Source organism: Vibrio splendidus, from assembly GCF_024347615.1.
In the GTDB taxonomy this organism is placed as follows: Bacteria; Pseudomonadota; Gammaproteobacteria; order Enterobacterales; family Vibrionaceae; genus Vibrio; species Vibrio splendidus.
Window position 1 is genome coordinate 1383246 of sequence record NZ_AP025508.1, and the last position, 461373, is coordinate 1844618.

At 43.2% G+C, this 461373-nt stretch carries 413 protein-coding genes, 1 tRNA gene and 7 pseudogenes (2 of these 421 running past the window's edge); 241 read left to right on the forward strand and 180 right to left on the reverse strand.

Annotated elements, in window-relative coordinates:
• Both OCU90_RS06175 and OCU90_RS06180 read right to left on the reverse strand, forming a co-directional pair.
• Nucleotides 1-243, reverse strand: the 5' portion of a protein-coding gene (locus OCU90_RS06175; protein ID WP_061022587.1) for a BLUF domain-containing protein. The gene continues 177 nt to the left of window position 1, outside the view; the window shows 243 of its 420 coding nt (coding positions 1-243); the start codon lies at nucleotides 241-243; its stop codon lies off the left edge, out of view.
• A 206-nt stretch (nucleotides 244-449) separates the two neighbouring features.
• Nucleotides 450-641 carry a hypothetical protein gene (locus OCU90_RS06180; protein ID WP_004734640.1) on the reverse strand — a complete coding sequence of 64 codons (192 nt, stop codon included), beginning with the start codon at nucleotides 639-641 and terminating at the stop codon, nucleotides 450-452.
• Between the two features lie 527 nt (nucleotides 642-1168).
• Between OCU90_RS06180 and OCU90_RS06185 the strand changes: the two genes are divergently transcribed.
• The 7 genes from OCU90_RS06185 (at nucleotide 1169) to OCU90_RS06215 (ending at nucleotide 5264) form a co-directional block, all read left to right on the forward strand.
• A complete protein-coding gene (locus OCU90_RS06185; RefSeq protein ID WP_061022583.1) occupies nucleotides 1169-1594 on the forward strand; it encodes a DUF6232 family protein in 426 nt (141 codons plus the stop codon).
• A 236-nt stretch (nucleotides 1595-1830) separates the two neighbouring features.
• On the forward strand, nucleotides 1831-2643 hold the full coding sequence (locus OCU90_RS06190) for a hypothetical protein (protein WP_061022581.1): 813 nt from the start codon (nucleotides 1831-1833) through the stop codon (nucleotides 2641-2643).
• A 146-nt stretch (nucleotides 2644-2789) separates the two neighbouring features.
• On the forward strand, nucleotides 2790-3311 hold the full coding sequence (locus OCU90_RS06195) for a GNAT family N-acetyltransferase (RefSeq protein WP_061022579.1): 522 nt from the start codon (nucleotides 2790-2792) through the stop codon (nucleotides 3309-3311).
• Nucleotides 3312-3435: 124 nt separating this feature from the next.
• Nucleotides 3436-3687 (forward strand): TIGR03643 family protein, encoded by a 252-nt coding sequence (locus OCU90_RS06200; RefSeq protein ID WP_017067224.1) that lies wholly within the window; start codon nucleotides 3436-3438, stop codon nucleotides 3685-3687.
• A 58-nt stretch (nucleotides 3688-3745) separates the two neighbouring features.
• Nucleotides 3746-4141, forward strand: coding sequence for a DUF3465 domain-containing protein (locus tag OCU90_RS06205; protein WP_061022577.1), 396 nt, complete (start codon nucleotides 3746-3748; stop codon nucleotides 4139-4141).
• A 50-nt stretch (nucleotides 4142-4191) separates the two neighbouring features.
• Complete coding sequence (locus OCU90_RS06210; RefSeq protein ID WP_061022575.1) at nucleotides 4192-4728, forward strand: GNAT family N-acetyltransferase; 537 nt, start codon at nucleotides 4192-4194, stop codon at nucleotides 4726-4728.
• A gap of 2 nt (nucleotides 4729-4730) precedes the next feature.
• Nucleotides 4731-5264 carry a GNAT family N-acetyltransferase gene (locus tag OCU90_RS06215; RefSeq protein ID WP_061022573.1) on the forward strand — a complete coding sequence of 178 codons (534 nt, stop codon included), beginning with the start codon at nucleotides 4731-4733 and terminating at the stop codon, nucleotides 5262-5264.
• Nucleotides 5265-5350: 86 nt separating this feature from the next.
• Here OCU90_RS06215 and OCU90_RS06220 read toward each other — a convergent pair whose 3' ends face one another.
• Nucleotides 5351-5872: a type II secretion system protein gene (locus OCU90_RS06220; protein WP_061022571.1), complete on the reverse strand. Its 522-nt coding sequence runs from the start codon at nucleotides 5870-5872 to the stop codon at nucleotides 5351-5353.
• Nucleotides 5873-6076: 204 nt separating this feature from the next.
• On the opposite strand from OCU90_RS06220, the gene OCU90_RS06225 reads away from it, so the two are divergent.
• From OCU90_RS06225 to OCU90_RS06245, 5 genes are all read left to right on the forward strand, one after another.
• Entirely contained in the window at nucleotides 6077-6739 is a 663-nt protein-coding gene (locus OCU90_RS06225; protein ID WP_061022570.1) for a DNA alkylation repair protein, read from the forward strand.
• A gap of 71 nt (nucleotides 6740-6810) precedes the next feature.
• A complete protein-coding gene (locus tag OCU90_RS06230; protein ID WP_061022569.1) occupies nucleotides 6811-7572 on the forward strand; it encodes a nucleotidyltransferase domain-containing protein in 762 nt (253 codons plus the stop codon).
• 61 nt (nucleotides 7573-7633) lie between these two features.
• Nucleotides 7634-8026 carry an NUDIX hydrolase gene (locus OCU90_RS06235; protein ID WP_061022567.1) on the forward strand — a complete coding sequence of 131 codons (393 nt, stop codon included), beginning with the start codon at nucleotides 7634-7636 and terminating at the stop codon, nucleotides 8024-8026.
• Nucleotides 8027-8414: 388 nt separating this feature from the next.
• The gene (locus tag OCU90_RS06240) at nucleotides 8415-8624 is read left to right on the forward strand and encodes a MerR family transcriptional regulator (RefSeq protein WP_010434910.1); all 210 of its coding nucleotides are present in this window, start codon (nucleotides 8415-8417) and stop codon (nucleotides 8622-8624) included.
• A complete protein-coding gene (locus tag OCU90_RS06245) occupies nucleotides 8625-9887 on the forward strand; it encodes a site-specific integrase (RefSeq protein ID WP_061022565.1) in 1263 nt (420 codons plus the stop codon).
• Nucleotides 9888-9983: 96 nt separating this feature from the next.
• Here the strand turns inward: OCU90_RS06245 and OCU90_RS06250 are convergent, their stop codons facing one another.
• Nucleotides 9984-10943 carry a nuclease-related domain-containing protein gene (locus tag OCU90_RS06250; RefSeq protein ID WP_061022564.1) on the reverse strand — a complete coding sequence of 320 codons (960 nt, stop codon included), beginning with the start codon at nucleotides 10941-10943 and terminating at the stop codon, nucleotides 9984-9986.
• Nucleotides 10944-11675: 732 nt separating this feature from the next.
• Between OCU90_RS06250 and OCU90_RS06255 the strand changes: the two genes are divergently transcribed.
• From OCU90_RS06255 to OCU90_RS06265, 3 genes are all read left to right on the forward strand, one after another.
• On the forward strand, nucleotides 11676-12056 hold the full coding sequence (locus tag OCU90_RS06255) for a hypothetical protein (RefSeq protein WP_061022562.1): 381 nt from the start codon (nucleotides 11676-11678) through the stop codon (nucleotides 12054-12056).
• A gap of 161 nt (nucleotides 12057-12217) precedes the next feature.
• Entirely contained in the window at nucleotides 12218-13087 is an 870-nt protein-coding gene (locus tag OCU90_RS06260; protein WP_061022560.1) for a hypothetical protein, read from the forward strand.
• Nucleotides 13088-13237: 150 nt separating this feature from the next.
• Entirely contained in the window at nucleotides 13238-13738 is a 501-nt protein-coding gene (locus OCU90_RS06265; protein ID WP_061022557.1) for a hypothetical protein, read from the forward strand.
• A gap of 97 nt (nucleotides 13739-13835) precedes the next feature.
• On the opposite strand, the gene OCU90_RS06270 is transcribed toward OCU90_RS06265, so the two are convergent.
• Nucleotides 13836-14315: a GIY-YIG nuclease family protein gene (locus OCU90_RS06270; protein WP_061022556.1), complete on the reverse strand. Its 480-nt coding sequence runs from the start codon at nucleotides 14313-14315 to the stop codon at nucleotides 13836-13838.
• Nucleotides 14316-15232: 917 nt separating this feature from the next.
• On the opposite strand from OCU90_RS06270, the gene OCU90_RS06275 reads away from it, so the two are divergent.
• From OCU90_RS06275 to OCU90_RS06285, 3 genes are all read left to right on the forward strand, one after another.
• Complete coding sequence (locus OCU90_RS06275; RefSeq protein WP_061022553.1) at nucleotides 15233-16096, forward strand: phage integrase N-terminal domain-containing protein; 864 nt, start codon at nucleotides 15233-15235, stop codon at nucleotides 16094-16096.
• Nucleotides 16097-16374: 278 nt separating this feature from the next.
• Nucleotides 16375-16791, forward strand: a complete 417-nt coding sequence (locus tag OCU90_RS06280; protein WP_016767833.1) for an SRPBCC family protein — start codon at nucleotides 16375-16377, stop codon at nucleotides 16789-16791.
• Nucleotides 16792-16861: 70 nt separating this feature from the next.
• On the forward strand, nucleotides 16862-17218 hold the full coding sequence (locus OCU90_RS06285) for a MarR family winged helix-turn-helix transcriptional regulator (protein WP_240513389.1): 357 nt from the start codon (nucleotides 16862-16864) through the stop codon (nucleotides 17216-17218).
• A 234-nt stretch (nucleotides 17219-17452) separates the two neighbouring features.
• Here the strand turns inward: OCU90_RS06285 and OCU90_RS06290 are convergent, their stop codons facing one another.
• A complete protein-coding gene (locus OCU90_RS06290; RefSeq protein ID WP_017090292.1) occupies nucleotides 17453-18265 on the reverse strand; it encodes a protein-tyrosine phosphatase family protein in 813 nt (270 codons plus the stop codon).
• 777 nt (nucleotides 18266-19042) lie between these two features.
• Between OCU90_RS06290 and ltrA (OCU90_RS06295) the strand changes: the two genes are divergently transcribed.
• Both ltrA (OCU90_RS06295) and OCU90_RS06300 read left to right on the forward strand, forming a co-directional pair.
• On the forward strand, nucleotides 19043-20515 hold the full coding sequence (gene ltrA / locus OCU90_RS06295) for a group II intron reverse transcriptase/maturase (protein WP_099426181.1): 1473 nt from the start codon (nucleotides 19043-19045) through the stop codon (nucleotides 20513-20515).
• 279 nt (nucleotides 20516-20794) lie between these two features.
• Nucleotides 20795-22312 (forward strand): ISNCY family transposase, encoded by a 1518-nt coding sequence (locus OCU90_RS06300; RefSeq protein WP_081090036.1) that lies wholly within the window; start codon nucleotides 20795-20797, stop codon nucleotides 22310-22312.
• Between the two features lie 187 nt (nucleotides 22313-22499).
• Here OCU90_RS06300 and OCU90_RS06305 read toward each other — a convergent pair whose 3' ends face one another.
• The 5 genes from OCU90_RS06305 to OCU90_RS06325 form a co-directional block, all read right to left on the reverse strand.
• Entirely contained in the window at nucleotides 22500-23777 is a 1278-nt protein-coding gene (locus OCU90_RS06305; RefSeq protein ID WP_061025975.1) for a phospholipase D-like domain-containing protein, read from the reverse strand.
• A 292-nt stretch (nucleotides 23778-24069) separates the two neighbouring features.
• Nucleotides 24070-25701 (reverse strand): SEC-C metal-binding domain-containing protein, encoded by a 1632-nt coding sequence (locus OCU90_RS06310; RefSeq protein WP_061025973.1) that lies wholly within the window; start codon nucleotides 25699-25701, stop codon nucleotides 24070-24072.
• 107 nt (nucleotides 25702-25808) lie between these two features.
• Nucleotides 25809-26513, reverse strand: a complete 705-nt coding sequence (locus OCU90_RS06315; RefSeq protein WP_061025971.1) for an HNH endonuclease — start codon at nucleotides 26511-26513, stop codon at nucleotides 25809-25811.
• 22 nt (nucleotides 26514-26535) lie between these two features.
• Nucleotides 26536-27258 (reverse strand): NYN domain-containing protein, encoded by a 723-nt coding sequence (locus tag OCU90_RS06320; RefSeq protein WP_052879928.1) that lies wholly within the window; start codon nucleotides 27256-27258, stop codon nucleotides 26536-26538.
• 188 nt (nucleotides 27259-27446) lie between these two features.
• Nucleotides 27447-28268 carry a restriction endonuclease gene (locus OCU90_RS06325; RefSeq protein WP_061025970.1) on the reverse strand — a complete coding sequence of 274 codons (822 nt, stop codon included), beginning with the start codon at nucleotides 28266-28268 and terminating at the stop codon, nucleotides 27447-27449.
• A 119-nt stretch (nucleotides 28269-28387) separates the two neighbouring features.
• Between OCU90_RS06325 and OCU90_RS06330 the strand changes: the two are divergent.
• Nucleotides 28388-28630 (forward strand): annotated as a pseudogene (locus OCU90_RS06330) (integrase); the annotation flags it as partial.
• Between the two features lie 319 nt (nucleotides 28631-28949).
• Entirely contained in the window at nucleotides 28950-29996 is a 1047-nt protein-coding gene (locus OCU90_RS06335; RefSeq protein WP_061025966.1) for a hypothetical protein, read from the forward strand.
• Nucleotides 29997-30151: 155 nt separating this feature from the next.
• Here OCU90_RS06335 and OCU90_RS06340 read toward each other — a convergent pair whose 3' ends face one another.
• Both OCU90_RS06340 and OCU90_RS06345 read right to left on the reverse strand, forming a co-directional pair.
• Nucleotides 30152-32314: a hypothetical protein gene (locus OCU90_RS06340; protein WP_061025977.1), complete on the reverse strand. Its 2163-nt coding sequence runs from the start codon at nucleotides 32312-32314 to the stop codon at nucleotides 30152-30154.
• A gap of 616 nt (nucleotides 32315-32930) precedes the next feature.
• Nucleotides 32931-33659: a hypothetical protein gene (locus tag OCU90_RS06345; RefSeq protein ID WP_132715470.1), complete on the reverse strand. Its 729-nt coding sequence runs from the start codon at nucleotides 33657-33659 to the stop codon at nucleotides 32931-32933.
• Between the two features lie 49 nt (nucleotides 33660-33708).
• Between OCU90_RS06345 and OCU90_RS06350 the strand changes: the two genes are divergently transcribed.
• A complete protein-coding gene (locus OCU90_RS06350; RefSeq protein WP_143700574.1) occupies nucleotides 33709-35331 on the forward strand; it encodes a hypothetical protein in 1623 nt (540 codons plus the stop codon).
• A gap of 936 nt (nucleotides 35332-36267) precedes the next feature.
• Here OCU90_RS06350 and OCU90_RS06355 read toward each other — a convergent pair.
• Both OCU90_RS06355 and OCU90_RS06360 read right to left on the reverse strand, forming a co-directional pair.
• A complete protein-coding gene (locus tag OCU90_RS06355) occupies nucleotides 36268-37290 on the reverse strand; it encodes an integrase domain-containing protein (RefSeq protein ID WP_081090033.1) in 1023 nt (340 codons plus the stop codon).
• Nucleotides 37291-37541: 251 nt separating this feature from the next.
• On the reverse strand, nucleotides 37542-37664 hold the full coding sequence (locus OCU90_RS06360) for a hypothetical protein (protein WP_261809213.1): 123 nt from the start codon (nucleotides 37662-37664) through the stop codon (nucleotides 37542-37544).
• A gap of 1383 nt (nucleotides 37665-39047) precedes the next feature.
• Here OCU90_RS06360 and OCU90_RS06365 point away from each other — a divergent pair.
• The 3 genes from OCU90_RS06365 (at nucleotide 39048) to OCU90_RS06375 (ending at nucleotide 42717) form a co-directional block, all read left to right on the forward strand.
• A complete protein-coding gene (locus OCU90_RS06365; protein WP_143700573.1) occupies nucleotides 39048-39692 on the forward strand; it encodes a hypothetical protein in 645 nt (214 codons plus the stop codon).
• Nucleotides 39693-39876: 184 nt separating this feature from the next.
• The gene (locus tag OCU90_RS06370; protein ID WP_061025953.1) at nucleotides 39877-40704 is read left to right on the forward strand and encodes a hypothetical protein; all 828 of its coding nucleotides are present in this window, start codon (nucleotides 39877-39879) and stop codon (nucleotides 40702-40704) included.
• A 384-nt stretch (nucleotides 40705-41088) separates the two neighbouring features.
• Entirely contained in the window at nucleotides 41089-42717 is a 1629-nt protein-coding gene (locus OCU90_RS06375; protein ID WP_143700572.1) for a DUF4435 domain-containing protein, read from the forward strand.
• 336 nt (nucleotides 42718-43053) lie between these two features.
• On the opposite strand, the gene ltrA (OCU90_RS06380) is transcribed toward OCU90_RS06375, so the two are convergent.
• Nucleotides 43054-44526 carry a group II intron reverse transcriptase/maturase gene (ltrA, locus tag OCU90_RS06380; RefSeq protein WP_099426181.1) on the reverse strand — a complete coding sequence of 491 codons (1473 nt, stop codon included), beginning with the start codon at nucleotides 44524-44526 and terminating at the stop codon, nucleotides 43054-43056.
• A 791-nt stretch (nucleotides 44527-45317) separates the two neighbouring features.
• Between ltrA (OCU90_RS06380) and OCU90_RS26100 the strand changes: the two genes are divergently transcribed.
• A complete protein-coding gene (locus OCU90_RS26100) occupies nucleotides 45318-47459 on the forward strand; it encodes a YecA family protein (protein WP_061024590.1) in 2142 nt (713 codons plus the stop codon).
• Between the two features lie 345 nt (nucleotides 47460-47804).
• A complete protein-coding gene (locus tag OCU90_RS06390; protein WP_061024592.1) occupies nucleotides 47805-49496 on the forward strand; it encodes a reverse transcriptase domain-containing protein in 1692 nt (563 codons plus the stop codon).
• Between the two features lie 939 nt (nucleotides 49497-50435).
• Here the strand turns inward: OCU90_RS06390 and OCU90_RS06395 are convergent.
• From OCU90_RS06395 to OCU90_RS06410, 4 genes are all read right to left on the reverse strand, one after another.
• Entirely contained in the window at nucleotides 50436-50846 is a 411-nt protein-coding gene (locus OCU90_RS06395) for a hypothetical protein (RefSeq protein ID WP_206207882.1), read from the reverse strand.
• A 63-nt stretch (nucleotides 50847-50909) separates the two neighbouring features.
• On the reverse strand, nucleotides 50910-51188 hold the full coding sequence (locus OCU90_RS06400; protein ID WP_206207883.1) for a hypothetical protein: 279 nt from the start codon (nucleotides 51186-51188) through the stop codon (nucleotides 50910-50912).
• A complete protein-coding gene (locus OCU90_RS06405; RefSeq protein ID WP_061024594.1) occupies nucleotides 51188-51613 on the reverse strand; it encodes a hypothetical protein in 426 nt (141 codons plus the stop codon). Before OCU90_RS06405 ends, OCU90_RS06400 begins: the two co-directional genes overlap by 1 nt.
• 164 nt (nucleotides 51614-51777) lie before the next feature.
• On the reverse strand, nucleotides 51778-52701 hold the full coding sequence (locus tag OCU90_RS06410; protein WP_206207884.1) for a hypothetical protein: 924 nt from the start codon (nucleotides 52699-52701) through the stop codon (nucleotides 51778-51780).
• A gap of 1106 nt (nucleotides 52702-53807) precedes the next feature.
• Here OCU90_RS06410 and OCU90_RS06415 point away from each other — a divergent pair.
• Both OCU90_RS06415 and OCU90_RS06420 read left to right on the forward strand, forming a co-directional pair.
• On the forward strand, nucleotides 53808-54350 hold the full coding sequence (locus OCU90_RS06415) for a hypothetical protein (RefSeq protein WP_061024596.1): 543 nt from the start codon (nucleotides 53808-53810) through the stop codon (nucleotides 54348-54350).
• Between the two features lie 88 nt (nucleotides 54351-54438).
• Nucleotides 54439-54834, forward strand: coding sequence for a hypothetical protein (locus OCU90_RS06420; protein ID WP_061024598.1), 396 nt, complete (start codon nucleotides 54439-54441; stop codon nucleotides 54832-54834).
• Nucleotides 54835-54914: 80 nt separating this feature from the next.
• Here the strand turns inward: OCU90_RS06420 and OCU90_RS06425 are convergent, their stop codons facing one another.
• Nucleotides 54915-56150 (reverse strand): phage integrase Arm DNA-binding domain-containing protein, encoded by a 1236-nt coding sequence (locus tag OCU90_RS06425; protein WP_240513399.1) that lies wholly within the window; start codon nucleotides 56148-56150, stop codon nucleotides 54915-54917.
• Nucleotides 56151-56880: 730 nt separating this feature from the next.
• Nucleotides 56881-57159 (reverse strand): 50S ribosomal protein L25, encoded by a 279-nt coding sequence (gene rplY / locus OCU90_RS06430; RefSeq protein WP_017083319.1) that lies wholly within the window; start codon nucleotides 57157-57159, stop codon nucleotides 56881-56883.
• 369 nt (nucleotides 57160-57528) lie between these two features.
• On the opposite strand from rplY, the gene OCU90_RS06435 reads away from it, so the two are divergent.
• The 3 genes from OCU90_RS06435 to OCU90_RS06445 all read left to right on the forward strand — a co-directional run bounded on the left by OCU90_RS06435 (nucleotide 57529) and on the right by OCU90_RS06445 (nucleotide 60146).
• The gene (locus tag OCU90_RS06435) at nucleotides 57529-58257 is read left to right on the forward strand and encodes a glycosyltransferase family 2 protein (RefSeq protein WP_054540994.1); all 729 of its coding nucleotides are present in this window, start codon (nucleotides 57529-57531) and stop codon (nucleotides 58255-58257) included.
• A 14-nt stretch (nucleotides 58258-58271) separates the two neighbouring features.
• Nucleotides 58272-59591 carry an LssY C-terminal domain-containing protein gene (locus OCU90_RS06440; RefSeq protein ID WP_061024600.1) on the forward strand — a complete coding sequence of 440 codons (1320 nt, stop codon included), beginning with the start codon at nucleotides 58272-58274 and terminating at the stop codon, nucleotides 59589-59591.
• 174 nt (nucleotides 59592-59765) lie between these two features.
• Entirely contained in the window at nucleotides 59766-60146 is a 381-nt protein-coding gene (locus tag OCU90_RS06445) for a VOC family protein (RefSeq protein WP_061024707.1), read from the forward strand.
• A 124-nt stretch (nucleotides 60147-60270) separates the two neighbouring features.
• Here the strand turns inward: OCU90_RS06445 and OCU90_RS06450 are convergent, their stop codons facing one another.
• The 4 genes from OCU90_RS06450 to OCU90_RS06465 all read right to left on the reverse strand — a co-directional run bounded on the left by OCU90_RS06450 (nucleotide 60271) and on the right by OCU90_RS06465 (nucleotide 64713).
• On the reverse strand, nucleotides 60271-61617 hold the full coding sequence (locus OCU90_RS06450) for an ATP-binding protein (protein WP_061024602.1): 1347 nt from the start codon (nucleotides 61615-61617) through the stop codon (nucleotides 60271-60273).
• A 102-nt stretch (nucleotides 61618-61719) separates the two neighbouring features.
• Nucleotides 61720-62379, reverse strand: coding sequence for a response regulator transcription factor (locus tag OCU90_RS06455; RefSeq protein WP_004734666.1), 660 nt, complete (start codon nucleotides 62377-62379; stop codon nucleotides 61720-61722).
• A gap of 88 nt (nucleotides 62380-62467) precedes the next feature.
• Entirely contained in the window at nucleotides 62468-62866 is a 399-nt protein-coding gene (locus tag OCU90_RS06460) for a PepSY domain-containing protein (protein ID WP_004734667.1), read from the reverse strand.
• 104 nt (nucleotides 62867-62970) lie between these two features.
• Entirely contained in the window at nucleotides 62971-64713 is a 1743-nt protein-coding gene (locus tag OCU90_RS06465; RefSeq protein WP_004734668.1) for a DEAD/DEAH box helicase, read from the reverse strand.
• A 97-nt stretch (nucleotides 64714-64810) separates the two neighbouring features.
• On the opposite strand from OCU90_RS06465, the gene rsuA reads away from it, so the two are divergent.
• The 3 genes from rsuA (at nucleotide 64811) to OCU90_RS06480 (ending at nucleotide 67597) form a co-directional block, all read left to right on the forward strand.
• Nucleotides 64811-65506, forward strand: a complete 696-nt coding sequence (rsuA, locus tag OCU90_RS06470) for a 16S rRNA pseudouridine(516) synthase RsuA (RefSeq protein ID WP_061024605.1) — start codon at nucleotides 64811-64813, stop codon at nucleotides 65504-65506.
• 214 nt (nucleotides 65507-65720) lie between these two features.
• Complete coding sequence (locus tag OCU90_RS06475) at nucleotides 65721-66938, forward strand: Bcr/CflA family multidrug efflux MFS transporter (protein WP_017101184.1); 1218 nt, start codon at nucleotides 65721-65723, stop codon at nucleotides 66936-66938.
• Complete coding sequence (locus tag OCU90_RS06480) at nucleotides 66938-67597, forward strand: DUF2913 family protein (RefSeq protein ID WP_009847083.1); 660 nt, start codon at nucleotides 66938-66940, stop codon at nucleotides 67595-67597. Before OCU90_RS06475 ends, OCU90_RS06480 begins: the two co-directional genes overlap by 1 nt.
• 133 nt (nucleotides 67598-67730) lie before the next feature.
• Here OCU90_RS06480 and OCU90_RS06485 read toward each other — a convergent pair whose 3' ends face one another.
• Nucleotides 67731-69167 carry a DUF2867 domain-containing protein gene (locus tag OCU90_RS06485; protein WP_061024607.1) on the reverse strand — a complete coding sequence of 479 codons (1437 nt, stop codon included), beginning with the start codon at nucleotides 69165-69167 and terminating at the stop codon, nucleotides 67731-67733.
• Between the two features lie 96 nt (nucleotides 69168-69263).
• Here OCU90_RS06485 and OCU90_RS06490 point away from each other — a divergent pair, with 96 nt between their 5' ends.
• The 5 genes from OCU90_RS06490 (at nucleotide 69264) to nhaA (ending at nucleotide 76440) form a co-directional block, all read left to right on the forward strand.
• Nucleotides 69264-70637 carry an MATE family efflux transporter gene (locus OCU90_RS06490; protein WP_017086491.1) on the forward strand — a complete coding sequence of 458 codons (1374 nt, stop codon included), beginning with the start codon at nucleotides 69264-69266 and terminating at the stop codon, nucleotides 70635-70637.
• Between the two features lie 122 nt (nucleotides 70638-70759).
• Entirely contained in the window at nucleotides 70760-71431 is a 672-nt protein-coding gene (locus tag OCU90_RS06495; RefSeq protein ID WP_004734674.1) for an ABC transporter ATP-binding protein, read from the forward strand.
• A complete protein-coding gene (locus OCU90_RS06500) occupies nucleotides 71412-73865 on the forward strand; it encodes an ABC transporter permease (protein ID WP_061024610.1) in 2454 nt (817 codons plus the stop codon). The genes OCU90_RS06495 and OCU90_RS06500 overlap by 20 nt, the downstream gene beginning before the upstream one ends.
• The gene (locus OCU90_RS06505; RefSeq protein ID WP_061024612.1) at nucleotides 73855-75003 is read left to right on the forward strand and encodes a lipocalin-like domain-containing protein; all 1149 of its coding nucleotides are present in this window, start codon (nucleotides 73855-73857) and stop codon (nucleotides 75001-75003) included. Before OCU90_RS06500 ends, OCU90_RS06505 begins: the two co-directional genes overlap by 11 nt.
• 273 nt (nucleotides 75004-75276) lie before the next feature.
• Nucleotides 75277-76440 (forward strand): Na+/H+ antiporter NhaA, encoded by a 1164-nt coding sequence (gene nhaA / locus OCU90_RS06510; protein WP_029222630.1) that lies wholly within the window; start codon nucleotides 75277-75279, stop codon nucleotides 76438-76440.
• A 248-nt stretch (nucleotides 76441-76688) separates the two neighbouring features.
• On the opposite strand, the gene OCU90_RS06515 is transcribed toward nhaA, so the two are convergent.
• Both OCU90_RS06515 and OCU90_RS06520 read right to left on the reverse strand, forming a co-directional pair.
• The gene (locus OCU90_RS06515; protein ID WP_029222148.1) at nucleotides 76689-77300 is read right to left on the reverse strand and encodes an OmpA family protein; all 612 of its coding nucleotides are present in this window, start codon (nucleotides 77298-77300) and stop codon (nucleotides 76689-76691) included.
• Nucleotides 77300-78610 (reverse strand): TolC family outer membrane protein, encoded by a 1311-nt coding sequence (locus OCU90_RS06520; RefSeq protein WP_061024613.1) that lies wholly within the window; start codon nucleotides 78608-78610, stop codon nucleotides 77300-77302. Before OCU90_RS06520 ends, OCU90_RS06515 begins: the two co-directional genes overlap by 1 nt.
• Before the next feature lie 301 nt (nucleotides 78611-78911).
• Between OCU90_RS06520 and OCU90_RS06525 the strand changes: the two genes are divergently transcribed.
• The 4 genes from OCU90_RS06525 to fabV all read left to right on the forward strand — a co-directional run bounded on the left by OCU90_RS06525 (nucleotide 78912) and on the right by fabV (nucleotide 87545).
• Nucleotides 78912-82721 (forward strand): VCBS domain-containing protein, encoded by a 3810-nt coding sequence (locus OCU90_RS06525; RefSeq protein ID WP_061024615.1) that lies wholly within the window; start codon nucleotides 78912-78914, stop codon nucleotides 82719-82721.
• Between the two features lie 443 nt (nucleotides 82722-83164).
• Nucleotides 83165-83794: a TetR/AcrR family transcriptional regulator gene (locus tag OCU90_RS06530; RefSeq protein WP_029222147.1), complete on the forward strand. Its 630-nt coding sequence runs from the start codon at nucleotides 83165-83167 to the stop codon at nucleotides 83792-83794.
• A gap of 55 nt (nucleotides 83795-83849) precedes the next feature.
• A complete protein-coding gene (locus tag OCU90_RS06535) occupies nucleotides 83850-86132 on the forward strand; it encodes an acyl-CoA dehydrogenase (protein WP_004734682.1) in 2283 nt (760 codons plus the stop codon).
• Nucleotides 86133-86342: 210 nt separating this feature from the next.
• Nucleotides 86343-87545, forward strand: a complete 1203-nt coding sequence (fabV, locus tag OCU90_RS06540) for an enoyl-ACP reductase FabV (RefSeq protein WP_004734683.1) — start codon at nucleotides 86343-86345, stop codon at nucleotides 87543-87545.
• A gap of 258 nt (nucleotides 87546-87803) precedes the next feature.
• On the opposite strand, the gene OCU90_RS06545 is transcribed toward fabV, so the two are convergent.
• Nucleotides 87804-89486: an aspartate:alanine antiporter gene (locus OCU90_RS06545; protein WP_017077841.1), complete on the reverse strand. Its 1683-nt coding sequence runs from the start codon at nucleotides 89484-89486 to the stop codon at nucleotides 87804-87806.
• Nucleotides 89487-89736: 250 nt separating this feature from the next.
• Nucleotides 89737-90000, reverse strand: a complete 264-nt coding sequence (locus tag OCU90_RS06550) for a GrxA family glutaredoxin (protein ID WP_009847069.1) — start codon at nucleotides 89998-90000, stop codon at nucleotides 89737-89739.
• A 528-nt stretch (nucleotides 90001-90528) separates the two neighbouring features.
• Here OCU90_RS06550 and OCU90_RS06555 point away from each other — a divergent pair.
• The gene (locus tag OCU90_RS06555; protein WP_061024617.1) at nucleotides 90529-91830 is read left to right on the forward strand and encodes an iron-containing alcohol dehydrogenase; all 1302 of its coding nucleotides are present in this window, start codon (nucleotides 90529-90531) and stop codon (nucleotides 91828-91830) included.
• A 123-nt stretch (nucleotides 91831-91953) separates the two neighbouring features.
• Here OCU90_RS06555 and OCU90_RS06560 read toward each other — a convergent pair whose 3' ends face one another.
• The 5 genes from OCU90_RS06560 to OCU90_RS06580 all read right to left on the reverse strand — a co-directional run bounded on the left by OCU90_RS06560 (nucleotide 91954) and on the right by OCU90_RS06580 (nucleotide 97513).
• The gene (locus tag OCU90_RS06560) at nucleotides 91954-92808 is read right to left on the reverse strand and encodes a MurR/RpiR family transcriptional regulator (RefSeq protein WP_004734686.1); all 855 of its coding nucleotides are present in this window, start codon (nucleotides 92806-92808) and stop codon (nucleotides 91954-91956) included.
• A 359-nt stretch (nucleotides 92809-93167) separates the two neighbouring features.
• Entirely contained in the window at nucleotides 93168-94811 is a 1644-nt protein-coding gene (panP, locus tag OCU90_RS06565) for a pyridoxal-dependent aspartate 1-decarboxylase PanP (RefSeq protein ID WP_017086484.1), read from the reverse strand.
• Nucleotides 94812-94930: 119 nt separating this feature from the next.
• Nucleotides 94931-95458: a hypothetical protein gene (locus tag OCU90_RS06570; RefSeq protein ID WP_004734688.1), complete on the reverse strand. Its 528-nt coding sequence runs from the start codon at nucleotides 95456-95458 to the stop codon at nucleotides 94931-94933.
• A gap of 174 nt (nucleotides 95459-95632) precedes the next feature.
• Nucleotides 95633-96538, reverse strand: a complete 906-nt coding sequence (locus OCU90_RS06575; RefSeq protein ID WP_017077845.1) for a LysO family transporter — start codon at nucleotides 96536-96538, stop codon at nucleotides 95633-95635.
• Between the two features lie 54 nt (nucleotides 96539-96592).
• Complete coding sequence (locus OCU90_RS06580) at nucleotides 96593-97513, reverse strand: HDOD domain-containing protein (protein ID WP_004734690.1); 921 nt, start codon at nucleotides 97511-97513, stop codon at nucleotides 96593-96595.
• Nucleotides 97514-97870: 357 nt separating this feature from the next.
• On the opposite strand from OCU90_RS06580, the gene OCU90_RS06585 reads away from it, so the two are divergent.
• Nucleotides 97871-98452 carry a TfoX/Sxy family DNA transformation protein gene (locus tag OCU90_RS06585; RefSeq protein WP_004734691.1) on the forward strand — a complete coding sequence of 194 codons (582 nt, stop codon included), beginning with the start codon at nucleotides 97871-97873 and terminating at the stop codon, nucleotides 98450-98452.
• A gap of 161 nt (nucleotides 98453-98613) precedes the next feature.
• Here the strand turns inward: OCU90_RS06585 and OCU90_RS06590 are convergent, their stop codons facing one another.
• From OCU90_RS06590 to OCU90_RS06600, 3 genes are all read right to left on the reverse strand, one after another.
• A complete protein-coding gene (locus OCU90_RS06590; RefSeq protein ID WP_004734692.1) occupies nucleotides 98614-99156 on the reverse strand; it encodes a hypothetical protein in 543 nt (180 codons plus the stop codon).
• 249 nt (nucleotides 99157-99405) lie between these two features.
• Nucleotides 99406-99903, reverse strand: a complete 498-nt coding sequence (locus tag OCU90_RS06595) for a response regulator (protein WP_004734693.1) — start codon at nucleotides 99901-99903, stop codon at nucleotides 99406-99408.
• Complete coding sequence (locus OCU90_RS06600; RefSeq protein ID WP_054540983.1) at nucleotides 99896-101839, reverse strand: ATP-binding protein; 1944 nt, start codon at nucleotides 101837-101839, stop codon at nucleotides 99896-99898. The genes OCU90_RS06595 and OCU90_RS06600 overlap by 8 nt, the downstream gene beginning before the upstream one ends.
• Nucleotides 101840-102022: 183 nt before the next feature.
• Here OCU90_RS06600 and OCU90_RS06605 point away from each other — a divergent pair, with 183 nt between their 5' ends.
• Complete coding sequence (locus tag OCU90_RS06605; protein WP_017088744.1) at nucleotides 102023-103285, forward strand: DUF945 family protein; 1263 nt, start codon at nucleotides 102023-102025, stop codon at nucleotides 103283-103285.
• 162 nt (nucleotides 103286-103447) lie between these two features.
• A complete protein-coding gene (serC, locus tag OCU90_RS06610) occupies nucleotides 103448-104542 on the forward strand; it encodes a 3-phosphoserine/phosphohydroxythreonine transaminase (RefSeq protein ID WP_061024619.1) in 1095 nt (364 codons plus the stop codon).
• Nucleotides 104543-104628: 86 nt separating this feature from the next.
• Here the strand turns inward: serC and OCU90_RS06615 are convergent, their stop codons facing one another.
• Complete coding sequence (locus OCU90_RS06615; protein WP_061024621.1) at nucleotides 104629-105441, reverse strand: AraC family transcriptional regulator; 813 nt, start codon at nucleotides 105439-105441, stop codon at nucleotides 104629-104631.
• An 89-nt stretch (nucleotides 105442-105530) separates the two neighbouring features.
• Here OCU90_RS06615 and OCU90_RS06620 point away from each other — a divergent pair, with 89 nt between their 5' ends.
• Together OCU90_RS06620 and OCU90_RS06625 are read left to right on the forward strand one after the other, a co-directional pair.
• Complete coding sequence (locus tag OCU90_RS06620) at nucleotides 105531-105773, forward strand: hypothetical protein (protein WP_004734698.1); 243 nt, start codon at nucleotides 105531-105533, stop codon at nucleotides 105771-105773.
• Between the two features lie 55 nt (nucleotides 105774-105828).
• Nucleotides 105829-106521 (forward strand): MOSC domain-containing protein, encoded by a 693-nt coding sequence (locus OCU90_RS06625; protein WP_061024623.1) that lies wholly within the window; start codon nucleotides 105829-105831, stop codon nucleotides 106519-106521.
• A gap of 177 nt (nucleotides 106522-106698) precedes the next feature.
• On the opposite strand, the gene OCU90_RS06630 is transcribed toward OCU90_RS06625, so the two are convergent.
• Nucleotides 106699-107415, reverse strand: coding sequence for a 3'-5' exonuclease (locus tag OCU90_RS06630; protein WP_061024625.1), 717 nt, complete (start codon nucleotides 107413-107415; stop codon nucleotides 106699-106701).
• A gap of 5 nt (nucleotides 107416-107420) precedes the next feature.
• A complete protein-coding gene (locus tag OCU90_RS06635; protein WP_004734701.1) occupies nucleotides 107421-109310 on the reverse strand; it encodes a DUF294 nucleotidyltransferase-like domain-containing protein in 1890 nt (629 codons plus the stop codon).
• Between the two features lie 150 nt (nucleotides 109311-109460).
• On the opposite strand from OCU90_RS06635, the gene OCU90_RS06640 reads away from it, so the two are divergent.
• The gene (locus OCU90_RS06640; protein WP_061024627.1) at nucleotides 109461-110105 is read left to right on the forward strand and encodes a TonB-dependent receptor; all 645 of its coding nucleotides are present in this window, start codon (nucleotides 109461-109463) and stop codon (nucleotides 110103-110105) included.
• Nucleotides 110106-110301: 196 nt separating this feature from the next.
• On the opposite strand, the gene OCU90_RS06645 is transcribed toward OCU90_RS06640, so the two are convergent.
• From OCU90_RS06645 to OCU90_RS06655, 3 genes are all read right to left on the reverse strand, one after another.
• Nucleotides 110302-111492, reverse strand: coding sequence for an amino acid aminotransferase (locus OCU90_RS06645; RefSeq protein ID WP_017086475.1), 1191 nt, complete (start codon nucleotides 111490-111492; stop codon nucleotides 110302-110304).
• A gap of 202 nt (nucleotides 111493-111694) precedes the next feature.
• Entirely contained in the window at nucleotides 111695-113221 is a 1527-nt protein-coding gene (locus tag OCU90_RS06650) for an HD-GYP domain-containing protein (RefSeq protein ID WP_061024629.1), read from the reverse strand.
• Between the two features lie 315 nt (nucleotides 113222-113536).
• On the reverse strand, nucleotides 113537-113836 hold the full coding sequence (locus OCU90_RS06655) for a hypothetical protein (protein WP_004734705.1): 300 nt from the start codon (nucleotides 113834-113836) through the stop codon (nucleotides 113537-113539).
• A 220-nt stretch (nucleotides 113837-114056) separates the two neighbouring features.
• Here OCU90_RS06655 and OCU90_RS06660 point away from each other — a divergent pair, with 220 nt between their 5' ends.
• The 4 genes from OCU90_RS06660 (at nucleotide 114057) to OCU90_RS06675 (ending at nucleotide 118041) form a co-directional block, all read left to right on the forward strand.
• Nucleotides 114057-115460 (forward strand): aminotransferase-like domain-containing protein, encoded by a 1404-nt coding sequence (locus tag OCU90_RS06660; RefSeq protein WP_061024631.1) that lies wholly within the window; start codon nucleotides 114057-114059, stop codon nucleotides 115458-115460.
• 127 nt (nucleotides 115461-115587) lie between these two features.
• A complete protein-coding gene (locus OCU90_RS06665; protein WP_004734707.1) occupies nucleotides 115588-115794 on the forward strand; it encodes a hypothetical protein in 207 nt (68 codons plus the stop codon).
• A gap of 407 nt (nucleotides 115795-116201) precedes the next feature.
• Complete coding sequence (locus OCU90_RS06670) at nucleotides 116202-116879, forward strand: hypothetical protein (RefSeq protein WP_017083348.1); 678 nt, start codon at nucleotides 116202-116204, stop codon at nucleotides 116877-116879.
• Nucleotide 116880: 1 nt separating this feature from the next.
• Entirely contained in the window at nucleotides 116881-118041 is a 1161-nt protein-coding gene (locus tag OCU90_RS06675) for a trypsin-like serine peptidase (protein ID WP_061024634.1), read from the forward strand.
• A 159-nt stretch (nucleotides 118042-118200) separates the two neighbouring features.
• Here the strand turns inward: OCU90_RS06675 and asnS are convergent, their stop codons facing one another.
• Nucleotides 118201-119601: an asparagine--tRNA ligase gene (gene asnS / locus OCU90_RS06680; protein WP_061024637.1), complete on the reverse strand. Its 1401-nt coding sequence runs from the start codon at nucleotides 119599-119601 to the stop codon at nucleotides 118201-118203.
• 843 nt (nucleotides 119602-120444) lie between these two features.
• On the opposite strand from asnS, the gene OCU90_RS06685 reads away from it, so the two are divergent.
• Entirely contained in the window at nucleotides 120445-121935 is a 1491-nt protein-coding gene (locus OCU90_RS06685; protein WP_061024639.1) for a SulP family inorganic anion transporter, read from the forward strand.
• A 162-nt stretch (nucleotides 121936-122097) separates the two neighbouring features.
• Here OCU90_RS06685 and OCU90_RS06690 read toward each other — a convergent pair whose 3' ends face one another.
• Entirely contained in the window at nucleotides 122098-123732 is a 1635-nt protein-coding gene (locus OCU90_RS06690; protein ID WP_061024709.1) for a methyl-accepting chemotaxis protein, read from the reverse strand.
• A gap of 313 nt (nucleotides 123733-124045) precedes the next feature.
• Entirely contained in the window at nucleotides 124046-124471 is a 426-nt protein-coding gene (locus tag OCU90_RS06695; RefSeq protein ID WP_017086469.1) for an ester cyclase, read from the reverse strand.
• A gap of 114 nt (nucleotides 124472-124585) precedes the next feature.
• Here OCU90_RS06695 and OCU90_RS06700 point away from each other — a divergent pair, with 114 nt between their 5' ends.
• Nucleotides 124586-125479 carry a LysR family transcriptional regulator gene (locus tag OCU90_RS06700; RefSeq protein ID WP_017086468.1) on the forward strand — a complete coding sequence of 298 codons (894 nt, stop codon included), beginning with the start codon at nucleotides 124586-124588 and terminating at the stop codon, nucleotides 125477-125479.
• 103 nt (nucleotides 125480-125582) lie between these two features.
• Here the strand turns inward: OCU90_RS06700 and OCU90_RS06705 are convergent, their stop codons facing one another.
• Complete coding sequence (locus tag OCU90_RS06705) at nucleotides 125583-127907, reverse strand: FdhF/YdeP family oxidoreductase (RefSeq protein ID WP_061024640.1); 2325 nt, start codon at nucleotides 127905-127907, stop codon at nucleotides 125583-125585.
• 600 nt (nucleotides 127908-128507) lie between these two features.
• Between OCU90_RS06705 and OCU90_RS06710 the strand changes: the two genes are divergently transcribed.
• The 4 genes from OCU90_RS06710 (at nucleotide 128508) to OCU90_RS06725 (ending at nucleotide 132000) form a co-directional block, all read left to right on the forward strand.
• The gene (locus OCU90_RS06710) at nucleotides 128508-129392 is read left to right on the forward strand and encodes a LysR family transcriptional regulator (RefSeq protein ID WP_004734714.1); all 885 of its coding nucleotides are present in this window, start codon (nucleotides 128508-128510) and stop codon (nucleotides 129390-129392) included.
• A gap of 89 nt (nucleotides 129393-129481) precedes the next feature.
• Nucleotides 129482-130312 carry a formate dehydrogenase accessory sulfurtransferase FdhD gene (fdhD, locus tag OCU90_RS06715; protein WP_061024642.1) on the forward strand — a complete coding sequence of 277 codons (831 nt, stop codon included), beginning with the start codon at nucleotides 129482-129484 and terminating at the stop codon, nucleotides 130310-130312.
• A gap of 266 nt (nucleotides 130313-130578) precedes the next feature.
• Nucleotides 130579-130776, forward strand: coding sequence for a hypothetical protein (locus tag OCU90_RS06720; RefSeq protein ID WP_133148830.1), 198 nt, complete (start codon nucleotides 130579-130581; stop codon nucleotides 130774-130776).
• 81 nt (nucleotides 130777-130857) lie between these two features.
• Entirely contained in the window at nucleotides 130858-132000 is a 1143-nt protein-coding gene (locus tag OCU90_RS06725; protein ID WP_029224515.1) for an amino acid permease, read from the forward strand.
• 483 nt (nucleotides 132001-132483) lie between these two features.
• On the opposite strand, the gene OCU90_RS06730 is transcribed toward OCU90_RS06725, so the two are convergent.
• From OCU90_RS06730 to OCU90_RS06740, 3 genes are all read right to left on the reverse strand, one after another.
• Complete coding sequence (locus tag OCU90_RS06730) at nucleotides 132484-133845, reverse strand: L-serine ammonia-lyase (protein ID WP_004734717.1); 1362 nt, start codon at nucleotides 133843-133845, stop codon at nucleotides 132484-132486.
• A gap of 120 nt (nucleotides 133846-133965) precedes the next feature.
• A complete protein-coding gene (locus OCU90_RS06735) occupies nucleotides 133966-135219 on the reverse strand; it encodes an aromatic amino acid transport family protein (protein WP_004734718.1) in 1254 nt (417 codons plus the stop codon).
• 309 nt (nucleotides 135220-135528) lie between these two features.
• Nucleotides 135529-136128 carry a CoA pyrophosphatase gene (locus tag OCU90_RS06740; protein WP_004734720.1) on the reverse strand — a complete coding sequence of 200 codons (600 nt, stop codon included), beginning with the start codon at nucleotides 136126-136128 and terminating at the stop codon, nucleotides 135529-135531.
• A 306-nt stretch (nucleotides 136129-136434) separates the two neighbouring features.
• Here OCU90_RS06740 and OCU90_RS06745 point away from each other — a divergent pair, with 306 nt between their 5' ends.
• Nucleotides 136435-136977, forward strand: a complete 543-nt coding sequence (locus tag OCU90_RS06745) for a heme NO-binding domain-containing protein (protein ID WP_017080579.1) — start codon at nucleotides 136435-136437, stop codon at nucleotides 136975-136977.
• 1 nt (nucleotide 136978) lies between these two features.
• Nucleotides 136979-138706 carry an ATP-binding protein gene (locus OCU90_RS06750; RefSeq protein ID WP_061024643.1) on the forward strand — a complete coding sequence of 576 codons (1728 nt, stop codon included), beginning with the start codon at nucleotides 136979-136981 and terminating at the stop codon, nucleotides 138704-138706.
• Nucleotides 138707-138853: 147 nt separating this feature from the next.
• Here OCU90_RS06750 and pabB read toward each other — a convergent pair whose 3' ends face one another.
• Entirely contained in the window at nucleotides 138854-140233 is a 1380-nt protein-coding gene (gene pabB, locus OCU90_RS06755; RefSeq protein WP_061024645.1) for an aminodeoxychorismate synthase component I, read from the reverse strand.
• A gap of 245 nt (nucleotides 140234-140478) precedes the next feature.
• On the opposite strand from pabB, the gene OCU90_RS06760 reads away from it, so the two are divergent.
• The 8 genes from OCU90_RS06760 to OCU90_RS06795 all read left to right on the forward strand — a co-directional run bounded on the left by OCU90_RS06760 (nucleotide 140479) and on the right by OCU90_RS06795 (nucleotide 148435).
• Nucleotides 140479-141996, forward strand: a complete 1518-nt coding sequence (locus OCU90_RS06760; RefSeq protein WP_004734730.1) for a fumarate hydratase — start codon at nucleotides 140479-140481, stop codon at nucleotides 141994-141996.
• Between the two features lie 163 nt (nucleotides 141997-142159).
• A complete protein-coding gene (locus OCU90_RS06765) occupies nucleotides 142160-142345 on the forward strand; it encodes a hypothetical protein (protein ID WP_004734731.1) in 186 nt (61 codons plus the stop codon).
• 221 nt (nucleotides 142346-142566) lie between these two features.
• Nucleotides 142567-143940: a YcjX family GTP-binding protein gene (locus OCU90_RS06770; RefSeq protein WP_061024647.1), complete on the forward strand. Its 1374-nt coding sequence runs from the start codon at nucleotides 142567-142569 to the stop codon at nucleotides 143938-143940.
• 14 nt (nucleotides 143941-143954) lie between these two features.
• Nucleotides 143955-144983: a YcjF family protein gene (locus tag OCU90_RS06775; RefSeq protein WP_061024649.1), complete on the forward strand. Its 1029-nt coding sequence runs from the start codon at nucleotides 143955-143957 to the stop codon at nucleotides 144981-144983.
• Between the two features lie 204 nt (nucleotides 144984-145187).
• Nucleotides 145188-146732 carry a transcriptional regulator TyrR gene (tyrR, locus tag OCU90_RS06780; protein ID WP_061024650.1) on the forward strand — a complete coding sequence of 515 codons (1545 nt, stop codon included), beginning with the start codon at nucleotides 145188-145190 and terminating at the stop codon, nucleotides 146730-146732.
• 18 nt (nucleotides 146733-146750) lie between these two features.
• Nucleotides 146751-147338: a ribosomal protein S5-alanine N-acetyltransferase gene (gene rimJ, locus OCU90_RS06785; protein ID WP_017083361.1), complete on the forward strand. Its 588-nt coding sequence runs from the start codon at nucleotides 146751-146753 to the stop codon at nucleotides 147336-147338.
• A gap of 139 nt (nucleotides 147339-147477) precedes the next feature.
• Nucleotides 147478-147951: a DUF2947 domain-containing protein gene (locus tag OCU90_RS06790; RefSeq protein ID WP_004734736.1), complete on the forward strand. Its 474-nt coding sequence runs from the start codon at nucleotides 147478-147480 to the stop codon at nucleotides 147949-147951.
• A 268-nt stretch (nucleotides 147952-148219) separates the two neighbouring features.
• Nucleotides 148220-148435 (forward strand): hypothetical protein, encoded by a 216-nt coding sequence (locus OCU90_RS06795; protein WP_012604204.1) that lies wholly within the window; start codon nucleotides 148220-148222, stop codon nucleotides 148433-148435.
• 156 nt (nucleotides 148436-148591) lie between these two features.
• Here the strand turns inward: OCU90_RS06795 and OCU90_RS06800 are convergent, their stop codons facing one another.
• The 3 genes from OCU90_RS06800 to OCU90_RS06810 all read right to left on the reverse strand — a co-directional run bounded on the left by OCU90_RS06800 (nucleotide 148592) and on the right by OCU90_RS06810 (nucleotide 154212).
• On the reverse strand, nucleotides 148592-151432 hold the full coding sequence (locus OCU90_RS06800) for an Hsp70 family protein (RefSeq protein WP_061024652.1): 2841 nt from the start codon (nucleotides 151430-151432) through the stop codon (nucleotides 148592-148594).
• A 138-nt stretch (nucleotides 151433-151570) separates the two neighbouring features.
• Nucleotides 151571-153580, reverse strand: a complete 2010-nt coding sequence (locus OCU90_RS06805; protein ID WP_061024654.1) for an Hsp70 family protein — start codon at nucleotides 153578-153580, stop codon at nucleotides 151571-151573.
• Complete coding sequence (locus OCU90_RS06810) at nucleotides 153580-154212, reverse strand: DUF2760 domain-containing protein (protein WP_004734741.1); 633 nt, start codon at nucleotides 154210-154212, stop codon at nucleotides 153580-153582. The genes OCU90_RS06805 and OCU90_RS06810 overlap by 1 nt, the downstream gene beginning before the upstream one ends.
• A 350-nt stretch (nucleotides 154213-154562) precedes the next feature.
• Here OCU90_RS06810 and OCU90_RS06815 point away from each other — a divergent pair, with 350 nt between their 5' ends.
• Together OCU90_RS06815 and OCU90_RS06820 are read left to right on the forward strand one after the other, a co-directional pair.
• Nucleotides 154563-156101: a sensor domain-containing diguanylate cyclase gene (locus OCU90_RS06815; protein ID WP_061024656.1), complete on the forward strand. Its 1539-nt coding sequence runs from the start codon at nucleotides 154563-154565 to the stop codon at nucleotides 156099-156101.
• Between the two features lie 87 nt (nucleotides 156102-156188).
• Nucleotides 156189-156719: a 3'-5' exonuclease gene (locus OCU90_RS06820; RefSeq protein WP_061024659.1), complete on the forward strand. Its 531-nt coding sequence runs from the start codon at nucleotides 156189-156191 to the stop codon at nucleotides 156717-156719.
• A gap of 130 nt (nucleotides 156720-156849) precedes the next feature.
• On the opposite strand, the gene OCU90_RS06825 is transcribed toward OCU90_RS06820, so the two are convergent.
• Complete coding sequence (locus OCU90_RS06825; RefSeq protein ID WP_061024661.1) at nucleotides 156850-158544, reverse strand: LruC domain-containing protein; 1695 nt, start codon at nucleotides 158542-158544, stop codon at nucleotides 156850-156852.
• A 10-nt stretch (nucleotides 158545-158554) separates the two neighbouring features.
• Nucleotides 158555-159073: a hypothetical protein gene (locus tag OCU90_RS06830; protein WP_061024663.1), complete on the reverse strand. Its 519-nt coding sequence runs from the start codon at nucleotides 159071-159073 to the stop codon at nucleotides 158555-158557.
• Between the two features lie 473 nt (nucleotides 159074-159546).
• On the opposite strand from OCU90_RS06830, the gene OCU90_RS06835 reads away from it, so the two are divergent.
• The 4 genes from OCU90_RS06835 to OCU90_RS06850 all read left to right on the forward strand — a co-directional run bounded on the left by OCU90_RS06835 (nucleotide 159547) and on the right by OCU90_RS06850 (nucleotide 162243).
• Nucleotides 159547-159903, forward strand: a complete 357-nt coding sequence (locus OCU90_RS06835; RefSeq protein ID WP_004734744.1) for an antibiotic biosynthesis monooxygenase family protein — start codon at nucleotides 159547-159549, stop codon at nucleotides 159901-159903.
• 16 nt (nucleotides 159904-159919) lie between these two features.
• Nucleotides 159920-160615 (forward strand): hypothetical protein, encoded by a 696-nt coding sequence (locus tag OCU90_RS06840; protein WP_061024665.1) that lies wholly within the window; start codon nucleotides 159920-159922, stop codon nucleotides 160613-160615.
• Between the two features lie 441 nt (nucleotides 160616-161056).
• Nucleotides 161057-161803: a winged helix-turn-helix domain-containing protein gene (locus OCU90_RS06845; protein ID WP_061024711.1), complete on the forward strand. Its 747-nt coding sequence runs from the start codon at nucleotides 161057-161059 to the stop codon at nucleotides 161801-161803.
• A gap of 2 nt (nucleotides 161804-161805) precedes the next feature.
• The gene (locus tag OCU90_RS06850) at nucleotides 161806-162243 is read left to right on the forward strand and encodes a hypothetical protein (protein WP_017077881.1); all 438 of its coding nucleotides are present in this window, start codon (nucleotides 161806-161808) and stop codon (nucleotides 162241-162243) included.
• A 33-nt stretch (nucleotides 162244-162276) separates the two neighbouring features.
• On the opposite strand, the gene OCU90_RS06855 is transcribed toward OCU90_RS06850, so the two are convergent.
• The 3 genes from OCU90_RS06855 to OCU90_RS06865 form a co-directional block, all read right to left on the reverse strand.
• Nucleotides 162277-162726 carry a tellurite resistance TerB family protein gene (locus OCU90_RS06855; protein WP_004734748.1) on the reverse strand — a complete coding sequence of 150 codons (450 nt, stop codon included), beginning with the start codon at nucleotides 162724-162726 and terminating at the stop codon, nucleotides 162277-162279.
• A gap of 134 nt (nucleotides 162727-162860) precedes the next feature.
• The gene (locus tag OCU90_RS06860) at nucleotides 162861-164942 is read right to left on the reverse strand and encodes a metallophosphoesterase family protein (RefSeq protein WP_061024666.1); all 2082 of its coding nucleotides are present in this window, start codon (nucleotides 164940-164942) and stop codon (nucleotides 162861-162863) included.
• 6 nt (nucleotides 164943-164948) lie between these two features.
• On the reverse strand, nucleotides 164949-165485 hold the full coding sequence (locus OCU90_RS06865; protein ID WP_061024668.1) for a VC1380 family protein: 537 nt from the start codon (nucleotides 165483-165485) through the stop codon (nucleotides 164949-164951).
• Nucleotides 165486-165620: 135 nt separating this feature from the next.
• Here OCU90_RS06865 and OCU90_RS06870 point away from each other — a divergent pair, with 135 nt between their 5' ends.
• From OCU90_RS06870 to OCU90_RS06890, 5 genes are all read left to right on the forward strand, one after another.
• Nucleotides 165621-166934 carry a MipA/OmpV family protein gene (locus OCU90_RS06870; protein ID WP_061024670.1) on the forward strand — a complete coding sequence of 438 codons (1314 nt, stop codon included), beginning with the start codon at nucleotides 165621-165623 and terminating at the stop codon, nucleotides 166932-166934.
• Between the two features lie 391 nt (nucleotides 166935-167325).
• The gene (locus tag OCU90_RS06875) at nucleotides 167326-168372 is read left to right on the forward strand and encodes an alcohol dehydrogenase catalytic domain-containing protein (protein ID WP_004734752.1); all 1047 of its coding nucleotides are present in this window, start codon (nucleotides 167326-167328) and stop codon (nucleotides 168370-168372) included.
• A gap of 22 nt (nucleotides 168373-168394) precedes the next feature.
• Nucleotides 168395-169609, forward strand: a complete 1215-nt coding sequence (locus tag OCU90_RS06880) for an L-lactate MFS transporter (protein ID WP_004734753.1) — start codon at nucleotides 168395-168397, stop codon at nucleotides 169607-169609.
• Between the two features lie 345 nt (nucleotides 169610-169954).
• A complete protein-coding gene (gene hrpA / locus OCU90_RS06885) occupies nucleotides 169955-174052 on the forward strand; it encodes an ATP-dependent RNA helicase HrpA (RefSeq protein ID WP_061024672.1) in 4098 nt (1365 codons plus the stop codon).
• Nucleotides 174053-174194: 142 nt separating this feature from the next.
• Nucleotides 174195-174689 (forward strand): outer membrane beta-barrel protein, encoded by a 495-nt coding sequence (locus OCU90_RS06890; protein ID WP_017077897.1) that lies wholly within the window; start codon nucleotides 174195-174197, stop codon nucleotides 174687-174689.
• Between the two features lie 173 nt (nucleotides 174690-174862).
• Here the strand turns inward: OCU90_RS06890 and OCU90_RS06895 are convergent, their stop codons facing one another.
• Together OCU90_RS06895 and OCU90_RS06900 are read right to left on the reverse strand one after the other, a co-directional pair.
• Entirely contained in the window at nucleotides 174863-175648 is a 786-nt protein-coding gene (locus OCU90_RS06895; protein WP_017077898.1) for a hypothetical protein, read from the reverse strand.
• A complete protein-coding gene (locus tag OCU90_RS06900; RefSeq protein ID WP_054543217.1) occupies nucleotides 175569-176366 on the reverse strand; it encodes a hypothetical protein in 798 nt (265 codons plus the stop codon). The genes OCU90_RS06895 and OCU90_RS06900 overlap by 80 nt, the downstream gene beginning before the upstream one ends.
• A gap of 554 nt (nucleotides 176367-176920) precedes the next feature.
• Between OCU90_RS06900 and OCU90_RS06905 the strand changes: the two genes are divergently transcribed.
• From OCU90_RS06905 to pheT, 7 genes are all read left to right on the forward strand, one after another.
• Complete coding sequence (locus OCU90_RS06905) at nucleotides 176921-177706, forward strand: TetR/AcrR family transcriptional regulator (RefSeq protein ID WP_061024674.1); 786 nt, start codon at nucleotides 176921-176923, stop codon at nucleotides 177704-177706.
• 120 nt (nucleotides 177707-177826) lie between these two features.
• Nucleotides 177827-180373, forward strand: a complete 2547-nt coding sequence (locus tag OCU90_RS06910; protein WP_061024676.1) for an efflux RND transporter permease subunit — start codon at nucleotides 177827-177829, stop codon at nucleotides 180371-180373.
• Nucleotides 180374-180417: 44 nt separating this feature from the next.
• Nucleotides 180418-181224: an outer membrane lipoprotein-sorting protein gene (locus tag OCU90_RS06915; RefSeq protein WP_061024679.1), complete on the forward strand. Its 807-nt coding sequence runs from the start codon at nucleotides 180418-180420 to the stop codon at nucleotides 181222-181224.
• A 9-nt stretch (nucleotides 181225-181233) separates the two neighbouring features.
• A complete protein-coding gene (locus OCU90_RS06920; RefSeq protein ID WP_017094336.1) occupies nucleotides 181234-182466 on the forward strand; it encodes a hypothetical protein in 1233 nt (410 codons plus the stop codon).
• Between the two features lie 204 nt (nucleotides 182467-182670).
• Nucleotides 182671-183780, forward strand: a complete 1110-nt coding sequence (locus OCU90_RS06925) for a GGDEF domain-containing protein (RefSeq protein WP_061024713.1) — start codon at nucleotides 182671-182673, stop codon at nucleotides 183778-183780.
• A gap of 287 nt (nucleotides 183781-184067) precedes the next feature.
• The gene (pheS, locus tag OCU90_RS06930) at nucleotides 184068-185051 is read left to right on the forward strand and encodes a phenylalanine--tRNA ligase subunit alpha (RefSeq protein WP_004734764.1); all 984 of its coding nucleotides are present in this window, start codon (nucleotides 184068-184070) and stop codon (nucleotides 185049-185051) included.
• An 18-nt stretch (nucleotides 185052-185069) separates the two neighbouring features.
• Nucleotides 185070-187490, forward strand: a complete 2421-nt coding sequence (gene pheT, locus OCU90_RS06935; protein ID WP_061024681.1) for a phenylalanine--tRNA ligase subunit beta — start codon at nucleotides 185070-185072, stop codon at nucleotides 187488-187490.
• 60 nt (nucleotides 187491-187550) lie between these two features.
• On the opposite strand, the gene OCU90_RS06940 is transcribed toward pheT, so the two are convergent.
• Nucleotides 187551-188342 (reverse strand): hypothetical protein, encoded by a 792-nt coding sequence (locus OCU90_RS06940; RefSeq protein ID WP_061024683.1) that lies wholly within the window; start codon nucleotides 188340-188342, stop codon nucleotides 187551-187553.
• A 52-nt stretch (nucleotides 188343-188394) separates the two neighbouring features.
• On the opposite strand from OCU90_RS06940, the gene OCU90_RS06945 reads away from it, so the two are divergent.
• The gene (locus OCU90_RS06945; protein WP_157935070.1) at nucleotides 188395-188571 is read left to right on the forward strand and encodes a hypothetical protein; all 177 of its coding nucleotides are present in this window, start codon (nucleotides 188395-188397) and stop codon (nucleotides 188569-188571) included.
• A gap of 87 nt (nucleotides 188572-188658) precedes the next feature.
• Here the strand turns inward: OCU90_RS06945 and OCU90_RS06950 are convergent, their stop codons facing one another.
• From OCU90_RS06950 to OCU90_RS06960, 3 genes are read right to left on the reverse strand one after another with little or no spacing between them, the layout of a single operon-like run.
• Nucleotides 188659-189567, reverse strand: a complete 909-nt coding sequence (locus OCU90_RS06950) for a hypothetical protein (protein ID WP_061024685.1) — start codon at nucleotides 189565-189567, stop codon at nucleotides 188659-188661.
• Nucleotides 189567-191348, reverse strand: coding sequence for an ORC-CDC6 family AAA ATPase (locus OCU90_RS06955; protein WP_061024687.1), 1782 nt, complete (start codon nucleotides 191346-191348; stop codon nucleotides 189567-189569). The genes OCU90_RS06950 and OCU90_RS06955 overlap by 1 nt, the downstream gene beginning before the upstream one ends.
• Nucleotides 191341-192534 carry a metallophosphoesterase family protein gene (locus OCU90_RS06960; protein WP_061024689.1) on the reverse strand — a complete coding sequence of 398 codons (1194 nt, stop codon included), beginning with the start codon at nucleotides 192532-192534 and terminating at the stop codon, nucleotides 191341-191343. Before OCU90_RS06960 ends, OCU90_RS06955 begins: the two co-directional genes overlap by 8 nt.
• 236 nt (nucleotides 192535-192770) lie before the next feature.
• Here OCU90_RS06960 and OCU90_RS06965 point away from each other — a divergent pair, with 236 nt between their 5' ends.
• From OCU90_RS06965 to ribB, 10 genes are all read left to right on the forward strand, one after another.
• On the forward strand, nucleotides 192771-193643 hold the full coding sequence (locus tag OCU90_RS06965) for an alpha/beta fold hydrolase (protein WP_061024690.1): 873 nt from the start codon (nucleotides 192771-192773) through the stop codon (nucleotides 193641-193643).
• A gap of 795 nt (nucleotides 193644-194438) precedes the next feature.
• Nucleotides 194439-195212 carry a hypothetical protein gene (locus tag OCU90_RS06970; RefSeq protein ID WP_061024692.1) on the forward strand — a complete coding sequence of 258 codons (774 nt, stop codon included), beginning with the start codon at nucleotides 194439-194441 and terminating at the stop codon, nucleotides 195210-195212.
• 277 nt (nucleotides 195213-195489) lie between these two features.
• A complete protein-coding gene (locus OCU90_RS06975; RefSeq protein WP_061024694.1) occupies nucleotides 195490-196416 on the forward strand; it encodes a hypothetical protein in 927 nt (308 codons plus the stop codon).
• Nucleotides 196417-196984: 568 nt separating this feature from the next.
• Nucleotides 196985-198418, forward strand: a complete 1434-nt coding sequence (gene luxC / locus OCU90_RS06980; RefSeq protein ID WP_061024696.1) for a long-chain-fatty-acyl-CoA reductase LuxC — start codon at nucleotides 196985-196987, stop codon at nucleotides 198416-198418.
• Between the two features lie 15 nt (nucleotides 198419-198433).
• On the forward strand, nucleotides 198434-199351 hold the full coding sequence (locus tag OCU90_RS06985) for an acyl transferase (RefSeq protein WP_061024698.1): 918 nt from the start codon (nucleotides 198434-198436) through the stop codon (nucleotides 199349-199351).
• 35 nt (nucleotides 199352-199386) lie between these two features.
• A complete protein-coding gene (gene luxA, locus OCU90_RS06990; protein ID WP_061024700.1) occupies nucleotides 199387-200454 on the forward strand; it encodes a luciferase subunit alpha in 1068 nt (355 codons plus the stop codon).
• A 26-nt stretch (nucleotides 200455-200480) separates the two neighbouring features.
• Nucleotides 200481-201455, forward strand: a complete 975-nt coding sequence (luxB, locus tag OCU90_RS06995; protein ID WP_061024702.1) for a luciferase subunit beta — start codon at nucleotides 200481-200483, stop codon at nucleotides 201453-201455.
• Between the two features lie 88 nt (nucleotides 201456-201543).
• Entirely contained in the window at nucleotides 201544-202677 is a 1134-nt protein-coding gene (luxE, locus tag OCU90_RS07000; RefSeq protein WP_061024703.1) for a long-chain-fatty-acid--protein ligase LuxE, read from the forward strand.
• 5 nt (nucleotides 202678-202682) lie between these two features.
• Nucleotides 202683-203384: a flavin mononucleotide reductase LuxG gene (gene luxG / locus OCU90_RS07005; protein WP_060981786.1), complete on the forward strand. Its 702-nt coding sequence runs from the start codon at nucleotides 202683-202685 to the stop codon at nucleotides 203382-203384.
• 22 nt (nucleotides 203385-203406) lie between these two features.
• Entirely contained in the window at nucleotides 203407-204102 is a 696-nt protein-coding gene (gene ribB / locus OCU90_RS07010) for a 3,4-dihydroxy-2-butanone-4-phosphate synthase (protein WP_061024715.1), read from the forward strand.
• 242 nt (nucleotides 204103-204344) lie between these two features.
• On the opposite strand, the pseudogene OCU90_RS26165 reads toward ribB, so the two are convergent.
• Nucleotides 204345-204468: pseudogene (locus OCU90_RS26165) on the reverse strand (Lrp/AsnC family transcriptional regulator); the annotation flags it as partial.
• On the opposite strand from OCU90_RS26165, the pseudogene OCU90_RS26170 reads away from it, so the two are divergent.
• Nucleotides 204459-204605: pseudogene (locus OCU90_RS26170) on the forward strand (alpha/beta fold hydrolase); the annotation flags it as partial. The pseudogenes OCU90_RS26165 and OCU90_RS26170 overlap by 10 nt on opposite strands.
• Nucleotides 204606-204729: 124 nt before the next feature.
• Nucleotides 204730-205970, forward strand: a protein-coding gene (locus OCU90_RS07015) for an IS3 family transposase (protein WP_372114074.1) whose coding sequence is annotated in 2 segments (ribosomal slippage) — nucleotides 204730-205102 and nucleotides 205102-205970 — 1242 coding nt in all. Because the reading frame shifts where the segments join, the coding sequence is not laid out codon by codon here.
• A gap of 55 nt (nucleotides 205971-206025) precedes the next feature.
• On the opposite strand, the gene OCU90_RS07020 is transcribed toward OCU90_RS07015, so the two are convergent.
• Nucleotides 206026-207534, reverse strand: coding sequence for a DUF3360 domain-containing protein (locus tag OCU90_RS07020; protein WP_017087374.1), 1509 nt, complete (start codon nucleotides 207532-207534; stop codon nucleotides 206026-206028).
• A 509-nt stretch (nucleotides 207535-208043) separates the two neighbouring features.
• On the opposite strand from OCU90_RS07020, the gene OCU90_RS07025 reads away from it, so the two are divergent.
• The 3 genes from OCU90_RS07025 (at nucleotide 208044) to OCU90_RS07035 (ending at nucleotide 209722) form a co-directional block, all read left to right on the forward strand.
• The gene (locus OCU90_RS07025; RefSeq protein WP_004734781.1) at nucleotides 208044-208382 is read left to right on the forward strand and encodes a hypothetical protein; all 339 of its coding nucleotides are present in this window, start codon (nucleotides 208044-208046) and stop codon (nucleotides 208380-208382) included.
• A gap of 83 nt (nucleotides 208383-208465) precedes the next feature.
• Complete coding sequence (locus tag OCU90_RS07030; RefSeq protein WP_004734782.1) at nucleotides 208466-209338, forward strand: patatin-like phospholipase family protein; 873 nt, start codon at nucleotides 208466-208468, stop codon at nucleotides 209336-209338.
• 15 nt (nucleotides 209339-209353) lie between these two features.
• Nucleotides 209354-209722, forward strand: a complete 369-nt coding sequence (locus tag OCU90_RS07035; RefSeq protein ID WP_061026062.1) for a hypothetical protein — start codon at nucleotides 209354-209356, stop codon at nucleotides 209720-209722.
• 116 nt (nucleotides 209723-209838) lie between these two features.
• Here the strand turns inward: OCU90_RS07035 and folM are convergent, their stop codons facing one another.
• The 8 genes and pseudogenes from folM to OCU90_RS07075 all read right to left on the reverse strand — a co-directional run bounded on the left by folM (nucleotide 209839) and on the right by OCU90_RS07075 (nucleotide 216418).
• Nucleotides 209839-210555, reverse strand: a complete 717-nt coding sequence (folM, locus tag OCU90_RS07040; protein WP_061026064.1) for a dihydromonapterin reductase — start codon at nucleotides 210553-210555, stop codon at nucleotides 209839-209841.
• Nucleotides 210552-211190, reverse strand: a complete 639-nt coding sequence (gene folE / locus OCU90_RS07045; protein ID WP_054543114.1) for a GTP cyclohydrolase I FolE — start codon at nucleotides 211188-211190, stop codon at nucleotides 210552-210554. Before folE ends, folM begins: the two co-directional genes overlap by 4 nt.
• Before the next feature lie 17 nt (nucleotides 211191-211207).
• A complete protein-coding gene (folX, locus tag OCU90_RS07050) occupies nucleotides 211208-211579 on the reverse strand; it encodes a dihydroneopterin triphosphate 2'-epimerase (RefSeq protein WP_004734786.1) in 372 nt (123 codons plus the stop codon).
• 157 nt (nucleotides 211580-211736) lie between these two features.
• Nucleotides 211737-212234 (reverse strand): 2-amino-4-hydroxy-6-hydroxymethyldihydropteridine diphosphokinase, encoded by a 498-nt coding sequence (gene folK, locus OCU90_RS07055; protein ID WP_029224522.1) that lies wholly within the window; start codon nucleotides 212232-212234, stop codon nucleotides 211737-211739.
• A 438-nt stretch (nucleotides 212235-212672) separates the two neighbouring features.
• Nucleotides 212673-214292 (reverse strand): endonuclease, encoded by a 1620-nt coding sequence (locus OCU90_RS07060; protein ID WP_061026066.1) that lies wholly within the window; start codon nucleotides 214290-214292, stop codon nucleotides 212673-212675.
• 432 nt (nucleotides 214293-214724) lie between these two features.
• Nucleotides 214725-214814, reverse strand: a pseudogene (locus tag OCU90_RS07065) (Lrp/AsnC family transcriptional regulator); the annotation flags it as partial.
• Between the two features lie 128 nt (nucleotides 214815-214942).
• Nucleotides 214943-215950 carry a tetratricopeptide repeat protein gene (locus OCU90_RS07070; protein ID WP_081090035.1) on the reverse strand — a complete coding sequence of 336 codons (1008 nt, stop codon included), beginning with the start codon at nucleotides 215948-215950 and terminating at the stop codon, nucleotides 214943-214945.
• A gap of 159 nt (nucleotides 215951-216109) precedes the next feature.
• Nucleotides 216110-216418 carry a hypothetical protein gene (locus OCU90_RS07075; RefSeq protein WP_240513426.1) on the reverse strand — a complete coding sequence of 103 codons (309 nt, stop codon included), beginning with the start codon at nucleotides 216416-216418 and terminating at the stop codon, nucleotides 216110-216112.
• A 246-nt stretch (nucleotides 216419-216664) separates the two neighbouring features.
• Between OCU90_RS07075 and OCU90_RS07080 the strand changes: the two genes are divergently transcribed.
• Nucleotides 216665-218199, forward strand: a protein-coding gene (locus tag OCU90_RS07080) for an IS3 family transposase (RefSeq protein WP_391781982.1) whose coding sequence is annotated in 2 segments (ribosomal slippage) — nucleotides 216665-217118 and nucleotides 217118-218199 — 1536 coding nt in all. Because the reading frame shifts where the segments join, the coding sequence is not laid out codon by codon here.
• A gap of 312 nt (nucleotides 218200-218511) precedes the next feature.
• On the opposite strand, the gene OCU90_RS07085 is transcribed toward OCU90_RS07080, so the two are convergent.
• Nucleotides 218512-218967, reverse strand: a complete 456-nt coding sequence (locus tag OCU90_RS07085) for an Lrp/AsnC family transcriptional regulator (protein WP_061025354.1) — start codon at nucleotides 218965-218967, stop codon at nucleotides 218512-218514.
• A 142-nt stretch (nucleotides 218968-219109) separates the two neighbouring features.
• Here OCU90_RS07085 and OCU90_RS07090 point away from each other — a divergent pair, with 142 nt between their 5' ends.
• A complete protein-coding gene (locus OCU90_RS07090) occupies nucleotides 219110-220921 on the forward strand; it encodes a PLP-dependent transferase (protein WP_061025352.1) in 1812 nt (603 codons plus the stop codon).
• Nucleotides 220922-221130: 209 nt separating this feature from the next.
• On the opposite strand, the gene OCU90_RS07095 is transcribed toward OCU90_RS07090, so the two are convergent.
• The 4 genes from OCU90_RS07095 to OCU90_RS07110 all read right to left on the reverse strand — a co-directional run bounded on the left by OCU90_RS07095 (nucleotide 221131) and on the right by OCU90_RS07110 (nucleotide 225006).
• The gene (locus tag OCU90_RS07095; protein ID WP_017094325.1) at nucleotides 221131-221655 is read right to left on the reverse strand and encodes a MerR family transcriptional regulator; all 525 of its coding nucleotides are present in this window, start codon (nucleotides 221653-221655) and stop codon (nucleotides 221131-221133) included.
• The gene (locus tag OCU90_RS07100; protein ID WP_061025350.1) at nucleotides 221649-222515 is read right to left on the reverse strand and encodes a DMT family transporter; all 867 of its coding nucleotides are present in this window, start codon (nucleotides 222513-222515) and stop codon (nucleotides 221649-221651) included. The genes OCU90_RS07095 and OCU90_RS07100 overlap by 7 nt, the downstream gene beginning before the upstream one ends.
• Before the next feature lie 302 nt (nucleotides 222516-222817).
• A complete protein-coding gene (locus tag OCU90_RS07105; protein ID WP_061025348.1) occupies nucleotides 222818-223711 on the reverse strand; it encodes a nuclear transport factor 2 family protein in 894 nt (297 codons plus the stop codon).
• A 452-nt stretch (nucleotides 223712-224163) separates the two neighbouring features.
• Nucleotides 224164-225006, reverse strand: coding sequence for a LysR family transcriptional regulator (locus OCU90_RS07110; protein WP_017085524.1), 843 nt, complete (start codon nucleotides 225004-225006; stop codon nucleotides 224164-224166).
• Between the two features lie 193 nt (nucleotides 225007-225199).
• Here OCU90_RS07110 and OCU90_RS07115 point away from each other — a divergent pair, with 193 nt between their 5' ends.
• Entirely contained in the window at nucleotides 225200-225589 is a 390-nt protein-coding gene (locus OCU90_RS07115; protein WP_061025346.1) for a DOPA 4,5-dioxygenase family protein, read from the forward strand.
• 256 nt (nucleotides 225590-225845) lie between these two features.
• Here OCU90_RS07115 and OCU90_RS07120 read toward each other — a convergent pair whose 3' ends face one another.
• Nucleotides 225846-226091 carry a hypothetical protein gene (locus OCU90_RS07120; protein ID WP_061025344.1) on the reverse strand — a complete coding sequence of 82 codons (246 nt, stop codon included), beginning with the start codon at nucleotides 226089-226091 and terminating at the stop codon, nucleotides 225846-225848.
• 320 nt (nucleotides 226092-226411) lie between these two features.
• Nucleotides 226412-227278: an acetyl-CoA carboxylase, carboxyltransferase subunit beta gene (accD, locus tag OCU90_RS07125; RefSeq protein ID WP_061025342.1), complete on the reverse strand. Its 867-nt coding sequence runs from the start codon at nucleotides 227276-227278 to the stop codon at nucleotides 226412-226414.
• 121 nt (nucleotides 227279-227399) lie between these two features.
• Here accD and OCU90_RS07130 point away from each other — a divergent pair, with 121 nt between their 5' ends.
• A complete protein-coding gene (locus OCU90_RS07130) occupies nucleotides 227400-228305 on the forward strand; it encodes a LysR family transcriptional regulator (RefSeq protein ID WP_181359820.1) in 906 nt (301 codons plus the stop codon).
• A gap of 336 nt (nucleotides 228306-228641) precedes the next feature.
• On the opposite strand, the gene OCU90_RS07135 is transcribed toward OCU90_RS07130, so the two are convergent.
• From OCU90_RS07135 to OCU90_RS07175, 9 genes are all read right to left on the reverse strand, one after another.
• Nucleotides 228642-229745 carry a phosphoribosyltransferase gene (locus tag OCU90_RS07135; RefSeq protein ID WP_061025339.1) on the reverse strand — a complete coding sequence of 368 codons (1104 nt, stop codon included), beginning with the start codon at nucleotides 229743-229745 and terminating at the stop codon, nucleotides 228642-228644.
• A complete protein-coding gene (locus OCU90_RS07140) occupies nucleotides 229742-230602 on the reverse strand; it encodes a radical SAM protein (RefSeq protein WP_061025338.1) in 861 nt (286 codons plus the stop codon). Before OCU90_RS07140 ends, OCU90_RS07135 begins: the two co-directional genes overlap by 4 nt.
• Before the next feature lie 559 nt (nucleotides 230603-231161).
• Entirely contained in the window at nucleotides 231162-232130 is a 969-nt protein-coding gene (locus OCU90_RS07145; protein ID WP_061025336.1) for a nucleoside hydrolase, read from the reverse strand.
• Nucleotides 232131-232800: 670 nt separating this feature from the next.
• Nucleotides 232801-234843 carry an FUSC family protein gene (locus tag OCU90_RS07150; RefSeq protein ID WP_061025333.1) on the reverse strand — a complete coding sequence of 681 codons (2043 nt, stop codon included), beginning with the start codon at nucleotides 234841-234843 and terminating at the stop codon, nucleotides 232801-232803.
• A gap of 185 nt (nucleotides 234844-235028) precedes the next feature.
• A complete protein-coding gene (locus OCU90_RS07155; RefSeq protein WP_061025330.1) occupies nucleotides 235029-235754 on the reverse strand; it encodes a metallophosphoesterase family protein in 726 nt (241 codons plus the stop codon).
• A 79-nt stretch (nucleotides 235755-235833) separates the two neighbouring features.
• Nucleotides 235834-236337: a YcxB family protein gene (locus OCU90_RS07160; protein WP_061025328.1), complete on the reverse strand. Its 504-nt coding sequence runs from the start codon at nucleotides 236335-236337 to the stop codon at nucleotides 235834-235836.
• 270 nt (nucleotides 236338-236607) lie between these two features.
• On the reverse strand, nucleotides 236608-237744 hold the full coding sequence (locus OCU90_RS07165; protein WP_061025327.1) for a nickel/cobalt transporter: 1137 nt from the start codon (nucleotides 237742-237744) through the stop codon (nucleotides 236608-236610).
• Between the two features lie 77 nt (nucleotides 237745-237821).
• The gene (locus tag OCU90_RS07170; RefSeq protein ID WP_061025325.1) at nucleotides 237822-238544 is read right to left on the reverse strand and encodes a DUF1007 family protein; all 723 of its coding nucleotides are present in this window, start codon (nucleotides 238542-238544) and stop codon (nucleotides 237822-237824) included.
• A gap of 258 nt (nucleotides 238545-238802) precedes the next feature.
• Nucleotides 238803-239300 (reverse strand): GlcG/HbpS family heme-binding protein, encoded by a 498-nt coding sequence (locus tag OCU90_RS07175; protein WP_061025323.1) that lies wholly within the window; start codon nucleotides 239298-239300, stop codon nucleotides 238803-238805.
• A gap of 243 nt (nucleotides 239301-239543) precedes the next feature.
• Between OCU90_RS07175 and OCU90_RS07180 the strand changes: the two genes are divergently transcribed.
• The 4 genes from OCU90_RS07180 (at nucleotide 239544) to nqrM (ending at nucleotide 242580) form a co-directional block, all read left to right on the forward strand.
• The gene (locus tag OCU90_RS07180; protein ID WP_061025322.1) at nucleotides 239544-240218 is read left to right on the forward strand and encodes a response regulator transcription factor; all 675 of its coding nucleotides are present in this window, start codon (nucleotides 239544-239546) and stop codon (nucleotides 240216-240218) included.
• Nucleotides 240202-241599, forward strand: coding sequence for a sensor histidine kinase (locus tag OCU90_RS07185; RefSeq protein ID WP_061025320.1), 1398 nt, complete (start codon nucleotides 240202-240204; stop codon nucleotides 241597-241599). Before OCU90_RS07180 ends, OCU90_RS07185 begins: the two co-directional genes overlap by 17 nt.
• A 295-nt stretch (nucleotides 241600-241894) precedes the next feature.
• A complete protein-coding gene (locus tag OCU90_RS07190) occupies nucleotides 241895-242386 on the forward strand; it encodes a NifB/NifX family molybdenum-iron cluster-binding protein (RefSeq protein ID WP_061025317.1) in 492 nt (163 codons plus the stop codon).
• Nucleotides 242383-242580, forward strand: a complete 198-nt coding sequence (gene nqrM / locus OCU90_RS07195) for a (Na+)-NQR maturation NqrM (RefSeq protein ID WP_004734813.1) — start codon at nucleotides 242383-242385, stop codon at nucleotides 242578-242580. The genes OCU90_RS07190 and nqrM overlap by 4 nt, the downstream gene beginning before the upstream one ends.
• 52 nt (nucleotides 242581-242632) lie before the next feature.
• On the opposite strand, the gene OCU90_RS07200 is transcribed toward nqrM, so the two are convergent.
• Complete coding sequence (locus tag OCU90_RS07200; protein WP_004734814.1) at nucleotides 242633-242911, reverse strand: DUF134 domain-containing protein; 279 nt, start codon at nucleotides 242909-242911, stop codon at nucleotides 242633-242635.
• Between the two features lie 35 nt (nucleotides 242912-242946).
• Here OCU90_RS07200 and OCU90_RS07205 point away from each other — a divergent pair, with 35 nt between their 5' ends.
• Both OCU90_RS07205 and OCU90_RS07210 read left to right on the forward strand, forming a co-directional pair.
• Nucleotides 242947-243384: a PaaI family thioesterase gene (locus tag OCU90_RS07205; RefSeq protein ID WP_061025315.1), complete on the forward strand. Its 438-nt coding sequence runs from the start codon at nucleotides 242947-242949 to the stop codon at nucleotides 243382-243384.
• Between the two features lie 217 nt (nucleotides 243385-243601).
• A complete protein-coding gene (locus OCU90_RS07210) occupies nucleotides 243602-244693 on the forward strand; it encodes a transporter substrate-binding domain-containing protein (protein ID WP_061025313.1) in 1092 nt (363 codons plus the stop codon).
• 43 nt (nucleotides 244694-244736) lie between these two features.
• Here the strand turns inward: OCU90_RS07210 and OCU90_RS07215 are convergent, their stop codons facing one another.
• Complete coding sequence (locus OCU90_RS07215) at nucleotides 244737-244940, reverse strand: hypothetical protein (RefSeq protein WP_061025311.1); 204 nt, start codon at nucleotides 244938-244940, stop codon at nucleotides 244737-244739.
• Between the two features lie 356 nt (nucleotides 244941-245296).
• Between OCU90_RS07215 and pnuC the strand changes: the two genes are divergently transcribed.
• The 3 genes from pnuC (at nucleotide 245297) to OCU90_RS07230 (ending at nucleotide 247574) form a co-directional block, all read left to right on the forward strand.
• Entirely contained in the window at nucleotides 245297-246031 is a 735-nt protein-coding gene (pnuC, locus tag OCU90_RS07220; protein WP_004734818.1) for a nicotinamide riboside transporter PnuC, read from the forward strand.
• A gap of 8 nt (nucleotides 246032-246039) precedes the next feature.
• Nucleotides 246040-246768, forward strand: a complete 729-nt coding sequence (locus OCU90_RS07225; RefSeq protein WP_061025309.1) for a nucleoside phosphorylase — start codon at nucleotides 246040-246042, stop codon at nucleotides 246766-246768.
• 125 nt (nucleotides 246769-246893) lie between these two features.
• The gene (locus tag OCU90_RS07230) at nucleotides 246894-247574 is read left to right on the forward strand and encodes a Crp/Fnr family transcriptional regulator (RefSeq protein ID WP_004734820.1); all 681 of its coding nucleotides are present in this window, start codon (nucleotides 246894-246896) and stop codon (nucleotides 247572-247574) included.
• Nucleotides 247575-247743: 169 nt separating this feature from the next.
• Here the strand turns inward: OCU90_RS07230 and OCU90_RS07235 are convergent, their stop codons facing one another.
• A complete protein-coding gene (locus OCU90_RS07235; protein ID WP_081090020.1) occupies nucleotides 247744-248631 on the reverse strand; it encodes a VirK/YbjX family protein in 888 nt (295 codons plus the stop codon).
• Nucleotides 248632-248980: 349 nt separating this feature from the next.
• On the reverse strand, nucleotides 248981-249127 hold the full coding sequence (locus OCU90_RS07240) for a hypothetical protein (protein ID WP_017077949.1): 147 nt from the start codon (nucleotides 249125-249127) through the stop codon (nucleotides 248981-248983).
• Here OCU90_RS07240 and OCU90_RS07245 point away from each other — a divergent pair.
• The gene (locus OCU90_RS07245; RefSeq protein ID WP_315973114.1) at nucleotides 249126-249872 is read left to right on the forward strand and encodes a hypothetical protein; all 747 of its coding nucleotides are present in this window, start codon (nucleotides 249126-249128) and stop codon (nucleotides 249870-249872) included. The genes OCU90_RS07240 and OCU90_RS07245 overlap by 2 nt on opposite strands.
• A 210-nt stretch (nucleotides 249873-250082) precedes the next feature.
• A complete protein-coding gene (locus tag OCU90_RS26105; RefSeq protein ID WP_265131695.1) occupies nucleotides 250083-250217 on the forward strand; it encodes a hypothetical protein in 135 nt (44 codons plus the stop codon).
• A gap of 96 nt (nucleotides 250218-250313) precedes the next feature.
• Here OCU90_RS26105 and OCU90_RS07250 read toward each other — a convergent pair whose 3' ends face one another.
• The 6 genes from OCU90_RS07250 to OCU90_RS07275 form a co-directional block, all read right to left on the reverse strand.
• Entirely contained in the window at nucleotides 250314-250460 is a 147-nt protein-coding gene (locus OCU90_RS07250; RefSeq protein ID WP_004734823.1) for a hypothetical protein, read from the reverse strand.
• 40 nt (nucleotides 250461-250500) lie between these two features.
• Nucleotides 250501-250776 carry an HU family DNA-binding protein gene (locus OCU90_RS07255; protein ID WP_004734824.1) on the reverse strand — a complete coding sequence of 92 codons (276 nt, stop codon included), beginning with the start codon at nucleotides 250774-250776 and terminating at the stop codon, nucleotides 250501-250503.
• A gap of 372 nt (nucleotides 250777-251148) precedes the next feature.
• Nucleotides 251149-251844, reverse strand: coding sequence for a VC0807 family protein (locus OCU90_RS07260; RefSeq protein ID WP_004734825.1), 696 nt, complete (start codon nucleotides 251842-251844; stop codon nucleotides 251149-251151).
• 171 nt (nucleotides 251845-252015) lie between these two features.
• Nucleotides 252016-252672 (reverse strand): glutathione S-transferase family protein, encoded by a 657-nt coding sequence (locus OCU90_RS07265; protein WP_061025308.1) that lies wholly within the window; start codon nucleotides 252670-252672, stop codon nucleotides 252016-252018.
• Between the two features lie 50 nt (nucleotides 252673-252722).
• Entirely contained in the window at nucleotides 252723-253913 is a 1191-nt protein-coding gene (locus OCU90_RS07270; RefSeq protein WP_061025307.1) for a YbfB/YjiJ family MFS transporter, read from the reverse strand.
• A gap of 405 nt (nucleotides 253914-254318) precedes the next feature.
• A complete protein-coding gene (locus tag OCU90_RS07275; protein WP_061025305.1) occupies nucleotides 254319-254891 on the reverse strand; it encodes a YceI family protein in 573 nt (190 codons plus the stop codon).
• Nucleotides 254892-255193: 302 nt separating this feature from the next.
• Between OCU90_RS07275 and OCU90_RS07280 the strand changes: the two genes are divergently transcribed.
• Nucleotides 255194-255910: a DUF1826 domain-containing protein gene (locus tag OCU90_RS07280; RefSeq protein ID WP_061025303.1), complete on the forward strand. Its 717-nt coding sequence runs from the start codon at nucleotides 255194-255196 to the stop codon at nucleotides 255908-255910.
• Nucleotides 255911-255993: 83 nt separating this feature from the next.
• On the opposite strand, the gene OCU90_RS07285 is transcribed toward OCU90_RS07280, so the two are convergent.
• Nucleotides 255994-256356 (reverse strand): VOC family protein, encoded by a 363-nt coding sequence (locus OCU90_RS07285; RefSeq protein ID WP_061025301.1) that lies wholly within the window; start codon nucleotides 256354-256356, stop codon nucleotides 255994-255996.
• Between the two features lie 115 nt (nucleotides 256357-256471).
• Nucleotides 256472-257173, reverse strand: coding sequence for a helix-turn-helix transcriptional regulator (locus OCU90_RS07290; RefSeq protein ID WP_061025299.1), 702 nt, complete (start codon nucleotides 257171-257173; stop codon nucleotides 256472-256474).
• Between the two features lie 336 nt (nucleotides 257174-257509).
• On the opposite strand from OCU90_RS07290, the gene OCU90_RS07295 reads away from it, so the two are divergent.
• Nucleotides 257510-259396, forward strand: a complete 1887-nt coding sequence (locus tag OCU90_RS07295) for a methyl-accepting chemotaxis protein (protein ID WP_061025297.1) — start codon at nucleotides 257510-257512, stop codon at nucleotides 259394-259396.
• Nucleotides 259397-259516: 120 nt separating this feature from the next.
• Here OCU90_RS07295 and OCU90_RS07300 read toward each other — a convergent pair whose 3' ends face one another.
• Entirely contained in the window at nucleotides 259517-260362 is an 846-nt protein-coding gene (locus tag OCU90_RS07300) for an alpha/beta fold hydrolase (RefSeq protein WP_061025295.1), read from the reverse strand.
• A 143-nt stretch (nucleotides 260363-260505) separates the two neighbouring features.
• On the opposite strand from OCU90_RS07300, the gene OCU90_RS07305 reads away from it, so the two are divergent.
• Nucleotides 260506-261351 (forward strand): LysR family transcriptional regulator, encoded by an 846-nt coding sequence (locus OCU90_RS07305; RefSeq protein ID WP_315973120.1) that lies wholly within the window; start codon nucleotides 260506-260508, stop codon nucleotides 261349-261351.
• A 5-nt stretch (nucleotides 261352-261356) separates the two neighbouring features.
• Here the strand turns inward: OCU90_RS07305 and OCU90_RS07310 are convergent, their stop codons facing one another.
• The gene (locus tag OCU90_RS07310) at nucleotides 261357-261758 is read right to left on the reverse strand and encodes an ACT domain-containing protein (RefSeq protein ID WP_061025291.1); all 402 of its coding nucleotides are present in this window, start codon (nucleotides 261756-261758) and stop codon (nucleotides 261357-261359) included.
• Between the two features lie 477 nt (nucleotides 261759-262235).
• On the opposite strand from OCU90_RS07310, the gene OCU90_RS07315 reads away from it, so the two are divergent.
• Nucleotides 262236-263828, forward strand: a complete 1593-nt coding sequence (locus tag OCU90_RS07315) for a S8 family peptidase (protein ID WP_061025289.1) — start codon at nucleotides 262236-262238, stop codon at nucleotides 263826-263828.
• Nucleotides 263829-263994: 166 nt separating this feature from the next.
• Here the strand turns inward: OCU90_RS07315 and OCU90_RS07320 are convergent, their stop codons facing one another.
• Nucleotides 263995-264888 (reverse strand): LysR family transcriptional regulator, encoded by an 894-nt coding sequence (locus tag OCU90_RS07320; RefSeq protein WP_061025287.1) that lies wholly within the window; start codon nucleotides 264886-264888, stop codon nucleotides 263995-263997.
• Nucleotides 264889-265064: 176 nt separating this feature from the next.
• Here OCU90_RS07320 and OCU90_RS07325 point away from each other — a divergent pair, with 176 nt between their 5' ends.
• From OCU90_RS07325 to OCU90_RS07335, 3 genes are all read left to right on the forward strand, one after another.
• Nucleotides 265065-265967, forward strand: coding sequence for a Vmh family MBL fold metallo-hydrolase (locus tag OCU90_RS07325; RefSeq protein ID WP_061025285.1), 903 nt, complete (start codon nucleotides 265065-265067; stop codon nucleotides 265965-265967).
• A 297-nt stretch (nucleotides 265968-266264) separates the two neighbouring features.
• Nucleotides 266265-267080, forward strand: a complete 816-nt coding sequence (locus OCU90_RS07330) for a TauD/TfdA dioxygenase family protein (RefSeq protein WP_061025283.1) — start codon at nucleotides 266265-266267, stop codon at nucleotides 267078-267080.
• Nucleotides 267081-267335: 255 nt separating this feature from the next.
• Complete coding sequence (locus OCU90_RS07335; protein ID WP_061025280.1) at nucleotides 267336-269384, forward strand: ATP-binding response regulator; 2049 nt, start codon at nucleotides 267336-267338, stop codon at nucleotides 269382-269384.
• 219 nt (nucleotides 269385-269603) lie between these two features.
• Here OCU90_RS07335 and cqsA read toward each other — a convergent pair whose 3' ends face one another.
• Nucleotides 269604-270785: an alpha-hydroxyketone-type quorum-sensing autoinducer synthase gene (gene cqsA, locus OCU90_RS07340; protein ID WP_061025278.1), complete on the reverse strand. Its 1182-nt coding sequence runs from the start codon at nucleotides 270783-270785 to the stop codon at nucleotides 269604-269606.
• 316 nt (nucleotides 270786-271101) lie between these two features.
• A complete protein-coding gene (locus tag OCU90_RS07345) occupies nucleotides 271102-272484 on the reverse strand; it encodes an aminotransferase-like domain-containing protein (protein ID WP_061025276.1) in 1383 nt (460 codons plus the stop codon).
• A 103-nt stretch (nucleotides 272485-272587) separates the two neighbouring features.
• Here OCU90_RS07345 and OCU90_RS07350 point away from each other — a divergent pair, with 103 nt between their 5' ends.
• On the forward strand, nucleotides 272588-273484 hold the full coding sequence (locus tag OCU90_RS07350; protein WP_061025274.1) for an EamA family transporter: 897 nt from the start codon (nucleotides 272588-272590) through the stop codon (nucleotides 273482-273484).
• Between the two features lie 205 nt (nucleotides 273485-273689).
• On the opposite strand, the gene OCU90_RS07355 is transcribed toward OCU90_RS07350, so the two are convergent.
• The 4 genes from OCU90_RS07355 to OCU90_RS07370 all read right to left on the reverse strand — a co-directional run bounded on the left by OCU90_RS07355 (nucleotide 273690) and on the right by OCU90_RS07370 (nucleotide 276744).
• Nucleotides 273690-274700 carry a CobW family GTP-binding protein gene (locus tag OCU90_RS07355; RefSeq protein ID WP_061025271.1) on the reverse strand — a complete coding sequence of 337 codons (1011 nt, stop codon included), beginning with the start codon at nucleotides 274698-274700 and terminating at the stop codon, nucleotides 273690-273692.
• The gene (locus tag OCU90_RS07360) at nucleotides 274690-275250 is read right to left on the reverse strand and encodes an LbetaH domain-containing protein (protein ID WP_017092536.1); all 561 of its coding nucleotides are present in this window, start codon (nucleotides 275248-275250) and stop codon (nucleotides 274690-274692) included. Before OCU90_RS07360 ends, OCU90_RS07355 begins: the two co-directional genes overlap by 11 nt.
• A gap of 62 nt (nucleotides 275251-275312) precedes the next feature.
• The gene (locus tag OCU90_RS07365; protein WP_004734850.1) at nucleotides 275313-275768 is read right to left on the reverse strand and encodes a Fur family transcriptional regulator; all 456 of its coding nucleotides are present in this window, start codon (nucleotides 275766-275768) and stop codon (nucleotides 275313-275315) included.
• A 217-nt stretch (nucleotides 275769-275985) separates the two neighbouring features.
• Nucleotides 275986-276744, reverse strand: a complete 759-nt coding sequence (locus tag OCU90_RS07370; protein WP_061025269.1) for a helix-turn-helix domain-containing protein — start codon at nucleotides 276742-276744, stop codon at nucleotides 275986-275988.
• A 128-nt stretch (nucleotides 276745-276872) separates the two neighbouring features.
• Here OCU90_RS07370 and OCU90_RS07375 point away from each other — a divergent pair, with 128 nt between their 5' ends.
• On the forward strand, nucleotides 276873-277604 hold the full coding sequence (locus OCU90_RS07375; protein WP_004734852.1) for an SDR family NAD(P)-dependent oxidoreductase: 732 nt from the start codon (nucleotides 276873-276875) through the stop codon (nucleotides 277602-277604).
• A 523-nt stretch (nucleotides 277605-278127) separates the two neighbouring features.
• Nucleotides 278128-278424 (forward strand): integration host factor subunit alpha, encoded by a 297-nt coding sequence (ihfA, locus tag OCU90_RS07380; protein WP_004734853.1) that lies wholly within the window; start codon nucleotides 278128-278130, stop codon nucleotides 278422-278424.
• A gap of 207 nt (nucleotides 278425-278631) precedes the next feature.
• Here the strand turns inward: ihfA and OCU90_RS07385 are convergent, their stop codons facing one another.
• Nucleotides 278632-279621, reverse strand: coding sequence for an ABC transporter substrate-binding protein (locus OCU90_RS07385; RefSeq protein WP_061025268.1), 990 nt, complete (start codon nucleotides 279619-279621; stop codon nucleotides 278632-278634).
• A 346-nt stretch (nucleotides 279622-279967) separates the two neighbouring features.
• On the opposite strand from OCU90_RS07385, the gene OCU90_RS07390 reads away from it, so the two are divergent.
• The 4 genes from OCU90_RS07390 to OCU90_RS07405 are packed head-to-tail and all read left to right on the forward strand — an operon-like array spanning nucleotide 279968 to nucleotide 282610.
• A complete protein-coding gene (locus tag OCU90_RS07390; RefSeq protein WP_061025265.1) occupies nucleotides 279968-280273 on the forward strand; it encodes a c-type cytochrome in 306 nt (101 codons plus the stop codon).
• Nucleotides 280270-281496, forward strand: coding sequence for a molybdopterin-dependent oxidoreductase (locus tag OCU90_RS07395; RefSeq protein ID WP_061025263.1), 1227 nt, complete (start codon nucleotides 280270-280272; stop codon nucleotides 281494-281496). The genes OCU90_RS07390 and OCU90_RS07395 overlap by 4 nt, the downstream gene beginning before the upstream one ends.
• Entirely contained in the window at nucleotides 281496-281999 is a 504-nt protein-coding gene (locus tag OCU90_RS07400) for a hypothetical protein (protein WP_061025261.1), read from the forward strand. The genes OCU90_RS07395 and OCU90_RS07400 overlap by 1 nt, the downstream gene beginning before the upstream one ends.
• Entirely contained in the window at nucleotides 281996-282610 is a 615-nt protein-coding gene (locus OCU90_RS07405; RefSeq protein ID WP_061025259.1) for a c-type cytochrome, read from the forward strand. The genes OCU90_RS07400 and OCU90_RS07405 overlap by 4 nt, the downstream gene beginning before the upstream one ends.
• Before the next feature lie 153 nt (nucleotides 282611-282763).
• Here OCU90_RS07405 and OCU90_RS07410 read toward each other — a convergent pair whose 3' ends face one another.
• The gene (locus tag OCU90_RS07410) at nucleotides 282764-283540 is read right to left on the reverse strand and encodes a RelA/SpoT domain-containing protein (RefSeq protein WP_017077978.1); all 777 of its coding nucleotides are present in this window, start codon (nucleotides 283538-283540) and stop codon (nucleotides 282764-282766) included.
• A gap of 323 nt (nucleotides 283541-283863) precedes the next feature.
• Between OCU90_RS07410 and OCU90_RS07415 the strand changes: the two genes are divergently transcribed.
• A complete protein-coding gene (locus OCU90_RS07415; RefSeq protein ID WP_061025256.1) occupies nucleotides 283864-284517 on the forward strand; it encodes a thiopurine S-methyltransferase in 654 nt (217 codons plus the stop codon).
• 194 nt (nucleotides 284518-284711) lie between these two features.
• On the opposite strand, the gene purT is transcribed toward OCU90_RS07415, so the two are convergent.
• The 5 genes from purT to sbcB all read right to left on the reverse strand — a co-directional run bounded on the left by purT (nucleotide 284712) and on the right by sbcB (nucleotide 289802).
• A complete protein-coding gene (purT, locus tag OCU90_RS07420) occupies nucleotides 284712-285887 on the reverse strand; it encodes a formate-dependent phosphoribosylglycinamide formyltransferase (RefSeq protein ID WP_061025253.1) in 1176 nt (391 codons plus the stop codon).
• Nucleotides 285888-286054: 167 nt separating this feature from the next.
• Nucleotides 286055-286942, reverse strand: coding sequence for a cytidine deaminase (gene cdd, locus OCU90_RS07425; RefSeq protein WP_061025249.1), 888 nt, complete (start codon nucleotides 286940-286942; stop codon nucleotides 286055-286057).
• A gap of 358 nt (nucleotides 286943-287300) precedes the next feature.
• Nucleotides 287301-287978, reverse strand: coding sequence for an LrgB family protein (locus OCU90_RS07430; RefSeq protein ID WP_061025247.1), 678 nt, complete (start codon nucleotides 287976-287978; stop codon nucleotides 287301-287303).
• A 2-nt stretch (nucleotides 287979-287980) separates the two neighbouring features.
• Nucleotides 287981-288352 (reverse strand): CidA/LrgA family protein, encoded by a 372-nt coding sequence (locus OCU90_RS07435; RefSeq protein WP_004734867.1) that lies wholly within the window; start codon nucleotides 288350-288352, stop codon nucleotides 287981-287983.
• 25 nt (nucleotides 288353-288377) lie between these two features.
• Nucleotides 288378-289802: an exodeoxyribonuclease I gene (gene sbcB, locus OCU90_RS07440; protein WP_017091224.1), complete on the reverse strand. Its 1425-nt coding sequence runs from the start codon at nucleotides 289800-289802 to the stop codon at nucleotides 288378-288380.
• Between the two features lie 1024 nt (nucleotides 289803-290826).
• Between sbcB and OCU90_RS07445 the strand changes: the two genes are divergently transcribed.
• Genes OCU90_RS07445 through OCU90_RS07460 form a run of 4 tightly spaced genes read left to right on the forward strand, consistent with a single transcriptional unit; the run spans nucleotide 290827 to nucleotide 294944 of the window.
• On the forward strand, nucleotides 290827-291261 hold the full coding sequence (locus OCU90_RS07445) for a DUF4402 domain-containing protein (protein ID WP_004734871.1): 435 nt from the start codon (nucleotides 290827-290829) through the stop codon (nucleotides 291259-291261).
• A 52-nt stretch (nucleotides 291262-291313) separates the two neighbouring features.
• Nucleotides 291314-291751 (forward strand): DUF4402 domain-containing protein, encoded by a 438-nt coding sequence (locus tag OCU90_RS07450; protein WP_004734872.1) that lies wholly within the window; start codon nucleotides 291314-291316, stop codon nucleotides 291749-291751.
• A complete protein-coding gene (locus OCU90_RS07455) occupies nucleotides 291748-292458 on the forward strand; it encodes a fimbrial biogenesis chaperone (RefSeq protein ID WP_061025245.1) in 711 nt (236 codons plus the stop codon). The genes OCU90_RS07450 and OCU90_RS07455 overlap by 4 nt, the downstream gene beginning before the upstream one ends.
• A gap of 47 nt (nucleotides 292459-292505) precedes the next feature.
• Complete coding sequence (locus OCU90_RS07460) at nucleotides 292506-294944, forward strand: carboxypeptidase-like regulatory domain-containing protein (RefSeq protein WP_061025244.1); 2439 nt, start codon at nucleotides 292506-292508, stop codon at nucleotides 294942-294944.
• 15 nt (nucleotides 294945-294959) lie between these two features.
• Here OCU90_RS07460 and OCU90_RS07465 read toward each other — a convergent pair whose 3' ends face one another.
• Nucleotides 294960-295808, reverse strand: coding sequence for a sterol desaturase family protein (locus tag OCU90_RS07465; RefSeq protein ID WP_061025242.1), 849 nt, complete (start codon nucleotides 295806-295808; stop codon nucleotides 294960-294962).
• A gap of 87 nt (nucleotides 295809-295895) precedes the next feature.
• A complete protein-coding gene (locus OCU90_RS07470; protein ID WP_061025241.1) occupies nucleotides 295896-296909 on the reverse strand; it encodes a DUF2804 domain-containing protein in 1014 nt (337 codons plus the stop codon).
• A gap of 169 nt (nucleotides 296910-297078) precedes the next feature.
• On the opposite strand from OCU90_RS07470, the pseudogene OCU90_RS07475 reads away from it, so the two are divergent.
• Nucleotides 297079-297546: pseudogene (locus tag OCU90_RS07475) on the forward strand (AraC family transcriptional regulator ligand-binding domain-containing protein); the annotation flags it as partial.
• Between the two features lie 493 nt (nucleotides 297547-298039).
• Here OCU90_RS07475 and OCU90_RS07480 read toward each other — a convergent pair.
• From OCU90_RS07480 to OCU90_RS07495, 4 genes are all read right to left on the reverse strand, one after another.
• Complete coding sequence (locus OCU90_RS07480) at nucleotides 298040-298795, reverse strand: FRG domain-containing protein (protein ID WP_061024368.1); 756 nt, start codon at nucleotides 298793-298795, stop codon at nucleotides 298040-298042.
• A gap of 27 nt (nucleotides 298796-298822) precedes the next feature.
• Complete coding sequence (locus OCU90_RS07485) at nucleotides 298823-299623, reverse strand: restriction endonuclease (protein ID WP_061024366.1); 801 nt, start codon at nucleotides 299621-299623, stop codon at nucleotides 298823-298825.
• A 151-nt stretch (nucleotides 299624-299774) separates the two neighbouring features.
• The gene (locus OCU90_RS07490; RefSeq protein ID WP_061024364.1) at nucleotides 299775-300137 is read right to left on the reverse strand and encodes a hypothetical protein; all 363 of its coding nucleotides are present in this window, start codon (nucleotides 300135-300137) and stop codon (nucleotides 299775-299777) included.
• A gap of 12 nt (nucleotides 300138-300149) precedes the next feature.
• Nucleotides 300150-300497 (reverse strand): hypothetical protein, encoded by a 348-nt coding sequence (locus OCU90_RS07495; protein WP_061024362.1) that lies wholly within the window; start codon nucleotides 300495-300497, stop codon nucleotides 300150-300152.
• A 92-nt stretch (nucleotides 300498-300589) separates the two neighbouring features.
• Here OCU90_RS07495 and OCU90_RS07500 point away from each other — a divergent pair, with 92 nt between their 5' ends.
• Nucleotides 300590-301615 (forward strand): IS110-like element ISVisp6 family transposase, encoded by a 1026-nt coding sequence (locus tag OCU90_RS07500; RefSeq protein WP_061026117.1) that lies wholly within the window; start codon nucleotides 300590-300592, stop codon nucleotides 301613-301615.
• Between the two features lie 271 nt (nucleotides 301616-301886).
• Here OCU90_RS07500 and OCU90_RS07505 read toward each other — a convergent pair whose 3' ends face one another.
• The 4 genes from OCU90_RS07505 to OCU90_RS07520 all read right to left on the reverse strand — a co-directional run bounded on the left by OCU90_RS07505 (nucleotide 301887) and on the right by OCU90_RS07520 (nucleotide 306385).
• Complete coding sequence (locus tag OCU90_RS07505) at nucleotides 301887-302693, reverse strand: DUF4238 domain-containing protein (protein ID WP_061026031.1); 807 nt, start codon at nucleotides 302691-302693, stop codon at nucleotides 301887-301889.
• A gap of 1396 nt (nucleotides 302694-304089) precedes the next feature.
• On the reverse strand, nucleotides 304090-304377 hold the full coding sequence (locus tag OCU90_RS07510; RefSeq protein WP_061026029.1) for a hypothetical protein: 288 nt from the start codon (nucleotides 304375-304377) through the stop codon (nucleotides 304090-304092).
• A 104-nt stretch (nucleotides 304378-304481) separates the two neighbouring features.
• Entirely contained in the window at nucleotides 304482-305861 is a 1380-nt protein-coding gene (locus OCU90_RS07515) for a DEAD/DEAH box helicase (protein WP_061026027.1), read from the reverse strand.
• Nucleotides 305855-306385 (reverse strand): hypothetical protein, encoded by a 531-nt coding sequence (locus OCU90_RS07520; protein WP_061026026.1) that lies wholly within the window; start codon nucleotides 306383-306385, stop codon nucleotides 305855-305857. Before OCU90_RS07520 ends, OCU90_RS07515 begins: the two co-directional genes overlap by 7 nt.
• Before the next feature lie 103 nt (nucleotides 306386-306488).
• Between OCU90_RS07520 and OCU90_RS07525 the strand changes: the two genes are divergently transcribed.
• Nucleotides 306489-306803, forward strand: coding sequence for a helix-turn-helix domain-containing protein (locus tag OCU90_RS07525; protein ID WP_061026023.1), 315 nt, complete (start codon nucleotides 306489-306491; stop codon nucleotides 306801-306803).
• A 338-nt stretch (nucleotides 306804-307141) separates the two neighbouring features.
• Here OCU90_RS07525 and OCU90_RS07530 read toward each other — a convergent pair whose 3' ends face one another.
• The 4 genes from OCU90_RS07530 to OCU90_RS07545 all read right to left on the reverse strand — a co-directional run bounded on the left by OCU90_RS07530 (nucleotide 307142) and on the right by OCU90_RS07545 (nucleotide 310749).
• On the reverse strand, nucleotides 307142-307468 hold the full coding sequence (locus OCU90_RS07530) for a hypothetical protein (RefSeq protein WP_061026021.1): 327 nt from the start codon (nucleotides 307466-307468) through the stop codon (nucleotides 307142-307144).
• A gap of 577 nt (nucleotides 307469-308045) precedes the next feature.
• Entirely contained in the window at nucleotides 308046-308558 is a 513-nt protein-coding gene (locus tag OCU90_RS07535) for a hypothetical protein (RefSeq protein WP_061026018.1), read from the reverse strand.
• Nucleotides 308548-308796 (reverse strand): hypothetical protein, encoded by a 249-nt coding sequence (locus OCU90_RS07540; protein WP_061026016.1) that lies wholly within the window; start codon nucleotides 308794-308796, stop codon nucleotides 308548-308550. Before OCU90_RS07540 ends, OCU90_RS07535 begins: the two co-directional genes overlap by 11 nt.
• A 456-nt stretch (nucleotides 308797-309252) precedes the next feature.
• Nucleotides 309253-310749, reverse strand: a complete 1497-nt coding sequence (locus OCU90_RS07545; RefSeq protein ID WP_061026013.1) for a KAP family P-loop NTPase fold protein — start codon at nucleotides 310747-310749, stop codon at nucleotides 309253-309255.
• A 516-nt stretch (nucleotides 310750-311265) separates the two neighbouring features.
• Here OCU90_RS07545 and OCU90_RS07550 point away from each other — a divergent pair.
• Complete coding sequence (locus OCU90_RS07550; protein WP_061026011.1) at nucleotides 311266-314139, forward strand: UvrD-helicase domain-containing protein; 2874 nt, start codon at nucleotides 311266-311268, stop codon at nucleotides 314137-314139.
• A 222-nt stretch (nucleotides 314140-314361) separates the two neighbouring features.
• Here the strand turns inward: OCU90_RS07550 and OCU90_RS07555 are convergent, their stop codons facing one another.
• The 3 genes from OCU90_RS07555 to OCU90_RS07565 form a co-directional block, all read right to left on the reverse strand.
• Entirely contained in the window at nucleotides 314362-315810 is a 1449-nt protein-coding gene (locus OCU90_RS07555; RefSeq protein ID WP_061026008.1) for a UvrD-helicase domain-containing protein, read from the reverse strand.
• The gene (locus tag OCU90_RS07560) at nucleotides 315807-317516 is read right to left on the reverse strand and encodes an ATP-dependent nuclease (protein ID WP_061026006.1); all 1710 of its coding nucleotides are present in this window, start codon (nucleotides 317514-317516) and stop codon (nucleotides 315807-315809) included. The genes OCU90_RS07555 and OCU90_RS07560 overlap by 4 nt, the downstream gene beginning before the upstream one ends.
• Nucleotides 317517-317694: 178 nt before the next feature.
• The gene (locus tag OCU90_RS07565; RefSeq protein ID WP_099426177.1) at nucleotides 317695-318648 is read right to left on the reverse strand and encodes a hypothetical protein; all 954 of its coding nucleotides are present in this window, start codon (nucleotides 318646-318648) and stop codon (nucleotides 317695-317697) included.
• A 384-nt stretch (nucleotides 318649-319032) separates the two neighbouring features.
• Here OCU90_RS07565 and OCU90_RS07570 point away from each other — a divergent pair, with 384 nt between their 5' ends.
• Entirely contained in the window at nucleotides 319033-320550 is a 1518-nt protein-coding gene (locus OCU90_RS07570) for an ISNCY family transposase (RefSeq protein ID WP_081090036.1), read from the forward strand.
• Between the two features lie 109 nt (nucleotides 320551-320659).
• Here the strand turns inward: OCU90_RS07570 and OCU90_RS07575 are convergent, their stop codons facing one another.
• Genes OCU90_RS07575 through OCU90_RS07600 form a run of 6 tightly spaced genes read right to left on the reverse strand, consistent with a single transcriptional unit; the run spans nucleotide 320660 to nucleotide 329006 of the window.
• Nucleotides 320660-322825: an AAA family ATPase gene (locus tag OCU90_RS07575; protein WP_061026072.1), complete on the reverse strand. Its 2166-nt coding sequence runs from the start codon at nucleotides 322823-322825 to the stop codon at nucleotides 320660-320662.
• Nucleotides 322822-323259: a VPA1267 family protein gene (locus OCU90_RS07580; RefSeq protein WP_061026075.1), complete on the reverse strand. Its 438-nt coding sequence runs from the start codon at nucleotides 323257-323259 to the stop codon at nucleotides 322822-322824. Before OCU90_RS07580 ends, OCU90_RS07575 begins: the two co-directional genes overlap by 4 nt.
• Nucleotides 323260-323301: 42 nt before the next feature.
• Complete coding sequence (locus tag OCU90_RS07585; protein ID WP_061026077.1) at nucleotides 323302-323724, reverse strand: hypothetical protein; 423 nt, start codon at nucleotides 323722-323724, stop codon at nucleotides 323302-323304.
• A 10-nt stretch (nucleotides 323725-323734) separates the two neighbouring features.
• On the reverse strand, nucleotides 323735-326053 hold the full coding sequence (locus OCU90_RS07590; protein ID WP_061026079.1) for a hypothetical protein: 2319 nt from the start codon (nucleotides 326051-326053) through the stop codon (nucleotides 323735-323737).
• Nucleotides 326050-327696, reverse strand: coding sequence for a hypothetical protein (locus OCU90_RS07595; RefSeq protein ID WP_061026081.1), 1647 nt, complete (start codon nucleotides 327694-327696; stop codon nucleotides 326050-326052). Before OCU90_RS07595 ends, OCU90_RS07590 begins: the two co-directional genes overlap by 4 nt.
• The gene (locus OCU90_RS07600) at nucleotides 327693-329006 is read right to left on the reverse strand and encodes a tyrosine-type recombinase/integrase (RefSeq protein ID WP_061026083.1); all 1314 of its coding nucleotides are present in this window, start codon (nucleotides 329004-329006) and stop codon (nucleotides 327693-327695) included. The genes OCU90_RS07595 and OCU90_RS07600 overlap by 4 nt, the downstream gene beginning before the upstream one ends.
• A 132-nt stretch (nucleotides 329007-329138) precedes the next feature.
• Here OCU90_RS07600 and OCU90_RS07605 point away from each other — a divergent pair.
• Nucleotides 329139-329714: pseudogene (locus OCU90_RS07605) on the forward strand (helix-turn-helix domain-containing protein); the annotation flags it as partial.
• Between the two features lie 4 nt (nucleotides 329715-329718).
• Here OCU90_RS07605 and OCU90_RS07610 read toward each other — a convergent pair.
• Both OCU90_RS07610 and OCU90_RS07615 read right to left on the reverse strand, forming a co-directional pair.
• A complete protein-coding gene (locus OCU90_RS07610) occupies nucleotides 329719-330669 on the reverse strand; it encodes a hypothetical protein (RefSeq protein ID WP_061024930.1) in 951 nt (316 codons plus the stop codon).
• A 39-nt stretch (nucleotides 330670-330708) separates the two neighbouring features.
• Nucleotides 330709-332043 (reverse strand): sphingomyelin phosphodiesterase, encoded by a 1335-nt coding sequence (locus OCU90_RS07615; protein ID WP_061024928.1) that lies wholly within the window; start codon nucleotides 332041-332043, stop codon nucleotides 330709-330711.
• Between the two features lie 401 nt (nucleotides 332044-332444).
• On the opposite strand from OCU90_RS07615, the gene OCU90_RS07620 reads away from it, so the two are divergent.
• On the forward strand, nucleotides 332445-332966 hold the full coding sequence (locus OCU90_RS07620; protein WP_004734880.1) for a DUF2058 domain-containing protein: 522 nt from the start codon (nucleotides 332445-332447) through the stop codon (nucleotides 332964-332966).
• A 128-nt stretch (nucleotides 332967-333094) separates the two neighbouring features.
• Here OCU90_RS07620 and OCU90_RS07625 read toward each other — a convergent pair whose 3' ends face one another.
• The 4 genes from OCU90_RS07625 to OCU90_RS07640 all read right to left on the reverse strand — a co-directional run bounded on the left by OCU90_RS07625 (nucleotide 333095) and on the right by OCU90_RS07640 (nucleotide 337485).
• Nucleotides 333095-333316 (reverse strand): hypothetical protein, encoded by a 222-nt coding sequence (locus OCU90_RS07625; RefSeq protein ID WP_061024926.1) that lies wholly within the window; start codon nucleotides 333314-333316, stop codon nucleotides 333095-333097.
• Between the two features lie 220 nt (nucleotides 333317-333536).
• Nucleotides 333537-335006, reverse strand: coding sequence for an aerolysin family beta-barrel pore-forming toxin (locus OCU90_RS07630; protein ID WP_061024924.1), 1470 nt, complete (start codon nucleotides 335004-335006; stop codon nucleotides 333537-333539).
• Between the two features lie 465 nt (nucleotides 335007-335471).
• Nucleotides 335472-336233, reverse strand: coding sequence for a YdcF family protein (locus OCU90_RS07635; RefSeq protein ID WP_061024921.1), 762 nt, complete (start codon nucleotides 336231-336233; stop codon nucleotides 335472-335474).
• 367 nt (nucleotides 336234-336600) lie between these two features.
• Nucleotides 336601-337485, reverse strand: coding sequence for a LysR family transcriptional regulator (locus OCU90_RS07640; protein WP_061024919.1), 885 nt, complete (start codon nucleotides 337483-337485; stop codon nucleotides 336601-336603).
• Between the two features lie 132 nt (nucleotides 337486-337617).
• On the opposite strand from OCU90_RS07640, the gene OCU90_RS07645 reads away from it, so the two are divergent.
• Both OCU90_RS07645 and OCU90_RS07650 read left to right on the forward strand, forming a co-directional pair.
• Complete coding sequence (locus tag OCU90_RS07645) at nucleotides 337618-338628, forward strand: aldo/keto reductase (protein ID WP_061024917.1); 1011 nt, start codon at nucleotides 337618-337620, stop codon at nucleotides 338626-338628.
• Nucleotides 338629-338637: 9 nt separating this feature from the next.
• The gene (locus OCU90_RS07650) at nucleotides 338638-339030 is read left to right on the forward strand and encodes a GlcG/HbpS family heme-binding protein (RefSeq protein WP_061024914.1); all 393 of its coding nucleotides are present in this window, start codon (nucleotides 338638-338640) and stop codon (nucleotides 339028-339030) included.
• A 110-nt stretch (nucleotides 339031-339140) separates the two neighbouring features.
• Here OCU90_RS07650 and OCU90_RS07655 read toward each other — a convergent pair whose 3' ends face one another.
• The 3 genes from OCU90_RS07655 to OCU90_RS26110 all read right to left on the reverse strand — a co-directional run bounded on the left by OCU90_RS07655 (nucleotide 339141) and on the right by OCU90_RS26110 (nucleotide 342099).
• Complete coding sequence (locus OCU90_RS07655; protein ID WP_017092602.1) at nucleotides 339141-340514, reverse strand: L-cystine transporter; 1374 nt, start codon at nucleotides 340512-340514, stop codon at nucleotides 339141-339143.
• A 184-nt stretch (nucleotides 340515-340698) separates the two neighbouring features.
• Nucleotides 340699-341394: an NAD-dependent epimerase/dehydratase family protein gene (locus tag OCU90_RS07660; protein WP_061024911.1), complete on the reverse strand. Its 696-nt coding sequence runs from the start codon at nucleotides 341392-341394 to the stop codon at nucleotides 340699-340701.
• A 219-nt stretch (nucleotides 341395-341613) separates the two neighbouring features.
• Nucleotides 341614-342099: a pilus assembly FimT family protein gene (locus OCU90_RS26110; RefSeq protein ID WP_017083467.1), complete on the reverse strand. Its 486-nt coding sequence runs from the start codon at nucleotides 342097-342099 to the stop codon at nucleotides 341614-341616.
• A gap of 718 nt (nucleotides 342100-342817) precedes the next feature.
• Between OCU90_RS26110 and OCU90_RS07670 the strand changes: the two genes are divergently transcribed.
• From OCU90_RS07670 to btuD, 9 genes are all read left to right on the forward strand, one after another.
• A complete protein-coding gene (locus tag OCU90_RS07670; protein WP_061024908.1) occupies nucleotides 342818-343429 on the forward strand; it encodes a flavin reductase family protein in 612 nt (203 codons plus the stop codon).
• Nucleotides 343430-343473: 44 nt separating this feature from the next.
• The gene (gene cobT / locus OCU90_RS07675; protein WP_061024906.1) at nucleotides 343474-344538 is read left to right on the forward strand and encodes a nicotinate-nucleotide--dimethylbenzimidazole phosphoribosyltransferase; all 1065 of its coding nucleotides are present in this window, start codon (nucleotides 343474-343476) and stop codon (nucleotides 344536-344538) included.
• Complete coding sequence (locus tag OCU90_RS07680) at nucleotides 344538-345344, forward strand: adenosylcobinamide-GDP ribazoletransferase (RefSeq protein ID WP_061024904.1); 807 nt, start codon at nucleotides 344538-344540, stop codon at nucleotides 345342-345344. The genes cobT and OCU90_RS07680 overlap by 1 nt, the downstream gene beginning before the upstream one ends.
• 9 nt (nucleotides 345345-345353) lie before the next feature.
• Nucleotides 345354-345965: a bifunctional adenosylcobinamide kinase/adenosylcobinamide-phosphate guanylyltransferase gene (gene cobU, locus OCU90_RS07685; protein ID WP_061024903.1), complete on the forward strand. Its 612-nt coding sequence runs from the start codon at nucleotides 345354-345356 to the stop codon at nucleotides 345963-345965.
• A gap of 7 nt (nucleotides 345966-345972) precedes the next feature.
• Entirely contained in the window at nucleotides 345973-346590 is a 618-nt protein-coding gene (cobC, locus tag OCU90_RS07690) for an alpha-ribazole phosphatase family protein (protein WP_061024901.1), read from the forward strand.
• A gap of 158 nt (nucleotides 346591-346748) precedes the next feature.
• Nucleotides 346749-348545, forward strand: a complete 1797-nt coding sequence (locus OCU90_RS07695; RefSeq protein ID WP_061024899.1) for a M3 family oligoendopeptidase — start codon at nucleotides 346749-346751, stop codon at nucleotides 348543-348545.
• 278 nt (nucleotides 348546-348823) lie between these two features.
• On the forward strand, nucleotides 348824-349852 hold the full coding sequence (locus OCU90_RS07700; RefSeq protein ID WP_017057427.1) for a succinylglutamate desuccinylase: 1029 nt from the start codon (nucleotides 348824-348826) through the stop codon (nucleotides 349850-349852).
• Nucleotides 349853-349985: 133 nt separating this feature from the next.
• Nucleotides 349986-350981 (forward strand): vitamin B12 ABC transporter permease BtuC, encoded by a 996-nt coding sequence (gene btuC / locus OCU90_RS07705; RefSeq protein ID WP_061024896.1) that lies wholly within the window; start codon nucleotides 349986-349988, stop codon nucleotides 350979-350981.
• Complete coding sequence (btuD, locus tag OCU90_RS07710; protein ID WP_061024895.1) at nucleotides 350968-351726, forward strand: vitamin B12 ABC transporter ATP-binding protein BtuD; 759 nt, start codon at nucleotides 350968-350970, stop codon at nucleotides 351724-351726. Before btuC ends, btuD begins: the two co-directional genes overlap by 14 nt.
• A gap of 53 nt (nucleotides 351727-351779) precedes the next feature.
• Here btuD and OCU90_RS07715 read toward each other — a convergent pair whose 3' ends face one another.
• A complete protein-coding gene (locus tag OCU90_RS07715; protein WP_054541235.1) occupies nucleotides 351780-352193 on the reverse strand; it encodes a RidA family protein in 414 nt (137 codons plus the stop codon).
• Nucleotides 352194-352219: 26 nt separating this feature from the next.
• Nucleotides 352220-353155 (reverse strand): NADP-dependent oxidoreductase, encoded by a 936-nt coding sequence (locus tag OCU90_RS07720; RefSeq protein WP_061024893.1) that lies wholly within the window; start codon nucleotides 353153-353155, stop codon nucleotides 352220-352222.
• A 185-nt stretch (nucleotides 353156-353340) separates the two neighbouring features.
• Between OCU90_RS07720 and OCU90_RS07725 the strand changes: the two genes are divergently transcribed.
• The 8 genes from OCU90_RS07725 (at nucleotide 353341) to cydX (ending at nucleotide 363215) form a co-directional block, all read left to right on the forward strand.
• Nucleotides 353341-354267 carry a LysR family transcriptional regulator gene (locus OCU90_RS07725; RefSeq protein WP_099426157.1) on the forward strand — a complete coding sequence of 309 codons (927 nt, stop codon included), beginning with the start codon at nucleotides 353341-353343 and terminating at the stop codon, nucleotides 354265-354267.
• Nucleotides 354268-354432: 165 nt separating this feature from the next.
• Complete coding sequence (locus tag OCU90_RS07730) at nucleotides 354433-354792, forward strand: DUF6559 family protein (RefSeq protein WP_017083478.1); 360 nt, start codon at nucleotides 354433-354435, stop codon at nucleotides 354790-354792.
• A 491-nt stretch (nucleotides 354793-355283) separates the two neighbouring features.
• Nucleotides 355284-356729, forward strand: coding sequence for an N-acetylglucosamine-binding protein GbpA (gene gbpA / locus OCU90_RS07735; RefSeq protein WP_061024888.1), 1446 nt, complete (start codon nucleotides 355284-355286; stop codon nucleotides 356727-356729).
• Nucleotides 356730-357113: 384 nt separating this feature from the next.
• Nucleotides 357114-358574, forward strand: coding sequence for a lytic polysaccharide monooxygenase (locus OCU90_RS07740; RefSeq protein WP_061024886.1), 1461 nt, complete (start codon nucleotides 357114-357116; stop codon nucleotides 358572-358574).
• Between the two features lie 220 nt (nucleotides 358575-358794).
• Nucleotides 358795-360225, forward strand: a complete 1431-nt coding sequence (locus OCU90_RS07745; RefSeq protein ID WP_061024885.1) for an aminotransferase-like domain-containing protein — start codon at nucleotides 358795-358797, stop codon at nucleotides 360223-360225.
• Nucleotides 360226-360367: 142 nt separating this feature from the next.
• Nucleotides 360368-361954 carry a cytochrome ubiquinol oxidase subunit I gene (locus tag OCU90_RS07750; RefSeq protein ID WP_061024883.1) on the forward strand — a complete coding sequence of 529 codons (1587 nt, stop codon included), beginning with the start codon at nucleotides 360368-360370 and terminating at the stop codon, nucleotides 361952-361954.
• Nucleotides 361955-361966: 12 nt separating this feature from the next.
• Nucleotides 361967-363103: a cytochrome d ubiquinol oxidase subunit II gene (gene cydB / locus OCU90_RS07755; protein WP_017078012.1), complete on the forward strand. Its 1137-nt coding sequence runs from the start codon at nucleotides 361967-361969 to the stop codon at nucleotides 363101-363103.
• Nucleotides 363104-363113: 10 nt separating this feature from the next.
• Complete coding sequence (gene cydX, locus OCU90_RS07760; protein ID WP_081090016.1) at nucleotides 363114-363215, forward strand: cytochrome bd-I oxidase subunit CydX; 102 nt, start codon at nucleotides 363114-363116, stop codon at nucleotides 363213-363215.
• 112 nt (nucleotides 363216-363327) lie between these two features.
• On the opposite strand, the gene OCU90_RS07765 is transcribed toward cydX, so the two are convergent.
• The 3 genes and pseudogenes from OCU90_RS07765 to OCU90_RS07775 all read right to left on the reverse strand — a co-directional run.
• Nucleotides 363328-363561 (reverse strand): hypothetical protein, encoded by a 234-nt coding sequence (locus tag OCU90_RS07765; protein ID WP_061024881.1) that lies wholly within the window; start codon nucleotides 363559-363561, stop codon nucleotides 363328-363330.
• Nucleotides 363562-363620: 59 nt separating this feature from the next.
• Nucleotides 363621-364322 carry a hypothetical protein gene (locus tag OCU90_RS07770; RefSeq protein WP_061024879.1) on the reverse strand — a complete coding sequence of 234 codons (702 nt, stop codon included), beginning with the start codon at nucleotides 364320-364322 and terminating at the stop codon, nucleotides 363621-363623.
• 98 nt (nucleotides 364323-364420) lie between these two features.
• Nucleotides 364421-364864 (reverse strand): annotated as a pseudogene (locus OCU90_RS07775) (LysR substrate-binding domain-containing protein); the annotation flags it as partial.
• Between the two features lie 3 nt (nucleotides 364865-364867).
• Here OCU90_RS07775 and OCU90_RS07780 point away from each other — a divergent pair.
• The 3 genes from OCU90_RS07780 (at nucleotide 364868) to OCU90_RS07790 (ending at nucleotide 366485) form a co-directional block, all read left to right on the forward strand.
• Complete coding sequence (locus OCU90_RS07780) at nucleotides 364868-365335, forward strand: hypothetical protein (RefSeq protein WP_061024877.1); 468 nt, start codon at nucleotides 364868-364870, stop codon at nucleotides 365333-365335.
• Nucleotides 365336-365505: 170 nt separating this feature from the next.
• On the forward strand, nucleotides 365506-365685 hold the full coding sequence (locus OCU90_RS07785) for a hypothetical protein (protein WP_017095358.1): 180 nt from the start codon (nucleotides 365506-365508) through the stop codon (nucleotides 365683-365685).
• Nucleotides 365686-365996: 311 nt separating this feature from the next.
• On the forward strand, nucleotides 365997-366485 hold the full coding sequence (locus OCU90_RS07790; protein ID WP_017068284.1) for a GNAT family N-acetyltransferase: 489 nt from the start codon (nucleotides 365997-365999) through the stop codon (nucleotides 366483-366485).
• A gap of 138 nt (nucleotides 366486-366623) precedes the next feature.
• On the opposite strand, the gene OCU90_RS07795 is transcribed toward OCU90_RS07790, so the two are convergent.
• Nucleotides 366624-367199, reverse strand: coding sequence for a nucleoside triphosphate pyrophosphohydrolase family protein (locus OCU90_RS07795; RefSeq protein WP_017105512.1), 576 nt, complete (start codon nucleotides 367197-367199; stop codon nucleotides 366624-366626).
• A 213-nt stretch (nucleotides 367200-367412) separates the two neighbouring features.
• On the opposite strand from OCU90_RS07795, the gene OCU90_RS07800 reads away from it, so the two are divergent.
• On the forward strand, nucleotides 367413-368483 hold the full coding sequence (locus OCU90_RS07800; protein ID WP_054541243.1) for a sensor domain-containing diguanylate cyclase: 1071 nt from the start codon (nucleotides 367413-367415) through the stop codon (nucleotides 368481-368483).
• Nucleotides 368484-368520: 37 nt separating this feature from the next.
• Here OCU90_RS07800 and OCU90_RS07805 read toward each other — a convergent pair whose 3' ends face one another.
• The gene (locus OCU90_RS07805) at nucleotides 368521-369087 is read right to left on the reverse strand and encodes a DUF1415 domain-containing protein (protein WP_061024875.1); all 567 of its coding nucleotides are present in this window, start codon (nucleotides 369085-369087) and stop codon (nucleotides 368521-368523) included.
• Between the two features lie 85 nt (nucleotides 369088-369172).
• Nucleotides 369173-370372 carry an MFS transporter gene (locus OCU90_RS07810; protein ID WP_061024873.1) on the reverse strand — a complete coding sequence of 400 codons (1200 nt, stop codon included), beginning with the start codon at nucleotides 370370-370372 and terminating at the stop codon, nucleotides 369173-369175.
• A 110-nt stretch (nucleotides 370373-370482) separates the two neighbouring features.
• Between OCU90_RS07810 and OCU90_RS07815 the strand changes: the two genes are divergently transcribed.
• Nucleotides 370483-371355 carry a LysR family transcriptional regulator gene (locus OCU90_RS07815; RefSeq protein WP_061024871.1) on the forward strand — a complete coding sequence of 291 codons (873 nt, stop codon included), beginning with the start codon at nucleotides 370483-370485 and terminating at the stop codon, nucleotides 371353-371355.
• An 89-nt stretch (nucleotides 371356-371444) separates the two neighbouring features.
• On the opposite strand, the gene OCU90_RS07820 is transcribed toward OCU90_RS07815, so the two are convergent.
• Nucleotides 371445-371681, reverse strand: coding sequence for a glutaredoxin family protein (locus OCU90_RS07820; RefSeq protein WP_004734934.1), 237 nt, complete (start codon nucleotides 371679-371681; stop codon nucleotides 371445-371447).
• 153 nt (nucleotides 371682-371834) lie between these two features.
• Between OCU90_RS07820 and OCU90_RS07825 the strand changes: the two genes are divergently transcribed.
• Entirely contained in the window at nucleotides 371835-372332 is a 498-nt protein-coding gene (locus OCU90_RS07825) for a YgjP-like metallopeptidase domain-containing protein (protein WP_004734935.1), read from the forward strand.
• A 4-nt stretch (nucleotides 372333-372336) separates the two neighbouring features.
• The gene (rlmF, locus tag OCU90_RS07830; protein WP_061024869.1) at nucleotides 372337-373695 is read left to right on the forward strand and encodes a 23S rRNA (adenine(1618)-N(6))-methyltransferase RlmF; all 1359 of its coding nucleotides are present in this window, start codon (nucleotides 372337-372339) and stop codon (nucleotides 373693-373695) included.
• Nucleotides 373696-373803: 108 nt separating this feature from the next.
• Here rlmF and pilW read toward each other — a convergent pair whose 3' ends face one another.
• Nucleotides 373804-374571, reverse strand: a complete 768-nt coding sequence (pilW, locus tag OCU90_RS07835) for a type IV pilus biogenesis/stability protein PilW (protein ID WP_017089281.1) — start codon at nucleotides 374569-374571, stop codon at nucleotides 373804-373806.
• Nucleotides 374572-374740: 169 nt separating this feature from the next.
• Complete coding sequence (gene metA, locus OCU90_RS07840) at nucleotides 374741-375682, reverse strand: homoserine O-acetyltransferase MetA (RefSeq protein WP_004734938.1); 942 nt, start codon at nucleotides 375680-375682, stop codon at nucleotides 374741-374743.
• A 273-nt stretch (nucleotides 375683-375955) separates the two neighbouring features.
• On the opposite strand from metA, the gene OCU90_RS07845 reads away from it, so the two are divergent.
• Together OCU90_RS07845 and OCU90_RS07850 are read left to right on the forward strand one after the other, a co-directional pair.
• A complete protein-coding gene (locus tag OCU90_RS07845) occupies nucleotides 375956-376324 on the forward strand; it encodes an ATP-binding protein (protein ID WP_061024867.1) in 369 nt (122 codons plus the stop codon).
• 70 nt (nucleotides 376325-376394) lie between these two features.
• Entirely contained in the window at nucleotides 376395-376817 is a 423-nt protein-coding gene (locus OCU90_RS07850) for a DUF3859 domain-containing protein (RefSeq protein ID WP_017083493.1), read from the forward strand.
• 155 nt (nucleotides 376818-376972) lie between these two features.
• On the opposite strand, the gene OCU90_RS07855 is transcribed toward OCU90_RS07850, so the two are convergent.
• Complete coding sequence (locus tag OCU90_RS07855) at nucleotides 376973-378079, reverse strand: M20/M25/M40 family metallo-hydrolase (protein ID WP_061024866.1); 1107 nt, start codon at nucleotides 378077-378079, stop codon at nucleotides 376973-376975.
• Nucleotides 378080-378338: 259 nt separating this feature from the next.
• On the opposite strand from OCU90_RS07855, the gene OCU90_RS07860 reads away from it, so the two are divergent.
• Complete coding sequence (locus OCU90_RS07860) at nucleotides 378339-380303, forward strand: tetratricopeptide repeat-containing diguanylate cyclase (RefSeq protein ID WP_061024864.1); 1965 nt, start codon at nucleotides 378339-378341, stop codon at nucleotides 380301-380303.
• 153 nt (nucleotides 380304-380456) lie between these two features.
• On the opposite strand, the gene OCU90_RS07865 is transcribed toward OCU90_RS07860, so the two are convergent.
• Nucleotides 380457-380642 carry a hypothetical protein gene (locus OCU90_RS07865; protein WP_061024862.1) on the reverse strand — a complete coding sequence of 62 codons (186 nt, stop codon included), beginning with the start codon at nucleotides 380640-380642 and terminating at the stop codon, nucleotides 380457-380459.
• Between the two features lie 272 nt (nucleotides 380643-380914).
• Here OCU90_RS07865 and OCU90_RS07870 point away from each other — a divergent pair, with 272 nt between their 5' ends.
• Both OCU90_RS07870 and OCU90_RS07875 read left to right on the forward strand, forming a co-directional pair.
• Nucleotides 380915-381583, forward strand: coding sequence for a DUF2726 domain-containing protein (locus OCU90_RS07870; protein WP_004734944.1), 669 nt, complete (start codon nucleotides 380915-380917; stop codon nucleotides 381581-381583).
• 264 nt (nucleotides 381584-381847) lie between these two features.
• Nucleotides 381848-381924: transfer RNA gene (locus OCU90_RS07875), tRNA-Val, on the forward strand.
• 224 nt (nucleotides 381925-382148) lie between these two features.
• On the opposite strand, the gene OCU90_RS07880 is transcribed toward OCU90_RS07875, so the two are convergent.
• Entirely contained in the window at nucleotides 382149-382562 is a 414-nt protein-coding gene (locus tag OCU90_RS07880; protein WP_061024861.1) for a YybH family protein, read from the reverse strand.
• Nucleotides 382563-382701: 139 nt separating this feature from the next.
• On the opposite strand from OCU90_RS07880, the gene OCU90_RS07885 reads away from it, so the two are divergent.
• Entirely contained in the window at nucleotides 382702-383025 is a 324-nt protein-coding gene (locus OCU90_RS07885) for a winged helix-turn-helix transcriptional regulator (RefSeq protein ID WP_004733958.1), read from the forward strand.
• A gap of 353 nt (nucleotides 383026-383378) precedes the next feature.
• Here OCU90_RS07885 and OCU90_RS07890 read toward each other — a convergent pair whose 3' ends face one another.
• A complete protein-coding gene (locus OCU90_RS07890; protein WP_061024859.1) occupies nucleotides 383379-384272 on the reverse strand; it encodes a LysR family transcriptional regulator in 894 nt (297 codons plus the stop codon).
• 416 nt (nucleotides 384273-384688) lie between these two features.
• On the opposite strand from OCU90_RS07890, the gene OCU90_RS07895 reads away from it, so the two are divergent.
• From OCU90_RS07895 to OCU90_RS07965, 15 genes are all read left to right on the forward strand, one after another.
• Nucleotides 384689-384895: a Flp family type IVb pilin gene (locus OCU90_RS07895; protein WP_061024858.1), complete on the forward strand. Its 207-nt coding sequence runs from the start codon at nucleotides 384689-384691 to the stop codon at nucleotides 384893-384895.
• Nucleotides 384896-385054: 159 nt separating this feature from the next.
• A complete protein-coding gene (locus tag OCU90_RS07900; protein WP_004733955.1) occupies nucleotides 385055-385495 on the forward strand; it encodes an A24 family peptidase in 441 nt (146 codons plus the stop codon).
• A gap of 21 nt (nucleotides 385496-385516) precedes the next feature.
• Nucleotides 385517-386341: a Flp pilus assembly protein CpaB gene (gene cpaB / locus OCU90_RS07905; protein ID WP_061024856.1), complete on the forward strand. Its 825-nt coding sequence runs from the start codon at nucleotides 385517-385519 to the stop codon at nucleotides 386339-386341.
• On the forward strand, nucleotides 386341-387711 hold the full coding sequence (locus tag OCU90_RS07910) for a type II and III secretion system protein family protein (protein ID WP_061024854.1): 1371 nt from the start codon (nucleotides 386341-386343) through the stop codon (nucleotides 387709-387711). The genes cpaB and OCU90_RS07910 overlap by 1 nt, the downstream gene beginning before the upstream one ends.
• The gene (locus OCU90_RS07915) at nucleotides 387708-388187 is read left to right on the forward strand and encodes a hypothetical protein (RefSeq protein WP_017087828.1); all 480 of its coding nucleotides are present in this window, start codon (nucleotides 387708-387710) and stop codon (nucleotides 388185-388187) included. Before OCU90_RS07910 ends, OCU90_RS07915 begins: the two co-directional genes overlap by 4 nt.
• On the forward strand, nucleotides 388187-389428 hold the full coding sequence (locus tag OCU90_RS07920; protein ID WP_061024851.1) for an AAA family ATPase: 1242 nt from the start codon (nucleotides 388187-388189) through the stop codon (nucleotides 389426-389428). The genes OCU90_RS07915 and OCU90_RS07920 overlap by 1 nt, the downstream gene beginning before the upstream one ends.
• Nucleotides 389425-390696 carry a CpaF family protein gene (locus OCU90_RS07925; protein WP_004733950.1) on the forward strand — a complete coding sequence of 424 codons (1272 nt, stop codon included), beginning with the start codon at nucleotides 389425-389427 and terminating at the stop codon, nucleotides 390694-390696. Before OCU90_RS07920 ends, OCU90_RS07925 begins: the two co-directional genes overlap by 4 nt.
• Nucleotide 390697: 1 nt before the next feature.
• A complete protein-coding gene (locus OCU90_RS07930; RefSeq protein WP_017090273.1) occupies nucleotides 390698-391600 on the forward strand; it encodes a type II secretion system F family protein in 903 nt (300 codons plus the stop codon).
• A complete protein-coding gene (locus OCU90_RS07935) occupies nucleotides 391597-392439 on the forward strand; it encodes a type II secretion system F family protein (RefSeq protein ID WP_004733948.1) in 843 nt (280 codons plus the stop codon). Before OCU90_RS07930 ends, OCU90_RS07935 begins: the two co-directional genes overlap by 4 nt.
• A 47-nt stretch (nucleotides 392440-392486) precedes the next feature.
• A complete protein-coding gene (locus OCU90_RS07940; RefSeq protein ID WP_061024849.1) occupies nucleotides 392487-393188 on the forward strand; it encodes a tetratricopeptide repeat protein in 702 nt (233 codons plus the stop codon).
• Nucleotides 393175-393657, forward strand: coding sequence for a TadE/TadG family type IV pilus assembly protein (locus tag OCU90_RS07945; protein WP_061024847.1), 483 nt, complete (start codon nucleotides 393175-393177; stop codon nucleotides 393655-393657). The genes OCU90_RS07940 and OCU90_RS07945 overlap by 14 nt, the downstream gene beginning before the upstream one ends.
• On the forward strand, nucleotides 393647-394204 hold the full coding sequence (gene tadF, locus OCU90_RS07950; RefSeq protein ID WP_054541300.1) for a tight adherence pilus pseudopilin TadF: 558 nt from the start codon (nucleotides 393647-393649) through the stop codon (nucleotides 394202-394204). Before OCU90_RS07945 ends, tadF begins: the two co-directional genes overlap by 11 nt.
• Nucleotides 394205-394214: 10 nt before the next feature.
• On the forward strand, nucleotides 394215-395771 hold the full coding sequence (locus OCU90_RS07955) for a TadE/TadG family type IV pilus assembly protein (RefSeq protein ID WP_099426159.1): 1557 nt from the start codon (nucleotides 394215-394217) through the stop codon (nucleotides 395769-395771).
• An 8-nt stretch (nucleotides 395772-395779) separates the two neighbouring features.
• Nucleotides 395780-396418, forward strand: a complete 639-nt coding sequence (locus tag OCU90_RS07960) for an OmpA family protein (protein ID WP_061024843.1) — start codon at nucleotides 395780-395782, stop codon at nucleotides 396416-396418.
• A gap of 130 nt (nucleotides 396419-396548) precedes the next feature.
• Entirely contained in the window at nucleotides 396549-397490 is a 942-nt protein-coding gene (locus tag OCU90_RS07965) for a GGDEF domain-containing protein (protein WP_061024841.1), read from the forward strand.
• 103 nt (nucleotides 397491-397593) lie between these two features.
• On the opposite strand, the gene OCU90_RS07970 is transcribed toward OCU90_RS07965, so the two are convergent.
• On the reverse strand, nucleotides 397594-398853 hold the full coding sequence (locus OCU90_RS07970) for an adenylosuccinate synthase (RefSeq protein WP_061024839.1): 1260 nt from the start codon (nucleotides 398851-398853) through the stop codon (nucleotides 397594-397596).
• 214 nt (nucleotides 398854-399067) lie between these two features.
• Here OCU90_RS07970 and OCU90_RS07975 point away from each other — a divergent pair, with 214 nt between their 5' ends.
• Both OCU90_RS07975 and OCU90_RS07980 read left to right on the forward strand, forming a co-directional pair.
• On the forward strand, nucleotides 399068-399940 hold the full coding sequence (locus OCU90_RS07975) for a LysR family transcriptional regulator (RefSeq protein WP_061024837.1): 873 nt from the start codon (nucleotides 399068-399070) through the stop codon (nucleotides 399938-399940).
• 194 nt (nucleotides 399941-400134) lie between these two features.
• Nucleotides 400135-401049 (forward strand): LysR family transcriptional regulator, encoded by a 915-nt coding sequence (locus OCU90_RS07980; protein WP_061024836.1) that lies wholly within the window; start codon nucleotides 400135-400137, stop codon nucleotides 401047-401049.
• 67 nt (nucleotides 401050-401116) lie between these two features.
• On the opposite strand, the gene OCU90_RS07985 is transcribed toward OCU90_RS07980, so the two are convergent.
• The gene (locus OCU90_RS07985; RefSeq protein WP_032545932.1) at nucleotides 401117-402634 is read right to left on the reverse strand and encodes an arylsulfatase; all 1518 of its coding nucleotides are present in this window, start codon (nucleotides 402632-402634) and stop codon (nucleotides 401117-401119) included.
• 389 nt (nucleotides 402635-403023) lie between these two features.
• Between OCU90_RS07985 and dmeF the strand changes: the two genes are divergently transcribed.
• From dmeF to OCU90_RS08000, 3 genes are all read left to right on the forward strand, one after another.
• Nucleotides 403024-404010, forward strand: coding sequence for a CDF family Co(II)/Ni(II) efflux transporter DmeF (gene dmeF, locus OCU90_RS07990; protein WP_061024834.1), 987 nt, complete (start codon nucleotides 403024-403026; stop codon nucleotides 404008-404010).
• Entirely contained in the window at nucleotides 403988-404404 is a 417-nt protein-coding gene (locus OCU90_RS07995; protein WP_004733937.1) for a MarR family winged helix-turn-helix transcriptional regulator, read from the forward strand. Before dmeF ends, OCU90_RS07995 begins: the two co-directional genes overlap by 23 nt.
• A 629-nt stretch (nucleotides 404405-405033) precedes the next feature.
• Nucleotides 405034-406758 carry a methyl-accepting chemotaxis protein gene (locus tag OCU90_RS08000; protein ID WP_061024939.1) on the forward strand — a complete coding sequence of 575 codons (1725 nt, stop codon included), beginning with the start codon at nucleotides 405034-405036 and terminating at the stop codon, nucleotides 406756-406758.
• Between the two features lie 142 nt (nucleotides 406759-406900).
• Here OCU90_RS08000 and OCU90_RS08005 read toward each other — a convergent pair whose 3' ends face one another.
• Nucleotides 406901-407140, reverse strand: a complete 240-nt coding sequence (locus tag OCU90_RS08005) for a PAS factor family protein (RefSeq protein ID WP_004733935.1) — start codon at nucleotides 407138-407140, stop codon at nucleotides 406901-406903.
• A gap of 239 nt (nucleotides 407141-407379) precedes the next feature.
• Between OCU90_RS08005 and OCU90_RS08010 the strand changes: the two genes are divergently transcribed.
• The 4 genes from OCU90_RS08010 (at nucleotide 407380) to OCU90_RS08025 (ending at nucleotide 414432) form a co-directional block, all read left to right on the forward strand.
• Nucleotides 407380-408393: a hypothetical protein gene (locus OCU90_RS08010; RefSeq protein WP_061024828.1), complete on the forward strand. Its 1014-nt coding sequence runs from the start codon at nucleotides 407380-407382 to the stop codon at nucleotides 408391-408393.
• Between the two features lie 472 nt (nucleotides 408394-408865).
• Entirely contained in the window at nucleotides 408866-411055 is a 2190-nt protein-coding gene (locus OCU90_RS08015; RefSeq protein WP_061024827.1) for an immunoglobulin-like domain-containing protein, read from the forward strand.
• Nucleotides 411056-411284: 229 nt separating this feature from the next.
• Nucleotides 411285-412214: a LysR family transcriptional regulator gene (locus OCU90_RS08020; protein ID WP_004733932.1), complete on the forward strand. Its 930-nt coding sequence runs from the start codon at nucleotides 411285-411287 to the stop codon at nucleotides 412212-412214.
• A 172-nt stretch (nucleotides 412215-412386) separates the two neighbouring features.
• Complete coding sequence (locus tag OCU90_RS08025) at nucleotides 412387-414432, forward strand: TonB-dependent receptor domain-containing protein (protein WP_061024824.1); 2046 nt, start codon at nucleotides 412387-412389, stop codon at nucleotides 414430-414432.
• A 132-nt stretch (nucleotides 414433-414564) separates the two neighbouring features.
• On the opposite strand, the gene OCU90_RS08030 is transcribed toward OCU90_RS08025, so the two are convergent.
• Both OCU90_RS08030 and OCU90_RS08035 read right to left on the reverse strand, forming a co-directional pair.
• On the reverse strand, nucleotides 414565-415320 hold the full coding sequence (locus OCU90_RS08030) for a class I SAM-dependent DNA methyltransferase (RefSeq protein ID WP_061024822.1): 756 nt from the start codon (nucleotides 415318-415320) through the stop codon (nucleotides 414565-414567).
• A gap of 351 nt (nucleotides 415321-415671) precedes the next feature.
• Entirely contained in the window at nucleotides 415672-416967 is a 1296-nt protein-coding gene (locus tag OCU90_RS08035; RefSeq protein ID WP_061024820.1) for a sensor domain-containing diguanylate cyclase, read from the reverse strand.
• 274 nt (nucleotides 416968-417241) lie between these two features.
• Between OCU90_RS08035 and OCU90_RS08040 the strand changes: the two genes are divergently transcribed.
• Nucleotides 417242-417766: a GNAT family N-acetyltransferase gene (locus tag OCU90_RS08040; protein WP_061024818.1), complete on the forward strand. Its 525-nt coding sequence runs from the start codon at nucleotides 417242-417244 to the stop codon at nucleotides 417764-417766.
• A gap of 356 nt (nucleotides 417767-418122) precedes the next feature.
• Here the strand turns inward: OCU90_RS08040 and OCU90_RS08045 are convergent, their stop codons facing one another.
• Together OCU90_RS08045 and OCU90_RS08050 are read right to left on the reverse strand one after the other, a co-directional pair.
• Complete coding sequence (locus tag OCU90_RS08045) at nucleotides 418123-419841, reverse strand: S8 family peptidase (RefSeq protein ID WP_061024816.1); 1719 nt, start codon at nucleotides 419839-419841, stop codon at nucleotides 418123-418125.
• A 405-nt stretch (nucleotides 419842-420246) separates the two neighbouring features.
• Nucleotides 420247-421602, reverse strand: a complete 1356-nt coding sequence (locus tag OCU90_RS08050) for a sphingomyelin phosphodiesterase (protein ID WP_061024814.1) — start codon at nucleotides 421600-421602, stop codon at nucleotides 420247-420249.
• A gap of 186 nt (nucleotides 421603-421788) precedes the next feature.
• Between OCU90_RS08050 and OCU90_RS08055 the strand changes: the two genes are divergently transcribed.
• The 7 genes from OCU90_RS08055 (at nucleotide 421789) to OCU90_RS08085 (ending at nucleotide 430931) form a co-directional block, all read left to right on the forward strand.
• Complete coding sequence (locus tag OCU90_RS08055) at nucleotides 421789-422385, forward strand: LysE/ArgO family amino acid transporter (protein ID WP_017078060.1); 597 nt, start codon at nucleotides 421789-421791, stop codon at nucleotides 422383-422385.
• 188 nt (nucleotides 422386-422573) lie between these two features.
• Nucleotides 422574-423230: a glutathione S-transferase family protein gene (locus tag OCU90_RS08060; protein WP_054541317.1), complete on the forward strand. Its 657-nt coding sequence runs from the start codon at nucleotides 422574-422576 to the stop codon at nucleotides 423228-423230.
• Between the two features lie 508 nt (nucleotides 423231-423738).
• Nucleotides 423739-424317, forward strand: a complete 579-nt coding sequence (locus tag OCU90_RS08065) for a porin family protein (protein WP_061024812.1) — start codon at nucleotides 423739-423741, stop codon at nucleotides 424315-424317.
• Between the two features lie 212 nt (nucleotides 424318-424529).
• Nucleotides 424530-425783 (forward strand): exonuclease subunit SbcD, encoded by a 1254-nt coding sequence (gene sbcD / locus OCU90_RS08070; RefSeq protein ID WP_061024809.1) that lies wholly within the window; start codon nucleotides 424530-424532, stop codon nucleotides 425781-425783.
• A gap of 5 nt (nucleotides 425784-425788) precedes the next feature.
• On the forward strand, nucleotides 425789-429505 hold the full coding sequence (locus tag OCU90_RS08075) for an AAA family ATPase (RefSeq protein ID WP_061024807.1): 3717 nt from the start codon (nucleotides 425789-425791) through the stop codon (nucleotides 429503-429505).
• A gap of 304 nt (nucleotides 429506-429809) precedes the next feature.
• On the forward strand, nucleotides 429810-429953 hold the full coding sequence (locus tag OCU90_RS08080; RefSeq protein ID WP_081090015.1) for a DUF2256 domain-containing protein: 144 nt from the start codon (nucleotides 429810-429812) through the stop codon (nucleotides 429951-429953).
• Between the two features lie 93 nt (nucleotides 429954-430046).
• On the forward strand, nucleotides 430047-430931 hold the full coding sequence (locus tag OCU90_RS08085) for a PA4780 family RIO1-like protein kinase (protein ID WP_282956651.1): 885 nt from the start codon (nucleotides 430047-430049) through the stop codon (nucleotides 430929-430931).
• A gap of 147 nt (nucleotides 430932-431078) precedes the next feature.
• Here OCU90_RS08085 and OCU90_RS08090 read toward each other — a convergent pair whose 3' ends face one another.
• From OCU90_RS08090 to OCU90_RS08105, 4 genes are all read right to left on the reverse strand, one after another.
• Nucleotides 431079-431819: an SDR family oxidoreductase gene (locus OCU90_RS08090; RefSeq protein ID WP_061024805.1), complete on the reverse strand. Its 741-nt coding sequence runs from the start codon at nucleotides 431817-431819 to the stop codon at nucleotides 431079-431081.
• Nucleotides 431819-433378, reverse strand: coding sequence for a cryptochrome/photolyase family protein (locus OCU90_RS08095; protein ID WP_061024802.1), 1560 nt, complete (start codon nucleotides 433376-433378; stop codon nucleotides 431819-431821). Before OCU90_RS08095 ends, OCU90_RS08090 begins: the two co-directional genes overlap by 1 nt.
• Nucleotides 433375-434766, reverse strand: a complete 1392-nt coding sequence (locus tag OCU90_RS08100) for a DASH family cryptochrome (RefSeq protein WP_061024800.1) — start codon at nucleotides 434764-434766, stop codon at nucleotides 433375-433377. The genes OCU90_RS08095 and OCU90_RS08100 overlap by 4 nt, the downstream gene beginning before the upstream one ends.
• A gap of 237 nt (nucleotides 434767-435003) precedes the next feature.
• A complete protein-coding gene (locus OCU90_RS08105) occupies nucleotides 435004-435426 on the reverse strand; it encodes a universal stress protein (protein WP_017083567.1) in 423 nt (140 codons plus the stop codon).
• Between the two features lie 243 nt (nucleotides 435427-435669).
• Between OCU90_RS08105 and OCU90_RS08110 the strand changes: the two genes are divergently transcribed.
• The 17 genes from OCU90_RS08110 to OCU90_RS08190 all read left to right on the forward strand — a co-directional run bounded on the left by OCU90_RS08110 (nucleotide 435670) and on the right by OCU90_RS08190 (nucleotide 453177).
• Nucleotides 435670-436800 carry a PcfJ domain-containing protein gene (locus OCU90_RS08110; RefSeq protein WP_061024798.1) on the forward strand — a complete coding sequence of 377 codons (1131 nt, stop codon included), beginning with the start codon at nucleotides 435670-435672 and terminating at the stop codon, nucleotides 436798-436800.
• 24 nt (nucleotides 436801-436824) lie between these two features.
• Complete coding sequence (locus tag OCU90_RS08115; protein WP_017078071.1) at nucleotides 436825-436959, forward strand: hypothetical protein; 135 nt, start codon at nucleotides 436825-436827, stop codon at nucleotides 436957-436959.
• Between the two features lie 66 nt (nucleotides 436960-437025).
• On the forward strand, nucleotides 437026-437478 hold the full coding sequence (locus OCU90_RS08120) for a GNAT family N-acetyltransferase (RefSeq protein ID WP_061024796.1): 453 nt from the start codon (nucleotides 437026-437028) through the stop codon (nucleotides 437476-437478).
• Between the two features lie 317 nt (nucleotides 437479-437795).
• Nucleotides 437796-438575 (forward strand): ABC transporter ATP-binding protein, encoded by a 780-nt coding sequence (locus OCU90_RS08125; protein WP_061024794.1) that lies wholly within the window; start codon nucleotides 437796-437798, stop codon nucleotides 438573-438575.
• Nucleotides 438572-439510 carry an ABC transporter substrate-binding protein gene (locus OCU90_RS08130; RefSeq protein ID WP_017094386.1) on the forward strand — a complete coding sequence of 313 codons (939 nt, stop codon included), beginning with the start codon at nucleotides 438572-438574 and terminating at the stop codon, nucleotides 439508-439510. The genes OCU90_RS08125 and OCU90_RS08130 overlap by 4 nt, the downstream gene beginning before the upstream one ends.
• On the forward strand, nucleotides 439507-441483 hold the full coding sequence (gene fhuB, locus OCU90_RS08135; protein ID WP_061024792.1) for a Fe(3+)-hydroxamate ABC transporter permease FhuB: 1977 nt from the start codon (nucleotides 439507-439509) through the stop codon (nucleotides 441481-441483). The genes OCU90_RS08130 and fhuB overlap by 4 nt, the downstream gene beginning before the upstream one ends.
• A gap of 216 nt (nucleotides 441484-441699) precedes the next feature.
• Nucleotides 441700-443355 carry a multidrug ABC transporter permease/ATP-binding protein gene (locus OCU90_RS08140; RefSeq protein ID WP_061024789.1) on the forward strand — a complete coding sequence of 552 codons (1656 nt, stop codon included), beginning with the start codon at nucleotides 441700-441702 and terminating at the stop codon, nucleotides 443353-443355.
• 125 nt (nucleotides 443356-443480) lie between these two features.
• A complete protein-coding gene (locus OCU90_RS08145; protein WP_061024787.1) occupies nucleotides 443481-445682 on the forward strand; it encodes a TonB-dependent siderophore receptor in 2202 nt (733 codons plus the stop codon).
• 274 nt (nucleotides 445683-445956) lie between these two features.
• The gene (locus OCU90_RS08150; protein ID WP_004733911.1) at nucleotides 445957-446211 is read left to right on the forward strand and encodes a DUF3297 family protein; all 255 of its coding nucleotides are present in this window, start codon (nucleotides 445957-445959) and stop codon (nucleotides 446209-446211) included.
• A gap of 505 nt (nucleotides 446212-446716) precedes the next feature.
• The gene (gene glpT / locus OCU90_RS08155; protein ID WP_061024785.1) at nucleotides 446717-448090 is read left to right on the forward strand and encodes a glycerol-3-phosphate transporter; all 1374 of its coding nucleotides are present in this window, start codon (nucleotides 446717-446719) and stop codon (nucleotides 448088-448090) included.
• 78 nt (nucleotides 448091-448168) lie between these two features.
• A complete protein-coding gene (glpQ, locus tag OCU90_RS08160; protein WP_061024783.1) occupies nucleotides 448169-449224 on the forward strand; it encodes a glycerophosphodiester phosphodiesterase in 1056 nt (351 codons plus the stop codon).
• Between the two features lie 236 nt (nucleotides 449225-449460).
• Nucleotides 449461-449928 carry an ASCH domain-containing protein gene (locus OCU90_RS08165; RefSeq protein WP_061024781.1) on the forward strand — a complete coding sequence of 156 codons (468 nt, stop codon included), beginning with the start codon at nucleotides 449461-449463 and terminating at the stop codon, nucleotides 449926-449928.
• Between the two features lie 93 nt (nucleotides 449929-450021).
• Complete coding sequence (locus OCU90_RS08170) at nucleotides 450022-450966, forward strand: D-2-hydroxyacid dehydrogenase family protein (protein ID WP_061024779.1); 945 nt, start codon at nucleotides 450022-450024, stop codon at nucleotides 450964-450966.
• A gap of 39 nt (nucleotides 450967-451005) precedes the next feature.
• Nucleotides 451006-451506 (forward strand): GNAT family N-acetyltransferase, encoded by a 501-nt coding sequence (locus OCU90_RS08175; RefSeq protein WP_061024777.1) that lies wholly within the window; start codon nucleotides 451006-451008, stop codon nucleotides 451504-451506.
• 43 nt (nucleotides 451507-451549) lie between these two features.
• Nucleotides 451550-452053, forward strand: a complete 504-nt coding sequence (locus OCU90_RS08180; RefSeq protein ID WP_061024775.1) for an HAD family hydrolase — start codon at nucleotides 451550-451552, stop codon at nucleotides 452051-452053.
• Nucleotides 452054-452165: 112 nt separating this feature from the next.
• The gene (locus tag OCU90_RS08185) at nucleotides 452166-452546 is read left to right on the forward strand and encodes a SpoIIAA family protein (RefSeq protein ID WP_061024773.1); all 381 of its coding nucleotides are present in this window, start codon (nucleotides 452166-452168) and stop codon (nucleotides 452544-452546) included.
• Between the two features lie 229 nt (nucleotides 452547-452775).
• The gene (locus OCU90_RS08190) at nucleotides 452776-453177 is read left to right on the forward strand and encodes an NUDIX hydrolase (protein ID WP_061024772.1); all 402 of its coding nucleotides are present in this window, start codon (nucleotides 452776-452778) and stop codon (nucleotides 453175-453177) included.
• A 53-nt stretch (nucleotides 453178-453230) separates the two neighbouring features.
• On the opposite strand, the gene OCU90_RS08195 is transcribed toward OCU90_RS08190, so the two are convergent.
• Nucleotides 453231-453632 carry a YkgJ family cysteine cluster protein gene (locus tag OCU90_RS08195; RefSeq protein WP_017063956.1) on the reverse strand — a complete coding sequence of 134 codons (402 nt, stop codon included), beginning with the start codon at nucleotides 453630-453632 and terminating at the stop codon, nucleotides 453231-453233.
• 208 nt (nucleotides 453633-453840) lie between these two features.
• On the opposite strand from OCU90_RS08195, the gene OCU90_RS08200 reads away from it, so the two are divergent.
• From OCU90_RS08200 to OCU90_RS08265, 13 genes are all read left to right on the forward strand, one after another.
• On the forward strand, nucleotides 453841-454002 hold the full coding sequence (locus OCU90_RS08200; protein WP_099426160.1) for a hypothetical protein: 162 nt from the start codon (nucleotides 453841-453843) through the stop codon (nucleotides 454000-454002).
• Entirely contained in the window at nucleotides 453975-454700 is a 726-nt protein-coding gene (locus tag OCU90_RS08205; protein ID WP_081090014.1) for a pseudouridine synthase, read from the forward strand. Before OCU90_RS08200 ends, OCU90_RS08205 begins: the two co-directional genes overlap by 28 nt.
• A 65-nt stretch (nucleotides 454701-454765) precedes the next feature.
• Complete coding sequence (locus OCU90_RS08210; protein WP_017099885.1) at nucleotides 454766-455140, forward strand: VOC family protein; 375 nt, start codon at nucleotides 454766-454768, stop codon at nucleotides 455138-455140.
• 95 nt (nucleotides 455141-455235) lie between these two features.
• On the forward strand, nucleotides 455236-455844 hold the full coding sequence (locus tag OCU90_RS08215) for a sugar O-acetyltransferase (RefSeq protein WP_061024768.1): 609 nt from the start codon (nucleotides 455236-455238) through the stop codon (nucleotides 455842-455844).
• 160 nt (nucleotides 455845-456004) lie between these two features.
• Nucleotides 456005-456583 (forward strand): O-methyltransferase, encoded by a 579-nt coding sequence (locus OCU90_RS08220; RefSeq protein WP_017080557.1) that lies wholly within the window; start codon nucleotides 456005-456007, stop codon nucleotides 456581-456583.
• Between the two features lie 110 nt (nucleotides 456584-456693).
• The gene (locus OCU90_RS08225) at nucleotides 456694-457110 is read left to right on the forward strand and encodes a cytidine deaminase (protein ID WP_061024767.1); all 417 of its coding nucleotides are present in this window, start codon (nucleotides 456694-456696) and stop codon (nucleotides 457108-457110) included.
• A 439-nt stretch (nucleotides 457111-457549) separates the two neighbouring features.
• Entirely contained in the window at nucleotides 457550-457963 is a 414-nt protein-coding gene (locus OCU90_RS08235; RefSeq protein WP_009846835.1) for a GFA family protein, read from the forward strand.
• 229 nt (nucleotides 457964-458192) lie between these two features.
• On the forward strand, nucleotides 458193-458444 hold the full coding sequence (locus OCU90_RS08240) for a hypothetical protein (protein ID WP_061024765.1): 252 nt from the start codon (nucleotides 458193-458195) through the stop codon (nucleotides 458442-458444).
• 235 nt (nucleotides 458445-458679) lie between these two features.
• Entirely contained in the window at nucleotides 458680-458889 is a 210-nt protein-coding gene (locus OCU90_RS08245) for a DUF3955 domain-containing protein (protein WP_081090013.1), read from the forward strand.
• 217 nt (nucleotides 458890-459106) lie between these two features.
• Nucleotides 459107-459583, forward strand: coding sequence for a GNAT family N-acetyltransferase (locus OCU90_RS08250; RefSeq protein WP_061024763.1), 477 nt, complete (start codon nucleotides 459107-459109; stop codon nucleotides 459581-459583).
• Nucleotides 459584-459644: 61 nt separating this feature from the next.
• A complete protein-coding gene (locus OCU90_RS08255) occupies nucleotides 459645-460277 on the forward strand; it encodes an RraA family protein (protein ID WP_061024761.1) in 633 nt (210 codons plus the stop codon).
• 62 nt (nucleotides 460278-460339) lie between these two features.
• Nucleotides 460340-460828 carry a GNAT family N-acetyltransferase gene (locus OCU90_RS08260; protein WP_061024759.1) on the forward strand — a complete coding sequence of 163 codons (489 nt, stop codon included), beginning with the start codon at nucleotides 460340-460342 and terminating at the stop codon, nucleotides 460826-460828.
• A gap of 18 nt (nucleotides 460829-460846) precedes the next feature.
• On the forward strand, nucleotides 460847-461373 hold the 5' portion of the coding sequence (locus OCU90_RS08265) for an MBL fold metallo-hydrolase (protein WP_061024935.1). The gene runs 319 nt beyond the window's last position; only the first 527 of its 846 coding nucleotides appear in the window; the start codon lies at nucleotides 460847-460849; its stop codon lies off the right edge, out of view.

The following is a 461373-nucleotide window of genomic DNA, read 5'->3' on the forward strand; positions in this document are numbered from 1 at the left end:
TTTAAAATAAAGTATTGCGACGTGATTGTGTCTCTCGTCGTTAAGAATATGATTGTACGTGTGGTTAACGGCCTTTCTAGACCCTTCAATACATTGAAGAAAATACTTTTGATTATGGCTGAGGAGCCCCGTTAAATGGCTTTGCCGATTATGATCTCGCGAGATAGCGAGTATCTCCTCCAATGCTTTGGAATCACAACATTCGGAAAGCGTACTGACATAAATTAACCGAGTTAGGAACATAGGCATCATTTCGAATTTTTGTTCAAAGGGTATTAATAAATATAAGCCAAGCTCATGGAATTGCGAGTTATTGATTTAATTGTCACTCGGTGGCTTTTGGAAGAGAAGAGGATGGGGATGAAGTAGAAAAGGGCAGATTGCAAGATACGCTAAAATGACTCGAATGTTGGCCATTCAATTATTTTAGCGACCTGCTTGTGAGCTCGTTAGTTATTTAGAATTGAAATCGATTCAACGTTTGAAGACGCATCAAAACGAACATTGACCAACACACTCTCTCGTTCGAAAGTCACATCATCAAAGTCAGTAGCCGCGATCTTGAATCCATTTCTTGCGAATAAACTCGTCACTGTTGTTCGTTGTTTCTGTTCCATAGCGCATGTCAGTAGTTCATTCATCGTGATCTCCATTAGGTAACCGTGTGCATAATGTAAGCGTACAGTCTCTTTGTTATGAGATCAATTGCTTAATCGATAAGCTATGTTGATATGTTCAATTGAATGATTTTGGTATTCAAAAAATCAATAATCAAGAGGGAGGGTGAATGTTCTGATTATGGAAGATGGAGCGTTATGTGACCGTGGTTCAGCATTCCTAGAGCGTGAGATTCATTGCAAAAATCTCTTTGAAATAAGTAGTTACAAAGCAGGGTGAACCATGGCCGCCGTTTAGTATGTTCGGTCGATTATCGGAATCACTATCGGCCTATATCTAACTTAACTAAAGTACATCGATTTATGATGAGTAGATTCCTTAATAAGCCTTCTTTCTATTAAAATTTCAAATGTAAGACGGTGTTGTTATAAGTGTTATTAATTGCATAAGCTTGATTTTAATATTAGTTTGATTTATAAAATAAGCACTCGTTCATTAACTTCATGATTATATTAGTTTTTACTAACCTTTAATAACATGGAGAAAGGCGATGAAAAAGAATCAAACACGCAACAGGTTAGCGAATTTAGTGCGACTTCGTAGGTCATACAAAGCATCAGATTTTCTGGTGAGCTCTAACGAACTCCGAGTTAAGAAAGATGTGTATAGCTTACGTAAAATCAAACAGTTAGAAATTCGTCAATTGGGTCTTAAAGAAAACGCAATCAATATTGTTTCGTTGGCTTTAGTTCTCTCGGCTGCGACTTGGGCATTTACTCCTCAGTTCGGTTTACTGATGCTTGCACTGACCTTTATCTTGGCGTTTGTTACATGGCGAAGATATGAGTTGCGTGCAGAGTTTAAAGGAGCCGATGAAACTGGCGACCATTGGGTTTCCGTGGCACGCGGTTGTACTCGCGAAGAGTTCAAAGTCTTGAAAAACGTTGAATTGGCTTTGCGCGATCAGGTGTCTTAATACTTTAGATTTCTTCGTATTTGGGCCTTGTTAATGCCAGGGTCTTATAACCGTTAAGCTCCCGTAATCAATAAAGCTCGTCATTGCATGGCGAGCTTTTTGTTTTCTGAAAAACACAGATAGTGCAGGTTACTTTGAGAGGCCAATGCTTATATGTGTAATGGGGATTGATATGAATCTTAAGTCACGGCATTTGTGATGCTCTTTGTGGTTTTGAATATAGGGAGAGGGTGGAAATGAATACACGAGTCAGTGAGAGTTCTTTTAAAAGGCTCATCCAGTTAGTTGGTTGTGTTTTGATTATAGTGTTGAGCAATAGTCGACTCTCCAATGCTCAAAGCATCAAGTTTCCTACTTGTGCGAAGAGTGAGGTTTTGAATACAGAGATCCATCTTTATGTTGATGAATCTGTATTAGCCGAATATTCCAAAGCATTTGTTGCCTCTAAAATAGCGACATGGGAAAGCTATTCGAATCTGGTGTTGAAAAACTCCTGCATTCCTATGACGCGAAAAGTCACCAAGGTGATTTATACGCCAGAAATCGACAGCCTTTGGTTTCAAGATTTGGGGGCAGCAGAGAGGTTATTAAAATTATCGATGGAAGAACCGATTCCAGAAACAACAGAAGACGGCGTCCCCATTTTTACTGGGATAGTATTTTCTAATTATAATTTTAGCTTTGAGTCTGATTATTGTGGTATGTCATCTTCGGTATCCTACTTTTTTTCTTTAGCGATAAACTGCCCTGATTACTTAATGGAGCATGAAATTGGCCATTTAAGTGGTGCTAATCATGACTATAAAACGTTATTGAAAGATTTTGATAGTATCGAAAGTTACATTTCTGGAACGTATCCAAGAGCTCCTCAATATTCCTTCGGTGCAATTTGTGCTGATAGAGGCACAGTGATGTCTTATGAGCGAGATGTTATACCTGCTTATTCCAGCCCGGACATCAAAGTGGATGGCATAAAATGCGGAGATAGCAAACACCACAATAATGCAAGAGTGCTTAGAGAGTTCGCACAAGCTTATTTAACCCCATGATTGCCTCGCTGCTAGATTGGTAGTCATCCGATTTAGTTACTTTATTATTAATGGTTATTATGAGATTACTAGCTGTTGTGGTCGAGATTAATCCCTCTAGAAGTTAGACCAAGAACCATACCTAAGCACCAAACCAAGGAGAGAAGATGCAAGTAACTATTAGGCCCGCAATGCCAAGCGAATTGGCCGCCATTTATGCATTGGTTATCTCAAACGATGAGTGGACGAAGTTTAACGGCCCTTATTTTCCATACTCACCGCCATCACTAGAAGAGTTTGAAAGCCGTTCGTTTCAACGGTTACTCAATGGATCTGACTTACAGTTGGTGGTTGTAGACGATGTGCCTGTAGGTACTGTCAGTTGTTATTGGGAGTGTGAAGAGACACGTTGGCTTGAAGCCGGAGTAGTCATTTATAACTCCAACTATTGGGGGCAGGGTATTGCTGCGTTAGCTCTTCCTCTTTGGGTATCTTGTCTATTCAAAAACAAGCAGATAGAGCGTGTCGGTTTAACCACTTGGTCGGGTAATCCGCGGATGATGTCACTAGCTCTCAAATTAGGCTTCCAGCAAGAAGCTAGGCTAAGAAAAGTGCGTTATTACCAAGGCGAGTACTATGACTCGATTAAGTATGGCCTATTGCGTTCTGAGTGGCTGGAAAGTAAATAGCCATAATTCGAGTTAGTTTGTTGTTTTATTGAACTTTATAAGGCGTGGAGTTCAAAGTGGTCACCCTGTGATCTTTAAATCTAAGACGAGCGTATTTCTCCCAGTTTATAAAGGAAGAGTATGCATGATGCTATCTAAAGAGAATGAATCAAGAATTATCGAAATGGCGTGGGAAGACCGAACGCCATTTGAGGCAATAGAGCACCAATTTGGTTTAAATGAATCACAAGTGATTCGTTTTATGCGTAGCCATCTCAAGCTTGGCAGTTTTAAGCTGTGGCGCTCACGTGTTTCTGGGCGCTCGACCAAGCATGTAAAACTGCGCAGTTCGGACGTCTCGAGAGGTTATTGTCCGACTCAGTACAAGCATCGTTAAAAGAGGGGATGCCCAGCCAGTATCCCAAATCAACACACAGATATGGGAAATGAAAGGAATGAAACAATTTTGCGCTCTACTTTTGGTGCTGCTTAGCTTCGGCATCAGTCATGTTCAAGCGAATGATACGCGACTTAAGCAAGCTTACGTAAATCACCAAAGCGACGTTCAGGTGCGCGGATCGGGTACGGTGTATCGAGTACTTCCTGATGATAATAAAGGCTCTCGACATCAGAAATTCATTTTGCGACTCGATAGCGGACAAACCTTGTTAGTCGCACATAATATTGACCTAGCGCCTCGTGTTCAGGGACTGGCAAAGGGCGATCGAGTTGAATTTTATGGTGAATATGAATGGAACAAGAAAGGTGGCGTAATGCACTGGACGCACAAAGATCCTCGTAATCATCACACTCATGGTTGGTTGAAGCATAACGGGAAAGTATACGAGTAAACACCTCCGAGGCTTTTCCCTTCATGGCTATAAAATAAAAAGGAATTTTGATGTTTAAGCTGGAAACTGACAGGTTGATTCTTCGAGATATGAGTCTTGAAGACGAGTGTGCCTTTGTTGCGATCTCTCAAGACGCAAAGTATCAACGTTTCTATGATGAAAGTGATTGCGAACCTAACAAATATCGAGAGCTAACTCAGTTGTTTGTTGCGCAGGCTTTGGAAGTACCTCGCCAGTCCTATCAGCTAGCGGTTGAAAGCAAAGACTCGGGGAAGTTTATTGGTACCGTTTGTTTGCGCCTTGAGGGCGATAAACAAGCTTCGATGGGCTGTGCTTTCTCAAGGGAAATTCAGGGACAAGGGCTTTCTATAGAAGCTTCTAAAGCCCTCGCTGATTTTGGTTTCTCAGAGTTAGGCATACACCGTATCTACGCCGAAACCATCAGCAAGAACTTGGCTGCGATTAAATTATGTAAGTCACTAGGAATGAAACAAGAAGCGTGTTTTAAAGATCATCGATTCTTCAAAGGTCAATGGTGGGATACAGTTGTGTTGGCGGCTGTTCGATCTAATTGGGGAAAGGCTTAGTGATGGAAAGTGAAAGGCTCAAGTTAACCCCTCCATCATTAAAATACAGCGAAGAGATGTTTGAGGTGATAAATGAGTGCAAGGCCGAGTTTTCCCCATTCTTACCTTGGGTTTCTGATTCTCTAACTAAAGAGCAGCTAGAACTTAACATTCAAGATGCTACCAATAATTTCGCCAACTTTACTGGCGAGTTCTGGTTCAATATTACTGAAAAGCAAACAGGGGCATTTATCGGGGCTATTGGCTTTATGATAAGAGACGATACTGTCCCTTACTTTGAAATCGGCTACTGGTTGCAAACATCAAAAACGGGTTTAGGCTACGTGAGTGAAGCCATCCGAATTGTCGAAGAGTATGCATTCATTCAAAAAGGTGCGAAAAGAGTCGAAATTAGGATGGCAGGATCGAATTTGAAAAGTCAGGCGGTGGCTAAACGGTGTGGATATCAACTTGAAGATCGCTTAGCCAATGATCGACGTTTGCCTTCAGGAGATATGGACAGCACGCTCGTTTACGCCAAAATAAGCCAGTCTTAAATGTGTGCTGTTGATTCTTAATGTGTGGCACTTTTATTGAGAGAACCGTAAATTCCCAAGTACTCTGAAAGACCAACATTTAGCGCTTAGTTATCTGGCTCATCGTCTACAGTGACGTCACCATTCATTGAGTTGTAGTAAATGGAGATTCCAGGCACTACTCGATAGTGGTAGATACATTGATCGGTTTGAATGTATTCAGCGATGTAGTCTGTATCTGTAGGCGAATTAAAGCTAGAAACACTAGGGGGATCAAGAAGTAGAGCGCCCCACACCGAAATGCAATCTTCGGTATTGTCCAGTCTTGGAAAGTCTTCTTCTGCGTACCATTGCTGGGCTGGATATCCCCATTCATTGAAATCGAGCTGACCTGTTGCAGAGTCATCATAGATAGGTACATTCGTAGATGCACCGCCACCGTTTGAGGTTAAATTTTTTGAATAGGCAAAATCGACACCTGTTTTAAAAGAAGCGCCAGTGCCTTTCACAACTGCAATATGAGAATCAGTACTTACGTTGAGGAACCTTGGAGCAGCAGTTACGGCGAGTATTCCAAGGATTACAATAACGACAACAAGCTCAATAAGTGTAAAACCGTTCTTTTTCATTTAGCACCTCTTTTAAAGGCCGCTAGTATGCATTATAAGTTACTCTTACCAAAGGGAATATCCTTATTTTAGTGGTAATTTAAATGCTCAATAATGAATGTTGTGATTAAGGTAACTTATATTTTATAAATCCAATGCGTATGGTTTAAGTACTGTGTATCTCACTTTGATATTAATTTTAGTTCTATGAAGGTTTTGCAATTAATGAATTTCGTAGAAACGGTAAAGCTTCATCTTTCAGGCGTTGGTTATCCAGAGGCTAGTGTTAAAACAGGGCAGGTTCGATCTATATCGGCGCTCGTTTTTAAAACCATCAAAAACAAAGATATCTCTAATGTTTTGTCCCTGTGTACTCAATTGCTTGAAGAAAGGGATTGGGCGTTAGGTGTTATTGCTTACGACTGGGCTTTTAGAGTAAGAAAACAATATTCGAAAGAAACGTTTCCAATCTTTGAGCATTGGTTAATGGAGTATGTCATTGACTGGAATGATGGTGATGACTTCTGCACTCATGCGTTTGGTGAGTTACTGTCTCAATACAATGAGTTGTTCGAACTCATAACCAAATGGGTCGAGCATTCGAATTTTGCTGTACGTAGAGCTGCTGCTGTCATCTTAATTTATCCGATCAATCAGAATCGATACTCAGCGTTGGCTCCGCTTTGTGTGGCAGATCTATTGCTAGAAGATGGACATGACCTCGTGCAGAAAGGATATGGTTGGATGCTTAAAGTCCTCAGTAAAAAGGAACCTCAACAGGTTATTGGTTATTTAAACGCTAAGCATGCCGCAATACCAAGAGTTGCTTTTCGCTACGCGATTGAAAAGCTGGACGATAAAACTAAGCGAGAGTTAATGTTACTTTAACCACTGGCACTCCTCAAATCATCATCAGAATCCGGTGTGATTAATTATAACGATTAAAATAGGAACCCAAGGTGCAAGAACAAACGAGAGGACTCGATCGAGAAGGGTTCATTCAAAATCTTTATTCGCCAAAGAACATTGCGCCTGAATTTCAAGACGTGGTGTCAGCAGTCGTTGATTCGCTGCTAAGAGAGCTTCCAGGTCAAGTTGATGGTATCTACTTGTATGGAAGCGTGCCTGGAGGAACGGCCATTGTTGGTCGCTCTGATTTGGATGTTTCTATCGTACTCGCTACGCCTGTTGGTCAGAGAGAAAAGGAAGTATTTAACCTACTTTCCGACACCATACCCCAAGCCTATCCTCAAGTGACTAAGCTTGATATTGATCCAGGGTATCTCTCAGAGGTTCTGCAGCCCAACGAAGAATTCCATTGGCAGTTTTGGCTCAAGCATTGTTGCTGTTGTATTTGGGGGAATGATTTATCTATAAAGTTTCCACAATATAAGCCCAGTAATGAAATAGCCCAAGCTCTTAATGGCGATTTATCGACTTATCTTAAGCAAATGACCCCGAATTTCAAAACAATGACTGATGCGGATGTCGTTAAGGTAATTGGCAAAAAGTTAGTGCGAGCGACGTATTACTTTGTGGCCGAGCAAGACGGTAGTTGGTACACCAACCTAAGCCAGTGTGCCGAAGTAGCCAAGCGTTATTACCCTAATCAAAGCGACGATATTGAGCTAGCTCATCAATACGCTCTCGGAAACTTGATATCTAAAACAGAAGCTTTTGAATTGTATGAAAGGCTGAGCAAAGAGCTTGTTGTAAATTAAGCATTAACACAAGCTAGAACAACAAACTTAACTACCTTTGTAATGGTTTTAGGAAAATTAGATGGATGTCCACGAGTGTGTTTCTTTTATCTTGCTGAACGAATCACAAGTATTGCTAGAAAAGCGTAGTGAGTCTAAGGAGACCGATCCCGGCTTAATCACTATACCTGGCGGCCATATTGAACACGGTGAAAACCAGGTTCAGACACTCTTTCGTGAGATCGATGAAGAGCTTAATGTTGTTCCGATTGATTACCAATACTTGTGTTCGCTTTACCATCCTACGAAGGAACTTCAGTTGATTCATTATTTTATCGTGAGTGACTGGGAAGGAGATATCACCGCTCAAGAGGCTGATGATGTTAAGTGGTATTCACTAGGTTCAGCTCCTGTTGGTATAGCAGCCGATGGTATTGCTTTGAAAGAAGTAGAGCGCATGGGTAGGTATCTTTAGTTTGGATTCGATAAGATGTTTTGGACGTTTTTTGAGGGCTCAAAAACGGTGAAACCCCGATGTTGGTAGTAATCTTAGCTGTATGATATTGATTTATATGAATTTCATGTGTTTAGAGCTGGTGGTTAAGCTCTAATTGGCCTAAAAAACGGCTAAAAAGGCCAATGAAATAGTCAAATAAAATCAATAGATTAGCAACTTGGTACTACTGTATTAGTCCACCCTAAAGTGGGCTTGAAATCGATTCGTTGAATCGTTTTACGCTTCGGGAATCCTTTTCGTTAATTGCTGCGCAAATAGAATGTCACTGAAAAAATCGTGCATAGTTTTTCTACCAGTAGATGAAAAATCTTAATTTTCATGTAGTGAGAAAGGTAAGGAGAACGACATGGCGACGCGTAAAATCAGACCTAGACAATTTATTGATGAGTTTTACCCTGATTCAGGGATATGCAATACCACCATCATAAACTGGATTAAACATGGCAAGCTCGAGGGTACTAGAACGCCAACGGGCCGATATTTAGTTTGTGTTGACGACGAGATAGGGAACCCTGCAGACAGGGTGAGTGAACTTCTAAGATTCTTGGAGTCATAAATGGTTGGTAGAGCTAGAAGCAAAGAAACGGCTCATTACCCTCCATTCTTGGTGAAAATGAGCCATAGGGGGCAATCTCGATTTCGGTTTACGACCGTAGATGGTGTGAAGAAGCTATTTCCTATCGGGACTGCAGAGCAAGAAGCGATACAAGCTGCGCATGTTTACAACTTGCAATATCGTCCTGAGCTAGGAAGCGCGTTTTCCCTTTCTGAGATGACCCCATTTCGCAAAGCTGTCTCTAAAGGCCGTAAGGACAAATTTAATCGGCCTTTAAAAGAGTGGCTTCCATTAGTGTTGTCTCGTGTGAAGAAAGAAGAACGGCTTTCCAAAGACGTTTATCGAAATTTGGAAAGGGACTGTTACCGCCTTGATGAGTTCATGGGGCGGTTGCCAACTAAATCGATCAAGTTACAGCACATCAATGAGTTCCTTTCGAAATACTATTCAGAGTTAAGTAATCGTCAGCTCAACAATAAGATCAGTAACCTTAAAAAGGTATTTTCCTACCTTGCTGATGAGAGCGCTATTGAGAGTAATTTTGTACTCAATAAAAAACAGCGTCGATTGACCAGAGAAGATTACACAAAAGCTCGCCACGACCTAGATATCGAAAACTACCAAAAGGTCTACGATGCAGCGCCACTGTTTCTTAAGGTCGCAATGAGCTTAACACTTGAGACGACTCATGCTGTGAGAGAGATCTATAGGCTTCGTTATCGTATATACAAACCACGGGAAGGCGTTTGTGGGATTCTTTGGAACCCTGACAAAGAGGTGGAGTATGTGGATGGGCATGCAGTGTATGGAATGCTTTATGTTCACCGAGAGAAGGTGAAAAAGTCCGATGCTTCCACTGTGGCCATTCCTGTCACTCAGACGATTAAAGACATTGTTGACCTTTCTAAAACATCGAGATTGATTTGCCCTTATATCGTTCATCGTAAACCCAAACAGCAGCAACGTGGCATTTCAAAAGAAACCGACCATCTGTACCAAGTACATCATCACAATATAAGTAAAGAGTTCAGTAAGGTTCGAGACTCATTAGGGCTTTATAGTCACCTAAAGAAATCGCTAAGGCCGACCTATCATGAAATTCGAGGCCTAGCTGCTCGAATGATTGAACAGCAAGGGCAGAGTGCTACTGAGCGAATGGCGCATGCGAACGCGAAAACAACAAAAATCTATACAGGCACAAGTGACATTGTTTGGCATCAAGTACCACCTGTTGAGGTTATGCCAAAAAGTGGCCAGAAGTGATTTGTGTTAGTTGTTTAGTTTTGGGGGAATTCGGAATCCGAATTTGAATCCGCATTGCTTTAAATTGCGTTGTAATTCGGATTCCGAATTATTAGATTAAGGAAATACGACTTGAGTTCCTTCACCACAAGAGCATGCAATTGAGTACGTGTTCTTTTTCTTACCGACTTTGGCTGAATTAGATTGGCAAGAATGGCAACTAATACGCATTGCAGTATTCACCTTACATTGTGGGCAGTAGACGTAATACCCATACTTTCCATACCTCGGCTCAGTCTGCGGGCTTTGACACTTCTTACAATTAAAACCATGCCTTATTTGTGGAGAGTTGGCCTCTTCAATTATTTCTTGAACTGGAACCAAGTCTACCTTTTCAGTTTTGCTCAATTCTGCGAGATGTACTTTGGGAGCCGGAGAAGACGTAGGCACATGTTGTTCGTTTAGAAAGTGAACTAGGCGGTACAGTTCATCACGATTAAACGTAGGATTCGGATTTAGTATTGAACCTACGCGGTGCTTTTTGATGAGACTCTTAACGCAGCTACCAATAGACTCGGCTTTAATGAGCTTCTTCGATATATCTTTAGGGATAGAAGTTCGATCGATTAGCGCGTCATTGGACGCGGCACAGAGTTGATCCCAACAGCGACCACCAAAGTACGCTTGTACAAACGCAATTCGGTCTAGTAACGATTTAGCGTTGTCATTTAACAGTGCTTTCAATAGTTTGGTTTGCAACTTAGCTTGCTCGATAGGCGAGGGCATTCCTGTCCAATTCCCTCTTACGGTTCGGCTCCATTCGAGTTGATTGTTGACCTTAACCTCACCACGAATCGATTTCGACTCAATAATGATAAATCCTTTGTTATAAAGGACTAAGTGATCGATCTGAGCTGTTTCATTTTTAAATTGTATGCGTAGGTCATTAATAATGAAAACGTCATTTGCATCTCCAAACTCTCTGCGTAAGTAAAACGCGACATCTTGCTCTACTTTTGCGCCAGCTTTCTGTTGAAGACTGTTGTCGATTTTTGAATCTCTATCCTTAGTAATCATTCTTTATTCCTGCTTTTTTATAAAAGCAGTTTACCATGCAGTCTTGTTCATATTGGTGGTGTGTATGTTTTTGAGACATATGTTCTTTTTCGAACACTGTTATTGATGAAAATTGTGAAATATCTCTTTTCGAAAGCTCGAAGTAGAGAGTAGGAAACCTGCAACCCGCTGTTTAATAATGTGTTTGTTAGGCATCCTGTTATTGTGCGTGTTAGGGCGTTGTGAGCGTCATGAAAGTTGTAAATAGGTAATGGTGGCGCAACAATAAGAGGTGATACGCAGCCATTGCTGCAGAGAAAAACACACACAAATTGTTATTGAGTTTTTGGAGTGACTAGAGGCCTCAGCTCTAAGAGCAGGTGATAGTGCCTTAACAACATTATGGTACTCGTGTGCTTCTATATCAAGGTTAGAATGTTTGGTTGAAAGCACAGTCTAATCTAGTCGTTTGATTATAATGAATAAAACTATCGCTTTGTTATGTCGAGATAAGGCATTGTTCACTTTGAAAATAGTTATGCAACGGGTATAGTCGTTGTAGGTGAATTGGAGGCTAGAAGTGGAAAACATACGGCTGACGGAGCCTCGGCATTAATGATACGAGTGGAACGCAAGTCAGACCGAATAAGAAAACTCCATGGGTAGAAACGACCAAGTTCAACAGGCATCTATCTATTGTGCTACGACAACGTATAAATAGTTAAGCGTTATGTGATAAGAGGGAATACTAATATGTCTACGCCCCAAGGGATTTCAGAAACAGTGGTACGTTCATGGTATATGTACGTAAATGAGGTTATTGGAACTTTAGCTTTAACGTCTGCTTTCACCGCGTTGCAGTTCAAAGAATATTCTGCGGAAGTTGCTACATTTCTACTAATTTACATAATATTACTGCATTTTTCGATGGCGACAAAACGACGAATTAGATTTCACCAAGATAGGTTATCTCGAATGCATGGTTCATTCTCTACAACTGTCGAAGCGTTGTTAGGCACGTTGTTTTTATTAATTGGTATGGTTGTTTTAACTTTTGTCGCATTAGGCTTTGATTTAACGTCCGTAAAAGGGTGGTCTTTGGAAATGCTTGTATTCCAAAGGAATATCACATAACAAACAATTTAGTTTGACATCATAGTTAGATGTTTTTCTATATTTACTAAATATTTAGGTATATTAAATATTGTTTTCTAAAGAATAGTGTCATCGAATGGGCATTTAAGTATATAATTGGAGTTTGAATCAGTCCGTGTTTCTAATCTTGGCTAATCTAAATGACTAAATCAAAAAAAATATTAATGTTTTTACTTATCGTAGCGGCTTTCCTTATTTTAGCTCTTTCCATTGATACGCTTGTTAATTATCATCTTCCAGAGTTAGGTCGGCAATTCTTTGGTAAGGAACGTTATACTGATGTTGAAACGATAAATGAAGAAAAGATAAAAATACCTAAGTTAACTTTAGCTAAAGCGTGCAATACTCAACTTAGTGAGTGTGTAGATGATGTTCTATTGGTCTCTGGAGAAATTAACACAGCTACCCTAAAGAGCATTTCTGAGTTGTCCAAGCAATCACTAGATACAGATGTTGACACATTATGTCTTAATTCAATCGGAGGAAGTGTTGAAACAGCTAACTTGATAAATGAGTTTGTTGTTAACAATAACTATAATACTTGCCTAGCCTCCAGGTATATAATTAAGGATTTAGGTGAAAATAACACAAGAAATAGTCTAAATGAACAGGTTGTAGTGAAACATGAAAGTTGTTACTCCGCTTGTCCATTAGTTATCGCGACTGCAAAAAAAAGAATTCTATTAGGTGATTCATTTATTATTGGAGTTCACTCAAGTGGGTATAAAGTTTTCAATAAACTGCATGTAGATGATGATGGGGACAAATACGAAAAATTCATCTCTTATGAGATGATGCCGTTTTTTGAATTTACACGAACCGTTCCTTCAAAATACATGTATATATTGTCAGAACATCAAGTTCGTACATCGATGCTATTCAATGACTACAGAGGCTCAAGAGAAAATGTAACTTTGTTTAAGTCTCTTAAGAGCTGCGAATTACAATATCTTATCAGCAGTGAATGCCCAATAAAGGGAGTGACTGACCCTTACAAGATAACTTTATAAAGCAACCATATTGAGAGTTTGTCAACACAAGTATTTAAGGTTGACTCCCATCGCTTGGCATTTTGTGTTCTACTCAAGTTTACTTACAGTTAGGTTGGATAGTAACGTTGTTCACCCCTTGATTTGGCGTTATATTTTTTGGAATTAATAGTGCTAAACAGAATCGAAGAATGGATTGATTTAACTAACGACAGGTTTTCTAGTCAACGACAAAGTTGTGCGTTTTTTGCGAGTGAATTCGCAGGCTTCTACTCTGAAGAGTTTCTAGCTGACTCTTACTTTGTAATAGTTGATAGTATCCCAAAACCGGATTTTCCAGAATTGCGCCAAGTGGGTTTAGGTGACTTTCTTGATATGGAAGTTCAAGGTATAACATATAAGAACACTTACTATATTGTACCGAGTGTCGCTAAGGATTTACCTTTGCACTTTCATGAGTTGGTGCATGTTGCACAATGGAAGACTCTGGGCGCTATTGGCTTTTTGCGACGCTACATAACCGAGGTTCAAAGTGTTGGTTATAACGAAGCTCCGCTAGAGAAGTTAGCTTATGCATTTGATCTCCGCTTTTCTCAAGGTGGACAAAAAGTTGATGTTCCAAGCTATGTGGAAAATAAATATAACAAATTGCTTAAGAGGAGTGGCGGTTAACTTTTGGCATTTTGGGTTCGGTTGAATTTAGTGATTACGGTGGTTTTTCTTGGGGGCGTGGTGTTAGCTGCATATTAGCAAGGCGTTATGCTATTGTTCATTGAATACTCTCATATAGCTTTTTCGCATTTAACCATTCATGCTCCGTCAAATCTTCGGTTTCTTTTGTTCTAAAATTAAAACGTTGCTGATTAGCGTAATAATATGTGTCTCCAGTTATCGGACACTTTATTTGTCCTATAACTTGCCCCATGAATCGTTTAGTTTTTGGTTTCCGTTGTCTTGTCGATGATGGGGCTGAAGCTAAGATTGCTTTAGCAGTATTAGCGGTACACGCGAATAGTTCACTGTTACTTATAGCACTGACCTTAATCTGGTATCTAGAAAGGAGCTTGTGAGCTTTAGTTTCAAGGGCCCTAGCCGATAAACCTGATTTTGAACGGTAGAGGGTGTTGATTTGCCATTGGCTGCAACCCAGGTCCTTACCATATTCCTGTTTATTGAGCTCTTTGACTCTGCGCTCTGGGTCATTGCTGTATCCAACTTTTATAATGCAATGGTTTGAAATGTTGGTCATTATGTACACGCAGTCCACGTTATACCTCAAAAGCGGAATTAAAAAATAGGAAGCACTCTAATTTACAATAGTGGCTAAACAAGAAATTACATAATTGTGTCATTGGTTGTCATGGAGTGCTTGCTCTTGCTAAGCAATTTGAAACCTTAGGATATACAGGGGAAATACAGCTTTCAAATGTTAACTTTCCAATCACTTTGTAAATGAGATGAATACCCCAAGGGAGGAGATGAGAAGTGCTGATCCAATACATGGTATGCAAAGTTTGAATTGTTACTACGTTAAACTTGCAAAGTGTGGAGTATAAGTTCCACTTGATGTTTTGATAAATCAAAATGATCCTATTGTAGAGGCCGAATATGAATATATTCGGCTTTTTTGCGCCTAGCTAAAAGGGCATCTAGTCCTGTCACTCCAAAAATTGGGGAGTGACAGGACGGGCAGCGCACACCAATAGGGGGCTACGAGCGAATTATCAGAATTGAAAAAGAATGACGGCGAGAATCTATGGCGCTGAGAGCGCCTCAAAAGTTGCGAGTCGAATGGGTTGAGACAATAATGGAAGAGAACTAAAAAGCAGCTGTTGCTGCAAAGACTACTAGACGAAGAAATCCTTTAATTACCAGCGCATTCTTATCTCAAACGCCTTACGGGCTTCTGGGAGTTAGCAATTGCACATGGCTTACAGTCATTCAATTGTTCGGAATTTCTGAACCGCGCAGTAGTCTCGCTTCATTACCTACAGACTTGATTTAAGCAGTAGGCGTTCATTCGAAATGAACGGAAGCAATAACACTAATCTGAAATCGCATTGATACCTACTACTGTACCCATGAAATAAGAACCTTTAAATGACTGATATAAGAGCCGCCAACGAAAGCGGCTCTTTTTTTTAATTAGCATATTGAGGTAGCACTATGGCAACGAACTTTTTTTACCAAATTACCCGAGTACTAAATCGCAATCCCGATGGCTCTAAAGCGACTCAAGCAGAGCGCAAGAAGATACTAAAGTTAGCTGACAAACAACTAAGAGAGCTTAACGTCAGAAAGCTTGAGCTAAGGAACTTGGGCCGCAAGCATATAGAGAAGCTTGTAACTCATTGGCAAACTCAAGGTCTAGCCGCGGGCACAATCAAGACCCGTATGACTCACCTGCGTTGGCTCTCTGAAAAAATCGGGAAGCCAGGGCTAGTTCCTAAAAGCAATGCTTCCCTTGGTATCGAAAACCGCAAGTATGTCACCAACCAGAACAAAGCCAAATTCCTATCAAATTCAAAATTAGCAACACTCAAGGACAGGTATCTTGACGCGAGTTTTCGTTTGCAAGCCGCGTTTGGTTTACGCCGAGAAGAGTGCATGAAGATCCAGCTTTATTTAGCAGATAGAGGCGACTATTTACATCTAGTAAAAACCAAAGGAGCAAGACCTAGGGATGTGCCTATTCGTACTTTGGAACAACGCCAGTTAATTGATGAAGTGAAAAAGTGGGTAGGGGATAACTCTTTAATTCCAGAAAATGCTAAGTACGTTTCTCAGATGAAAAGATACGAAAGAGCTTGTATCAAAATGGGCTTAGATAAAGCGCATGGATTACGGCATGCGTATGCGCACCAGCGATACTTTGAATTGACGGGTTTTAATGCTCCTGCTGCGGGAGGGCCGTCAACCAAGGGATTAACAGGAGAGGACAAACAGCGCGACTTTGAGGCAAGAATGGTCATTACTGAAGAATTAGGGCACGGAAGAGAAGAGGTTACTGCAGTTTATTTAGGCCGTTAAAGCTTATAAGTGAAGTTCGGATTCCTAATTCGGAATCCGAATAATTATAACTCGCTATTGGACAATAATGTGTCAGTGCTTTTGCTAAATTAGCAAACCATCAATAACTACAGGTATGGTAAATTGTTAACTTCGTTCCCATTTTAAATGCCTATAGACAAGAGTTATTAAGCGCGCACTCCTACCTCCTATTCAAATACACTTACTTGCTCTTGCAAACATGCCCACAACAAAATATAGTAAACTAGTTTACTAACTTCCAGTTGAGATGGAACAGAATGATTTTTGAAGAACGTATTTGCATTGAAGCCTCACCTCAAGACATATATTCGTTATATACCGATGTCGAAAATTGGAGTCAATGGGATGAAGAAGTTGACTACTCTCATCTCATGGGAGAATTCAAGATCGGTACTAAAGGTATTCTGAAGCCGAGTAATGGACCTAAATCACAGATTGTAATTGCAGATGCTATACCAAATAAGCACTTTACTGTAACAAGTAAACTACCATTCTGCGTTCTATCATTTGAGCATCATTTGCAGGTCAATGGAAAAGCAACTCAAGTAATTCATAGAGTTAAGTTTTCAGGTTTAACTAGTTTTTTGTTTGGGAAAATCATTGGAAAGAAAATCTATAAAGGTCTACCGTCTACTCTTGAAGGACTAAAAAAAAGGGCTGAACACAATGTTTAAGCATGAACTCCCTTCGAACAGCGTAGGTCTACAGCTCTGGGTTGTTTACAATAAATGGCATTCAGAGGTAATGAAGCACCTCAAGCCTCTAAATATTAATCATACTCAGTTTGTTATACTCGCCTCCATACTATGGTGTAACAAGCATAAAAACGAAACAACACAAGCAGAAATAGTCAATATCACTGGCTTGGATAAGATGACACTATCCAAGTCGATGAAGACTCTAGTCGCTAATGAGATCATAATTAAAGATAAAGACGTTAGAGATACACGTAGTTTTTCGCTCAAACTCTCGAAAACTGGAGAATCTCTAACGAAAAAAGCCATCGCTCAGGTAGAAGAGTTAGACCAGCTATACTTCGAGAGCCTACAAGACCAGAGAGCAATATTCACTTCTCTGCTACTAGGCCTTAAAAATAGTTAAGCGAAAGTAAGGCAATTTGCAGGGTTTTAAACTGAGTTCAATCCCTCTCTGGCTGACTTTGAGTCATTTTCGAGCTAGGAAATACATGCGTTAAAAATCAGACTGTGAAGATTTTGGACAAAAGTTTGTCAGCGAATTCCCTAAATTATAAATTCATTAATAAAGACAGGTATGGAAAATCGTTAACTTTATGTCCAGTATCAAAGGCGTAGACCATTCGACATATAGTGCAGGCTACTCAACACCAAAGTCCTTATTTTTAGTTTCAAGACCAATTTGCACAAGTGTTTCCATCTGAATAGTAGTTTGTATCATGTAGTCGTTGCGTGACACTCTCAAATCTTTGGTGATTGAAGCCAAACTTAGCTTAGGGTGTTTACGCATTGCCATTGCAGCAATTGTTTGCCCAGTTCTTCCAACACCAGCTCGACAGTGTACTATCGGTAGTAGTTTATCTGGGTCATCGACCGCACGACTCTTGCGCTTAGTATAAAAACTTCTCCTTTCCAGCAATACCGACTCAATCATGATAATCAGCTTTTCTGTATTCGCTGGGGTGATTGTGTGGTGATCTGGCCAATTATGAACGTGTATCACTGGTACTGTTAAGTTTGTTTGATAACCATCTATATCGAGGTTGTAAGTTTTAGCTTCAATCGAATCGGTAAGATCCACTTTACCAGTTAAAGTTGAAGTCACCGTTATAGCCCCATAGATACCCGAAACAGAAAAGTAGTCAGGCATTTGATCCTCTACAATATCTTTATTACTTGCTAGCACCACTAATACTGGGGTTCTATTATCTACCAATAACTGTAAATGTGCTTCCAGCTGGTGATGGTAAGGGTACTGCGTTGCAATAGCGATATTCTCACCATTGACCTTAATATAGTTGGCATTTAAGTCTCTACGAATACTAGTTTTTAGACTGTGGGGGATATTAAATCGGTCTCTCCTTGAGTCAAACCGAATGCGTCTAGCAGCCCCTTTGATCCCCATCAGTAGCTCGGCGGTATCAGAACTACTTCCAGAAATACGAACTCTCATACTCTTCTTCTCCCTGTAGTTAAATCTTTTTTGTGTACGGATACATAGTACTTGTTAGGCGCTAAATTGTCGTATTTCAAATTTTAATAACTAAGGGATTTTATGGTTGACCAATTAAAAATCAATTATTTCGGATAAAATTGAGTATGGCAAACGCCCATGAACAGGATGTGAATGAGTAAAAGGTCTAGCCAACAATGGGGCGTGCGACGTGAAGTCGTATGAAGCGCTGTTCACCGCTAAACGAGTGAACCATCTGTATCACCAGATGAACCTAGGAGCCTGAATAAAGTAGCGGCTTTGACAATGTAACGAAGGTTGGTATTTTCCAATCGGGATTGAAATCGTGAGAGAACGATCCTCCTGATAACCACAACATCGGGTGAGTGCTAGGTAGTCAGCATGATGAACAGAAGTGAATCCGCGTAAGGTGCGTTATGTTGTGAAACAGCGGAAGTGGTTAATACGCTGTAGCCAAAAGGCACGAGAGTCGGAAAGAGATTGCCCCATGCTCTTTCGTGATCATTGAACTCTCCGCACCATAGCGGGCATCTAAACTGACATTGCGTGACATACGGAACACGGTAAGCCTGTATCTCTCCCTACGGGAAAGCCCCTGTGGCCGATAGTGATGCGGGTAGAGGAGGTTGGAAAAAGCAAAGGCTGCATTGTAATGACGCAGATACAGGTTTGTGCCTGATCACGAAAGTGAGCCCACTTCCAACTGGTCTCTCGTTGCGAGAGAGTTTGAAGAACTTTATTAAGGAAGAAAAGCAAATGACGATTTCGAATGAGATTAGTGCATCTTCTGACAGTGCACTGTGGCAATCCATTAACTGGAAGGCCGCAGAGGCGAACGTCTTAAAGCTTCAAATGCGTATCGCAAAGGCAACTAGAGACGGTAAACACGGCAAAGCAAAAGCATTGCAGTGGATACTGACTCACTCTCGCTCAGCAAAACTTCTTGCTGTTAAGCGAGTTTCTCAAAATAAAGGCAGTAAAACGCCTGGAATAGACGGCGTTGTCTGGAATACAGACACGCGTCGTATGAAAGCAGTAAATCAACTGAGTCGGAAAGCTTACCAAGCGAAACCACTCAGGCGTATCTATATCCCCAAAAAGAATGGCAAGCTTCGACCTCTGGGCATACCATGCATGATAGACAGAGCACAACAAGCGCTACACCTATTATCGCTAGAGCCTATATCAGAAACAACTGCCGACCCGAATAGTTATGGCTTTAGAACAAATCGTAGCACGGCTGACGCTGTCGACCAGTGCTTCAAGTGTTTGGCTTTAAAGAAATCGGCTAAATGGGTTCTTGAAGGAGATATTAAAGCTTGCTTCGACAAAATAGGGCATCAATGGCTTATGGATAACATCGCCATCGATAAACGGATGTTGGAGCAATGGCTAAAGTCAGGCTTTGTAGACAAAGGGCTGTTTTACGACACCGACGAAGGCACTCCTCAAGGCGGAATTATATCCCCCACCTTGATGTTGATGACGTTATCGGGTCTCGAACAGCGCATTAAGTCTACCGCGCTTAAGAAAGGAGCAAGAGCTAACTTTATTGGATATGCCGACGATTTCGTCGTCACTTGCGCTTCAAAGGAAGTACTCGAGAACGATATCAAACCGTTGATTGCTGATTTCTTAGCGGAAAGAGGCTTAACATTATCCGAAGAGAAAACGCACATTACTCATATCAACGATGGCTTTGACTTTCTTGGGTTCAACCATAGGAAGTACAAAGGGAAACTGCTCATCAAGCCGAGTAAATCCAATACGTTGATGTTCTTAAGCAATCTGCGTGAACTCATCAAAAAGCACGTAACCCTTCCAGTGAATGATCTTATCAAACTGATAAATCCTAAACTCAGGGGATGGTCGAACTATTATCGGCACTGCGTAGCTAAACAGGTATTCGGATATGTCGGTCACAAACTATTCCATACGTTATGGCACTGGGCTAAAAGGCGTCATCCAACAAAGTCTAAAACTTGGATTGCCCTAAAATACTTCATCAACCGAAAAGGCCAATGGCAGTTTCACGGTTGGCAGAAGATCATGGATATGGATTGCCAGTTCAATCTCTTCCAAATAGCCAAAGTGCCAATAGAAAGGCATGTGAAAATCCGAAGTGCAGCGACACCCTTTGACCCTCTTTACCAAGAATACTTGGTAAAGAGAAAATCTAAAAGGCTAGCTCGTAACTCTTGGAACGAACCTGCTTCGACTGCTTTATAAGTTGCTGGGTATCAAACGATGCCTTCGTGGAGGCTTGAGCCTAGTGCAGTGAAAGTTGCACGCTGGGTTCTTAGGGAGACGGCACTTGGTAACAAGTGTCGTCCACCCGACAAAAATGTTTTAGTGAATCTGAAATAATCAATGTGATCACCAAGCGATTCTGTCGTATCGTAACTACCAAGCGACTTTGTCATTCGCTTAATTACCGAGGGAAATTGACGGTCTCTATTTTTACGTAATCCTTTGACTAGTGCTACGAATTAGTCAGGGGTGTATAGGATGATCGTTATGGATACTCAATCTCAGCTTACCGTGGATATCATCGCAAAAGTTGCTCTCGGTAAAATCTCAATTACTAATGCCTCTAAGCTCCTCAAGAAGTCTCGCAGAACCATCGAACGTTATCTCAGGCGATATCGCTCTGATGGTATCCGATTTGTGGTTCATGGCAACACAGGAAGGGCACCCGCTAATAAAATCCCCATTACCTTAAAGCAACAAGTTCAAGCTCTTATAAAGACCAAGTATTACGACTTTAACATGCTTCATCTCGCCGATATGTTAGAGGTATTTGAAGGTATCAAAGTAAAACGGGAGACGCTTCGTACCTGGGCACATGAAATCCATCATGTAAAACGAGCCAAACATCGACGTTCTAAGGTAAGAAGACGACGTGAGCGTATGGAAGCCGAAGGCTTAATGCTGCAAATGGACGGCAGTCCGCACCTTTGGTTCGGTGATAAAAAATCCTGTCTTATCGCCATGATTGATGATGCAACCAGTGAGGTTCATGCGGAGTTTTTTCCTTCAGAAACCACCGAAGGATGCCTCAAAGTAATGAAAACTTATATCAAGAAAAAAGGTCTTTTTAAGACTCTGTATGTCGATAGAGCTGGCATCTTCGGTGGACCAAAACGTTGCCACTTCTCCCAGATGCAACGAGCCTGTGAAGAGCTGGGTATAGAAATTATTTTTGCCAATTCGCCTCAAGGCAAGGGTCGCATCGAACGTGCCTTTGATACGTTCCAAGATCGTCTAGTCCCTGAGTTAAGGCTGGCTGGGGTTACTGATATGATCAGTGCAAATAACTACCTACAAAATACCTTCATCCCTGAGTATTGGGCAACGACCCTCACAGTCAACGCCAAATTAATGCGCTCTGAGCATACACCCGTTCCGAAGTACCTCAACATTGACGCGATATGTATTCAAAAAGAATATCGAAAAATCCGTCGAGATCATACCTTCAGTTACGCCAACGCAATGTATCAAATCACCTCCCCATTACGGCACTCTATCGTGAGTCAACAAGTCGAATTACGTAAGCAACTTGATGGTGGTTTTACGGCTTACTTTGCTGACCGAGAGTTATCGATTAAAGAGCTTACTGAGCCTAGCTCTAGGAAAGAATACGGAGAAGAGGTTCAGAAAAAGATCGAGGCTATAGAGCTTGCCAATGAGTTAGGGAATGTTAGAGAAGCGGCCCGACAAAGCGGTTGTTCTGTCAAAAGCATTCACAACAACCGTCAATTGCTTGAAGCCCATGGCCCACTTGCTTTGAAACGTCTGTATGGTCAATCACACAACAATAATCGCATCGATGAAAAGACTCGAAATATCGTCATCTCATTAACACTCAAATCGCCTCACCTAACCTCTATTAGGATAAGTGGTGAGATGAGAAAGCGTTTTAACATCTCGATTAGTCACTCAACAGTAAGGAACATCTGGCTTGAAGAAAAGCTGAATACAAGAGAGTTACGGGAGGCACGTGCCGAGGAATCAATTATCGAATAGAAACTAATCTGCAATAGTGGACTACTATGAATAGAGCAGCGACAGAATCCTTCGGTATTTAGACCGTCAACCTCCCTCGGTAATCACAGAATCTGAAATAATCAAAATATTTAAGATGATGATTTCACACTATCGTTGAGTGAAAGAGGTAAGCACCTTTTTCACTCAGGTTCTCATCTATAGATGGTTAGCTGACTTGCTTGATGACTAAGATAGGGTTTCCTTGATACTCAATCACGCTAAGCTTGTAAAGTGAGCTCTTTAAATAATCTCTAATATTCTTATTTCCGATCCCAAGTTCTTTAAAAGTGAAGCTCGTAAAGAACCGACCAAAGAACGCATTGAGAGCTTCTTGATCGTTAAAAAAATTGGTTTCTAAGTTGGCTTTAAAGGAGTTTTTTGCATCATTACTATGTTCAGTGTAGTGTTTTGCTACGAGTTCAAAGGCATCCCCAGTGAAGAGAAAAAAGGCGTCACAGGAACCAAGATAACTGTGTTCCAGCTTGACTTTTACATTGTGATTCTGAGTGTTTTTTTGTGGAAAACTAATAGTAATTTCTAACCGTTGACCTTCTACGTCAAGCCAGTCATTAACCCACCTGACTGTCCTGCGAAAATACGTAATTCGGGTTTTGGCAATTCTGGCAAAGCCCATAGTACCGCTGTCAGCGACAATGAATGGATACATATGCAGTCGTTCAAAATTATACGGTTTTGTTCCACCTCCTAGCTTATTGACCTTCCAGTGCGTTAAATCGTAACCTGGTTTTGTGACGAGGCTGTAGTAGTAGCCAGAGTCGTTGAGCATGAAGTCAACTGATGCATACGCTTTACCTTGTGCTAGCTTAATACTCGACTGTTTCTCTATCTCTTCCAAGTGACGAGACAAGTTTCGTCGTTTTTGCTCTTCATGCTGAGAATGAAGGAGGGCAAATTGATCTTCAGTGTTTTTTAGTAGCTTTTTGAACTGTTTGAACTGGCTAGATAGCTCAGACAGAAGCAGGTCCACAAAGGCCTCGTCTATGGGTTCAGCATCCTCTCGCCACTCAAGCAGTGTATTGACGATCTTGGTGTCACCCAACGGTTTGGCAGGGATACCTGTACACTCTTTGCTTTTTCGTGCATATGACGTGAAGTTTTGTGAGCCGACGGTAATGTATGTATCATCGGTGAGCAGAACTTTTGCATGTAAACGCGGCGTATTTAAGACAGTGAAACCAACGGATAGTAAGTGTTTAAGGGTTTTGAGCTGCTTAGGTTGCTCGAGAATTGAACCAGGGTTTAAGTCAGTCACTATGGTGATAAACATTTTGTCTAGTTTAGTTTGCTTTAGAAGAGTGACCAGTAAGTTGTCAAAAAATGGGGTGAATATAGTAATAGATTGCTCTGCCTCAGCGACCTGCTTTTTCCATTTTAGGTAGACATCATTTGCATGATATGTGCGGTTTGCTTTTACCTTTTTCATGTAATCTTGTTCACCTCTTCCATCACTTGAACCGTGCTAATAGTATCAGACATCAAGTTAACTGAATGAAGTCACTAGCGAGGTAAATCAATGACCATAACGTGAGCGAAATCGGGTTTTTCTTTATGCCTTACATTATCAAATGTTATTGCGAAAATCGTTTCTCAAGATCTGATTTTTCTTTTGCTAAACTCTAATATAAATGAGCTGGCTTTATTGGAATTGACGAACCTTACCCCTCCCAAAAACCTAGTGTGAGAGTGGCTTAATGACGCGTAATACCAAGTTCAACTTACCTACAGCAGTTTTTGTACTTTAAACTAGATCCACAGGGGCAAGGTTCATTTCTACCTACCTTTGCTCCATGTACGTTAGACAAGAACTTCTTAACAGCAACTTGCTGTTGATCTAGCTTCTCATTTTTCTTGACTAAAAACGCCTGCTTTCTTTTATCATATTCAGCAAAATAAACATTGAGCATAGCTAAAACTACTACATGGTTTTCAAGTTCTTGGAATGTCGGCTTTGCATCGTTTAAGGCTTTTTTAAGCAATTGGAGGTAATGTACAAACTTGTCATCAGACAAGCTCATCATATAGCTTTGTAGGAAGTTACTTATCAAGAGTGATGCATGAGCAAACTTGTCAGTGTCACCTTGCTCAATCACGAGTTCAGCATATGTAATTTCAATATCAGTATTGTGCTCCATCGTATCCCACTCACCATCCCGGTGGTCTATCATCAGAAAATGCTGGTAAGCGTCTACACGGTCTTCATAACTGATATCATTGTTCTTCAATACCTTGGAGAGTGCAGGCTTATAACCACTTTGGCCACTAAGTAAAATTAGATCATTCGCTTTATCTATTTCTCCATTATTGAAGCACACGTTCGCATACTGATATTGAGCTATACTTTCACCGTTCTCCGCGGCCAGTTTTAGATACCTGTCGGCCATCTCATGATCTTCTTCAATAAGATGTCCATCTCTGTATAAGCGGGATAACAACATTTGATATGTACGGTGTTCGGAGGCAGCTTCTAGGACATAAGACAGCGCTAGTTTTTGTTCATCGGAAGATGGTTCACTGTTGTAGTTACCATTACGGCAGACTAATGTTCGGTAACTCCAAAACCTTTTGGCTTTCTCATGCCCAAGCTTTGCTGCTTTGAGCATCACTTCTGACCAATTTAGTGAATCTGTATTATGTATCCATTGATGTTCAATGAGGAAAGCCAAGTAGTACATACCTTCAAGATCATTGTCCTCAAAGGCGGCGCTATAGAATAACGTATAAGCCAACTCTCTCTGGTAGTTATCGAATTGGAACCCTTTGTTATTTATTAGCTTTTGCTTTTTCTGAGAGTTGTTTTCAATTTCAAGGTACCAGCACTCAGAGAGTATTTTTCCCGCTTTAACCTTTGCTAGGGCGTCTTTTTCTACGATAGCAAGATAGAGTAAATCCTTTAACAGCGGTAAAGTGTTTTCGATGAAAGTATACTTAGTTGGTTCTGAATGGTTTAGTTTATTGTTTAGTAACGCTATTACATCACAAATCTGTTTTAGTGTGTCTCTCGCTAACTTAACGAATTCATCGTGTAAAAGCTCATTTTTCTCTAAATGCGCAGCACGATTAGAACTCTTACGAATTTGATGAAGTAACTCAATGATTAGATACGGGTAGTTTTCAACACTTTTTAACGCATTGATCTTTTTATATGTATCAGAGGCTTTTCTGAGGGAAGGTTTAAGTGCTTCCGTTCGACATATTTCACGATCGATCAACAACGTGTTGATGTGCCTGGCTTTCAACAAAGCAAATACAGGTACATCTAAATACAGCTCTTTTGCTTCTTCGTAGACACGGTATATGTCTTCGTCGAAAAATCGGACTAAGCTATCATCTGTCGGTTCTATGCTCATAGTTTACCATTACCACTTTCTTTTTAACGATTAAGACATCATAGGAGCTAGATGTATAAAGAATCATGGTTAACTCCTATATCGTTTACCTTAACGTTTGTATTGTTTCAGCCAAAATGAGCTTGTCTGTGGCAATTGGGGCACAGAGCAAGAACATTATCAACAGTGTCAGGTCCACCTTGAGCCAAGGGTAATTTATGATGAACTTCTAAATATGGCGTGTTATCTGTTTTTCTAATGAATGGCGCAGGTTGATAGCAGCTTTCACAGGTACCGTTTGCACGAACCAAAGCTTCAGCTACGACATCTGGATTTCGAACATAGACTGTTGTTTTAACCTCTTTTGTTTTTGGTAAAGTTTCGGCTTTTGATAAACGCTCCGCTCTCTGAGTTATCGTTAACGCTTTAGACCATGTAACTTGTTGATCAAACTCTAGGTGTTCACTTACTTCTTGAAGGTTAATTGCTCTACTGAGTTTATAGTCTCTACCGGCTTTACATCTTATCTCTTCAAGAGCAGATTCATCTTCAATCGATGACGATACTGAAAATAATCCTTGATACTCCCACTCGTTAGTCTTTCTCTTTAAGAATATCGGTACTGGCTCATGCTGGAGGGATAACCAAAGTCCATGCTTAGCGATATCTTTGCCATCACCACACAAAATTTCAGTTGGTGCATTTGGGTTAGAGCTTAACTCTAGGTAAACACCAATCACTTTCTTTTGGCGAGTCCCCATATAACCTTGTATTTGACCTCCAATTAAGGCGCTAATTTCTTTGCGGCTATACATTTGACCTTTTTTGAACATACTTAAACCTACCTAAATCCTGTCATTTTTGTTTACTAGCCTTTGTTATAAACTGAAACTCCATACCTGAGCGTTTAGTGTTACGGATCCTATAGCGCGTTGGATACTTATCAAAAAAGTCGGACAATTTCTTTAAACCGTAGTTTCTAGGGTCAAAATCAGGCTTCAATCTCTTCAAATATTTACCAATTTCGCCTAGCTTCGCCCACCCTGATTCATCTCTATAGTTTTGCCAAGCTTGGTGCATTAATCGCCATAATTCGCGTTCAGCATCTTGATTAGTGCTTGATTGTACTTCTCCAAGGTCAACATCAGCGTTTAAGTTTTCTATAGCTACGAAGTCGTCACAAGCGTTTTTAAACGAAGTAGGGGTCATTGCTTTTCCAACACCGATGACATGTATCTCTGACTCTCTCAATCTAGTAGCAAGACTTGTAAAGTCACTATCGCTGGAGATCAAAGCAAAAGCATCAAACCTTTGGCTATATAAAAGGTCCATAGCGTCAATAATCATTAACGAGTCTGTCGAGTTTTTTCCAGATGTATAGGCGAATTGTTGTTTAGCTTGGATGGCTAATTCATTAAGAGGCTGTTTCCAGTTTTTTAGCTGTTCAGCAGAAAAATCGCCATACGCACGTTTAACGATGATTTGCCCAAAGCTAGATAGTTCTTCAATAATCAGGTTTAGCTTTGAGTGTGGAGTGTTTTCCGAGTCGATTAGTACTGCGATTTTTCTATTGCCCATAATCTGTGTGTGACCATCTTTTATGTAGTTAGTTGCACTATATAGGGCTAAGTCATGTGTGTTCAATTAGGAGTTCTCAGAAATGTTATGAGTAACAACTCTAAACAGGATTGGGGGACTTTTAACTACAGTCAGTGCTGTTTATAGACACTCTCTACAATAAACATTGGCAACTTCGAACATAGTAATCAGCAGTCACAAGTATAACGACACCTTGGATACGTAGAGCAACCATAAAAAGACATACCAGATTTAGCTCCTCTCTTGGCGACACGTATTACGAGCTTAGATTGGCAACGTGGGCAGGTCCTGGACTCACGGATAGCTCGTGGTGCTGGAGTAGGTATTGATGGTTTATTCCGAAAGCTGCGCCCATCTTCAATCATATGAACTAGCTCGCTGCCGTTGACCAACCACAGACGTTTATCTAGGGAAAAGGCAACGGCCTCAGAAGTGAAGTCGCCCGACGTTACAATTATCATTTTACTGGCATTGTTCGCGATCATGACTCCGTACATTTCCCTTAGAACTTGCACTCCGACTTTGCGAGTTTTCCAATGCTTACATTGGACAAGGCTTAACTCATTATCCTTTGTGAGCCAAATATCAACACCGCCGTCAGGTTTTTGAGTGAAAGACTGTTTGACCGCATACCCTTGAGACTTAAAGTATTCACCGATGTAACTTTCAAATTCTATCCAGTTTAGGTGATTTAGCGGTGAGGTATTTTTATGCGTTCTAACCTGAGAGCACGTCGTAAGAAAGCTTCTCTTCCTCTTGTACTGCTTGAAAAACGCTATCGGTGCAGGAAGCAAAAATAAGAACGTAAAGTATGGTGCCATCAAGGATAAGTTTGGAGCAACAGCTTTAAAGATAAAATTATCACTTTCAATGGCCAAGGTAGGCAATAGATATGAAAGTCCAAAATAAATACATGCGGATAGCAATACACTTAGCCACCATGGAGCGTCCATTAAGTGCCATATGATTCCGTCGTTCTTTCGTGCCATTCAAACTCACCTTATAAGCATTTAAGTGCATTAAATCACAGGTTATAAGTACTTGGAATGGTTAAGATGTTGATATTTGTTGTGATAATGATTGCAGTGGCGCTAAATATGCTTCTTAGATGAAAAAACACGAAAGAGCTTGTATTAAAGTGGGCTTAGACAAAGCGCATGGGTTTCGGTATGCGTACGCTCACGAGCGATACTTTGAATTGACGGGTTTTAATGCTCCTGCTGCGGGAGGGCCGTCAACCAAGGTATTAACAGGAGCGGACAAGCAGCGTGACTATGAGGCAAGAATGGTCATTACTGAAGAGTTAGGGCATGGGAAGGGAGAGGTTACTGCTGTGTGTCTGGGCCGTTAATGTAAGACGAGTTAAGTTCGGGTTCCTAATTCACAATACGAATAGTTATATATTTTTATTGGGTAAAAATGAATTTAAGTTTGTAGAAAATAGCTAATCCGAAAAGAAAACTTTCCATTTAATAACTGAGGTGAAGATGAGGCAATGCTCGTTGATATCAGAGATTATGTTGTCGTGTTTATATGGGGTTTACAATGTGTACTATAATTAAATGTATGAATTTTATGGTCTTTCATAATCAATTCTTGCATCATATATGGTAAGCGGCTGTAAGAATAACAGGCATAATACGTGTGAAATATATGATAGGAGGCTTCTTTTGAAAGGTTGTGCATTATTTCAGTTCTTTTACCCAGGCAATATTCGAGTGATACCCGGTGAAGCCCATTTCGATTATGAAGGAGCTCGTTTTGCTGTGGGTATAGGTAAGCCTATCAATTCCGTCAAAACCTTATCTGTGAATGACAGGATAGTCTCAGTTGCTCATGATAATTTAGAGGGCTTCAAGTATGCCTTTGAAGCATCACGTCAGACTGGAGACAACCAGATTTGTAACGCTGTTCATCGGGTTGATGGTTCAATTGATGTTAGTTTGTTGATGGATACTGATAACGGGCATACACAGTTCAGTAGCTCCTGTATCACTACTCTCGTACGTATTGCTGTTGAAGCTGATGGTCTTTCCGACGGTTTAGAAATTAGAGCTATAAATGCCCTGAATCACTTTATAAGGGTCTATCGCTACGCCACTCAAGATACGTCGATCAAAGAGGTAGGCTTTATGGCAGGTTTTAAACCCTATATTGTGACCGGATTTAAAGTCTATAACGATAAACACTTGACGAAAGACACCGATCAAAGAATCCGCGAATTGTTTGATGATTGGGAGCCTGATGCTCAAAGGTTTACTTCTTTACAACCTCAGAACCTAGCAGATCACGAACTACCTAACTTCAATCGTGCTAAAAGCACAAGTAATATAGCGTATTACCTTACGACAGGTGATTTTCCTCGCTGGCGAGAGACACTAATGCGTGCTCATGAAATGGCGAATGAACAAAAAAATTATAGTGCAGCTGTGTTGGAATCTTTCATTGCGCTGGAGCTGTCTTTGTATGATTTGCTAAATACCCACAGGGCTAAAGGTTATAAGATCAAAAAGTTTGGGCGCATTCATGATGTGATAACCGAAGCTTTACCAAACTTGTTTGACAAAGAAGTTGACGGTTTGGTGGAACAGCTGCTTAGGTTCAAGGAGATAAGGAATGATGTCGTTCATAATGGTTATAAACCAACTGAAACAGAATGTTCAGCATGTCTTGCGATAGCTGATGCTGCATTCAAGTTTTGTGATGCCAAAGCTTGACCATTGAAGGCACGCCAACCTAACCGTTATACTGTAATTATTTTGGAGAAGTTTCAATCAACACATGGATTACTTTATGTAAGGTAAGCATGTTGAAATGAATTAGGTGAGTGCGTTAGCTTAGCAGCATAAAGAGAGAGCACTCACCCTCCACTTTATGCGAGACTATTTATCTCTTTGTATAGTTCGATTAAATGCACTATTGATAAATCCAAAATCGGCTCATACATGAATGAGTTTAAATGGATATTGGAACAAACGGTCACACTAACTTTTTTTAAGGATGGAAGGTTTGGTGAATCAGGAAACTCGCACTCAAAGTCCTTACCTAGTAATTTCCCATAAGAGAACTGAGTACTCCAGTAGCTTTCTCCCTTAACTGTTCTTAACTGATCAGTTATGAACTTTTCCGCTTTAACTCGAATTGCAATAGACAAAAGAACCTTATCTTGGAGGTTAACACCTTCGTGGCTGGTTTGATTAACTATATGGTTGGCAGTATCGAACAGTAGTTCAAGCATGCCAACTTCGCTATTTTGTGGTTTGTGCTCAGTTGAAAATAATTGGTTATATACTTCAAAATATTGGCCAACAGTTATCTCAGAGGAACCTTGCTTCCAGTGTAATAACTTTGTGAGTAGTTTGTAGCCTTCATCATTTGTACCTTTGGTAAACTCAATCAAGTTTCGAGCGAATGGTACACAAGAGTAAAGTATTGAATTACATGCAGTAACTTTTTCTTTCCAAAGGCCGACAAAGATATTTCTTACACCCTCCGACTTTACAAGCTGCAAACGAGTTTCTGATTTGTTGACCATTAAGCAGCGTTTATCTTGGATAAATGATTGTAATAAGGAACGGTAGAAATCGAAGTTATGAGTCAAGATAATCTGATAGAAGAAGTCTATTTTAGTTAAATCATCTAAATACTGTAAAATTGCGTGCTTATTTTTATAGTCAAAGGAATCTGCTACATCATCAATTATGAAAATTGTATCAAGCCCCTCTCTTTTTCTATATTCAACATCAAAAATAAAGCTTAGCAAGTAAAGAGCTCGACGCTCACCTTGGCTAAGAGATGATATCTCGTGGCGCTGGCACTCTAAGCGATCTTCTTTGTCTGCAAAAATGAACTTTAATATAGCTTTCGACTTTCCTAGTATCGCATCCGATTGATTAAATAAACCTAGTTTAAAAGGCATGTCTACAAATCGAGAGTTAAAAAGTTCGATAGCGTCTAACCACTGAGGTGCTTCTTTTGCTGCTTGTTCCTCTAGTATCTGTATTTGTTCTTTGTTTGACTCCCATGATGATAAAAACAGGTCTACTTCAGGGCATTGATGTATATACATGCGCCATAGCTCCTGTTTAAACCAATCTCGTTTACCTGGGTTTAAGTTGGTTATTAAGGTTTCAGCTTCACTTGAATTACATGATTCTAGTAAAGTTTGTATAGCTAATGATTGAGTGTTCTTAGCTAACTTAGTTTTTAGTGCGCTAAGCTTTTTATCAGAATCAATCTCAACATTTATTTTCTTTATCTTGTCTTTGAAATCATCAAGACCGATATCTACTACATCACCATTAATTTTTATTGTGTGCCCAGCATCAAAAAAGGAATTCTTTTCTAATGCACTACAGGTAGCATCAGCTTGATTGGGGTTGAATACACCTTTTAAATACAAGCCTCCACTGGACTTAAATACATCATCATACCGTTCGATGAACTCTCTCGCTTTTAAAACAAACTCTGGACTGTCTAGAACTTCAACTGCCTTTTGGTGAAATACATCGGCGTAAGAAACTTTATCTGATGAGAATGTAGGTGAGGTGTTTTTTGCGTTGTAGATAGACTCTATGAACGACTTTGCAGGGAAATCTTTGCGGATAGTTGCTTCTATTTCCGTTTTTTTAACCTTAGATAGTTTTTGCAGCTTCGAAAGCATTTTGGATTTAGCGTTCTCAATATCCTTGATTAATGAGTCATACTTTTCCTTACTTTCTCTATTAATTAGCAGGTTCGTAACTGATTCATCATCAGGGGCCTGATCAATGCTTGAATTAAGAACATAAATAGAATTTGAGTCAATTGGACTGCCATTAAATTGGACATCGGCAGAGGAGCACCGTTGAAACCTCTCCTCCCTTGGTTTCATCTTTTGTCGCAAAGCATCAAAAGTTTTTGTAAATGAAGTTTTCATCAAACCATTAGGGGCATAGATAGCGAAAGCTTGACTACCACCACCAGAGAAGTTGAAATCATACTCTAAGTCAGAAATCCCATAGCAGTTCTGTAACTTGACATACAACTCGGTCATATATTTTCCTCTAATAGAAATTAAATCAACAATATAGAGGGAAATATATGACTTTCCATAAGTTAACTGAAGCACAATTAGAATTATTTGATAACTAGACCATATAGTTATTGTGGATCTTATCTTGTGCTGCATCTCGAGGATTCATAACGAGCAGCCATTACAAGAATGGAGCACTTTTAATCGGGAGAAAGCCCAAGAAGGTGATGTGAATGAGTAAAAGGCACTAAGCAATGATAGGGTACTTTCGAGTTAGGAAGCGCCATGGGTAGAATTCAGATTATGAAGGCTCTGGGTTATATTCGGTAGCCAATCCAGTAGTCACAAGTATAGTGGCACTTTGGATATGTCGAGCAACCATAAAAAGACTTTCCAGATTTGGCTATAGTTTCCTTTTTGATGTGAACTTTTTAGGCTAGATACATTTCCTTATAACTTTCAGGGAACGGAGGTTTAGTTAGAAGCCTCAAGGTGGATACGCCCACCAAGATAAGATGTACACTTGATAGAACGAAGTTGGCTCAAAGATAATCTAACAGGTACAGTGTCGAAAATTGATTAACTGATCAGAGCATGTGGAGATTTGTACATCTTAATGGACTTTATTACGAAAATTTTATTTTGAGTAATAGTAACGCTCTTTTGGGTCGATACCTTTGTATATCCATGGTGTTTTGCTACTCAATATTTCTCTCATTTTTCGGCTACATTTAGCTTTTCGAGCGAATACTGGCCTACCAAGTCTTAGTTGGTGAAATGAATAAATCGCTCGATGATATTTGATTGGGGCGTGATCATCGAAAGTAAAGTAAATGTTATTGTCAATAACTGACCAAAGCACGGCAACACTTTTAGTATGGGAGTACTTTGCATGGTGTATTCCTCGGCCATTACCTGTCATTTCAGTTCCAGATGAGGGAACTACTCTAAAGTTTCGTCTTTCTAAGTAGCTTTTAATCTCTGAACTATAAGCAAGCATTTCTTCTTGTTTAATGGGCCCACCATTATTCTTAATAGCAAGATCCATGATCGCTTCTATGATCTTGTACTGTATCCCATTTGACTTTGTTTTGTCAGTTAGCCAACTTTGAGTATAAGTTTGATTACAAAAAAAAATTTCAGATTCCATGGTGACCACGTTGATGCTTTGAGTGAGATAGTAATGTCCAAACAGCATGACATAAATTTTCAGTAAAAACAGCTGCTTATTTTTATCATGTTGATAAGCGAAAGTAGCATTTCTTTGCTTTTGGATGATAAAAAACGTGAACATAGCAAGTCGCTTCACTTTGATTAAATAAACACTATGTCGAATATCGTGAATTATTTCGTTTTCTGATTGCATAAAAACATATAGCATATATACAGTATGGTGTTATGGGAATATCGATAAAATGTTAATATATGTAAATCAGTTTAATTTGATCGGCCCTAAAAGGACACAAACAGCATTCAGAACAATTGCTGGTTGGTTGAAAGGAGCTACAGGACAGAAGTTTACAGCTGATCAACTCATGGGTAGCGATGAATTCCATCTAGCAAATAGAATGACTGTCAGAACTTACAGTGCAACTCAATACGAACCTTCTATGCATGCTGTTTTATTTTCTCATCCAGACTCTAGTGTCAGTGGACGATTCTGGGTAACAGAAATAGGTATTAAGGTTGAAGATAATCACACTACCGTTTCTGTGTTGTTAGAAACTAGTGATGTAAGTACTCAAGTTACGACAATCCCTATAAGTACTCGTCCAAAACTGATTCAATATCTCAGTGAGAACGGAACTTTAGATGTCGATACTGTTGGCCAAAAAGTCCGTTACTACAACGATTCGACAGAGGACTTTATAGCAATTAGCGCTGATATTGAGCGCGCCGAACGTGCCTACCCAATGGTTATCGTTAGCAAGGATGACAATGGAAAAGCATTTGTAGATCCAGAGTGGCTCCAAAAGCAATTATTGGGCTTAGCTCAAGTGATTGCTACTAATGATGAGATTGATAGTTGGGAGATGGAACGAGTATTGACTCGTAGATATTCAGCTTGGGGAGGAGCTATTAATATAGTTTACCCATCAAAAGGTCGGGCGAATTCAACAAACAAATTACTATTAAGTGAAAGTCTAGAGCAGTTAACAAATCAACGAATAAACATAGAAAAATATATTCTTTCGTTGATTACGCATGCATCCAACGGCTTTAACAAAAAGAAACACTTCAGCCCAACTGATGTTCGAGCAAAGCGTCAAAAAGATCAGCGATTTTTCTTGAAGAAAAAATTTGAGCAATTAAATGAAGATAATGAGTTTAAAGAGCTAGCAGAAGAAGCATTTAGAGAAATTGATGAACATGAATCTGTGTTGGAACAAATAAAGAAAGAACATAAAGATGAGATTTTTGGTCTCGAAGAGAAGAATCTAGATCTAGAGTGTTCTTTAGAAGACTCTCAGCAAGAGACAGAACGTTTAAGCTATATTATTGATGAACTGAAATTTAACTTAAGTAAATCTGGTTTTTCTGACAATGTTACGAGCGAACAATCATCACCGAAAGAAATTATTGATGCAATCTGCCTACAATCAAAACTGACTCCTGAAGTTTGTTTACATTTAATAAGTAAACTGTACCCATCTAGAGTGAAAATCTTAGATAGTGCTTATCAAGCGTCACGTGATTCTATGACCTTTAAAAACGGAACTAGGCTTTTGAATGACCTTCAAAAACTTGTCGTTGAATACTTGGATGCAATTAAGGATGGTGGTGATTCCAAAGCAAAACATATTTTTGGAAAAGCTTACTCTGCTAATGAATCCGACACTGTAGAGAGAAACCCTAAGCTGTCGGATATGAGAAAATTCACATACGATGGTGAATCGATTTTTATGTTTAAGCATTTACGGATAGGTACTGCGAGAAACCCAGATGAAACTATTCGTGTTCATTTCCATCTAGATCTCGATAACGGTCTTGTCGTTATTGGTTATTGTGGCCCACATCTACCAACTTCCTCTACTTGATTAATGAATTAAGTATTTACTTCTTGGGAAATTGTTAGATTAAAGACTACTGTTTGTTCTTGGCTAGTTTTCCCTTATTAAACATAGTAGATGCAGCGGTTATAATTATTTCTAGCTTGGGTATACGAAGTTACTTTCAATTATTCAAACTGCTGTTGAACTTCATAACGGTGCAGATACTAGTGGTAACTTGTCTGCACTTTCAGTTGAATTTGGTTAGAAATACGCCTAATATTTTAAACAAGAAAAACTACTGTATAAGTCCACCTTTCGTCCACCCTTAATCCACCCAAGCAAGACTGGGATAAAGTGGGGAAGAGGAAAGTTGATTATTTTCAGTATATTGCGCGAGATTTACGACGTTTTTGAGGGCTCAAAAACGGTGAAACCCCGATGTTGGTAGTGTTAAGAACGATAGTATAAAAACTGAATATATTCCAATATGTTATCTAACTAATTTTGATAATTCCCCTTAGAAAAAATGCAAATTTTATTAACTTAACTCATTGATTTAATTATCGTGATTTGAGTTATTATCACTGTATTTTGCAAAAAGAGTAAACAGCAAAAAATGGAAAATCGAGACAATAATTCCCTACTGTGTTGTTTAGAGTTCTCTGGTTGTGACTACCTTTTATGGACCATATTATAATGTGGTGGTGTCGATCTTCTGCCGAGTACCTGATTCCAAATATAACAAATTGCGTAGTAATAGGCGGTTTTAGTTGAGGGAGCCAACTCGCTCTTGCTCCTCCAAAACTCAGCCACTTGCTTACGTCCAATTTGGCCGATAGATTTGATGGCTGGGTTGTGCCTCTGAACATGGCGACAGAAGCTGCTCATTTTCTCTGCCTGATTCTTACGGTTCTTTTTGCCCCCTGTCCTTAAGTATAGATGTATAGCTCGATTTAACTCATATTCCATTCTAGTCATGATTTACCCCAGATATGCATTTGTTATGTCGGTTCGATGATGGCCAAGTTCTTCAGCAACAGAAAGTCTTGCCGCATTGTCAAAAGCTTTAGCTTGCTCAACTGTGCATCCCACTTTATTGGCGATGTATTGGTGGTGTGAAGAACCATGCTTATAACCCGACTCCACAACTGATTTTATTCCTGCTACTGCGGTTTGTTGTTGCATGTGGTTGGTATAACTGTTTTGCGCATAGGCGTGTCGCTCACCATGTGATTTATAATCAAGTTTTCCAAACTCTCGATAGGATTGAGACTGGAACTGTATATAGCTTTGATCTGCAGGGATCATGGAGTGATGATGTCCCTGAATGACACTGGCATTCTGAAGTGCATCAAGTTGATTTTGGGATACGATTGGTACTGTCCGTGCTTGACCGCCTTTCGTTCCGTCTGTGACAGAAATGCTCTGCTTTATAACGGCTTCTTTTAGCATGGCTGCGGGGTTACCTTTACAAGCCTCTTCGAATCTCAAGCCTAATGACCTTTGCATTTCACTGATAGCAGAGAGCCTGTCAGAAAACTGTGATGTAATTTTGTTATGTTGTTCTTGGGAAATAGCTCGATTTTCCGTAGCTATGCCAGAACGATTTGGAAGGCCGGCTTCCGATGCCGTAACCCTAAGAGATGAATCCCCAATAGCCTGACTAAGAACGGAGTTGACGGCAGACAAGTATTCATGAGCTGTCTTGATACTGATTGAGCCGTTATCAATTTTCGAATCTAATTCTTGAGCGTATTGAGATACATGCTCTTTCGTTATCGCTCGCATATCCTTGACACCATGATGGTCTTTGATAAATGTCGAGAACTGTGTAAATCGAGTTGTTTGGTCTGCTACGGTTTTGAACCCGATTTGACCGGCATTAAATTTTTCATAAAGCGCATTCTTAGCTGCTTGATTTATATCACGAGATCTTAGACCACAGTTTCTGGCATTAGGGTTTTCTCTCTCCATCCTAGATGTGGGGAACCTACTTGGACTCATACTTTCCTCTCAGTTTTTTCAGTTATAGGCTCTGCAAGCAGCGAATAGTGTTAAGTGTTTATGCGCGTTTAAAATGTCGCACGTCATTAGCAGAGGTTGGGAAGATAAGAAGCGATCCCAGCGCTTACGCTGTTGAAGCTGACTTGGCAAAGGTTGGTACTCAAAGGCGTTTACATAGAGTGGGCGAAGACGCCACTGATTAGTGGGAGAGAACAATCTATGTTTACTTTGAGGTAGGCCTTAGCGGTCGGCTAGAGGTTTTGTCCGTTGAATTCAGGCTGCTTGGTGGCTGCTGTCACGTACAAGTGAGTGGAATGGTCACGAGTTCCGGCAGTAACTGATGGATTGGTTCGATGCATTTCATGCATTTTCATGATTTCGAATACCTCTCAATACCTTTGTCAGGCTAGAGATACCAATGGATCAGTTATCGGATGCAGTCTCCGTCTATTTTTGTCTGCCGTCTAAAATAGACGGAGACTTTAGCGGTCCTTTTCGCAATACAGATAATAAATCTTGAGTAATGGAGTCGTACTCCAAGGGTTGAAAGCGAACTTTCATTTGAGTTTGTGAGTAATACATACTCTGTTGGGGCATCAAATTGATGAGAGCATTTCGTACATGCGCTCTAACATGTGAGAGATAATCACAGCATTAAGAATGCTGATCCTACCTCGTGGTTTACATACAAGGTATCTGCTTCTTTATAGTCATTTTTCAATTAAGGAACCCAATTTGGCTGTTTAACTGTTGGAATATAATTATGCAGTTCAATACAAAACAGGTTGATTGCTTTTGACAGCAGCAAGTCAGAGCGGAAGGCCAGCTAAAGCATTCTAGCCCCTAAGTCAGGTAGGTTAAATACTGTATAGAATCTAGGTGCGTGTGTCCCCCCTACAAAACCAATATTAGGTATATGGCTGATTTACTTACCATCTTTACTTCCTTTTTCTACATATATTCAGAGTTTATTGAGTTTGAAAGTAGTTTGAGTATCGAAAGTGGTATGTTTTTTAATTTTCACGTATTGGAGAATACGCATTGTTAAAAAGTGATAACACGCTGGCGCATTTTTATGCGAGGAAAGAATGTATGATTTAATTTTCCTCAGATTATTAGTAATTTATGATAAATTCTGCAGGGAGGCAGGCAGAGACTTTAGGCTGCTTATTGTTAAAAATGTTAAGTGCTTTTAGGTAAATGGAAAACAAAAGGTAGCTTATGAGTCTTCTAATAGATATACCGTACAAGTTGAATATTATTCTTTCATTAGCTACTTGGGTTGCCCACTGGTTGGGGAAGCTTTTAGTTATTGCGATATTTTTGATTGCTAGTTCAGCCCTAATTAATGAAATGTGTCTTTCGTTCGGGGTGAGGATTCTTTCAGAAAACCATTGGTCATTTATTTTATCTAATCTTGTGTACAACGAGAGGGCATGGGCTCCTGCAACGGTAGTTGTAGCTACGACCGTTGCTATGGGACATTTCCGGACCTTGGAAGTAAACATCGAGAAAGAAAACCGAGAACGAGATTCCGCAAGAACCGAACAGCGCGCATAACAAACAGCTCTAGAGTGACGGCTAACTTTTAGCACTTTTGGTTCGGTGACTTCCGTGATTCTGGTAGTCTCACTTGGGTTTAGTGGTGTTAGCCGCACCTGAGCAAGGTGTGAATGGCTTTGAATTCCAAGTTGCATATAACTCAAAATTGTTATACTGTTTTTATATACAGTTTTCTTAGGGTGTTTGTTAAGGCAATGAGCAATAATATTCTTTCTATCATTTCATCTAGTGCAGTGTTCGCTGCTACAACGTTTGCGGCATTGCAATATATACAAGTTACGCCTCTAGAAAAAGAGGTCGCTGTTCTTGAGAGTAAACTTGAGGATCGCAAAGAGCAGGTTGTTGTCTCTGTAGAGTATAGAAAATTGCAGGATGCTCTTTCCAGAGAGTCTGCGCAGCGTGAACTTTTGGAGTCTCAATTAGCTGACAAAAGCTCATTGAACGAAGAGGTTGTTGCGTTACGTATACAACTAAAAGACGCTAGCAAGAAGTTAGAGAATTATCAAAGTCAAAATGATTACAACGATATCACCAGAGAGCTATCTTCAACTAAGCAACATTTAGTTTCTTTGAATGAAACATATGAACAGTTACAAGTCGAATACGATAATTTATCAACTTATGTTTCTATTCGGAAGGACTTGGAAGAGCTAAAGTCACAGAAACATGAGTTGATAAATATACTTCGTTGTATGAACAAGGCTAACCAATGCCCTCTCCAATATATGACCTATCTGACTAACGATTTTGATCAGGCATCATATGACAACTTCAAATCTGAATTGGACCAAGTTACTGGAAGCATAGACTTAATTCTCACCAAGCTACCAGCCATTTAACAAAAATGGCAAGGTGACGCGTTTTACTCGGCATTTTGGTTATGGAATCCAGTGTACTTAGTGAGTTTGTCGTGGCGTACATTATGCCTGTTGATGTGTGTAAAAAGCAGTAAGTTTATTTGAGCATGTCTTACTTGTTGTATTTGGTATATCTGTTTGACTTATGCAATATGGAAGCGAATGTATGAAGTTTTTGGAACGTTTTATCTTAAGAGCGCTATTGTTACTAAAATGGCCGCTTGTTATTTTTTCTTTGTATTACGTATTCCCTAGCTCTTTAGTCACTGACTTTTCAGCTTTTATCAAAGCTAACAGTATCAAAAAGATGGAGCTTACTACCGGTGGTTTTGCTTTTGAGGTTAGTGAAGAACAGTCAATAAAAAATATCGAGAAGGCTGAAGAGTTAAAGGTGTTGGCTGATAAGTTATCTAATATTAGTGCTAAAACTCCCGCAAGCAAAGAAAGTAATGAAGCGATAGAAGAAGTTAAATCAAAGGCTGATAGAATTGTAAACTCTAGTGTTAGTGCTTACGCACCAAGTAGAAATAGAGATATTGTGGTTGGGGATGCCATGACGAGCGTGGCAGAGTTTCAGTATAAAATTCAGCGAGAAGAAGGAAATGGATTTTTACTAAAGGTGTTCATAGATAAATTTCCATACAAAAATGAATTTGATCTTTGTCCATCAGAGGGAAGTTACAAGCTCCTGACTAAAGTAAAGTCCGATAAAGAAACAGCAACATTGGTATATGTTGATGAAAAAGTTAACTGTAAAAGTACTTTAGAAATATCTCAGCTTAGAGGTGATGAATTTCTCTATAGTTATAACTTAATATTCTTGGATGGGTTTAATGTCGCTAAAGTCGCTGGGTTTGATGCTCTCCTCCCTAAGTCAATAAAGCGATTAAGAGGTAATTCAGTCTATCTTCCTTCACGTGACAATACCGTAGGTAGAAAATACGTCAAAGGAAAAGAAGTAGAGAAAGAAACAATCTCAATAACTACGTTCTAATTTATCCATACAAGCATTCAAGAGTCATTCGCAACGCTTGGCAGTGTCGCTCAAATATCGCCAAGTGCTGCTCACCTTAATGCGGCGTTACCCCTACTTTTGCTAATACTTATCAGCCCAAATAGAGCAAAGTGCCTAAATCACTTTTGACCCAAACCTTCTTATAACCTGCAAACGGAACACCTGAGCAGTACACCTGCAGACCAAGTTAATCTAATCCGTACTTTGATATCTCATACGGAATTTTTCCTGAACTCGCCCCCATAACTATATGTCGATTCACATAACAGATTGATACTGTTTGAGTTTCATAATGAATGGCAGCAACATAGACGGAATACAAAGACGGTAAAAGTCCGTCTATAAAGCTATCAGTGGTGCGCATTGAAGTATTTAAAGCAAGGTCAAGAGATGGTACATGATGTAATTTTGCCTAGTAGTGGCAACATAGAATCGAACACAACTATAAGTACAGATGGGACAATGGTTATAATTGGTCCCAATGGAGCGGGAAAAACGCGTTTAGGTGCATGGATGGAATTCAATTCTCCTATGTCATCAAAAGTACACCGAATTAGTGCGCAGAAGTCTCTCGTTATGCCCGAGTCAATCAGTCCCCAGAGTCTGGAAAAAGCGAGCAAAATTTTTGTTTATGGTACTGATGGAGGGACAACTACAATTCATAAACGGAATAATCGCTGGAATAGAAACCCAGAAACATCAATGCTCAATGATTATGATAAGTTAATGCTTGTCTTATTTTCTGAAGACTATGAAATTTCTACAGCATTCAGACAAAATGTGCGGAAAGAAAGCACTCTTGTTGAGGATGTTCCTGAGAGTAAGTTAGACATAATAAAAGATACTTGGTCTGCTTTACTCCCGCATAGAGAAATGCATATCGGTGGTGGGCGTGTTATGGTTTCATCTATAGAGGAAGATACAATCCCTTACAACGGCTCAAATATGAGTGACGGAGAGCGTGTAATCTTTTATCTGTTAGGTCAGGCACTTGCTGCGCCCGATGAAGCAATAATTGTTATTGACGAGCCTGAAATACATTTACACAAAACTGTGCAATATAAGTTGTGGGATGCAATCGAATCCATTCGTAGCGATTGCACTTTTGTATACTTAACCCATGATTTCGAGTTTGCTGCCTCAAGAAAAAGTGCCGCTAAAGTATGCATTACCAACTTTGATGGGACATCTTGGGTATGGAGTGAAATCCCAGAGTTGAGTGAAGTTCCAGAAAGCATTTTATTCGAAGTTATGGGTAGTAGGAAGCCAGTACTTTTTATTGAAGGTGATAAAGGTAGTATTGACGAAGAACTATACAAGGTGATATACGCTAACTACTACATCAGACCTCTTGGTTCATGCCAAAAAGTAATTGATGCTACAAAAGTCTTTAACTCACTATCAGAACTGCACAATAACTTTGCTTCAGGGATTATAGATCGAGATCGTCGTTCTCCCACAGAACTGAAGAAACTAGAAAATCACAATGTATTTGCTCCTTCTGTTTCTGAAGTGGAAAATTTGCTTTTGACAGAAGATGTGATTCTTGGCTTAGCAGATGCATTAGCTATGGATGATTCCAAACAAACACTTGATAAAGTGAAGGAGTTTGTATTTCACGAGTTTGATAAATTCAAAAACAAACACGCGGCAGAGTATACAACCTATCAATTGCATCAGACGTTTGGAGGTGCTGATTTTAGTGGGAGATCAGTTAAAGAGGTTAACGCAAAGTATCAAGAGCTAGTTGGTCAAATTAATATTGACAAGCTACATTCTGACTACCTTACTGAAGCAGAGCAAATTTTGGCTACCCGTGATTATGATGCTGTACTCCAAATGTTTAACCACAAAGGACTCCTAGCTCAGGTTGGTAAGTTATTTGATGTCAAACCGAGTTCGTTTATCCATAAAGCAAAAACAATCATTCAAAAATGTCCCATCATGCAAGAGAAATTGAGACAATCATTACCTACTTTAGATGTTAGTTAACAAAAAAGGATTAAACGCTGCGAAGCCAGCGCTTAATCCGATTATAGAACAAGCCCTATGCCTCTATATTGACCTGTACCTGAAAAATTTGACACTTCACTAGGCGACTTTCCCTTACCAACAAATTATCCGCATTTTCCTAATTTAGGGGATTGCTCTAAGAAGGTTTTGTCCAAGACTTTCTTAGGTTGAACTTGTACTCTTGGCATTTTCTAGCTCGAAAATGTCGGGTGGACGACACTTGTTACCAAGTGCCGTCTCCCTAAGAACCCAGCGTGCAACTTTCACTGCACTAGGCTCAAGCCTCCACGAAGGCATCGTTTGATACCCAGCAACTTATAAAGCAGTCGAAGCAGGTTCGTTCCAAGAGTTACGAGCTAGCCTTTTAGATTTTCTCTTTACCAAGTATTCTTGGTAAAGAGGGTCAAAGGGTGTCGCTGCACTTCGGATTTTCACATGCCTTTCTATTGGCACTTTGGCTATTTGGAAGAGATTGAACTGGCAATCCATATCCATGATCTTCTGCCAACCGTGAAACTGCCATTGGCCTTTTCGGTTGATGAAGTATTTTAGGGCAATCCAAGTTTTAGACTTTGTTGGATGACGCCTTTTAGCCCAGTGCCATAACGTATGGAATAGTTTGTGACCGACATATCCGAATACCTGTTTAGCTACGCAGTGCCGATAATAGTTCGACCATCCCCTGAGTTTAGGATTTATCAGTTTGATAAGATCATTCACTGGAAGGGTTACGTGCTTTTTGATGAGTTCACGCAGATTGCTTAAGAACATCAACGTATTGGATTTACTCGGCTTGATGAGCAGTTTCCCTTTGTACTTCCTATGGTTGAACCCAAGAAAGTCAAAGCCATCGTTGATATGAGTAATGTGCGTTTTCTCTTCGGATAATGTTAAGCCTCTTTCCGCTAAGAAATCAGCAATCAACGGTTTGATATCGTTCTCGAGTACTTCCTTTGAAGCGCAAGTGACGACGAAATCGTCGGCATATCCAATAAAGTTAGCTCTTGCTCCTTTCTTAAGCGCGGTAGACTTAATGCGCTGTTCGAGACCCGATAACGTCATCAACATCAAGGTGGGGGATATAATTCCGCCTTGAGGAGTGCCTTCGTCGGTGTCGTAAAACAGCCCTTTGTCTACAAAGCCTGACTTTAGCCATTGCTCCAACATCCGTTTATCGATGGCGATGTTATCCATAAGCCATTGATGCCCTATTTTGTCGAAGCAAGCTTTAATATCTCCTTCAAGAACCCATTTAGCCGATTTCTTTAAAGCCAAACACTTGAAGCACTGGTCGACAGCGTCAGCCGTGCTACGATTTGTTCTAAAGCCATAACTATTCGGGTCGGCAGTTGTTTCTGATATAGGCTCTAGCGATAATAGGTGTAGCGCTTGTTGTGCTCTGTCTATCATGCATGGTATGCCCAGAGGTCGAAGCTTGCCATTCTTTTTGGGGATATAGATACGCCTGAGTGGTTTCGCTTGGTAAGCTTTCCGACTCAGTTGATTTACTGCTTTCATACGACGCGTGTCTGTATTCCAGACAACGCCGTCTATTCCAGGCGTTTTACTGCCTTTATTTTGAGAAACTCGCTTAACAGCAAGAAGTTTTGCTGAGCGAGAGTGAGTCAGTATCCACTGCAATGCTTTTGCTTTGCCGTGTTTACCGTCTCTAGTTGCCTTTGCGATACGCATTTGAAGCTTTAAGACGTTCGCCTCTGCGGCCTTCCAGTTAATGGATTGCCACAGTGCACTGTCAGAAGATGCACTAATCTCATTCGAAATCGTCATTTGCTTTTCTTCCTTAATAAAGTTCTTCAAACTCTCTCGCAACGAGAGACCAGTTGGAAGTGGGCTCACTTTCGTGATCAGGCACAAACCTGTATCTGCGTCATTACAATGCAGCCTTTGCTTTTTCCAACCTCCTCTACCCGCATCACTATCGGCCACAGGGGCTTTCCCGTAGGGAGAGATACAGGCTTACCGTGTTCCGTATGTCACGCAATGTCAGTTTAGATGCCCGCTATGGTGCGGAGAGTTCAATGATCACGAAAGAGCATGGGGCAATCTCTTTCCGACTCTCGTGCCTTTTGGCTACAGCGTATTAACCACTTCCGCTGTTTCACAACATAACGCACCTTACGCGGATTCACTTCTGTTCATCATGCTGACTACCTAGCACTCACCCGATGTTGTGGTTATCAGGAGGATCGTTCTCTCACGATTTCAATCCCGATTGGAAAATACCAACCTTCGTTACATTGTCAAAGCCGCTACTTTATTCAGGCTCCTAGGTTCATCTGGTGATACAGATGGTTCACTCGTTTAGCGGTGAACAGCGCTTCATACGACTTCACGTCGCACGCCCCAAAGTTTGTTAGATAGTTGAAACACGACACCTAACTCTTCATTTGATAATTCGTTCATAAGGTCTGTTAATGTCACCTTTGATAGCGGCAATTCAAACTCTCAGATGGCTATGCTCCAATGAGAGGTCAAAATTGACGTTGCTAGGAGTGTCAAAGTATGAAGAAAGGAAGATATGTAGAATAATCATAAATTTCCAAATAAGAGTTCTATCTATGACTGAAGAGCAACAAGCATTCCATGAGTTGGAATCACTGTGTGATAAAAAAGGTGCAATTCATGCTTTTTCGTACCTATGTCGTAGGGACTGTACCGTAGGCTTTTATGACCTTCTAAAGCCAGATAATTTGATGGATCTTTACAATCCCGAAAGGTTAATTCGTACCGAGTTGTCTGTTGTGCATGGGTTGATTCAAAAAAAAGGTTGTGATTTTACAGTCCTAACGGATGATGAAATAGAAGAGGTATCAGGACAGATAGAATCTCTACTGGGGCGCATTCATGAATCCCTTAAACATCAAAACATGCAGAGATTTTCGAAGGAAAATTTGCAGTTAAGCATGGTCGAGTTTTTTTCAGCTCCAGATATCGTTCGTGAGTTTGTGTTCTATTCAGCGGAGCAGGCTTTTGAATTCCAGTTTTCTGAGCTAGCTAAACAAAGATATGAAAATGATTCTGAATGGCTGAAATTGCATGTTGGCTTCGATATGTCAGATGCTTTCACGCTTTACAAGTCAATATGCAAACAAATGAACCTAAACGTTCAGAGGCATGCTGATGCTGGAGAACAAAGAGCTCAGTTTATATCCTATGTTGACGATTGCTGCATCTGTGTAGATACGTTGTGTGAAGATACTGGAATTGAAAAGCATATTACAACAGCATTTTTGGATGCCTTTAGCTCGACCTCTAATGAAACTAATACCCAATTTACGGCTATCGATAGTATCAATGTGGTTAATTTTAAACCAATATCAAAGGTTGACGATAAGTATTACCTCTTCCAAATAACAGCTCTTGCCCAGTCCATGTATGAAAGCCCTATCTTTTGGATGCGAGATGATAAGAAATACCTAAACCTTGCAGTAGAGCATAGAGGGCAATTTACAGAAGAGTACGCATACAACCGTTTGATTGAAGTATTTGGTGAGGGCAACGTTTTCAAAAATATCGACATCTTTAAGACCGCTTCAGAAAAGATTGGAGAGATAGATATTCTTGTAAAATATGGCACTAAGTTCCTTGTGATACAGGCTAAATCTAAAGGGATGACTCTTGGGGCAAAAAATGGCAATGCAAAAATCCTCAAGGATGATTTTGCCAAGGCGGTTCAAAGTGCATACAACCAAACAGTAGAATGTGCCGATGCTTTGCAGTTAGATGGCATTACTCTGAGGGATTCTGATGGAACAGTCTTTGAGCTGAATTGTAAACCGTCAATTGTTTATCCAGTATGTTTGACGTCTGAAAGCTACCCCTCCCTTAGCTTCCAGTGCAGACAACATTTGGAATATGTCGAGACGGATAAAATTGCCCCTCCATTTATCTTAGATGTGTTTTTCTTAGACATTTTAACCGAATTTCTTAAAAACCCACTGTTCTTAATGAGCTATGTGGATAGGAGGGTAGGATATCTAGACTCGATGATGGCTAGTACGGAAATCGTACTCTTATCTCTGCATCTCAAGAATAATTTGTGGCTCGACAAGAAAGAGGCTGATTTCGCACACTATGGGGACGACATCGCATCAGAACTTGACGCCTGTTTTATGTCGCGGCGCCTTGCATTAGGAGGGCGTATAACTCCTGATGGTGTCTTGAAAAGGTACTCGAAAGGTTTCATCAGCAAGCTTTTGTTCAAGATAAATAGACTAGAAAATGACAGTTTGACGGACTTGGCTTTTTCTTTGATGAAGTTAAATGAAGCGTCATTAGATATGTTGGATGATTCAGTGTCAGCCATATCAGCAAAGGCTCGCTTGGATAACAAATGCCACGATTTCAGTATGCTTTTAGAGGATGGGGCTGGCATAACCATCCACACTTCTACTGGAGATCATCAGGAAGAACAAGAACGCTTATCAAGGTACATAAAAGCGAGAAAATACAAGCAAAAACAAGATACTTGGATAGGAGTAGTCATTGACCCTGTTTGGGGAATGGTGAGGTGTATTGTTTTGTTAGATGATGAATGGTGTTATGACGAAGAAATGGATCAGGCTACGTTAGAGATGCAATTGGGTTCCAAACCTAATCCTTTGCAGATAGCTAAAGCTCTTAAACAACCGAAAACAGGGAGAAACAAACCTTGCCCTTGTGGAAGTGGAAATAAGTACAAAAGATGTTGTGGTAGCTAATTTCCGGTGTGTTATTTGTTGACTAATAAAACACAGTCTTTATTATTGCGCGCCCTTAGCTTAGCTGGATAGAGCACGTCCCTGTTGAGACAGTGTCAAAGTATTTATGAGCCGTGTGAGGGGAGGCTGTAGTTAGTTATTGATATCAATCTATTGCATAAGCACTTAAGTTTTAGTAGTTTACCCATAGGTCGGGGAGATGATTTAACTTTCCTATGCTATCTGCCATAGGCAATACACAATGGCTATTTTGCCCTTATCTTTACTACTAAATGTTTTCAAATGTCATGTAGGACAATGATAAAACCTCCCCGTCCCTCCCTTTCCTAAGTAATGGTGTTTTATATGTTTGGAGTGCCAACCAAACTTCATGAATGTTTAACTGTCACCGACTTGTATCAGTTTCTAGGAGTTGATGAGGATAAAACAGTTGGTCTTTTATATGGTGATAATATTCGTTACCGTTCATTTCAAATCCCTAAAAAGGGAGGAGGAGAACGGACAATTTTTGCACCTGTAAAGAGTCTTAAAAATATACAAAAGAAGGTTCAAGCCGAGCTAGAGACGTACTATAAACCAAGGAAGAGTGTACACGGCTTTGTCGCTGGTAGAAGCGTTCTCACCAATGCCAAACCTCATGTTCGTAAAGAGTTTGTACTCAATATCGACCTGAATGATTTTTTTGGCTCGATTAACTTTGGTAGAGTTAGTCGACTCTTTCAAAGCCCACCTTTAAGCCTGAACCAAAATGTAGCAAGTGTTTTAGCTCAAATATGTTGCTACGAAGGAGTTCTGCCTCAAGGTGCACCAACATCACCTGTTATTTCCAATATGATTTCTTTTCGATTGGATAGGCAGTTGAGGAATTTAGCCCACAGACATTCTTGCACTTATACGAGGTATGCTGATGATATTAGTTTCTCGTTTACGAATAAGAAAAGGTCGTTACCTAAAGAAATTGCATTCTTTGATAGTAATGATGAGTTGGCTCTTGGTCATGGACTTACAAGTATCATTGAAAGCAATTGGTTTGAAATTAATGATAAGAAGACTAGGATTCAGCACAGAACTCAAAGGCAATCTGTTACAAATGTCACCGTCAATGAAAAAGTGAATGTCAATCGAAAATTCATTCGTCAAACCTCTTCAATGCTTAATGCTTTGCTTAAGTTTGGTGCAATTGAGGCTGAGCGAGAATACTTCGAAAAATACCACCGAGGCTATATCGCTAATAGACAGCACATTAAAATTGCAAAATCTCCAGGTAAGATATTTCTACAAAAAGTACGTGGTAGGTTAAATTACATACGTTCTGTTCGAGGTAAAACTTGTAGTGTCTGGCGAAAACTAATGTTTGACTACACTGTTGCAATCGGGAAACCTGATGAAACATATAAAAAATGTTTTTGGGAGATAGCTGCAGAGTCAACGTATATAGTCTACGATATTACAGCTGAAGGTGATGGACAGGGAAGTGGCTTCTTACTTGAGGGGGTCGGTTTAGTCACTAATGAACACGTCATCGAAGGTGTTACTAACGAGAATATAGTCGATGCTCTTGTTTTGCGTTGGCTGCCAAATGAATCTAAAGAGTTTATTGGACTAGAATTGGCTTGGAAAAATAAAGCGAAGGATTTGGCGGTTATTACATCTGACTTTATCTTCAAAGATAATAATCCTCTAGAGATAGAACCAGAGCCTGATTATAGCGAAGGTGCAACAGTTTTCGCCATTGGTTATCCTTCATTCGAATCAGAACATGGGAATCGTGCAACTATCCTAAAAGCCAAAATTAAACGTCAGATGACAAGAGAAAGTCAGCCAAGAATCCTCATCGATGAGCCAATAATTCACGGTCATAGTGGTGGTGTTGTACTAAATGAACATGGACGAGTTGTGGGTGTAGTTGCGAATGGAAACGCTAAAGGTGCATTGAGGCTCGCTCCTGACGCTTTTATACCTATACAAGTTTTGATTGAGGAGCATGCAAATCGGCAGTCAGCAAAAAAGGCTGCTGTGCTTCAAGCTGTAAATTGACACCTAGGATTAGTATTGTTAGGTTAGTGTTTCAAGACTGTGCTGAGCTGCTAAGCTCACACTGGGGAGCGAAAGCGACCGTACGTCCCTTCTAAGGATGTGCCAGTTGGGCGACAATATGTCAGACACATTTGAACGAATCCAAAACAGACAAGTGTTTGATTTTCCAAGTTCCCTAAGGAGGATTTTGGAAAGTGGCTTATACAGTTGGTATCGAGGGGGCGAATCCCTCACTCCCACCATATTTTAAAAGGTCTGATGTATCAGGCCTTTTTTCAATCTGAAGGTTCTACAAGATAGCAACAGCCCACACTGGAGCTAGCACATGCTATCAAATCATCGTTTACCCTCACGCAAAGCATTGTACCTTTTTACCAGTAGAACAGGTGTCTATACCTTTCGATGGAGCATTAGGAATAATGGCATGCACCACCAGCCTATATTGAGTTTAAAACCAGAGACTACATAACGGCTGTTCTGCTCGCTTTCGAATTAGCAAGCCGAATCCTTCAAGTTACCAGCCTTACCATAGATGAAGTAAAGTTAATATATGATGACTTTCTAGGTCAGAAAAGGATGGAGAGTCAACTACTGAACAGCGTTGATATTATGATGTGCCTTACGGATTTTAGTGCTAAAAGCTAGACTGAATATCGAAAATGTTGGATTAGTTTTGTTCAGTGCCTTGCTCCGTCAACGACACTAGATAGCGTGAGGAGTACTCACATTGAAAAGTGGAAACAGACACAGACTTGTAGCGCTACTACTATGAAGAAAAAACTCCGTTTACTCTCTGGCTTTAGTTATCAAAGCAAGGCTAATGCACTGTCAAAGCTTGGTTTTGATTAGTCGCATACCGAATTGGTAAAATGATGCATCTATCTATATTTTAAAATGCATCACATTACCTTATTTCAGAGAAGGGGCGATTATGAGGCGTTATTTGCCCGCTACTCCTTTCTGTTTCTTGGCTTCGTATTCTTTTATGGCTTCCTGCTTTATTTTAGCTTCGGCTTTTGCTGCTGCTTTCTCTACTTTTTCTTTGGTTGGGGCATGAAAAAGGTCGACACAATAGTGATTCACCTTAAAATCAGCACCAGTACCACCATTAAGTTTATGTTCAGTATCAAATCGTAAACCGTCAGGACGTTTGTTGTTGATTATGATATTTTTGGCAGCCAGACCTTGGTGCCATTGCTGCATTGCATGAGAGGCTCCACTGGTTAGCTTCGAATAAAAAATTATACCACCGTAACAGCTATTTACCCCGCCTTGCGCGTAACTGCCTAACAGCTGGTTGTCTAAGCCTTTGTACACATACTCGAAGCCTTCCCATAGTTTGGCTTCCATTACCCACTTATATAAATCACCACTTGAACTGGTAGTTTCAATGTAAATGTCGCAATGGCCACCTTATTGTGCGTCATGGTGGACAGAGGGGTACTTTTGCTTCAGTTGAACAATAATGTGTTCAGTTATGGCATCCTCACCCTTTTCATAGTGATGCTGTCTGCCGGATTCTGTATTGCTTATGATATTGTTCAAGTCTTTATCAATTTGCTTTACGAAAGCGTCATAAGAAAGCGGTGTTTGCCTAGCCAGTTGGTCTAAAACTTCGGGGGCTACAGCAAAGATGTTTTGCATACTGTATCCAGCTGCCATTGCTAAGTTTTCGATAGGGGCGCTCATCATTACTTAGTGGCCTCCATCGTTGAAGTAAGCTTATTGATGAAGTAAGGGTAAATCCTTTCGTTGAGTTCTCGTAGTGGAATGTCGTTACCATCGTCATCAATAAAAGAGCCTTCCGATATGGCTGTTAGGTACTGCGTATGTGTAAGCTCTTCAAGGACATCTTCAATCAAAATATCATATAGTCTATATCTGACTTCCAAAGCTGATAGAGGGTGTGCAGTAAGCGCAAATGCAGCTTGGATAAGTATGTTGTCAATTTCTGGTTTTTTATTGAGAGCAGCCCGCAGCCCGCCAACTGTTAAATCTTGTTGAGTCGGGTTGTGTGTCAGGTAATCGACTATTTCATCGCAGAGGGTATAGATAGGAGATTCCGTCGACTCGACTAACTCCTTTAACTGTTCTCTTAAGCGGGCTGCATTCATCATAATGGTGGCTATTCTTATGTGATTTATACGTGAGACAGTACTTTATCGATAGCAAAGTTGAAGTCTTCTAGTCGTTTCGATTTATTTATAGAGAAGTCTGTAAGTGGCTGCGAAGTATCGAGCATCTTAGGTTGACCTGCAAGTCCTACTTCAATGTCTACTACTCATTTTGTTCCAGCTTGTGCAAACTCCCATTTTTTTGAAACAGCAAACTTTGCATGTACGTGACCACCACCTTCTCCAGCTTGGTGGTAGTTGTCTTGCTTTAGGCACTTCTGCTTACTTTTTAATGGGATGCGAACCGGATTCCCGTTTGTAGTTACGTGCCCTAGCTTGGTCACGAATCCGTCCGCTGAGTTGTAAAGTGGCTCTATTGCACTGAATACATTTGTTGCATTACCACAGTCAATTTTGTTAAGTGTCAAAAACCGTCTAACGATAAACAGTTGGTCTTGACTTGCGCTAAGAGACATCGCGTTCCTATCAACAGATAAGATTAGTTTAGATAGAGAAGAGCACCAATAAACAACATGGAATAACTGAGTTCTTACTTTCCTCTTCATTGTATATGTTGTATTCGCATTTTGCTGTGCTTGTCCTGTTTGGGACAAATGTGCTGCTGGGACTGGCTCTTCTATCTCTTTTTCAGTAACCGTTGAAACAACTAAGCGGTTATATGTATCGCTCCCCATTGCTACTGTATCGGAAAGGATAGGGTAAACAGTATTCGTCTTCAGAGTATTCAAATCGGCTTTGTCTTCGACTGGAAAAGGGAAGGCGTCCTTTATCGTTGTATTTGTAGTTATCTGAGGGTTTGCGTAAAGGTGGCTCAAAGCTGATTGGGCTTTGGCATCGGTTACAGTGAATACCTCTACCTGTCGTGTATCTAGTTGTAGAGCTAAAAGTCCTAATTCGTTAACTTTATCCTTCAAGTTCTGATTAGAACTGATTGTGGTTAGAACAGAGTCTTTAAAAGTATCTTTAGAGTTTGCAGTTGTTGCCATTACTTGATTTATTTGACTTTTTGTAAAGTGGAAATTGAATCTAGCAAGTAAAGTATCGAGTTGATGTGCATAAGATGTCGGCATAAATCTTCTTCTAGTTATTGATTATACAATCAGTGGCATGAAATTATCATATTCGTAGTATAATGCCACCTAATAAATGTGGTTATGAGTAGAAATGCACAACTTTGTAGTTTCGCCATCATCCGTGAGATTGTGGATAACAAGGCGATAACATGAATGCTGAAAGGTATACATATCATATTGAATCGACGGTTTAATGTATGCACTGAACGGCCACATGTATTGGCACTGAAAGGGGGAAGTCTATTTGTGATTTCTCTCTTTTTCTTTCAGCGTACTTATTGATTGGTAGGATAAATAGTAGATTAACTAGTCTGTTCCTTAGTATGTTTGTGTCTACTCGATGAACATGGGGTGAAGCATTATACTACAAGGCCTGTAGCGAGATTGATTAGAGGAGTATCGTGATAAGACATACCCTGTCAAAGAAAGAAGCCTCCTTTCTATCTAAATTAAAACAAAAATTTAGGCATGGTTGTCGTGAGGGTAAGAGGGAGATGCAGTATGATTGTTTCTCTTGACCATTGAACAACCAAAACTGAACAAGGTAATGAAAACATTATCTCGATAAGATAAAAGTGGAGCTTAGTCGAGGTACATAACCCCACATTGACCACCATATCCAGACTTTTGGCGCTAGAACCGACTCGTGACAGATTTTGGCATAATTTCTTATATCACTGTAGGCAATTGAGCGATCAAGGAGTGTCATCTTAAGAACCATTTAAAAACAATATCTTAGGTTTGGTTTTCGTGAGGGTGAAGCGAAATGAGTATGACTGTTTCTCTTGACCATTAAACAACTAAAACTGAACAAGACAACGAAGATATTATTTCGATAAGTTAAAAGTGGAGCTTAGTCGAGGTATGGAACCTTATAATACCCATCATATCCAATTAATTTGTGTTAAGAGCGACTCGTGGTAGCTTTTGTTCTCATTCCTTATATCACTGTAGGCAATTGAGCGATCAAGGAGTGTCATCTTACGAACCATTTAAAAACAATAACTTGTGTTATGGTGTGTATCACGGGATAACTTTGGCCAATTTATCAGTACTCACATACCCCTATAATGATTTTATTTAGCAATTAATAGAGACAAGTTATGAGTAAAAATATTCTAGCTGCTTTCGGTGGTAGTGCCAGTGATTCTATACGTAGCATTATTGCTCAAGCTATGGCATTTCGTTTGGAAGGTTTTGAATGTAAAGATGGCGAGTTTTATCTATCAGATGAGAACTATGACTTAGCAATAGTTATTATTGGTCAACTAGATGCTCAAACTAAAAAGCTCAGAGATGCTTATTCTGAGATTGAGCAATCAGAAAGTGTTGATAGTTACTTTGGTAACTTAGCCATCGATGAACTGTTTGTTGCTAACGGTTTTATCCGAGGTTTTGAGATAATTCTCAATGCACAACATTACGATATGAAACGCCGTAATTTAGTTTCAGAAGCTTCAGTGATGCAAGCAATGCTTCAGATTCGAAGGGCAACGGCTAAACTACGAAAAGCTATTGATGATCTGATGTCTATAGAGCGCCAACTTCGCGTTGCTTCAACGGAAAAGCATCAAATGAGTTTAGAGATGACGAGTGATAAAGTTACTAAGCTCACAGCAGCGACAAAAGCAGCAAGCGTCAATTAAACTGCCTAGCATTCTTTTTATTTGAATCTATTGATGTTACTGGGTCTGATACGTACTGTTGTCTCCTTTTTTATTTGGAGCCAATAGTATGTTGAAAAAATTTGAGAGTCGCCTTGTATCAGTTTCTAATAATGTAGCCAGTCTTAGAGAGCTTATTACCCCTATTATTAACGCAAATGAATACATTTGTATTGTGACAGGTGAGTGCGTCAAGTTTTCGTATCCTGAGCAGAATGGAGGCGTTGATTTTGACACTAAAGTTAAACAACTATCTGAAATCTTTCGTATTCCATTTGGCGATATGGATGGAGGGTTTGGTTCTAGGAACTGTCTAATCAAACATAGTATTAAAGATAACTTGACCGAATTGACTGTTGATTTAAGCTCTGAAGAAGGCGACTTGTTAGAGACTTACCTGTGTGAACAATTGCTATCACTATTTAGGAAGCTTGAGCGTAAATATAAAATGAGAACAACGATTTAGGTTAAAACTAATACGTTGTTCTGCTGTCAGTAAGCATTTAGTTTTCGGTTTCACCTCTGATTTACTAATGCACCATTTTATCAACTGTTCGAATAACTTCGTATAGAAATGGGCTCACACTCATTCCATACTGTTTCGTCAGGTTTCGTATAAATCTCAGTGGTTTTGGCGTCGTTATGAGCCATCCTGCTGGTGGCACTTAAGCCTTTTTGTTCAATCAACCGAGCAGCTAAGGAGCGAATCTCGTGATACGTAGGCCTTTGGTTGCTCGGTAAGTCAGACTTAACTCCCACTTTGTCGCGGATTTTACTGAACTGCTTACTTAGGTAATGACTTTGCACTTGATAGATATGGTCACAATCATGAGCTATGCCTCGTTGCTGTTGTATAGGCTTCTTATGGACGATATAAGGGCAGGATACCCGATCTGAATAGCTTAGCTGTACAATGTCGTAGATGGACTGAGTGACAGGGATCTTCACTCTAGATGCTGCTGAGTTTTGGACTTTTTGTCTATGAATATAAAGGTATCCATAAACTTTTTCACCATGGAGCATATTTGGTTTCTTATCTTGATTCCATACAATCCCACAGCGGTTATCTTTGGGTTCTTTTATGTTGTATTTGATACGACATACTTCGTTGACAGAGTGTGTCGTCTCTAACGTCAACGCCATAGCGACTTTAAGAAAGGTTGGTGCGTTACTATAAATTAACTCAAATTCTTCTAACGTCAGTCTTTGGCGCTTTTTAACACGTTCTGACTTCATGACTTTCAAACGCTTTTTATTGCGCATGAAGTTATCTGTTATAAATGATTGATCGGCTAGGTAACTGAATGCTTTCTTGATATGGCTGAGGTTATTGTTGTAGTTCTGAGATGAAGACTCACCATAATGTGTTTTTAAGAATGCATTCAACATTTCTAAGTTCAAGTCATGCGTGAGTATTGTTCCCAAATCATCACAGAGTTTCTGCATTATTGATTGATACTTCTTCAGTGAACCTTGTGAAAGTTCTTCTCTTTCAATCAACGGAAAGATTTTGTTTAGCGCTTTCTCTAAAGGAATATTGAATCTACCTACATTCTGATCTGTAGACTGGTGAGCTTGCTTAATGCGCTGTGCCATTGAGCGGTATTGGATATTATAGTTAACCGCTTCATTGATAGCGTGGAGCTTTTTTGTATCTTTAGGGAAATTGAAATAACGCCCAGACTCAAGTTTTAGGCGGTAACGTACCTTGCCATCTTTGTGTTGATATCGATAAAGATAAGGCGGTAAGTCGATATTTTTGACAGAGCGGTTTCTACCCATAGTTAGATCTCCTAATGATAGATCACTACCCTAAGCGTGGAGTAGTGATCTAATCACCGACGTTCATTTGCAGTTACTAAACTGAAGGCCACTGTTATCATCTACTAAGACGAGTAGGTTACCGCTTGGTGTTAATACATAGGGTAAGTAGCCTTTCCTGCACCAGTTATGTACGGTAGCTGTCGTGATCCCTGAACCTGGGTACTTTTCTTCAAGATACTTTTTAGGTGTTAGTGTTCGCGCGCTCATAATTGTTCTCCACTTCATTGTATTGGTTTAAAGGCAGATGATCGTTCACCTGAAATTAATGTAATCAGTAATAACAACGGATTTGACAAATAAGGACGCTAATTTGCTTGTTTAATTGTTTTTCGAATAATCGAAAAGACGCGAATTGGGCCAAAGTGACAAGTCGGTTGTGACTTAAAGACCAAGACCGGGGAGAGGTGTCGTGGGGGCGTATGAGAGTGATTAATTGACCATGTGAGCACTGTATACTGTCACGATAATGTCACCATCGTGATCTTTCATGTTCTCACAATTTACCCAATTATCGCCTAAGGTTATGAAAAATATAAATATTAATCGGTTTTTCAAACCCCAGAAACGGTGAAACCCCGGTGTTGGTAGCATCGGGGTTTCGAATTTCTAGATTTCTCGATTGGTAAGATCGATTATCTTTTCTATGCAGAAGGCTTGGATTAATCCAATCTTATTCCTTGGTAGGGAATTAGATACGGATGAAGTCCATGTGCTCAACTTTAGGCTTGAACGCGTGACGTTGAACGTCTTGCGGCTTAACCTTAACTTCTGCGCCGTCAATCACTAGAGTGATTGTTTCGTAGAATTCAGGCTTATCCATTTGGTTGATCACTTCAGCGTGAACAAGTTCGATAGCTACAGCTGCTGCTTCGCCACCGTAGATTACAGCTGGGAATTTACCAGCGTGACGTAGGCGGCGGCTCGCACCTTTACCTAGTTCAGTACGTACTACTGCTTCAAATTTCATAGTTTTACTCTCAAATTAGTAAAAATTAACTTCACACCTCAATGCGACCTTGAGTATGTGGTAAAGCTTAGGCATAAACGAGTTCATGCTTAAGCGAGCGCGGATACTAACATCACATTCAAATCTGAGCAAGTCAGAAGCCCATCTCAAAGTGAATTTCCTTCGATAAATGATTCGTTTGGAGATAAAACGTTCACTAGCGCTTACTTACCCCATTTTATCGTCTTTTACATTGCCTATCTTATCTATTTATAGCGCTGCTAAATCATCAAGTTAATGAACGGAAAATGAATGTTTGCCTAAGACTTGGTTAAGGCTTGGTTGGTTAATCTTAGTGTTAATTAAACAGCAGAATGAATAGGTAAAAATATGGAACCGGTAAGCATTGTCGTAATTACGCTAAACGAAGAGAAACGCATTAGCCGCTTAATGGAAGAGTTGAGTGTGCAAACCCACCAAGAGTTTGAAGTGATTGTTGTCGACTCGAACAGTGAAGACAACACAAGGGACGTTGCGCAAGCCTATGAAAACGCGTTGCCAAAATTAACTGTTCATCATATGGAAAATCGTGGTGTGAGCCTTGGACGAAACACAGGTGCTTCATTGGCGCAATACAACAGAATCCTTTTCTTAGATGCTGACGTGAGCTTGCCCCGAAACTTTCTTGCGAAAGCGCTTTATGAACTAGAGGAGAAGAAGCTTGAAGTGGCGGGTGTGTACATGAGCTCGAAAGGTCTGCCGCTTGTACACAAGTTTGGTTACGGCTTATTTAACGCAGGCTTGTTCACTACCCAGTTCTTTTTCCCGACGGCGATTGGCGCATGTATTTTCTCGACTAAACGCGCGCATGATGAGATCGGCGGTTTCGATGAAGAGATCGTCCTGTGTGAAGACTGTGACTACGTAAAACGTGCGAGCAAAACATGGCGATTTAGATTCCTGAATATGACCTTTGGTTTTGACCCACGTCGTTTAGACCAAGATGGCGTTGTGAAGACAGGCTCAACTTATCTTAAAGCCAATGTAAGACGCTTCTTCAAAGGCGAAATGCGTAACAACGAGATGAACTACAAGTTTGGTCACTACAAAGAACAGTAAGTATTGAGGTTGTTATGTTTGATGGACTAGGGCTGTTTCTGGGGGCATTGGGTGATGCTCTCATTGGCCCAAACCTATTTGTACCGGGAGAGCCCTTCTTTATCGCAGCGGGCTTTCAACTGTATTCAGGTGCATGGATGGCGTTGGTTTTGGTGATGCTAGGTGGTTTGCTTGGTGACCAACTCAGTTATTTCATTGGTTATAAATACGGTGCTAAGGCACAACGAAGGCTCATTAAGTTTCGACCTAAAACCAAAAGATTAATTGCGCGCTGCCGCTATCTGGTTGCTCGCAAAGGCACATACATCATTCTTTTTGCTCGTTTATTAGGGCCTATCGCTTGGGTTGTGCCATTTATAGCTGGCTCGCATCGTGTACCGTGGCGTAATTTTAGTGTGTTGGCGTTTATCGGCTTGGCTCTTGGTGGTGGACAGTTCATTGCTTGGGGCATGTTACTGGCGCATGGCGTTGAAAACTTCCCGTGGCTTAATAGCCTTAAGATATTTATCTCTGAGCATAATAGCTTGATCGTCGGGGTATTCGCGGTATCGGTTTTCACCATTATTGGTTATCGAATGAAGTGGCGACGCTTGGTGCTTAAATCCAGTGTGCTGTTGTTGGCGTGGGTATTGTTTGCGAACTACGCTCACTTTTTCTGGAAGGCCGATGATTTTCAGAATCAACCAGAGACGGCTCAAATTGACAAAGTCGACTGGAATTCGGTTACCTATAAAGCGTTCCCAGGCAAATCTTCGTTCTACTCGGCACAAGCGATCAACGTAATTTATGTTGGAGCAACCCCCAGAGATTTAATGAAGCAATTAGGCTGGATAGAGAATCAAACGTTCTCTCGAAATGAGATTGAATGGGCTGGCTATCTCGCATTGCTTAGAGACAAAACGCCGCCAGTGTCCGATTTATATTGGAGAGACAAGCCACAAGATATGGCGTTTCAATTGCCGGGTAACTTGATGAAGCGTAGCCATATTCGCTGGTGGCGCGCAGGTGTTGATATTAAAACTAACCAGCCTCAGTGGTTAGGCGCAATTAGTTATGATGATGGCCTTAAAGTCACCCCTTACTCAGGCATTGTGACCGTCCTTCATAACATTGACCCTAATGTTGATGAAGAGCGAGATCGGCTCGCTAATCAGATACGAACGTCATTACCAGATATTGATATAGATAAGTACCCATTGGCTACGGTGGAAGTGATCGATGACGATCATGACTATTATACTGATGGCCGGATTTTGATGATCGGAGTAGCAACCTACCGCGATGATTCACAAGCTTTGGATGTTGCTGTGAACGATGTACAGAGTGATATATAGAGCGACCAGATCGAGCCTTGTTTGAACCCTCCGTCAAACAAGGCTTTGCAATTTCTACTGGACTGTATCTATACAAACATAACCCCCCTCTCATGTAATTCCTCGGCTATAAATTTTTCAATTTTGACTATGCTGATTAAGGGCGAACAAGCAGCGAAAGCTGAGGATAACGTTATGCAAATGAATCCGATTGGTTGGTTTGAAATATATGTTGATGACATGTCGAGAGCAAAAAATTTTTATGAATCAGTATTTAAAGTGACGCTGGATAAGTTGGACAATGAAACTGGAATCGAAGTTGAGATGTGGGTATTTCCTTGCGATATGGACAACTATGGCGCCACAGGAGCTTTATGTAAGATGTCCGGTGTAAAAGCGGGAGGCAACAGCACCATGGTTTACTTCTCTTGTGAGGACTGTGCCACAGAAGCAAGTTTGGCTGCGGCCAATGGTGGCGCGCTACAAGTACCCAAAATGGACATTGGTGAGCATGGTTTTATCAGTGTAGTGAGTGACACGGAAGGCAATATGATTGGGCTTCACTCGATGAGCTAATCATATTGAAGCGAGAAAAGCTTTGTTAAACCAGAATAAAGTTAAGCCCTAGCGTTGTGCTAGGGCTTATCGTGTTTATTTAGTTTATTTAGTTTATTTAGTTTATTTAGCGCGTTTAGCTTACTTAACCTTTGCTTAGTTTAAGCACCAGAGAGGCTTTCAATCCGCCCATTGAGCTCTTGCTGAGCGTTAGGCTGCCTCGGTAGCTGTGCGCCATTTCATTCACGATGTTAAGCCCCAACCCTGTTCCCGGTGTGGTTTCATCAAGTCGAACACCACGTTTGGTGACTTGCTCAAGTTTCTCTTCAGGAATGCCTTGGCCATCATCTTCAATCACCAATTCAATGTTGCCATCGTCGAGTTCATTCGAATGGACTCGGATAATGCTGCTCGCCCATTTGTAACTGTTCTCGAGTAGGTTGCCGACCATTTCATCAAGGTCGGTTTTTTCTACTGCTACTTCAATCTCAGAGTCTAGCTCGTTAATCATGGTGACTTCGTTAGCAGCGTAGACTTTATCAAACGCCATTGAGATAGCTTCAACACGCTCACAAGGTGATGACTTCACCGAAAGAATGTTCATTGCACCTGCCATGCGTGCACGGCCAAGATGATAATCTATTTGGTTCTGAATCTGATGAATGGGTTGTTGTAACAAGGTCTTATCATCATCTGGAAGTCGCTCTATCTCATTTTTCAAAACCGACAGCGGTGTTTTCAAAGCGTGAGATAAGTTTCCTGCGTGGTTACGCGCTCGCTCCAATAACTCTTGATAGTGGAAGAGTAGGGCATTGAGGTCAGAAACCAATGGAGAAACCTCTTTCGGGTAGTTATCGCTTAACCCTTGTTGCTCGCCGTTTCTTAACATCACCAGTTCACGTTGCATCTTATTGAGTGGCAATAGCGACCAGCTGACTTGAATACCAATCAACATCAGCACGCCCACAAACAACAGCATCAGAATCAACCAGACTTGACCTGTAAGCTCAGTAAGTGTGGATTCTAATGGGTCTTCATCAATACCAATGGTGATCGTGACAGGATCGTTCAATTCAGGCAGATAGATATCCTGCTCGATGTAAATCAGCTTTTCTTTCTCAGGCCCTTTGATTGAAGTATGAATCGGCGAACGCTTGATGGTGAGGTCTTTGTCCCATAGCGAGCGAGATCGAATAATCTGGTCTTGGGTAGCGGCACGCCAATAAATACCACTGTAGGGTTGGTTAAACCTAGGGTCAGACAGACGCTCTGCCATGATGAGGTTACCACTGTCGTTGGTTTCTATGTTGGCGGTTAACTCGTCCATGGTTAGGCTGAGCTGTTGCTTGACGTCATCGACCAAGTAATCGTTAACCAACTTAGGTATTCCGACGCCTGCCGCTAATATCATCGCACCTAGCCAAAAAGCCGCGGCGAGGAGCAAGCGGCTTTTTAGACTGACGTTTTTAAGTGTTCGTTTTTTTAGATTCATACGTTACCAGCCTGTCTTTGCTCATCTTGCTATGAGAACAACGACGATCAGCACAGGCTGCCCACTAATTGGAGATTGCTCTTAGCTTAATTAAATACAGCATTATTCAGCATTCAGTTGGTAGCCAAGGCCACGAACGGTTTTGATGATCTTTGGTGCGATTTTCTTACGAATACGACCGATGAACACTTCAACCGTGTTCGAGTCGCGGTCGAAGTCTTGCTTGTAGATGTGCTCAACTAACTCTGTGCGCGAGATAACCTTGTTTTGGTTATGCATGAAGTATGCGACAACTTTATATTCTAGCGCCGTGAGGCTAACCGCTTGACCTTGCCACAACACTTTAGAGCTGCGTGTGTCTAGGCTTAAATCACCAATTTGAAGTATAGGAGCAGCACTGCCTGACGCTCGGCGTAGTTGAGCTCGAATACGGGCTATCAGCTCGACCATTTCGAATGGTTTAGTTAGGTAGTCATCAGCGCCTGCATTCAAGCCTTCTACACGTTGGGTCAGCGTGTCACGCGCACTTAAGATAATCACTGGCGTGTTAATGTTTTCGTCTCGAATGCCTTTTAATACGGTTAGGCCATCCAGTTTAGGTAGGCCTAAATCGAGAACGATGGCATCCCACTCTTCCGATGTTGCACGGTAGAGTGCATCAATACCATCTTGAGAAAGTTCTGGAACCCAGTCGGCTCCCTCAAGGGTTTCTAGAATTTGTTGGCCCAAGCGAGGTTCGTCTTCAACGACTAAAATTTTCATAATTGTTCTTCTTAATTCTTGTAATGACTGTTCGTTGTGCTTAATTGCTCGTCGTGATCAATGGCGTCTTTAAAGTTGCGGCGCTTACTTATTCACCGTGCTTAATTGCGTCTTTAAAGTTTCGTCCTTTAATCATGAGCATTTCTAACGTCTCAGCGTTGTATTCGACTTTGATGATGTTGTTTTGGTAATTGATTTTTAGTTCATACACCCAAATGTCGTCATCTTCTTCTAGCTCTACTTTAATGATTCTGCCATGAAGATCGTTCTCAACGGCCGCATACATTTCTGAGAAAGGGCGAATATAGCCTTCGCGTACGGCTTCGTAGACTTCGTCTTGATCTTCTTCAAATTCGATACGGGTTCCCGCTTTATGGACATCTTGTACAAGATCATGACCGTTATGATCTGAGTCAGCCCACGCACTAGCGGCGACACATAAGCCTAAGCTTAAAGAAAACATAGAAATCATAACTTTACTAAACATAGCGAATCCTAGAGAAGGTTGATAGCGTTCAGTATAAAAAAGTAATTCTGAACAGAAAGTGAACCTGATGAATAATGAGATTTAGGTTCTCAAAAAATGAGATGTTAACGTTGCTGAAGCTCGTCTTCGAATATCTTGTCTCTCATTTTCCAAAAACGCCCGACTTTACGTGCAATCACGAATTGAGGTGGGCGGAATCTATGTTGGTGAGCAACCACTTTCGTTGGTGAAGCTTCCTCAAAAGGGCGGTGTCTGTCGGCAAGGTGAGGGCGAACAAATTGATCCTTAAAGTTCTGCTTCTGTTTCTTGGTGGTTAATGACCAAAACTCATGCACCTGCGCTTGGTTTTCGCCACGGTAAGTGACTTTAAGTTGCGACTTACCTTTGTCGTCCTTGAGAACGTTAAGATCCATCTCTAAACACTCAAACACCAACGCATCTTTTAGGTTTAACGCTTCCTTAAGCTTTTTATCTGGGTCGACCAAGGTGGCATCGCACTCATGGCAAATGCGCGCGGCAATGTCGTTGTCAGCGCCGCATTCACCGCAGTATTTGGCTCGGAAGCGATAATTACAGTGTTCGCGTTCGCCCGTGTCTTCATCGGTAAAGTAGCCTTGGCATTTACGGCCAAAATGCTCGAGCAAGAAGCCATTGCTGTCTAGCTTGCCCCAGAAGTTATTGTTGAAGCCGCATGCAGGGCAGGGGATAGTGATGATTTCACTGTCTGAGTCGGGTTTAGGGTCGCCCACTTCAGGTTGGTAAAGATCGTAACTGTTGCCTGCATAGTCTAGCACCAAACACTCTTTTTTACCCGGCGATAAGCGTAAGCCACGGCCAACGATTTGTTGATACAAACTGATGGACTCTGTCGGGCGCAAAATCGCGATCAAATCCACATGAGGGGCATCAAAACCTGTGGTTAATACCGATACGTTAACCAAGAACTTGATTTTACGTTCTTTGAAGTCACTGATGATTTGGTCACGTTCGAGAGTTGGTGTGTCGCCGATTACGATTGACGATTCACCTTCGGGCAGTAAGCCAAGAATCTCTTGTGCGTGTCTAACAGTGGCAGCAAATACCATGATCCCTAACTTGTCTTTGGCCAGCTCAATGATCTGGTCGACAATTTGTGGGGTCGCACGTTTAGATTGCTCGATCACCATATCGAGTTCTGCTTCTTTGTAGCGGCCTGTACTTGCAGGTTTTAGCTGTGAAAAGTCATAACTCAATACTGGCGCATCGATCATACGTGCTGGTGTTAGAAAGCCTTCGTCCAACAAGTAGCGAATCGGCAACTCGAAAATACAATCTCTGAAAAACCTAGGCTCTTCAGATCGTACTTGTCCACGCGTGTGATACTGATAAAGCCAACCCATACCAAGACGATAGGGGGTCGCGGTCAGTCCAAGCACCTTGATGCCCGAATTATTCTCGCGCAAGTGAGTGATCACTTTTTGGTAGCTACTGGTCTTTTCATCGGGAACACGGTGGCATTCGTCGATAACCAACAGTGAAAATTGGTTAGAGAATGAATCGAGGTTGCGAACCACAGATTGAACCGAAGCAAACACCACTTGTTGGTCTGTTTCTTTTCGCCCTAAACCCGCAGAGAAAATTGAGCCTTTTAGCCCATAACCTTCATACTTTTCATGGTTTTGTTCGACCAACTCTTTAACGTGAGCGAGTACCAGAACTCGACCTTTCGCAAGCCTTGCTAACTCTGCAATCACCAGGCTTTTTCCTGCGCCTGTTGGCAATACAAGAACAGCCGGTGTTTGGTGTTTTCTGAAGTAATGAATCACTGATTTTACTGAGTCAGCTTGGTACGGGCGGAGTGTATACATATCGTGTCTTGTAAAATGAAAAACAAATAGTGTGAAATAGCTCAACTAATTGAGCAAAGGTGACTATAATACCCGACTTAGATTAGTTGAGGTATTCATGCGTTTAGATAAATTTCTGTGCGATGCGTTAGGCGTCACTCGAAGAGAAGCAACACACTTATTAAAATCCAAGGCAGTGACAGTAAATGATGTCATTCAAAAAAGCGGTTCACTCAAGGTAACTGAAGAGTGCGTTGTGGAATGGCAAGGCAATGAACTGAATGTTCACGGCCCACGTTACATCATGCTTTATAAGCCAGAAGGCTTTGTTTGTTCGCATGAAGATGGCGCAAATCGTATCGCCTTTGAATTACTCGATGAAATCAAAATGGACAAGCTGCACTTTGCAGGTCGTTTAGATGTTGATACAACGGGTCTTGTCTTAATGACAGACGACGGTAAGTGGTCTCACCGTATCACATCGCCAAAGCACAAGTGCGAGAAGATGTACCGAGTGTGGTTGGTTGAACCTGTTGAAGACGATTACGTTGAAAAGTTCAAAGAGGGCATCCAGCTTAAGAGCGAAGACGGCCTAACACTTCCAGCACACCTTGAAGTACGTGCAGAGCGTGAAGTGTTGCTAACGATTCACGAAGGAAAATACCACCAAGTAAAACGCATGTTTGCAGCACTTGGTAACAAGGTCGAAGCACTGCACCGTGAACGTATTGGTGAAATCGAGATGGACGAGTCTTTAGAGTTGGGTGAATACCGTTACCTAACACAAGAAGAAGTAGACTCTATCTGGAAGTAATCTTTTCTACCGTAGATGTGGCCGACCAAGGATAGCGTCGGCTGATTATTTTGACTGGTACTAGGACAGTTTCAGCCATTATTACTATATGTTCATGTATGTGTGCGCATATTCGTGTATCACTGTGCGTATTCGTGTATTGCTATGTGTATATTCGTATATTGCTGCGTGCATGCTCGTGTTCACATAGAACTTAGTACTTAGTCGGAGAGTTATGCAAACGTCTACCTCACAGACCCCAAGCTCACAACCACAAACGCCTCAGTTAGGTTGGATGCTATTTTTGGTTTTGGGCGCTATTGGTGCTTTGACACCACTCGCCATCGATATGTACCTACCTGCAATGCCAACGATCGCCAAAGATCTTGGTGTGACAGCAGGGGAAGTACAAATCACACTTACCGCGTACACCGCAGGTTTCGCTTTAGGTCAGTTGTTACATGGTCCGTTAGCCGACAGTTATGGTCGCAAGCCAGTTCTACTGATTGGTGTGCTCTTCTTTGCGATAGCGTCTGTCGTGAGTGCAACCACTCATGGCATTGAAGCGTTAACGTTAGTTCGTACCGCTCAAGGTTTTGCAGGTGCGGCGGCGGCGGTCATTATCCAAGCGGTTGTGCGTGATATGTTCGACCGTGAAGATTTCGCAAGAACCATGTCGTTCGTTACCTTAGTGATGACGGTTGCGCCACTTATCGCGCCGATGATTGGCGGCTATTTGGCATTGTGGTTCGGCTGGCGTTCAATCTTTTGGGTGTTAGCTATTTTTGCAGTGATTGTGATTCTCGCGGTGATAATCAAAATCCCTGAAACTCTGCCTGTTGAAAATCGTCAACCATTACGCTTTAAAACCACGATTCGTAATTACGCTCGTTTATGTAAAAACTCGACCGCTATGGGCCTAATTTTCTCGGGTGCGTTCTCGTTCTCTGGGATGTTTGCATTCTTAACCGCAGGCTCTTTTGTCTACATTGATGTCTATGGAGTACGTCCTGACCTGTTTGGTTACCTGTTTGGTCTGAACATCGTTGCGATGATTCTGATGACGACAATTAATGGTCGAATTGTTAAGAAGGTTGGCTCTCATACCATGCTGAGAGCCGCGCTGGTCATTCAATTATTAGCTGGCGTCGGTTTACTGGTTGGTTGGTTATTGGATCTCGGGCTTTGGGGTATTGTGCCGTTTGTGATGCTATTTATTGGCACCATTTCTACTATCGGCAGTAACTCTATGGGTCTATTGCTCAGTGGTTATCCAAACATGGCCGGCACGGCTTCATCGCTTGCGGGAACATTAAGATTTGGTACTGGTTCTGTCGTTGGAGCTATCGTTGCGATGCTGCCAAGTGACAGTGCTGGGTCTATGGCTATGGTAATGGCTGCGTGTGCAGTAATGTCAGCATTACTATATTGGACATTAGGAAAGAAGGCATAATGTCAAAATACTATATTGAAATTCAGAAGTTAGTGAATGATGCGTTAGGCGAGCTTTACGCTCTGCACAAAGCAGGCAAAGCGATTGATGCGCCTATTGCGAACAACCTTTATTTAGTTCGTTGGGTAACGAAGGCGATTAAGGCTCAGTCTTATGATCGTGTGATTGTTCCTGATTTGGTGCGTTGGCAGAAGCAGGGCCGTTCAAAGGGCAATAACTCTGATTTAACTTTTACCTTTAAACGTATTTCTGCGTTTTACGGACGTTTTTTCCCTGAAGGCGAAGAGCCTAAAGCGCTAAAAGACAGTGATGTTGAAGCGTTCATGGACAAAATGTACGAGATGGGTTGGAGTGTATCAAGTGAAGACGAGCTAACGACTGGAGGCAAGATTCAATTCTTCACCGATGGTGAGCACTCTTTTGCTTTGTGTGGCAAACAGTGTGACGACTCTTTCGACGGTGAGCTGATGGTTAAGCCTATGAACTGGTTTGTTCGTGGTAACCACGCTGAGTTTATTCAAGCAGCGATGGAAGCGGGTTTCATGCTTCACAAAGTGACGGACTATAAGTCTGCGGTGAAGTATCACGGTGAATACATCGTGTACCCAGCTAACCAAGGCAACCAACTTGCAGAGATCCCAATTAGCGTTATTGGCTAGTAACGGATTCGGGATACGAGATGAGAGATATGAAGAGCGGAATTATCCGCTCTTTTTTTGCCTCTCATAGCGCGTGTCGCAAATTTGCTGTTAAGTCTTTTCGCATCTCGTTACTCGAATCCCGCATCTGCTTTTAATCCTTCATCTGCTCTTTAGCCTGCTTCTCAATCGCTTTAACCATGCCTTTAAAGATAAACAGGTGGGCTGGCATCATCGCAAACCAATACAGTAACCCTAGAAAGCCTTTTGGATGCCACCAAGCTGATATGTTCAGTTCACGTGAATCACCGTGGTCAGAGACAGTAATCTCGAGTCGCCCCAACCCCGGGCCTTTCATACCGAAAAGCAGAGATAAAAACTGGTTTTCTTCACAACGAATAACCTTCCAAGAGTCAATCTTGTCACCGACTTTTAGGGTCGGCCCTTCAGGCGTTTGTCGAACCGGTACACCACCGCCAAAGAGAAGATCTAACCATTCGCGTGTGCGCCATAGAGCATTAGCAAAGAAGTAACCTTGCTTCGGGCTTCCTATTTGCTGAGCGACTTGCCAAAGGGATTCTAAAGGTGCGCTTGAGGTGATACTTGCGCCTGTTTTCTTAGGATAATAGCCATAACCAGCTTGCCAGCGTTTGAAGGCGGTCTTATCAAAGCCCCAAACATTACTTTTCACGAAGTTTCCTTCAGCGTGGATCGCTTGCTCAACCATATTTTCGAACGAGATAAGCTTCTGAGGGTACTTTTCTCTAATGATGGTCGAACTGGCAATAAAGTCATGCTTTAAGCCCGCAAGAAGCGCTCTGCCTATGTTGGATGGAACAGAAGTCACAACACCTAGCCAATATGACGCAATTGAGGGCGTGAGGAGTGACGTCGCCCAAAGCCTGAGTGGGCGATCGGCTGTTTTGGCAATGTGAGCAAATTGATTTCGATAAGAGACAATGTCTGGCCCGCCAACTTCGAAGGTTTGGCTTTCGCTAGGCGTGTCCTGTGCGAGTTTTAGCAGATAGTGATTCAGGTTCTGCAAGGCAATAGGGTTGGCTTTAGAGTCGACCCATTTGGGCGCAATCATGATAGGTAAGTTGTACACGAAGTCTCGCATGATCTCGAACGCTGCAGAGCCTGGACCAATGATCACGCCTGCTTGCAGTTCAGTGACGGGGACTGATCCTTTGCGTAGCAGTTCTCCGGTTTTCTTTCTCGCTTGAAGGTGTTCTGAATCACCCGTTTGCGGCTGAAGCGAACTCAGGTAGATGACGTGTTGATTCTTTGGCCCAAGAGCTGAAACAAAGTTACGTGCCAAATTCAGTTCATAATCAATAAAGTCGTGGCCTTCTGCCATCCCATGAACTAAAAAGAAGACAAGATCAAAGTCGGGGACTAATGCTTGTGTTGCGGCTTGATCTGCAAGATCAAGATACTCTAGTGACAAGTTGTCATGAGGTTCGGTTCGTGCCTTTAAATAGTCGATATGCCTTGCTGCGGCAGTGACTTGATAGCCTTGCTCAAGCAGGAGAGGGAGGAGCTGCGAACCAACATATCCAGAAGCGCCTAAAACCAGTACTTTCTTCATTGTTACTCCATTTATATCTGTGGTTAAAAACCGAACATTGATATAATAGCGCGATATTTATCTTTATTCATCAATACGTTCCGTTTAGGTATCTCTATGTTGCTCTCTTCAATTATTCATCACACTCGAGGTGATTTTGTTCGTAGGCTTATTGCGATTGCTTTGCCTATTGCTTTGCAGAGCATTATGTTTTCAAGCCGAGGCTTAGTCGATGTGTTGATGTTAGGTCAGCTTGGGGAAGCAGACATTGCGGCTGTGGGGGTTGCGAGCCGTGCAATGTTTGTGACGACCATTATGCTGGTGGGTGTCACTACGGGCGGCGCTTTGCTAACGGCTCAATATTGGGGCGCGGGTAACAAACAAGGTGTCAGAGAAAGTACCGCACTGACGTGGCTAGTTTCGACCCTGTTTGCGTTGCTGACCATTGTTTTCTTTGTTTCTTTTCCTGCGCAAATCATGGGCGTGACGACCGACTCTCAAGAAGTCATCAGCCTCGGCGTTGAATACATCGTCATCACCTCATTCAGCATGCTGGCGGTGTCGTGCGTCAGCAGTATGGCGGTAGGTTTGAGAGCGATGCATAAACCTGGGTTAAGCACTTTCTTCAGCGGTATCGGCATTCTGTCTAATGTGTTCTTAAACTGGGTGCTGATCTTCGGTAACTTGGGCTTTCCATCGCTTGGAATCAAAGGCGCAGCGATTGCGACGGTATTGAGCGGCGCCATTGAAGTGGCGACCTTATATGGCTACCTCTATTTATCTAAACACCTATTAGCTTTTAAACTTTGTGATATCAAAGCGGCTGCAACCGTTGAGAAAGTCGTTCGCTTCTTGAAGTTGTCTTTGCCAACCACGTTTAACTTCTTAGCGTGGGCGGGTGGCTTGTTTGCTTACCACGCGATCATGGGACAATCGGGTGTTCAAGGTTTGGCTGCGCTTTCAGTCATGACGCCGGTTGAATCTATCTCATTGAGTTTATTGATTGGCCTGTCCAATGCAGCGGCTGTTTTGGTGGGTAACCAACTTGGCGCGAAGAACAATGAAGCGGTTTATTATCAAGCATTAGGCTTAACGATTCTGTGTTTCTTAACCAGTATTGTTGTGGCGATTTTTCTCTATTTCGTCCAAATGCCAATATTGAATGCGTTCAGTGCGTTGACTGAAGAAACCAGAGCCCTCTCTGAGAAATTCATCCTCATTCTCAGCGTGGGGATTATTATTCGCTCGGTACCGCTGACTGTGATCGTTGGTGTGTTGAGAGCGGGTGGTGATGTGAAGTTCTGTCTCTATCAAGATTTGATTGCTCAGTGGGTGATTGGTATTCCACTGGCTGCGATTGCGGCTATCTATTTAAAGTTTCCACCGGAGTGGGTGTATCTGCTTTTCCTCACCGAAGAAGTGATTAAGTGGGGTGGGTCGCTCTATCGCATGAAAACAAGAAAATGGATCAAAAACTTGATAGGAAGTTGAAGTAGGGCGCATCGATCACATCACTTTATCGTTGGTGTGTGATCTATCTTTCAAAATACTTCCTCCTAACAGGGAATTAGTGTAGATTCTCCTTCCAAATTCTAACTAATGTGAGCTGTTTAATGTTAAAGCTGTCAGACCTATGTAAAGGCTATGTCGACGGGGGGGAATTTCACCCTGTTTTGCAAGGTGCTGAACTAACATTAAACCAAGGTGACCAGCTTGCACTAATGGGCGAAAGTGGATCAGGTAAAAGTACATTACTGAATCTTATCGCGGGTTTAGACCTAGTAGACTCTGGCGAAATTGCTTTCCCAAACTTCAATATGCATGATTCGACAGAACGTAATCGCACCGCATATCGCCGAAATAATATTGGTCACATCTTCCAGCAATTCAACCTACTTCCAACGCTTAATATTGCTGACAATATTCGTTTTTGTCGCCAGTTAAAAGGCTTGCCTGAAGACAAAGGCCTCTGGCGACAGATTCTTTCTGCTTTAGACCTTATGCCTTTACTTGGACGTTACCCTGAAGAAGCGTCTGGTGGTCAACAACAACGCGCAGCGATTGCTCGTGCTCTGTACATGGAACCTAAAATTCTGTTAGCCGATGAACCGACGGGAAGTTTAGATGAGCGTAATGCAGAAGCGGTAATGCGTTTGCTGACCTCTTTGGCTCGCCAATTAGAATGCACTTTGTTGTTGGTGACACACAGTGAAAAAGTAGCACAGCACATGGATGGCAGAATCCGTCTACAAGGAGGGCAACTGCATGTTATGGCCCGTAGTTAAGGCACTACTCGGTCACTATCGACGCTACCCGCTTCAGATTATTTTGGTATGGCTTGGTTTAACCCTTGGCGTATCACTTTTGGTTGGTGTTACTGCTATCAACCAACACGCCAAGCAAAGCTATGCGCATGGCGAGAAACTCTTTTCGAATCCTCTTCCTTATCGTATTCGACCAAAACACAACGCCAATAAAATCCCGCAAGGTTTTTATATCCAGCTTCGCCGTGAAGGCTTTCAACAGTGTTCTCCTTTTGACCACCATCGTATCACTGATGAAAATGGCGCGAACTTCATGCTTATCGGCATCGACCCTGTGTCTATGCTTCAGCTTCAGCCGGGTGTTGCGTTAAAAGATCTCACTACGTTAAACCTCATGAAGCCGCCATACCCAATCCTTGTGAGTGATGATCTCGCAGAACACATGGAATGGAATAACGGGGATTACATTCCTCTCATGGATGGTTCTGAGCTTGGCCCTATCGCTGTTGATCAAAAAAACCTGATTGATGGTACAAGGCTGATTGCAGATATCTCTTTGCTCAGAATGCTTAAACGCAGTGCTGGGCTGTCTGTGATTGCGTGTTCAGATATGTCGACTGAGAAGTTTGAGCGTCTTAAAAACATGCTGCCTAATGGTTTGACGATCTCTCGCAGCTCTAAAGCTGAGCTTGAGTCGCTGACCAGCGCGTTCCACTTAAATCTAAAAGCGATGGGTATGCTGTCGTTTGTGGTTGGCTTATTCATTTTCTATCAAGCGATGTCGCTGTCGTTTATTCAGCGCCAACCGTTAGTTGGAATCTTAAGACAGACGGGTGTGTCGGGTTGGCAACTGGCTAAAGCGCTTTGTTTAGAGTTACTGTTATTGGTGGTATTGAGCTGGATCTGCGGCAATGTATTCGGTGTCATGTTGGCAAACCAACTGTTACCAGCGGTATCTTCAAGTTTAGGTGACTTATATGACGCCAACGTTGGTTTAACTATCGACTGGAATTGGCGATGGAGCGGTTACAGCTTATTAATGGCATTGCTTGGTGCATTCCTAGCGTGTGCTTGGCCATTGGTTCGTCTGCTTCGTTCACAACCGATCCGTTTGACCTCTCGTTTATCTTTGATGCGCTTTGCTGGTACTGAATTCACTTGGCAGGCTTTGATTGGTTGTGGTTTCTTGGTTGCAGCTGTCGCTGTGTATCAAGCGCCTCAGACTCAAGAAACGGGTTTTGCGATTATCGCGCTGATGCTTGTTAGTGTGGCTCTGTTTACGCCGTTCTTGATGTGGAAGTTATTTAACAGTCTGTCTTATTCATTACGCTGGGTTCGTGCTCGTTGGTTCTTTGCGGATGCCGCTTCAAGCATGAGTTACCGTGGTGTGGCGACAATGGCGTTTATGTTGGCGTTAACCGCGAATATTGGTGTAGAAACCATGGTCGGTAGCTTTAGAGATACCACAGATAAATGGTTAACACAGCGCTTGGCGGCAGATCTTTACATCTACCCAACCAACAATGGTGCTGCTCGTATGAGTAACTGGCTGTCAGAACAACCTGAAGTGGATTCTGTTTGGTGGCGTTGGGAGAAGGATGTTGCATCTCCTGTTGGCAGTATTCAAGTAGTCAGTACTGGGCCTTCTGAAGGTGAGCTAGAAGCGCTGACGATCAAGTTAGGTATTCCTAATTACTGGTATCACTTACATCACTCTAAAGGTGTGTTGATCAGCGAATCGATGTCTCTCAAGTTGGGTATTCACCCAGGTGACTACATTGATCTCTATGACAATCTTGGCTCTGGTTGGCAGGTTGTCGGTGTGTATTACGATTACGGTAACCCTTACCATCAAGTCATGATGTCGCATCGAAACTGGCTGTATGGATTTGCAGGTAGGGGCAATGTGGGCCTTGGCGTAATACTCAAAGATGATGTGAATTCAGTAGGGCTTCGAAGCCGCTTAGAAAGTGTATTCAGGCTTGGCTCGGAGCGTGTTTTCGATAACAACAATATTCACAGTCAAGCAATGCGTGTGTTCGATAGAACGTTCGCGATTGCAGATACATTGGGCAACATCACATTGGTCATTGCAGTCTTCGGTATCTTCTTCGCAACTGTTGCGGGTGAAGTGTCTCGACAAAGGCATATATCTTTACAGCGCTGTTTAGGTGTCTCAGCCAAAGAACTGATTCTGACCGGTAGCTTACAACTGTTTGTGTTCGGGCTTATTTCCTCCTTAATTGCGATTCCGCTCGGCTTAGCGTTGGCTAGTTTGATCGTCGATATCGTGATCAAGCAGTCTTTTGGGTGGTCACTCGAGTTGCAAGTGATTCCCTGGGACTATTTACAGACATTTGCGTGGGCTATGGCAGCATTGATGTTAGCTGGTGCTTTGCCAGTGATGAGAATGATTCGGAACACCCCGATGAAATCACTGAGGGATGCGCTTTAATATGCTTCAACGAAATGGCTCAACGAAATTCAGACACCGATTTGTCTCCTCTCTATTATTGATCGGTTTCTTTGGCACCATTTTAGGTGTCTGGGTGTACTACTCTTACTTTGCTGATGTTGGCGAGAAAGGCGTGAACGAGGTCAATTCAGTGCTTGTAAGCGAGCACTTTAATGTATTCGAGCCTGTGTTACCTGACCGCAGCGTTTCGTTACCTCGAGACTTCCAATTCCACCCAGAATTTCAACACGAGTGGTGGCATTACTTTGCTTCTCTAAAAGGGGATGATGGCAAAAAGTACTCCGTTCAATGGAGCTTCTTCCGAATAGCGACTGACGAACGCGAGACGCCGGGGTGGCAAAGCCCACAGGTTTATATTTCAAATGTCGTGATCTCTTCTGATTCTAAGGTTTGGAAAGAGCAACGCTTAGCGCGTGGTGGTATTGGCCAAGCGGGAATGACCAGTCGTCCGTTTAGAATTTGGATTGATAACTGGAACTGGCGCGCCCTTGGCAACACACCATTTCCTGGTCGCCTTCAAGTGAAAACGGATACGTTTGGCCTTGAACTCGACACCATTGCAAAAGGGCCCTATGTGCTCAACGGCGATAATGGTTACCAGAAAAAGCACGATTTATTGCCTGTCGCGTCTTATAACTTCAGCGCTCCATTTTTATCCCTAAGCGGTGTATTGAATCTGGACGGCGTTACCAAGGAAGTAGAAGGCACAGCTTGGGTACATAAAGAGTGGGGCAGTGGCTTACTCGGAGTGGGTCAACAAGGCTGGGATTGGTTCGTGTTTAATCTCGATGATGGTACAGCGCTGAGCATTAACCGCTACCGCCATAATCAACAGCTGCCTTATGTTTTTGGAACATTGGCCACTCGTTCGGGCAAGGTGTACCAGTTAACGGACTCCGATATTTCTATCAAGCCTTTACAGAATACGACGCTACAGAATGGTAGAAGAATGCCGCTCCAATGGATTATTAACGTGCCACAGCACAATATTAACCTCACGACACGCATCAAACGCCGAGATATGTGGTTGCCATTTGTCATACCATATTGGGAAGGGCCAATTATGGCGAGCGGAAGCCATGAAGCGACAGGCTTTATGCAATTAACCGGTTACTAAAAACACCTAAGGCTATCATTTGATAGCCTTTTTTGTGCTCATGATTTTTGTGAGCCCCTGATTAATTGTGCATACAGCCTTTGTGATCTCATCTATACTTATTTTATGGTGCATAACAACATTATGGAATATACGACGTATTGTTTAGTATTTGTAGGAAAAACCGAAGTTAAACATCCGAAGAAGTGATTATCTATCGATTACGCTTGGATATAAACTCATGGTTATTCTTTGTTATTCGTTTATTTAAATAATAAATATAAGGGCGAAATCATGACCGACGTCATCCGTGACTTCTTTAAAATGGAATCTGCTGGCGGCATCATACTAGTCATCGCTGCGGCGATCGCAATGTTTGTAGCAAACTCACCACTGAACGAAATGTACCAAGGCGTATTGCATAGTTACGTTCTTGGTATGTCTGTGTCTCACTGGATTAACGATGGCTTAATGGCTGTCTTCTTCCTTCTAATCGGCTTAGAAGTTAAGCGCGAACTTTTAGAAGGCGCATTAAAGTCTAAAGAGACAGCAATCTTCCCAGCTATTGCAGCTGTGGGTGGTATGCTAGCTCCTGCACTTATTTACGTGCTATTCAATTCAAGTAACCCTGAGGCGCTTCAGGGCTGGGCTATTCCAGCAGCAACAGATATCGCATTCGCATTGGGTATCATGGCTCTTCTTGGTAACCGAGTACCGGTCAGCTTGAAGGTATTCTTACTAGCATTAGCAATTATCGATGACCTAGGTGTTGTTGTTATCATTGCACTGTTCTACTCAGGCGATCTATCTACGCTTGCACTAACGGTTGGCTTCATCGCAACGGGTGTGCTGTTCATGCTAAACAACAAGCATGTGACTAAGCTGAGTATTTACCTCATTGTCGGTGCAATTCTGTGGTTCGCAGTATTGAAGTCTGGTGTTCATGCAACATTGGCTGGTGTAGTTATTGGTTTTGCTATCCCACTGAAAGGTAATAAAGGGGAGCGTTCTCCACTGAAACACCTAGAGCATGCTCTGCACCCATACGTCGCTTTTGCAATTTTGCCAATCTTCGCATTTGCAAACGCAGGTATCTCACTGGAAGGCATCTCAATTGCAAACCTTACAGGCATGTTACCGCTTGGTATCGCTATGGGTCTATTGGTTGGTAAACCACTGGGTATCTTCCTATTCAGCTGGGGCGCTGTGAAAACCGGCGTAGCTAAACTTCCTGAAGGTGTGAACTTTATGAACATCTTCGCGGTATCCGTGTTGTGTGGTATTGGCTTTACGATGTCTATCTTTATTTCATCACTAGCATTTGGTCCAACGAACGCAGATTTTGATACGCTTGCTCGATTAGGTATCCTGATGGGCTCAACGACTGCAGCTATCTTAGGTTACTTCCTGCTAAGTATTTCTCTACCGAAGACTAAGCAACAAGAAGTAAAGCTATAATTGGTAAGTAAAAGCATAGTTGGTAAGTAAAACTATATTCGGTAGTAGGTTCGCTTGATAGTGAGCCTACTCACTGAGTAACAAGCCAACTCTTGAGTAGCAAGAAGAGTCACAGAGTCATCCCTCGACTCATGTGACAACAAAGAACAAAAAAGCCGTGATGGGCAACCCTATCACGGCTTTCTTGATCTTACTGTTAAGCTGTCTTTGTAAGATAACCCGCCTTACATTTAAGTGACAATGTCACGTTACTTTTCTAGCGTGGTAAAAATGGTCCACTCTTCAACGATTTGTTCACTTAACCCAACCACGGTTGCCGTTACCTTACGGTTTAGTGCATGCGAAGTAGCATCATCACCATCGTTTTCCAGGCGTTCTTCACCATAACCGACAATTCTCACTCGCTCTGGCTCTATACCATTCGACAGTAACTCGTCTTGAACATTGTTTGCTCGTCTTTTTGATAAATCTAAGTTGTATTCGTTGGAACCCACTTTACTCGCGTAACCTTGTATTTCAATCGACGCACTTTTGTAAGTCTCAAGGAATTCAGCCATTGTGCTGATTTGATCAGAAAATATTGGGTTCACTTCAAATGAGTCATGAGCAAAGAGTATTTTTAACTGTCTGACTTCTTCTGCTCGAATCGTTTCTCCACAGCCGTCATTGTCGACTTGTGACGCTTCAGGCGTTCCTGGGCAGGTATCGCGCGCGTTTACCACACCATCGTTGTCGTCGTCTTGCAGGTCTGCAATCTGTTCTGCTTCAGGTGTCTCGATGTAAGCCTCTTCCTGTTGGCTAGAACAGGCAAATAAAGTCATCGTTAATACGGGAAGTAATAAGTACGTTACTTTCATCATTAATACTCCATAGCCGTTGTCCACTCTTCTGGAATATCAACCAGTAGAGCATTCAATAAAGAACCTGTTGCGTTCATCACTCGGTATTTAGCGTACTGCTCAGAGTAATGGGCATCTAGATAATCTTTACGGGCTTCAAATAGTTCGTTCTCAGTGTTGAGCAAGTCAAGAAGAGTACGTTTGCCTATTCGGTATTGTTTTTCATATGCGATAACGGTTTCCGAAGCTGAATCAACATGATCAGATAGGAAGTTCTTTTGTTGCAGCGTGAGGTCTAAGGCGCTCCATGAAAGGCGAAGGCCTTCTTCCACTTGGCGATAAGCTCGATCTCTCAAATCTTTTGCTTTGTTCAATTGGTAAGCAGCAGCTTCAGAGTTAGCACTGTCAGTTCCACCGTTGTACAAGTTATATCGCATTCGCAGCATAGCGAGCGTTTCTTGACTTGAGCCTTCATCGCCACCTGCATCGTCACGCCATGACTGTGATGCTTCAATGGAGAAGGTAGGGTAGTTCACGCCTTTCGATTGTTTGTATTGGAAGTGCGCAGCGTCAACATCAGCTGCCGCGATTTTGATCACGGGGTGTTTGTCTAAGGCATCAACAATGGCGTCTGTTAACGACAAAGGAATTCTAGAAATATCGGCTCTTGGGTAAATTAAACCTAGGGGTTCTTGACCCACCACACGTCTAAATTGGGTATGTGTATCGATCAAATTATTCTGTGCAGCCAACAAGTTACCATGAGCTTTTGCAATCCTAGCTTCTACTTGCGACACATCCGCTGTTGAACCTATACCAGAATTAGCTCGTTTCTTAATATCTTTATAGATTTTTTTGTGTATTGAAAGATTACTTTCTGACAGTGCCAAAACCTCAGTGGCTTTCACCGCGTCTAGATAGATTTGTGTCACCTCAAGTGCTTTGTCTTCGGCATCTGCAATCAATTGTAGACGAACCGACTCGGCTTCTGCGGCGGTACGATCAATGTCGTATAGAGTCGCGGAACCATCCCACAGCAATTGCGTGAGGGAAATCGTCGCTTCCTTTCTTGTTAGATCGGTATCTGGATTACCATTACTTTCTGCTGGGTTTATACCTTCGTAACCGATACCAGCATCAAGGTCGATACTGGGCTTGTACGCTCCTCCTGAGGCATCATTACGTTTTTTCACGCTCGCATATTCGTTGAAGATGCTTTTTATCTCTGGATTCGTTGCCAAGGTAATAGCCACAGACTGTTCCAGAGTTTGAGCGGCGAGTGGTGCTGCAGCAACTAAGCAACACATGATGGATAATTTAAACAATTTCAAAGTAGCTCTCCTTCTACTTTCAATGTCTCATCCGTTTCCCAACCTAGGTTTCCCGTTAGATTGAGAGAAGGGTATTAAACGAAGCTTAGGACATTTGCAAAAAAATGCGAAGTTTGTTGGATTTTTTTTGAATGTAAGTCGCTATTGCTATTGACTAATTTGAAAATCGCCAGATTTACACCCTTCTAGTGAGTTGATTATCAATAGTGGCACTACTAAATTTAGAGTAGGAAATAGCCACAGCGCAGAGTGGGATTGAATCCGCGTTTGGCATGTTCTGGGCAGAAGTGGGAATATGGATATGGGAAACATCAACCTAAATATACTAGGTCTTGCTAGCGGGAGTGTTGTGCTCGACGCTCAAGGCCAAGTTAGACGTTTGTCTCCGGGCGAACAACCAGCGGCTAGCGACGTAATTATCAGTTTTGATACTAGTGAAGAAAATGTGCCAAGTGTTTCTGCACGTTTTGTAGATAACCAGGGCCAACAAAATGTACTAGATACTGATGATGCGATCGCTCAAGTTCAGCGTGCTATTGAAGAAGGATTTGATCCAACGGAACTAGGAGATGAGTTTGACACTGCGGCTGGTGAGGAAGGCTCGAGTTTGACCAACAGCGGTAGGATTGAACGTACTGGGGCTGAAACTCAAGCTGCCACGAATTTTGAAACTGACGGGTTTGAGTCTCAAGGATTGTCAGAAACTCAAAGTATTGCTCTTTTTGATATCATCGCTTTTGCGCTTATTTCAGGTGAAACTAACGTTATTGAGTTTGAGCAGGATGAACCAATTGAAACCGGTGGCGCCTTAACCAGCGACGACCCGGACGTTACCTTTATTGGTAAAGAGGTCGCTGGAGACAATGACCTCGGTACCTTTGTCGTCAATGAGGATGGTACTTGGACCTTCGTAGCCAACAGTCCTTATGATGAACTTGCTGACGGAGAGCAAATTCAAGATACAACCACAGTACAAACTTCTGATGGAGGTGAGCAAGTCATTACAGTCACTATTATTGGTACTGATGATGCAGCTGTAGCCACTGATGATTCAGGCAGTGTGACTGAGGACATTGATGTCGATGACATCACCAACCAATTAGTGACGTCTGGTCAGATCGTGATTACAGACGTAGATAGCGACACTCCTACCTTCTCAGCTGATGGTGAGTTTAACCTCGTAGGTTCAACAAACGACTCACAACTTGGCGTATTGAGCATCGAACCTGACGGCGCTTGGACTTACGTAGTCAATAACGATGACGTGCAGTACCTAGACGACGATGAATTCGTGACTGAGGTTTATACCGTTACAGCCAGTGACGGTACCACGAGCGAAGTAATTATCACGATTAACGGTGCCGATGATCCATCTGACATAACCGTTGGCGAAGGTGATTCAGACACAGGTGAAGTGACTGAGGATGTGGATGTTGACCAAGAGAGCAACAACTTAACAACCTCCGGAACGCTCACCATCACCGATGTAGACGACAACGACGTTGCTGCTTTTGAACCAAATGGAACGTTTAATCCTGAAGGTTCGACCAATGATACCGCGTTGGGTGTGTTGACCATTACCGACGATGGCGAATGGACTTATGTGGTAGACAACGACGATGTGCAATATCTTGATGATGATGAGTTTGTCACCGAGGTTTACACGGTTACTGCGATTGATGGAACCACAAGTGAAGTGACCATCACCATTAACGGTGCTGATGATCCATCCGAAATTACTGTCGGGGAAGGTGACTCAGACATGGGGGAGGTGACGGAAGATGTCGATGTTGATCCGGAGAGTAACGACTTGATGGCGACGGGAACACTGACGATTACCGATGTTGATGCTAACGATGTTGCGGCTTTTCAACCTAACGGAACGTTTAATCCTGAAGGTTCGACCAATGACACCGCGTTAGGTATGTTGACCATTACCGACGATGGCGAATGGACTTATGTCGTAGACAACGACAACGTGCAATATCTCGATGACGATGAGTTTGTCACCGAGGTTTACACTGTTACTGCGATTGATGGGACCACAAGTGAAGTAACCATCACCATCAACGGTGCTGATGATCCATCCGAAATTACTGTCGGGGAAGGTGACTCAGACATGGGTGAGGTGACGGAAGATGTCGATGTCGATCCAGAAAGCAACGACTTGATGGCGACGGGAACACTGACGATTACCGATGTTGATGCTAACGATGTCGCGGCTTTTCAACCTAACGGAACGTTTAATCCTGAAGGTTCGACCAATGATACCGCGTTGGGTATGTTGACGATTACCGACGATGGCGAATGGACTTACGTCGTAGACAACGACGATGTGCAATATCTTGATGACGATGAATTCGTCACCGAGGTTTACACTGTTACTGCGATTGACGGAACCACAAGTGAAGTGACCATCACCATCAACGGTGCTGATGATCCATCCGAAATTACTGTCGGGGAAGGTGACTCAGACATGGGTGAGGTGACGGAAGATGTCGATGTCGATCCTGATACCAACGAACTCTCGGTGTCTGGTACTTTAACGATTACCGATGTCGATACCAGTGATATGCCGGCCTTTAAACCTAATGGTGTGTTTAGCCCTATTGGGTCTACTTATGCACTTGCTTTGGGGATGTTAACGATTACTCCCGAAGGGGCATGGAGTTATGTCGTTGATAACGATGCGGTTCAATACTTGAATGATGATGACACGGTTATTGAGCGATATGTCGTAACCGCCATCGATGGTGTCGAGCATGTTATCGAGATAACAATCAATGGTGTCAACGATGCGCCTGAAGCGACCAGCTTTACGGTCGTCAATGATGAAGACGCGATCATACCAATCCTCTTCGATTCTGAAGATGGCGGTATGCCTGATTACATCTCAGATATCGAAGATGACCATGACGACATTCCACTTAATATTCGGATAGAAAGTTTGCCAACCAACGGTAGCCTTTTGTATACCGATGAAAATGGCATCACGAGAGAAATTGTGCAGTCTGACGTCGACAACGGTGTGTTGTTTGTTCCAAACAATATTAGCTTCGTTGCTGGGCCCGGAGAGATGTTTGAAATGGGCTTCAGTGGCGATCCAGACGATATGCCAGATCTCGTTGATGGTTTCTATAATTGGGGTGTCGCGGTATCACCAACCGAAAGGCTAATTACCTTAGCTAACGGCAACACAATTACATTATCTATTGAAGACAATAACGATAAACCGCTTGAGCAGTACCAAGGGGAACAACCTCACGTCGGCTTTGGTATTGGTGACTCTGACGGCCAAGGAATGAACATGCAAGAAACCTTGGTCTTAGATTTTACCAACAATCCACTTGAAGTCGTTCAATTTGGATTAGATGGGTTGGGCGGGTCGTTCAACACTAATAGTAATGTTTATGTTGAAGTACTTTATACTTTCGCTGACGGTACAACCCACACAGAGCAGTATCAAAAAGACGAAGGTGATACTGGTCATGAGCAGATTCTTTACGACTTCAGTTACTCATCACCAAGTAATCCAATTGTTGGAATGGAGCTGTCATCGACTGGGGGCAGTTGGGAGTTGCGTTATGTACAAGGTAATGAAGCTGTAACCGATGACCCTCAATTTGACTATGTCGCAGTAGATTCAAATGGCGCTGAAAGTACAGTCGAAACGGTGACGGTTGATATTGAAGAACCACAACAATATAACGTGACTAGTGCTGCGAGTAACGAGCCTTTATTTGCGGGCTCTGGGAATGATCTGCTTATTGGTGATAGCGATGACAATATTTTCACCTGGTTAGACTCTGCACTCGATAATGGTACAGACATCATTAAAGACTTTGAGCTTTATACCAATGGCTCTGGTGATTTGATCGACCTAAATGATCTGATTGAAGATCCACAAGACGAAACTCAAATGGCCGAGCTTCTTGATATGATCGAAGTGTCGGTCGATGGCGAAGACATCGCTTTGTCTATTCCAATCAATGGTGGAGACGACGTTCAAACAATCGTGATAGAAGGGATCACTACGGAAATGGGTGCTTCAGTTGACCTTGGTAATGATCTCGCAATATTGGGAGAGCTTATTAAAAACGATGCAGCCTAATAGGCATCGTGGAATGCTCCATAGCTTGACGTAATGAAAGCCCTCGGTTTCGGGGGCTTTTTGCGCTCAGGAGTAGCCGAAGAAAAATCACCTGAATCATAGGCAAAAAAAAAGCCCAAACCAATGCGGTTTGGGCGGATACAAGTATAGGAGTTAATAAGGAAAATGCAGTAATTAAGAAAGCAGGGAGAGAAACAAGTTTGACGGCCTGTTAAACTTCTAAATACTCTGTTTTCTACTTAATTTATGACCCTCCATTTCTAATTCAGTTCCCAGAAAATTCAATAATTTTTCCTTTTTTATTAAACGTACATCGATTCAATCGGTTAGAGCAGATTCTTGCTAACTGGTACGACCAATTGGTGAAAATGTGATGTTGCTTGCTTGTTAAATAAATGTTCTAAGCGTATATTTCAAACAGTTGTTTAATACGAGTGATTGAAATGGCACCAAGAAGTACAACCAAAGACAAAATCTTAGATGTGGCTGAAGGCTTATTTGCTGAGCACGGTTTCAATGACACCTCTTTACGCACTATTACGGGTAAAGCCAATGTCAATCTTGCTTCAGTGAACTACCACTTTGGCGATAAGAAGACTCTGGTTCGTGCCGTATTAAATCGATACTTAGAAGCATTTATGCCTGCACTGCAAGACGCTTTAGTGAACTTAAACTTGAACGAAACGTATTCTATGAGTGATGTGTTTGAGTCTTTAAGACAGCCGCTAAGAGCTCTGAATGATGTAAGGCCAAACGGTACCAGCCGATTTATGTTACTCATCGGTCGAGGTTATACGGATGTGCAAGGTCACTTGCGTTGGTTCATTACAACTCGCTACAGCGAAGTACTGACTCTGTTTACGACGTCAGTAATGAAGGCGAATCCGAACCTCACTCAAGAGCAGTTATTTTGGCGTTTACACTTCACCCTTGGGACTTGTGTTTTCACCATGGCGTCTAGCCAAGCTCTAATAGAAATTGCAGAGAATGACTACGACACAAAGATAGATGCGAAGGCAGTGGTCGATATTCTCATTCCATTTTTGGCAGCTGGCATGTCAGCAAAAGAATAAAACAATAAAAAGCAAAATATTCACAAACAATATAGTGAACAAAAGGATCTGAACTATGAGCTCTCTAAGACAAAAATGGGTAAGTGACCCAGCTTTTAAACTCTTTAAAAAAGTACTACCACCACTATCTAGCACCGAGAAAGAAGCGATGGAAGCGGGTAGCGTGTGGTGGGACGGAGAGCTGTTTTCTGGTAAACCAGATTTCACTAAGCTTCACCAGTACCCAAAACCTCAGCTGACAGCAGAAGAGCAATCGTTCATGGACAATGAACTTGAAACATTGCTCGCTATGCTAGATGACCACAAAATTGTGAAAGAAGACCGAGACCTTCCTGAGGAAGTTTGGAACTTCTTACGCAAAGAGCGTTTCTTCTCGCTAATTATCGCGAAAGGGTACGGCGGTCGTGAATTTTCAGCGCACGCAAACTCTACCATCGTAACTAAAATTGCGACGCGTAGTATTAGTACTGCGGTTTCGGTAATGGTTCCAAACTCTCTTGGCCCTGGTGAGCTACTGTCTCACTACGGAACTCAAGATCAAAAAGACTACTGGTTACCTCGTCTTGCTGACGGTACAGATATCCCTTGTTTCGCACTAACAGGGCCTGAAGCAGGTTCTGATGCGGGTGGTATCCCTGATGTCGGTACCGTTTGTATGGGCATGCACGAAGGCAAAGAGACACTAGGCATCAAGCTTAACTGGAACAAGCGCTACATTACGCTAGCTCCAGTGGCGACGGTACTTGGTCTGGCTTTCAAACTGCACGATCCAGAAAAGCTACTGGGTGACAAAGAAGACATTGGCATCACGTGTGCGCTTATCCCGGCAGACCACGAAGGTGTTGTGATTGGTGAGCGTCATGATCCACTTGGTCTTGCGTTTATGAACGGCCCAACACGCGGTCACGATGTGTTTATTCCAATGGAATGGCTAATCGGTGGTGCAGATTACGCAGGTAAAGGCTGGCGTATGCTGGTGGAATGTCTGTCTGCAGGTCGTGGTATCTCGTTACCGGCACTTGGCACGGCGATGGGCCACCTAACGGCGAAAACCACTGGTGCGTACGCTTACGTTCGTAAGCAGTTCGGCATGTCGATTGGTAAATTTGAAGGTGTTGCTGAGAGCTTAGGCCGTATTGGTGGTTTAACGTATCTACTAGAAGCGACTCGTACACTGACAACTACTTCACTTGATATGAAAGAGAAGCCGGGTATCGTAACGGCTATCGCGAAATATCACATGACAGAGATGGCACGTACTATTCTGAATGACTCAATGGATATCCATTCAGGTCGTGCAATTCAAGATGGCCCAATGAACTACTTGGCTGCGCCTTACCTAGGTATTCCAGTTGCTATCACAGTAGAAGGTGCGAACATCCTAACTCGTAACCTGATGATCTTCGGTCAAGGTGCGACACGTTGTCACCCATACGTATTGAGCGAAATGGAAGCGGCAGCGAACCCAGATGAGAAGCAAGGTGCAAAAGACTTTGATAGCTTGTTGTTCAAGCACATCTCACACGCAACTAAAAACACGTTCGGTGCTTTTGGTGCGGCACTAACTGGCTCTAAGTTCATTAAAGCCGACATGAGCGGTCCAACGAAGCCTTACTACCAAGATTTGACTCGTTTGAGCCGTGCGCTTGCAGTGAGTGCGGATTTCGCAATGCTGACGCTAGGTGGTGAACTGAAACGTAAAGAGCTTATCTCGGCACGTTTGGGTGATGGTCTAAGTTACCTATACATGGCGTCTGCTGCACTTAAGAAGTATGAAGACGAAGGTCGCCAACAAGCTGACCTAGACTACGTACACTACGCGGTTCAACACTGTTTCCATAATGCGGCTAAGTCGCTACAAGAAGCGTACAGAAACTTCCCGAACAAGATGGTGGGTAAAGTACTTAAAGGTCTAGTTTTCCCTGTAGGTAACCACTTCGAGAAACCGAGTGATAACCTAACAGTTCAACTAGCAGAAAGCTTGATGACTCCGGGAGCACACCGTGAACGTCTGACTCACCTTTGTTACATTGGCAAAGAGGAAGATGATAGTGTTGGCCTTATGGAGAATGCTTTCAATGCGATGTACAGCATCAAGCCTCTGGAGCGTAAGATCTTCAAAGCAGTGAAAGAGGGCAAAGTGGCTCGTAAAGGCTTGCTTGCGGATAAACTGGCTCAAGCACTTGCTGCTGATGTTCTGACACAAGAAGAAGTCGACCAAATTGTTGCTGCTGATAAACTACGCTACACAGCGATTCAAGTTGACCACTTCAGTCATGACTTTAGTGAAACTTTGACGCGAAAAGAGTTAAAACCTAAGCTAAATAGCGTTGCTTAGATAAAGAAATGATAAAAGGCACCTAATAAGGTGCCTTTTTTTGTTTTTGTCGTAGAAGTCGCAATAGATGCGTTAACAAATGGTGACTTAGTCAGCAAATATCCGCTGAGTGCTCCAACCACTTGCATTTTCACCACATTTTTACAGAAATTAGATGCCATTTGCGTACGAAACTTTTATCCTTACCCTGATTTTTTAAGGAAGTTGAATATGATCATCAAACCTCGAATTCGCGGATTCATCTGTACTACAACACATCCAGTCGGTTGTGAAGCTAATGTAAAAGAACAAATTGCTTACACAAAAGCTCAAGGCCCAATCGCAAACGCACCTAAACGTGTACTCGTTGTTGGCTCTTCAAGTGGCTACGGCTTGTCTTCACGTATTGCGGCTGCATTTGGTGGCGGTGCTTCAACTATCGGTGTTTTCTTCGAGAAAGCCGGTACTGAGAAAAAGCCGGGCACAGCTGGCTTTTACAACTCAGCAGCGTTCGACAAGTTAGCTAAAGAAGAAGGCCTGTATTCAAAAAGCCTTAACGGCGATGCTTTCTCTAACGAAGCGAAACAGAAAACAATTGACCTGATCAAAGAAGATCTAGGCCAAATCGATATGGTTGTGTACTCACTGGCGTCTCCAGTGCGTAAAATGCCTGAGACTGGCGAAGTAATTCGTTCAGCTCTTAAGCCTATCGGCGAAACGTACACATCTACAGCGGTAGATACAAACAAAGATGCGATCATCGAAGCAAGCGTTGAGCCTGCTACTGAAGAAGAGATCAAAGACACTGTTACTGTAATGGGCGGTGAAGATTGGGAACTTTGGATCAACGCACTTTCTGAAGCGGGTGTTCTAGCTGACGGTTGTAAGACTGTTGCTTACAGCTACATCGGTACTGAGCTAACGTGGCCAATCTACTGGGATGGCGCGCTAGGTAAAGCTAAGATGGATCTAGATCGTGCAGCATCAGCGCTAAACGAAAAACTAGGCCAAACTGGCGGTACTGCAAACGTTGCTGTTCTTAAGTCTGTTGTGACTCAAGCAAGCTCTGCGATTCCTGTTATGCCTCTTTACATCGCTATGGTGTTCAAGAAGATGCGTGAAGAAGGTATTCACGAAGGTTGTATGGAACAGATCTTCCGTATGTTCAGCCAACGTCTATACAAAGCAGACGGCAGCGCAGCAGAAGTTGATGAAGTGAACCGTCTACGTCTAGATGACTTAGAACTTCGTGACGACATTCAAGAGCATTGTCGTAACCTATGGCCTCAAATCACAACTGAAAACCTGAAAGAACTGACTGACTACGTAGAGTACAAAGAAGAGTTCTTGAAGCTGTTCGGTTTCGGTGTTGAAGGCGTTGATTACGAAGCTGACGTTGATACTGCTGTTGAATTTGATGTAGCTGACATCTAATTCAAACAATCGAATCAAAACGAAATAGGCGCTCACTGAGCGCCTATTTTTTTGTCCGTCGTTTGAGGAAAGAGATTAAAAGCAGACATGGAAAAATAAATGAAGATGCGGGATTTGAGTGGCGAGATGCGAAGAGATTTAAAGAGCAGACTTGGGATGCGTTAAAAGCTGAGAAGAAGTAATAAAAAATGCACTAATCCAAAGATGAATTAGTGCATTCGAAATATCTAAGCTTGGCTGCTTTTAAAGCCGCAGACGCTAGCTAATGATGATAATGAAAGTACCTGCTAAGGTCATCAATATATTGGCAATCGCGTACGTACCCGCGTAACCCAGAGCTGGGATAGTTGAGCGAGCGTGGTCATTTACGATGTCCATCGCCGGAGCACAGGTTCGCGCACCAATGATGGCACCAAATAGTAGAGCTCGGTTCATCTTCAATACGTAAGCACCCACCAAGTAAGCGAAGAATACTGGTAGCACACTCACTACTAGAGCAATACCGATGACCTGAGGGCCTACTTGGGTCAAGTGTTCAAACATCTTACCGCCGGCGCTCAAGCCGATACCGACCATGAAGAACATCAAACCCAGGTCTTTGACCATGTTCAATGCCCCCTGAGGCACATAACCGAAAGTAGGGTGGTTTGCTCTTAAGAAGCCAAGCATGATACCGGATAAAAGCAGGCCAACCGCATTACCTAATCCAAACGACACCTGACCGAATGTCATGGTGATCAAACCAAACAAAATACCTAGAATGAAGAAGCTACAGAAGGCCATCAAATCCGCCATTTGGCTGTGGATTGAGATGAAACCAATTTTCTCAGCTAGACCGTGAACGCGACTCTTTTCACCACTGACCTGCAGGACATCGCCTTTAGAAAGCACGATATTTAAGTCCATCGGCATTTCAATTTGAGCACGTACTACGCGGTTAAGGAAACAGCCGTATTCAGATAGGTTCAAGTCGGATAAGCGCTTACCTGCGATGCTGTCACTTTTAACGACAATCTCTTCTTCCACGATACGAAGATCGAGAAGGTTACGGTCGAAAACCTCTTTACCATTACGGAAGCTTGGGTCGAGACGCGCATGACTATCTGGGAAACCTACCAATGCGATTTCATCACCTTCTTGCAGGATCGCATCACCGTCTGGATGGGCAAGAATACCATTACGGCGAATACGCTCGATGTAACAGCCCGTTTGGCGATAGATACCCAGTTCACGCAAGTTCTTACCGTCTGTCCAAGATATAAGCTCTTGTCCTACGCGGTAAGCTCGTATGATTGGAAGGTAAACCTTACGTTGCCCTGAAGCACCTAATCCACGCTCTTGGGCGATTTGCTCAGCTGAATCGTGTAGGTTAACTTTCTGAAGCTTTGGAATAAGGCGAGCAAACATAATCATGCTGATTAAGCCAACTAGGTAAGCCATCGCATAACCAACGGAGAGGTTTTCGATGATCAGGCCTATATCCATGTTTCTTGGTAATTCTGCAAGCCCAGAATTCAGTGCATCTTGAGCACCTACTAATATCGGCGTTGCTGTTAAGGCCCCCGCCATCATGCCTGCGGATAAACCAAAGCCTAACCCAAGGTAGTGGCTACTGAAATACGTTAAAGCAATTGCGGTAGAGAGAACCACAAGGCTCAGAATGAGATAATGCTTACCGTCTCTGAAGAAGATACCGAAGAAGTTTGGTCCAGCTTCAATACCCACACAGTAGATGAAAAGCATGAAGCCAATCGTGAGCGCATCAGCGTTAAATGAAAAACCAAGATGTCCCATGATAAGGGAAGTAATCAGAACACCGATTGAATTGCCGAGTTGGAGGCTACCGAAACGAATTTTACCAATGGCTAATCCAATCGATAAAACAACAAAGATGAGGAGAATGGGGTTTTGTTCTAACAGAAAAACAACGTCGATATTCACAGTGGTCGCTCAATAATTGGCGTGAAACACAGGGTAAGTTTGAGAGGTGAATTGTATCTAAATATAAATAAAATATAAGCGATATTTTGCTATTTTACTTGATTTTGACTTTATTATTATTCCGTACGAAAACTGGTCATAAAAAAAGCCCGCTACAGTGAGCGGGCTTGATATAAATCGTACAGTCTAACGCTTGAATTGGGTAGCTGTTTTAGGCTTTAGCATTGGATCTCGTAAGAGAAATCTTAGCTTAGTCGAAAAGACCTAGGTTTTCTTTTGCGTATGCTTCAAATTCTGTGCAGCCGCCGATGTGGTCTTGGTCGATGAAGATTTGTGGCACTGTGTCTACAGGCTTACCAACAGTCTTCTCTAGGTCAGCTTTGCTGATGCCTTCAGCGTGGATGTCAACGTAACGGTAGTTGAAGTCATCGCGTTTAGCTTTAAGAGTTTCAGCATGCTCTTTTGCACGAACACAGAATGGGCAAGCAGGGCGACCAAAAATAACTACAAACATTTAATTTCTCCTAAATACGGGATGAGGCTCGTTAACTCAATTATGTTAACTATTCTTTAATGAATGCCACTCAAAATTTCTTAAAACCAACTATGCCTCAATGCCATGGGGAAATAAAGATGGAATTGCCTCTTAATACGATAGGTTTTGCCTATCAGCGCAAATATTAATCATAAAAAGGCAGGGTCGCGTTCACTGGCCTCTACCATCGTTCAGTACCCTTAATATTAGAGTGTGAATTACCCCTAAGATTGCGACTTTAATCCATCTTTAGTGTGACAAGTTGCACCTCGTCAAAAAAATCAATCACAGAACGAGGCATCTTATCATTGGGTATAGAACCATATTCGGTAAGCTGCCTGACGTAACCCCATTTTAGTCTGCTTGTATTTTAGATGCAGGCATTGTGTTGTAAGTACAAAGGTTACATTCCGAAGGTTGTATTCCGAAGATTAAATGCCAAAAACCAAGAATTTCAAAAAAACCAAGAGTTCGTAGTTTTGTTTAGTCATAGGCGCAGGAGGCTCCATGTTTCAATTTATGACATCTACAAAGATCATCTTTGGTGATGGGGCACTTCCTGCTTCATTGTCTCTCTTTAATCAATACGGCTATAGCGTGTTATTGGTTACTGGTAATACATTAGAACGCACCTCACTGGTTACTGATTATCTAGATGCGCAGAGTATGCGTTACCAGCACATTGCCGTTTCGGGTGAACCCAATATCAAAATGGTTGAAGAGGCTGCCACGTCTGCTCGGCGATTTAAACCTGATATGGTGGTGGCAATGGGTGGCGGCAGTGCCATTGATATGGGAAAAGCGTTAGCTGCGGTTTTACCTAATCAAGGTAATTTATACGACTATGTTGAAGTGGTTGGGCGTAATGTTCCTCTTAAAACCAAACCACTGCCGTTTATCGCTATTCCAACCACAGCGAGTACCGGCGCTGAGGTCACTAAAAATGCGGTACTTAAATCAGGCCAAGACCAAGTCAAGATAAGCCTTAGAAGCCCAGACATGCTAGCTGACGTCGCGATTGTTGACCCAGCATTAACCCATGGCACTAATCCGTATTTATCTGGCCGCGGTGCTATGGACGCATTTACCCATTTAATGGAAGCCTATGTGTGTGGTGAACCGAATCCGTTAACCGATATGATCTGTGAAGAAGGATTGCGTAAGCTGAGTTGTTCTGTCATTCAGGCGTGTATCTATGATGAACCTCAAGCGCGTTCTGATCTTGCCTTCGCTTCTATGCTCGGAGGAATGGCGATAACCAATGCTAAGCTCGGCGCTGCGCACGGGCTAGCTTCTGCGTTAGGAGGTAAGATTTCTGCGCCGCACAGTGTGATTACAGCGCGCTTGGCACCATTTGTGATGTTAGAAAACATAGCAGTAGCGAAAGAGCAGCAAAGAAACGACATATTAGCGCGTTATCAGCGAATCGCTCAGATAGTGACGGGTAACGTAAAAGCAAAAGAAGAAGAGGCGATTGCTTGGTTATCTGAAGTGTTGGATACACTCAAGCTACCAAGCTTACTTGAATTTGGTGTCTGCGAAGCTCAGTTTGATGAGGTGTCTGCCGATGCGCTCAAATCAGTGGCGATTAAAGGAAACCCTTTACCGTTGAATCAAGAGAGGCTTGTACATATTCTGAAGCAGGTTTGCGAGGAGTGCAGTTGTGGAGAGGGGTATCATGAGACAGCCTCAATGAATCAGGCTAATCAACTTGCCCCAGAACAGGCTGCCGAGTCGAGTTTTACCATTATTAACTCTTATGCGTCTGAGAATAATGTTGTAGAGAAAGGCAATAGCTGGACGATCTAACGCTCTTCGAACAGTTCACTGCATAAACCATTGTAAACAGATAAATAAAAACGGAGCACTAGGCTCCGTTTTTTAATTCAATTTGTTTTCAGGTCATCTGTTTTCAGATTATGCCTTAACAGATTAGAACTGAGAATACTTCTCGTAACGTGAATCACGAAGTGACTCTTTCACTCGCTTTAGGTTCTCTCTGAAACCAGAACCACGACGAAGTGTAAAGCCTGTTGCTAGCACATCGATAACCGTCATCTGAACAACGCGACTTGCCATTGGCATGTAAACGTCAGTGTCTTCCGGTACATCCAATGAGATAGACAGCGAGCTCGCTTTATCTAATGGAGAGTCTTTCGCTGTGATAGCGATAACGGTTGCGCCGTTCTCGCGAGCTAAGTTCGCAATCTCAACTTGGCTTTTTGTGCGGCCAGTGTGAGAGATAAGAACAATAACGTCGTTGTCACTGCAGTTAATGCAGCTCATGCGTTGCATCACGATGTCTTCGAAACAAGTGATTGGGATATTGAAACGAATGAACTTGTTTTGAGCATCTTTGGCTACAGCAGAAGAGGCACCCAGTCCGAAGAATGAAATGCGTTTTGCTTGAGTCAGCAGGTCAACCGCACGGTTAACTTGCATCGCGTCTAGACTGTTTTTAGCAACGTCTAGACAAGCCATAGTTGATTCGAAAATCTTATGCGTGTAAGCATCTGGGCCATCATCTTCTTCAACATTACGGTTCACGTAAGGTGTACCGTTCGCCAAGCTTTGAGCTAGGTGAAGTTTGAAGTCAGGAAAGCCCTTTGTGTCTAAACGACGACAGAAGCGGTTAACTGTAGGCTCACTCACGTCAGCCATTTTAGCTAAGGTAGCAATGCTAGAATGAATTGCAGTTTGAGGGGAAGCCATGATTACTTCGGCTACCTTACGCTCAGACTTGCTGAAATTTTCCAGGTTTTTTTGTATTTTTTCTAATGTATTCATAGTGTTCACAAGGGTATAGAGAACAACTTGCTAGTTAATATCTTTTACCAGGGGGTATGGCTGAAGCAAATATCAGTAAGCACAAAGCCAAAGTTATATTCGGTATTGTAAATACTGCTGCATCAAATAGATATCAAGCTAACTAGCACCATAGAGTCAGTATAAACCCAACATACTATTTACTAATACAAAAACACGGCATGAATGCTTAAGAATATGACAAACCTCAACAAAATTTTAGAAAACTACAGAATTGGAAGAGAGTTTGAGCAAAAAGAATGCAAATTGAGTATGAACTGACAGCTTAGTTACATCAAAAAGAAAGAAATTTTCAATTTGATGCAACTAAAATTGAATGACTATGCGTTGATTTGCGTAACCAGTTTGTTGATTTTGCCCATCAAGTTTGGTGCTAGTTTAGAGATTTCACGCTGTTCTTCAAGCACTGAAGAAAGAATATCATTACCTGTCAGTGGATTTGCTAACACTACGCGGAAAACGATGATTGGTTGATGTGCCCATGCTTCGGGATTTAAGCGCGTTCGCGATACGAAAGACTTGCCTGTTTCACGCTGCTTCTTTTGAATAAACTTGGTCAGTTCATTCAGTAGCTCATTCAGTTCAACGCGTTTTATTGCGTCAGCTTTAAGCAGCGCCGCTTTAACTGGCTCAGGCACATAGCGGTAAGTCAGTAGGCACAGCTCAGGCTCTGAAACCAGTTCGAAATCGCTTTGATCTTTAATCAGGTCGGCAAAGTAGCGCGCTTTGTTGATGCTTTGGTCGATTAGCAGTTCATAGCCAGGTCGGCTGATGATGTGCATCGACGCATAAACAAGCATTGCCATACCGGAACGAGAGCCTTCTAACGTATGACTACCAAGATCTTTCGAACCCTTACGCAATATGTATTGAGCATGATGTTCGATCGCTGTCATCGCATCTGGTTTCTTAAACAGCACCATACCCGCACCCATAGGGATATAAAGCTGTTTATGTGCGTCAATCGTGACTGAATCTGCTAGCTCGATGCCATCAAGCAGGTGACGATGATTGTTCGACATCAGAGTCGCACCGCCCCAAGCTGCATCTACGTGGAAGTGACAATCTGTTTCGGCACATACCTCAGCAATGTCTCTTAGCGGGTCGATATTACCAGTTTCGGTTGTACCAGCCACACCAATGACGGCGAAAGGTTTGATCTTGTTCTGCTTAAGTTGCTCGATCTTGAGTCTTAGATCGTCAGTGCAAATGCGGTTGTCGTTATCCGTCTTAACAGACACTAGACCTTCTTGACCAATACCAAGGACATCTGCGGCTTTTTTCAGAGAGTAGTGACCACGTTCAGAAACTAAGATGGCTAGGCCTTCGTAGTCGTAGTGCTTCATGGCTTTAAATAAGCCTTCTTTTTCTACACCTTTGAACGAGCCTTGTGCCTTCAGCGCATTGTTGCGCGCAACCCAAAGCGCAGTAATGTTCGCGATGGTACCACCAGAACAAAACGCACCCAAAGAGTGGTTCGCACTGTGCATCCAGCGTGAATAAAACTGATCGTCATCTTGGTAGATCAAGCGATGTAGCATACCCAAAACTTGACGCTCTAGGGGCGTGAAAGCTTTGGAGGTCTCAATTTTTACTAGATTCTGATTCAACGCAATCATGATTTTAGAAAGCGGCATCAGAAAGTACGGCAGAGCAGACGTCATGTGGCCAATAAAACTTGGCGAAGACGTATGAACCGAGTGAGACACGAGAGAATCGAGGAGATGCTCAGTATGTTCAGAAACAAACTCAGGCTGCTCAGGGATATGAGCATTTGAAAAATCTTTCTCAATTTCACGCAGCGGCTTTTCTTCAGCCACAATGTGTTCACGTAAGAATTGATTCAGGTTTCGTGAAAGTTTGTCTTCAATTTGAGTGAGTGTTGAATCTGGGCCTTCAGGTACCGTGAAGATACGTAAAAGACTGTCGAAGCTAACATCTGCTGTTTTTTGTTCCGTAACCATAGCAAGCGATTTATTTTTTTTTATATTGACGCGAGCGGGACAATCTAAACGAAAACGGGAACAATGTCCCGTCTTAATTATGAAATCCAACTTCTCAAAAAAGCATATTAAATGAGGGGTTATTTACACTTAATCGCTTCAAGTTTAGTAATTGACTGGTTGTAGCGTTGCAGTGCCGTATCGATTTGCTTAGGGTGGCTAAGCAATTCTGCAAACGCTGAACGTAGCTCGTAGTTTTGAGCATGAGGCGTTGATTGGCGGTCGTCGAACGTTGTTTTCGCGATTTTACCTAGCTCATCATCACGTGTTGATAGCGTTTTAATGTCGTGTTGCTCTAGTTGTAGCCAACCTTCGACAGGTTGTTCTGTAGCCACTTTGCTAGAGTCATTCACAAGGTAGTAGTTTACTGCAGCACGATTAAGCTCAAAGTGGTGCTTACGACCTTCTAGGAACCACTCACTGACTTCTGTTAGCTCTGGGTATTGCTCAGAGGTCAATGCAGCAAGGTCGGCATACCAATTCAAAGAGGCGTCGATGTACGCATCATATTTTTTTGCTTGGCACTGGTTTGTTTCAGACATTGAATCTGCTGCAAAAGAGAAAGTAGAAGTTGAAGCTAGCAGTAATGCGACGCAAAGGCGTTTCATAGTGGTTCCTTTTGTAAGTTTATTCTTTTTATAACTTTGTCGTTACAGGTTACCGTGATCGTTATTTGTTGAGCAATGACACTTAGTGTCTTTTTATTTCGGTAACTGTATCGGTGTCTTGGGCATAGGTATTCGAGTTGCATTCTAATCTAAAACAAACGCTATTCCTGCGATCTAGTTAGCAAGAGATACAAAGAACAACATCAAAATCGGGACAAGCAAGCTTAGGATAAAGCCACTGACGATAGCGATAGGCACACATCGAACACCGCCTGTTGTTTGAATGACAGGTAGAGTGAAGTCCATCGCCGTAGCACCTGCATAGCCTATAGAGGTACACGGATAGCTGCGAATCAGCACTGGAATCAGTACTAAGGCAACTAACTCTCTTAACAGCTCAAGCATGAAAGAAGCGCCGCCATAAACAGGACCAAAGGCGTCACCCATCAAGATACCAGCCAGAGAATACCAACCAAATCCAGAAGACATAGCCAAGGCTTTGAACAGAGGGATATCCAGAATGTAAGCCGCGATAACGCCACCTAGCATTGAGGTGACGATAATCGTGATTGCGATGACCATGCCGTGTTTGTTCAGCAAGATTTGTCGAAGTGTTAAACCGCTATTACGCAGTTGAATGCCAATAAAGAAGAGAAGTACAAACAAAATCCACTCACTGGCGGTATCAACCCAATCAAGACTGATAGGCAATACTAAACCAGCGATAAGGCCTGAACCCACAACTAGGATCAGTTTGGCCGACTCCATCGCCATCGAAGAGAGGGGAAGTTTCTTTTTGCTGCTGTCGGTTTTGAGTGGCAGTAACTTATCAATAGCGGGCAGTGCCATTAGGTTACAAATACTTAAGCAGACAAAGAAAGTGACGGTGTAAAGAAGGATTGTCTGCAGATTACTGCCTAGGTTATCGAGGGCGGCTAAGCTTAGCCCCATTAACGCGAGAATCACGTAGATCAACCGCGATGTCGAGCGGTTGATAAATTCTAGCGTCTGATCGTTCGAAATAGAAAAAAGATACCCCACGACGAGTGGTGCAAATATAAAGATCATCCCTGTAAACATGCTTTCCCCATTGCATTTACTTCATATTACATTTACTTGTCACTTAACAGTGACTTAGAAGCCACTAGTATTGATCACGTCGCTTAGCTTTGCATTAAAATCATGTTTGCTCAAGTTGCTTAATTTATAAAGCACCTCTGCACCTGTCACGTTAAGTTCAACTTCGTGATCATCGATGTTCTCATCCTTGTTTCTGAACATCAGCAGGTGATTAGCGATTCGTGCAATATCCAAGTAAGACACTTCGCGTTCTTCGTGGCTATTAATGGTATTACTGCACACATCAATAAAGTCGCTGTCGAAGCCCCAACGATTAAGCACCAGTTTACTGGTTGCAGAACATTGGCCTTGGAATATTTGTAGGGCAATATCGTGGTCTAGGTAATTGCCATTTTCGAGGTAGAGGTGGTATTCGCTCACTAAACAGAACAAACCAATGTCAGCCAGTAACCCAACAAGCAGTGACTTTTCATGTTCAAGGTAGCGGTATTCGATAGGGGAGAGTTCTTTGAAGCCGTTGGTCACCAGTACCATAGTGGCGCCGAGTTCTTTGGAGACAGAAGCGCTCTGAACCAGTAACTCATTACACTCTTTACTCAGGTTGACTGAATGCTTGAGTTGTTCAATAGCCTGAGCCGTAACGATGTCACGCACTCTTAATATGCCAAGGCGCGACACAGCCGTCATCATATCGACACAAGTAATGTTGCGTCTGTTGAATACGACAGAGTTAGCCACTCGAATGACGACAGCAGTGAGGCCTGGATCTTCAAGTAAGCATTCGGCAACTTCGGCAATCCCGGTTGATTCGAGGGTGCAAAGCTTTTGAATTTTCAGCACAACGTTAGGGATAGGAGGAAGTGTTATTTTTCCCGCTGAAATAGAATGGCCAACAAGTTGGGCAAACTCTGATTCTAGACCCTTTAAGAGAAGAGCCTTATTTTGTGGTAGCCAGAAAAACGATAAATGATTCATAAAAAAAGTAACAACATGTATGTTCTGCCATTTTACAAGCCGCGATGCTGTGAAGCAATACTCATCCGACGACATAACCTTGAATAATTTGAACGGGTGTATCACTGGGTGTCGAAATTTAAGCATGGTTTGATAGTTTACTGTGATATCAATCATGAAAAATCATAATACTCAATTGATTGATGTGAACTAAGCCCAGACTTATTTTTCTTTTCGAAGTATCATTTATTTAAAGGTGAAAAACGAAATCATAATATTCACCTAAAGAATAAAAAATAGACTAAAAATTTTTCGCATAAAAAGCTGCTTGTCTGGTAATGAACCTAATCGGGGTAATTTGATTAAGGATCAACGGATATGACCGAGACAGCATTTATTAATTACGTGAATCAATTTGGTGAGCATCAAAAACGTTCTATGTTTGGAGGTATTGGCCTCTTTCAAAATGACGCTATGTTCGCTTTATTGAGTGAAGGTTGTTTATTCATCAGAGGTGGAAAGTCATTAGATAAAAAACTGACGGATCTTGACTGTGAAAAGTATCGTCATGTAAAAAAACAGACAACAGCTACCGTAAATTATTACGATATTACTGACCTGTTTACATGCGAACATCCTGAATTGGATAGTATTATTCGTACTTCAATCGATAATTCAATTCAGCAACGTAGCTTTAAGAAATCATCCGCTAGCCGTAGATTGAGAGATCTACCAAACATGCAACTTACGTTAGAGCGCATGGTTAAAAAGGCGGGTGTGGACGATGTTTCAATGTTTATGCAGTTGGGCGCGCCTGAAGTGTTTAATAAGGTTCGCAAAGCGTACGGAAACGATGTTGACCTAAAACTACTTTGGAAATTTGCGGGTGCAATTGATGGTATTCACTGGAAACTATTACAAGAGCCACGCAAGCAGCAATTATTAAAGGGCTGCCACTAAAGAAGTTTGCCTTATATGCTTAAGATTATTACTAATAAATAAAAACCGAGGAATGTCCTCGGTTTTTTTGTTTCTGTCTTAGCCGGATTTCTTAAAAGACTAAGTATCAAAAGGCTAAGTGCTCATGGAGAGCTTATTTGTTAGGGCTTGAGCGTTAAGTATTAGTACTTGAAACGAGCCGTGAACATTAGCTGGTCACCGTAGAAGTCGTTAATACGAGCTTCAGCACCTAAAGAGAAAAGCTCTGTAGAATGGAAACGCGCGTAAACAGAACCCGTCCAATCATCGTTATCATCGATAGAAACGTAACCACCTTTACCACCAACTTCTAGTTGTGGACCAAGCCATTGGCGAACACCAACGTTGATTTCCATACCGATATCAGTAGAGCTTGAGTTTTCAGGCTGAACGATACGAGCTAGCATTTCACCTGTTAGGTCTGCCCAGTTGTTTAATGGAGCGTGGAAACCAAGACCTACAGCTGAGTCGTAATCGCCTTCAAATTCTGAATCGATACGTGCTATAGCGTGAGCATTCGGGTGAATTGACTTACTGAACGCGCCACCAAATGTTACTGGGCTAGCACCGATACGTGCTTCAAAGTAATCGTAGTTAAAGTTGCTCATTACTTGTGGTTGTTCATCAACAGCTAGTGCTTGGCTAGAAGCCAATAGCATAGCGGTAGTAAGTAGAATTTTGCGCATAACGACCGTAAACCTTTATTTAGTGTTAATTCCTTTGGCTTGAGAAAAATCAGGCAAACCATAAACATTGAGACAGTTTAATCTAACTCGTGGAAAAGTAATCCATAAAAATGCCAATCCTTTGCCATTTAGCTAAAAAATATACAATTTAGGCGCTGCTCTGCAACTGAGATCTCATGTTTATGGGACTACTCACCAAAATTTAAGGTCGATTCACCAAAACTTAAGGTCGATTCACAATGCATTAGCTTATTCACCAAAGCTTGTTCGCTTGTTTGCCATTGACGTGAGGATGCGCTCGGTATCTAAAATGGAAGTCCAGTTTAGCAATTGCTTGTCGTTTGCAATGACATAGTCGGTCAGTTGTTGAGTAATCGTGTCTCTGAGCTGATCACCTTGCCAAGGCTTAGAAATATAGAAATCAAGCGCAGCGTTGTTAATGGCCGTAACCGTATCTTCCAGGCCTGCTTGCCCTGTGAGCAGTAGTTTGCGTGTCGGCTTAGTGTAATCGTTCTGATTGAGTTCTATGAGAAAGTCGATACCGGTTTTGTCAGGCATGATATGGTCGCACAAGATTAACGCGAGCTTTATACCATCTTGTCCCATTTCTTTAATTACTTGCTTGGCTTCATCGACAGACTCAGCACCTTCAACCAGAAAGTTCTCTTCAAATATCGCCAAGTCCTGAAGGACACTGTTGAGAACTTCAGGCTCATCATCGACACATAAAATTAGGTACTTATTCATGAGGTGCTCCTTCTTGTTTGAATGGAAGCCACACTTGCATGTGTGTATGGCTGCCTACCTCAGACTTCACCAAAATAAACCCTTGATGAGCCGAAACGATTTGTTGAGAAATAGATAAACCAATTCCTAAACCAAAGTTACCTTCTTTTTTGGTCGTGAAATTTGGGTTGAAAATGGTGCTGATGTCTTCTTTCGCAATGCCATGGCCGGTGTCGGAAATTTCCACTACTAGAAACGTGTCGTCACCTTTCGTCTGTTGAGAGGTAGTGATTGACACTTTTCCTCGTTCAGAAAGGGCATCGAGTGCGTTAGAGATCAGGTTCGTCCATACTTGTTGTAGCGAGAGCGACTGGCACAATAAAGGCGGTAATTCGGTGTCGTAATGTTTTTCGAGTTGATGATGTTTGAGTCTGTTTTCAAAGATCACTAAGGTATCTTCAAGCCCTTCGTGAATGTCCGCGTAGTGGCGAACCTCTTCATCTTCTCGGGCATAGCTTTTTAGGCTTTTAACCATATCGGCAATACGCTTGCTGCATACTTGAATTGAGCGGATAGAGTTTCCAACATAGTGGTAATGCTCTAAGTCATTGAGCAGCTCTTTGCCTGCGACAGGTGAGTCTTTCAAGGTGTCTAGAACCGCCGAGTCTTGGCTTAGGTTTAGTCTCACGGCTTTTTTGGCTAGCGCACGATCATCGATAGTAGAGGTGAGGTGCTTTACGAGTTGTCTTTCTTGAGCCGTTGATAGTGGCTTGGCTAACTTTGAATGCGCCAGCACGTCAGTCCCTTTATTCGATTCTGGGAGTGACGAGTTTTCGAGTATCTGGTCGAGATGTTCAGACAAGGTTTCAATACTTCGTAAGATCGCGGCAATAGGGTTGTTCAACTCATGAGCAACGCCCGCGACAAGTTGCCCAAGCATCGCCATCTTCTCTTTCTCGATCAATTGTTGATGTGCAGACTCTAGTGACTCCAACGTTTGTTGCAGCTTGATTTTATTAGTGATACTTCTTTGCAAGCGGCGGTTAAAATGACGGAGCAATAGATTGGTGAATAACGGCAGCAGGGTATTGTTTGAGTGCATCACTTGAGCAAAGCTATCTTTATCCAGCTTGATGACTCGTGTTTGCGTTAGGGTTATCGCGGTTGAGAATGAAGGTTCACCCGTCACAAATGACATCCCGCCGACAATGTTGCCCTTAGAGTGTCGTACCACTTCCCGCTGTTGCCCCAACTCATCTTTTTTATAGAGAGCGGCTTCACCCTCAATGATCAGCCATAAAAAGCGATTGTCTTCACCTTCTACAGTGAGGAGATGTTCGGGTGAGTAGTCTCGAATGGCCTTGGTTTTGTCATCTTTTGAAAACACATCTTGTAATGCACTGACGACACGCTCTGCAAGGGCATTGTCAGAAAGCTGGTGGTAGTCGTGAATGAACCCCGATTGAAAAGAATGAATCTTTTGCTCGATGTGCGCTCTGAATAAGCGCTGTTGATCCAACGCATCACTGTAAGATAACAGGTTTTCTGAGTCGTATTGGATAACAAAAGAGGTCAGCTCTTTTTGCGCCGATTTGAATAGAACTTGATCTTGAACGGGTTTGGTTAGGCAGTGATTGAGCCGGCCTTCATTCACCGCGGTCAGAATGGATTGAATGTCTGACGAAGCGCTGACTAATATCGTTCTTGCGGTATTACTATGGGGCAGCTGTTCCAGTTCAATAAGAAATTGCACACCATTAAATCCAGAATGATGATGAGTGATCACTAAAGCAACGGTTTGGTGGTGATCATGGATATCTTCTAATGCGTGATGCGCGTCTTCTATGTTCTCGGCAGTATAAATATCGAATACAGATGCTAACGGAGCCAGCTCCGAACGTATTCTTTCAATGCTAACCGGATTATTGTCCAAACAGATAACAGCGTATTGATTCACAGCTTAACCTTAATAGTAGCGACGTCTCTAGCCTAGCAAGAACCGCTGAATAAGGATGAGAGCTAGCCGTTAATTTATTGAGGCAATCGAAGTATCGAGCAATAGACTGATTTAACTCAATGTTTCTTGTTTGCTACTGATGGGTTAGACTAAAAAAAACAGACTAGTGTAGAAAGAGAACTCATGGAACAGTTAAGAAAAATTGGTGCAATTGGCGGAGCAATCTCATTGGCACTTTGTTGGCCATTAGCGGTTGGGCAAATTGGACAAAATGCGATTACTGATGGCGTTGCAAAGCTTAACAATTCAAGCATTCAAGCTGAGATCGTGGAATACGATAGAGGTTACCTTTCTTCTACTGTAACCACTCGCGTAACTGTGACGGATGAGAGCTTGAAAGAGCAACTTGCGCTCGATGGCTTACCGAGTGAGTTTGTCATTAATAGTGCGGTTAGCCATGGCTTAGTGAGCTTAAACGCGCTGTCGACGTTTGAGAATACTGACATTCTGCCTCTTACTCTGACTACCAGCACTGAGCTAAACGGCAACACGGATTTCAACTTCGAGTTAAGCCAGTTCAATCACCAAGGCTCAGAAGAAAATGGTACCTCGGTATCTATCACGAAGTCGAATCTGTCTGGCCATGCCACTGTATTAGGGCAGGTTGATTACCAGCTTTCTATCCCATCGGTTCAAATTGATTTTGAAACGGGTGAAGAGGTCACACTCTCTAACCTAAAAGGCATTGGCTCAGGCCAGCAAGCGAAAGGTTACTGGTTAGGCACGCAGAATTTTACTATTGATAGCTTCTTGATTTCAGATTCTGCAATGCAGCCATTCATGACCATCGAAAACTCTAAGTACGATTTTGAATCGCATTTAGATGAAGCGACTAAGCGCTTGAGCAGCAGTCTTAAGTTGGATATCGCCAATATTGAGACTAACGAAGGCCAGTTGAACAATCTAAACGTCGATTTTGAAATGTCGAAACTGGACAGCCAGTCGTTTGAGAAAATCTTTGAAATTTACCAGGCGAATCCTGTTTTGACACAAGATGATGTGGCTGAGATCATTCCGTTCATCGACGTACTGTTTGCTAAAGGCTTCGACCTTTCAATGAACAATATGTCGTTAGAATTAGGTAAAGGTCAGTTTGAATCTAAATGGTTGGTGAGCGTACCGGAAGGCACAGAAAACATCAGCAGTAACCCTTCAATGATTGTTCCTGCATTAACAGGTAATGTTCAATCTAGCTTCTCAAATGAGCTTGTTGAAGAATACCCTTTTATCCGTGAAGGTATCGACGAATTGATCGTGATGGAAATGATCAAGCAAACGGAAAGTGGTTATGAAATCACGGCTGACCTAGAGAATGGAAATCTAGTGTTTGAAAATGGACAAGAAATTCCATTAATTGCACTGCTTATGCCGGCTTTTGTTCAATAAAAAGAGTCGGGCTTAATACTGATAGGGCGATCTAACGGGTTAAGTTAAACATTTTGTACGGTACGAAACAAAAGAGGTCTTAAGACCTCTTTTGTTGTTTTTATGTTGGGTAAAACATGGTATTACTTGCATAGTTATTATTTAGCAGGAGCAATTATCCCCATGGAACTTACATTAGATAACGTATTCAACTTTAGTGCTGGCCCAGCGGCACTGCCTAAACCGGTAATGAAACAAGCGCAAGCAGACTTCATTGATTGGAATGGTTTAGGCACTTCCGTTATGGAAATCAGCCATCGCAGCAAAGAATTTATTCAAGTTGCCGATGAGTCTGAGCAAGACCTACGTGATCTTCTGAACATCCCAGACAACTATAAAGTTCTTTTCTGTCAGGGGGGCGCTCGTGCTCAATTCGCTGCTGTTCCTCTAAACCTTCTAGGTGACGCGACGAAAGCAACTTACATTGATGCGGGTTACTGGGCAGAAAGCGCAGTGACTGAAGCGAGCAAATATTGCGAAATCGATGTATTTAACGCGAAGACATCTATTGATGGCAAAGCGGCGGTTGTTCCGGCTAAAGATTGGAAAATCGACCCAGAAGCGGCGTACGTACATTTCTGTCCAAACGAAACCATCGATGGCATTGAAATCAGTGAGCTTCCTCAAACGGATAAGCCAATCGTCGCGGATATGTCATCTAACATTCTGTCTCGTAAGATCGATGTGTCTCAGTATGGTGTTATCTACGCTGGTGCTCAAAAGAATATCGGCCCAGCTGGTATCTGCATTGCTATCGTACGTGATGATCTACTAGAACTAGCAAACGAAGTATTGCCGAGCATTCTTAACTACAAAGTACTTGCTGAAAAAGACTCAATGTTCAACACACCACCAACCTACGCTTGGTACCTATCAGGACTTGTATTCAAGTGGCTGAAAGCTCAAGGTGGCGTTGAAGCGATGGAGTTGGTGAACAAAGAGAAAGCGGCGTTGCTTTATAATGCGATTGATAGCTCTGCTTTCTACAAAAACGATGTTCACACCGCAAACCGTTCAAGAATGAACGTACCTTTCCAATTAGCGAAACCAGAACTAGACGCAAAGTTTTTAGAGTTAGCTGATGCTGCAGGTCTGAAATCACTCAAAGGCCACAGAGCGGTAGGTGGGATAAGGGCTTCACTTTACAATGCGATGTCTCTGGAAGGTGTTCAGGCGCTAGTTAGCTTCATGAAAGACTTCGAAGAGAAATACGCTTAATAAGCGAGTTCGATGTTTACCAATGAAAAGAGGAGCTAAGGCTCCTCTTTTTGTTTCCCATAGAAGGGGAAAATATAGAGACCTAATTACCGTCTTCGACCATTAAAGCGAAACTGTTGCGGCGTTACATCAAAAGACGCCTTGAAGGCTTTAATGTAAGACGAGTCGTTTTGATAACCGACTTGGTCAGCAATACTTTGGATTGGGAACTCTTCATCGAGCAAAGATAACGAGTAAATCAGACGGATTTGTTGTCGCCATAACTGAAATGACGTGTTGAACTCTTTTGAGAATAAGCGCGACAAGGTTCGCTCCGATGCGCCGACTTTCTCTCCCCATTCCTTCAACGAAAAGTTCAACGTTGGTGCTTCTGTCAGCGCTTCAAAGATAAGCTTCAAACGTCGGTCTTCGGGTAGCAACAATTGATAGGTCTGAACGTTGTCTTTCATGATCTGATCGTGCAATACCGAGAGCAATCGCGATACCTCTTCATCACTCACTAATCCTTCGCACTGTCTGCGAATTTCCTGCAATAACTCATTCAAAAACGGCGTCAGGGTAATGGTTCGCACATGAGGCTCATACTTAATACCAAAGGCTGGATTAAGGTAAATACCGACAAACGTCGTATGGCTCAATGCGATAGATTCATGTTGAACCCCTGCAGGCACAAACAAAGCAGAAGTATGGGGCACAAGATGCTGGTAGTGCTCGGTTTTCGTTTGCAATAGGCCTTTGAGTGGGAAGATCACTTGATGCCACGTATGTTGGTGCATTGTATCGACGTAGCCCTTGGGCATATCGATGGTCTTCACTAACGCTGGTGAATTAGGATTAGCTACCATCATCTCATTTGAGGTGATGATTCCGGAGTGAGAATCTATTTGGCGGGTTGGCATGGTTAAGTGTCTTTATATCCCTATTCTGACGTTGCGGGACTAGGCTATCATGCCCAGCAGAGCTAATGAAGTAATTAGGGGGCACGCGTATGCGATATCAAGTTGAAATATCGAAAGAAAACCAACTACTATTCAAAGTCGATATTGAAGGTATTAACCAAAATAAGTGTGAAACATCGCTCGAAACGGTCTTGGCTAAGTTTCCGAAAACAGAAGGTTATCAGCGCCATCTATTGCTTTCGAACAGCGAAACGCGTTACCTAAAGAGCACAGAAAACCACATTGAAGTATTAGCAGCGGTTCCGGTATTTAAATCACTGGGCGAGCAATAAGTTGGCTTTAGCTCGTATAAAACAGCAAATAAGTTTCAGGTAAGAAGGAAGAGATATGAAGAAGTTAGGCGTAGTAAATAGCGTATTGGTAGGCAAAACTGTTGCCTTTGCACACGGTGCAAACAGTGCCATCAACAAGCAGGTTTTACCTGAGCGTCAGCATGCCACAGAACTTGGTTTTACCAATGACGAACAAGGCGACCCTCGCTTTCACGGTGGTATTCAAAAAGCCCTTCATATCTACCCAAGCGAGCACTACCCAGTTTGGCAGGAAGAGTTAGGTGACAAAATCATCTTTCAATCTGCAGGCGCATTTGGCGAGAACCTAAGCTCAAGCGGCATCACGGAACACTCCATTTGCTTGAAAGATAAGATTCGTATTGGTTCAACATTGTTGGAAGTCTCGCAAGGGCGTATGCCGTGCTGGAAGCTGAACGTGAGATTCGATCAAAATGATATGGCAAGAAGGCTGCAAGATACGCTAAGAACTGGCTGGTATTTCCGTGTATTGGAAGAGGGGGTTATCGGTGCTGGAGATGAGATCATTTTATGTGAAAGACCTTATCCAGAATGGCCGTTAACTCGCATCATGGGGGCGGTGTTCACAGGTTGTTTGGATAAACAAGAGCTCAAAGAATTGGCGGAGCTACCTTTAGTCGAATCTTGGGGAGCACTTATAGAGCGTCGCCTTGAAACTGGCAAAGTCGAAGATTGGGAAATGCGATTAGTTGGTCCGACAGCGGAGTAAGCTTTTCCTAATACGCAAAAAAACGCTCACTATTTCGATAATGTGAGCGTTATGAGTATTAAGGTGTAAAACGGCTAATGGCTAATGGCTAATGGCTAATGGCTAACGGTTAATGCCTAACGGTTAATGTTAATGCCTAGTCGCTTCACGTACGATTTAAACAGTATTTAAATCTAGCTATAACCAGAAATCTTTAACCGGCATGTCAGGGCTAAAATGATGTGCAATCTGCGCTTGTAGTAACTCTGCGGTCGCAATTGCATCCGTTAATGCATGATGCGGCGTGTAGTCCGGCAAATGGTATCGACGGCGACTTTGACCAAGCCTTACTGATGCTGGCTTCTTGCCTTTGAGCTTATTCCATAAGCCGCCAGCCAGTTTATTCTGGATTTGAGATTCAATGTCGAGCGTGTCGAGGACCGGAAACTCAATCCCTTCACCTAGTCTGACTTTCAGTGCGTTATCCAAGAAATCACGCTCTATACGACGGTAATGAACCACTGGGATGTGACCCGCCAGTGATTCTAATATCTCATCTAACACCTCGCTAAGGTCTGGCGCGTCAATGATGTCGTTATGAGTGATGCCATGAATAACCACAGAGTCCTCTTCTAATTTCTGCTTTGGCCTCAGTGTCCAGTGTTTGGCTTGTCGTAAGTAAATACGATTTAGCGTAAACGGGACAAGGCCAATGGTAATGATGCCATCTTTGTTTGGGTTTAAACCCGTAGTCTCAAAGTCGACAGCTAAGAAGGTCACTTCTGATAATGGCGTATCAGGCGCAGGAAGAGGCTGGCTATAAAATCGCTTTAAGCGCTCGTCTCTCGCTCGTTCCAGCTTTTGAGCAAACTTAAATGGCCAATCGACCGCAGGTGATTTGAATAGTTTGTTCATAGGCCCTACTTAAACTTATTGCTGGCTTGATAACGGAACTTAAGGAAGTTCTGCGCATTACTTAATATTTGGAATGCGTCCTTTAGGTTACGTCGCTCGAAGTCAGATAGGTTCTCTGGCTCAATGTTGTTATCCGGTTCTATGTTGTTGTCGACATCGTGTGCTTGGTGGCGAATACGAACTAAGGAGATAAACTCCATCGCATCTTTCAAGTCTTGAGCTCGGCCTTTTGGCAGAATACCTGCGTCGATAATGTCATCTAAACGTTCGAATGAGTTCTTAGAACGAGAGGCTACCGCCAACGAGTGAACACGAATTAGATCGGCCAGTGGCGCAGTACCACGACGTTTAAGGTTGATTGAGTTGTTGTGACGGCCATCTTTCTCCATCACGAAATCTTTGAAGAATCCGAGTGGCGGTGTGCGGTTAAGCGCATTACGAGCAAGACATGCTAAGAAACGGTTGTTCTTACGTGCACGGCGAACAATAAAGCTGTTCAGTTGTTCCGCCCATTTCAAGCGGCCGTAGACGCCGTCTAAATCAAAGAAGATAGAAGCGTTCAACAGCGCTTTCGGGTTTGGATCATCAATCCAATCGGCAAAGCACTCTTCCCATTGGCGACGAGTCATACGCCACGTTGGGTTGGTGGCCATGATGTCACCGGTACAGTACACATAGCCACACTGATCTAAGCCATCACAAATGAAGGTCGATAGCTCTTCAAAGTATTTACCGTGTTTTTTCTCGTCGTAGGTGTCATCAAGAATAATGGCGTTATCTTGGTCAGTGACGAGCAATTGCTCATCACGACCCATCGAGCCGAGTGCAAGGAAACAATAAGGAATGGGCGCTTTACCTAATTTCTCTTCGCCTAGCTCGATAATACGTTGCTTAAAGCTACGGCCGATTACCGACATTGCGGTACCCACCATGTGTGCGTTGGCATCTTCGTTAACCAAGCGCACAAAGCTGTCTTTTACTTGTTCAGAAAGTACTTTGAGATCTTCAATGCTTTGTTGTTGGAAGATGCTGCTTACCAATAACAGCGAGTTTTGAGACTCGTAGCGAACAATATCGGTCGCTTCGATAATACCGATAGGTTTCTTATCTTTAAGCACTGGCAAGTGGTGTACGTTGTAGCGAAGCATGGTCATCATTGCTTCATATACATAGGCATTGTGGTCGAGTGAGATAACCTCTGGTGTCATCACACTGGATACTTCATCCGACGGGTCAAGGCCTTCGGCTAGAACGCGAGTACATAAGTCTCGGTCGGTAATGATGCCGATAACAGGTGTTGAATCGTCTTCATCATCTTCAACAATATCAGGGTCGATGATCAGTAGAGAAGAGACATTGTCTTCTGCCATCATGGTTGCTGCTTGTTGGATGGTGCGCGTTTTCTCGATCATCGGCGCTTCGCTGGTCAATAGCGTTTTGACCTTAGATGTCGACAAATCGTTGGCGTCGTTGCTGTCTGAGTTTGCTTGGCGAAGTCGCGCGTTATCTTCCACCTCGACAAAGTCGGCGAATGAATCATAGTTGTCGTAGAGCTCTTGGAAAATCGGCTCAGGGATGCAGTAGAGAAGGGTATCTTCGGTCGCTTTAACTGGGAAGCGAACTTTGTTGTTGGTCAGCAACCCCATTTGTCCAAACACATGCCCTTCATCAAGGCGATTATAGAGTTCGCCCTTACGACGATAGACTTCAACTTCGCCACTTCGAACGATGTAGAGATCATGAATTTGATCACCAAAGTGAATGATAGGGGTATCTTGGCGGTAATAAGAAATTTCTACACTACTGGTCACTTTCACCAATATCTCTTCAGGAAGTTCAGAGAAAGGGGGGTATTGTGCCAGAAAGTTTTGAATCTCTAATAACTCAGCATCCATAATGATCATCCATTGGTTTGTATGATTTCATGGTACAACATTTGATAATAATTTTCCGGCACAAATCAATCTGTGAGCTAAAACCTTTTTAAAGTCTTATGGATAGACTAATCTTTCAGTTAATGGAGTGACAGTTGAAGGATGATAGGAATGTCGAAGTGGAAGCTTAGTTTGGTACCTGCGGTTTTTATGTTTTCTCCAAGTTTGTGGGCGGACACTAACGCGGTGGATATTCTTGATTATGACCATGTTTATGCCACCGCGCATTCGGGCAGTTTAAATGAAGATGCAGGCAGTAATAACAATGCCTCGTCGTATGGATTAGGCGTCAGTTACGCGATGACGGATGATTGGTTGTTGTTGGGCGACTACAGTGCACGCTTCATTCATCCAGATGAAAGTACCACTCGAATTGATACCTTAATGGCAGGGGCTGGGTATCGTTACAGCATCAAGAAAGATTTGGATATTGTCGCTTCTTACTTGCTGGGTATTACTAAAGGTGAGGTAGAGCTTAATGGCAGCAACAAAACCATCGAATCGGATACTGAATTTGTCCAAGGTGTAAAAGCCGAACTCAACTATGGTTTTGCAAAACGTTGGATTGCTAACGGCAGTGTGCAAGTGAACCGAAGTGACCTGTTTGATGAAGAAATTTACCACGTGGGTTTGCGCTATCTCGTGACCAATAAGTTTGCGATTGGTGGCTCTTATCAACACAGAGATGGTGAGGGTAGTAAAGGTGGAAGCGAGAGGACGAACGAGCTAGGTGTAGAGTTCTTCTTAGAGTACTAACCAGTAACGCAGAGGCTAAGCGTTAGTACGCAGAGACTAAGTGTTAGTAACGAAAAGGCTAAGTGCCTTAATAGCTATTATATACATAGCTCTTATATACAAAGAGACAGACACAAAAAAGCCAGCTTAATCGCTGGCTTTTGCATATCTATAGGCTATGGGCTATAGGTCGACAGATACAGGTTTCGCTTTTCGATTAAAGAACCGCAGCAAGACCTTTACATAGAGGACCCATGTTTGACTTAGTCATGCCTGCAACACTGATACGGCCAGAACCAACAATGTAGATAGCGAATTCGTCTTTCAGGCGAGTTACTTGCTCTTTGCTTAGGCCAGAGAAAGAGAACATGCCGTTTTGGCGCTCGATGAATGTGAAGTCTGCATCAACACCTTCAGATTTCAGTGTTGTTACGAATAGCTCACGCATCTCTTGGATACGGTCACGCATTTCTGCCACTTCCGCTTCCCATTCAGCACGTAGATCAGCATCACCAAGGATGTGAGTTACTACAGCACTACCGTGCGCTGGTGGGTTAGAGTAGATAGAGCGGATGATGCTCTTAACTTGAGAGAACGCTGTCGTTGCTACGTCTGCAGATTCTGCAACTAGAGTGAATGCACCTACACGCTCGTTGTACAAGCCGAAGTTCTTAGAGAATGAGCTAGCAACAAGGATCTCTTTGTTGTATTGAGCAAAAATACGTAGACCAGCTGCATCTTCTTCAACGCCTTTTGCAAAACCTTGGTAAGCAAAATCGAATAAAGGAAGCAGTTTCTTCTCAGCAACCAGTTTAGCCAGCACTTCCCACTCGTCAGTTGTTGGGTCGATACCTGTTGGGTTGTGACAGCAGCCGTGAAGAAGAACGATATCGCCTTCAGAAGCTTTCTCTAGGTCAGCAACCATGCCTGCGAAGTCTTTGTCTTTTGTTTCAGCGTTGTAGTAGCTGTATTGAGCTGTCTCGATACCCGCAGCAGCGAAAACGCCGTTGTGGTTTGCCCAAGTTGGGTTACTGATCCAGATTTTAGCATCGCCTAGTTGGCGTTTGATGAATTCGCCAGCAACGCGAAGTGCACCAGTACCACCAGGAGCTTGTGCAGTTTTCGCGCGTTGAGACGTTACGATCTCTGCGTCTGAACCGAAAAGAAGCTTCTGAACCGCTAGGCCGTACTCAGCTGTACCTTCAATTGTCAGGTAAGATTTGGTTTTTTCGCTTTCAAGAAGTGCAGCTTCTGCTTTCTTTACTGTTTTAAGTACAGGCGTTTGGCCAGCTTCATTTTTGTAGATGCCAACACCAAGGTTGATTTTCTCTGCACGAGAGTCTTTTTTAAACTCTTCAGTAAGGCCGAGGATAGGATCGGCGGGAGCAGCTAACACTTTTTCAAACATAATCTTCATCCATGTCAATTGAGAGGGGATAGTATCTATGGGTAGTTATACCTGTATGGAATTTTTAAGACAATACGAAGTGAACAGAAAGGCCAAAAAAAATCCATTTCAATCAGATTTATTGACTAAAGAGGGTATTTGATAACAAAACACCCTACGGATTAACCTATAGGGTGCAAGAAGTTAGTGGTTTTTATATAGATTAGGCTGGTTGAGCAATAAAGCTTTCACGCTCGAGTTCACTTGGTACATTTTTGCCATCTTTGTAGGTCGCGGCAATCGAAACAAACTCTTGTTCGACAGCCAGAAAAGCTTGGACAACTTGCGGATCAAAATGCGTCCCATTGCCCTCCAAGATAATCTGTTTAGCTTGTTCATGAGTAAAGGCTGGCTTGTAGACTCGTTTTGATATTAACGCGTCATAAACATCGGCTAATGCCATCAAGCGACCGGATAATGGAATGTCCTCACCAGACAGCTGATTTGGATAACCACTGCCGTTCCATTTTTCGTGGTGGGTCAGAGAAATCTCTTTCGCGACTCTCAGGAAAGAGCTGCTTCCTAACTGCTTTTCTGCAATAGATAACGCTTCAGCACCAATTGCGGGGTGACCTTTCATTATCTCAAACTCTTCGTCAGTTAATTTGCCCGGCTTTAATAACACGTTATCAGGCACACCCACTTTGCCTACATCATGAAGTGGGGCAGATTTGTAAAGCAGCTCTATGTAGTTTGGTGTTAACAAGTTTGCGTGGATTTCCGACTTACTGAGCTCTTGTGCGAGTACCTTTACGTATTCTTGGGTTCTCAGAATGTGAGCACCGGTTTCATTGTCTCGAGATTCTGCCAACGCAGACAAGCTTACAATCGCAACGTCACGGGTCGTTTTGACTTCGTTTTGTGCCGTTTCGAGGCTATCAAGCATGGTGTTGGTCATTGATGCCATTGAACCCAGCTCATTGTAGCCGAAAATAGGTAAGCGAACGCCTTGTTCGCCACTGGTAACCTTTCTCAATGCGTGTTCTTGGCTTAGGAGAATTCGCTTAATCAGCTTGCTCCATAAAGTCATAATGGTTATCGCGTACCCACCCAGAACTACTGCCAAATAAATGAACTCTTTAATCACGCTGATCTTGCCTGTGCCATCCAGCAAGCGGTCAGGGTTATGTTCTAGCCAAAAGATGTCTTTGACGGCAATCATTGTCAGCATGGTGGTCAATGTAACCAGAAGTACGACGACTAACCCAATCATCTGTTTGACCAGAGAGCTTCTTTCACCAATCAATCGGAAATCAAATTGTCCAGACTCTTCCATCTTGTCCATTTGACTAAGCTTGGCATTCAGTTGAAGAATGGTTCCAGTAAAGAAGCCAAATAGGCTCATGCCAAACAGTACTTTCAAATTACTGTCTATGGTGAATTCATAGCTTAAGTTGTAGTAGAGCGCGAAAGGGACACTTGCAGCAAAAAATAACAGGGTATCGAGCTGCGCGAATCGACCTTGTTTGACTAAGGTGTGTTGCGCTAATAAGTAACGACGCGCGAGCCATAATAAGACAAACACAATACTGACTTGTGTGAAAATCTCTAACGTCGTTAAGCTTTCGAGCATTGGGCACACCCGACTGCCGTAGGTGCCAAACAGCACGCCAGCGATGACATATAATTTAGTCGTTAGCGATTGATTGTAATTTGAAGTATCCATCGATAAGCCTTTGTTGATTTTCATCTTAGGGTTTCGTAACTGATCCTAAGTTTACGAATACGCGATTTTCACATTGATTTACGATTTTCACATTGATTCACGATATTGGAAATCTGCATGATTAGCATTGCTGTCGTGAATGTGACCGGAAATTCTATCGATAGCTTTCGTGGAATGATACAAGAAACTGGTTTGTGTTAGTGATTTGTTAGCTAGGTGGGGGTTATTGCAGCATTACTATGAAGATATTTGAATAGCCTCGTTGAGATTAGAGGCTATTCAGTCGGTATACTTGAGTGGAATCGCGAGTGATTGAGTTCGCTATCTACTTTAAAACAATTACTTTTTCAGGTTGATTTCAGCTTCGATAGAACCTGTTTCAATCTCAGGGTGAGACGCTAGTTTGTCTGATGCCCATTGGTTAAGGTGTTTCAGAATAGCAGACACCGCGTGTTTCTCAGTTGGTGCTTGGTCTTGATCGACGTCGATCTTCTGCTTTGGATGTGAGCCTGTAGCATCTTCAGCGATATGTAGCCAATCTGGGTGCCAGTAATATGGCTGGCCACTCGGTGTTGTCCAACTATGAACACCGTTTGACTCTCCTTTATAACTTAACTGGTCTGCTTCTATTTTTTTCATTGTTATCTCGCATGTTTTTTGGGTTACATCAAATTATAGAGGCGTAGAACGAACTTGGCTCCCGCCTTGGTTACAAACTTAGCAAAGCATACAAAGTTATCTGTGAACCAATTCACACTATTATAGAAATTAGGTCCAATCATATGGATAGCAGCAATAGTTGTTAACGTTAGTGATAAAATCCCCGGCTTATTAGAATTTCTCTAGGTAGTACAATTAGATGGCGCGTTATGAAGAGCTTGCAAAGGATATTCGAACTCAGATCGCTAATAACACTTGGCGATCCGGAGAGAAGATCCCTTCGGTACGCATGAGTTGTCGAAATTACAACGTCAGCAATAGTACTGTCTTACAAGCCTACCAATTGTTAGAAAGCGAAGGGTGGATCATCGCTAAGCCTCAGTCGGGCTACTTTGTTGCACCACGTGTGGACGGCGTTGATTATGAACTGCCGTTAGTACACAAAAAGAAAGCCATTAATGATCGCTTATTCGACTTTTTGAAATCGAGTTCAGCAGAGGGTGTGATTCCTTTTGGCTCAGCATTCCCCGATCCTGATCTTTTCCCATTACCTACCTTGACTCGAAACCTTGCCAGTGCTGGTAGAAAGATGACAGGTGCCAGTGTGATCAATAATCTGCCACCGGGAAGTGAGTCCTTAAGAAGACAAATCGCGCAGCGTTACCTGCAGCAAGGCATTACGGTTAACCATCAAGATATCGTGATTACCTCTGGCGCAATGGAAGCGCTTAACTTAAGCCTGCAAACGGTTACTAAGTCGGGTGATAATGTTGTGATTGAATCTCCCGCTTTCTATGGTGCTTTACAGGCCGTAGAAAGATTAGGACTCAATCCTATCGAAGTGGATGTTTGTCCAATCAATGGATTGAATATTGAGCAGTTTGAAAGCGCACTACAAAACCAAGATGTAAAAGCGTGTTGGCTGATGACGACGTTTCAAAACCCGACAGGGACAAGTTTGTCTGAAGAAGCGAAGCGTCGTGTGGTTGAGATTGCAGAACAACACGAAACCTACATTATTGAAGATGACGTGTATGGTGACCTCTACTTCGAAGGGCATAAACCCAAGCCACTAAAAGCCTTCGATAAGACCGATTCTGTTCTGCTTTGTGGTTCGTACTCAAAAAGTCTGTGTCCGGGTTATCGGGTCGGCTGGGTTGTGAACGCGCGTTTCAATGATGCCATTCAAAAGCTGCAGCTTCTTTCTACACTGTCGAGTAGTGCGCCTGTGCAACTTGGCGTCGCACACTTCTTAACACATGAAAGCTACGACAATCACCTTCGTAAATTACGTAAAAATCTTCTAGTGAGAAAAGAACGATTCATTGAGGTCATCAAGCAGTACTTCCCGCATTCCGTCGAGATTGAAGAACCGGCTGGTGGCTACTTCATATGGATTCGTCTTTCCGCAAAATTCGACAGTCAACAATTTTACCAGCTAGCGATTGCTCAGGGGATCAGCGTCGCTTCAGGCGATCTGTTTAGTGAGCAGGGCAGAGTAGATAACGCGATCAGATTGAACTTCTCTTATGAACTCACAGAAGAGAAAGAACAAGCACTAATCTTGCTTGGCAAACTGGCACATCAACTTACGCATTCGTAAAATCTTAAGTCACTCATAAAACAGACAATGACTTCAACTGTACGGATTGTTTCTGGTGCAACTGTACGCCTTGTACAACAAAGAGTTGTGATTCAATACAGTTAGACCAAATATTGGAGATACCGTTATGTTGAAAATGACTATGGGAAATGAAGTTAAGTTGATTATCGTCGCGATTGTGTGTGCGCTTCTGCTTATTCTCGGCCACGTATTGCTGGCAAAAGCCTTCGCTGATATGGCTTGGGCTGAATATACAACAGCGGCTATCCCGTTCGTTATGATGGCAATCTGCGGTCTCGCGATAAAATACGCTATCGACCAAGATGTCGATTAAGCCGATTATCCAGTCGAATTATTTTAAGCCCTGCCAGAATTTGGCAGGGCTTTTTCGTTTTAAATGACCTGAGCTTTTGAATAATTGCATTAAACCTGAGCTCTGAAGGCTATCTCATACTTTAATGCCACAGACTTTGTAAGTCTGTGTAAGCGCGAAATGGTGATTATTTGGAATATGCATCACCTTTAGTCAAAAACTTGGCTTATTGGTTGTGCTAGGAAATAACCAGAGCCTACCTTTCATTGTTATATATTCACGTCAATTATTGGTCGCTATGCGATAAAAGTGATCAAATTAAAGGCTTACAGTACCTTACAGGTTTAAATTTCCCATTTATTACAATTGGTTATGACTAATTGAGATGCGGGATTATGAGATTGAAATATACAAAAACAAACCTGTGCATATTGGCTTTGTTAGCCACCAATGCTTCAGCAAGCGAACTCCATGTTGATTTGAATCGACTAAGTAATTTTTCGGAAGTTGGTACTAATAGACTGTCTATTACCAGTGAATTTATCGGCTATGAGCTTGATGAGGGAAAGTATCGTTACGCAAGAGATGTTGACTTAAACGGCTTAGATTGGGCTTTTCTTTATGGAGAGCATCAAAGAAAAGATAAACCCAATAGCGCCTTAATTGGTGATGTGAAGGTTATTGGTGATTTAAAACAAGTCGCTAATTCAGAGACTAAAAATGCAGTTGGCAATCGTTACTACTGGCAAGACGGCGACTCTACGGATTATAACCAAGAGCTGGCTTTTTCAGGTTTGCTTGTTGGTTCTAGTGGTTTCTCTTTTGACGTTCAGCCGAGTAAAGAAGGGCGATTTTCTGTAGAGCTTTATACACATAATTGGCTGTCTTCTGCTGATGTGACGGCATGTATTAACGAGCAATGCATCACAATTAAAAATGACATTTCATTTCACATGACCAGTGTCAAAAATACGATTGTTTTCGAATCTCAATCGCCAGATGACATCGTAGAAATCTCATATTCACGCCAATATAGGCAGTTTGATTTTGAATCGAGACAAGGCTATCACGCTATTGAGGCTATCCAGTTGAGAGAGGTTGAGTAACATGAAAAGAATCATTCTAGCATCAGTAATTGTAGCGACTTTTTCTGCTCACTCAGGTCTCGGGAAAATGGATCGTTCCGTCACTCAACACAAAACGTTCGCTCTACAAACTCAGTTCGATTTTGCCTGTCATATGAATGCGGGTTCCGCGACCTTAATTGACCCTTACTGGGTGATAACGGCAAATCACGTATCAGGCTCTAAAAGTGAAGGGTATGAAAATGCAGTCACTTGTTCTTCTTATGACAAAGATGAGAACGGTAAGTACAACGTTATTCATACATCACGTGCGACAACTGACCCTGATGGTGAGTGGGGGGAGTATGAATTTACCGATGGCATTTATGATTTCGCTCTGGTGCGCTTAGACACGCCAATCACCGGTATTAAGCCTGCGAAGTTACCAGAGAAAGGGATGTTCGATCATTCAGAGGTTTATGAAGTAAATAGCGTTGGCTTTGGTAACTATAACGGCCGTAATGGCGGGAAGAAATTTGTTAAGTACAATGACACAGATAAGAAATGGTTAGCTGAATATAAATATAACCCGGTGATCATGCCTCAAAGTGATTTGCAGTGGCTGATCATCCATGGAGACTCAGGTTCAGGTATTACGATTGAACGCGACGGCGAGTTTTACATTATTGGAGAGATAGGCCTTCAATACTATGGCGAGCTTGGTTGGCAAGATACATTCGATGATGTTTTGGGGAGATTAGATTCCTTAAACAATGATATGAGAGCGCATGGGTTTAGTTACTCGAAGCCAGTAAATCTTGGTGATGTAAGATGGACGCCAACGACCCAGAACAGTATCGAAGATCTTCATGCCTTTTACAGCTACTGGAAAGCTGGAAGTATGGATTTTAATGGTACTTATTGGACGAAGGATGGCGGTATTTACAACACAGCTTATGCGCAAGAAGGTGAAACGTACACTTTTGAAACTGTCATTCCTGCAAACCCAAAAGCGCCCGCTTTTGATGTGTTTGTAAATGGTCGTCAGGTTGCTCATAACATTAAGGCGGATAAAGAGAGCTTATTCTTTAAAGTGAATGCTTTTGAGCAAAAGGGTGACCAGATGGTGATTGAATTTAAGCCGCTAGAACAGACTGGCGAGAAGATACTTTTAGATCACTTTTTGGTTCGAACTGTTGAGTAGATTGAGCTGTTAAGCTTGTATCAGTAGGCGCTTATCAGTAGGCGCTTATAAACATACCCTTATAAATAAGGGCGTATAAAAAAACCTCCGTATATACGGAGGTTTTTATCTATTTAATTATCTATCTATACTGACTTCTCTGAAAGAAGAAAGCTGAGATTAGAAGTTAGCAGAGCGTGGTGTACGTGGGAACGGGATAACGTCACGAACGTTGCCCATACCTGTTACGTAAGACACTAGACGCTCAAAGCCAAGACCGAAGCCAGCGTGAGGCACTGTGCCGTATTTACGTAGGTCGCGGTACCAGCTCATGTGCTCAGGGTTGATACCCATACCAATCATGCGCTCGTCTAGAATGTCTAGACGCTCTTCACGTTGTGCACCACCGATGATTTCACCGATGCCTGGTGCAAGTACGTCCATTGCTGCAACTGTTTTTCCGTCGTCGTTTAAGCGCATGTAGAAAGCTTTGATGTCTTTCGGGTAGTTCTTAACGATAACAGGTGCTTTGAAGTGCTCTTCAGCTAGGTAACGCTCATGCTCAGAAGACATGTCGATGCCCCACTCAACGTCGAATTCAAATTTCTTACCAGAATCTAGTAGGATTTGGATTGCGTCAGTGTAGTCAACTTGTGCGAAATCAGCGTCTACGAATTGCTCTAGACGAGTGATTGCTTCTTTGTCGATGCGAGAAGCGAAGAACTCAAGGTCGTCGCGGCGTTCTTCAAGAACAGCAGCGAAAACGTACTTAAGCATGTCTTCAGCCAGTTTCGCTACATCGTCAAGGTCTGCAAACGCAACTTCAGGCTCAACCATCCAGAATTCAGCTAGGTGGCGGCTTGTGTTTGAGTTTTCAGCACGGAACGTAGGACCGAACGTGTAAACCTTGCTTAGTGCACAAGCGTAAGCTTCAGCATTAAGTTGGCCAGATACTGTTAGGAAAGTTTCTTTACCGAAGAAATCTTCGTTGAAGTCAACTTTGCCTTCGTCAGTGCGAGGCAGGTTTTCCATGTCTAGCGTCGATACGCGGAACATTTCACCAGCGCCTTCTGCATCAGATGCAGTGATAAGCGGAGCTGAAGTCCAGAAGAAACCTTGCTCGTGGTAGAAACGGTGAATCGCTTGAGATAAACAGTTACGTACACGTGCTACTGCGCCGATCACGTTCGTACGTGGGCGTAGGTGAGCAACTTCACGAAGGTATTCAATAGAGTGACGTGTCTTAGCCATTGGGTAAGTGTCAGCGTCTTCAACCCAGCCTACAACTTTAACGTCAGTTGCTGCTAGTTCGAAGTCTTGACCTTTCGCAGGAGACTCAACAATCTTACCTGTTACTTCAACAGAGCAGCCAGTTGTTAGCTTTAATACTTCGTCTTCGTAATTATTAAGATTATTAGGAACCACGGCCTGAATCGGGTCGAAACAAGAGCCGTCATAAATGGCAAGGAAAGAGATTCCAGCTTTGGAATCACGACGTGAACGGATCCAGCCGCGAACAGTTACTTCACTGTCTACCGCTAGCTTGCCGCCAAGTACGTCTGTTACAGGCGCGTAAGTCATGTTGATTTCATTCTCCATTGAGGGACAAATTCAACTCAAAGTCTCTAGCATTGAGGCAAATGAACATATATTTGCACAATAATTAGCCGAAACATTGAGTTGTATAAACTTTTTAAATCGATTGAACATATTACCTGTCATACCGACAGCTTCAACCTTTATTCTTGCTTGGTGAAAGAAATATTGTGTCTACTGACGATAAATAGGTTTGAGGGTGTGTTTTTTGTTCGATTTGGCTTTCTGTTTGGTATTTGTTTGAGTGCTAGGGAGGTGCGCTAGCGCTAATGGTTAAGTATTCTTCAATACCTTGTAAATCGATGTGAGCAGAGTGATTGAAACGACGTGAACTGACGTTGGTTACAACATAGAGCTGGCTGAAATCGAGACCGCTAGCGGTTTTTGGCCGGATTAAGAAGCGTTAATATTCGAAACCTTTGTTTGCAAGATTGGACGTGTGATTAAAGTAGCGCTCACTTTATATTGGCAGCCATTCAAGCTTGTGCGTTACCCGAGCTATCTGTGTAATACCTAGATTTCCTTGTTTAATATCTATATTACCTTATGTAATAGCTTAGTTGTCTTGTGTAATACCTAGGTTACCTAGTGCAATACTTACGCTACCTTGTCCGATACTTAAGTGACAAACACAAAGCACAAGTGTGAGTCCATCTAATAACAATCACCCACTAGAGGAGTTTAATATTCACGTGTTAATTACGCCGCCTTAACCCCTGCATTCTCTCTACACCCGCACTTTTCGAGCGCTCGCTCATTCAAGAAAAACAGTCGATCAAATTATGTCTGAACAAGGCAGGACTGGCTGTACAAGTAAAAGAGAATTACATGCTTAATTATTTAAAAAAACACTGGTTATCAAACGTTAAAGGAGATTCATTATCTGGGATTGTGGTTGCACTCGCATTAATCCCTGAAGCCATCGCATTTTCAATTATCGCAGGCGTCGACCCTAAAGTAGGGCTTTATGCTTCTTTCTGTATCTGTGTTGTAACCGCTTTGGTTGGCAGTCGTCCGGGGATGATCTCTGGGGCAACGGGCGCAATGGCGCTGTTGATGGTCACCTTAGTGAGAGAACACGGGCTAGAGTATCTACTCGCAGCTTCATTTCTTGCTGGCGTCATTCAAATCGCGGCTGGGTACCTCAAGCTTGGTAATCTGATGAATTTCGTTTCCAAATCGGTGATTACTGGGTTTGTTAACGCGCTCGCTATTCTTATATTTATGGCTCAGCTCCCTGAGTTGATCAACGTCCCTTCGAGCGTTTACGTGTTAGTCGCTTTGGGTTTGGCGATCATTTATCTGCTTCCTTATTTTCCCAAGTTTGGTCATGTAATACCTTCTCCATTAGTCGCGATTGTTGCCCTGACTATTATCAGTTTGTTATTTGGTTTAGATGTCAGAACGATTGGAGATATGGGCAAGCTTCCGGATTCACTGCCTGTGTTCTTGCTCCCTAATATTCCATTCACGTTTGATACGCTCACAACCATCCTTCCATATTCTATTGCTCTATCTCTTGTAGGCTTATTGGAATCATTGATGACGGCGACGATAGTGGATGACCTGACCGATACTGAAAGTAATAAGAACAATGAATGCAAAGGGCAAGGCGTAGCGAACATCGTGGCTTCACTATTTGGTGGTATGGCGGGGTGTGCGATGATTGGCCAGTCGATTATTAACATCAAATCAGGCGGCTTAACCCGATTATCCAGCTTGATCGCCGGGGTTGTTTTACTGCTAATGGTGGTGTTTGTTTCTGATTGGTTGAAGCTGATACCGATGGCCGCTTTAGTGTCTGTGATGATCATGGTTTCAATCGGCACGTTTTCATGGCGTTCTGTTGTTGAGCTTAAAGACCACACACTCCCAACCAATGTAACCATGCTAGCAACCGTGGCGGTGGTGGTGTTTACTCACAATCTCGCGATAGGTGTTGCGGTTGGCGTGGTGCTATCGGCTCTGTTTTATGCGCATGCTAGCAAATCCATGGTGTTTATATCCGATGAAGTCGTGACTAACGAAATGCACACTACCCACCGAGTAAAAGGCCATGTCTTCTTTGCTTCTTCAGATGCGTTTGTCGATCTATTTGATTATGACAATGCGACCTCTTTAGTGACCATCGATATTTCGGATGCGTCTTTCCTAGATAACACGTCGGTTGAGGCGCTTGATAAGGTCGTATTTAAGTTCCGTAAAAAGGGCGCTTATGTAGAAGTCGCAGGAATGGATACCGTGAGTGCGAATCTGATATTCAAACACGCGATGTACCACAAGCATAAAGATTTAACCGCGGTTTCCATTACGCACTAATCATGGTTTAAGGTACTTTAAAAGCCTAAAAGCCTAAAAGCCTAAAAGCCTAAAAGCCTAAAAGCCTAAAAGCCTGAAACTCGGAACTAGACATTGTTATGAAGATAAAGCGCTCATCTTTGAGCGCTTTTTTGTTGATGTCGGTGGGGGAGTTCTACTGACCTATGACTGATCTTTATCGTTGGTTTTTGAGTTCGATAAGGTGAATTGGTTGATAAGAGATTCAAGGTGATCAGACAGCTCTTCTAAATCATTACTGATTCCACGAGTCTCAGCCGCAGACTGCGATGTGTTGTCGGCGTGAGAAGTGATGGTTTCAACCTTTTGCTGAACATCTTCGGTCGCGTGTGTAGTGGATTGCGTCTGTTGTTGAATATTTTTCGCATGAGCCAGCACTTGTTTCATTTCTTCAATGACACCATTCATTTCAACGGACAGTGCGTCGATATCTGTTGAGCTTTGATGTGCTTGTTCGCAAACGCGATCGGCAGAAGTCAGCGACTCTTCACTGCCTTGCTGGAACAGATGAATGATTGACTCAATACTGCCAGTTGCCTCTGCCGTTCGTGATGCAAGATTTCGAACTTCATCTGCCACTACCGCAAAGCCCCGACCTTGCTCTCCCGCACGAGCCGCTTCAATCGCCGCATTTAAGGCTAGAAGATTGGTTTGGTCGGCAATGCCACGAATCACGCTCAATATTGAAGAGACCTCTCCGGTTTGCTCATTGAGTGTCAGTATCTTGTGTTTCACTTCTTCTATGCTACTGACTAGGTTCTTTATCTCACTGCTTGCATCATGTGCTTGGTTGGCACTCTTACATGCCACATCGGCGGTGTGATTGATAAGCTCTGAAGCGGTTAAAGTGGCTTGTTCTACATTGACTTGCTGCGCCTGTATCCCTTCGATATTGTTTTGTACTTCAGCGGTTTCGTTTTGTTGATCGCTGGCGGCTTGCTCGGTAATTTGTGCAACACTGGTCAGTTGGTTGGCAGATGCATTCAGTTTGTGCGAGGTGTCTTGTACCTTCTCTAAGCTGTCGGAAACCGTGCCCATGAACGAGTTGATGGAGTTAGCAAGCGTGCCAATTTCATCCTTGCTTTGCTCTGGCAGCCGAGTGGATAGGTTTTTATCACTGCTGACTTGAGTCATAAAGCGAGAGGTTTGTTGAAGCGGGCGAACGATTATCTTACGAATCAATCCCATAGTAAGAACGAATCCGGCAAAGGAGATCACCGCCATAATACCGATCGCTGTCATTGTTTGAGTATTGATCAACGAGTTGACATGGCTAAGGTTATATTCAAGTCGAATTGCACCTAATACTTCCCCTTCTGGCGCCATATGACATGCAACACAATTGGTGCCGCGATAGTTCTCGCTCGACTTCATTGGCAGAGCAATAACCAAGCCTTTTCCCCAATCGGCAGAAAAGGGTTCGATAACGGTTTCACCCGCTAGCGCTCGTTTATCAATATCATCCATAGGTGTTTGGTTGTCATTGCCAGGCCCGTATAACTTACTCACCGCATCAGCACGCAATACACGAACATTTTCAATGCCTTCTTGAGCTAACGCTTTCTGACGAAGGGTCTCTTTTTGTGCCATGGTGCCAGTGAGCATCATCATATTGAGGCTATCGAAATAGTTGCTCGCTTTATCGTGAAGCTGCTCACTTAACACTGAGTTTACAAGCTGCTTTTGCTGCGAATATTGAAAGTAGGTCGATATTGCTAATAGAAAAGTGAACACGATGGCGAGGGCCACTAGGATTTTAAAGGTGATTGTTGAGCGCATAAGGTGTTTGTTTTTATTAATTATAATGACGCGCATACTTTACGTGTAAGAGCCCCTACCACCTATGAGGTATAACCGATTGTGTGACCACACTCCGGTTGTGGTTATGTTTCTGTGATGTAGCGAGTTTGTGATGATGTTCTTTGGGCGAATGAAAGGGAGTTTATCGTTAAATTTGAAGAGTATGAAAAGCCCAAATAAACGTACATGACTTAAACAAAAATCACTTTCTAAAAGGCACCTAATAGATGCCTTCTTCTTCGTATTATTCAATCTGGCTTAACTGCTGAGTCAGTATCATTCCAGTGAGCTTTTACCTAGTTAAGTTTAAGCCCAGTTGAAGTGCCATGCTTAGCTCATTGCGTTCAACAATCTCCTCGACAACTTTGCCTTCATCATTGAATCGGAAGTAAGTAAGGCTAGTCCAAGTAACGTTTTTGCCATTCAGTTGGTAGCCTTTCCACTCATCAGCACCTTTAGCTCTGTGAGTGAGCGCAACAACAACTTGATGGCCGTCTTCTACGATTTTTTGAAACGTCGTTTCCAGTGATTCATATCGGTCAGTAACGTGAACTTTTAACATGGCTTCGAACTCAGAGAGGCCATTAATTATCTTATTGCAATCAGGTCGATGGATCATTGTATCTTCAGCGAAATATTCGCCAATACGGTGAGTTTGTTTACCGTCTACACAATGCTTAAAGTAGTCTTTTACAACCTGAACTTGTTTGCTTGTCATAGTTTCTATCCTTATGTTTGTTGAGTGCCAACAATCTAATGGAACGTTACTGTCTTGAGTAGAGCCCATTTTGTGGATAATCTGTCGACAATATGTAAACAGTGGGGTGAGGTCATGAACGTATTAACGTCTATTAAGTCATTTATTGTGACTGTTGAGGAGGGCAGCTTTACAGGTGCGGCTAAGAAGATCGGAGTGTCGAAGTCTTTGGTTAGTCGCCATGTAAGAGAGCTTGAGGCTTACCTAAATACTCGCTTATTGAATCGTTCTACCAAGTCACTGTCCTTAACTGAGGTTGGTCGTCGCTATTTTAATGAGGCTCATGGGTTGGTCGACGGCATTGAAGATTTAAATGATTCTTTGAGGTTTGATAGTTCAGAAATGGTTGGCTCTTTGAGTGTTATGGCGCCTAAAGGTCTCACTGAGATTATGTTGATGCCCTTCATTTTGACATTTTCAAACAAATACCCAGATGTGGCGTTAAATCTCATGCTTTCAGATGGTGTTCAAGATCTCGCGACGGTTGGTTATGACATTGCGATTCGTTCTGGTGATTTAGTTTCGAAAGACTTAGGAATGATCGCGCGCACTATCTTTGTAAATCAGAACTTGGTTTGTGCTTCACCTAAATACCTAGAAAATAATACAGAGATTACAACGCCAATTGATTTAGCTAATCACACCATAATTGAAGATCCAAACCTTAAGAATGATGGTGTGTGGAGGTTTGAGCTTAGTGGGCATTTTCATGATGTAAATCTGAAGCCAACACTCACGGTAAACAGCGTGCAAGCAGTGAAGGTCGCTGTTCGTTTAGACTATGGTATTGCAATGCTACCAAAGCAATTGGCCGAAGAAGATATAGAGTCTGGCGCAATTGTGGAAATTCTGCCGCAGTATGCGCTTAAAGAAAGAACGGTTTACGCACTTTACCGCGAGCGAGTGAATACGCCGCGCAAAGTGAAGGTGTTTATTGATGAACTATGTGAGCACTTCTCTTGCTGTTGAATATACTGGCCAAGCGTCATTATTAAAATCCACCTGCCAAAACAGGTGGATTTTTACTTTTACTTTTACTTTCAATTGCCGATTGCCGATTGCCGATTGCCAGTTAGCTGACGGTTGAAAGGGGAATGGCGTCAGAGATCGATTTTTCTAATCTGATGGCGATAAATTTCGAGGTAGGGGTAAAGGTTCGTTCACCATAGCTGTCTAGAGGAACCAAAGGGTTGGTTTCAGGATAGTAAGCCGCCGCCTGACCCTGTGGAACGTCATAAGCTACCAGGGTAAACCCTTTCACTTTTCTCGTTACACCATCTTCCCAAAGCGACACCATATCGACCTTGTCACCCGGTTTAAAACCGAGCTTCAATATATCGGCTTCATTGATAAACAAAACTTCGCGCATACCAAAGACACCGCGGTAACGATCATTCAAGCCATATAACGTGGTGTTGTATTGGTCATGGGAACGCATGGTTTGCAAGATCAGATCGGGTTTATTACCCCCTTGCAACACCGCTTCATTAATCAGCTGTTTTGGCAGTTCATTGGAGCCAAATTGCGCTTTGCCGCTGAGGGTGTTCCATTGACGATTTGCGGCAGGATTGACTAAATGAAATCCACCCGGATTTTCTAGTTTCTGATTGAAGTCAGTAAAGCCCGGAATCGTATCTGCAATGAGGTCTCGAATATGTCCATAATCTTGAATGACCCAATTCCAATCGATTGGATGGCTGCCCAGTGTGGCATTGGCAATACCCGCGACAATGGCTGGTTCAGAACGTAAATGCTCTGATCGAGGTTCGAGCTGTCCGTAAGAGATGTGAACCATGCTGAAGGTATCTTCGACGGTGATGCCTTGTGGCCCATTAGCTTGTGTATCGATTTCCGTTCGCCCCAAACATGGCAAAATCAAGGCATCTTGACCGGTAACAAGGTGAGAGCGATTGAGTTTGGTTGAGATATGAACGGTAAGGTCACAATTTTTCATCGCCAGATGTGTGCGAGGAGTATCGGGTGTGGCTTGCGCAAAATTACCACCTAAACCAATAAAGACTTTCGAGCGTTTTTCCTCCATAGCTTTAATCGCTTGTATGGTGTTGTGGCCTACATCTCGTGGGACATTGAAGTTAAAGCGGCGTTCTAAGCTATCTAGAAATTGGTTTGAGGGTTTTTCATCGATACCCATCGTACGATCGCCTTGGACATTACTATGCCCCCTAACTGGTGATAGCCCAGCACCTGGCTTACCGACGTTGCCGCGCAACAATTGCACATTGGCTACTTCTTTGATGGTTTGTACTGAATGACGATGTTGTGTTAGCCCCATAGCCCAACACATGATCACCTTTTCTGAACGGCGGTACATGTCTGCGACCATTTCTATTTCGCTTAAAGCTAACCCTGATTGTTCAGCGATATGCTCCCATGTTGTCGCATCAACTTCTGCTAAGTATTCATCAATACCTGTGGTGTGTTCGCTGATGAATTGTCGATCAAATATGGCTTTGCCTTCGGTTGCGAGCGCATCACGTTCCCATTGCAGCAAATATTTAGCCATCCCACGAAATACCGCCATATCGCCACCTAATGCTGGTCTTAAATAAGCGGTATTGGTTGGTTTTGAACCATTGCTTAACATTTCAACTGGAACTTGAGGATTTTGGAAACGTTCAAGTCCACGTTCTTTCAATGGATTGAAACAGATCACCTGAGCGCCGCGTTTTACCGCTTCACGCAATGGTTCAAGCATGCGGGGGTGATTAGTGCCTGGGTTTTGTCCGAGCACAAAGATCGCGTCTGCTTGTTCAAAGTCGTCAAAAATCACGGTTCCTTTGCCCACACCGACCGTATCTTTCATGCCAATTGCACTGGCTTCGTGGCACATGTTTGAACAGTCAGGGAAGTTATTTGTTCCAAACGCACGGACGAAGAGTTGGTACAAAAACGCCGCTTCATTACTGGCTCGACCCGAAGTGTAGAATTCGGCTTGATGTGGCGAGTCGAGTTGCTTCAAATGCTTGGCTACCAGCGAAAAGGCTTCATCCCACTCAATAGGAATATAGTGGTCGGATGCAGCGTCGTACTTCATCGGATGGGTTATTCGGCCTTGGTATTCCAGCCAGTAGTCTGTTTGTGATGACAAGGATGTTACGCTGTGTTCGGCGAAAAACTCAGGATCTACAAATCGATTTGTGGCTTCCCAGTTCACGGCTTTTGCACCGTTCTCACAGAAGTTCACTTTACTGCTGTGTGGGGATTCCCCCCATGCGCATCCCGGACAATCAAAACCACCGTTTTGATTCGTTTTAAGCATTGTTCGAATGTTTTTGATGGCGTTTTCGCTGCCCCACCAACTCTTAGTGACGGCTTTTAACGCCCCCCAACCACCAGCAGGACCTTTATATTTTTTTATCTGTTCTTTTTGGCTCACAACTGCACTCCTCACACACGGGAACGGCAGTAAACAAGGGAACCGGTAAAAACAGGCGCGTTATAAAAATAAGGCGGGAGTAAAACGGTTTTGATTATTTGGTATCGATACCTGTTTACTGCTTTGAATATTTAGAAATAGACTGGCTAATTGTTTGCCATGATCTAAATCAAAGGTTATGCCGTTAAGGGGCGGTGCGTCCAATTGATATTGCCGACTAAGTGATAAATAGAATCTATCATGGCGAGTAAATATGGAAAGTGTCGCTTTTGTCACAGTGATAAATAGATTTTTCACAGTGATAAATAAAATTTATTAGCCAGTGCGATGCGAGCTCTATTTTACGAGAGATTCGTTGGGCAGCCTTGATATAGCTGAGTCTCCCGTGATAGTTGCTGTCTATCACGCTATAGATAATTTAGATTTGACCTATATTTAAATTAGGCATACTTTGATTTAAATCAAAAATACCGTTGTTATTTTAGCCGTTGCTTTACAGATTGAGCCATTTTCCGTGATAGGTATTTTCAATCACAGAGAACCGTTAATGTACGACGAACGCGAAGAAGACGCTTCATTTCAAGGTTTTACTAATCATTCATGGATATAAAACAACTTAAGTATTTAATCGCTTTAGATCAAACGAAACACTTTGGTCAGGCTGCGACACTTTGTCATATTACTCAGCCTACGTTGTCGATGAGGATAAGGCGTTTAGAAGAAGAGTTAGACCTCGAGTTGATTTCAAGAAGTCAACGTTTTGAAGGGTTTACCGAAGCGGGTGAGCGTATATTGGCTTGGGCAAAGACCGTCTTAGCGGCTCATGACGGTTTACAAGCCGAAGCGGCTAACTGCCGTGGCCAACTGGTCGGCTCGCTAAGAGTTGGCATGGTGCCTTTAGCCAGTCAAAACCCGATGCAGTTGATTAAGCCTTTAGCAGAAAAATTCCCTGAACTTCGCTTTCAAATTTTGTCGATGACATCTGAGCAGATCATAGACCAGCTCAATCGTAACCAACTTGATTTAGGCATGTGTTACACCGACCAGATCAATACGGCTTATTTTGACGTTATAGAAATGAACTCGACGGATTTAGGCATTCTGTATGATAGCCGATTCTTTGATTTTGCTGAGTCGGAAGTCTTATGGGAATCACTCAATAGCATTCCTTTGGGGCTTTTGTCTAAAGGCATGCATTATCGTCATTCGATTGATTTGAGCTTCGGTAGTAAAGGCCTAGTTCCGCAGACTTTGATTGAAAGTAACTCTACGTTTCACCTGATCCAAGCCGTCACTAGTGGCCTATGCTGTGCTGTTATGCCGCTTAACTCTGGATTGGAAGAGCTCAATGAACAACTGCGTATCGTACCGATAGAAAAAGCCGTGGTGCATTCGCCTCTCGGTCTACTTAAGCGTAAACAAGAACCTTATTCGGCACTCACTGATCAGTGCTTTGCTGAAGCAAAACACTTGTTTAATCAGTGATGTTTGTTTAACCAGTGATATTTATTTAATCAGTAACGTTTTCAGTCTGAGTCGATATCGTCAAGCTGACCGTCTTTCCGGGTGATTTTATGAGATGTATAACTCAATCCTATATTGAACTGCCTGATTTTAATCAAGCGCCTCCACAGCCCAATGCCATGAGCTATCGAGAGCTTACGGGCTATAGCATGGTGGTGGATTCACCTCTGGCAAACGAATCGGCATTGGCGATCAGTTATAACGGGATCAGTCAGGCGGTTATGATGGTGACGCCTGGCCACATGGAAGACTTTGTGCGCGGTTTTAGTTTAAGCACCGGCATCATAAAAAGATTCAGTGAAATTCGTGATATTGAGATTGGTGGCAATGGTGAATCTCATTTCGCACAAGTAGAAATCAGCAATCGCGCTTTTTGGGACATGAAAACTCAGCGGCGTAACTTGGCTGGAACCACAGGTTGTGGTTTGTGCGGTGTTGAGGCGCTTGAACAAGCACTTCCGGATTTGGTTCCATTGCCATCGTCATTACCACCCAGTCCACTGGTTTTTCAGGGGTTGAGAGGGCGAATTGCCGAACATCAAAAAGCAGCCAAAATATCCGGTGCTTTACATGCCGCTTTGTTTGCGAATTCGAAAGGTGAAATTTCACTTTGTCGTGAAGACATCGGCCGCCACAATGCTTTGGATAAATTAATAGGGGCAATGGCCGTGAACGAGATCAACCCTAAGTCGGGTTTCGCCATTATGACCAGTCGTTGCAGTTTAGAGCTTATCCATAAAGCCGTGCGTGCTGAAATCGCAACCTTGGTTTGTTTGTCGGCTCCGACCTCATTGACGGTCGAATGGGCAAGACGTAATCGCTTAAATCTGATTCACTTACCCAACAGCAGTCCACCTCGTTTATATAGCCCTGCGCCATAAATGCAATGTTTTCGTTTGGATAAGAAGAGAAACCATTGTGTCTCTCTTTGGTTTTTATTATAAATGATTATTGTTTTACGCGGTTTGGTGGTTAATTTGTATCCAAATGGCTATTTTGTTCAATTTAATAGCAAAAAATGTGGTTATAGCGTTGTGTTTCAAAGCTCATTCGATAAGATGAAAACACCTCTAATGACAGAGGTAGGGCAGCAACGGATACGCTGCTTCAAATACTATGGAATGTGACTTAATTATTGGACACATACATGAAATTCAAGATTACATCACCGATTATTGAACCTACGGAAGGTTCACCACATCAGTTAACGCAAACTCACGCTTCTCGTTTTACCTCTTTTAAGACAAGCTCCCCTTTGAACACCCTGTTCGACAACGTCTCTGCACGCTTCTTTACCGCTTATCGCTCCTATTGTTATTCGTTTTATAACTCTATTTCTATCTGAATTCCTTTGTCATCCGCTCGATGTACGAAGACTCACATCTATAAAAACTAAACAAATAAGTTAAAAACAATGAATATTAAAATGATGGGTAGCTCCCTAATTATCGCTGGTACCGCTCTCGGTGCTGGTATGCTTGCGATCCCAATGGTATTAGCTCAATTCGGATTGCTTTACGGCACACTGCTGATGGTACTGATCTGCTTCGGTACGACTTACGCAGCATTATTACTTCTAGAAGCGACCATCAAAGCGGGTGGCGGTCTAGGACTAAACTCAATTGCCCGAAAAACCTTGGGTAAACAAGGTCAGTTACTGACTAACGGCTTGCTGTACGCGTTATTGATTTGCCTATTGATGGCTTACATTCTAGGCGCAGGTGATTTACTGAGTAAGTTACTGTCTAACTTTGGCGTTGAACTCACCGCGACCACGAGCCAAGTCGTGTTTACGTTACTTGCTGGCGCTGTAGTCGCAAGTGGCACCGGTGTGATTGATAAACTCAACCGTGCACTGTTCTTCGTGATGCTTGCTAGCTTGTTCGCAACCATGGTGTTCTTAGCGCCGAGCATGACTCAAGAAAACTTGATGCAGGTAACCAGCCATGACCACGTTGATTTAATCAAAACCAGTGCCATCCTGTTTACGAGCTTTGGCTTTATGGTTGTGATTCCAACCTTGGTTTCTTACAACCACGAAGCGACAGACAAACAGCTGCGTAACATGGTGATCGTCGGTTCTCTGATCCCATTAGTGTGTTACTTATGTTGGTTGTTTGCGGTAGTGGGTAACTTGAGCGAAGAGCAATTCAGAAGCTTCAAGAACGTATCAGATTTGATGGCGGCGTTTGAGGCTCAGTCTCCTTGGGTGGGTAACGTTCTGTCTACCTTCACTGGCTTGGCGTTGCTGACCTCTTTCTTTGGTGTGGCGATGTCTTTATTCAACCAGAACAAGGACATGTTCAACCAAAACACCGCAGTAACGTACTGCATTAGCTTTATCTTGCCGTTGGCGGGTTCATTGCTTGCAGCTGACAAGTTCCTACAAGTGTTGAACTACGCAGGTATCATCTTAGTGTTTTTGGCTGTGTTTGTTCCTCTGGTTATGGTTCACAAGCAGCGCTTCATGAAAGTAGCGGAAGACAGATACAGCGCTGAAGGTGGCCGACCAATGATGCTTTTCTCATTGCTATTTGGTTGCTTCTTGCTTATCTCACAAGTGATTTAGCAAAACAATTTGGTCGGTTGAATAATTAGGGCGTGTTGACCTTTCGTGGTTAAATTTTGTTCGAGATAAAAGCGTTTTAATCGCGGCGAGGGGGAAGTAGCCTAGTCACTCTACGCAAATCCCCCTCAACAAAGAGTAAAACGCTTTTTGCGGGGGCGCCCAGCTCGAACCCTTTGGGCAGCGTTTGCTGGCCATTTCTACTACGTTATCGGCTTCTCATGTAGGCTAGCTACACATCGACGCCTCTGCCTTGTATAAATACCCAGCAACTCGCTGCAAAAATCAGCTCGAAAGATCAACACGCCCTAGTCACCAAGTTTCAGCTACAAAAGCTTCAGATACAAAAAAAGGAACGCATTGGCGTTCCTTTTTATTATCTGCTCATTAAAAGCAGACTGAGTTAAGTGTTGGCTTGTTAACTGATGCTGGCCAATAAATTAATACGGACTAGCAAGCCAATGTTAACTAACAAACGAATGTTAATTAACAAACCACCTTAACTGCCAAACCACCTTGAGATGTCTCACGGTATTTAGCGTTCATGTCTTTGCCTGTTTCTAGCATAGTTTCGATAACTTTATCTAGAGATACAGTAGGAGCAGAAGAGCGACGAAGTGCCATACGAGTTGAGTTGATTGCTTTAACTGCAGCAATACCGTTGCGCTCGATACATGGTACTTGTACTTGGCCAGCAACTGGGTCACACGTTAGACCTAGGTTGTGCTCCATGCCGATTTCTGCAGCCATACATACTTGCTCAGGGCTACCACCCATAAGCTCAGCAAGACCAGCAGCAGCCATAGAACATGCCACACCAACCTCACCCTGACAGCCTACTTCAGCGCCAGAGATAGAAGCGTTACGCTTGTAAAGACCACCGATCGCGCCAGAAGCTGCGAAGTAACGGATGTAGTCTTTCTCTGTCACTGTTTGGATGAACTTATCGTAGTAAGCCAATACAGCAGGGATGATGCCACACGCGCCGTTAGTTGGTGCAGTAACAACACGGCCACCGGCAGCATTTTCTTCGTTTACTGCGAATGCAAACATGTTCACCCAATCAACAACCGTCATTGGATCATTGGTTGTTTTTTCTGAAGTAATCAGAAGTTGGCGAAGTGAAGCTGCACGGCGAGGTACACGCAATGGACCCGGCAAGATACCTTCAGTATTCATACCGCGATCCATACACTCACGCATCGTTTTCCAGATGTTTGCGAAGTAAGTACGAGACTCTTCGTCTGAGTGGAAAGCCGCTTGGTTTTTCATAACCAGTGTACTGATAGAAAGACCACTTTCTTTACACTGATTAACCAGCTCTTCAGCTGTTGTGAATTCGTAAGGTGCTTTAATCGGGTTTTCTTCTTCTTTGCCGAAGCTCTCTTCGTCAACGATGAAACCGCCACCAATTGAGTAGTACGTTTTTGAGTATGCGACTTCGTCATCAACCCAAGCATGAATGCTCATGCCGTTCTCGTGTAGAGAAAGGTTGGTTTTATGGAAATTCATTCCGCCATCTTTAGGGAACGAAACAGTATGACAGTGCATACCAACAGGTAGACGTTCAGTTTCTTCTACGCGAGCAATGAAGCCTGCGATAGAGTCGATATCTACTTTCTCAGGAGTATTGCCAGCAAGACCCATGATGATAGCGATATCTGTGTGGTGACCTTTCCCTGTCAGTGATAGTGATCCATATACGTCCACGGTGATTTTAGTGATGTCGCGCAATTTTCCCATTGAACGTAGGTCATCAATAAACTCTTTACCCGCTTTCATTGGTCCAACTGTGTGTGAGCTCGATGGACCAACACCGATTTTATAGATATCAAATACACTAATCATAGCGATTACCTCAAAAAGAGAGCCTCCCAAGGGGAGTAGGGAGGCTCATTTATTATCATTATATTTTTTGTCTAATCTCGCGATATAAGATGGATGTCATCTTATAAAAAGGACTTGAGATTAAAGAGCGCCGTAGATTACAGAACTAATAGCCGCTAGACCACATAAAGCTGTAAAGATTTGCACAGGTGCTGATGTTTTGTACTTAGCCATTGCTGGTACTTTCTGCATCGCGAATACAGGCATTAGGAACAGGATAGCTGCAATCATTGGAGCACCCATTGTTTCAATCATACCTAGGATGCTTGGGTTAACTACCGCAACAATCCAAGTTGTAACAACGATGAACGCTAGAGATGCTTTCTCAATCGTGCTGATTGAAGAACCAGAGCGAGACTTGATTAGACCAACAAGACCTTCATGAGCACCTAGGAAGTGACCGAAGTAGCTAGAAGTAATCGCTGCGAACGCTACTAGAGGACCCATGTAAGAGATAAGTGGAGACTCGTGAACGTTAGCTAGGTAAGAAAGTACCGAGATGTTTTGCGCTTGCGCTGTAGCTAGTTGCTCTGGAGATAGAGAAAGCACTACAGAGAATACGAAGAACATTACAAAACCCATCAGCATCATTGCTGCGCCGCCAGTGATCGCGTCAGTTTTCTTAACTGCGTCTTCACCGTATACACGACGTTGCTCTTTAGAGAACTGTGAAATGATTGGGCTGTGGTTGAAAGAGAACACGATGATTGGAATCGCAAGCCAGATAATAGAAGGCATTGAAGACCATTCTGGGCTTGTTTCCATCATTGAAGTGTTCCATTCAGGAACTAGGTAGAAAGACAGCGCTAGTAGGACGAATACTAGTGGGTAAACCATTGCTGACGTTGCTTTAAGCATCAGTTCTTTACCGAATACAACACCTGCTGTCATAGCAAGGATCAGTGCACCAGAAAGAAGAGGACGTGGAATAGATTCCATACCCATTTGGTTTACTAGGAAAGAATCAACCGTGTTTGTGATACCAACACCGTAGATAAGAACGATTGGGTAGATAGCGAAGAAGTAAGCAAAAGTAATAATGTTTGCGCCAGTCTTACCGAAGTGCTCTTCAACTGTGTCTGTAATATCAGCTTCAGGGTTTTTAGCAGACAGTACGAAACGAGCTAGAGATTTGTGTGCGAACCAAGTCATTGGTGCCGCGATTAGAGCTAGGATAACTAATGGCCAAAAACCACCCGCACCAGCTTTGATTGGAAGGAATAGTACGCCAGCACCAACTGCTGTACCGAATAGTGATAAACACCAGGTAAAATCTTTATAGTTAAACTTGCTTGAATCTTTAACGGCATTTGCCGAAGAAGTTGTTGTGTTCATGTTAAATTACTCATTTTTTGGGAACAGGAAATAAGTTGGGGCTAATTCTGCAGAATTTTCTTCTGTAAAAAATAGATCTAAATCATGTAATGAAACGGCGTGTCACATGATATGCGAAAAACGGATTTTTGATCACGAAATTGGCGTGCTACAGGTGATTTATGTTCATGCTAGACATTAGTTTTTATTATGCGAATGGCGGGGGTGGTCAGATTTATACCAGGAAAACGTTTGCGTAAAATTGCATTAATAAATCTGTTCTATAGAAAGGTTGGATTTTGTTAACAGAGATTAAACAAAACGTAGTTGCTATGTAATTTGTTGCACTACATGTCGCTGCAGAGATTGGATGATTTGTGCTGTAACGCCCCAAATTAGGTGCTCTTCGAAGGGCATCGCAAAAACACGATGCTTGATTTGTTTAACGTTAACAGTGTGGCTGTGTAACTTGGCTTGGTCTAAAACATAGGTGGCAGGCACCTCAAAAATCGAGGCCACTTCGTTCTCATCGATGATGGCTTCATAGTCAGGATCGACCATTGCAACAATCGGTGTCACAGAAAATTTACTAATAGTACTCAATGCAGGTAATTGGCCAACAATTTTAACTTGATCCGATCGAATTCCCACCTCTTCGTGGAGTTCTCTAAGTGCAGTAAATTGCATAGAAGGGTCGGAACGTTCGTGTTTTCCTCCAGGAAAGCTGACTTGGCCTGGATGATGCTTTAAATGAGCGGCTCTTTTAGTAAAAATGACATGTAAACCATCTTCTCGTTCCACTAAACCGACCACCACTGCCGCTTTGCGCAATTGATCGCCACTGATATGCGAAACACGCTCTACAGATTCGGGATGATAGCCAACCGTAGGGTTAAGCTGGAATTGTTGAAGGAAGTTTTCTTTATTCATATCAAGCCAATATATTGATTATTATGATTTTAAGTATAGGCATAACCGTGGGCTGATTACCAATTTTGAGTTTGTCTTCATTTACTTACCCTTAGTTCAGTCATTAACTAAGCATAATAAAGGGGAGTGGGCAGTTACTTATCCCCTTAAAACGAGGGGTTTTGCTATATTCAATATTTGTACATTTCCGAGTAAGCGTTACCCATGTCATAAAATTAGGTGATGAAACGTAGTTTTTTTGTTTAAGAATTTGATAACAATAACTTAGTAGACCATTCTAAAAAGAAATAGAAGAAAAGGTATGAGATGAAAGGAATCATATTCACCGAATTTTTAGAGCTTGTTGAAGACAAGTTTGGGCTAGAGCTTTTGGAAGAAGTTTTAGAGATGTCAGAAGACGAAGGGATCTACACGTCGGTCGGAAGCTATGACCACAAAGACCTTGTCAGGTTGATTATCAACTTGAGTAAGAAAACCGATATTGATGCCGCCAGTTTACAGCGTGTTTTTGGGCAGTCGGTCTTTAAGAACTTATTGGCCTCATTGCCTAATAAAGCAAGCCTTGCTCATAGCACGACCACCTTTCAATTTATCCAACACGTAGAGCGCTATATTCACGTTGAAGTGAAGAAGCTCTATCCGGATGCGGAGCCGCCGGAATTCAGCTTTATTACCACGACTGAAGCACAGCTTGTTTTTGACTATAAAAGCGCAAGGTGCATGTCTCACGTTTGCTTAGGGCTTATTGAAGGGTGTGCTGAATACCACGGTGAATCTATCGCGGTTGAAATGACGCCGCAAAATGATGACCAAAGCGTGGTTAGGTTTAATCTCAAAGTAGAAAAGTGATATGGATCCGGCATCTGCCATAGAGAAGAAACTTAAGCGTCAAATCGCGGCAAGGAAAGCGGCTGAAGCGTTGTTGGAACAAAAGAGCCTCGAACTGTTTGAAGCTAACCAACAGCTTGAACTTGCTCTGCGTCAGTTAGAAAAGCGCTCTAACGCGAATATACGCCGTATTGAATTCCAAGAACAAATCGACAACCTGTTGATTGATTTCGGGCGCGCGTTCCTTAGAAATGATCTCGATGACGTCATGTTGTCACAATTGACGATGAATGTGACCAACAGTTACTTGATCGAAGCCAGTCGTTTGATTTTGCCTCCCAAGCTGATCCCGCAGTTACACACCTACGACTATGGTGACGAAGCCGTCGAGGTGATAGAGCAATACATTCAAGAACCTCATTGGCAAGACAACCTGCTAACGGTGCCATTAGAGGTCGAAAAGGTCATAGTCGGCGCGTTAATCGTGAAGGTCAGATTGTTAGACCAGGACTACGAATTCATTCAAAGCCAACTGTTGTTAGTGACCGATCTTATCTGCAGTGCATTAACTCATCAGCTTGCTATCAATCGAAATGTTGAGTCACGTAAACGAGCGGAAGAGTCCGAGAGGGCAACGCGCGACTTTGTGGCCATGATTAACCATGAGCTAAGAACTCCGCTCAACGGTTTGCTAGGTAGTGCAGAATTGATCAGCGATACCGAACTCAGCAGTTCTCAGCGTGAAATAGTGAATAACCTGAGCCAATCTGGAGAGTTTCTTAGAACCATCATTAATGACTTGCTTGATTTCAGTAAAATCAATGCAGGGATGTTGGATCTTATTCCTAAGAAATTTGCGTTGCATGATTTGAGAAATACGATTGAAAGTATCTTCGTCAATCGCGCGATTGAGAAGCAGATCGAATTTAATATCAGTGTCGCATCTAACGTACCTTCTCATTTCCAAGGCGATTTAGAACGTATCACGCAACTGTTTGTAAACTTAATCGGTAATGCGATCAAATTTACAGAAGAGGGGCACGTCAATGTCGATATTGAGTGGGACAAAAACCAGTTTGTTTTCTCAGTGGAAGATACTGGGGTAGGCATTGCTGAATCTGCACATAAGACGCTGTTTGAACCTTTCACACAAGCTGATAACTCAAGTAGCCGAAATTATGAGGGCACTGGGCTTGGCTTAGCGATTTGTCGCAAGTTGGTGGCTTTGATGAATGGCGTGATTGGGGTGACCAGTGTTGTTGGCTCAGGTACTACGTTTACCATCTCGATCCCTCTTCAGGTTGTCGATGTACCAGCAGAGAGTGATAGTGTCGCCAGAGGCTTTGAATATGAAGTCGAATTGTCACTGCTTAAAGTGCTGGTGGTTGATGATATTAAGATGAACCAGATCATCATCCAACAAATGTTACGTAAATATAAGATTGAACCTGCTACCGCGAGCAATGGTGTAGAAGCTTTTGAGCTTGCTTCAGATAATGAATACGACATTGTTTTCATGGATTGCAGAATGCCCGTCATGGACGGATTTGAAGCGACAGAGAAACTTAGAGATAAGGGTTACGTTAGATCTATTGTGGCACTCACCGCCGGAACGACGCTGGAAGAGCGAGAACGTTGTATTCAGTGCGGAATGGATGACATTCTTAGTAAGCCTTACACAGCCAACGATCTTAAAGAAATGCTCAAGAAGTGGGGTGTCTCTGCAGTGAAGGTCGTTCAAACAGATTAATAAAGCGTTGTGAGTCATGTGTTCTAGCTCAGAGACTAAAAAACCGAAGTGATCTTACGATCCTTCGGTTTTTTTATTTCGGCTTCTTCTTATATAGAGCTTTCGCTGGCCGTTAAGCCGCGAAACTGTCAGTTAATGACGTTATGCTTAACATTCCTCAAGTACAGGTAGAATACGACTTAGTTTATCCAACGTCTCTTGGTACTCAGAAGCACAATCACTATCGAATACCACACCACCGCCAGCCCATGCATAAAGCGTATTGTTCTCTGCCACTAACGTACGAATAGTAATGCTGGTGTCCATTCTGCCATTTCGGCTGATGTAGCCAATACTGCCGCAGTACGCTGAACGTCGATGGGGTTCTAACTCTTCAATGATCTGCATTGCACGAACTTTCGGAGCGCCCGTAATCGAGCCACCAGGGAAACAGGCTCTCAGAAGGTCAGTTGCAGAGTATTGGTCATCAAGGTCCGCTCGTATCGTGCTCACTAAGTGGTGCACAGCAGGGAAGCTTTCAATATCGAAGAGCTTTGGTACATGAACCGATCCTGGCTTTGCGACTCGGCCAATATCATTACGAAGCAGGTCGACGATCATCAAGTTTTCTGCCTGATCTTTATCGGCGTTGACTAGGTCTTGTGCGTTGGCATCATCAATCATAGGGTTTTCAGAACGAGGGCGTGTGCCTTTGATCGGTTTTGTTTCAATGGTGCCACTATTAAGTTCTAAGAATCGCTCAGGCGAAACACTGATGATTGCGCAGTCGGTCAAACGGATGAAGCCAGAAAAGGGCGCCGAGTTGTATTGTTCCAATTTGTCATAGGCTAGCCATTCACTGCCTTGGTATTGGGCATTGAAACGCTGAGCCAAGTTAATCTGATAGCAATCGCCGGATAACAGGTACTCTTGAACACTATCGAATTTCGTTGCGTAGTTCTGGGCGCTCATGTTGGATTGCCAAGGTGTGGTTAATCCAAAGGGCGCATGTGTTCGGTTTGACCGAGCCACTTGCTGCATCAGCCAATCATGATGTTCATCGATATTGCTGCCGACAATACACGCCGTTTTTAATTGATGGTCAACGATCACAGCCCACTCATACAAACCAACCGCCATGTCTGGTGCTTCAATGTCTCGCTTTGCGAGTGAAGGAAGTGTTTCAACTCTGCGCCCCAAATCATAACTAAAGTAGCCCAATGCACCGCCAACGAATGGCAACTCAGCGTGCTCTTTCGTTACAGGCAATAACTGTTGCTGATATTGGTCGAGTAGTTCGAAAGGATCGGAGTCTGAAACCTCGCACGTATCATTAACATTAACGGTCGTTTTTGCACCGACTGTCTCAAAGGTGGCGATGGGTTGAGCAACTAAAATATCGTATCGACTATCAACGTGGCTTTCTGAAGCAGAGCGTAATAGCATTGCCCACGGTAGGTTTTCAATATGGGAAAACAGCTGTTTAGCTAAAGTTGATTGATATTCAAGCGGCTTGATTTGGATAGAGCGAAATTCGTTGTTATTCATTTGTTTAATTTGTGACAAAGAGTTCGATCACTGCATGGCGTGTGAGAGGAAGCAAGAGTATCATAAATTGAAAATAAAATGGGTTCTTGATTAGAACGGTGTAATACAAGTGGTTTAGTTTACAGCTATGCAAGCGATTGCTAAAGCAACTAAATACAGCTCAACACAATAAAAAGCTAAGCCAATTAGGCCTGAATAGTCAAACCATGAACCCACATGGAACCAGAACAATAAAGAGGCATGCAATGACGGTTATTCGTAAGCAAGATGTGATCAGCAGTGTCGCTGACGCACTTCAGTACATTTCTTATTATCACCCTTTAGACTTTGTCCAAGCCCTAGAAAAAGCGTATGAGAAAGAAGAGAGCCAAGCAGCAAAAGATGCTATCGCTCAGATTCTGATTAACTCGCGCATGTCTGCGGAAGGCCATCGTCCAATTTGTCAGGATACGGGTATTGTTACTTGTTTCGTGAACATCGGTATGGATGTTAGGTGGGAAACGGATCAAACAGTACAACAGATGGTTGATGAAGGCGTTCGTCAAGCTTACAACAATCCAGATAACCCATTGCGTGCATCTGTCCTAATGGACCCTGCAGGTAAGCGTATTAATACAAAAGACAACACACCAGCGGTTGTTCACATTAATATGGTTCCAGGCAACAAAGTTGAAATTCAAATCGCGGCAAAAGGCGGCGGTTCTGAGAACAAAACCAAGATGGTAATGCTTAACCCTTCTGATGATATTGCAGAGTGGGTAGAGAAGACGCTACCAACAATGGGCGCGGGCTGGTGTCCACCGGGCATGCTTGGTATAGGCATCGGCGGTACGGCTGAGAAAGCAGCAGTACTAGCGAAAGAATCTCTGATGGAACACATCGATATTCAAGACCTTATCGACAAAGGTCCAGAGAACGCAGAAGAAGAGCTTCGTTTAGATATCTTCAACCGCGTAAACAAGCTTGGTATTGGTGCTCAAGGTCTTGGCGGTCTAACGACTGTGGTTGACGTTAAAATCAAAACAGCGCCAACGCACGCAGCCTCTAAGCCTGTTTGCTTGATCCCGAACTGTGCAGCAACACGTCACGTACATTTCACATTAGACGGCAGCGGCCCTGCAGAGCTAACACCACCTAAGTTAGAAGAGTGGCCAGATATTACTTGGGAAGCAGGCGCGAATACACGCCGTGTTAACCTTGATGAAATTACCAAAGAAGACGTTCAAGAGTGGAAGACCGGCGAAACGGTTCTTCTATCAGGTAAGATCTTAACCGGTCGTGATGCAGCGCATAAGCGTATTCAAGGCATGCTTGAAAGTGGTGAAGGTTTACCAGAAGGCGTCGACCTGAAAGGTAAGTTTATTTACTATGTTGGCCCTGTTGATGCGGTACGCGATGAAGCGGTTGGTCCTGCTGGCCCGACAACGTCTACTCGTATGGATAAGTTCACCGACATGATGCTAGAAGAAACCGGCATTATGGGCATGATTGGTAAAGCAGAGCGTGGCCCTGCAACGGTTGAGTCAATCAAACAACATAAATCGGTTTACCTAATGGCGGTTGGCGGTGCAGCTTATTTAGTCGCGAAAGCAATTAAAAAAGCACGCGTGGTTGCGTTTGAAGATCTCGGTATGGAAGCGATTTACGAGTTTGAAGTTGAAGACATGCCGGTAACGGTTGCGGTTGACTCTAACGGCGTGAACGCGCACCAGATCGGCCCTGATACGTGGAAAGTGAAAATTGCTGAAGCTGAAAAAGCATAATTTACCGAAGTCAAAAGTCGTAACAGGCGCTAGCTTCAGCGTTTGAATTGCAATTCTTGACAGAAAGTTGAAGACAAAAGTGCAGCATTATTTGCACTTTTGTCTTATTATCAATGATATAGTGATGAACACATAGTTTGATATAAGAATATAGGAGAGAGGAATGCCTCGTTTTATTCAGATCCTACAGATTATCTTGGCAGTGGTGATTGGTGCTTTTGTTGGTTACGACCTGATCTTGAAAGGGATCAGCATCTTTGATAATAAATACGTGACAATTACTTGTGCGCTTTGGCTAATTGCAGAGATTGCACTGTTTGTTATCTACAAGTTGATTGAAGACGATTAAACGTCGGATATCGCAGAAAAATTCTAAAGCCCCTGATTATGAATGTAGTCAGGGGCTTTTATTCATCTAGCATTAAGAATGTGTATTGCATACTTATCACCATAAGCAAAAACATCAGTATTTAAGATATTCCGATTGGAATAAATAAGTAGGCTATTTTTCCAAATGATTGCGCTCTTGGTGAGTCAGCAATCCAGCCTAACTATCACGGAGTCGTTCAAATGAAACACCTAACTCAAGAAATGAGTGACTTTATAAGCAGAGGAACGGATTCTCACATTCGAGTAGCGGTTACGGGGCTTTCTCGTGCGGGTAAGACAGCATTCATTACTTCGCTGGTTAATCAGCTTCTTCATACGTCTACCCACAAAAATCTGCCTCTACTTGCATCGGCGAGAGACGGCAGAATTATTGGCGCTAAACGCATCCCGCAGCACAACATGATGATTCCACGCTTCTCTTATGATGAAGCGATGGAATCTTTGAATGCGCAGCCACCAGAATGGCCGGTGCCAACGCGTGATGTCAGTGAGATTCGTCTAGCAATCAAATATAAGTCGGCTAAAGGCGCAAAGAAGCTGCTGAGCAAAAACAGCACCCTTTATCTCGATATTGTTGATTATCCGGGAGAGTGGCTACTTGATTTACCTTTGCTGGATATGGATTTTGATACTTGGAGTCAGTCTCAATTCTCAGCACTAAAAGGCGATAGAGAAACCTACTCGCAACAGTGGAACGCCATGCGTGGTGACGTTGACTTGTTAGCCGAAGCAGACGAAAAGAAACTGGTCGCCATTGCCGACAGTTATACTCAGTATCTTCATACTTGTAAGGACAACGGGTTGCACTGGGTGCAGCCGGGTCGATTCGTATTGCCGGGTGAGCTTGAAGGTGCGCCTGTGCTGCAATTTTTCCCGTGCACCGCACCTGAGGGCAAGTTCTCTAAAACAAGTAACTATGCGGTTTTAAAAGCGCGTTATGAAGAGTATCAACAAAAGGTCGTAAAGGCGTTTTATAAGAATCACTTCGCGACGTTCGACAGACAAATCGTGCTGGTGGATTGCTTACAGCCGCTCAATGCGGGCTATGACTCTTTCATGGATATGCGTGGCGCATTAGAGCAGCTACTAAAAAGCTTTAAGTACGGTCGAAGCAATATCTTAAGACGCTTATTCGCGCCGAAGATCGACAAGATCTTATTTGCAGCCACCAAGGCTGACCACGTGACACCGGATCAACATCCGAACTTGGTATCGCTGTTACAACAGATGGTACATCCGGCTTGGCAACAGGCGGCGTTTGAACATATCGACATGAGTTGCATGAGCATCGCGTCTATTCAAGCGACCAGCGCGGGTTATATCTCGTCAGGCTCAGACAATGTTCCGGCGTTGCAAGGTGTGACTTTAGATAACGAACCTCAAACCATGTATCCGGGAGAGGTGCCGCGTAAGTTGCCCAATAAACAGTATTGGGAAACCAACCAGTTTGATTTCACAAGCTTTAGGCCGATGGAGCAGCACTCTGACGAGCCTTGCCAACATCTAAGAGTCGACAAGGTTTTAGAGTATCTCATTGGCGACAAGTTGAAGTAATTGAGGCAATCAAAATGAGTGAATTAAAAACAAAACAGGTCTTTGATGAGCCTGATAAGAATGAAGTTACCCCGGATTTAGGCGCTCAACAACTGTTCACAGAGCAAGAGAAATTTGTTCCTGTCGCACCGCAAGTGGAAGCCGATCTTGATGGTGAAGCTGAGCAGCAATTGGAGCAAGTGATTCGACCGAGCAAAAAGAAGAAGTGGTTTGGAACGGGCTTACTTGTCGCTTTCTCCGGTTTAGTCGGATGGCAAGCTATTGACTCTGTCATTACCGCGATTCAAACAGCAGACTGGCTTGCGTTAGGTTGGGCTGGCTTTATCGCTGCCATTGCTTCATTAGGTTTAGGCGCAATAGGCAAAGAGTTGTGGAAGCTGCGTTCGCTGAAAGATCATTTCAGCGTTCAAGAGCAGAGTGAAGAGCTGTTACAGAGCCAAAGCGTTGGTAAAGGCAAAGCGTTCTGTGAACACATTGCGAAGCAGGGCGGTATTGTCGCTGAATCACCCGCTTATGATAAATGGCGAAACAGCATTAACCCTGCACACAGCGATGCTGAAGTGTTGGATATGTATGATGCACTCGTTGTTGCCCAACAAGATAAAGTGGCGACTCAAATTGTCACTAAGTTCTCGACCGAATCTGCCGCTTTGGTAGCGGTGAGCCCATTGGCGGCTGCGGATATGTTGCTGGTAGCGTGGCGTAATTTCACCATGATAGACAAGCTTGCTGATGTGTATGGCATTGAGCTTGGCTACTGGTCTCGTATTAAGCTATTTAAACTGGTGTTAATCAACATGGCAGCTGCGGGTGCCAGTGAACTCGCGATTGATGCAAGTATGGACCTCGTCTCGATGGATCTAGCAGGCAAGGTTTCAGCTCGAGCAGGGCAGGGGCTCGGTGTCGGTATTCTCACTGCGAGACTGGGTTTAAAAGCCATGACATTGCTGCGTCCTATGCCTTGGCATAATGAGCGAAAAGTAAAAATATCAGATCTTCGCAAAGCCGTCCTTTCTGAAATAAAGCGCATTACGCTTAAATAGAGTGAGTTGCTTATCAATAAAGCGAATTACGCTTAAACAAAGCGAGCTACTTATCAACAAAGCGAGCTACTAACCAACAAAGTGTATGACATTGAGTCGTTTGCGAGTGAAGAGTAAACATATGTTTACTCTTCTTCTTGACTGGACTCAGAGCTTAATCCACACTACTGTCAACTTATCCTGACACCTATAATAGGACTATTTGTGCGTCTTGAAGTATTGTGTGAAGACAGACTCGGCTTAACGCGTGAGTTGCTCGATATCTTGGCCTCAAAAAGCATTGATTTAAGAGGAATCGAAATTGATGTTAAAGGCATTATTTACTTAAACTGTCCTGATATCAATTTTGATGCTTTTAGTGAACTTATGGCTGAAATTCGCCGAATTTCAGGTGTGAAGGATGTACGTAAAATCCAATTTATGCCGAGCGAAAGGCATAATACCGAGCTGATTGCTCTTCTGGCTAACCTGCCAGATCCCGTGATTGCGATTGATCTTAAAGGCTCCGTCGACATGGCGAACCACGCTGCATTGAACCTATTCGGCAAGCAAGAAGACGAAGTCATCGGTGAGCCGTTAGCGACGTTTGTGCCTAGCTTTAACTTTGCTCGTTGGATCGAAGGCGATGTAACGCGCCATCGTGAAGTCGTGGTGTTAGAAGGTTTGGACTTCTCTATCGAGATACTACCGATTTATCTTGGCGGCGACGTTAACGAAGCGGTACTGGCGAGCGCAGTAATGACGATTCGTTCTTGTAATCAAGAGATGAACTCGCCAGATTCAATCCCTGAACAGAACAACCTAGGTTTTGAACACTTTGTTGGTGTCTCTAATCGCCATAAAGCCTTGATCAGCCAAGCTAAGAAATTGGCTATGCTGGATCAGCCTCTACTTATTGAAGGGGACACAGGTACGGGCAAAGAGATGTTGGCTAAAGCGTGTCATAACCGTTCGAACCGAGCGTCTTTCCCATTCTTGATTCTAAGCTGTGCATCAATGCCTGATGACGTGGCTGAAACTGAGCTGTTTGGCCATGCTCCGGGTTCATTTAACCATGAACAAGGCCATAAAGGCATTTTCGAACAAGCGAATGGCGGTACCGTATTTTTAGATGAAATTGGCGAGATGAGCCCGCATCTACAAATCAAACTGCTGCGTTTCCTACAAGATGGTTCATTCCGTCGTGTTGGTGAAGAAGAAGAGATGCACGCGGATGTTCGTATTATCGCATCTACGCGCCATCGTCTTTCTGAATTAGCCGACTCAGGTTCGTTCCGTGAAGATCTGTTCTACCGCTTGAACGTGCTGACTTTATCGATTCCTGCTTTGCGTGAACGTTCAAACGATGTTGCACCATTACTGGAGCTATTCGTTGCAAAGTACGCACAGCAATTAGGCATGTTGAAACCAAAGCTGACTCAAGAACTAATCGACCAATTAGGTAACTACCAATGGCCGGGCAACATTCGTCAGTTAGACAATATGGTTCTACGTGCTCTAACAGAGTTGGATTCAGATACTTTAACGGTTGAGCAATTCCACCTGCCACAGCTTGAAACCATGACTGCTGGAATGGCGAACTTGAGCTTAGACGGCTCGCTTGACGAGATCATGAAAGACTATGAATCTCAGATTCTAGAGAAGCTCTACCAGTCTTTCCCATCAAGCCGTAAGCTTGCAAAACGTTTGAATGTATCTCACACCTCAATTGCGAATAAGCTTCGTGATTACGGTATTAGAAAGAACTGATCGAATAAGAACAAGATTATGGAAGATTTGAGTACACCGGAGCGCATTTATAAGCGTGACGGTAACCTGATTCTGAGAACGGCTGAAATCGACGACGCAGCGATGATCAGTGAGTACTTTCAGGCTAACAGAGAGTACCTGAAACCTTGGGAACCGATTCGCGAAGACGCGTTCTTTGATAGAGCGAGTTGGGCGCAGCGACTGATCAAGTTAAACGAGCTTCATAAAATGGGACTAGGCTATTACTGTTTACTGATTAATGCTGACTCTAATGAAATGTTAGGCACCATATCGTTCAGTAATTTGTCTCGTTTCCCGTTCTACGCCTGTAATGTCGGTTACTCATTGGCGCAAAGTACACAGGGCCACGGTTACATGCGCAGAGGCTTGAGCATGGCAAAAGACTACATGTTTGATGTGCAGAACATGCACCGCTTAATGGCGGGCTACATGCCTCACAATGAACGCAGTGCGGGTGTCTTGGAACATCTTGGCTTTGTTCGAGAAGGCTTTGCCAAAGATTACTTACAGATTAACGGTAAATGGGAAGACCATATACTGACCGCGCTAGTTAACCCTAACTGGGAAGACAAACGCAATGTCTAGACTAAATAGTATCTAGGCGTAAGAACAAGTCACGAATTTAAAGGCAGCGAATATCAAGCGATCTCTAATCGCCGCTGTATCAAAAGAACATATAGGCATGGTAGATCCATCAGCCTGAGAAGATATTTGAGGAATTTTGATGTCATACACAACTTTGGACGAATACCAAAGAAAATGGATTTTCACTCACCAGTCAATGCCGCTGCCGGCAGAGGATTTGGAAAAGATTAAACCAATGACACAGGCGAGAGCATCTCAGTTTTGGAAAGAGAACGTGAGCCCTCAAAGCCCTGATGCGGAAAGACTAAGTTCGCAAGACTGGCCAAGCAAAGCATCGAACTGGAATGAAGAGATCAGCTGGATGGCAAATTGGGAAGCGGATGAGCCTGAAATGCCAGAAGAAATTCTAAACTTCATTGATTGGCAAGATGACGTAACTGTTTATTTTTGTTACGAAAAATACAATGTTTTAGAAACCAAATGGTCAGTTTTCAAGAAACACTGGAAGAACTTTTTGTTCTACGATGATGGCCCGATTCTACTTGGTCGCCGCCGTTCAGAAGCACTTTGGTTTGCTACAAATGGTACCGTTAAAATTGGTAACCGTGCTTAAGTTCGGTGTGATTTAATCGAGCGAGTATTGATGATCCGATCAACAGATAGACAGACAAAAAGCGAGCATTGAGCTCGCTTTTTTTATGCCTAATGATCTTCGAAGATCATCGGAAAGAAATGATTATTTTACCTCAGTTGAGGATGACTATTTTTACTGACATAGAGCAGTTAATTTTCGAAATTGAGATCGCTATCTCATTGGGCTAGTTGAAGTTTTATGGGGTTGAGCTATCTTTATATTACTGCCTTAGTGGAGGTGAAGTATTATGATTTGGGATACTCTCGAACGTGTAAATAAACTTCGCAAGGAAGCAATGGAAGATCCAGAGTTTTTGGATTCAGCAAAAATGCATGAGGAATGGCTTTTAAGCGAAACTCATAATCAATCGAACAAAGGAGCTAAAGAGAAGAAACCGAAAAAGTTATCTGATATTTATGAAAATACGGATTTTCCTATCAACCCAACAGGAACGAAACATTAACAATGATGAACTGCAATACGGCTAAGGCTCTTAACCAAGAAGCGATAAGTCGACTAAACATACCAGCCTTAAGCCACCAATAAAAAAGCCACTTTCAACGAATCGAAAGTGGCTTTTTCTTTACTAGTTAGAGATCCAATCTAATGAGCCCTAAAACTAGTTATTAATCAGGCTTAACCCGCTTGGTAATGCATCACCAAATACGCGCTTAGATTCGCTCTCAGAAAGTTCAGTCACTTCACTCACTAACGTTAGCCATGAATCAGGTACCTTGCTTTGCTTAAGCTTCTCAATCACTTGATTACGATAGTCGTCAGAGATATCAAATTGACGGTCACCGGTTTTACGACAAATCATCACAGCAGCGAAGGCGATCATTTGCTCTTTCTGCCAGTTCTGTTCAAGCAGTTTTGGTAACCACTGTTCAGCTTGCTCTCTAGAAATTACGCTGTGTTGGCTGCCATACAAAGGCGTTCTTGATGCTAATCGACCTAGCGCCCACCAGTGAGCTTGTTCAAATTGGTTATGGTTAATCGCTTTGCTCAAGAACCAGCTTGCCAGCAGCACTTTGTCTTCCACTTCAAGTTGCTCAAGTGATGCCGCTAAACGAACCATGGCTTCATAGCCATTGTCTTGTGCATCTTTGGCTGTCTTAGGGTTTTTCATTGCCCCCGGGTGAAGGTATTTAGCGATGTCAGCCAAGATACTCTCTTGCTGCTCTTGGTTTAATCCACCGGCAACACGACGCCAGAATACCCACCAGTCCGTCCAACCTTGGTGGTTCTGGAACTGAATGTTTTGTTGGTAAAGGCCCCAAATTTGTTCGATACGCCATGAGTCAGTCGGATCGCCAAAGCCTGGGCGCAGCGAGTAACCTGCCAAACGCAGCCAGTTCTTCTCGTGTGCTTCAGAGCGACGACGGCGCTTACGACCTAATGAGAACGAATCAAACAGGTGACGGAGAGTCGTAAAGTCCCACTCTTCGCGCTTACCAAGTCGTTTCTCAAGATCTTTGGCAAGCGTTTTGATCTCTTTAGACTCAGCACTTTTCTTGTTGCCGCTATACAGACGAGAAATCAATTCCTTACATTCATCCAGTCTTGGGTGAAGTTTAGCGGTATCAGACTCATCACCTTGCTTGTTTCTGACTTCGAACTCGAGCAACCAACGTTTAGAGTCATCTTCTGTACTCACACACTCCATTTTCAGTGTGCCGACTTCCGTTAATTGACACGCGAGCAATACTTCGACGCGTTCTTTTTGGTTGGCTTGGAGCTCTGCAGTACCTGAACCTTCCAGTGTAGAAATATACGGTGGAAGAGGGGAGAACAAGTCAGCGTCGACATTGACCATCACACCATTTTGAATAGCGGTGTCACGCGCAATTTGATCGTGTGTTGAAGTCAGAAGATTAAATCGTACCGGTTCGCCTAAAGTCAGCGAGAAACGACGGCTGTTCAAGCGTATCTCTTGGCCTTCTTCGGTTCCTTTGGCAAGCAGACAAAGCGCTTTACCCATCTTGTTCTTCTCTTGCAGATGCAGGAAGTAAGAACGGGCAGCACCGCCACCGATTTTCAGTTGTGCACCGCGGCGTGCTTTACCAAAAGCTACTGCACCAAGGGCTACAGACCAGTCAGGGTGAGGGTTATCTAAGACGGTGATTGGAGCACCGTTCCAATTGCCAAGTAACTGAGTAATACGTTCAGTGACAAGCTCACTGTTGAATACACCGCCGTTGAGTAGCACACCAACAGGAATTGCAGGTTTGGTATCATCAAACTCAACAGAGTCTGACTTTTCCAATGCGGCTTTAGATACTTGCTGATGTGTCGCTAGGAATTCGGCAACGTGCTTACTTACCGCAGGATCTGCTGCGTAGGGTAGGCCGAACTCTACCACCGCGCTGCGGCGTTTGTCGGGTACTTCCGTAAACTCAGAAAGCGGGAAGAAACCTTCTAGTGCAATCTGATGAACTTCTTGTTTCGTTAAACCAATACTCTTGGTACCGCCAAGTAGCTTTGAACCGCTGCCCAGCATGGTGATCTTTACATCGTCTGGCGCGTTAGCAGAAAGCAGGCTCTCTTTTGCGGCGCGAGTCTGTTGAATCAGTTTGGTTAGGCTCGAAGCATTCAGCTTTTTGTTTTGATTGAAGCGTTGCTCTGCAAGGTGGGCAAGGGCTAAATCTAGGTTATCACCACCGAGCATTAAGTGTTCACCAACGCCGATACGGTCGAGTGCGAGTTCTTGGTCATCGCCATTGTTTGAGTTGAAGCTTGCTTCGATCAAACTTAAATCGGTGGTACCACCGCCGACATCACACACTAGAATCAGCGGGATCTGTTGAAGCTCATCGGCTGCGGTTTGTTGATGACGGGCATACCAGTCGTAACACACAGCTTGCGGTTCTTCGAGTAATAGAATCTTACCTAAGCCAGCAAGTGCTGCCGCTTCAAGTGTCAGTTTACGTGCTGTCTCATCGAATGAAGCGGGAACGGTGACTACAACGTCTTGGTCTTCCAGCTTATTGCTTGGGTTGCGGTAATTCCATGCTTGACGGATGTGGTTGAGGTAGCTTGCGCTTGCGACAACAGGAGACACCTTATCGACGTCAGTTGCGCCTGCCCACGGCAGAATGTCGGAGTTACGATCAACCGCTTGGTGAGATAACCAGCTTTTAGCACTCGATACTTGGCGACCTTCAACCTTAGCGCCCAGTTCGCGTGCCCATTCGCCTACGATGACATTTTGAATATCGCCTTCAACTAAGCTCGGTTCCCAAGGCATGGTGAGATCGGAAGGGGAGATCTGACCTTGTGCGGGATGATAACGAAATGATGGAAGTAGCGGCTTGCGAACCACTTCACCGGGGCCGATGAGTTGGTCAATATCGAAAAGAGAAACGGGAGCATGTTGTAGGTCGTCGTTGATTTCACAGTAAGCGACAACAGTATTCGTTGTGCCTAAGTCAATGCCGACTAAAAAACGAGGAGATGCCATACAAAACCTTATTCTGCCAAAGTGATGACCAGTTAATGGATAATCTTGGTCTTATTATTGTCTTTGGAATGCTTTTAATACAGGGCTAGGGAATCGCATTGATAAAGTAACGGCACCCGTTAAGGTGCCGTTGATTCATTATGCTTGTTCGTTTGAGTCGTTATTCGAGTCTTCACGAACGTCGAACTCAACATGCCACTTCTGACCATTGTCAGTCGCAATGGCTTCTAGATATAACGTGCCTAGTTCAGTAACGCGAGACGCCAAAGTCACGGGAACCACTTCACCTTCGCGACGACCTTCAGAAACAGGCAGTGTCACTTGGATTTCAGGAAGCTCATCCAGATCTTCTGGAGCCCAGTGATCAAGGTGCGTACCCGCTTGGTCTTCACGACGTGTTGTTGAACCGAAGAATTGGAAGTGAACTGGCTGACCAATCACTAGACCGAACTCTTGGCTAGGCACTTGTACGCTTGAACCTTCTTCCATACCAAATGGTGCAACACACAGTGCTTCCATTGGAGGAGCCATACCTGGGATAGCTGGCATCGCGCTTTCAATTCCTACGTAGTAAGAAGAAGCTATACCACCGCGGATACGAACGCCTTGGCCACGACGTACTGCGCCGTAGTAAGAAGCGCCACTTGCAACGGCTAGGTCTAAATCTAAACCTGAAAGCTGTTTAGCGAATTCAGCGTCGGCGTTAATCAACCATTCATTGATCGTGTCTGATAGACGGTCAGCAAGTAGGTTAGATTTTAGAACGCCACCATTGAACAGTACCGCTGTTGGTTTGATGAAGTCTGCCGCTGGCGCTTCTGACCCTTGCGCTTCTGTACCGGGCATACCGGGCATGTTTGCAAACGGGTTGAAATCTTGCTGAGAGGTTTCACTATTTCCAGAAAGCGCGTTCGCTTGCTTAGAAAGGAATGCAGCAATGTGACGAGTAATACCTGCGTCTTGAGCGTAAGGCAGACCCATTTGAGTCAGTGCGCCACGCGTCTTTTGTACTGGGTGCTCAGTCACCGCTACTTTCGGGAAGAAGCCATCAACCAATGTTTGTTGAACTTCTTGCTGAGTCAGATCTGTTTTCAGTGTTGCGCCCAGTAGTTTAGAACCACGGCTTGGAACAACGATTGGCACAGATTGCAGTTCAGCATCATTAAGCAATGCTTCTTTCGCATCACGACACGCGTGAGTCATCGCTTGAACCTGCCAAGGAGCCAGTTCTTTGCCTTCTTGAGCCAGTTTCATCTTAAGACGGTAAGCGAGAGCCAAGTCCATGTTGTCGCCGCCCAGTAGGATATGTTCACCTACAGCGATACGGTTCAGGCTTAGGTTGCCTTCATCTTGTGTTACTTCAACCAACGAAAGGTCAGTCGTACCACCACCGATATCGACAACAAGAACGATGTCACCAACGTTTACTTCATCACGCCATGTGTCGTTGCTGTTATCAATCCAGCTGTAAAGAGCAGCTTGTGGCTCTTCTAGAAGCGTTAGGTGAGTGAAACCAACATTACGCGCAGCTTCTGCTGTTAGGTCACGAGCCGCAGGATCAAACGAAGCAGGAACCGTGATCGTTACATCTTGGTCTGCCAGTTTGTGTTCTGGGTTAGCGTGGTTCCAAGCATCTTTAAGGTGCTCAAGGTACAACTCAGTGGTCTTAAGCGGAGATACCTTTTCAACTTCTTCAGGGCTGCCAGCTGGAAGGAACGCATCACGACGGTTCACACCACCGTGGCATAGCCAAGATTTAGCACTTGCTACCAAACGGATAGGGGTTTTAGAACCTAGGTTACGTGCAATAGCACCAACCAGTGCTTTAGGCTCAGAAGACCAAGGAAGAACGCGAGATCCCGCATTCATTTCATGTTCGTGCGGCTGGTATAGGAACGAGCCAAGTTGACTGCGAGTTTCTACTGTACCTGGAGCCGTCAGTTGAGGGATTGGCATCACCTCTACGCGAGCGTCTTCATTGCTTGTGTCGATGAAAGACAAAACGCAGTGTGTTGTACCTAAATCGATACCGACACTGAACTTAGGCGCCTGATGTTGCTCTTGAGAAGATAGCTCTTGTGAATGCATCTGCGGCGTATGTTCTTGAGAAGAAGACTCGTGCGATGATGGCTGAGTTTGGTGTTCCATTATAGCTCTACCTCTGCCGGTGCAATTACAGATGCATCGTAGTTTTCAGCAAGCTTAGGCAGGTTCATGTCAGTTGCTTTCCAACCTTTGTGAACCAATGTGCCATTGAACGGTGCGTTACCCGTTACATTGCCAGTTAGGCGAATTTCTTGTGGGTTGAAGCCTTCAACAACCGTGATACGTGTTTCTTCATCTTCAGTGCGGATGTGAGAAAGCGTTACGTAGTCTGCTAGTACTTTTTTACCGCCAGTGTGAATAACACGTGCTGCTGCACCAACTTCTTCATCAGAGAATGATGTTAGGTCTTCTTTTAGGAAGTCAATTAAACGAGCTTCTTGCTGCATGATAGACAGTAGCTGCATTGCAGAATCTGTTGGTGCTGTTGCCAGCTTAGATTCAACTTCTACTACTTTTTCAATCACACGTTCAACTTCAACAACTTTCTCTACTTCGACAATTTTCTCAACTGGCTTTTCAACTTCAACGATCTTTTCTACTGGTTTTTCTACGACTTTCTCAACCACTTTGGTTTTACGAGAAACGGCAATTAGCAGTAGTAAAACGCTTGATGCAGTTAGGCCTGCGTGAAGCATATCAAACGTTTGTGGGATTAGGTTCAAATCAACGATCATAGTGATTTCTCTTTAAAATTGATTTAACGGTATATTCGTCGGTTTAAAGGAATATACAGGTTGGAAAGAAACTCAGTGGCATAAGGCCGAAATGGTCACTTTCAAGCTATAAATATGGGTGGATACTAGCATATTCAAGGCTTAAGGGCTTTATTTAATGTTTTCAATAAACTGGCTTTTTGGTGAGTTAGCTTGAAAGTTAATCGAGATTTGTTGGTTTATTAGCCGTAAATGTCCATGGGTTGTAAATAGTGTTAGTTTTATCCCATTGTGAGAGTCAAAGATAAATAGAGCCGAGCATTCCGGCAGTGTATACTTTCGACTCAAAATAACATCATATGGGAAGTTGTATGCCCCACACTACCGACCCCATAACAGGGTTGAAGAAACGAACTTTGCCGTTAGTTGTCTTTTTTGCCACATTTTTGATGACGGTGTTGTGTTTTATTTTGGTTGCGGCGAATCAAAATAGGTCTTTGAATGAGAATCTGGATAGCTTTGCTCAGCATCAAACGCTCAGTTTAAAAGCGTTTATTGATAACGATGTTGCTTATATCGGTTCCGGTGCGAATTTTTTCTATTCTAATGATGTCGATAGTCGGGACCGATTTGATCGTTTTGCTCAGCAAACGATTAACGGCTCGAAAAGCCTAATCGGATTGCAGTGGATGCAAAAAGTAGCGGTAGAAGATCTTGCCGAGCACACCGCCAAAATGAAAGCTCAATACCCATCCTATAGAATGTTTACTATCCCTAAACATGGGCCAAAAACTTATGGTTATGTCTTGGATGGCGAGCCCGTATTTATCGCGACAGATATTTATCCGAATGATCCAGTGAACAACGGTGTTTTGGGTTTTTACTCTTCTCGTGAGCGGTTTAATCTGGTCATTGATAACATTAAAAAAACACGTGAAGCGAATATTTCAGACAAAGTTCGTCTGTTGCAAGACGGTTTAGACAGCAACACACCTAAGAGCGGAATGTTGGTCTACCACCCTGTGTTTGATGGTCAAACGGACAATTTGTTAGGGGTTGTGATTGGTGTTGTTCGTACCACATACTATTTTGAGAAACTTCTGGCATCTACTGTCGGCGATATGGACGTTTATGTGCGTGTTACCGATAGCGGTTTTGAAGCTGAAGATGCCCCGATAATGTTCGAAACCAATGGTTATGAAGCGGTAACTGGGCAGCACATTACAAAGACGATTACATTAACCAACCGTGAATGGATTATCGACTTCAAGATAGATGCATGTATTTCATTTAATGGTTACTTAGTGTTGGCGGGAATCGGCATAGTTGGTACCACTATCTCATTACTGCTTGCTTATATTGTGAACCTGCAAATTCGAGAGAAAGAGCGCTTGTATCGAATGATTGATGAAAGAACAGAAGAGCTTCGCTTTCTTGCCAATCATGACAGTTTAACGGAAATTTATAATCGCCGAGCTTTTAATAAGGTGCTTGGTCAATCGATACAAAGCGATAAGCCGTTTAGCTTAATAGTGTTTGATGTTGATAAGTTTAAAGAGATCAATGATAAGTTTGGGCACCCAGCCGGTGATGCGTTACTTATCCATGTGATTAAGGTTATCTCAGTGAGCTTGAAGTCTGGAGATAACCTATTCCGGATGGGAGGGGATGAGTTCGGTATCATTTCGAGCATCACCGAACATGACTCATTGTCTCGCTATTTAGAATGTATTTTAGAGGCGGTGAGTGAGTCTCATTGCGAGCATTCTAGCCAGCTATTGAGTTGCACTCTAAGCATCGGGGCTACCATCCGCACTAATGAAGACATTGAAGCGCTCCTTCAAAAAACTGACAGCATGTTATACCTAAGTAAGTCAAATGGCCGAAATCGAGTCACAATTGCAGGCTAAATGAGCACTTGATGCAACTGGGGTCGAGTTCTTTATTAGGCTCATGTACAATTTCACGAAATTTTTGACGAGAGAATTAGGCGACGTATGAATCACAATCGAGTGGTGTGTTTCGATTTGGAAATGTGCTGTTGGAGCGAAGGCGGTGTGGGAACAACAGGGGAGATCATTGAAATTGGTCTTGCTGAGATCGATCTTGTATCTGGAACCATCGTGAAGCGCGCGCAATATTACGTTAAGCCCGAAAAAGACGAAGTCTCTCTATTCTGCGCCGAGTTAACGGGCATTACACCTCGTAAAATCGAAAAACAGGGTCGCCCATTAGAGTCTGTTATCAAGTCGATGATTAAGAACTTCGGTGGTCCAAAGAAAATCTATGCAGCGTGGGGACGTGACGATCTTATCTTACACAAAGAGTGTATTGAGAAAGGCATCGAACCTCCGTTCAGCGAGTTCTTGAATATAGCCACGCTTTATCGAGTTCAGAATCGATTGAAAGAGAAACGTATTGGTCACCGTGCTGCTCAAGAAGCGAAAAACATTGAGTGGGAAGGTCGTCAGCACTCGGGTTATGTCGATGCTTATAACCTCGCGAAACTGACATTGACGATGCTTTAAAAACTATTCGATAGCCTCTATTTCTTACTCGAAAATTTCGCCCCGCAATAAAAAACATCTATTTTCCATTTCGGGGAAATAGATGTTTGATACCGTTTCAGCTTACCTCAGTAGCGATTCTACTACCGTTCTATTTCCATACCTTGTTGTCTGCTGGTGACAGGAACCAACTGGAATGCTGAACCCCACCAGATTGTGCCCAATCCACGATATTAGGGTAGGCAACACAGGCGTCTTTTCTTTCATATGGATGTGACCAAGAGGCTGGTATATCTAAAGCCCAAGGTAGACCATTACTTGTTTGGTAATATTCATTGTTGTCGACAATTGAGTCATCCGCACCTTCACCAAAGATAGCTGTATTCGCTAAGTCGGTATTAGGGTAATTCATTAAGTGGATTTCCTTCTCACGAGCGTTACTCTTGAAGATGAATGGATTAAACACATTACCACTAATGCTGCTGATAGAGCCGTCTATAACGAGTGAAACGCTATAGTCAACGACACTTCTCATATCCCCTTCTTCAGTATTGTAAAAGTGATAAACCTCTGAGCTAGGTAACATATCACTAACACTATCGATAACCACAAAAACGAGCTCTCCGTTATGACCGCTTTCGGGAGTTAACGATGTTGTTTCGCTGTCATAAGTCTTAGTCAATGAGCTGACATTTGATGCATCTATTCCCGCAAGAGAAATCGCGAAGCTGTTATCTTGGCTTGCACCTCGAGCAATGGCCTGACCATAATAATCGAAGCGTGTTACTTGATTGCTGGCATTGGTATAAGTTCCATACGCATAATGGGTAACGAAATCATTTAGGTCGTAATCTCCCTCATAAGGCCATAGGTCTTCAAAGCTCAGAGTGTACCAACCAGAAGTTGGTGTTCGACTATAGAAGGCGATCGTTGGATCATTCGGCGCGTAATCATTTTCATCTGCAATTCCATCGCCATCTGTATCACCAATTTCAGGCCAAGCGATCTCGGTGATATCACTGATCAACCCATTTGAGTCGATAGCGGTAACTTGAACCTTCCATAGTTCTCCTGCTACGGTTTGGTTGGCTGGTAAAGTGGCCGTATTATTGTCAGCTTTTCCTACAAATTCATCATCGACATAAAAACCTTGGCCAACATCAACGAACCAGCGATAACTGTAGGTTACTGAGTCGCCATCAGGGTCGGCTGGTGTTGGTCCCGTAATACTGACAACGAGATCATGAGCTGTGCCTAGACCAGTACTTCGGCTTAGCTCCGGTGTATATGGTGGGTTGTTTGATGTCTCCGTATAGGTGACACTAATCAAGCTGTATGAGAGTGTGGTATACCAACCGTCTTTGTTGACGTCGATGTCTAAGTCGACATCAACAAGACCGTCATCAAGGGAAGATGCAGGTAAATCAAACACGGTTGTTGACCAGTTGTTGTTGGTGCCTTGCAAGAAACCAGGGGTGAGCATAGAACCGTCTACCGAAACACTGTCGTATTCGCCATTTTCACCATGGTGTGCCTCTGAATCAACATCGAAGGCATAGATGGTTAGGTTGGCTGACGTGATCTGTGCTCCACTTGGAATTGGTACATCATGTTGCCAAGAATAATCTTGGTTGTGGCGGCTGTATTTGCCGAAGCCATACTTCTTGTTGCTTTTAACTTCGTAGTGGGGGGAAGTACTACTAGCATCGATTTTCTGTGTAATTGTGATAGAACCATCCCCATTTGTTGTTGAAGTATTCTCGGTTGCAGCAGATAAAACATGTTGAGAAAAAGAGCTGACCGCGAATGTACCGACTAAGATGAGTGACTTTGTTATATTATTCATATCTCTACCCTTAATCTTTATCCAAATTGATGTCACATGAAACCAACAGATTTGATGTAAGCTCATCTAAATCGTATGTTGACGTGCATTCTAAGTCTTTAACAAGGGCAATTATCGTGATGCTTTGCCAGTGACTAGGGATTGAGAACTTATTGGCGAGTTGTCCGTCCTTGTTTGAGATGCCTGTGTAGAAAGGGTTAGAGTCAGTCGATGAGTTCGAAGTGCTAAACAGTTTGATAATGTGAGAGCCGCGAATATTTTGTGGTTCTCCATTGGTCGTGGAAAAACTACTGACGACATTTACCGCCATTTCAAGCGTTTCGACGCTACTCCATTCAAAGTTATCCGGTACCACTATATCGCTGAATGAATCAACTGTAGCTATAGGCTCACTGACCGTTGCAATTTCCGGTTCTGGTTCCTCACTCGATGAAGAGTTTCCACCACTGGTGCTTCCACCACCACCTCCACAAGCAGTTAACGTAGTACTTAATGACATTGTTAATATCAAGGGGGTCAATGCTTTCATTTTTAATATCCTTATTTAATGAGTTGCATAATGTGACAGCAAGTCTTGTGCCATTTTTAAGTGACTGATTTAATATTATTTTGTTAAAAATTAGGTGCATGTACTCAGAAATCTCTTTCTTTTTTCAAAAAGAGAATCAATTTGAGCAAACTACACCATATAGCGAAAGAGTTGGGCAAGGGTGACAGCCTATTGAGTTAGTTGGGCTCAAAAACTAGTTAAATGGGGCGAGGTTCGGTTTGTGGGCTGACTTAAATTTCGTCTTATGTGTCGAAGAGGAGGAAAATTGTTATCCAAAGAAACCTAATTTCAACAAGTGGTTTATCAATAGTGAATGGCTACATCGCTTATTTTGCGAGTGAATAGTATTCGTTTGAAATTTAGTTTTTTAATTAATATTAAATCTCAGGTTTCGACCTTGATTGGGTAGGGCTAGGTGGTAGCGTTAGCTCACCCAAAACAAGGAGAATAGGATGAAGAACATTATTAAGTATGGATTGGCACTGGGGGCGCTAAGCGTAAGTGCGTTGGTTTCGGCACAACCCGTTGTATTGATAAACACTTTTTCAGTCGAGCCAGCCCATGAAGCCGCTACGTTAACGTATTGGGAAGATGCGCGAGACGTATTGGTGAAACAACCAGGATATATCTCTACCAAATTGCACCGCTCGTTAAGCTCGGATGCGACATACCGTTTTATTAATGTTGCAGAGTGGGAAAGCAAAAAGCATTTCCATGATGCGATACAGGCGATGAGAAAAGAATTACCACCTTTAAAAATTGAAGGGGTTTCTGCTGACCCTAACTTGTATGAAATTATTCGCGACTAATTAGGAAGCCACCACAATGAAAACAACTCTAGGAACCTTTTTAGCTATTTTTAGCTTTCTATTTTCAGCCATTCTTTTTTCAACCCATGCCCACGCAGCGGCATACGGCGTGTCAGTGGCTTGGAAAACCGATGACGCCCAAGCCGTATTTGAGGCAATGCCTCATCAGAAAAAAGCATTTGCCAACCTGATTGATGCGGGCTTGGTACACGATATGTTCGTATCACAAAGCTTTATTGGGGATAAAAAGTTTCCGATGATTAAGTTTGTGATTGAAGCGGACAGTGAGCAGCTCGTTAGAGACTTGATTGGTAACTTACCATTCCAATTTAAAGAGCTTGTCGAGGTGACTGAAATCAGAGATATCGGTAATAAGTGGTTAAACACGGATGTCGCTTTCACAAACTACGCAGTAGAACTCGCTTGGAAAGAGCCTGAGAATCAATTCATTGTCGATGAGGTTATTAGCAAAGATTTACAAATGGTTGTCGATTGGAGTGCTCAAGGTGTGATTACGTCTGCTTACTTAAAACATCAAGAAATAGCAGAAGAGAAGCCAAACCAAAAAGCGATGATCAGGCCAGTCTATTCAATGGCAATATTGGCTAAAAACGAAGAGCAAGCGCGCGAAGTTGCTAATCAGTTGAATGCAGTAAAGCTAGGCTTCGCTGAAGTTATGGTAAGTGAACTTGGATTCAAACTGGAACTCTAATTTCGCTCGAACAGAATTGTGACCTCGTTTTCAGATTGCGTAACGACGAGGTTTTAATATAGGGCCATGACCAGTTTAGAGTTAAACCTTGGCTATGTTCAAAGGTGAGTGAGTTTACGTGACTGACTCACCTTGTTGTTATTTTATATTGTTACTCACTGAGCTTATATTGTTACTCGCTGAGCTTATATTTAGCTTAATTATTGGCTAAACTTATCACTACTCTTTTCTATGTATGGTTTGCTATTAGTTCGACCAAACAAACACTTTTTTGATGACCTTTTTATTTATGAACACCTCGCCGAAATGAACGCCAATAGCCATGAAAAAATCACCTTAGACGCTTCGGGCATCGAGTTGATTAATAACACACTCATTGATTCGGAATCTGGTAAGCGGGTCACCTTATCCCCCTCAGAAGGCCTGATTCTTGAGCATCTAGTGAAGAACAGCCCAAAAGCCGTTGGTCGAGACTTTTTACTTGAGCATTGCTGGCCGGGCAGGGTTGTGACGGGCAGTTCACTTAATGTCGCGGTTAAGAACATTCGCACGGCATTAAATTCATTTGAGTGTGATTGCAAAATCTTAACGGTTCAAAAGGAAGGGTATAGCTTCAATGGTTTGAAACAGGTCGGTAGTTATTTATCGATGCCAATACCTACCGCTGAAGCGCATGTTGAAGCTGCGTTTTCAGAGAAAGCCGCCATCGTTTCAGAGAAAGCTGGCATCGTTTCAGAGAAAACCACCATCGTCGATGAGTTAACATCACCGCCACCGTTTAAGCTTTCAGGCATGAACCAACAAGCTGGGCAATCAAAGCAACAGGATCCACAATCACGTCAGTTCAAGGCGAAGCACTTTATCGTTCGTCACCAATCTCGTATTGCCGGAATTGTAGTCAGCGCGCTTCTTCTCATGCTGTTTTATCAGTTTGCTTTTTTTATAGATAAGAGTGCCTACCGAGGTATGGATGTTTATCACGACAGTTTGAATTTTGATGAAGCCGTTATAAAAGAGCTGGATGCCGTGTCAGAGCTCGGTGTTGATTCGCTCTATCTGCATCGCATTGGCGTTGGGTGTCAGAATATCCAAGCCGTCGCCTTGATCAATGGACATTGGAAAGAGATAAGCCATCAGTTTAAAACTGTCTCTTGCGAAGGCGACAATAACAATGAGCGAGGGCAATAAGTATGAATCGTAAATTTTGGATGCCTATCTTATTGACGCTGTTTGTGATTCTAAATGTAGGCTTAATCTCTGGGCTCGCAACCAAAAGTACCTATCGATTTTCTGCGGAATACCCGATGGTCGGGTGGGAGCGAATCTCACTTAGATTGGAAAATGGTCGAGTCAAAATGCAGTACATTGGTTATGACATGGATGGAAATGTCGCTCAAACTAAGCAGATGTTTGGCGTGTTCTTGCGCTGGGGGAATCATTACTACCTTTATCAATTGGATCAGGATCAGGCCCAAGATAAGCAGACATTCAATATCAAGCACTTATACATTCAACAAACGCAAGGCAAGCGCAGTGTGTTGGTATCGAATCAGCGCGGCCTTTATGTCACTAAGAAGGGCACGCCGTTAGAGCTCAAAGGCATCATGCATGGCGATCGATTACGCTGATACAAAGGCTTAACGCGAATAGAAAACCTTTGGTTAGCTTTTACCGAGTACGTTCAGCTTAGTCTTGATAAAGTCACTGTGGTCAACGTAGAGCAGTTCCGCTGTTTTACGGATCACAGAATCTTCGATAGGGTCAATTTCTCCGTCGGCGTGCGCCACTTCCCACATCGCTTTGATTAAGTCGATTCGCACTGGCTGAGACAGATCTCTGAGTTGCGATGTAAAGTCATACAGCGAGACTGATTGCTCTACTTTTGGTTCTGCTTGCTCTAGCAGTACCTTTGCTTGTTCTTCGTCTAAATCCAGCAAACGTTGCAGAAGCTGTAGCTTAGCGACTCTTTCTGATTCATTGATCTGATGGTCGGCTCCCGCGACTTCACACAACAAACTCGCAATGGCGACATTAGGTGATGTTCCTTGGTTTTTGCTTAGGTCCTGGCCTTCAATCAATTGTTTAAACATTGATGTGAGAGAATTGAACATAACGAGCTCCAGTTTAAATTTGTATCGGGTTCCGTAACGCTGATAGCTATAACTATTGGGTCTACAGAGTGTGATCGCAAGCGTCTTTACTAAAAACTGACATTACGGATAGGTGAACGATAAGGCGCACTTTCTTAGTCAGGTTCAGGGAAGCGTGTAATTTTACCGTCGCCACTGAGTGTTGTGATCGATTGCGGTTTACCATCGGTGTCTAGCCTCAACTCCCCAATCGCACTGCGGTTTGAAAGGCGATAGAAGGTCTGATTATCAGGGCTTCGCTTCTCGATTTTTAAGCGCTTACGCATAGTGAAATAGTTCAAAACTGAGCGAGGGCTGTATAACAGGCGGTCCCACACATCGCAGAATTTAAGCAGCGAAGCAGGGAACTGATTTTTAATGCCACTGCAGGTAATTTGATAGATGTTCGGACTGTTGCGACGATACCTAAGCTTGATATCGTAAGCAAAGGAGTAGTGAACGTCACCAGAAAGCACCACGAAATTGGTCGGTGTTTTTGTATGGGTAAAGATACTGATCAGCGTATTGGCACTGCCCGGATGTGCCATCCAGTTTTCAGCGTCAATCACCAATGGCTTACCGATTGTGGTCGCCATCTTTTGCAGTGTTTCAATAAACTTCACGCCAAACATAGGCGCAGCAGAAACGATCACCACTTTATCTTGATTCATTAACTGATGTTGAAACTCAATCAAGGCTTCCCAGTCCATTAAACCTGAAGGCTTATTCATGCGTGACTCTGAACGCCAACGACGCGTTCGAGTATCCAACACAATGACTTTGGGTGAGGTGTCTATCGTGTAATGCCACTCTTCAAAGCGACTCAGCATCTCAATAAAGGCTTGATGCTTATCTGGCTCGATATTGCTAACAGAGTGAATAGTATTGCTATCATCGGCTTCATTATGCGCTTGTTTAGTAATGCGCGGTTGATCGACAAAAAGCTGTTTTGCTTGCTCGATAAACGTTTCGTCGAAACTCTCCGGTTTGTTACCCCAACCCTGACACATCCAGTAGGCCGCGAGGCCGTTACCAATGACTTGGGTCGCGAACTGGTTTTGGTCGACGGCATGTTCCCAGCCTACGGTAAGGTTCCAATCATCAGTCACATCGTGATCGTCGAAGATCATGTACGTTGGAATATGCGCGAACAGACGTTGCACTTGCGGCAAGCCAGCAATGAAATCATCCATGATGACGCTTTCATCACGCCACTGTTGCTGCTCAGTCGGTGTTAATTGGCGTCCACCTTGCGTGAAGTTATTCTCGATTAAACGTTCTCTATTGATGCATTGCCACAGTGTGGGAGACCAAACCAACAAGTACATCGCGATAAACTCAGACAGCGTGACCAAGTGGTTTTCGCAGTCGGTAGAGCTAAAAATCGGCACGCCACGATTCGGGAAGAACTTATCGAACATGGATTCTGAAGCGGTGTGGTGCGGCAAATAGTGATGACGCTGATATAAGTGATATTCACTGCTATACAGCGCGTCACTAGTGTTGATTTGCTTTATTTGCGAGTCGGTCGGTAAGCTCTCACCGACAAGGCCAAGCAGTTGAATCACTTGCTGAATAGCATCAAGTGTTGGCCCCGCCACATGGTCGGCGTAGATCTGATCGCCGCTCATCATCAGCATGTCGGGTCTTTCAGCGACGCTTTGCTCGGCTACCTTGTTATCGGCTGCGACTAAGCTGTCTTTGCTTGGATGATGCGGATTACGGCAAGAGCCATGCAGAATATAATCAGCCGAGGTCGATACCTTAAACTCAACGCGAGATTTACCGTTGTAAACAAGGTGAGGGGCGAGCTCTTTTAGTGAACCTGACTCTGTGTGAATGTCATATTCAAGAAGTGTATTAGTCGGAAACTCACCTTGTAAGCGAATTAGCGTTACCCACGCATGTGTACCGATTTGAATCGAATCATGCTCTTCAAGCGATGAGGTGTAAAACGGTTGGTCTTGTTTTGGTTCTGAATGCTCTTTTTCGTTCGAAAAGCCTGTTTCTCGACTATGTTCAGTTTCACGAATGTGCTCAGTTTCACTAATATAAAGATCAGCCCGGCCAACAAGGGGCGAGCTGGTGGCTAACCAAAGTACCACTTCAGTCGCGGTGGTTTTTCTTAAAATGGGTCCGGCGAGTAACAGGGGAAGAGATGATGTCGTAGAGGGTTTCAATACGGTACCTAAAATCATTGGTGGTTAGTCGTCGCGGAGTTCTTTTGTTTCGTGTTCTGCTATTTCAGACTCGGTTGCTTCTGGCTTTGTGATCTTGAGTTCTGTCATTCCAGGCTCGGTTGCTTCTGGCTTTGTGATCTTGAGTTCTGTCATTTCAGACTCAGTAGCCTCAAGCTCCGTCATTTCAGATTCTGTTGATTCAAGCTCTGTTGATTCAGATTCTGTTGATTCAAGTATTTCGATAACTTCCGAGCTAGAAAGTTCATGACCCATTAGAAATATTGCCAATAGGGCATCGGCTTTGGTCTTGGTATCGGAAGGCTCGTCTAACAACAGTTCGAGTTTTTCTCGAATCATAGCAATCTCGTGCTCAACAAAGCCACGGCCTTCTTCATCCCCTTGATTGTCTTCAGGGGCATTATCGAATTCAAGAAATAGCATGTCGCCGTCTAGGTTGGTATCCACCAAACGCTCGGGCAGCCACGCATCACCCATAACAATATCTGGATCGGAATCTTTGGGTAACTGATCTATAATGTTTTGTAATTCGGAGACTTTCACAATACTTTCATTTAACCGAGAATATTCTACATTGTAACGGTCAATGCCGATCAAACCTAAAAATAGTTAGCCGTCATGGTTAATAAATGTCTATTCAGTAACACATTATTTATTACAAAGAGTAATTACATAAGAATGAAGCTCAAATATTTACCGACTCTCACTTCAACTGGAGTGGTTTTACTAAGTAGCGCTTTCCTAAGTGCTAATGCGTGGGCTGCTGAAGAGCAAGAGTGGGGCATCGCTGCAATGTTCCGTACTGCGAGCATCCCTTATGACACGTCTGGTGGTGACCAATCGGTTAACTCATTCGTGCCGATGCTGTTTTTCAAGAACGACTATGTGTTCATTGATGGTACCGAGATGGGGGCTTACCTCTATCAAACAGATGACGAGAAATGGTCTTTTAATGCTATCTCTCGCATGCGTTTTATTGATATCCCAGCTTCTGAACAGAACGCAATTGAAGGCGATACTGCGGACTTCGGTGCTCAACTGACCTACCAAATTGATGGTCCTTGGTCTGTCGAGACGGAATTAATGAGCGACAGTGAATTCAACCTCCACGGTAACTTACGTGCTAAAGCCAAGTATGAAACCGGAGATTGGGAGTTTTACCCAAGTGCGACACTTCGTTACAAAAGTGCTGACTTCAATAGCGAGTATTACTCAGCGTCTAATGAAACCATTGGTGCAGGTGTAGATCTGAATGTCGGTGTTGAAGTGCGTTATCATGTGGTTTCAAACTTGTACTTATTGGGTTCAACCAGTGTGACTCGATTAGACGATAATGCCTACGATTCGTCGATAGTCGAAGACCGTTATCAAGGTGAATTGTACCTTGGCTTTGGTTTCTTTAACGACAAAGAGAAAGCACCAAAACCTAAGTTGAGCAATGCGCCGTATTTACGTGTCGCCCACGGTTGGGCAACGCCATCAAACATTGGCGATATCATGAAGTTCAACGCCGAGAAAGACGAATACAACAACCAGTTGACCTCATTCTTCTATGGCCACCCGTTAACGGATGAAGTATTCGGCTTCCCATTAGACATCTATCTAACGCCGGGTATCGCGCACCATTGGAGTTCAGACGTTCAATCAAGCAGTACTGAATACATCATCGCAATCAAAGCGTACTACACCTTTGATTGGCCAACTCAGTGGCGTGTAGGTGTGGCAGAAGGTATGTCTTACATCGATTCGATTACCTATATCGAAGGATCTGAGATGGACCGCAAAGGTTACACAGCAAGCCATCTGTTGAACTACTTAGACTTCTCATTCGATGTCAACGTCGGCGACTTGATTGGTAAGAATGACTTGAACAACTTGTGGTTCGGCTACTCATTGCATCACCGTTCTGCGATCTTTGAAAACGCATCCCAGTTCGGGCGTATCAAAGGCGGTAGTAACTACAACACCGTTTACTTCCAGTACGAGTTCTAAAAGCCAATTTAACAATACATGCCGCTCCTTAAATGAGCGGCATTTTTTATGATCTTTAAGTCTGTTTTCACGCTGAGGAAGTGTGAATTGAGCTCTGCAGATTAATTAAATTATTCAGGGCTCGATATATGTAAATAAGGTAAGGGTGTTTAAATTAAATATTGATGGTTGTGTAATTAATAAATTGAATTTATTTTATTATTTCTTCATTTTCTTTCATTAATTTTAATTGTTTTGACTATTCTAATTATGTTAATTATTGATTGGTCTCTAATTATGTTTCTTGTTTGTTATTCGATTGTTAATCGATGAGTTGATCACGATAATTTATAAATTTCACCTATATTATATCGCTGTGTTTATATAACAATAACGTGAATTAAGGGAAACAATGAAAGCATATGTATTTGATGGTAAAGAGAGTGCTAAATTAGAAGAGCGCCCGGTACCTAACATTATTAAGCAAAGCGATGTCATCGTTAAAATTGAAAAAACCACTATTTGTGGTACGGATTTACATATATTAAGAAATAATGTCGCGACATTTAAGCCGGGCACTATTATGGGTCATGAAGGCGTTGGCATCGTGGAAGAGTGTGGCGAACTTGTGAGTAAATTTAAGCCTGGTGATCGTGTAATCGTGTCATGTATTACCACTTGCGGCAGCTGCAAAATGTGCCAAGTTTCTAAGTTTGGGCAATGCTTAGACGGCGGTTGGTTACTAGGTAATGAGATTGATGGTTGCCAAGCTGAATATGTCCGAGTTCCTTACGGTGACACAAGCATGCATCTCGTGCCTGATGATATCGATGCCGATTCTCTGGTTCTACTGAGTGATATTTTCCCTACGGGCTATGAAGTGGGTGTGCTTGATGGGCAAGTTCAACCGGGCTGTTCTGTTGCAGTGATTGGTTGTGGCCCTGTTGGTCTCGCCGCATTAATGACCTCCAAGTTCTTCTCACCAAGCGAAATCTATGCGATCGATACTAACCCTCATAGATTGGAAGTTGCCAAAGAATTAGGTGCAACCCACGCGATTGATAACTCTGACGGTAGCGCAGTACAGCAAATTCTAGACATGACTGATGATGTAGGCGTTGACGTTGTGATAGAAGCAATCGGTATTCCAGCTGGCTGGGATATGTCCCAAAAACTTGTGTGCCCAGGTGGTAACATTGCTGTCCTTGGCGTTCATGGCAAGTCGGCGACTATAAACCTTGAAGACATGTGGAAGCGAAATTTCACTATGACGGCTGGCATGGTTCATACCAACACTATTCCAATGTTAATTAAACAGATTAGGGCAGGCCACTTGGAACCTAAGCAATTGATTAGCCATCAGTTTAAGTTATCAGAATCAGAACAAGCCTATTCTACATTTACGTATGCTTCTGACCATAAATCGTTAAAAGTTATTATTTCTAACGACTGTTCATAAACCGCTGATTGTTGAGGTTAAATTGATTAGTAAACCATTTAAAATACTAGTGATAGGTTTAATCGTAAACCTATCCATCGGTATCCTATATGTATGGGGCGTATTCAGTGAACCTTTAGCTGAAGCGCTAGGTGTTGACCCTAAAGATGTCGATGGGCCATACCAGACTTCTGTTTTTGCATTCTCGGTCAGCTTGTTTTTAGCTGGAGTCTGGCAAGATAAAATAGGGCCAAGAAAAGTAACAATACTTGGTGTACTTCTTGTCGGAACAGGGCTCTTAGCTTCTGGTTATGCCTCAACATTGGCGGAATTACAGGTTACGTTCGGGTGTATGGTGGGAGCTGGAATGGGCTTTGCTTATGCTTGTATTGGCCCATGCACAATGAAGTGGTGGCCAGAAAATAGAAAAGGACTCGTTAGCGGTTTAACTGCTGGTGGCTTTGCGATGGCAGCTCTGTATTTAGCACCACTCTCAACAGTCCTGATAGACCATTATGGCATCTTAGATACTTTCAAGATCCTTGGTGTGGGCCTACTTTTTATGATCCCAATGGCATCATTTCTTGTTAATCCCCCCAAAGGATACGTAGCTGAAGAAACGGGCGGGCAAGCGTCCGAATCTGGAGTGGATGTAAATATTCAATGGTTAGATATGCTGAAAACCCCTCAATTTTACCAAATATGGCTAATGTTCATGGTGTCATCTGCAGCTGGCATCATGCTCATTGGGTCAATTGGTAACGTCAGTAAATCCATAGGATTAACATCTGAGGAAATTGCGTTAGGTATCATTTTATTAGCGATCTTTAATACCGCAGGGCGAGTTATTGGGGGATTGGTTTTTGATAAGATAGGACGCGTTCATACGTTAGGGCTAATATTCATGTTACAGGCTGTCAATATGGTGTTATTCACAACGATTGAAACCACTATCCCTTTAATGATAGGAATTTCTATTGGTGCGATGTCTTATGGTGCTTTGTTTGGGGTATTCCCTCCAGTTACCGCGGTTGATTATGGTTTAAAGTCGTATGGAACTAACTTTGGAATACTCTATTCTGCGTGGGGTGTATCAGGTTTCTTCGGAGGTATACTCGCTTCAGTTTCTGGGTCGCCTGAAAATACTTATTTGGCTTATGCTGCTCTGTTACTTTCGATAACTGTAATGAATTATCTAATGAAGCCGGTAGATAAATCCATAATATTAAATAAGAATGCGATAAATCTAGAGTGTTAACTTATTCCACTTTCAACAGGAGTATAACTATTTTTATATGTGACGAGTAAGGTTATATATTTTTAGTTGTTGGTTTTTAAATATTTATATCCATTCGCAACTTGTTTTCACCATGCCTTTATCAATGTTGGCTTAGGCAATCTAAGCCAACATTCTTCCATGATGCTTTTGATGGTACATCTATAATTCCCCCAGTTTCAAGTACGAAAAATGACCATTAAACACCTTGTTCTCATTGATTTCTCGGGCGTTTAGGCCGCTAATTACCCTTCCTTTGTGTTAACTCGTTACCGTCCTTTATGATATAATCGCGCGAGTTTAATAAGTACAAGAATAGGACACGCTTTGACTTCGTCTCCGGAAAAAGCAGACAACAACAAGAATGCAGCACAGCCGAGTTCTCCAAAGAACGAAGCGAAATCGAACAAACCTGCATCGAACCGACCTGCTAAGCATTTAAAAGCTAAACAACCAAACACTAATCAACCAAAAGCTACACCTGCTGATCATTCAGCTGCCAATACAAAAGCATCTCAAAATAGCCCAGCTTCTCTTCGTAAAGCGCTCAACGAATGTATGATGCGCGATCGCTTCCGTCTGAGTAAGCGAATTGCTGGTGCGAGTAGAATTAAAAACGAACAATCCAAGAACGTTGTCTTCGATGAGATTGCGTTAGATATTGCCAAGTCTATGATGACGGCAAATCAGCGTGCCTCGCACAAACCAACCATCGAATACCCAGAGATTCTCCCAGTTAGCCAAAAGCGCGATGACATTGCGAAAGCCATTGCTGAAAACCAAGTGGTTATCGTGGCCGGCGAAACGGGCTCGGGTAAAACCACTCAGTTACCAAAGATTTGTTCTGAGCTTGGCCGTGGCCGCATGGGCTTAATTGGTCACACTCAGCCTCGTCGTCTTGCGGCACGTTCAGTTGCCAACCGCATTGCGGAAGAGATGGAAACACAGCTGGGTGATTTTGTTGGTTATAAGGTTCGTTTTAACGACCAAATATCTGATAAAACACAAATCAAATTGATGACCGACGGTATTCTACTGGCGGAAATTCAGCACGACCGTTTCTTAAGCCAATACGACACCATCATTATCGATGAAGCCCACGAACGTAGCCTGAACATTGACTTCATCATGGGTTACCTAAGAGAGCTTCTGCCAAAGCGTCCTGATCTTAAAGTTATCATTACATCAGCGACCATCGATCCTGAGCGCTTCTCGAAGCACTTTAACAATGCACCGATCATTGAAGTATCAGGTCGAACGTACCCTGTGGATACGCGTTACCGCCCACTAGGTGGTGATGAAAGTGATTCAGATCGTGACCAAATCGAAGGTATCTTTGAAGCCGTTGATGAGCTGTGTGATGAAGGCCAAGGCGATATCTTGATCTTCATGAACGGTGAACGTGAAATTCGTGACACTGCCGATTCTTTAAGTAAACGTAACCTGCGTGATACTGAGATTGTTCCGCTGTACGCGCGTCTTTCTGCAGGCGAACAGAACCGTATCTTCCAGTCTCATACTGGTCGACGCATCGTTCTGGCGACCAACGTGGCAGAAACCTCGTTAACGGTTCCGGGCATCAAGTATGTCATCGACCCGGGTACGGCACGTATTAGTCGTTACAGCTACCGTACTAAGGTACAACGCCTACCGATTGAGCCAGTGTCTCAGGCGAGTGCGAACCAGCGTAAAGGCCGTTGTGGTCGTGTTGCTGAAGGTATCTGTATTCGTCTGTACTCTGAGGAAGATTTCGAATCACGCCCAGAGTTTACTGACCCAGAGATCCTTCGTACTAACTTAGCATCGGTTATCCTTCAGATGACAGCGCTAGGCCTAGGCGACATTCAAGCATTCCCATTTGTTGAAGCGCCAGATAAACGTAACATTCAAGATGGTGTAAGGCTGCTTGAAGAGTTGGGTGCGATCGCGACAGTCGAACCGTCTGCGAACAAAAACAAGAATCATGGCGACGACAAGAAGAAGCTAACCGCTATTGGTCGCAAGCTCGCTAAGCTGCCGATTGATCCACGTTTGGCGCGTATGGTGATTGAAGCGCCAAGCAACCGCTGTCTGCACGAAGTGATGGTGATTGCGTCTGCGTTGTCGATTCAGGATCCGCGTGAGCGTCCATCAGACAAGCAACAATCGTCTGACGATAAGCACAAACGCTTCTTTGATAAAGAGTCAGATTTCATCACGTTTGTGAACCTTTGGGATTACGTTAAGCAGCAACAAAAAGAGCTGTCGAGTAACCAGTTCCGCAAACAGTGTAAGCAAGATTACCTGAACTATTTACGTATCCGTGAATGGCAAGATGTGTACTTCCAAATTCACCAAGCGATGCGTGAATTGGATACTAAGCTGAATACAGAACCGGGCAGCTACGACGGCATTCACATGTCACTGCTATCAGGCTTGCTTTCGCACATCGGCATGAAAGACCAAGAGAAGAATGAGTATCAAGGTGCACGTAATGCGCGCTTCCATATCTTCCCTGCGTCTGGCTTATTTAAGAAACAGCCTAAGTGGATTATGTCTGCTGAGCTGGTGGAAACCTCAAAACTTTGGGGTCGTGTTATCGCGAAGATTCAGCCTGAATGGATTGAACCACTAGCAAAACACCTGATTAAGCGCAGCTACAGCGAACCACATTGGTCGAAGAAGCAAGCGGCAGTAATGGCACACGAAAAAGTGATGCTTTACGGAATCCCAATCATCCCGAAACGTTTGGTTAATTACGGTGCGATTGATGCCACTGTCAGCCGTGAATTGTTCGTGCGCAGCGCTTTGGTTGAAGGTGAGTGGGAAACCAAACACGCCTTCTTCAAGCAGAACCGTAAGCTACTGCAAGAAGTGGAAGAGCTAGAACATAAATCGCGTCGTCGTGACATCTTGATCGACGATGATGAACTGTTCGACTTTTATGACCAACGTGTTGGTGAAGAGGCTGTTTCAGGCCGTCACTTCGATACATGGTGGAAGCAAACCAGCCAGAAAACACCAGAGCTGCTTAACTTCGAAAAGTCGATGCTGTTTCGCGGTGATGCAAGCCACGTTACTGACTTGGATTATCCGAACTTCTGGCACCAAAATGGTATCAAGCTGAAGCTGAGCTACCAATTTGAGCCGGGCGACGACAACGATGGTGTAACGGTCCATATCCCACTGCCTATCTTGAACCAGATTGACCAAAACGGTTTTGATTGGCAGATCCCAGGCCTACGCCAGGAACTGGTGATTAGCCTAATTAAGTCGTTACCAAAAACGCTACGCCGTAACTTTGTGCCTGCGCCCAACTACGCCGATGCGTTCTTGGCTCGTGTGACACCACTTGAAGCACCGTTGTTGGATTCTCTTGAGAAAGAGCTGCGCCGCATGACAGGTGTGGAAGTAGTACGTGATGACTGGAAGTTAGACCAGATCCCAGAGCACTTAAAGGTAACATTCCGCGCTGTAGATCATCGCAAGCGTAAGCTTAAAGAACAGAAAGACTTGCATGAGTTGAAAGAGAGCCTGAAAGACAAGGTTCAAGAAACGCTTTCTAAAGTGGCAGACGATGACATCGAACAGCAAAACCTGCATACGTGGAGCTTTGGTGAGTTACCAAAAGTCTACCAACAGAAACGTGGCGGCTACGATGTTAAAGCCTTCCCAGCGCTGGTGGATTCTAAAGACAGCGTAGAGATCAAATTGTTCGAAACCGAGCAAGAGCAGATCTCGGCAATGAAATCGGGTCAGCGTCGTTTAATCCTGTTGAACGTGCCATCACCGATCAAATACTTGCACTCGAATTTGCCGAACAAATCGAAACTTGGTTTGTACTTCAACCCATACGGACAGGTGCTCGATCTTATCGATGACTGTATCGCTTGTGGTATTGATAAGCTGATTGAAGAGAAAGGCGGTTTGGTTTGGGAACCAGAGCAGTTTGAAGCACTGAAAGAACACGTACGTGCAGAGCTGGGCGACAGCGTTGTTGAGATTGCTCAACAGGTTGAAACCATCCTAACGACCGCATTCAGCATCAGTAAGAAGCTCAAAGGACGTGTCGATCTTTCAATGGCATTCGCACTTTCTGACATAAAAGCTCAGGTAGAAGGTTTGATTTTTAAGGGGTTTGCCACAGAATGTGGGTGGAAACGCCTGCCGGATATTCTACGCTATATGAGAGCGATTGAACGCCGCATGGAAAAACTGCCGATTGACCCGAACAAAGATCGCTTGCATATGATCAAAGTTGAGTCAGTAATGAATGATTACAAAGAGCTGCTGAATAAAATCCCAAAAGGGATCGCGGTTCCAGAAAATGTAAAAGAGGTGCGTTGGATGGTAGAAGAGCTTCGTGTAAGCTTCTTCGCACAGCAGCTCGGTACGCCTTACCCAGTATCAGATAAGCGTGTTAAAAACGCGATTGAGGCTTGCTAAGGAATAAAGCTAGACGCAATAGCAAGGTTTAGGTATAAATCTTGCTTATTGCATTACTAATTGAATAGTTATTACATACAGGGCGACTTGGTGGCAATTTATTACCACTCAAGGCCTGCCACTAGGACGAAAAAGGTCGAATATGAAAAAAACGTTATTGGCACTAGCACTGCTAGGTGCATCTTCAACAGCAATGGCTGATTCTTGGTTGTACGGCGGCGTAATGGGTGGTCAAAACTCATTAGGTAATGAAGAAGAAACAGCGATGGGTATCCACGTGGGTACAGGCATCCTGCCACTAATCGGTATTGAAGCGGGTTACTGGGATCTTGGTTCTTTCGACAGCGTTAAGTACGGCAACCGTGACCTTACAAACCTAGATGCAAGCACTGCTTACCTAGCGATCAAGCCAAGCATCGACTTCGGTCCTCTTCACGTATACGCGAAGGCTGGTGTTCACTCTTACGATCTTAAATCTGACGGCTTCAAGCAATCAGGTGAGGATATCATGTACGGTGTAGGCGCTGAATACTTCATCTTTGGCCCACTATCTGTAGGCGCTAGCTACCAAAACTTCAAAATGAAAGATGACGACTCTGGCGTATTTACGCTAAACGCAACTATCCACCTACTGTAATTGTTTATAGTGAGTGGCGAGCTGATAGTGAGTCACTTACTTACAGTTAATGATGGATGTTCGTTGAAGAGTTCGTAAGAATTCATAAAAAATGCCAGCTTGATAGCTGGCATTTTTGTATCTGTAGAATAGTAATGTCGCTGACTTAAGCGGTATAAGTTAAGCGAACAGCGCTATTTCTTGCTGTTTAGAATCTTCTGGATTCTTGGGTTAATCGCTTTACCGTGTTGGCTTTCATACTCTTCGCGTTTCAAATCGTTCAAGTTCTTCACTGAGTTAGCGGCAAGAAGGAACTGCGGCAATTCTGTTTCCAGCATGCCTTTCTCATCTAAACGCTTTGCTTCCAAATAGTATTTCTTAAACAGGCCATCGAGCTTGTTTTCAGCCGTGCGCTTCAAGTCGTACAGTTTGTTTTGGATTAGCCATTTTTCAATGTTGTTAACAGCTGCGCGCGACAACACACGAATACGGCTATCAAGTAGCTCTTCTTCAGTCAAAGAATCTTTAAGGATCCAAAGCTCACCCATTTGCGGTGGCCAACTGTTGCCAAGTTGAATACGCTCATGGCAGTGCATTAGCACGCGGTTAAGGCCGTCTGAGTCAACAGAGTGGGCAAACTCAAGAAACTTACCGCTCGGTTCACTACCGTATTGGTATTCCCACTGAGTTTCGTACACGCTCAAGAAAGAACCGAACACATGGATACACCAATCGGTTAGTTCAAGCTCTGCTGGATCTTGATCAACAACAGGCACTTGCTGAGACGCACCAGAGCCCGCAGCGTTTGGTGTCGCTACTTTTACTTCTGTACTTTGTGCTTCAATCACTTCAGGTGCGTTAGGCTGTACTGTAGCGTCAGGTACAACAGGTTGAGCTGGCTCAGAAGGTTGGCTTTTTGCCTTTTTGAATGAGCTGCTGCCTGAAGCGTTCAGATGGGCTAAGCTTTTGTCTATACCCATTTCCTTGAGCTTGTCCTGCATTTCCTGAATATTGAGAGGTCTTCTGCTGTTGTTGTCTTTCATTTTGCTTCTCGTTAACTAGCCAGTACTGCAGCTTGGATTCAATCCGAGATAATGGCATTAATTCATTGGCTTTGGCTTTATACCAGAGGACAAATTTCTTCCATACTAAACTATGGTCACCGGTCAAACCGGAGAATTTAAACGCACGTTCTGCCCATGATGGTATCTCTTCTTCGTTGAGATCATGAGTAGAGACGGTGTTGCTGTTCATTGAGCCTCGACCTTGTGGGCGAGGGGCCTGCTGCATGTGTTGCATTGGTGCCGGAGCAGGCTGAAACTTGGGTGCAGGTGCAGGTGCAGGTGCAGGTGCAGGTGCAGGTGCAGGTGCAGTAGAGTAGACCGGAATACTATTGGTCGGTTGAACCTCAACGTGCGCCGTAGCTTGCTCTTGCTCAATGAGCATTTTGAAAACGTGAATCTCTTTCTTATCTCGATAGTCTACTTTCACCTTATCGAGGAAACCTTGGTCGACTAAACACTTAAGGCAGTCGGCTAAACCAAACGTAGAGAGAGCACAAAGCTGACCTGCCGTTTGCAGGCACACATTGGTGTAACCGAATTCATCAGCACCATCTGCAAGCATCAATAAAACCAGCTTTTCTGCTGGGCTAGAAGTATTCACTTGCCAAGCTAAATAAGAATATTTGGCGCTCAATATCGTGTTCTCAAAAAAGGTAAGTCGTTGTCACTATTGTAAGTCACCCCTTACCGAATTTATAGCAACTTAACAGAAAACGACATTAGTAAGCCAAATATTGACCATAAGGAGAGGTCTGCCCCAAAAAGTAAGCCTACACTCATTCATTCTAGGTCAGAAGGTGGCTAAAGATGGGGTTTACGGCCATCTTTTTCGGGGCCGATTCTGCACCAAGGCTTAAAATAACGTGGTCTATTAACGTTAAGCATGAGCTTCTAATCTTTCGTGTTGTCTTCATGAAAGCACCTATCTTCTCTCTCTAGTGACTGTTGATGATTTCTCTATCTACTTATTGACCTATTTATCCATACATTCATAACTTGTATTTAATTTATAAAACACCTTGATATGATCAATATTTGCGCTATTATGACGATAAGTCAGAAATGACGAAGCGTCACAAAATGGTTAACCACATGAATTTACTATTCGTGTTAATATATTGGACAGGAGCGTTTTAAATGCTGATTAAGCTTAGGTAATAGCTAAGCTCAAATACGGACTGAAAAATTATGTTTGGCTTTGGTTGTAAAGGCGATAAACAAAGTATCTTTGGTTGCAAGGCGGTGCTGTCTAAGAAGCAGCAATCCATCGCAGACCGAGAAGTAGAATTGATGTTGTTAGCAAAAGATCTGGTTCGAGAACAAGGGTTCGGAAACCTGACGATGGATAGGCTAACGGCGGCAAGCTCTTATTCTAAAGGTACGATATACAATCACTTTTGCAGTAAAGAAGACGTGGTTTTAGCGTTATGTATTCATTCTTTAAAGGCCGAGGCACTGTTGTTTGCTCGTTCTGGAGAGTTTGAAGGCAACTCTCGCGAAAAGATTGTCGCATTGCACGTTGCGTACCGAGTTTATGCTCGTATGGAGCCGGTATTATCAACTTGCGCGATTATGGCGAAAAGCCCATGGGTACTAGAGAAAGCCTCCAGTGCACGCGTGGCCGAGATGAATCAATTAGAAGAGATCGTTATCGAACAAGCGGATCTGCTCGTCAATCAAGCAGTAGAAGCCGGTGACCTAAAGTTCTCTTCTGGCGTGGGTTCTGATGCCATCGTATTCGCCAACTGGTCAATCGCATTTGGTTCAAATGCTTTGTCTCAGAATGCTTCAAACAGTCATTGTATCAAGCGGTTACAAGACCCGTATTCAGTATTACATAACGCGAACATGATTTTAGACGGCCTCAACTGGCAGCCCCTTTCGAGTGATTGGGATTACCGTAAAACCTGGCGCCGTGTAGAACAAGAACTGTTCAGTGAAGAAGTCGCTTACTTAGAGTCAGTAGGTCGATAAGCTTCAACTAAGCCCACCTATGTGGGTTTATTAATAACCATTAGTGACGATTCGTCATAAACTTAACTTTAGCCTAGTGTGGTTTTGGTTTTCTTGAGTATATGACTAAGAATTGTGTTTTTGTCAGCTTCGGCTGGCTTTTTAAGACACAACTATGACGAATCGTCACAAATGGAGACTGTGATGGAACATGACAGCCAGAAGCCCGCTTTCGATCACCAAAATCGAGATAACCGTAATGTCGATAGCGTAAACGGGGATCTAAATAACAGTTGGCACTCAATACCGACCAAGCGTTCGTTTATCGTTCTGCTGGTGGTTTTTTCAATCATCATGCTCTCTGCATTAGGGGCGAAGAACCTCTATTTTAGAGGGGACTACAATATCTTCTTCGAAGGCACCAACAAACAGTTGATGGCGTTCGATGAAATCCAAACTACCTTTGCGAAAACCGACAACCTCGCGATTGTCGTCGCACCTGAAAATGGCAATGTCTTCACCCCGGAAACCCTCACTCTAATTCAAAACCTCACGGTCGATGCGTGGCAGATCCCGTACTCAAGCCGTGTCGATTCGCTTGCCAATTATCAGCATACCGAAGCCGTTGAAGATGACCTCTTAGTGGAAGACTTGCTGTACGAAGAATACGAGCACACGCCAGAGCGGATCGACAAAGTAAAACAGATCGCACTCAACGAACCACTGCTTAAGAATGCTTTAGTGTCAGCCTCTGGCGATGTGACCATTGTTAACGTGACGGTGCAATTGCCCGAAGTGGACAAAACGGCGGAAGTACAAGAAGTCATTGCGGCTATTAACGCCATGATTGACCGCTATGAAGCACAATATCCCAATGTTGAATTCCATAAAGCGGGCATCATTGCCATGAACAACGCATTTATGACTTCGGCTCAAGAAGACAGCTCAACACTGGTGCCGTTAATGCTGTTGGTGGTATTGGTGTTCCTGACCTTTATGTTGCGCTCGTTCTTTAGTGTGGTGGCTACCTTAGTTGTGATTATCTCTTCGATTGTCGCGACCATGGGTTTGTCTGGCTGGGCAGGGATGTTCCTCAGCACCGCAACGGTCAACGTTCCTACATTGGTGTTAACCCTTGCCGTTGCCGATTGTGTTCACGTGATTGTGACCATGAGACAAGCGATGCAACGCGGGATGGCGAAAGCACAAGCTATTCAATACAGCATCAAGCTCAATGCTATGCCGATTCTGATCACCTCAGTGACCACCGCGATTGGCTTCTTGATGATGAACATGTCGGATTCTCCCGTATTGCGAGACTTCGGTAACTTGTCGGCATTGGGCGTGATCATCGCGTGTTTCCTATCTGTGACTATGCTGCCTGCGCTATTAAAACTCTTGCCAGTGAAAACTCTGCCAACAAATGAAGCCGCGGTAAGCAAAGTCACTTTTATGGATAAGCTCGGTGATTTTGTCGTAACCAACCGTAAAGCACTGCTGCCGATTTCTACTTTAGTGATTGTTGGCGCAGCCGCGTTAATTCCATTGAATAAAGTGAATGACGAATCGGTGAAGTATTTCGATACCTCAAGTGAATTCAGACAAGCAGCGGACTTCATGGAACAGACAGTAAGCGGCATGACCACCATCAGTATCGCAGTCAAAACCAATGAATCTCAAGCGATTGCTGATCCTGTGTTCTTGCAAGCGATTGGTGACTTTACCGAGTGGCTACGCGTTCAACCAGAAACCGACCATGTGGCCACGCTTTCCGATGTTTACATGCGTTTGAACAAGAACATGCACGGCGATGACGACAGCTATTATCAATTGCCGCTTAACCGAGAACTTGCCGCGCAATACCTACTGCTTTACGAGATGTCTCTGCCGTACGGCTTGGACTTGAACAACCAAATCAACGTCGATAAATCATCGATAAAAATGGTTCTGACGGTGGACAACCTAGGCAGCGTGGAATTGGTGGAACTCGAAGAACGCATCTACTCATGGTTTGCAGCCTACGCGCCTCAGTATGAAGTGGTGGCATCGAGTCCGTCACTGATGTTTGCTCACATAGGCGAAACCAACATGGCGAGCATGCTATCAACTCTGCCTATCACCTTAGTGCTTATCTCTGGCTTGATGATCTTTGCATTGCGCTCGGTTCGCTTAGGTGTGATCAGCTTAGTACCAAACATTGCCCCTGCGATTATTGGTTTCGGTTTGTGGGCGCTTATCTCCGGTGAAATCAACTTGGGTTTGTCCGTCGTAGTCACGCTCACACTGGGTATCGTGGTCGATGATGCAGTGCACTTCTTAAGTAAATACCAACGCGCGAGAATGGAAGGAAAATCAGCGGAAGAAGCGGTGCGTTACGCGTTCCACACCGTTGGTCGCGCACTGTGGATCACCACTGTCGTGTTAGTGGCGGGCTTCTCTGTACTGGCGATGTCGAGCTTCAGACTCAATTCCGACATGGGCTTACTCAGTGCGATTGTGATTTTCATAGCGTTGGTGGTCGACTTCATCTTGCTACCGAGCTTGCTGATGATCTTCGACAAACAGACCCACTATGCAGATAAACCTCAGCACGAATCAAAGCTATCTAAAGCCGAGTTATCTAAAACAGAGCTATCTAAAACAGCGCAAGCTAACCCAGCCGGCGAACTGTCTGCTTCAACCAAATAAGGAATCGTCAGCCTGCTGCGGTGGGCTGACTCAAGGAGAAATTTATGAAAAGCGTTAAACAAACATTCGTTACCACATTACTGACCGCCAGCTCATTAACGATGGGCGCGCTATTAGCCTTCCCAGTGTTAGCCGACCCTGCGAAAGGCCTAGAGATTGCCGAGCAACGCAAAGCCGTTGATCTGGGGTGGGGCGATTCTGTTGCGACCATGGAAATGCTACTTCGCAACAAACAAGGTGAAAGTAGCTCGCGCCTAATGCGATTGAAGTCGTTAGAAGTGGATGACGATGGCGATAAAGGGCTGACCATTTTTGATGAGCCTCGCGACGTAAAAGGCACGGCTTTTTTGAACCATTCACACATCTCTAAATCGGATGACCAATGGTTGTATCTGCCTGCATTGAAGCGTGTAAAACGCATCTCTTCGCGCAACAAATCGGGCCCGTTTATGGGCAGTGAATTTGCTTACGAAGACTTGAGCTCGTTCGAGTTAGGAAAGTACACCTTCAACTACATTGAAGACGCCAAAATTGAAGGCGTCGATACCTTTGTTTTGGAGCAAGTTCCGACCGACAAAAACTCAGGCTACACCATGCAGAAGGTATGGCTAGACCAACAACATTACCGCCCCGTTCAGGTTGAGTTTTACGACCGTAAAGGCGCATTGCTGAAAACCCTCTCGTTCCAAGATTACAAACAATACCTAAACCAATACTGGCGCGCACACACTATGTCTATGCAAAACCACCAAACAGGTAAGAGCACGGTACTAACCACGACAGACTTAGCGTTCCAGACCGGTCTTAAGGACAAAGATTTCCAGAAAAACACACTCAAACGTGCAAAGTAAGGCAAGAATATGAAAAGGATTGTGTTAACAGGAACGCAGTTATCTTTAACCTTGGCAGCGACAGTCGGGCTCATGCAAGTGTCGTTGCCATGTGTTGCGGCAGGCTTTAGCTCTGAGTTCGTAGAACAGGTCACCCCGGAGCTAGCAGGGCAGGTTAACCTTGAACACAGGCAGTTCTTTAGCGACGGCTTGCAAGGGCAAGATAAAGGGCAAAGCTCGCTGGTGTTACAACCAGAGTTTTATTGGGAACAACAAGAGGGCAATGGCAGCTTTACCTTCACGCCGTTTTACCGCCTAGACAGCGAAGACGATGAACGAACCCATGGCGACGTTCGTGAAGCTCTGTATCTCACGTATTGGGATGACTACGAACTGCGAGCGGGTGTCGGCAAGGTGTTCTGGGGTGTGACCGAATCGGCGCATTTGGTCGATGTGGTAAACCAAACCGATGCCATTGAATCGGTCGATGGTGAATCGAAGTTAGGTCAGCCAATGGTGCACTTTACCTCAATCAAAGACTGGGGAACCATCGATGCCATGTTACTGCCGTATTTTCGTGAGCGTACCTTCGCTGGGGAAGACGGTCGGTTAAGGCCAACCGTGCCTGTATCGGATGATGCGCTTTACGAATCGTCGAGAGAAGAAAAGCACGTCGATGTGGCATTGCGTTATAGCCAAATGTACGGCGATTGGGATGTCGGTTTAAGTTACTTAGGCGGTACAAATCGCGACCCTTATTACCGTGTAGAAGGCAATCAACTCAAGCCGTATTACGCGCAAATGCAGCATTTCGGACTCGATGTACAAGGTATTATGGGTGATTGGTTATGGAAGCTTGAAAGCATTTATCGTGACAGCTACGACAACCACACAGGTGTCGCAACAGGCTTTGAATACACATGGGTTGGCGCGCTTGAATCGTATTGGGACATCGGTTTCATTGCGGAATACTTGTATGACAGCCGAGGCAACAACGCCCAAACCATCGGCCAAAACGATGTGTTCCTTGGTGCACGTTTCGCCTTGAATGATGAAGACGGCACCGAAGTACTTACAGGCATCACTCAAGACTTAGATAACAGCGATGTCTACAGTGCTAAGTTGGAAGCATCAAGCCGTATCAACAACAACCTAAAGTGGAGGTTGAACGCTTGGCTGTTTGAGAACGAAACCCCAGAGGACTTGTTGTTCTTTGCACGTAAGGATGACTTTGTTGAGATGGCGTTGGAATACTATTTCTAGTGCTAGCTTCATGAGGCGTTCTTCTTAAGGGGGAACGTCTCAAATTTAAGATGAGCCATATTTAGAATGTTCAAAGTCGTCTTTTTATAAAGTGGATCAAACAATCGAATAAACCTACAGGTAAAATGGTTATATTTTTTCCAGTATCTATAACCTCCGAATATGCATGTGAAGCGTGCTGGTGGTATCGGCCCTAAGGGATTTATGAATTCATTTAATTGGGATAATAACTTTGAAACAGGCATTGGCGTCGTAGACGAACAACATCAATACCTTGTTGGTTTTATCAACCACTACGGAAACCTGCTGTCAGAGAATACTATCTCTATAGACGACATGAGCGTCGCTTTACGCGATCTCACACGCTATGCCGAATTTCACTTTAAAGAAGAAGAATCTTTGATGAGAGATTGCGGAGTGTATGAATTACACATTGAAGAGCACATCAAAGTGCATCGTGTATTTATGCGAGATATCTACAGTATGCAAGCTTTCATCTTGGAAGAAGATCAGTCGTCAGCACGGCAGTTACTGGATTTCTTGATCCATTGGCTTGCTTATCACATCCTCGGCATCGACCAAAACATGGCGCGACAAATGGCCGCCATAGAAGAGGGCGCAACACCTCTACAAGCCTTTGAGGCAGAAGAAAAGCAGCGAGACTCGTCAACCCTCCCTTTATTAGCCGCTCTGAAAGGCTTATTTGAGCAGGTCTCTGAACGCAACAAGCAGTTGTTACGCTTCAACCAGTTACTCGAAGACAAAGTTGAGGAACGTACGGCAGAGTTAAAACAAGCGAACAAGAAACTCGAAGAACTGTCGTTAACAGACTCACTCACTAAATTACCCAACCGTCGTAGTGCCTTTAAACAGTTAGCATTACATTGGCAAGATTCCAAAGAACTGGGCATGCCTTTAGTGTGCATCATGATTGATGCCGACCACTTCAAGCGCATTAATGATACCAGTGGCCATGATGCAGGCGACTTGGTGCTACAAACCCTCTCGCGTGAACTGAAAAATGCGTTTCGCAATGACGATATTGTGTGTCGATTAGGGGGCGATGAGTTCCTCGTTATTTGTCCAGACACCGATCTTAAAGGCGGTATGCACATCGCGGAAACGACTCGACAGAAAGTGTCTGAATTAGAGGTTGAAACCAGTCATCAAGTTTGGATTGGCAGTATTAGTGTCGGTGTAGCTGAAATAACCCAAGAATTCGAGTCCATGAATGAGTTGGTTAAAGCCGCTGATGAGTCCGTTTATTTAGCGAAAAACGCAGGCAAAAACAGCGTTTGTTCGATTCAGATTTAGAGCTCGGTTCACTCGAGATCGAGAGTACCGTTCACTTCAGATCTAGAACACCGCTCGCTTTAGTCTTTGAGCGCTACTCACTTTAAAATAAACAAGTGGAACCGGTATTTGTTCCACTTCTTCCTATTCCTCATTAATATCCTGTTAAATTTGCCGTGTTTTTAGTCAATAACTTGCTCTTTTAGCGATTCAATTTGGCATTGGTAGCGTGTTTGATTACTATGTGTAGCTATCTAAAAAAACTAATCATCCGATACGGACACTACCAACTGGTAGATGAGGAAATGATGCAACATCTAGAAGAGATCATTGCTAATGCAACGACTGCTATTGATACAGCAGATTCGTTAGTCGCACTTGATGAAGTGCGAGTTCAGTATTTAGGTAAGAAGGGTGAATTAACTCTTCAACTACAAAGCCTAGGTAAACTTCCACCTGAAGAGCGTCGCACTGCTGGTCAAGAGATCAACAAAGCGAAAGGTGCTGTTCAACAAGCGATCGCAGCTCGCAAAGACGCACTACAACGTGCAGAGCTTGAAGCGAAACTAGCTGAAGAAACTATCGATGTGAGCCTACCAGGTCGTCGCATTGAGAACGGTGGTCTTCACCCAGTTACTCGCACAGTTGAGCGTATCGAACAGTTCTTTGGTGAGCTTGGCTTTAGCACTGAGTCTGGCCCTGAGATCGAAGATGCATTCCACAACTTTGATGCACTAAACATCGCAGACGATCACCCAGCTCGTACTGATCACGATACTTTCTTCTTCAACCCTGATCTAATGCTACGTACGCACACTTCTGGTGTTCAAATCCGTACGATGGAAAACGGCAAACCGCCATTCCGCTTCATTGCTCCGGGTCGTGTTTACCGTAACGACTACGATCAAACTCACACGCCAATGTTCCACCAAGTGGAAGGTATGTTAGTTGATGAGAACGTAAACTTCGCACAACTTAAAGGCATTCTTAACGATTTCCTTTGTAACTTCTTTGAAGAAGAAGTTGAAGTGCGTTTCCGTCCTTCATTCTTCCCGTTCACAGAGCCTTCAGCTGAAGTTGACGTGAAACGTAAAGATGGCAAATGGCTAGAAGTTTTAGGTTGTGGCATGGTTCACCCTAACGTACTTCGCTCTGTTGGTATCGACCCTGAGAAATACTCTGGTTTTGCATTCGGTATGGGTGTAGAGCGTCTAACGATGCTTCGTTACGGCGTAAATGACCTTCGTGCGTTCTTCGAGAACGACCTTCGTTTCCTTAAACAATTCAAGTAATCCGGGGCAGTCAAAACTATGAAATTCAGTGAATCTTGGCTACGCGAGTGGGTTAAACCTGCAATTAACAGCGAAGAGCTAGCTCACCAAATCACTATGGCTGGTTTGGAAGTTGACGATGTAGAACCTGTTGCTGGTGAATTCACCGGCGTTAAAGTAGGTAAAGTGGTTGAGTGCGGTCAGCACCCAGACGCAGACAAACTACAAGTAACTAAAATTGATATCGGCGCTGTTGATGCAGACGGTAATAAAGAGCTTTTAGACATCGTATGTGGTGCATCTAACTGTCGTCTTGGCCTAACTGTAGCAGTAGCAACAGTTGGCGCAGTACTTCCTGGTGACTTCAAAATCAAGAAAGCAAAACTACGTGGCGTTCCATCGCACGGCATGCTTTGTTCTTTCTCTGAGCTAGGTATCGACGTAGAGTCAGACGGTATCCTTGAGCTGCCAGAAGGCACAACACTAGGTATGGACGTTCGTGAGCTTCTTGAGCTTAACGACGTAACTATCGACGTAGACCTAACAGCAAACCGCGCAGACTGCTTCAGCATCCGTGGCCTTGCTCGTGAAGTTGGCGTACTAAACCGCGCAGACGTTACAGAGCCAACAGTTGAAGCTGTTGCAACAAGCATTGAAGACACAGTATCTGTTGAAATCAAAGCAACGGATGCTTGTCCACGTTACCTTGGCCGTGTGGTTAAGAACGTAAACGTGAAAGCGGAATCTCCAATCTGGATGCAAGAAAAACTGCGCCGTTGTGGTATCCGTTCAATCGACCCAGTTGTAGACATCACAAACTACGTGATGCTAGAGCAAGGCCAACCAATGCACGCATTTGATCTTGCTAAGATCGAAGGCGGTATCGTGGTTCGTCTAGCAGAGCAGGGCGAAAAGCTAACACTTCTAGATGGCAACGAAGCTGAACTAAACAGCAATACACTTGTTATCGCTGACCAAAACAAAGCACTAGCAATCGCTGGTATCTTTGGCGGTCAAGATTCAGGTGTTACTACTGAAACAACAGACGTACTTCTTGAAGCTGCATTCTTCGCACCGGATCACATCCGTGGTCGCGCACGTGCTTACGGTCTTCACACTGATTCTTCTCTACGTTTCGAACGTGGTGTTGATTCAACACTTCAAGCAGCAGCAATGGAGCGTGCAACACAGCTTCTAGTTGAAATCTGTGGTGGTGAAGTTGCGCCAGTAAACGGCAGCGAATCTGAAGCTTCACTTCCTAAAGCAAACGTAGTTGCTCTACGTCGCGCTAAGCTAGACAGCCTACTAGGTCACGAAATCCCATCTACAGACGTAGTGGAAATTCTAACTCGCCTAGGTTGTGAAGTTGAAAGCACTAATGCTGGTTGGACGGCAACGTCTCCATCTTGGCGTTTTGATATCGCAATCGAGCAAGACCTAATTGAAGAAGTAGGTCGTATCTACGGTTACGATAACATTCCAAACCAAGCGCCTAAAGCGGCACTTAAAATGAATGACCACAAAGAAGCTAACCAACCGCTTAAGCGCGTTCGTGACCTTCTTGTAGACCGTGGCTACCACGAAGCAATCACATACAGCTTCGTAGAACCAGAACAGCAAAAGCTTGTTGTACCTGGTGTTGAGCCGCTAATCCTGCCATTCCCAATCTCTGCGGACATGTCAGCAATGCGTCTTGGCCTAATCCAAGGTCTTCTAAACACAGTTGTTCACAACCAGAAGCGTCAACAGTCTCGCGTTCGTCTATTCGAATCAGGCCTACGTTTCATCCCTGAAGCAACTGCTGAAAACGGCATGCGCCAAGAAATGATGCTTGCGGGCGTTATCTCTGGTACTCGTGGCGAAGAGCACTGGGACATTGCAACTAACACTGTAGATTTCTTCGATCTTAAAGGTGACCTAGAAGCCGTTCTTGAGCTTTCTGCAAACGAAATCGCATACAGCTTCAAATCTGCTAAGCACCCAGCACTTCACCCAGGTCAAACTGCGGCTATCGTAGTAGACGCTGGTTTAGAAACTGAAAGGGAAGTGGGTATCATTGGTACTGTTCACCCAGAACTAGAGCGTAAGTTTGGTCTTAACGGCCGTACTATCGTATTCGAAATCGAATGGGCAGCTATCAACACTCGCGTGCTTCCAGAAGCAGTAGCCGTATCTAAGTTCCCTGCAAACCGTCGTGATATCGCAGTAGTTGTTGACGAAGCAGTCGCTTCTGGCGACATCGTAGAAGCGTGTATTGCTGCTGGTGGCGAATTCCTAACAGGCGCTAAACTGTTCGACGTATACGTTGGTCAAGGCGTTGAAGAAGGTAAGAAGAGCCTAGCTATCGCACTTAGCCTACAGTCTGTAGAGCGCACACTTGAAGATGCAGACATCGCTGGTTCAGTAGATGCTATCGTAGCTTCAATTTCAGAGAAATTCGGCGCAGCACTTCGCGACTAATCTCTTCTGATAGATAGAAAAACAAAGGCCTCGCATTGCGAGGCCTTTTTGTTGGAATTGTTAGTTATTAGATGTTTGATTGACTTTAAGATCCTGTTCTTTTTGAAGCATGGTGGAAATAAATCCATTAATGGTTTCAGAACCACCTCCTAAATTATTATAAACACCTATAACTCGCGGGGTAATATGTGTGTCGTCATCGTACATTTTGGCCTTCATCGTTCCCAATGCCAATATTGCATTCTGAATTGTTGTGGAACTAATCTCACTCGGCATTGGCATTATTGATGAAATGCTCTCACCACTAATCCCTAAAGTTTGTATAACCATAGAACCAGAGATCTGTTTTGACTCTGCCGCAGCTCCTAAAGCGAAAAGGCTTCCAAGGTTAATTTTCCCTTTGTTCACCTTAATATTTGCTGTCATTCGTAAGCCTATACCAATATAAGTAGGTACAATTACATTGGCCTGATTACGATCTTTTGTAAGGCTTGCTGACTTCTGACCAAAATCATTGCTCGTTACAATGACGGGTAAGGCATTCGTATTAAACTTCATATAGTCGAGTATTACTATGTAGCTGTTTCCTGCTACGCCAACGGTTGCAGGCCCGTAAGTTAAGCTTCCTTTTGAATCAAGTTCTCCTATAGCGATTCGCATAGTTTCGTCTGGTAAGGATTCTAACAACTCTTGGTTCGTTGGCGGCTTACCGCTTGTCGCAACAATATTTACTGGCAATGGGTCTAGTGGGTGGTAACCATAGTTACTTTTGTTGTTGTCGATAGGTATACCGACACTAGAGCAACCTGTTGCTATGAGTGTAGTTAAAATAAAGGTGTAAAAATATTTCATCAGTACTCCTCAACGTATTCTAGCATTGTGACGCTTATTGATATGTTTATTAGTGCATATTAGATATAGCTTAGGTTTTCAAAAAATCAAGGTAGCTTCGAGAGGACTAGTCATCGCACTTAGCCTACAGTCTGTAGAGCGCACACTTGAAGATGCAGACATCGCTGGTTCAGTAGATGCTATCGTAGCTTCAATCTCAGAGAAATTCGGCGCAGCACTTCGCGACTAATCTCTTCTGATAGATAGAAAAATCAAAGGCCTCGCATTGCGAGGCCTTTTTGTTTTGGACTAATAAATGTTCTGAAAGTTCTTTAATCTAAATGACTAGAGTAAACTCAAAAAAGTCACCACTTGCCTTTCTATCTACAGGCTCTTCCAAATGTTCGGAAGAAACTCGCCATATAGGTAGTTTTCTATTCATTTCTAAACTCAATATAACGCAAAGAGCGCTGAATATTTTAGGACCTAGTGGTACCAAAACTGGTCTTGAGATATCCATGATGGCCAAGGTTGTCTCGCGTAGATCTAAATATGTTTTATAAGGGTTTGATATGTCATAATTAAAAATATGGTTTTGGGGAGTATTTTCAATCAGAAGTTGGTTGTTTTCTCTTACAGATTTTTCGAAGCTTTCATCTTTCCCTTTTGGCATAAAAATAAATTGCTTCTCAGTATCTAGGTAGTTACTGATTCCAATTGCTTTACCAACTTCATACCCTAATCCAATAATGATTGAACTGGGTAAGTTAATATCACCAAGAGCCCCAGATAAAGAATCGGCTATAGGTCCTACTTTACGAATAGGTGATATGTTACTCGATGGTTCAGTATATTCAGCAAGAGAGTAACTTACTTTTATCGTAGACCCTTCTTCTAGGTTATCCGCTAGAAATATTATTATTTCTGCAAGTCTAGTTCTACTCATTACAGTGATATCAATGATGCAGTTAATCTTTATTCCTGCCCACTTTTCTCTTACCAAATTGAAAAGCTCTCTATATATATGGCTATCTTTACCTTCTATTATAGTGGCGCCAATTGAATTATAGTATTCTAGATTATTTTGATACTGCAGTTCATCAGTATGGTTATCATATCCTATAGCAATTATATTGGTTTTTATGTTGACGAGGCGCTGGCACTTTGATATGGCTCGGCTCTCATAACCTAAACCTAGGATTGCCAAGTCGATGTCATTAGTATTGTTTGATTTTAATAATCTCATTATATATTCAACCTAAACTGTCTATCATCTGTGTATGTTGAAGTTCTTACAACACGTATAGCATCGCTGTTAATTATTCTATTTAAAGATATAGGATCTTGTTGAGTTAACAACAATCCATAATTATGTGAAAAAAGATAAGATATCCGGCATGAACTGATACTTTCGTCGGTAAGATTACCACCTTTAGAATCGCTATTCTGGGTGGATATCATTGCTCCAGCATTTAAAGCCAACCCTATTGCTTCAGCAAGTTCAGGTGGTGTGTCTTTATTTAAAACTATTACACCTTTTGGCTGAGAATTAAACTTGTCACCGTAGATTTCATTGTTGAAATATAAAGCTATTTTATCAACTAAGTCATAGATATTATTAATTTTACCATCAGAGGAATCCACTGCAATAGTGCTTAATAAGGATCTGAACGACTCAAAGTAACTCTGAAGAGCTGATATCTGTTCAGAAATAGTTACTCTTTGTCTATCTTTTATTATAGGGATAAACATATTCATTATTCCTATAAGCATTCTCGGGTTGAATTCAGTTGACCTACAAATGTTTTCAAAGCCTGCATAGTAATCTGCAGGTCTTCTACGTGCCTTTTTCTTACCACTCTCACTTCGTCTTAGTTCTCTTAAATAGGTTATGAACTTTACTTTTCTAAATTGTGATTGTGTGATTTTTTCAGCATCAGAATAATTTACACCGATAAAACCTTTTGACTCTAGATATTGACAGAAGCTAGGGTCTTTTTGATATAAATCTTGGAACACTTGGTCAATGTTAATATCTTCTGGAGATATAAAGCAAGATTCAATGTTGGAAAAGATACCTTTATTTATTAACATCGTAGTACAAAGAGATTTTGCGAATTTTAACCCTTCTTTTTCAGACATATCGGTAAGATCAATATAGCTTAGGTCTTGGTTTTTCATAGAGCTTTCTGGACTGTTGGTGATATTAATCCCCTTGTGGTAGGGAGATAATGCTAACTTCAATATGATATCTTGGTGCCCACCACGCATACAGTCTATTAACGGTTGTATTATTTCATCTGGTGCTAATTCTAATTCATCAAATAGGAAAGTCCATTTTTCTCCATTTTCATTTAAGTATGTATTTATTATGGTTATGGAAGTGCTAAGTACTTGGCTAATTTCACCTTGTACAACCTTTGGTATTTCCTGCTTTGTACTTTTTAAATTTGTCTCGTTGATATAATTGGATACTTCACTTTTCTTTAAAGCAATGCTTACAATTAGACCTTTGAGAGAGTTTATATGCGGTTTCACATGCCACTGCGCTGCTAAACAACTTACTAATTCGGCTTCATCTTGCTTTTCTAATACAGCATGCCTAAAATTATGTTCTAATTTCACAGTTCTAGATGTTCTGAAACTTACGGTTTGAATTAGCTGTTCAAGAATGTGATATATAAATTGAGAGCTTAAAACTAAAGAGTCTTCATGATTACTTACATTACGTTTAGCATTATCATATTGTTTTTTCCAAAGGCGGTCTGTAGGTATAAACACACCTGAAAAACTAACTTTACTTCTAAATAGACTAGCTTCTTCTGAATCCCAATGTTCTAAAGAACGAACCTCTAACATTCTCATCAACGTTGTCTTACCGCTGCCCCTAGGTCCAACGAGAATAGTATTTGAAGAAGACGCTAATCTCTCATAGTACTCATTTACGATAAAGCCTGAGCATAGGTCTCGTATTGACGTGTTTTTTGCATTTATAGATTCATTAATACTAGGGATGTAGTTATTCATTACCTAAACCAACCTCAATAATATGATTATCTTGACACCTAACGACACTGAACTTGTTAGAGTGTAATCTAGCATTCAGCCGAGAAATCTCATCAGGTGTAAAATGCTCGATTTTTTCTTTGAACTGGCTGAGTTCTACCCCTTCTAGAAATGGGTTCTCTTTGCTAATTTGTGCCTTCAAGTCGTTTACAACTTGATCTGGAGTATATATCGAGCCAAACCCACCATTTGCAGGAAGATTATTTGACTTCGACGGTTGCCACTCTTGTAGTTTATTTGCTTCATAAGTTTTAAACTTTCCAACTACCTTGCCAAGGTATTCGCTCTTTTCAGGTTCTATAGATAAAACGTAGAACTGATTCGATGTTCTATTTTCTATAGTTTCATACAAAACAGCAGAAAGGCTTCCAGCAGAAAGTACTAATTGAGAACCTTGTATCTGTGAATTTGCATAACCGATTTGAGCGTAATGCTTATGGCCATGAATAATTAGCCAAGGTCCGAGATCTGCGTTCTCTAATGCTCTCAGTAGATATTCTGCGCCTTCCATTGCTTGGCTATCACTTTCTAGATCCACAAAATCCATTTTCTTCGGGTGATGATGAGTGAGTAATACATTAAATGGCTTGCGGCTCACTGCCGATGATGTGAGTTTTTGTTTTATTTGATCTGTAACTTCAAGAGCAACTCTACCGTGTTTATACTCACTACCATATCCATGATATGCACTACTATTTATACTCAACACGTTACATTTTTCAGTTGATGTTAATTCCCAATTCCACGCCCAGAAATGTGTGTTTTTGTGATAACAGCTAAAAGGAAATGGTGGGGTTATAAATTGGAGTTCATGTTTGGGAGAGAAACCATATTTATTATCTTCTGGGGGGCGTGACTGATGATCATGATTCCCCGGAACACACAAAATGTCTGAAATAGATAATTCTTGCGCCATTTTGTTCACATATTCCCATCCTGCTTGGAATGAGTCTTTGCATCCTTGGTTTGCAATATCACCAGCGCAAACAAGATAGTCGATCTTTTCATCTAAGCCTTTGATGTAATCAATTAGCTTATCCCCAAAAACGTTATGTTGGTCTCGCAGGATAAGTTTTGTGTCGGATACGGAATCCTGAGTAATCCCCGCATGTAAATCGGAAATTACAAGTATGTTGACTGTTGTCATATCTGAATCTTGTTTCCACTTAGAATGTAAGGGATTATAACCGTACAGAGTTTATATGCACTAGATTTGTGTAAAGCCAGTGGCAATGTGCGAAGTGTTTTATTGTGTTTTTTATATAGTGACGAATTCGCGTGTCTCATTCACCTTGACCCGTCTAAAGCTTCACACTTTATAGTGACTATATTGATTGAGAGGGGCGCTTTCTGTGTTCCCTCCAAAGTAAGTAGAGAGACACTATGAAACGTTTAATTCTAAACATCACACTCTTGGTATTCATGGCGCTTGGCAGCATGAATGCCATGGCTCATGATTCAACGGTTAGGTACGGTATTACGATATCTCACGATGGTGAGCAAATTGCGTATGGTAAAAGTGGGAGTGGGGATACAGCACTGATCTTCATTCACGGTTGGAGCTTAGACAGTAGGCTTTGGCAAAACCAAGTGAGCGAGTTTTCAAAGCAGTACCAAGTGATCACCATGGACTTAGCAGGGCACGGTAACTCATCGTTTAATCGTGAAGAGTACACCATGGTTGCATTCGCTGAAGACATCAAAGCCGTCATCAAGAAAGAGCAACTCGAATCCGTCATCTTAGTCGGCCATTCCATGGCGGGCGGTGTTATTGCAGAAGCCGCTAAAATGATGCCGAAAAGAGTGAAGGGCATTATTGGTGTCGACACGTCGCAAAACGTCGCTCTAGCGGTTTCACAAAGCGACCTAGATGCAATGACCAAACCTTTTGAAGCAGACTTTCAAGCGGGCATTACTATGTTCGTGAAAGACTCGCTACCAAAAGACGTAGACGCGGATTTACTTTACTGGGTAACGCAAGACATGGCCTCAGCACCGCCAGCTATCGCGATAAACCAGTTCCGCCATTATCTAGGTCAATACGTGACAGGCGAAGCACACCGCGTGTATGAGAACGTGAATGTGCCAGTAATATTGGTCAACGCTCGCCTATGGCCAACGGATTCAGAAGCGAACAAGAAACACATTAAGGATTACAGCATTTACTACATTGAAGGTTCAGGCCATTTCCCTATGTTAGAGCAACCACAGCAATTCAACGCAACGTTGATGAAAGCGGTTAAGTCAGTGAAGTAGGGCGGTTGCACGTGAGAATAGACTGATAATCCCCTCCTAACCTCCCCTTGGTTTACATCTCTAATCTCTTGTTGGTAATGGAAAGGGGAGGAACTGAATACCGATCGTGACAAGTGCTGCTATATGTTCAGCGCCAAAGAATGTTCTCCCCCTCGGTCGTATATCTCAAGAGATCGGGTCACTCCATTCGAGGGGGAGCTAGAGGGGGAGGCTTTGGTCTACTAGAACCATTCACACAACGTTGATGAAAGCGGTTGAGTCAGTGAAGTAGGGCGCTGTAGTTGTTAAAAGATGGATGTAATCGTTGATAGATAAAATTAAGGCCTCGCGAGTGCGAGGCCTTTTGGGTATCAGATACATCGAATAAATGCTACGTAACAAGGTTTGTATATATCTGAGTTACAAAGCTTCGAATAACCAAACAAATTGAACAAGTTGTTTTATCCATTACATATTAACCTCGAGCTTTTGGACACACTAACACGTAAACATTTCAACTCTTACAGAGAGTTAAAATGTGACATTGATCTCATATGATCATAAAAAACCGCACGGTACCGCCAGTTGTTCAAATAATGAACCATGATGTTAGTGCAACACTCAATAACGTCGGTCTAGGCCTAGGGCAAAAGCTATGAATAAGAAACGATTCAAATTGTTGACCATTTCTATCGGGGTTTTATCCGTTCTATTGTTTGGCCAGTTTTTCGAATTTACTCATGTTGAAACAGTTTTGCCGTTTTTGATTGTTTTTTCAATTTGCCTTGGCTGGCTCATAGAAAAGGGACTCTCAAAATGGGAACAAAGGTCAAAGCATACACAGTTCTAGTCATCGCATTACTCGTACAAAGTTGTGCATCTATACCGGATATAGAATACAGTCAACAACAGCCATCGAGTTCTGACATTACTACGATTTCTGCAATTTATAGTCACGCATGGAGCCCAATACATGGTTACGGTGAAGAAACGGAAGGGTTTGCAGCATACTCCTATGTTATTTCAACTAAATCACCTGATCTCCTAGAAACATATCACCCAGAAGCCTATAAAAAGCTTGGAATTCTACTTGCTGAAATCAAAGGTAGTCCAATTCCTTTGAATGATTTTCTCGGTCGAGATGGGGAGCATTCAGAGCTAATCGCTGGTATTAACCTTTTTTTAATTCCAGAAAACAGACAGAATGGTAACTACAGCGTAGGGCTATCTCAACTCATTGTAGCTCGAATTGCTCGACAGCTTGAGGGTAATAGCGAAGCAGCAATAATGGTCAAATCTCTGTTGGACAATCCTGGGCCTTTCATTGTTACAGCTCCTGTGAGAATCAGCGACATTCATAAGGGAGATGAAGTCGTTTTTGTGTTTTTGGACATGAGCAAAATAAACCCCCAAGCTATCTCTGAGTTGATAAACAGTTATGCTTCTTGGCTAAAAAGCGATGCGCCTTCGAACATAGATACGGTTGCCGAGTTTTACGATAGAAGAATCGCTCTGCTCAGCTTTATGCAAGATTTTAGTGATTCCATCACGTTGGTTAATTCAAGCTTGGCAGCCTACGGCATTGAATAAATATGGCTAACCATGTTGAGAGTTAGTCAATGTTCTATTGTAATGTCTGGGAGTTTTTGCTTGTTACGTCCTACGCTCACGACTAACTGGGAGTTGTGCCTGCATCTTTCACTAATTTATAGTTCGACAGTTGTTGTCTTGTAAATATATAAATTATTTATCAATTAACCCCAGATGTGTAATGGGTATCACACATTTTGTTGGAGGCTGATCTAGTCTAGTAGGTGCTTACTATTGATAACAATAACTTTAATTATATACATTAGGACGTCCTATTATGGCTAAGAAAATAATATTCATTCATGGTCGCGCTCAAAAGCCCGATAAAGCTCCCCTTCAAGCACTCTGGTACGAAGCTATAGAACATGGCTTGCAGCGAGATTGTGGAGACTCAAGTTCATTGCAAGCTTTTAAAGATGTCGATAAACGGTTTGTCTATTACGGTGAACTATCAAACACATTGTTAGAGAAACCAGCGGAAGACCCTGCAAGTCGGCAGCAAGCGTTGTCTGAACTCAAAAAGTACAAGACAAGCCAGTTCAATAAAACAACGTATAACAAGGTATCTAAAATTGGTTTTCTAAAAGAGGCGTTAGCAGATACTTTTTCATCGCTATTTGGGCGACTGGGTGCGGCAGAGTCACTCATCACGATGGTCGCGCCGGATATGGCGCATTATTGGAATGAAGATACCTATTTTGGCAGCGATGTCAGGCATAGGCTAATGGTTGAACTGAAGGAAGCGCTTGATAATCAGGACGACGTGATGATTGTATCGCACAGCCTTGGCACGATGATCAGTTATGACGTGCTATGGAAGTTGTCTCATTACGGAGAGTATAGACACGACTATGGTGCGGACAAGAAGGTTAACTTATTGCTGACGCTCGGGTCACCGTTAGGAGATGAAAACGTAAAAGATAGACTTAAAGGGAGCCGTTTGGAAGATGAGAAGAAGTACCCTTTAAACATTCAGCAATGGATAAACATTTCGGCAGAAGATGATTTTATCTCTCATGACAGCAAAATTAGAAATGACTTTAAAGATATGCTCAAACTGGGTCTGATACCCGGCGGAATGAAAGATATCCACCCGATCTACAACCTCAATATTCGCAACGGAAAAAGCAATCCGCACGCTTCCATCGGCTATCTAATCAACCCTAAATTCATCACAGTACTGGATGAATGGCTCTCTAGTTGATTTGGTTTACCATCGTCAATTGTTAGCTGCTTGTTCGTTGGAACGCAGATAAAACAAGGCCTCGCGTGTGCGAGGCCTTTTTGTGTTCTGTGGATCGAGCGAATTGACTTGGGCAGATGTACGTCAAGTTCGACTTACAAATCCCCTCCTAGCCTCCCCTTGGCTTATATCTCCAATCTCTCGTTGGTCACGGCAAAGGCTAGGGATTGAGTGTGATCGTTACGAGTTTACTATTTCGATATATTTATTCAAATTAGCCATTTTAAATGGGCGTATGAAATATCCCATGAGACTTTTGTTTTTCTGTATCTATGGTTTTTACATTTTAAAATTAAAAGTATATTTATGCGCTGTGAAATCATTTCTATGAAATATAATTCAATTTAAAAAATAATAAATATTATAGATAAGGATAACTATAATTGGTCATATCTATAGTTGTTAATAATTATAGTGAGCTGTTTTTTTTTGATACGTTTAACGTTTTTAAATATAAATATTTATTTTATTTCCAAAGAGGCAGGTTCGTAGCTAGGGTTGTTGGGGATAAAGAGGAGTCATCTTTAATATGGAAAAGCATTTACCCTTGATTATAAATGGTCTGATATGCTCTACGGGGCGAGGAAGTCATGAGATCACTTTTGAAGAAAATAAAGTTAAAATAGATTCTTTCAATGTTGAGCATATTTCTAAGATGCTTAATCAGGAGGTTCTGATAGATTTAGATATAAATAATATAATCAATTTTGTTTATACAGTGGGACAGCGCTGGAAGAATGAAGAATATTCTAGAAGAAGAACGTACATTAGAAACCTAATTACCTACTTAGGTTATTCACCACAAATGGCAAAATTAGAGGCCAATTGGATCGCAATGATTTTATGCTCTAAAAGTGCCTTATATGACATTGTGAATACTGAGCTTGGGTCAACCCATATTCAAGATGAGTGGTTACCTCAAGGTGAGTGTTATGTAAGAGCATTCCCTAAAGGGCGAGTCATGCACTTACTCGCAGGTAATGTTCCCCTTTCAGGTGTGACATCGATATTGCGTGGCATTCTGACTAAAAATCAATGCATCGTACGAATGTCGGCTTCCGATCCATTTACTGCGCATGCATTGGCAATGAGTTTTATAGACGTCAATCCGGACCACCCAATTTCTAAGTCGATCTCTGTACTGTATTGGCCACATAAAGCTGATACGACAATTGCGGAAGAGCTAATTAGTCATATGGATGCGGTTGTTGCTTGGGGAGGGCATGATGCTATTGATTGGGCGGTTAAGCATTCGCCTTCACATATTGATGTTTTGAAGTTCGGCCCTAAAAAAAGTTTTACTATTTTAGATGAACCGACCAACTTAGATGAAGCGGCTTCCGGCGCCGCTCATGATATTTGCTTTTATGACCAGAATGCTTGTTTCTCTACCCAGAATATATACTTTTGTGGAGACAACTACGAAGCTTTTAAGGATAAGTTGGTAGAAAAATTATGTCTTTATGAAAATATTCTCCCGAAGTCTAGGCAAAGTTTTGATGAAGAAGCTTTGTTTTCATTTACTCGATTGGAATGTCAATTCTCAGGTCTCAACATTATATCGGAACCAGATAATAAGTGGATGATTATAGAATCAGACGCTGGTGTCGAATACAACCACCCTTTAAGTCGTTGTGTTTATATCCATAAAATAAATAAGGTGGAAGATGTTGTTGATTATATCGACAAGCATAAAACTCAAACGATTTCTTTTTATCCTTGGAGTTCTTCAATTAAATACCGAGATATCTTTGCTCAAAAAGGCGTTGAGCGAATAGTTGAATCCGGCATGAATAATATATTTAGAGCGGGTGGTGCACATGATGCGATGCGACCACTACAACGCTTAGTTCGATTTGTCTCTCACGAAAGACCATATAGTTTCACCACCAAGGATGTCTCTGTAGAAATAGAACAAACTCGATTTCTTGAAGAAGATAAGTTCTTGGTTTTTGTCCCTTAAATAAGGAAGTTTATAATGAAAAGTCAATGTAAGACTATTTCTCACGTGCTAAGCGTGAATGATGGTCAGAATATTCATATCTGGGAAACACCTCCGAATAAAAGTGCTCCCTCTAAAAACAATACCATTCTTATTGCTTCTGGGTTCGCTCGGAGAATGGATCACTTTGCTGGTCTCGCAGAATACTTGTCTGAAAATGGGTTCCATGTATTTCGTTATGACTCGCTCCATCACGTCGGTTTGAGCTCAGGCACTATCGATGAATTTACGATGACCACTGGAAAAAACAGTTTATGCACGGTTTATCACTGGCTACAACAAAAGGGCATCTCGAACATCGGGCTCATTGCGGCAAGTTTGTCGGCTCGTGTGGCTTATGAGGTTGTTGCTGATCTGGAATTATCTTTCCTCATTACTGCTGTTGGTGTCGTAAATCTGCGTGACACGCTGGAAAAAGCACTTGGGTTTGATTATCTCAGTTTACCGATCGATGAGTTGCCAAACGACCTTGACTTCGAAGGGCACAAGCTTGGTTCTGAAGTGTTTGTTCGAGACTGTTTTGAGCATCATTGGGATACTTTGGAATCTACGCTTGCCAAGGTCTCTAATACCTCTGTTCCATTAATTGCATTTACCGCCAACAACGATGATTGGGTAGAGCAAGATGAAGTCTACGGAATGCTCGGACAAATCAGCAGCGGCAATTGCAAACTTTACTCCTTGCTTGGGAGCTCTCACGACTTGGGTGAGAATTTAGTTGTCTTACGTAACTTTTATCAATCTGTGACGAAAGCAGCGATCGCAATGGATGACGGCAGTCTCGAAATCGATGTTGATTTTGTCGAGCCCGATTTTGAGCAGCTCACCATCGCGACGGTCAATGAGCGTCGTCTAAAAGCAGAAATCGAAAGCCGCATGCTAGAAATGGCTTAATGCTTACCTGCAACACCAATAAATAAGGAAACGTTATGAAATTTGGAAATTTCCTTCTCACTTATCAACCACCTGAGTTAGATCAGGCACAAGTGATGAAGCGATTGGTTAACCTTGGCAAAGCCTCTGAAAGTTGTGGCTTCGATACCGCTTGGTTATTAGAGCATCACTTTACTGAGTTCGGTTTACTGGGTAACCCATATGTGGCCGCTGCGAACTTACTGGGTGCGACAGAAAACCTTAATGTTGGTACCGCTGCGATTGTGTTACCAACGGCGCACCCTGTCCGACAAGCTGAAGATGTTAACTTGCTTGATCAAATGTCGAAAGGGCGATTCCGCTTTGGTATTTGTCGCGGGTTGTATGATAAGGACTTCCGAGTGTTTGGGACTGATATGGATAACAGCCGTGCACTGATGGATTGTTGGTATGACTTGATGAAAGAAGGCTTTGAAGAAGGTTACATGGCCGCAGATAACGAGCATATTAAATTTCCTAGAGTACAGTTGAACCCTGCAGCACACACCAAAGGCGGCGCACCTGTTTATGTGGTTGCTGAATCAGCGTCCACAACGGAATGGGCCGCACAGCGTGGCCTGCCAATGATCTTAAGTTGGATCATCAATACACATGAAAAGAAAGCTCAGCTCGATCTTTACAATGAAATCGCGGCGGAACATGGCTACGACGTCACCCAAATTGACCACTGCCTATCTTACATTACTTCAGTCGACCATGACTCTGAGAGAGCTAAAGAAGTTTGCCGAAACTTCCTTGCCCATTGGTACGACTCTTACGTGAATGCCACCACTATTTTTGATGATTCTAACCAGATCAAAGGCTATGACTTTAACAAAGGCCAATGGCGTGACTTTGTTTTGAAAGGTCATAAGGACACCAATCGTCGCATTGATTACAGCTACGAAATCAATCCAGTGGGCACGCCTGAAGAGTGTATCGCGATCATCCAGCAGGATATCGATGCAACAGGTATCAACAATATTTGCTGTGGTTTTGAAGCTAACGGTTCAGAAGAAGAAATCATCGCATCCATGACGCTGTTTCAATCTGATGTGATGCCATATCTCAAAGAGAAACAATAATAATTATTTTCGATAAGGAAAGGGACATGAAATTTGGATTATTCTTCCTCAATTTTTTGAACTCAAAACAATCTTCAGATCAAGTCATTGAAGAGATGTTAGATACTGCTCATTACGCTGACCAACTGAGTTTTGATACCGTCGCTGTGTATGAAAACCATTTCTCGAATCAAGGCACAGTAGGTGCGCCATTGACGGTAGCGGGCTTTTTACTTGGTATGACTCAAAATCTCAAAGTTGCTTCTTTGAATCATGTTATTACCACCCATCATCCGGTTCGCGTTGCTGAAGAAGCTTGCCTGCTTGACCAGATGAGTGAAGGGCGCTTTGTTTTTGGTTTTAGTGATTGTGAAAAAAGTACGGATATGCGCTTCTTTAATCGTCCGACTAATGCGCAATTTCAGGTATTTGATGCATGTTATGAAATTATCAATGACGCTTTTTCAACGGGTTACTGCCACCCTGATAACGACTTTTTCAGTTTTCCAAAGATTTCTGTAAATCCACATGCTTATACCGAAGGTGGTCCCGCTCAGTTTGTGAATGCTACCAGTAAAGAAGTGGTCGAATGGGCAGCGAAGCGAGCTCTTGCTCTTGTGTTTAAGTGGGATGACTCCAATGCGCAGCGCCAAGAATACGCGATGCTCTACAACGATGTTGCTAACGAGCACGGTGTAGATATAGCGAAAGTGCGCCATAAGCTGACTCTTTTAGTCAACCAGAATCTTGATGGCGACCAAGCAAGAGCAGAAACGCATGAGTACTTAGCAGAGTATGTTCGCGAGTCTTACCCAAATAGTGACTTCTCTACAAAAATGTCCGAATTGTTGTCTGAAAGTGCAATTGGTACTTATGAAGAAAGTACTCAAGCAGCACGTATCGCAATCGAGTGCTGTGGTGCTTCTGATGTTTTGATGTCATTTGAGTCGATTGCAGATAAGGCTCAACAGAGAGCTGTGATCGATATCGTGAATGTCAACATTATGAAATACCACTCTTAAGACTACATGAACGCATAAAGGGGCATATTTCTGTCCCTTTTTCCATCTCTATGCGCAATCGCGCTTATTTATATATATAGGCATTTATATGGACGTACTTTCAGCGGTCAAGCAGGAAAATATCGCGGCGAGCACAGAAATCGATGACTTGATTTTTATGGGCACACCACACCAGTGGCCTTTGCAACAACAGAAGCAATTGACTTCCCGTTTCGTTAAAGAGGCGTATCGGTATCATTACCAGAATAACGAGGATTATCGTCATTTCTGCCAAACATTAGGTGTGAAAGAGGACGTATCCGACCTCAACGATATCCCCGTTTTTCCAACTTCAATCTTCAAACTAAGAGCGTTACTGACAGTCGAAGACGCTGACGTTGAAAATCGATTCACAAGCAGCGGCACTAGTGGAATAAAAAGCATAGTTGCTAGAGACCGACTGAGCATCGAGCGCCTGCTTGGTTCAGTCAATTTCGGCATGAATTATGTCGGTGATTGGTTTGATCATCAAATGGAGTTGGTCAATTTAGGCCCGGACCGCTTTAACGCCAATAACATTTGGTTCAAATATGTGATGAGCTTGGTCGAGCTGCTTTATCCAACAGCTTTTACCGTGAACGAAGATGAAATCGATTTTGAAGCAACGTTAAAAAACATGGAGAGGATTAAGAAAAAGGGTAAAACCATTTGTCTTATTGGCCCTCCTTATTTCATCTACCTGCTTTGTCATTTCATGCGTAAACAAGGGCGAGAGTTCAATGGTGGCAGCGATCTTTACATAATTACGGGTGGAGGCTGGAAGAAGCATCAAGACCAATCTCTCGATCGAGAGGCTTTCAATCAACTTCTGCTTGAAACATTTGACTTAGACAGTTCCCAACAGATCCGAGATACCTTCAACCAAGTGGAGTTGAATACTTGCTTTTTCGAAGATAAAGAACATAAAAAAAGAGTACCACCTTGGGTGTTTGCGAGAGCTTTGGATCCCATCACTCTTAAACCTTTGCCAAATGGGGAGCCGGGGCTAATGAGCTATATGGATGCGTCGGCGGTGAGTTATCCCTGTTTCTTGGTCACCGATGATATTGGCATCGTGAGAGAGGAAGAGGGGGAAAGACCTGGGACAACGGTCGAGATCGTTAGACGGGTAAATACGAGAGGGCTAAAAGGGTGCGCACTGAGTTTGTCTCAAGCGATTACGACTAAGAATCTGAAGGGGTGAATGTGATGTTATGTACGGTAGAAAAAATAGAACCACTTACCAGCTTTATATCCCGTGTAGTATTGAGACCAGATCAACCATTTGATTTTAGAGCAGGGCAATACATCAATCTCAGCTTAAATTGTGGCGGAGTTCCGCTTTCCATTGCTTCTTGCCCTACTGAAGGTGAGTTTTTAGAGCTTCATATTGGTGGCTCAGAGCTGCGTAATAAAAATACCCTTGTTATGGAAGAGCTGACCAATGCTTGGCTCAGTGGCCAAAAAATTGAAGTGAGTGAACCGAGAGGTGACGCTTGGCTCCGCAGTAAGAGCGCAAAATCTCTATTACTCATAGCCGGTGGTACTGGTATGTCATATGCGATGAGTATTTTGAGAAACAGTTTACAACATGGTTTTACACAACCGATTTACGTCTATTGGGGTGCAAAAGATATGAATAACTTGTACGTGCATGATGAGTTGGTTGATATTGCCTTGAAAAACAGAAATGTTCGTTACGTACCTATTACGGAGGTCCCAAGCTCCCCCCAATATTCGAAGCGTGGGCAGGTTCTAGAGTGTGTGATGAATGATTTCGGGAACTTATCTGAATTCGATATCTATTTATGCGGCCCTGGCAAAATGGTTGAGTCCGCTCGGACAGAATTTTGTAAAGAGAAAGGTGTAGAGCTAGATCAACTTTATTCCGATGCATTCGCTTATTTATAACAACTTTCAAGGAGATGAAATCATGGAGTCTACGTCACTTTTAGAAGAGTTTGGTAATCCTCTGCAAAGAGTCGAACGGGCTATTGAGGCGCTTAAACATGGCAATGGTATCTTATTGATGGATGATGAGAACCGCGAAAATGAAGGTGACTTGATCTTTTCTGCTCAATACCTGACAGAGCAACAAATGGCGCTGATGATCAGAGAATGTAGTGGAATCGTATGTTTGTGCTTAACTCAAGAGCGAGCGAACTGGTTGGAATTGCCTCCTATGGTGGAAGATAACCGAAGTAAAAACCAAACGGCTTTTACGGTGTCAATCGAAGCTAAAGAGGGGGTTACAACAGGAGTATCAGCAAAAGACCGTGTGACAACAGTAAAAACAGCGATCCATTTTGATGCTCAACCGGAAGATCTTGCGAGACCGGGGCACGTTTTTCCTTTGGTTGCCAAAAGCAATGGCGTACTGAGCCGTCGAGGTCATACGGAAGGGACTGTTGACTTAATGCAGCTCGCTAACCTTGTCCCATCAGGTGTGCTTTGTGAACTTACCAACCTGGATGGCACTATGGCAAAACTTCCTGAAACCATTGTGTTTGCGAAACGTCATAAGATGCCCGTTCTGACGATAGAAGACATTGTTGAATATCGAAAGGACATAACGCTACGAAAAAAGTATCAAAAGCCTAGTGAGATAGTGGAGCTTAATTTGGCTTAATCTAATCATTTACGCTTCTTTTGTTCTGTACTTACACTGATTTTTTCACCCGTCCTCGGCGGGTTTTTTACTGCAAGGTGTTTTTGGGAAACGTTGTTAGTGTTTTGGCTAATTCAACAAACCATGAATAACTAAAAGCACGGAAACTCGTCTAATTTAGTGCCTACTATTGATAGTGTGCAGTTCGGCGAGGATGTAGAGCGGCCTTTAGAGCCCCATAAACCACAATCAATAGCGTCACTTGGCAGTTTCGTCTTACGTTTTTACTTGACCGAAGGCGACGCTTGATTCAATAGACGCAATATTGGGTAGGTGAGTTAATTGATTTCGGAATAACTCCCCGCAGCTTTTTAGCCTCTCGCCTATGGCTAACGGATTCAGAAGCGAACAATAAGCACATCAAAAACTACAGCATTTACTACATTGAGGACTCAGGTCATTCCCAATGCTAGAGCTGCCAAAGCAATTCAACGTTGATGAAAGCGTTGAAGTCAGTGCAGTAGGGTGTTGCCGTTGATAAAGATTAGTTGTAACCGTTCGATAGATAAAACTAAGGCCTCGCGTGTGCGAGGCCTTTTTGTGTTCCGTGTCCCGTCCTGAAATGTGTTTACACATTGAGGACTAATGATGACCATTCCAAATAAACACTACGTTAAGCGCACTCAGCGTGATTACACACTAGGCTTTAAATTGCAGGTTGTAGACGCCATCGAAAAAGGCGACATGACCTATAAACAAGCCCAATCAATTTACGGCATACAAGGTCGTTCGACTGTTCTTACTTGGTTAAGAAAGCATGGCAAAATGGATTGGACTACCAACCCAAGGAAGAACACGATGCCTAAATCACCGAGAGCGAATGAAACGCCTGCCCAAAAAATAAAACGACTTGAACAAGAGCTCGAAGATGAACGTCTCAGATGCCTTCTTCTCAATAGGGTTGTTGATATTCTTGATGCTGAGCACGGGATGTCGCTAAGAAAAAAGTATATAGCGAAGGAGCAAGAAGCCTTCAAAAAGAGAAGAAAGTAAGCTTAAGTAAAGCTTGTTCATTGCTCAATATATCTCGTCAGTGTGTCTATCAGAGAGAAAAGCGTGAGACCACTCGTCAGGCTGAGCTTGCTCCTGTGAAAGGGATGGTGCTTGAGCTAAGACGATTCATGCCTCGGCTGGGAGCTCGTAAGCTCTATTTCTTACTGAAGCCGAAGTTGATAGCTAAGGGAATAAAACTTGGCCGTGATGCTTTGTTTAATTACCTCAGAGAAGAGCGCTTACTCGTTAAGCCGAAACGAAGTTACACCAAAACAACGAACAGCAGACACTGGATGAAAAAACATCCGAACTTGCTAAAAGAAGTCGTTCCGTCAAAACCAGAAGAAGTTCTGGTGAGCGACATCACTTATGTTCAGTCAAACGAGGGCGTTCACTACTTGTCATTGGTTACCGATGCCTTCAGCCGTAAAATCATGGGGTATGAAGTTAGCAATGAAATGAAAGCGAGCGATGTTGTGAAGGCTTTAGATATGACGGTAAAAACTCGATGTTATTGTCATGCGACAATCCATCACTCAGATAGAGGGCTTCAGTATTGCTCAAACCTCTATCAAGAGAAACTTAAAAAGCATGGTATAACTCCATCAATGACGGATGGTTATGACTGTTACCAAAACGCGTTAGCTGAGCGGGTCAATGGTATCCTCAAGCAAGAGTTCTTGCTTACTCAGTGCAAAGATCTTCGCGAGTTGAAAACACTTGTTGAAGAGTCAATATATACGTACAACGAAATGAGGCCACATCTCAGCCTAGGTATGAATACGCCAAATAAGATGCATGAAAAAAGCCAGCAACTTGCGTTACTGGCTAACTAAAATCGTCAACGTATTTTAGGACGAGACACCGACTAAAACTCAATATTAATCTAGTTTAACGGAAGCTTGGGATAATCGCCGGAATACCCGGTAGAAGACCAACCAACGCCATTACGCCACTTAGCACAATAAACATAATGCCAGGCAACACCCAACGGCTCATTTTACTAAGCTCACTACTACGTTCTTTACAACCGACTAAGCCTAAGTTATCCAACAGCATGGTGAGAGCCCAACCAAATGCAGGGTTAACGAGCGCTGAAGAAAATACAACAATCGCTGCTGATTGTGTGGTTTTCCCTTCACGCGTCATTTCCATTCCAGCTTCTAGCAATGGCACAAATACCCCAACAATTAGCGCAACACAAAGTACCGGTTGCCAGATAGCTAAATCCATCGGGTAACCCCAAACTGCGGCGATGATACAGAACAGAGCTGTGAGCAATGCGCCGGCAGGAATAGGGCGTTTAGCAATCGCCGCCGGTACGATATAAGTACCCCATGAAGACGTAAAATTAGTACCACCGAGCAGAGAACCGAACGTTTGACGAATTGAAGCCGTGGTCATGGTGTCGTCAATGTTCATGTGTACTTTTTCGGTACGTTCTGGGTAGCTGATCTTTTGAAATACTTGATGCCCTAAGAAATCTGGTGACCACATTGCTACGGCTAGAATCGCAAACGGCAATACCACCATGAAATGTTCAATCGTCGGTAGGCCTAGCATCCAACCAGTATCTTCTCCCCACCAATACATAGGGTTCATGTTAGGCAAGCCTGGCTCAGTATGGAAAGCAAATGGCGCACCCATGGCAAATGCAATCGTACCACCTAGTAAGCAACTAAGAGGTACTGCTAACCAACGTTTACGGAAGTGTTCCAATAGCGCGTACAAGATAATGGTGCAGAAGATCACGACAAACGCGATATGGCTCATGCCAATTCCTTCAGCCCAAGCGAACAGCTTTTTCACTTGAGAGGCGGTTCCAACAAAGCCAAGGTAGAGCAATAGGCCGCCACATACACCTTTACTGGTGAGGTTGGCCAACATACTGCCACCTTTACTGATGGCTAAGATTAGGCCAAAAGCGCCAATCAGCAACCCAAACGCCATAGGGTGTCCGCCTGCTGCAACCACAATTGGAATTAAAGGGATAAGTGGACCATGTGTACCTGCGAGGTTCGCGGTCGGCAATAAAAAACCAGAGAAAATAATAATGAAAACAGAGGCGATGAGGAGTTCATAACGAACGTTTTCTAGAATGAAGTCTTCATTTAATCCGAGAGCCCCAGCAAAGGTGGCTGCAATAGCGCCCACCATAACCACTTTACCAATGGTCGCCGCCATCGCTGGGATGGTGTCTTCTATCTCAAATCGATAATCTTTAAACGGCAAATTTGGACGCCAGCGCTTAGGCGACATGATTTGCAATTCGTGTTCTAGATACTGTTCTCGGGAATCAAATTCCGATCTTGGTTTATGTTGTTGTTCATAGGTGAGTTCATCCTCATTGGCTTGAGGCTTCTCTGTTTGTATATGTGCGGACTCTAAAGTAGTGCTCATTTTGATTCCTTTCGTTCACACTCTGAGGTGTGTTATTCCAACAAACGTTGTTGACTCACGGCATGAAGTGTAAACAATGCGTCAACTTATAATTAAAAATTCATTAACATTTAGTTGTTAGTACCTTATACCAAACCAAAAAAAACAAATAGACTCAGTCGGTTAGACATTAGTCGTAGAGTCGGACGACTAGTATTAGACCCTGTAGATAGTATGTGTCTGTTTATTGGTAGGCTCTTGATTTCAGGAATAACAAAGTCACTTTCAACAACAAATGGTTCGACTCTAAAGGCCCAGGAAAAAGTCCAACAACTTACGTTTGGTTGCATGCTTGGTTGCGTTCTTGATGTGATTTGATCGTGATATCTGGTCCAGTTTTATGTTGGATATATTGGGTAATCAGCAGGGGTAGGGATTGCCTCTAGTAGCTCAATTTCTCCTACGTTTGGCCCCTGATAGTGTTAGAATCTCCGCATCAGAATTATCGAGAAACTAGGTATTTATAAACAATGTTTATCCATCACGTAAACGGCATCGACTGGCTGGTGATTACAGCTTTTGAAGAACTGAAACCGATGTTTATCGAAGATGCTGGTCCCATCCCAGCTTACTTCTCTACCACCAGTGAATTGAGCCTGATTGATCAAGCCAAGCGCAGCTATGGATTTTTGCCTAAACTCCGCGGTGTGATCACTGATACCGGCACGTATCAAAGTGAAAATCTTGAAGAAGATTTGAACCCACAGCTAGCGTGTATAGTGGAAGGGCGTGGTCGGGTGTTTATCTATCACGGCGACTATGTGGCTTTTGTGGATGACGAGCAAACCTTCATTACCCGTATGGACTGAGAGTGACTCAGTGAGTTGAGATCTGCGAATTGGTAAATCGGCGAGTTAGCTCCCCTAGAATTAAAAACTAAAGGATTAATACGATGGCAAAAACGGTCTCATTGGTACTTGGCAGTGGTGGCGCAAGAGGCTTGGTTCACGTTGGAATCATCCGTTGGTTAATTGAGCATGGCTATCAGATAAAATCCATCTCTGGCTGTTCAATTGGCGCACTTATCGGTGGTGTCTACGCTGCGGGTAAGTTGGATGAATTTGAAGAGTGGGTCACCAGTATCGACCAATCGGATATGGCGATGATGTTGGACTTTTCATGGCAATCGAGTGGTATCTTCAAAGGGGACAAGATCATCGACACACTGCGTGGATTGATCGGCGAGATTTCAATTGAAGATCTGCCTATCCCTTATACCGCAGTTGCTGCCAACGTCGCCGAAGAAAAAGAGGTTTGGCTGCAATCAGGTTCTCTGTTTGATGCCATTCGCGCCTCTATCTCTTTACCACTGTTCTTCACTCCACATGTCATTAATGGCGAAGTGCTGATTGATGGCGGAGTGCTCAATCCTGTACCGATTGCGCCTACCTTTAGTGATAAGACAGACTTTACTCTGGCTGTGAACTTAGGTGGTGAACCTGAGATGCTTCAACAGGAAACGATACCGGTTTCCCTACCTACAAAAGAGAGCAATCTGCATGAGAAGGTTGTTCACTTTATCGATAATCTTGGTAGCAGTGTAAAAAGTAAAATGAGCTTCAATTTTGCTGCCTACGACATTGCCAACCAAGCGTTTGATGCGATGCAATCGACCATTGCTCGCCAGAAACTGGCCGCTTATCCCGCCGATATTACGCTTGAGATCCCACGTAATGCTTGTGGCACCTTAGAGTTTGATCGTTCACAAGAGATGATAGACAGAGGCTACCATTTGGCACAGGCTAAACTGGGCAACCGGCTTTAATGTATTTGCTGCTGAATGAGAGTATTTATGGAAACTGAACTAAAAGAGCTTGAACTCCACGAGCTTATGGCAACAAAAGATGTCATCGTACTCACCAGCATAGAAGTGTCAGCTGTATCTTGGCTGATAGATTGCTATCAAGAGAATACTGATATCGACATTATCGAGAACGCACATCAACTCGATACTGAAGCGGTTTTGGCGCAATGTCGAAACAGCCTGAGTGAAAGTAAAAAGGTAATACTTACTGCGCAGTTTCGTAGCCAACTGCCTATCATCAATATCGCTTCACTGTGTAATGAGAAGCGCAAGTCATTGACCAATATTGAGTTGTTAGGCTGGGACGAAGAAAAACGCCTTCCTCACTCTTTTAGCAGTTTCTAGGTCATAGTAGCTTCTGGCTTCTGGCTTCTGGCTTCTAGCTTCTAGCGGTTTATTGGTAACAGCAGTCGCTAGTCTTTTGAGTTTCTATGTTGACCTAAGCCCACAAGATATGGACTTCACTTCAAATGCCTGCCGCCATCAAGGTGTAAGGTTCGTCCTGTCATGTAGTGACTGGCCAACACAAACTTGATGCCATCTATTATTTCCTCAAAGCCCGCTTCTGTCGGGATCAGAGCTTTTTTCAGAGCTTTGGTTTTGTATGCCTCATCGTCATGTTCATTGAACTTAATCATGGCTGGAGAGAGGGTATTTACTTTTACCTTGGGAGCTAACATTGCTGAAAACGATAGCGTCAGGTTGTTGAGTGCAGCTTTACTGGCCGCGTAAGCGATGTGTTTTTTACTGCCTTTTTCAGCAACGTAATCACTGATGTGGATGATGTCTGACGTTTTATCGCCAGACATCAGTTGGTCTTTGAGCGTTAAATTGAACAGATAAGGCACGGTGGCGTGAATCGTCATCATCTGGTGCATGATTTGTGAGGCATTATCACTGGGGTTTGTCTTGTTCTCAGGCTTCCAGTCTGAAGCGTTGTGTATGATGGCTCGAAGTGTCTTATATTCTTGACCAACGTAATGAAGAAAGCCCTCTAGGCTGCTTTGTTGATAAAAGTCTACCTGCTGCAAGTCGGCTCCACTATCGCGCAACAGTTGCAGTTGAGGATAGTCGCTGCGGTAGGTGCCAACCACGCTGTATCCATCCGTTAAAAGTTGCTGCGCCAGTGCGAATCCGAGTCGCTTTCCCACGCCGGTTATTAATATCGTTTCACTCATCGTAAAAACTCAGCTCTGGTTTGAGGGTTAGTTTTGAAAATACCACCGAGCGCGGTTGTTGAGGTTTCAGAGTTTGCATCCATGACGCCTCTGGATTTAACGCAATAGTGAGTGGCTTTAATTGTCACGGCCACATTTTCTGTTTCGACTAGAGTCTGTATCGCGACCAGGATTTGCTGAGTAAGGCGTTCTTGCACTTGAGGACGCTGAGCAAAGAATCGAACAATACGATTTATTTTAGACAACCCGAGTATCTTGCTTTCAGGGATATAGGCCACTTCTGCTAAACCATCGATGGTAATGAAGTGATGTTCGCACGTCGACGTTAAGTCTATGTTCGACACCTTGACCATTTCATCAACCGACATTTTGTTTTCTATCACACTGATTTTTGGGAAGTTATCGTAATCGAGCCCTGAAAATATCTCGTGGACGTACATCTTTGCAATACGATGGGGTGTTTCAGCGAGGCTGTCGTCGGTTAAATCCAGCCCAAGCGTACTGACCACTTCCGTTAACAGACCTTTTATGCGGTTGTACTTCTGGTTGGGATTCATTTCGCTCGGTGTCATTGGGGTTTCAAGTCCTTTTGCGAGCAAAGCTTCTCTTACTTTTTCAGCTTCTGTATTCAGCATGACTCTCTCCTTATGAGTTAATTTTCGAGCTCTGCTTCATAGCTAAGCGTGAGTGAAACGGAGTCGGCAAAACGTAGGGCATGAGGCTTATCAATTCTCACTTGAGCGTATCGTACCCATGGATGATCGATACAAATGCCGAGTACGTCGCTGGTTAACTTTTCTAAAAGCAGAAATCTTCCGGATTCGACATGTTGAATGATCTTCTTGCAGATGTTTTTGTAGTTGAGTGCGTTCTCCACATCATCTGAGAGGCAAAGGTTGTTTGCGGGGTAGTGGATCTCTGCATTGATAACGATGTCTTGCTGCTTAGACTTTTCTTCTTCGTTGAAGCCGATGAAGGTTCTTAGTCTGAGATTTGTAATGGTGATAATGGCGTTGTGATTCATAACAGTGTCCAATCCTTAGAGAGTAAAGTCAGGTACGTGCTTGTTTTAAGAAAAGATCAGTAAAGCTCACGCGATTAAGAGTTCAGTTGTTCCTTTCGCAGTTGTTCCTTTCGCAACTGTTCCTGTTGCAGCCGTTCTTTTTTCAGTCATGTAAAGGCTAGGTGAAACTGATATCGAAAGGGATGGGTTGGGTTTTCTGACTTAACTGATCGAAGTTTTCCCAGAGCTGCTGATATGAGATGTCTAGAGTGGGGTGACGTTCTTGCGCAGCAATATCGACTAACGGCCTGAGCACAAAAGCGTACTCGGTGATTTCGCCTCTAGGCAGCTCTACGCCATCGATAACGCCCACTTGATTACCACAAAGAAGGATGTCGATATCCATTGTGCGTGAAGCATAGGCTTTGGTCTGACGCTTGCGATCGTTCTCTGATTCGATTTGATGCAGAACCTTAACCAGATCTGCGATAGGAAGGGTACATTCGAACCCAACGACTAGGTTTAAGAAGTTATCCCCTTTAAAACCGACAGGCTCGCAATCGTAGAATTTAGAAATGTGTAGGGGCGCAAAGCGGTCATGCAATGCTTTGAGAGATTCTGTGACGTGATGTTCGCGGTTAATGTTGCTTCCGATGCTGACATAGACGGTGGCCATAGTCTTTCCCTCCTTTTAAACAGCCTATACGTCCGACTTGCTATGAAGATCAGCTATGCGTCCTTTTAATGGCAGGACGGCAAAAGAAAAATACGGTTCTGTTACAAGTTTTGCCCGTTTTGAGCCCGACAAAAGGGCACCTGTGAGCTAGAAAGTGCCACGAGTCAAAGCTCAGCCGATGAAGGTATTGGATAAAAATGTGTGTGGGAAAAATTGAATATGATCGATCATGAATAACTATAGGTATGGAAAGTCGCTTAACGTAGCGTCCAGTATTGATGGTGCAGACCACTGACAAGTATACGGACCTTCATGACAATATGCTTTTTCACATATTTTAAGTCATGCTCTCTAATGCCCATCAATAAAAAAGCCCAAACAAAGGATTGGGCTCAATTCAATAATCATTAAACCATTGTCATGGTGGTTATATTCCGATTAATTTCCCCAGATTTGGCTTACAAACTCTGGATGGTCAATAAACGGATTACGATTCCCTTGGAAATCATGTACCGCTTTATTTCGGTCGATTTCTTTTTGGCTTACTGGATCTTCAGAATGCCAACGCTTTAGCATAGTAAGTAGCCAAGGTTCAAAAACGGTTGTATTGGTTCCATCCAGAGCGGCATCCGAGCTTGTAGAGTTTCCTTCCCAATTAGCGATTTCATTTTCATAGCGTGTTGCCATGTAGAAATATGCTCTTGCGAAATCACCTTTAAACTCATCAATTGGCTCAAACACCGTACCTGCATAACCAAGAGAGTTTGCTGCACTGCCTAATTTAGAACCATTGCTTGATGTGTATGTTGCACTACTTACCTCACCAAATGGCCAATTACTACGTTTCGAGTTAACGTAGCCGTCAGTGGCAAATAAATGGTGACCGTCAGAGTTCATTGGCTCGACTTTCCCACCAAACCAGCTTTTCGGGAATGAGTGCTCACGGTTGTAGCAATCACCTTCTTTGCTGTATTGACCACATTGATCGGCCACCTTAGTAAATTGGATTGAATCTGAGCCTGAAGGTTTTTCCGAATACATATCGAGAATCGACCCATCAGTGTCATAGTATGCGTCTAGGTCAGCCTCAGACACTAATGTCCAAATAGCGGTGTAACCCTGACTACTATGATTATCAATAATTTGATATAAGGCCGTTTTTAACGCAAAGCCCACTTTGCCTTCAGCGTCTTTGTAATACTCACCTAACACTGGTGGTTCAGTTGGTGGTGTAGTCGTTGAGCCACCAATCGTAAATTCTGTACTCTGACTTGCTTGGAAATTACCACCAGATGCCACAACGGTCCCGTTTACCGACAAACTGTATGAACCATTCCCCACACTGCAGCACATTCCATCTCCATAAGAGTCTGAGACTTCTAGGATGTAGCTACCATCCGCTAAACACATTTCCACTTCATTGTTGGTGTTACTTTGATAGTCTGAACCAGAATAAAGAGTTTGAGAAACTGAGTTTTTGAGAGACCAACTGGTTTCAGAGCCATAGTTATCCGTCACTAGCGTGAGTGCGGCACTTGTGTCATTGCAGCTTTGTGTTGGTGGAGTCTCCGTAGGCTGAAAGTTATCTAAATACACCACTTCCGAACCATCAAAACCTGCATCATCATAAAATCGTATGCCCACAACGATATCTTTAGTGCTCGTAGCGCTGTACGAGTGAGTCAATGCTTGCCACTGATTCGTTAAACCATTATTCGAGTAGCCTAAATAGCCATCAACAAAAAGGCGAGCTTTCACGTTACCTTCAGTGTGATAAACATCGACAGAGAAATCATAAGTTTTCCCTTGTTCAACACTTATCGTTTGCAGAAAATCAGTATTACTTTGAGTACTTGTATTCACTGTGACTTGTGCAGAGAAACTGCCGTTATTGACAGGGTCGGTAGAGGGTGATACCGCAATGCCGGAATCAATTACACTCCATCCAGATGGTACGTTTCCTTCCCAGTTTTCGAAACTTCCATTTTGGATTTGTGCATGCGCACTCGCTGAACAAAGTAATGCAACGCCACTTAGTGTTATTATTCTATTTATCATATAACCTTCTGTTTAATCGGATAAAAACCAACTAAGCTTAGAAAGTAATCAAAAGATGAATGGAGATAAACATCACATTTATAAATGTATGTAACATTACTTTTATTAATATATGTGATGTAAAGCAATGTGATATCGACCTGTCTAATGCTTTCACACGCTAGATTATTGAAATAAGGTTCATCTTGGCTTTCAGGGAAAAGACGCGATGAACCAAAAATAAGCACTTATCCACAAGCCCTGCCTATAGTAAATGTAACCTCTACTAAAGTTCGATCCAGCCCTTACCTAACCAACTGAAAATTATGCGCACAATTCAGTTTGGTTCTGATTTTTAGTTGAAGACCGTGCAAGCACATATTGCTTCCGACTCAAGGCATGAGGAAGATCAGCCTCTAGCGCCCCTTAAACCCAAACAACAGCGTCACACATTTATCTCACGGAAAGCTTGGTCTTAGTTTTTACCAGACCGAAGGCGAAGCTGGATTCAATAGAAGCAATATTGGGCAGGTGAGTTAATTGCCCTGTAGATAGAATTAAGGCCTCGCGTGTGCGAGGCCTTAGTTTTGAAGCTATTACAATAAACCGATCTCTAACAGGTAATTGGGTAGAAGCGTTCTAGTCCATACCAATTAGAGTCGTTATTATCCTTACCAGATATCTTCAATTAAAGAGTCTTTGAGTTGCTCAGCAGCGGCAATGTTTTCTTTCGACATGTATTGCTTAACGTCAATTATCTCTTTCTCTGCATCAGAGTTTCCGTATTCCTGCGCGATTTCAAACCATGCTAACGCTTTAACAAAATCGCTCCATGTTCCGTGGCCATTACGGTAAGCGTAACCAACGGAATATTGACCATAATCGTTGCCCTGCATTGCGGCGCGAGTGTAATACTCTAATGCTTTTTTTGCGTCTGTAGTTTTGAAACCACACGGTTTTTTGTATCGAGTAGAAGAGTAAATATCACCCATCTTCACGTAGGAAAGTGTATGTTCATCTTCTTCAATGGCGTTGCTAAATAATTGCATCGCTTTAGAGCAACTCTTTTCAACGCCTTGTCCATTTAGGTAAGAAATACCCAAGTTGTACATGGCACTTGCATCGCCTAAGTTTGCCGATTGCTCAAACCAATAAGCAGATTTTGAGAAGTCTTGAGCGACGCCTTGACCTTCATCGTATGAAAATGCGAGTTGATACATAGCGTCAGAATAACCAGCTTGCGCAGAAGCGAGGTAATAGTCGTTGCCTTTCTTAAGGTCGACAGGTGTACCTTCGCCATCAAAATACATCACGCCTAATGAGTAGAGCGCATAAGGGTCTTTACTTGGTTCCGCTTTATGGTACCAAGCCAGTGCTTTTTCGTACTGCTCGTCGTAGTAATACTTATCTGCTAAGGTAATGATTGCTTTCACCTCACCAGACTCCGCGAGTTGATTCATGTACTCATAACCGCGTTCTAGGTTTTCTTCATACATTGAATCTTCAATCAGAAGGTTAGCAGCCTGCATCAGCAATTCGTTATCGCTAGAGTTTTCTGCCGCCTTTAACAATGCGAGCTCTTTGCTCTCAAAAGCTTCAATCTCAAGATCGTATGCAAAAGTATTAGCTGACAACAGCAACGACAGTGACGTTAAAAAAGTACAACTTTGTTTCATCATTCAAGCCATTTATTATATTAGTTAAGTTTCACATAAATATAACAAGGTAGCCTTGAAAAAAAAGGAGTTTTTCGGAATGTCGGTCTCTAGATTTACTACAATGAGATCTAGGGCTTTTCCGAGTGCTAGAGCACCAGAATCGTTTAGCGAAGTTACTTTCTATGGAACATTAGTAAACACACAATATTCTTGAAAAACATGATCCTTTTGAGCTCTGCTCATTTTTGTACATACATCGAGCAGGTGCTTGTAGATGTCAACTCTCCCTTCAAAAAAGTCATGTATTAAACTCAAATTCCCATTTGTCAGTTTTGGATAAAAGTATGCTGAGTAGTAACTTCCGTTATTATCAAACTCAATTTCAACAATGATATTCTCAGCATGAAGCTCAGTTACATCCAACATATCTACTAAAGCCGGCTTTGTTTCATAAAATTTTGCTGTTAGCGGATTTAAATATACTGACATTAATCTAGCAGACTCTGTTGTTATTATTTCTATATCTTTCGAGTCGGTGGTGCGGTTAACTTTGAACTTGATAACATAGGCTTCTGGAGATGGATGCCATAAAATAGAAGCTAAACAAATAGACCTCGTTTCTTCTACTCTTTCACATGCAAGACTGTTTTCTAAATCAGGCTGGCTAACAACCCCTATCTGGCAGGGTAGTTGTCACTGTTAAAATTTAACCAGTTTGGGCGATAAAGAGTAATTGTGTCTCGTATCTCAATGGAAAGAAAAGAAGCTATATTGAAGAAGCTGTTGCCTCCCTATTCGATGTCAGTTAAAGAAGTGTCGGAAGAGGAAGGAATTAGCACTGCAACCCTGTATCATTGGCGCCAGCAACTCAGACGTTCAGGAGCCGCCGTGCCAAATAGCAACACTTCATCAGAGCAGTGGTCTGCTCAAACTAAACTCGCCATTGTCGCTGAAACTTACTCAATGACAGAAAGTGAACTCAGCCAATATTGTCGTGAAAAAGGTCTTTTTCCAGAACAAATCCAAAGCTGGCGCAGCGAATGTATGCAAGGGTTTAAGTCGAGTAAAGAGCAGGAAGCTGAAGCAAAGAAGCAGGCGAAAGCTGACAAACTTGAAATCAAAGAGTTAAAGAAAGATTTACGACTCAAAGAAAAAGCACTCGCTGAAACGGCCGCCCTCTTGGTACTCAGAAAAAAGCTGAGAGCCTTTTACGGGGAAGAGCCAGAGGACGACTAACCTCAACCGATGAAAGGCAGACCATAGTGACTCTTATCCTTGAAGCGAAGCAATGCGGATGTCGTTTAGAGCCAGCTTGCCATGAAGTTCAAATTGACTTGAGAACGTATCGTCGCTGGTATCAGCAAGGTGAAGTTCAAGCTGACAGAAGGCCGATATGCATCAGACCTGAGCCTGTTAACAAGCTCTCGCAGGAAGAGCGTGATGCGATTATCGAGGTGTGTAACCGCTCTGAGTTCGCAAGCTTGCCTCCAACTCAAATCGTCCCGACACTGCTTGATAGAGGTGAGTATATCGCCTCTGAGTCGAGCTACTACCGAGTGCTGAGTATGCAGGGGCAACTTCACAAACGAGGTCGTCAGCGGAGCAGACAGAAGCAAGCGAAGCCAACAAGTTACACAGCGACGGACTCGAATCAAGTCTATACGTGGGATATCACTTACTTACCTTCAAAAGTTCGAGGCCAACACTCTTACCTGTATGTCATTGAGGACATCTACAGTCGAAAAATTGTTGGTTATGAAGTGTATGAGCATGAATGCGGTGAGCTGGCGTCACAACTTCTGCAACGAACGTTGATGCGAGAGCAATGCTTTAATCAAGCGCTGGTTCTTCATTCAGATAATGGTGCGCCGATGAAGTCGTTGACGTTCAAAGCTAAAATGGAAGAGTTAGGTATAACCTCGTCATATAGTCGCCCAAGAGTCAGTGATGATAACCCTTATGTCGAGTCATTGTTCCGCACGGTAAAGTACATGCCAAGTTGGCCAGTAAAGGGCTTTGAAACTCTCGACAGTAGTCGAAGTTGGGTTGAAGCCTTCGTACGCTGGTACAACACCGAGCACAAGCACAGTAAGCTAAATTACGTCACGCCTTCAGAGCGTCACAATGGAAAAGATAAAGAGATCTTGAAGCGTCGTGCTGAGGTATTGTTCGCTGCAAAAGAGCAAAATCCTGAACGCTGGCCTGGTGATATCAGAAACTGTGAACCTGTTGGTGACGTTCATCTAAATCCAGAAAGAGAAGCTGCTTAATAAGCAAGCAAATGATGACAACTACCTTGAAAAACACCGCAACGATATAGTCATTACTGGTTATAGCCATCGTTGAACTGCCAAAAAACAAGAAAAACAGTATCACTATTAAATGCACAAAATTCATTTTTAGCTATCGCCGCCTAAGGATTGGGTGAATGGGCTTTATATAGATATTATGAGACCTTTCATTTTAAATTTAAATCAATTACTTAGTAAGTTTATAGGTCACAATGAAAATATGTAACTCTTGCTACGTTGCTTCATGTCAGTCTCTAGCACTCCTCAAACCCAAATAGCTGCGCCCTGCATTTATCTCACGGGCAGCTTGGTCTTAGTTTTTACCTGACCGAAGGCGAAGCTGGATTCAATAGAAGCAATATTGGGCAGGCGGGTTAACTGTTTGCGGATGAACTGCTCGTAGCTTTTGAGTGATTCACTGACTACATGCAATAGGTAGTCGTGATTGCCTGTCATCAAAAAGCACTCTAACACTTCATCAATCGCTTCAATGTGCTGCTCAAAGTCTCGCATATTCTCTTCAGTTGGCTTGTCAAGTTTCACCAACACAAACACATTCACAGGCAAGCCGCATGCTTCTTGGTCGACACTGGCGTGATAGCCGCGAATAATCCCTTGTTTCTCTAATGAGCGAACTCGACGCAAGCAAGGAGAGGGTGACAGTGCCACGCGATCGGCTAACTCTTGATTAGTCAGGCGGGCGTTGCTTTGCAGTTCAGCCAGTATTTTCTTGTCGATCTCGTCCATTGGCATATTCCATCAATATTGAATTTTATTCGGCAATATTATTGCTCAAAGTGTATGTCTTACTTCGCAGATAGCAATTTTTAGCATCTGCACAAAACTAAAATTAAAGGAGGAACAACAAGCATGGAATGACTTAGGAATTATGAATACATCAACTCAACTTAGCCCGCTGCGTAAAACAACCAAACATGAACAAGCAGAAGCCCTTGCCATTGAGCAAGCAAAGCATTTTGGTATCGACCCAAACAGTGATTACGGCGTCACGTTGATCGAACTGGCGACGACACTGTACAAAGCCAATACCAAGACACACGATCTTTGGGCATTGACGGTTGATGGACTTTCAGAACTCGACAAGAGTGACCGAATCGCATGGTTTAACGCCAAACGTTTCTTGTCATTCCAGATCGCTAAGATCCTCGACAACCTGCAAAACCCAATGCGTGCTACTTACCAATCTATTGCCACCAATAATGGCAATTTTGCGTCTAAAGGTGCGTATCCTATCTTCGATAATGTCGCTGCTATTTTCTCTGCCAGCCCCGTAATTACGCGCACTGCAACGTATTTGTTTGCGTGTACAGAATGGATTGAAGATGCGTTCAACGGTAAAGAGCCGCTGCACGATATTTACTCTCGACTGCTTAATCCAACATCGATTTCACTGGCTAATCACATGGTTGATATTGAGGCAGGTTCTAGAGCCAACGAGTACCTCGCATGGAACTTTAACTCGGGGATGGCGGCCATTGATGGGTTGTTGAGCCATTTACTTGGACATGAAGACATAGTCTTGGCTTCACGTAACATCTATGGCGGTTCTTATCAGCTGTTGGAAGATTGGTTTGGCAAGCCTTCAAACCTGAACATTGCGGTAGAGTGGGTCGATGGTTATTCCGGTGATGAGTTTGCGACTCGCCTTGATGAGGTTGCCGAAAAATACGCGGGTCGCCTCGCCGCGGGTAAGAAAATCTACGTTTACCTTGAGTCACCGTGTAACCCACATGGATACGTGTTAGATGTCGCCAGTATCAGTAAAGCTGGTCACTCTCGCGGTTGGGATGTGATTGTTGACTCAACAGTGGGGACTCCATTGCTGCATCCAGTACTAAAACGCGACGATGTGGCGGAAAGACCCGATTATGTCATTCACTCTTACACCAAAGAACTGGCGGGTTCAGGCACCACAACCGCTGGAGTTGTGATTGGCCGCAACGAGACCATGTTTATTCCAAAAGGAGAGGAGGTCACTTTCACCAAGTCCAACGGCGATGAGGTCACCATTCCATGGAACGAAACGCTGTTTTGGAATGTGTACTACATTAAGGGCGCATTCCTAGACGCAGATAAAGCGTTTGAAGTGCTTAATGGCATGAAAACCTATGAGATGCGAGTGGTGCAAAAAACGATTAATACACTGACTCTGGCGAAGATCTTCGATGCCCACCCTGACATCAATGTGTCGTGTCCAGCTTTGCCAGACAGCGATAACTATGAACACTGCCAGAACAACATGTACTTGGGTTTACCAGCGGCGCTTTTCACAATCGATATGGAAGGTAACGGCGACCGTGCCCCAATCAATCGAGATGGGTTTAAACAGTTCTTCGACATGCTTGAGCCAGCAATCGGCATGCAAGTGAGCTTAGGGCAAACCAACACCGTGGCCTTGTGCCCAGCACTGACCACGCACTCAGAGCTCAGCGATGAAGCGTTAAATGAAGCAGGTATCAAACCGACCACAATGCGTATCTCTATTGGCTTAGAAGATCCTCGAATGTTCATCGCTCACATTATCGAGGCCGCTAAATTGTCGATTGACCGCAAACACGCAGACTTCTCATCGAGTTTCCCGAGTGGTGACAGTATCGATGAAATCTATATGCAAACCTATATGGATGTACACCAGAGGTTTGTGAAGAGCTTGCCGAAGTTCAGTCAGCTTACTCAGTAACTTAGGTCAGTAAGGACAGTTAACAAGAGGAGTCAGTGAAGTAGGGTAGCTGTAAACGTTAAATGAAAAACGTAAGGCCTCGCGTGTGCGAGGCCTTTTGGGTTTTAGGTAGCAGCATAAACCAACCTAGAACAAATCCTAGAAAAATGCGTCGATGAATCACCTAATAGCCTTTAACTCGTGGAATGTGGGCAAATCATTTCAACACCTCACGGCTTTCGTGACCACGCCCTTATTTGCTCAATTTCATCTTCATCGATATTTAAAGATTGAAGGAATTTGAGATGTCCTAGTGGCTCCATCTGCTCAAAGCGTTTGTGCCAATTGATCATACCCTGTTCATCCATTCCTGATTCTTTAAGTATTTCTGTCCAACGTTCTTTGGTGAGTAGGCCTTGATTAAGAAGTTCAGGTTCTTTGAGTAAAGCCATTATGGATTGTTGCTGCTGGCGCAACTTTTGAATTTCTAGATCGAGGGCAGCAAACTGTTGTCTTAGTACCACATCTCGGTCTTCATCTTGAGATTGCTGTAGCAGGCTCTCAATCTCACTGACAGGAATACCATAAGAACGATAGGCAAGTATTGCTCTAAACCTTTCAAGCTCTCGTTCGCCATATTGGCGATAACCGTTAGATGCTCTAGCCGCGGGAGTGATTAGCCCCTTTCGCTCGTAGTAGAGAACCGTTGTTCGAGATACCTCAAGTTGCTCACAAAATTGTTTGATGCTCAACACTTAGGGCTATCCTCTTTGGTGGTTTGATAGTGAGACCAAATCAATGGAATCAATGCACTAGTAAGAATAATCAGTGCGCCAATCATTGACCATAAATCAGGAATTTCAGAAAAGACAACTAAGCCAATAATAAGCGAATAGATAATCTTTACATACTCAACATTGGCAATGATGTTGGCTTGCGCCCATTTATATGCAGAGATACCAACATACTGAGCAAACGAAGAGATGAGGCCAACTAACAGCAGTAAAATAAAGTCTTCGACTGTTGGCGTGCGCCATAAGTAAAGGGTTGGTATTAATGTCATCAAACCAATTGCCAGAGCTTGGTATGCCATCAATGTTATCTTTGGTTCGCTCTGTGCAACTTTCCTTACACACACTACCGCTATCGACGCGCCCAGCGCGGCAATCACGCCAGATAAAACATAAAGGCTATGGCTTGCAGCAAAGGTCGGTCGAACAACCGTCATTACCCCGATAAATCCAACCACAATCGTGAAAATTCGACTGCTGGAGATTTGCTCTGCCAATACGAAATGAGCGATTAAAGCCACAAAAAGTACCTGCAAGAAACCGAGTGCTGTTGCGTCAGCAAATGGAATATTGCTCACTGAAATAAAGCCAAAATATAGAGCGGTAAAAGCGCCTAGTGTTCTTAGTAGGTGAAGCGATATTTTGTTGGGCTTAAGTAGTACACCAATATTTTTGCTGATCGCAGGCATGAGCAATAACATAAAAATGAACTGGCGAAAGAACAGGATCTGAAAGGTGTCATAGTCTGTGCTGAGCTGTCGAACAAATACCCCAACGATCGTAAACAGTGCTGTAGATATAAGGGCAAGAGTGATCCCTTTCATTGTCGATGGTAGATGGTCGAAAAGATGAAAGATCTTTGACTGCTGTAAGTCTCGTAATTGGTACAACGAAATGTGCCTCTTTAGTCATGATAAGCATAAGGCTAATCATTCTAAAGTCGTTACCTGTAGACAGGTCAAGTGGTATGAGTGGTCAACGGCTAGAAAAAGAAATTAGCCACAGAGGTGGCTATATTCAAATGTTAATTGGTCATTTTCTATAAAATAAGGCAAATATGAGCGGAAAAAGTAGTTTTTTGGACAACACTGATGTTGAGCACTTTTTCCACTCAATGAAGCTGCAATTAACGTTGGCTAGGGTAACCAAACACATCGTTCTCGTTGGCTGACTCTCCAGTTTGAGTTTCTGCAATATCCCAATGCTCTACTATTTTCCCTTCGCTATTAAAGCGGAAGATATCAATGTAACCAACACCTAAATCGTCTTTTTTACCTAGGTCAGTTTGCTTAGAATGAACAAGAACCATGTCACCCATCGCGATTGTTTTTGCTATCTCCGTTTTTAGCTTGGTCCCGTTACTGTTTAAGTAATCAAGGTAACCAACCAATGCTTTTCTACCATTTGGAACCTCTGGGTTGTGTTGAATGTAGGTTTCGCTAGAAATATACTTTTTTAACGCACTTGTATCCGCTGGGTTATCAAAGCTTTTCAACACAGCAATGGCTCTGCCTCGATTACGCTCGATGTCTTGAGTTGCATCATAGATATTCGCGTCTGGCCCTTGGTACATGGTATTTTTGTTTTCAGATTTTTCTGGAACTTGTTGGTAGTGATCCCAATGCTCTACCAGCATGCCATTTTCTTCTCTCCAGATATCAACATAAACATATTCCGCACCGTCTGAAGTTGTCCAAACAGAGTGTATTGCGACATAAGGACCTTCTGCAATGGTACGATAGATATCTACTTTCACGCCAGGATCAGCAGTTAACTCGCCAGCTACCGCTTTAATCAGTTCTGCTGGTCCATCGCCATAAGCGGTAGCGTGTTGGATGTAAGTGTCACCAACGTACTTTCCAAAGTTGTTCAAATTCCTATAAACCAGTACATCTTCATAGAAGCCTTCCGCTAGTTTAATAGATTGATTAGTTTGAGCATCAATGGTGCTTAGGTTAGCAAAGCTTGGGGCAGTAAATAGACAAACAGCCATTCCGATTGCAACAGATTTAATAGACATGATTCTTCCTTTTTAGGTTTGTTTTGTTTGAGCTCCTGTATGCTAGCCAGTCTAATTAATTAAAAAAATAGGGCATTATTCATACTTCTCATGAACAAATTCGATTGGTTGTGGTGAGGTGAGGTGAGGTGGTTGTGGCGAGGTGGTTGGTGAAGTCTATTATCTACATCTACATCTACATCTACATCTACATCTAGATCTAGATCTAATGATGGTCACGGGATACTGGCTGGGATCTGATAACTATTTATTTTAAAAGGCGAATCAGAGCAATATAATTACTCTGAATAGATGAATAGATGAATAGATGAATAGATGAATAGATGAATAGATGAATAGGTGGGTTTAATACTCAGGCGTTTACTTGGTTTCAAAAAACAGAAACTTCATACCATGGTCGGTCTTTTTTAACATACAGCCAAAAAACTAAGAGTATCAATCCCAAATAATACTCACTGTAATCGATTTTTAAGCCAAGAATGACGCTCTGACTGCTTATTTCTATTGTGCCAGACTTTAACAATATTGAAGTGAGGAAGCTCAAAAGGTAAGGGGACCTGCTTAAAGTCTCTAAATAACGTTTCTGACAAGCGAGAAGGCATTGTCACTATGATGTTTGTATCTTTAATTAAAGACGCTATCGCCCCAAAACTCGGCGCACTAGCCACGATTTTTCTCTTCACTCCTCGTTTTTTAAGTATTGTGTCTATCTCGGTTTGGTGAGAGTGCTCAAAAGACATGATGGCGTGAGGTTTGGAACAATATTGCTCTATCGTTGTTGGCGGTGTTTGCTTTTGAGGGTTGTAAAAACAGACCTCTTGGTCAGAAAACAACTTAGTTTGAATTAAATCCGACTCGTTACTCGTTAGTTCTGGTGACAAAACAAAATCTACATCGCCAGACCGAAGTAATGAAGCCCACTGAAGTTGAGTTCTGGCTGGAGCTATGTGCAACGAGCTCATCGGCGCTGCTTTCTGGAAATCATGAAACATAGGTTTTATAACGGTTTCTATTTCATAGTCGTTAGCCGCGATGGAAAAAACTTTATCATCTATTAGTGGGTTGTATTGTTGTGAGCTTGCGAAGGCTTGCATCGCTATTACGATTTCTCTGGCCTTTTCAATAAGTTCTCCCGCCTTTGGCGTAGGCGCGATACCTCTTCCTGAAGTGACAAACAATTCATCTTTTACTATTTTGCGCAGTTGGTTAAGCCCATGGCTAACTGTTGATTGAGTCACCCCCATACTATCCGCTGCCTTTGTTACTGATTGGTGTTCATAAACGCTAATAAACATGCGAAGTAGTCGTCCATCCAACGTAGAGTAATCTAAAGTGTTCATAGGTAACATTTAACTTATGCAGTGTATTAATGATATAGGTTGTAACATACTCTTTCTCGATAAAACAGAACCAAAGATTGACTCACCGGAATGAACGATATTTTCGAGTTAATCGTGAATAAAGAATTCCAGTTTATAGAGGTATTTTATGCCCAGTTTCACTCCCCAATTACCAATTGCGTATGGTAATAACCAAGAAGCAATATCTTCTCCAAGGTTAAAAGGTTGGCATGCACATATTTATTTTAACGACCTTACCGAGCGAACGGCTCAAAGGGTAATTAACGATATAGCATTAGAAATTACAGATCTAAGACAAGGCCAACTTCATCGAAAATTGGTTGGCCCTCATCCCTGTTGGAGCTGTCAGCTTTACTTTAAACCAAATTTATTAAGTGACGTAGTTACTTGGTTGACGTTCAACCGAAAAGGCTTAACGATACTTTTTCACCCCATCAGTGGAAATGATTTGTTAGATCATAAAGATAGAGTTTTTTGGATGGGAGATGTCAAAGACCTAAATCTAGAGAATCTATAAAGCCCCAAATTTGTATCGATGATGAAAACAATGAAAACATGGAAAGAGGGGGGGAAGAATCAAAAGAAAGGAAGCGACTCGTTCAAATCCTGGATAAATTGCTCTGGGGGCAACGGTGACAGCAAGCGCTAACTGAAGAAAAAAGCTTTCGCTACAGCCCATGCTGTCAGCATGAAATGGTGTTTATTAAGGTCGCTCGACAGGGTAGTCGAAAGACTGTTGTTAGCGAACTTGGTCACGCCCTCTACTCATCCGCTTACTCTTTGGGCTGGTGACCCGTCTTCTTCGCAAATTTTTGCATAGCTTCGGCAAACGTAGTTGTTCCGCCTTTCGCTTTAACCTGAACCACCTTATATCCCAGGCTTTCTAGCGCTTGGCACTCTACTAAAACCGCTTTGTCATCTGGTTGACTGCCTTGCACAGGTTGATGAATGTAACAGCCTTCTAATTGACCATCTTCGACCAGCTGGTGGTGCTTCAGTGCATTGATATCAAAATTCATAGTAAGTCTTTTCGTTTAAAATGGAGAGTCTCTGTGGCAAAGACCACAAGTCTTAATAATTTTATGGTTTGTACCATACGGCATTTTAACTATAAGAAGCTAGTGAAAATACAGTAATCCAATGGAATGTGCTGGGTGCGGTTCGTATTCTCAATCTCTTATTGATTGTATGAAGAAAAGGAACTGAATACCGATCGTGATAAGTACGAGACAAGTGCGGCTTCAGTTTAGCGGCAAAGAATGTTCTCCCCCTCGGTCGTTAATCTAAAGAGATCGCTGAACTTCATTTTGGGAGGAGTTATAGGGCGAGGTGTAGTGGTCTAATGCTCGACTTGAATTTGTGTATTGGTCATCATCGCGATCAGTTTAGCTACTCGTTTACGCATGTCACGTCTATCAATAATCATGTCTAATGCGCCATGCTCTAATAGGAACTCACTCTGCTGAAAATCTTCAGGTAATTTTTCTCGTACCGTTTGTTCAATCACTCTTCGTCCGGCAAAACCAATTCTCGCTTTAGGTTCACCGATATTGATATCACCTAACATCACAATACTTGCCGATACACCGCCAAAAGTTTGATCGGTCAATACGGAGATATAAGGGAGCTTTGCATCTGATAGCCGTTTTAAAGCAGCACTCGTTTTTGCCATTTGCATTAAAGCCATCAGTGACTCTTGCATACGCGCTCCACCACAAGCCGAAAAGCATACCAATCCACAGTTAGCCTCGATGGCTGCATTAACAGCATCAACAAAGCGAGCGCCCACAACGGCACCCATTGAGCCAGCCATAAAAGAAAATTCGAAAGCGCACGCCACAACAGGCATCCCTAACAACTCTCCCTGCATCGCGACTATTGCATCTTTCTCACCTGTACTTTTTTGGGCTAGGGCAAGGCGCTCTGTGTAGCGTTTATTGTCTTTGAAACTGAGCAAATCTTTCGGCTCGTGTTGTTTGCCTAACTCAGTTTTCATACCTTTATCTAAAAAACTGTCTAAGCGACAGCGTGCCGACATCCTCATGTGGTGATCGCATTTTGGACATACCTCCAGATTTTCATTAAGGGCTATGCTGTACAGGATCTGGTCGCAAGAGGGGCATTTTGTCCATACGCCTTCTGGAATATTCGCTTTACGCGTACTGATTATATTTTTCTTATCTAATAGTTTTTCTATCCAACTCATTGGAAACCTTATCCAGTTCACTTTTAATGATGAGTATTGTATAAGCCTGTTTCTGGTAATAAAGTGGCTAATATTGGCTTTATAATCCAATTAGATGGGATTATTAGAATGGGTGGGATTAATGGGAATGCTTGAGAAGATTGATCAACAATGGCTAAAAAGTTTTCACTGTGTCTATGAGAACAATAGCTTTAAGAGAGCTGCAGAGTTTCTGTGTTTACCGACATCAAACGTCAGTCGTCATATCGCGTTGCTAGAAGAGCAGCTAGATGCTCGACTTTTTGATAGAACGACTCGCCGAATTTCTTCGACAGAAGCAGGGGACCACCTCTATCTACGAACTCAGCCATTGTTGGATAAACTCAACGATGCCCTTGAGGAGGTGACACAACACTCTCGTGAAGTCATAGGGCAACTCAATGTTTTAATGCCAGACTCACCTGACTTGGCCCAAGCCGTCGTTTCGTTTTGTACTCAATATCCATCTATTTCATTATGTTGTGATACGAGTATCAGCCCTAAAGAGGATCCGCTTGACGGGTTTGACGTTATTTTGAGTTTTCATCGAGGGAAACTAGAGGATAACAATTGGATAGCGAAAGAGATTAAGCGTTGGCCTAGTGTTGTTGTGGCTTCACCCAAACTTCTTCATACATCTTCTAAGCCTTTCAAGATTACGGATTTGAAACATGTACCTTGTATTAGCAGCTTTACCGCGTTAAATGGTACGCCATGGGTATTTAAGAACGAAACAGGTCCGGTAATTACTCAAAGAGTAAAATCTACATTTAAAGTGAATAGTGGACAACTCGCTAAAGCAGGTGCATTGGCTGGTTTGGGGTTTGCGATACTCCCTGCTGAATTTTGTCGCGATGAAATAGAGACTGGCTCTCTGGAAGTTATGACACTTGAATACAAACCTGAAGATTTGGTGCTGTACGCCTTTTATGCGTCGAGAAAGCACATAGCAAAAAAGGTTCCGATGTTCATTGAGCACTTAAAACATCAAGCGAATCTAGACGCGTAAAAATAACAGAAAATTCGGAGGCTAGGGGCTCTTCGCTAGGTTAGAGATGTACTCACTATTTATGGATAAAACTAAGACCTCGCGTTTGCGAGGATTTTTGTTTTTCGGGTAGTGATAACAAACTCTTGGACAATTCCGAGTTACGACCTTTCGAACATTCTAATTTTTCGGATTACATTTTTGTATTGAAACCATATGGCCAGCCTACATGTAGTTGGCTAAGTTCAATCATCCACTACAAAATGGGCGGTCACATTTCAACAGAAAATGTAATAGTGTAGAGAACCACTCAAAAGAGTGGCTCAATGCACTAAGTGAATTGTAAAGGGCACTCATTTAGTTGTTTGTGCCATACAAACGAGCACCCATATCTTTCTTTCCAGTTGGTCGTTCTTCTTTATTGGAAAAACCTAAGCAATGGAAAGTAACTTTGTCGCTTAGAGTTTGTAGCTTAGGAAGTGATTTGATATTGATACATAGACAGACAACATGAATCTGTTTGTTGTAGTTACTTGGAAACCTTCCCACAATGTCTTCAATTGTCGTACCAGTATCAATCACTGAGTCGATGATAACAACATCTTGATCCATCGAAACTAAGTCGATACCACTACAAGCTTGATGATATGTCGAGTATTGACCATCAAAGTTGTGGACAAAGCCATTTGCAATGAAGTTACCAGAGCGATCCATAGAAATGACTTGGTAGTTATCTTTATTTATATCTACTTTTGAGTGGAAAGACCTTTCAATTAAACGACCAATATCAAGGTGGCGTTCTCTCAGGTTTGATGGCTTCAGTTCGAAATGAAATTGATCTTTGTACTTCTCTCTTAATTCTTCATTTTGAGGCAATAAATAGTGATTCAAAAACGTAATATCAGAGAAGCGTTTACTTGTAAATTCACCGTTATTATCAGTAGAGTTTAAAAAACCAAAATTAATATTATTTTTTAAGCAATAATCTTCTGCTGCTTGAAACTCAATTTCAGAGAGTTCCTTTGTTTTATTTATGCTTTTCACATTTCGACAACGTATTTGATTTAAATTGTCTTTCGTAATATTTTTGTTGATTTGAACTGATAAGGCATTAAGAAATATTAAGCCATCACTAACTGAACGGTTTTCAGTAGCCATAGCATTTATTCGAACTCCTTGTTGAAGGTTATCGACAAACATATGTCCGTCAAAAAATGAATATATGTTTAATTCTTTATCAGTATACAATTGATAATGAAATTTATTGATGATTTTCTCACGCTGCGGTATAGATAAGCTATTTATTTTTTCCAAAGATGTTTTTTCATTTTCTAAAAAATAAAATAAGCGATATGATGTTTGAACTGCTACACCACCCTCGACACTATCAGCAAGAAGTTTTGTCGCTGTGGTTTTACCAGATCCCTCTAACCCGACTACGAAGTAAAGTTTGTTATTCATTTACTATTATTCTCGTTTAAATATTGTATTGATTTGGCTGCTATTCTTTCTAAATTCCCTGAATTTTGCACTGCTACCTTAATACTTGATTCTCTGTTTATTGTTGCACATGAATAACATGCATCTTTTGGTTTATCATCAGATAGATAGTTGATAACTTGTTCAAACGTAGTGCTATCATCAATAAGCAGGCCTTGTTCATCCCAACCTTTTTTAGCTATTCTAGAGCAACTAAAAATGCGACTGCGTTCTAAATTAACATCGAATTTTCGATAAAAACACGTTTGCCAATGAAGTTCAGTATCTTCTTTACTGTTATAAACCTCTGAAAGAAGATCGTCCCAAGCATCTTTTCGTCTAAAATCGACTTTACCTTTAAAGTTATGACCTCGAAGAAATTCATTCCATGCTGATTCAAAAGTATGTGTCTTAATATAGTCACTTATCACAATACTATCCAAAATATTAATTAATTCAGAAGATACACCTTTGGGATACAAACCATTGGTTACTAATTCAACTTCTTTTGATATATTAAGTGACTTTATTCTTTTAACAGTAGAGTATAAATCTTTGAAGATTGTTGCTTCACCGCCAGCAATTACAATTTTATTTATTTTAATTCCACATCGTTTTAAATTTACTAATGCAGTTATATGCTCATCTACGCCCAATTTGCTATAAGGGGTTAATTGGTTAGGAACATTAAAACCACAGCCAATGCAGTTTAGGTTGCATTGAGAGTTAACCGATAGTTCCAACTCTCGAATTGTTCCATCGGAAAAGACATCTGCTATCTTTTTTACTCTGGATGTAGAGTTATTTGCCAAGCGATTTGTTTGCTTTTCTTGTTTCAAGCTGTTTCCTTACAATGTGGTGATAATGATTCTAAATTTTTGTTTCCTGATATGAGATTATATATGAATTTCTACGAATATTAATAGGTAAACCTGAACTGGTTTTGTGTTTAGTTAATTTCATGATCACATCTGCTGAAAACGGTTAATCTGCCCATTTTTCGAGGTCATAATAGAGATATTCGTATTCGTATTCGTATTCGTATTCGTATTCGTATTCGTGGAGTGTGAGTCAATCATCCTGATTTCATGTGCCAGAGTGCTTCGAGGGTTTCTATTAGTTGTATGGTAAAACCAGTTGAGCAGGATGTGAATGGATTCCTACTCTAAGTGGGAATGGGGCATAAGTGAGCTAGTCAATTCTCGAACTTAGTCAATGAAAATTACTTTTTAATATGGATAGACACTTAGCTCGTGGCTTGTATTGATATTGAAGAGCAGTTTCATCTGAATCAGATGAAACTGACAGTGCCTTTGAGCGTTTCTACGCAATTGTAGGATTATTGTATCTAGAGCATTAGCCTGTCGCGCATTTCTCAATATTTACGACAGGCCCACTTTACTGCTGTGAATAGTTTATCAATGTCTCTCTGTAGAGTGAGAGTAAAGTATCGCTATCTACTTGAACGCCGACTTGTTGTGCAGGAAATAAACTCCATTCATCATTCATATAGTTACGTTGATCAGCTTTCTGAATGGTCATCCCTTCCGCTGGCCCATCTGTGACAACCCTGACCGGGCCATTACGACTTGTAAAAAGAGACGGTTGGATAACATAAGCAATGGCTGATGGGTCATGAACATGACAACCATCCATTCCTACTTTTTCAGAATAAAACTTTAAGTAGTAACGGCTAATGTCCCAGATGAACTGCCCAACTTCTCCAGCGTCATCTCGCAACTCATCAAGGTATTGACTGGTAAAAAAACTCTCCTCTGTAACATCGAGCCCGATAATGACTACTGGCCATGATGCCGTAAACACCTTATCGGCAGCATGAGGGTCATCATGAATATTCGCTTCGGCAAATGGTGTTACATTCCCTCTGTGGCCGTTTTCACCGAATGCACCACCCATAACGACCACTTCTTTTACCAAGTCGACGATGTCAGGAGCAGCTTCCAGTGCAAGTGCAAGATTAGTCAGAGGACCGACAGCCACAAGAGTGATCTCTCTAGGTTCAGCTCGAACACTGTCGATAATGAACTGATAAGCTGGCTTTTTAATCGCTTCATAATCTAGCGAACTTGGTGCCGTCACATCACCCAACCCCGTTTCACCATGCACAACAACCGTTGCTCCAACGGGATCTCTTAATAAGGGCTTATCCGAACCTTTAGCAACGAGTGCCTTCATACCGAATTTTTGCTTCAGATAGAGAGCATTTTGAGTGCCATTGTCTATCGTCGCATTTCCATAAACGGTCGTGATCCCCATCAGCTCAATATCTGGATGTGCTTCTGCAAATAGGATTGCCATTGCATCATCGATGCCCGGATCTGTATCTAGGATGATTTTCTTTGTCATATCAGCTTCTAATTAAACAGTTGAGAGGAGTAGACGATACCTAGAAAAAACACTGATGAACGTGACTTGAATCTCATGATGAGAGCAATTTAACTTAAACACTCAAGGTTTGAATTGATCGTATGAATATTGTACTTCGGTCATTTTGTTTCCGTCTTTTCTAAGGTATTAGTACCTTTAAAATATTGGGAAAATTCACCATGCCACTACAAGTTATTCGACAGTGATGGACCACCAGTAGAATAGAATGTTCGATACTAAAGAAAGTTATCACGACGTATGTGGTGAATTTAGTAATGGTTTGTAAATCAGTTGCTTATTATGGAGTTGTTCATTTTAAAGATTCCAAGATCAAAAGCGAACTAGGTCCTGATTTGGAATGGATACCATCTACAAATAATGATGTTGTAAACGTTATAAATTCTCTAAACGAATTGGTTTTGCACGGTCACTTAAGGCAATTAGGTCGATGTGGTCGTTATGACCATATATATTCAATAACTGAAAAAGAACGTAAGTATTGGAATGAGTTAAATAACAAGTTTTAGATACTCTTCTTTTTCTTAAAGGTGTGCCAAACGCTTCGCTCTAAAAATACAGATCAAAATCTGAGTGGCCATTGGTGTTTAAGATCTTTGGTATTTAAGTCCTTTGATAGTTAAGCCCTGATTTAGCCTTCTAGATTACGTCTAACTAAATCGTGCATTTGTTTTACTGTCATCAGTGCTAACCAGATGATTTCTTCTACCGAGCGTTGACCTGTTGTGGAAGTTGGGTGACCGGTATCGGTTTGATTGGTTAGCGCGGGCAGCTCATGGACGCGGTTATCACGAATGGTATTGATCAATGCATCCATCGCATCATGAATTAAGCGTTCGATTTGTTGTGAACCTTGGTATTGCGTGCCTTTTCTGACCAGCGGAATCAGCAAGCAGAGATAATGGCTTAATAATCGATAGTGACTCAGCATATCTTCATAATAGTGAGGATCGGCACGAGTGTGTTTTGGCTCTTGCTGCATCTCATTGTAAATCAGCTCAAGGTCGCTTTCGGCGGTTAGCATAGCGGCACGTTGCTTGGTTAGCGCAATATGGTCATGTTGTTCGGTGCCAATTTGCAGCTGTTCGTAGCAATACACAAATAAGCTTTTTGAACTATTAAGCGCTTTTAACGCTTGAGTGTGGATCTCTTTGCCTCGCCATTGCGGCCATAACAAACTGTATCCGAGCAGGACAATCGCGCCCCCGACTATGTTGTCGATCAAACGTGGTGCTGCAAAGTCGAGCCCTTGGTGCGCCATGGTCTGATACACCAAAATCAATAGCGCGGTAATACAACCAATGGCTAGCGAGTAATGACGCATAATATTAAGCATCGCGACAGGCAAGAGGATGACGATAAGTGTATACATCGCGGTCGTTGGTACGCCAATGTGAATTAAAGACGTCGCGAACAGCACACCAAGCGCCGTACCTAAACAGCGTTGCCACGTTTTACTGCGTGTCGCCAAGAAGCTTGGTTGAATCACCATTAGCATCGAAATCAGAACCCAATCAGGGCGAATCAATTCAAAGTATTCCGCAATTCCAGCACCAAGTGCGAACATCAAACCGACACGGGTAACATGACGCCAAATCGGATTGCCTCGGCTTGGTAGGCGAAAAGACAACTCGAACGGCTGCACTTCAAAAGAACGTTCATAAGCGGGTTCATTAAGCTCAATACGACGGGAAATATGCTTCACTGCGTATGCCCAATAACGAAAGCGGGGTTGGTCTTCGAGCTTGACCGCTTCAATCAAGTCATTAGCTTCTTGCTCTAATGAGCTTAAGTGCTTCACCTCTTCGTTTGTGTTGTGTAGAAGCTGTTTGGCTTTGTGTCTTAGTCTTTGCTGACAATGCTGGCTCCAAACCAATAGCAAGTCTCGTTTGTGTTTGCTGGACTGAAATTGGTTCAATAGATCGGGATTCGTTGTGTGGCTGCTGAGTATCACTTCAAACGTATCAAGCGCGAGGAACAAGGCTTGTCGAAGCGAGTTAGCATCTTCTTGTTTAGATCGAAAAGATTCAGATTGAAGAGCCTGTTGGAACAACTCGATGAGTTGGTATTTGATGCGTCTTTTCGGTGCATCACTTTCGCTACCTAACAAGAATGCTTGTCGATATTGGATGTAGTCTGCCAAGGTTTCGTAAATCGCGGACAGACACACGCGCAATGCATAGTGCTTCCATAGCGCAAACCAAAGCCAGCTAAACAGCGAAAAAGTAAAGGGGCCAAGCACCAACATTGGGTACAAGCTTAGCGCTGTGTTGGAATTGTGAAGTGAGAGAGTGACGACTGCTATCAATAGGCTCGACATACCGAGCCTCGCCCAGAATGGACCATTGACTGCCGCACTGGCAAGCAAAGCACCCATAGCACCATAAGTCACCCATAAAGGCAGTCCGCTTTTCAGCAGAGCGTAACTGATGGCCAGAGTCATGCCCCAAGCGGTTGCGGTGATCGCAAAACGTGTCCACCGCCTTGGCCCTGCTGCATCGAGGCCACTAATCAGGGCGGCTGGCATAGTCATGAGAGCGGTCATGGCGATAGTGGTTTGATTCGACAAAACCCCTAAACCGAGAAACAGCACAATGGCACTGGTGGCGCGAAGCCCAAGGTTAATAGAAGGGGAGTACCAGACTTTACGCAAAATGGCAGGAGAAAACGTCATAGACCCTCGTTATTTGTTTGACCTTAATGAGTGTAACGCCAAACTTCTTCGCGTGCTGTCTTCAATCACAGATTGATAAATTGAATCGCTGCAAGCCTCTTCTATTGGCATAGAACGCTATATAGCTTGGTTTATTCGAAAGCGAATCCACAAGGTTTAAGACAGCAAGATTCAAGGTAGAGGGTTCAAAAATAGACAGCTTGGTAGTCGATGGAATCAGCAGAGAACGAAATTCGACTTAATCCTATCTTCTCGCTGCGATTGTATTCATTGATCGAGTGGTCAAAGCCATAGGCTGTCGAAGGCGCCATGTATTGGGTTACGCCTTGTTGTGTCGCCGTTATCCCGTCATGGCCGTGGCCGCAGATCACGTCACGAACGCGATATTTTCGAAGCACGTTCATCACATCGACATCGTTTTCTAGACGGATGGCTTTCATCCAGTCAGCTCCGACTGGAATAACAGGGTGGTGGATTACAACGATTGGGTTTTTCGTCTTTCTAAGCTGTTGTTTTAGCCGAGCCATGCCAAGGTTATCAATGCGCCCAGAACCGAGTGGATGACGTTTATCCAGCGGCTTGAAGCTAGAGTCCAGAAATACAAATTCTCGTCCACAGCTGGTGGCTTTATCGGTGACGAAAATTGACGATCCTTTTAACTCTGTACGCATTAAGCGAGAGTCATCATGATTGCCCGCTATCGCGTAAATGGATTGGTCGCTAATGTGTTGCCTAATGAACGCCTCTAATCGAATGTAGTCGCCAGACTTTGGATTACAACAAATATCACCAGTTAGAAAAATGGTCTTGCATGCTGTGTCTTTGCTGACGTATTCCAGGGCTCTACGCAGGTTCTCATAGCTGGATTCATCGGAAAGGTGACAATCACTGATTTGGTAAACGGTGTTCATTGTTGTTGTCCGGTTATGCCATACGAATTATTGAAGATGATAGAAAAATGCCTGCCAAATTGGCAGGCATTTTTTGATGCTAATTTGCTTTGGGTGCTTTAGAAGCCTCGTGCTGTTCAATCATGAACGCGATTGCTTCATCGTTTAAACAAGACTTACTGACATATTGGCGCTGTTTTCCAATATGAAGGATAAAACCTAAATCGGTTTGTTGCAGCTGGGAGATGTCAGTCCAAGCGATAGTATTGGTGTTTTTAGCGTTTTTATAACTTACGCCGTTAACGTCCCCCTGAAATACTACTTTGCTGCCAGCACCTGAGCTGATTTTTTGTCGCCATATCCACCAGGTTCTCTTGCAGTAAACGCTGAACGCTTCAATCACACTTAATACAATAAAGAACCAGCCAACGTAACCGTTAGGTAGTAGCTCAAACTCTAATAAAACCACACCAAAAATAAGAAACAGTATTCCTTTTAAATAGGCTTTTGGAAATTGAGTCGGAAGGCTAGTTTGATCATAACACTCTGTGAAAAACGTCTTATCGAGGATGTATTCTGTGGTGAAACCGGGATCTTTAGACATGTCTGGCTACTTTAATGTTTTCTGTGAATGAGCTTTCTATAAAGGGGCTACTACGCTGCAATCTAGTAACTCCAGCATTGTATCGCTTGTCGGTACTTTTCTTTAGCGGTTTTGATGCTCTTTTGTAAATCAATAATACTGACGGGGTTTGCTCTCGGCATAGCTTACTTGTTTACCTGATTTGATATTAAATAATGACTAAAGCTAAGGCCTCGCGTTTGCGAGGCCTTGATATGTGCGGAGCGGGTGGAAAGAACCTCAGATATATTGCTACATTCTTGCGCTCGACATGGTGAAAACAGGCGACATGCCGCTGTCTTGGCCGTTCATTAATAACAAGCCAATCAACACAAGCAAAATGCCGCCAAAGAGTTGCAAGTAGTGACCTGCGACTTTCAATGATTCACTACTGTTCTTGTTACCCGCTGCCAAATAGCGCTTCACTAGATGTTTACCTGTTAGCGTCATCATTGCAATTAATGAGGTTGTTAATGCTGTGCCTACGGCCATCGCAAAGGCACTCAGAACGCCCATCCAATATAGGCCAACCATGTTTGCGAAAAGCAGAACCATAATTGCTCCGGTGCATGGCCTGATACCAATCGTCACGATTATTCCCGCGTACTCTCGAAATGTTGAAGCTTTATTGATGGCTTCTGGATCTGCGACGTGTTGGTGGCCGCATCCACAGTCGGCATGAGAATGATCTGCATGAGTGTTAGCAGCGGCTTGCATTGCACTAGTAGCGCCTATTATCGGGGAAGGGGCTGATATTGATGAACGAAGTGCTATTGGCGAACGAACTGGCGCTGACGAACGAACTGACACTGACGAAATTGCGCCTGTTGCTAATGGAGTGATGGCTTTCACTCTCAGAGTTGGTTGCGGTTTACGCATCGTTGAGTAGATGTTTTTCAGAGCTTTCCAGCAAATCAACGTACCTACCACGGCCACTAATGCAAAGCTTAATGAAACAAACATATTCGCTTTGTCATTCACGACTCGCATGGAAGCACTAAAGCCCCACAGCAACACGCTTACTAGTAAGATTGCGACCAGTGCTTGTAAAAAAGCGGAGACGACCGTAAGTACTAAACTCGCTTTTGCTTTGGTTGGGTGAGTGGCTAAGTACGTAGAGACAATAACCTTGCCGTGCCCAGGCCCCAGAGAGTGGAGCATGCCGTAGATAAAGCTGAATCCGATAAGGTAACTGCCTGCACCCCAAGGGTTGGATTTAGCTTCATAAAGTAGGTCTGCAAGCTCTGAATTGACTTCTCTTTGCCATTGGATGCTAGAGATAACTAACGATGGCCACATGGACCACACTTGATATGCACCGACAGCAATAAGCAATAAAGCTCCGGCGCCAATAAGGTAATAGTTTGTTTTAAGTTGATTTGTCTGCATTTCACAAGAACCTATATCAGATATTTTTCTCTAAATGAATTGAGAAGCTTACGTAATGGCGGTAAAGAGTCGCTTTATTAGGATGTAGGAACTGCCGCACAATGAAGCTCAACCGATTGTGTAAACAGTTGGCCTAACGTGTTATCTGGATCTGCGTCGGCTGGTAAAGACATCGCATAACTCATCTGTTCTGGCGTCGGGTTGGGCTCGATTAATTCCAACTGACATTGTCTCGCTAGTTCAGGTGACAAGGTCACGTCGCTATTCGATAACCACGACATGTCGACGAAGTAACTAGGGTCAAAAATGAGTACGCGAAGCGAGTCTCGTGTCACTGGTTTAGGTTTAGAAAGTGGTAGGTCAAATGTTAGAACCATCTTGGCTTTATCACGCTCAAACTTTGCGTTCTCAACCACCTGATATTTGATGGGCTCTTCACCATCATAAAAATACGTGAAGTAGTGCTCGTACATCATGTTTTCGATTACAGACGCAGCGAGCTTTTTGAATGTTTCAGCTTCTGTATCGGCAGAGACATTTTCGCCATCCAACATGTACATGGATGTCATAGCATCAAAAGACCACTCCATAGAGAGACTGGTGATCATGCCATTCTCTCCCTCAATATGGGTTTTCATCTCTATCCAAGAGTGAGGGTGGGCATATAGATTTGGCGCAAAACACAGTAATACTAGGCCAAAAGGCAAACCCTTTAGAGAACGACAGCATGTCGAGAAACGGCTTACATAGCGTGTGGAGAAGCGATTGATGACATCGATTAGAATAAATAGCTGTTTCATGAGAACGAATAGTTATTAAGTGTAATGTTATAATATAACAATTGAGTGGGTTGTTCACATCAAATTTGTGTCATGTTTTGCCTGTTTACGTTTCTATTATCGGTTTCAATTCGGAGTTGCTTTTATTCGCAACTGCTTTTATTCGCAACTGCTTTTATTTGCAACTGCTTTAATTTGCAGCAATGCCCCGCAAGTGTGAGGCATTTATTGTTGGGGTGGGCAAAGGTATAACCAAATTAGGCGAGTGAATGGACTTGCTTAGAAGAACTTCTTAATCGCTTTTTCAGCACAAGCGACATCTAAGTGGCCACCCGGAGCGCCACCTACACCAATCGCGCCAATCATGGCATTGTTCAGTTGTACCGGAACACCACCCGCTAGGAACAACAAGTTGTCGTCCATATTCTGCAAGGGTTGCATGATAGGTTTGTCGGCGATGAGTTTCATCAGGTTACCTGACGGCTGCTTCATGCTTGCCACTGTGAACGCTTTTTTGCGTGAGCTATCAAGAGTGTGGATGCCAGCGCCATCAGAACGTAGTTGAGCAATCACATTGCCCGACAAATCAACAACAGTCGCAGAAACCTTGTAGCCATCGGCTTCACATTGATTAACGGCTTCATGGGCAAGCTTGAAGGCCGCTTCTGATGAGATTTGAGTGAAAGAGACCGCTTGTGTTTCTGCTGCCATTGCATTGTGAGAAAGGCTAAGGAAACCAAGGGTTGCTGCTAGTACTGTTAGTTTTGTCGTTTTCATGTTTACTCCGTTAAAGCATCTGTTTTCAAAAAGAATCTGTTTTCAAAAAATATTCGTTTTCAAATTCCGAATTCTATTTTTTGTTTGTTTAGAAAGGGTGTTTTTAATCAACAGGTTCATACTAACGAATGCATGATTACGACTGGCTTTCTTGAACATTACAAAGTTGCAATGTTGGTTATATTCGAGAAAGGATATTGATAGAGTGTATTAAGACCACGGCAAATAAATAAACGGACGTTAATGAAAATACTATTGATTGAAGATGACATTCATATCGCGAGATTTTTGGTGAATGGTTTTCAGCAAGAAGGGATAACGGTGACGCACGCAACAGATGGTGTTGATGGGTTACACGAGGCCGTAACCGAAGAGTATGACGTGATCATTCTCGATATCATGTTGCCAAAGAAAGATGGGTTTGAAGTACTTGCCGAGCTGCGAGGGCAAGGCTACGCGACGCCTGTCATCATATTAAGTGCCAAACACTCAGTGGAAGAACGAGTGCAAGGGCTACAGTCAGGTGCTGATGATTATTTGGTAAAACCTTTTGCATTCCCTGAGCTACTCGCTCGTTGCCAAACCTTGGTGCGCCGAGGCAAGCAGCCCACGCCTCAAGCATTAGAATTGCATTACGGCCCGCTTAGCCTAGACCTACTTAAACACACTCTACAAAGAGATCAACAAACGATCACCATTAATCAGCGTGAGTTTATGTTGATGAAATTACTGCTCGAAAACCGAGAGGCTGTGATGTCGAAAACGGCGATTCTTGAGCATGTTTGGGGGCATCAGTTTGATCCGCAAACCAACGTGGTCGATGTTTTGGTTTGTAGGCTTCGCAGCAAAGTCGATAAGGGTTTTTCTAAGCCATTAATTCACACACTTCGAGGTGTTGGCTATGTCCTCAAGTCGTAGTATTGAACAGGCGCTTGCTAAAACACAGAGACATTTGTTGGTTCGCTTTATGTCGACCTTACTGCTCTGCTTGCTGCTGGTGGAGCTGATTGTTGGGGCTATCTTCTTTTTCGACCTTTACCAAACGGAAAAGAAGATCCTTACGTCTATGTCGACCGAGTATCAGCGTATTTTGACTTACGATTCGAGTGAGCGATTGATTCATGTTTTAGAGGCTAACCCTCACCGGTTACTCGAAAACAACATTGCGGCTTATAAGGTTGAGAAGGGCGTTTCATCTGAGGGTACATTCATTGCGGGAACTCAAAACCTATCAACAGAACAGCCTCTTTCCAGCTACCAAATTGATGATCACCGATCGTGGTTAGAGAGTTTTGTCTTGAGTCCCTATATGTCGTTGCCTATTGAAGGGGAGCAGTATGATTTCTGGTTGGTTTTGGATAACCGAGCAAGAGACTTTATCGCCTACAATCAATGGCTAATGATCTTATATGCGTTGCTTGCTCTCGTGGCCGTGACCGCAGTATTCACTCGTAACATCATCCAGAGTGCGATGTCTCCGTTAGTGACCTTTGGCGACCTGCTCGATAAGCTGAAAAAAGGGCAGTTAGAATTTCCTAGCACTAAAAATGAAGCCGAATCTGATTTACCGCAAGGGCTCAACGTGATCAGTTCTAGTGTCCATACTGCGGTTGCCAAGTTACAGCACGTGACGACAACCTTGAATACGACCGTCGATGCGATCGCTCATGATATTCGAACTCCTTTGTCGCGTATTACGTTAGCCTCCCAAACTGCTTTACTTAACAACGCCGACCAACAAGCGATGAAAGATGCATTGGCGGACTGCTCTGAACACGCCATGCAGGCCAGTAATATGTTAACCGCCTTGATGAAGCTGAACGACGAGCTGACCGGAAAGCGCATACCACAAAAAGTGCCGACTCAGATCTCTGATGTGATTGCCAATGTGGTGAGCTGGTATGAAGATGTCGCAGAAGATAAACAAGTTGAGCTTGAGGTTGAGAGCGCTGATGCTCTTGTTATTCAGTCAGATCCTGACAAATTGACTCAGGTGTTGGTTAACCTTGTTGATAACGCGATTAAGTACACCGAGCCCGAAGGAAGAGTGACGGTCAAAGCCGAGCAAAGTTCAGAGGGTAAGATCGCGATAACCATCCAGGACACTGGTGTTGGCATTGAACAGAAATATCAGGATTTGATTTTTGAACGACTTTACCGAGTCGACAGCAGCCGCAGCAATATCGAGGGGTATGGTCTTGGGTTATCTTTAGCGCTTGCCATGGTCGAGAATCTAGAAGGAACGCTAGTCGTTGAATCTGAACTGGGTGTGGGGAGTACTTTTACTCTTTCGTTGTAACAACGATTTATATTGTCACTTCTGTCTTTGAAATTTCAACTCGTACGTACAAAGAATGCCCCGCACTAGTGGGGCATTCTTGTTGTTGGGGAAGGGAGGCTCTCCATGAACAGGTGTGGGAGGTAGAGTAACCTGCGCCAACTCTATTGGCTGCTTGTAGCTTGTAGCTTTTAGCTTGTTGCTTTTGATCTTAGTTATCGATCCAGTAAATCTTATTTTTCACATGATGGTTATTGGCATATGCTAATAATGGGGCGTATGCTGAACTTCTGATCATCAATAACAGGAAGTTACTATGTTATACGCAGTACCTTGTCGCGACCTTCATGTCGGCAACCATTTTGCTCGCTCTCCACAGATCGCGATTGTCGATGAACAACGACAAATAAAACAGATTGTTCCTTTGGTTGATTCCGACACCGCTTGCAATAAAAAGAAGCAATGGATCTCTGTCCTCCGTTCTTACGATGTGAAATCTGTAGTCGTCCGTCACATAGGGAAGAAGATGCTAGCGCACTTGTTCAACCACGATATTAGAGTCTTGGCATCGACAGGAAAGGCAGAAATAGGTGCTTTGGATTTTAGTAATCTGCAACAAGTGACCGATTTAGATTACGGTCGGGAGCCTCGCAACGTTTGTCACAGTAAAAAAGGGCACAGTCAGAGAGAGTGCAGTAATAAAGGGAGTAGTAAGAAAGGCTGCGGTGAGGAAGGGCGCAAGAAAGGCGCCGCGATTCTTATGGCACAGCCGAATCACTTAGGGGGTATTCGAGGGTTCCGAAAATGACCTTTTTGTTGACGCTATTGGGGTTTGTCGGAATCGTCGCGTTGATGGCGATAGGTGTGATTTTTTCTCGCAAGCCAATCAAAGGCAGCTGCGGAGGGCTTGCGCAGTTAGATATTGAGCGTGAATGCAATTGCAAAGATGTCTGTGAAGGGCAGAGTCGAAAGCTGTATCAGATCTCTGAGCCATCAAGCTGAGTATCGAGAATTCACTGTCATTGAGCTAGCTAACGTTGGGCTAGTTCGCGAGTTAAGCGCTTTGAATCACCAACGCGTGACCGTTGACGATGCACTTGGCGACTTTGGCTCGTGCACGCTTGATGATGTTGCCGAACGTTTGGCGAGACACCTGCATTTGTTCAGCTGCTTCAAGTTGGCTCAATCCTTCTTGATCAGCCAAGCGTAAGGCTTCTAACTCTTCTAATAGCAATTCTTCTTTATGAAGCTCGTCCATAGGAACGCCATTAGGCTTAAAACAAGAGTAAGCCGCTCGGGTGCATAACTGGCGATGTTTTTTTGGTCGAGCCATATTAATCTCTAGGTATTTAAGGTTAAAAGGTAAGTATGAAGGTTTTCATTCCACACAACCATCGGCGTTGCCAAGTGTGCAGCCAAGGTTTTTTTTCAGACAATCCAATAATATTTGAAGCTATTGGTGAGCACGAGGCTTTAGCTAAGCATGAGACTTTAGCTAAATATAAAACCCGGGCCAAGATTGTACCAACAGATAAAGCTGAGGGCTACGATGGCATCATGCAGGGTGGTCTTGTCACCGAGTTACACGACAGTGCGATGCTGCATTGTTTGTTCCAAAATAACATCACTGCAATGACGGTGAGTTTAGCGTCTCGCTTTCATCATCCTATTTCTATTGGTCAAGAACTGGAAGTTCGTGCCCAATGGGTCAAAAGCAGACGTAATATCTACTTCCTTGAAAGCCAAATTACGCAGTGCGGAAAGTTATGTTCGTCGGCACAAAGCCAGTTTATGTCATCCCACTAGTTATCGATCCGATGTTCCCTATGCCGTTAGTTTGTTACGCCCATTCTTTTGCACAATAAATAGAGGTTTTCTATAGTTAAGGTAATAACGAATAAAGCTAGGGCAGTATTGAATTTATCATAATCTTTCTTCACTTCTGATCGCGCTGATGTGTGTTCATTAGTCGAGCCTTCGTACTCGATTCAATTCATTGCTGCCTTCTTCTGGAGGGCTGCTGATGCACCAATACTTCAAATCGACACTCCGATACGGTGTCACTTCAATCGTTTCTCTTTTTCTATTCTTCAGTACTTTTGCCTCTTCTTCTCCACTTAAAGTCGGAGTGTACCCGTGTCCTCCTTTTGTGATCAGTTCGATGGAAAGTCAATGGAATGGCCTGAGTGTCGAGCTTTGGGAACAGATTGCCAAAGAAATGGACGTTGAGTACACGATAGAGAATCACCGTTTGGATGAATTACTCAATGCGATTGAAACAGAGCAAATCGACATCGGTGTTTCTTGTATTTCAATCACCCCAGAGCGTGAGTTGTTTGCTGACTTTTCCCATTCCTTTTATGAAACTCACCTCGCTATCGCAGTGAAGAAGCAAGGTTACCTTCATACCTTACACGCCATTTTCTTAAACCCTGCATTGTGGCTGATCATTGGCGTTATCGTCTTTATCTCTGGTGTGATTGGTGCCTTTTTTTACGTATTGGAGCACGGTGAAAATGAAAAGCTCTATTCGATGAAAAGCCGAACGGGCCGTTGGTTAGAAAGTTTCATATTGGGTTTGCTTTTTATCACTCGAGGCCCATTCAATTATTTTGAGTTTAAGAGCTTAACCGGACGAATTGCTACGGTGTTCATTGGTGTGCTGAGTATGCTGTTTATCGCCAGTATTACGGCGGTATTAGCCAGCAAGCTTACGCTCAGCCAAGGCTCTTCCCATATTAAAGGCGTGAATGATCTAGCGGATGTTGAAGTAGGGGCAAAAGTCGCGACGACTTCTTCTTTGATGCTCACCAGTTTTGGTATTCGACACAAGAGTTGTATCGATATGCCAAGACTGTTGGCGGCTTTAGAGGAAGGTGAAGTGGAGGCGATTGTCGCTGATGATGTGGTGCTCAAATATATGATTGGTAATGGCAGAATAAGCGGGCAGTTCGATGATCTAGAGGTGTTGCCGTATCAACTCGAAAAGCAGAATTATGGCTTTATCATCACTGAAAACAACTCGTATGAAGAAGAAATTAACCGCGCTCTTCTGAAAATTCGTGAGTCGCGAAAGTGGCGTAAAATCTTGGTCGACTATTTTGCAGATAAGTAACCGAGTTTAACTGCTAACTCTCAAGCATTTCTAATGCCTCTCCCTAGAGTTGTTCTGAACTAGAGGCTTTGTTCTTTTTGAAATATTTGAACGCTGTCCAAACGACATAAGCCGCAACGCCCACAATCAATGCAGAGCGAAGGAGAATAGGCGCATCATGTTCAAGTTGACCAACATGCGGCACAATACTGGCAAACAATCGACTGGTAAAAAACAGCCCCATTACTAACATAACAATCTTATTCATGTGACCTGCCATTCAATTGGGTAAGTTGTACAAAACGTGTGATGGGTCGATTACACGGCCAAAAACGATTCTGCTCGAAATAAAATCATGCGCTTCTCAAACGTAACCGTCAACGCGATATCAGCTTAAAGCCAGTAAGCTAAAGTTTCGTTTTTGGAAGTGATTTGTTCTGCTGTTGGAGTTTCGAGTTCAAGACTGTTGGGAGGGCGATGACACCTTTCTGTGAATTTGATTTTCCGGAATTATTATTCTGATTTATGATCGCATGCAATCTAGGGGGGACAAATGTCCTCCTCTTTGTTTCTATCGGCGCAATAAGATAGGTGCTACTAAAACAAATAATAAAGGACATCCCTATGGACCTATTCGCCCTACTTGATATCAACAATACTCTAGTCAATATCCCAATAGGGGATGGCTATGCAATGAGCTGGATCGAAGCATTCGGCACGGTGTTTGGCCTGCTTTGCATTTGGTTTGCAAGCCAAGAAAAAACCATTAATTACCTGTTCGGGTTACTGAATGTCACCTTATTTGCGGTTATCTTTTTCCAAATTCAGTTATACGGACTGTTACTGCTTCAACTCTTTTTCTTCTGCGCCAACATTTACGGCTGGTACGCATGGACACGCCCTAATGAGCAAGGTGAAACGCTAGAAGTTCGTTGGTTGAGCCAAAACAAACTAGTAGCAACAGCTGCAGCCTGTGCGATTTCGATTGCACTGCTTACAATGTATATCGACCCATTCTTCTTTGCGTTGGCAAACATCGCGGTTGATAGCTTGAATCTATTTGGTGCTGATTTAACGGAACCAGTACTTGAACCTGATGCGTTCCCATTCTGGGATGCCACGATGACCATTCTATCTATTGTTGCTCAAGTTCTTATGACACGTAAGTATGTTGAAAACTGGATACTGTGGATTGTGATTAACATTATCAGTGTTGGTATTTATGCGACGCAGGGTGTGTACGCAATGTCTGTTCAATACGCAATCTTAATGTTTATTGCGGCAAACGGTACTCGTGAGTGGGCACGCACAGCTAAACGAAACAGTGATAAATCGTTAACTCAAGCAACGGCGTCTTAGGAGTGAAGATGGCAAAGCAACCTCATATCGGCGTTGATGAAACGCAAATTGCTCCGTTAGTCATTGTTTGTGGTGAGCCTGATAGAGCGAATCGAATCGCGAGCTTGCTTGAAGATGCCGAGATGGTTTCTGAGAACCGAGAGTATCGAATCTTCACTGGAACTTATCAAGGGAAAGCGATATCAGTTTGCAGCACTGGTATTGGCGCACCTTCAATGATCATTGCGGTAGAAGAACTTAAGTTTTGTGGTGTGACTCATATCGTCAGAGTAGGGTCTGCAGGTGCGATGCAGTCACATATCGGGCTTGGTGAGCTAATTATTGCAGAGGGCGCGGTTCGCGATGAGGGTGGTTCTACCGCTTACGTTAAGCCGTCGTATCCCGCCTATGCAAGCTTCTCTCTGCTTAAAGAGCTAGACAAGTTCTTGCAGCAGCAAACAACACCTTACTATTTGGGCACGGTACGCTCACACGACAGTTTTTATACCGATGACGAGCAGGCGCTTTGTCAGTACTGGAATGGCAAAGGCATTTTAGGTGCAGACATGGAAACATCCGCGCTGTTTACCGTGGGACGCTTGAGAGGGCTTAATGTAGCTTCTATCTTGAACAATGTTGTCTTGTACGAACAAGATGTAAAAGAGGGCGTTGGGCAATATGTCGATGAGGCAGAGGCAATGATGCAGGGAGAGCGGCTAGCATCATTAGCGGCGCTGGAAGCATTAATTACTCAATAAGAGCCTGAATAAATGCAAGACAAAAGCGATGGGAGACCGTCGCTTTTTTATTGGGTTCTCTCCTGTGGTTTAAGTGGTTACAATCGTTTGAATATAAACAGCAGTAATGCAATGAGAGAGTAAGTATGAAGATTGCACCATACTCAAGCGGACGCTTTAAAAATTACTTAGAACAAAAAAGCTCTGAATTTAGAGATCTCATCTACCAACACCAAGTTAACTCTCGTTACTTCAATCAAAACGATGAAATCCTACGTCAAGGTGAGCAGCTTCAGTATCTTTATGTAGTGCCCGCAGGGAGAGTCTCTATGAGTATTTCTGCAGCTAATGGGCGACGCTTTCAATTGGGTGAGGTGAATTGCGATTACCATATCTTCGGTGAGATGGAGTTTTTCACTCAGACACCTTGTCAGTGGAACGTAGTGGCTGACGAACACATGCAAGTTGATGTCATTTGCATTCAGAAACTAGCCGAAGCACTACATGAAAACCCGGAGATGATGTTCTTCTTTGCCTCTGCATTAGCGGAAGATTATCAAGACTCTATGGGCATTTACACTAACCGTCTTTTACACTCAATTACCTACAACATTGCCTACGACTTATTGGTTCAAAGCCAGACAAATACCGTGTTAGGCGGTTTCGATAAAGTGAATCAAGAAGCGGAACGTTTTGGCACATCGAGCAGAGTGTATCGAAGAGCGGTTAAAGACCTACTAGACAAGGGTTTCATCAGAAAAGGAGACCAAGGGTTGGAAATTGTTGACCAGCAAGCACTCCGAGCCTTTATTGATTCGTATGAGTAAGAAAAAGAATGACTTAAGTTGAAAAGGAAGTTTGAGTGAAATCAGAAAGATAAGTACAGAGCTGCTTCTCGATTCTAAGGCCCCGTGTTACGAGGCCTTGTGTTTGTCACAAAAGAAAGAGGGAGCGCCAGAAAGTCCAGCAAGTTAGCACCTATTTAGAAGGCAGTTGTTAGTTAAACTGAACTTGAATGTTGTGGCTCATTTTGTTTTTTAGCTCTTCTTCATACTGATCTAGCCACGCATACCGCTCACGATATAATTTACGTTTTTGGCGTTTTAGAGCCTCAAGGTCTTTCCTGTTTGGGTTGATCGGTAGACGATAAAAATAGTCATCGTGTACCTGTCCATCGTGCTCTTCCCATAAACTATCGTACTTAAGGCTGATGTCTTTGTTTTTCTTGCCGTAGCGTAATGAGTTCGACACATGACCAGACTCTTTTACTGCATAGATATTTTCGATACCTAAGCTAATGGCTAACAGTCGTAGTGTTTCTACCATGAAGGATTTAGGTCTTAAACCGTAGAAAGCTTTTGTGAATGTACGGCTAAATCCATTGTCATTGGCTCCACCCTGAATACCACCAATGTAGATGCTGTTGTCGAAAACAGTGAACGAGATGCTATACATTTTTTCGAGTAGAGAATTGGTCAATGAAATTGTCAGTTCACCCTCTTTTCTCGCGTTTCTTTCAAAGCTGAGATTAACCAGATAAACGTTGTCATCTATCTCTAGTTTTAAAAGATTGAGTCTTTCATTATAGATTTGGTGTCTAGCTTCTGTTGCGAAGGTTTCTTCAAACCAGTCGTAGTGCTTGGATAAGATTTCTATCTTTTCTTTATTGCTAAAGCCAGTACATAAGTAGGGAGTTACAAATTTAGATAAGAAGTTAGGCTGTTTGATAAATAACAGCTTTCTCTCTTCAGAGTTGAAATTTTCACTCATTTTTCTAGTGGCTGAATAGTAAAACAGGGCTCGAATAGTAAACTTAATTATCGCCTTGTACTTACCCTTATTTTTATGGGTATTGGCTTCTATTCCCATGCGAACGACATTCATAATCACCTCAAAAAAGAAACGCTGCACCAACACATTAGTGTTGCGAACATTTCCCTGACTCTCATAACTAACAATGAAAATGATGATAGTGAAAAATGCGATTTGGGTATGTATGGGTATGTATGACAATGTAATTAAGTCAGTTACTTAACGTTCAAATTTTGGGCGGCCTTTACGCTTAACGCAGATTGATAAATGCAAAAAGTAACATTTACAAAACGATCGTGTAACAATTGTCTGGCGAGTAGTATTCTTCCCAATTCCGAAGCTGAGTTTCATATAACTGATTTTTTCGGAGTAAAGATACTTTTGAGGAATTAAACATGGCAGGAAGCATATCACCGCGCAGTTACGGTTGTTTAAGACAGAAGCCGATGAAGTCGGTGGTATAAATGATTGGCTGGGTACGCTTGTTAACATCGAGAAGTTCATTTTCGATGTTAGTGATCATCGCTATTGCCTCTGTAATAGCGAATACGGGGTGGCGAGTTGTCATGAACAATTTCGCTGTCGATACCGTGGGCATGACAGGAGCGGACGTTGGTCTGCTTCAGAGTGTAAGGGAGATCCCTGGTTTACTCTCATTTACAGTGCTGTTTCTATTACTTATTATTTCTGAACAACAAGTTGCGGTGCTCTCTGTCGCTGCGCTGGGATTAGGCGTTGCCATAACGGGTTACTTACCCTCAATCTATGGCTTCTATTTCAGCACAACCCTGATGTCTGTTGGTTTTCATTATCTAGAAGCAGTGAATAAATCACTGTCTACACAACTTCTAGGTACGGAAAACTTTAGTGAATCCATGGGGAGGATTCGAGCCGCGGCATCCTTTTTCTCCATGGTGACTTTCATATGTATTATTGTCGCCAATTATGTTTTTGGTGTATCAGATAAGGCTATATTTTTTGCTAGTGGTACAGCGTGCTTCTGGTTAGCTTTTTATCTACTCACATTCAAAAATGCTAGCTGCGGTGAACGACAGCACACCAAGCTTATTGTACGTCGTGAATACACCACATATTACATATTGACCTTTCTAAGCGGGGCAAGAAGACAGATCTTTGTCGTGTTTGCAGGCTTACTCATGGTCACCAAATTCCATTATACGATCGCAATGATGGCCGCTCTATTTATGTTATCCAGCTTGTCCGCCACTGTTGCATTACCTGTGGTGGGTCGTTTTATTGACCGAGTAGGAGAAAAGAGAGCTCTACTGATTGAGTATGTGGCGTTGATGTAGGTGTTCTTATCGTATGCTTTTGTAGAGAATCATTATCTGGCAGGTGGGCTATACGTTGTCGACAGCATCATTTTCAGTTTTGCGATAGCGTTGACTACTTACTTTAAGAAAACCGTCCGGTCAAACGAAGTGGCGTCCACGGCGAGTCTTTCGTTTACTATCAATCATATCGCCGCAGTATTTCTGCCATTCTTATTGGGAGTGGTGTGGATGTCTGGATATCAATGGGTGTTTGTTACAGGAGCTATTATTGCATTGCTGAGTTTTCTAATCTCGTTGACTATCGATACCAAATTGCATCAACGCATTAATGGGGTGACTGAATTGCAGAAAGAGGTCGCTTGAAAGGGTTAATCGGTATAAGCACTTGATTAGTGAAGCGCTGTTTCTTAAATCAAAAATGCCACTGCAAGGCTGCAGTGGCATTAGAAGAATAACAAACTATAACTCTAACAGTTTTGCCAATTCACGCTCTTCCATAAGCTCTTCAATGCGCTGACGAGTCTTGGGCGTTTCGGCTTGTGCTTTGGTTGACTTGCCTGCTTTTTTACTGCGGCTAGCTTTAACTTTTTCTTTGGTTATAGACATAGTAATCTTCCTTGGATTCTGCTTTGAGATCGTATTTACTCTAAGCGTTACATGACTCTTTTAGTGCTTTACCTGCTTTAAACGCAGGCGTTTTTGATGCTGAGATTTGAATCTCTTCTCCGGTTCTTGGGTTACGACCAGTGCGAGCAGCACGAGAATTAACTTTGAAACTACCGAAACCAAGGATGGCAACATCATCACCCTTAGCCAATGTGTTAGAGATACCTTCAACAAGTGCGTTTAACGCTGAACCTGCTTGATCTTTTGAGATGTCTGCTGAAGTTGCGATGTGTTCAACCAACTGAGATTTGTTCATATTCTATATTCCTTATTGAGTACGGCTGGCGCTTAACTTTAAGGCCAAGCTTGTTCTATCTTAGCAATAAGGGCTGAAATAGTGTTAACACCTAGGCAGGGTTTTGTAAAGTAATCAACAAGATTGGGCGTTAAATCATCTTTCAGTATAACCGAATGCAGTTCTTTAGCTATAGGTAATTTAAATGCTAGCTATCAAGCTAGTATGAGAAAGGTGAACGTAATCTCTCATTTTTTGAGAAAGCTAATCATAATTCAGCGTATCACTTGTCGGATAAATGAGAGAGCAGAAACAAAAAAGCCCAGCGAATGTGCTGAGCTTTTGGTGTGTGTTTCTATTTTAGGACGAGACACTAAGTTAGTTCGGTAAGATCTACTTAGTAATAAAGATTTTCTCTGTTTCTAGTGACGTCATAGCGCGAACTTGGCGCCAAATGTAATAGAAAATACCTAACATCATCAGCATGCTAGGGATAGCTATGGCTGGGTAGCTGTATAGCGTGAGCTTACCCAACTCTTCATTAAAGGCTGCAGTGCCGGCAGGACTTGTCACAATCCAAGTCGCTAGGAAATAGTTCATCGCAGAAGAGAAAGCAAAGGTACTTGCGAATAGGTAGTTCGATGTCATTAGACAACGATCAAACTTTGCTTGGTTACCGAACTGTCTTAAACGCTCTTCAATAAGAGAGATGTTTAACAGAGCTGGTGTAAAGATAACTTTTTGGATAAACGGGTAGCGAGTGAAGGTCGATCCAAGAACCGCTAAACCAATTAGGCCGGGGATTAATGCTTCTTTTAGTGCTAACCAACGAGTGTCTAGTTCGAAGAAACCAATGCCACCCGTTAATAGCACGCTGACGAAGCCAAGCGCCGCGATGAAGTTGAACTTCTTGTTGCGGATTAACTCCATGCCACCGTAAGCAATAGGGAAGGCAAGGGCGACAAGTAATGCTAAGCCTGTTCCGAGATGCTCCTCTCCACTGAACTTCATTAAGATGAATGAAGGAAGAAGGACGTTAAATACGACTTCGAAAAGAGGGCTCGATTTTTTGTTTTCTGTACTACTCATAATTTCTAAATACATTATGTTATGGATTTATTCTCAGGGATTGTTGTTTACCTCGCCCAAGATGTAAAGCCTTAACACGTCATGCTGTGTAACGACATGTGACATCAACGACATCTCTGAGCCTATCTCACGTTGAATTTAAGACTTTACGCATTCTAGTTTTGGATGCTTTTAGGTATCCCGACCGAACGAATCAAGCAACGTTTCATAATCAGACTTGTTTGCCAAACTCTCAATGCTTATAAGTGTCAGTACGTCTGCGAACGGAGAAAGGTGTAAAAAATCGATGATGTTGCGGCTGTCCACTTCATCAAACAATTCAGTATGTCGAAACTGGACGTAATCTAAAGCGACATGGAGATACAAGGTGGCCAAGTTGTCGCTCAAAAGGGATTCTAGGCCTTGTTTTTTTATCTCTTGGTCAAGTTGCTCTAGGGCGGCAACCATACCTTCTTGCCCTCTATGGATAAGCGCATTGTCACTGTCTGCATAGCGAATCAATGCCGCGGTTCTAAACGCGATCTCCATTAACGTCTTTGCTGTTCCTAATGTTTGCATTTCATTGGCACGACTAAACGTTACCTGACGTAGCGTTTGAGGCTGGTACGTTTCAATTAGGTATTGGCAAATGCATAAGCTTTCCGTTAGTGCGGTTCCGTCTTCAAGTTTGAGTGCTGGAATTAAACAAAACGGATTGACGCTTTTTAGATTGGCCGGGGAGCTCCATGGATCAACCCAAACAAAAGACAAAGGAGAGCAGCGTGATAGAAGCGCAGTTGCTGCGACCACGCGTGAAAACGGGGAGGTTTCATTTAAGTAGAGTTGCATGATAATCCTTTATTGTATTCGTCAGATGAACTGAGGAAGCTAGCTTAGAACTAGGTCATGTGTTCAGGCTTAGAGTGAGTTACAGTCATTAAGGTACATACCGCAGACAGCATCAAAGCAGCAGTACTAATGGTGAATAACACGTCGTATGAAGCCATATGATTTAAGTAGTACGCCATCAAAAGCCCAACCACACCTTGTGATACAGCAAAAGAGAGTGTCATTCCTGCCCACGCTTTGGTATGCAGTTCATAGCCTACAATCTCCAACGTGTAAGTCGACACTAGAGTTACCGTTCCCGGCGTGAAAATACCAACCAGTAATGAAGAAATTAACAGCGCGATAGGGTGTGTGCTAACAAGCGGTAATGCGACGCCTAGAGCCTTTAGGCTAAATGCAATGCAGAGGGATTTTTTAAGCCCTAACTTGTCTCCTAAGATGCCTGTAATCAATGGTCCAATGGCGGCGCCAATACCAAAGGTTGCCCAGAATAAACCACCGCTGCTAAACGACATACCCAGTTCGCGCACGATGTAATCTACCCAAAACAAGGTATGGGGTAAGTAGCCAATAGCGTCGAAGGTATACGCTAACAGAATAAGCGCAACGCTGATTAGTTTTGGCTTTGAGAGCTGAGAGAAGGAGGATTTTATATAAGGCGCTTTAGACGTGTTAGGTTGGGTTTGCCATGCATTCCAAGTCAGTATCGTTGTGACTAATGCGATCACTCCCATGCCAATCCAAGCCGACACCACACTAAAATAGATCAGTACTGGGATTAATGTGCCTGATAACATCGCACCAAGTCCAATGCCTGAAAATATGACACCGCTGACACGCGCCTTCACATCGGGATTAAACTTTCGGACAATCACTGGTGGGGCGACAACCATTAATAAGGCTCCCGCAATTCCAGCCAACGTTCGCCAAGCATAGAACCATGTTAAGGGCGCCTCTTGTAGCGCACAGCCTAAGTAACTAAAACTGCTTATCAACATCGCGAATCGAATTAACTGCCCAGCACTAAAGTAACGCAGCAGTATGTTGGCAGCAGGTGCACCCAATATATACCCAAGAAGGGTCGCGACACCAAGGTAAGATGCATCACTTTCGCTAAACCAACCACTTTGAATGAGCGCCGGCATTAATGCTATATAGGCAAACCTACCGATCCCGTTGCCTATTAGAGTGGCCCCCATTCCAGCCAAGCTGTCTCGATTAACGATGTGTTTATTCAGCATGAAAAGGGCTCTTTTTAGGTTCAGCTAGATGTTCTAGCACTAGGACAAGATCTTTGTTTAGTTTTGCATATTGACATCATTCACCATCAATATCACTAGGCGGTTAGTCATATAATTTGCTCATTTAAAACCGGTTTGAGATAGGTAAATAGCGAGTGTGTTTAAACACTTAGGTGGATGTGTTGTTCTGCCGAGGATAAGGCAATAAGCGATTGTTTTAATCACCGCTGATTTGAGTGATTAATGGTTAGACTAAAGTTGGACGACCGGCCGCTTTAATTGAACATGAGTGGTTTGTTTATCTAGATCTGTGTACTGACTTGCCGGCTCTAACTCACATTCACCCGCCTTAAACGATAGATGAATGTGAATTAAGAAAGGTCTAACTGGGTTGGTGTGAACCCATTATTTATCGAAGAGCAGATTGAAGCTTAAAGGGATTTTGTCGGAAATCGCTAACCCACCAACGGTAGCTGATAGCTTGTTCAAGTTGTCTGTCGATATTCCAAAATCAGCGCCATTGACGATGATTGTCGAGGCTGAACTAACCATCACTAACTCTTCTGATGGAACGATTAAAACGGGAAAACCAATCGTTTTTGTCACGCCGTGCAAGGTAACCTCCGCTGCAATGGTTGTTCTTTTTGGGTCACCAGACAACATTGACGGTTCAACTTTTCCAGAGATTTTCACTTCAGGGAAAGTCATCGATTCAAAGTAAAGCTCATTGAGTCGCTGGTCGCGAATAGCCACGCCAGTACTCACACTTTTCAAATCCAACAATATGGCAAATTGACCCGCTTCGGTAAGGCCACCAGATAAAGGCTTGATGGATGCGGGCTCCACAACAAACTGCTTCTTAATGGTTGCGAATGTAATGTTCGATAACTTGGGATCTAACGTGTAGCCCGTTTCTGCAAAAGATGGCGCAGAAATGAGGGTACAAAACAGACCGAGCGTAGGTATTAGTTTTTTCATAAGTGGTCACCAGATTGATGAATTTACAGGTTTAACGTTATGGAGCCGTTTGCTTAAAGAACTTCTTTGGCACATCTTTTGGATCACATCTTTGGGAAAATAAAGATAGATAAAAGCTTAGTCTAGCATTCACCAAATTACCTGAGGAAGGTAGAACATCGCCATATTATTGGAACCATGATCGGCTAAGTTACTTGTGTATTTTTAGTTATGTTATAACATAACTAAAAATCACTCTTACTGCCAATAGCGAGCGTATTGGTGAAAGGGGGACGATAAGCATGTATCAAGGAGATGACGTAATGAATGCCGTGTTAACCAAGCGTTTGACAACCAATAGCAACCAGCCACTTAATATTAGTTCGGCTGTTAGTATCAAAGATCAGGCGAGTCACAAGGCATGCGTTAGTGCTTCGGAGCAGCCCACGGTATTAGCCGACATCTATCAAAGTGACATCAACATCGCGATTTGGCAGCGTAAGTTTGATACTGATTTAATAGGTGACATTGATGAGTTTATCGCGTCGAATCCAAATTTTAGTAAGTCTGTTAGCGTGTCACCCGACAATGCCTACGATAAGTTAGAATTCTCGACAGACGGAACGGCTTCTAAAGCGCTATTAGAAAATATGGCAGAGTTGGTGGATATGTTCTGTTGTTTATTTGAGCTTGAAGAAGTAGGGCTTCGTCTAGCGGTTTTAAATAAGGCAATGTGTCCTCGTTTTCATTTTGATCAAGTACCTTGCCGTTTGGTGACGACTTATCATGGTGTCGCGACGCAGTGGTTACCTAACTATGCGGTCGACCGATCGAAGCTAGGGCGAGGAGCGAACGGACAACCAGATTCTGCTTCAGGCTTATACACTCATGAATCTGATATCCAGCAAATGGTGAGTGGTGACGTAGCGCTATTGAAAGGTGAGAGTTGGAGTGGCAATGAAAATGCGGGCCTTGTGCATCGTTCTCCCGTTACTTCATCTGACGAGACACGATTATTGCTGACGTTAGATTTCGGCTAATAAGCTTTTTTATGAGATGAGATGAGATGAGATGAGATGAGATCAGATGAGCAAGCGGTTAAGTGCAGCTTGCTCTTATTGGTTTAAGCGAAGACGCGGATACGGTGTCCGTCTGGATCAACAGCAAGGAAGTTGATGCCGCCATAAACCGACTTTTCTGGTTCTTGTTCAACCTGAATGCCTTTCTCTTTCCACGCTTTATAGAGGTTTTCCAGTGTCTCTTTATCAGCAACAGGCATGGAGAGCTCAGTGCCGCCACCCTTGATGTTACTTGCTGGTGTTAGAACGTCAGCCTGCTTGAGTGTGATTTTAACGTTGTCTGCAAAGTCTAGAGCAGCAAAGGTCGGTGATAGAAGCTTTGGCTCGCAATCAAAGGCTTTAGAATAGAAATCCATGCTGCGGTGAATGTCAGTGACATAAAGAACAAATGAATCGATGGTAAACATAGTAGCTCCTGAACTGTTCAATTGGGTTTGCCGTGTTGGTTTCAGTTAACTCGGTTTTTGTGTTGAGCCCGGTTTGGGACCACAGCAATGTATCTAACCCCTGTGACAGTTTTTGTCAGTAGCGAATCACTTTATCTGCAATGCCTTCCATGTTCTGCCAATCTTTGATCAAGTCGTGGCGCGCATGCTGGTACTTTTGCTCAAGTATTTTCCATTCGGTAATTCTGTCGAGCCTGAAATTACGATACGCACTTCGCGTTTCACACCAAGCGACCAAGACATATTGTTGTTCGAATAAGCCAATCAACATTGGCCAAACGATTCTAGAGCTAATCTTAGCTTTGGCGTCTGTGTAATGAATCTCAGCTTTGTTCTGTTGCTTAATTGCGAACTTGATGTCCGACAGGTCAATGGTTAACTCTGCGACTTCAATGATTGAAGCAACACGCACGATATCTTCACTGCGTTTGGCCTGGTGGTCAGCAGGTAACACAGCAGAAATCTTGGCAATGGCATTTCTAGCTGACTCACTGAATTCCCCATTGGCTTGCTTCGCTACCCATTCCGCGCCAAGCCGTAACGCTTCCAATTCTTCCGTTGAAAACATCATCGGAGGGAGAGTGAAGGTCGGTTTTAACAGATAGCCAACTCCTGCTTCACCATCAATTTCAGCACCTTGTGCTTGCAACGTCACGATATCGCGATAAATGGTGCGAGTACTTACATTGAGTTCTATCGCCAAGTAGTCGGCGGTAACTGGGTATTTATGGCAACGTAATAGTTGGAGTAGGTCAAAGAGACGTTGGCTTCGGGACATAGGAAAACTCAGACGACAGAATGAACGATTAGATTAATGGATCAAAACTCGTAACGCTATTTAGGTTGTGAGAAATGGCGTGTTCTGCGCCTTTACCAGCCCTAAAGTTTGACACCTACCCGTTGAACTTATTCTCGTCTCTAATTCAAAACTTAGAGTTCACCATTCTCTAAATCAATGGGTTACGATGCGTGCTCTTACTCACACATATGAATAATTCAACCGGTTAGCTGGTTTCTTAATTTATTTTAAAGCGTAAAATATATCCCGCTTGCAAACCGCTTTGGCAACCAATTTGTTCGCCACGGTTTTTTACTTCCAAATTATAGGTTTCCTATGTTCAAGAAACTCTCGCTTAAAAATAAGCTGGCGATTTCAGCCAGTATGGCCATTATCCTGGGGGGGATTTTGGTCGAGGCATTGTCTTTTCGTGCTTCATTGCAAAGGTTGGATACAGAAGTTGAACAGCGTTTAGAGGGCGCATCGGCTTCTTACAATCAATATGTATCGGATTGGATCTTATCCAAAGAGCGTGCGCTTACTTCTCTTTCGAAAGAATCCAAACAAGAAAGCTTGGTGACTCATCTAAAACAGGTTCGTGACTCAGCTTCTTTTGATAATGTCTTCTTGGCATTTCCTGATGGTTCGCAAAAGAACGCGAACGGAGTAGTACTGCCGCCGGGCAATGATGATCCCCGTTTATGGGGGTGGTACACCAATGCGGTTGCGAACCCAAGCAAGGTGTTCATGGATAACCCAACGGTTGCTGCAGCAACTGGGGCGAACGTTGTTTCATTAGGAACAGCAATGCAACTGCATGGGCAACAGGTTGTGTTGGGTGCTGATGTAGAAATTACAGACATCTTAAACAGTCTAGAGCAGGTGATTCTTCCTGGTGAAGGTTACATGTTCATCGCGACCAACAAAGGCACGGTTTATACGCACCCTGACACTAAGTTACTGAACAAGAATATCAGTTCACTTGGGTTAAATTTCTCCGATGTACAAAAGGCTCTGACTAGCGGTAAAGACACTTCTATCGAGCTGAATGGCAGCGACTATGTTCTGTACGCACGTGCTATTGACGGAACGAGCCTGATTACAGTGAGTGTTGTTAATCATGACTCTCTGGTTGCACCGTTATTTGATGCAGTGATTGGTCAAGTTTTAGTGACACTGCTGGTCGTCATTGTATGTACCATACTGTTTAACCTTTTGTGTACTATTCTATTCCGTCCGTTGAACCACGTATCTCAAGCATTGGCGCAAATCGCGAATGGTAGCGGTGATTTGACTCAACGCATTCATGTAGAAAACCAAGATGAAGTGGGCGAGTTGGCTCATAACTTCAATACCTTTGTTGGAAGCTTACAGCAGTTGATTGGCCATATCCGTGGGCAGTCAGAACAGCTAAATAGCCAGTCAGAGCAAAGTACTCAACGTGCGAACCGTTCTGTGGATGAGCTTAACCATCAACAACAAGAAATCACAATGGTGGCAACGGCTGTAACGGAAATGGCCTGTGCAACTCAAGAGATTGCATCGCATGCTGAGCAAACAGCAAAAGCGGCACAAGACTCAGCGACAAGCACTAACAGTGGTCACGCTCTGGTCGTCGACACTAAAGGTTCTATCAATAACCTAGCCAATGAAGTGAACGAAGCAGGTAATGTGATCAGCGAGCTAAACAAGCATGCTCAAGAGATCTCGACAGTACTCGCCACGATTCAAGGTATTGCTGAGCAAACCAACTTGCTTGCTTTGAATGCGGCGATTGAAGCGGCTCGTGCTGGTGAACAAGGTCGTGGCTTTGCTGTGGTAGCGGATGAAGTACGTGTGCTTTCACAGCGTACCCACTCTTCAACAGAAGAGATCAAATCAACAATTGATATCCTGCAGCGCACAACGGCGCAAGCGGTTGAGCTTATGGAGAGCAGTTCTAAACTGGCGATACATTCAGTAGAAGATGCAGACAGAGCTTCGCATGCGCTTGAAGAGATCAATACTGCAGTTGCTTTGATCAGTGATATGGCGACTCAAATCGCGACTGCAGCTGAAGAGCAAACACACGTGACGGGTGAAATTACCCAGAACATTACGACCATTAAAGATGTCACTGACCACTTAGTTGTGGGCGCGCAGGACAGCTTAACTGAGTCGAACGAACTTAAGAGCCAAGCCGCTGGTTTAAGCGACAAAGTGGCGACTTTTAAGCTTGCTTAACTGTTTCATTCGCTGATGCCTGATCAGTGAGTAATCGGTAAGCAATAAGCCAAAGCGACGTAGATTACGTCGCTTTTTTTGTGGCGATTGTTAGATGGTAGAACAAGATAAGTCACTGACTCAATCGAGTAGGTGGTGGCACATTAGTTCAACAAAACTCACAGGCGATTCAAGCATTGGGGTATGCGACACGCCTTCAAGCTCAATAAGTTCTAATGATTTAAAAGCTCCCCATAACTCCAACCAAGTACTCAAAGGTGCGACACTGAAGTCGAGTGTGCCAATAGCAACAATAACTTCGAGCTGATTAACCTTAGGCAGAGTCGTTACATCTATATTGTCAAAGATATCCCCCCATAGCGCGTCAAGTAGTGCTGTATTGGTGTGTACTTGCTCCCAAAGGGGAAGTTCATTAAAGTTCGGAACCGCCCAGCGCATAGGGCTTAATCGATTACATAGATGGACAAACTTTTTATGTGGTTCTTTGTTTATGTCGTGTTCGAGCTTACCAATATTTTGTTTAAATAGGCGCTTTCGCTCATCTGACGCATGACTTTCCCAGTGTGAAAACTGTTTGGCTTTCATCTCTTTAGATAAGCTTGGTGATGCTCCAACAACCATAACCTTCTCAATATGAATATTGGAAGAACTGGCGAAGTGAAGAGCCATGTAAGCATGTCCGGAATGACCAAGAACACTGGCTCTTTGTATATTAAAACTCTCGCAGATAGCTTCGATATCGTCAGAGATAATATCTAAATTAATTATCTGATTACCTTTTCCCGTTAAAGCAAAGCCACGATGGTCTAGATATAGGCAGGTAAAGTAGTCGTGTAGCGCTTTCGGTATTACTCGCTTGTAGTAATCAACACTACCAATAATCAATAAGTTTGGTCCTTCGCCGTGTTGTTCGGCTTTAAGTTGATACCCATCGCGCTTGAAGATTATCTGGTTTTCAGTTTTCATCACTCTTAACTCACATCGTTTTTTTGAACCTTATCGCGATAGATAATCCTGATAAATAGGCTAATATGAGATTCAGTATTGGTGATATTGGGATAATAAGATTGGAAAGGATCGATAACGCTTGGTTAAACTCATTCCTTTGTGTGTATGAACAGAACAGCTTCATCAAGGCTTCGGAGCGCTTGTTAATTCCGAGCTCTACGGTAAGTCGTCATGTTCAACAACTTGAAAATGAGATTGGCAATAAACTGTTTTATCGAACTACCCGCAAGGTTACGCCAACCTCAGCGGGCGAGATTCTGTATGACGAGATAAGAGAGCCGCTTCGTCGCCTGAGTCAGACGTTGCAAAGCCTCACCATTTCAACTGAATCAGTAAAAGGAAGTATTCGCTTAAGCACGCCAGACGTTCCGTTCATTGGCGATGTTCTTGCTGATTTTGTGGTCGACTATCCCAATATATCTCTGTTCTGTGAACACAGTACGTCCATCGAAAGCGCACTCAACAGTGACCCAGATATCGTGATTAGCTTTGAGCGAGGATCGCTGGATGATAGGGATTGGATTTCTCGTCCTTTATGCCAATGGGAGAGCGTAGTTTTGGCTTCTCCAACTTGTTTGGAGGAACATGGAACACCAAGTAAAATTGAAGAGTTAAGAGTGTTGCCATGTATCTCTAGCTTTAAAGCTTTTGGTGGCAATCCTTGGGTATTTAGTGGGGCAAAAGACGACTCGAAGGAGCTGAATATCAAGTCAAACATTAATGTCGATGGTGGGTTTATTGCGAAAGCCGCTGCGATCCGCGGGCTTGGTTTTGTTGCTTTACCAAGAGAGTTTTGTCGTGAGGAAATAGAGCAGGGCACATTGGTTGAACAGCACTTGGATCACCAATTAGCGCCCTTGACGATATATATTCATTACCGTTCGATGAGTTATCACACACATCTAACTAAGCTGTTAGTCAACTTCATACGTGAACGAGTAAACTGATCGAGTTATTCAGCTTCTGAAAACTCTCTAAGCGCGCTCATTGCGGCTTCAGCTTTGTCTTTCTGAACGAAGATGTGGTCGTGATAAAAGCCAGCAATCACGTTGGCGCTAATGCCATATGAGCCTAGCTTGGTGGCAAAGGCTGCGGTTAGTCCAACCGCTTCTAGGCTCGAGTGTACCGATAAAGTGATCATGCTAAACACACCGTCGAAACTTAACTGCGCTTGAGTCGCCACTTTTTCTGTCAGCACCAAAGTTAACCCTTCTCTTTCTCGAAAGGTCGCGATTGGTTCGAGTTGAACATAATCTGCCAATCCCCCGTCTACAGTACAAAAAACGTAATCACCTTCAATGAGCTCTGGTGACATGGACTTTAGCAGAATGTCTAAATCGGTAATGGCGGTCATCGTCTTTTTCCCTGCGTAATCGCGTTTGTTTATGGTGTTGGATAGTGCAGCCAAGATAGAGGTAAGCTGTCGGCGAGTACAATTAATAATATTTATTCACTATAAGCACGACTAATCGTCTGTAATTTTAATTCTGTATTTTCCAGATTTTGCAGCGTTTTGATGTGTTATTTGTCAATAGTGAAGATCATTCCGCTTTCATACACCATTTTTATCTATGCATTCAACTTTTATTGAAATTAGAGCTTTTGATCAAATTATATAAATTGCGCTTGCATAAGCTTTTCAAAATAATTTGTTCCAACTCGAAGTTCCTAGTGAGATGAATATAAATTAATAAGCAACCTCATTGGTATTGTCTTAGGTTGAATTTGTAACACTGTTGCTTCACGTATTGAGCGTATAACGCTAGCTGTCTGCATTTTCGTGTTTGTCGTAGGTAACAACCAACAAACCTAAAATATCAAGGAACAAGCTATGTTAAAGAAAGTATTAAGTTGTTGTATTACAGCCACATTTGGTATTTATTCCGCATCAAGTCTGGCTCAAAGTTCTGTTATAAATTCTACTGAAAACTCACAACAACCTATTGCTCCACTGGTGTTGGCTTCATCAGATGATGCGATCACTGATCGCTATATTGTTGTATTGAAACAACCGCAGATGCTAATGAATGACGCGGCTGGATTACAGCAGTTCACTCAACAAACGGTAGGCCTCATGGCTAATTCGTTTTCAATCAAAACAGACGATGTTTTTGATAGTTCCATTATTGGCTTTGTGGCAAATCTAGACGCACTTCAATTAAAGCAACTCAGACGTGATTCTCGGGTGGAATACATTGAACAAGACCAAATACTCAGTATCGATCCTGTTGTTTCGAATGAAGCCGTTCAAAGCAACGCGATTTGGGGGCTAGACCGAATAGATCAGAGAAACCTTCCTTTGGATCGAAACTATAATGCTAACTTTGATGGCTCTGGCGTCACAGCATACGTGATTGATACGGGAGTTAATAACAACCATGAGGAATTCGGCGGGCGCTCGGTTTCTGGCTATGATTTCGTAGATAATGATGCTGATTCGAGTGACTGTAATGGGCATGGTACCCACGTTGCAGGAACGATTGGCGGCAGCCAGTATGGTGTGGCTAAAAACGTTAATATTGTTGGGGTAAGAGTACTTAGCTGTTCGGGTTCAGGAACCACATCCGGCGTGATTTCTGGTGTGGATTGGGTAGCACAAAATGCATCAGGGCCTTCGGTCGCCAACATGAGTTTAGGTGGAGGTCAATCCACTGCATTAGATAGCGCGGTGCAAGGCGCGATTCAATCTGGAGTGAGTTTTATGTTGGCGGCAGGTAACTCAAATGCCGATGCTTGTAATACATCACCAGCTCGTGTACCAAGTGGTGTAACGGTAGGCTCAACGACCAGCTCTGATTCGCGTTCAAGTTTCTCGAACTGGGGCAGTTGTGTTGACCTATTCGCACCTGGGTCTCAAATTAAGTCAGCTTGGTATGATGGCGGCTATAAAACGATTAGCGGAACCTCCATGGCGACGCCACATGTTGCCGGCGTTGCAGCCTTGTACTTACAAGAAAACAACGGCTTAACTCCGCTTCAGCTTACAGGGTTACTGAACTCAAGAGCCTCGGAGAATAAGGTTTCTGACACAAGAGGCACCACCAATAAACTGCTATATAGCTTGGCAGATAGTGGTTGTGAGCCGGATTGCGGTGGTCCAACACCTGGACCGGATCCAGATGGAAAGCTAGTCTCTGGCGTGCCGGTTAATGGATTAAGTGGCAGCCGAGGACAAAAGGATTACTTCTACATGGACTTACAACAGGGCCAGCAGCTAACAGTGGTCACCATTGGTGGCACAGGTGACGCGGATCTGTATCTACGTTTCGGAGATAAACCAACGCTTAGTACGTGGGACTGCCGACCTTACCGATCGGGCAACAGCGAGAATTGTACGGTGAATGTCACCCAAAGCGGCAGATATCATGTGATGTTGAACGCTTACTCGGCTTACAGTGGCTTGACGCTCCAAGCAAACTTTTAACTTTAGGTTTGAATCACAGCTTAAGGAAGCCAAGTTACTCACTAGTTTAGTCAGTTCAAAAGACTGGTAGCTAAAGCCCACCTTGTTGTGGGCTTTATTTTTGAGTCCTAATGTAATTCTTACTACTGTGTCGCCGTGTTATTTATGAGGACGTTGAGTTGCGACATTACCAGCTCTTAGACTGTTCCATATCGTCAGATAGGTGATCAATAAAGGCTCTTAACAGCGGAGTGACTTGCTTTCGCGTTCCGTAAACCGCGTGCACTCCAAGTGTTTTAGGTTGCCACTCAGGAAGTAATGACACTAATAGACCATCTTGTATCAAGCCTTCAACGGAAGGAAAGGGTAATATGCTGATCCCATTGCCTTTGAGTGTGGCAGAAAGCAGAACCTCAGAGGTGTTGGCACTGATATTTCCTTTAATCGGCACAGATTCCAATCCATTAGGACCATTAAACGTCCACGCGGTTTTACCAAAGTAACTGAATGACAGACAGTTGTGGTGCGCTAAATCTTGAGCGTTTGATGGCGTACCTTTCTCTTTTAGATATTGAGGAGATGCGCAAATCACCGAGCGACATTCACCTAGCTGCTTCGCGACAATATTCGGTGTTAGTTCGTTGGTAATGCGAATTGCCAAATCGATGCGTGATTCAACAAGATTGACTGTTTGATCAGTAGAAACGATATCAATTGAGACCTCTGGCCATTTAGCGATGAAGCGACTGATCACGCCCATCAGGAAACTATCGACAATGGAGTAACTGGCGGTAATACGCAGTTGGCCTTTTAAGTGTTCGTGGCTTTGGTTTCGAATACCCGCTAACGACGCTTCAAGGGCAAGCAACTCCCTTGCGACTTCAAGTGTTTCTTTACCCGCGTTGGTTAAGCTCAAGCTTCGAGTGGTTCTATGAAGCAAGCGCGTGTCCATCCAGCTTTCGAGTTCCCCCAAATAGCGCGTGACTTTGGTTCGAGATAGATCAAGGTGCTCTGCTGCTGCACTTAAACTGCCACGTTCAACGATGGTGACAAAGACGTTCATTGCCTCGAGTTTATCCATTGTTCTAATTACCCAATGATTTTTGAATCTAATCGCTACAAGAAAATCAGTATATGTCCGAAAATCGCAACAGTGAAAGTTAATTTGATGTCTATTTCATCTAAATCCAATCAAATAAGATGTTTGCACACTCAATGAGTTGGCAGGCGTTCAGCTCGAAATAACGGAATCAAGCTATGAAAAAGTTATCTAAAATCCTTCTATCGAGAACCGCGCTTTTAGGATCGATGAGCCTAGGAGCAATGTTGGCAGCATCGAGTGTTGTCTCTGCTGCTGAACTAAACATCACTCATTACAATCCGGGTGAAAACGCGATATTCCCCGCAAGCTCTGTGTTGGTAGCTGGTGAGAAGGAAGTGATTTTGTTTGATGGGCAATTTAGCGTCGCAGATGGGCAAAAGCTGGTGGATCAAATCAAAGCGACTGGCAAAGAGTTGTCGATGGTTTATATCAGCAGCGGCGACCCAGATTTCTACTTTGGCTTAGAACCGATTGTGGCGGCGTTTCCAAACGTCGAGATCGTAGCTAGTGAAGCGGTTGTTGCACATATCAAACGCACTAAAGATGCAAAGCTCGAATACTGGGGCCCAATCTTAGAAGGCAACGCACCGTCTAAAGTCATTGTTCCAACCGTGCTTAACGACACCACGCTGAGCATAGAAGGTGAAACTATCGAAGTGAGAGAAATCAATACACATCAAGCTTACCTGTGGGTTCCATCTGAAAAGACCGTGTTTGGTGGAGTGTCGGTTTATAGCGGTGTGCATGTATGGATGGCAGATACTGCATCGAACGAGATTCGTAGCCAGTGGGCACAATCATTAGAGCGCATGAAAGCACTTGAGCCTGAAGTTGTCATTCCGGGTCACTACTTAGGTGAAATGCCAACGGGTACTAATGGCGTTCAATTTACATTGGATTACGTGGCTGATATTGAAAAGGCGTTATCAAGCACAAGCAATCCAACGTCTGTAGATATCAGTGATTACATGAAGACAGCTTACCCGCAATTTAAGGTAACGGAAGGCGACCTAGAACTGGGTGCTAAAGTGTTAAGCGGTGAGATGGAGTGGCACTAAGTTCATTATCTCGGTTGTATCTCAGAAAAGCTTGAAGATTGTGTGCTAGATTTAAGTTGATACACAACTGGAGATATCGATGATCTGGCTTTCGGTGAAGGTACTACAGATTGGACTTGTCTACGGATACAGGAAGTATCAAAAAACGAAAAGAGCGCCAGTTTAGGGGCTCTTTTTTTGTTTTCCAAGTAAAGCCATTTTATGTTGAGTAGGATTGAAAGAAATGGCGTATTTGTCCGGTTTAATAGTCAGTATCTAAATTGACTCTGAAATGTCACATCATCAATAAGCGAATTTATGTTGAAAATCGAACCCATTACCCCTCACATCGGTGCTCGTATCCATGGAGTCAATCTCGCAACATGCAGTGCGACTGAACTTGATGAGGTTTATCAGGCGCTTGTAACCCATCAAGTAATTTTTCTGGATGATCAAATCCTTTCGCCAGAGCAGCATCTGGTGATTGCAGAGCGATTTGGACAACTCGAACCTGCGCATCCTTTCTTTCCTCGCGTGGAAAGTGCACCTCAGGTCAGTGTGATTGAAACAACGCGGGGCAATGCTCCGATGGAAAGTTATTGGCATACCGATTTAACGTGGCGTAGCCTGCCATCTAAAGCTTCTTTGTTGCATGCCCAACATATTCCAAGCGTAGGCGGGGATACGATTTGGTGTTCGATGACCGCAGTGTTTGATTCATTAGATGAAGGTATGAAAGCAAAGCTGAGATGCTTATCGGCGACTCATTCGCTGGTGGCTTTTGAGGGTATAGAGTCGGATCAGATTGAGCTTGATTGGCATAAGTCGTTAATTAAAACCGCACAGGAAAATCCACCAGTAATCCATCCTGTTGTTCAGAGCCATCCGGAAACAGGTAAAGAAACACTTTATATCAATGAGCAGTTTACTCGTTATATCAATGAACTCGACCGACAAGAGAGTGATGTTTTGCTTAACCAACTGTTCGCAATTGCACGACGCCCTGAGTTTCAAGTTCGTTTCAAATGGGACAAGGGATCAATAGCGATATGGGATAATCGAGTAACTCAGCACTATGCTGTGATCGACTACAGCGATACCCCAAGAAAGATGCATCGCGTTACAGTGACATAATGGTAAGTAAGAGGGGGAATTGGTGTAAGCGCTAACGGACAAATCTTAGGAACTCATGTTTAGTGTCTGAATTAGAGTATAAAACTGAGACTTCATTCATCTTAGTCAATAATTAAAACAAAAGCGTTGATACATATTTGATTGAAACCTCACTGCTCGGAGGTGATGTGTAATATAATCGAGGCCAAAATATAAGAATAAAAATCAAACCATAGAATTAGTAAACGTTAGGGCTTAGAGAATAAAGAATTTCGTATGAACGCTATTCGTAAAGTTTATCAGTACGCAGAACCAAACCTTACTCTCGTGGGTTGGATGGGCTTTGTCGGCTTCCCAATTTACTACATAGTGTGGGAGTTCTTGTTCCCTCAACCTTATGAAAACTTAATGCTGCGTCTGTTTTGCTCAGTGTTATTTTTCGGCATTATCTATCGCAATCGTGTCCCATTTGAATGGCGAAAATACCTTCCGGCTTATTATCAAGTTGCAGTAACTATCTGTTTGCCAGGTTTCTTCTTCTACATGCTACTCATGAATAATTGGTCCAACGTTTGGGTTATGTCATTCATGTCGGCCATTTTCCTCCATATTTTATTAGTGCACGTGACAAGAGTGATGTTTGCACAAACCTTTGCCGGTATTGGGATGGCGACCTTGTGCGCTTGGATTGCACAAGGCTTCTACCTAGAACTCACAATGGATTGGACGCATGTGCCAATCTTTTTGTTTATCTACTTATTTGGCAACTTGTTCTATTTCCGCAATCAGATGGAACACGAGAATAAGGTGTCGTTGGCGAAATCTTTTGGAGCCGGTATCGCGCACGAGATGCGAACCCCCCTGAGCGGTTTGTTGACCTCTATTGATGTTATGCAGTCCATATTGCCGAACCCTAAAAGTGGTGATCACAAAGGGCAATATGCTTTAAGCAACGAAGAAGTCATACAGTTACGTGAAGTGGGCGATGAAGCGATGGAGATCATTCACTCAGGTAACGAGACGATTGACCTGTTACTGACTTCAATTGATGAAAACCGAGTATCTCGATCTACCTTCAAGAAGCATTCAGCTCAAGCGGTGATTGAGGGTGCGATAGACAGCTTTAACTACAAGCGTTCAGCCGATAAATCAGCAATATCTTTAGACGTACAGAGTAACTTTGATTTCTTGGGTAGCGACACTTTGTTGAAGTACGTGATGTATAACTTGTTCAAGAACGCATTCCACCATCGCAGCCCTGAAGATTTTCATATTCATGTCACTATGTGTAGTGATGAAGTGGCCAATCAAATAATGGTTACCGATAACGGATCAGGCATCTCAAATGATGTGATTCGACGCATTTTCCAGGACTTTTATACTACTGGCCAATCGGGTAATTACGGCTTAGGTTTGCCATTTTGTCAGAAGGTAATGCGCTCGTTTGGTGGTGAAATTAAATGTCAGTCTGAAGTGGATCAATGGACACAGTTCACGATGACTTTTCCATCGTTGTCTTCCCATTCGGTGAAAGAAATCAAGAGTGAACTGACTAAACTTAAGACTGTGCTAATGGTGAGTGATCAGAAAGTTCTCACCAATAAAATGACTGAGGTAGCCCGTTTTATGGGTTTTGAGCTCACGGTGTTGGATGTAGCATCAGCGCTTAAAAATAAGGAATACCAGTTCGAATTCGACTTGATATTCGTTGACATGGAGAGCTTGGATTTAAGAGCAAGTTGCCTCGATAGGATTGAATCTTTACTTTCATTCACTGAAGCTCGAATCATCTATTTGTATGAACATCACCCAATTAAACGTGTCCGAAACGTTGCTTTTGAACCTATTTGGGTGGAAACACAAGTTTGGCTACTGAATACCAAGGCGACCATTGAACGCTTACTTTTCGACTCCAACTATGTGATGCCATCAGTTTCTGTAAAACCGTTAGAAGCTACCAATAAGCGCACGATCATGGTGGTCGATGATAACGAATCTCTGCGCCGATTTACCGCGATGTTATTGGAAAAGCAGGGCTTTGATGTTGTGCAGAAAGAAGATGGCCAACAAGCATTAGACGCGTTGGATAGCGACGAGATCGACTTGATTCTGATGGATATCGAAATGCCCATCATGGATGGAGTGGAAGCTTCACGCCGAATTCGAAGTGCTAACAAAGCATACTCTTCAGTGCCAATTATTGCTCACACAGGTGACAGCTCGCCAGTCACTTTAGAGAAAATGGAATCGTCAGGCATGTCAGACTTTATCGTCAAACCGGCAGATAAAAACCGACTGTTCGACAAAATTGCTCACTGGATTTGATTTGTTGCACCGTCCGGTTATCCAGCTGAGCTAGATGAATAGATGAATAGATGAATAGATGAATAGATGAATAGATGAACATAAGAAAAGAGCTCAGCAATTCGCTGGGCTCTTTTTGTATCGCGACATGATAGCGTCCATTCAGTCCTGCCGTTTATATTGCTTATCGGAAGGGGTCTTATCTTTCAAAGAATCCTGTTGTGTGAATTGCCCTTACAATCACACGAACTCTAATTCCGGATGATTGTACGCTTCATGACAAACGGTGAGCACATGGTCAATATCTCTTGGTGTCATGTCGGCATTGACCGAAAAGCGGATGATGTTTTTGTTCTTGCCCGTCGCGGGGCGGCAGAAAACCGCACCGAATACATCTCGTTCTTCGAGGAAATCACGAACACGTTCGGTGTTTCTTTCACTACCACACTCTAGTGCCACGATTTGAGACTCGCTGCGGATGTTAAAGCCAATCCGTTTGAGACCGGTAGTAAGCGATTTAGCGCTTTTGAATAAGGCTTCTCGTTTGTCTTCTGCGCCTTTTATTACCTCTAATGTTTTCTCTAAACGAACCACCTCTTGTGGTAACACGGTCGAGCTGAAAATAGCTGGATACGCGACAAAAGGTAAGGTTTCTGAAAGCTGCTTCGGCCCAAGAATAGCGCCTGCACGATAAGCAAAGGTTTTAGCCAAACTGACGGTAATGAAGTCGACTTGATTAGTGAGACCCAATGCGTGAACTAAGCCAGCTCCATTTTCACCATGCGTACCCAGTGAATGCGATTCATCAACGACGACGGCACAATCAAATTCCTGCGCCATTTCGTAGATGTCGCGTAGTGGGGCGATGGTGCCGATTGTGCTGTAAACCGAGTCGACCACAATAACGCCTGAGCCGTGGCGCTCTAACTGTTTGCGCAGGTGATTCATATTGTTATGCATAAACGGGTGGGCGAGGGCGCTTGCAGCGCGAATGCCTTCCCAAAGCGACATGTGTGCAAAGAAGTCAATGTACACCGGTGTGCTCGGTGGGCAGATGGTTTGCAATAGCCCAATATTAGCAGCCCAGCCAGACTGAGAAAGCAAACAGCTCTCCATTCCGACATAGTTCGCGAGCTCAGTTTCGAACGCAGGTTTAGACTGCACATCTTGTAAGAAAATTGCAGACATCACCACGTTGTCATCGTGTTCACTGATCGCCGCTTGGTGAGCTTGTTGGATCGGCTTGTTGTGTGACAGCGCTAGGTAATCATTGCTCTGCATGACAACAGCGTTGGGCTTAGGTCGTTTGCCCAAAACCAAATGCTTTTGGCTTTGGTTCTGGGTAATTAGGTCTTGAATATAGAAGTTCAAGCGTTCTTCGATAAAGGAAGGTAGTGGTTTGGTTTTTGTTTTATCACTCATAATAGTTCTCTTCAAATACAGGAAAACGCCAGCGCTGACGGCTGTATATTGACGATTAAAAGTGAGGTGTCATTAGCCAAGTTGCATATTTTTGTGCGTGCTTGCAAACTCAGTATTTAAGGGTTTTGAGGCGAGTGATTTTCCTTACGGTTCGGGGCTTTAACCTAGTTCAGATGGGAATAATAACCTTCTTTTTTATGATAAAAGGCTATTAAAATTCGGTGCTCGAATGGCTATGAAAAGGTCGATTATGAAAAGCTACGGTGTGCTAGCTTTGTTTATTACCTAGCACGTATTAGCTATGAATTAGCACGTATTACCTATGAATGTGAATCAGTTCTATTAAGTCGTCCAATTGCTGTTTGGCTTTCCCCTCTAACGAGTAACCAATATTGATGCGTAAGCAATTGCTGTAAAGGTCGAGAGTGCTGAACAGGTGTCCAAGCCTGATATCAATGTTCTGGTCGGCAACTGCCTGAGCAAAGGTTGATTGGTTCAAGTTGGGTATTTGCAGCCAAAGTACCATGCCACCTTGTGGGTTACTTATCTTCACATCTTGAGGAAGATGCTGAGCTAAATAGCTTAGGTATTGCTGGCGTAATGAAAGGATTTGAGCACACCTTCTTCGAACGTGTTTTGCGTATTGACCAGATTCGATAAAGTCAGCAACCGCAAGCTGAGTCGGCAGGGCAACGCCATAGCTTGCTGCAGAAAACTGAGCCTTGTATTCGTTGATAAACCTACCCGGTAAGCACCATCCTAATCGGTAGCTCGGTGACAGGCTTTTCGATACTGATCCACACCATAATACATAGCCGCCTTTGTCATAGTATTTTGCTGGCAGTGGCGTGTGTGAGGAATAAGAAAGCTCCAGATACACATCATCTTCAATGATCGGCACTCGATAGTGATTCGCTAATTCAGCCAGTTTCTGCTTTTGAGTGGCTGACATGTTGATCCCTTGAGGGTTCATATGAGAGGTACAAAAGATCGCGGCATCCACTCGTTTATTCTTCAAATGTGCTTCCAGTTGTTGCAAGTCGACACCATCATCTAGAGACGGGATCTCGATGATTTTTCGCGACATTTGTCCGAGCAATTCCAGAATACCGTTGAAACAAGGAGAGCTAATCGCAATGGTGTCGCCTTCTTTGGTACACGATTCAAGTGCAGCTTTAATCGCCGACATGCAGCCAGCCGTAATCACCATCTCTTCAGGTGAAAAGTGAACATCGAGCTTGGCAAAATGAGTGGATAATGCCTGTCGTAACATCGGCTCACCTTGTGTATCTGGGTAATGGTTGAGCCTGTTGCTCATACGCCTAATAGCGCGGCGGAAACTACGCTCCAGTTCTACAATCGATTGTTCATCATTGGTGGTGCTAGAGACCCCTAAAGGCCCATTGATTGAGTTGTGAGTCGAAGAAGTTTGCTTGACGCTCGACACCTTACTCTCAAACTGTGCCCACTCTGGGGTTGAGTGAGCAGGTTTATGAGGAGAAACAAAATACCCTGCTTGCGGTCGAGAATGGATCCAACCTTGTGATTCTAATTCTTGGTAGCAGCTCACCACGGTCGACATGCTGATCGCCTGTTGCTTGGCCAATTGACGAAGCGAAGGCATGCGTCCGCCTTCCGGTCTTTTGCCTGTTCCTATTTCATCGATAAATTGATTGGCTAGCTTTCTGTAGATGCTCATTGTCACGACCGTTATTAACTGTACTGGTTTTTATTATGAAAATTGTATCTGTACTGGTTTTATTGTTCAAGGGATACTCATTCAAAACAAAGGAGGGGTGAGTATGAAAAGAAATGATTTGTTGTTAGCGGTATTCGTTATGGCAATTTGGGGGTTTAATTTCTCGATGATCAAAATGGGTGTGACCAACGTTCATCCATTATTGGCCACTGCTGCGCGTTTTTCGCTAGCGGTGATTCCGGTGATATTTTTTGTGGCGAGACCTAATGTCGCTTGGCGCTACTTAGTCAGTTATGGCTTTGTGTTCGGTGTGGGAATTTGGGGTATGGCTTCATGGTCGATTACTGCGGGTTTGTCTTCGGGGCTTTCATCGGTCTTGCTTTCAACCAACGTATTAATCGGCATGGCGGTTGGCGTGTGGGTGTTCAAGGAGAATGCTTCCGTTCGTAAATTAATGGGTGCGATGCTAGCCATGTGTGCGTTAGCGGTGTTGGTTTCCGCAGCAACGGGCAACGTGACACTCAAAGGTGTTATCTTGATTATGATAGCGGCATGCAGTTGGACCTTGATGGGCGTGATTGTTAAGGCATCTAAAACCACTCAGGCTTTTGCATTTAATGTGTGGGGGATGCTGTTTGCTCCGGTGCCATTGGTGTTGTTTGCCGTGATGTTACACGGTGACCAAATTATCTGGCAGGGTATTGAACAATGGGATTGGAACACGACGATTGCGGTGCTGTATCAGGCTTATCCAACCACGCTATTTGGTTATTGGGTGTGGAATAAGCTGCTAATCCAATACCCGTTAAGCACGACAGCGCCGTTAACCTTGCTAGTGCCAATATTCGCGTTGATAAGTGGTTACTTTATGTATGACGAAGTATTGTCAGTCGCTCAAGTTGTTGCATCTGTACTGTTTCTAATCGGTATCGGTTTGATTGTGAAGCCTGCTAAGGCTTCTAATACTCAAGCTACAACGAAACTCGCAGAACAAAAGTGATTGATAAGCGGGCAGCATTCAATGAAACGGATAGAGTTCAAATGCTTTGAATAACAAATAAGGCCTCGCATTTGCGAGGTCTTACTCTATGTCGAAGAAGTGAAGTTACTTAAAGCATCAATTAACAGCACTCTATTCACTTGCTCTCAATTAACTAGCTCTTAATTCAGAACTCTATTAACTAAGCGATCAGGTAACTAAGCGATCAAGTAACCATACACTTGAGCAATTGGCACTCTAGGTCTTCATCTATTTGGTACCCGATCACTTCAATTCTGGTTTCGGCACACTCATCGAGCTCTGATTCCGTCAAACCATCTTCTGTTAAGTTGTAGCCGAAGATACCACTTGGGGTAATGAATACCGCTTTCATTCGCTCTGCTTTTAATCCAACTAAAAAGTGTCTCAAACGCTGGTGGTCAAACAATTTCTCTGCTGAGAATCGCCAACCAACGCTTTCAAAACCTTCACCTTGGTTGGTCGCTTTGATCATGCCGCTTTCTGGCATCGGTAATTCTGAAGCGAGCGGCTTTTCTTGTTTATGGGCGTGGTGTTGATGATGGTGATGTACTTGTTGACCGAAGAAACTAGTGTCTCCTTCGAACTCTTCAAAAGGGATCTTTCCATGATGAGCGAAGACCAACTTGGTATTCGGGTGACAAATCTCGGTGACGTAATCAGCCAGTGCTTCGGCGTCGCCATCTTGATATAAGTCGACCTTGTTACCAACCACCGTATCGGCAATAGAGATTTGCTGATTGAAGGTATCGTGATTTGAGTAGCGAAAATCAGAGAGCTTACGCGCATCGACTAAGGTGACGTTCTTCTGTAGTGACAGGACTTTACGGTAGTGCTCAGAAGACAAAACTTGCAGCACTTCTTTAGGGTGCCCAAGCCCTGTTGGTTCGATTAACAAGCGATCTGGTTTGGCTTCGGTAAGCAGTTGATTGAGTGCGATTTGCATCGGTAAACCTGCGGCGCAACACATGCAACCGCCAGGTACTTCACGAATGAACACTTGTTGTGTGGTCTGGTTGCCTTGAATCAAGCTACCATCAACGCCGATTTCTCCAAACTCATTCACTAGCACAGCCCAGCGTTCATTTTCTGGTTTGTTCTTCATTAAGTTGAGAATCGCAGAGGTTTTTCCTACTCCCAGGAATCCGGTAATAATGTTGGTTGGAATGCCTAACATAGGTGACTTATCAGAGCTCATTGGCAATTCTCCTATAGCCTTGAACTAGGGTGTGGTTGGCTGAAACCACAGACTCTGAAAATGCAGAGTATTCGGGTGGCACTTTTGAGATGCTATTTAAATCAAACCCTGACCCTATATTGGTCATTGGTGGCACATGGAAGCTTTCCGGTAAATCGAGCCCATCTACCACACAGTTGTGGCGAATCACGCAACCTTTACCAATCACAGCATTAAATACCACCGAGTTGAAGCCAATAAAGACATCGTCACAGACTTCACAAGGACCATGAATGATGGAGCGGTGAGCGATAGAAGAGCGTTCTCCGATGGTAACCGCTGCTCCTGCTTTAGAGTGAATAACCACACCATCTTGAATATTGGTGTCGCGCTTAATCACAATCGCTTCCATGTCACCTTGTTCGTTAACCTCGTCGGCACGAATGACGACGTAGGGGCCGATAAACACGTTATCTTCAATGATGACTTTGCCACAGATGATGGCAGTCGGATCAATGAAGGCGGTTTCGGACACGTTTGGCATATGGCCGCTAGGGTTTCTTCTTAACATATTGAGCTCTTTTATTTTTTCGTAATGCCACTGGGCATACCACCATTGATGGCTCTGGGCATTTATGTATCGACGCATTCATCGCATACGCAGCTGATCTCTAACTGCGGGCTTATTACGGTGAAGCCTTCTTGCTTTGCGTGAGATTGAAGATCGCGAATAATGGAAGGGGCGATGGTTTGCTCGCTGATTTTGTCGCACTTAGAGCAAATCAAAAATTGCGGGATACCGTGTTCATGATCGCAAAGGATATGGTCGCAAAGTATGTACTTATTGGAGACTTTTAGTTTGTGCGCTAAGTGCTGCTCTTCGAGAAATTCTAATACCCGGTAAACCGACATCGCTTGAACGTGTTGATCAAAGTGTTCCTTACAATATTCAACGAGTTCATACGCAGACAGCGCTCTGTCGGCATGAACCAGTGCACGCAGTATCAACAGTCTCTTAGCGGTAAACTGTTTTCCGTTTGTTTTACAGCCATATTTTACGTGCTCGATGATCGCTTCGATGTCTCTCATTCAATCCACAAAATCAGTGATAATATAGAGATGTTATAACATAACAATTGATTATGGAAAACAAACTAGTTACGGAAAAAAACTTTTTGCTTTGTCGTTGTTTAGGGGTACTACTCAGGGTGTTCGATATATTCTGGGTTAGGTACGCGGTGGGGAGGTTCACTAAGCAGTAATAGGGAAGAGATTACTGCGGGATAATAAGCGTGTTGAGCTGTTCCTAAACCAAGTTTACTGGCTTTTTGAGTGTTGGGTGGAAAATACCCTTGGCACCCATATCGACAATGGCATAGTCGTTTAACCCTTCGGTCATTCGACTGCGTGATTGGCTGAGTTTTACGGTCTTTAACATTAATTTTTCAAGTTTAAGGTTGTAGTCTTTAAATTCTTCTTCGGTCAGCCTAAATTTGGTCGTAATAAAGTACGCTTGTTTGTTGTCAGCACTAATATATTGCACCGCTTGTTTCAGTGCATCGATGACTTGATTCTTGAACGTCGCGCTAAATCGAGCGTGTTCAGAGAAAGCCGTATTTGAAGGCACAATGACATGGAACTTTAAGTCGAATAACATCGCAATCAGTTTTAGCTGTTCAAGCTTTCTTAGGTAGATATGCAGTGAAGGTTTGTTTAAGTCAAAACGAGCCATTAACTGTTGAGCATTTGTCCCTTCATTAACGATCTCTTGAAAAATAGTAAACAACGCAGGCTCTTCACAAAAGGCCGCATCTTGTTCATCAGTAAATAGTGAGGCTGAGGCCAATGATTCTTCTGCCTCAGAGAGAATTGCGGATAGAGGGCGTTGAATTAATTCGCATATCTTTTGTAACTTTAGAATGGAAAGCGATTGGTGGCCATTAAGAAGCCGTTTGATACTCACTTCAGACATTTCAGTGAACTCTGAAATCTCTTTATAAGAGATGCCTGTCTTCTTTAAATGCCGTTTTATAGCGCTACAAATTTCTCGGTTGAGCGTATCCATCACTTTATCCTGTTACTTATTTATACCCTCAAGGTATCACATAGTGTCACTTTTGTTATTTGTTTTGAATGGGAAGAGGCTATTAGCGATACTAATTTAGATGGTTAATACTACTTTGAGAGATTACGATGGATTTGGGATTAGATAATATCAATGTTGTTGTTACAGGGGGCTCGAGCGGAATTGGGGCGAAAATAGTGGAAGGGTTTGCCAACGAAGGAGCGAACATTTGGTTTTGTGGTCGTTCTCAACATCGAATCGACAGGTTGTATGAGCTGCTCGGAAACACGGCGGAGCGAGTTGTTGGCAAGGTCGTTGACGCCCATGATCCGGCTCAAATGAAAGCTTGGATTGCGTCTATTCCTCGCATAGATGTTTTTGTTCCTAACGTGAGTGCACTTTCTGATGAGTGGGAAGATGTACTGCAAAAGGACATTAGTGCAACGCAGCATGCCATTACGTTGGTTTTACCCAAATTGCTTGAATCGGATTACGCAGCAATAACCTATATTGGATCGAAAGCGAGCGGATATACCGCTTGTCACGCTAATGCTTATGGGGCAGGGAAGGCCGCACTAGCCCATTACATGAAATCTCTGGCTTTGACCTACGTCCGTAAGGTACGGGTTAATACCGTTTCACCTGGAGATACTTATATTGCTGACGGCCTTTGGGGTAAGTGTAAGCGAGAAAAGCCTGAGACCTTCCAGAAAGTCCTCGAAAGAAACCCAATGGGTCGATTAGCAAACCCTGATGAAGTTGCCAACGTGGTGACCTTTATTTCTAGTCCTGCTGCGAGTTTTGTTTCTGGGGCAAACTGGTACGTAGATGGAGCATCGACCAGCCATGTTCAATACTAGCTGTATCGGCTAGGTTGTTTATGCAGAGGTGAGCTTTATTATGTTAACTTCTAAACAAGTAACTCCGTGGGAAGCGTAACTCAGTAAGGTTTTATCCAGGCTAATTCGAATTAAATGCTGAAATGATACAAATCTCATATTTAATAACGCTTATTTAATAACCTCTGTTGAGTTCGATATCAAATCAAGTGGCTGATTTTATTGGGTATCGGAGAAAAGTCTCAAAAATTATCATTTAGGTCTCTAAAGTATTAAATTCTATTTTTAGTCAATTAATAGGAGTGTTGTTCTATTTGATGGTGGTTAGGTAGATGTTTTTTAGCCATATATGTGACTTTACAAGCGACTTATCTTTCTGATTTGAAAGAATAATTAAATAGTTGAGATAAAAAAGTTGGCGAAAATCAGAAGCTTGGCATACACTTTCCTTGTAAATGACCTTATCTCATTGATTGAATAGGGTAAATGCTTTGGCGCTACTGGCGATGGTAGCAATGTATAACATAGCTTTGAGGAAAGTTTTATGGCACTCACTAAAGCCGATTTGGCTGAGAACCTGTTTGAAACACTCGGATACAGCAAGCGGGATGCCAAGGAAACGGTTGAAGTGTTTTTCGAAGAAGTTCGTAAGGCACTTGAAAATGGCGAACAGGTAAAACTGTCTGGTTTTGGTAACTTTGATCTTCGTGAGAAAAACGAGCGACCTGGTCGTAACCCGAAAACTGGTGAAGACATTCCAATTTCTGCTCGACGTGTTGTTACTTTTAGACCGGGACAAAAACTAAAGGCCCGAGTCGAGAATATTAAAATCGAGAAGTAGCCAAGCAATAGACCACGCCTAGCGTGGTCTTTTTGTATCTGCATAGAGTCTAAGCTAAACGCATTTCTTTAACTTTGAGTAATCTTTCTCAAACTCTCAAACTCTCAAACTCTCAAACTCTCAAACTCCATCTTCTTTTTGTTCCCCGTAACGATCTTACTTTAGATGCGAAAACAGAGAGTAGGGCTCTGCCTTTGAATCTTCAATCTAAAGGGCTTGTTGAACCTTACTTGCGATCTCTTCAGACACCCAAGGCTTCCAAACTTCTGGAGAGCTTTCTAAGAAGTAATACATAGCTTCTTCTGCATCTGCTTGATTGTCTTCCATCCAAGCTAACATCTGGCTCATTTTCTGATTGGTGAAACCACGTTTCTGGAAGTATTCGTAGGCAAGAGGCTGGCTCGTTGCGAAGCTCTCCGTTGTTACCGTGTGAACCGGCGCTGGTGGGAACATCGTCACTTTAGGTGATTCACAGTCAGGCTGAGTAGTGCAGTTTCGAAATTCCTCGACGTCTATACCGCTACCAAAATCAACTTTAACCATCTCATACTTACCTAGCGCAGGCGTAGGTGACCAGTAATACCCAAACCATGCTTTTTTGCGTTCGTAAGCTTTCGCTATCGTACCAGCTAAAGCGGCACCTGAGCCGGGATCAACCATTTCAAAATTGTGATCTTCTAACTTAAGCGCATCAAACAGGTGGCCGGAGGTAATCTGACAAGTCCAACCTGCAGGGCAGCTGTAAAACGCAAACTTCTCATCATCTTCTGGGTGTTCAAACAGCTTTGCGTTTTTAATCACACCTTTAATTGTTGTGAGCTCTGGATACTGTTCAACAAGGTAGTTCGGGACCCAGAATCCTTCTTCACCCCCATTAACCAGCGACTTACCTGCATAGCGTAACCGTTTATCCGCTACGCCTTTATCGAGTGCTTCTTTGATTCCGTTTGTCCAAAGTTCGGGCGCGACATCTGGCTGACCTTTTTCGATCATAGAGGTACCCGTTGGAACGCTATCTCCGGGGATAAGTTGTGCGTCGCAGCCATAACCTTCATTAAGAATAAATTGGTCTACGTGTGCTATTAGGCTTGCCGAGTTCCAGTTCATATCAGCTATCGTGAACTCACCACACTCATTGGCATGAGAAGGTAACGCTAGAGCGGAGAGCACGAAAATCGCAGATGTTTTGATTTTCATATGACGAAATCCCTTTAATTGTCAGATGGTTGAAATTGTATCTAAGCAAAAAAACTTAAAGGGATAAAGAGCAATCACCCAGATATTTGTGACTTATTTGAACTGACTACGGTCGGTCTGTTTCTGAGTTAGATGAGAGGGGTTGGAATAAAAGATAAACCACACATTTAAAATGGACAGCTAGGCAGTATGTATTCAACGCGCCTTATTTGTTTTTGAAATCCGTTCAGTGAGATTGAACATAGGTTAAATCTAATTGAATTTAAATCACTCGAGTGATTTGCTGTAATGCGCTCAATAAACAGCCAGTTAATCTATTTTGTTGATCTAAATCTAAGGAGAAGCTTTGCGTAAGTCCGCTTTAGCTTTGATGTTACTCTTTTTATCGACTGTCGCTTCGGCAGCGGAGTACCAGCAACTCGCCAATATGTGCATTGCTTGTCATGGCAGTAACAACGACACCTCGTTTCCCTCTATCCCTAACCTTAAGTGGCAAAACCAAGTCTACCTTACTGAGCAACTGACTGACTTTAAAAGTGGTAAGCGTGAGGACAAAACGATGTCCAAAGTCGTGCAACTATTGTCAGAAGAAGACATCAAGAAGTTAGCCAATTACTTTTACCAACTGAACAACACAGGGTCACCACAATGAGTTTAGATAGAAGACAGTTTCTTAAAGCCGCGCTTTCAGCAACCGCAGTATCTGCATTGCCGGTGTCGTGGGTATTTGCCGCGAATCGCCCTGAAGGTTTAGCTGCACTGGACATCAATGCATTAACGTGGGCAAAAGCTGAAGATCTACCGGATTACTACACCGTTTTAAATACCAACCCTTTGAATGCGTATCCGCCAGAAAGTATGCTTGCGCCTGCTGTGACTCCTGCAGATGTTCCTTTTGTTCGTTGGAATGGCTTGATGCCAGATTTTACGGAGATGGACCCAGAGACTTGGACCTTCGAAGTGAAAGGTGAATCGGTAAAAAAGAGAAAAACCTATACGATCGCAGAGTTGAAATCGAAGTTTAAGCATCACACGCAAAGCCTTGTGTTGGAGTGTGGTGGTAACAGCCGTAATAACTTCTATCCAAGCACCAAAGGCAATCAATGGAGCAATGCTGGCGTCTATTGTTCACAGTGGACAGGTGTGTTGCTGAGTGATGTGCTTAAAGACTGTGGAATTAAAGATGATGCGGTTTACGTCGGTAACCATGGCTTTGATAAGCACTTGAGTGGTAAAGGTGAGGCGATTTCACGTGGCGTTCCCATTGCAGCTGCGATGAACGATAACGCGTTAATCGCATGGGAAATGAATGGCGAGCCGATCCCTTATCTTCATGGTTACCCGCTACGAACGGTATTTGGCGGCCGACCGGCTTCTGTTTCTCAGAAATGCACGACTGGCATCAGTATTCGAAATAAGATCCATGATGGGCACAAGATGGCGGCTCCTGCCTATCAAGTGCCTAAGAACCCAATCGCTCCGGGTGAGAAAGTAGATAACAAAGATTTCCGAATCATTGAAGAGATGATCGTTAAATCGTTAATTACTTCGCCAAAGAGTGGCACTGAGTTTACGTTAGGTAAGAAGGTCAAAGTCAGTGGTCATGCTTGGGCTGGCTTGAGAACCGTTGAGAAGTTGCAAGTGAGTTACGATTACGGAACTACTTGGCATGATGCGAAGCTGAACAAGCCAGTAAATAAGGGCGCGTGGCAACAGTGGGAAGCTGATTTAGACCTTCCTACGATTGGTTATTACGAGATCTGGGCAAAGGCAACCGACAGTGAAGGGGATAGCCAGCCAGTCGTACAACCGCAATGGAACCCTAAAGGTTATCTGTTCAATGGTTGTCACCGTATTGCTGTAAGAGTGTCGTGATGCCATCTATTTCCAATAAGCCTAATTATGGCCGTTCGAAACAAGTCAATTTGATTGATGGCCTCTCATTTCATGCAGACTCCACTCCTGTCAGTCAGCGCAGTTACCGTAAAGGCATAATGAGAGCGGCATTGGTGTGCAGCTTGTTAACGTCGATGCTTGTTCATGCTGATGAAGTTCCAGAGAATCCGAAAGAGTATTACGGCGTAGACAAAACGTCGGGTCTAATTATGGCACCCGGTTGGGAGACCGTGAAAGGGCAATGTAACGCCTGCCATACCAGCTTAATCGTTGCTCAGAACAGCGGTAACAGAGAGCAGTGGCGTGAAACCATTCAATGGATGGTCGACACTCAAGGGCTGTGGGATCTGTCGGATACTTGGGATCCAGTATTGGACTACCTCAGTACTTACTATCAAGACAAAGGCATCGATATGAACAAGTATCGTCGTAAGCCTATTGATAGCGCCTTGATGCCACCTATGCCGGGAGAGAGCCAATGATCATCAATCGATTAAAACGGAACTCTCTTGTAAATGGAATTGTTGCGAATGGAGCTGTAGTTAATAGAGCTGTAGTTAATAGAGCTGTTGTTAATAGAGCGATTGTTAATAGAGTTGTTGCTAATAGAGCTATTGCGATAGCCGCTGCAGCAGTAGTTTTGTCGTTATCGGCGTGTACTGATGAACAGCCGAGCACTGAAGATAAAGTTGCCTCGCGAGTCGAATCATTAGGGATAGAGTCGGAACCAGCACCGAAGCTTAAAGCGGAAGCTAAAACTGAGGTTGAAACGCTTGTCGATAGCAAGGTAACCACCAAAGATTACATACCTAGTTTAGTTTCAGGTGAAAAGTTGGTACAGAACTTATGTAGTCAGTGCCATGGTGACAAGATCATTCCCTTCGTACAATCTTATCCAAACATCAAAGGTCAGAAAGCTGGGTATATTCTTAAGCAGCTGCGCAATTTTAAAAGCGATGAGCGCCAAGATTTGTACATGCAGTCGGTGGTGAAACACCTTTCGGATGAAGACTTACAAGATGCTGCGGCGTTTTATAGCACGTTGAAGCCATTAGATTTATACAATCGGACTAAAGAGTATTATCACCAATAAGTGAGGCTTTGTGGGAAGTTGGTTAAGTTGATTTTTACGAGATTTTATAGATAAAACAATAGGTAACGATAGGTTAAACAGTAAATAAAACAAAGGGCTGCGATTATGCAGCCCTTTGTCGTTCTTGTTTGTGATAAGCGTTTATGCCAGTGGTTAAGCCGCTTTGATGTGCGTGGTAATGTAAGGTTGCCATGCTTGTTGGTAAAGCTCTAAAGATTGGCGTCTTAGGCTATTAATTTGTGCTGCTTCAATGTCATTGATAGGGCGTTGTTCTGCAATTGCGTGACGCTCAATGCCTTGGATGATTTCGTAAAGCTCGTGCTCAGGGCCACTTTTCACATCAGCAATCGCTTTTAAGTGAAGTTGAACCTCTGCAATGATGTTGGTCTTTGGCAAACGAACCAACAAGTTAAGGTCACGGTAGCCAGAGTCAGCTGGTGATTTAAACTTGTTTTTCAGCTTAACAACGTCTGCTTCACGGCTTAGCGCTTCGTAAACTTCAACCAAGCTCTCGACATCATTCGCGATAATAGTTGCACGGGCTAAGTCGGTAATTTTTGTCACATCACCATCAAGCTCAAGGGCGATTTTTTCTTCTGCACGAGCTTGAGATTTAACGCCAGCAAATAGCGCTTCAGAATTGGTGAGTAGGGCAGTACTTTTACAGATAGTTTCTAGTTCAGCTTGGCCTTGATGCGCTTTGCTGTACAGAATATCGAAGTCGGTGTAAGGCTGAGTCGGGCGTGAGTCGAAGGCTTTGATGCCGTAAAGGCCGCTCAAACTATGACGGAATACGTTTGATGAAACTTGGTTTTGCGCAGGAGTGCGCGTTTGATCAGTCGAACTTGTTGAAACAGGTGCTGCTGCGAATGCAGGCGCTCGGCTCAATACCAATAGCATTAGGGCCGTCGTACGGAGAAATACACTCATTCAAACTCCAAAATACAAGGTTACAAAAACGGGTAGTTAAAAGGGGTAACCAGTAACGCACAAGAGTAAAAACAGCTTAACTAAACTCACTACATATTAAATGGGGCTAGCTAAGACAGAAACCAACTTTAACGTTTAATATTGCTTTAAAATGTGAAGATATAGACAAATAATCCAACCGTTAGTTCCGCAATTATTAGAACTTTGAACTTAGCCAGTTTCTGATTTCATCGAAACCAATGTGGTACTTTAAACCAAGCTAAGGTTGCTCTTACCTCTCTATACTGTACCCTTGCATTATGACTGTTTAACATGAACGAAAGATGAATAATCCTGAATTTTGGCACAATAAATGGGCAGCCAACCAAATTGGTTTCCACCTCGAAGATGTAAACCCACTTCTGATTAAATTTTGGGAAAATACTGAGCCTAGCTACGAGAAAAGTGTGTTTGTTCCACTTTGTGGTAAGAGTGAAGATTTGATTTGGTTGGCGACAAAGCATAGTGATGTGCAAGGTGTCGAACTCAGCCAGATTGCGGTTCGCGCATTTTTTGCAGAGCACCTTTACACCCCGACTGTGACTCAAATCAGCGGTCAGCACGAGCTGTATCAATTCGATGAACTGAACATCTACACGGGCGATTACTTCTCAGCGCCAATCCAGCCTGTCGATACCATTTATGATCGCGCGTCTTTAGTCGCATTGCCTGAAGAGATGCGAGTGCAGTATGTAGAGCGTTTGAAACAACTACTGAAACCGGGTGGTAAGATCCTTCTAGTGACTCTGGATTACGACCAAAACGAGATGGCAGGGCCTCCGTTTAGCGTACCTAAACTAGAGATTGATCAGTTGTTCGCGGGATACAAAATCACATTGTTGAATCAAGATATTGCAGACGATGAACATCCGAAGATTGCCAAAAAAGGCTTGTCTCGATTTAGTGAAGAAGTGTACTTGATTGAGTCAGACGCTTAAGCGCAGTGAGCTCTCTAGCGAAAAGACCGCTTCAATAAAAAAGATAACACCAACAAAAAGACGGGCTCGATAGCCCGTCTTTTTTGTTGTTCAGGTTTGAAGTCGTGATTGTTCAGATGCGAGAACGTAATGTTTCAGATCTGAGTTAGTCGTTACCAATTAGTAGTCATTAGCTAGAAAATAGTAATTAGCAGCTAGTAAATTACTTTTACTTTAGAAGCACTCTCAATTGCATCTTCAATCGCAGTCTCAGTGCTGTTGCGAAGAGTAAGCGCCACACCTAGACGACGGCGACCATCGATATCAGGTTTACCAAACAAGCGAACTTGCGTCTGTGGTGCGTCTAGCGCCTCTGTAAGACCTTCAAAACGAATGTTGGTTGAAGTGCCTTGACCAAGAATAACCGCTGATGCACATGGGCCGTATTGCGTGATGGATTTGATCGGCATACCGGTAAACGCGCGTACGTGCAGTGCGAATTCAGATGAGTCTTGAGACATAAGAGTCACTAAGCCAGTATCGTGTGGGCGAGGGGATACTTCGTTGAAGATAACGTGATCGCCTTTAACAAACAGCTCTACGCCGAAGATACCGTGACCACCTAGTGCATTAACCACTTGTTCAGCGGTGTATTGCGCTGTTTTAAGTGCGTTGTCTGACATGACTTGTGGCTGCCATGATTCACGGTAATCACCATCTTCTTGGCGGTGACCGATAGGCGCACAGAAATGCACACCGTCGACTGCGCGAACGGTTAGAAGCGTGATCTCGTAATCAAAGTCGATGAAGCCTTCAACGATCACACGACCCGCACCAGTACGACCGCCTTCTTGTGCGTAGTCCCAAGACTTCTGAATGTCTTCCTCTGTTTTGATAACGCTTTGGCCTTTACCTGAAGAGCTCATTACTGGCTTAACAACGCAAGGCATGCCCACGAATTCAACAGCGGCAGCGAAGTCTTCAAAGGTGTCTGCAAAGCGGTAAGGAGAAGTGCTCAGTTTTAGCTCTTCTGCAGCTAGGCGACGGATACCTTCGCGGTTCATCGTTAGCTTAGTCGCATTTGCAGTGGGGACGACATTTAAGCCTTGCGCTTCTAGCTCTACCAACTTGCTGGTGGCAATAGCTTCAATTTCAGGAACCACATAATCTGGCTTTTCTAGTTCAATGATCGCTTGAAGTGCATCGCCGTCTAACATGTCTAATACATGGCTACGATGCGCAACTTGCATCGCTGGTGCGTCTGCATAACGGTCACAAGCAATAACTTCCAAACCTAAACGTTGGCACTCGATAGCAACTTCTTTGCCGAGTTCACCTGAACCTAATAGAAGTACACGAGTAGCATTTTCACGAGTAGCAGTACCAAACATAGAAATTCCTTCCGATCTTTTGAGCGATTGATTGAAAACGGGGTGATCATACTTATTTCAATGGCAAAAGCAAACGTTTGCGCAAGTTGTTGCGTTAATTACAGGTATAAAAAAAGCAGCCCCGTTAAATAGGGCTGCTTATTTAAAATTTTGTTAATTAGATGTACTTAGATTGCTAAGTAAGTCACTGGAATGTCGGGATTAATCGCTTCTAATGTAGATTGCGTATCCGCTAGGTGACTGATGCTACCTTCGGCAATTTCAACCAACGCTGCACTTTCAATCTGTTCAAAATCGAAGCAAGCCAGTTTAAGTTGAATCAACGCCACTTGTAGAGGAGGTAAGCTCGGGTTGAACGCTGCGTTTTCAGCGTAAGCACCGGTGAAAATCTCACCCGACGTCAATTGCAGTGAAACACCACTTAGGTTTTTGGTGTAAGGCGCATGGCTGCGGTTTAGTGCTGCTAGCGCTTCTACAACAATAGGCGTTGTTTCTTCAGTCGTGTGTTTATGATCAAGCTTAGTCATTAGGCCAGTTGTCACACCTAAGTCAGCAGGGCCGAATGAGTCTGGTAGGTACTCTTGCAGAGACATTTCATCACGTTGTGGAAGCTGAACTTTAAGTTCTTTTGCTGTGGTCAGTTCGTTCATGAATTGACGACAGTGGCCACAAGGGCTGAAATTGATTGTGATATCAGAGATACCTTGTTCGCCTTTCATCCAAGCGTGGCTGATTGCAGATTGCTCAGCGTGTACTGTTTGGCCAAGTTGAGCACCAGCGATTTCAAGGTTTGCACCAAAATACAGAGTGCCAGACAAACCACGCACGATTGCACCAACATAAAAGTCAGATAACGGAGCGTAAGAATAGGCTGCGGCAAAAGGAAGTAGCGCAATACGTAGCTCGTCATCCGCTAAACCACTTGCTTGCAGTAGGCTAGCAAATTGTTCTGGAGACAATGTCGCGTCAAAGTTGTCTGCTAATACGATGTCACTCAAAAGTGCTTTGATTGCTGTTGGAGCACTTTCCAGCGCCAGGGTAATACGACTGTTCATGTTGAATCCTTAATTGACCTTAGGCTTTAATTCTATGCAATGCTCAGGAATTTTCTGTGACTTTGATCACTACTGTGTTGTTGTTGTTACATTGGTTTGCACAATTAGAGTGAGGTCACAGATGAAATCGATTGCAAGAGTAAAAACTACCATTGATATCGCACTTATTGCTTGAAATTGAGTTTGGTTTGTCACGTATTGATGAATAAATGAGAGAAAAAAGCCCAAGCTATCACTGAAATAATCAGGTTATGCTTGGGCTTATTGATATCTGTAACGCTTAAAAGTCGCGAACCAGTGAGTTTAGCAATTTACCAACTCATCTATTTAGAGCGCGTATAAACTGTAATCAAAGTGGTTAAGAGTAGAACCAAACCACAAGCGAAAATATACTCGGTGCGATAATCGAGGTAATGACGCCACAGAGCACAAGCGCTAGAGAACTGAATGCAGCATCTTCCTGATTCTTTTCAGCACAGGTCGCAGTACCTAAAGCGTGAGACACGGTACCCATGGTTAAACCACGCGCGATAGGGCTCTTAATACCAATGAGATTGTAGATTGGATAAGCAAAAATTGCCCCAAATAGACCAACAATCAATACCAGTATTGCCGCAATTGCTGCTTCACCACCTAAATGGCTCGATACTTCCATCGCAATTGGTGTGGTGACTGACTTACCTAATAAACTCGCAATCAAAGTTAAGTCCGCTTTAAAAGCCACTGCGATTAATGCTGTCGTTGCCATCGACATCACACTGCCTAGCGTGCAAGCAAAGGTAATAATGCGCCAGTTGGCTCTGATTTGAGGTAGCTGTTCATAAAGCGGGTAAGCAAGTGCAACAACCGCAGGCTGAAGCATGTAGGTAATCCAGGTGTTGTCGGCATAGTAAGTCTCAAACGGTACTTTGAAGAACGTGAGTATCGGAATGATGATACCAATGCTGATCAGTAGGGGATTACACAGCGGTGAGTTTACTTTTTGACTTACCCAGCGAGCAAACAGGAATACCACGATGGTGAGTAGAATCCACATGATCAGTTACCTCTCGAAAGCAAGCGGTCTAAAAACCATGATAAGGACACCAACACCAGCAACGTGCCACCAACGGCGCTCGCCATAATTGGCAATGCGTTCGCGATGAGCATGTCGAAGTGATCCATCAACCCAACACTGATCGGAACAAACAGTAAGATCATTAGGCGGATAATCAAGCTTGCGCCGGGTTGTACCCAGTGCGAAGGAACAATACCAATCACCATGGCGGCAAACAGAATCAACATGCCAAAAATACTGCCAGGGATTGAGGTATCCAAAAAGTGCTGTAACGCGTTACCTGCTGTAAGTGCACCTATGATTAAGGTGAAGGAGATTAAGCAGTAAACCAGTTGGATCAATCTTTCTTTCAAAGTGTTACGTCTCTTGATAATGGAATTAGCTAGCTAACTTTTCTACGTATTGATAAACCGCCTTCAAGATAGCCATTTTCTTCTCGTCGCTTTCATGTTCATGCGCGAGGTTTTCAAGGTTTAGCATGTACTCTTCTAAACGGCTTTCATAAAACTCACGACAATGGTTCGCCCATTTCAATTGCTCAGCTTCGTCGAGCGTCCATGGGAAATGACGAGCACGGTAACGGAACAGTAACGGTTTAATACGTTCATCACCGAAGGTGATATCTAAAGCTGCCAAGTTATTTGGGTCAGTTTCGCGAATGATGTTCATCGCTGTTTTATCAGCAGGTGAGAAGAAACCGTCATAAAGGTGTGTATCAACATCATCACTCTTTTCGTACTCTCGCTCTTGTGAGTACAGGCCGATCAGTTTTTCGCGGATCTCTGGGTGTTCGCGCAGCAGTGCCAAGTTCTTCAAGCATTGTTGGCGATCAATACCGATGGTTTCGGCATTTTCAGCCGTCAGCGTTTTAGCTGGAGCAAGAATAGGGCACTTGTTCAGTTGAACCAATTTGATTGGTACGGGTAGCTCGTCTTCACCCAGTTCACTGCGTTTGGTGTAGAGTCTGTCTCTGAGTTCATCAGCGTCCAGTTCTAACAGTGGGCTTGGATCTTTGGCTAAATCAACCACGATAACGGCATTTTGATTGGTTGGGTGCCAAGCCATAGGCACAATCCAGCTTGTGTAGTTGCAGTCACGGCCAAACATGCCCGAAACGTGCATCAATGGTGTCATGTTTACAATATCAACCAGGTCATTCAGCTTACGCTTATGACGCATGTTGTAGAGGTAATCGAACATCTTAGGTTGTGCAGCTTTCAGCTTCTTCGCTAACTCGATGGTTGCAATAACATCGGCCATCGCATCGTGTGCGTTCTCATGTTCAATGCCGTTTGCCACAGATAGGTGTTCCAGTTTGAAGCTTGGATAACCTTCTTCGTTCTCTGGCCAAACAATGCCTTCAGGGCGCAGTGCATGAACAGCGCGCATTACATCTAATAAATCCCAACGTGAGTTGCCGTTCTGCCAGCTCCACGCATATGGGTCGATGAAGTTTCGGTAGCAGGTGTAACGCGTTACCTCGTCATCGAATCGAATACTGTTGTAGCCAAGGCTTGTGGTGTTTGGTTTCGCCAACTCTGCATGGATCTTAGCGATAAACTCTGGTTCAGGAAGACCTTGTGAAGCCGCTTTTTGTGGTGTGATACGGGTGATCAGTGCAGCTTCAGGCGCAGGGAGGTAATCAGCGGGAGGTTGGCAATAGATAACCAGAGGCTCTCCAATAACATTGAAATCTTGGTCGGTACGAACACCCGCAAACTGACTCGGACGGTCTTTTGCTGGGCTAACGCCCCACGTTTCGTAATCGAAAAAGAAGTAGGTCGGCTGATTATCTGAACTCATTGAAATTCCTGAACAGCAAGCGCAGAACGTTTACTGTGGCTGAAGGTTAGTTTTGTTCAGTATCTGATAGTATGCGGTACGCGTGCAACCCAGATCACAAATAAATTGCTGGAAAACGGTGCTTTACTATTCAATCGAGTCGGTAGGGAAGGTTTTGAATCCAATTGTGGCTTTTCTATGGTCACAATTCTGCCGGTGTACCTCTTTTTTACCTATCTTTTCACCTTAGCTGTTGTAAGGCGATGAGTCGGGTTTCAGGTTTACCGCGAATGAGTTTGCTTGTCTTTTACTCTAAAGCTGTGTGATTAGAAACATCTCGTTGTTTTTTGACTGGTGGTTAATCTGCTGTACCTGTACCTGTACCTGTACCTGAGGCTAATCCGCTGTGCTTATGTCTAAACCGCAGCGCAGATGTTTAAACTGCTTCACTTTCCTGTCTAGGCTCTGTCCAGTTAAGGTGTTTTTCGCAATACAATCCTCTTAGATTTAATTAATTTTTCGGTATTTATGATTGTCGGGGTTAATTTGTCTGGAGCGTTATGTCTGTCTCATTTTTAATACTTCCTATAATCTGTGTTTGAATTGGATATAAAGAAAACTCTAATATTTCATTTTTATTACAATTTATTTTAATTGTCAGTGTGTTTCACTTCTGAGACTACATTGCAACACGGCGATCTATATAGTAATTAACCTTGAATATAATAATGGTTTATTCTTGTTCTTTATTTTAGGGTTAATTTAATTAAGGTCTTTTTATAGAAATAATTACGTACAAAAATAAAGGAATTAAGTGTAAAACCAGTTTTATATATAATTGGTGAAAATGATCCAATACCATTATTATTGTTAGTGTTATTTATATCAATTTACGTGATCTTATTCTCACTGCGCCTCATTTCTTTATAAATAAGTGTCAATATATATATTTTCTAAATAGGATTGTTGTTACTTAATTGTTAACTTTGATTGACTATTAGGTAACCCTAATAATAAAGCCGATTTTATATAAAGGATTAAAGAAATGAACAAAGTCTTTAAGGTTGTTGCTGTATCTGCACTTTCTATCTCTTCAGCGAACGTTTTCGCTGTGAGTGACACTTTTGATGCAACACTAGAAGTAAAACAAGCAATTACAATGACAAAAACAAGTGATCTTGACTTCGGTATCATCACTTCAGACAACACAACGGACGTTGTTATCGCTCAAGGTGATGCTGGAGCTGCGGCATTTACTCTTTCTGGAGAATCTGGTGATGCAGTAACAGTAAGTATTTCTGATACTAACTTGGTTAACGGCGTAAATACGATTGCAGCTGAATTCGACTTTAATAACGCTATTACTCTTACCGGTGGTACTGCGGCTCTTAATATTGGTGGTACTGCACGTACTTCAAGTGCGACATTAGTTGCTGGTACATATACTGCTAACGTTGCAGTAGATGTTACTTACCAGTAATTAAATGAAACCAGTGTAATATTGTGGCTGCTATAAAGCAGCCGCTTTTACTATGAGTGTTCTATTCAAATACGCGATTTATATTGGTCTGATGATTTACTCCAGCCCTTTTCATGCGCTAGAAATTATTCCTGAGAATATGGAAGTGAAATTTCCGGGTATGTATATCTCTGGGTCGGGCCAGAATGCGGATTCAAACCCATCCAATAGTCAGGTTTATGTGGTTCGTTTTTATGTTGAAGGTGAGCCTGGTAAAAAAATCGTGGTTTCTCTCCCTTCCAAGCAATATCTAAACCATTCTCGTAAATCCAAACGCCTGCGTATTAGAAAGTTTTATTTTGGTTGTGGCTTATCAAAGCGTGGTAGAGCCAAAATCAAAGGGAATGGAAGAAGCAAATTATTGTGTATTGGTGCCAAAGTGAAAATCGGCGCTAACCACCCAGCAGGCCTTTACACCAGTACAATCCCTTTTGAGGTTAATTATAAATGAAGTTGTTTATCTCATGTGTTCTCGGCTTAATCTTCACAACACAAGCCTATGCTCAGTTACTCATCGCACCGACTCGTTTTGTGCTGGATGCCGACACTTCGGTGACTGAAAAAATCGTCGTCGAAAACAATTCAAATCAACCGATTCGCTTGGAGATAAAACCGATTTATCGCCCGGTAAAGGCTAGTGGCTTAGTTCGAACTGACGCTAATATCGCGCAATCAGAAGATATCGCTAGTTGGATTAAAGTGTCACCACCAATAATTCGTGAACTTAAACCCAATCAAAGACGCACGGTTCGCTTACGTATGAATGCTTTACCTGCTGACATGGCTGATGGTGAATATCGTGCTTACTTGTGGTTTTCCCCAATAGCAAAAGCTGCAGAGCTATCAGACATTGCGTTGTCTTCAAGTAAAACCAACAGTGATGGTTCAGCCTTTCAACTGAACTTTCACATCAACAGTTATGTGCCTGTTTATGTTCAGAAAGGTGAGCAGGTGCAAGATGTTAAGTTTGCGTGTGACAACCAAAGCATCAAGATTCGAAACGATGGTAACTTTCAGTTTACTGCGAAATTGAATGTCGATGAGCATAGCGAAAAAGTGGTGCTACTTCGTAATGCTGAATTAACCAAGCCTTTCCCAAAAGGCTCAAAGATCTCACTGCTTCAGAACGAACAGCCTCTGTACGAATGTGTTCTGTAGTGCTCGTTTCATTGAAGCGAACTCTGTAAAAGCCAGTGTTCAATTGCATGGTTTGGCGACTTTTGTTGCTCGCTTCACTGTTTCCTTTTGCTGCGTATTCGCAATCTAAAGCAGAAAGTGATGCGAGTGAACTCTATCCAGCCCATGTTGAAGTTAGAGTCGGGAAAGTGGGGGATAGCTTTTATCGTGTCATGATGGATGACTACGAAGAACCCTTCATTTCGATATCCAATGCCGCTTTTTATCTGCTCGAAATGAATGGTCAGTGTGATGAAAGCGGATATTGCGAACTGTATTTGCCTCAAGATGTGGGAAGAGAATCTCCTCCGTACATTTTAGATACCGAACAAGCCATTTGTTATCGCGATGACAACAATATCCAGTCGATCAAATATCAAGTCATCGACTCAGAAACTTACATCCACTGGTACAGCTTACAAGCTTGTATCCCGGCAAAAGTGCGTTGGGATATTGATGATTATCGGCTCACCGTTACTCCGGAATTCAGTTCATTGACTGAACTGGAAGCCGCTATTTTTAAGATGAAAAATGAATCACGTAAGAAGGCCGAGGATCTCAAGCGAGCTAAAAACACGCCAGCTTTCGAACCTGTTGCCGCTGTGGGTTTAGCGACTCGGTTAGCGGCTTCTGTTTATCACGACAGTGAAACTGGCGGTGATGTTTACGCAATCTCAGACACCATATTAAGTACTGAACACTCCTTGTCTCGCTTGTCGATTGATTCACGAGAAGATAACCCCATCGTTTATTACAACATTGCGGTAGAAGCTCATGACGGTGAAGGCTCTTTGGAAGTCGGCCATGTGTTATTAGATGGCAGCGTCTTTACCGTGAATCAAACCCTCGAAGATGGGCTCTATTACACCAACCGAAAGCGACAGACAGAGTTCGGCAACCTTCAACTCGAACGAACCACTCAACCCAACATCAGTATCGATGTTTTGGTCAATGGTATTTATCAAACCACTTATCGCTCTGATGAGTTTGGACGTTTCGTGGTTGAAGAAGACAACATCTCCCCCGGTGACACCATCAAGTTTCGCTACTACTTATCGAAAGGTGTCTGGCAGGAAGAAGAGATCACCGTCGCCGGTTTAGAAGATGCATTTCTGCCAAGCAACGAGTGGGGTGTGCAAGTGGTGGGCAATGAAGGTGCAGACCGAGCTGGCGCTGTGTCGCTCGAATATGGGCTTGCCGATTACTTCACTGTGGGTAGTGCCTTTATGAGGCAAAATGGAAAAGACTTGATTGGCGTTCAAGGACGATACTTACCGGCGCATTGGTTCGCGGGTCATATCGGTTGGTTGCCGGAGTTCAATCGGTTTCCAATGGAGTTTGATATTTTGATCAATGGTGATCAGTCGGCATCGATAGAGCTTAATAAAACCGATGAATTGGACTTAGAGTCGATGGAGTACGATGTTTTCAAATACAACCTGTCGCTTGCCAATCTAACGGCCTTTTTGACGGTAAGGGATGATGAAGATGAGTTGAGCGTTGAACCCAAGTTGAACTCGAAAGTGGCTCGTAATCTGTTTGTCTCATACGCCGGTGACTATCGATACATCAAAGCTTCTCATCAAGAAGACTATCTACACACTATTGGTTTGGCTAAAAGCGGTTTTTCGGATACGTCGTGGAATATTTCTGGAACTGTTGATGGCTCTGGTCATCATGAACGAACGGAGCTGTCTCTGAGAAATGCGTGCAAAGAGTGCCTGTTAGATCCGTTGGAGGTTTTTCAAGAGCTCACGACGAACGTATCGGCTCGCTATCAAAAACAGGAAGTTTCGTTTTCCGCCTCTTTAGAAGCTCGAGTGAACCCTTATTTACTCTTTAAGCTAGAAGGAACCGAAGACCGATACGGTGTCGAGATGACAACCGAATTCGGTGCTAAAACTTACTTTGATGAAAGCATTGGTGAGTTTGTTGAGTGGAATCGATACAACCATTCTAAGCTGACGGGCGTTGTCTACGATCACCACAAACAACCCATACAAGGCGTAAGCCTACAAATCTTGGACCAACGAGCGGTCAGTGATGCAAAGGGCCGATTTGAATTCTCAAGTGTTCCGGCTCGAGATAATCTACCTATCTATATCGATGAAGGGGCACTCGACCTTAACCTCACGCCGATTCAAAACCCTGTGTTTGTAAACACTAAGCAAGTCGGGCTAACTCATGCTCACATCGAAATGGTGGTGTCATTTGGCGTCGATGGCACAGTGGAAGGCGAGCTAGAAAACAGTGCTTATCTGCACTTTAAACATATCCAGAAAGGCACCGAGTATTCGAGCGAGATTGAGAGCGATGGCTTTTACATGGTAGAGGGGCTCATCGCGGGCAAATACATTGTGACTTTAGAAATGGGCGACAAGCGATACGTGCAAGGTGCCGACTTGGACGGCGATTTCTGGGTAAGCGACCTCACATTCAACCTCATTGATTTTCATAAGGTGTACTAAATCCGATCGTTTTGATTAGTCTGAAGGAGGCGACAGTATCAATCGCACTTTTTGTTTCATGGTTAGCTCTCGGTTCTTCAAATCTTTGAATATGGCCTTCCATTCTTGAAAGGTGACCACTATCGGGTTAAAACTGTTTACTGGTTTGGTGACACCGTAACGCACGGTTTCAACTTCCGGTTCGAACGTACCAAACAATTTATCCCAAATGATCAAAACACCGGCGTAGTTCTTATCGATGTATTGCGGGTTTTTGCCGTGATGTACTCGATGATGCGAAGGGGTGTTAAAGATGTATTCAAGTGGCCCCAAGCTTCGTATCCATTGTGTATGGACGAAGAACTGCAAACCTAGATTGAGAAGCACCACAAAGATGACCCATTTAGGGTCGAAACCGATGATGACGAGCGGTACCCAAAATAGCCACATGCCTGCGAATGGGTACATCAAACTCTGACGGAAAGCCGTACTGAAGTTCATCTGTTCTGAACTGTGGTGCGCGACGTGCGCGGCCCACATCCAGCGAATACGATGGCTTGCTCTATGGAACCAATAATAGAAAAAGTCTTGTAACACCATCAATACGACAAAACTCAGCACGCCCATTTCAATGTCCATTAAGCGCCAACCAAACAGCCATAGATACAGCTGCACGACCAATAACCCAGTGAGCAAATCGGAGAGTTGATGCATTCCCGCCAGCGTGAAGTTACACATCACTTCTGAAAGTTTATAGTTGGAATTGTCTGGTAGTCGACCTTGCTTCTGAGCGATAAAATACTCAGCCAACATGCACACCACGAATAAGGGCGCTAATACCAGCAGTAGCCATTCCGGGTGATTGATTAATGCGTCGATATTCATGTTTTATCCTTGTTGAGACGCCATACGCGTTCTTAGTATCAAGTTTACTTAGACTTGCTCGCCTGAGATTCAATCAGCAGAATTACGTTACCAGCGAGCAAAGTGATCTTCTGTTAGGCCAAGAACACCAACGAGTCGATGTGTCACTCCATTGTTGTCTTCAATCGAGCCAGAAAAGTGACCAATGAACTGACGAAAGTTACTCTTTAACAGCCATAAATTGAGCTTTTCGCTGCGGTTATTTAAGGGCGTAAAGGTCAGGTTTATACGTCCATCTTGTGATGTTATCTGCCAAGGCAAGTTCGTGTCTTGGCGACTGAACGTAAACTGTACCGGGTTAAGCAAGTGTCTGGTTCCATTGACCCATAACACGTTTTCGCAGCCTCCGGTTTCATTCACGCCCGCCGCGAGGTTTAGGCCAATATCTGTGCCATTGGATTGCGTGTTGATGCTTGCCCAGCGCCAGCTGGTTTCGCGTCTCATGTAGCCCGCTGAAAAGTCATAACCGGCACGAGCTTGTTCGAGAACAAGTGATTCTCCCTTGATTTGGATTTCACCGCTGATGCGCAAAGCATTGTGCTTTTGGGTGTAAGTCCAACCTGAATAACCCGTTGGGCTGCACATCGCCAAGGGCAAGCTGTCGGCTTCAGGCTCTAAAGCGATATCGGCCTTGATGAGTTTGGTATTCAAGCAAACTCGCCATTGCCCGTCTTTAATATCAAAGGTGATGCTTTGGCCTGCAATGTTTGTCGTGCCGTCAAATGGCGAAGCGGTAACTTGTTTATCAAACCCTAATGGCCTCAACCAAGATGACTCTTCTAGATGGTTGTTTTCAATATCGTACAGATAACAAAATGCCGAGCCTAAGTAGCGAATATCCGCGATAGCGACACCAATAATGTGCGTGTCGGTGACAATGCTGACAAATTGGAATTGTTTGTAGTGGAAGTGCTTCTGCCAAGAGTTTGCTTTTGAATCCATCGAGTTTCGGTAGTCAAAGCTCTCGATGTTCAGGTGCTTGGGGATGCCATCGAAATGTCCAATGATCGGCTGACCATTAGAATCAATCAAACTGTGTGGGGCTGGGTTTGTTTTTATCATTGCGATGGTTCACATTAATTTAACAATTAAAGCCATTGTGCGATGAGTAGCGTAGAATTGGGAGGTCATATTCGGACAAGAGCGCGTTGCCAATCACGATTTTGTCAGTAGTGTTGTTGAAGCTGAGTAGTCATGTTGATGGGAATGGGCTCAATATAAGGAGAGACTATTGAAGATTATCGCGGAGTATAAGCCAACCGGACATCGGCATCAGTTGGGGACATTAGATATCGCGCTGCTGTTGAATACGTTAGAGCAACGAGGTATCGATATTGAAAGGTTACTCAATGATGTCGGTTTGCCGAACATGGATTGGCGAGACCCGAATGGAAAGCTGACTTACGCTGATAAACTTGCGTTATTTAGCGTGGCGAATCAGAGCTTTCCTCACGATGGCTTAGGGCTTTGGCTGGGGGAACACGCTAGCTTGAGCCACTTTGGTGTGTTGGGTTATGCGCTATCGACCAGTCAAAATGTCGGGGAGGCCATCAAGTCGGGCTTTAAATATCTGCTCCTGAACGGTCCTATCTTCTCGGTTAAATTGTTTCTAGATTCCGAGCAAGCAGTGATTCAGATTGAGAACACCTTGGAAGTGGGTGATCTCCTTCCTTTCTGCAGTGAATATTTCTTGAGCTCACATTATATTCACTAAAAAATAATCTTACTTAGTGAGTGAGTGAGTGAGTTTCCAAGTATACAAGGGCTCACAAGGCCTTTCTATCTAGACTTTCCTTTACGAAAATAGAAAGATTTGTAAACCTAGTGCTTTAATGGATGAATTCTGTTCAAAATTACCTCCATTATTCTTTACAAAAATAGTAGCAAATTAAAAACGACTGCTCTATAAAATTTCTTTCCAGAAGGCTTTGTAAGGCGATGGCCTCACTGCGTGAAACCATCACCCTGCTAAAAGGGTATTTAGGGGAATGATGGTAAAGTAAAATAATAAAGCCACTCCTGACGCTCGCACAGCTCACTACTCGCTAGGCATATATGATTTTCCTTGACCATCGGTATAACACTCGTATAAGAGCCTCCGTAACTCGCTTTTGGACAAAAACGATTTAGACCTATAGCTCTAAAATGTTTATACAAGATTAGAAAAAGTATCTTGAAACCTTAAATGCTTGTTATAAGCCACCCAGTTGCGATTGCATATATTCAGGTGCCTTTTCAAGATCTAATGGTCGAGTAGTATGATTGTAAAATTCTGTTTTAAGTGATTTTGCAATACCATCGAGACCAGGATAGATAGTTGATTCATTAATACCTAACAAACCAAGTTTTGACTGAATTTGAGGTTTTAACTCACCAGGTATAACAAATTTATGCAACTTGTCAGTGTCAAATGCCTTTCTAGGTTCGTGATGAACAGTAAACAAGCCAGCTTGATTGACTAGACGCTCTGAGATGCTTGGCCCATAGAACTCCAATGTTTGAGTTAGATCAAGTGGGTCAATATGATAACTCGAATCTATGTGTATATGACTTATAAGGCCGTACACCGCACAGTTACTCAGGGGCTTTCCTCCGTATAGTTCTTCAGGTGAGTGAGCTGTAGCAAAGTACAACGCAATTAGAGGGTTAATACTCCAATCTAAAAGTCTTGTAGGCAAACCATAGTGTTGCGCCAAGCTAAGCCATTCCCAGTCATTTGACGGCTGACACTGTACTCGCAGCGCACTCTTCATCTTGAATTGCTCTAATAGCGCCCTTTCTCTATCAAGCTCCTCGCTCGAATCTCCGAGCAATGGCAGGCGACCGACAGAGGAAATCAATTCATATTCAGAGTTAATTACTCCTCGAAAAACCATGTGGTTCTCTGGGACAAATCGTGTGGCAAACGAAAAGACTTTTTCTATCGTATCCAGACTATAATATTTCATGTTGCCTCTCTGGCTTATACCGCCCTGTTAGCTGTCATCTTCGGCATTATACATGCCTTTGGCCATCATTTTTGACGGAGTTTCATCACTACTCAAAGACAAGATACAGTCTGGGTTATAATCTCCATTTTTATGCATTTCCCACTCCGATGCTAACAGCTTTGCCTCGAAGTGATTGAAATTGAGGTTCAACCAGTTTTGCAGTTGCTGAAAGTTGTCAGCAAACAATTCTCCTTGGTGTTCTTTATGTCCTGTACCAAGAAATATTGGATAGTTTTTATCTGATGCATCCATCAACGCTTTACGTGCTACACCTAGTAACATTTGACCTGTAAATCTAAGCTCATGGTCCATTAAATGATGACGAAGGCCGTATTTAATTCGAATTTTTTTGGAATGAGACCAATATCTATTTTCTAGCAAATCCAAACGTGTTTCGTAAGTTTTGAGTATTTCAGACTCAACAAAGCCTTTAGTTTCTTCTTTAAGTTGGTCGAAAGTCAGCAACTTTATATTTGTATTATTTGCAGCTTCCATAGCACCACTTTGAAACCCGCTACTAGAAACTATAAATGCTTTATCTACACCTAAGTCTTCAGCAATGCTTCGTAGTGCAAGTACATGTCCCTTGTTTACATTGCGCTTCCAATGTTTAGCTTCGATTATCCATTGTAAATCAATGCCTAAGAATTTAGTTTTTACATACACGTCTACATCATGTTCGGTTCTTACACCTTTCAAACAAACGTTGGTTTCCGATTCAGCACCGATAGACCTAAAGTGCTGGCATATCTGTTCTTGAAATAAATACCATTCTTCTTGTCGCATTAATTACCTTTATCTCCAAGCTTGACTCTAACGGCTAACGCCAAATTAAGTAGTGAGTAACACTACCACCCACCTAAACCATTGTGCCGTAAATACTTAAGCTAATTCAAAGCAAAAATGCCAAGTGTTACAAATCTGATTAAATTTATTGTTATGTTTTAGCTGTCAAAGACTTCAGTTCTTCAATAGCCCTTTTGTATCGCTCTTCGTCAAAATCACTGGTCACCATTGCTGCTTCTGTGCTTGCTTCTACAAGCTCTAGTGTAGCTAAAGCGAGCTCTTTCACCGCAACTTCACTGTCCTTGATTTCTTGTAGAATCAGCTCACCTCGAGTAATTGAGAATGACTTTAACTGATTCAAATTTGGCAGGAGAATGCTAAAAATAGCCGCGAGAGTAATGAGAACCATAAATGACGCTTCAGATAAGTTGACATTGTTTTTTAACCACATTGATCCCCAAACTGAAACTAGAAAAACTACAACCACTATAATCGGCTTAACTAATTTTCCCACAAGGCCTCCTTGTTATGTTTTTAATTGATAGTTGAGAGCTAAAACCTCAAACTGTCCAATCTCATTGAAATTAAACTTAAAGTGTTTGTAGCCTTCGGATTCGGATACTTCATCTTGATCAATATGCAACTTCAACCAATTAGACTGTTCAATTTCATAGCAACTATCGCAGCGTTCTCCGTTTAAAGAAGACTCAGCCATTTGCCACTTCATTGCAATTGGGTCTGCAAAGAAGATTTCTACCTTTTCCTCTCGCCAATCACGAAACTTTAAGATCACATCACCATCAACCTGAAAGATTTCAGGGTATTCAGCATCAGCAGTAGAAAAACCAGTATCAATTAATTTTGCAATTTCCAAATCTGACTCCAGAAAAACATAACGAATGACATGGATTCCCCCTACCGAGGATCTGCCACACTTATGTGGTACTTAAATGCATCGGAGGCACCATGTCTGATTATTCTTATTTCTGCGGTATCGACCTAGCTAAAAACCACTTTAGTCTTCATGCCGTAGACCAAAATGGTAAGGTCATACTTCATAAGTCGGTAACTCGCTCTAAACTACTGACTACAATAGCAAATATGCCACTCATGCGTATAGGCGTTGAAGCGTGTGGTGGTGCACATTATTGGGCAAGAACACTCAATAAACTCGGGCACGACGCCCGCATTATGGCTGTTAAATACGTAATTCCTTATCGAACTAAGGGAAAGAACGACCTTAATGATGCTGTTGCTATCTGCGAAGCTGTTCAGCGACCATCTACTCGCTTTGTGCCTGTAAAATCCCCCGAGCAACAAGCCATCTTATCGGTACATAGAATGAGAGAGCATTGGGTTCGTGAGCGCACCGCGCTTATGAATCGCATGCGTGCCCTACTTTCTGAGTTCGGGTTAACCATTCCTGTTGGCCGCTCTTCATTAATGAAACAGGTTCCCTTAATGCTGGAAGACGCAGAAAATGAACTACCACACCTCGCGAGAACAGTGATTGCCGATGCTTATCGCCACCTTGGTGAATTGAATCAACGTATCGCCGATACTGAACAAGTCTTCGATTCTTTTGCTAAGGTCAGCACTAATGTTCAACGAGTGATGAAAGTTCGGGGCATTGGACCGCAAACCGCTACTGCGATACTTGCTTCGATAGGTAACGGCTCTCAATTTGATAAAAGCCGTGATTTCTCTGCTTGGCTAGGACTCGTACCAAAACAATATTCGACGGGAGGAAAGCCACGCTTAGGTCGGATAACCAAACATGGCGATAAATACTTACGAACACTATTAGTTCATGGCGCAAGGACCGTAATTGCCAACCTTGGCGACAAGCAAGATAAGTTAAGTCAGTGGTGTCGAGGCGTTCTAGAACGAAGAGGAATGAACCGAGCGATAGTGGCACTTGCCGCGAAGAACGCACGAATTATATGGTCGCTTTTACACAATCAAACAGAATACGAAAACTATGCTGCTTAAGTAAAAAACTAAGCAGCATAAAGAGTTAAACCCACCGGGTCATTGCAGACGCTAATGATGGAGATAGGTTAAGACCACTTGCGGAGAGCCTGTTAATGCGGCGGACACACTAGATGTCATCTAACGAATAAGGCACCGCAGTCGCGCAAGTCATCAGGGCCACGACGTATGCGAATCGTCGATAAGTAGGCCGAATGTAGAGCGGCAGTCCAAAACCCATCAACATAAGTTTAGCGGATGTTTGACAACCGGGGGAATCCATGTAGCCTTGTTAGGCTGCTATACTTGGAGTGCTTATCACCCAACGCTGAGAGTGCTCCATAATAATTTCATTTAGTTGGAGAGACAGCTCTTTAGGCATATCTCTTGGAATAATAATGGGATTATCTGCTGTTAAGTTAGGCATGAACATGACTGCAATGTTTGATGTAATAGCCATAGTTGCAAATGAAGCTTCATGCCTTCCTATATCATAAGCATAATTTGAATGTCCTGTGCCTCCCGCTAGCGGAATGCACGGTGTATCTCCTGTAGTTAAATCCGTTTCACTGAATAAAATAGCAATATGCATTTTTTTAAACCTTTCCAATATTGTAGATTCAAAGGCTTGCTTATTAAGAGCATAAGGGGACTCTAACTGTTTTATTGCTTTTGCCGCTTCAGGATTATTGTCTGTTTTTAGCTGTTTTAGCATTTCCTGAAAGGCTTTGGGTGTACGAAAATATGAAATGCATGCAAATTCTTTTAATATTCGTAAATGATCTGGTAATGCATTTAGTGCACTGGCTAATGTTTCTGATATAGGCTGAGACAATTCGATAGCGTTGTTTTTAATAGCAGACAAAAAATCTCTAGTTTTCCCAAACTTCCCTTCATAATCACAAAACATATTTTCAATTTCATTTGTTGGAGGAAGTTTTGGGTTTTCATAAAAGTACTTCTCAAGACAAATGTTCTCTACTGCGGGAGTGAAAATTTTCCCTGTTTTTTTATCTAGAACCTCGACCTTTCCTTTTGGACATGCCCAGGCTTTTAAATAAACTCTTGGTACGTAATGTTGCCTTACCGTTTGCGACATGGTTACTCCTTATGATGTCGAGAAGCCTAACATTCTTAATAACAGGCAGTCTCGTTTTTCTACCTGTTCGACTTTCGATTAATTTATCATAAGTCACTAAAAATTAAAGAAAATACATTAAAATTGTGTACTCTATCCTCACATAAAATCGCGCCGGCGCGTTATCACGTTTTAACAATGCGAGCTATATCAAGACATGAAAACCACAAACCTACTAAGAAACAATAGCTTAAAAAGTCAACCATCGACAAAGCGAGACCAAAAGCTCAATAAAACATGCCACTTTCCATATTCAAACAACAATCAAACTTAATAAACTATGTGGATATGTAGAAAAGAAGGTAAAGATGGTAAGTAAATCAGCCATGAACTTGATATTAGGTTTTGTAGGGAAAACGCACGCCACTAAAATGTGTAGAGCATTTGATCTAGCGAGTTTTGGGGCAGATCTGAGCTAGCTGGCACTTTTTGAGAAAAGTGCCACGAGTAAAACTTCAGGTCTATGAAGCCTCTGGACAAAAGTGTTTCAGACTGATTTTTGCAACAGGCCGTTGCAAAATCGGGGCTTATAGGAGTAGTTGCAAATTATGCAACTACGTAATTTCTCGGTAGTTGCTTGATAAGCAATGTGCATATTTTGCACATTAGCTAGTTTTATTGCCAAAACGACACGCTCTGAAACGGTTTGGGGCAGAAGCAAGCTTGCCACATACAGTTCTTAGCTTTAAACTAACGTTGAGAGCCTCGGGTATCCCTGCTTTTTCTTGGATGTACTATTTACTGTCTGGCCAGAAGTAATTGTATCGAATTGAACTTGGCTTAATTGCAAAGCAGACCACCGAGGACATATGATAAGTCTAGGTGCTTTCCCTTCCATATACTTTGGTGATAAAACACCCGACGCTGCACACAGAATGTGTTCCCTCTTCGTTTTGAATGACAAACATTCTGTAGCTGTTTACAAAGCCATAGGCATTGCCTGTGGCTTTGTCGTATCTGGGACTAAAAAAACTGGTGCAACAGGCTTACACACAAATTAATCTATTGATAGTTTCTTATGCTCTAAACGTTTAGGGGCAAAAGTGTGTCGCTTCGCGCAGTCAACACAATAGTCTGCCCCTATAGTGTGTTAATCAGAAGCACGTATCCCCCTTCTTACAGAAAGCAATATTTCAGGTGGTTTTAACTTCACATCGCAACCTGCGCATCGCAACCTGCGCATCGCAACTTGCGATGTGGGTAATCACTTAAGAAGCACCCGCGTAAACTACAAAGGATTAGTAATTAAAGTCAATAACTTAAACCTAATAACACTATGGTATTACTAATAATTAGGCTTCGAGTTGAGAGAGCACATCGCATAAAAAAGCTCTCCAGAATTGAGAGCTTTGATGGGTTATCGGTAGTATTGGTTTTGGCGCTTCGAGTTATACTTCCAACTTTTTGCTAGGCCATACACATAAGACGGGTAGTCGTCCCATGGGTTAGCTAATGCTCTTCCTCGCGTGGCGCGCAGCTTAACTGGGTACTCTCTGCACTCAATCTTATGAAGAAAGTAATAGCTCTTTTCCTGCTTGGTAGAAAAGTGCTTGTGGGTTCCACTACGAACGCTCGGATAAAGATCCAAAAGGTGTTGGCGCTGGTATTTAATGCGCTCTCGGTACTGCTGTTTTAGCTGTTTCATTTGCCCTCCAGGTTTACATTACCTAGAAGGGGTCCTCTGCAAAGTAATTCATTCTGGCCTCCCCAATGTGCCTTTAGTGAAAATGTAGCCTATGGTTTCTTCAATTACATGGAAGAGAAAGCCGAGATCACTCTCTGCTTAAATGCCCCAAGTCGAAGCTCATCAAACATTCCTAATGCTCCATAGAGACTATTTGAACTTTCTGTACTGCTTTCCCAAGATACTGTTGTTCTCGCGCTGTTTTGGGGCTCAAGCGGAGGCGCGACACTTAAGCTATTTCGTCGACCAGAGAACTCTGTTTCGATAGGTTTCCCCATACTTACATAGAGACGAGACTCAGGAATATCCTGTTCAATCCTTTCAGAAAACTCAATCAGGCTTTGCTCTGCAAAAGTGAATAACCACGCTTGTTGGTTTATTGTATTATTCACACGAAGTATTCGTCCGAGCACCTGCCTGAAATACAATTCAGTTTTGACTGAACTCATATGGCAACATACTTGAAGGCGCGGAATATCAGTACCCTCACTGATCATACCTACACTAACAATCCATTGTGCGTCGCTTTGTCGATAACGCTCTATTTCTGCTAGCGGCTCTTCATGTCGATAAGTGACGATAGAAACGGTTTGCCCAAACTTTTGAGATAGTATCTCTTTGATTGTTTGCGCATGTTGAACCGAAGCTGCAACAATCAGCCCACCGGCATTGGGTGATCTGAGACGTACTTTTTCTAGCTGCTCACATCCTAAACCGAGTAGATATTCCATCGCCTCTTGGTTGTGAATAACACTCTGGTAGGATGCTTTTGTCTGTTTAAGCATCTCTAATATTGATGAAAAGGATTCGACTTTTTCTCTACTACTAACAGACAAGTGTTCATTATCAACCAAGACGATTTTGGGCGTTCTACAAACACCATCAGCTATAGCTTGTTTAAGAGTGTATTGGTAATCGACAAGAAGCTGTCCGTCTGGGTCGCTGTACTCACCCATCACAATGGGTAAAGAGTCTGAACGCCACGGTGTACCTGAAAGTGCGAGGGTAAAAGTAGCAAGCCCTTGAATCTTAGTGAGAACTTGCTGCCCCCAAATGTTCGCATTTTCAACCTCAGAGCCAGAGCAATGGTGTATTTCATCAAAGACAACAAAGACCCTGTGATTCCGCAATGTTTGCCAAAATTCGTCATTGAGGAATTGGATAGATTGGTATGTTAAAGATTGCCCGACAGATCCCATGCCACCATTAAACGTACACTTAAGTCTCGACGAAAAGGTTCTTTTTATACCATCAGAAACCGTCAACGATGGTGAGAAGCACAATACAAGGTCTACCATGTCACTTTGTAACAACCTTGACGCAATATTAGCGGCAAGCACTGTCTTACCTGCTCCAGGTGTAGCTTGGCAAAAGAAATGGGAGCAGTTGGATTGATATTTTTTCAACGCTCTGTCAGAGCATTCACTTTGCCACTTCCTTAACACTGTTCATTTCCTTCATAGAGAGTATTAAGAACCTTTGTTAAAACGTTCACTTTTCCGAGCAATAAAGCGGCGCGCTCTTTAGCCTCTTGATGCAAAGGGGCCAGTTTATTCTCTAGCTCAGGAAATCGAGATACGATCGACTGATACTCGTCAATCTCCCCAAGTATTATTTCCAATTCGCCCTTATATTCGTTACGTTCATTGCTTAAAATGGAATAGTTTTGAATGGGTACTTTAGGCTTCATATCCGCTTGGTTATTCGTTGTTACATTGTTATGTAACTCTTTAAATTGTTGCGTTTGAAAGTAGCGTTTTTTCCGGCCTGAGCCCTCACTTCGCAACCAACTTTTCTTTTCAAAGTGAAAAATTGCTCGGTACACCTTTTTGTGAGCTTCGGCAGAATTGGAGTCCACATTATCAAGGGATAGCCACAAATCTCTCGCTTCTAGCACGGTGAATCCATCTAACCCATTTTCTATCAATAACTTGTGCATGACAGCACTAATTCTTCGAGCCCGTTTCATTTCCAAAATTACACCAACCAAAAACTAAGGATTGCTTAGTATACAGAAATCCATAAAACTAAGAAAATCTTAGTTAACTTGAGATCAGAGAAATGAAATCTAAGTGTCATTTAAAAACCCAATCCCAGAGCGACTCAAACAAGCTCGAAAAAAAGCAAAGCTCTCTCAAAAATCCCTGGGAGAAAGCATAGGTATGGATGCAAGTTCAGCAAGCCCTCGAATGAATCAATACGAGAAAGGCAAGCACGCCCCAGATGTTCAAACCTTAAAGCTAATCGCCGATGAGCTTGGTGTGCCGCTCAATTATTTCTTCTGTGAAGATGAAAGCTCTGCTGAACTGGCGTGCATGATCTATGAAATGACAGAGAGCGAAAGAAAGAAACTTATTGCAGCACTGAGCCAGAAGAAAGACTTATAATAAGAGAGTTTACTTTAAGTAATACTGATGTTGCTTATGGCGGGAGAGTGAAGTAACGGCAAATTCAAAAGTTATGAACAAAGCTCTGGGTTTAGGTATGCTTATTAAGAACTTAACAGGTAGGTTATGTGAGGTAAGTGATTCCAGCCTGATTTTAAGTAATAACGTAGTGATAGCGTCTTATGCTATCCAAATTGTCTATGAGGTTCGTATCTATGCAGTTTCTGGACATTTCCGTGTTTAGTTATGTACTAATTTAGCTTCACACGGATAACTTTTCGTATTGAAAAATCACTTAGTGAGTTGTCCAGTATTGCTGGAGCAGATCAATTCCGCACCTATTGGTAAATATTACAACCCGTTTGCTGGAAAATTAACTTGGTAACTTCTGGTTTTGATTTTGTGTTAGGTTTAAGTAATTGGAACATGTCCACATTACCCATTGCATACCCACCACCATAAGTCATGGCACCTAGAACTTTATCTTGCCCTTCACTTCTATCGAGGGCAGATGCTAGCTTTGTTTGATCAACTTTTATGGAAGCGATTTTAGCTAAGCCCGCACACATTCCAATTTTGCTATTGTGGTCAAAAGCAGGCGTAGAGGCTATAGAAGAGAATGAGAGCCCAAGTAAAATAGGCGAGATTAAGGCACTAGGTTTCATTACTATCCCTACAATTTTAGTATCGTACCGGCACGAATTGATGTATTTAGCATATCTCAAGAACCTTACCTAGCCAACTGAAAAGCATACATAATGCAGTTCAAATCCAATTTCTAGTTGAAAACCGTGCAAGCACACATTGCTTCCGATTCAAGGCTCGTTATCAGTCAAAAACTTCCCTTTAGTTCTCTACTATTCAATGGCCTAGAACTAGTTGAACAAAATATTCGTGCGTAACTGTTATTGAAAGTCAGTCTGTTGTGGACTAGAAAATTTAGCTACGTTGTTGGAACTCTAGGCATGAGGAAAAGTAAGTCAAATAGCAGGGCTTGAACTTGCGCTCAACTCTCTTCCTAACGCGCAATGGGGCACTTTCGAGCTAGAAAGTGCCACGGGTAAGTTGTGATCACGGGTAAGATTCAGACTAAGAAGGTGCTGGATATGTTCGTGCCAGTAAATCTGCTAATGAAGCTATTGGCGGATTAGTTGATGCATGGACAAGATAACGTCGCCAGCATAGACGCAGCATTTCAGCTTCCTGTTGATTGGCCTTATTAGTATTATTCTGGACAAAGGATTATGAGTTAAACGCATTGATTCTACTCTGCAAATCTTCATGGACCTCTTGTGCATTCGTAACTAAAAAGTTGCTACAGTTAATCATTCCATTTTGAGCATCAGCCTTAACCAATGACCTCATATTTGATTTGATTTTGTTAAATGTGCCTGGCTCATATTTTTCCTGAAGTGAGTCGAGTAAATGACTGATTCTTGGCTCAAAATCTTTGCCGTACACTGAAACCAGATATGGGAATACTTCTTCGTCAAGTATAGGACGACCAGTGATTTCTTCGCCGATACCTACAGCGTAGACAAGGCTTTCCCAAGTAATCACAGAGAATTTGTTCTCATATGTTTTTTCAATTAAGGATATTTGTGGTTTTAAGAAAAAACTACCTTTTTCAATAACCTTTTCAATTGGAACCATGCCCCCTTTTAGGGCTACTACAGCACCGCGAAGAACGCCAAAAAGCAATGAAATTGGTAATAATATTAGCGTTAAAATTACGGTAAATATTCTAGTGATCATTTGTTACCTCATCAGATAATTCACTGTACAGGAAGTCCACATGCTTTTTATTAACAGTCAAGACATTCCCCGTTAGTAACATCATATCGATAAGATCTATTAGTTCTTGCTTGAAGTCATCGGGCACATCATCAGGGCTTACCCCTCTCAATAGAGTATTTAGTTCTTTATTTTCCTCTTCGAAGAACTCATCTTTATCCTTGACTAAGCTCATTAGAGCATTCAAATCATTTTTCATGTCGTATTCCTATATACTATGAAACTTAGACAATAACATTTAATGGTACGACATCTCAAATGTAACTGACACTAAAAGTGCAAAGTTCAGTACACACTATTTTTTATTGGGTAGAGCCTTGGCCTATAACATAGCATTCCAGGAAAATGAGAAATCGCACTAACTCATTCCCTTTATCGATGTTGCGAACAACCTGTAACGCATTGATATGTTGGGATAAATTTCAGGGTATGCCGACAAGATAAGAAGTGCCAGAATTATAACTAGGTTGTTTTCGAGCACTTTGTGACAACGCTCATTAATCCTGCCCAGACGTTGATTATCTAAGTTGTCTTCAATGCTCTGGGGGCACTAGTTTTTGTATCGCAAAATTTTTGGCTCACCATATGTGCCCTGTGGAAGAAACATGTAATGGGGCATACCTGAGCTAGCCATATCAACTACCCCTTAAGCTTACTATTCGTCAAAAGAAACAGCGTATTCTACCCAGTCTATATAATCACTTTTCTTGGCTGCTAGCCCTAGAAAGTTTAATTGAATATAGTTCTTTTCACCTGCATCGTAGTCGTCTCCTCTAGAGTTTGCACGTAAGGATCGCTCTTCAGAACTCTTATCACCATACGATTTAAATGAGCTGTACTTATCCATGCAATACAACATCTCATACAAGCTGAAATCCACTGCTTCCGTATCTTCAATCGCTACAAAGTACCCCGAGTTGCCACGATGTAAGGGTAAGGATGTTTTATCTAAGCCAGCACTCTCCATTACTTTTTGGAGTGTTGTTGCGTTAATATCAGACCCTACCCAACATTCATACACACTATAGTGTTTGTCCCTTAGCGCAAACAACGTTAGGAGTAAGTACGGGTTCATCGACTTATCAGCACTACTAAGTACCGCTAAAAACTTATCAGCTAACTGTTCTGTATCTCTTAAAGACAAGTTAAATCTACCCGCAACTATGGATATTAGATTCCATAAGTTTCCGCCCACCTCAATAGCAGGGGCATAGCTATTCCAACTAGGTTTTATCGCATAATCCTCACCAATCATATTCTTAACAAACTCATATCTCGACTTAGAAATCGGTAGAGAGTAGCGTCGACGAAAAAATCGTCCGAGGTATGTTTGCGCATCGAATCCTTCACCGTAAACAGCCTTAACCGCGTGTTGTAGTTGCGCAGTATCCGTCGCCACAACAAAAACAATATCCTCCAGCTCAAAGAAGTGCTTAATTACCTCTAGCATCTCGACAGCGTAACTTGGGCGGCAGCGGTCTAACTCATCGATAAATACAAACGCAGGTATCTGTAGGTTCTTCTTTGGGTCGATAGCTTTAATTAGAGATTTGATGTCTTCACGAAGATATTCGACGGTCTTTAACTTCTCGTTGTGGTCATCAACTAAACACTTGGCTAGTGCCGCACCAGCTTCACCGCTCAAGTTATATAGGTCTGTGTTCAACGAGTCGTTGTCATCCTTTGGGTTAATCTCGTCGATGTTCATACCCGTAGCTTTCTTAATTAAGCCTTTAGCTAGTAGTGGTGCTGCAGCCTTAAAGAAACGAGTAGCTTTATTTTTCAGCGCTATCGCCTTCTGATTCCCATCAGGTAGGTGTACTTCAAGAGCGTTAATAATAGACGAGATAACCGTCAACATAGGGTCGTCTGAATAGTCCTGCTTCCATGCATCGACATACACAACAGGATGCTTTTCTTTGATGCTATCTATCCAACGATTGATGAAATAGGTCTTTCCTGCTCCCCACTGTGCGTTCAGATTAAGAACGTAACCATTCTGTGATGAGTTATCGACAAGGTAGCCATGTAGAAATTTAGCGTACTTACCTCTGTGTAACGTATCTATAGGGAAAAGCTCTATTGGATTTCCTTCACTGTCTTCACCTAGTACGGGTTCTTTCCAATCAAAATTAATATCGCCACCTGCCATCTGTAAACCACCAACTTTTTAATAACTTAGTCGACACATACTAAAGAAGATGAATATATTTACTATGACAATGATTGGATAATAAGAACTTAACAGCATTACAGTATGACCGTCGTGGCACGTCAAATCTGGCCTTGCAGTTTAGGGCCTTGATATTAGATTTAATAGTGAAGAATCAACTTACTTTCATTAGTACATAGCGCGGTTGTAGCTCGTCTTGGGGCATAGGTGTTCTAGAGGTCATCTGCTTGCTCTCGTGTGTCACGATCCTCGGTGAAGCAGGCCTCTTTATCGAACTGTGACAAACCCCAGCATATGAGCGCCGTATAATAAATGACCATCTTAACTCAACCATTACACGGTTAGCCATAGTGATGAATCTAGTTTAATAAAGTAGTCCTCAGCCAACCTTAAAATCAATTCAGTGCTTAACCACGCTCAAAGACAACTCATCAACAATTACCGTACAATGGTTGCAACTTTCGAAATACATCAACTTTAAACTGGCTGCGTACAATGATTTTGTGGACTCTTACTTCTAACCCAATTGCCCGTCTCTTTAACAAAGAGATCGAGGTTATAGTAGATGACAATGGAATTCGTGTTATTGAAAGAGGGAATGAAGTGCGTTTTGATTGGCATCACCTCGATTGTCCACCGCATCTCACTCTTTCAATAGACGGCGGGTGTTTGGCTTTGCTATCACGCGGTCAAACATATCGCTATCGAATGCTGGGCTATCTAACTCCTTATCAGTATTCAAAAGAACTGTTTCCATTGTGGGCAAATCAAAGTGCGGAGCGCTTGCAAGACTTCCTAAATGATGCCTACAAAAAATGTACATCTAGTTTCCTTAGAGATTCTTCAATTGAACAAATTCAGTCGGTTGTGAGTCTTGAAATAAAGCGTTGGAAAGGCTGGAAAAAGGTACAAGGTCTTTCAGAACTGGCAAAGAAAACGGCATCACAACTTACTAACATCCAAAACTGGGATGCTTCGGATATAGATAAGATACGCAATCGTTATGTCGCAAAACAACTTGCTCAATTTGAATCGTTCTTTGATGGTGTTGAATCGAATCCTCTGACAAATAAGCAGAGAATTGCTTGTGTGACTGATAACGACAATAACCTTCTACTTGCTGGTGCTGGCACGGGTAAAACAAGTGTCATGGTCGGAAGAACAGGTTATCTAGTTAACAGCGGCCAAGCTAGATCAAATGATATTTTGTTGCTTGCTTATGGACGTATTGCCGCCCAGGAGATGGATGAAAGAATCAAGGATAAATTAGGCTTCGATGATGTGAAAGCGAGTACATTTCACAGTCTAGGCGTGAAGATTATCTCTGCTGTTGAGGGTAAAGCACCGAGCTTGTCCAAGCTCGAAGATAGTGCCAAAGTTAAAGCCAAATGGATGAATGATGAAATCGAGAAATTGATGCTCGATAGTCTCTACAAAAAAAACTTACTCGATTATTTCAGTTCATATTACTACGTCGATAAAAACCCTTGGGATTTTGAATCTCAAGGAGCACATCTTAAGTATCTAAATGATAACGACATCCGCTCAATGAGGGGAGAGCAAGTTAAAAGCTATGGTGAGCTAGTGATTGCGAACTGGTTGTTGCGTAAGGGCATCAACTATGAATATGAAGCTAAATATCGATTTGATGTTGCAACCAGTGAATATCGTCAGTATGAACCAGATTTCTACCTTCCTGATTATGATATTTACATCGAATATTATGGCACCGATGAAAACGGAAACACGGCCCCTTATGTTGATAAGGAGAGTTATCACGCAAGTATCAAGTGGAAACGGGAAACCCACAAGAAATATCAGACGGGTTATGTGGAGGTGTTCTACCATCAACATAAAAACGGAAAACTACTTACCGCGCTAGAAAAAGAACTGATTAAGCGCGGCGTAGAAACACAACCTGTATCTGATAACGCTCTGTTAGCTAACTTGGAGCAGCTAGGTCAAGTGACAGAATTAGCGAAACTGCTTGGAGCGTTAGTTGATATGTACAAAGCAGCGTGTCTGGATGAAGATGGTATAAACAAAATCATCAAAGAGTCGATAGATTCTAGACAAACAGCTAAAGCACTCGAACTATTAATGCCGTTATATCACAACTATGAAAAGTACCTTCGAGACCATCAAGTCATAGATTTTAACGATATGATCGGTAAAGCTTTACAGTATGTTCAAACAGGTCAATTCCTGTCTCCTTGGAAGTACCTGCTGGTAGATGAATTCCAAGATATTTCAGAACCGAGGGCTAGGCTTGTTAAGGCACTACGTGATAGTTACCTTGGTTCATCATTGTTTTGTGTTGGTGATGATTGGCAAGCAATATACCGCTTTAGCGGAGCCGATGTACGACTTACTACAGAGTTTTCCAACTACTTCGGTTCAACTTCTGAAACTACGCTGGATATGACGTTTAGATTTAACAACTCTATTGGGGACGTAGCGACTCGATTCGTCACTCAAAACCCAGTTCAGTTGAACAAAAAGATCAACTCACTAGTCCATGTGAATACTCCTGCGGTAAGTATTGTTCGCCAAGGCAGTGATGAGGTTGGATTATCTGCGCTAGAAAAGACGCTTTCTTCAATATCAAACCAAGTACTGGCGTCCAAGAAGGCGAGTAAGAATAAGGTCTATTTTCTTGCTCGTTACTGGTATCAACTTCCTGATTTGCATCAATTAAGAACCCTAAAACATAAATTTCCTACTTTGGAAATTGAAAACCAATCGTTCCATGCTTCAAAAGGAAAAGAAGCCGAATATGTCATAGTAATGGGGTTGAGCTCGGGAAAGCATGGATTTCCATCTCAAAAACAAACCCCACCGCTTATGGATGCACTGTTACCGCAAGGAGATAAGTTTGAACATGCCGAAGAGCGTCGTTTGTTCTATGTTGCTCTAACCCGAGCAAAACACCGTGCTTATCTACTCGTTGATATGATGGATGCTAGTGAGTTTGTAACAGAGTTGGTTCAAGAAAGATATCCAGTGGAAACTAATGAATTTGATGCTTCACTTATTCAGCAGCAAGCTGAAAAGATTTCATGTCACCAATGCGGTGAGGGCACATTAAGGTTGAAAGTAGGGCAATATGGCAAATTTATGTCTTGTTCTCTCTACCCTAGATGCAAAAACAAAGAGACACCTTGCATCAAGTGTGGAAGCCCAATGAGTCGAGATATCAAAAGTGGTCTTCAAGTATGTATAGATGAAAGCTGTAGTGATGAGCGTCCATTGTGTCAGAATTGTGGCAGTGAAATGAAGCTCTGGAAAGGAAAATACAGCGACTTCTGGGGGTGTTCTACTTACCGTAAAGGGATGGATGGCTCCTGTTCATATAAGCTGAAAGGGTAACCCTGAGAATGAACTAGACATTGATTGGCACGCTAATCGAGCAATTATAGATAGAATTAATCTTTACGTAGATCTTTCTGCATGAAATGTTGCGTCGTTTAGCTAAATTTTGGACAATTCTGTATTAGAGACCTCCCTAAATTAGCAATTCATGAATAACTAAAGGTATGGAAAATCTGGACAAAGCAGATTTTTGGCAATTATCTTTGGTTAATACTATGTTCACTCTAATTTTTTCTTTGTTTTGTGGTTTGGATGATTTGGGTTTAACACTTCAAACCCAATAGATTCAAGGCTTTTAACAATGTCATCGTGGTTGTATTTGTTGCCAAGTAAATCCATGTCTACTGCAACAACAAGCTCTGACTCAGCCCTCGTTAATGCAACGTAAACTATATTCCAAGTCTTGTTGAACTTGGTTACAGCATCTTGCATTAAGCATTTGAAAATCGCTGGTGTTAAGACTAATACACAGACCTTAGACTCTAAGCCCTTAGTGCGCTGGATGCTGCTTATTGTGTACTTAGCCGAGTTGTCCTTGGATGAACTATATTGCTCAGCAGTTCGACAAAGATTTTTAAACAACTCTTTTTCATACGGGATTTCGAGCTTGGCAAGAAATTTACGTATGGAACTGTTGTTGTCATTTTTGGACAGCAAAGATGCAAAGAAACGCTGTAATGAATATATGACCACCCCTTCTTCGTATTCGGGGAATTTTACTGTAAGTAGCTCTTCTACCTCAGGGTCAAATTCGGGTAGTGATCCTGCTTGTTTAGTTGAGTAGTTACCTTCTTTTCTGAAGATGCTAACTAAACTCCCACTCTCAATGTGATGGCTAAGTACAGTGTCATAATGGTCATCTTCTGTAGTGATGAATGTGAGGCGTCCTTCGACTTCAGACAAGCTCATCTGCTCTTGCCCTTTGGGGCAGAAGGTATTTGATAGATCAAGAATCCTCTGTGGAACTCTACGAGATGTCGTGATGTTCGGCAGCACTTTTACTTTTTTGTTGGCTTTGTTTTTTGCTAACCAACCTTTGAAATCTTTCGGATAATCAATTGCTTGCTTGGGATCGCCTACCATGTAAATATCAGCAGAGTTCTCGCCGATTTTTTGAAAAGCTTTAAGAGCGGTTTCGTCTAGATCCTGAGCTTCATCAAGGAAAATCTTGTCAATCGCACTGCTTAGGAGTTTATGAACTTTCCTAACTTTAGATTTCTTCTTCTGGCTGTTGTGTTTTGAATAGTTTTCATCGACAACTCTCCATGCAGCAGAATATGTTTCATCGACATGTATTACCCCAATTTTCTTTAGCCTTGAAATGGTGCTCTTGGCTTCTCTTTGTTTTTTCTCAGCAGACTTTCCAGCAGGAAAGTTTGAAAACGTTTTGCATTGTGAAGAGGTAGTGTGTACTTCATTTAAAACAAAAGGAGAGTAAGGGTAAATGACCTCATTCAATAGAAACGTGTGAACTGTGCAAACTACGATATTGTCTGGCAAGTATCCTAATTGTCTGATAATCGCCTGAGAAATGTTCTGCGTGGCATTGTTGGTATAAGTAATCGCAAAGATTTTCTTATGCGATGTTGAGTCGTAGTGCGCAATGATCTTCTCAGCCAGACTATGAGTCTTACCTGCGCCAGCTCCAGCTATCTGAATCTCAATCATTTCATGAAATCCAAGGCTTCTTGAATGTGTTTGGGTAACGAGATCGGATCTTTGTTCTCTTCATCTAAGATGGAGTCAGCTATCCTGAGCATCCTTTCAGCTTTGCTTTTCTTCAGGTACTCAGCCATATCACTAGAGGTTTTGCACTTCTTCTTGAAAAGTGCGTTCAGGCGGCCAAGGTTTCCATCAGCCTCCGCAAGATCATCTTCGAGCGTATATTTGGTAGTGGTTCTTACTCGAATATTGTCGTTATCAGTATCATACTTTTGATGCTTATCTTTGGTTGAGTCATTGTCATCATAATCTCGAATTATGCTTAACTTCTTCTTAGTATTGCCTTTGTTGACTTGTAGCCAAACGTCCATGAAAGTTGTAAAGCCCGTTTGCTCAATAGATATAACTTCAAGACTGCTAACATTTTCGTTATTGCGATAGAGGATAGCGTTAATCAGCATCTCTTCCGTAGTGCCTTCAACGAGAACGGTCTTATTGCTCAGCAGTAATTTTAGAATGTCGAAGTTTGGTCGCTTACGAAGGTAGTTAGTAAGATGTTTCTTACTATCAATTAGGTGGATCGCATTATTTCCAGATAGGACGATCACGTTGGTTAGCTCAAGTTTATTGATGACCAGTGGACTATGGGAGCTAATTAGCGTTTGTAGAGACGAGCCGCCTTTTTGTGTGCTTTTGTATATAAAGTCAGTTGCGAAGCGGAGGTTGTTGACGCTGAGGTGTGCTTCAGGTTCTTCGATACAGCATAGGTTGAGTGCATTCTTGTTGCCGCTAAAGAACTCAAATAATAGGTAGATGTACACGAGGTTACGATATCCAAGACCACGCTGATACAGATAGCTTTCACCCGACTTCAGAGTAATGTTGGATAGGATGCTTTTTAAATTAGGCAGGTTCGGGATACATTCAAGCTTATCAACAACCTCGTCGAAGAAGTTCTCGAAGTCTGGATCAGGTGTAACGATTTTTGTGAATGTCTCGGTGTTTTCGATTGCATCGAAAAAAGAAGTGTATGCGCTGTTAATCTTGGCTTTGTCGGAATCTTCGAGAGCTGAAATCAACATCTTGGTCAGGATGTCGTTTGATTTCTGAGTGTTACTTTCGGCAAAGTCATCACGCTCAGCGTTGATCGAGTTGATGCCTATAAGTCTTAAATCAGAATAGCTAACCCTTAACCCATTGTTGCTTTGTGTTATGTCGTAATCGTACAGCTCAATTGGCAGGTTGAACCAGCGTGTATCTTTTATGTCCCCGATACCGTCAAGTAGCTCCTTGGCAGCCTTAACAAATTGCTCTGTATCTTTGGGCTTGAAGTCGTAACGAATCTTGTAGCTATCGTCGGCTTCTTCTCCGATTATCCACTTGCCAATAACGCCTTCTTCAATAATGTTCTTTGGCTCAGTAAACTCGACCTCAACTCGAACCTTAGGAATCAGAAGCTTGATCTCATCTTCGTCGTTACCGTTGATGATCGCTTGGTAAAACTCTTTAATTGCTTCGCGGTTGATATCCGATACCGAGAGCCGTTTCTTATTGAAGCTAATGTCATTGTTGTTAAGTGGCAAGGCAAGAGCATCGAATAGGTTAGTTTTACCTGCTTCGTTTTCACCAATAATTACGCTTAGTGGTGAAAATTTGATCTCGAAGTTTTTGAAGGCTCGATAGTTTTCAATTTCGACTGTACGAATGTACATTTATCTTCCATGTAGTAATTGTTTGTTATCATTTTCATAAAGTTAACATCAAACAATGTAGGCTGAAACAAACTTAGACGAAAAAATAGCCCTTCATCAAAGCCATTGTGCTATATGGACTTAACCCCAAGGCTTGAACTGAAGCCGCCATGCGTTGGGAACCTGTCTTAACGCTTTCTTATAATGCAAGTTTCACCATATCTGATTTATCACCATTAAACCCAATATCAACCTTGCCACTATGGATACCACTGTCAGACATAGATATATAAAGGTTCATTTTTTGTAAACTAAGTCCTTGCTCTAATGAAAGCCACTTGCCGATTACCTCTGACTTAGCTGTTATTGGTTGTTTTAGTACATTGCTAGTCATTATATCATTCAGTCCCGCAGCACTAAGGTCAACTAGACTAACCAATTCACGATGCCATTTAACATCTACAGCACCTTGAGTACAGAAATTAATAAAATCGTATCCACTAGACATATAGAGTGGTAACACCCTATCTAACAACTTTAGAAAGTCCTTTCGGATTTTTTCATTTCCTGAGGGATAGAAATCATCCTCATTGTCTGACATCCAAAAAATCGGCTTATCGCTTGGTAACACCGATGCCGTCAAAAAAGAAAATATGTGGGCAATACGCAGCGCTGTTTCAATACTCTGTTTAGGTAAATGAAGAAAACCACCATCCTCTAGCGATTGCTTCAAGTAGTTTTTGCTTCCCCTTTGGTCTTCTGAAAATAGCGTGTTTATCTTTTTATCTACTACTACATTCACAAGCAAACCTGGCAACAAATTATTAGAGTGACGCAAGGCGTCCTGAGCTACTGCAAGCATTTTAGGGTTATGACCCATTTTTTTGAACGATAACTCACCACGGTTTAAACCTCGTACCATGCGTGACTTTTCTACTGCTGCATAGTAGTTCCCTACAAAGTCCAAGGGAGTGAAGAGAAAACTATAAATATGATATTTACCATTAGTCTTTCCTGAGTAATCCGAATACACAGCAAATGATTTGAATGGCGCAGTGTCAAAAACTTTGTCGTACTGCTGAATACAACCATCTAAAACAATGCCTAGTGCGTTCCCCTCTGCTATTGGTAGACTCGGGATATTCTTATACATACTCGATACTCCAATTGCCTCATAATGCTAATTATGACGGTCAATAGCCGTCTTTCACTCACTTGTTCACAAATCAATACCTTATCACCAATTCAAAGGAATTAGTCGGCTAAGATGGGCATAATTTCTAAGTGAGCGAAATTCGCATAACTTTTTGTAGTGTAAATTTACGTTAACTAGATATGAATGAGTAAAAGCACTAACGCATAAAGGGGCATAAACGAGTTTTAAATACCTACTGCAACAATGTGATCACCAAGCGATTCTGTCGTATCGTAACTACCAAGCGACTTTGTCATTCGCTTAATTACCGAGGGAAATTGACGGTCTCTATTTTTACGTAATCCTTTGACTAGTGCTACGAATTAGTCAGGGGTGTATAGGATGATCGTTATGGATACTCAATCTCAGCTTACCGTGGATATCATCGCAAAAGTTGCTCTCGGTAAAATCTCAATTACTAATGCCTCTAAGCTCCTCAAGAAGTCTCGCAGAACCATCGAACGTTATCTCAGGCGATATCGCTCTGATGGTATCCGATTTGTGGTTCATGGCAACACAGGAAGGGCACCCGCTAATAAAATCCCCATTACCTTAAAGCAACAAGTTCAAGCTCTTATAAAGACCAAGTATTACGACTTTAACATGCTTCATCTCGCCGATATGTTAGAGGTATTTGAAGGTATCAAAGTAAAACGGGAGACGCTTCGTACCTGGGCACATGAAATCCATCATGTAAAACGAGCCAAACATCGACGTTCTAAGGTAAGAAGACGACGTGAGCGTATGGAAGCCGAAGGCTTAATGCTGCAAATGGACGGCAGTCCGCACCTTTGGTTCGGTGATAAAAAATCCTGTCTTATCGCCATGATTGATGATGCAACCAGTGAGGTTCATGCGGAGTTTTTTCCTTCAGAAACCACCGAAGGATGCCTCAAAGTAATGAAAACTTATATCAAGAAAAAAGGTCTTTTTAAGACTCTGTATGTCGATAGAGCTGGCATCTTCGGTGGACCAAAACGTTGCCACTTCTCCCAGATGCAACGAGCCTGTGAAGAGCTGGGTATAGAAATTATTTTTGCCAATTCGCCTCAAGGCAAGGGTCGCATCGAACGTGCCTTTGATACGTTCCAAGATCGTCTAGTCCCTGAGTTAAGGCTGGCTGGGGTTACTGATATGATCAGTGCAAATAACTACCTACAAAATACCTTCATCCCTGAGTATTGGGCAACGACCCTCACAGTCAACGCCAAATTAATGCGCTCTGAGCATACACCCGTTCCGAAGTACCTCAACATTGACGCGATATGTATTCAAAAAGAATATCGAAAAATCCGTCGAGATCATACCTTCAGTTACGCCAACGCAATGTATCAAATCACCTCCCCATTACGGCACTCTATCGTGAGTCAACAAGTCGAATTACGTAAGCAACTTGATGGTGGTTTTACGGCTTACTTTGCTGACCGAGAGTTATCGATTAAAGAGCTTACTGAGCCTAGCTCTAGGAAAGAATACGGAGAAGAGGTTCAGAAAAAGATCGAGGCTATAGAGCTTGCCAATGAGTTAGGGAATGTTAGAGAAGCGGCCCGACAAAGCGGTTGTTCTGTCAAAAGCATTCACAACAACCGTCAATTGCTTGAAGCCCATGGCCCACTTGCTTTGAAACGTCTGTATGGTCAATCACACAACAATAATCGCATCGATGAAAAGACTCGAAATATCGTCATCTCATTAACACTCAAATCGCCTCACCTAACCTCTATTAGGATAAGTGGTGAGATGAGAAAGCGTTTTAACATCTCGATTAGTCACTCAACAGTAAGGAACATCTGGCTTGAAGAAAAGCTGAATACAAGAGAGTTACGGGAGGCACGTGCCGAGGAATCAATTATCGAATAGAAACTAATCTGCAATAGTGGACTACTATGAATAGAGCAGCGACAGAATCCTTCGGTATTTAGACCGTCAACCTCCCTCGGTAATCACAAATACCTACTGCAACAAAATACTACTGCAACAGCTTTTCCAGGTAACTGTTCCTCTTATGAGAGTGGCTAAGTGCTTCGGTAATCTGCTTCATTTCCTTGCTACTACCGACAATATGAATTTCACTTTCAGCCCTCGTAATTGCAGTATAGAGCCAAGCTCTATCAACTATTCTTCCTTTTTGCAGGGCGATAATGATGCGCGGGAACTGTGATCCTTGAGCTTTGTGCAAGGTGATTGCATAACCCAACTCCATGCAGTCTAGAACGGTTTGTGTTACCTCGACCTTTTCACCCGTATCCAGTGTTACTTCACCGTAACTGTCACCAGAAGGCTTGACGCTGGTTAGAGTGCCAAGAGAGCCGTTCTGAATGCCTTTCTCGTAATGATTCTGCGTGAATAAAACCGCATCATTCAAGCTAAGTGGTAGAAAGAACTTGTCGCCATTGATTTCGAATTCAAGGCTATCGCTGTTTGGATTGACCGCTTGTTGGGTGAGTTTATTAATTTCTGATACGAGCGCCTTGGTTGGAGCCATGACACGACTGCTTTCAGGGGACTCTTGGTAAAGCTCACAACAGACTTTGGCAATGTCTGTTGTGCTGGTTTCGTGAAAGTGTATTGTCCCCGTGCTTAATTGATCAGGTATCACACCTTGATTGATGAGCATTGAGTATTCAGGGATACCCGTTGAACCTTCCTGTCTCTTGACGATATCCAGCATCGTATTAGCCACCGTTTTTGCTTTAACGATATCTGCCAGTACCTTACCACAGCCGATCGGTGGTAGTTGGTCCGGGTCGCCAGTGAATATCAATCGTACAGAGGGATGAATGTGATTCACAAGGCGATACATCGTCGGCAAGTCAATCATGCTCGCTTCATCAATCACCAGTAGATGATTCGGCTGCTCAACACTTGGCTCAATCGGTTCCTTACGAAGTAACTTAGCAATAGTTGAAGTGATAAAGCCGATTGACTCATGTAGCCTCATTGCAGCGCGACCACTGAGCGCAACCGCGTGTATCTCAAAGCCGAGTTGACGGTAAGCCCTGAGAGCCGTTCTAAGTACCGTTGTCTTGCCAGTCCCAGCACCGCCAGTAATGCAGCTTACAGAGTTGTCCAGGCATGTTATTGCGGCCTCGATTTGCTTGGAGGTTAAGTCATAGGGCAGTTCCGCAGCCGCAGAGCAATAGGCAGCATTGGCGTTTTCATCAAATAAGTCATTTCGCTTAGTCAGTGCATTAAGCCGTTTGGCAACGACACTTTCCATCAGAAGTTGCGCCGTTGGGTGGTAGGCTCCTGTGTCGGGATTTAAAATATACTGAGCTTTATCATGGCCGGATTGGAACGACTGAGTGACCAGTGTTTTGTCTTTCAATAGTTTGTTGAGGTAAGGGCGCACATTGGCATGAGTGGTATAGGTGTGACCTTTTTCAATCTCCTTGCGAATCGCCATTTCCAGAGCCGCGCTGAGCCTTCTTGGGTCATCCTTCGCAACATCGCTCTTAAAATCCGTTGCCTTGATAATATCTTCAATGGCACTGAACGAAAGACCAAAGCCCATCAAAGCATAAGGATTATCCTTAATTACCTCTATAGAGGCTTCACCGTGATGCTTGAGCAGCCGTTGCTGCACACTGGCGGGGATGTTTTGCTCACTCATCCAGTTGCAATGTGCCAGATTTTTATATTTGGCGTACCCCTTAAAGAGCGCTTCCACTGAATCGTCACTCAGAATCGATGTTAGACGCTTTCTAGAGTCTGGGATGTCATTTTGCAGTGTGGCATGGAAGTCTTTACCTAAGAGCTGCCAGAGCGCCCTAGCTTTGCTTTCACCAATACCTTTAAAGTCAGTTTCTCTTGCGATAAAACGAATGAGTTGTTCGCCAGTTTCGGGCAGCATGCATTCAACATGCTTGGGTGATTCATACGTGTGCTGCTGCATGACATAATCACCCATCTCCATATTTTTTATCTGGCGAGCGCCTTTGACTGACCAGTGCTGACCCAGCGTTGGAAGCACAGGGATACTATCGGGGTCGGCTTTGATAGTGACGTAATACTTCCCACTATTAGTTTTGTAAGAGTCTTTCGCCAGCGGTACACCGCTGAATATCACCATCTTGTTCGAGCGATAAGGGATACTGGTGACACGCATTTGGTCTTCATGCAAAGCGCTATTCATCGTGGCATCAACCCCATTTCGGATAAAGTTTCAGATAGCTCACCAAAGCGCTCAAGTCGCTTTTCAAGCTCCTTGACCTTGGCTTTCAATTCAATGTTCTCAGCTTCTAATGACGACACCCGTTTTGAATCGAGCAGCTTTCGATTTGCTGTGTTGTCGTAGGCTTGAGGTTTGCCCTCATTTTTGTTGGCAGCGTCGCTCAACGGTGGCAGGACACCTTTGCCGCGCAGTTTATCTTCTAAGGCTTTGAGCGCTTCTTTGAGGGCAGGGTTTTGGTTTAACGCCGATTTTCCACAGCCGATGCCCTTTGCCACCTCGTTTCGATTAAGCTGACCTCGGAACATGATTTGCTTAAAGTCATCGTCCGTCTGTGTGGCTTTCCACACTTCAAATGCTTCCAAGTTTTGCTGTGCTTTCTGCTGACCACTTGCCATGTTATCTCTCGCTATATCGTAATTCGAGGTTTAGCTCTATTTCTACTTATTGCTGCGCTCAACGTCTTGTAAGGTCTTTTGAAACACATCCATGACACTTGGGTTAGTTTTGCCTATGCTGGATAACTTTTGAATGAAAGCCTGAAGCTTACCAATCTCTGACTGTGCGACCGTAAGTTGCGCTTCCAGCTGTATCACCTTTTCTGCTAAATCCACGTCTTTTTGCAAGTAAGTAAGCAATTCCTTGTTTTCAGGCGAAACAGGCTTGCCCCTTAAGGCTTGCTTTTTCTGTTTGTACTCGTGCTTGATATTGGCGTACTTGTCGAGCGTTTGCCTCGTGGTTGCAATACCTAAGCTGGATTCTACTTTTGTGACTAATAAATCCCATGTTAACTTGCCTTCCCAGCTTCGAATAAGGGCCTGTATGGAAATTTGTTGGTCGGTTTCTAGTGATTTAAGTGCCATATTGTTTACCCTAGAGTGAGTCCAGAAAGCCTAAGAAATTATCCGTTGCTTCATCTTGGTTTTTGTCGTTTTTTGCCTCAATAGCAGCTTGCAGGGCTTGCTCGGCATCAGGCAACGCTAACTTTTGCTCTTCCACCGTTTGGGTCTCTAAGTTAGTGATTCTTATGCTGTTTGAGCGAGCTAGCAAGCGCACCATACGACCTTCTTCTATTGCCTCATCGGACAGCACTTCAATGAGTTTTTTTAGCATGCAAGTATTGCGATAATAGGTTTTGTACCACTTGTGCTGCCCTTCACTTGTTTCAAAGTTGATAGACGCTTGAATCCTCTCCAAGTTGTGCGTTTGCACTTTCAAATCCTTTTGGAGTAAGTCTATTGCCTCCCTATCATGGGTTACATGACAAGAAGATGAGCATAACGCACATTGCGTCTCAAACTCCGACATATAAGTACAGGGTGAGAGGGCAAGGTTTTGATCGCAAAAGCCTGTTTCATGGACAAAAGTCGGTGTTTCATTGTCGATTGCCTTATTAAATTGATCCATGGTCGCAATACGAAGCTTTAGCTTATTTTCGATCTCGCTTTCTGGTTCATTAGAGTAAGAGATGTCCCCAATGACAGAAGCGTTCTGAGCGTCAGTGGTATGGATATAGGTCAGTGTTTGCTCGGCGCTTTTTCGGCCTGACAACATAGAAATAAGGTGGTGAGGCAGTCCTTTTTTAGCCAGAAGATCATTTTGCCAATGACGCAGTTGGTGCGGCTTGAGCAAAAAGTTGGATGAGAAGCCGTGTCGCTCAAAGAGCGTAAGCCGATTTTTGTTGACTTTTATTAGGTCACTAGAAAAGAGGCCACTTAGCGAACTGATAGGCACTAAAAAGAAAGGGTGTGCCGCTTTGCCGCCAAGCTGCTTTTGTGTGTAGGCAAATAGTGAGTTCTCAAAATTGACATACCTAGTTTGGTTTTTATTGTAACCTTTTAGGTGAGATTGATTCATCTCGATGGTGTGATTCTGAAATTCTGCCACGGTGAGTTCTTGCTTGCCTGCTGTGTACTTATCGTATTGACGCTGCATTGTAAAATTACATCCTGTAAGGGCTTGAGAGTAAGGGCAATTACTTTTAAACACCAGTGTGTCGAAGGCTTCGAGCTGTGCAATGGGCTTGATGAACTTTGGATGATGCGGTTTATATGTTCTATCTATTGCCCCCTTCGTATCAGCCGTGACGCGAGCACATTTGTCACTACCGTCAAAAAAGCCCAGCAGCAAACCAAGGTGTAATAGGTTGGTTGACTTGCTCATGGAAGGCTTAAGCAGGGCAATATTCTCATCACTGGGCTTGAATTCACCGAGCACTTCTTTCAGAGGGCGGTTCGGCTTTCGATAGAACCGAGCCAGCGCTCTTGCAGGCTCTGTAGCGAGAATAGTGTAGTGCAACGCTCTGTCTAAGCTATCGACCATTTCTGCATTAATGTGGTTGGCATTATCCTTGTACCCCTTCGAGCCTCGCCAGTTGAGGTAATGCACCGTTTTTTTCTTGCCATCGACAACTTGTGTATGAGGCTTTATGCGTTGCACTGTTAAAAGCACTTGCTCTGCGCCAATTCGATTGGGTGAAGCCATGCCAAGTGCTGCCATGGTGCAACTAAAGCTGTCTCGCTGCTTTTGCATTGGTAATAAAAGGGGTTGCCAAGCCTCAGCACCTTCCTTGTCACCATCCTGATAGGCTGGAATAACATCATAGAAGATAGCCCCGAGCGCCAGTAATGCGTTTTCCGACGGAAGCTTGTTTTGTTCCGCTTGCAATGCATCATCGCCACTTTTAGAGCGAAGTGTTTCAGCGTTAGTATTGATGTCGGGCTGACAGCTTTTCGCGAGCATTTTATGTTGACGAAGCCAGTTGATAAAAGCTGTTAAGTTAGTGCTGTATGTCATCAGGTTGATGGCAGATTGAATCCTTTCAAGGGTGGCGGTCGCGATATTCTCATTTAGGTGGCAAAGGAAGACTCTTGCGGCTGTGATTTTTGCTGTTTTATTGACTGTAGATGTGTTTTCTTTCAATATATCAAGTGCATAGGTAAATAATAAGTCATACATTTCAGGTGCTAATCGATCCTCATCCGTGAAGTGTGTTCCCACTTTTGGCATCTTTCTATTTAGATTACAAAACAAAATATTCTGGGTTCTGTCGTCACTGTCGGTAAACGTGACAGCAATATCCTCCCATGATGCAGGCTCACCTTGAGCGTTGGTAAATCCAATCAGAGGCTGCGCTTTCTTTTTGGCGATGTAAGTGTGTTGATTATCAATATAGCGGTTAATCTGACTCATTTGCACTCTCCCACCTTCATGGTTTTTCGTTCTTCGCACAGCATAATTGTCACTTTGATATAGAGAATAATGGTTTGCAGTCGTTTAACCGTAGCGGGGTGGCCTGATTGACTATTAATCGCCAGTTTACGCTCTGCCTTATCTAAATATTGCTGATGGTTTGTGGTTTCCAAAGGTCGAAAGTTATCACAGGGATAGCACCCCATTGGGGCGGCTCCCTTTGATTGACAGCTTGAGCAGTTGGCTGGGTTAAGCTTGTGCCCCATCTCTTCATTAAATGGGCTTTTCACTTTAAAGTCAGCGTGTTGCTGTAATTCTTTCGAAGATACGCTATCAAAACGTTGGATGACACTGTTACCCGCAAAGGCTTCGTCAATTTTGACTCGTTCAGGCGCTTTTAAATCAAGGTAATCTTGTATTGCCTCTACCGTGACACCTGTAATGGCAGCAACTTGCGCAGGGCTTAACCCCATCCAAGCGGCGAGGGTTAACTGGGTATGACGCCAGCGATTGTTTTTAAATGCAAGGGGCTTATGCGCTATTCGGTCACTTTTAATACTTAATTTTTTATTGAAGAGGTAAGCTATATTATGGGCAAGAGCAACCGAAGATAGGTGGAAAGCCTCTGATGTATCGCTCACGGATTGAAAGAGACTCTCCTTGGTATCAAATCCTACCGAGAATAAGCTTTGGTCTGGAAACAAGGGAAGTCGTTGCATCAGCTCTTTTGTTTCACTCTCAGAGAGGACAACGCCGCTCTTGCTCAATGAAGCGCAGAGGAAGGTTTCGTACATTTGGTAATACTGAAGCAACAATTCAGACAGATTTGGCTCCAGGCGATGAGAACGTGACTCGGCATCGACTCTAAACGCTCCATTTTTACCTTTGAAGGTTCGTAGGTGCAATTGCTCTACATCAGAAAAATGATGCTGTGTTAAAGGCTGCCAATCACGGTTGCTTTCTTTGTGCGACTTAAATGTTTGACCCACACGCAAAAGGTCACACCATTTAATTTTAACCAGTTGCGTAGGTCTTCTGACAATGGCCACCATCAACTGACAAGCCAGAACGTTTCTTAGGCGAGTGAAAGGCTTTGCTGTTGCAATCTCACTGCTGAGTGCATGGAGGGTTTCAATTCTTAGTGATTCAAGAAGGTTATCACGTTCGATTTCACTGTAAGCCCCCGTTGTTTCATCAAGGATATTTTTTGAGCCATCTTGTCTGCCTAAATTCTCATTCTTAACGAGGTCATAGAGCGGAGTAAGAAGATTGCTGCTGTACTCATGACTTCGTTTGTTAAATGCGTATAGGGTATTTTTTACTTTCTTTTTATAGTCCGTGAGTGTTAACCACCACGCCTCAAAAGTCGTTGGCTCTAAGTAATCGCAAATGGTTTTTAAGGTGCTGACATACCCATTTATGCTTGAATAAGCATAATGTTTGGCAGCGTGCGCGATAGCCAGTCGTAGGTCGAGAAAGGCTTCGCTATCTAACGCATTCATCCAGCCAAGGTTAAGCAGCTTCTTGTAGCCAAGCAACCATTCATCAGAAAAGAGATCAAACTCGTAACCCGTTTCTTTTGATTGAAAAGTTCGTTTACCTTCATAGCTTTTTTTTAAGCTTTTAAGTTCAGCGCTGTTCATTTGCTACCTCTCAGGTTGGGTACGGATTGGCTCAAGTTCTTGGATGAAATTTCAGCTACCGTCATGGCTAACTGGAACTCGTTGTAGACTGATGCCATTTTTGAATCTTCTACCCAACCCATCGCATATTTGCGAAGGTCTTCGATTTTATCCGGTGAGAACCCTTTGGCTTTGGCTTTGTTTTCAAAGATTTCATTCCACTTATGACGAAGTAGATGTGGATGTAGTGCTATCCCAACACAATCTCCAATCGTCTTAATGACTTTGTGAATTGCGTTGTAAGACATTGGCTTTCCGATAGTTCTTCCTTTTTCTGAGATGAAAACGAAATCATGTTCATGAGAGTTTGGTGTACTTTTGCGCACTGTTTCGATGTAGAGCTTAATCAGCTTCATTAAATCGTGAGAGATTGAAACAGATAATGCTTTTGTTTTGTTTGCAGCGGGAAGACGCCTTGTGTCCGTAGGGTCATCGGGGGTTCGGGTGAGCAGGAACCTAGGATTGTCCCAATCGTCCACTAAATCACTCACTTTCAATTTCAAGACAGCCCCAACACGAACACCTGTATCAATCAATATCTGGGTGATAATTTGATTTCGAAGCTTGCTCGACTTGAAGGGGTTGTTTGAAGAACGTTCTTGAATAACCTCTAATAAATTAAAAAATTTATCGGATGGAATGACCGATTCAAGGGGATCTTTTGTGATGGTATTGTCTTTTCGGGAGCTAGAAATTGCTGTACTGATGTAGAGTTTGAATTTATTAAATTGGTCATCCGTGGAGATTTGCTGTTCAGTCTCAGCTTTATCGTAGTGATGGCACACATATAAAAATTCAATGTAGGCTTTAAGACGGTTGAGGCGTTGATGAAAAGTATGCGCTGATACTTCTGGTTGACTGTTGGATGTCGCATGGATTGCATCCCTAATTCTTTTATCGGTAAGGCTAACTACAGTGCCGCTTTCGCTCTCATCCTCAGTGTCCACATAGAATTTACAAGCACGAATATAACCGTCTATTTCCTCGATAGATAGAAAAGAGCCACTTGCTACACGCTCGACAAGGTCAATGTTCTTTTGCATGAAGAAGCAGTACAAAAACTTCAACTCATAAGCATATTTCTTTCGAGTGTAGAATGATGGTAACTGTTTTGATTTCCCCTTTGAAAATGGGGACTTATGATTGCCATTGAGATAAGCGTTAAGGTGCAAGCAGCAAGGTAGACCACTCCCCCGAACAACTACGGGAAAAGAAGCGTTATTTATATCTTTGTATATCCTAACTTGAATACTTTCACTTAAACCAATCATTACAAAGCTCGTTATCAGTTACACATAATTACACCATATGTGCTTTTTTTATATTTGTAAAGCAAAAAAAAGGATTCCAACTGGAATCCCTATCTTTATCGTACGTTAGCTCTTTACGTTTTTTTTGGTGGAGAGTATTCAATCGTCTCTTTGTTCAAAGAACTGACTGGTCATGAGTTGGATATTCATACTTTGGCTTTGCCTTACGCTCGTCCCAATTACACCAAGCTTTATGACAACCGCTTCCAGTGCCCGGTGATTTTTGAGCAAAACCATTGTGAACTGCGTTTTGATGCCTCGGTTTTATCACAAACCTTATTGACTCATGATGCCGCGACACTGAAGCGCTATCTCGCGTCTTGCCAGTCGATAGTGGAAACGCTGGACTCTGAGCATCTGCTGACTAACCAAATCAAAACGATCTTTTATCAAACCGCAGGCAGTTTCCCGAATATTGAACAACTCGCGGATGAGTTTGGTTGTAGCTCTCGTACACTCAGGAGAGAGCTAGTGACCCATGATTCCAGTTATCAAATATTGCTTACCGAAGTTAGAGTGGAACTGGCCAAAGAGCTGTTACTCGGCACAACCATGAGTATCGATGACATCGGTGAAAGGCTCGGTTATAGCGACCCGGCAAATTTCAGAAGGGCGTTTAAAGGTTGGCTCAATAAAACGCCCGCTCAGTTTCGTGACGGTTTAAGTTAAAGCGTTACTTGCTAAAAAACTGCTCCCTGAAGTCGGATATTTGCTGTTGATAGTAACTGCCCCAATCGTGTTGAGTCCAAGTGGCATAACTTGAGCTTCGCTGAGAGTCTAAGGTCGCTTTGAGCTGATCCAGTTGCTCGTGATAACTCATCACGGTTTGTTGCTGTTGCGCGACTTGCTGTTCTCTTGCGGTAATGTTGCTGGCCTGCGCTTCATCTAAGTAGGCACCTTGGAGGTCGGCTTTGACTGATGCAACTTCAGCAGGGCTATAGCTGCTGGGTATCAAAGAGACTGCCAGTTCATATTTTTGAAGCTGTGTTTCGGCGTTTAACGTGCCCGTATTGTTTTGCCATTCACTAAGCAAATCTTGATAATTGGCCAAAAACTGGCTCGCTTCGTTCTCTTCAAGGGGGTTGGCGTCGAGCGTAAAATCTAGATGCGCAAACTGGTCTGCGAATAGCTGGTGGGCCAACTCTCCCCATACTTGCTGTGCAGACTGCTTGAATAAGGCAACACGATCTTCAAGAGTCTCTATGGATTCAAGTGGGATGGTACTTTGGGCTAATTGCCAGTCGACTGATAGCTGCGGATAGTCGCCCAGTAACTCAAACCATATACTCGGCAACTCTGATTTCAATCGTGCGAGTTGCTCAGTGCAGTCATCGCGTTGTTGGCAAAGCGCCCAAAACCCATCGAGTTCATCGAATAGAGCTTTACCTTCAAGTTCGCTTAAGTTTTCAACATGCGTTTCTCCGCCCGATGATTCTGCTTCGGGTTGTTTGTTCTGCGATGCTGCATTTCCCGAACTGGTGGTTGCAGTTGGTGTGAAATTATCGTCATCAGTTGTCGTAGAAACACGCGGCTTAGCTTCTGCGTGTTGAGCAGAAGATAGCGGTATTCCGTTCGATTTTGATGACCATGAGTAGCCAATAATGCTCGTCACCGCGACGAGCATTATGATTAATATAACTCGATGCATTATTGGTTCACCGAGTTACTTGATCACGGCGCTAACAGGGAAGTGGTCTGAAAGGTTGTAGTGCTTCCATAACTCACTGCTTGTTGAACGAGGAACATCAACGCGGTTATTGTTGTGAGTTTTTTGTGCGTACTCCGAACTCACCACTACGTAATCCAAGTATTCGACGTTTTCCCCGCCAGACATAGGTTCGCCTGCAAAGTTGTTGATACGAGGATCAAAGGTGGAAGCAGTATAACCTGAATACTCCGGCTCAGCGGCTTGCAGGTTAGCGAACATTTGTTGGTAGTCGCCTGGGAACTTCAGCTTGTTCACGTTGAAGTCACCGCTATAAATAACCGTCTCTGAAGTTGGTATTTCCAGTGATTGAGCAAGCTGACGCATCTGTTTAAATTGGCGCTGTCGGTAGTCACGAGCGGTATCGGTATCGAATGATGCCGTGTGGGTGCCGAAAACATGGTAAGCCTGACCATTCTTGATAACCTCCGCATAATTAACCCCCTTATCAGCGAAACAATCTGTGCCTGTACAATCAGGGAACACGTATTGCGCTTCGTTGACAATAGGGTAGCGGCTGACAATGATCACGCCGCCGTCATAGATGTTAATCCCATCTTTATCGAGCATTTTAGTTTGATAAGGATACTCTTTTGCAAGCTCACGTAGGAACTTATCTCGTCCGTTGGCAAACACCTCTTGAAGCGCCAGCACGTCGTAGCCCTTTACGTATTGAGGGAGCAGGTCATAGCGGTCACCAATATGTGAAGCGATGGCAGGCAGCGCCCAGATGTTGTAAGTCATGACTTTCAGTGTATTGGCATCCGGCTCTGGCTGCTCATCCACTTTGGGCGGGGTGATGGTGTAATAAATATCATCGTAGCGCGCCGTAGAATCGGCTTTAAGTGCTAGCTCTGCATTGACCCCGAATGCATCGGTTGTGCTGCGATGAATATTACGATCGTCATGCAACGTTAGGTTGACGTCTGCGGCACTCAAGCCATGTTGCAGTGTCGAGTTGTACCAATGACCCTTCATGGTTTGGTTGAGCGTGACACTCTCTCCTACAGCGTTCGATACTACAGTGTCAAACTCGTAGGTCTTCCCAGATTTCACACCAGTCCAGCGATTGAAACTGATCAGCTTCTTCGTCTCCCAAGGGCCAATCTGTTCAACATGTTGCTGCCACTCATCACCGAATTGAAGCTGGTCGGTACCCGTGTGATTGGTTTGAATCGTCATTACTTGGCTAGTGTTATTGGTCAGGTACACATCGGTATCTGCAATAGCCGAGGTTGAAATGAATGAAGCTGATGCAAGTATTGCACTCAGGCAAGTCCATTGAGTTTTCATTTTCACGTTATCCTTACTGATTGGTTTAAAGAATAACGTAGTAAAGAGTTGTGACATTGGAGTTATAACTCTATGGGAATTATCCAAATATTAGATATATGCCATGGTTTTATAAATTAGATTACTCATTGAAAATTAACATATTGCTTTGCCTGAATGATAAGTGATACGCGCGCACGCTAAAAAACAGAGGAACGATTTGGGTTTGAGGGTAAGTCACTATTGGTTGTTTTCGTGGAAATCATAGGTCGGTAAATAACCAGAAATGGATGCTGTGAATCACGATAAGGGAAAACGCTAACCGCCTTGCTCTATCAGCATAAATTTTGCCATTGTTCAGTAAACAGATTCCTCAAAAACAGGTATGATAGTGTCGTTTTTAATCCTGAACTGGGAAAGTCATGGCAAAGTTAACACTCCAAGAGCAAATGCTTAAAGCTGGCTTGGTAAATGAGAAAAAATTAAAGAAGGCGAAGAAGGGCTCTAAAAAGTCTCGCGTTCAGTCTCGTGAAGCAAAAGCGGCAGCAGAAGAAACTAAACTGGCGCAGCAAGCGAAAGACAAAGAGTTAAACCAACAGTTGAAAGAACAGCAGTTGAGCAAAGAAATTAAAGCTCAAGTGAAGCAACTGATTGAGATGAACAAGATCGAACAGAAGAATGGTGAGATCAAATACAACTTCACCGACGGTACGCTAGTTAAATACCTTTACGTAGAAGATCTGACTCAAAAGCAACTAAGTAAAGGCATTCTAAGTATCGCGCGTCAAGGCGAAAGCTATGTTGTTATCCCTACTGCGGTAGCGAACAAGATCGCGATGCGTGACGAAGAATCTATTGTTGATACTCAAGCTTCAAGCTCTGATGAAGTAGACGAAGATGACCCGTACAAAGACTTCGTGATCCCAGATGATCTAATGTGGTAGTCCGTTTTACCTAGCTCCATTCTAATGGCTAGCTAAGTTTACAGGATCTAAGAATGCAGCGAACAATCATTCGATTGGCGCTGCATTTTTTTTGGCGCGAAATGACTTCAACAAATCTTTAATTACGTTTAGTGTTCTGACATGCCGTAAACAAGGCTATCAGAAGCATTTGCATGATTGATAAAATCAGCATTAGCGCGCTGTTCGTGTTGGTCATAGCCATCGAAGTAACAGTCACCAATTTCATTGCGCGGGCAAACGTGAATGTGGTCTTTGATGACCAGTTCGGTAGAACAACATGGGCAGTGTTTTACATGTCCAGTGAGTCCCGTAGATCGATTTGGTTTCATACATCCTCCTGATAGGCACTGTAATCTAATTGCCTATTTGCACCCTAAGTTACGCAAATTAGTGTGTCGTTATGATTTCACTTTTAAGTCAGTGAAAAATGATTCAGAGAGTGAATATCTAGGCATCAATGCAGATGTTCGACCGAGAGAATGTAAGACGAATCAAGCCCAGAGCAGACGCAATGGGCTTGGAATAACAGCTGAACTATTTCTAATGGGTTTATTGCTGCGCAGGGTTAATCACAAGTTGAGCATCTTGATACCCAAGTTGAGCGAGGGTGTCAAGGTTGAAATCAGTCACTATTTTAATATCACCCGCGTAGTAGGTCTCGTGATTGTTGAACGTCGTTGTATCGAATGAATCAACAGAATGCTCAGCGCCGATATCTATCATCCCTGAATATTGAGATTCAGCACTGAATTGACCAGACACGTGAGAGTAGAACGGACGGACACTTGCTCCTGCGGCGTACTGCATGCTACTCAAGCCATTGGTGTTGATTGCCCAACTCCAGTCCCACCATTTCATCTCTCCAGGAATATAGCGGTGGTCCCATTGGTAGCGGATATTGGCTTGATCTTCGCTGGTGGTTCCCATCGTAAAGGTGTGTGAGACAGTAGGGCGGTTTGTTGGATGTGAGCTCAGCGCATTGCCGCTATAACGAAGAAAACCTGTGAAGCTCACGTCGTAACTCATGTTGGTTTTGATGCGGTATGGGTAAGAGATGGTAGAGCGTAAGAACTCGACTTGAAAAGGCAGCACGGAGTGAGCAGGCACGGTAATGATGGCTTGCAGTTCTGTCGGCTCAAAACGAGTGCCACTGTTGGTATCGGAGAAACGTTGGCCTTCTTCTAGCGCGACTCTTACCTCAGTTTTTCCAACTTGTGGCCAGTGAAAGGTCTCATCAATGACGACTGAATCAGCAAGGTCGAAGCGCTGTGTTTTACTCCATTGTGTTGATTGCTCAAAATGAAGGTCGACGACGATTTGTTTAGGCTGAGCGCTATCATTGATTGCATAAGCCGAGACGGTTTCAATCAGCTCTTGGTCGGTCTCTGTTATAGAGCCGTGTAAAAAGGATGTGTTATCAAGCGTGTAAGCGAAGTTATCGACAGTGATGGTTGTCTTCTCATTACAACGCTCACCGGTACAGCTTCCATTGTTATTCCCTTTGATCTCCCAACCATGGCTAAGTTGCTCTATTGCCATATCTTGACCGACGTAACGCCCGTTATTGCCGCTAACCCAAGCGTAACCAAGACTATGAGCCAAGTAACTTAGCGGCCTGATAAAGTTCGTGTCGTCATTGACTAAAACTCGTTGAACTTCAAGGTTACTGTTCTCTTGAATAGCTTGTGCTTCGTAGTATGGCAAGCCCGCTTCTGGTGTATTGGGGTAGCACCAGGTTTTGTCGCTTGGTTGACCTGGTTTAATGAGGCCATGATAGCCGGAGCCCATGATCACCCAATCATGCTGAAGGCCAACAATGTCCCAAACATTCATGCGGGATATCAGGGCTGTTTTATGTTCTTGAGCTTCTGAATTGTTGAGAGCGCGATAGTCGAAACGACAGATATCTTCTCCAAGTTTATCTAAGACGATTTGGTCTGAGTATATCTTCGCATGAGCTGTAAAAGAGATTACCGATAGGGCAGTGCTAAATAGAATGGTTCTACTGACGTTAATCATTAATAAGTTCCTAAATGCCATTATTTGGCTATTTTTATTAGAATCGAGTTATTAGATTTTATTGATATTATTTAAAGCCGAGGGTTACTAGCGGGGTGTACTCTGTCATATAAAACAATGCCAAAAATACTGAAATGAATTGAAAATAAATACTTATAATTATCAGTTGCTTATGTTGATTGGCTTGTTGTTTGATAAAGGATTATCTCGATTGTTTTCAATTAGTTTCAACTATCAAAATATTAGGTGGTTGATTGTTGAACGTTTATATTTTCGTAGCCTTGCCATTTGGAAAATTGGCTGAGTGATTAGCTAGCAGGAATGATTGCCGAATGGTAAGAACAGACGTAAATGAGAATAAGAAACGGTGTTGTGATAGGTAGGATCTAAGAATGCAGCCAACAACCTTTCGATTATTGCTGCATCTTTGTTTTATATGGCTCTAGCTAACTCAATTGAACGTGATTAAGCATCACCTGGCTGTTCGCGTTTGCTGTTCCAACCCATAAAGTTGTAGATGTTGTAACGAGCAAAGCCTATCTGTTCATGCAAAGCAAAATCTGTGACCGCAAAGTTGTACCATAGTGGCAACCACGAAACTTGAGCTGCCATATAATCAGCTCTTACTGGAATAACGTTTAAGCCGAAGTGGTTGAAGTAGAGCTCGCTGCGACGAATATGCAGGCCAGACGAAACTAACACAATGTTATCGAATTTATGATGCTTCATTAGGTCACTAGTGAGCTGTGCATTCTTCCAAGTGTTGACACTATTTGGCTCTTGAATGATGTCACCCATCGGAACGCCAAGTCTCAGCAATTGTTGTTGATAAACTTCTGCTTCGGTAACACCGTTATTTTGTGCATCGCCACCACTGATGATCACTTTGCATGTGGTTTGGGCTATGGCGCAATCTTTATATTGGCTTGCGGCTTCGTTGATTCTGCCGAAAGAGAAAAAGGCTGGCTCGAACTCTTGCGTGCTTTTAATTAACTGCGTTCCCGCACCCAGAAGAACAATAGCGTTATTGTCAGACCATTGGATATCAGGCTTATTTTCGTAATCGGCTTGTAGGTCGTTCAGTAAGTAACGAGGAATTAAGCCTGAACCAATCAACACAAATGACGATATAAGAACAAGAGATAAAAACAGAGAGGTTTTTCGCCACTGAAGTAAACGTGTAAAGCCTACGAATAGCAGAAGAAGTAATAATATAATAAAGCTCATGAGGATCCTGTTATCGAACTGGTGCCAAAATGATGTGACATACTGAAGCGGTGCATCATATATCAGTTATGTTAATCGTTCATAGATAACTCATTGTATTATTGAACAAATGCACGATTTCTTTCTATCAAGAACAATCATCGATGAGAGCATTCGAAAAAATCGCTTTATTATTGTTCGATAATACCATTCTAAATATAGGTATATAAATCAAGAGGGTTATTTAAACCTTATTTCGTGTTATTTGATTTATCTGTTCATCGGTTTCCGTTTCTTCAACTCGTTAACTCAGCTTTCATATTCTTAAACTACCAAATCTTCAAGCTCTTAAATGATCGAGCTCTTAAGTTTTCAAGCTCTTAAATTATCAAGCTCTCAAGTTTTCGAAGTAATGCTGAACAAATTTAACGAACACTTGGTGTTTCTTTGCCGGATAAATAACTTGCGGATAGAAAAGGTAAATACTGTTGCCTTGTTGCAGACATTCATCAGGCAGCACTTGCTCTAACTCTCCAAGATCGACCTCTTTCGCAGCGTAGTAACTTGCAATACGGATGATGCCACTGCCTGCCATAGCTTGTTGTTTGAGCAAGTGGTTGTCATTGCTTGAAAGCCAACCGGACACATCAATATTTGCCGATTTTAAAGGCCACTCGGTTTGGTGCAGCGTTGCTAAGCATTGATGGTCATTTAAGTCGTTGGCATTGTTGGGGCGGCCAAACTGATCAAGATAGCCAGGAGTCGCGACTAAATCATGCTGATAGCTAATCAAGTGTTTCGCCACCATGTTGTCAGGTGGAGTATTGGTGGCACGAAACGCGATATCGATATCATCTTGATTGAGATTAAAGTTGGTGTAGCTGCTGTTTATCTCAAAACGGATTTCTGGATATTGCTGCCTAAACTGTTGGCAGATATCGAATAGATATACCTCAGTAAACATCTTTGGCGCAGTGAGGCGTAATAGACCTTTTACGATGTCGTGTTGCTCAGAAACACTGCGTTCAAGCTGTAAGACTTGCGAACGAATCGTTAAGCCTTGCTGTAAGGCGCGTTCTCCTTCTTGAGTTAAACGAACACTGCGCGTGGTTCTGACCAAAAGCGGGCACTGTAAGTCGTTTTCTAAACGTTTGATCTGTTCAGAAAGGTAGCTCTTAGATATACCGAGTTTTTCGGCTGCCTTGGTAAAGTTAAGTTGCTGAGCCAGTTCTACAAACAGGATCAGTCTTTCTATTCTTTTGTGTTCGTTCATTCGCGCGTTCCTACCAATCTATTGTTCGTCATATCAAACAATCATTTCGTAACTAGCATATTCTGTTTTTTTAAAAGAACAATATGATAGAGGCATATTTCTGGTCAGCAAATCTTCTAAGCGAGAATCGATATGACGAACAGCACTGAATCTACAAACAAAACGAGTGATAAAAAGAGTATCCCATTATCAAACCATCTACCGAATGTTGGGCAAATTGCCTATGGTTGCATGGGCTTAGGTGGTGGATGGAATGATAATCCAGTGAATAGTGCGGATGTTGCTCAAACACGAAACGTAATCGACACAGCATTAGAATCGGGTATTAATTTATTCGACCATGCGGACATCTATACCTTCAGCAAAGCTGAGCAAGCCTTTGGTCAAGCATTACAACAAGCGCCTGATCTGCGTGAACAGATGTTCATTCAATCTAAGTGTGGGATTCGTTTTGAAGGCGGGGGCAATGTTGGTCGTTATGATTTCTCGGCTGATTGGGTAAGCCAATCGGTAGACGGTATTCTCAACCGATTGAATACTGAAAAGCTCGATGTACTGCTATTACATCGTCCTGATCCTTTGATGGAACTTGATGAGCTGGCAAGAGTGTTAGAGAACTTAAAAGCGCAAGGTAAGGTCGATTTCTTTGGTGTGTCAAACATGAACAGCCATCAAGTTCAGTACCTACAATCTGCGCTCGGGCAGCCCATTGTCGCGAATCAAGTTGAGATGAGCTTAGCCAAGCTGGATTGGTTGAACGATGGGGTGATGATTAACTCGCAAGGGCACCATCAATCAGACTTCGCCGCAGGCACCCTTGAACATTGCCAAATGAATAACATCCAACTGCAAGCTTGGGGTTGTTTGGCACAAGGCCGATTTGCTGAGCAAGGTTTGTATTCAGAACATGAAAACGTGAAAAAGACGGCGCACTACGTGGCTCAGTTAGCAAACCAATATGGCGTAGAAAGTGAAGCGATTGTGTTGGCATTTTTGCTTCGTCACCCTGCTCGTATCCAACCTGTTATTGGCACCACAAACCTAGAGCGAATCAAAGCTTCATCGGTAGCGACTCAGATAAGTCTGTCTCGTGAAGAGTGGTACAACTTATACGTGTACTCACGTGGCCAAGCACTGCCATAAGGAATGAGCATGTTGAATCAAAAGATCGCACAACAGTTGGTGTCTAACGCTCTCGATATTGCTGAGCATAATCAACAAGCAATTGCGGTGAGCGTGTGTGATACGCACGGAGAGTTATTGGCGTTTATTCGCATGGATAATGTGAGCGTACAAGCCGGGTTGTTAGCACAGAACAAAGCTTATACGTCTGCAAGAGACAGACAGCCAAGCGGTAACTTAGGTGCTTGGGCGAGAGAAACCGGTAAAGACTTAAGTTACTGGACCGACTCAAAGATCACTGGCTTTAAAGGCGGTGTTCCCATTGAGATAAAGGGGCAGGTGATTGGCGCTATTGGTATCAGTGGATTGAGTGAAGATGACGATGAAGCACTGGCTGAGAAAGTGATTCAGTTGTTGCTTTAGGTTCTGCCGTTTACAAAGTGACTCTGATAAAAGACAGATAATAAAAAACCGATGCATTTGCATCGGTTTTTTGTTTAACGAGACTCAAGTTATTGAATCAATCGAATCCATTAAGCGTTCGCTTGTTCCAGATCTTGTTGCTTGTCTTTCTTACCCATTAGGCGGCTTGTGATCGTACCGGCTGTCATTGCACCAGATACGTTAAGCGCTGTACGTGCCATATCGATAAGGGGTTCGATAGATATAAGCAGTGCTGCAATCGTTACAGGAAGGCCCATAGCAGGAAGTACGATAAGCGCCGCGAACGTTGCACCGCCACCTACACCAGCAATACCGAATGAGCTCACTGTAATGATAGCAATTAGAGACAGAATGAAGTTGATATCCATTGGGTCGATACCAACCGTAGGCGCAACCATGACTGCTAGCATGGCAGGGTAGATACCCGCACAACCATTCTGACCAATCGTCGCCCCGAAAGTTGCAGACAGGTTAGCAATCGCTGGTGGCACATTTAGCTTAGTGATTTGAGCTTCAACGTTCAGTGGAATCGTTGCAGCAGAACTACGCGAAGTGAAAGCGAACGTTAGGACAGGCCAGATTTTTTGGAAGTACTCTTTTGGGTTTACACCAACAAAAGAAACCAACACACCGTGAACAACAAACATCAGGATGATTGCTACGTAAGAAGCAACGATGAAACCCAGTAGGCTTAGGATGTCTGAAGCACTCGATGTTGCGACTACTTTCGCCATTAACGCAGCGATGCCGTATGGCGTGAGTGCCATGATCATCTTAACTAAGCGCATAACGATAGATTGAGCAGCGTCAACGAAAGTACGGATCGGTGATTCTAGCTCTTCTTTCTCAGCCATTACTTTACGAGCAGCAATGCCTGTAAGCACACCGAAGATAACCACCGCGATGATAGACGTAGAGCGAGCACCGGTTAGATCAGCAAACGGGTTAGTTGGAATGAAGCTAATCAGCATTTGTGGAATAGTTAGGTCAGACACGCTTCCCATGCGGCTTTCTAGTGTTGCGATACGAGCTGTTTCACGCGCGCCCTCTGTTAAGCCTTCAGCCGAAAGACCGAATGCTTGAGCCACTGCAATACCAACAATTGCAGAGATCGCTGTTGTTGCGAGTAATACTGAAATAGTGATACCAGAAATCTTGCCCAGTGAACCGCCTTTTTCAAGCTTCACCACCGCCGCAATCATTGAAACCAAGACTAATGGCATGATTACCATTTTAAGTAATCCAACGTAACCACGACCAACGATGTTTACCCAGTCTAGTGTCTCTTTGATGATGGGATTGCCTTCACCAAATAGCAGCTGTAGACCAAGGCCAAATGCACTACCAAAAACTAAACCGAGTAAAACGAGGCGAGAAAGTGTGTTTTCTTTTTTCTGCTGTCCGTAGAGAAAAAAGAGGATACCAGTGAATACCGCTAAGGCAGCGATAGCTGAAAATGACATTTGTTTTCCTTATGAATAACTCTAAATCAATTAGGCACCTAGATGTATAGGTGTCAGTACTGCTGCTAAAATAACGTTCTGTTACAAAACGTAAAATAAGGAAAAGTAATTTATTAGAACGATTAGTAATATCCACTCAATGGTATGGGTGGATATTCAACATTGTGATGAATAGGTGAGCTTTTTAGCGATATTTTGCCAATAAATTGAGCATGTCACTTGACGAGTAAATTTCGGTATTTTTGAAATTATTTTCGAATAATCGGAACAACATTGCCTTCGCGACGTCTTCCGCTTGAATAGGGCGTAGGTTTTTGAACTGACCAAACATAAAGGGAGAGACTAAAGGAAAGATGCTTTGCAGGAGTTTTTCATCGGCTCTTGGTTCATCACGTTCACCAACCAGCGGCCCCGGACGTGCGATGAAAAGCTGCTTGAAGCCAATACGTTTTAAGTTTTGCTCCATTTGCCCTTTGCAACGAAGGTAGTGTGAATAAGAATCTGGCGAAGCGCCATAGCTCGAAACGACGGCAACGCGTTGTACCCCAAGAAACTTCATCGACTGTGCAACCTGGCTAACCAATTCAACATCGACTTTGCGAAGTGCTTCTTTTGATCCTGCCTTTTTCTTAGTCGTACCTAAGCAGATAACGCCAAGTTTAGGCGTCGCATTCGTATCATCCCAACTGGTAACTTGCAGGTCGCTGTTAATAAGGGTGTGGAGCTTGTTGGAGTCAAACTTTGCATTGAGGGATCTGCGGGATAACGCATAGATATTGTCGACCGCGGGTTCATCAATGAGTTGCCTCATCACATGATGACCAATTAGCCCGGTTGCACCAGCCACAACAACCGATGTTTTGTCTCCAGCAATGCTCATGGTTCTCCCTAACACTCAAGTAAGTCACTGTTGTAATTTAAACCTTCTTATTCAATGACGAAAACTTGTTCGCTTTTAATGTGAAGGCACATGCAAATTAATTGTCAGTTATCAATATTAGCTATGGAAAAATAATGTTATGGAAACAAAAAGCCCGTATTTGCGGGCTTAAAGAGTTCAGACGACATAATGATCATGCGAAATTTTTAAACGAGGAGGTTAACACCCGTCATAGAATTTATTGATTGTCAGATCGCCAATGTTGATGACTTGGCTTTGATTCGATGTGTAAGATCGTGTGAATTGAACAAAACAGTTATAGCTTCCCAACTCTCCAAACTTCCTTTCTCTGCCTGTGTAGACAATAAGGGTAGGGTTAAATTGAGGTCCGTAGCTCAATAGATGGTAGTTTTCCGTTTCCATAGCGTTTTCAACATTGTCAGAGTCGAGAGCGATCGTTCCCCATCGTATCCAAATATTTTGATCTGAGAGCTTTGCTAGTTTTTCCTTCTCTAATCCTTCAATAGTGGCTTTACCCATCACGATTTCGTTTGTTGCGTTGAAAGCGCCAATGAATCCATCGAGTGTGGCTATCCTGGCATCAGAGTTCAGGTTCAAAAATCGTGGTGCTGCAGTCACTGAGAGAATGCCTAAAATGATGATAGTCACCACCATTTCAATTAACGTGAAGCCTTTGTTTTCCATAAGTACCCTTAATAACTGACAGGGAAATATTAGCAACAAGATTTAATATGTAAACGGATTTGAGATTTATGTAAGTGTATAAAATGTAAGGGATAATTTACATTGAGTGATAAGTGTACCAAAGCAATTTGATTTACTTATTTAGTGGTTTTGTTATGTACTAAATGTCTAATTAGTTGGACTGGGTAGCTGTTCGATTGATTTTTGAACAAAGAGATAGGAAGTGATGTCAGTAGAGATAACAAAGCCCTCTGGGCGACGGGCTTTGTTACTTACTTTGCTGCTTTCTAGGTGAAGGATAGTGGGATTTTCCTTACCTTTTTGCTGGTTTTCTTACTTGATTTATTTGGTTTTCTTTTACTTGAGTTTGGAATCATTACACCTCCTAAATCGTTGTTCTGTTTTGTCTTTCAATCGATTGTCTTTCTTTGTGTAGCGTCAGTGTTGTGGGCATTCACTGTATGGGTACTTATCAATGGAGAGATTAACAAGTACTTTAGATAAAGCATAAACGATGCCAAAATGTAAGTTACTGATAAATCTATTATCAGTATTGTAGGTGTTTTAGGGTTCGTCAATTTGATTGTCAATTTGAGAAAAAACCAGTGTGATCTGTTTAAATTAAGAACACTCTCTACGGTTTCTGTTGATTAGGCATAGATACAGCATTGCTTAACACGTAAACTGAGTCGTAATTCACATAGACCAAGGACGTGCTATGAACCTCAAGCTTGATACTCTTGCTCCCACTCAGATTTATCACCTGATGACACAAACCGTTGTTCCTCGCCCGATTGCGTGGGCATTGACGGAATCTTCTGAACAAGAGTACAACCTAGCGCCTTTCTCTTATTTCACGCCTGTTTCCAGTAATCCGCCGCTACTGATGTTATCGGTCGGGAAGAAACCGTCTGGCGAAATCAAAGATACCACCCGTAATGCCCTTGAAACGGGTAAGCTAGTGATTCACATTGCTTCTTCAAGTTCTGCAGAAACAATGACAGCAACAGCAGCTACGCTCGATCATGGTGACTCTGAAGTAACAGCGAATAATATTGAACTGGTTGAATTTGAGGGCTTTTCTTTACCGAGAGTAAATGAGTGCGCGGTCGCTTTTGGCTGCACCTTATACGAAGTAAAAGAAGTTGGAGAGGTGCCACAAAGTCTTATCTTTGCTCAAGTCGAAACCGTGTACATTTCCGAAGATGTGATCGATAAAGAGAGTGAACGTCTTAAGGTTGATGCGTTGGCATTGGACCCACTGTCTCGACTTGGTGGCGGTGAATACGCGACGCTTTCCAATGTGTTCTCTGTTGCTCGCCCAAAATAGCCAATCCTAAATTAACGTACCCAGAATAAGCGTTTTTAAAAACTATGTTAGATACCCAATACTCGCAGTACATCCAACACCGAATTGACCAAAAAACCAAGCCGCTCGGTGCGCTTGGCTTACTAGAAAAAGTCGCTCATCAATTGGCATTGATTCAGAGCCAAGGCGAAGAAGCTGCGGTTGAACACATCGAATTGAATAAGCCAAGTATCATCATTTTTGCTGGCGACCATGGCATAGCAGATGAAGGTGTGAGTATTGCCCCAAGCGCGGTAACACAACAGATGGTGTTGAACTTCTTAAGCGGTGGCGCAGCGATCAATTGCTTCTGTGCGGTGAATAATATCGATATCACGGTAGTCGACACGGGGATATTGTTACCTGTGGAATCTGACAGTGACATGTTGATCTCTCAGCGCTTGGGTACGCGAACCAATAACTTTGCCAATGAAGCGGCAATGAGTTTAGAAACGGTTGAACGTGGAATTGAACTGGGTACAGAGCTTGTATCTAGAACCATTTCGAATGGCACCAATATCATCATGTTTGGTGAAATGGGCATCGGTAATACCAGCAGCGCATCAGCGATCTTAAGTGCATTATCGAATCGGTCTTCGGATGAGTGTGTCGGCCTAGGCACTGGCATCAACAATGAACAGCTTGCACGTAAAGTGGCTGTGGTTGAGCAAGGTGTCGCGCGTTGCAAAGGTTTAGAGCTTAAAGACGTTAAAGAGCTTACAGATCTTAAATATATTAAAGAGGTACTAGCACAAGTCGGTGGCTATGAAATCGTTCAAATGGTGGGTGGTTTCCTTGGCGCTTACCAGAACAGAACACCAATATTAGTCGATGGTTTTATCGTATCTGTTGCAGCGTATGTCGCGACCTTAATTGAACCGAACTGCCGTGATTACATGATCTTTGCTCATCGCTCTGAAGAGTCAGGGCACAAAATTCTGTTAGAACTGCTAGACGCTGAGCCACTGCTCGATCTTGGATTGAGATTAGGCGAGGGCACGGGTGCTGCGCTAGCTATGCCCATTATTCGTGCGGCAGCCGAGTTCTATAACAACATGGCGAGCTTCGAAAGTGCTGGAGTCACGGTTTAATGAGTGATGCATCAGAAAGATCGTTGAAAGGTCGAGTCACTTATCAGTGGGAACTGTTTGCGCTGGCGATGGGCTTCTTTTCTCGCTTACCAATGCCGAAGAACACGCCCTATTCATCAGAGCGAATGAATCGTTCTGGTCGCTACTTTTCAACGGTTGGTTTGTTACTTGGTGTTCTGTGTGGCGGTGTGTTCTTGCTACTTGATATCATATTGCCGAGTGCGGTGGCGATCTTTTTGATGATGAGTTTTAGCCTGATGCTCACTGGCGCATTCCATGAAGACGGCTTAACCGATATGGCCGATGGTATTGGTGGCGGCATGACCCTAGAACGCCGTTTAACCATCATGAAAGACAGTCGAATTGGTACCTATGGCGCGTCTGCACTAGTTATGGCTCTGCTTGGCAAGTGGGTGCTATTGAATGAACTGGTGAACATGACAGTCTTGTTTATGGTTATCGTGACCAGTTATACCTCTAGCCGTGCAATTGCTGCGTCACTTATTTACGACATGCCTTATGTCAGCGATTTAGATACCAGTAAAAGTAAGCCTTTGGCCAACAAGCAAACCAAAGGTGAACTTGCCTTCTTATTGCTTGTAGGCGTGCTGCCTAGCCTGTGGTTTGGTCTTGAATTCGCTTTGGTTTTATCTGTCGTCGCCTATCTGTTCAGAACAGGTTTCAAAAAGTGGTTAACGGCTCGAATTGGCGGCTTTACTGGCGACTGCTTGGGGGCCGCTCAACAGCTGATGGAGTTGCTGACTTACCTTGTATTCATTACTGCATTTTATAATGGCTTTCTATAAAGGCTCCTTATGACAAACACGAATCAAGCTAGTCAAATTAATCAAACAAGTCAGCGAAACAGCCATCTGGTATTGGGCGGCGCTCGTTCTGGCAAGTCGAGTTTTGCAGAGCAACAAGCATTATGTGCGCTTGAAGCATGTTCAAATGGACGCCTCAATTATATTGCGACAGCGACATATCTTGATGATGAAATGCGAGAACGAATCGCGCACCATCAACAACGTCGTGGCGAGCAGTGGATTGAGCATGAAGCCCCTGTTGAATTAGCCGAAGAACTGCAGTTTTTTACCCAAGACGATGTGGTGCTGATTGACTGCCTAACATTGTGGTTGAACAACATCATCTTTGAACTGGGTGATGAGGCAACCAATGAACAGGTTGAAGCCGTGGTTGAAGTATTGGTCAAAAGCGTAGAGCAAAGCCCAGCGCAAATTATTATGGTGTCTAACGAAGTTGGCTTAGGTGTGGTGCCGCTGGGTAAAGTGTCGCGCTTATTTGTAGACAATGCGGGACGCATGAACCAAGCGCTAGCTCGCGTCGTTGAACGCGTCACGCTGGTTGCTGCCGGATTGCCGCTGCGCTTAAAACCATATAATCACTTGCTAGATACTCAAGGCTAGGTCGCACATGGTTAATGGAACAACTAAAAACATCTATTTATTAAGACATGGCAAGGTCGAAGGGGAGGCAGCACTTAACGGATTGTCAGACGTGTTGGTCAACCCTGATCTTCAATATCAGATCTGTGGAGCTCTCGCTAAACAAGACATTATCTTTGATAGTGTGGTTTCCTCGCCACTCAGACGATGTGGTGATCTTGCGAGCTTGTTTGCAGAGCGTATGTCAGTGCCTTTATCAGTTGCACCAGACTTTCAGGAAATGAACTTCGGTGAAGTAGATGGTGTCCCATTTGATGAACTTGAAGACAAGTGGGGAATGTTAGAAACCTTTTGGAAAGACCCTGCTAATCATCAATTAACTGGCGCAGAAAGCTTACAGAGCTTCCACGACAGAGTAACTCAAGCTTGGTCACAACTTTTGAATGATCCAAGTGACAATATATTGTTGGTTACTCATGGTGGTGTGATTCGCATATTGTTAGCGCATTGCCTTGATATTGATTGGAAAAACCCGAGTTTGTACTCGAAGCTATCGATAGAAAACGCATCGATAACTCATATTCAAATTACTCAGTTTGCGCAGAGCTTTATCTGCGTTAAATCGATAGGGCTACCTGTTCTCTGAGTGTTAAAAATACACGGTTTTAAGAATTAACAATCTATTAGAACTGTAAATAGAAATAGAAATAGAAATAGAAACAGAAATATAAATAGAAGTATAAAGCGGCGTTTACAGCCGCTATACCAGATTGGTATTACTACCTACGTGAAAGGAATTTAGTCATGACAACACCGAGTTGGGATCTAAGCATTGCTTATCGCGATCTTAATGATGCAAAAATCGAACAGGACATTGAACTTATTCAACAATGTATTGAGCTGTTGTACCTACACGTTGAAAAGCGTCATATTATCCTAGCGATGCAAAACGCCATTCAAACTTCTGAAGCGGCAGGCACGTTACTGAGCACGATCAACACCTTCGCTAATTGCCACGCATCGGTAGACGCGACGCACACAGAAGCTAAAGCACTGCTTGGTCGTGTAGCGAAACTGAACTCTGAAATGTCTCAAGCGTTTAGCCCTTACGAAGACACGCTAATTCACGCAGAACCAGAATTTATTGATGCAGTATTAGAGCATGAGAGTGCGGATGTTGCAGGGCAACGCTTTGCGATTGAAAGCTCACGTAAGTTATCAAGTAGCCGACTCAGTGTTGCTGAAGAGCAGTTGTTAGCGGCGATGAAGGTTGATGGCCGTGATGGGTGGGGGCGTTTATACGACAACCTAACCGGTTCTTTAAAACTATCGCTAAAGCTGGACGGTGAAGACGAAGCTCTAGGTTTTTCACAAGCCGCGAGCCTGTTGTACGGCAGCGAATTCGACAAACAAGAACCGGCATGGCGCGCGGTTCAAGGCGCAATGAAGACGCATCAAGAGTCTTTTGCTTCGATCCTAAATGCATTGGCGGGTTGGCGACTGACTGAAAACAAAAAGCGCTCGAAGATTAGCGATGTGCATTTCCTTGATCCAAGCCTACACGGCAGCCGCATTGTGCCAGAAACGCTAGACACCATGATGTCGGTAGCAAAGGCAAATCGAGCAGTAGGCCAGAAAGCAGGCCTGTTAATGGCAAGAGTTCACGGGCTCGATGAAATGAAGCCTTGGAACCATTTAGCAGCGATGCCACCGCTGGGTGACAGCGAATCTAAGGTTTATCCATTTGATGAAGCGATCGAAGTGATTAAAACCGCCTTCGCTGAAGTAAATCCAGAGATGGCTGATTTCGTCGCATTAATGGTTGAGAACGGTTGGATTGATGCCGCTCCAGCAGCCAATAAACGTCTAGGTGCGTACTGCACTAAATTTGCTGCGACACGCACCCCGCTTGTGTTCATGACATGGAGTGGTAGCCGCTCAGACTTAATGACATTAGCGCACGAGCTAGGCCACGCGTTCCACAATTGGGTGATGAAAGACATGCCGCTGTGTCAAACACGCTACCCAATGACGCTAGCAGAAACCGCTTCGATCTTTGCTGAAAATATCGTTCGTGACCATCTATTGAAGCAAGCACAAACACGTAATGAGAAACTTGAAATGCTGTGGGAAGAGCTTTCTTCTTCTTTGGCATTAATGGTGAACATTCCCGTTCGTTTTGAGTTTGAGAAAGCCTTCTACGAGCAGCGTGAAAAAGGCGAGCTCACGGCTCAGCAGCTGTGTGACTTGATGGAAACAACTTGGAAAGAGTGGTACGGCGATGCAATGACAGAAGCCGACCCTTACTTCTGGGCAAGCAAGCTGCACTTCAGCATCTCTCAAGTGAGCTTCTACAACTACCCATACCTGTTCGGCTACCTATTCAGTAAAGGTGTTTACGCTCAGCGCGATGCGAAAGGTGAGCAATTCTATGGCGATTATGTTTCGTTGCTTCGTGATACGGGCAGCATGATGGCGGAAGAAGTGGTTCAAAAGCACCTTGGTATGGATCTGACTCAAGTGGATTTTTGGCAACAAAGCATCGACATGGTCAAAGTTCAAATCGATGAATTTGAAAGATTGCTCGATCAGGAAGATTAATTGATCTCAATCTGTTCATGGCAGGTAAGAGCTGTGTTAGCTTACGTGGCTCTTATCTTGCTGACATGACTTGAGAAAAGCTGAGACAGCCAAAAGTTGCTTTAAATAGAGAAAGTTATTTGGAACAGATGTCGGTTAGTAAAGTCAGCAGGTAATATAAAAATATATGGGTAGTATTTGTGAGTGATAACGGAGTTTCTATTGATAAGTGCGATCCTAGCAACACAATTTCTATGTACAATTTATTAACATACGGCCGTGCAATTAAGGAGTAACGCATGACGAAGACCCTCTTTCGCCAATCATTTCTTTTTGACAGCCTAGATCTTGAGCAAGAAGTGGTTGCAGGACAGACCGTACTGAGTAACGGTGTTCAAATTAAGCTTCATCAACGCGGTGTATTGGAAGTGATTCCCGCTGAGTATAATTCTGAAACCAAGAACATCATCTTTTCAACAGGTGTTCACGGCGACGAAACTTCACCAATGGAGCTGATTGATAAGCTCATTGAGGATATTGAAACAGGCTTCCAAGTCGTGACAGCAAGATGTTTGTTCATCATTGCTCACCCAGAAGCAACCAACGCGCATACTCGTTTTCTTGATGTGAATATGAACCGTCTGTTTGATGAAAAACAGCACGAGAGTAATCGAGAAGTGGATATTGCGAAGAACCTTAAGTACTTGGTTACTGAGTTTTACAAGGAAACGGTACCTGCGACTCGTTGGCACTTAGATTTGCACTGCGCGATCCGTTTGTCTAAGCATTACTCTTTCGCCGTGAGCCCTAAGGTTCGCCACGAAGTTCGCAGTAAAGCCTTGTTCGATTTCATCAACAGCGCTCACGTTGAAGCTGTGTTGTTGTCGAATGCGCCAACGAGCACTTTCAGTTGGTACAGCGCTGAAAACTTCGAAGCGCAAGCACTGACAATGGAGCTAGGGCAGGTAGCAAGAATTGGTGAGAACCAGCTTGATAAGCTTACTGCTTTCGATTTGGCAATGCGCAATCTGATTGCTGAAATAGAACCAGAGCATCTACCAAAGAAAACCATTACATATCGCGTAAGCCGAACCATTGTTCGTTTGCACGATGACTTTGATTTCATGTTCTCTGATGACGTAGAAAACTTTACGGCATTCAAGCACGGAGAAGTGTTTGGTCATGATGGTGATAAGCCATTGATGGCGAAGAATGAAAACGAAGCCGTGGTATTCCCAAATCGTAACGTTGCTATCGGTCAACGAGCGGCCTTAATGGTGTGCGAAGTTGAAACACGATTCGACCACGGTCAGCTTGTGTACGATTAATATCGAAACGGGTTAAAGCGACGAAAACAACCGCTCAACTGGTTGAAATATCAAGGTTCACATTACGGTGTGAGCCTTGAGTTTATTTAGGGATACAGGTAAGGTTACGCGAACAATTTCAAAGTAGCTTGATATGGATTTCCAACAACTTCTTCACCAAAAACAGCGCAAATGGACCCGAGCCATTTATCTGATGGCAGCACTGCTTGTCGCGCTGAGTGCGATTTACCTAATGGTTGGCGATCTTTTCATTTCCCCTCTGGGCACCTTGTCCACGTTAGAACAAAAACTACTGGTTGATTTACGCTTACCTCGATTATTGGCGGCTATTGCCATCGGGGCAGGGTTAGCTGTATCTGGCGCAAGCCTACAAATCTTATTGGGTAATGTATTAGCAGAGCCAGGTGTGCTCGGTATTTCTGGTGGCGCAAGCTTGGCGATGGTTATCGTACTGTTCTTCTTGCCGTTTGCGCCTACACCAGAACTGTTCATGATTGCCGCCGTTTTAGGTTCACTTTGTTTTACCGTGATTCTAGTGAGCATGGTAAAAACCATGCGACTCACGACGGCTAAATTACTGCTAGTCGGTGTCGCGTTGGGCATTCTTTCTGGTGCGATGGTGACATGGGCGTTCTATTTTAGTGATGACTTAAGCCTACGCTTATTGATGTATTGGCTGATGGGTAGCTTGGGTGGCGTGACTTGGTATCAACACTCGCTCACGTTGGTGATGATCCCTGTGATTATTTGGTTGTGCCTGCAAGGTAGTAAGCTAGATAAGTTAATGATTGGCGAGACTCATGCTGCACAGTTAGGCGTGAATGTTCCGAGATTACGTTGGCGTCTAATCTTCGCTGTGTCTATTTTAGTAGGTTGCGCAGTAGCGTTAGGTGGCGTGATCAGCTTTGTGGGTTTGGTTGTGCCACACTTACTCCGTTTAGCGATTGGTACCGATAACCGATACCTTCTTCCTTTGTCTGCCGTTGCAGGTGCCGCGTTACTGGTGTTTGCTGATATTTGTGCAAGAACTTTATTAGATTCAGCAGAGCTGCCTTTGGGTGTGATGACCACCAGTATCGGTGCGCCTATCTTCATTTGGATGTTAATTAAAAATCATGATTCAAATTAAGAGCCTGAGCGTCGGCGCTCGTTTATTACCGTTATCATTTGAGCTCAAGCAAGGGCAGGTGACTCATGTCATCGGTCCTAATGGCAGTGGTAAAAGTACCTTACTCGAAGCGATATCTGGCGTTGGTGATGGCTACAAAGGGGATATAAAGCTCGACGGGCAGGATTTGTCTGAACTGTCTCTACAAGATTTATCATTGCATCGTGCTTATCTTTGTCAAAGTGCAAGACCTGCCTTCAACTTGGAAGTGTTTCAATACCTTGCGTTGTCACTGCCAAGCTCCTCACACGGCCTTGATGCTGAAATCAACGCAGCTTTGGAAGAAATTAGTCAGATGCTAGACATCACAGACAAACTTCATCGTTCAATTCAGACACTGTCTGGTGGTGAATGGCAACGCGTTCGTTTGGCCGGAATGTGCCTGCAAATTTGGCCGACGCTTAATCCTTACGCAAAGCTGCTGATCCTCGATGAACCCGCAGCTCCACTAGATATTGCGCAAGAAGCCTTACTCTACAAACTCATTGAACGAGTGGCAGAGAAGGGCATCGCCGTGATCATGGCTAACCACGACCTAAACCGGACCTTAAGACATGCAGACCAAGTGTTGTTGCTCGACAAAGGCGTACTTCAAGCATCAGGTAGTGCAGAGCACGTTCTTACGCCTGAACAGCTAGAGTCCGTGTTCAACACTGAAGTCAAAAGTATCTCAGTCGATAATCAAACTTATCTGTTGTTTGGTTAAGCCTTTATCGTTTGGGTAAGACGGTTGAATCTTAGGATTGGAAAGCTCGGCAGTTATCGGGCTAACATCATCTCATATTCAACCATCATATCTGGCATCCCTAAACGCTGAACATAGCGCAACGTGCCTGTCGCTGGTTTTACTTCGACATCCCCTAAAAACTCTTCCCAGACATGAGCAATACCTTCGAATTGTGCAGAGTTGACTTCGTTGGTAAATGTCCAATCCGTCCTGACAATGTCGTTAACACTAAAGCCAGCTTCTTCTAAGAATGTCTTCATTTGGTCTAAAATCAATCGTGTTTGAGCAACAGGATCATTAGGGTGTTGAGTGATAAAGTCCGGGTTACAGTCAGCATGTCCTGTCACAAAGAATACTTCGCTGAACTCACTTAGTTTCAGTCCCCAACTAAACGCATTGCTCATATCGGGTAGGTTCTTATTACGAAAAGCTTGTTTAATGGCCATTTTATATCCTCTTTACTTGAACGTGTTTACAGCGAAACTTCCAATACGATTTTGCCACGAGCACGTTTCGATTGACTTAACTCCTGTGCTTGAGCGGCTTTAGATAGTGGGAACACCTTATCGATGTTCACTTTAATTACGCCATCATCAATTAAAGCAGCAATACGTTGTAGATCTCTGGCATTGGGTGAAACCCACCAACGTTGAAAATTTACGCCTAGTTGCAGTGGTAATGCGCTTTCAATGTCATCTAACAGTGAAACTACGTTGCCACCTTTTCGTACGACTTCGAGTGAACGCTCCGCGATGCCGTCACCCCCAACAGCGACGAGTACAGCATCTAACTCATCAACCTCGTCTTCAAAGCGTTGAGTTTGGTAATCAATGAATTGATCGACCCCTAAAGCCGTTAAGTAGGCTTTGTTGTTGGCTGATGCTGTTCCGATAACATAAGCACCGAGCGCTTTCGCTATTTGAACCGCAAAGCTGCCAACACCTCCGGATGCATTGTGAATAAGGACACGTTGACTGGCTTTGAGTTGGCAGCCTTCAACAAGTGCTTGCCATGCTGTTGTTGCGGCCAATGGCACAGCTGCAGCGGTCACCATGTCGAGAGACTTGGGCGCTCTTGCTACTAAATCACTATCGACAGCAAGATATTCGGCGTAGGCGCCTTGTTCAGAAATGGGCGCATATACATAGACCTGCTCCCCAAGTTTAAGGTTGCTTACATTGTTGCCTTTTTCGACAACTTGTCCCGCTGCATCCCAGCCAACAATGAGTGGCATTTCATGTTGACCAGTAGCCTCTAAGAATCCCTCTCTTACCATCCAGTCGACAGGGTTTACCCCCGCGCCTTGTACTTTGATCAGCACTTGATTTGGTGTGATGGTGGGCTTGGCTATATCGCCGAAGGTTAAGTTCTGCGCACTTCCATACTCTTCTAAATACACGGCTTTCATCGTATTTCCTTATAAGTGAGTCATCTGATTTGTTTTTCTAACAGCGGGTTAATCTGCTTGTCGAACTCACTTTACCCAACTTGAAACTTATCGTCTAATTGATGATTGGTATAATATGCATTGATTTATATGATGAGTTTGTCGATACTCATTCATCTAACTCCTTGTGTAATTAGGCAAGTAAGATGGCGAATGTCGATCTGAATTTAATGGTTATTTTTGATGCGATCATGCAGGAAAGCTCGATTACTGTGGCTGCAGACCGATTGTCGATGACGCAACCGTCGGTATCGAACGCCGTCTCTCGAATGCGTCACGCTTGGCAAGATCCTTTATTCGTGAAACAAGGAAGGGGGATTCGCCCAACCCCTTACGCCGTCGAGTTGTGGAAAACGATTGGTGAGCCGTTAGAATCAATACGGATTGCAACTGAGCGTGATGAGTTTAATCCTGCGACGTTAAAGCGCACGTTTAGAATCGCGACCACAGATTGGATGGCAGATCTGTTTTGGTTGCCGTTAAAGCAACGAATAGAGCTTGAAGCGCCTGACGTTAATATTCACGCCGTACCTTACAACGTCAATGGAGAAAAGTTATTGCTCAGTGCCGATGTCGATATGGTCTTGGATTACTTCGAAGGCAACTCAGCTCAAGTACAAACTCAGCATCTATTTGATAATCACTTTGTGTGCGCAATGCGTGCCGATCACCCGTTGGCTAGTGAAGAGCTATCGCTAAGTGCTTTTGCTAGTGCTGATCATTTGTTGCTCTCGTTATCAGGTGAGGCGACAGGCGGGGTAGACATGCGACTAGGACAGAAGGGAATGAAACGGCGCATCGCCATGACGGTGAACCACTGTTACTCCATACCTAGGTTGTTAATCAATACTGACATGATCACGACGATTCCATTACCGATAATATTGGAGAGCGTGAGCAAGGGAGAACTGATGATTAAGAAAACGCCATTCACCATGCCGCCGGGGCCCATTTCGATGTCTTGGCATGTGCGGCATCAACGTGACCAAGGTACGTTGTGGTTGCGTGAGAAGGTGCTTAGTGTTCTGAACCATGGTTTACCTAAGAATTTACTTTTTGATCCGTTTCATTGAGAAGCGGTGCAAAGAGTATTCGTCTCGAAATTGCTTTTTCGCATTGTTAATCAGTATATTACTGACGTTATATATTGAGCATCATCATAAAGAGTGACATTCTAAGTGTTGCTCAAATCTGAACAACATTTGATGTGATATTTGTAAATTGGAAGGGGAATTAGAGTGTTTAGATATATTCAGCGACGAAGGATCAAAAAGGTGATTAAGCTACTGTCTGCAAGGTTGGTAAAGAGCTATGGAAGCCGTGACTTTTTCTCGATTGGTCAGGTAGAAACGAGTTCTCGTGAATTGAGTAAGCGCCAACAACAAATCGCATTGGCTTTGTTTGCTGATCCACAAGATTTAGATGTTGAATTGGTTCCCACTATCCAGCTGTTACGTAATGATGTGTCTAATGACTTCTTCGGCGGCGAGAATTACACCGCGCGTGATGTGCTCAATCTTTTGGGTGGCGGCGGTTGGAAAGGCGGCCGCATGGACGATGACATGTCACATCGCTTTGGTATGAACAGCCGTTATTAAGCTTTTGAGGCAATAAACTAATAAGCAATTTTATCCCACTCCTGATCTAATCGAACCCGCTATTTAGGATGACTCGTCAAAATCGTTATTTTGACGAGAAACTCTATTCTTTCCGTTTTCATCCAATCTTTGCTGAATCAGCCTATGCCTTTTCCATTCATAAAATTATTCAAATAGTTAATGTTCTGTCTCATTAAATTTTGAATAAACCTCATATTTTTCAGATGTATGAACTGGCTTTGTTACCTTATCAACTTTGCTGAGTATCAATCAGTCTTATTGATTAAATAATCCCGTCTTCATAAACCATGCTCAAATCGACTGATATGCATTCTCTTTATTAACGCTCGAGCTAAATAACTCATATTCAAGCCAAGTAACCGTTAATAGCGAATCGCAATATCAGATCACTCCACACTGTTTGATAGGTCGACGGGCCAAATTATTGAGGTCTGTTAATTGGAATTATGAAGTCTTTAAATGGAAATGTTATGAGAATAAGAATACAGAAAACGGCTCTAGCGATTGCGTTGTCTACCGTTTGTGGTGGTGCTATGGCACATGGTTTTGTGTCATTAAATGATGAAGGAAACATAATAAGTCGTGTCGCTTTGTGCCACTTAGAAGGTTCTGAAGGTCAGCCTAAGAACATGGACTGCGGCAACATACAGTACGAACCACAAAGTGTGGAAGGTGATGACGGTTTCCCTGAAGGCGGGCCTGATGATGGTTACATTGCTAGTGCTGAGATATCAATCGCAAGAAATCTAGATGAACAAACTTCAGAGCGCTGGCAGAAACGCCCAATAGAAGCGGGCTCTCAAGAATTTGAATGGACATTTAGGGCTAACCACATAGCGGCTGGTTTTAAGTATTACATCACGAAAAAAGGATGGGAACAGAATGAACCATTGGAACGAGCAGCCTTTGACCTAACACCTTTCTGTGAGGTTGATGGTCACGGAGATATGACACAAGACACGGCTACTCATACCTGTGAGGTACCTGTGCGAGAAGGTTACCATGTCATTTTGGCTGTTTGGGATGTCGGCGACACAGACAAAGCATTCTACAATGCGATTGATGTGGTATTTGATGGTGATGATTCGCAACTACCGGGTTGGGACAAAGCAGGTCAGATAATACCGACCGCCAACCTCAGGGAAGGTGATGCGGTTTATACTCGTGTCTTTGATGGTTCTGGCGAAAACGTAGCACTAAGTACTCGTATTGAGATTACAGACAGCGAAGCTGGCCAATCAAAGAACTGGTCAAAGGCATTAGCGACCAAAGTAAATGAAGAACGTAAGAATATTAAGTCGGGCGTGTTGAGTGAAAACGGCTTTGCTCCAATTTATGGCGTAAACCCGATATACGTTAATACAGACAGTGGTATTCAGAGTGTAGAAGTAGGCTACGATGTTGAAGTACCGGAACCAGACATCTCACTCACGGTTGAAGGGTTAGAGCCTGAATACGTAATTGGTGAAGAAGCAACAGTTCTAGACCTAACACTGCTGGCTGAAGGTGATGCTAAAGCTGAATTGACGGTGTATAACCATGGTCGAGAGTCATTGGCGCACTGGAGTGGTGAAGTAGAAGATGATTCGTCAGAATTGGTAGCACTGCCTTTATCCAAATCAGAAGCTGGGCACCACATGTTAGTCGTGAGTGTCAAAAACAGTGAAGACAAGTTGGTAGGGCAACAGACGTTGAACTTCCATTTGGTTGAAGCCGGCACACCACCGCCCGAACATGATTATGTTTACCCAGAAGGTTTCGGCAGCTATGTGGATGGAGATATCGTTCTATTTGAAGGTGAGGGAGTCTATCAGTGTTACGGCCCATGGGCGGCAGAGTGTAACAATGAAGATTATTTACCAGGAATTGCAATTGACTCTAATTGGGTTGAACAGCAGTGGAAAAAGTTAGATTAATATTCCACTAATCGATTAGGCTCTAGTTTCTATTCGATATACAAACCCCAAAGCGGCTTAATCATTAAGCCGCTTTTTTATTCATTTTGAATAATGTTCCCTCAATCAACATAGAATACTGAAATGTCATAATTCGAAGCAACATCATCTATCTACAACGCATTTGTTTGAGTTGTGTGATGCTGATTCCTATCAATATAAAACCCGCTGTTATTGATAAAATTGACGTATATATTTTTCGTTGTTCTTTAAGTCAGAAACTATAAACCTTCGAATGACAGTGCTGGTTGGTTAGTAACCAATTGGTTTTGTGTTTAGGGTAAAATAATAGAGAGTGGGAAAGTGACAACAATAAATAATAATATTCTAAAAATAGCAGTGGGTATGGCTATGCTATCGAGTGTGCCGTCAGTGGCAAATGCTCATGGCTGGTCTGAATTTCCAAGTGCACGTCAGAACACGTGTTACGAGCAAGGCGGGGTTTGGTCAGGTACGCCACCAAATGCTGCATGTGCTCAAGCAAAAGATATTTCTGGTTCATACCCGTTCGTTCAACGTAACGAGTACGCGAAAAATATCCAAGATTTCAACGACATCAACGCTGTAAAAGCGGCGATTCCTGACGGCACTTTATGTTACGCCAATGATTCGCAAAAACGCGGCATGGGTGCACCTCATACAGGCTGGACTCGCACCGAGCTTAATACTGGTACATTTGAATATGTATTCAATGCGACTGCACCACACAACCCGTCATTCTGGGAGTTCTACCTAACGAAACCAAACGCCGACCTGAGCAAAGGCCTAGCGTGGGGGGACTTAGATCTTATCCAAGAAGTGGGGAATGTTCCTGTAAGCGGTGGCAAATACCGTATCAACGTAACGATTCCTTCAGACCGATCTGGCGACGCAATCTTATACGTACGTTGGCAACGTGACGATGCAGCAGGAGAAGGCTTCTACAACTGTTCAGACATCACAATCGCAGGTGGTACAACCCCTCCACCAGAGCCGGGCCCTGAGCCCGATCTCGTACGTGGCGACCTATTCATTTCAGAAGGTTTTGGTACTCCACAAGTTGGCGACACCGTTAAGTACGACATCATCAACAAGTATGGTGAAGTAGCGCGCAGCTTCGACATCGTTATCGACGCTTCAAACGTTAACGATTGGGCTCGTTTGTTGGCTTCAGAAATTAATGGCTGGCACGAAGAGTTTAAAGATGGCGCGATCTTCATTGGTGATTGGCACGCTGAAATGCAGCACTACATGTACTTCCAAAACGATCCTTCACGCAACTTCTTTAACTCAAAAGATAGCCGTGCTTCTGGTCAGTTAACGCTGATTGATGGTGGCGACGGTGGTGTTGAACCACTGAAAGGCGACATCTACGAGCTAGTGAAGAGTGACAACGTAGTGAATGCTGGCGACAAAGTTGTGATTGCAACAAGCGAAGCGGCAAATCTAACTCAGACACAAGGCTCTTCCGTAAGCATTCAAAATAACGGCACGGCTTCTATCGTAGTTGATACCACTGGCATCACTGCAAACGAAACTCTATCGTTTATGGCTAGCTCGATTGAAAGCGACAGTGTTGAAACCTTCACTTTTGAAGTGATTGCTGATGACGGTGGCGTAACACCAGACCCAGATCCAACGCCGGATCCAGATCCGACTCCTGACCCAGACAATGGCACTTGGGACTCTTCAGCGACTTACCTAGGCGGTGAAGTAGTAACGTACTCGAACCAGTCTTGGAAAGCACAGTGGTGGATTCAAGGTGGTACAAACCCTAAAGCGACCTACGAAAATGATCAGTGGGGCGTGTGGCGTCCAGCCAACTAATCTTAATTAACGTTAGTTAGCTTTAAAGTAATAACCAAGGCACCACACTTTTTGACGAGTGTGGTGTCTTTTCTTATGGGAGAGATAAACAAGTCGACCGTGAAGAGAATTGCGTTTAGGGTAGGGCTTTGGTTTACCTCGAATGCTCAGTTCACATCGAATGCTTTGAATATCGGGAGTTCGGGAAGCTTAAGCGCACTGGATAAGAAAGAACTTTTTGATGAAAAAATCACAGATACTCGCCAATACAATCAAGAATCAGATAGAGCAAAACATCTGGTTGAGTGGTGAGAAGATCCCATCAATTAGAGATGCGTGTAAGCGCTATAAACTCAGCATCGAGACGGTATTACAAGCCTATCAGCAGCTTGAAGACCAAGGCTATGTGCGCTCGAAGCCTAAATCTGGCTATTTCGTGTTACCGCGCAGAAATGTGTTCACCTCAGAACTCGCACAACAAAAAGCCATCAAACCGTATCCTGTTAAAATCAGTGACTTGCTTTACGATGTGCTCCAACGTGCCAAAGACCCTAGCATCATTTCACTTAGCTCGGCTTTCCCAGACCCTGCTTTGTTTCCGCATCAAGCATTGTCGCGCAGTTTAGCCAATGCCAGCCGCCAAATGCCCGATAACAGCATGCTCACCAATTTGCCTCCAGGCAGTGAAACACTTCGTAGACAAATTGCCCAACGCTATCAAGTTAAAGGCTTGAACGTCCTACCTGACGATATTGTAATTACTTCTGGGGCGATGGAGGCACTTAACTTATGCCTACAATCCTGTACCGAACCGGGTGACTTAGTCGCAATAGAGTATCCTGCGTTCTATGGTGTGTTGCAGACCATTGAAAGGCTTAACCTGACGGCAGTTGAGATACCAACAGACCCTGAAACTGGTATAGATTTAGATGTGTTGGAGTCGGTGTTCGCTTCAATGGACATCAAAGCGTGCTGGTTTATGACAGAATCGCAAAACCCAGTGGGTTATTCGATGAGTGATAGCAACAAGCAGCGATTGGCCGAGTTGGTGAATCAACATAAGATCCCGATGATCGAAGACGATGTGTATCGAGAGCTTCACGTCGGTAATCAAAGCTCTTTGCCTGCTAAAGCCTATGACACTGGTGAGCAAATCATGCTTTGTGGTTCGTTTTCTAAATCATTGTCGCCCGGCTTTCGAATCGGTTGGGTAGTTGCAAGGAAACAAGCGTTAAAAATTCAGAGATTGCAGCACCTTTCGACGCTCTCAAGCAGTATTCCTATCCAACTTGGACTGTCTCACTACCTGACGTTTTATAGTTATGACAACCATCTTAAAAAACTTCGCAAGCTTTTGAATGAAAGGAAGAAGGCACATATTGCATTGTTAGAATCTAGCTTACCTTCAAGTGCGATGGTGCATAAAAGCCAAGGTGGCTACTTCATTTGGATAGAACTGCCTCACTCTGTTTGTGTTGAGAAGTTGTATGAACTAGCCCTTGAACAAAACATCTCTGTCGCTCCGGGAATCATATTCAGCAGTGATAAAAAGTTCTCTCATCACATTCGTCTCAACTGTTCGTATGCTTGTGACGACAAAATAGCAGAAGCCATTCGAACGCTAGGCGGCTTGATTCAGGCAATGGAATTGCAAGCCAATAGTTGCAGCTAAACTCTGACCAGTCGTTCGTCTAATAAGTAAATCTGTTCTGTTTTTTAACAATCAATCTGTTCTAGTTTGGTTCGCGAGAACTGTGCTGAAATACGCTCCAATTCTTAATATGAAAGCCATCATTATGATGTTTGGAGCTTAAATGTTTGATGTAGTTGAATTGTCGCGTTTACAGTTTGCGCTAACCGCTATGTTCCACTTTCTTTTCGTCCCTCTGACTATCGGTATGTCGTGCTTACTGGCGATCATGGAGTCGATCTATGTACTCACCGGTAAACAAATCTATCAAGACATGACCCGCTTCTGGGGCAAACTGTTCGGCATTAACTTTGCCTTGGGTGTCACGACCGGTTTAACCATGGAATTCCAGTTTGGCACCAACTGGTCTTATTATTCTCACTATGTCGGCGATATTTTCGGTGCACCTTTAGCCATCGAAGCGCTTGTCGCGTTCTTCTTAGAATCCACCTTTGTTGGATTGTTCTTCTTCGGCTGGGAAAGATTATCGAAACGCCAACACCTTATGGTGACTTGGCTGGTGGCTCTGGGCTCAAGCTTCTCTGCACTGTGGATTTTGGTTGCCAATGGTTGGATGCAAAACCCGATTGGCTCAGAGTTCAATTACCAAACCATGCGTATGGAGATGACCAGTTTTGCCGAAGTGGTGCTCAACCCTGTCGCACAAGTTAAATTCCTGCATACAGTGGCCTCAGCGTATACCTGTGGCTCGATGTTTATCCTTGGTGTGAGCTCTTACTACTTGTTGAAAGGGCGAGACATTGCTTTTGCAAAACGTTCGTTTGTTGTTGCAGCTTCGTTCGGCATTGCTTCTATTATCTCGGTGATCGTATTAGGTGATGAGTCGGGCTATGAACTGGGTGACGTTCAAAAAGTGAAACTCGCTGCAATTGAAGCGGAATGGCATACAGAACCTGCACCTGCGGCGTTTACCTTGTTTGGATTACCAAACCAAGAAGAGGGCAAAACCGACTTCGCGGTCAAAATCCCTTATGTGATGGGAATTATTGCAACGCGATCTTTGGATGAGCAAGTCACTGGTCTTCATGACCTACGTGACCAGCACCTCGTCCGTATTCGTAACGGAATCATTGCTTATGAATTGCTAGAGCGTTTGCGATCTGGTGATACCTCACATGAGACAGAACGAGCTTTCGATCAAACTAAGCACGATCTCGGCTATGGCTTATTGCTTAAGCGTTACACAGATACCGTAACCGATGCGACTGAACAGCAAATCCAACAAGCGGCAGATGATTCCATTCCAACTGTCTGGCCACTTTTCTGGTCATTCCGAATCATGGTGGGCTGTGGCTTCATTATGTTGTTTGTCTTTGGTGCGGCCTTCCTTCAAACCTACCGTAAAAACATTACGCAAAAGCCTTGGCTACTGAAAGCGGCGCTATGGTCGATTCCATTACCTTGGATTGCGATTGAAGCTGGCTGGTTTGTTGCGGAATACGGCCGTCAGCCTTGGGCAGTAGGTGAAATTCTTCCTGTGACCGTCGCGGCTTCTTCTCAAACCGTTGAAAACCTGCTTACGTCTCTTGCTCTCATTATCAGCCTATATATCGTATTTATCATTGTTGAAAGTTACTTGATGATTACCGTTGCTAAAAAAGGCCCAAGCAGTTTAAAAACGGGTCGCTATCACTATGAACAAAATACAACTTCACTTGAAGCCAAATTGGCACAACAAGTTCAACAATAAGGTGACTGACTCATGTTCGAATATGACACATTGCGTTTAATTTGGTGGGTTCTGATTGGTGTACTGCTGATTGGTTTTATGATCACCGATGGTTTTGATATGGGAGTGGGGGCGTTGTTACCGTTTATTGGTAAAACGAACGCTGAAAGACGAGTCATGATTAACTCTATCGCGCCCCATTGGGACGGCAACCAAGTGTGGTTAATTACCGCAGGTGGTGCGTTGTTTGCGGCTTGGCCTTTGGTTTATGCGACATCGTTTTCAAGCCTTTATGTGGCGATGTATTTGGTGCTTATTTCATTGTGGTTGCGTCCTTTGGCGCTTGAGTATCGAGCAAAGATCGACAGCGATCAGTGGCGACGGGTGTGTGACTTGGCAATCTCGTTCTCAGGCTTCTTCCCTCCTATCTTGTTTGGGGTGGCGTTTGGCAATTTGATGCAAGGCTTACCTTTTACGCTCAATAGCTTCTTGATGGTTGAGTACCATGGTTCGTTTATCGATTTGATCAACCCATTCGCGCTTTTGTGTGGTCTAGTCGGGTTATTGATGGCGCTGTTACAAGGTGGTGCGTGGTTGATGATGAAAACCACAGACGTAGTGTACAAAAAGGCAAGAACGGTGACGCAGGCGAGTGCGGTACTTATCGCTTTCCTTATGGTGATTGGCTGTATGGCGATAAACCATATTGATGGGTATCTGATAGTCAGTGCGATGGATCATAGCTCGGCTTCAAATCCTTTGAACAAAGAAGTCGTTACACAAGCTGGCGCTTGGTTAACCAACTTCGATACGTACCCTTGGATGTGGTTTGCACCGATCGGCAGCGTGACCATTCCATTGCTGGCTTTGATTGGCGCAAGGTTGAAATGGGATGCGATTGCTTTTATTAGTTCAAGCCTGACTAATGCTTGCATCATCTTAACGGCGGGTTTCTCGATGTTCCCGTTCATTATCCCGTCTAGCGTTAACCCGAGTAATAGCCTAACGCTGTGGGATTCAACATCGAGCGAACTGACCTTGAACATCATGACAGGCGTGGCGTTTGTGATGGTACCTATCATTCTGTGTTATACCGCATTTAGTTATCGAACCATGTTTGGACGACTCGATAGTGAGTATGTCGAACGTAATGGCCATTCACTGTATTAAGGAGTTTTTCATGTGGTATTTTGTTTGGATATTGGGCTTATTCCTAGCCTCTGCATTTTCGGTTTTGAATGTCATCAGCCTAGAAAAAGGTGATTCAGAAACGGAGTCTTAATCGCTGAGCAGGGCTCTATAAGAAGATGAGAGTTATATAGAAAACAAGAGCTATATAAAAAGACCAGAAGCGTGAGTTTCTGGTCTTTTACGTTTTGTAATGTGTTGAAGAATTATTCCAGAGTAAGGTTTTCTTTAATCTCATCGTTAAGATACCCCTGACCAAAATCTGGTGTCATGAATTCGACGGAGGAGGAGTCTAGATAGCTGGTTTCTAGATAACTCGGTTCTAGATAATGGAAATCTAAGTGATCAGCACTTGCGTAGGTGGGAATCGCAGAAAACAAAACGATACTGATCGCTGCAGCGATATTAATGACTTTGTTACGTTGAGAAGTAATTTTCATAGTAGTGCCCTCGAAAGGTGGGCAAATCCATCTGCCTATGAGAATTGAATCTGAGATATTTAGAAGTCGTAAGACAAACCAAGTGTGATGATGCTGTCGTTGTCGATTGGTATCATTGGACCGCCGCCAATTTGTAAGTCACCCTCGTTGGTATTGAAGTAGGTGTATTTCACGTAGGGTGTCCAGTCGTCAATGCTCTTTGATAGGACGACTTCGTGTTCGTTAGTGCGGTAATCGTCTTGGTCAATGAGATCGGCGCCAACATTGGATCCGTCACGGTTCTCGTGAGTGTATTGGTAAGCTAAATCCCAACCTGCGAGAGAATACCCCGCACCGGCGATGAACTTATTGGTGTTGATCGTGGTGTCGCTTAGTTTTTCGGGTACTTGCCCTGACTGGTTATATCCCAATCCACTGAATACATTGAAGTTGTCGTTCACTTGATAATCAATAATACCTTCGATTAATAACTCTTCACCGTTGTCCCATTTACCGAGTTCACCGTATAGGTTGAACGTGAAAGACTCGCTGATGTGAAAGTCGTGGCCGTAACCCGCGGCTAGCCAACCCTGGTCATCAAAACCTATATAGACTTGTCCATTTTCTGAGGTATCGATTAATGCGCCAGCTTCTGTGGTGTAGACACCATTATCAGCAGCATTAGAGGCAACGTTTTGTTCGATGTAAACTTGAGTCGAAGTCGCAAACGCTGCGCTGCTGAGTAACGTAAGTGGTAGAGCAATAAGGTTAAGCTTTTTCATGGATTCTCCAGTGTCGTTCTATTGAATTAACTTGCTGGAGAGTATGTGATTAAACTGAATTTATATTAATAGGGTTAACTTTAGTTAAAACCTCAGTTTCATTTATGTTTTCTTAATGCTGACTTGATTGCTTCACGGGTTTTGATGTGTTGCTCGTCGTTAGCATAACGGCGGTGATAGAGCATTCGAAACGTGAGCGGTTTTAATTTGATAGGGATAGGGTGAACGCGTAAGCCAAGCGCTGGTGCGAGCATTTCTGCAAAAGAACGAGTAGAAGCGGCGATGTAATCTGTCGTGCTTGCCAAAATCAGCATGCTTGAAATTGAGCTGGTTTCAATTCTGACTTTTCTCGGCTCGATATCGCTCTCTGATAAAAACTCGACCGTGTTCATGTTGGCGCGTTTGATCTTGAGCGCAATATGCTCCTCTTGGAAATACTCTTCTTTACTTAGTGTCTCACCAATTCGAGGGTGGTTGATTCGAGTCAGACACACGGGCTCCTCATCGACGATGGTTTCTTCAATCAATGAGTGTTTCTTACTCCAATGCTTGTCGCCGCTGCCGAACATAATCACAGTCACAATCATTTTAACCCAGCATTAGAGCAACTTGGCGATGACATTATTGGTCTAACTGTGTGTTACAAAAATGGTCATCTATCAGATGAGAATCAAGAACCTGCTTTCATGAATCTTATCAACCACGCCAATGTAGAAGGTGAGGAGTTGGGGATGTACTACATGGATAAGTTGGGCCCTAAAGCTGAGCAAATCATGAGTGATGACGACGCTCGTCGCTTATGGACTCAAGATTATTGTGCTGATTTGACTGACACTTATTTGGATTCAGATAAGTTAGCTCAAAGATCAAATGAACATCAAAGTCATTCACACGGCCACGATCATGGGCATAACCATAATCACCTTAATCACGATCACCATGGACATGGCGACTTGACACCAGAGGTGCTTGAGCAAGATATCGAACGAGGTTGTTTACTCAGTATCAACTAAGCCCAATAAAATAAACGTACTTACTTTGTTACCTCTTGGCACAAAATGGTAAGACTCGAATCGAGCGAATGACTAGAATTATCTCAAACGAAACAAGTGAATTAGGGCGGATTCTAGTCACTTTATCTTATTCGAATGGACGCTTTTAAAGCTCGAAAGAGGATTATTTTATGTACGAACTCACACTGATTCTAAGCCTAATGATGGGTGGCGCTGACAGCACAGCAGAAATGGAAGTTAACACCCAATTTACGACTCTTGAGCAATGTAATGAAGAAGGCGCAGCGCTAGCTGAGAAGCTAAATGCAACAGACCTTAAAGTCATGCAAGTTCAATGTGAACGTGATTAACTAGATCAAGATGAACTAGTTCATGATTAACCAGAACAGAATTAGTTAGATCATGATGAACCAAAGCTAACTAATTCCATAGATTTGGCGGCGTGGGCACACCCGAGGTGCCCATATCGAATTACCTCCAGTTTAATTAACCTTGATTCCTCAAATTTACTTCTTCAGATCATCCATATACATTCCCCACATCAGCGCCAATAAAAACAATTTCATCTAACCTATTGTTAAATATTTACTATTTGATAGTGTGTCTAGGTGCACATTAAGGATGTGTTTCATATTTAGCGATGAAAATAGTAGGAGTTGCGATGAGTATTATAGTGAGACGGTCTGAACCGTCAGATGCAAAGGGAATCAAAGAAGTTTACGAATGCACTAATGCTTATACCGGTACGCTGCAACTCCCAAATCCATCTCTGGAAAGCTGGCAGAAGCGAATCTCTAATATGCCTGACAACGTGTACTCTTATGTCGCGATGATCGACGATGAGATTGTTGGCAACTTGGGAATGGAAGTGTGTGTGAACCCAAGAAGACGACATGTGGCTTCATTTGGTATGGGTGTTAAAGACGATGTGCTAGGCAAAGGTGTGGGTAGTCAGCTGCTCGCGACCGCGATCGACTTGTGTGATAACTGGATTAACATCAAGCGAATGGAGTTAACGGTGTATACCGATAACGAAAGAGCGATCAGCCTGTATAAGAAATTTGGCTTCGTGATTGAAGGAGAGTCCGCAGGGTTCGCTTTCAGAAATGGCGAATATGTGGCGGCTTATCACATGGCGCGACTGGTATAGCACTTAGTTAGCTACATACAGTTAGAATTTACGGACAGATAATAAAACGCCACGTTATTTAAACGTGGCGTTTGCTATTTTGGTGCGCTGGTGCTTTAAAGAGCTACAGCCATAACCTTAGTTCAGTCGTAAACTTAGTTAAGCCGTTAGTGGCTCAAGGTTCGCAGGACGGTAGTGTACAGATTTTAGTACTTTACCTTGGCGAACTGTCTTGCCCTCAGATACGAAATCTTCCGCACACTTAGCGATGATGTATTCGCCTTTTTGAACCGCCATCAGTTTGATGCTCTGCTCAGCATAGAAAGCTTCAGTTTCTGCGTATTCTGTTTCGTTACGACACACTTTGCTCATGTTGCTTGAGTGTACTTCGTCCCAACAAGGTAGAAAGTCGATTGAACGGTTTTTAGAAACATTCAACAGTAGGTCGATCAGGTAGCTGATTGCTAGGTTGTCTTCAACCTTCGCTTGACCAAGGTGAACCAGACGTCCCATCAAAACATAAACGCTGTCTACAATAGCGTCCGCTTGTTCGATTTTTGAGTCAGCTTCTGCAAGTTCTGTCAGTTCTTCGATCGCTAGAGAGGTGTGTAGCGTATCGCCTTTTTCGTCCATTGTTTCAGGAGCAGCAACAGGCAGATCAAAAGTACTGCGGAACTCTTCAATGTCGCGGTAAAGGTGATCGTAGATTTCTTGGCTTAGTTGAGAAAGGTTCATTTTCCTATCCATTCTGTTTCGTTAATGGGGTATTTTATCAAAGCTGGGAATAGGGTGCTAACGCAAAGTCGAAGAAGTCGACTTTTATTCATTGGACCAACGAGGTATTTTGCATACAAACCAATTGATTATTGTGTTTTATTACCCTTTACTCTTCTAAATATACCAAATATTGATGTTGTCATTAAACTCGGCAGCAGTGGGACCCCAGTTATGAACCAAGCCAGTGAAAGTGAAATTGTGATACGCCGCTTGTATCAAATCACCAATGATTATCGAAAGGGCTTCGATAGTCAGATTGCACAGTTGCTTATCATGGGGCTTGAACGCTTTAACTTAGATATTGGTATATTGTCGAAAGTCGATGGCAATACTTATTTGGTTGAACACTGTGTCACACCCGAAGGCGTTGAACTTAATAGTGGTGACACCTTCGATTATCGCTCGACCTACTGTGAGATCACGTGTAAATCTATCAGCCCTATCTGTATTGAACATTGTGGCAAACACGATAAGTATGCGACTCATCCTGCCTACCAGTCATTCGGTCTGGAGTCTTATATTGGTGTCCCTATTTTCGTCAATGATGAGCTTTATGGCACCTTAAACTTTTCAAGTCCGACTCCTTATCATCGTGAGTTCAAAGAGTTCGACATTGACGTGATGAGGCTAATGGCCTCATGGATAGAAGTGGAACTCGTTAGAAGACAGCAAGAACGGAAACTCAAAGAGCTAAACGAGAAGTTAGAGTACCAAGCTCTTTACGATCCTCTTACACACTTACCGAATAGACGTTGCTTGTTCAAAACGCTGAATGCGGAAGTTGAGCAGTTAAAAGGATCTTTAGGAAAGGGAACCTTGGCAGTTGTCGATATCGATTTCTTTAAGGTCGTTAACGATACTTACGGCCATCAAATGGGTGATGTTGTTTTAAAGAAAGTGGCGAACGTGTTGAGTCATAACACTCAAGAGGGAGAGTTTGTGGCGCGCTTTGGTGGCGAGGAGTTCATTCTTTGGTACCCCAATAAAACACCAAGTTGTGTTGAAGATAAGTTCATGACTCTTTTGCAAGAGATGAAGAAAATCACACTCGATAGAAAGCCAGTCACCATATCAATCGGTGCGTGTCATTTTGAATTGAGTACTGGAGACACTAAAGGGGAAAGAATGTCGGCGTTAGACTCGTTAATCAAAGTTGCCGATGAATGCCTGTACATTGCTAAACAAAATGGACGAGATCAGTTTATTTCTCGTCCATATCATCAAGAACACTCCGGCTCGTAAGTCGAAATTGATTTGTTATTAATGGCAACGGTCGCAATTAGCTGAATAGATAAGGGAACAGCTGACGACGTTCCGCTGGCGTTAAAGATTCAACTCTTGCTATGTTCGTATCAGGAATCGCTTCAGGGTTAGGGTAGTGCTTTAACACCTTTTCCATACTCGCTTCACGAATCAAATGGTAAACCGGGTACGGAGAGCGGTTTGTTAGGTTTTCATCGTCTTCTGGATCCGCACCACCAAAGCAATAGTCTGGGTGGAAGGTTGCCACTTGGTAAACGCCTTCCCAATCTTCTTGCTTGATCAACGCTTCAATCCAATCAATGAACATGTTGTAGTCGAAGAAATCTTGCAGCATGTAAGGTACAACCACCAAAGTTGTCTCCAACTCGGCGACTGGCGTGTTATCTAACTCTACGAAATGCGTCATGATGTCTTGCAACAACGTTTCTTCCGTATTTGCTTCACTCACAAAGATCTTAATCTGTTTATTACGTTGTGGCTTGGCTGCGAATGGACACAGGTTTAGGCCAATAACGACATCGTCTAACCACTGTTTTACTTGGTCGTGGATGGTTTGAAGATCTGTGCTTTGAGTGTTCGACATAACAGGTTCCGAAATGAAATTTTGCGTAGGATATCAGAACGGACGTCAATCAAAAGCAATAATTCAATCAGACAGCTTGTGTTACTTAAGCTTCAGCTAGCTTCGAGGTTGATCCTTGAAGTTGTTTCAACTGATAGACCCAAGCAAATATCGCAACATAGAAGATTGAACCGCCCGCAATCACGCCATTCCAACCGAACAGTTGCCAGCAATACAAGAGTAAGAAACCACCTAAGCTCCCGCCTATGTAATAGTGTACTAAGTAAAGAGCGGTTGCCGTTGCCTTAGCGCTCGGTGCTTTTTGACTTACCCAAGAGTAGGCAAGGGTATGGGCGAAGAACGCGCCGCCACTAATCAATAACAAGCCTGCTAGCATGAACGGGACTTTGTCGACGGCAGAAATTAGCATTCCGATTAAGCTAATACACACGCCCATCAATATACCGTTTAACGGGTCAAAGCGAAGTGTCCATTTGTTGGAGAGCTTAGAGCTTACCGTACCGGCCAAGTAACATAGGAATATCAGTGAAGCTAAGCCCACAGGCACTGAGTGAGGTTCGGATACCAACCTAAAGCCCATTACTGAATACAAGTTAACGAACAGGGCAAAGTTAGCGCCACCAATCAACATCGCGAGCCACAAGGTACGGTTTCTTAAGTGCATCACAACCGAGCGGTTATGATGAAAGAACAACCCTTTCTGAGGTTTGAAGTTTTGTTGGTCAGGCAGGCTATACGCAATATAGAGAGCGCCGATTAAGGAGCCGACCACGAAAAACAAAACCGTTGCGTGCCAGTCAAAATAATCCGTAATCAAGCCACCCAATACACGCCCGAATATTCCACCTAGTGAGTTGGCTGCAATATAGCCGCCGATCGCGACTGCAAATGCTTTGGGTGATAACTCTTCCACCATATAGGCAACCGCCACGCCCGCAAAAGCAGCGACTGCGATTCCCATGAATGCTCTGGCAATAACAAGTTGCAGTAGAGTGGTTGTGAACACCATGCTCAATCCAATCAAAGGAATAGCGAACAGACTGAACAGAATAATGGGTTTTCGACCAAAGGTTTCAGAAGCGATTGCCCAAGGCACCAAACTGATGGAAAGCCCTAGCGTTGTCGCGGCAAACAGCCAGTTGATCTGAGTTTCAGATACTTGGAAGTGCTCCGCCATGTGCGGCAAGATAGGCTGAAAGAGGTAAAGGTTACAGAAAATGATAAATGAACCAATCGCCAATGATTGAGTGATACGTTTGTATTGAGGGCTGCCTTTATCAAACATTTACGTTGTGCCTGCGCGAGTTAGTAAGCTATTTGTGAACAAGTTATCAGTACAGGTGCGATTAAAGAAATATATTAAAAATATCACCTCTATATATTAAATATATCGCCATGCTTGAATCAAAACCTCTTCGACATTTTCTGGCCGTTGCTCAGTTTGGTAATTTTACTCAGGCGGCCAAAGCGCTGCATATCGCACAGCCTGCATTGAGTATTTCCATTAAGAAACTAGAACAGACATTAGAGTTAATTCTGTTTCGTCGCGGAGATAAATCCGTCACCTTAACGGAAGAGGGAAAGGTACTGTTTGAGCATGCAAAGCGAATCGCCCAGCAGTTTGATGATGCTCAGCTCGCGATGAATGAACTAAAGGGTTTAGAAAAAGGCGAGGTGCGATTAGGCGCTCCAAGTATGATGGGCAGCTACTTTTTCCCGCAAGTCGTGATGGCATTTAAAAGCCAATACCCAAACCTAAAGTTGACCTTGATCGATGCAGGCACCGCTTCTATTCGTGAAATGTTGTTAAACGGCGAACTCGATATTGGTGTAATTAATCATGAGAACGTTCCTGATGATTTGGAAACGGATCATCTTTTAAGTTCTGAGATGGTCGCCGTTGTCGGTAAGGAGCATCCGCTAGCACAACAGCCTTCGATGACCTTTGAAGAATTCTTTGCTCAAGAGCTGGTCATGTTCAAATCGGGCTATTTCCACCGCGATTTTATTGATGCGACCTGTAAGAAGTACGATCTTGATATGACCATTGCGTTTGAAACCAACTTGCTCCCGATGATTCTTTCTATCGTTAAACAAGAGTTTGCGATCACCGCGCTGTTGAGCTTAGTGACAGAATATGAGAAAGACGTGGTAGGCGTGCCATTTAAAGACCCTGTAAAACTGAATCTATCGTTGGCCTGGAGAAAGGAAGGGTATTTGTCGAAAGCCGACAGAACCTTTATTGATTTCGTTAAGCGATATGTGTGATTGAGTAAGATATAAATAAACAAAGCCCGAACATCCTAGATTGGATATTTGGGCTTTGTTGTATAGAAGTATGACTGGCTCAGAGCACGTTAGGTGTTCTTTGAGTTATACATCTTATCGAAGTTTTTCTGATTCCAGCCGACCATTACTTGGTCACCGATTTTCAGCACAGGGATAGAGCGAGCACCCATCGCCTGTAATTCTTTACGGCCACGCTGCATTTTTGCATTCGTTAGGCGATATTCAATTTTCTTCGAATCCAAATAGCGTTGTGCATCTTTACAGTGCGGGCATTTGTCTGCGACGTACAATACAACACGTTTCATTTTTACAATCTCTTTTTGAGTGTAGCTCTTGGTGAATCTCGCTAAAGTGTAACGAATCCTAGGTGATTAGAAAAGTGTGATCAGTTACACTATGCGGCTCAATTTTCAAGACCACAACATATTGTCGTGGTGTAACTTGTACGGTCTTTCAGCATGCATCCTTCTTTACGCTATATTCAAGGCTACCCGAAGCACATTCTTGACCCGGTAACTCAACTTGTTGAATCAGGTAAATTAGTGCCGTGGTTTGAAGCTCGCTACCCAAAAAATCATGAAATCAAAAGCGAGAAAGCCCTGTTTGACTATGCGATTGAGATTAAAAATCGCTACATGAAAAAAACGCCACCGATCAGTAAAGTGATTTACGACGGCAAGATACACCTAATTAATAATGCATTGGGTCTGCATTCTTACGTCGCGAAGAATCACGGTGGAAAGATCAAATCGAAGAACGAGATTCGTATCGCCAGTGTTTTTAAAAATGCACCAGAACCTTTGTTGAGAATGCTGGTGGTGCATGAATTGGCGCACATCAAAGAGAAAGAACACGACAAAGCCTTTTACCAACTATGCTGTCACATGGAGCCGGAATATCATCAACTTGAGTTAGATGCCCGTTTATTCATGATGTATTTAGACTTAAAGAAGTAGCCCAATGAGCCAATCACAAAATAGAATTACGCTAAGCCTGTCGAAAAACAGTACCTCATCAACAAAAACAAAAGACAACCAAGCTGATCAAGGTAACCGTAAGCACGGTGATATTAAGCCAAATGCAGGCAAGCCAAGCAGCGACAAGCGTATTTCTACAAAGAACACATCAGACCGCAAAAACAGTGCTCCCAAAGGTGCTGACAACAACAAAGCAAAGCGACCTTTTGCAAAAGATAGCAAAGGTAAACCGGGTGCGAATAAAGGGTCATCGAATAAGGGTTCTTTCAATAAAACTGCTTTTAACAAAAACGCAGCCCAGAAAAGACGCTCGACTGAAAAGCCTCAAGGTGGATTACACCCAAGAAATCAACATACAGGTCGCTATGACTTCGAGTTATTGGTTGCAGCATTGCCTGAGCTAAAAGAACATCTGATCAAGAACCCGGTGGGCGAAGACACCATTAATTTCTCTGATCCATTAGCCGTTAAGCTACTTAACAAGGCTTTACTGGCGCATCACTATGGCGTTAAGCATTGGGATATTCCTGCTGGCTACTTGTGCCCGCCAATTCCTGGCCGTGCAGATTATATTCACAGAGTGGCAGACATCCTTAATAGCGATGGCCAAGGTGAACCTTATAATCATGCTTCTGTGAAAGCACTAGATATTGGTGTTGGTGCAAACTGTATTTACCCAATTATTGGTGCGACAGAGTATAAGTGGCGCTGGACAGGTACTGATGTCGATTCAGTCTCCATCAAAACAGCGAACTTCATTGCGGAAAGTAACCCTAATCTAAAAGGTAAGATTCGAGCTCGCCTGCAAGCCGACTCAGAATCTATCTTTAAGGGCGTGATTAAGGATAATGAACGTTACGATGTCACAATTTGTAACCCTCCATTCCACAGCTCTCTAGAAGAGGCGGAAAAGGGATCACAACGTAAACTGGATAACCTAGCGGCAAACCGAGCTAAGAAAGCCGGTCAGTCATTCAAGCCAGAAACGAATAAGAAGCCAGTTAAGTTAGACAAATTAACCACGCAAAATAAACCAACTAAGCAAGATAAACCAACCTTAAACTTTGGTGGCCAAAAATCTGAACTTTGGTGTCCGGGTGGTGAAGCGGCTTTCATTATGAAGATGGCGAGAGAGAGCCAGCTTTTTGCTACTCAAGTATTGTGGTTTACGACATTGATCTCTAAGAAAGACAACGTTGATATGGTTCGTTCAGAGCTTGGCAAGCTGAGAGCTAAACAAGTAAAATTGGTTGAGATGTCACAAGGCCAGAAGGTGAGTCGCTTTATTGCATGGACCTTTATGGATGACGAACAAAGACAAGAGTGGATTGCGCTTAAATAACAGACTGTACTTAGTTAAGATATTAAGCTGAAATTACGAACGGGCTTGTTGTTAACGCAACAAGCCCGTTTTTTATATCTATCGCAACGACTCTAAGCTCAGTTAGCCTTAAACGGAGAGCAGTTCGTCTAATTTACTTTGGTATTTCTGTTGAAGTGCACGGTTACCCGCCTTCTTTTCGAGTTCGACCAAGATTTGAAGTGATGGAATTTGATAGCCATAACGTTGGTGGAATTTGAATAAGCGGAGCCTAGCGTCATTGTATTCGGCCTCACTGACTTCAATTTTAGAAAGCTGTAGTACGGATCTAGCTCGATTTGGGTCGTGGTCAATCGCACGAGAGAAGTAGTATTTTGCTTGCTCGACCTCTCCGGCTTTAAACGCGCAGAATGCCGCATTTTCATAACTGGCAGAGACGAGATAATAATAGGGTTGGTCGATGGCACGGTTAAAGTATTTATCGGCTTGCTCGTATTCGCCCTGTTTACACAAGAATGTACCGTAGTTGTTCAATACGTTGCCGTTTCTTGCGTCTAACCTCAGCGCTTTTTTATAGGCATCTCTTGCTTCGTCAACTTCCCCAACTTGTTCGTAATAGTGCGCAATGGAAAGGCGAGCTCGATAGTAGCTAGGTGCGTGTTTGATGGCGAGCTCTAGGTTCTCACGTGCTCTCACCATATTCCCTTGCCCCATATAACCCAAACCTAATTCAATACGAGATTCAGACATCGCAATAGGGTCACTTTCAATCTTTGGCGGTCCTTCAGTGACAGAAACGCAACCGACCAACGAAAGAGAGGCGAGTAGTATCAGACTCGATAGCGAAAGGGGGCGGGATAATGAAATAGGTTTAGATAATAACGGCTTGGCGGGCATGTGAAGCTCCTTATGAACACCAACCCATCATATGAAATCAAACCCATTGAAGTGGTAAATCTATTATGGAATGCGACTCAAACACCATAAAAAAACCGCGTCCAATTTGGCGTTTTATCAACAACCTACTGAACACGGTTTTATGTGTTTGTGAATCGGAAGAAACAACTTAATCGTCTTTGGTAAAGTTGTCTTCGCTGAAGTGATCCAAATCGTAAGGCGTTTGTTGGTAAACGCAGTAGTTCAACCAGTTCGAGAATAACAAGTGCCCATGACTACGCCAACTTGCGACAGGCTTATTATCTGGATTGTTGTTCGGGTAGTAGTTGATTGGAATCACGGGTTCCATGCCTTCGCCTAAATCACGAACGTACTCACCGTGTAATGTATGCGCATCGTATTCAGGGTGACCCGTTACAAACACGTTTCGCTTATCTTTGGTCGCCGCCAGATATACGCCAGCCACATCAGAAGTCGCAAGAACATCAAGGTCGGTATGCTCGGCTAAGTATTCCTGAGAGAAATCTGCGTAGCGAGAATGCGGTGCTAAGAAGGTATCGTCAAAGCCACGCAGAAGCGGGTGGTAAGGGTGATGAATCTCGTGATTATAAACACCAGAAAGCTTCTCTTTACGAGTGCGCTTTGGCAAATCATACAGTAATTTCAAACCCGCCTGAGCCGCCCAACACACATACAAGGTTGAGGTCACGTGCTTGTTTGCCCATTCCATGATGGTTTTTAAGTGATCCCAGTAGATAACATCTTCAAATTGAACCAAGCCAAGCGGTGCACCAGTAATGATCAATCCATCAAAGTTTCTCCCTTTGACCATTTCAAATTGGCGGTAGAAGTTATCAAGGTGTTCAGTCGGTGTGTTTTTGCTTGGTCGGTCATCAATGCGCAGCAGCTCTACATCCACTTGCAATGGGCTGTTCGATAGTAGGCGTAAGAATTGAGTTTCAGTTTCAATCTTCTTCGGCATTAGGTTGAGGATCAAGACTCGAAGTGGACGAATTTCCTGTGTCGATGCTCTTGATAACGGCATCACGAAGATGTTTTCTTCACGAAGAACATCAGATGCTGGCAATTGGTCTGGAATGCGAATAGGCAAAGCTTTCTCCCTAAGCTAGATATGTAGACGTCTATACATCTAAATCTATAGTAGTTTGATACGCTTGTCGATATCCAAAATGGATAGATGTAAATTATTTGTGTTTTCTATCAGAAGCCATCTACCGGCTTCGAGGAAGTTTTATAATGTTTGACGACTACCCAAGTAAGGCATAAGTACTTGGTTCTCTTATGTAGAACTAGGCAGTTATCAGAGCAAGCGGTTAGCATTTACGATAAACTCATGTTTTCGAATTAGCCTGTAAAGTGACAGATGAAGTTAATACTTATTCGAGGGTTGCCCGGTTCTGGCAAGTCAACAAAAGCAAAAACCTACGATGCATTGCATGTTGAAGCCGATATGTATTACGTGAATGAGCAAGGTGAGTACCATTTTGACCCTAGGCAGCTACAGCAAGCTCATGAGTGGTGTCAAAACACGGCGGAAAACGGCTTGAAGCAAGGGGTAGATGTTGTTGTTTCGAATACCTTTATTAAGCATTGGGAAATGAAGGCTTACCGTCAACTTGCAAGAAAATACAAAGCAGAATTGATCATCGAGGTATGCCGAGAGCAATATGGCAGTATTCACGACATCGAACCGTCTGTGATTAAGCGCATGGCGAAAGACTGGCAAGAATAGCGTCGTGCTTATCCAGCTTGGCTGAATGGCAAATAGAATTTAATAGAATAACTCCAAGGTAAAGATTGAAATGGCAAAGCGCTCAGTTGTGGTCGACATGACTTCTTATGGTATCTATTCCACTTGGGATTCCAAATCTAAAGATCTACCAAAAATCCAAGAGTTCACCACCATTGTTGATGCTGAAATCGACGTAGAGTTTGGCTATATCTTGAATATCAAGAAAGCCAAAGGTGAAAAGATCCGCTACTGCATTTATCACCCGGATATCACCACAGACAAGGGCGAAGTGCTCGAACCGTTCGATGGTGAAGAGCATGTCGGTAACAACGACTGGGATTTCTATTTAGGTGACACTATTTGGGCCCCGGTCTCGAACAAGCTAGGCAAGTGGCGCATGACCGTGGAGTTAAAAGGCAACATCATTGCTGATAAGACATTCGACCTTGTTGCAAAAGATGAAGGCCAATTCTGGAAGCGTAGGGGTTTTTAAGCTTAATCTTCTAGCTAAACTCAGACTACAAAAAAGCCGAGTCACGGATCATTCGTGAACTCGGCTTTTTGACATTAACTAGATGGCATTTTCTATCTCATTAACGAGTAAGGTTGTCTAGTTAACAAATAAGACTGGCTAGTTAACCAGTAAGATTATTGAGTCACGTAAGCCACAACAAACTCAGTGATAGCGACCATATCTTTCACTGCAATGTACTCTTCAGTGGTGTGAACTTTCGCCATACCAGTCGAAAGGTTAACCGTTGTTAGACCTTTCGCGTTGAAGTTGTTCGCATCGCTACCGCCGCCAGTGCGTTTAGTGTTTGCTGTTACGCCAAGCTTCTCAAACGCTGATTTGATAGAAAGAATGTGCGGGTGATCATCTGCAATAACGAATGCATCGTAAGCACGAGTCGATTCGATTTCTACTTCAGCGCCGAACTGTTTTGCACTCTCTTGGAATGTTGAGATCATGTGCTCAACTTGAGCCGTTAGCTTTTCGCCGTTAAGAGAACGCGCTTCAGCCACGACTTTAAGCTCTGGCATTACGATGTTGGTCGCTTGACCACCCTCAACAATACCAACGTTTGCTGTCGTTTCTTCATCGATGCGAAGTAGGTTCATCTTAGTGATAGCGTCTGCAGCAACTTGAATTGCGCTGATGCCTTCTTCTGGCGCTAAACCAGCGTGAGCAGGGCGGCCTTTGATCTTAGCAACAATTTTCTGCTGACCCGGAGCTGCGTTTACGATGGTGCCAATTGGGCCGCCTGTATCCAGTACGATAGCGTGTTCAGATTGTATGTAAGACATATCGAAGTTCAAAGAGCCGAACAAGCCGCCTTCTTCGAATACAGTGAACGCAATCTCGATAGTTTTGTGCGCTTTGCCTTCAGCTTTGATGCAACGAACCGCTTCCATGATAGCTGCGATACCAGACTTGTCGTCGCCACCTAGAATTGTGTTGCCTTTTGAACGGATGATACCGTCTTCAATGATTGGCTCAATGCCGATACCTGGCGTTACTGTGTCCATGTGGCAACTGAATACTGTGCTGCCTGGAAGAGTGCCATCTAGACGAGCGTAGATGTTGAAACCGTTAGACACTTCTGTAGGGACAGCCAGTTTGTGAACTTCAAAGCCTAGTTCACCAAGTTGTTCAGCCAACGCTTCAGCAATCGCTTTTTCATTACGAGATTCACTATCAATTTTCACTAGATTGCAGAAATGTTCTACAAGACGTTGCTCATTAATTTGGGTCATTGTTAATTCTCATTATGCTTCCGCTTGTTCTAAAGAAGCCGCGGAGGTAGGAACAGGAAAATTACTATAACGCCAATGAGGTAGATGATTATCTGAGTTAAATCAAGAAAGTTGCCTGATTATTCTAATTAGTGAGAATAACCTTGTTCAGTTCGTCGAGATGACAACATTTTAATCTGTGTAGGGCTCGGGTATAATAAGTTTCTAATATAGATAAACAGCAGTGATATGGTCATTCAATTTGTAACGGTCTTAATACATGAATAAAAACAACGTTTTAGGTTCGTTTCTACTCGTTGTAACAATGAGTGCCGTACTCGGGCTTTATTTACTGTATCCGCTCAATGATGTGGACTTGAGCCCTCCTCAAGCCGACAACACTTCTGTCTACACCCCAGAAAAAGAACTCTCTCAAACTGAATATGGAAAAAAGTTAATTCATATTCTCGGTTTATCACGCAGTGACCCCTCTGTTGCAAAACATCAGCTTGATCTGCTACGGCCGCCCAATGGCGTTAATGACAAAGCAATATACCAAGCTTATCGACTTATGATTTTGTCGAATGTCGCTCAACATCAACGGGATGCCGACGCCGTGATGGCCTACGTAGAACAAATAAAAGCGTTGTCTGAGCATGAAGGTATGTTGTGGTTGAAGTCAGAATCATTGGTTGAATCTGCGATTGAATATCTAAAGAAAGGCGAACTTGCAATTGCTGAAATTGAAATTCGGTCCGCGATAGGCATTGCTGAATCTATTCGTTACGATAAGTTATTGGTTAAAGCGTATAACACCGCGGGGGCGATCAATAACGTGCGGAACGACTTGCAGGACGCTCAGTACTTTTTCTATAAAGGGCTGCAACTTGGCAAGCACTATCCAACGCACATTTATAACAGCAAGCTGATGTCGAACATGGCGTTGCTCTATATCTATTTAGAGGATTGGCCTAAAGCCCTGCGTATTATTGAGAAAGCAAAAAAACTCTACTTTAAAAGTGGCTTAATTGAAGATGACGCGATTGGCATTCTTTACATTAACGAGTCATTTCTGCATTTGAGCAGTGGTGACGTGACTAATGGCCGAATTGCTTATGAGAAGGCAAAAGCACTCGATAGCAAAAGAGTCAGTGTTCGATACAAAATCTTATTACTGAGAACCTACAGTGATGTACTGCTATCAGAGGGCAATTTCAGCAAAGCATTACAAGTGGCTAATCAATGTCTTCAAGCGCCGAATATTAAGAAGTACACGCTTCAAAACGGGCAGTGCTACCTAAACCGAGCGTTAGCTAACATTGGATTGGATCAAGATGACGCCATATTGAATGATCTTGAACGAGCACTTGCAATCTTTGACGTGGTTGGGAGCAGAAGTTGGAAGGTACTAGGCTTAAAAACACTGGCTGAATATTACGAATCTCAGGGTGACCTTGATACTGCACTGAGTTACTACAAACAATATTATCATGGCAACAAAGCGTTATTGTTTGATAAAAGGCAGAGTGACATTTTCTTGCTAGAACAAGACTATGCAAAACAGACACTTGCTAACGAAAATGAATTACTCAATACAGAAAAAGACCTCAACGAGTTACTGCTTCAAAAGGAACAACTGAGAAACAGAATCGTGGTGGCATTGATCATAATGGTCAGCATTAGTGCTGTATTACTGGCGATTCGGCTTCGTAGCATTCAAAGTAAAAATAAAGCGCTGGTCACTCAATCTACAACGTGTGCGCTAACGGGTTTATACAACCGACGCTATCTAGAGCAGTTGTTAACTCAGCCAATGCCATTTAATACTTCACGGTTTGGGATCAGTCTCGTTATTCTAGATCTTGACCACTTTAAGCGCGTTAATGACACCTTTGGGCATGATATTGGTGATGAGGTTTTAGTGGAAGTCGCAAGGCGAGTAAAGCAGCACTTATTCCCAAATGATGTAGTGGCTCGCTGGGGTGGTGAAGAGTTTGTTATGCTGCTGTCTGGTTCCATTGATCCTGAGCAACAGTTGAACGTTATCCGTTTAGCTATTTCCGAAACACCCATTGATACGCACTCCGGCTCTCTAGACCTCACCACATCGATAGGGGCGTCGATTGGTATTGCTCATGAGCAACTCAATCAAGATACTTACAAGAAGTACCTCAAAGCCGCGGATGATGCATTATATCAAGCGAAAGAGTCGGGTAGGAATCAAGTCATCATCGCTGAAAGTTAATCGCTAATCTGGAAACAAAAAGCCATTCTGATCTTCGTGAGATAAGAATGGCTTCTGGAACACTCTGAGATCGCTAATATCAAAATTTGAGTGAGAAGTGGGGTTTACTTAGCGATATGTCGAGTTTATCTATATCAACATTTTCTAAATGAGTTATTTAGCGGCACCTTGCAGCATTTCAACCAGTTCGCCCTTTGTAGCCGGTTCTCTTGCTAGTTCAATCACCGCTGAAGCACCGCCTTTTAACATATAAGCTCGAGTTCCGCAGTGGTCATAGTGGAACCATTTACCGTCTACACATACGTCCGTATAACATCTTGGGTCTTGTTTGAGTTCCATATCAATTTCCTTATTAACATTTGCCTAACGTTTTTCAGACTAGTTGATCACAAATTTAGGTAAATTGATCTGAATCAATCTAGAGTGTAATTGATGATTTGATTAGCAAATAGGAGAGGTGTGTCTAGCGTATGAGCGACCTCTTGGTGATTACAGCATTCAAAGGTCGTGATTCTGGTTGGCTACTCTCGCTCTTTTGCTTGCCACGTGAGGCTTTTCTACATACGCTAGCCACTCTCTTAATCCCTATACAGACGTGATTGTGTTGGAAAATGACTAATATCTTTATCGTTGTAATTGTTCTGGTTGTGTTCTTTTACTTTATCCAAAAGTATCTAGTGAAGCATGACGACACCAAAGATCATGCTTACCAGAAAAAAGGGTCGTTGATGTCGGCGCAACAGGCGACATTTTATAACGCACTTAAATCCGCTGTGGGTAACCATGGCGAAGTGTTTGCCAAGGTCAGCATGTCGAACGTTCTTGTTCCTGCTAAGGCGAACAACAAGAAGAATTGGTTTATCGCCAACAACAAAATCTCACGTAGCTATTTTGATTTTGTCGTGTGTGACCCGCGAACGTTAGAGCCCCGCGTGATCATCGAACTTGATAACGGCAAAGAGCTCAATAAGGGAAAGGCCGATCGAGAAAAGCTACTGATCCACGTGTGTAAATCGGCAGGCTTGCCACTGATTGGTGCATCTATTAAACACAGCTACCAAGTGAGCCGTTTGAAGAGGTTACTGGCAGCACACATCGATTTAATCGAGCCATCAAAAGAAGTTCGATTCTGTAAGAAGTGCGGCAGCCCGATGATCATCAAACTGGCCAGCCAAGGCGATTACAAAGGCCGACGATTCTTCACTTGTAGCCGTCAGCCAAACTGTACGTATACAGAGAACTACAACGTTGTATTCGATGTGGATGAAGATTCTAACTAATATCTTGAGTTAAAATGCTTTATTAGAGGGATAAGACACGAAACAGGCAGATGTATATAGCTATTGAACTAGAGGCGAAATGTGATCTACTTCAAGCCATTGATCTGCTTTGTGTTTAAAATTTATTCTGATTGTTGTTTTTAAAAGCAAACGAACCGTTTTGTGCAAATTTATCCTTGCACGCTACCCATTCACTCGTTATTATCCATCTCGTTCTGAAGCGTTAGCCACTTAGTAAAGCGGTTAGTTAAGTTTCAAAGCATTGCCCGCTTAGCTCAGTTGGTTAGAGTACTTGCATGACATGCAAGGTGTCACTGGTTCGAGTCCAGTAGCGGGCACCATATTATACGGAAAAAGCCCACCTAGCGTGGGCTTTTTTGTGTCTGAAATTCCTTGCTTTATCAAGCTCCTAGTCATTTCTTGGTCCCAAGAGATCCCATAGCTCGTTGTAAAATCCACCATTTGAGACTTACTAGACTTACAACTAGCATTGTTGGGTTCTAAGAATTGTTGCTTGTAACGCTCCCAGACTGCGCTCTTCAATATTCCAAAGTGCAATAGCCACTTAAAATCCATTCGGGTTGTCAATAACGTATAGCCAACCTCCATCTATATACTTCATCACTTCGAGAGCGGTGCCTTTGGGGCCACCAACTATCTCCCAATCAGACCTTATGAGAGCCGTGTCGCCGTTAATATAGATAGATACATCATGGGTCAGCATTTCAACGTCGCCTTGAAGGTAACTTTTCAATATAGGCTTAATAGCCTTTGGCCCTCTAGCACGGTTACCCTGATTATCTAGGACGAATATGGCGTCTTGATGGAACAGAGTGCCTAGTCCGTCGATGTCTTGTTTTGAAAAGTATTCCGCGAAAAGTTGGTGCAGTTCTGTTGGCGACTGCGGTTTTTTGTAATCTGTTGATGCGTAAGAATAGAAAGTTATTAAGTTTAAAACGACGAATAGAAGTATCTTCATGGAACCACCTGCTTGTTTGTGTTTTGGGTTGAAGCCATAATAGATAGAGTGGTTACTAAAAGAAATTAGCTACCTAAAAGTAACTAATTACCTTTAGGTAACTATGCAATTGTTACAATGGCTAATCTAGGAGGTGGATATGAGTGAACAGGGTAAGCAACCTGAAGGTTACTGCAGCGCTGATAAATATTTGACACTGATCTCTACGAAGTGGACTGCTCACATTGTTTGGTTGCTAGGTCAGAGTAGCGAGATACGTTTTGGACAGATTCAAAAGCAGCTGGCTTTAGTGTCGAGTAAAGTACTTAGTGAGCGGCTGAAGTTGCTTAGCAAAGAAGGTTTCATTTGGCGTAGGCAAGAAGAAACCGTTCCAGTGACGGTATATTACGGTCTGACTAAAAAAGGAAAAGAGCTGGCGGATATTGTTGATATTATCGTGAAAAAATCGGATAGCTGGAATTAGTCTAACGTAATGGTTGTAAAGCTATTCTGATATTCAACGTCATTACTATGGTGGATTTTTCTGTGTACATGGTTTAGGCGGTTCTTTTCGATATTGAGTGACAAACGAAGTCATAGCTTAAATATCGAATACGTTTAATAGGTTGGTTTTTAATTAGATTTAATCACAAAAATATGTGAGGCGAAATAATGAAAACAATATCAGCGCATATGTTGGATAATGCATGTCGGTATTGATATTAGTATTTCATATGTTTTATTTTAGATTTATATTAGGATAAATCATCGTGTTGAAATATCACACTCGAAGCTGGAGCGTGCAATAGAGTGTGATTGTCAGATTTCAACAGAGTATTATTGAGTTAAATCAGCAACAAATGTTTGCTTGTAACTGGCAGTAGTTTGCAGCTCTTTTTTGATCCATTGGTTGAACAAGCTAAAGTCAGAATGTAATTGCCAGAAAAGAGATGCAATAACTCGCTTACCAAAAAAATCAGGGTGGTCTGTAACTATTTTAAGTTTACTATTTTCTACACTTCCCTCTATGAGAAACCCCGGTAAAAAAGCGATGCCTTTTTGAGCCTTACATAGATCGATGATGGTTCCTAAGTCATCCAGTCGCCATAAGTTATACGATGCAATGTTTGACAAGTTAAGCAGCTCTTCACAACCATCCATTAATAGAACTCGTTGTGATGGTGCTTGAGACTTAAAGGTTACCAGGTCTTCATGAGCCACCCACCAACAGTTGACGTGAAATAACTCCTCTATGTTGAAGTCGTAATTTGTCTTGTGATAGGGGTTACCTAAGGCTAAATCTATCTTCCCTTCATTTATATAGTTACCTAACACGAAACTTGGTTTAGTTACGACAAGTAAATCAACGTTAGGGAATGCTTCTGAAAACGCTAACAGTGTTTTCTTTACATTATTATTAAACACTAATGGGTCTATACCTACCCGGTAGACTATTTGGTCAGATATATTCATTTGCTGTGCGATCGTGACTAGATCACGATATTTCGATACCACAGGTAAAGATAACTGGAATAATCGTTTTCCTTTTTCTGTTAGCCAAACTTTAGAGTGTTCCCTATTAAATACATTGAAACCTAAATCGGACTCAAGATTTTGAACAGCCGTGCTAACGGTTGATTGTGACTTGCCAAGCTTGCGAGCAGCAGAGCTAAATGAACCTTCCTCAACTACCGCTATGAACGAAATGATATTTTCGAAATGTAGTTTCATGATTCGACTAACCTTTTGACACAAATAAATTATATTTTTTATGGTTTGTTGATTTGAAGAACAATAGCGTGATGATAATTGTATTTCAACAAGTTTTATAAGGAGTAATAAAACTGGGTAAATTAATTCTTAGATTGGTTCCAAAGCTTATATAAAGTTTAGATAAGTTAAAATATTGACCGATGTCTTACTTTTTTAAGTTTATAAATTTTATTTAATATTGTCTGGTGAGGTTGATTTTATATGTAACTCATTGTTAATTATAGTTTTGTTTTTAATTCCTTTGTTTTTATTGTGTTTATTTTGATCATTTTTCGTCCGGCCTATTGATTAAGTCGATAGGGGTTATTTTCCATAGATTGGTAGCGCTAATTATAATGGCGACGAATTTTCAACAGCCCTTATAGGAACACATAATGATTACTAAGCTATACGTCAAAACAAGCATGTTTTTATCACAATTCAAGAACGATGAGCGCGGTGTAACTGCGATTGAATATGGTCTTATTGCAGTAGCAATGGCTGTATTAGTATCTACAGCAGTGGGTACCGGCGGTTTCATTGAAAAGCTTGAAGCTGCCTTCACACAAGTGGGTGATACGATTACGGAAGCTAGCAGCTAACATCAAGCCTAATTGGCTAATGTAGATCATATCGAAAGATATTTGTGCCAGACCTATGTTTTCCATTGGTCTGGCTCAGTTAATTAGGAACATCAGTTAAGACATACTTTACGCTAATCCATATAAATCTAGGTGATATTTCTAATTTTGAGTTTTGACGTGTATTTACTGATTTTGGTAATCGTGTGTGTCTATGTATCGGCTACCGATTTTCTCTATCGAAAGATACAAAATCACACCTTGTTGATATTGCTCTTTTTACAATGTTTTTTGTCTCCGTTAGACATTCAAATTATGAGCTTTTTACTGGTGTTAGGGGGAGGGCTGATTGTTTACGCCCTGATTTGGATTGGAGCAGGTGACATTAAATATGCCGCAGTTCTATCACTGACTATACCTCTCAACGATTTGCTTTGGGCGTTTGTTATGACGGCTTTTGCTGGCGGTTTTTTAGCCGTTATTTATCTCGTATACAACAAGCTGATAAGTAAAAGGCTAGTAAGAAAAACGTCGAACGGACAACAAGGTATTCCATATGGGATAGCGATTAGCGTTGGATTCTACTTGGTAATTTTAACTCAAAACACGCCACATATATAAACCTCCAAGAATGAGAACATTATGAGATCTCGACTGGTATTACTTGTTGCCATTGCTGCCCTAATAGTTGGCGCGCTAGGCGTTGTCGATTTGTTCAAGGGTGAACCTCAATCGACAACGACCGCTGAAGTGGTGGAAGAAAAAAACGAAGAACATGTTGCCGTTTGGATGACCACGGAACCTTATGAAAAAGGACGTGCGATCGATGCGCAAGGTGTCGTAAAACAACAACTCCCTCTTAGTGAAGCATTAACGCTTGGTGTCAGAGAAGACGCACAAATCAGCTTTTCACCCTCCATTTTGCTCAATCGCAGCCTTAACGCAGGTGAAGTTGTACTGCCTGAATATCAAGTGACGCCCGGCCAGCCGGGATACATCGACCTTTTGGTCACAGAAGGCATGACGTTATACCCACTTAAAGTCAGTGACAAAAACCTAATCAACGATTACATCCGTCCTGGAACGTCCATCGATATCTTAACTGTAAGTTCTCCAAACGATAACTTAGCCGGAATTATCGATAAGCCAAAGCGCTTTAGAGGTGTGAAGGCGTCGATGTTTCTTAAAAACGTCAAAGTACTCAACATTGGAAATGATGCAACTGGCGATAGCTCAATTACCGCTCGCGCTCCGAGTAAAGAGGATGGACTGACTACGGTGGTCATCGAAGTTAGCCCCGACGAGTTACCAAAACTGGCATTAGCGCAACGAACAATGCACATCGAGATTTACCGAAGCCAAACCTACACGCAACCTGAGTATGCAGAGGTGCGCAATATTATCGATAACTATACCGGGATTGCTGAGTTACGTGGTAACGAGAACAACCCGAGAGAGGCTTTGTGATGATGATTCACCATCGAATCAAGCAAGTACTGTTTGCTTCCATTCTAGTGCCGCTGATTGGCTTACTTTCTATAACAAACGCTTTTGCCGCCGATCGCTCCATCACGCTCAACGATGGTCAGCACATCCAGTTAAAAAGTCCGATTGGCCAAGTGTTTATTAATAACCCTGACATCGTCGACTACAAAATAATCAACGACAACACGATAGTTGTGTTCGCCAATGCTATTGGGCAAGCACGACTGATCGTCTATGGCATTGATGGTGATGTTCTGCTTTCAGACCGTATTATTGTTGATTTGGATTTAACGGACATCAGACGACAACTCAAATTTCATTTCCCTGATGCCAAAGTCAAGATTCAGTCTGTGGGAGAGCAAGTCGCCGTGAGTGGTCTTGTTGATTCCGAAGCGACTCGCGACGACATCTATCGTTTGGTTGCCACTCTACTTGGAAGAGAGAAAACAGAGAAATGGGACAAAATTCAGAAGCTGAAATTCAAATCCGACAACTCTGATTATGAAGAGCCCGAAAGCATGGTGTTTGCCCGCAATATGACGTGGGAAGGGGTCATCGAACGCATTGAAGTTGCAACGACCCAGCAGGTTAACGTCAAAATATCTGTGGCCCAGGTAACGGAATCATTTGGACAAACCGTTGGTGTTGATTGGAGTTCAGTCGGTTCAAGCGTTGGCGAGTTTGTGTTTGACCAGTTCGATGCGGCAAACCTCAGTACGTTAATCACTGCATTAGGTAACGACCAGATTGCTGAAGTTCTGGCTGAGCCTAATTTAACCGTGTTATCCGGTGAGTCTGCAAGTTTCCTTGTGGGCGGCGAAGTGCCCGTTATCGTTACTACCAGTAACAACGTGAACATTTCCTTCAAAGAGTTCGGCATCAAACTCGATCTCACCGCGAAAGTGCTTAGCCAAGACAGAATCCGTATGCAATTAGCGCCAGAAGTCAGCGAAGTTGAAGGTTATATAGAAACGGCTGGCATCAAAGTCCCGCAACTGGCTTCACGACGTGCGATGACAACCGTAGAGTTAGCCGATGGCGACAGCTTCGTCCTTGGTGGCTTGATGAGCAGTGCTGATTTGGAAAAAATGCAAAAAATCCCTTTTGTTGGCGATATTCCCGTTCTAGGTGCCGCATTCCGAAAAGCAACCACAGAAAGAAAACGTACTGAACTGATCATCGTTGCTACCGTGAATCTTGTTGAACCGATGAAACCGAAAGACATTCAACTGCCTTACATCAAGAAGACTTCTACATTGGCGCGCTGGCTAAACATTAAGTGGGATGGCAAGTCGGTAACGTCTTCCGATGCAACGATTCGTCTGTTGTCGCAAGGAGGGTTTATCCAATGAAGAAATTACTATTAATGGCGTTATTTACCACGTCACTTTTAGGCTGCGCCTCTGAGCAATATTTTGTTGGTCATGGTGCTGAAGCCTTGGTGTACAAAGAGCATCACAGCTTTGAGTTTGCGATGAAAAACCGCGCTGAAACCACCAAGCAGATTACCGCTTTGATTCAAGATATCGAATCAACGGACAAAGAAGCCACTTATGTCGTGGATTACAAATCAACCCGCAGCAAAGCGATGTTGCAAAAGATCTTCGATCAATATCCATCACATGTCATCGCGCCACAAAGAGTCTCGTATCGAAGCGCTCCGTTGTTACCGAGCGACTTAAAGATTCAGGTGACCTTAACGCGTTTGAAGACTCAAGAATGCGCGCCAGCACAGATTCACGTTCGGTTGAGGCAGCCAGACTGCTTTGCTGAATCGATGCGCTTGAAGCAAGTGGCTTACAAGTCTCGATTGGTAGGAGAGCAATAATGTTTGACCTGACTAAAGCGTTAACAACAAAGGCCAAGCCAGTGCAAACCGGAACGACAGGGGTTGCCGGATGTACTTTGTTCTATCAATCTCAAGAGTGTTTAGATCTTGTTCAAGAAGTTTTTCGATTTGAAGGGTGGAATGATCCTGCATGCGTCAAAGCCAAAGCCGGATTGACCAAGCTGACAGAACAACAAAGTAGCCACATTGTGATTCTAGAACTTAATGAATCGACCAATGTTGTTGAGGATGCTAAAGCCTTTGCAAGTAAACTACCCACACACAAAGGCGTGGTGGTGATTGGTAAAGAGGATGCCATTTCTACGCTTCGTTCTCTTAAAGACATGGGTTTTTACTACGTGTTCTGGCCGGTGAATAAGCAGGAATTTGCTGACTTCTTAAATCACGTTAGCAAGAACCTGAAGACGTTCTCTGGTGTGAGCCAAAAACGCAAAGCGAAGCGCGTGGCGATTGTCGGTTCAAAAGGTGGCGTTGGCGCATCGTTTATCACTACTGAGTTGAGCTCAATATTATCGACGCAAGGCTCGGACACGATTCTTGTCGATCATCAATATGCCGATACCAACATTGATGTCTTGCTTGGCTTAAAGGATTTTAAGCCGAGAACCATCGATGAGTTCACCGCACCATTGCACGAAATGGATGAAGAAGGGGCGTTGAGTTACCTAATCAACGCTCGCAAAAATTTACGACTGTTGGCGATTGATGGCGACATGAGCCAAAGCGATGTTCTTAATTACAACCAGACCTTGTGCGAGTTGTTAGCGCGCAACACCAATTTCATTATCGAAGACTTTTCTGGTGGTGTGGATTTCAAAGTTGAACCTCAACTCTTGGTAGAAAACTTTGATGTGGTTGTGTTGGTGTTAGACGCGTCAGTGTCTTCAGTAAGAAGTGCAAAACGACTGTATGAAAAAGTCTCCCACTTACAGCTTTCGTTATCGTCGCGTACTCGTGTGATTACGGTAGTGAACTACCATCGCCCGGAAAACGCTTACGTCTTACAAAAGCCTGATCTTATTAAGTATCTAGGCGCAGAAATTGATCTCGAAGTCGACTACTGCAAAGCGCTGGCCCACATCATTATTGATGGAAAACGTGGCCATAAACATGACCGTCATATTAGTCGTTCTATGGAACAGTTGGTGAAGCTGATTAATGGTCAACCTATGGATCAGAAGGGCATGAACTCTTGGTTGAAAAAGGTGCGTGCTAAATGAGTTCTAATAAAGACTTATACCTCGCGTTTCGTGGCCAGATATTTGAAGCCCTAGATGCAGAAGCGGTTCAGAAAATGAGCCGCAGAGATCTTGAATCCCAAATACAAGCGGCGGTTGATTTGTTGGCGAATAGCTACCAAAGACCGATCACCTCGATGATGAAGTCAGGGTTAGTGAAAAGCCTAATCGATGAACTGTTTGGTTTGGGGCCTTTACAGCCTTTGGTCGAAGACCAGTCCATTTCCGACATCATGGTGAACGGGCCCAACAACATCTTTTTCGAACGACATGGCAAGGTGAAAAAGTCCGAAGTCTCGTTTGTGAATGAAGAGCAGTTGTTAGCCATTGCTAAGCGCATTGCGTCACGTGTCGGAAGACGTGTCGATGAACTTTCACCGACGGTCGACGCCAGGTTAGAAGACGGCAGTCGTGTGAACATCGTGATTCCTCCCATTTCGTTGGATGGCACATCGATCTCGATTCGTAAGTTCAGAGAACAGAACATCGGTTTCGAAGATTTGATTGGTTTTGGGTCGATGTCTCCAGATATGGCACGAGTGCTGATGATCGCTTCTCGTTGCCGTATCAATGTGTTGATTTCTGGCGGTACAGGCTCAGGTAAAACCACGTTGCTCAACGCATTGTCTCAATACATTGCCGAAGATGAACGTATCGTTACGATTGAAGATGCGGCCGAACTGCGTCTTCAACAACCCAACTTGGTTCGACTCGAAACGCGAACCTCAAGTGTTGAGCAAACCGGAGCGGTGACTCAGCGTGAGTTGGTTATTAACGCGCTTCGTATGCGTCCAGACCGCATTATTCTTGGCGAGTGTCGTGGCTCTGAAGCGTTCGAAATGCTGCAAGCCATGAACACCGGACACGATGGGTCGATGTCTACGTTGCACGCCAACACGCCGCGCGATGCGATTGCTCGTGTTGAATCGATGGTGATGATGGCGAACCTAAATCAGCCTCTTGATGCGATTAGAAGAACGATCGTGAGTGCAGTTCAAATGATTGTTCAGGTTAACAGGTTGCGCGATGGGTCTCGTAAGATAACAAGCATTTCGGAAATCGTCGGCCTAGAAGGCGACAGCGTGGTGATGGAAGAGATCTACCGTTTTCGTTATGACGACGCGCATTACGGAGAAACCGTTAAAGGCGAGTTTGTCACCGACGGCATTATGCAGCGATCTGAGCTTGTGAAAAAGGCTCAATTCTTCGGGCTCTACGAAGAGCTGAAAGCATCGTTTAAGGGGGCCTAGCATGCTTTGGCTTTCGTTAATCCTCTTTGCGTTTGTGCTGCTTTTGATCCGAGATTCAAAGGTAAAAAAGGTTAATCAGTTTTTCAATATTGAAGAAGTAGAAGCTGAAAACTTCAATGCTATTAACGTCAAGTCTTTGGTTCGTAAACAAAACTGGCAAAAGTTCAAAGAGTCCATATCACCCACCTTGATGGTGTTAGGCCCGCGTTCTTCTCTTTACATTGCGCTCTATATTACGGGCAGCATCATCGCATCTTGGTACATCGTTGTTGAATTGCTATCAATCACCAATACGTGGTTAGTGCTGGGCTCATCTATGGTATTTACCCTATGTGGTTATCGGTTCCTAGTGACAAGAAGACGTCGCGAATTTGAGAATACGTTCCCAGATGCGCTGAATATTCTAATGAGTGCGGTCACTGCGGGTGACAGCTTAATGCAAGCCATCAGTTATGTAGGCGATGTGATGCACAACCCGATAGGCCGTGAATTTAAGCTAATGGGCGACCGACTTAAGTTGGGTGAGTCACCAGAAGTGGTGCTTCAACGATCGTGCAAAAATTACCCCTACCCAGAGTTTCTATTCTTTACCGTGACTATCAGGGCGAATATAGCTCGAGGTGGGCAACTTAAGGGCGTGATGGCGCGGTTGATTAGAGTGTTGGTGGACTCTCGAACGCTAGAGAAAAAGAAAATGGCGATGACTTCGGAAGCTCGAATTTCCGCCAAAATAGTTGCGGCTATTCCTCTGATTTTTATGCTTATTCTCAACTACGTTAATCCCGATAATGTGGAGTTTGTTCTCTACGATCCAGAAGGAAGGCTTGTATTGTTTTACGTGCTTGGTAGTGAACTGTTCGGTCTATTTCTTGTTTGGTTGTTAGTGAGAGGAGTTCGCGCATGATGTTATTGGCTTCCCTTATTGTGTTGTTTTTTTCGCTACTCTTTTTGATTATCGATTCTATTCGTAAAGAGCAGCGACATAAGAAGGTTGCGCTCTATATCGGGGATAATTCGGCTCGCGCACCTTCACGCGTAAATCGCTTTTTTGTTCGTTTTGGTAAAGAACATCGCCATGAACTCGAGCAAAAAATGATAGAGGCGGGTTATTACAACACGGATTGGGCAAAATTCTATTTTCCAGCAAAGTTGTTGGTATTAGCGTTGGTTTCTGGGTTGGTGCTGTTGGGAGATATGACGTCAACCAACAAACTGCTCGTGGTTATTTTCTCGCTGATTGGCGTCATTGTCGTCCCAGATACAATGCTTCAAATGCGCCGCAAGATGTTGATCAGTCGAACCTCAGCTCAATTGCCGTATTTGCTCGACATGATGTCGGTATGTGTTCAAACCGGTATGACGATTGAAGCGGCGCTGGTTTATTTGGGGAAAGAGCTGGCTGAATTTGATTCAGATCTTTGTTACCAAATTAAACGCACATCTGATTCTGCAAAAATACACGGTTTAGAAAAGGCGCTCAATGATCTGAGTGAGCGTATCCCGACGCCACCAGTACGAAGTTTTGTACTGACCATCATTCAAAACCTGCAATACGGCACATCCGTGGCGAGTGTGTTAAGTGACCTCGCGGAAGACATGCGAAAAGTCCAAATTCTTACGGTCGAGGAAAAGGTAGGTAAGCTCTCTGCGAAGATGAGTGTCCCATTGATCCTTTTCATCATGTTCCCGATCGTTATCTTGATTCTCGCACCGAGCATCATGCAAATGACATTGAATATATAGGGAGACGACGAGTGATTGGAAAACGTTTTTGTCTCATTTTGTTGTCGATGAGCGTGTTAGCGGGCTGTCAATCGGCCCCGTCACCACAAGACCTGCAGCTTGCCGACGTCACTAGTATGGAAAAAGTGAAGAACTATGACGGCTTGATTAGTTATTACAAATCCGAGCTAGAGCAGGGCTCCGAAGACCCAGAGGTAAAAGAGAAACTGGCGTGGGCATATTTCAACAAAGGGGATATCGAATCGGCAGACTTCTATGTTCAACATTTGCAAAAAGAGGGTGTTGAAAACCCCAACTTGTACCAGTTAGAAGGACAAGTGTTTGATGCAAAAAATGACGTTGAAAATGCCATTGCCGCATATCTAGCTTCTATCGAGGCGGGAAATACAACGGGTCAAATTCACGTCTTACTCGGTGTGTCATACACCAAAGTTGGAAGATTCAACGAAGCGTACCAAGAGCTCAATCGAGCACGTTTACGCGGTTATGACGATGTCGTTATTAAGAACAACATTGCGATGATTCAAATGGCGAATGGCGAGTACCAACAGGCGATCGAAACGTTAGCTCCGGTTTTAAAAGAAGACCCGGCGAATAAGATCGTAAAAGCGAACCTAGCTATCGCACTAATGAAAACTCAGCAAATCGACTCAGCCAAGAAGTTACTCAAAGGTGACTTCTCAGCGGAAGAGATCCAGAGCATTGCCGCGGAATTGACTCAGCTAGGAGTTAATGATGAAGCGTCTTAATAAGCAGAAGGGCGTGACAGCGATTGAGTTTGTGTTGGGTGCGCTTGTTCTGTTTTTCGCCACCTTTGCGATCTTCGAATCGAGTTACCAAATCTACGTTGTGAACATGACCGAGTATTCGCTCAGAGAAACCATCAGGAATACCAAAATATATGAAGGTAAAGGGATCAACGAGCAGTACGAAACTAAGTTCAAATCGTTAATCGAAGATGATGACAATCTATGGAGTTTCTTAATTGATAGCTCAAGGTTCTCTATCGCAGGTCAGTACTTCAAAACCTATGATGAGTTTATCGCGAATAGGGGACACTCTGATCAAGGGTTGAACTTCAATTACAACTTAGCCGAGATCACCGTGACCTACCGCTACACCCCAGTCATTAAACTGGCTGGTGCTGCGGATAGGGATATTTCAAGCACTATGGTTTTGAACCTAGAACACGAGGGGTGGAAAGATGATGCTCCGTAAGCAACGTGTGCTTTCTAAAAGACACCAACAAGGCTCGTATACGATTGAGTTAGTTTTCATTCTAGTGGCCTTGTGGGGCGTTTACCTGTTTGGCGCAGACTTGAGCTATCAATTACTCGCGCGCGCCAAGCTCGATCGATCCAGCTTTGCTTTAGTCAATGTGATCAAAGAGCGTACTCGTTATTTTGAAGCCGATGTATTGGCAGGACAAAACCTACCTGTAACTAATTCAGAGTTAGAAGACATGGCTAAAGTGGCAAGTCGAATGCTCAATACACCAGTCGATAATGTAGCGATCAAGATAGAGTCATTGACCAATAAAGTTAATGTCGCTGAATTCTCAACCAGCAAGTACAGAAGCTTAAATTGCCAAACCGATTCGATTATCGAGCATGCAGATTTAGCGCCGGTAGAAAAGGGCGTTGTGTATCCATTGTACCGAATCAGTCTTTGTGAAGAGCAGAGTTCTTGGTTTAAACCCTTCTTCAACAGTGGCACCAGTACCACGGTTCAGATTGGCTCTTCTTCAATAATGCCTGGGAGATAATGAAATGAAAATGCAGCACGATCGTCATATGAATCGCCAGCATCTCAGTCTCCAAAGACAGCAAGGGGTTGCCGCGGTTTGGATGGGCTTATTGCTTGTTCCAATCATGGGCATGACTTTTTGGGCGGTTGAGGGCACACGTTATGTACAAGAGACCAGCCGACTAAGAGATTCAGCAGAGGCTGCGGCGATAGCGGTAACCATTGAAGACCAACCGGATCAGGCTCGTGGGCTCGCGACCAAGTATGTCGAAAATTATGTTCGGGACATCAAATCAACCAACCTTTCTGCAGACCGGTTCCACCAAGCGGAAGACGAGGGGGCTGGGGTTCTGGAATATATTCAATACACAGTGAATGCCAAGACGACGCACGACTCTTGGTTTGCGAGTAGCTTTATCCCTTCGTTTGATCAGCAGCAAGACTTAGCGGGACGTTCGTTAGCGAGAAAGTACCCGGTTTACCTTGGTGATAACAACATCGACATTGTTTTTGTGTCGGACTTTTCCGGTTCAATGAATGACAGATGGGGTTCAAGTCGACACATAAAAATCGACGATCTAAAGACAGCCATCGACGCAATATCCAGCAAAATTCTTTGCACATCGATTAAACAGGACTATGTCGATGGTGAGTGGAAATACGTTTGTGATGAGCCTGGAGAAGATACAACCGGAGACAAGTTGCTTAACCGAGTTGGCTTTGTGCCTTTTAACGTTCGAACGAGGGAGATCGTTTCGGGAAATCAAGCTCGGGCGACAAGCCAGTTGAGCTACAAAGATAACTATAAAACGAACGTATCACCTTATTCCTACAACGATGTTAACTGGGATTACTGGCGCACCTATTCACAAAATGACGTGATTAGATGTGCTGACCGGCAGTCACGTTGCTCATATCCAAAATCGGAGAATCAAAAGTACGCCAAACGTATTAAGGATGTGATTTATCAAGATAACTACTTGGTTGCAGACGTATACAACTATGTAGATTTATCGACATCAGTGTCGACGATGTTTACTGATAAGTCGGGGTTACAGCCTGATTTTTATAGTGTGAGTGGAACAAAGCTATTTAACGCGCATGGTTCTTCCAATTCATCGCAGTTTTCTAATATTCGCCTATCGAACAAGCTCTCAGATTTGGACCCGATTAACTCTATGTGGGCAGACGGTGGCACTGCGGCTTTTCAAGGTATTTTGAGAGGTTCTCAGGTTCTTCATGACGGTGACCCGAACAGTTCCGATCAAGAAGAGCAGCAAATCTACAACAAGAAAATCAAGATGCTGCTGATCTTAAGCGATGGGCAGGAGAGTCCGAATAACGGCATCCTCAAAGGGTTAGTCGATAGAGGCATGTGTGACAAAGCAAGAGAGGAAATACCGGGCTTATACATAGGTGTTATTGGTATCGACTTTCGAGCATCTCAACAAAGTGGTTTTCAAGACTGCGTTGTCGACCCAAATGAAGACATCATCGACGTATCTAACTTAGATGAATTGATTGAAAAGATAGAAGAACTCATCCGTAAAGGCTCAAAAACAAGCGGAATAACTAAGTTGTACTAGAGGAAAATATGAAAAAGTTAATGATCAGTTCAATCGTCATATCGACATTGCAATTTAGCCTTATCGCCAATGCGGAAGAAGGCATCAGTGTTTATTGCGATACTGCGTTCAGTGAGTATCAACACAGTGTCACGGTTGATGATGTCGTTGGCATTGCACAGCACAGACAGGGCTTTTTACAAATTGAACAGCCGTCTGACAGCAGTGAGCTAAAACAAGCGTTAGCAGGTCAATCCAATCTAGGTATGAACCAGTCAGGATGTAAGACTTGGATCAGTAACCAAGAGCGTCACGGGTTGTTGGCACGACTTCATTTTGGTTTTGACCAACACAACTTATCGCCGATGGGCAGCAAAGCACTGAGCCAACTTGCAGGCGAGCTAAAGGCTAACGGCAGTGCGATTACGGTGGATGGACACACTGACAGCACCGGCGCAGAAGGTTACAACCAAGCATTGGGTCTACAAAGAGCACTGACGACGTCGAATGGTTTAATCGCGGATGGTGTCGAGAAAAATCGCCTTGTTCTACGCTCATTTGGTGAAAGTAAGCCTATTGCGTCTAACGCAACGTCAGAGGGTAGAGCCAAGAATAGACGCTCAGAAATTTGGGCCTCTGCGAACGATGCAGCTGAATTACAAAATTAGGATGTAGGGTTTGGTTGTTGCTTAGTACTAGGTAATAACCGCCCTAGATTGTCGCTCTTGGGATTTTTGTTACAACGTATACTAATGAATATTCAATTAAGTTTAACTGTCTGATACTAAAGAAATATTAATGCTTTTTGATAAGTTCTCTTCTGAAGGGGTGCAAAAAAATATCGATGTCGATACTTGGGTATCTATATTGGATAACATACGAGACATAATGGACGCATCGAATGCGGGCATCATCATGATCTCTGATTTGAGTTGCTCTGGTTCTGAGAGTGTGTGGAGCTCCTCAAACATATCGTGTAACCAACATAAGAGCAAAATTAGCCTCTTTTGTGAGTATGTGCATAACGAAAATCGCACGGTCTATTTGAGTGGTCATGCTGGTGGTGATTCCGTTTCTGCGAATGGGGCGGATGCTTATAAGTCGTTTTGTGGCGTCCCGGTAAGAGATATCGATGACGAAGTGTTTGCGGTGCTCTTGGTGTTTGATTTAAGCCCAACAGCGTATACCGAGAGCCAAGTTAGCTTGATTGAAAACATATCGACTCTATTGCGTTCTGAAATTCTAATGAAAGAAGAGAGCCGGATTTTATACAAGAATAGTCACTTTGATATCATGACGACGCTGCTTAATCGAAGGGGCTTTTTCCACGAATTCAATAAAGCAAACATAAGCGATGGTGAGATCGTTTGTTTGTATTTCGACTTGGATAATTTGAAGTATATCAATGATACCTATGGCCACTTCAAAGGTGATGATTATATCTCTGGCTTTGCGTCATGCATAAAAAACAATGCAAAGTACAACATCATATCGGCTAGGGTCGGTGGTGATGAGTTCATTGTCGTCATACACTCAGAAGAGGCTGGTTATGCTTCTGAGTTGCTCAATAACATTCACGCTGAATTCGATGATTTCATTGAAGGCTTTCGTTGCGATGATGAGGTGCCACTCGGTTTTTCATATGGTTGTGGTACGGCGGATTCCCGAAGTTTCAACATCATAAATCTAATAAAGTCTTCCGATGAAAACATGTACCTCAATAAGAAGAACAAGATTTAGATGTTCGTGACAGGCGTAAAAAAGCCCACTAGTGTGGGCTTAGATGTAGATGTAGATGTAGATGTAGATGTAGATGTAGATGTAGATGTAGTAGTCTTCTCAACTAAGCTCGAATGATCATTTGTTCGCGCTCTGGACCTACTGATACCATCACGATTGGCACGCCCATCAACTCTTCGATGCGAGTTACGTAATCTTGTGCCGCTTGAGGAAGGCTCTCAAACGTGCGGCAACCCGTGATGTCTTCATTCCAACCTGCCATATCTTCATAAACAGGTTTTAGCTCAGCCGTTTGTGGCCAAATCGGGTTCTCAGTGTGCTCACCTGAGTAAGCGGTACAGATCTTAAGTTCAGATAAACCAGACAGACAATCAATCTTAGTCAGTGCGATTTCAGTCGCGGCTTGTAGGTCAACGCCGTTGCGAGTAGCTACAGCATCAAAGTAACCCATATCACGTGGGCGACCCGTAGTTGCACCATATTCGTTAGAGCTTTCGCGGAAGCTGTCTTGCTCTTCCATTGCTGTTACGAGCGTACCAGTACCAACAGACGAACTGAACGATTTAGCAACGGCAATAATACGCTCAGGGCGAAGAGCAGGTAAACCGCTACCAATGCCTGCATAAGCTGCGGTTACATTCGAAGACGTTGTCCAAGGGTATTCACCGTAGACAAGGTCACGACCTGCACCTAGCTGAGCTTCAAACAGTAAGTTCGCGTCTTGCGATTGCAGTGCTTTTAGCGGCTCAGTTACGTTGCAAATGAACGGGCGCCACGCTTTAGTTACTTCAAGTAGCCATTCTGTCATTTCAGAAGCTGTCTGAGTGAAATCACATTGAGGGTATAGAGCCTTCAGTTGAGGCATCTTCCAATCAAGTAGGAATTGAATGCGTTGCTCTAAAATCTCAGGTTGATTCAACCAACCGACAAGAATGCCTTTCTTCATCACGCGATCGCCGTATGCTGGTGCAATACCTTGACGTGTTGAGCCATAAGCGCCGTCACCCAAACGCTCTTCTTCAAGGGTATCTTCAAGGGCGTGTAAAGGGAGGCACAGTGTCGCACGATCTGAGATCGCCATTTTCACTTTGATGCCAGCCTCTTGAACTTCTGCAATCTCTTGAGTTAGCGCAGCAGGGCTGATCACCATGCCTGGGCCCAGAACCGCTGTACAATCAGGATTAAAAATACCACTAGGTAGTTGGTGCAGTTTGAATGTACCGAAGTCATTTACTACGGTATGGCCTGCATTGTTTCCGCCTTGAAAACGAATGCTAGCAGAAGCTTGGTCTGCTAAAAAATCGACGATGCGGCCTTTGCCTTCATCACCCCAGTTTGCGCCCACAACAACGATAGATGGCATAATTTTTCTCCTAACTGATTGAGAAATCATGTTAGGCCTACAAGGTGGATAAGAGAAATTAATTATCTTTATTATCTTGATAAGGATTCCATATATCCTTAAAGTCTTAACCCACAAGCGAGATTCCCTATTGCGTTCGTCCCTCACTGTATGGAATGACGATGGGGCATTCTTTACTTTTAGGGAATGATATTAGTGACACGAGAGAGAGGACATGATGCTCGATATTAATTTGTTGAAGACGTTTGTGACGCTAGCGGAATACAAGCATTTCGGGAAAGCGGCCAATGCACTGCATATGACACAACCTAATGTGAGTTTGCACCTAAAACAACTGGAACAACAAACACGCATAAAGTTGATAGAGAGAAGCCCTTTTCAATTGACTCAAGCGGGTGAACGGCTATTGGAAACAAGCCAAAGAACGCTACTCGAACTGCAGATTTGTCAGGCCGATCTCAACGCCATTAATGACCTAAAAATAGGGACGTTAACCATTGCCGTAAGTGACATTATTTCCCGGTTCTTGTTGATTCGTCCTTTCCAAAAGTTCAAAGCGCAGTATCCGGGTATTGACCTTACGCTCTTGAATACCACCTCATCTCAGGCATCGAGTTTAGTTAAGAACGCTCAGGCGGATATTGGTTTTGTTATCGCCAAAGAACAGCACAACGAGTCATTGTATTTCACTAAACTGCAGGAGCTTTCTTGGTGTGCGCTTGGCGATGGGTTTGATATCCAAGACTCTGATGCAGAGCTCACTTTGATTTTACTTGGCCACGATACGAGAACCCGCGATTTCATTGATGAAGGTTTACCAAGCCTTAATCTGCCCAATTACAGGGTGATGGAAGTAGGGAGTGTCGACGCTCAAATCGACTGGGCAGAAGCGGGATTTGGCGTGGCGATTGTCCCTGAATTCGCGGTATCCACCAAGCAGCATCTGCATTCGCAAGTGACACCGTTGATCAACTTCTCGAGCACCAGTCTCGGCTATATTGTTAGGCAGAACCAAGTCTTGTCGAAAGCAACCAAGCAGTTGTTAGGTTGGGTAAATGATGAGATTACTCTGTTACAAAGCAAATAAACGCCATCACTGACTTTGAGTTACCTGAGCCTGCCAAGTGTGGGCTTTTTGTGTTCTGTTAATCATCGTTTTCTAGCATGATAATTCGTAGGTGACTTCCCAAAATAAAAGGGTCGCTAATGAAGTGCTTGGTTGATACGGTATAATTCAATGATATGAAAGTTAATTTAGTACGCTAGTTTGGTAAATAGAACATGAAAAACACAGATTTTAGTCTGATCCCGTATTTTGTTGTCATGATGGAAGAGCTCTCTATCTCGAATACCGCGAAACGTTTTGGCGTTACTCAGCCCGCGATTAGTAAGGCGCTTAACCGACTAAAAGAAACCTATGATGATCCGTTGTTTGTGAAAACAAAGGAAGGCTATAGACCGAGCAGTTTTTGTTATGACATCTACCCTCAGATAAAACAGGCCTACGATGCCTTTGAATCGACTTTCCCGAGTAAGCGAAAGTTCGACCCAACAAAAATTGAAAGGTCGTTTAATGTCGCTTGTATTAGTGGTGCAACTTATTCATTGATGAAGCGTGTATCCGATATCCTCTATGCGGAAACGCCAGATATAGGTCTTCATATTGACCCTTACTATACTGCAGACATCATTCTAGATCTTCGCCAACACCGATATGATTTGTGTATAGTCCATACGCCTATCAACGATCCGGCAATGGAGTGTGTTCAGCTCTCTAACGAACCTATGGTGGTTGCTTATGATAAAAACCACCCTAGATTAGGGAACGAGATTACGTTGGAAGAATACCTTGAAGAGAAGCATGTTCTTCATAGTATGTGGGACACCAAAGAGTCGCCATTAACTAAAACTAGCAAATACGCGAAGAGTAGAAAGGTTGCACGAAAGGCGCCTGGCCCATTTGAAATGCTTGATATGGTAAGAGGGACGGATTGGCTTTGTATTAGTCAGAGATCAATACTTGAAAGGTATGGCCTGTTGGATGATTTTAAGCTGTCGCCTTTACCGTTTGAATCGGATCTTGGTACTGAATATCTGGTGTGGCACAAGAGTCGTAATGCAGATATGGCGCATTCATGGTTTAGAAAAAAGATTGTTGATGCCTCACAAAAAAAGCCCCAGTGGGGCTTTAATTAGTCAGTTATCTTTAATGGTCGGTAGCCGGGTTATCTAGCTGTTGCTCCGCTGTTTAACCCTTGCTCCGCTATTTCGCGTTTTGTGCTTGCATCTGCTGAATTAGCTTTTGCATTTTTAGCGTGTTGTAATTGATCTCTGCAGCACTGAAGCCTTGGCCTTGTTGCATTGGGTAATCGTTTAGAGAGCCCATGAACTTAATCACTTCTTGAGACATTGGTACGAATAGCCACATGTTATCTACCATCCAACGAGTGTACATGCCAGATTCTTTCGCTGCGGTTTCAAACGGGTCCATACGTAGGTTTGTAATTGAAGCCCAAGCAGGAGCTTGACGGATAGCCGATTGCATTGTGCCTTCCATCATAGCGAAGCTTGCTTTCCAATCGTTCCAACGAAGCGCATTGAAGTCACCGTTTGCAGAGAAGTAGAAGATAGTTTCACGGGGTGACTTTTCAGCCTTTCCTTCAAAATATGGCATAAAGTTCGAGCCATCTAAGTGAACACGCCAATCTTTATTATTTAGAGAAACACCTTCTTTAAGGTCTTCAACGATAGAGTCATTGCCGGCAGCGGCAGCTAGTGTCGGTAACCAGTCTTCTTGGGACATTAGCGCGTTAACCGCAGAGCCAGGTTTGATAACACCTGGCCATTTCACGATTTGTGGAACGCGCATACCGCCTTCGTAAGTTGTGCCTTTTTCACCGTGGAAAGGAGATGTACCGCCGTCAGGCCATGTGAACTTCTCTGCACCGTTATCGGTAGAAAGGATAACAATAGTGTTGTCTGCGACTTCTAAGCGTTCAAGAGTATCAAGCAACGCGCCGACGTTGTCGTCTAATTGAGCCATACCATCAGCGTAGATACCTTGACCAGAAATGCCGCTGTAATGTTCGTTCAGACGAGTCCAAACGTGCATGCGAGTCGAGTTGTACCAGATAAAGAAAGGCTTATCTTCTTTTACAGATTTCTCCATGAACGTGATAGCCGCTTCGGTAAAGTCCTCATCGATGTTTTCCATACGAGCACGAGTCAGTGGACCTGTATCTTCGATTTTGCCATCAGAGGTTGCTTTGATAACGCCACGAGGCCCGTAGTTCTTTCTGAATTCTGGGTCTTTAGGGTAAAAGTAAGTTTCAGGCTCTTCTTCCGCGTTTAAGTGGTAAAGGTTACCAAAGAACTCATCAAAACCATGGTTTGTAGGAAGGTGTTTGTCTTGATCGCCTAAGTGATTTTTACCGAATTGTGCGGTCGCGTAACCTTCTTCTTTAAGAGCATCACCAATGGTAGGAGCCCAGTCAGGAATACCGTGTGCTGAACCTGGCATACCGATAGTAAGTAGGCCGGTACGGAATGGGTGTTGCCCTGTCACGAACGAAGCACGGCCAGCTGTACAAGATTGTTGTGCGTACATATCCGTAAAAATAGCACCCTCGTTAGCAATACGGTCGATGTTAGGCGTTTCGTAGCCCATCATTCCACGGTTGTATGCGCTAGTGTTGTAGTAACCAAGATCATCTGCCCAGATAGCAAGAATGTTCGGTTGGTCTGCAGCAGCGACGCCTTGAGCAACGCTGAGTGCGCTCATTGCTAACACGGTTTTGGTTAATTTAGTCAAGGTAATGTCCTTTCTTTAGTTTCTATTTGTTTAGAAAGAAAATACCAATTTTGTATTAACTCAGAGGACTACTGGGTATGAATTCTAGTTACTTAGAGGAATAGTGGAGCCGTGATCAGGGCTAGTGTTTTACTCAAAATCAGAGACCTGCCCCAGAGTTTATTTCTTGATTAAGTGAGCCTTATTCATTTTCGTCCCATTTCGAAAACCAAATTCGCCGTTGACAAAGTTTGACAATCAAACTAAATTCCAACCAACTGCTTTGGTTATCAAATTACTTGAAAGTCAAAGGGAATTTGTAAGCACCATTTCCTAATGACAGACAGCCCTAACCACAAACACCAGCTAAGGACGCCATTTTGAGTTTTCCAACACGTCATCAACACAACTTCTCTTCACACAATCAGCAAGGTGAAAAGCGTACTTTCTACGTTCTCTTGTTAACTATCATCACCATGGTTGTCGAGATCGTTGCGGGTACTATTTACGGCTCTATGGCGTTACTTGCCGATGGTTGGCACATGGGGACGCATGCTGCAGCGTTTGGTATCACTTTATTTGCATACCGATATGCGAAGAAACATGCCGAGAGCGAACGTTTCTCTTTCGGTACTGGCAAAGTTAGTGTGCTAGGGGGCTACACCAGCGCGATTGCATTGGGTATTGTGGCATTATTGATGCTGGTGGAATCCGTGCATCGTTTATTTAACCCACAAGCGATTCAGTTCAATGAAGCGATCATCGTTGCCTGTATTGGTTTAACCGTGAATGTGGTGAGTATGTTTTTACTCGGCGATCACCATCATGATCACGGACACGAGCATGGCCATGATCATAGTAAGAATCACGATCATTCACATAGCCATGATCACGACAGCGACCATGGTCATAAACGTGGTGAGCACCATCATGACCACAACCTACGCGCAGCCTACATGCATGTGTTGGCGGATACTCTGACGTCTCTGCTTGCGATTGTTGCGCTGCTATTTGGTAAGTTTTACGGTTGGAACTGGTTAGATGCAGCAATGGGCATGGTGGGTGCTGTCGTGATTGCCAAATGGACAATGAACCTAATGAAGCAGACAAGTCCAATCTTGCTCGATCAAAATATTGATGATGAGTACCGTAACGGAATCACTGAAGCTTTAGCTCCTTACGCAGCCGTAACCGACTTACACATGTGGAAGGTGAGTGGGCATCACTATTCAGCAGCGATTACTCTTGAATCAAACAGTGATAAAACCGTCTCTGAATATAAACAAATGCTCGCCAAGTTTGATAAGATTAATCATCTTACTCTTGAAGTGCATTCAAACGACCATGCGAAATATAGAACAGCTTAACCAAATACTGACTGAGTTCTACGATAAAATGTCTTCGTGGGAGCAGTCTGTTGTCAAAGAGACAGGTTATTCCCTTGCTCAAGTACATACCATTGAAGTGCTTGGTATGCATGGCGCGTTAAGAATGAAAGAGCTCGCTGAAAAGTTGGGTATCACCACGGGTACGCTTACCGTTCAAATCGAAAAGTTGGTTAAAGCTGAATTGATTGAGCGCCATGAACACCCAACCGATCGTCGTGCGATTGTGGTTGCCTTGACGGATGAAGGGCAGAAGATACACGTTCACCACAATCAGCTTCACTTGAATTTGGTTAGTGGACTAACACAAGACATCGAAGAAGATGAGAAAGCGGTGTTATTGAAGTGCCTAACCAAGATGGTGAAAGCGTTTTAGTCAGCCTTGAGTTCGCACCCTAACTCTTTAGCTGCAAAGCGATTGACTAGAAAATCAAAAAATGGACCTGACTCGAATTGAGTAGGTCCATTTTTTTCTCCGTTTACGCTCTACTGTACAATCATCAATAGACGGATTCACTGTTTAAAAACCAAGTCAAAACCTCCACTATTGCGCTTCGCTCGTGCTCTTCTGGAGAGCCAAAAAAATGTCATTATAAATAATGCGTCCAAATGTGCGTCAAAGTCTTTTAATTCAATGCCTTGTATGCCGTGGTGTTCAGGCTGTTTATGTTCCGTCAAATAGCTGTCTCTCACTTTTATCATTCAACTAATGTACATGTATTCAATTTGTGTTATTGATGCTTTTATCTTTAGTGAAAAGATTCATTCTCTGTTTGAATACCATTGAGAATGTCACTGCTGGTGGGCTGAACAGTCGCTAGATTTAGTGCTCATTACTGATACAAAAACCATAACCATAACCATAACAATAACCAGGTCGCACGAGTTGTATTCCATGCTTCGATGCGATCAATTAGATACTCATAGTTAATTTAGTAAAGACGAGCCACGTATATGAATATAAAGAAAAAGCTCTATTCGTTGGGGATGTTCTCCATCTTCGGCATGATTTCATTGTTGTTTACCACATCGCAATTTGCAGACACCACAGCTCAAATGAGCGAAGCCAAACAAATCACCAAAGAACTTGAAGTGCGACTACTTAATCTTCGCCGTAACGAGAAAGATTTCTTGCTGCGTAGTGATATGAAATACCTCGACAAGTTTGACGTAAACTACAACAAATTCTTAGCGTCTGAATCTGAGCTCAATGCGGTGCTCAGTGATTTAGGTTTAGCCAACAGCACACACCTACGTGAAGATATCGAAACCTACCACACAAGCTTTGTTAACTTAGTAAAAGCGAGTGAAGTCTATGGATTAGCACGTGACAAAGGCTTGCTAGGCGAGTTTCATGCTTTGCTCGATAACATCAGCGCGACAGCCAGTGCTGAACAAAAAATCGAGCTTTACCTGTTCAATGACTTAATCGAAAAGGGTGAGTTCGATCCGAGTGTTCTTTCTATTACTTCTAGTGCTGGAAGCTCAACTGCTTTGATAGATGCTGCGCGTCAAGTAGTTGAACAGAAGCGAGTGATTGGCTTGAAGCACAACGAAGGTCTGCTTGGGCAAGCTCGTTCGGGTTCTCATGCTATCGAAACTCAATTTAAAGAGTTCTCAGCGGTATTAGACCAAGAAACCCAACAAGAGATGGACAAGCTATCGCTGATCAACAACATCCTTTGCGTCACGTTACTTGTGTCGATCATTCTGTTCAGCTGGTTAATCGTCCGTTCTATCATTGGTAAGATTGAGTCATTACTCTCGGTAATCCGCAACATCGTTGATTCTAACGACGTGTCTATTCGTTCGCACCTTGATGGCAAAGACGAACTCAGCACTTTAGGCCAATACTTCAACCAATTGCTTGATCAATTGGAGGGCTTAATCGCGGCATCTCAATCTAAGTCACTGCAACTGACACAAAGTACGTCGAACATGCATGACGAGCTAGAGTCAGTAATCAAACAGTTTGAAGTTCAAGCAAATCACACCTCTACAATGACAACGTCAGTGCAAGAGATGGTACTCACAATAGGTGAAATCTCAGAAAGCACATCAGTTGCGGCTGAAGGTGTTCATCAAGCAAAAGTGAATGCCGATAAAGGCCGTGAAGTGGTGGTTGATACGATCAGCAACATTACTCAGTTGTCTGAACGCCTTTCTAGCAGCCAAGATTCGATCAGCTCATTGAACCATCATGTTGATCAAATCGGCGATGCAGTAAACATCATCCAAGGCATTGCAGAACAAACCAACTTGCTGGCACTGAACGCAGCCATTGAGGCAGCACGTGCCGGTGAACAAGGCCGAGGCTTTGCCGTGGTTGCCGATGAAGTTCGTGCTCTTGCAAGCAGAACGCACCAATCAACGACTGAAATTACCAGTGTAGTAACGGCAATCCAAAGTCAAATGAACGCTTCTATGACCGAGATTGGTGAATGTAACCAACAAGGCCAACTTACTTTGAAAGATTCGGAAGAGCTCGATGCTAGCCTGCAGCTTATCTTAAGCGACATGGAAAGCATCCAAGGTAACTCTGAGCGTATTGCATCAGCGATTGAAGAGCAGGGTGCTGTTATGGCACAAGTGAGCGACTCAATCACTGAGTTAAACACCATCTCAAGTGATAACAACGCTTCGGCGCAACATTGCTTAGTTGAAGTGGATAAAGTCGCAGAGCAAGCCCATGAGATGGATAAAGCGGTGGCGCAGTTCAAGACCTCTTAAGCATTTAGAGTAAACTAAACCAAAGGCGTGGATCATCTGCGCCTTTTTTGCACCTGAAATTCACGAGTCCGAAGGCGCGAACAAAAAAACGGCCCTATCTGGGGGAAGATTAGGGCCGTTATGTTACGTATTTAAAGGGGAATTACTTATTTCGGCCTTCCAGCACATCCAGTGCCAGTTCAACCGCTTTATCAATATTGTCGCATCCCGCTAACTTGCCTGAGCTGATAGGACCAAGCACATTAGCGTATAACGAGAGCTGCTTGTTAAATGGCAGGCTCAACTGCTCATATAAACGCTGGCGAATCTCGGCGTGTTGCTCAGGAGCGTGAGCAGCAAGGCTTTTCAAAGTGTCATAAACAAGAGTGGTGGTAGTGTTCATTCGTCTCTTTATCATTAAGTGGGAGGCGCTTATTTTATAATCTTTTTAGGTTCTTTTACTGTGATATAAGTCATACAATATTATTAATGTGTTTATCTTTTGAATCTAATGAGAATAAGGCATTCCAAAATAGACTTAAGTATCTGTGAAATATAACTAAAATAATGACAGACTATCGAATAAACGAACGTATTGGCGCGTTTCTGGCAAACGGTTAAATCTATAGGAAGAGGGACAACATGCACTACGACGTATTCAACGGAGACGCAGATGGCATAATCGCGTTGTTGCAGCTGCGATTAAGTGAGCCACGAGAGAGCCTGCTCATTACAGGTGTAAAGCGTGATATTAAGTTGGTCTCTCAAGTTGTTACTCAAATTATGGAGCCGGGTAAGCAAGGTGACATTTCTTCCGTTACCGTTTTAGATGTGTCGATGGAGAAAAACTTATCTGCATTGCACTCACTGCTAGACGCCAACATCAATGTATTTTATTGCGATCACCACCGAACAGGAGATTTACCAACTTCTGATCATTTAGATACTCTGATTGATACCGCGCCAGAGAGCTGCACGAGCTTGCTGATTAACCAGAAGCTGAATGGTGCGCATGTGGCTTGGGCAATCGCGGCTGCTTTTGGTGATAACCTGAAAACAGTGGCCGCGCGGCTAGCGGATGAAAATGGATTCAATCAATCTCAAACAGAGTTTTTAGAAGAGCTAGGTACCTTGGTTAACTACAATGGTTACGGTTCTTCATTAAGCGATTTGCATTTCACGCCAATTGAGCTCTACCAAACCCTTTATCAATACCCGAACCCATTTGATCTTTTAGATGATAAAAACTCTGTGTTTTATCGACTACGAGCTGCTTATCAAAATGATCGTCAACAGCTATCAAACCTTGCTCCTGTTTATGAAAGTGAAGTAGCACGCGTGTTTGAACTGCCAGGTGAGACGTGGGCAAGGCGCATCAGTGGTGTATTTGGCAATGAAATCGTTAATCAAGATCCAAACCGAGCGCAAGCAGTATTAACGAAAAACCAAGATGGCGAGTCTTACACGGTGAGCTTACGGGCGCCATTATCAAACAGAACGGGTGCAGACGAAATTTGCTCAAGCTTTGAAACGGGTGGAGGAAGAAAAGCAGCGGCTGGTATTAATCAACTTAATGAACTTGATAAGGTGAATTTTATTTCACTATTGGATGTATATTATTCATCTAGTGCTGAGGGTCAACTGAAAAATTCCTGAGGTATACATCCAAAATTCCACAAATTTTCACTCCTATATTCCGTTATACGTGTGTATCTCTAGCACATGCATGACGGCTATATCCAAGCTATTTTAGTGATGTCACTCGCAATGGTATCTGGTCTGAGGTCAGTGATTACGGTGTGTTTGGATCGATTTTTGTCGATTTAAAGTTCGTTTTTTCCTATTGGTGATTTTTTATATTTTTGGTTAATTATCTATGTGAATTAAGGTTGATTAAATATTTGCATGGTCAATGTGTCCAGTCGAAAATAACAGCTTTTAGCATTTCATTTTGAATGAAAAGTCAAAATCATATTGATTCTGATATTCAATCTGTGACTTAAAATCACAAGTTAAATCAAAGGTCATCTTTTCCTATAAATTCCATTACTTCTCTATAAATATTCATGATTACAATGAATTGGTTCGGTTGTGATTGGCACAGCTGTTAAGTAAGGAAGTGGGACTAATGTTGAAACGTAAAGCTCTACAATTAGCTGTATCGGTCGGCATGGCCGCAATGTCTGGCGCTGTTTATGCGAATGGTTCAGATATGACGAATCCAGATTCTGGTGTCGTGGTCGGTTATTGGCACAACTGGTGTGACGGTGGCGGCTACCAAGGTGGTAATGCGCCTTGTGTGACGCTGGATGAAGTAAACCCAATGTATAACATCGTGAATGTGTCATTTATGAAGGTTTACGATGTGGCTGATGGTCGAATCCCAACTTTTAAACTGGACCCAACCATTGGGCTTTCAGAAGAACAATTTATTGACCAAATCTCTGAGCTCAACAAGCAAGGTCGCTCTGTACTGTTGGCTTTGGGTGGTGCTGATGCACACGTAGAGCTAGAAACCGGTGATGAAAGAGCCTTTGCTGATGAGATTATCCGTCTTACCGAGCGTTACGGTTTCGATGGTCTAGATATCGACCTTGAACAAGCAGCCGTAACCGCAGCAAACAACCAAACCGTGATTCCAGATGCACTTAAGCTAGTGAAAGATCACTACCGCGCAGAAGGTAAAAACTTCCTTATTACTATGGCGCCTGAGTTCCCGTATCTAACAACAGGCGGCAAGTACGTACCTTATATCGATAATCTAGAAGGCTACTACGACTGGATTAACCCACAGTTCTACAACCAAGGTGGCGACGGTATCTGGGTTGACGGTGTGGGCTGGATTGCTCAAAACAACGATGCATTAAAAGAAGAATTCATCTACTACATCTCTGATTCGCTTATCAACGGAACGCGTGGCTTCCACAAGATCCCTCATGACAAGCTGGTGTTTGGTATTCCTTCAAGTATCGATGCTGCAGCGACGGGCTTTGTGCAAGACCCTCAAGATTTATACGACGCGTTCGAGACCTTAACGACTCAAGGCCAACCCCTGCGTGGTGTAATGACTTGGTCTATCAACTGGGACATGGGCACTAACAAAAACGGTCAACAATACAACGAGCAGTTTATTAAAGACTACGGCCCATTTGTACACGGTCAAGTGACGCCACCTCCAGTCGAGGGTGAGCCAGTTCTTAAAGGTGTCGAAAATACCCGTGTTCTTCACGGCACAACGTTTGACCCAATGGAAGGCGTAACAGCAACAGATAAAGAAGATGGCGATCTAACGTCATCAATCGATGTTGAAGGTTACGTTGAAACCAGTGTTATTGGCACTTACGTTTTAACTTACCGAGTGCAAGACAGCGATAACAACGAAACCACTAAAGCGAGAACGGTAGAGGTTTACAGCCAGAAGCCAGTATTTAATGGTGTGTCTGACACAACTGTTGTGTTGGGTACTGCATTTGATGCTATGGCTGGCGTGACGGCGAATGATGCTGAAGATGGCGACCTAACAAGCACCATCACACACACTGGTAGTGTTGATGTAAATGAAATCGGCAACTACACGCTTGTGTATAGCGTAACAGACAGCGCGAACCAAACTGTAACCGCTGACCGTAAAGTGTCTGTGACGGATGGTTCTAACTGTGCTGCTGCATGGGATGCCGACACCGTTTATGTTGAAGGTGACCAAGTATCTCATGACGGTTCAACGTGGGGAGCAGGTTGGTACAATCGCGGCGAAGAGCCAGGAACAACAGGTGAGTGGGGTGTTTGGAGAAAAGTTTCAGACTCTTCATGTGGTGGTAACCCAGATCCGGGCGATGACTTAGAGCTTGCAGTTTCAGGCCTTCAGTCAGAATATGCGCCAGATAACGGCAATGTTCGTTTAGATCTAACACTGACATCAAATGAAGCGTTAGATGTTACCGCTATGGTGCTCAATAGTGCAGGGACTGTGGTTGAGCAGACTCAGGTTAACTTAACGGACAGCCGCGCTATTACCATGGACTTGTACGATGTAGCGGAAGGGCAATATGCACTTGAAGTGGTCGGTAAAGCATCTGACGGTGAAATGGTGATGGTAAATGATTCGTTCGCTGTTAAAGACGGTGGCGGAACGACTCCACCTCCAGGTGATTACCCGCCATATGAAGCAGGCACAAATTACGCAGCAGGTGACATTGTGGTCGGCAGCGATAATGGCTTGTACGAATGTAAGCCTTGGCCATACACGGCATGGTGTGCAAGTGCGTCTTACGCTCCAGCAGATAGCCAATACTGGCAAGATGCTTGGACAAAGCTGTAGTCTGATAGCTCAGCGTTAGCAATATAAAGCAGACGATCAAAGAGAGGCCACAGTGCCTCTCTTTTTTATGTTCAAACATTTCTGACTTAGAGCTTCAAACCTTTCCTAACCTCAAACTCGGTTCTGCATTTTGCTCTAGATCAAAATAAGAGTGATTATCAATTGTATTAATGAGGTGGTAGATGCACTATGCGCACACTGAATTTTTTCTGTTGTGAATATTTGCATAATGAATCTTGCCCAAGTCGACCTAAACCTACTCGTTATTCTTAAACACCTTCTTGAAGAGAAGCACGTTTCCAACACGGCGTTGGCGTTGGATATGAGCCAACCTACGGTGAGCCGATCTCTACAAAAACTTCGCACTGTGTTCAACGATGATTTGTTGGTGCGAGCTGCCTATGGCTATGAATTGACACCGAAAGCAGAGGTCATCAAACAAGACCTCAACTCTGTGCTTACGCGCCTGGAGAAACTGGTTCACGGAGACGTGTTTGAACCACAAACGAGTGATAGTACGGTTCGTTTTTTTGGTTTGGTTCCTCAAGTTTCACACCTTTTGCCAAAAGTAGTGGCACAAATTCGCCAGCAAGCGCCGAATATGGTTGTCGATATCGACTCGATTCCTAAACGACACTTTGAGCCTCTGTTATCCGGTGATGCGCATTTTGTGTTGTCGACGCATGAGCCATTAAGTTCTGAACAAAACCTGTATCGAATGTTCGTAATCAGTCGCGATTATCGGTTATTAATGAGCAAAGACCATCCTCTGGCGGACAAAGAGATCACCGTTGATGACTTGTTGAATAGCCAACTTGGCCAAATCTCACTGCAAGGGGATAAGAAGCTCTCGATCGAAAGTCGATTTAAAGATCTTGGTTTGATTGATAAGCAGCGCCAACTATCGATCCCAATTCAGTTGTCCAACTTCAATATTGCTGCGGATATTGCGGAGACGACCGACATCATCTTTCACTTGCCGACACCATTTGCGACACAAGCTGCCAATCAACGAGATTTAATTTGTAAACGCGTTCCCAAAGCGATCAGAAGCCCATCAGAAGATGTTTATCTCTATTGGCATAAACGTTTCCATAATGACCCTATGTGTCGTTGGGTTCGTGATTTATTTAAAGAGATATACACCCAATCTATCTAGGTGGTGAATGCTATTGAGGTCATGCTATTAAAATGAATATGTATTGGTTTTATTATTTGAAAGTTGAATAACGAGAATCAATTTTTGGTATGAAACTTTCGTTGATAAGAGTGGTAACTGGTTGTTTAATGCAAACCATTATCATTACCAATCACATATAAGAATGAATATCATGTCTGAGAGATCTCTTTTGATTCGCAAGCCTCTTTTGGTTCGTAAACCCCTTTCGATCGCAGTCGCTGTTATTTGTACCTCACTTTCGGCTAACGTGTTGGCGCAAGAAGAAGCGCAAGCAACAGATGAGCAAATGGTTGTTACGGCAACTCGTACTGAAATGGCACTAAAACAAGCGCCGGCTTCAATGTCAGTGATCACCGCTCAAGACATTGAAGACAGCCCTGGTATTACCTTGGCTGACATCGTTGCAGAATCAACCAGTGTCGAATCTGACTTTGATAGCACACGTGCTGGCCGTCAGATGATCTCTATTCGTGGTATGGATTCAGATTACACGCTTATCATGGTTAATGGCCGTCGTCTAAGCTCGGCGAGTGCCATCATCCGAGGTAACGACTTCGACCTATCGACCATTCCTGCTGATTCAATTGAACGTGTTGAAATCATCCGTGGCCCAATGTCTGCACTTTACGGTTCAGATGGCATGGGCGGTACAATCAACATCATCACTAAGGCTCCAGAAAATGATTGGAGCTCTACGTTAAGCATGGACACTTCATCGCCGTTAGACGGTGATGGTGGAGAAGAGTACTCGATGGGCTTCACAACATCGGGCGCGTTAATTGAAGACGAGTTGTTTGCTCGCCTGTCCGTTAACCAAACTAGCCGTGATGCTTGGCAACCCTATTCTGGTACGCATAGCTCTGGTTACGATCGTTCAGACATTACTGCGTTAGAAGAAAGAGAGACATTAAGCTTACTCGCGAGCCTGACATGGAATGCAACAGACAACCAAACCATCGATTTCGATTTTGGCTACAGTGACGACGAACGTGAATCATCTGCAGAAAACGTATCGTCTGTGATTGAGTCTGACACACGAGTAGTGCGTCAGAGCCAAGCGATTACGCACAGTGGCTTTTGGAGCTGGGGTGATACACAAGTTCGCTACTCACGCGAAAATGTGACCGACAACGACGCTGCGGATTCTGATACTAACTACAGCAGTGACGTAGAAGAGTTAACTCAAATAGCAGAAGCATCAGCGACGACTTATCTTGGTGAGAGTCATACCGTAACGTTTGGTATGGACTATCAGTTGAGCGAATTAACCAACAAAGAAAACTTGGTCAATGGCACATCAGAAGCGTATCAAGGTGCGTTATTTGTTCAAGACCAATGGTTGATGACTGAACAACTAACCGCAACCATCGGTGGTCGTTTAGATAAGCACGAATTGTACGGTGAAGAGTTCAGTCCGCGAGTGTACTTGGTGCACCAAACAACGAATGACCTGATCATTAAGGGTGGCGTGGGTAAAGCATTTAAAGCACCAACATTGACTCAAAACCAAGCCGACTACACAGTTAACAGCTGTAAAGGTGCTTGTGATTTATATGGCAATGAAGACCTGAAGCCTGAAACGAGCTGGAACTATGAGATTGCAGCGATATACAGCCAACCTCGTTGGAACGTTGAAGGTGCCTTGTTCCGCAATGAAATCAACGACCTTATTGATCGTGACGAAACCTACTGCGAGAACGGCGGAATGTTTGAATCGGGTAAAGGGTGTGCCGATAGTTCTAGCTCAACTGGCTATGTGAAAGGCAAACGTACTTATACCAATGTGTCTGAGGCTGTGGTTCAAGGTGCTGAGCTTACTGGCCAATTCCAAATAACGGATGAATGGGGCGTGTCTGGTAACTACACTTTCTTAGACACTGAAGATAAGTCTACTGGTGAAGAACTGCTTGAGCGTTACAAGCACTCGGGTTTAGTTAAACTGAACTGGAGCCCAACTTACGACCTGAACACCTTTGTTAGTGCGCGTTACCGAGGTGAGCGTAATATCGAAACTGATTTGACTCAAGAAGCCTACACTACGCTAAATATTGGTGGGGTATACAACATTAATGATTCGGTTAGAGTACGCGCAGGTATTACTAACTTGACTGACGAAGCGGTATCACAAGAGCTAGAGAGCATGGGTTATGTTGAAGAGCCACGTACTTACTACGTAGGTATGACTGCGGACTTCTAATCGAGAGTTTGAACACCGATAGCTTGATACAAAAGAACCCACACTGGCTGGATGCTCGATAAAGAGTACGGCGAGTGTGGGTTCTTTTTTGTCTGTGTTTGAATCTGGCTAATTCGTTTGGTATAGACTTACCTAAATTTTTACACAAGCGATCAGAGCATTTCCTGATTTGGTATCCCAAGGTAACAGCTTGTCATAATCGTGCTCAAAAATATGAACCTCAAAGTAGGGTTTCAATATTTCAATGAGCTCCTTAAACGAGAATGCCACCATTGGGTGTTCATCATTCCAAACTTGTGTCTCACCAGCTGTTGTCTTTTCAATACTGAGTTTTAACGCCTGCTTGTCGCCCTTGCCAGAGTAATACCAGCCTGAGCTGAACGTGAAATCATCTTGTTCAAGATTGGTGGTGTGTCGAACAAAAAGATCATTGCTGATCTTGTCTTTATCCACCACATTAAAACAGAAAATCCCCTCTGGTTTTAAAGCGCGATGTACGCTCTCAACACATTCTTTTAGCTTCTCGAAACCATCGTTGTAATGGATTGAGTATAAGAAGCAGGTGATCAAATCCAGAGGTTCTGCCACTTCAAAACTACTCATGTTTTGCACCGAGAAATTGGCTTCGGGGCAGCGAACCTGAGCGATATCTAGCATTGGCGCGTTGAGATCGAGTCCATTGCTTTGGTAACCAAAATCGATAAAGTGACGAACGTGTGGACCAGTGCCACAAGCTAAGTCGAGGTGAGTCTTTCCACCATTTCCGAAAATTTGATGTAGCCTACGTACGCAGTTACTTTGCGCTTGATAGTCAATATCAACACACATTAAATCGTAGTAACCGGATAGGTCGGTATAAAGTGCGTTGGAAGAAATAGTAGCTGACATATTGGCGGACATAAGTGCCTACAGCGTTAGCTGATATAATGAGGGTGGCGCATCATATACCGAAATGTCGAAATCGCAATCAAATATTCGATCAAGTTATGTGCTTTAATTCTCGGTGGCTGTACTTTAATTATGTGTGGCTGTGCTCAATTTGTACGGTTAGCCGACTCATTTAGCGCAAGCTTAAAAAGGCGGTGGATTATGAAGGAGAACTGGTGCGTTATGCAGGAGAGCCAGAGGAACATGAAGGAGAGCTGGTGGGTTATGTAGGATAGCCAGTGGATTGTGAAGGAGAGCCAGGGGATTATGAGAGAGAACTAGTGGGTTATGCAGGAGAACAAGGAGCTGCGATCAAGCTAGTGCTTCATAGTAAACCACATCATCGTTGATCGAGACTTGGTTTTTACCATTCGCTTTCGCGCGATATAGTGCATCATCGGTAACACGAATCAGTGTATCAATGGTGTTGGCAGAGTGGGACAAGCACTGGTTGGTAACGCCAATACTAACGCTCGCTGTAAAAGCGCGGCGATTAATGCCATAGAAGGTATGTTGGTTAAAGGTGTGGCAGATTCGTTCGCTGATGATTTTGGTATGGGTCGATTTCGCTTTTGGAATGAACACAATAAACTCCTCGCCACCCCAACGTCCAACTACGCCACCTAACAACTCAATGTGAGTTTTAATGGTGTCTGCTAAGTGCCTAATCACCGTGTCACCCACGGTATGCCCAAATCGATCGTTAATCGATTTGAAGTCATCAATATCAATCAACAGACATGACATCGCCATATGCTGATTAACCGGCTTCTTGAGCCAATCGTAAATAGCACGACGATTGAACACATGCGTTAAGTCATCATGCATCGCTCGATGCAGCAACTCCCTTTCTAGTAATACTTTATCGGTGACTTCTTCAAGGATCACTTGTATCGCGTCTTCACCTTCCCAGTTAATCACGTTGTCATAGAGGTTGAAGTATTTGTGGGTGCCATCAAAGCATTGGTTAGACACCACGGAACTAAAGTTGGGTGTATTGCCATTGAGAATGTTCTCACAGCGTCTGATGGCCGTTGAACGCTGATCTTCAGGTACGATGGATAGGATGGAGTCCATTGCAAGCACTTGCTCTATTGAGTCTGCACCTTGTTGTTCTACCCACGCTTGGTTGACCATTAAAGGTTTGAAGTTTCTATGGATCAGGATCCCTTGTTTCGATGTATTAAGTAGCTTGCGATACATGCGATCCGTTTCGTTACGTTTGCGCTGAGCTTCGACTACGGATGTGATGTCGATGATAGTGACTTGGAGGGCGGGTTTGCTATTGAGTTCAATAATGTGTGATAGGCAAAAGATAGAGATGTTGCGGCCATTGGCTGGAATATCGGTGTACAACTTTCCTTTTTTTAGTTTGCCTTTTATGGCCTCTAAGTAACGTTTCTTGGCTAGCTCTTGGTAACTGTCAGGAACTAACGCATAAACAAATTCAACGTTCAATAACAGCTTTTCACGGGTTCGGTAACCAAAGATCTGAGCGATTTCGTTGTCGACATCAATAATTCTGTGATTTTGCAGTGTCATGCGCCCTTGCGCGGAATCGAAGTTCTGGCAGGGTGTCGTGGTGGTTAAATCTAATTGAATGCTCATATCGACCTGGCTACTTATTCGTTAAATTGAAACAGGTGTTGTTCCTCGGCGTAGTGACCACACAGGCATTGTGGAACACTTTTATGAAGAGACTAGATAAGAAAAATATGCTATCTAGGTAAGGTCAGTATGGCATTTATAATTTTATGATTAATCAGTAATTTTACTGATTCAAACGGAGTTCTTGGAAAGGAAACAATCAGGAAAGCAGGACAGTAATTAAAGCCAAATCACTCAAGCTAAATAAGCGAACTAAACAAGGAGAGTTGAGGTAATGAAACCAGAAATAAAAGCACAGGATTCAATGGGCAACGGAACAGCATTGGAAAGCAGCACATCAATAGAAATTAAGCTTGATGACTTGTCGGGTGGGGAAGTCGTTGAATTGCTTGAAGAACACCTTGCCGATATGTATGCCACGTCACCAGCTGAAAGCGTTCATGCATTGGATCTTGATGGACTTAAGTCGCCAGAAATTACCTTTTTCAGCGCTTGGAAAGACAGCCAACTGCTCGGGTGTGTTGCGATTAAAGAGCTTGATGCACAACATGCTGAACTGAAATCAATGAGAACCTCACAGTTTGCTCGAAAGTCAGGTGTTGCAAGCCAACTGTTACAGCATGTAATAGACACAGCAACCGTTCGCCAGTATCAAACAATCAGTTTAGAGACCGGCTCAGAAGACTACTTTAAGGCCGCGCGTAACCTGTACGAAAAGTTTGGCTTTGGATACTGCGAACCCTTTGCTGACTATGTGTTGGATCCGCACAGCCAGTTCATGAGTATTGAGTTGCGTTAGATGCGTTAGATGCGTTAGATGCGGTCGATGAGGTAAATGCGGTCGAAATTGTAGATCGAAGTAAAAGAAAGATTCCCTATCACGTTCGTTCCTCACTGTAGGGAATGACAGGGTGGGATGTATCTCTACGTAGAAAGTGACACGGTTGTAGTTCCTCGCTGTTAAGAGTGAGGTGGTTGTAGCGCCTCACAGTAGGAAGTGACGAGCACAACATTGACTTGATTCCCCAGCGTCATTCCAGAACCGAGGGACGAGGTATGTGGAATCTCTAATCTCAAAGCGAGATTCCCTATAACGCTCGTCCCTCGCTTTAGGGAATGACGAATATCTGGCATCAATGACTAATAGTTAAAGCGTTAGCGTGTTTCTAGTTCTGCAAATATCGCTTCGGCATCTACTACGCTGCCTGAAATAGAAAGGGTACTGAAAGGAACCAAATCTTCTGGGCTTGATGGCTTTTTAACAAGCAGCTCTGGGTAGATTTTTGATTCACCCATTAACATCGCCTTTAGCTCTTTTACCGATAAATCAGGATAGCGCGACCACACCAACGCAGCGACGCCAGAAACGACAGGCGCAGCCATACTTGTGCCACTTTTCGAACCGTAAGTATTTCCCGGTGTGGTTGATAAAATGCGGTACCCAGGTGCAAACACATCAACCGATTTCTGACCGAAGTTACTGAAGCTCGCCACTAACGTTTCGTCGGCGTATTTTGCTGATGCACCCACATCTAACCATGTTGAAATAGGCTTTGAACGGTAGTGCTTCGCGTAGCGGTTTGGAAAGCTTGGTTTGATGTCGTTATCGTTGCGGCTGTTCCCCGCAGAGTGAACAATCAACACACCTTTACGCGCTGCATAACGGAACGCGTGGTCAACGATGTACTTACGTGGCGAGTAGCTCTTGCCGAAGCTCATGTTAATGACTTTAGCACCATTATCGACGGCGTAACGCACCGCATTGGCAATATCTTTGTCTCGCTCATCGCCATTTGGCACCATACGTACTGCCATGATCTGAGCATGATCTGCCACACCATCAATACCCACTGAGTTGTTACGCTCAGCAGCGATGATTCCAGCAACGTGTGTGCCGTGTGAGCCTACAGGGCCTTTCACATCGTTGTTGCCGTAGCCTTTTTCCCAAGGGTTAGAAATGTCATCCCAAACAATATCGCCACGCGTATCGAGCTCTAGGTTAAGGTGAAAATCTAGAGAGTCTTGATAGCGGCTACGACGTGATTCTAGATATTCGAATGAATACCATGAATCAAATACGCTCAAAAGCCCTTCAGCTGCTGTAACAATGCTGGGATTTTCGTTATTCAATAGCGGTTGCAATCCGTTTACCGTGAAGTCTTTGTGATCGGTGAGTTCAAGGATTTCTGCTTTGTACTCGTTGGCTTGCTCAGTTGCTGTTGTTACACGATTCAATGCATCTTGGTCATCTTTTAGAGACGACAAGTAATCAGATTCAACACCTTGATAGTACTTACGTTTCTTACGCGGAATCCAATGTCCGTTCTCTTTTAACTCAAGGTACTTTTTGTATTCTCTAGTGACTTCTAACGTGTCTTGGTCAACGTTAATGCCTAACGAGTTACCCAAAAAGTTCCAGCCGTGGACATCGTCAATGTAACCATTGCCATCATCGTCAATCCCGTTGTTTGGGATCTCGTCTTCATTGGTCCAAAGTTTGTTTTTGAGGTCTTCGTGTTCAACGTCGACACCTGAATCAAGAACGGCAACGATGACTGGTTGTGGTTGAAGAGGGGGCATCAAGTAGTCGTATACCACATCAGAACCCACACCCTGAATTCTTGTGTAGCTTGCCGTTAAGTTAAACCAATCTCCGCGTTGTTCATGAGCGTTGCTCATCATTCTCATCGAGAAAAATGAAGGTTGAATAGTTTCTCGCGTGTAATCCTCAACAATTGTGCCTTTTACATCTTGGATGAAAGGTGAGTTGGCAGGTTGTGGCTCTGGGCTACTTTCATTCAGAGTCGTAGCTGATACGTGGGTCGAAGCCATAATTGCCAAAGCAAGCGTGGTGAGTCTTTGTCCGTGATTCATCTGTGGTGCATCCTTATCATTGTGCGACTAAATAGTTGTGCGACTAAATAGTTGTGCGACTAAATAGTTGTGCGACTAGAGCTGACTCTTTCGAAAGAAGTGTAAAAAACACGCAGTAAGTCAGTTTTGTGAGAGGGAAATGCCCGCTCAAAACGCAATCAAAAGGTAATATGCAATCAGACTTGTATCATTCACCTGAGCAATGAAATGGTAGGAAGATCTCACTGTGATCGATTTTTAATTCTCAAAGTTTGAGCTGAATTCTATTAATAAAATCAACATTTATAAAATAAAGATTGAAGTCAAAGATGTTTAAAATCAATTGATTAGTTTGTTAATTGCAGGGGGTGGTTTTGGCTCTCACTCAGCATTAAAGTGCTTTTGAAAGAGCCAAGATCAAGGAGCTTAGTCTTCGTGAGAGCTAAATTCAAAGCTTCCGTTGACGGCAAAATGGTCTGAAAGGTGCCAACTTCCCCAAGTGTCAGAGCTCAACCTTTGATGAAGCTTGACCGTATTAGTATTACTTGTTGCTCGTTTATGCATTCTGCTAACAAAAACGTAATCCAGATACTCTACATCAGCACCACCTGAATACTTATAAGCAGCATACGGGTTAATCGTCGGGTCAAAGGTTGCATTGGTGTAGCCTCTGAATTCTGGAGGATCAACATCCAACGTAGCTAGCATTAAAAGGTATTCCACGAAGTCGCTATTTTTATCGATATTGAAGTCTCCAGCATAGATAACCGCTTCGTTGGAAGGTATGCCTTTAGTCAGCATAAAGGTTCGCATCAGCCCTAGCTGTAGGCGTCTTAGACGTTTGGCTGCTGGCGTATTAAATGATGCTAGGTGAGTGTTGAATATATGGTATATCTCACCATCTTTGTCGACTTTGGTATAGACGACGCCTTTATCTGCGTAACAATCAGTTCCGGAGCAGTGTTCAAAAACTATACTGTCGGTTTCAATAATTGGATGGCGACTAAAAGTGACCACGCCTCCGTCGTACATCGCACTAGTGCCACCTCCTACTACCTCTGTTCTAAATGCATATTCCTCTGCTAGATCGTTGAATAGGATCTCTCGGTCTGAAGAAAAAGCTTCTTGAAGTGTGAGTACGTCATATCCGGAGAGAGTGTGGTCCAAGACACCTGCACGACTTGTAATGTTTGATGATACGCCGGGGAGCATCCATAGGTTATATGACCCAACGTTCAAGGTATTTGGGTCTTGATCAAAATCATTGATCGTATGTTCTGAGACTACAAATTCAACGTCGTCAAAGCCTGACGTGTATATAGCCTTAACACCGAACTCAGAGTGATATCCATCTTGGTTATATCGATGAAGAATATATGGGTTGTAGTCGGTCATCATCCCTTGATCTTTATACCCATAAGACAACGTTGAGCCTGAACCGTGGCCAACTAACCTAAGTTGACTTACAGGTTCTTGCGGCTTAGGTTCCCAAGTACCTTCGTTTGTTAATCGTGAAATTGTTAGGAAGTAGTCATACGTTGCGCCATTAACAAGCCCATAATATCGATTAAAATCAGCTACTTTAGCTTTTTGATAAGGCCAAATAACTAAGTCATTTTCAGTCAACCTGTATTGGTAACCGTTACTTACGGGTTCACTGGAGTCTATCGAAAAGTTTATTAATATGGGTTTGTCGGTGCGGTTTATATAGTAAAGTGATGTTGCGAGTGCTTGGCTGGCTATTGCCCAAATTATCAGTGTTGAACACAGCTTTTTAATCATGTTTCTTCCTTTGATTACATTCCTAAAATCGAAAACAGAAAGTAGCCCTGATATGCATTTGGTTGCAAATTAAAGATTTTGGTTTTGTGCTGTGTAACGCGCATGTGATCATATTGTAAATTTTATGAAAAATTACGCTGTTTTATAGTAACTTATGATTATTCTAACCGATTCGAAGTACATTCTATGACGACTTATTTTGCTGGTTTCTCTCTGGGGCTTTCGCTGATTCTTGCGATTGGTTCTCAAAATGCATTTGTTTTAAAGCAAGGGCTTAAGAATCAACACGTATTGGCAGTTTGTGCTGTATGTGCCATTTCTGATGCCTTACTAATTAGCTTCGGCGTTACAGGCTTTGGCGCAATCGTTAAACAGTTCCCACAAATTGAGCAGCTCGCTCGTTATGGCGGCGCTATCTTTTTGGGTGTCTACTCATTCTTAAGCTTCCGTTCAGCATTTACTGAAACCCACGCCTTAGAAGCCACTGCTGAAACCAAAGACTCGTTAACCAAAGCGATTGCGATGTGTTTGGCGTTTACTTGGCTTAATCCGCATGTGTATTTGGATACTGTGGTATTGCTGGGTTCTATCTCAACGCAATATCAACCTAATCAAATGTTGTTTGGCGCTGGTGCAGTATCGGCATCATTCGTGTTCTTCTTTTCACTTGGATATGGCGCACGCTTCTTGGCTCCAATGTTTAAGAACCCGAGAGCGTGGAAGGTGTTGGAATTTGTCGTTGGCATGATCATGGCGTCTATTGCAATATCTTTGATCGTTTAGCCGCTCGTAATTAGGCATTCAAACATATTATCTAAAGTTCCTACCGAAAGTGACGACTTAAAGTGACTGCCTTTAGTTGCCTTCGTATTTAATTATTTCCATAAAAATAGAATTATTTTTCGTCTTTCGGTTTTGGCGTTCGTCTTAGGGGTACAAATACAAATTAATGACCTAATTCGGAGTCAACCATGATTAAACTTGTTAGCTTTAAAAACTGCCCATTCGTTCAACGTGTAATGGGTGCTTTAGTAATCAAAAATGTCCCATTTGAAATTGAATACATTGAGCTAAATAATAAACCTCAATGGTTCCTAGATATTTCGCCAAACGGACAAGTGCCAGTATTGATTACAGAAAATGACACAGTTCTGTTTGAGTCAGATGCAATTGTTGAATACTTAGACGATAAATATGCGCCGATAGAAGAGGTGTCTGCAGAGCAAAAAGCACTAGATCGCGCTTGGTCTTATCAGGCAAGTAAACATTACATGCCGCAATGTGGAACGATGGGCAGTAAAGATAAAGAAACCTTTGAGACACGTTTAGCGAATCTTCAAAAATCCTTCCAAAAGGCCGAGAACAAGCTGGGTGACAGGGACTTCTTTAAAGGCGATTACATCTCTAACGTCGACATCGCTTGGCTACCACTGTTACACCGAGCGTCAGTGATTAAAGAAGGCTCCGGTTTTGATATGCTTGAAGGCTTTCCGAAAGTACAGAAGTGGCAAGCGGCGCTGATTGAATCTGGCTTGACCGATAAAACCGTTCCTGCGGACTTTATTGAGAAGTTCAGCGGCTTTTATTTAACGAATAACTATTTGGCTAGTCTCGCTGAAGCTCGTTAATAATATGAATTAAATTGAAATATATTTTAACAGCAAGCCGTTCTAAATAAATACCCTCCCAAAATTAAACTCATTCTTCTCTTTATATCTTTTATTGGAAAAAGAGAGGAGCAGGATGAGTTTTTATATTTAGGCGTGAAGATTCAGGTTGTTTTTGAGAACGAGTAACAATTTAGTTAGTACGGTAACAACATGATTATAATGAACTTAATATTGATGATGCTCAGGTTTACTATCAGGTTTATACGTGTTTTAGTACTCGTTACTTCTCAGGAAATACACCTGTCTCATAAATAAGACTAAGCTAAATATCTATGATTGTTCGTTTGATGACCTAAAAATCTTGTGGTACTTTCTCATTCGCTCCGCAAATGAACAGTGTTTCATTATTCATTAGGAGCTGGTTATTTAATTTATTTTAAACAGTAACGCAACAGGCGGAATAGTGTCGGAAGCTATTGGCTGTTGGCCAACGTTGCTGTAGGACAGACAAAAAAAGGGTATTTTCATGCTTAAATCATCATTTCTATTGGGCCTAATTGGCTTAGTTTCACTTCCTACACTTGCTGCTGGTATTGAGGGCGGTCCATACATTGGCGCAGGCCTTGGTGTGTATCAAGACTCAGACACTGACGGCGCAGGTAATTTAGATGCTGAAAGCATGGGGTACAGCCTTTACGGTGGTTACCAATTTAACCGTATTGTTGGTATTGAACTTGGTTACACGGATTACGCTGACTACGAAAAGTTTGGTACTAAGCTGCTTTCACCAACTTCTCTTTCTGTTGCAGCAAACGTAGGTTACACATTTGATAATTCAATTCGTCCGTTTGTAACCGCAGGTCTGAGCTACGTAGATTTGAACTCTAGCAACAGTGCTTTTTACGGTGACGATTCTGGTGCAGGTTTCCATTTTGGTATCGGTGTGGAATACAACCCAGTGGAGAACTTAACGCTTCGCCTGATCTCGCAAGCAGATGCTGTGAACATAGAAAACTACGCTTATATCAATGGCAATAAAGTTCGTCTAAGCAGCAAAGATGTAGCATTTAGCACAGTAACACTGGGTGCTTCGTACAATTTCTAATGGCTTCTATTAAATAGCTTAAAGCTAAAGCTATGGACACCTAAACCGCTCTAACGTTGAGCGGTTTTTTTATGTCAAAAATAACGATTGGTCACGCTGTGGGCGGAGTTGGTCCAAAGCCTGAAATTAGTTGGTTTTCACAAGCTTATAAAAGGGAATTATGTCGACTATTTTGGTAGATTAAAGGTATTACCGACTTCCAGTGAGCAGCAATGAAGATTCTTCACACGTCCGATTGGCATCTTGGCCAAAACTTCTACAATAAAAGCCGTAAGAATGAACATGAACGGTTTTTACAATGGTTACTTGAGCAAGTTACAGAGCACGACATCGACGCGATCATTGTTGCTGGCGACATTTTCGATACCAGCACACCGCCGAGTTACGCTCGTGAGATGTATAATAAGTTTGTGGTCGATTCGAACAAGATCGGCTGCCAATTGGTGTTGTTAGGTGGAAATCACGATTCAGTCTCTGTGCTTAAAGAGACCCAACAGTTACTCAAATACATGGGTGCAGACGTGATTCCTAATACCAATGAAGATCATGCGACTCAGGTTGTTGAACTAAAAGGCAAGAACGGCGATGTAGAAGCGCTGGTTTGTGCTATTCCTTTTATTCGCCCTCGCGATGTGTTGACCAGCCAGGCGGGCGTCACAGGCGTTGAGCGTCAGAAGCAACTCGGAGATGCAATCAAACAGCACTACCAAAGTGTTTATGATGCCGCTGTAGAAAAACGTGCGGAGTTTGAAAACAGCGAGCACATGCCGATTATCGCTACGGGTCATTTAACGGCGATGGGTGTTCAACAATCGGATTCGGTACGCGACATCTATGTCGGTAACCTTGATGGTTTTGCCGCTGATGGCTTCCCAGACGCAGACTATATTGCACTTGGTCATATCCACCGCCCACAAGTGGTGGCAAAGCGTGAATACATTCGTTACTGTGGCTCACCAATCCCATTAAGCTTTGATGAACTTAAATCTCAAAAGCAGGTATGTGTGGTTGAGTTTATTGAGGGCGAGCGCACCATTTCTCAATTGCCAGTTCCAACGTTCCAACCCCTAGCTGAAATCAAAGGCGACTTGAGCGAGATCGAATCTCAACTGAATCAATATATAGGCTTAGATAGCGACCAAAGCGTGTGGTTATCGATAGAAGTGCAAGCGCAAGATTACTTGTCGGATCTTCAAGAACGTATGCGCGCACTAACCGAAGGTTTGAATGTGGAAGTGCTGCAACTGCGCCGCGCAAGAGAACGCCGTAACCAAGCTTTAGAGCAAGAGTCGGTAGAAACCTTATCTGAATTGAGCCCGATGGACGTGTTTACGAAGCGTATTGCCTTAGAAGAATTTGAAACCGATTCTGAAAAAGCACGTTTAGAGCGCATGACGGTGAAGTTTAAACAAGTGATGGTTGAAGTGTCCGAGAGCGCTCAAGCGCCAAACAAAGTAGAAGAGTAACCAGTATGAAGATTTTAAGCCTAGAATTTGAAAACCTGAACTCTTTGAAAGGACGTTGGAAGCTCGATTTTACCCAATCACCGTTTGCGGAAAATGGCTTGTTTGCGATTACTGGCCCAACAGGGGCGGGTAAAACCACCATTCTTGACGCGATTTGTTTGGCATTGTTCCACCGCACGCCGCGTTTGAAAAGTATCGCCAAAGGCAACAACGAATTAATGACGCGTGGCACGGGTGAGTGTTTTGCTGAACTGGAGTTTGAAGTACAGGGCAAAACGTATCGCTCTAACTTCCACCAAAAGCGAGCGCGTGGAAAACACGATGGCGCATTACAAACACCAACGTGCGAATTTGCGGATGCGGACACCGATAAAGTCTTAGAGACTATGTTGACCAAGAAGACAAAGTTAGTGGAGCAGGTAACTGGTCTCAATTTTTCGCGCTTCACTAAATCCATCATGTTGTCTCAGGGTGAGTTTGCAGCGTTCTTAAACGCCAATGCTAACGACCGTGCCGAGCTACTTGAAGAGCTGACGGGCACAGAAGTCTATAGCCTGATCTCTGAGCGCATCTACGATCATTTCAAGTCGAGTGAAGAGTCGCTTAATCACCTTAAAGCGAAAGCCGAAGGGGTGAGCTTACTCTCTGAAGAGCAAATCCAAGAGCTAACCGCAGAACGAGAAACGTTAGAAGCCGAGCAGAAGCGTTTGTCTGAGCAGTTAAAAGAGTGGCAAGCGCATCTTAGCTGGTGGAAAGACGTGACTAAAGCTGAGCAAACTATCGCGACCAGTGAGCACGATCTTAAAACAGCTCAAGATAAACTAGGCCGTAACCAACCATCACTAGAGCGTTTGGCATACAGTGAACCGGCTGAAAAGCTGCGCCCAATGCACAAAGATTTAAAGCGTTGCGAACTAGAGGTGAACACTACTCAAGCTCATTTAGATAACAGCACTAAGTTACTTGCCGTTCGTGATGCAGAGAAGCAAGACGCGCAAACTAAACTGACTCAAAGCAGTGCAATTGTCGAACAGGTTAAAACCGAGCAACAAGAACAAGAGAAGATCATCGATCTTGTCCGCCCGCTAGATAACCAAATTGCCGTACTCAAAGATAAGCAAACTGCGGCCGTTACTGCAGCAAATACGCTAAACGAGCAACATACGCAGCAGCGTAATCAACAAGTCGTTTTGGTCCAAAAAACAGATGCACTGAAGCAACAAGATCAACTCAGCACTGAGTACTTAAATACACATCAAGCTGACCAACATCTGGAAAAATACTTAGGTCAGTGGCAAGCAAAGGTAGAGCAAGTTCGTACTCTAGAGCGTCAGCATGCAGAACAGTTAAACTCAGCGAAGCAAACTTTGTCTGCGGTTGATACTCAGCTAACGATCATCAAATCTGCGCAAGACGCTAAAGCAACGCAAGATAAGACCTTAGCTGAATTGGTGGTGCTAGAGAGTAGTGCAAAGCAACAGTGGGAAGCATTGCAAGGCAACACTAGCGAGCAAGTGTTGAATTCGCAAAAAGATCTGTTGGAGTTTTGGAATCGCCATACGCACTCATTACTTGAGATCAATCGTGGTTTCCTAAATGCCCAGCATCAGCTGCATGCAAAAACACAGGCACATCAAACTAACATTCAGTTGGTCGACAAGCTTTCGAAAGAACGTGAAGTGCTGGTGGAGCGATATAAAGAGAGAGAGACTTCGCTTGAACGATTAACGCGTTTGATTGATCAAGAAGGCGAGTTGGCAAAATACCGTGCAGCTCTAGAATCTGGGTCTGAATGCCCACTGTGTGGTTCAACAGACCATTCGATTGAACAGTCGCAAGATATTGCAAATTTAGTTGCTCAAAAAGATAGAGAAAACCTAGAGCTAACAGCTATCAAAAAAGAAGGCCAAGAGCATCGTCAGCAGTTAGATTCTCTTGCCCCTATGATTGCAGCGCTTAACGATGACATTCAACGTGCACAAGCGGATATTCAGCAGGCTCAAATGAATTGGCAAGGCGTTGTCGGCAAGCTTCAACAGAGCTTATCTGATTTCGTTGGCACGGCTCCTGAACTAGCGCTGCTAACAATTAACGATTTAGGCAATGAAGCTACAGTCGCGACCTTTGCTCAGCAGTGTGAAGTTCAACTAAGTCAGAGCTTGCAGCAACTCAAAGCGTTGGCTGATGCTAAAACGCACTATGCTGAAGCTGAGAAACAACGCTTGTCTGCAAGCGTTGTGGCTGACAAAGCGCAGTCTAATCTCGAGTTGGCCGAGCAACGCTTAGCGGATCTGAATAAGCAAAATCACAGCACGAACGAACAAGTGGCTCAGATAGCTCTAGCAAAAGAACAGCAATGGAACGCTCTGAATGAGAGCATTGTTCAAACGGCTATCGAAGCGCCTGAACTTGAACATATCGATGATTGGTTTACTGCGAAATCACAAGCATCAAGCATGTGGCAACAGACTAAACAACAAAATGCCGATATTGAGAAGCAACTGATTACTCAAAATGCCGAACTGAAAACCTTAGATGACAAGCTAAGTAGCGCAGAGAAAGAGCTCGCGACACTGACGCAAGAGAGTGAGTCTTTAGTGTCAGAGCTCACTCGTGTAACGGCTGAAAGAACAGAATTGTTTGGTGATAAAGACATTCAAGCCACCAGCAATGCGATGAAGCAAAAAGTCACTGAAGCGGTAAATGCATTTGATGCAGCGCAGTTAGTGCTTAACCGTTGCAAGCTGGAACATCGAACCGAGCAAACCAAACACACTGGTTTCTTGGACGAGTTGGTCAGTAAGCAATCGAGCTACACACAAGCGTCGAATGGTTGGTCAGAAGCGCTGAAAACGAGCCCATTCGAAGGTGAGGCTGATTTTGAAGCAGCATTGTTGGATGAAGAGGTTAGAACTCAACTTCAAAGCCTGAAGAAGTCTTTAGACGAAGCGACTGTCAGTGCACAAGCTAGGTTGAACACCGCCAAAGCGACGCAAGTGGAGCTACAAAACCACGCAAATGCTAAAGCATGGCAAGAGCAAGACCAACAGCAAGTTGAAGAAGCGACTACTGAATGCCAAAACGCACAACAAAGCCATGCGACAAAGATCGGTGCGATTTCTGCCAATCTTGAAACGGATAGCCAGAACCGCAGTAATCAGCAAGATCTGTTTAAGCAAATAGACGAGCAACAGGTCGACTTTGATGATATTTCACGTCTGAATTCACTTATTGGTTCTAAGAACGGCGACAAGTTCCGTAAGTTTGCTCAAGGTCTAACACTGGAAAACTTGGTGTACTTGGCGAACAAGCAGCTACAGCGTTTGCATGGTCGATACGAGCTAAAACGTAAAGCCGATGATGGCTTAGAGCTGCAAGTGCTTGATACATGGCAGGGCGATGTGATGCGTGACACTAAGACCTTGTCAGGTGGTGAAAGCTTCTTGGTTAGCTTGGCGTTGGCATTAGCGCTTTCTGATCTTGTGAGTTACAAAACCAGTATTGATTCTTTGTTCTTGGATGAAGGTTTCGGCACGCTGGATAGCGACACATTGGACATTGCCCTAAACGCGCTCGATAACCTGAATGCGTCAGGCAAGATGATTGGCGTCATTAGCCACGTTGAAGCATTGAAAGAGCGAGTGCCTGTTCAGCTTAAAGTGACAAAACACTCTGGCTTAGGTGTGAGTGAGATGGAGAAGCAGTACAAGGTTGTCGCTTAGCTTCTAGTCATATTCATCAGTGCAGAAATAGAAACAGAGCTGGATTAAGCAGATCCCCGACTCAGTCGTTCCTCCTTCTCGAGGATGACGGAGTTTCGGGGGGCTGTTATCAATCACTCCGCCGTCACGTTCTGCAGTAAAGAACGATTAGAGTAGCTGCCGCTATTCCCTAAAATGAGGCGCGAGCGTAACGGGGAATCTGAGTTTGTTGGTATTGCCTTCGTCACTCCCTAGAGCGAGGAATGAACCTAATAGAGAATCTCTAGTAGACGCGGGAAGTGGACTCATCAAAAAGGAAACGGCCATGCACAAGAAGCCCCATTTACCAACTAAGACATGTCCTATTTGCAAAAAGCCTTTCTCATGGCGTAAAAAGTGGCAACGTTGTTGGGATGACGTGATTTACTGTTCTGAACGTTGTCGTCGTCATAAGCCAACTTTGGCGTAATTTCTGTTCGTTTTTAGGACACGTTGATAGTTTCGTCATTCATTTCTTAAGTTAATATTTCTATCTGTAAGACAACTAATGTATAAAGGCGGCATGAAGATACCTAAAAGAATACAGCCCTTAGTTGACGATGGTTTAGTCGACGAGGTGACAAGCCAATTAATGAGTGGCAAAGAAGCATCAGTGTACATAGTACGCTGCGGCGATACGATCCGTTGTGCCAAGGTATATAAGGAAATAAGCCAGCGCAGCTTTAAAAAAGCAACGGCGTATCGTGAAGGCCGAAAAGTACGTAATAGCCGCCGTGCCAGAGCGATGGAAAAAGGCTCTGGTTTTGGCCGAGAACAACAAGAGAAAGTGTGGCAAAGCGCTGAAGTGGATGCCTTGTATAAACTGGCAGAAGCGGGTGTTCGTGTGCCTGTTCCTTATGGCTGTTTTGATGGCGTGCTGCTTATGGAGCTAGTCACTGATGATGACGGTTATGTTGCTCCAAGATTGAACGATGTTGTGATGCCGCCAGAACAAGCGATTGAAGATCATGCGGTGATGATGACTTACGTGGTTAAAATGCTTTGCGTTGGTTTGATCCATGGTGACTTGTCTGAGTTTAACGTATTGGTTGATGAATACGGTCCGGTGATTATCGATCTACCACAAGCGGTTGATGCTTCGGCGAACAACAACGCTGAGTGGATGTTGGCTCGTGACATCAATAACATCCGTGATTATTACGCTCAGTTTGCTCCTGAATTGGCGAAAACCGAGTATGCCAAGGAAATTTGGGCGTTATACGAGAAAGGTGACTTAAAGCCAGACAGCAAGCTGACGGGTGAGTTTACAGAAACGGACGATTCGGCTGATATCGAAGCTATTATGCAAGAGATAGATGCTGCGCGAATTGAAGAACAACACCGACGCGAGCGTGTTAAAGAAGAGAAAGAAGGTGTAGACGACAGTAAGTTCAATTGGACTGAGTAGTCGTAATGACCCGTTTTGATCTTTCGTAAAATGTCAGTCATAACGCCTTAAAAAAAAAGGCGCTCTTTCAAAAAATAACCCAATGGAGCCTCAACTCTGTTGGGTTTTCTTTTTTTAACACTCATGAAAGACGGCCACTGGTATTAACTACCACTTTAACTGCTCACCATCGTACGCGTAAAAGTGCCCACTGTTATCCGGTGTAGCAGTGCGAATAATATCGACCAAGTGATGGGCGACATAGCTCGACTCAAACAACTTACCCTCAGGGACATTGGTCTGAAAAGGCTTAGATAGATCTGTGTCTGTTGTGCCCGGGTGCAGAGCCAACACGGTGCCTTTCTTTATGGTGCGTTGCCATTCAATCGACATGGTTTTGATAAACATATTGAGTGCCGCTTTCGATGAACGATAGCTATACCAACCACCTAATCGGTTGTCTGAAATGCTACCTACCTTTGCGGAAACTACAGCAAACTTTGGATTGTCGCTCGTTCTAAGAACCGGTGTGAAGTGCTTTGCCAGTAATAAGCTGGGTAGGGTATTCACCGAAATGTTTTTCAGGAAAAACTCAGGGTCGATAGAAGACAAATTTTTCTCAGGGCCGAGTTCTGGTGTGTGAAGCATACCCACGCAGTTTATCAACCAGTCCAATTTTTCAAACTGTTTGCTGAGTTGCTCAATATCAGCTTCATTGGTTGCATCGACTTTGTGCCAGTTCAAACGACTGTTTTCTAGTTCTGGCTGTTGAGAGTGGTAAGTCGCGTCTACATGCACATCAAGAAAATCAAACCGAGAGAGCTCAGATAATAGGTGTTTAACCACGGCGAAACCGATACCGCCACTCCCACCGACAACTAGTATGTGTAATCTGAGTTGCTCAACCATTATAAATTCTCCAAGTTTGTGATTCGTTGTTCTGCGGTCTCGAGTATCGCTTGTTGGTCTTGTTCATCCATATTGTCCCAAGAGCGATATAACATGCCCATGCGTGGGTTACGGTTTAACGCATCGCGGTGCTGGTTCATAAAGCGCCAGTACAAGCTATTGAAAGGGCAAGATTGCTCTCCGCTGCGTTCTTTAATTTGGTAATGACAGCCTTTGCAGTAGTCACTCATACGGTTGATGTAAGAACCGCTGGCAGAGTATGGTTTGGTTCCGACGATCCCGCCATCCGCAAACAGTGCCATACCTCGCGTATTTGGCATTTCGACCCACTCAATCGCGTCGACGTATATACCAAGGTACCAACTGTCTACTTGGTCGGGGTCTATGCCCGTAATTAAGCAGAAGTTGCCAGTGATCATTAACCTTTGGATGTGATGCGCGTAAGCAAACTCAAGGGACTGGTCAATCGCATGCTTCATGCAATTCATATTGGTTTGTCCGTCCCAAAAATAATGGGGCAGCTTATTGGTTGCTGAATAATGGTTTTTATTGGCGTACGCAGGCATGTTTGCCCAATAAACGGCGCGTATGTACTCTCTCCAACCTAGAATTTGGCGCACGAACCCTTCGACTTGTGCAATATCGATAGTTGCTGCGTTTGGCTTAGAAGGAGCTTGATAAGCTGACAGCGCAGCATCAATCACTTCTTGGGGACTTAGCAGTTTACTGTTCAACGAAAAGGAGAGGCGGCTATGATACAAGCTCCATTTTGAATCGTGTTCTGTCGTCATCGCATCTTGAAACTGACCGAACAGCGGTAAACAGACTTGGCAGAAGTGCGCGAGTAAAGACAAGCTTTGTGCGCGGTTAACTGGCCATAATAATTGGTCGCCAACTTCACCAATGGTTTGAATTTGATGACGCTCGATGCGTTCTAAAATCGCGGAAATGTCGTTGGCAAACATCAGAGGTTGAGGCAGGCTTTCAATGTCTTGTTTCTTGAGTTTCTTTCGATTGTTCGCGTCGTAATTCCATTTGCCGCCAACTGGCTTTCCGTCTTCTAGCAAAATGTCGAAGTGCTTTCTCATTCGGCGATAGAAGTGTTCCATCATGATGTGTTTGTCTTTCGGAAACTGTTGTTCGATTTCTTCGAATGGAAAGAGGAAGTGTTCCGTATCACAACAACCTTTGGTCGCATTAGTGAGCTTTAGCTTGTTCATCTGCTCTAAAAGGCGATATTCATCTGGCCTTTGATATTCGAATTTCTCTGCGCCGAATTCGCGTACGTAGTGTTGCAATAGAGCATCGAGATTTTCAAATTGCGTGGTGTCATCAAGAGTGAGGTGGAGTACCTGATGGCCTTGTTGTTTGAGTTCGTTGGCAAAGTAGCCCATCGCAGAGAAAAAAGCGGCCACCTTTTGGATGTGCGATGCAACGTAGTCAGTCTCTTGCTTAAGTTCGGCAATGATGTAAATGACCTCGTCATCAACCTGTTGGTACCAAGAGTGCTGGATATTGAGTTGGTCGCCTAAGACAAAGCGAACGGTTTTGAAGTTCATAACACATCCTGATTGTTAGTTAAGACAGGTTCTTTGCTGCTCGCATTCCACTTGTTGATAAACGTATGGTCTGGATCGTACATATTCGTTTGCTTACCCAAATCAAAATGTCGTGATTTAGGTTTGGTTTTAGGTTTAGGTTGCTTAGCATCATTTTGCTTATTGGCTTGAGTGTTTACCTGAGAGTTCAGTGCTCCGGCTATATACGCCCAATTGCCCCAGTTTGATGCCACGTCATAGTCGATAAGTTGGCTCTCAAAATAGGCTGCGCCGTGTCGCCAATCGATCCCTAATTCGTAGATCAAGCAGCTGGCTGCTAGTTGTCTTCCTCTGTTCGACATATAACCAGTTGTATTGAGCTGACGCATACACGCATCGACAATCGGGTAGTTGGTATTGCCACTTTTCCATTTAGCGAAATCGCGGTTCGACGTTGCCGAGGAGTTAGGGCTGTAGAGTTCACGGTTTGAAGAATCACCGAACAACGACGAGCCCAGTGATAAGCACTTCCAATAGAAATATTCGCGCCATAACAACTCAAAGTAGATCCAATAGGTCGAATCGTTACTGCCTTGTTCGGCTTCGAACTGTTTCAAATGGCGATAAATCGTTTTAGGCGAAACGCAGCCGAGCGCTAACCACGGCGAGAACTTGGTTGAATTTTCGATGCCGTCAAACGCGTTTCGAGTCTGTTTGTAATTAAGAGCGTAATCATGTGAAAAGTAGTTGTCTAAATGCGCTAGTCCTGCGTCTTCTCCACCCAAATACTCGCTTGTTACTGCGCTTTCATCATTTGGTGAACTGAATAGTGAGATTGCCGATTTTTGTGCTGGTGTCAATGCTGGTGGTAGACGTGAAATAACCGTCTCATCATTAACGTCCAAGTGTTCGACTAGCTTTCTAAACTTGGTAAACGAGCTCGGGACTTTTGATAATTCGAACGGTAGCTCATGTGAGTCAAACAAGGTCGAGTGATGTGGTAAACACATTACTAAGTTAGGGGACTGTCTTTGTATTGAACGAATCAATTGTCGCTCGTCGTAACCACAATGTGCGTTAGCGAAAAAGTGGGTGACGTGTTGTGACACAATGATATGGCTGAGTGTTTTCTCTGCAGTGTCGGGTTCTAAATGATTACTGCGAATCACGACAAGTTGCTGCCCTAGCTTTACTAAATTCGATTCTAAATTGGCTATCGATTGTGAAACAAAAGCCTGGCGATGTGCGCTATAACTTTGCTCTTGCGCTAAATCAGCCGAGAAACGAACCAAAGTGGGTTCGACAATCACGCAAATGAGTTTATCGACGCTCTGCGCAGCGTAATAGAGCAATTGATTGTCGTTGATTCTTAAGTCGTTCGTAAAAAGATAGAGACCAATCTTTTTCATTACTTGCACTCGTGATTTGTTAGTTATTAGACGGTTACGAGTGGATGAACAAACAAGATCACAAATGATTACGTCAAATGGGTAATGGTTGAATTTGGGGAAAGAAGAGGATTGAGGAGGGAATAGAAGCCAACCAATAATACCGATAGAGGTTGGCTAATGAAGCCTGGCTTTATAAGCTCAAACTACTATTTTTTAAGAGCGACAGTCTTTAGGAACCGTGGGTCTCTAGAAGCTCTAGTCCATAGGAACGACGAGTATGTCGACGGGAGAAGAGTCTATCAATTGCTTCGAGTGCGAGATGATCTTATGCCAAAAATCATGATGATGACCACAGAGCATTAGATCAATGTTGTGTGTTTTCACAGCATCTTTGAGTTTGTCATTCAAATCACCCGTACCTACAAAAATATGCTGAACCGGATGTTTAGCGTAAGCCTCAAACTCTCTTAAGTGTTTTATCGCATCATCATTGACAGGTAAGTCACCATTATTTTGTTGAATATCAACGAGTTCTGGGTAGATTTCTCCGTGAGTACCGTCGATATAAACAAACGAAAGTTCAGTTTCTAGTTTGTTCGCGAAGAAGGTTGCTCTATCAATGAGTATTTTCGAGTCATCAGACATTTCAAGTGCGACCAGAATATGTCGGTATTCCATAATTAAAGCCTCTTGTTATTAGTGATGTTACAAGCATAGTTTCTCTCTAAGTAAATGATATCGAAGAGGTCTCATATTGCGTAAAATCATCATTCAAAGATCTTCTAAGTACTCTCGTATTTATATCGCTTTGATTGATAAGAAATTTACAAAAGGTTGTTATAGTGAAGTGAGTTCGATCTTTATGCTTTTTGCTATTAGATAAGCTCGCTAGTCCAACTCGTCAATAACCAAGAGGCATTAATGACAGCATTACTCACCATCCCAACTCGAACATTAGGCTTTGACTACGATATTGAGATCCGCGATTGGTCTCAAAAACTTGTCGGTTTTCACGTATTTGAAGATGGTAGACGACCGCTCGATGGTGGTATTGGCTTGAGCTTAAACCTCGTTGAGCAGTTTGATGTGAATGGTCGTTGGTTAGATTCATTGCCAGCTCGTTATCGTGAGATCACCGATGATTTCCCAGAGTATCAATACCAGATGTTGTGGCTCGCGGCGAATACTTATGAAGCAGCTCAACTGCTTGAATTGAGGCCGGTTATCTTGGCGCTGATTTGCATGAAACACAGTGTCGATAACAAGAAAGCATTGGAACTGAGTCGTTTAGGGCAGAAGAGAATCTTAACCAAACTGGGCTTAGACGGCAGTAAAGCCACACTCAAATTTATCGATAAGCTAGAGCTTCATTACAACGTCGGTGATGAGCTTGACCACATTGTGCGAATTCTCGAACCCCTGCAAAGACGTGTTCTTAAATTCAAGCATTACTCCAAAGTTGGCTACACAGCGCTTCGTTTGGATCAAGTTCATCCATTTCTAACCGGCAGTCGATTGGGCATTGCGATGGTGGAAGAGGGCAGGCTTAATGCGCCTTCAAAAATGGCCATGTTCCAAGATGCGATATTGTTAGGACTAGATTTGGAGATGGATGATCCATTACGCGCCATTACCAGCCAGAACTCATTTGCGATGTTCGAACAGCTTCACGATAGATGGACAGAGCAGCGTCAACTGCGTCGTTTAGAAGGTAACCGCCCAATGGATAAAGACATTCCTTACCCGGTTCCTTTGCTAGGTAACGACAACATTCATCCGCTCACTGATTATTACGACCTTGAACACGAAGGCATAGAGCAGAAGCACTGCATTGGTGTTTATCACAATCGAATCATGAGCGACCGCTATGTGGTATTCCGCATGTTCAAACCTCAGCGTTTAACCATAGGTTTACGTCGTGTCCCGAGCATAGCGTTTCCGTTTGAGATTGACCAAATTTGCGGAAAACGAAATGCACCACCGTCGGAGTCGGCTCGCCAAGTCATCCATGACTGGTTAGAAGCGAGTAAGCAAAAGTACCCTAAGCAATAGCCATGAAGTAGAAGGAATAGCAGGATGTTTCAACAAGGCGATTTATGTCCGCATTGTGGTTTGATTATTATTATGCCAACAGATTTGCAAGCCGAATGCTTAGGGTGTGGCGAAGAAATCAATCAAGACCCTGCAGACGATTATGACGAAGAAGAGTAACTTTACCTACACTGATATAAACCAAGGCTAGGATGGCCAAATTACTCCCTTTCAAAGGACGGAAACATGCAGAAAGTAATCTTTAGAAATTGCGATGAAAGTTCGCCATATTGGAGTGAATTAGAGCGCTTGTTTCAAAGTGAATGGTCGGATTTTAAGTTTAAAGATACCTATAAAGACTGCGTACAACTCCCTCCAGTAATAGTAGTGCTTCGCGATAATGTGGTCATTGGTGGCTTGGCATATTCCCATTTTCAGGAACCTCATCAAGTTCGGGATGTGGTGTGGATTAATGCTGTTTATGTTGATGCTCAATGGTGTGGCCAAGGTATTGCAAGTGAATTGATTAAACGAGCTGTTGAACAAATGCCAGTTTACTATCAATCTCAATCCTCGAAAGATTCAACGTCTAACTTGTACGCCTATACCAATATTGAGCCTTTGTACCTTTCTCTTGGTTGGTCAATCGTCGAGATTGAAACCGAACCCAATCATCACGTCATGAGCGTTTTGTTTTAGGCTGAATATTCGGAAACAGCCTAACAGCCACGAAACTCTCTGCCTTCCTCATCCATCGATTTATGAGCACCTTTTCATAAATGCTTAAACTTCGTTGCGACAAGATCTTGAATCAATTTTAGATTTCATTCTCTAAATTAAACTTCTAACTCTTTAAAATATAGGCATAAATTAGTACGACATGCAGTTTAATCTAAATGAAAATCGTTTGCGTTAGCGTTTTTGCAAGTGTATAAAAGCGTGTCTGTTAATGATTTTATGAATATGTTCGTATTTCATTAATTCTTTAGTGAATGATGTGTTTTAAGGTTGAAGATATGCTCGAAGCAAAGGGACTTGGTTTTAGCGTAGGGGATAAGCAATTGCTCAAGACATTTGATGTGTCGTTTGAGCAAGGAAAAATCTACGCTTTGGTTGGGCATAACGGCTCGGGGAAATCGACCTTATTAAAGTTGTTAGCGAAGCAGCAGCACGCCACTTCAGGCGATATTTTCCTGAAAGATAAAGCGGTCGCTAAATGGTCTGATAAGGACTTCGCACAACAAATTGCTTACTTACCTCAACATTTACCTGCAACCGACAGTTTATCCGGCAAAGACCTGGTGAGCTTTGGTCGCTACCCTTGGCACGGCTTATTGGGTCGACTTTCAAGTAAAGATAAGCAGTATGTTGAAGAGGCGATGCAACTTACCGACACAGCGCAATACGCTGATCGTTTGGTGGATACTTTATCGGGTGGTGAACGCCAACGTGTGTGGCTTGCGATGTTGTTGGCTCAACGCACCAAATACCTTTTGCTCGATGAGCCTTTAGCAGCGCTCGATATCGGCCATCAGATTGAAATGCTGACATTGATTAAGCGTCTGAGTAAAACATTAGAGATTGGCGTGATCATCGTAATTCACGACATCAATATGGCTGCACGTTTCTGCGACCACATTATTGCCTTACATAGTGGCGAGCTATTAGTCGAAGGTGAGGTTGATGAGGTGTTCAAAGAATCGACCTTGAAAGATATCTATGGTGTGCCTATGCACATTACTCAACACTCTGCGGGTTACCCAGTCGCGATGCCTGGTGATTTGGAGCCAGCATGATGCTTAAACAGTCTTTCCAATCAATATTCCATCGCTCGCACGTCACTCGTAATCTTATTTCAAGAGTCGTCATATCGAGCGTACTGGTATTTTCTCCACTTGCGTTAGCCAATCAAGATACATCTGAGTTGAATGATGGCGATCGACCTCGATTAGTTTCCATCGATTGGACTCACACTGAAACGCTTTTGGCGTTGGGCGTTACACCTATTGCTGTCGCGCAAATACCCGATTACAACTCGTGGGTAAAGTCTCCTCAAATTCCCCCAACTGTTGCTGATGTTGGCTTACGAACGCAACCAAACCTTGAACGTATTCATGAGCTCAAACCCGACAAAATATTACTCTCTCCAATGTTTTCAACGTTGGAGACTCAACTAAGCAAAATTGCCCCTGTCACGACCATTGGTTTGTATCGAAGTGGTGATGTCGATTGGTCAGCGTTAGAAACGGTTACTCGAAAGCTAGCAGAGGTCTCTGAGAAACAACCTCAAGCTGAAGTTTTGATTCAGAAAGCGAATGCTGAAATGGATCGTTTAGGATCTCAGCTCCCAAACAATGCGCCTGCAATGTTGATGGTGCAATTCATGGACACCAACCATGTTCGCGTCTTTGGGGACAACAGCCTATACAAAGCTTCAGTAAACAAGATTGGCCTTGAATCAGCATGGACAGGGCAAACCAACGCTTGGGGTTACAGTTTGGTTGGTGTCGATCAACTTATTGGCGTTAAAGGACAAATCGTGATCATTTCTCCAATGCCAGCGGGAACAGAAGAGAGCCTTAAAGCAAATCAGTTTTGGCAATACATTGTGAAAGAGTCGGGCTATCCCGCGTTACAAGTACCAGCGGTGTGGAGCTTCGGCGCGATACCTTCTGCAACACGCTTTGCGCGCTTCATTGTCTCTGAATTGAACCAAGGAGACGTGCTATGAGAGTTCTCTCGTTAGGTGTTATGACTCTTTTATTGGTTTCTACACTGGTGTTAATAGGCCAACACCTATCTGTCTCTCAGTTCGGATTGAGCCGACTTTCTAGCTTGTGGAGTGCTGATTTCACTTCTCCAGACTCAGTGAAACTGCATTTAGCTTGGTGGCCGAGGTTATTCACTACATTGCTATCTGGCGCAGCGTTGGCAGTTGCGGGTGTCTTGATGCAACAGGTGCTCAGAAACCCTTTGGCTTCACCGTCTACGCTAGGTGTCGCGAGTGGTTCGAGCTTTGCACTTATGTTAGCGACGCTTTACGCCCCTTGGCTTTTAGAGTGGTCTTATTCACTGGTGGCACTTGTTGGTGGCGTAACTACGATTGGTTTGGTGTTTGCTTTGTCTTGGCGACGTGCTTTGTCTCCAACCGTAGTGATTGTGTCTGGCTTGGTCGTGAACCTCTATTTTGGTGCTGTGAGCACTGTCTTGCTGATGATGAACCAGGACAAACTGAATGGATTAATGATTTGGGGCGCAGGTTCATTGGTTCAAACCGGATGGGAAGATGTTCAGTACTTGGCTCCGCGCTTAGCGATTGCGACTCTGATGGCGTTTCTGTTCGTAAAACCACTAAGTTTGCTCCAGTTATCAGAGCAGGGCGCTAAGAGCTTAGGTGTTTCGTTACCGAAATTGAGAGTTGGTTGTTTAGGGTTAGCCGTATTGTTGACGGCTTGGGTTGTCAGTGCTGTGGGTGTAATTGGATTCGTTGGCTTAGCGGCCCCCGCATTAGCACGCTTGATGGGTGTGCATCGTTTAGTCCCTAAGTTATTGGTATCTATGGTGTTAGGTGGCTTGTTGTTAAGTCTTACCGATCTGCTGATTCAACAACTACCAGGCATCATGTCGATGTTTATACCGACAGGTGCTGCAACGGCTGCATTGGGTGCTCCATTGTTGCTGTGGTTACTGCCCAAGTTATCAATGAAAAGCCAGTCACAAACGCAAACTGTATTAACGCGTCATAAGGAAGTAGCTTCTCGCTTAAACAAGTATTCAGTGGTATTAGCCAGCTTGTTTATTGTTCTGTCGCTGGTCGTGTTTAGTTTGTTCTCTGTACAAACTGAAGGTTGGCGTTGGTTATTTCAAAATCAAGACTGGGCAATGCTTGAATGGCGTTTACCTCGATTAACGGCAGCGGCATTGGCGGGCGGTATGTTGGCAGTCGCTGGTACGATCGTTCAGCGTTTGAGTGGCAACCCAATGGCTAGTCCAGAAGTGATTGGTATCAGTTCTGGTACGGCATTAGGTTTGATCATCGCAATCTTTGTGGGTTTTGGAAGCAGCATGGTTGGGCTTTATGTCGGTGGCTTTATTGGCGCGGTCTGCACTTTGGGCATCATTGTCTTGCTTAATCAAAAGTCGGGCTTCCAACCGGAAAGAGTATTACTAACAGGCGTTGCGATAACGGCACTGATGAACGCTGTGCAAAGTTTTGTATTGGCAGGTGGCGACCCAAGAAGTTATCAAGTTCTGGCTTGGTTGGCAGGTTCAACGTATTACGTCACCGAGGCAACACTCGTTCCGTTACTGTTATCTTCGGTTGTATTTATCTCGTTAGGTTTCCTCTGTGCGCGATGGTTGGATGTGTTGCCATTAGGGCAGGCGAGTGCGCAATCTCTTGGTATCAATGTATCAAGATCTCGAATTCTATTGTTGGTGCTGGTGGCATGTTTAACCGTAAGCGCAACACTGGTGGTAGGCCCGCTAAGCTTTATTGGTTTGATGGCTCCACACATGGCGAGACTATTTGGTTATAGCCGTGCTAAAGAGCATCTGATCTGTTCTTCGTTAATTGGTATGGCACTGATGTTGTTCTCGGATTGGCTTGGTAGACAGTGGCTTTACCCGCAAGAGATCCCGGCAGGCTTGGTAGCTTCGATGATCGGTGGCATGTATCTGATGTGGGGTTTAAGAAGGTTATAGCTTAGTCGCTTGTAGTCCTTGTAGTCCTTGTAGCCCTTGTCGTTACTTATCGCGACTACTGAACGCTTGTTAACGGATTTCTGTTGAATGAACGGGTTGAGCTTTTAGAGGCCAAGACTAAACAACAAGATTATTGAGCTTGGTTTAAATGGGATTCTCTTTTTCTTTATTGATAATGATAATCACAATAATAATTAATTAAATGGTGTGTATGAAATGGGTTTGATCCTATTGCTGGCTGAAAAACAGAAAAAATCACTTTCCTTCGTGATCTTGTTGAGTATAGCGAGTGCGTTCCTGAGCGTTGGCGTGATTGCGTTTATTCAGCACAAATTACTTGAAAGCAATGGGTCACTTTCCAATACCCTAATTCAGTTTACTTTGCTGTTGATTGGTTTGTTGGTGACAGCTACCGTTGCTCAAGTCGCTCTCCATAAACTGGGTCACAAATTCGTTTATAACAAGCGTTGTGAATTGGTCTCTCAACTATTGAATACCGATATTGAACAAGTCGAGAAGGTTGGAAGTGCGGGGGTACTCGCGTCACTGAACACAGACATTCGCAATATCACTATCGCGTTCGTACATTTGCCAGAGCTGATTTATGGCTTGGTATTGACGGTGGTGGCACTGGTCTACCTGGCTTTTCTGTCTATGCCTCTGTTTGGTGTCAGCGTTTTAATGCTGTCTTTAACCGGTGTCATTGGCTATCTACTTGTTACGCGCATCACTAAACACGTTAAACAAGTTCGTGAGTACGACGACAAGTTGTATCACGATTACCAGTCCTTAATTGATGGACGTAAAGAGCTGTCTTTAAATCCATTCAGAGCCAAGCGTTACTTTGATGAAACCTTTTCAGTCAATGCTGAAGGTTACAGAAATGAAGTAACACAAGCCGATATCCTGAATGGTTTTGCAGCTAACATGGCGAACACCGTGGTATTGGCGTTGATCGGCTTGAACTTTTATCTTGCGACTGGCTTAGGTTGGGCAACATTAGAAGTCGCGTCTACATTCGCATTGGTCGTGTTGTTTATGAGAACACCATTGATGTCTGCAGTAGGTTCAATTCCAACCTTGATTACTGCTAACATTTCGATGAAGAAGTTGTCGTCGTTAGAGTTGAGTACTGATCGAAGCCTGAATCCGAAATCGGCAAAAACCAAAGTATTCAGTTCACTAGAACTCGTGGGGGCTAGTTATCGCTATCGCTCAGATTCTGATGGCGACGCATTCAGCGTAGGTCCAATCGATTTCAAAATAGAACGCGGTGAACACATTTTCATTATTGGTGGTAATGGCAGTGGTAAATCAACCTTTGCTCGTTTGCTTACCGGGCTCTACCGACCGCATCCTGGCCAAGTTTATGTCGATGGTAATGAGATTACTCAAGCGCATTGGCAAGATTATCGCCATCAATTCTCGGCTGTGTTCAGTGATTTTCATCTATTCCATCAAATTGTCGATGGTGAAGGTCAAGACATCGATAGCAAAGATATTGACGAATGGATGGTACGTCTTGAAATGGCACATAAGGTCGATCACTTGCAAGGTAAGTTGAGTGATGTTCGCTATTCACAAGGTCAACGAAAGCGACTGGCACTGATGATGTCAGTACTCGAAAAACGTGGTTGTATTCTGCTGGATGAATGGGCCGCTGATCAGGACCCGCGCTTTAGAAAACTGTTTTACCGCCAGTTACTACCACTGCTTAAACAGCGTGGCGTGACTGTAATCGCGATTACTCATGATGACGCTTATTTTGATGCCGCAGACCGAATTTTTAAAATGGATACCGGCAATCTTATTGAGTTGAGTAAAGGGAATTTGGCTCAAGCACACCAAGCACTAGAAAGTGTAGTCGCTTGAGTTTTTTAGAGCCGAGTTAGGCTCAAATACAAACAATTGATTAATAAAAATCACAGTGATTGTTTGTGTTTTATTGCAATTGGTTCATAGCCGTATTGAAGGAGAAATATATGAATCGGCACTTTATGCGCACCCCAACAGCACTTGCGGTCGCTTTAGTTATAACGTCAGGAATGGTTCAGGCCAACGAAGATGAAACCGTTGTTGTTATTGGACAGCAGCTTGAAGACAGCTCAATAGGTCCAGATTTTAGTTACGTTGGATTAAGTAGTCGTACTGCTACAAAAACTGATGTTGCGATAGGCGAGACACCACGTGCGATCTCGATTGTGACTCGTGAACAGATGGACGACCGAGCGTCAATCAGTATTGCAGATGCACTACAGTACACGCCTAGTATTCAAGCGAACTACTTCGGTGAAGACAACAAGCAAGATTGGTTTGTTATCCGTGGCTTTAAGCAAGCTAACAGTGGTTTGTATCAAGATGGTACGCGTTTGTATTCATCGGGTTTTTACAGCTGGCAAATCGACCCGTTTGGCTTGGAACGAGTAGAAATCTTGCGTGGTCCAGGATCAGCGCTATACGGTCAAACCCCTCCGGGTGGTGTTATTAACGTAATCAGTAAGCGTCCACAGTTTGATGGTGGCTCGGGTCAGTTTGCTATCGAATACGGTACTGATGATCGCAAGCAAATTAGTTTAGATGTGAACTCTGAAGTTAACGATAAAATGGCGTTTCGCTTGCAAGCACTTGGTCGTAAAAATGGCAGCCGTGTCGATGGTGTAGAGGCTGAACGCATTTTTATCGCTCCTTCTCTGGCTTATAAATTCACAGACGACACAAAAATCACACTGCTAACTAGCTACCAGAAAGATGATTCCGACCCGTACCTCCAGTTCCTACCAATGGAAGGAACGTTAACGTCGAATCCAAATGGCACTATTAGTGACAGCACTGCGTTAGGTAATACGGATTGGGAAACGTTTGAGCGTGAACAAATCTCAGTAGGTTACGAATTTGAACATCATTTCAATGATCGTACTTATTTCATGCAAAACACACGCTACAGCCAAATGGACATCAACTTACGTCAAATGTATTACTCGCAGTATGTTGGTGATACGGCTCTAGCACCTTACGATCCAACACGTTCTTCTATTATCCGCCAAGCATCAACTGAAGAAGGAACATCCGACGCATTTAACATCGATAATCGTTTGATCCATAAATTTACGACAGGTTCAGTCGAGCACACCTTGCTGACTGGTATTGATTACCAGAGCATCGATATTGATAGTAAAGATTACGCTGCTGATCCAATCATTGGTGACGGAAACAGTCTTTTGCCTGTGCCGGGTGTAGGAAATATACCGAACCCAATCTTTAACGTGTTTGACCCGTCATACAGCACAAATGTAGCTTTGTTGAATCCAACAACGTTTGCGCCACTTGATGAATCAGATCGTCAAACCACTAAAACGAAAAATAATCAATTAGGCCTTTATTTACAAGACCAAATGATGATTGCGGATAAGTGGGCGGTACAAATCGGTGTTCGTTACGATGATTCCCAAAACAAGACACATAACACGACTACTGGTGCTAAAACGAAGGTTGATAACGAAGAGTGGACAACCAACTTCGGTGTTGCTTACCTGATGGATAGTGGCTTTACACCTTATGCGAGCTATGCTCAGTCGTTTAACCCAATCATTCAGCTTGATCAAAATGGTGACCCAGCGAAACCAGAACGTGGCGAGCAATACGAAGTCGGTTTGAAATACCAACCGCGTAGCTTCGACGGTTACTTCAACATTGCCGCATTCGAAGTGTCGAAAGAAAACTTAGCGCGTCAAGTTGCCGGTCAACTAACACAAATTGGTGAAGTTCGTAACCGCGGTCTTGAGTTAGAAGCTGTCGCAAACGTAACTGAAGCATTAACCTTGATTGGTAACGTTTCATTCATCGATTCCGAAATAACTAAAGATGCGACAAGCAGCAATGTAGGCAATACGCCGTCACAAATTGCTGACCAATTGGCTTCAGCTTGGGCGAACTACCATTTCCTAAATGGTCCACTAGATGGCTTAACTATTGGTGCGGGTGCTCGTTATGTTGGTGATTCTTACGCTGACAATACCGAGACAAACAAAGTGTCTTCTTACACGCTGTTTGACGCAACATTGAGCTACCGTATTGAAGATTATAAGTTCCAAGTTGCAGCGAAGAACTTAGCAGACAAAGAGTACGTCGCGACGTGTGATTACTACTGCTTTTACGGTGATCGCCGTAACGTGATTGCGAGCGTAACTTATGACTGGTAACGTAACTTTATAATCAGTGATTACTCGTTTATGAGCACTCAGTCCAACGGGCTGGGTGCTTTTTTTATATTAGGGTAATCATTCTTAGCTTCGCTAGAAATGTTGAAATCTGTGAAAGTTTTGTTTTGAAATGCTGCAACTACCGCCTTTAAATCAAACAACTCGCTGTTGATTAAAACGATCACTACGATTTATTGCAGCAGTTGTTGAGCACAAAGCCTATATTGACTAGAATGGCGCACTTTTTTTATTTACGTACATACAGGTAATGAACATGAGCGATACTAATTCAAAACCAGCTTTACCAGATCATCTAGCAGGTAACCCACGCAGCCCACACCACGTGGCTGAGTGTTTCGAATACCCAATCGGCATTCGTCTAAATGGTAAAGAGCGTACTGATGTTGAAGAATACTGCATCAGCGAAGGTTGGGTTAAGATCCCTTCTCCAAAAGCGCTAGACCGCCGTGGTCAGCCAATGCTTATTACTCTAAAAGGCTCTGTAGAAGCTTTTTACATCGAAGAATAATCGCTTTGTGTGACGAGCTAATGCTTCGTGTAGTTAGCAAATGTTTTGTCTAATTAGCCAACATAAAGTCACTAAGAGTTATTACTTGAAAGGGTCTAGAGAAATCTAGGCCCTTTTTGTTTGCATTAATGCTGGCGAACTTGTTTAACCAATAACCAATAACCACCTCCATAACTCCACAAAGCTTATCGAACTTGTCGACGTCTACTATGCATACGTAGGAATAATGCGTTTACTGCTGGTTGATTTATGTTCGCTCGCTCGTTTTGGGTTGATTCATATTCGAAATCACTGCTGATAAATTAACCCATCAAAAACAAAAATATGAAGCGTAGTCTAATTAAATGAAACTAAAGTGCTGTATTTAAGGTTATTTATTGTTAATGGCTATCTCTATCACAGAAAATAATCCTGAAGCACATACAATGCCCTGACTTTCGAATGAGCGCCTAATTTTTTCGTTCGAGCATTTTTATTTCTATCGCCCAATACACATGAGGTTCCTATGTTTGGAATATTCAAACCTATGGCGCATATCGATCGCTTATCTACCGATAAGATCGATAGCACCTACACACGATTACGATGGCAGCTTTTTCTCGGCATCTTTGTTGGTTATGCGGGGTACTATTTAGTCCGCAAAAACTTCAGTTTGGCGATGCCATATCTTATTGAACAAGGATACAGTCGCGGAGAACTCGGGGTTGCATTAGCGGCGGTATCTATCGCTTACGGCTTATCTAAGTTCCTAATGGGCAGTGTTTCTGACCGTTCTAACCCTCGTTATTTCCTCAGTGGCGGCTTGTTAATGTCGGCATTGGTCATGTTCTGCTTTGGTTTCATGCCATGGGCGACAGGCAGCATCACTGCGATGTTTATCCTGCTGTTCTTGAATGGTTGGTTTCAAGGCATGGGCTGGCCAGCTTGTGGGCGAACCATGGTTCACTGGTGGTCGCGTAAAGAACGTGGCGAGATAGTGTCGGTATGGAACGTTGCTCACAACGTGGGTGGTGGTTTGATTGGACCAATGTTCTTATTGGGTCTTTGGGCTTTTAATGACGACTGGCGAACCGCTTTTTATGTTCCTGCATTTTTTGCCACGCTCGTTGCTATTTTTGTTTGGTTCACCGTAAGAGATACGCCTCAATCTTGTGGCTTACCGCCGATTGAAGAACACAAAGACGATTACCCAGACGACTACGATACGTCTCATGAGAAAGAAATGACGGCGAAAGAGATCTTCTTTAAGTACGTTTTCTCTAACAAGTTGTTGTGGTCAATCGCGATTGCTAATGCGTTTGTTTACCTTATCCGTTATGGCGTGCTTGATTGGGCTCCGGTCTACTTGAAAGAAGCAAAAGACTTCTCAGTAGATAAATCTTCTTGGGCTTACTTCTTGTATGAGTGGGCGGGTATTCCTGGAACGCTACTGTGTGGTTGGATTTCAGATAAGTTGTTTAAGGGCCGACGCGCACCAGCAGGGATCCTGTTCATGGTTCTTGTGACTGTCGCTGTATTAGTGTACTGGCTAAATCCGGCAGGTAACCCAACGGTTGATATGCTGGCACTTATCGCGATTGGTTTCCTTATCTACGGACCAGTAATGCTAATTGGCTTGTATGCACTTGAACTTGCACCTAAGAAAGCGGCAGGTACGGCTGCAGGTCTTACTGGCTTGTTTGGTTACTTAGGTGGCGCAGTTGCTGCCAATGCCGTGCTTGGTTTCATGGTTGACCATTACGGCTGGGATGGCGGCTTCATTATCTTGGTCGGTGCTTGTGTTGCTTCAATAATTTGTCTGCTTTACGCCTTCTTAGGAGAGCGTGAACACCACAAACAAAAAGAACGCGAACAACAGAAAGAAGCATTAACTCAGTAGTTCATTCACTGGACAACGTCATACTAATAAACAACAGAGGCAGGTATATCCTGCTTCTGTTTTATCAAGGAAACAATAATGAAAACAACGCCACTGTCTCTGACTTTATTAGCACTTAGCTTATCTGCCAATGCGTTCGCCGACCCTTTAGTGATAGCGCATCGCGGTGCTTCTGGTTATTTACCTGAGCATACATTGCCGGCTAAAGCACTCGCTTACGCAATGAAACCCGACTACATCGAACAAGATGTCGTGATGACCAAAGACGACCAACTGGTGGTATTGCATGATCACTATTTAGATCGCGTCACCGATGTTGCTGACCGCTTTCCAGATCGCGCACGAGCTGATGGCCGCTATTACGCGATTGACTTTACGCTTGCTGAGATCAAATCATTAAAAGTGACAGAAGGTTTTAACCTAGATGAGCAAGGCAACAGAGTGGCAGGGTACCCAACACGTTTCCCTATGTGGCAGTCAGATTTTCGCGTTGCTACTTTTGCGGAAGAAATTGAACTGATTCAAGGCTTAAACAAAACGCTGGGTTATGACGTAGGCATTTATCCTGAAATCAAAGCGCCTTGGTTCCATCGTCATGAAGGCAAAGATATCTCGAAAGCGGTGCTTGCCACCTTGCAGCAATATGGTTATCTATCAAAAGACGACAAAGTATATCTACAGTGTTTTGATGCCAATGAGCTGCAACGTATTAACGATGAATTAATGCCTGCGATGGAAATGGATCTTAAGCTTGTTCAGCTGATGGCCTATACAGATTGGAACGAAACCATGACTTACAAGGGCGATAAAGCGACGCCGTACAGTTATGATTGGATGTTTGAGAAAGGCGGCATGGCAAAAGTCGCGAGCTACGCTGATGGCATTGGCCCTTGGAAACCTATGCTGGTGGATGATGCATCGACCAAAGATAACATCATTATTAAACCATTGATGAAGTCAGCAAAAGACGCTGGCTTAGACGTTCACCCGTACACGTTCCGTGCTGACCCAGGAAGAATCCCAGCTTATGCTGATAACTTTGATGGCATGTTGGATGTCTTTTACAACCAAGTCAAAGTCGATGGTGTGTTTACCGATTTCCCAGATAAAGCGGTCGACTTCTTAAACCGTTAATTTCCTGCTTAGATACTAGTAACGAAATACGAAGAGCTAAAAGCACTGTCTTAAGGCGCTTTTAGCTCTTCATGCATTAGTCTTAAAATCCTACCCATATTCTTCTTTCTCAACCCACATTTTGATATTCACTCAGTTTACAGCCATAACGCGGCTTGATAGGTTACTTCCAGTGCAGTCAAATGCTTAATCTATAGTATTTATCGACTCGACCTTATATTGAATTTGGAAAGATCATGGAAGAAAGAAGCAAAGCTTATCTCGATAGCTACCTCAATACATTGTCAGCAGACGTTGCTTCGCAATATACCTCCTTTAGTGCTGATTATTACTGTGCTGATGAATACAACGCCAACCTCTGCGCTCAGTTGATTTTAAAAGGTGAAAAACAGGCGTCCAGCGGCCTTGAACACTGGTATACCCATGAAGGCGAGACGAGACCCATCGTTGGTCACTTGCAAGTCGTCACCGATTGGGATGGTGAGCCCGTCTGTATTGTTGAGATCACGTCGGTGTCGTCGTGCAAATACAACGAAGTGAGTGCGGAGTTTGCTGCTGCAGAAGGCGAGGGTGACAAAACACTAGAATGGTGGAGAAAAGCTCACTGGAACTTCTTCTCTCGTGAATGTGAAGAGCTCAAGATCTCACCAAGTGAAGACATGTTACTTATGTTGGAGCGTTTCAAAGTGGTTTATCAACAGTGAAGCCCCAGCGAGTGCCGTGTTGAATCTCGATACATGGCACTTTGATCTTCATTTGACCAATACAAGATAACTAACAATCACAAGGAGAGTGATGTGAAAATAGCGATATTGGATGACTACCAGAACGTCGTTAAAGACCTCGATTGCTTCAACAAACTCGAACAACACGATGTCACGGTATTTACCGAGACTTACTCGAAGCAAGATCTCGTCGCTAAGTTGGTCTCGTTTGAAGCCATTGTGCTTATTCGTGAAAGAACCGAGATCACCGAATCTCTGTTATCACAACTCCCTAACCTCAAACTGATTAGCCAGACGGGCAAAGTGAGTAACCATATCGACTCGCAAATGTGCGAACGATTTGGTGTTACCGTTTTAGAAGGTCGAGGCTCGCCTGTTGCGCCTTCCGAGCTATGCTGGGCGCTGATTATGGCTGCATCGCGCCACATTCCTACTTACGCGTCAAACCTTAAGCAAAACCAGTGGCAAGATTCTGGCTCGTTAGGGTTAGGTCGAACTTTGAAGGGCTTGAAGCTTGGTATTTGGGGCTACGGCAAGATCGGCAAATGCATTGCACATTATGCCCAAGCATTTGGGATGTCTGTCGTAGTGTGGGGCAGCCAAGCTTCACGCGATCAAGCACAAGCAGATGGCTTCGAAGCAACAGCAACCAAACAAGACTTCTTTCGAGAAGTTGATGTTCTTTCTTTGCATTTGCGTTTGAATGATGTCACCAGAGGATGTGTTACGGCACACGACCTTAGCTTGATGAAACCGAACTCACTGTTTGTGAACATCAGCCGTGCCGAGTTAGTCGAACCGATGGCCTTGTATCATGAACTACGCGAGGTACCGACCAAAACTGCCGCTATTGATGTGTTCGATTGTGAGCCCCTAACAACAGACGCCGAACCGCTACTGTCCTTACCAAACGTCACTGCGACACCACATTTAGGCTATGTTGAACAAAATAGCTACGAACTCAACTTCGATATCGCTTTCGACAACATTCTGTCCTATCAAAGAGATCGCATGTAACGATAGAATCTGCCCAAAGCAATAAAAAGGTAGAGAAGCATGAGCTTAACAATCAGAGAAGTAACAGTAGAAGATGCACAAGGCATTATTGATGTCTTGAATCCAATCATTATCGAAGCGCGTTATACGATCTTGGATCAGACTTTTACTGTTGATGAAGAAAAGGCATTCATTGAGTCGTTCCCTGCGCGTGGTGTGTTTAGCGTTGCAGTTAACGAAGCTACGAGTCAGTTACTTGGCTTCCAGAATGTCGAACCATTTGCTACTTATACTAAAGCCTTTGACCATGTTGGTATCATTGGAACCTATGTTGATGCCAATAGCCGTGGGCAGGGCGTCGCCAAGCAGTTGTTTGATTACACATTCAAATCAGCGAAAGCCAAAGGTTATGAAAAGCTGTTCGCCTATGTAAGAGCAGACAACGAGCGCGCGTTAGCGGTATACCTTAAGCAAGGTTTTGAAATCGTCGGAACGGCTAAGAAACACGGTAAGATTGGTGACCAATACTTTGACGAGATCCTGATCGAGAAGTTTTTATAGGCTCGCTTAAACATTAGATAATTCATCGTATGCAGGAGGCAAGATGACAAAGCTAATCGAATTAACAGAAATAGTCTTATTCGACTGGGGCAATACGCTGATGGTCGATTTCCCAGACGCACAAGGGAAGATGTGCGACTGGGAAACCGTACAAGAAGTGAGTGGTGCTCGTGCATTACTGGCTGAACTATCGAAAACTCACCAAGTGTATGTTGCCACCAATGCTGGTGATTCCAGTAAAGACGACATCATTAGAGCCTTTGAGCGCGTTGGCCTATCTCAATATATCTTGGGTTACTTTTGTAAGGCGAGCATTGGCTTTTCTAAGTTCGAGTCGGGCTTTTATCCGGCCATCATTTCCAAACTCGGTGTTGCACCACAAGATATCACCATGGTAGGTGACACCTTAGAGAAAGACATTTACCCAGCACTTGAAGCGGGTTTGCAAGCGGTGTGGCTGAACACGGAAGGAGTTGAGCTTAAGTCAGAGAATCCGAATGTCGTACAAGTTCAAAGCCTAAGCGAACTGTTGGAGAAGCGCGATTAACTCTCTGATATTAAGCCCAGATAAAGTGCTTGTTCGTTTTGATGCCAACCTCTCATCTCTTTGTTATTTAATCCTCTAAGCTAACTCTAGTTTCTACTTTGAGGGCTAGGTTATGAGTATCGAACGTCACGGAATATCGGTTGGAATTGAACGTGTTAGCGGTGAAACTATCGTTGTGTTCAAAGCGAAAGGCAAACTCACACATGATGATTATCAAGCAATGATACCAATTCTAAATACCACGCTAGAAGAACTCGATTCATCGAAACTCAAGATGCTGGTCGACATCTCTACCTTAAGGGGCTGGGAGTTGCGTGCTGCTTGGGATGATTTCAAACTGGGATTAGAGCTCAATTCGAAGATAGACAAAATCGCGATTTATGGTGATAAAAGCTGGCAAGAATTCGCTTCAAAAGTAGGGAGTTGGTTTGTGTCGGGTGAGATTAAGTCATTCGAAGACCACGACTCTGCGCTTAAGTGGCTAGTTGATTGATTCTATCTACGGACAGCTAGAGAGCAATCCGTAAACAACGCTAATGACGGTTAACGAGCATTGTGCTTAAAGGCTGTCATTTTTTGTTTTGGCTATGATATTTCCCATTCGATTCAATAGAGTATATTCATTCCAGCGTGTAACATACCCAGGCTTTGTTTGGTCGCGACTAATGGTGTGGCTAGATTCAGTAATAACGAGAACTAAAACAGAAATAAGGTCTAACGACATGCATAAGGTAATTGATAAGCTGGCTTGGATATTCATCAAAGACGGCAAGCTGTTGATGGTGAGATCAAAAGGCAAAGAACTGTTCTATCTACCGGGTGGTAAGCGTGAAGCTGGCGAGAGTGACGAGCAAGCACTGGTTCGCGAAATAAAAGAAGAGATCTCCGTAGATTTAGTGCCTGATTCAATCGAATACGTTGAGACCTTTACAGGCCAAGCTGATGGCAAGGCGGAAGGCGTATCGGTGCAATTGACTTGTTATCTTGCTGATTATACTGGCGAACTGTCTCCAGATGCCGAAATTGAAGAGCTTAAGTTTGTTGACGGCAACGACAGAGCGGTATGCTCATTGGCGGCACTGGTTGCGCTTGATTGGTTAGAAGCGAACCAGTATTTGGCTTAAGGTTTTAGCGGCTATTAGCTCATGCTGAAGATTGATCTTCAAAAGATCATCGCTTACGAATAGCTTGAAGGGCGGCTGTCTTTCATCAACAGGTCGAGTTTCCTTTGAGCTTTCTTCGTGTCATGCAAATCCACCACCTCAATCATTTCACACTCATCTCGTACCATCTCATTAATCAGGCTTGGATAGTGTCTGCAATCTTCTGGTCGGTCTAAGTAAATGCTGCATGTGTACTTGGCTTGAGCCTTGGTGTCTTTCGTCGGAACCAGCTCCAGAAAAGGGCAGCGAGTTAAACGTTCACCAGATTCAGGGTCAAACCAGATCTCGCTTCCTCGGACATACTCAAAGATGTCTGGATTGAACAACTCCCACAAATCAATCTCTTCTTGCGTTGCGGCAAGGTCACCATCTCCGTATTTGATACAGCATTTCCCGCATTGATTACAATTTTTCATTAGTGACTTCATTGGTTGGTGAGCTTTTATCATTTTACCACTGATAGGCGTGGCACGTTGACTTTGTTGTTCATGGTTAAGCCGTTACGGGGCGAGAACATGGAATGGCGGCGCTTAAAAACAATTTATCTATGCACCACCACTCCAATCAAAGCTGTAAACAGTGATACAATTTGCGCCTAGCAAGTTATTAAAACAAGGTATAAAAATGAGAACCGTATACACCACCGAAGGCAACATCAACGCAAAGAAACAGAAAGACGCTTACCCAAAGTTGGCGCTATGTGATAACTGCGTTCGAGACTATGTGGTGATTGCTCAAGGCGAACGTACTTACAAGCCATGCGCAAAATGTGGTGCCGACGATTAATGCGCCTTGATAAATACCTATGCAAAAGCACTGACCTAACCAAGCCTGAAGCTATTGAACGCATCCATAATGGTGAGGTGAACGTAAACAGTGAGACGGTCACCGATGAATCGACTCAGGTTCACGAAAGCAACACCATCTTGTTAAATGGTACTCCGCTTAAGTTACGAGAATTTCGATACCTCCTAATGCACAAGCCTGCGGGTACTATCTGCTCTAATATCGATGAAGTTTATCCTTCACTGTTCAACTACATCGAGATAGACAAAGCATCAGAACTGCACATCGCAGGGCGCTTAGATGCAGACACAACAGGCTTAGTCTTGATTACCGATGATGGGCGCTGGTCATTCAACATCACGCTGCCAACCAAGTTATGTAAGAAGGTGTACCGCGTGACATTGTCACGAGATATCAAAGACGATGTTGCTGACAAGTTCAAACTGGGCGTTCAATTGCAAGGTGAGCAACAACCGACGCGTCCGGCAGAGCTCGAAATGATTACCAATAAAGAAGTGCTGTTGACCATTACAGAAGGCAAGTTTCATCAAGTGAAACGAATGTTTGCTGCAGTAGGAAACCGAGTTGTTGGCCTACACCGTGAACAGATTGGTGATGTTCGTTTAGATGTTGAAGCAGGTCAGTGGCGTTATCTAACTAAAGCCGAAGTCGACTCATTTCAGCAAGACTCTGAATAAACGCTGTAACCACTTAAAGCGTTAAGCGTGTCAGGACCAGAATATCAGCACTATAAGGATGTAAGATGGAAAACCTAAAAGTCTCAGAAATTAAGTCTTTCGTGCCCGCGAAAGACTTCGATTTATCTAAGCGTTTTTACCAGTCAATCGGCTTCGAAGTGATGTCTGAATTTCACGATATCGCCTATCTACGACACGGCAGTTGCGCCTTCCTTTTGCAAAACTTTTATGAACCTGCGCACTGTCACAATTACATGATGCACTTGCTGGTTGAAGACGTAAAAAGTTGGTATCAACACATCCAAAACTCTAATGTAGTGTCGGAATTTGAAGTTACCGTTTCCGAGGTTGTTGAACAGCCTTGGGGAATGCTTGAGTTTTGTATCACTGACCCAAGTGGTGTGCTGTGGCGTGTGGCTGAAAACATCAGGTCGCGCTGATTCATCCAACTTGCATTGAGGCCAGTGAAACTTCAAATTATCCATCTGTTTCTTTATTTATGCCGACATAAGGCAATGATCAAATAGGTTCAAACATGGATATAAAGGCTAAAATGCACAGCCAAGACGTTTACTACTGTGACGACGTTGATTTGGTTGCTGAGCAAACTCAATGCTTAGAAGTGCTATACGATTTCAACCATACTCGCCCGAGCGAAGGTGATAAACGACAACAAATCATGAAGCAGTTGTTCGCCGAAGTCGGTGAGGGCTGCTACATTGAACCACCATTACATGCGAACTGGGGGCGTCACACGCACCTAGGCAACAACGTATACGTGAACTTTAATCTAACTCTGGTCGACGACACAGACGTATTCATCGGCGACAACGTGATGATAGCGCCTAACGTGACCATTGCCACTGGCACACATCCCATCAGCCCAGAACTCAGGCTAAAAGCAGCGCAGTTCAATGTTCCCGTTCGTATTGGTAACAACGTATGGCTTGGCGCGCACACAGTCGTACTTCCCGGTGTCACCATTGGTGAAAACTCAGTAATAGGCGCAGGCAGCATCGTCACCAAAGACATCCCAGCCAATGTCGTCGCAGTTGGCAACCCATGCAAAGTGATACGCGAAATCAACGAGAGCGACCGAGAGTATTACCACAAAGATCGCCGCATTCCAGATGAACTAAAGTAGGCGGTTTTTCACACGCCTGAAATTAGCTGTGACATAAGCCATTGTTATGCAATGGCTTAGTTGCATATTACTTGTGCATCTTAGAAACTAGACAGAATTAATCAGTATTCAGGTACAGAATTTTTCTGTCTAATAGCAGTTAGGCTACAAGGAAAAGTATATGAACGAAACAGTGGAAGTTTATCCCAAACAATATGAATCGATATTGAAAGCCACACTCGCAATGGGCTTTCCGCAATTATCAGAACTTCCGATAGGTTCATTTTTAGCTGCTTTAGCTGCGAGTAAGCAATCAGGGTACTTGTTAGAGCTTGGGACTGGTACTGGTCTATGTACGTCGTGGATATTGCATGGAATGTCAACAGATTCCAAATTAACAACGGTGGATAATTCGGTAGAAAATATTGATATAGCTCGTCGTTATCTGGGGGCAGATCCGCGAATTGATATTGTTTTATCGAATGGTGAAGATGTTATTGATCGAACCTCGCCATTGTCGGTTGACTTGATATTTGCTGATACTTGGCCAGGTAAATACCACTACCTAGATGAGGCGCTAGCTTGTCTTAAAATTGGTGGCTTCTATATCATAGATGATATGCAAATTCGTTCGGATTGGTCAGAAGAGCATAATGAAAAGGTACGTGAGTTGATTGAGCAATTAACACAGCGGGATGATCTTGTTGTTGCAAAGCTTTGTTGGTCAACAGGCATAGTTATGTGCGTAAAAGTAGCCTAACAAAGCCTCTAAATCTGATTCGTAAACGCGTGCCGAACTCGCTCCGATCAAACATGGCACACGTTCACTCAAAGCTTAAGGCAGCGTTATAGCGCTCGATAAAATTGAATATGGATGGTCATAATATCGAAAGAGAGCTTTATCAAGCAGCAGTAGAACTAGTAAAGGTTCGGTATCCATCAGGTTGGGGTGGCGCAGCGGCTGTTCGAACAGATTCAGGAAAAATATTAACAAGCATTGCTCCTGATACTAAAAATGATGCTCTTTCACTATGTATGGAAGTGGGGGCGTATTTAGAGGCTCACAAACTCAATGAGCGAGTGACCCACTCGTTATGCCTGTGTCGTGAAAGCGAGAACGATGAGTTTTTAATCTTGTCACCATGCGGAGTTTGCCAAGAGCGCCTTGTCCATTGGGGTGGGGATGTTAAAGCAGCAATTACGACTCCAGATAATTCATTGGTTTTTAAAACTATACGTGAACTAATGCCTCACCATTGGTCACTGGTAAACGGTAAAGCACTATAGCAAACCGTTTAAGATTGATTCACAATACGTGGCATTTTTACTATGCGTTGCGCTTAGTGGTTAAGGTGGTATTACGTTGATCACCACTTAAGCGGGCATCATCCCCCTGTAATTCTTCGTGAGTAAAAGCAACTACCATATCTAGTCTTAATAGTTTGTTTAGGTTCACGGTGCCTTTCTTAACTATTTGGTAGAGTGACATTTCAATGAGCATGGAGGTTTTGTAATGGGAACTGTAATCGGTTTGGTGATTCTAGCTGCTATAGATTTGTATCTTGTTCGTAAAACAGGGCTTCATATTCATAAATGGATCTCTAAAAAGTATGCCGCGTATCTGTCGGATAAGGGAAACAAAAAATAGCCTTTTCTTATTAAGTCATCGGTATAAAAAACGTTATCTGCTATTCATTTTACACACATTGCAAAGATTGGAGGATTCATGAAAGGTAAAGGAAAGTGCCTATGTGGCTCGGTTGAGTTGGAAGTAGAGTACGCCAGTAATGAATTGGGGGCTTGTCATTGTAGTATGTGTAGAAATTGGTCTGGCGGTCCGATGTTAGTCATTGATTGCGCTGACTCAGTTAAAATATCAGGTGAATCAAATGTAGTGAGATATAAGTCATCCGAGTGGGCTGAGAGAGGATTCTGCGGTAAATGTGGTACTCACTTGTTTTACTTTTTAGTGCCAAATAATCAGTATCATCTTCCTGTCGGTTTATTGATGTCTGGGGATGACTACAAATTAACTCATCAGATATTTATCGATGAAAAGCCCGAATACTACGAATTTAAAAATGAAACACAAAATATGACTGGCGCAGAAGTATTTGCCCACTTTGAAAGTGGAGAGTAGCACTTAGTTTTTATTAGCTTAAGACTAATTCACAACGCTCGGCATTTTTTAGTTTCGGTCGAGTTTTGTGTTTGCGGTGTAATGGTTTCGGTTAGGTGGTGCTCACGCCTAACATCCCAGCATCAACCCCCAACTTGAAGTGCCTCGAAACTCGATTATGTGAACTCCTAATAGCTGAATAGTTACTCTAATATACAATGAGTTTTCTAATGGCTCTGAGGGGGCGGAAATGACAGATATGGCAATATCAAGTTACCTTGGCTGGTTGTTACTTATTATAGGTTGTTATCCTTTCTTGCTTGTTGGTGTCAGTATGTTTTTCTATGATGCAGAGCGTAAACAAGCATTAAGGTGGTTGAACGGAGTTAGTTTTCTATTGGCTGCATTCCTTCTTTACATGCACATGCAGACAGAAGTCATCTATGGTCGGGAACTGCTCGAAGCTTGGTATCGTGATAACCCAGAAGATAGGCCTCAATAAAAAGCACATAACAAGTGTTTGTCATCCATTTCGGTATATAAAAATGATGCTAAACGATTGGCATTTCCAGCTAGAATCAACTTTAGTGTTTTCGGCACAATGGGTGAGGTGAGGTGATCGCGATGTCAGCTACTTCAAGCGGCGATAACTCGTCTATCCAATTATGCCTATCCGAGTGAACCATGTTCTCTTACAAAGTGTCTGACATTTTAGATATTCAAATGTCGAGGCTCCGATGAATTTTCTCCGTAAGTATAAAATCAGTTTCCTTTTCTGCATTAGTGGTCTTTTGTGTTTCATTGCTTATAACACCATAGGTTCATACGTAGATAAAAATGGTGTGTTGGTTGAGCCATTCGGGCTTATTCCTCTATTTTGGCTTTTTGAGCTACTTGCGTTGCTGGCTTTGGTTGTAGCCTTCGTTAGACACAGAAAGTGTCAGTAGACCAGTTAAGCTGCGAGTAAACGAAGATGTTTCGTTATCACAAACAACTTAGGCGCGATTCGGTACGCTTGGCATTTTGGCATGCGCCGGTATTGGTGTTTCCACTCGTTTTAACTTCAGTGGGTTAGGTGTTAAATTTGAGAGCATTAGTAGCGTTGCCACCTGCTCAAGCGGGCGTTATGTTACTAATTGAATTCAACGTTTATAAAGGATGAATATGGTAGTACTTAGAGGAATGCGCCAAGACGAATATCCAGCTTATTGTCAGTATTTTATTGACGATTACAGTCAGGAAATAGCTAGAAACTATGGGCATTCTTTAGACGTTGCAGTCAAATTGGCAAAGAAGGACTTGCATCGCAGCTTCCCTAACGGACTAGAGAGCAATGAGCATTCGCTATTATGCATTGATGTTGAAGTCGATGGTGAACGTAAGCTTGTGGGTTACCTTTGGCACTCAGTCAATCTTGGGGATAAATCTACGTTTATCTATGACTTCTTCATTTCGAATGAACATCGAGGCCTAGGTTATGGTACTCAATCAATTTCTGCGTTAGAGACCCAACTACTTGCTATTGGCATCAATCAAATAAAACTGAGGGTCGCATACCATAATGAGCGGGCGCTTAAGTTGTATAAAGAAGTTGGCTTTGAGGTTACCGGTTTCAATATGTCTAAGAAACTAAGCGGATAGCCTCAACATATCAAGCAACATACATAGACCGGCAGGTTTCATTCAAACATGGAGTGAAAATATGAAGTCAGACTTTTCAAAACTTGCGACAACCGAGTACGGAAACATACTAAGTAACGACCACTTTATTAATTTTAGTATTGGTCCTCTTTGGCAGGGAATGCCGCCAATTTTTGGAGAAGCGTTTACTGTCCAGTTAACGTCTGGTGATAATTTAATGCTTCATTCAGCCATATACGAAGCACCAAAAGGTTCCATCATTGTAGTGGATGGAGTTGATAGCGAATATGCAGTAGCCGGCGGTAGTGTATGCGAAGTCGCTAAGAGTCGAGGTATCAAAGGTTTTATTATTGATGGTGTCATTCGAAATTTGAGTGAAATTTCAGATATGAAGTTTCCAGTTTTTGCGAAAGGTGTTCATCCAGTACCGGGAAAGAAAGAGGTCTATTCTGAATTGGGCGCTCCAATCGCTTGCGGGGGAGCAAAGGTGTCTACGGGAGATATCATTGTTGCTGATGCAGAGGGTATTGTCGTTATTCCTAAATCAAGAAAAGATGAAGTGTTTCTAATGGCTTCAAAGAAAGCAAGTGACGAAGCTTCATTAACACTCGCTGAGTGGGAAACGAGTCATAGGGCTAAAATAGCCCAAGCAATAACGTCTGCGAAACGAAAATCTGAGAGCACTTTAAACTGATTCGCAATGCGCGGCATTTTCATCAATTAACAGGTGTTAGGCGACAACGAATAAATTCATCCATGGAGAAGAGAGTGATCGTACGGACTGCGACGAAAGAAGACTCAAGTGTCTTGTTAGAGTTTATTGAACAAAAAGCTGACTTTGACCGGAGTATGAGAGGGTTTAGTGGTGAAATCTCGACAACTATAGAGAAAATCGAACGCACACTATTTGGTGATTACGCATTTGCTCATGCATTAATATTGGAACGGAATTGTGAGCCTTTTGGCTTCGCACTGTATCACTATCGATATTCATCCTTCAGTGGAGAGCCATCAATCTGGCTTGACGACTTATTGGTTACAGGAAGTCAAAGATCAAAAGGGTATGGCCGTGAACTTATGTTGGCTTTAAAGTCACAAGCGGAGTCATCATATGCCTCTCACATCTTATGGACGGCAAGTCCACATAATAAGAAAGCGCATGATTTCTACAAAAGGTTGGGTGCAGAGGTTGAGCGAATGGATGGTCAAAGACCTTATTTCCGTTGGGCAATGTGCGATTCGTAAATGAATCAAAAGGGAACTATGAAAATAACGACGCTGGTTGATAACTCTCGACTGGATAACAGGAAAGATTTAGCCGTTGAGCGCGGACTATCACTGCATATTGAAACTGAATCGCTAAAGATCTTGTTCGATATGGGAAGTGGCGATACGTTTTGTCAAAACGCACCAGTACTGGGTATTGATATCAAAGATGTAGACCTCGCTGTCATATCACACAGGCATCATGATCATTGTAATGGCACCGCTGATTTTGTTGCTCATAACTCTAAATCCAAAGTGTTTCTGAAAAATTGCGAACAGAAAAGCTATCATTTCCGGGCTTTCGGTTTCAAAAGTGATGTCGGGATCAATCCGGACTTACTAGAAAACAGCAACGAGCGGTTAGTCTTCGTTAATCGTACGACTGAGATCGCCCCAAATGTCTTTGCTATCACAGATATTAGCGTGAAACACGAACAACCTAAGGGTAATAAATACCTTTATACACAGTCGGAAAATCGACGGGAGCGCGACTCATTTGATCATGAATTACTGTTAGTGATTAA

Excerpts from the sequence above, each read along its gene's own strand:
- OCU90_RS06180 (WP_004734640.1), bottom strand. The coding sequence starts at position 641 with ATGAATGAACTACTGACATGCGCTATGGAACAGAAACAACGAACAACA.
- OCU90_RS06185 (WP_061022583.1), top strand. The coding sequence starts at position 1,169 with ATGAAAAAGAATCAAACACGCAACAGGTTAGCGAATTTAGTGCGACTT.
- OCU90_RS06190 (WP_061022581.1), top strand. The coding sequence starts at position 1,831 with ATGAATACACGAGTCAGTGAGAGTTCTTTTAAAAGGCTCATCCAGTTA.
- OCU90_RS06195 (WP_061022579.1), top strand. The coding sequence starts at position 2,790 with ATGCAAGTAACTATTAGGCCCGCAATGCCAAGCGAATTGGCCGCCATT.
- OCU90_RS06200 (WP_017067224.1), top strand. The coding sequence starts at position 3,436 with ATGATGCTATCTAAAGAGAATGAATCAAGAATTATCGAAATGGCGTGG.
- OCU90_RS06205 (WP_061022577.1), top strand. The coding sequence starts at position 3,746 with ATGAAACAATTTTGCGCTCTACTTTTGGTGCTGCTTAGCTTCGGCATC.
- OCU90_RS06210 (WP_061022575.1), top strand. The coding sequence starts at position 4,192 with ATGTTTAAGCTGGAAACTGACAGGTTGATTCTTCGAGATATGAGTCTT.
- OCU90_RS06215 (WP_061022573.1), top strand. The coding sequence starts at position 4,731 with ATGGAAAGTGAAAGGCTCAAGTTAACCCCTCCATCATTAAAATACAGC.
- OCU90_RS06220 (WP_061022571.1), bottom strand. The coding sequence starts at position 5,872 with ATGAAAAAGAACGGTTTTACACTTATTGAGCTTGTTGTCGTTATTGTA.
- OCU90_RS06225 (WP_061022570.1), top strand. The coding sequence starts at position 6,077 with ATGAATTTCGTAGAAACGGTAAAGCTTCATCTTTCAGGCGTTGGTTAT.
- OCU90_RS06235 (WP_061022567.1), top strand. The coding sequence starts at position 7,634 with ATGGATGTCCACGAGTGTGTTTCTTTTATCTTGCTGAACGAATCACAA.
- OCU90_RS06240 (WP_010434910.1), top strand. The coding sequence starts at position 8,415 with ATGGCGACGCGTAAAATCAGACCTAGACAATTTATTGATGAGTTTTAC.
- OCU90_RS06245 (WP_061022565.1), top strand. The coding sequence starts at position 8,625 with ATGGTTGGTAGAGCTAGAAGCAAAGAAACGGCTCATTACCCTCCATTC.
- OCU90_RS06250 (WP_061022564.1), bottom strand. The coding sequence starts at position 10,943 with ATGATTACTAAGGATAGAGATTCAAAAATCGACAACAGTCTTCAACAG.
- OCU90_RS06255 (WP_061022562.1), top strand. The coding sequence starts at position 11,676 with ATGTCTACGCCCCAAGGGATTTCAGAAACAGTGGTACGTTCATGGTAT.
- OCU90_RS06260 (WP_061022560.1), top strand. The coding sequence starts at position 12,218 with ATGACTAAATCAAAAAAAATATTAATGTTTTTACTTATCGTAGCGGCT.
- OCU90_RS06270 (WP_061022556.1), bottom strand. The coding sequence starts at position 14,315 with ATGACCAACATTTCAAACCATTGCATTATAAAAGTTGGATACAGCAAT.
- OCU90_RS06275 (WP_061022553.1), top strand. The coding sequence starts at position 15,233 with ATGGCAACGAACTTTTTTTACCAAATTACCCGAGTACTAAATCGCAAT.
- OCU90_RS06280 (WP_016767833.1), top strand. The coding sequence starts at position 16,375 with ATGATTTTTGAAGAACGTATTTGCATTGAAGCCTCACCTCAAGACATA.
- OCU90_RS06285 (WP_240513389.1), top strand. The coding sequence starts at position 16,862 with ATGAAGCACCTCAAGCCTCTAAATATTAATCATACTCAGTTTGTTATA.
- OCU90_RS06290 (WP_017090292.1), bottom strand. The coding sequence starts at position 18,265 with ATGAGAGTTCGTATTTCTGGAAGTAGTTCTGATACCGCCGAGCTACTG.
- ltrA (WP_099426181.1), top strand. The coding sequence starts at position 19,043 with ATGACGATTTCGAATGAGATTAGTGCATCTTCTGACAGTGCACTGTGG.
- OCU90_RS06300 (WP_081090036.1), top strand. The coding sequence starts at position 20,795 with ATGATCGTTATGGATACTCAATCTCAGCTTACCGTGGATATCATCGCA.
- OCU90_RS06305 (WP_061025975.1), bottom strand. The coding sequence starts at position 23,777 with ATGAAAAAGGTAAAAGCAAACCGCACATATCATGCAAATGATGTCTAC.
- OCU90_RS06310 (WP_061025973.1), bottom strand. The coding sequence starts at position 25,701 with ATGAGCATAGAACCGACAGATGATAGCTTAGTCCGATTTTTCGACGAA.
- OCU90_RS06315 (WP_061025971.1), bottom strand. The coding sequence starts at position 26,513 with ATGTTCAAAAAAGGTCAAATGTATAGCCGCAAAGAAATTAGCGCCTTA.
- OCU90_RS06320 (WP_052879928.1), bottom strand. The coding sequence starts at position 27,258 with ATGGGCAATAGAAAAATCGCAGTACTAATCGACTCGGAAAACACTCCA.
- OCU90_RS06325 (WP_061025970.1), bottom strand. The coding sequence starts at position 28,268 with ATGGCACGAAAGAACGACGGAATCATATGGCACTTAATGGACGCTCCA.
- OCU90_RS06340 (WP_061025977.1), bottom strand. The coding sequence starts at position 32,314 with ATGACCGAGTTGTATGTCAAGTTACAGAACTGCTATGGGATTTCTGAC.
- OCU90_RS06345 (WP_132715470.1), bottom strand. The coding sequence starts at position 33,659 with ATGCAATCAGAAAACGAAATAATTCACGATATTCGACATAGTGTTTAT.
- OCU90_RS06350 (WP_143700574.1), top strand. The coding sequence starts at position 33,709 with ATGTTAATATATGTAAATCAGTTTAATTTGATCGGCCCTAAAAGGACA.
- OCU90_RS06355 (WP_081090033.1), bottom strand. The coding sequence starts at position 37,290 with ATGAGTCCAAGTAGGTTCCCCACATCTAGGATGGAGAGAGAAAACCCT.
- OCU90_RS06360 (WP_261809213.1), bottom strand. The coding sequence starts at position 37,664 with ATGAAAATGCATGAAATGCATCGAACCAATCCATCAGTTACTGCCGGA.
- OCU90_RS06365 (WP_143700573.1), top strand. The coding sequence starts at position 39,048 with ATGAGCAATAATATTCTTTCTATCATTTCATCTAGTGCAGTGTTCGCT.
- OCU90_RS06370 (WP_061025953.1), top strand. The coding sequence starts at position 39,877 with ATGAAGTTTTTGGAACGTTTTATCTTAAGAGCGCTATTGTTACTAAAA.
- ltrA (WP_099426181.1), bottom strand. The coding sequence starts at position 44,526 with ATGACGATTTCGAATGAGATTAGTGCATCTTCTGACAGTGCACTGTGG.
- OCU90_RS26100 (WP_061024590.1), top strand. The coding sequence starts at position 45,318 with ATGACTGAAGAGCAACAAGCATTCCATGAGTTGGAATCACTGTGTGAT.
- OCU90_RS06390 (WP_061024592.1), top strand. The coding sequence starts at position 47,805 with ATGTTTGGAGTGCCAACCAAACTTCATGAATGTTTAACTGTCACCGAC.
- OCU90_RS06395 (WP_206207882.1), bottom strand. The coding sequence starts at position 50,846 with ATGGAAGCCAAACTATGGGAAGGCTTCGAGTATGTGTACAAAGGCTTA.
- OCU90_RS06400 (WP_206207883.1), bottom strand. The coding sequence starts at position 51,188 with ATGATGAGCGCCCCTATCGAAAACTTAGCAATGGCAGCTGGATACAGT.
- OCU90_RS06405 (WP_061024594.1), bottom strand. The coding sequence starts at position 51,613 with ATGATGAATGCAGCCCGCTTAAGAGAACAGTTAAAGGAGTTAGTCGAG.
- OCU90_RS06410 (WP_206207884.1), bottom strand. The coding sequence starts at position 52,701 with ATGCCGACATCTTATGCACATCAACTCGATACTTTACTTGCTAGATTC.
- OCU90_RS06415 (WP_061024596.1), top strand. The coding sequence starts at position 53,808 with ATGAGTAAAAATATTCTAGCTGCTTTCGGTGGTAGTGCCAGTGATTCT.
- OCU90_RS06420 (WP_061024598.1), top strand. The coding sequence starts at position 54,439 with ATGTTGAAAAAATTTGAGAGTCGCCTTGTATCAGTTTCTAATAATGTA.
- OCU90_RS06425 (WP_240513399.1), bottom strand. The coding sequence starts at position 56,150 with ATGGGTAGAAACCGCTCTGTCAAAAATATCGACTTACCGCCTTATCTT.
- rplY (WP_017083319.1), bottom strand. The coding sequence starts at position 57,159 with ATGAAATTTGAAGCAGTAGTACGTACTGAACTAGGTAAAGGTGCGAGC.
- OCU90_RS06435 (WP_054540994.1), top strand. The coding sequence starts at position 57,529 with ATGGAACCGGTAAGCATTGTCGTAATTACGCTAAACGAAGAGAAACGC.
- OCU90_RS06440 (WP_061024600.1), top strand. The coding sequence starts at position 58,272 with ATGTTTGATGGACTAGGGCTGTTTCTGGGGGCATTGGGTGATGCTCTC.
- OCU90_RS06445 (WP_061024707.1), top strand. The coding sequence starts at position 59,766 with ATGCAAATGAATCCGATTGGTTGGTTTGAAATATATGTTGATGACATG.
- OCU90_RS06450 (WP_061024602.1), bottom strand. The coding sequence starts at position 61,617 with ATGAATCTAAAAAAACGAACACTTAAAAACGTCAGTCTAAAAAGCCGC.
- OCU90_RS06455 (WP_004734666.1), bottom strand. The coding sequence starts at position 62,379 with ATGAAAATTTTAGTCGTTGAAGACGAACCTCGCTTGGGCCAACAAATT.
- OCU90_RS06460 (WP_004734667.1), bottom strand. The coding sequence starts at position 62,866 with ATGTTTAGTAAAGTTATGATTTCTATGTTTTCTTTAAGCTTAGGCTTA.
- OCU90_RS06465 (WP_004734668.1), bottom strand. The coding sequence starts at position 64,713 with ATGTATACACTCCGCCCGTACCAAGCTGACTCAGTAAAATCAGTGATT.
- rsuA (WP_061024605.1), top strand. The coding sequence starts at position 64,811 with ATGCGTTTAGATAAATTTCTGTGCGATGCGTTAGGCGTCACTCGAAGA.
- OCU90_RS06475 (WP_017101184.1), top strand. The coding sequence starts at position 65,721 with ATGCAAACGTCTACCTCACAGACCCCAAGCTCACAACCACAAACGCCT.
- OCU90_RS06480 (WP_009847083.1), top strand. The coding sequence starts at position 66,938 with ATGTCAAAATACTATATTGAAATTCAGAAGTTAGTGAATGATGCGTTA.
- OCU90_RS06485 (WP_061024607.1), bottom strand. The coding sequence starts at position 69,167 with ATGAAGAAAGTACTGGTTTTAGGCGCTTCTGGATATGTTGGTTCGCAG.
- OCU90_RS06490 (WP_017086491.1), top strand. The coding sequence starts at position 69,264 with ATGTTGCTCTCTTCAATTATTCATCACACTCGAGGTGATTTTGTTCGT.
- OCU90_RS06495 (WP_004734674.1), top strand. The coding sequence starts at position 70,760 with ATGTTAAAGCTGTCAGACCTATGTAAAGGCTATGTCGACGGGGGGGAA.
- OCU90_RS06500 (WP_061024610.1), top strand. The coding sequence starts at position 71,412 with ATGTTATGGCCCGTAGTTAAGGCACTACTCGGTCACTATCGACGCTAC.
- OCU90_RS06505 (WP_061024612.1), top strand. The coding sequence starts at position 73,855 with ATGCGCTTTAATATGCTTCAACGAAATGGCTCAACGAAATTCAGACAC.
- nhaA (WP_029222630.1), top strand. The coding sequence starts at position 75,277 with ATGACCGACGTCATCCGTGACTTCTTTAAAATGGAATCTGCTGGCGGC.
- OCU90_RS06515 (WP_029222148.1), bottom strand. The coding sequence starts at position 77,300 with ATGATGAAAGTAACGTACTTATTACTTCCCGTATTAACGATGACTTTA.
- OCU90_RS06525 (WP_061024615.1), top strand. The coding sequence starts at position 78,912 with ATGGGAAACATCAACCTAAATATACTAGGTCTTGCTAGCGGGAGTGTT.
- OCU90_RS06530 (WP_029222147.1), top strand. The coding sequence starts at position 83,165 with ATGGCACCAAGAAGTACAACCAAAGACAAAATCTTAGATGTGGCTGAA.
- OCU90_RS06535 (WP_004734682.1), top strand. The coding sequence starts at position 83,850 with ATGAGCTCTCTAAGACAAAAATGGGTAAGTGACCCAGCTTTTAAACTC.
- fabV (WP_004734683.1), top strand. The coding sequence starts at position 86,343 with ATGATCATCAAACCTCGAATTCGCGGATTCATCTGTACTACAACACAT.
- OCU90_RS06550 (WP_009847069.1), bottom strand. The coding sequence starts at position 90,000 with ATGTTTGTAGTTATTTTTGGTCGCCCTGCTTGCCCATTCTGTGTTCGT.
- OCU90_RS06555 (WP_061024617.1), top strand. The coding sequence starts at position 90,529 with ATGTTTCAATTTATGACATCTACAAAGATCATCTTTGGTGATGGGGCA.
- OCU90_RS06560 (WP_004734686.1), bottom strand. The coding sequence starts at position 92,808 with ATGAATACATTAGAAAAAATACAAAAAAACCTGGAAAATTTCAGCAAG.
- panP (WP_017086484.1), bottom strand. The coding sequence starts at position 94,811 with ATGGTTACGGAACAAAAAACAGCAGATGTTAGCTTCGACAGTCTTTTA.
- OCU90_RS06570 (WP_004734688.1), bottom strand. The coding sequence starts at position 95,458 with ATGAAACGCCTTTGCGTCGCATTACTGCTAGCTTCAACTTCTACTTTC.
- OCU90_RS06575 (WP_017077845.1), bottom strand. The coding sequence starts at position 96,538 with ATGTTTACAGGGATGATCTTTATATTTGCACCACTCGTCGTGGGGTAT.
- OCU90_RS06580 (WP_004734690.1), bottom strand. The coding sequence starts at position 97,513 with ATGAATCATTTATCGTTTTTCTGGCTACCACAAAATAAGGCTCTTCTC.
- OCU90_RS06585 (WP_004734691.1), top strand. The coding sequence starts at position 97,871 with ATGACCGAGACAGCATTTATTAATTACGTGAATCAATTTGGTGAGCAT.
- OCU90_RS06590 (WP_004734692.1), bottom strand. The coding sequence starts at position 99,156 with ATGCGCAAAATTCTACTTACTACCGCTATGCTATTGGCTTCTAGCCAA.
- OCU90_RS06595 (WP_004734693.1), bottom strand. The coding sequence starts at position 99,903 with ATGAATAAGTACCTAATTTTATGTGTCGATGATGAGCCTGAAGTTCTC.
- OCU90_RS06605 (WP_017088744.1), top strand. The coding sequence starts at position 102,023 with ATGGAACAGTTAAGAAAAATTGGTGCAATTGGCGGAGCAATCTCATTG.
- serC (WP_061024619.1), top strand. The coding sequence starts at position 103,448 with ATGGAACTTACATTAGATAACGTATTCAACTTTAGTGCTGGCCCAGCG.
- OCU90_RS06615 (WP_061024621.1), bottom strand. The coding sequence starts at position 105,441 with ATGCCAACCCGCCAAATAGATTCTCACTCCGGAATCATCACCTCAAAT.
- OCU90_RS06620 (WP_004734698.1), top strand. The coding sequence starts at position 105,531 with ATGCGATATCAAGTTGAAATATCGAAAGAAAACCAACTACTATTCAAA.
- OCU90_RS06625 (WP_061024623.1), top strand. The coding sequence starts at position 105,829 with ATGAAGAAGTTAGGCGTAGTAAATAGCGTATTGGTAGGCAAAACTGTT.
- OCU90_RS06630 (WP_061024625.1), bottom strand. The coding sequence starts at position 107,415 with ATGAACAAACTATTCAAATCACCTGCGGTCGATTGGCCATTTAAGTTT.
- OCU90_RS06635 (WP_004734701.1), bottom strand. The coding sequence starts at position 109,310 with ATGGATGCTGAGTTATTAGAGATTCAAAACTTTCTGGCACAATACCCC.
- OCU90_RS06640 (WP_061024627.1), top strand. The coding sequence starts at position 109,461 with ATGTCGAAGTGGAAGCTTAGTTTGGTACCTGCGGTTTTTATGTTTTCT.
- OCU90_RS06645 (WP_017086475.1), bottom strand. The coding sequence starts at position 111,492 with ATGTTTGAAAAAGTGTTAGCTGCTCCCGCCGATCCTATCCTCGGCCTT.
- OCU90_RS06650 (WP_061024629.1), bottom strand. The coding sequence starts at position 113,221 with ATGAAAATCAACAAAGGCTTATCGATGGATACTTCAAATTACAATCAA.
- OCU90_RS06655 (WP_004734705.1), bottom strand. The coding sequence starts at position 113,836 with ATGAAAAAAATAGAAGCAGACCAGTTAAGTTATAAAGGAGAGTCAAAC.
- OCU90_RS06660 (WP_061024631.1), top strand. The coding sequence starts at position 114,057 with ATGGCGCGTTATGAAGAGCTTGCAAAGGATATTCGAACTCAGATCGCT.
- OCU90_RS06665 (WP_004734707.1), top strand. The coding sequence starts at position 115,588 with ATGTTGAAAATGACTATGGGAAATGAAGTTAAGTTGATTATCGTCGCG.
- OCU90_RS06675 (WP_061024634.1), top strand. The coding sequence starts at position 116,881 with ATGAAAAGAATCATTCTAGCATCAGTAATTGTAGCGACTTTTTCTGCT.
- asnS (WP_061024637.1), bottom strand. The coding sequence starts at position 119,601 with ATGACTTACGCGCCTGTAACAGACGTACTTGGCGGCAAGCTAGCGGTA.
- OCU90_RS06685 (WP_061024639.1), top strand. The coding sequence starts at position 120,445 with ATGCTTAATTATTTAAAAAAACACTGGTTATCAAACGTTAAAGGAGAT.
- OCU90_RS06690 (WP_061024709.1), bottom strand. The coding sequence starts at position 123,732 with ATGCGCTCAACAATCACCTTTAAAATCCTAGTGGCCCTCGCCATCGTG.
- OCU90_RS06695 (WP_017086469.1), bottom strand. The coding sequence starts at position 124,471 with ATGACAAGCAAACAAGTTCAGGTTGTAAAAGACTACTTTAAGCATTGT.
- OCU90_RS06700 (WP_017086468.1), top strand. The coding sequence starts at position 124,586 with ATGAACGTATTAACGTCTATTAAGTCATTTATTGTGACTGTTGAGGAG.
- OCU90_RS06710 (WP_004734714.1), top strand. The coding sequence starts at position 128,508 with ATGGATATAAAACAACTTAAGTATTTAATCGCTTTAGATCAAACGAAA.
- fdhD (WP_061024642.1), top strand. The coding sequence starts at position 129,482 with ATGAGATGTATAACTCAATCCTATATTGAACTGCCTGATTTTAATCAA.
- OCU90_RS06720 (WP_133148830.1), top strand. The coding sequence starts at position 130,579 with ATGAAATTCAAGATTACATCACCGATTATTGAACCTACGGAAGGTTCA.
- OCU90_RS06725 (WP_029224515.1), top strand. The coding sequence starts at position 130,858 with ATGATGGGTAGCTCCCTAATTATCGCTGGTACCGCTCTCGGTGCTGGT.
- OCU90_RS06730 (WP_004734717.1), bottom strand. The coding sequence starts at position 133,845 with ATGATTAGTGTATTTGATATCTATAAAATCGGTGTTGGTCCATCGAGC.
- OCU90_RS06735 (WP_004734718.1), bottom strand. The coding sequence starts at position 135,219 with ATGAACACAACAACTTCTTCGGCAAATGCCGTTAAAGATTCAAGCAAG.
- OCU90_RS06740 (WP_004734720.1), bottom strand. The coding sequence starts at position 136,128 with ATGAATAAAGAAAACTTCCTTCAACAATTCCAGCTTAACCCTACGGTT.
- OCU90_RS06745 (WP_017080579.1), top strand. The coding sequence starts at position 136,435 with ATGAAAGGAATCATATTCACCGAATTTTTAGAGCTTGTTGAAGACAAG.
- OCU90_RS06750 (WP_061024643.1), top strand. The coding sequence starts at position 136,979 with ATGGATCCGGCATCTGCCATAGAGAAGAAACTTAAGCGTCAAATCGCG.
- pabB (WP_061024645.1), bottom strand. The coding sequence starts at position 140,233 with ATGAATAACAACGAATTTCGCTCTATCCAAATCAAGCCGCTTGAATAT.
- OCU90_RS06760 (WP_004734730.1), top strand. The coding sequence starts at position 140,479 with ATGACGGTTATTCGTAAGCAAGATGTGATCAGCAGTGTCGCTGACGCA.
- OCU90_RS06765 (WP_004734731.1), top strand. The coding sequence starts at position 142,160 with ATGCCTCGTTTTATTCAGATCCTACAGATTATCTTGGCAGTGGTGATT.
- OCU90_RS06770 (WP_061024647.1), top strand. The coding sequence starts at position 142,567 with ATGAAACACCTAACTCAAGAAATGAGTGACTTTATAAGCAGAGGAACG.
- OCU90_RS06775 (WP_061024649.1), top strand. The coding sequence starts at position 143,955 with ATGAGTGAATTAAAAACAAAACAGGTCTTTGATGAGCCTGATAAGAAT.
- rimJ (WP_017083361.1), top strand. The coding sequence starts at position 146,751 with ATGGAAGATTTGAGTACACCGGAGCGCATTTATAAGCGTGACGGTAAC.
- OCU90_RS06790 (WP_004734736.1), top strand. The coding sequence starts at position 147,478 with ATGTCATACACAACTTTGGACGAATACCAAAGAAAATGGATTTTCACT.
- OCU90_RS06795 (WP_012604204.1), top strand. The coding sequence starts at position 148,220 with ATGATTTGGGATACTCTCGAACGTGTAAATAAACTTCGCAAGGAAGCA.
- OCU90_RS06800 (WP_061024652.1), bottom strand. The coding sequence starts at position 151,432 with ATGGCATCTCCTCGTTTTTTAGTCGGCATTGACTTAGGCACAACGAAT.
- OCU90_RS06805 (WP_061024654.1), bottom strand. The coding sequence starts at position 153,580 with ATGGAACACCAAACTCAGCCATCATCGCACGAGTCTTCTTCTCAAGAA.
- OCU90_RS06810 (WP_004734741.1), bottom strand. The coding sequence starts at position 154,212 with ATGATCGTTGATTTGAACCTAATCCCACAAACGTTTGATATGCTTCAC.
- OCU90_RS06815 (WP_061024656.1), top strand. The coding sequence starts at position 154,563 with ATGCCCCACACTACCGACCCCATAACAGGGTTGAAGAAACGAACTTTG.
- OCU90_RS06820 (WP_061024659.1), top strand. The coding sequence starts at position 156,189 with ATGAATCACAATCGAGTGGTGTGTTTCGATTTGGAAATGTGCTGTTGG.
- OCU90_RS06825 (WP_061024661.1), bottom strand. The coding sequence starts at position 158,544 with ATGAATAATATAACAAAGTCACTCATCTTAGTCGGTACATTCGCGGTC.
- OCU90_RS06830 (WP_061024663.1), bottom strand. The coding sequence starts at position 159,073 with ATGAAAGCATTGACCCCCTTGATATTAACAATGTCATTAAGTACTACG.
- OCU90_RS06835 (WP_004734744.1), top strand. The coding sequence starts at position 159,547 with ATGAAGAACATTATTAAGTATGGATTGGCACTGGGGGCGCTAAGCGTA.
- OCU90_RS06840 (WP_061024665.1), top strand. The coding sequence starts at position 159,920 with ATGAAAACAACTCTAGGAACCTTTTTAGCTATTTTTAGCTTTCTATTT.
- OCU90_RS06850 (WP_017077881.1), top strand. The coding sequence starts at position 161,806 with ATGAATCGTAAATTTTGGATGCCTATCTTATTGACGCTGTTTGTGATT.
- OCU90_RS06855 (WP_004734748.1), bottom strand. The coding sequence starts at position 162,726 with ATGTTCAATTCTCTCACATCAATGTTTAAACAATTGATTGAAGGCCAG.
- OCU90_RS06860 (WP_061024666.1), bottom strand. The coding sequence starts at position 164,942 with ATGATTTTAGGTACCGTATTGAAACCCTCTACGACATCATCTCTTCCC.
- OCU90_RS06870 (WP_061024670.1), top strand. The coding sequence starts at position 165,621 with ATGAAGCTCAAATATTTACCGACTCTCACTTCAACTGGAGTGGTTTTA.
- OCU90_RS06875 (WP_004734752.1), top strand. The coding sequence starts at position 167,326 with ATGAAAGCATATGTATTTGATGGTAAAGAGAGTGCTAAATTAGAAGAG.
- OCU90_RS06890 (WP_017077897.1), top strand. The coding sequence starts at position 174,195 with ATGAAAAAAACGTTATTGGCACTAGCACTGCTAGGTGCATCTTCAACA.
- OCU90_RS06895 (WP_017077898.1), bottom strand. The coding sequence starts at position 175,648 with ATGGGTATAGACAAAAGCTTAGCCCATCTGAACGCTTCAGGCAGCAGC.
- OCU90_RS06905 (WP_061024674.1), top strand. The coding sequence starts at position 176,921 with ATGTTTGGCTTTGGTTGTAAAGGCGATAAACAAAGTATCTTTGGTTGC.
- OCU90_RS06915 (WP_061024679.1), top strand. The coding sequence starts at position 180,418 with ATGAAAAGCGTTAAACAAACATTCGTTACCACATTACTGACCGCCAGC.
- OCU90_RS06920 (WP_017094336.1), top strand. The coding sequence starts at position 181,234 with ATGAAAAGGATTGTGTTAACAGGAACGCAGTTATCTTTAACCTTGGCA.
- OCU90_RS06925 (WP_061024713.1), top strand. The coding sequence starts at position 182,671 with ATGAATTCATTTAATTGGGATAATAACTTTGAAACAGGCATTGGCGTC.
- pheS (WP_004734764.1), top strand. The coding sequence starts at position 184,068 with ATGCAACATCTAGAAGAGATCATTGCTAATGCAACGACTGCTATTGAT.
- pheT (WP_061024681.1), top strand. The coding sequence starts at position 185,070 with ATGAAATTCAGTGAATCTTGGCTACGCGAGTGGGTTAAACCTGCAATT.
- OCU90_RS06940 (WP_061024683.1), bottom strand. The coding sequence starts at position 188,342 with ATGAAATATTTTTACACCTTTATTTTAACTACACTCATAGCAACAGGT.
- OCU90_RS06950 (WP_061024685.1), bottom strand. The coding sequence starts at position 189,567 with ATGAGATTATTAAAATCAAACAATACTAATGACATCGACTTGGCAATC.
- OCU90_RS06955 (WP_061024687.1), bottom strand. The coding sequence starts at position 191,348 with ATGAATAACTACATCCCTAGTATTAATGAATCTATAAATGCAAAAAAC.
- OCU90_RS06960 (WP_061024689.1), bottom strand. The coding sequence starts at position 192,534 with ATGACAACAGTCAACATACTTGTAATTTCCGATTTACATGCGGGGATT.
- OCU90_RS06965 (WP_061024690.1), top strand. The coding sequence starts at position 192,771 with ATGAAACGTTTAATTCTAAACATCACACTCTTGGTATTCATGGCGCTT.
- OCU90_RS06970 (WP_061024692.1), top strand. The coding sequence starts at position 194,439 with ATGGGAACAAAGGTCAAAGCATACACAGTTCTAGTCATCGCATTACTC.
- OCU90_RS06975 (WP_061024694.1), top strand. The coding sequence starts at position 195,490 with ATGGCTAAGAAAATAATATTCATTCATGGTCGCGCTCAAAAGCCCGAT.
- luxC (WP_061024696.1), top strand. The coding sequence starts at position 196,985 with ATGGAAAAGCATTTACCCTTGATTATAAATGGTCTGATATGCTCTACG.
- OCU90_RS06985 (WP_061024698.1), top strand. The coding sequence starts at position 198,434 with ATGAAAAGTCAATGTAAGACTATTTCTCACGTGCTAAGCGTGAATGAT.
- luxA (WP_061024700.1), top strand. The coding sequence starts at position 199,387 with ATGAAATTTGGAAATTTCCTTCTCACTTATCAACCACCTGAGTTAGAT.
- luxB (WP_061024702.1), top strand. The coding sequence starts at position 200,481 with ATGAAATTTGGATTATTCTTCCTCAATTTTTTGAACTCAAAACAATCT.
- luxE (WP_061024703.1), top strand. The coding sequence starts at position 201,544 with ATGGACGTACTTTCAGCGGTCAAGCAGGAAAATATCGCGGCGAGCACA.
- luxG (WP_060981786.1), top strand. The coding sequence starts at position 202,683 with ATGTTATGTACGGTAGAAAAAATAGAACCACTTACCAGCTTTATATCC.
- ribB (WP_061024715.1), top strand. The coding sequence starts at position 203,407 with ATGGAGTCTACGTCACTTTTAGAAGAGTTTGGTAATCCTCTGCAAAGA.
- OCU90_RS07020 (WP_017087374.1), bottom strand. The coding sequence starts at position 207,534 with ATGAGCACTACTTTAGAGTCCGCACATATACAAACAGAGAAGCCTCAA.
- OCU90_RS07025 (WP_004734781.1), top strand. The coding sequence starts at position 208,044 with ATGTTTATCCATCACGTAAACGGCATCGACTGGCTGGTGATTACAGCT.
- OCU90_RS07030 (WP_004734782.1), top strand. The coding sequence starts at position 208,466 with ATGGCAAAAACGGTCTCATTGGTACTTGGCAGTGGTGGCGCAAGAGGC.
- OCU90_RS07035 (WP_061026062.1), top strand. The coding sequence starts at position 209,354 with ATGAGAGTATTTATGGAAACTGAACTAAAAGAGCTTGAACTCCACGAG.
- folM (WP_061026064.1), bottom strand. The coding sequence starts at position 210,555 with ATGAGTGAAACGATATTAATAACCGGCGTGGGAAAGCGACTCGGATTC.
- folE (WP_054543114.1), bottom strand. The coding sequence starts at position 211,190 with ATGCTGAATACAGAAGCTGAAAAAGTAAGAGAAGCTTTGCTCGCAAAA.
- folX (WP_004734786.1), bottom strand. The coding sequence starts at position 211,579 with ATGAATCACAACGCCATTATCACCATTACAAATCTCAGACTAAGAACC.
- folK (WP_029224522.1), bottom strand. The coding sequence starts at position 212,234 with ATGGCCACCGTCTATGTCAGCATCGGAAGCAACATTAACCGCGAACAT.
- OCU90_RS07060 (WP_061026066.1), bottom strand. The coding sequence starts at position 214,292 with ATGATAAATAGAATAATAACACTAAGTGGCGTTGCATTACTTTGTTCA.
- OCU90_RS07070 (WP_081090035.1), bottom strand. The coding sequence starts at position 215,950 with ATGATGAAACAAAGTTGTACTTTTTTAACGTCACTGTCGTTGCTGTTG.
- OCU90_RS07075 (WP_240513426.1), bottom strand. The coding sequence starts at position 216,418 with ATGTCAGTATATTTAAATCCGCTAACAGCAAAATTTTATGAAACAAAG.
- OCU90_RS07085 (WP_061025354.1), bottom strand. The coding sequence starts at position 218,967 with ATGGACGAGATCGACAAGAAAATACTGGCTGAACTGCAAAGCAACGCC.
- OCU90_RS07090 (WP_061025352.1), top strand. The coding sequence starts at position 219,110 with ATGAATACATCAACTCAACTTAGCCCGCTGCGTAAAACAACCAAACAT.
- OCU90_RS07100 (WP_061025350.1), bottom strand. The coding sequence starts at position 222,515 with ATGAAAGGGATCACTCTTGCCCTTATATCTACAGCACTGTTTACGATC.
- OCU90_RS07105 (WP_061025348.1), bottom strand. The coding sequence starts at position 223,711 with ATGTCTATTAAATCTGTTGCAATCGGAATGGCTGTTTGTCTATTTACT.
- OCU90_RS07110 (WP_017085524.1), bottom strand. The coding sequence starts at position 225,006 with ATGTTTATTAGCGTTTATGAACACCAATCAGTAACAAAGGCAGCGGAT.
- OCU90_RS07115 (WP_061025346.1), top strand. The coding sequence starts at position 225,200 with ATGCCCAGTTTCACTCCCCAATTACCAATTGCGTATGGTAATAACCAA.
- OCU90_RS07120 (WP_061025344.1), bottom strand. The coding sequence starts at position 226,091 with ATGAATTTTGATATCAATGCACTGAAGCACCACCAGCTGGTCGAAGAT.
- accD (WP_061025342.1), bottom strand. The coding sequence starts at position 227,278 with ATGAGTTGGATAGAAAAACTATTAGATAAGAAAAATATAATCAGTACG.
- OCU90_RS07130 (WP_181359820.1), top strand. The coding sequence starts at position 227,400 with ATGGGAATGCTTGAGAAGATTGATCAACAATGGCTAAAAAGTTTTCAC.
- OCU90_RS07135 (WP_061025339.1), bottom strand. The coding sequence starts at position 229,745 with ATGAATAACAAACTTTACTTCGTAGTCGGGTTAGAGGGATCTGGTAAA.
- OCU90_RS07145 (WP_061025336.1), bottom strand. The coding sequence starts at position 232,130 with ATGACAAAGAAAATCATCCTAGATACAGATCCGGGCATCGATGATGCA.
- OCU90_RS07150 (WP_061025333.1), bottom strand. The coding sequence starts at position 234,843 with ATGACGTTTTCTCCTGCCATTTTGCGTAAAGTCTGGTACTCCCCTTCT.
- OCU90_RS07155 (WP_061025330.1), bottom strand. The coding sequence starts at position 235,754 with ATGAACACCGTTTACCAAATCAGTGATTGTCACCTTTCCGATGAATCC.
- OCU90_RS07160 (WP_061025328.1), bottom strand. The coding sequence starts at position 236,337 with ATGTCTAAAGATCCCGGTTTCACCACAGAATACATCCTCGATAAGACG.
- OCU90_RS07165 (WP_061025327.1), bottom strand. The coding sequence starts at position 237,744 with ATGCAGACAAATCAACTTAAAACAAACTATTACCTTATTGGCGCCGGA.
- OCU90_RS07170 (WP_061025325.1), bottom strand. The coding sequence starts at position 238,544 with ATGAAACAGCTATTTATTCTAATCGATGTCATCAATCGCTTCTCCACA.
- OCU90_RS07175 (WP_061025323.1), bottom strand. The coding sequence starts at position 239,300 with ATGAAAACGACAAAACTAACAGTACTAGCAGCAACCCTTGGTTTCCTT.
- OCU90_RS07180 (WP_061025322.1), top strand. The coding sequence starts at position 239,544 with ATGAAAATACTATTGATTGAAGATGACATTCATATCGCGAGATTTTTG.
- OCU90_RS07185 (WP_061025320.1), top strand. The coding sequence starts at position 240,202 with ATGTCCTCAAGTCGTAGTATTGAACAGGCGCTTGCTAAAACACAGAGA.
- OCU90_RS07190 (WP_061025317.1), top strand. The coding sequence starts at position 241,895 with ATGTTATACGCAGTACCTTGTCGCGACCTTCATGTCGGCAACCATTTT.
- nqrM (WP_004734813.1), top strand. The coding sequence starts at position 242,383 with ATGACCTTTTTGTTGACGCTATTGGGGTTTGTCGGAATCGTCGCGTTG.
- OCU90_RS07200 (WP_004734814.1), bottom strand. The coding sequence starts at position 242,911 with ATGGCTCGACCAAAAAAACATCGCCAGTTATGCACCCGAGCGGCTTAC.
- OCU90_RS07205 (WP_061025315.1), top strand. The coding sequence starts at position 242,947 with ATGAAGGTTTTCATTCCACACAACCATCGGCGTTGCCAAGTGTGCAGC.
- OCU90_RS07210 (WP_061025313.1), top strand. The coding sequence starts at position 243,602 with ATGCACCAATACTTCAAATCGACACTCCGATACGGTGTCACTTCAATC.
- OCU90_RS07215 (WP_061025311.1), bottom strand. The coding sequence starts at position 244,940 with ATGAATAAGATTGTTATGTTAGTAATGGGGCTGTTTTTTACCAGTCGA.
- pnuC (WP_004734818.1), top strand. The coding sequence starts at position 245,297 with ATGGACCTATTCGCCCTACTTGATATCAACAATACTCTAGTCAATATC.
- OCU90_RS07225 (WP_061025309.1), top strand. The coding sequence starts at position 246,040 with ATGGCAAAGCAACCTCATATCGGCGTTGATGAAACGCAAATTGCTCCG.
- OCU90_RS07230 (WP_004734820.1), top strand. The coding sequence starts at position 246,894 with ATGAAGATTGCACCATACTCAAGCGGACGCTTTAAAAATTACTTAGAA.
- OCU90_RS07235 (WP_081090020.1), bottom strand. The coding sequence starts at position 248,631 with ATGAATGTCGTTCGCATGGGAATAGAAGCCAATACCCATAAAAATAAG.
- OCU90_RS07245 (WP_315973114.1), top strand. The coding sequence starts at position 249,126 with ATGAACAATTTCGCTGTCGATACCGTGGGCATGACAGGAGCGGACGTT.
- OCU90_RS07240 (WP_017077949.1), bottom strand. The coding sequence starts at position 249,127 with ATGACAACTCGCCACCCCGTATTCGCTATTACAGAGGCAATAGCGATG.
- OCU90_RS26105 (WP_265131695.1), top strand. The coding sequence starts at position 250,083 with ATGTCTGGATATCAATGGGTGTTTGTTACAGGAGCTATTATTGCATTG.
- OCU90_RS07250 (WP_004734823.1), bottom strand. The coding sequence starts at position 250,460 with ATGTCTATAACCAAAGAAAAAGTTAAAGCTAGCCGCAGTAAAAAAGCA.
- OCU90_RS07255 (WP_004734824.1), bottom strand. The coding sequence starts at position 250,776 with ATGAACAAATCTCAGTTGGTTGAACACATCGCAACTTCAGCAGACATC.
- OCU90_RS07260 (WP_004734825.1), bottom strand. The coding sequence starts at position 251,844 with ATGAGTAGTACAGAAAACAAAAAATCGAGCCCTCTTTTCGAAGTCGTA.
- OCU90_RS07265 (WP_061025308.1), bottom strand. The coding sequence starts at position 252,672 with ATGCAACTCTACTTAAATGAAACCTCCCCGTTTTCACGCGTGGTCGCA.
- OCU90_RS07270 (WP_061025307.1), bottom strand. The coding sequence starts at position 253,913 with ATGCTGAATAAACACATCGTTAATCGAGACAGCTTGGCTGGAATGGGG.
- OCU90_RS07275 (WP_061025305.1), bottom strand. The coding sequence starts at position 254,891 with ATGAAAAAACTAATACCTACGCTCGGTCTGTTTTGTACCCTCATTTCT.
- OCU90_RS07280 (WP_061025303.1), top strand. The coding sequence starts at position 255,194 with ATGAATGCCGTGTTAACCAAGCGTTTGACAACCAATAGCAACCAGCCA.
- OCU90_RS07285 (WP_061025301.1), bottom strand. The coding sequence starts at position 256,356 with ATGTTTACCATCGATTCATTTGTTCTTTATGTCACTGACATTCACCGC.
- OCU90_RS07290 (WP_061025299.1), bottom strand. The coding sequence starts at position 257,173 with ATGTCCCGAAGCCAACGTCTCTTTGACCTACTCCAACTATTACGTTGC.
- OCU90_RS07295 (WP_061025297.1), top strand. The coding sequence starts at position 257,510 with ATGTTCAAGAAACTCTCGCTTAAAAATAAGCTGGCGATTTCAGCCAGT.
- OCU90_RS07300 (WP_061025295.1), bottom strand. The coding sequence starts at position 260,362 with ATGAAAACTGAAAACCAGATAATCTTCAAGCGCGATGGGTATCAACTT.
- OCU90_RS07310 (WP_061025291.1), bottom strand. The coding sequence starts at position 261,758 with ATGACCGCCATTACCGATTTAGACATTCTGCTAAAGTCCATGTCACCA.
- OCU90_RS07315 (WP_061025289.1), top strand. The coding sequence starts at position 262,236 with ATGTTAAAGAAAGTATTAAGTTGTTGTATTACAGCCACATTTGGTATT.
- OCU90_RS07320 (WP_061025287.1), bottom strand. The coding sequence starts at position 264,888 with ATGGATAAACTCGAGGCAATGAACGTCTTTGTCACCATCGTTGAACGT.
- OCU90_RS07325 (WP_061025285.1), top strand. The coding sequence starts at position 265,065 with ATGAAAAAGTTATCTAAAATCCTTCTATCGAGAACCGCGCTTTTAGGA.
- OCU90_RS07330 (WP_061025283.1), top strand. The coding sequence starts at position 266,265 with ATGTTGAAAATCGAACCCATTACCCCTCACATCGGTGCTCGTATCCAT.
- OCU90_RS07335 (WP_061025280.1), top strand. The coding sequence starts at position 267,336 with ATGAACGCTATTCGTAAAGTTTATCAGTACGCAGAACCAAACCTTACT.
- cqsA (WP_061025278.1), bottom strand. The coding sequence starts at position 270,785 with ATGAGTGATAAAACAAAAACCAAACCACTACCTTCCTTTATCGAAGAA.
- OCU90_RS07345 (WP_061025276.1), bottom strand. The coding sequence starts at position 272,484 with ATGAGCATCTACAGAAAGCTAGCCAATCAATTTATCGATGAAATAGGA.
- OCU90_RS07350 (WP_061025274.1), top strand. The coding sequence starts at position 272,588 with ATGAAAAGAAATGATTTGTTGTTAGCGGTATTCGTTATGGCAATTTGG.
- OCU90_RS07355 (WP_061025271.1), bottom strand. The coding sequence starts at position 274,700 with ATGAGCTCTGATAAGTCACCTATGTTAGGCATTCCAACCAACATTATT.
- OCU90_RS07360 (WP_017092536.1), bottom strand. The coding sequence starts at position 275,250 with ATGTTAAGAAGAAACCCTAGCGGCCATATGCCAAACGTGTCCGAAACC.
- OCU90_RS07365 (WP_004734850.1), bottom strand. The coding sequence starts at position 275,768 with ATGAGAGACATCGAAGCGATCATCGAGCACGTAAAATATGGCTGTAAA.
- OCU90_RS07370 (WP_061025269.1), bottom strand. The coding sequence starts at position 276,744 with ATGGATACGCTCAACCGAGAAATTTGTAGCGCTATAAAACGGCATTTA.
- OCU90_RS07375 (WP_004734852.1), top strand. The coding sequence starts at position 276,873 with ATGGATTTGGGATTAGATAATATCAATGTTGTTGTTACAGGGGGCTCG.
- ihfA (WP_004734853.1), top strand. The coding sequence starts at position 278,128 with ATGGCACTCACTAAAGCCGATTTGGCTGAGAACCTGTTTGAAACACTC.
- OCU90_RS07385 (WP_061025268.1), bottom strand. The coding sequence starts at position 279,621 with ATGAAAATCAAAACATCTGCGATTTTCGTGCTCTCCGCTCTAGCGTTA.
- OCU90_RS07395 (WP_061025263.1), top strand. The coding sequence starts at position 280,270 with ATGAGTTTAGATAGAAGACAGTTTCTTAAAGCCGCGCTTTCAGCAACC.
- OCU90_RS07400 (WP_061025261.1), top strand. The coding sequence starts at position 281,496 with ATGCCATCTATTTCCAATAAGCCTAATTATGGCCGTTCGAAACAAGTC.
- OCU90_RS07405 (WP_061025259.1), top strand. The coding sequence starts at position 281,996 with ATGATCATCAATCGATTAAAACGGAACTCTCTTGTAAATGGAATTGTT.
- OCU90_RS07410 (WP_017077978.1), bottom strand. The coding sequence starts at position 283,540 with ATGAGTGTATTTCTCCGTACGACGGCCCTAATGCTATTGGTATTGAGC.
- OCU90_RS07415 (WP_061025256.1), top strand. The coding sequence starts at position 283,864 with ATGAATAATCCTGAATTTTGGCACAATAAATGGGCAGCCAACCAAATT.
- purT (WP_061025253.1), bottom strand. The coding sequence starts at position 285,887 with ATGTTTGGTACTGCTACTCGTGAAAATGCTACTCGTGTACTTCTATTA.
- cdd (WP_061025249.1), bottom strand. The coding sequence starts at position 286,942 with ATGAACAGTCGTATTACCCTGGCGCTGGAAAGTGCTCCAACAGCAATC.
- OCU90_RS07430 (WP_061025247.1), bottom strand. The coding sequence starts at position 287,978 with ATGTGGATTCTACTCACCATCGTGGTATTCCTGTTTGCTCGCTGGGTA.
- sbcB (WP_017091224.1), bottom strand. The coding sequence starts at position 289,802 with ATGAGTTCAGATAATCAGCCGACCTACTTCTTTTTCGATTACGAAACG.
- OCU90_RS07445 (WP_004734871.1), top strand. The coding sequence starts at position 290,827 with ATGAACAAAGTCTTTAAGGTTGTTGCTGTATCTGCACTTTCTATCTCT.
- OCU90_RS07450 (WP_004734872.1), top strand. The coding sequence starts at position 291,314 with ATGAGTGTTCTATTCAAATACGCGATTTATATTGGTCTGATGATTTAC.
- OCU90_RS07455 (WP_061025245.1), top strand. The coding sequence starts at position 291,748 with ATGAAGTTGTTTATCTCATGTGTTCTCGGCTTAATCTTCACAACACAA.
- OCU90_RS07460 (WP_061025244.1), top strand. The coding sequence starts at position 292,506 with ATGGTTTGGCGACTTTTGTTGCTCGCTTCACTGTTTCCTTTTGCTGCG.
- OCU90_RS07465 (WP_061025242.1), bottom strand. The coding sequence starts at position 295,808 with ATGAATATCGACGCATTAATCAATCACCCGGAATGGCTACTGCTGGTA.
- OCU90_RS07470 (WP_061025241.1), bottom strand. The coding sequence starts at position 296,909 with ATGATAAAAACAAACCCAGCCCCACACAGTTTGATTGATTCTAATGGT.
- OCU90_RS07480 (WP_061024368.1), bottom strand. The coding sequence starts at position 298,795 with ATGAAATATTATAGTCTGGATACGATAGAAAAAGTCTTTTCGTTTGCC.
- OCU90_RS07485 (WP_061024366.1), bottom strand. The coding sequence starts at position 299,623 with ATGCGACAAGAAGAATGGTATTTATTTCAAGAACAGATATGCCAGCAC.
- OCU90_RS07500 (WP_061026117.1), top strand. The coding sequence starts at position 300,590 with ATGTCTGATTATTCTTATTTCTGCGGTATCGACCTAGCTAAAAACCAC.
- OCU90_RS07505 (WP_061026031.1), bottom strand. The coding sequence starts at position 302,693 with ATGTCGCAAACGGTAAGGCAACATTACGTACCAAGAGTTTATTTAAAA.
- OCU90_RS07510 (WP_061026029.1), bottom strand. The coding sequence starts at position 304,377 with ATGAAACAGCTAAAACAGCAGTACCGAGAGCGCATTAAATACCAGCGC.
- OCU90_RS07520 (WP_061026026.1), bottom strand. The coding sequence starts at position 306,385 with ATGAAACGGGCTCGAAGAATTAGTGCTGTCATGCACAAGTTATTGATA.
- OCU90_RS07530 (WP_061026021.1), bottom strand. The coding sequence starts at position 307,468 with ATGAAACCTAGTGCCTTAATCTCGCCTATTTTACTTGGGCTCTCATTC.
- OCU90_RS07535 (WP_061026018.1), bottom strand. The coding sequence starts at position 308,558 with ATGATCACTAGAATATTTACCGTAATTTTAACGCTAATATTATTACCA.
- OCU90_RS07540 (WP_061026016.1), bottom strand. The coding sequence starts at position 308,796 with ATGAAAAATGATTTGAATGCTCTAATGAGCTTAGTCAAGGATAAAGAT.
- OCU90_RS07545 (WP_061026013.1), bottom strand. The coding sequence starts at position 310,749 with ATGGCAGGTGGCGATATTAATTTTGATTGGAAAGAACCCGTACTAGGT.
- OCU90_RS07550 (WP_061026011.1), top strand. The coding sequence starts at position 311,266 with ATGATTTTGTGGACTCTTACTTCTAACCCAATTGCCCGTCTCTTTAAC.
- OCU90_RS07555 (WP_061026008.1), bottom strand. The coding sequence starts at position 315,810 with ATGATTGAGATTCAGATAGCTGGAGCTGGCGCAGGTAAGACTCATAGT.
- OCU90_RS07560 (WP_061026006.1), bottom strand. The coding sequence starts at position 317,516 with ATGTACATTCGTACAGTCGAAATTGAAAACTATCGAGCCTTCAAAAAC.
- OCU90_RS07565 (WP_099426177.1), bottom strand. The coding sequence starts at position 318,648 with ATGTATAAGAATATCCCGAGTCTACCAATAGCAGAGGGGAACGCACTA.
- OCU90_RS07570 (WP_081090036.1), top strand. The coding sequence starts at position 319,033 with ATGATCGTTATGGATACTCAATCTCAGCTTACCGTGGATATCATCGCA.
- OCU90_RS07575 (WP_061026072.1), bottom strand. The coding sequence starts at position 322,825 with ATGAATAGCGCTTTGCATGAAGACCAAATGCGTGTCACCAGTATCCCT.
- OCU90_RS07580 (WP_061026075.1), bottom strand. The coding sequence starts at position 323,259 with ATGGCAAGTGGTCAGCAGAAAGCACAGCAAAACTTGGAAGCATTTGAA.
- OCU90_RS07585 (WP_061026077.1), bottom strand. The coding sequence starts at position 323,724 with ATGGCACTTAAATCACTAGAAACCGACCAACAAATTTCCATACAGGCC.
- OCU90_RS07590 (WP_061026079.1), bottom strand. The coding sequence starts at position 326,053 with ATGAGTCAGATTAACCGCTATATTGATAATCAACACACTTACATCGCC.
- OCU90_RS07595 (WP_061026081.1), bottom strand. The coding sequence starts at position 327,696 with ATGAACAGCGCTGAACTTAAAAGCTTAAAAAAAAGCTATGAAGGTAAA.
- OCU90_RS07600 (WP_061026083.1), bottom strand. The coding sequence starts at position 329,006 with ATGATTGGTTTAAGTGAAAGTATTCAAGTTAGGATATACAAAGATATA.
- OCU90_RS07610 (WP_061024930.1), bottom strand. The coding sequence starts at position 330,669 with ATGCTCGTCGCGGTGACGAGCATTATTGGCTACTCATGGTCATCAAAA.
- OCU90_RS07615 (WP_061024928.1), bottom strand. The coding sequence starts at position 332,043 with ATGAAAACTCAATGGACTTGCCTGAGTGCAATACTTGCATCAGCTTCA.
- OCU90_RS07620 (WP_004734880.1), top strand. The coding sequence starts at position 332,445 with ATGGCAAAGTTAACACTCCAAGAGCAAATGCTTAAAGCTGGCTTGGTA.
- OCU90_RS07625 (WP_061024926.1), bottom strand. The coding sequence starts at position 333,316 with ATGAAACCAAATCGATCTACGGGACTCACTGGACATGTAAAACACTGC.
- OCU90_RS07630 (WP_061024924.1), bottom strand. The coding sequence starts at position 335,006 with ATGATTAACGTCAGTAGAACCATTCTATTTAGCACTGCCCTATCGGTA.
- OCU90_RS07635 (WP_061024921.1), bottom strand. The coding sequence starts at position 336,233 with ATGAGCTTTATTATATTATTACTTCTTCTGCTATTCGTAGGCTTTACA.
- OCU90_RS07640 (WP_061024919.1), bottom strand. The coding sequence starts at position 337,485 with ATGAACGAACACAAAAGAATAGAAAGACTGATCCTGTTTGTAGAACTG.
- OCU90_RS07645 (WP_061024917.1), top strand. The coding sequence starts at position 337,618 with ATGACGAACAGCACTGAATCTACAAACAAAACGAGTGATAAAAAGAGT.
- OCU90_RS07650 (WP_061024914.1), top strand. The coding sequence starts at position 338,638 with ATGTTGAATCAAAAGATCGCACAACAGTTGGTGTCTAACGCTCTCGAT.
- OCU90_RS07655 (WP_017092602.1), bottom strand. The coding sequence starts at position 340,514 with ATGTCATTTTCAGCTATCGCTGCCTTAGCGGTATTCACTGGTATCCTC.
- OCU90_RS07660 (WP_061024911.1), bottom strand. The coding sequence starts at position 341,394 with ATGAGCATTGCTGGAGACAAAACATCGGTTGTTGTGGCTGGTGCAACC.
- OCU90_RS26110 (WP_017083467.1), bottom strand. The coding sequence starts at position 342,099 with ATGGAAAACAAAGGCTTCACGTTAATTGAAATGGTGGTGACTATCATC.
- OCU90_RS07670 (WP_061024908.1), top strand. The coding sequence starts at position 342,818 with ATGAACCTCAAGCTTGATACTCTTGCTCCCACTCAGATTTATCACCTG.
- cobT (WP_061024906.1), top strand. The coding sequence starts at position 343,474 with ATGTTAGATACCCAATACTCGCAGTACATCCAACACCGAATTGACCAA.
- OCU90_RS07680 (WP_061024904.1), top strand. The coding sequence starts at position 344,538 with ATGAGTGATGCATCAGAAAGATCGTTGAAAGGTCGAGTCACTTATCAG.
- cobU (WP_061024903.1), top strand. The coding sequence starts at position 345,354 with ATGACAAACACGAATCAAGCTAGTCAAATTAATCAAACAAGTCAGCGA.
- cobC (WP_061024901.1), top strand. The coding sequence starts at position 345,973 with ATGGTTAATGGAACAACTAAAAACATCTATTTATTAAGACATGGCAAG.
- OCU90_RS07695 (WP_061024899.1), top strand. The coding sequence starts at position 346,749 with ATGACAACACCGAGTTGGGATCTAAGCATTGCTTATCGCGATCTTAAT.
- OCU90_RS07700 (WP_017057427.1), top strand. The coding sequence starts at position 348,824 with ATGACGAAGACCCTCTTTCGCCAATCATTTCTTTTTGACAGCCTAGAT.
- btuC (WP_061024896.1), top strand. The coding sequence starts at position 349,986 with ATGGATTTCCAACAACTTCTTCACCAAAAACAGCGCAAATGGACCCGA.
- btuD (WP_061024895.1), top strand. The coding sequence starts at position 350,968 with ATGATTCAAATTAAGAGCCTGAGCGTCGGCGCTCGTTTATTACCGTTA.
- OCU90_RS07715 (WP_054541235.1), bottom strand. The coding sequence starts at position 352,193 with ATGGCCATTAAACAAGCTTTTCGTAATAAGAACCTACCCGATATGAGC.
- OCU90_RS07720 (WP_061024893.1), bottom strand. The coding sequence starts at position 353,155 with ATGAAAGCCGTGTATTTAGAAGAGTATGGAAGTGCGCAGAACTTAACC.
- OCU90_RS07725 (WP_099426157.1), top strand. The coding sequence starts at position 353,341 with ATGGCGAATGTCGATCTGAATTTAATGGTTATTTTTGATGCGATCATG.
- gbpA (WP_061024888.1), top strand. The coding sequence starts at position 355,284 with ATGAGAATAAGAATACAGAAAACGGCTCTAGCGATTGCGTTGTCTACC.
- OCU90_RS07740 (WP_061024886.1), top strand. The coding sequence starts at position 357,114 with ATGGCTATGCTATCGAGTGTGCCGTCAGTGGCAAATGCTCATGGCTGG.
- OCU90_RS07745 (WP_061024885.1), top strand. The coding sequence starts at position 358,795 with ATGAAAAAATCACAGATACTCGCCAATACAATCAAGAATCAGATAGAG.
- OCU90_RS07750 (WP_061024883.1), top strand. The coding sequence starts at position 360,368 with ATGTTTGATGTAGTTGAATTGTCGCGTTTACAGTTTGCGCTAACCGCT.
- cydB (WP_017078012.1), top strand. The coding sequence starts at position 361,967 with ATGTTCGAATATGACACATTGCGTTTAATTTGGTGGGTTCTGATTGGT.
- cydX (WP_081090016.1), top strand. The coding sequence starts at position 363,114 with ATGTGGTATTTTGTTTGGATATTGGGCTTATTCCTAGCCTCTGCATTT.
- OCU90_RS07765 (WP_061024881.1), bottom strand. The coding sequence starts at position 363,561 with ATGAAAATTACTTCTCAACGTAACAAAGTCATTAATATCGCTGCAGCG.
- OCU90_RS07770 (WP_061024879.1), bottom strand. The coding sequence starts at position 364,322 with ATGAAAAAGCTTAACCTTATTGCTCTACCACTTACGTTACTCAGCAGC.
- OCU90_RS07780 (WP_061024877.1), top strand. The coding sequence starts at position 364,868 with ATGCTTGTCGCCGCTGCCGAACATAATCACAGTCACAATCATTTTAAC.
- OCU90_RS07785 (WP_017095358.1), top strand. The coding sequence starts at position 365,506 with ATGTACGAACTCACACTGATTCTAAGCCTAATGATGGGTGGCGCTGAC.
- OCU90_RS07790 (WP_017068284.1), top strand. The coding sequence starts at position 365,997 with ATGAGTATTATAGTGAGACGGTCTGAACCGTCAGATGCAAAGGGAATC.
- OCU90_RS07795 (WP_017105512.1), bottom strand. The coding sequence starts at position 367,199 with ATGAACCTTTCTCAACTAAGCCAAGAAATCTACGATCACCTTTACCGC.
- OCU90_RS07800 (WP_054541243.1), top strand. The coding sequence starts at position 367,413 with ATGAACCAAGCCAGTGAAAGTGAAATTGTGATACGCCGCTTGTATCAA.
- OCU90_RS07805 (WP_061024875.1), bottom strand. The coding sequence starts at position 369,087 with ATGTCGAACACTCAAAGCACAGATCTTCAAACCATCCACGACCAAGTA.
- OCU90_RS07810 (WP_061024873.1), bottom strand. The coding sequence starts at position 370,372 with ATGTTTGATAAAGGCAGCCCTCAATACAAACGTATCACTCAATCATTG.
- OCU90_RS07815 (WP_061024871.1), top strand. The coding sequence starts at position 370,483 with ATGCTTGAATCAAAACCTCTTCGACATTTTCTGGCCGTTGCTCAGTTT.
- OCU90_RS07820 (WP_004734934.1), bottom strand. The coding sequence starts at position 371,681 with ATGAAACGTGTTGTATTGTACGTCGCAGACAAATGCCCGCACTGTAAA.
- OCU90_RS07825 (WP_004734935.1), top strand. The coding sequence starts at position 371,835 with ATGCATCCTTCTTTACGCTATATTCAAGGCTACCCGAAGCACATTCTT.
- rlmF (WP_061024869.1), top strand. The coding sequence starts at position 372,337 with ATGAGCCAATCACAAAATAGAATTACGCTAAGCCTGTCGAAAAACAGT.
- pilW (WP_017089281.1), bottom strand. The coding sequence starts at position 374,571 with ATGCCCGCCAAGCCGTTATTATCTAAACCTATTTCATTATCCCGCCCC.
- OCU90_RS07845 (WP_061024867.1), top strand. The coding sequence starts at position 375,956 with ATGAAGTTAATACTTATTCGAGGGTTGCCCGGTTCTGGCAAGTCAACA.
- OCU90_RS07850 (WP_017083493.1), top strand. The coding sequence starts at position 376,395 with ATGGCAAAGCGCTCAGTTGTGGTCGACATGACTTCTTATGGTATCTAT.
- OCU90_RS07855 (WP_061024866.1), bottom strand. The coding sequence starts at position 378,079 with ATGACCCAAATTAATGAGCAACGTCTTGTAGAACATTTCTGCAATCTA.
- OCU90_RS07860 (WP_061024864.1), top strand. The coding sequence starts at position 378,339 with ATGAATAAAAACAACGTTTTAGGTTCGTTTCTACTCGTTGTAACAATG.
- OCU90_RS07865 (WP_061024862.1), bottom strand. The coding sequence starts at position 380,642 with ATGGAACTCAAACAAGACCCAAGATGTTATACGGACGTATGTGTAGAC.
- OCU90_RS07870 (WP_004734944.1), top strand. The coding sequence starts at position 380,915 with ATGACTAATATCTTTATCGTTGTAATTGTTCTGGTTGTGTTCTTTTAC.
- OCU90_RS07880 (WP_061024861.1), bottom strand. The coding sequence starts at position 382,562 with ATGAAGATACTTCTATTCGTCGTTTTAAACTTAATAACTTTCTATTCT.
- OCU90_RS07885 (WP_004733958.1), top strand. The coding sequence starts at position 382,702 with ATGAGTGAACAGGGTAAGCAACCTGAAGGTTACTGCAGCGCTGATAAA.
- OCU90_RS07890 (WP_061024859.1), bottom strand. The coding sequence starts at position 384,272 with ATGAAACTACATTTCGAAAATATCATTTCGTTCATAGCGGTAGTTGAG.
- OCU90_RS07895 (WP_061024858.1), top strand. The coding sequence starts at position 384,689 with ATGATTACTAAGCTATACGTCAAAACAAGCATGTTTTTATCACAATTC.
- cpaB (WP_061024856.1), top strand. The coding sequence starts at position 385,517 with ATGAGATCTCGACTGGTATTACTTGTTGCCATTGCTGCCCTAATAGTT.
- OCU90_RS07910 (WP_061024854.1), top strand. The coding sequence starts at position 386,341 with ATGATGATTCACCATCGAATCAAGCAAGTACTGTTTGCTTCCATTCTA.
- OCU90_RS07915 (WP_017087828.1), top strand. The coding sequence starts at position 387,708 with ATGAAGAAATTACTATTAATGGCGTTATTTACCACGTCACTTTTAGGC.
- OCU90_RS07920 (WP_061024851.1), top strand. The coding sequence starts at position 388,187 with ATGTTTGACCTGACTAAAGCGTTAACAACAAAGGCCAAGCCAGTGCAA.
- OCU90_RS07925 (WP_004733950.1), top strand. The coding sequence starts at position 389,425 with ATGAGTTCTAATAAAGACTTATACCTCGCGTTTCGTGGCCAGATATTT.
- OCU90_RS07930 (WP_017090273.1), top strand. The coding sequence starts at position 390,698 with ATGCTTTGGCTTTCGTTAATCCTCTTTGCGTTTGTGCTGCTTTTGATC.
- OCU90_RS07935 (WP_004733948.1), top strand. The coding sequence starts at position 391,597 with ATGATGTTATTGGCTTCCCTTATTGTGTTGTTTTTTTCGCTACTCTTT.
- OCU90_RS07940 (WP_061024849.1), top strand. The coding sequence starts at position 392,487 with ATGAGCGTGTTAGCGGGCTGTCAATCGGCCCCGTCACCACAAGACCTG.
- OCU90_RS07945 (WP_061024847.1), top strand. The coding sequence starts at position 393,175 with ATGAAGCGTCTTAATAAGCAGAAGGGCGTGACAGCGATTGAGTTTGTG.
- tadF (WP_054541300.1), top strand. The coding sequence starts at position 393,647 with ATGCTCCGTAAGCAACGTGTGCTTTCTAAAAGACACCAACAAGGCTCG.
- OCU90_RS07955 (WP_099426159.1), top strand. The coding sequence starts at position 394,215 with ATGCAGCACGATCGTCATATGAATCGCCAGCATCTCAGTCTCCAAAGA.
- OCU90_RS07960 (WP_061024843.1), top strand. The coding sequence starts at position 395,780 with ATGAAAAAGTTAATGATCAGTTCAATCGTCATATCGACATTGCAATTT.
- OCU90_RS07965 (WP_061024841.1), top strand. The coding sequence starts at position 396,549 with ATGCTTTTTGATAAGTTCTCTTCTGAAGGGGTGCAAAAAAATATCGAT.
- OCU90_RS07970 (WP_061024839.1), bottom strand. The coding sequence starts at position 398,853 with ATGCCATCTATCGTTGTTGTGGGCGCAAACTGGGGTGATGAAGGCAAA.
- OCU90_RS07975 (WP_061024837.1), top strand. The coding sequence starts at position 399,068 with ATGATGCTCGATATTAATTTGTTGAAGACGTTTGTGACGCTAGCGGAA.
- OCU90_RS07980 (WP_061024836.1), top strand. The coding sequence starts at position 400,135 with ATGAAAAACACAGATTTTAGTCTGATCCCGTATTTTGTTGTCATGATG.
- OCU90_RS07985 (WP_032545932.1), bottom strand. The coding sequence starts at position 402,634 with ATGAGCGCACTCAGCGTTGCTCAAGGCGTCGCTGCTGCAGACCAACCG.
- OCU90_RS07995 (WP_004733937.1), top strand. The coding sequence starts at position 403,988 with ATGCGAAATATAGAACAGCTTAACCAAATACTGACTGAGTTCTACGAT.
- OCU90_RS08000 (WP_061024939.1), top strand. The coding sequence starts at position 405,034 with ATGATTTCATTGTTGTTTACCACATCGCAATTTGCAGACACCACAGCT.
- OCU90_RS08005 (WP_004733935.1), bottom strand. The coding sequence starts at position 407,140 with ATGAACACTACCACCACTCTTGTTTATGACACTTTGAAAAGCCTTGCT.
- OCU90_RS08010 (WP_061024828.1), top strand. The coding sequence starts at position 407,380 with ATGCACTACGACGTATTCAACGGAGACGCAGATGGCATAATCGCGTTG.
- OCU90_RS08015 (WP_061024827.1), top strand. The coding sequence starts at position 408,866 with ATGTTGAAACGTAAAGCTCTACAATTAGCTGTATCGGTCGGCATGGCC.
- OCU90_RS08020 (WP_004733932.1), top strand. The coding sequence starts at position 411,285 with ATGAATCTTGCCCAAGTCGACCTAAACCTACTCGTTATTCTTAAACAC.
- OCU90_RS08025 (WP_061024824.1), top strand. The coding sequence starts at position 412,387 with ATGTCTGAGAGATCTCTTTTGATTCGCAAGCCTCTTTTGGTTCGTAAA.
- OCU90_RS08030 (WP_061024822.1), bottom strand. The coding sequence starts at position 415,320 with ATGTCAGCTACTATTTCTTCCAACGCACTTTATACCGACCTATCCGGT.
- OCU90_RS08035 (WP_061024820.1), bottom strand. The coding sequence starts at position 416,967 with ATGAGCATTCAATTAGATTTAACCACCACGACACCCTGCCAGAACTTC.
- OCU90_RS08040 (WP_061024818.1), top strand. The coding sequence starts at position 417,242 with ATGAAACCAGAAATAAAAGCACAGGATTCAATGGGCAACGGAACAGCA.
- OCU90_RS08045 (WP_061024816.1), bottom strand. The coding sequence starts at position 419,841 with ATGAATCACGGACAAAGACTCACCACGCTTGCTTTGGCAATTATGGCT.
- OCU90_RS08050 (WP_061024814.1), bottom strand. The coding sequence starts at position 421,602 with ATGATTAAAAAGCTGTGTTCAACACTGATAATTTGGGCAATAGCCAGC.
- OCU90_RS08055 (WP_017078060.1), top strand. The coding sequence starts at position 421,789 with ATGACGACTTATTTTGCTGGTTTCTCTCTGGGGCTTTCGCTGATTCTT.
- OCU90_RS08060 (WP_054541317.1), top strand. The coding sequence starts at position 422,574 with ATGATTAAACTTGTTAGCTTTAAAAACTGCCCATTCGTTCAACGTGTA.
- OCU90_RS08065 (WP_061024812.1), top strand. The coding sequence starts at position 423,739 with ATGCTTAAATCATCATTTCTATTGGGCCTAATTGGCTTAGTTTCACTT.
- sbcD (WP_061024809.1), top strand. The coding sequence starts at position 424,530 with ATGAAGATTCTTCACACGTCCGATTGGCATCTTGGCCAAAACTTCTAC.
- OCU90_RS08075 (WP_061024807.1), top strand. The coding sequence starts at position 425,789 with ATGAAGATTTTAAGCCTAGAATTTGAAAACCTGAACTCTTTGAAAGGA.
- OCU90_RS08080 (WP_081090015.1), top strand. The coding sequence starts at position 429,810 with ATGCACAAGAAGCCCCATTTACCAACTAAGACATGTCCTATTTGCAAA.
- OCU90_RS08085 (WP_282956651.1), top strand. The coding sequence starts at position 430,047 with ATGAAGATACCTAAAAGAATACAGCCCTTAGTTGACGATGGTTTAGTC.
- OCU90_RS08090 (WP_061024805.1), bottom strand. The coding sequence starts at position 431,819 with ATGGTTGAGCAACTCAGATTACACATACTAGTTGTCGGTGGGAGTGGC.
- OCU90_RS08095 (WP_061024802.1), bottom strand. The coding sequence starts at position 433,378 with ATGAACTTCAAAACCGTTCGCTTTGTCTTAGGCGACCAACTCAATATC.
- OCU90_RS08100 (WP_061024800.1), bottom strand. The coding sequence starts at position 434,766 with ATGAAAAAGATTGGTCTCTATCTTTTTACGAACGACTTAAGAATCAAC.
- OCU90_RS08105 (WP_017083567.1), bottom strand. The coding sequence starts at position 435,426 with ATGGAATACCGACATATTCTGGTCGCACTTGAAATGTCTGATGACTCG.
- OCU90_RS08110 (WP_061024798.1), top strand. The coding sequence starts at position 435,670 with ATGACAGCATTACTCACCATCCCAACTCGAACATTAGGCTTTGACTAC.
- OCU90_RS08115 (WP_017078071.1), top strand. The coding sequence starts at position 436,825 with ATGTTTCAACAAGGCGATTTATGTCCGCATTGTGGTTTGATTATTATT.
- OCU90_RS08120 (WP_061024796.1), top strand. The coding sequence starts at position 437,026 with ATGCAGAAAGTAATCTTTAGAAATTGCGATGAAAGTTCGCCATATTGG.
- OCU90_RS08125 (WP_061024794.1), top strand. The coding sequence starts at position 437,796 with ATGCTCGAAGCAAAGGGACTTGGTTTTAGCGTAGGGGATAAGCAATTG.
- OCU90_RS08130 (WP_017094386.1), top strand. The coding sequence starts at position 438,572 with ATGATGCTTAAACAGTCTTTCCAATCAATATTCCATCGCTCGCACGTC.
- fhuB (WP_061024792.1), top strand. The coding sequence starts at position 439,507 with ATGAGAGTTCTCTCGTTAGGTGTTATGACTCTTTTATTGGTTTCTACA.
- OCU90_RS08140 (WP_061024789.1), top strand. The coding sequence starts at position 441,700 with ATGGGTTTGATCCTATTGCTGGCTGAAAAACAGAAAAAATCACTTTCC.
- OCU90_RS08145 (WP_061024787.1), top strand. The coding sequence starts at position 443,481 with ATGCGCACCCCAACAGCACTTGCGGTCGCTTTAGTTATAACGTCAGGA.
- OCU90_RS08150 (WP_004733911.1), top strand. The coding sequence starts at position 445,957 with ATGAGCGATACTAATTCAAAACCAGCTTTACCAGATCATCTAGCAGGT.
- glpT (WP_061024785.1), top strand. The coding sequence starts at position 446,717 with ATGTTTGGAATATTCAAACCTATGGCGCATATCGATCGCTTATCTACC.
- glpQ (WP_061024783.1), top strand. The coding sequence starts at position 448,169 with ATGAAAACAACGCCACTGTCTCTGACTTTATTAGCACTTAGCTTATCT.
- OCU90_RS08165 (WP_061024781.1), top strand. The coding sequence starts at position 449,461 with ATGGAAGAAAGAAGCAAAGCTTATCTCGATAGCTACCTCAATACATTG.
- OCU90_RS08175 (WP_061024777.1), top strand. The coding sequence starts at position 451,006 with ATGAGCTTAACAATCAGAGAAGTAACAGTAGAAGATGCACAAGGCATT.
- OCU90_RS08180 (WP_061024775.1), top strand. The coding sequence starts at position 451,550 with ATGACAAAGCTAATCGAATTAACAGAAATAGTCTTATTCGACTGGGGC.
- OCU90_RS08185 (WP_061024773.1), top strand. The coding sequence starts at position 452,166 with ATGAGTATCGAACGTCACGGAATATCGGTTGGAATTGAACGTGTTAGC.
- OCU90_RS08190 (WP_061024772.1), top strand. The coding sequence starts at position 452,776 with ATGCATAAGGTAATTGATAAGCTGGCTTGGATATTCATCAAAGACGGC.
- OCU90_RS08195 (WP_017063956.1), bottom strand. The coding sequence starts at position 453,632 with ATGAAAAATTGTAATCAATGCGGGAAATGCTGTATCAAATACGGAGAT.
- OCU90_RS08200 (WP_099426160.1), top strand. The coding sequence starts at position 453,841 with ATGAGAACCGTATACACCACCGAAGGCAACATCAACGCAAAGAAACAG.
- OCU90_RS08205 (WP_081090014.1), top strand. The coding sequence starts at position 453,975 with ATGCGCAAAATGTGGTGCCGACGATTAATGCGCCTTGATAAATACCTA.
- OCU90_RS08210 (WP_017099885.1), top strand. The coding sequence starts at position 454,766 with ATGGAAAACCTAAAAGTCTCAGAAATTAAGTCTTTCGTGCCCGCGAAA.
- OCU90_RS08215 (WP_061024768.1), top strand. The coding sequence starts at position 455,236 with ATGGATATAAAGGCTAAAATGCACAGCCAAGACGTTTACTACTGTGAC.
- OCU90_RS08220 (WP_017080557.1), top strand. The coding sequence starts at position 456,005 with ATGAACGAAACAGTGGAAGTTTATCCCAAACAATATGAATCGATATTG.
- OCU90_RS08225 (WP_061024767.1), top strand. The coding sequence starts at position 456,694 with ATGGATGGTCATAATATCGAAAGAGAGCTTTATCAAGCAGCAGTAGAA.
- OCU90_RS08235 (WP_009846835.1), top strand. The coding sequence starts at position 457,550 with ATGAAAGGTAAAGGAAAGTGCCTATGTGGCTCGGTTGAGTTGGAAGTA.
- OCU90_RS08240 (WP_061024765.1), top strand. The coding sequence starts at position 458,193 with ATGACAGATATGGCAATATCAAGTTACCTTGGCTGGTTGTTACTTATT.
- OCU90_RS08245 (WP_081090013.1), top strand. The coding sequence starts at position 458,680 with ATGAATTTTCTCCGTAAGTATAAAATCAGTTTCCTTTTCTGCATTAGT.
- OCU90_RS08250 (WP_061024763.1), top strand. The coding sequence starts at position 459,107 with ATGGTAGTACTTAGAGGAATGCGCCAAGACGAATATCCAGCTTATTGT.
- OCU90_RS08255 (WP_061024761.1), top strand. The coding sequence starts at position 459,645 with ATGAAGTCAGACTTTTCAAAACTTGCGACAACCGAGTACGGAAACATA.
- OCU90_RS08260 (WP_061024759.1), top strand. The coding sequence starts at position 460,340 with ATGGAGAAGAGAGTGATCGTACGGACTGCGACGAAAGAAGACTCAAGT.